Below are 461,373 nucleotides of genomic sequence, written 5' to 3' on the forward strand. Positions count from 1 at the left end.
CGCCAATCCGGACCGGCTTACTCCGGAAGAAACCCTGAAAGAATACGATTTTGGCAGGGGAAAGAAAGAACTTTACGCTACTCAATTCAAAGAAGAAGGTAGACAACAGGATGCCGCTAATTGGTTTCGTGTCAATCCGCATCGTCTTCATTTAGGAATTGTCGGTTTTGACGTGGAAGAAGGTACGGATATTGAACAGGTAACTGACGTTCATCAGAAACTTTGCTTGTGGGATGGAAAAATCGAAAGTCGGTTTAAATTAAACGGTGAAGATTATCAAGTGGAGACAGTCTGCCATCCTTCTAATGATATGATTGCTGCAAATATTACCTCTAAGGCGCATACCGGGATTTGTTTTCGCTTTCCGTATCCTACGGGCGCTCATTGTGATGATGCATGTAATTGGGAAGCCGTTGATAAACATACAACGACTATTGTTACTCAAAATGAATCTTCCGCAGTTTTGAAACATACTTTAGATAGCACAGAGTATTTCGTAACTTTGTATTGGGAAGGGAAGGCTACTTTCAATGAGAAAGCAAAACATTATTTTGTCCTGACTCCGATGGACGATCATTTAGCTTTTGCATGTGCTTTTACTAGTACAGCTCCTTCAATGCAGCCTGTTACTGTAGCACAAACTCAAGAAGAAGCAAAAAACTATTGGAATTCGTTTTGGAAGGAAGGCGCAGCTGTTGACTTTTCGGCATGTACGGACCCACGGGCCAAAGAACTGGAACGACGTGTGGTACTTAGCCAATATTTGCTTGCAATTCAGAGCGCAGGTACTACTCCTCCGCAAGAGACGGGGCTTACCTATAATTCGTGGTTTGGCAAATTCCATCTTGAAATGATCTGGTGGCACGAAGCTCAATTTGCTCTTTGGAATCGTAGCAACTTACTTGACCGTACATTAGGCTGGTATGAAAAGGTTGAACCGATAGCGCGTCAAATAGCCCAAAGACAAGGGTTTGATGGTGTTCGCTGGATGAAAATGACCGATCCTTCAGGAACGGAAGCCCCTTCCAAAGTAGGAAGTTTTCTGATTTGGCAACAACCTCATCTAATTTATTTGGCAGAATTACTTTATCGTGCTGATCCGACTAAAGAAGTATTGGAGAAATATAATCGTTTGGTACAGGAGACTGCAGAATTTATGTACTCTTTTGCTACATACGATGAACTGGAAGGACGTTACGTATTGAAAGGTGCCATTCCTGCACAAGAAACGTTGCGTGCTGCAGAAACAATTAATCCTCCTTTTGAACTTTCTTACTGGCATTTTGCCATGCAGACCGCTCAACAATGGCGTGAACGTATGGGACAGCAACGTAGTCTGGAATGGGATGAAATGATCGATAAACTTTCTCCTTTAGCATCTAATAATGAAGGACTTTATCTGGCTGCTGAAACAGCCATAGATACTTATAAAGATATTCGTTATACTTCCGACCACATGGCAGTATTAGGTGCAGTCGGTATTCTTCCGATGAATAAACTTATCCGGGAAGATTATATGAAAAATACATTGCACTGGATTTGGGATAACTGGAATTGGGGTAAAACCTGGGGATGGGATTATCCGATGACGGCTATGAATGCTGCCCGTTTGGGTGAACCGGAAAAGGCCGTCGGAGCTTTACTGATGGACAAACGTACAAACACATACTTGCCGAATGGTCATAATTATCAGGACGGTCGTTTACGTATTTATTTACCGGGTAATGGCGGCTTGCTGACTGCTATTGCGATGATGTGTGCCGGTTGGGACGGATGTACGGAGACTAATCCGGGATTTCCGAAAGATGGAACTTGGAATGTCCGTTGGGAAGGATTGAAGCCATTACCATAATCAAACACAAAAAAATATGAGTTATTTTCATCTGAATCTTATTTTACAAGGAAAGCTGACTGTTTGTTGCCTCTTGATGTTGTCGGCGATGCCATTAAATGCTCAAAGAGAGGCAAAGCAGATCGGTGACTTTAAAGAATCCATCTCCTTGAATGAACATCTGCGAGGTACAAAAAGGACGTTGCAATATCGTCCCGATGGTGATGAGTTTGTTTGTGTCAATGGTAAGAATCGGTATACCCGTGCTTTGTACGGTAGTCACAGTCCCTTTCGGGTAGAAACAAGTGACCGGCCGGTTTTTGCTTTTTATAATAACGGACGCGGAGGAAATATAAGTTTCAAAGTCATTCTTCGTGACGGAACAGAATTGGCGCTTGACTGCACCGGGCATTGTGAATCCCGTTATTCGGCTGGAAAACGTACCTATTATTTGACAGACCCGTCTTGGGGAAAAGGAGAACTGCGTATTTCTGTATTGGCATTAGCCGATATGGATGGAGCTATTTGGCGTTTTTCTCCTTCGAATATGCCTAAAGGAGCTATACTTCGTTGGCAACATGGGGGAACTACCGGAAAACGTTTGAGTCGTAATGGAGATATGGGGGTAGATCCGGCTGATTGCTTCGAACTTCCTGCCGAAGCGACTGACCTTGTCACTGGTGAACTTCCTTTGCAGAAAGAAGTATACTTGGTACGTGGGGAGGTTCCCGAAGGTTATAATGTCCGTAAGCTCTATCAACAAGCGGAGGCAGCTTCTTTGGCATTGGCTTCTCATTTGAAGATAGAAACGCCGGACCCTTATTTGAACACGTTGGGTGGTGCATTGGTCGCAGCTGCCGATGGAATTTGGGACGGGCAGGTTTGGTTGCACGGTGCTATTGGCTGGCGTATGCCGTTAAGTGGGTGGAGGGCCGGATATACTGGTGATGCTTTAGGTTGGCATGACCGGGCACGGACTCATTTTGATGCTTATGCAGCTAGTCAGGTGACTGATGTCCCGAATACAATACCTCATCCGGCACAGGATTCTACAATGAATCTGGCGCGTTCGGAAAAACGTTGGGGAACTCCTCAATATAGTAATGGGTATATTTGCCGGAATCCTGAACGTAACAACCAGATGCACCACTATGACATGAATCTTTGTTACATGGATGAATTGTTATGGCACTTCAACTGGACGGGAGATACTGCGTATGTCCGCAAAATGTGGCCTGTGATTACCCGCCATCTAGCTTGGGAAAAATTAAATTATGATCCGGACAATGATGGTTTATATGATGCATACGCTTGTATTTGGGCAAGTGATGCGCTTTACTACAACAGTGGCGCAGTCACCCATTCGTCGGCTTATAACTACCGTGCCAATAAAATGGCAGCTTTTCTTGCTTCTTTGATAGGCGAAGACCCTTCACCTTATCAGAACGAAGCCGAGCAAATATTGAAAGCGATGAATAAGCGTCTTTGGATGCAGGGCAAAGGTTGTTGGGCGGAATATCAGGATTTTATGGGACATCGCCGGCTTCACGAAAGTCCGGGATTATGGACTATATACCATGCACTCGATAGCGACGTTGCCGATCCTTTTCAAGCTTATCAGGCTACACGGTATGTTGATACGGAAATACCACATATCCCCGTGTATGCCGATGGACTGGAAGAGGGGTATGCAACGATTGCCACTACCAATTGGTTGCCTTATTCCTGGAGTATCAATAATGTGGCTTTCGCAGAGGTAATGCATACAGCTTTGGCCTATTTCCAGGCAGGACGTCCGGAGGAGGCATATCGATTGATGAAAAGTTCATTTCTGGATGGTATGTACTTAGGTAACAGTCCCGGCAATTTGGGGCAAGTCAGCTTTTATGATGCTGCCCGTGGAGAGTGTTATCGTGACTTTGGAGATCCGATAGGGGTAGCTTCCCGATTACTGGTACAAGGATTATATGGCATTTTACCCGATGTATTGAACGGGAAGATGGTGATTCGTCCGGGATTTCCCGCAGGATGGTCAAAAGCTTCTATTTCTTTGCCTGACATAACCTATCACTTTGTCAGGGAGAAAGATACAGATATTTACCGGATAGAGCAACGTTTTAAGGCACCTTTGGCTTTGACATTACAAGTGAATGTCGGAAGAGAAAGGATTCATTCTGTGAAAGTAAATGGGAAAGAAGTTGACTGGAGCTTTGCGGAAGCTGCTTCCGGTTATCCGGTGGTTGTTATTCCTGCTTCTTCTACCAAAAAATCAATTGTCGAAATTGTGTGGGAAGGAAACAGACTGAATCCGGTTCTGCCTGAAATACAGGCGGAGGCTTTAGCGGAGATCCGTATTCCATCCATTTTAGGGGCGGTATTCGGTGAAATATATGATCCGCAGGGAGTGCTGATACAACCGAATGTTAGTGATACGTCTATAAGAAGTAAGGTTAATGATCATTTGGGGCATCATACATTCTTTGTTCGCATGAAACAAGGACAGATGGAATGGTGGCAGCCTGTAAACGTACAGATTACAAAATCGGAAAAATCACCGGTCATTCTTCCTTTCTCACAGGTGAATACGTCAGAGTGCCGGGTGATGAATATGGATTCTTTGTTCAACGCGAATGTGACTGATATTTTCCGGAATGAGTATCTGACACCTCGTTCGCCTTATACCACTTTACAACTTCCTGTTCAGGGCATTGGCGAGTGGTGCCATCCTAAATTAACTGCTGATATTGATGATGCAGGTTTGCGTGCCTTGGTACGTGATGAGATGCTGACTACCAAACTGGGTGTGCCATTCCGAACATTGGCTCAAGGAAGCAATATTGCTTTTACTTCGTTGTGGGATAATTATCCCGACAGCTTAAGTATTCCGCTTTCCGGTCGGGCTTCTCATGCCTATTTAATGATGGCAGGCAGTACCAACCACATGCAGTGTCGCATTGCTAATGGTATTGTTCGTGTATACTATACAGATGGAACTTCTGATGTATTGGAATTAGTGAATCCGGATAACTGGTGTCCTATTGAGCAGGATTTCTATGTTGATGGTCAGGCATTCACCGTTGTTTCTCCCCGTCCTTATCGCATTCATTTTAAGACGGGTTGGGTTAGCAATGACTTGGGAAAGGACTTAGGCATAAAGGGTGTTTATGGACGTTCCATCGAGGGGGGAGCAGGTGTACTTTTGGACATGCCTTTGAATCCTTCCAAAGAGTTAAGTCATCTGACGTTGGAAACACTTTCAAACGATGTTGTTATCGGTCTGATGGGAGTTACATTGCAATAAAATAAAAATAACATATTAATAAAAGGATAAGAATTATGATGAGAAGAACTATTAATTTACTACTGATGTTGCTTTTTGTGGCAGAGGTAACATTTGCGAATACTGTTGATTTTGATAAAGCATTTAAAGAAAGCGCCCGTATCGAAAAACAGATTAAACGGACCTCTTTTCCGAAACGAACATTCCTTATAACTGATTTTGGAGCAAAAACAGATGATGAGGCTAATCCTTGCCATGAAGCCATTAATCAGGCTATTCTACAGTGCAGTCTGTCAGGAGGTGGCACAGTAATTGTTCCTAAAGGCACTTTTTATACCGGACCTATTACTTTAAAGAGCAATGTGAATTTCCATCTCGAAGAGGGAGCTGTTTTGAAATTCTCTACAGATCAAAGCCTTTATTTTCCTGCTGTTTTAACTCGTTGGGAAGGAATTGATTGCTATAATGCTCACCCCTTGATTTATGCTTATGGTGAAAGCAATATTGCCATAACCGGAAAAGGTATTATCGATGGACAAGGTAGCATGGAAACTTGGTGGCCGATGTGTGGAGCCGTAAAGTATGGTTGGAAAGAAGGCATGGTGGCTCAACGTAATGGAGGTCGTGAACGCCTGTTGATGTATGGTGAAACATCGACTCCTGTCTACAAGCGTCTGATGAAGCCGGAAGATGGTATGCGTCCGCAGCTATTGAACTTACATTCCTGCCACACCATCTTGATTGAAGGTGTAACTTTGTTAAATTCTCCATTTTGGGTGATTCATCCTCTTTTCTGCGAGAGCTTGATTGTTAGCGGAGTGACTGTTTTCAATCGTGGACCTAACGGAGACGGATGTGATCCTGAATCTTGTAAGAATGTGTTGATTGAGAATTGTACATTTGATACGGGTGATGATTGTATTGCCATTAAATCAGGACGTAATGAAGACGGACGTAAATGGAATATTCCCAGTGAGAACATTATCGTACGTGGTTGCATGATGAGGAATGGACATGGAGGAGTCGTGATTGGCAGTGAGATTTCGGGTGGTTACCGTAACTTGTTTGTAGAAGACTGCCGGATGGATAGTCCGAATCTGGATCGTGTCATTCGTATTAAGACGAGCACTTGCCGTGGAGGACTTATAGAAAATGTATTTGTTCGTAATGTAACGGTAGGACAATGTCGTGAAGCTGTACTTCGCATCAATCTGCAATACGAGAACCGGGAGAAATGTAAGAGAGGGTTTGACCCGATTGTCCGTAATGTGCATTTGAAGAATGTAACTTGTGAGAAGAGTAAATTGGGGGTGCTTATTATAGGACTGGAGGATGATAAACATGTATATAACATCAGTGTAGAGGATTCTCATTTTAATAATGTAGCCAAAGGAGCAAATGATATTAAAGGGGCGAAAGATGTTACTTTCAAAAACCTTTATATCAATGGTGAATTGGTGAAATAGGGCATAATTGTAATAGATAAAAATCCAGCTATGAATGAAGAAGAATGGAAGACTGTCTATGACGTACAAATTTATGTTACATCTTTATCAGCAATAAGTGATTGTAATTGGAATAAGTTAGAATTCTGGATAAATCTTCATCAGGATGGTTTTATCTATAAATTGAGGCATTATTATCCTATACTTTCAGAAGATGATATACATATCATTCTTTTGTTACGTATCGATTTTAGTAATGCGCAGATTTCAGAGTTGTTCCATATTCTAGGAAGTTCTTTTCGAATACGCCGTAGTAGATTGAAAAAGAAAATGAATGTTTCTTGTAAATCTATTACCGATTTTATTAAATCGTTGCGTTTAGAATGATTTTTCTTGTAAAAACCATATACAAATGCGTATGCATTGGCTGTGTATACGCATTTGTATACGGTTGAAATTTGTATCCCAATTTATAAATGTCGTCCTTTGTTACAACAAGAGCGATAAACTTTTATTCGTACTAATATTATGGAAAAATACAGCTCCTTATCTTATGTAATATAGACAGAACTGGAAAATGAGCCAAACGATTATCTACTAATATCTTGGTATCGCCTTGAAAAAGATATTCAATATTATTAATCTCTAAAAGTAGTTCTCATGAAAAAAATGAATTTAGGCTTTATTATGGTTGGATTAGTTTTTCTAATCAGTATTTCTGTGCTTAGTTGTCAGGCGAATGATGCTGATAATTACTCTCAACAGGCAGAAGATGTAACTGCTGCGGATCTCTTTATTGCTTCGGAAGCGCATCAGAATTTGGAAAAAGAAATCAGAAAGAACATGAGAAGAATGTTGAATGCCATTTCTAAATTTTCGAAAGAAGAAATGGAGCAATATCAGCAACTTAAAAAAGAATTACTTAGTCTGGAAACTCGTTCTGAAGCAAAAAAACAATGGAATAAATTGCTTGGATATGATTGTTACGCCAGCTTATATCGGATTTCCAATTTAGTTAGAGAAGTTTACGAAGGGATAGATTTCACCAGATTGGAATTAATGAGGGCCCGTCAAAAGCGTAAAATGCATCAAGTTGTTATAACTCGTACCACAGAAGATGATGAGGCAATTCAAAATTGTATTAAAGCCTATAGTGAAATGGCAGAGGCGAGAATAGAAGACTGTGTTAATCAATATAATCGAAATTTAGATGAAATACCTATTAATATTTCTTGGAAAGAATACTCAAGATTGGAAGGACAGTGTCAAGTACAACTTGATGAATGCACAAAGCCGATTCATGAGTATTTGGAGAATGGGATAGAAGCTTGTGAGCAAAGTAAGGGTAAGTGCACTATCTTAGCATATCATTAAAAAGTGAAATAATATCTATATTCTAATTTGTAATTATTATGAGAACAAATGAACAGATTTTTATATGGTTTTTGGTAATGTTGGTAGGGGCTTCTACTCTTTCTGCTCAAAATAAGAAAGAATATAACTCAGAAGTTGTCAACAAGATCATTACATCAAGAGACTATAAGATCAGTGTGGATACTTATATACCTCCGTATAGGGAGTACATAGAATTAGATTATCCCGAAAGCTCGATAGCAATTAAAAATGATTCGGTCTTTTCCGATCTTTTCTTTATTGAGGAATCTGATATACCTTATAGCGGCAGAGGAAATGAACTTCGTTTTCAGGTACCCCTCAAAAAATATACTATGGATATAGATAGGAAAGGGAATGTCCATATTAAATTTTCAGCACGGACAAAAGTAGACAAATTCAACTTTAAGATTATTGTGTATGTTGATGGAAGGGCGATTGTCAATGTTTTTATGCAACACCATCAAAGTGTAAGTTTTTGGGGAGAATTAAATATGAAAAGAGAAGAGCCGAATGAGTAAAATCCTTGGTCTTAAAAAACATATTTAAATGTGTATACATTGGTGTATACGTATTTGTATACGGTTGAAATTTGTATTTTAAATTGTAATTGATATGAAAACAAAAAAGGAAAATCTTTATATTACTTTGGGTAGTGTTAGTGGGAGTTCCCACTCTTTCTGCCCAAAGTAAGAGGGAGCAAAGGGCGGAAGCTGTTAGCAATATTATCAGATCAAAGAACTATAAGATATATGTGGACACTTACATACCTCCATATAGAGATCCTATACAATTGGATTACTTAGATTTGATAGAAATTAAAAATGATTCAGTATTTTCTAACCTTCTTTATCTTGAGGCATCCGATATACCTTATAGTGATAGAGGAAATCAACTTATTTTTCAGGCTCCTATTAAAAAATATGCTGTGAATATAGATAAAAAAGGGAATGCCCATATCAAGTTTTCAACACGTACAGCAGTAGATTATTTCAATTTTAAAATTGAGGTGTATTCTAATGGAAGTGCGAACATCAGTGTCACTATGCAACACAATCAAAGTGTCAGTTTCTTGGGAGAATTAAATATGTAAAGAGAAGGGATGAAGATTCGTTTTTTATAGTAATTATTTTTTTAATATTATGAGAGAAGTTATATTGATTTTTATTCTCGTATCTATAGCCCAGCTATTTTACGGACAAGAAAAATATACTATTCAGGGAGAATTACCTGATCATTCGTTGGATAATAGTTATTTGCGTTTAATCAATAGTTCTGCTCTTAGTCAAGAGAAAGAACGAATTAAACACTCATTTATTGACAGTATATTGGTGGTTGACGGGAAATTCCATTATGAAGGTAGTCTTTCACAAAAGCCATTCTTAGTATATCTTAGTAGTGCAAAGACAGGAAGAAAAATGTTGGATTTGGGCCTGCATTTTATAGTTGAGCCTGGTAATATCCATATCCGTATTGCTAATTGGGCAGATGAGGGTGTTGTGTCAGGTACTCCTATTAATGAAGATTACAATACTTATATGATTGCCACAAAGAGAAATCTGAAAAAGGAATTGCTCTTCTTAGAAAAATATGCCCAATACCCAGATGTTGTACGATTCCACTTATCTTTTTTGTTGAACGGACGAAGAGCGTCAAAGGATCCTGATTTCCCAAAATATCTACAGATTCTCGACCGAATGCCTAAAGCAGATCGAGACATTCTTTTGGCTTGGCTGGACTATACTATTAAAAGAGAAGAATATGAAAAAAAGACCAAACCGTTGTTGGACAGTATACGTAACAATGCCCCTCGTTTTATCGAGACTATTCCGAGTAATTCATAATCAACTACAATAAAAAATGAGTAGAATTCTGGTTTTATTGTTATTTGTGTGATGTTTTTGGGATTATGAGGTTAGCAATTGTATGTAAGTGTTCCCCAAGTTATTAACTTAAAAAAATAATTTTATGAGAAAATGCAAAGTTTTCTTTACTATGGCTTTGTTAGCCTTTTTAATAGGTATGTCTGTACTTAGTTGTCAATCGAATGACGATGACAATTATAATTCTCCTAAAGAACAAAATTTGACTGCTGTTGATCTCTTTATCGCTTCGGAAGCTTATCAGAATTTGGAAAAGGAAATCAGAAAGAATATGAGAAGAAAGCGAAATGCAATATCTAGATTGTCGAGAGAAGAAAAGGAGCGATATCATCAACTCAAAATAGAGTGGCTCAATCCTAAGACTCGCGCTGAAGCAAATGTTCAACTGAATCTCTTGCTTGGCTATGATGAAGAAGCGGATTATGATCGAATCTCATCTTTGGCTAGAAAGGTTTATGGAGGCACTAAATTTACACAATTAGAGCTAATGAAAGCATTACAAAAACGGCAAATGAAACGAGCTGTTGTTAATACACGAACAACTGATACCGAAGATTTAGAGACATGCAAAAAAGGGTGTACTGACCATGCTACACAGAGTTCTGGTATATGCTTTGATAATTATAATAGAGATATTAGCGAACTTGAAAGCATGGCGGAATACTATGATCCTGAATATATTCGTTCTGAAAAAGAAAAACTCGGAACAGAACGAAAAAATTGTCTGGATGATGCTGATAAAGAGAGGGAAGAATGTATAAAAGATTGTAAAGGTACAGATGAAAAAAATAGATAATTTTAATATCCAAAATTATGAAGAGGAATCTATTTCTTATTGTATTAGTGTTTTTTGTTCAGTTGTTTTATGGACAAGAGAAATATACGATTCAAGGTGAATTCCCAGATAATTCGCTGGATGGAAAATATATAATACTGACAGATAAATCTTTTCTTTCTGATGAGTACAAACGTAAATGGAAAGCATCTGACGATGAAGTAAAGATATTGGTAACTGATAAAAAATTCTATTATAAAGGGGTAACTACACGAAAACCTTTTTTGACGCAAATATATTATGATAGACCAACATTCAGTGGTCAGACAAGTGCGACTTCTTTTGTAATAGAACCTGGGAATATCCATATCCATATAACCGATTGGTATGAGGAAGGAAATGTATCGGGTACTCCTATCAATAAAGACTATAACACTTGTGTCATTGAACGGAAAAATCTGGTAAATAGAATTTTTAGAACTATCTGTTTAAAGGGGCAGACTTCGGAAGCTGAAGGGGCTTATTCTTTTGGTTCAGCATTTGAGGATTTTGAAAAAGGTGAATTGGCTTTCTTTGAGAAATATGCCAAATATCCGGATGTTATTCGAGTAATGTTATCTCGCTATTTGGAAGTTAAGGAATTAAATAAAAGATTGGTGGATGCTAAATATTTACGTATTCTTGACTTAATGCCCAAAGCGGATCGAGATATTTTGATAGAGTGGCGAGAGTATACAATGAAGAGAGAGGAGTATTGGGCAAAGAGAAGAGCGTTGACCGATAGTCTTAATCGCAATGCTCCTCGTTTTATTGAAAGACAAATAAATAATAATTAAAAATCAAATCATGAAAACAAAAAGACTCATTTTAGCTTTGACTACATGGACTGTTGTTATAGTTATGTCACTTCATAGTTGTCAGACTGATAGCGGTTATGATAATGTTATTCAAGAAAATAATTTGACTGAAGCCGACCTTTTTGTAGCCTCGGAGGCGTATAAGAATTTAGAAAAAGAGATTAAAAAGAATTTGAGAAGAAGAAAAAACGCAATTGATAAATTTTCTAAAGAAGAAAAAAAACAGTATCAACAGCTTAGAAAAAAGTTATCCAAATCGGATACTCGTGTTGAAGCGCAGATTCAATTAAATATCTTACTCGGATATGACGAAGAAGCAAGTTACGATCGAATTGATTCTTTGGTTTGGAAGGTTTACAAAGGTACAAATTTTACCCGATTGGAATTAACAAGAGCTCGGCAAAAACGTCAAATGAATCAAATTACTATTAGTACACGAGATACCGATTCTGAACAACGTTGTATTGATGATTGTAATGCGGATGCTACAAACGAAGATATGGAATGCCAACATACATATTATGCAGAAATTCAAGATGCTGAAAATAGTATGTCAGATTGGGAAAAACTTATGTATCCGGAAAGGTTGGAATATTTGAAAGAACGAGCTAGAAACAGTAGAGATGAATGTGTAAAGAAAGTTGATAAAGATAGGGAGGGTTGCGTAAAAGACTGTTGTAAAAAAACAACGTGATAAAAATCAAGATTCCACTTATTTAAGATTCCAAACAACATACAATTATGAAAGAAAAAATCTTTTCCCTTTTTGTATTCGCATTCTTTGCTCAATTACTTTTGGGACAGGAAAAATTTACGATTCGGGGTGAATTCCCTGATAATTCTCTAGATGGTAAATATGTGTTATTAATAGATAAATCGTATCTTCTTGAAGAAAGAGAACGCCAAAAACAAGCATACGACAACAGCATAAAAATAAAGGTGATTGGCAAGGAATTTTTTTACGAAGGAACTGTCACACGAAAGCCTTTTTTTGCACAAATATCCTATGATGGACCACCGTTCCATAAAGGGACTGATATTAATCTTTTTGTGGAACCGGGTAATATCTATATTCGTATGGTCGATTGGAACGATAACGCTAATGTATCGGGCACTTCCATCAATGAAGATTATAATACTTATATTCTTGAGCGAGAAGCTCAATGGAATGCTGTATATTGGAATAGAGAACGTAGAAAAATGGCGAAAGATAGTATTAATATAGAGAATTGTAAGCTATTGGATATATCAGAAACTGAACAGCGTTCAGAAGGTCGGTTTACTTTTCTTGAAAAATATGCAAAATATCCGAATGTCATCCGAGTCATGTTGGCTCGTGATTTAAGGACAAAATACCCGATTGGGGAGCCTGAACTCTCTCAATATTTACGCATTATCGATTTAATGCCCCAAGCGGATCGAGATGCTTTTTTATCATGGTGGGATTATATTATGAAAGAACGAGAATTTAAAAAGAAGAGCCGAATGATATTAGATAGTTTGATCGGTGATCCACCCCGTTTCATCGAGACTATTCCGAGTAGTTCATCATCAACAACTATAAAAAATGAGTAAAATCCTTGGTCTTATTGTTATTCTGCTGATTTGCGTTTCTTGCAATCAAAAAAGGAAGGCAGAGATGTCCCTGTCTTCCTATACACACGATTTCGGAATAATTAGTTCTGATATAATTTGTCGTGATAGCATTACAATCACCAATGTAGGCAATGCCAGGTTGGAAATAGGAGAGATCGAAACTGGATGTGGATGTACACAAGCATCGGTGGAGAAGTATGAATTAAATCCTGACGAATCGTGCTCGCTTCATTTCTCTTTCAATCCGAAAGGAAAAGGATTAGGAGCGAAAGAAGAATTAATTATTATCAATGCAAATACAGACTCCCTCTTTTATATTCTGCAAGTTAAGGCAATTATTCAGTGATAATGTTTTTACGTTTTCTTTTTTACTTATCACCACCTTATACTTATCGGCTGATTGGTTTATGGATAGGTATTTTATGCCTAAAAATATAAGTTTCGTTGTCGGCATCATATTATGGGGAGGTATTTGCATAGGGAACTGGAAGCGAAAAATTAGACTGTCTGTTGATTTTCTATTTCTGTCTTTTACTGTTTTTATGGGATATGTTTTCGTTTGCAGTCTCTTTACATCACAATATATACACAGTGTATACATTGTATCTGGATGGATTCTTTTTGTGTTGATGCGTAATAGAAAAAATCCTACAGAAACATTTAATAGCATTTTAGCTGTCGTTGGAGTTTTGTCGGCCTTGTATGGCTTGCTGCAATATGTAGGGTGTATAGAAACTCAATCTTATTTTCCAGTTACCGGTTCTTTTGATAATCCCGCCGGATTTGCTGCGAGCATCGTTCTCTGTTATCCTTTTCTTTTGTGTCATTCTTCTAACGGAAAAAGAAGAACGTTCAAGGTTATGGCGTGCCTTCTCCTCATTATAGTCGTTATCTTATCCGGTTCGAGAACAGGTGTATTTACTTTATGTGTAGTAACACTTCTTTTTTATGCTCTCCGTTATCGGAAGTTAATTCATAAAAGGCGCATCTTTCTTATCAGCGGAGGCGCTTTGTTTCTAATAAGTTTATTCATTGGTCTGATTTATCTAAAACCAGCTTCCGCTTCCGGTCGTGTTCTGATTTGGAAAGTATCTGCCGGATTGTGTAAGGAACATATAATTCAGGGAAACGGACTTGGTTCTTTTAAGGCGGATTACATGCCGGAACAAGCCAAATATTTGTCTTCCTCCCATGCTGATGAAAGCGATAGAATATTGGCAGGAAACACGAATCATCCATTTAATGAGTATCTGTTGCTGCTGATTGAACAAGGACTCATAGGAATCGCTTTATTCTTATTGTCGTTGATTGCTGTTTTTCGAAGTAATGTGGCATTTGACACTCCAGCCATACTGACGCTTGTTTCTATTGCTATATTTTCCTGTTTTTCTTATCCATTCAAATATGCTTTTGTTTGGTTCATGATTATCTACTGCCTCGCTTCACTTAATCAACGGGAGGTTGCTCTACGAACAATACGTTTCAACAAGCCATTTTTATTGATTATTCTTTTTATACTCTGTTTCTTTTTGATTAAGAATATCATTTTCGAGCGTACATGGAAACGAATTTCGTTGGTTGCAGAAAAGAACAATGGTTTGCTGGATAATGAATTATCTGTATTTACCAAGCTATATGATGAGTGGAATGGCAATCCCTATTTCTTGTACAATTATGCATCAGAATTGAAAAATGTGGAATTGTACAAACAAAGCGTCAACATATTCTTGCATTGCGAATCTTATATCAATACGTATGACCTGCAAATGCAATTGGCGGATAATTACTATCAAATGGAATGTTGGGAAGAAGCTGAAAGACGATATAAGCTGGCACAATGTATGTGTCCTAGCCGTTTTCTTCCATTACAAGGACTTTTGAGGGTCTATGTAAAATCTGATAACTGCATACTTGCCGAACGGATAGCTTTAGAAATAATAAATAAACGAATAAAGATACCATCTTACACTGTTACTATCATACAAGAAGAGGCTAGAAACTATTTGCGTAAAAAGAATATTTAATTATAAACTAACAATAAAACAAAATGAAAGCTACATTCATCTTTCTTTTTCTTGTTTTGCTTTTCAGTTGTCAAAGCTCTGAAGAAAAACAGTTGGAAAAGGTGCTGACACTGGCGGGCAATAATCGTCTGGAACTCGAAAAAGTGTTGGAGCATTATAAAGAAAACGAAGCTGACAGTTTGAAACTTAGAGCTGCCAAATTTTTGATAATGAATATGCCCGGACACCAGTCGTATATAGGGAAAGATATTGAAGAATATTATGTCGAAGCTGAAAAGATTATCTTCTCCGACAGAAAGATTGATGAACAGGTGAATGAATTAAATAACTTGTTGTTAGAGTTTCCATCAGATGATTTTGAGTTTAAGGAAGATTACTCTGTCATAAAAGCCGACTATCTGATACAGAGTATAGACGCGGCTTTTGACGATTGGCAACAAGGTCGTTGGGCAAGAGGCATTACATTCGATGAATTTTGTGAATATATGCTTCCTTATAAGTGCGTAGAGTTTCAGGCTTTTGATGATTGGCGCAATGTGTTGAAACCGATAGCTAATGACACATTAGGCGATTTTTCTTATAATGACATTTGGAATAAAACACCCTATCATGCGGCAGAAGCTATTAATATTAAACTACGTGATACCGTTATTGTCGATTTGAAAAAGCCTCTGAAGTGGCATGCGTTATATAAGGTTCCGTTTTGGTGCAATATTCCTTCCAATTCTTGTGAGACAAGGACAAACACAGCTTTAGCTATCATGCGCAGTAAGGGGTTTGCGGTTTCGTATGATTTCGTTTTGCAGTGGCCTACAAAAGCACATGCACATTCGTGGCTTAGTATTTTGATAGATCACGATCGCCGAATGGTATGTGAAGGAGGACATGAACCTTTTTTAGCTGCCTTACGACCGGGGGAGTGTAAGGGAAAAGTATATCGAAGAACATATTCTCCCAATTCGGCCTTAGTCCGGCTGAATAAAGAAGCTGGTAGTGTCCCGTCAACGTTGCGCAATGTGTTTATAAAAGACGTTACGGATGAATATGCAACGACCATTGATCCTGTTTTTCCTGTACTTTCCGGGAAAAGAGAACGCAAAGAAAAATATGCATATCTGGCAGTATTTGACAATGCGAAATGGGTTCCTATTTGTTTTTCGGAAATAAAAGATAGTAAGCAGATCGTCTTTGATAAAATAGAGAAGGGAGCTGTCTATCTGCCGGTATATTATATAAATGGAAGGGTTCGTCCATTCAATTATCCTGCTTTGTTGAATGAAAAAGGTGAACTGGAGTTCTTGAATCCCGATAACACATCGAAAAGAAGTATTAGTCTAAAACGGAAATATCCTTTAACGCGCAAAGCGTTCACCACAGCACTCCGTTTAAAATACAGCATGTTTCAAGCAGCACACAAGGAGGATTTCAGTGATGCTGTCACAGTACATACATTCAAAGAGTATAGCGTATCGGGTAGTATAAATGTGAGCGATACTACAAAGTATCGTTATTGGCGTTATATCTGTCCAAAGCCCTACCGCTGTAATATTGCAGAATTGATGTTCTTGGATAAAGACAATAAAAAACTGACAGGAACCATTATAGGTTCTGAAGAACGAAGCAAAAATCCTCATTATAGCCGTTTTGCTGCTTTTGATTTAGATCCGTTGACATTTTTCGCATCTAAAACTTTAAGAGATGGTTGGGTAGGATTGGATTTGGGCAAACCGGAATCTGTTGGAAGAATAGGCTATATGACACGTAATGATGACAATAATGTTCGTATTGGAGATACTTACGAGCTTTTTTATTGGGATATGGATTGGGTGTCGTTGGGCAAACAAATAGCTGACGATTTTAGTCTAACCTTTCACCATGTACCACAAAATGCTTTACTATTATTGAGAAATCTTACTAGGGGGACGGATGAACGAATTTTCTTATATAAAGATGCTAAGCAGCTATGGTATTAATTCATCGGCAAAATGAATATGTAAAATTGAAATATAAATAATTTTATGAAATACGCTATATTACTATTTGCTTTGTTATTTTGGGGAACTTCACTCTTTGGACAAGAACTGAAAATACAAGGACATTTAATAGATGAAAATAAACGAGACTTAGTAGCGGCAACTATACGCTGCTATAGTAATGATACGCTTTTAGTGATAGGAGGAGTTACAAATAGTAAAGGAGAATTTGAACTCAAACTTCCACGTACGGAGCAAAAATACAAGTTGTTAATTAGTTATTTAGGTTATAAGGAAACCACTTTAGTCTTGAATCCGACCAAAGAGACCCAGATTCGTTTAGGAGAAATAACGATGGATAAGAAAGTGGTACAGATACAGGAAGTAACTGTGCTAGCTCAAAACCGGATAAATACCGAAGACAAAATAATGGTATTCCCTACTCGTGAGCAGTTACGACATTCTTATGATGGATACAGTGCTTTGCGTGCGTTAATGATTCCGGGGCTGGAAGCTGATCCTCGAAGTGCAACTATCACTTATCATAGAGAAAGCGTATTATTGTGTATTGACGGACGTGAGGCAACACGGGAAGAAGTGCAGAATCTAAACCCCAAAGATATTAAACGTGTAGATTTTTATTCTCAAGGTCGTCCCGATTACCCGGAAGCTTCTACTATATTAGATTATATACTTAAAGAACGGGATTACTTAGGAACAATCGCTTTAAACGCAAGGCATCAATTGAACAAACCAACAGGTACTGGACGAGGAACTGCCCAGTATTTTGAAGGAAAATCTGAATGGGCTGTGTCAGTATCGGACAGTTATACTCATTTTAGAAATCATGATGAGGGATATACCGAAACCATTTATCATTTTCCTGACGAAACCATTGTACGGACAGATGATGAGCTACCCTCATTGGATAACAATAACAATTTGAAAACCTATCTGAACTATATCTATAAAGATAAGCTGCAAACATTTTATTCTTCTTTACGAATGAATAGGAGTATGTCCGAAAATGACGACTGGAATCGGCAACGGTATAATAATACATCCGCTGTTCTCGTGAAACAAGAATACAAACATACTGTTAGGTTGAATCCGGCTTTACAATTACGCTATAATCGTACTCTTCCCAAAAGGCAGATACTTCGATTGGAGTTGTATGGAAGTTATGGAAACAACGATTACAATCGATGGTATGAGCAGCGTACGGATGAAGTCATAACGTCTTCTTATGCCAATGCTACTGCCGAAGATAGTTGGTATGGAAGGCTTAATTGTAACTATAGTAAAAGTTTCAAAAATAAATCATCTGTCAGTTTGACTCTAAATCAGAATTTTACGCATACTAACAACTTAAATACAAAAGAGGGGCAAAATTCAGAGATCTTTTTAAATAAAGGTAATACCAGTTTTTATGCTACATATAATTATCGCATTAAGAAGAAATTTAATCTACAAGCTAGCATTGCCGAACATTTATCATATACTACGACGAATGGAAATCATGTGTTCAGTTCTTTTTTCATACCTTCATTGAAACTCTCCTATCTTCATAAGGGACATTCGTTGAAGTTGACCGGAACTGTCCGTAGTACAGAAATAGGTCTTTCAAATCGTACCGGTTACGAATATAAAAAAAATGAATACGAGATGTTTGTAGGAAATCCTGAATTAAAAGACTATTTGCAATATAATGCAGGATTAAATTATGATTGGACTATGAATTCTAAGTTGACATTGCTTTATTCAGCTAGTTTGCACATAAGTAATCCGCAGATCTATGAACTATATCGTTATGATGACGAACGGAAAATGTTTATATATCAAAATTTGAATGGAGGCAAAAGTTTGAGTCAGCACTATGAATTGGCTTTGCAATATGATATTATTCCACAGATATTTAGTTTAAGACCAGTGCTGATTTATGACCGCATGGATGTGACATTGTGGAAAAATTTTTCTTTTGATCGTTTTTTCTTTTGCTGTTCTCTTTTTTATATGCATAATGGTTGGAGCTTTGATGTAAACTATATGGCACCATCAAAGTATATGAAAATCACTTCCGGTCTTATGACTCATTTTCCCGGAATGCTGGGATTTGGAGCTGGTTACAGTATCAACAACTGGAATATTGATTTATATATGCGAACACCGTACAAGGCAGTCTCTAAAGGACACCTTCAGCAAATTGGCTATGAAAGAAGATATGAAAGTCGAATACCTCGCGTTAGCGATCATGTGATTAGCTTATCGGTCAATTATCGTTTCATTTTTGGAAAGAAAAAGCATAAATTTGATAATTCGGTTATACAAGATACGAATCAGTCAACTATATCAAGAGATTAAAACAAATATATTATTGAACGGGAAAACTAATTGGTAAGGAGCATTCTTAAAAAACTAAATCAAAATAGCTCTCCTTAATATGAAGTTTGGGTGTAGTTGCTCTTTTGAAATTTAGTTGGAAAGTTCATAATGGTGCACAAAGGAATTAAATAGTGATTAACGGATTAGTAATTAATCGGTGCGGTTTTTAATTGTTACAGAATAGAATGGATTTTCTCATCGGATATTTATTTTCAATCTTTCTATGTCTTCTTTCACCTTTTCTCTGTCTCTTCGATGAATAAGGAGTTTGCGGGTGAAGGGTAACAACTTCACCACCTCTTCACCTGTGGCGATTAGTTTCAAAAATAGTTTCACAGCTTGAAACGATTCGTTTCTCGGTGTGAAACACTTCGTTTCAATGCTTGAAACACTTTGTTTCTCGGCGTGAAACTTTTAGTTTCAAATAGGGTTGAAACTAATTACGAAATAGCTTTACTAATCTTGCTCAATGGTTGAATCAGGAAGCAGCCATTTGATTTGATTGTAAGCGTCTCCGCGATTCTATATAGTGTATTAAAATAAAAAGGCTAATGATCCCTTTTTAGTCATTAGCCTTTTCCCATCTGTCAGGAAGCAGTTCCCTGTATTTTTCAATTGGTGTGTTCGGTTGCCATTCGGCTGTTCTGTTTATCACATCCGTGAGATACTCAAATAAATTCACTTTATGCATCCTACAAGTGAGTGCTATCGTATAGAGTATGGCGCCTCGTTCGGCCCCCTTATGGCTGCCGAAGAACAATGAGTTTTTTCTTGATAAGGATATGTACCGGTTCATCCGTTCAACCATATTATTGTCCAGATAAGTGTCACCATAATTAAAGATGTCCACCACTGCATTCCACTCATTGCGAAGATAGGTAATGGCTTCCTGCAGTTCGCTCTTAGGTAATAAATCCCCCCGTTCTTCTATTTCATCAAGCATATCTTTTATTTCTCCGAGTATGTCCGGCGCATACTTTTTTCGATGCATAAGATTCTGTTCTACCGTCCATCCCTCAACCCCAACTTTATGCTTATGCTCGTTTTGATAAAGTGCGTTTATCAGCTCCACGATTCTTTTTGCATCCGGGTCCTTCTCACCGCAATCTATAAATTTCCGTTTTATATGTTGCAAGCACGGGATGCGTGTGATATTGGGATAAGCATCGCTTTCAAGCTTCCGGTAAGGTGAGTAGCCATCGCTTTGTATAATACCTTTGCAACCGCCTAATTCGTTAAGAATAACTCTTTCAGACCGGGAGCCGTCATCATAGAGCAGGTATATCATCCTGGTGTTTATGCCGACAACCACCCAAAGGTATCCCTTCCTGACTCTTTTTCCCTTGCTGTTCTTTTCCGGGACGAGTATTTTGTAATAGGTTTCATCGGCTGCCTTATAAGGATCACTCAAAGCTGTCTGCCGGATGCACTTATAAAGATTTTCGAAGAGGCTTGAGGCTTTTTCTATCAACTTATGAGCCGTAGGTTTCTTCAGCGTAAAGCCATGCCCCTCGAAGTAGTTGATGATTCTTTCAACAGGTAGCGATTGTATATAACGTAATTCCATCAATCCGGCAATAAATGAACCGTCATAGCTGGAATTCAAGAAGGCCGAAGCCGGTGTTTTTCCCTCAAACAGGCGACCTTCTTGCGTATAGGTGTGTATCTTGTAGACATGCTTGATGAAGCGCATGGGTACACATTCATAGCGGACGCATATTCTGGGAACAGTGGTAAACAACCGGGCCTTATTGATGTCAAAATCGGGATCATCGGGATAAACGACATGTTCTTCTTCCTCCATCTCATAATGCATGTCACGTTTGGCCCCATTGTTCTTTCTTGCTTTACGCTTATCTGCTTTTTCCGCTTCTATCTTCTGCCGCTCTTCTTCGGATATGGCAGATTGGGGAGCCTGTTGCTGTTCGGATGTGTTGGATACAAGTTTGGCGAGTCCCTTAGTAAGGCGCTGTTGCTTGCTAAGAGATTCGCCTTTTTGAAGGAGTGCCTCTTTAAGGGAAGAAACCTCCTTTATCAAAGCATCTATTTGGTCCAAGAGTCTGTTGTTGTCATCTCGTAATCCCTTGATTTGTTCCTTCAATAACTCTATGATCTCATCCTTTTTCATGGCATAAAGATATAAAAAATCAACAAATTAACCAAATAAACCGGATGATATCTTTAGTACAAATAACTAATAATCAAAATGTTGTATTAGATCCTAAAACGTTTTCTCAACCGTACAGACTTTAATGACACTCCATTCAAGATAAAAGACAAAACCTGATAAGAAATCTCGTAATTACCTGTATTGGGGTTAAATGTCGGTAACTCAAAACTTCCACCTTCGAGGCGCTTGTAGTACAGAAGAAAGCCATCGCCATCCCAACGCAGTATTTTTACACTTTGTCGGTTTTTACCAAAGAATAAAAAGATATCTCCGGAAACGGGAGACAAGTCCTTCATTTCCGATCGTATAATTTTGAATAAACCGTCAATGCCAAGGTTCATACGAACAAAGCCCTGGTACAGATAGTAGCGATTGGCTGATGTTAGAGAATACATGGATCTCCCTCCTTTCTTTCGTAATCGCGCAACATTTTAATAACACCACTGGGTGTGGCCCGTTTGACCGAAATGGTGGTTCCACTGTTAAAGGTGATTGTGATCCCGGCAAGACTAAACTCTTCTTCCGGCAACATGGCGGGTGCTATTTGAGTGAATGAAGGAGAGGAAGTTGTCGGTTGGGAGGGTTCAACGCCGCCATAATAATCACGGACCACATCTGCCTTGGCTTGTTTAACGCTATAGCCCCGTCTGGACATCCAGGAACTCATACCACCAAAAGTGGTATGCTGATCGCGGCAAACATCGGCTAAAGAACAATTGTAGTCTACTTTCAATACTTCAAGGAAATGTTTCCAAGTTTTTCCAAATCGATTTTCTGCTAAATCCATAATGCTTCATTTTTATACATAGCAAAAATATAAGAAAAAGGGCGACAAGATAGAATCGCGGAGACGCTTACATTTGATTCACGATGAAGAGAAGGTGAAAGACCGACTATTCACCTGCAAACTCCTTATTTATCGAAGAAACAGAGAAAAGTGAAGGAGATGGAAGAATTATGTTATAGAGAAAAGCATTGAATTGTTCAAAACCGTACCGATTATGAACCAATGCAAATCATTGGTCTGTATATGGAAAAAATGACATAAATATGGATAATAATCCTTGTTTCGAAATAGCCTGCTAAGTTTTTTGTATTCATTATTCCTTTTGGCTAGTTTTGCTTGTGTAAATCTTAAAAAGTCATGAAACACATAACTAAAATAAAAGCAATTTTCGCTATTTTACTATTATATATTATAATAGTTCCACCATTATACGCCCAATCTATAAGTGTCCGTTCATTACCTGGCTATGTAAAAGCGATAAATCAATTCAACCAACTGAACCCTCAAGAAAAGGTGTATCTTCATTTTGACAATACCGGATATTATTTGGGTGATACTATCTGGTTTAAGGCTTATGCGGTATTTGCAGAGCAACTTCGTCCCACAACTTTAAGCAAAGTGTTACATGTAGAGCTGTTGACTCCACAAGGAATGGTAGTAGATGACCGCCAATTAAAGCTTGAAAATGGCGAATGTCATGGTGAATTTGCCTTGAGTTCCCGTTATCATAGTGGGTTCTATGAAGTTCGTGCTTACACTCGAAGTATGTTGAATTTTGGTGACGATTGTATTTTTTCTCGTGTATTTCCTGTTTATGATTCTCCGGAAATAGAAGGGTATTATACTGATCGGAAGATGGATAGTGGTTTTGGCTTGAAAGACGAACGTAAAAAGACCACAAAAGCTAAGAAAGTCAACCTTTCCTTTTATCCTGAAGGAGGAAATGCTGTGGTTGGGTTACGTTCGAGAATCGGTTTCAAAGCTACAGGAGAGAATGGAGAAGATTTGAATATAACAGGTGCGGTATATGATTCTTCCGGTGAACTGGTTTCATATTTCTCCACTTATCACCAAGGTATGGGATTTTTTGAAATGATTCCTGATAAGACTACATATAAAATTGTAGCCGATTATGATGGAAAGAAATATGACTTTTCTTTTTCAAACATTATTTCTTCAGGATATGTGATGCGTGTGACAGATTTGGATGCAGAGACTTATCAGGTACATCTGCAAAAATCTCCGGACTTGCCGGCTGATACTTTAGCCGTTTCTGTATCATGTCGTGGTACAGTTTATTCAGCAGAAGCTTTAATTTTGGGTGATAAACCTTATATTTATCAATTGGATAAAGGAAAACTTCCTGCCGGTTGCCTTCAATTTACTCTTTATAATCAGGATGGCAAAATTTTGGCAGACCGTTTGGCTTTTAATCGTGCTCCGTTAGAATATTGCTGTGTTACGGTGGAGGCGGATAAACCTTTCTATAAACCTTTAGAAAAGGTGAGACTATCACTTGCTGTGAAAGATTTGTCCGGTAATCCTGTGTCAGGCAGTTTTTCATTGTCTGTGCGTGATGCCGGCACAGAAATTCATACTGGTTATCATGAGAATATCCTGACAGACTTGTTGCTCTCTTCTGAAATACGAGGTTACATCGCTCATCCGATGCAATATTTCGGGACGGACGACCGTAGTAATCGTATGAAGTTGGACTTGTTGATGATGGTACAGGGGTGGCGCCGTTACAATTGGCAGGTGATGGCGGGGGTATCTCCTTTTCATGTGGCACATTATGCTGAAGAGGGTTTGCCAGTGAGTGGTGTAGTGAAATCTTTACTCAAGAATAAGGTGGAAGCGAATGTGGATGTTGTATTTTGGATTGTTAAGGATAGTGCTTCTTTCCATGGTCATTGCAAAACTGACAAAAAAGGGCGTTTCCATTTCCTGTTGCCGGATCATGCGGCAGTAGACGGTGAATGGCAGCTGGCTCTTTCTGTGACTTCGAAAGGCAAACCGAAACATTGCAGGATTATGCTCGACCGCCTTTTTAGTCCGGAAGCCCGCAGTTATTCTATTTCGGACTTTCAGGTGAAGGATACGGTTATTGTTTTTGCAGACACTTCAGATAGTCTGGCCAATAGTAATGTTTTAGGTATGATACAGAATCTTCCCCAAGTGGTGATAAAGAAAAAACAGATAAAGAATGAGATATTTCCGGATCTGGTTTGTGATGTGGAAAAGGATATTAGTAGGCTGATGGATCAAGGGAAGGATTATCCAGGAACATTGGGGGAATATATGGAAAGAAATATTTCTGCGGTAAACATGGTAGATACTGCGTATACGTATGCTAATAGTGCTATTTGTTATATTTTAGATGGTGGAGGTTCTGTTAATCCGCGAAAGGGCATCGGTGCTTCCGATCATCCGATAGAGAATATAAAAACAATAGAAGTGTATGATGGAAATCTTCGGGCTTGGATAGTGAGAAACATAGATAGTAATTATGGCTATTATCCTCCGAGTGATCCGACATCAGATTTTTATAGTATGAGACATTTACATGATGCTGTTTTTCAGGCTAACCAAAGGCTGGTATTATTCATCGTCCGTTTATATAACGATGTGTTGCATGACAAGTATAAGAAGGGAATGCGTTATACTTTTTTCAAAGCCTTTTCTCCTGTAAGAGAATTCTATCAGGTAAATCATAGTAATAGTGTTCCGGGAGATATAGATTTTCGTCGAACTTTGTATTGGAATCCTGATGTGAGGACTGATAATAATGGAAAAGTGAACGTTAGTTTTTATAATAATGCTACTTGTCGACAAATGACGATCAATGCAGAGGGGATAAATCGTGGGAAGTGTATTATTAAAGAATAAATTTATATGGAGATTTTACTTTTTCATAGTGTTACATTCTATGTTGCAGTGCAAAAGATGTATCTTTGTAACCAGCAATCAAAATAACCCAAAGCACTATATGAAATATAAATTATTATGCCTTTTCGTTTTGTTTAGTTTTTCTTTATCGGATTTGTATGCTGATATTGAACTTAGTTCCAAACAAATGAGAACCAGTGATGGGCTACCTAGTAATTCTGTACGATGCATGTTTCAGGACAGTAAAGGGTTCTTATGGTTGGGTACTTTAGACGGATTGACCCGTTATGATGGAAATACTTTTCTTACTTATCAGTTGGAAAGCGGGAAACACGATCGGATTTCTTTAGCAGATAACAGAATAAAACATGTGGCAGAGGATAAGAATGGTTTTTTGTGGATAAAGACTGTGCCGGAATTATTCAGCTGTTATGATCTACAGAAAGCTTGTTTTGTAGATTTTACCGGTACCGGAAGTGATGGAGAGAACTATTCAGAAATATTTATGTCCTCTAATGGAGATGTGTGGCTTTGGCATAGAAGGAATGGTGTGCGTCAAATTGTTTGTGAGGACGATCGGACTATGACCTCTGTGAAGTTTAGAACGAAATTTGGAAACCTGCCCGATGACCGGATTAAATTTATAAATGAAGATTCTAGTGGCAGGATCTGGATTGGTACCATGCAGGGACTTGCGTCTGTTTATAAAGGGAAAGTTGAATTTATCGATAGGAAATTGAATTTTTCTTCTTCTTTCCCTCATGGAGAGGATATGTATTTTCTGACAAAGAGTGGAGATGTGTATCGCTGTATAAATGGATCGAAAAAAATAGACTGTTTAGCGTCGCTGTCTGCTATTGCCGGTAATACATCTGTCAGTACACATTCATTGATAAAAGATAAATGGGTTATATTTACTTCCAGCGAAGGAGTATATGAATTTGATTTTCAGAATTTTCAAATAACTCCTTGCCGGGAATTGAAAATAAATAATGGAAAAGTTATTCATGACAATTATGGAGATTGTTGGGCTTACAATAACACTGGACGAATTTATTATATAAACTCGAAGAGCGGAGAAATAAAGAATTTTCAACTGATTCCTGAAGAGAAGATGAAATATATAGATTATGAACGCTATCATGTGGTGCGTGATGACCGGGGGATTGTGTGGATTTCAACTTATGGAAACGGACTTTTCACCTACGATATTCAGGAAGATCGGTTGGAACACTTTGTTTCCGAAGGGAAGAATGCAGGACCTATAGGGTCAGATTTTTTGTTATGTTTGATGAAAGACAGAACAGGAGGAATATGGGTAAGCTCCGAATATTCCGGTTTGTCTCATATTTCCATTTCAAATAAAGGTATTACACATGTCTATCCAGAATCACCGGATGTTTTTGACCGTTCGAATACAATCCGGTTACTGACTAAAATGTCGAATGGAGATATATGGGTAGGAACGCGAAGAGGTGGATTGTATAATTATGATTCTCATCTGAAAACTAAGATAGATAATCATTATTTGCCCTATAATATTTATGCGATTTCAGAAGATAGTCAGGAGAATATATGGATAGGAACCCGGGGAGACGGACTAAAAATAGGAGATACGTGGTATAAAACGGATCCGTCTAATCCTTTTGCCTTATCTCATTCTAATATTTATTCCATTCTTCGCGATAAGAAAGATCGTATGTGGGTGGGGACATTTGGAGGAGGACTGGATCTGGCAGAATCAACGGAAAAAGGACAATACAAGTTCCGTCGTTTCTTTCAAGGAAAGAAGTATGGCTTACGGATAGTCAGAGTAATGGCAGAAGATGAGAAAGGGATGATATGGATGGGCACAAGTGAAGGTATCTGCATTTTCCACCCTGACTCATTGATCGCTAATGAAGATAACTATCATTTGTTCAGCTACACCGATGGCAATTTTTGCAGCAATGAGATTCGTTGCCTGTTTCGTGATAGCAAAGGGCGCATGTGGGTAGGAACTTCGGGTGCCGGGCTGAATCTATGCGAACTGTCAGACGACTGTCAGTCTTTGAAATATACACATTATGGAATAGCGGAAGGACTGGTTAATAATATGGTGCAATCTATTTTAGAAGATCATTCGGGACAATTATGGATTGCTACGGAATATGGAATTTCAAGGTTCAATCCCAACAGCCATTCTTTCGAGAATTATTTTTTCTCATCTTATACATTAGGAAATGTGTATAGCGAGAACAGTGCGTGTATGGGTGCAGACGGTAAACTGATTTTTGGAACAAACTACGGATTGACGATTATTGACCCGAAGAAGATTCCAACAGAGAGATTGCTTTCTCCTATTGTTATCACAGGATTGTCCGTTAATGGAATTCAGGTGAAGCCTAATATGCCGGGTTCTCCTTTGCAAGAATCTTTAGCCTATTCGGATAAGATTACATTGAAATATTTCCAGAATTCTTTTATGCTTGATTTTTCTACTCTCGATTATTCGGATAATGGTCAAATCAAGTATATGTATTGGCTGGAAAACTATGACAAGGGATGGAATGTTCCGTCTTCTTTAAGTTTTGCCACTTATAAATATCTGGAGCCGGGCAGTTACATTTTCCATGTGAAATATTGTGATGGTGCCGGTATTTGGAATGATACCGAAACAACCTTGAAGATTGTTATCGTGCCTCCGTTTTGGAAAACAAATTGGGCTATGCTCGGATATTTCATCCTGATATTAATAGCTTTGTACTTTACATATCGTATCATTTTTAATTTCAATAGGTTGCGCAACCGCATCAATGTTGAAAAACAACTGACAGAGTATAAACTGGTATTTTTCACAAATATCTCTCATGAATTCCGTACTCCGCTTACATTGATCCAAGGAGCATTGGAGAAAATGTACCGGACGGATGATATTCCACAAGCCTTATTGCATCCGTTGAAAGTTATGGATAAAAGTACACAACGTATGTTGAGGCTGATTAATCAGTTGCTGGAGTTCAGAAAAATGCAGAACAACAAGTTGGCTCTTTCTCTGCAGGAAACTGATGTAGTTGCTTTCCTGTACGAAATATATTTAAGTTTCAGTGACGTAGCAGAACAGAAGAATATGGATTTCCGCTTTTTGCCGTCTGTACCATCCTATAAAATGTTTATTGATAAAGGTAATTTGGATAAGGTGGTGTATAACTTACTTTCAAATGCTTTTAAGTATACTCCTTCGGGTGGGACAATTCTGTTTTCTGTGAATGTGGATGAGGTGAAGAAGTGTTTATACATTCAGGTAGCGGATACCGGAGTAGGTATTCCTAAAGAAAAGCAGGGAGAATTGTTTAAACGTTTTATGCAAAGTAGTTTCTCCGGAGATAGCATTGGAGTAGGGTTGCATTTGAGCCATGAATTGGTGCAGGTGCATAAGGGAACGATTGAATATAAAGATAATGAAGGGGGAGGTTCCGTATTTACGGTATGTATTCCGACTGATAAAACTGTTTATTCGGAAAAAGACTTCTTGGTTCCCGGCAATCTCCTGCTGGAAGAAGCGAATATGCAGACTCACCATTTGCAGGAACTTTCAGAAGAATGTCAGGAACATGAAAAGACAATCACAACGTCAAGAAAACATAAAATATTAGTCATCGAAGATGATAATGATATTCGTGGGTTCCTGCAGGAGGAGCTTAGTGCTTATTTTGAAGTAGAAGTGGCTGCGGATGGAATATCCGGATTTGAAAAGGCATGCAACTATGACGCAGACTTGATTATCTGCGATGTATTGATGCCCGGGATGACCGGTTTCGAAGTGACAAAGAAACTGAAAACTGAATTTGCGACAAGTCATATTCCTATTATTCTGCTGACTGCCTTGACTTCACCGGATAAGCACCTGGAAGGACTTGAAGCGGGAGCGGATGTTTATGTTGCAAAGCCATTTAGTTTTAAGCTTTTGCTTGCGCAGGTGTTCCGACTGATAGAGCAATGCGAAAAGTTGCGGAAGAAATTTTCCAGTGAACCGGGGGTGGTACGCCCTGCTTTATGTAACACGGACCGGGATAAGGAGTTTGCAGATCAGTTGGTGGCTGTGGTGGAAAAGATTTATTCTCAATACAACATTTCTATTGATGAATTTGCGCAGATGATGGGGATGGGACGAACTGTATTTTATAAGAAATTACGGGGCGTGACCGGATACTCACCGAATGAGTATTTGCGTGTCGTACGAATGAAGAAGGCTGCTGAATTGTTTTTGACCGAAAGGGATCTGACTGTTGCGGAAGTTTCTTATAAAGTGGGTATTAATGATCCTCTTTATTTCAGTAAATGTTTTAAGGCACAGTTTGGAGTATCTCCTTCTGCTTACCAGAAAGGGGAGAGAAGCGATTCTAAAAAGTAATTTATTATACAATATGAAGATGTTCTACAGGACCCTGTTGTTAGGGGGACTTTTAGTTTTGTGCGGGCATTCTTCAATTAAGCAAGAGAAGGGAAATATAGATTTGCTACGGCAGGAATTTAGATTCCCAAATGATTCAGTCCGCACTAAATTATGGTGGTTTCATGGTGAAACGGAGACCACAAAGGAAGGAATAACTGCTGATTTGGAAGCGTTTAAGCAGGCCGGAATCGGAGGAGTGGTGTATTACGATCAGGTGCACGGGAAAGGAGCTGATGCTTCTCCCGTGTTTTCGAAAGACTGGTGGGAGAAACTGATTTTTTCGGCATCCGAGGCTAAAAGGTTGGGATTGACATTTGAGGTGAATGTCTCTAACGGTTATGTAGCCGGAGGCCCTTGGATAACGAAGAAACTTAGTATGCAAAAGGTAGTTGCCAGCGATACAGTTGTCAGTGGAAATTGCCGGTTTTCCGGTCGTCTTCCTTTACCTACATCACAATCTGAATTTTGGGATTTTGCAGTCATCGCTTTTCCTGTTACTGGAACTGTGGAAACGAGTATAAGCAGGAAACCGGAATTGTCTTCTAATATGGAAGGATTATCCCTTGAATCTCTATTTGTTGAGAATGGGAAGTTGGTTGAGATGCCCAGACTACTTCCGGGAGAATCTGTATATATAAAAATGGATTTTAGGAGTCCTTTTTCAGCCCGGAGTTTTACTTATAGTGCTAACCCCAGAGGAAAAGCGCGTACATGTGCCATGAATATTCCCGGTCATTCATCCGATCAGTTTTATGGAGCTATGTATGAAGCATTGCCCGATATGGGGGAATTGGAGGCTTCGGATGACGGTTTGCATTATAAAAAAGTTTGTAAGTTGAAACCTGTTTACCAAGGGGTGTCGACAAAGTGCAGGCAACATACGGTAACTTTTCCGGAGGTCAAAAGCCGCTTTTTCAGGATTCATCTGCATGATTGGGCAGATAGTAAGAATCGATATTCGAAATTATTGATGGGAGGATTACTGCTCTCTTCACAAGAAAAAGTGAATAATTGGGAGGATAAAGCCGGTTTTAATTCAGACTTTATAGAAAATGAAGAAAGATCATCTTTGCCTTCAACAGATGCGATAAATCCGGCTGATGTTATTGATTTGACAGAACAGGTCGATGGAAATGGAGTTTTGAACTGGAATGTTCCGCAAGGGAAATGGATGATAATGAGATTTGCCCACGAATCACAGGGAGGATATACCAAGCATGGACGTACCGGGTTAAAAGGTTTGGAATGTGATAAGATGTCTGCGGAAGCGGCTATTGTTCAGTGGAAAAATTATTTTAAAGTCATTTACGATTCATTGTCGGTCAGAGGTTGTCCGCCATCCGGAATGATAATGGATAGCCATGAAGCGGGGGCGCAGAACTGGACTCCGGGATTCGAACAGGAATTCATGAAACGCAAGGGGTATGGTATTCATCCTTATCTTCCTGCTTTGATGGGATATGTTGTCGGTTCTGCTGAAGTTTCAGACCGTTTTCTATATGATATGCGACGTACTATTGCCGATTTAATATCTGATCGTTATTATGGTACGCTAGATAGCCTATGCCTCGATGCTGGCCTTGATTTTACAGCACAGGCTATAGGGAATGCTTTGAATATTGTTGGCGATAATATTCAGGCAAAAGGTAGGGTGCAGAAACCACAAGGAGAGTTTTGGGCTTATCAGACCGAAGGAAGTTATGATATAAAAGAGGCGTCTTCCGCTGCTCATCTTTACGGTAAAAGAGTGGCTTCTGCCGAGGCGTTTACGGACGCTAAATTTTCTCATTCGTTAGCTGATTTAAAGAATCTGGCTGATTATGCATTAGCTTTCGGAAGTAATGAATTTGTGGTATGTGCATCTGCTTATCAGCCTTGGACTGATAAAATCCCTGGTAACACGGGGGGAGGCAGGCACTATTGCCTGAATAGAAATAACGCTTACTGGAATTATAGTCGTCCGTTTTGGGATTATCAGGCAAGATGTGCCGGACTTTTACGAAAGGGAATTCCTGTTATCGATTTATGTGTTTATTTGGGCGATAATCCGCCTGTGAAGTTACTTTCTCATCGTTTGCCGGAGATACCCGAGGGATATAACTTTGATGTGTGTACTACAGATGCTCTGATCAACAGAACTAAAGCTTTAAATGGGGATATTGTACTGCCGGATGGTATGAAATATCGTATGTTGGTCCTGCAGAAAGATTGTAAAATGACATTGGCTGCCCTCCGGCATATTGTTACTTTGGTGGAGCAGGGAGTTGCGTTATATGGCGAACGTCCTGCATATCCTGTATCTTTGGCCGAACGGGTGCATGATGATGAATATGATAAGATGGTAGCTTCCTTGTGGGGAAGCGGAAAAAAGGATCGTGGAATCCGCTCTTTGGGGAAGGGGCATGTATATTGGGGAATAACTTTGGAGGAGGCTTTGCAAAAAGAGGGAATTCATCCGGATATTGCTTTGAAAAGTGGGAATGAACCGGAAAATAAAGTATATTTTACCCATCGTCATTTGCCGAATATTGATATTTACTTTATAAATAATCATAGTGAGAATGTATTCAGTGATTTTGTCCATTTGCGTACAGGTAGGAAATATGCTGAATATTGGGATCCGGTTTCCGGAGAGTGTTATTCACTTCCTGTTATACTTGGAGGAAATAGCTTGTCATTAAGATTATCACTTGCTGCTCGCGAATCCGGGTTTATTATAGTTTCGGATAGAAAGAATGATTCTTTGCCTGCGAGAGGGTTTACAACAGATAAAGCAAAGAAGTGTATTGTTAATGGAGATTGGAAAGTTTACTTTGATCCGAGATGGGGTGGACCGGGCGAAGTCATTTTTACACAATTGACTGATTGGAGTAAGGCAAAAGAGCCGGGCATCGTTTACTATTCGGGGACGGCTGTTTATAAAAAGAACATCCATATAGACAAAAAAGAAAAGGGTAAACAGATATTGTTGCGTTTTGACCGGTTAGGTTCGCTGGCCAGGATTTATCTGAATGGACATGAAGTTTCAACTTTGTGGTGTTCACCTTGGGAAGCGGATTTGACTCGTTGGGCAGTTGAAGGGGAGAATTCTTTAGAGATACATGTGGTAAATTCATTAATGAACAGAATGATTGGTGATGCATCATTACCACAAAATGAACGGTTTACCTATGCTTATCCTGCGATTGCGACTTCAAAAGATACTTTGGTTCCATCAGGGATTATCGGGAATGTCTATCTGGTAGTCCGTTAGTCGGGAAGATATTATTGCTTACCTTGAATCCGGTCTACTTTTCACAGACCGGATTCAACGCAAGATTGTTTATCAACTACATGTTGAGGTCTAATTTGTAGATTTCACTTCCGGCAAGCAGGAAGCAGCCTGTACCGAAATCTTCAAAATCAGGAACTTTATCATAAGTGACAGGCTGACTGTCTTTCGGTTCTTTGCCGGTTCCCTGTACATAGCCAAGAAAACCATTTGGGTGAACTGCATCTTTCACCATGGCATTCCATGCTTTTATGATTACAGGCAGATATGTCTTTTTATCCAATAGCCCGTTACGTACCCCCCAGGACATGCCGTATACGAAAAGGGCTGTACCGGAAGTTTCTTTGCCTCCAAAGTTTGTCGGGTCGTGGAGGCTGACATTCCAAAAGCCGTCTTCACGCTGACATTGTTTCAGTGCTTTGCTCATAGTCAGAAAATCATGGATGTAATCCTGACGATGTTTTTCATCGGATGGAATTTCATTCATAACTCGTACTAAAGCTGCATATACCCATCCGTTTCCACGGCTCCAGTAACAGTCTTTACCATTCGGTTCTTTGTATGGAGGATCGAAATTATGATCTCGCCACCATAAACCGTCTTTGGGGTTGAACATTCCGTTTTCTCCATGCTGGTTGCGGGTATATTCATACATGTCCCACATCTTATCAAAGTATTTCTGTTCACCTGTAAGTTTTCCCATTTTGGCAAATATCGGCATCCCCATCTGGATGGCATCTATCCACCACCAGTCATTTACTTGTGGAGTGTTGACCAGCATATCCATATTGGCTTTCGTTTTCCGTATTTTTTCAGGATCAGGGCAAATGTTGTATAAATCGAGATAGATTTGGCTGGCGCAGTAGTTATCAGCATTACGGGTGGTTGTTCCTCGGTGGAATCCCCATTGGTGATAATCTGCCCATTCTTTGGCATAGAGGTAATATTCGTCTGCAGGATAGATGGAATAGAGTGCCATTAGACCCTCGTAATACACACTCCGTGTCCAGATATTACTAGGACGAACCACTTTTTTGACAAAAGAAGGAGTGCGATAATCAGCATATTTCTTCATAAAATAGTCGTTCACCTGGAGGGTTACTTTGAGAATTTCTTTTTTATCGGGAACTGTCTGTGCTTTTATGTTCCCATAACTCAATATTACTCCGATTAAAAATAGTATAAGATGCTTTTTCATTGTATAATAAATTAAATTACTACTGTTCTTAGATTTAGGTACACAAAAGTGAACCTTTCTTTACCTGTTGCAAAGAAAATGCATTGTAAGGAAAGTAATATTGAAATTTGTACGGAAAATATGTAATATTAGACTTTACCGGCCGAGAGGAACTGTTTTATCTCTTCAGCAGCATCTGTGATGTGTTGAGGAGCAAACTCTTCCAGCTCCGTGCGTGGACGAAATCCCCATGTCACTCCGCAAGCGGTAACTCCTGCATTGGCAGCCGTTTGCATATCTACACCGGAATCGCCTACATAAAGAACATCTTCCTTTTGTACATTGGCTAGTTTTAATATATCAAAAACAACTGCCGGATCGGGTTTGACATTTATTCCTTCCCGTTGGCCGAAAACTGCTGTAAAGTGAATACCGGGAAAGTAGTGGGCAACCAGCTTTTCTGTGGCAGCCTGATATTTGTTGGATGCTACGGCAATTTGGATGCCTGCAGACTGCAGATAGGATAACAGTTCCGGAATATCCGGATAAGGTCGGCTATCATCTGCATTGTGAATATCGTAATAAGGAACGAACTCATTGCGTACACGAAGTACATTTTCTTCCGTCTTTTCACCTTCGGGCAATGCGCGTTCAAAGAGTTTATTGATACCATTGCCTACCATGAAGTTGTACTTTTCTATTTCATGAGTGGGGTATCCTAATTTATTTAAAGCATAATTGGTGCTGTGGGCAAGGTCGGCGATGGTATTCAGCAATGTTCCATCCAGGTCAAATATAACTAGTTTCTTCATTGAGTTTTTGGTTTATTGTTAATCTTATACTTAAATCTCCCGATTTGCAAAGGTATACTAAAAAAGTGAGATAGGGAAGAGTGGAGCAATTGTTTAGAGAATATCCAATGACAAACAAAGCTGGAAATATATTTGTTATTTTACCGGATTGGCTTAACTTTGCGAGAAACTAAAGAATAATGAATGCAGAATGGTTTGAGACACTGCCCGAACAATGCCCTCCTACGGATGCGGAGCAGTGCGAAGGCTATTATTATAGAATTGCAAATGGTAATCCTGCTACAACAGAAGATTTCTTTTCACAAAGAAAAATGCAGCCGGATAAAGTCTTTAAGGGATTAGGAATAGATGAATGCGTAACAAGGGCAGTCTCTCTATTTTCAGAAAGGGAAGAAGCGGAGAAGAGATTGAAACTTCCTAAGTTTAGGAAGGCAAGTATTGCTTTAGTCGCCTTAGAACCAAAAGATGGAGTGTTAAAGAAAACCTTCGGTATAGCACATTATTCTTGGTGGAGAACAAAGGAATTTAATGTTTTACAAGCTAAAATAGTCTGATTATGGAAGATGTATTAAGGATAGACAGGATATTGGATTTCTGTGATGTGCCGCAACTTTTTGTGGCAAGAGATGCCTTTGATACACTGTATCTTTGCCTTTTGTACGATGATGAGACGGTTTATCGCTATACGGGAATTCGTATCTCTACACGTAGGCTTGAATCTTTTTTAGTGGGTGAAGCGGATTTGCGTTTGCTCTATCTGCAGCCTGAAAGTGAACATGAGTATTACGATGTTGTGTTTCAATCGGGTGAATACCAGAAAACGCTATTAAAGGAAAGTACCTTGTCGGAAGATAAATTGCCGGCTGAGGGATATGTTTTGTCTGGAGAGAAGCGAGAGAATGTGGTTATTAATTTGCCAATGAGAGACCGTAGCCTGCTAGCGGAGCTTGTTCGCAAATTTGGTTGGGCTTGTATGTGAGTTTATATAATGATAAAGAAGATTGTCCTACTTCTGTTGGAAAGTAGTGGGACAATCTTCTTTATCATTATATAAACATTGATTACTTCTTAGTAATCCGGAACCAGTCTACATCTGCCCATCCTCCGTCGTTAGTGACGATAGCCGGTCGTGTGCAGAACATTCCGACCTTTGTGCCAATCCATTGTCCTTCTCTTGCCTGGAAAGGATTGCCTAGTGGCTGATATTTCTTTCCGTCAAGGCTGTAGCTGAAGTTACACATCACAATGAGATCGTGTCCGCCTTCGCTGCCTTTGATCTTCTTGCCGTCATAGCTGAAACGAACTTTCAGATAAACAGTATTTTGAGAAAGATCCACAGAAGCATTTGCCTGTTCCGGTTTTCCTTTATCTGCTTTTTTACATTCAACTTGAGACAGGACCAGACCTTTATCTGTATTTTCCAGAATGATTCCGGCATAATCTCTACCCATTACAACCAGTCCGGTGCGTTCACCTTTATTTTTAGGATTAGGGGTAAACGTAAGTTTCATTGTTGCAGTGAAATTGTCAGAAGGCGTTTTCTGTAGAAGCAGGTTGGCTACATCCCACAGATTTTTATAGTCATTCAAAACCGGATAGGAGTATAATCTTACATAGCTCTTATCACCTGCATAGTATGCCCATTTTTCATTGATGTTGGCATGCCATTGCCATTGTGGAGAGAGGGTATATCCGTCGAACTCGTCACTTTCCTGCGGAGTGCAGATAGGATATGTTTTACCTACATTCGGCTTTTTATAAGTCAGAACAGGTTCGCCACAGCCGTCACCGTCTTTGTCTATGCCGATCACAGGCCAGTCGTTTATCCATTTCATAGGCTGAAGATGCATGATACGTCCGTAAGCACCCACATCCTGAAAGTGAAGGAACCAATCTTCTCCGGTAGGAGTATCTATCCATGCACCCTGATGAGGACCGTTGACAGGAGAGTTACCTTGCGCAAGTACGGTTTTCCATTCGTAGGGACCATAGATGTTTTTAGAACGTAGTACAACCTGCCAGCCTGTTGGTACGCCACCGGCCGGATGGAAGATATAATAATAGTCATTTCTCTTATACATTTTAGGACCTTCGCAAGTCTGATGTGCTTCATGACCATCGAAGATTATGCGTGAAGGAGTGATGGCTTTTGTTGCTTCTGCATTTAGTTCGCAGATGGTGATTACACTTTTCAGCCCGGCACGACTTCCTGCGTATGCATGTACCATATACACTTTCCCGTCTTCATCCCAAAACGGGCAGGTGTCAATAATTCCTTTTCCCGGTTTCACCAAGACTGGTTCGCTCCACGGACCTTTCGGGTCTTTGGCTTTCACCATAAAAGCTCCCTGGTCAGGATCCCCCCAAAAGATATAGAACTCTCCGTTGTGATGGCGAATGGCTGGAGCCCAGACACGGTTGCCATGTTCCGGCCGTTCCGGAGTTTCAATGGGAGAGAGGGCATTGGGGACGGCGGCACCGATAATCGTCCAGTTCACCAAGTCCTTGGAATGTAGGATTTGTAATCCGGGTAAACAGTTGAAACTGGATGAAGTCATATAGAAATCATCTCCTACGCGGCAAGCGTCAGGATCGGAGTAATCGGCATAAAGTACCGGATTTTTGTATTTACCGTTTCCGAGGTCGGAAACCCATACCTCAGATACATAGTTTTTTTGTGCTACTGCGGTGAAGACCGTTAATAGGCAAAAAGCTAAAGTCTGTGTCAATCGTTTCATGTTATAGATTATATTTATATAAGTGATTTGCTGGTTTTATCTGGTGACAAAGGTAGAAAAAAAGACTCTGCACAAGGAGGAATATTTGTGCAGAGTCATAGAAAAATTGGTAGAAACCTCGTAATTTTTGTTTAGTTGTATATGTATCTACCTTATCACCTTTACAGTTACCGGGTGAGCCAACTCTTCTTTCCATTCACGGAGATAGGCAAACCATGCTTCCGGTGTTTTATATCCGAAAGTTTCTTTCATCGAAGTAAAAGTCGTATGATACTGGAAATATTTATTTCCCGGGGCGGTAATTGTATAAAGGAAGTTGGCTTTATCCTTTTCTTCCGATTTTACATAACGTTGGGGAATACAAGTGCCCAGCCCTACAGTTTCTTTAGCATATTTCACTGTATCGTTTACAGGCCAGTCCGTTCCCCAGCTTCCTACAAGCCCTTTATGATCGGAGAAAGATTGGGAAGTACTTACAATGTCTTGTACACCTGTGCAGAAAACTTCTTTATTGAGCGGTTCGTCAAAGAATGCTTCAATATGAAGATCGCGATGTCCTGCATAGAGCGTGTAGCGTGTCATCATATTCAGTTCTGTATCCTGATATTTCCATCCGGTCACTTCAATTTCAGCAATTACACGTACCGGTCCGTAAGAAATGATACGTTCCGTGCGGGTATCCACCGGAGTGATGTGGGTAGCTTGCTGTCCGTCCCAACCTTTCAACGCGCCCGGTCCGCAACTGTCGAACACACGGAGTACGTCATCTCCGAATCCTTTAGCTAACTGCTCATCCGTCGGATAGAACTGCGATTCTTTGATTTCCAGCCCTTTGTTGAACTTGCCATAAATATCCGGCGTCTGTTTCTCATTGAAATAAAGGCGGTATCCTACCAGTTCCGATTCCAATACCGGACCGTGAGGACGTACCATGCTGTATATATTGCTAGTGCCGGGAACGGTGATAGCCTGTACCCGTTGATGTTTACCTTTCTTGTTGTCTACAATAAACATATCGGCATAAACTCGTTCAGGATAAGTCTTTGTACTCTTTTCCGAAGAAAGTGTAACCTGAAATGTTTTTCTACCATGGGCAGGAAGATCGGCAACAAAGACCAGTTCGTCCATCTTGCGGTCCCGGTTCAAATCGTCCAACTGCGAAGGAATTTCCTTCCTTCCTTCCATGACAACGGCTGATTTTACTTTGAAACCAGCGTGCAACTCATGTAGATTGATAACAACCGGAGCATCCGCTTTGGGCTGATTCCAGTTGTTTTGTACTTCAACTGTGATGGTTTTCTCTTGTTTCTGCGTTTGGGCAGACAGGCTGAAAGCTCCTAAAAAGAAAGTAATAATAAAAAGATTCTTCTTCATGTTTCTAAGGCTGAAATTATACGTCGTATTTCTCCTTGCAAAAATAGCAGAAAAAATAGCAGACTGTGTCTCTTTTGAGGAGATTATAGTCTGCTATTTGAGCTTTTTACTCTATATAATGATATTGTGGTTTCTATTTTGCATCACAGAATGGCAATGAGTTTTTATTTGAGACTTAAAATCTCCTCTTTTGCACCTAATTCCTCATATACCTTTCCGTCTATAGTCAGATTCTTGGCATTCTTAACGTTTAATATATTGTTGCCTTTAGAAGATTCTACATAAATATTTTCCAAAGTAACTCCGTCTACCTGACTGATAACAACTCCATCCGCAGCTTCCGTCATCACAACGTTTTTAACGGTAATATTGCTGATGGGCATTTCCGGCAGTCCGTTGAAGAACATAGCACGTCCCGAACCTCTGCAAACAATATTGGAAATATGAATATTGCGGAAAGCAGGTGTTTCTTCTGTCACCGGAGGAATGGCAGTTTTCATACGGCTCAACAGATCTTCTTCCGATTCTTCACCGGCACCTTTTCCACCGTAGAACAAGTCGAACAATAAGGGTTCATTCGGAATATTAATCATATTGATATTGTTAATGTAGATGTTTTCTACCACACCGCCACGTCCGCGGGTACTCTTGAAACGTAAACCTACATCTGTACCCATAAATGTGCAGTCCTCTACATAGATATTCTTCACACCGCCGGACATTTCACTACCTACCACGAATCCACCATGTCCGTGCAATACTGTATTGTTTTTCACGATAACGTTCTGGCAAGGTTCTCCACGACGGCGTCCATCTTCGTCTTTACCGGATTTGATACAGATGGCATCATCTCCCGCATCAAACACACTATTGATAATCAGAGCGTTTTTACAAGATTCCAAGTCGATAGCATCACCGTTTTGAGAATACCAGGGGTTGATGACCATGATATTATTTACTGTGAAATCTTCGCAAGACAAGGGGTGCAGACACCAGCTTGGTGAGTTTTTGAAAGTAACTCCTTCCAACAGCACCTTCTTGCTTTTGACGATGCTTAACAACACCGGACGCAACCACGGACGGATTTCTGCCCATTCTTCATCTGTGTTGATACCTTCGGGGACATTGAAGTCTTTGCAAGCCATTGCACCTTTCAGTGAGCCGGCAGTGGGATACCATATCTCTTGTTTCTCGTCGAGAACACCTCCCGAGTTTACCAGCTTTTTCCATTGTGAAGCAGTCAGCTTTCCTTTTTTTACCGGACGCCAGCAGTCACCGTTTCCGTCAAATGTACCATGTCCGGTGATAGCTATATTTTCTGCATTGCGTGCTGAAATCGGCGATTGGCAACGACGAGTCTCGAGTCCTTCGAAAGAAGTGGCAATGATAGGATATGCTTCAAAATCACCAGTAAAAAGTACGAGCGCATTTTGTTCCGTATATAGATTTACATTGCTCAACAGCTCGATCGGACCAGTCAACCAGACACCTTCCGGGATAATCACTTTACCCCCTCCGCGTTGATTCACGTCTTTAATAGCATCGTTGATAGCTTTGGTATTCAGGAACAGACCGTCTCCTTTGGCTCCGAATTTCTCAATGTTTACTTCGTAAGCAGGGAAAACCGGTTGCTGTACTTTCGGCATTTCAAAAGGTAAATTCTGGTAAAGAGCGTCACTGATTGAGCTTTCTTTTACAGCAGTTTCGCTTTGTTTACATCCCGATGAGATAAACGGTAAACAGCATACGGCCATCCAGAAGAGTCTTTTTGTCAATGTGTTCATTTAGTAACTTAATTTCTATAGGGTTATACATCTATTGTTTTTCTTGGTAGTTGGTTGATGATTAATAAGGATGATTTCATAATTCTTATGTCCTTCCGCAGGCGATCTGTCGCAGGCAGCCTGCAGGAGAGGAATAAGACGAATTCATGTTAACCTAATTCTAACCTTAAATAAATATTATGAAAAAACCTCTTAATTATCGATTGCAAAGATAGGTGGGAAAGCCTAAGGCGATGTGGACTAATTGATAGAATACGTGTATTTTTTGTCATTTCTGTCTATTATTTGCACACTTCTCGTGTTTTTATGCAGAAAGTTCCTATCTTTGCACAAAATTTAACTATTAAAAGATATGAGTTATAACTTGTTGAAAGGAAAAAGAGGTATTATCTTCGGTGCTTTGAACGATCAGTCTATTGCCTGGAAAGTAGCAGAGCGTGCCGTAGAAGAAGGTGCAACTATTACATTATCAAATACTCCGATGGCTATCCGTATGGGAGAAGTCGACGCTTTGGCCCAGAAATTAAATTGCCAGGTTATTCCGGCAGATGCCACCAGCGTAGAAGATTTGCAAAATGTATTCAAGACCTCCATGGATATACTGGGTGGACAAATTGATTTTGTACTCCACTCTATCGGTATGTCTCCCAACGTGCGCAAAAAACGTACTTACGATGACCTTGACTATGGAATGTTGGATAAGACATTGGATATTTCAGCTGTTTCATTCCATAAAATGATTCAGTCGGCCAAGAAATTGAACGCTATTGCTGATTACGGTTCTATCGTTGCTTTGAGCTACGTGGCCGCGCAGCGTACTTTCTACGGCTACAATGATATGGCAGATGCCAAGGCATTGCTGGAATCTATTGCACGTAGCTTTGGTTACATCTACGGACGCGAACATAGCGTACGTGTGAACACAATCTCGCAGTCTCCTACATTTACTACTGCCGGTTCGGGCGTGAAGGGTATGGATAAACTGTTTGATTTCTCCAACCGTATGTCTCCGCTTGGAAATGCTACGGCTGACGAATGTGCCGATTATTGCATCGTGATGTTCTCCGATCTTACCCGTAAGGTAACTATGCAGAACTTATTCCATGACGGTGGATTCTCCAGTGTAGGTATGAGTCTTCGTGCCATGGCTACTTATGAGAAAGGACTCGATGAATATATGGACGAAAATGGTAACATCATTTACGGATAAAAGATTATGAAACTACGGATCTCTCTTCTTATTATTTTAATTAGTATGCTTTTCGCCTCCTGCGGGATAAGCACGGGAAAGGGTACGGAGCAGAAGGAAGAGGAGATTTCTGTTCTAAGATATGATAAGCTGTTGAGCGAATACGTTCGCTCCAACAGCTTTTCTGCTATGCAGAAGTTGACGATGGACTACCGTATGCCGACGAAAATCCTGATTGAGGATGTATTGTCTATCGGTACGGTGAAAGATGATACCATTTCGCAACGTCTGCAGAAATTCTATTCGGATACAACTTTAGTCCGTTTGCTTAGCGATGTAGAAGCAAAGTACCCTAATCTGGATGAGGTGGAAAAAGGACTTAACAAAGGATTCCGGAAACTGAAGAAGGAAGTGCCTGATACAAAAGTGCCGTTTATCTATTCGCAAGTGTCTGCCTTCAACGAATCTATTATTTTGGTGGATTCTTTATTAGGAATCAGTCTTGATAAATATATGGGGGAAGATTATCCTCTTTATAAGCGTTTCTATTACGATTATCAATGTCGCTCGATGCGTCCGGAACGGATTGTGCCGGATTGTTTTGCTTTTTATCTTTTGAGCCGTTACGGAATGAACTATCATGAGGGTACTTGTTTGATTGACTTGATGATGCACTCCGGAAAAATCAACTACGTCGTGCAGAACTTATTAGGATATAGTGATATCGGCGAAGCGATGGGATATTCCAAGGAGGAAAACGACTGGTGTAAGGAGAATGAAAAGGAGATATGGAATTATATCTGTACCAACGATCATCTGCATGCACGAGACCCGATGGTGATCCGCTATTATATGAAGCCTGCTCCTGCTGTCGATATGTTGGGTGCTCAAGCTCCGGCATTGATCGGAACATGGATGGGAGCAAGAATCATCGCTTCTTATATGAAAAAGCATAAGGACATGAAACTGAAAGATCTCCTGGAATTTACTGATTATCATGTGATGTTAAGTGAATCCAACTATCTGGCTTCCTAAACTGTTGCATTTTTCAATTTTTAATTAGCTTCGCTCAAAACCTTATTTGATTTTTAATATTAAAGTATAGTCTTAATTCTCAATTTTAAAAGTGGAAACTGCCCTCTATTTGTTGCCCGTGACGTTAGGTGATACGTCTATTGAAAAGGTATTGCCTTCTTATAATAAGGAGATCATTTCTGGTATCCGGTATTTTATAGTCGAAGATGTTCGTTCTGCCCGGCGTTTCCTGAAAAAGGTGGACCGGGAGATTGATATTGATGCATTGACATTTTACCCGTTGAACAAGCATACTTCTCCTGATGATATTTCCGGTTATCTGCAACCTTTGGTGGGTGGAGCTTCAATGGGGGTTATCTCCGAAGCAGGTTGTCCGGCAGTAGCTGACCCGGGAGCGGATGTGGTTGCTATCGCACAACGTAAAAAGCTGAAAGTGGTTCCTTTGGTCGGACCTTCTTCCATTATCCTTTCCGTGATGGCTTCCGGCTTTAACGGGCAGAGTTTTGCGTTTCACGGTTATCTGCCGATTGAACCGGGAGAACGTGCCAAGAAACTAAAAGCACTGGAGCAGCGTGTGTATGCTGAAAATCAAACGCAACTTTTTATAGAGACGCCTTACCGGAATCATAAAATGGTAGAGGATATTTTGTTGAATTGCCGTCCTCAAACAAAGCTCTGTATCGCTGCCAATATTACTTGTGAAGGAGAATATATACAGACGCGTACAGTGAAGGACTGGAAAGGACACGTGCCCGATTTATCTAAGATTCCCTGTATTTTTCTCTTATATAAATAACGCCTTTCAGGTGTTCATATTCATCTTCGAAGCAGCTGCTGAAGAAGCCTTTTCCTAAGTTTTCCTCTATCTGTTTGAAATTCCACAGCTTACTGTTTTTAAAGCGGGGGGTACAAAGGATGGAATCGTCTTTGATATCGACAATGAATAGATAGATAAGACGGTTGGTTACTTCATTCTCGAAGTGATAAACGATGTTGAATTCAGGTTTGATACCTTTTTCATGAGGAAAAGCATTGTTGATTAAACGAGTGGCGCCTGCTTCCAGAGATTCTCCGTAGCGAAGATAACATTCCATGGGAATATCTACTTTCCCTCTATCCAGAATGGCTGTTGATGGCCTGTCGCAAAGGAATAACATTCCGTGAGTGGATATGGCAATTCTTATCACCGGATTGATGTATGCATTTTTGTAATTAACAGCTTCTATTGCAGGTGTTTTCCCGATCACGTCTCCTTTGGTATTTACAATAGGAACATATTCCGTGTGTGACATTAAATGATTGAAGAAACGGATGGCGATCTGATTGAACAGGATACTCATCAGAAAGACAGCAGGGGGTAACACTTTATAGAGTACAAATATGCTCGTCTTGCTCAACGGGTCTTGGAAAACGATGGTAATGCTGATTATAATAAAATGCAGTATTCCGAAAATCAAGGCAATGCGGGCAGATACAACGGCTGCTTCTGCTCCCTGCGCATATAAACGTTTGTTGCAAGAACCTATCTGTTTTAAGAAGTGGTTGATAAACCTTTTCTTATGCATATAAAGACTTAGCATCGGAATGAGAATACTGACTTCCAGCGTAAGTGGAAGCGCACCGGGGGGAACATAATCACCAGGAATGAGAGCTGCTACGGATAATAGTGCTAACACTCCGGTCGCTATATAGAGGATAAAATTAGGAATTAACAATCCTTTACGTCGATAAGAAAGGTATATACCTATAATACCTATGCCTGTACCGATGTAAATAGCCGTGTCTTGCGTTATAAGTTCACACAATAAAATGGAAATAATAACGGGGATAAAACCCAGCGACATGTTAAATGCGGAAGAAAGTATTCCTTTATGAGCCATCTCTATATTTATGTTTATTTGTCGGTTCTATCTATAAAACAAATAGGGTATGTGTTTTGTTTACTAACGAATATGTTTCTCTGCATGGTAGGAGGAACGAACAAGAGGAGCGCTTTCTACGATGTTGAATCCTTTCTCTAAACCTACAGTTTTATATTCTGCAAATTGCTGCGGAGTGATATATGCCGCAACGGGATAATGCCGGTGAGTCGGTTGAAGGTATTGGCCTATGGTAAGAATCTGGCAACCGGTTGCTAACAGATCATCCATCAATGTTTCGACTTCCTCCGGGGTCTCACCCAGTCCGACCATAATACCGCTTTTAGACTTAACTCCCTTCTCGGAAATGTGTCTGATAACTTGCAGACTTGTATCATAATTTGCCGCGCTGCGCACTAGCGGACTAATGCGGCGTACGGTTTCCATATTGTGTGAAATAATGTCGGGGCGGGCTTCGATTACCAAATCTAACAACTCCATCCTGCCTTGAAAATCAGGAATGAGCACTTCGATTGTTGTTTGTGGATTCAGTCTTTTGATTTCCCGGATGGTACGTGCCCAATGTGCTGCTCCCAAATCCGGCAGATCATCCCGGTCTACGGATGTGATGACAGCATGATCCAGTTTCATCAGTGCGATGGATTCTGCTACATGGGTAGGTTCGTTTATGTCTAGCGGGTGCGGGCGGCCGGTTTGTGTGTTGCAGAATTTGCAACTGCGCGTACAGATGTCACCACCGATCATAAAGGTGGCAGTTCCTTTTCCCCAGCATTCCCCCATATTAGGGCAACGCCCACTGCTGCATATAGTATGCAAGCAGTGGGAGTCGACAATCCGTTTGGTTTCGGTGTATCGTTCGTTGGCACCGATATTAATTTTCAGCCATTCGGGCTTACGTACTCTGTCCGTCATTATAAATTGTTCAAGAAAAAGTTGGTCAACCGTGTGTATAGATGTTGGCGGGTATTGCCACCATATATTCCATGATTGCGGTTTGTATACACTTGCATATCAAATTGTTTTCCAAGTTGAACCAACTGTTCGGCATACTCTGCACAGTTTTGGAAGTGCACATTGTCATCTGCCATGCCATGCACCAACAACAAGTTTCCATGCAGTTTGTCAGCGCGGGTGAAGGCTGATGATTCCTTATATCCTTCCGCGTTCTCTTTCGGAGTACGCATGAAGCGTTCGGTGTAAATCGTATCATAGAAACGCCAGTCAGTGGGTGCAGCCACTGCTACTCCTGCTTTGAATACGGGAGTTCCTTCGCTCATACTCATAAGAGTCATGTATCCGCCGTAGCTCCAGCCCCAGATACCGATGCGATCTTTATCCACGTATGGTTGTTTGCCGAGATATAAGGCAGTCTCTACCTGATCTTTGGCTTCTTTGACTCCGATTTTCAGATAAGTGCATTTCTCAAAAGCTTCTCCACGACCTCCTGTGCCGCGACCGTCCACGCATACCACGATATAACCGAGGCTTGCCATGTATGTCTCCCAACTGATTCCCCAGGTATCCAATACCTGTTGAGAGCCCGGACCGCTATATTGATACATCAGTACCGGATATTTTTTAGATGCGGAAAAATTAACCGGTTTCATCATCCAGCCGTTCAACTTCACGCCATCTGTGGTTTGGAAAGTGAAGAACTCTTTTTGTGGCACAGCATATCCGGACAATGTTTGTTTCAATCCGTCATTGGTAATAAGCGTTTTGAGTGTTTTGCCCGAATTATCATTCAGTGTAACCAGCATCGGAGTATTCAAGTTGGAGAACTTGTTCATGTAATACTTCATTGATTTGCTGAAGAGCGGTGTATTGGTTCCTACCTGTTGGGATAGTTTGAGCTTCTTGCCTTTCTTATCTATTTTATAGACAGCTTTGCGCAGAGGGCTTTCTTCATTGCTGGTGTAATAGAAAGAACCGTCTTCTTCATCATATCCCAGAAAATCTTTCACCTCAAACTTACCGTTAGTAACTTTTTTAATCAGATTACCTCCCATGCTATACCAATAGAGGTGACTGTAACCGTCACGTTCGCTAAGCAGGCTGAAATATTCCGGATAGAACTGGATATTATCGAAAATATTCTCCTTTATGTAATAAGGAGACTCATCACGAAGTATAAGTTTGCAAAGTGTGGAACGAGGATCGGCAAAGTAAAGATCAAAACGGTCTTGATGACGGTTCAATGTCATGATAGCCAGTTTATTGGCATCCTTTGTGAAGCGTATACGCGGAATGTATCCGTCTGCATCCAATGGGAGTTTCATTGTACGGGTGACATGTGATTTGATGTCATACGTGCGTACCTCTACTTTCGAATTCGGATATCCGGCTTTCGGATACTTGTATGTATATTCGCCCGGATAATCTTTTAAAGCATCAATGCGGGGTGCTTGTCCGGCAAATACCGGGAAAGAGTAGGAGGGAACTTCCGACTCGTCGAAACGGATAAAAGCAATCAGCGTATTGTCGGCGCTGAATTCCAAAGCACGGTCGAAGCCGAACTCTTCTTCATACACCCAGTCAGGAATACCGTTGATTACCGAATTCTGTTTGCCATCTTCTGTGACCTGGCTTTCGCTGTTGCCGTAAAGCAACTTAACAAGAAATATGTTATTGTTGCGTACAAATGCAATCATGGTACCGTCCGGAGAAAAGACGGGGACCTGTTGAGGTCCACCGTCAGACAGCCGTTCAATAATGTTGTTTGTCGTAACGCCCTTATCATTTCGTTTCAAAGGGTAAATGTAATGTACAGCTGTGTATGAATGCCTGTAAATAGGTGTTGTTTTAGTAGCAATCAGCAATTTCTGACCGTCGGGCGAGAATTGGTAACTGTCGAAGTTCTTGAAGTCACATTCGCGTGTAGTATTTACATCGAAAATCACTTCTACTTTCTCACCTGTTTTGAAAGAGTATTTAATGATTTGCGTGCCGTCGGCGTTCATCTGCGTGTAGTGTTCGCCATCAGGCATGGGGATTACTCCCTGGATATTTTCCGGGCGGAAACGTCCGGAGGTGATATCTTTTAAATCGAGTGCCTTTTGTCCTTGTGCCATTCCGGTCAGACAGAGAAGGCAGAGTAATAAAGTGATGCTGATCTTTTTCATCTGCTTTTATAATCGGTTTTGGTTTTAATTCGTACTTGCAAAAGTAACAATAAACTTAGATTCAACAAAGCCTGACCGATTTTTATATAGATTTGATAAGGATTATTGGGTGAGATTCAATATCTTTGTGAAAAGGACTTTAAACATTACCACTATGAATTCAAAAAGAAAAGACTTGCAATATGCTTCTGTCTTCTTATTGGCCGTAGCATTGACATTCCTGTTGGGGAAGGGGGATAATCTGTGGTTGGTATCGTGGGGTGACTTGATACCGAGTTTGTTTGTGCTGTTCATAGCAGGTGATTGTTTGCATAGTTCCCTGCTCCGTATCAAACGCGGCGAAGAGGATGGAGGAGCCCGGTGGAGTACTTGTTTCACTTTTCTGGTATTCAGTATTGTTTTTATGGGCGACTTATTTTATATCGGCAACTTTATTGTGAATAAACTGTGGGGCTAAAGGATTAGTAGAAATTCTGCTTCACAGGTATTTAATAGTAAGATTTTCTTCTTAACTATAGCTTTTAGTTTACTTTAACTAGATAAATTAGTTTATGAACTAAAACTTTTCGTTATTTGCAGCAAACAAAGTTGCAGATATGAAAGGATTAACAGCAAAAGAAGAAGAAATCATGGGCTTTTTCTGGGAAAAAGGCCCCTTGTTCGTGAAAGAAATGTTGGCTTTCTATGAAGAGCCCAAGCCGCATTTTAATACATTATCTACGATTGTGCGTGGGCTGGAAGAAAAAGGCTTTTTAGCTCACTATACTTTTGGGAATACTTATCAATACTATCCCGTAGTCAGCGAAGAGGATTTTCGTAAAGGAACGTTGCGGAATGTGATTAGCAAGTATTTTAATAATTCTTATCTGAATGCTGTTTCTTCTTTGGTTAAGGAGGAAGATATTTCGCTGGATGAATTGAAACAACTCATTCACGAAGTGGAACAGGCTGATAAGAAACACTAATCTTTTTAACGAAAATCTATGCTATGGGAGTTTTCTTCATCTATATATTAAAATCGTCAGTTTGTCTTGTTTTGTTTTACCTGTTTTTCAGGTTATTACTTAGCAAGGAAACTTTTCATCGTTTCAATCGAATGGCTTTATTGGGAGTATTGTTCTTTTCATTACTCATTCCTTGTATCGAAGTAACTACCCGGCATCAGGTTGAGGTGCAACAGGCTATGCTTTCCATCGAGCAGTTGCTACTGATGGCAGAGTTGGAAGCTACTCCTGTTGAAGCCGGTGCAGTGCAGGAAACGGTGGCGTCCTGGATACAGATTGTTTTGCTGGTCTATTTGGCAGGTATTCTATTTCTTGCCTGTCGGAGTATTTATTCGTTGATTAGTCTTTTCCGGTTGATACATTCCGGTAAACAGGAGAAGTTGGAGAAAGGGGTTACGCTTGTGGTACACCATCATGAGATAGCTCCGTTCAGTTGGATGAAGTATATTGTGATTAGTCAAAAAGATCTGGAAGAGAATGGGCGGGAAATTCTCATACATGAAATGGCTCATATTCATCACCGCCATTCTATTGACTTGTTATTGGCGGATATTTGTATCTTTTTCCAATGGTTCAATCCCGGTGCATGGTTGTTGAAACAGGAGTTGCAGAATATTCATGAGTACGAAGCGGATGAGACTGTAATCAATGAGGGTGTAAACGCGAAGGAATATCAACTATTATTAATAAAAAAAGCTGTTGGCACAAGGCTCTACTCTATGGCCAACAGCTTTAATCACAGTAAACTTAAAAAACGTATCACTATGATGTTAAAAGAAAAATCGAATCCGTGGGCACGGTTGAAGTATTTGTATGTACTTCCGTTGGCAGCTATTGCAGTAACTGCTTTTGCCCGTCCTGAAATCTCTGAAAAAATGGAAGAGATTTCTGCTGTCAAAGTTAATGATTTGGCGGAAATTGTGCAAGAAAAGGTACTGCAAGATACAGTGAAAGTATCAAAAGATGATGCCGTAGTGGTATCTGGAGTGAAGTCTAAAGCGGAAGAAGAAATTGTCGTCTTTGAAGTTGTGGAGCAGATGCCGGAATATCCTGGTGGTATGAATGCATTGCAAAAGTATCTGATGGATAAAATAACCAGTTCTCCTATGAAAGGTAAAGCAGGTGGCAGAGTGATGGTTGGTTTTACGGTAGCTGAAACAGGGAAGATAAAGGATGTACATGTACTTCAGTCGGATGAGGAGGCATTGAATCGGGAAGCAGAAAGAATTGTCAGTGAAATGCCGGATTGGATTCCCGGAAAGCAACGTGGCAGACCTGTGCCGGTGAAATATACTATCCCTGTAAGATTCGGAAGTTTCAGATTTGCAGAGAATAAACCGCCTCTGATTTTGGCTGATGGCAAGGAGATTAGCATGGAAGCTATGGAAAAGTTAGACCCGTCAACAATCGAAAGTCTATCTGTGTTGAAAGACTCTGCTTCAATAAAAGTGTACGGTAAACGTGGGGCAAACGGGGTGATACTTGTGAATACTCAAAGAGGCAGTAAGGACAAAAAACACAATATAGAAATCAGTTTTTCTAAGAAAGCAACTAATGCGGATGCTATACCTGATTTCCCTGTCAGTGGAACTGTTGTTGACGAAGAGGGACGTCCAAAAGCTGGGGTAAGTATTATTGTACCTAATACAAATCATGGCACGATAACGGATATAAATGGACATTTTAGTCTAAAAGCAATAAAAGACGGCAATCTGTGGTTCTCGTTTATCGGATATAAGCCTGTAAAAGCTCCTGTAACTTCTACGATGAATATACGGATGGAGCAGGAGGTTGTTAAACTGTTCCCTGAACTTTCAGGTAGTGCGCTAAATGTAAGTTCCGGAACTAAGGGTGTTAATGGTGTATCTATATATGGGATAAAAGGTGAACAGCCTTTGGTCATAATTGACGGGAAAGAAGCTATGGATAAAGATGCCTTATCCAAGCTCGCACCGGACCATATAAAGAGTATTTCTGTGCTGAAAGATAAATCAGCACAGGCCGTTTATGGCGATAAAGGAAAGAATGGGGTAATTATTGTAGAAATGTTGACGGATGAGGAATATCAGACCCGTCAGAATAAGAAATAGAAGAAATCATGCATTAATTTGTTGACGGAGGTACGCTAGTATCTCCGTTTCTTGTTCCGGATGGAACCATTGTATTTCTTCATCTCTTTTGAACCAAGTCATCTGTTTACGCGAATAAATGCGGGAGTTTTGCTTGATTTTATCTATGGCAAAGGGGAGTTCCCATTCTCCATCCAGATACTTGAACAGTTCTTTATAACCTACTGTGTTGAGCGAATTGAGGTGGCGATAGGGAAGTACCGAGCGTACTTCTTCCAGTAATCCTTCCTCCATCATCTGATCTACCCGACGGTTGATACGGTCATACAACTCTTCCCGGTCGCGAGTCAGACCGATTTTTAGAATGCGGAAAGGACGTTGCTTTTTTTGTTGGGTGCGAAAAGAGGTATAAGTGCGTCCGGTCATATAGCAAATTTCCAATGCATGAATTACCCGTTTGGGATTCTTTAGATCCACTATCCGATAATATTCCGGATCTAGCAGGCGAAGTTCTGCACAGAGTTGTTCAAGTCCTTCCTCCTCATATTTCTGTAGCATGAGTTGACGGGTTTCCGCATCAACGGTAGGAATATCGTCGATACCTTTACAGATAGCATCTACATACATCATTGAGCCACCTGTGAGAATCACGACCTCGTGTTGCGTAAATAATTTCTCGAGAATTTCCAACGCTTCTATTTCATATTGGGCGGCGCTGTAATAGTCTGTAAGGTGGAGTGTGCCAACCAATTGATGAGGGACACGTTTAAGTTGATCGGGAGTAGGAGCTGCCGTGCCTATTTTTAATTCGGCATAAAGCTGCCTCGAATCGGCAGATACAATACTTGTCTGAAAAGTTTCTGCTAAGCGCAGGCTCAATTCCGTTTTCCCTACACCTGTAGGACCTATAAGAACGATGAGAGTAGGCATTGGGCTTTTAAGTATTAAGTATTGAGTATTAAGATGTGTGCGGAACTAAAAAATATTAGGTATTAACTGCCTGGCGCTGCATAGCAATTAATACCTAATACCTAGTACTTAATATTTAGAATTTTTCTTCTTCGTATGGAGTACTTGCGTCGCCACCTATGTCGAATCCTTCCTGATCGAAGTCTTCCATGTCGAAATCTTGGTCTCCATAAAAGTTTTCATCCAGATCAAGAGAACCGCTGGCAGCGGCCATTTCTTCAAAATCTACCGTTTGTTTAGGAGCGTCTCCTGATTTCTTGGTACATTTGGCGCCATCCATATCTTTTCCGGTGATAATTTCGGATAGTTCGATGAAGAAACAACGTTCTGTTATGTAATCGAATACATATAGTAGTTTCTGTTTTTCATCTTCCACCAGTTCACTGATAGTAGTGTCTTTCATTACCCAGCTATCCATTTCCGGATTGTCGTCCATTTCTTCCAAGGTTACTTCTTTTCCTTTTTCCCAATCGTCATCGCAGATAAAGAAAGAAGTCATCTGGTCGTTTTTGTACCCTACTGATTTCAGTATTGCTTCATGGAAGTCATAAAAAGTAGCTTCCGGATCAATTTGTATTTCTCTGACAAAATCGTCAACTTCATCAGATATGATAGTAAATCTGTATATCATAATATGACTATTTTGAACTGTTTATTTAATGATACCACGTTCTGAATTACGGATGAAATCGATAATATAGTCAATTTCCGGACTTTTTTCAAATTCATCTTCTATTTTTTTCAATGCTTCTGTCGTGTTCAAACCACTTTGATAAATGATACGATATGCATTGTGAATACTTTCGATCACTTCATTGGCAAAACCACGACGGCGCAGGCCGATGATGTTGATTCCACTAAAAGCAATCGGTTCGCGTCCTGCGATGATGTAAGGAGGAATATCTTTACTGAAGCGGCATCCGCCCTGAATCATTACATGACTCCCTACATGACAGAATTGGTGCATCAATACATTAGCGCTGACAATCGCATTATCATCAATAATGATTTCACCTGCCATCTTGGTAGAGTTACCGATGATACATCCGTTACCAACCAATGCGTCGTGTGCTACGTGTACACCCTCCATCAGTAAATTGTTATTTCCTACAATCGTGCGCCCTTTAGCTGCTGTACCACGGTTGATTGTTACATTTTCACGAATCAGATTATTATCCCCGATTTCGGCTGTTGATTCCTCACCGCGAAACTTAAGGTCCTGCGGAATGGCTCCGATTACGGCACCCGGAAAAATAGTGTTTCCGTTACCAATACGTGAACCATATAAAATATTGGCGTTAGCCATAATTTTATTGTTGTCGCCGATAACTACGTTCTTATCTATAAATACAAAAGGCGCAATTTCTACATTTTCCCCAATTTTAGCTTCGGGATGAATATACGCTAAAGGACTTATCATGCTTTTAATATATCAATTATTACTTATTTTTCACTATTTGTGCCATGAACTCTGCTTCGCAAACAACTTTCTCGCCAACAAATGCATATCCTTTCATAGTAGAGATGCCACGGCGGATAGGTGCCAGCATTTCTACACGGAAGATAATAGTATCTCCCGGCACTACTTTCTGGCGAAATTTTACTCCATCTATTTTCATGAAATAGGTAGAATAACGTTCGGGTTCGTCTACTGAATTTAAGACAAGTAAACCACCGACTTGTGCCATTGCTTCTACTTGAAGTACTCCCGGCATAACAGGTTCTTGTGGGAAGTGTCCCTGAAAGAAAGGTTCGTTAGCTGTGATATTTTTGATACCTACAATGTAATTAGCACCAATCTCAATTACTTTGTCAACCAGTTGGAAAGGATAGCGGTGTGGCAATAATTCGCGGATACGGTTTACATCCATTACTGGCTCACGGTTACAGTCGTAACTTGGCGCCTGTATTTCGTGCAGACGGATTTCTTTCCGCATTTGGCGTGCAAACTTATTATTGATCGTATGTCCGGGACGGGTAGCAATGATCCGGCCTTTTATCGGTTTACCGATTAAAGCAAGGTCACCGATTACATCCAATAATTTGTGGCGGGCACATTCGTTTGCCCAAACCAACGGTTTGTGATTGATATAGCCTAATTGTTCAGCGTCCATGTGAGGTACTCTCATCACATCTGCCAACTTGTCAAAGCTTTCCTGTGACATCTTGCGTTCGTAAATCACGATTGCATTGTCCAGATCACCACCTTTAATCAATCCGGCAGAAAGAAGCGGTTCTATTTCGCGAACAAAGACGAAAGTACGGCTGGCAGCCACTTCGTCTTTGAAATTATGCATATCCTCAAGTGTAGCAAACTGATTCGGGATAATGGTTGAATCGTAAGAAACCAGTACATTCAGACTGAAATTCTCGTCAGGAAGTACGATGATAGAAGAGCCAGTCGTTTCATCCCGGAACTCAATTTTAGACTTGATAATATAAAAGTCTTTGACGGCATTTTGTTCTACTGTTCCTACACGTTCTATTTCTTGTACATAATATTGTGCACTACCATCTAAAATAGGAAATTCCGGTCCGTTAACCTGAATAAGGCAGTTATCAATGCCCAATGCGTAGAGGGCTGCCATACCATGTTCAACGGTGCTTACTTTGACTCCATTCTTCGACAATACAGTACCACGAGTGGTTTCTGTCACATTGTCGGCTACTGCATCGATAGTTGGTTGTCCTTCTACGTCAATGCGCTGGATTTTATATCCATGATTGTCCGGAGCAGGATTAAATGTTACAGTGAGATCAAGTCCAGTGTGAAGACCTTTCCCGCTCAGTGAAAAGCTATCTTTCAGCGTTTTTTGTTTCAGCATTGGTTACTTATTTACTTATTTAATAGTTGTTTTAATTCTTCTATTTCTTTGCGCAAATTACGCAATTCTTTCTGCATATCCGGTAAGCTTCTTTGTGCGACGGATGCTTTGAAGTATTGCTTCAGTTCCATAGGAGGAGTTCCGATAAGCTGGCTACCGGACTTTATATCTCCGGGTACGCCTGACTGTGCGCCTAAACCAACTTTGTCTCCTATTTTGGAATGTCCTGCAATACCTACCTGACCTCCGATCATACACCATTCACCAATTTTGGTAGAACCGGCAATTCCGGCTTGTGCAGCCATTACGGTATGCGAACCTATTTCATCATTATGTGCTATTTGTATCAGATTGTCTAATTTGACACCACTATGCACTACCGTAGCTCCCATTGTAGCACGGTCTACACAAGTATTAGCACCTATATCTACTTTATCTTCCAGAATAACAATTCCGATTTGCGGAATCTTATCGTATCCGTTCGGGGTGGGAGCAAAACCAAATCCGTCAGCTCCGATCACTGCACCCGAGTGCAGGATACATTCGTTACCTATGCGGCAATCATGATAAACATTTACATTGGAGTAAAGCAAGCAACTGTTGCCTATCTTCACGCCATCTCCAACAAAAGTGTGTGGATAAATTTGGGTATTATCTCCGATCACGGTATTTTCGCCGATATAGGCAAATGCACCGATGTATACGTTCTCACCAATTTTGGCGCTGGGTGCAACGAAAGCTAATGAATCTATACCTTGTTTCTTAGGCTTGCTCATCTCATAAAGATTGAGCAATTTAGCCAGACTTTCATATGCATTGTCTACTTTTATCAGAGTAGCTTTAATTTCGTGCTCGGGAGTGAAGTCCTTATTAACCAGGACAATGCTTGATTGTGTCTCGTAGATGTAAGGTGTATATTTGGGATTTGACAGGAAAGAAATTGCTCCGGGCATTCCCTCTTCAATTTTAGCGAATGTGTGTACCGTAGCGTTTTCGTCTCCAATGATTTCCCCTTGGATAAATGCTGCAATTTGCTTAGCCGAGAACTCCATGTCTTTAATTTAAAATTTAATTAGTTCACAAATAACGGATTTTTTTTTCAGATTTCCGTGTTATTGCATGAATATTTTATACTTATCTGTGTAATCTCTGATAGCAGAGATAGTATTTCTTTACCTTTTTGGACAATAATGAGATGTTCAGCATGTCCGATGCTTCGGCAATATTTTTGATAGTGCCGTCTTTGTAGATAATGTCAATACTGTCATCTGCCGGGTCATACATATTCTTTTCGATGCTGGGGGTAGAGACAAAATAGTTCGCTTCGGAAAGGGTTATACCTAATTGCTGGCTGATGTGCAAAGTTAATTCTTTTTTTCTGTCCTCACTAATCGGTTCCGATGAAATTTCTACTTTAAAGATATTTCGGTTTATCATTCCCGTGCTTAAAGCAGAAAGTACCTTGTCTGCATGGGTACTCCACACTTTCAAGGCTGTCCATATATCATTGTCGTCCAGTTGGATAAAATTCTCCAGACAGTCGGGATTGTTATAGAACTCCGCAGGATTGATATCATTGTAAAGGAAAAAACGCAATGCGGGTGATGCAAACAGTTCCACTCCTTGTGATGCCAGTTCTTTAGCACGTAATAGGGTACTGATAAGCATTTTTTCGTATGCGACGGATGTCTTATGCAGATATACTTGCCAGTACATCAGGCGACGTGCCGTAAGGAAATTCTCGATAGAGTAGATCCCTTTGGATTCGATAACCAGGCGGTCGTCCGCTACATCAAGCATTTTTATAATTCGTGCGGAACCGATATTTCCTTCTGTCACGCCTGTGTAAAAGCTGTCGCGGCGAAGATAATCCAATCTGTCCATATCCAGCTGACCACTTACAAGTTGATGGAGAAAACGTTTGGGATATTCGTCTTTGAAGATTTGAATGGCAAGACTAAGCTGACCGTTCATCTCTTTGTTCATCCGTTCCATCAGCATGAGGGAAATCTCTTCGTGGGAGACTCCTTTTACTATAGTATCTTCCAGTACATGTGAGAAAGGACCATGTCCTATATCATGTAACAGGATGGCCGCCTGTACAGCTTCCGCTTCGCTGTCAAAGATAAAATTACCTTTAGAAGCCAGTTGGGTGATAGCTTCACTCATCAAGTGAAAAGCACCTAAAGAGTGTTGGAAGCGGGTGTGTTGCGCACCGGGGTATACAACAGATGACAATCCTACCTGCTTGATGCGGGTAAGACGCTGCAAAAGGGGATGCCGTACTATATCGTACAGTAACCCCTTTGGAATATTGATGAACCCGAATACGGGGTCGTTAATTATCTTTCTTTCGTAAGGCATTCGTTTTCTTTAGAGATCCTTTTTCTCTTTTCAGAGAATTGCTTTGAGTTGTTCAGCCATTTGCGCCTGTACTTCTTGTGCGGCGGTGCGGGCAGCTTCTGCAAATTTCTCTGTTTTATCTACGTAGATGATACCACGTGAGGAATTAACAATGATTCCGCATGTACTGTTCATTCCGTATTTACAAACTTCTTCGAGCGAGCCGCCTTGTGCTCCTACACCTGGTACGAGAAGGAAATGGTTCGGAACAATTTTACGAATATCTTCGAAAGCGCGTCCTTGAGTGGCACCTACCACATACATCATACGGTCGTCACTAGCCCATTCTTGTGATTTACGTAATACTTTCTCGAACAGACGTTCGCCGTTTACATCTTCTGTTAGTTGGAAGTCATGTGAACCTTTGTTGGAAGTCAATGCCAACAAAATCACCCATTTACCTTCATAGCTAAGGAACGGAGTAACGCTGTCTTCGCCCATATAAGGAGCTACCGTTACAGAGTCGATATTAAGCTCTTCAAAGAAGGTGCGGGCGTACATTGCAGAAGTATTTCCGATGTCACCACGCTTTGCGTCAGCGATGATGAATTGATCCGGATAGTTATCTTTGATGTATTTTACTGTCTTTTCAAATGCGATCCATCCTTTTACGCCCATGCTTTCATAGAAAGCCAGATTGGGCTTATAGGCGATGCATAAATCAGCTGTCGCGTCAATGATTGCTTTGTTGAATGTAAAGATCGGATCTTCTTCTTTCAACAGATGCTCCGGGATTTTCTTGATGTCAGTATCAAGTCCTACACAAAGGAATGATTTTTTGCGCTTTATGTTTTCAAATAATTGTTGCTTATCCATCTTATTATTTACTATTATACAATTTACTATTTTAAGAACCCGTTTTTAACTCTCAATTCTCAACTCTCCACTTCTCTAAAGTTCGCTTTCTTTCAAGCGTTCCGCGTTTTCTGCTACGATCAGGTGGTCGATACAGTCTTGAATATCCCCGTCCATGAATGCAGCAAGATTATAAATCGTGTAATTGATGCGATGATCGGTGATTCGTCCCTGTGGATAGTTGTAGGTGCGGATTTTAGCAGAACGGTCTCCGGTCGATACCATTGTTTTACGTTTGGAGGCAATGTCATCGATGTATTTCTGATGTTCCTTGTCATAGATAAATGTACGGAGACGGGCCAAGGCACGTTCCTTATTTTTCGGTTGGTCACGTGTTTCGGTACATTCAATAAGTATTTCTTCGGCAATGCCTGTATTCGGGTTCTTCCAGATATAACGCAGACGTACTCCGGATTCTACCTTATTTACATTCTGTCCACCGGCACCACCACTTCGGAAAGTATCCCATTTGATTTCTCCTTCGTTGATGACTACATCGAATTCTTCAGCTTCGGGAAGTACCGCCACTGATGCGGCAGAAGTATGAACACGTCCTTGTGTTTCGGTAGCAGGAACACGCTGTACGCGGTGTACTCCCGATTCATATTTTAAAATTCCGTATACATTATCACCTGTGACACTGCAAACAACTTCTTTGAATCCTCCTGCTGTTCCTTCGTTTGCATTGGAGACTTCCATCTTCCAACCTTTGGTTTCACAGAATTTGGCATACATGCGAAAGAGGTCACCGGCAAAGATAGCTGCTTCATCACCTCCTGCACCACCACGGATTTCAAGAATTGCGTTCTTGCTGTCTTGTGGATCGGCAGGGACAAGCATCAGTTTGATTTCTTCTTCCAATACCGGAAGGCGTTCTTGACTGTTGTCCATTTCTTCTTTCGCCATCTCGCGCATTTCGGCGTCCGATTCATTAGCAAGGATATTTTTAGCTTCTTCAATATTACCCAGTAATTGGATATATTCTTTCCTTGCTTTCATCAAGTCGTCTAATTCCTTATATTCTTTAGTCAACTTGACGTAACGTTTCTGATCGGCAATCACTGCCGGGTCTGTGATAAGGGTAGATATTTCTTCAAAACGGGCAACGAGTCCGTCTAATTTTTCTAATATGGTACTGTTATCTGCCATTCTTTAGTATCTAAATTCTCCGAATTCGCTCTTAATGATTAATTCTGTTTGCTCACATGCTTCAACACGTCCTACAATCTGTGCCGGGATACCGAATGACTCGGAAATAGCAATTACTTCTTCTGCATGTTCCGGTGACAAGTAGACTTCGAGGCGATGTCCCATATTGAATACCTTGTACATTTCTGCCCAGTCCGTACCGCTTTGTTCTTGAATAGTTTTGAATAAAGGAGGAACAGGGAAAAGATTATCTTTTACTACACGAACGTTTTCAACAAAGTGTAAAACTTTGGTTTGTGCACCACCGGAGCAGTGCACCATTCCGTGGATTTCCGGGCGCAGTGCATCGAGTAATTTCTTCACTACTGGTGCGTATGTACGAGTAGGGGAGAGCACTAACTTACCTGCATCAATTGGAGAATCTTCTACACTGTCTGTCAGTTTTAACTTGCCGGAGTAAACTAATTCTTCAGGAACGGCAGCATCGTAGCTTTCCGGATATTTTTCAGCAAGATATTTTCCGAATACATCATGACGGGCACTTGTCAAACCATTACTGCCCATACCGCCATTATATTCTTTTTCGTAAGTAGCTTGTCCGTAAGAAGCCAGACCAACGATCACGTCGCCCGGACGAATATTGGCATTGTCGATAACGTCTGAACGTTTCATGCGACAAGTTACGGTAGAGTCAACGATGATCGTACGAACCAAGTCGCCGACATCAGCAGTTTCACCGCCGGTTGCGTATACCCCTACACCCATTTCACGGAGTTCGGCCAGCAATTCATCTGTTCCATTGATGATGGCGGAGATTACTTCTCCGGGAATCAACAGTTTATTACGTCCAATGGTAGAAGAGACAAGAATATTGTCTACGGCACCTACACAAAGCAGGTCGTCGATATTCATAATCAATGCATCCTGTGCAATACCTTTCCAAACGGACAAATCACCCGTTTCTTTCCAGTACATATAAGCAAGAGATGATTTGGTTCCGGCACCGTCGGCGTGCATAATGTTGCAATAGTCCGGGTCACCTCCCAATATATCGGGGATAATTTTGCAAAATGCTTTCGGGAAAATTCCTTTGTCGATGTTCTTGATGGCGTTGTGCACATCTTCTTTTGATGCGCTTACTCCACGCATCATGTATCGTTGATTACTCATGAGTTATAGAATTATATTGTATACGGCTGCAAAAGTACAGCTTTTTTTTGGTACAGCCAACTAGGTACTGGCAAATGTTAATCATTAACTATTTAACTTTAGAATATTCTCTTGAAAAGGAGAATAATAATAGAAAATTAAGAGTTAAAATCATAGTAATGAGAACTGTGATTTTAACTCTTAATATGTAAGGGTTTTATCAAATCTTTTTAGAATTCTACTTTCGGAGCCTTTTCACTTCCTTCTTCTGCTTCAAAATATGCTTTCTTATCAAAGCCGAACATTCCCGCAAAGATATTCTTTGGGAAACGGCGGATATTGGTGTTATAAGCCTGTGCAGCATCATTGAAGTTTTTGCGTGCTACATTGATACGGTTTTCAGTTCCTTCCAGTTGAGCCTGTAATTCCAGGAAGTTTTGATTAGCTTTTAAGTCCGGATAATTCTCGGTAATAGCTAATAACTTGCCCAGTGCTGATGTTACAGCACCTTGTGCCTTTTGATATTGCGCCAGCTTTTCCGGTGTCAGATCGGCAGCGTCCACTTTTATTTGAGTTGCCTGGCTACGTGCGGCAACAACTCCCTCTAATGTTTCCTTTTCATGTGTCGCATATCCTTTTACGGTATTTACCAAATTAGGTATCAAGTCGGCACGGCGTTGGTATTGAGTCTCTACATTTGCCCATTGACCACTTACATTCTCGTCCATAGTAACCAGACCGTTATATACACTTACTGCCCATATGACAAGGATAGCCACAACGGCTAAGATGATAATAATTGACTTCTTCATGTTTCTTGTTTTTATTGAATTTGATAATCTGTTTTTTCTTATTTTCTTTAGAAACGTGAGCCGGCACCGCCACCGCCTCCCATTCCTCCGCCAAAGCTGCCTCCACCGAAACCGCCTCCGCCTCCTAAACTACCTCCGCCAAAGCCGCCGATAAATGGACCGCCTCCGCCACCTCCCCGGTGATGGTAATCGCTATCATAACTTTGTTGACGACGTATGATGGTATGTCCGCAGTTTCTACATGTATAGGTGACATCTTCAGTTTTCACTCCGTTAATCCGGGATACGACTGCACTTCCGGTTCTTTGTAATTGGTGTTTACCGCATTTCGGACAACGGCTTTGCCTGCGTGCAGAAAAGAAAGCAAGACCTCCACCGATGACAATAAAGCAAAGGATGGCAAGAACAAAATCAAAGGAACCACCGTCATTCGAATCGGAGAGGGCATCGTTTTCCATGGAACCGTCAAGACGCTGGCAAGTTGCTTTAATACCAGCCACCATTCCTGCATTCCAATTTCCATCTTTCAGGTAAGGAATCATATATTTGGTTTGAATCCTTTTGCAGATCGCATCGGGGAGCACTCCTTCCAGGCCATAACCGGTATAAAACTGGATACAACGTTGATCTGTGACCAACAAAATGACCAATCCATTATTTTTGCCTTTTTTCCCAACACCCCATTGGTTGAGTAGCTGGTGGCAGAAGTTGAAACAATCTTCTTCTCCGATTGAAGGAACTACGGCAACCACCGTTTCAATTCCTGTTTGTTGTTCCAAGGCATAAAGCATGGAGTCTATACTGTCACAAGCAGCCTGTGAAAGTATGCCGGCCGGGTTGCAAACATATTGCATTTTGTTTTGCAGGTGAACTTTCGGGAGGTTGTCCACCGTGTATACTTTCTCTTGAGCTTGTAGTGGGAACAGAAGAAAAGTTGCTAGTATAAAAGTCAATATTGATTTCATAACGATTATTTTACGTTTGCAAATATAGAAACTTTTTCTGTTATGAATCTAAAACTCCTTGTTATAATAGGTTTAATGAATGTATCGCCCGACGAATGCACGGACTCGGTCGGTATACTCCTGTTTATTCTCTTTGTATGAAACAGCATGAGCCGCTCCCGGCACAATCCATAGTTCTTTGGGTTCCGGTTTGGCTTCGTAGAGCGAATATGCCATCCAGGTGGGTACATACGTATCTTTATCTCCATGAATAAACAGCATCGGAAGTTGTGATTTGGCTACTTGTTTTAGTGAGGAAGCCTCTTTGAAATTCCATCCATATTTCTTTTCGCAGAGCCAGCTTGTGGAATACATTAGTGGAAAAGAAGGAAGGTGGAAACTGGCTTTAAGCTCATGTGAGAATTCGTCCCATACGCTGGTGTAGCCGCAATCCTCAACAAAGCATTTAACAAATGGCTTCTGTTCCTCACCGGACACCATCATGGTTGTCGCACCTCCCATTGAAATGCCGTGTACAACCATTTGCGTACTATCTCCGAAAATTTCATTGGCAATGTTCATCCATTGCAATACGTCCCAACGGTCTTTCCATCCCATCTGGATGGCCGGGCCTTCACTTTCTCCCTGATGTTGCAGGTCGGGAAGTAATATGTTATATCCTAAATCTCGATTATACAGATAACCAATCATAAACATACGGATAGCATTATCTGTATGTCCATGCACAATGACTGCTGTCTTACTGGTGGGTTGGGGAGCAGCAACATAATACGCATGAAGTTGTATTCCGTGCGGATTGATGATGAAAGTATCTTTCAATGCATCCACTTGTTTCAGGCTGTCCACCCAAGGACGCAGGAAAGGGTAGTTTCTATACATGAAGGGATAAGAGTCAGCATCTTTAGACAAAATCTTGGCATTCGGAGTCAATGAAAAGTTTAACATATAAAAACTTCCTCCGATGGTGCAGCCGGTCAATGCCAGCATGATAATAATGATGCTATATACAACTTTTCTCCTCATAAAAACTCTCTCTAATCCTTATTTATGCCATATCTCCCATGCGGCAAAAGCCTGGAGCAGCAGCATTTCCAGACCGTTTTTAACAACAGCCCCTTGTGCTTCTCCTTTTTTCATGAACAGCGTAACATTTGGATTATATAACAAATCGTAGAGCAAATGGTTTGGAGTCAGTAGCTCATAAGGAATATTAGGGCAGAAATCTACCTTAGGAAACATACCTACGGGGGTACAGTTGACGATAATTGTATATTCTGCCATAATTTCGGGAGTCAGCTCCTCATAAGTCAGCATATCATCGGCTTTGTGGGTACGTGATACGAATATACTTTCAATACCCAGGTTTTTCAGCCCGTGGTAGACGGCTTTGGAAGCTCCACCGGTACCCAGAATCAATGCTTTTTGGTGATGAGGCTGCAATAAAGGTTGAATGGATTGAGTGAATCCGATGATGTCGGAGTTGTAGCCAACCAGTTTGACTTTTCCTTTCTGCTGGCGGATGATTTTAATGACATTCACTGCACCTATCTTTGCGGTATCGCGGTCGAGTTCATCCAAAAAAGGAATCACTTGTTCTTTGTAGGGGATAGTCACATTAAGCCCGCATAAATTGGGATTCTCTTCGATAACTTCCATGAAGTTATTAATGCTGGGAATCTCAAAATTCACATACTCTGCATTAATACCTTCGGATTTGAATTTCTCATTAAAGTATCCGATAGAAAATGAATGTCGCAGGGGGTAACCGATTAAACCATATTTTTCCATAATATAATAAGGATTAAATTAATCATTCATAATGACTTGGTACTATTTTGTTGCGGTGTAAAGAGTGCAGATGCCAAAGGTCAGCCGTTTGAAGTTGACTTCGCTAAATCCGGCTCGTGCGATGACTCCTTTCATGACTTCCCCTTGAGGAAATACTTTGATCGTGTCCGGCAGATAGTGGTAGGCACTGTTGTCTTTGGAGAGAAGCTTGCCCAATAATGGAATGACGACTTTAGAGTAGATGGAAAACAGTTGTTTCATCGGGAAGCGGTCCGGAGTGGTAAGTTCCAGAATTACAAGATGACCGCCCGGTTTCAGTACGCGGCACATTTCGGAGAGCCCTTTGTCGAGGTCTTCGAAGTTGCGGATACCGAAAGCTACAGTAATAGCGTCAAAATCATTGTCGGCAAAAGAGAGTGAAGTGCAGTCCTCCCGGGCAAAAGATATTTTATCCGACAGTCCTTCCTTTTTTACTTTTTCACGTCCCACATTCATCATACCTTCCGAGATGTCCGTGCCGATCAGTTCGGCAGGTTGCAGTTTGCGGCAGGCGAGGATGGCAAAATCCCCTGTACCGGTCGCTACATCCATCATTCGCTGCGGTTGGAAAGGGCGTAACCAGGCAATAGCTTTTTTGCGCCAGCTGCGGTCGATACCTAAAGATAAGGTATGGTTCAGCTTGTCGTAGGCATGTGCGATGTTGTCGAACATACGTTCCACTTGCTCGGTCTTTTTTCCTTCTTCGTCGTAAGGCTTGATATGTTGTTGCGGGTAATCCATTCTTTTATTAGGTGATAGTTGATAAATGATAGGTGATAGTTGGGGGAAGATAGTTGATAAATGATAGTTGGAAGATGACAGAGTTAATAGTTATATGCGATAAGCTGCATATTAACTATCATTCATCATCTATCAACTATCATTTATCAACTATCACCTATCAACTATTTAAGAAGGTTTCGACGTTTTTGAATATACGTTCAGCAATATTGCTAGTATCTTCTTTCACAAATTTCTCACCGGTGATGTTTTCGAACAATTCGATGTAACGCTCACTGATGCTTTGTACGATAGCCGGAGTCATTTCCGGTACTTTCTGACCGTCTTTGCCTTGGAAACCGTTTTCCATCAACCATTCGCGAACGAATTCTTTAGAAAGTTGTTTCTGCGGTTCGCCTTTTTCGAAACGTTCCTGATAACCTTCAGAGTAGAAATAGCGGCTTGAATCCGGAGTGTGGATTTCGTCCATCAGGTAGATAGTGCCATTGTGCTTACCGAATTCGTATTTTGTATCTACGAGGATCAGTCCGCGCTCTGCTGCGATTTCAGTACCGCGTTTGAAGAGAGCTAATGTATATTTTTCGAGAATTTCATACTCTTCCGGAGTAGCCAGTCCTTGTTTCAGGATTTCTTCCTTAGAGATGTCTTCGTCGTGCAATCCCATTTCAGCTTTCGTAGTCGGAGTAACGATGGGTTCCGGGAATTTCTGGTTTTCGCGCATTCCGTCCGGCAACTTCACGCCGCAAATTTCGCGTACACCGCTTTTGTAAGTACGCCATGCGCTACCACACAGGTAACCACGTACAATCATTTCTACCGGAAAACCTTCACACAATACACCTACCGTTACCATTGGGTCCGGAGTAGCCATTTTCCAGTTCGGACAGATGTCAGTAGTGGCATCGAGGAATTTAGCTGCAATCTGGTTCAGCATTTGTCCTTTGTAAGGAATACCTTCAGGAAGTACTACGTCAAAGGCCGAAATGCGGTCGGTTGCTACCATGACGAGTTTTTCGCCGTTGATGTTGTACACATCGCGCACTTTTCCGTGGTACACGCTTTTCTGTCCCGGAAAGTTGAAATCTGTTTTTGTTAATGCTTTCATTGTCTTTATTATAATTACAAATTACAAGTTACAAATAACAAGTCGCAATAGGATTCCGAATCTAAAGACGATTAGTCTTTGGCCAGTTTCACCGGACGTTCGCCGTTGATAACCAGTTGTTCGTTTTTCCGTTTTTCCCGTTCGGCTTTCGCTTCTTTGTCGAATTTTTCGTAAGCATCCACGATACGTTCCACCAGTTTATGGCGTACGATATCTTTTTTATTCAGTTCAACAAAACTGATGCCTTTCACTCCCTTCAAGATGCGGAGAGCTTGCACCAATCCCGATGTTTGTGAAGCGGGGAGGTCAATCTGTGTCATGTCTCCCGTCACGATCATCTTGGTGTTCATACCCATACGGGTGAGGAACATTTTGATTTGCTGTGTGGTGGTATTCTGGGCTTCGTCCAAAATGACGACCGCATCATTCAGCGTGCGTCCGCGCATAAAGGCTAACGGAGCAATCTGGATAATGTTCAATTCCATGTATTCCTTTAACTTGGCGGCAGGTATCATATCCTGCAAGGCGTCATATAAAGGTTGCAGGTATGGGTCGATCTTATCTTTCATGTCGCCGGGCAGGAAACCGAGCTTTTCTCCGGCTTCTACGGCGGGGCGGCTAAGGATGATTTTTTTGATTTCTTTATTCTTCAATGCACGTACGGCGAGAGCGATAGCGGTGTATGTCTTTCCCGAACCTGCCGGACCGATGGCGAATACCATATCATTCTTGGCGAATCCTTCTACCAGTTTCAACTGGTTTTCGCTTCGGGGGATGATAGGTTTTCCTGTGACGCTGAACACAATCACGTTTCCTGCCTGTTCCGCTTGCGGCGCATTTCCTTTTATAATGTCAATGATAACTTCTTCTTTCAGTGAATTATATTCGGCGCAGTACTTTTCAAGTTTGGTGATATTTTCTTCGAAGGCACACATTTCCTCCTCGTCGCCCAGCACTTTGATGACATTGCCTCGGGCAACTATGCGTAGCTTTGGATATAAAGCTTTAATTAACTGTATGTTGGCGTTGTTTACGCCGTAAAAAATAACCGGATCAATGTCCTCAAGAACAATCAGTTTCTCTATCATTAAGTCGTATTAAAGAAAAATTTCTGCAAATTTAATGAAACGTTTTGGATTCTCTGATTGTTTAGAGGTGAATTTTACTGCAATTTACATTCATCTTCCGTTCATCGGGCAGTAATATGGAAACAACCTTGCTTCAGTTCGTATTTGATATAGCATTTTTCAGCTTGTCGTAGATCTCTTAAAACTTCGGATAGAACAAGTTTCAGTGTGTCGGCACTCACGTCCTGCATAGGGCGACCGTCTTTATCTTCCACTTTCTTAAAACGTTTCCAACTAACATCAAAAGTAGCTCCGAAACAATGTGCCGAGTTGGCGGAGGCATTTCCATTGCGACGGCGGAGACGTTTCACATCGTTTTCAGTACGTAGTACGGAGGTGATGATTACCTGATTGGGATTCAGACCTTTGGCAGCCAATGAATCGAGAAAGTTGGAGCCGATTGTATCGAGCAATGCGCTGGCACGTGGAACGAGGTAGGGAATGGAATGTGTCAATGAATCCACTGCATAAAATTCATTATCAGTGATATGAGTCAACTTTTCTTTCATTGCTTCCGCTTCCTCTCGGTCTGCCAGCGGGCTGATACCTATCTTTTTAGCGACTTCCAGATGTGCATCGTTCAAATCAGGGAAAGAACGTTTGTAACTGACAACGCCACGAATGTTGTGCGGCTTGTTCAATTTCAGTGACATGTCTTTCTTTTTGCAGCTTGAAGTAAGCGTTGTAAGCCCAATAACAAGTAAAAATAGCGGTAATATGCGAAGCTTGTAAGTAGTCATTTTGTATTTTTTGCCCGCAAATATACGCTATTTTTTCATACGTTCTATGCTTTGCATTATTTTCCGCCTCATATCTTTTATGGGTCACTCTAAAATATTTTCCGGTATTTCCGGACGGGTATCAAGAGTGCCTATAATGGTATAATCCGTGTTATCTATTGTTGTCTTCAATGATGGTATTATCAAATAGTTGCTTTTAGTTGCAGGCTCTATGGGAAGTTCTCCCCATTTTACATTTAAAAATCTGTGCATAAGATTAATGACAGCATTTGCGTTGGTGTGCTCATCAGATAATTCAAATCTTAGTTTGTGAGGAGTCGGGTTTATTGCTTCATCCGTGAAATTTTCTTGTTCATCGGACTTGTATTTTAAAGTTAAATAAATTGAGGCATCCGGATTCGATGAGTCATTTTGGGTAAACTCGTATGTCCCTTTGGTTAACAGAGTAGGGGCTAGTTCGTGTTGAGGGTAAATATAACGGACAAAGTAGCAGTCTTTAGCTTCATTGTTTATCAGATAGACCGCAGTACCATTGGAAAGTGCCGGATGATTGCTCTCTTTTATTGCGTATGCCAGATAGCTGTCTGTAATTTTAATTTTCAAGTCAACAGTTTCGTTGGTGATGTTGTCCTTTACGCTTACCTTTGTTTCTCCTTTCTTTTTGGGATAAACTAATAAACTTCCCATTCCTGTGGAACTGGATAAATCTACACTTATACTCAAAATCTCTGTTCTTTCTACGGTTACAGTGTAGTCTCTGTTTCCGCCCCTAATCATAATATCGGCTGCTCCTAGCAAGGGTCGTTCATAATATTCTTTTTCGAAAGATAAGGGATATATTTCTTTTTCATCGTCATTACCGCAACTAAAAAGAAAAATGGTACAAAGAAATGACAGTAGTGCTCCAAGTAAATGTTTTGTCTTCATGATTATTCTGTTTTATAGTTTAGCAGGAGAGATATAGCTGTATAAGTTCCTGTGTTGATGTTGGAGACAAATATATGGATTTAATCAATATAATTAATTAAATGTTATATTTATTTCCTGCCATCAAGCAATTTTCATACATTTGTGACTGCTTATCAAAAGAATAGGTTGTTTTCCCACTAAACATAACACACATGAAAACAGATTTCGATTACAATTCTATGCCCGTCAGCTTCGCTCATTGCTTGAATGGACATTGTTTGCGTGCGGACAAATGTCTGCGTCGACAAGTAACTCTCCGGATGCCGAAAGAACGGGCTGCTGTAACGGTTATCAATCCCGAACATATCAATTCCGATGGTGGAGACTGCACTTACTTTATTGATGAAAAGCCTTTGCTTTTTGCACGGGGAATGAAACATATATTGGACCGTGTGCCGCTTGCTGATGCCAACATTATTAAACGACAGATGATTTCCTATTTCGGCAAGACTGTTTATTACCGTTGCTGCAACAAAGAACGATTGATAAAACCGAAGGAACAGGAATACATACAAGGACTTTTTCGCAAAAGAGGAGTTGTTGAATCACCTCAATTTGACGAATACATAGAATACTATGATCTAGGTTAAGGATATCTATTAGTTCCGGTAGTCCCATATATTGTGGGAAAGTATTCTCATGAAATGTGGGAATACTTTCCCGCAAAATGAGGGAATCTTTTCCCTCCAGCTAGGGAATCTCTTCCCACAATATATGGGACAAAGGAAGTCTGTGATGAAAGTAAAAAGAAGGTATATGCTTCCGTTTATTGAATATCAGTTCCGGTATGAGAAATGAATGATGATAAGTATGAGAAATACCGTCTATTTACGACTTTTCAGGCAAAATAATATGAGAAATACCTTATTGAAAAGTATTTCTCATATTATATGTTGTTGATTAGTAGAATATTAATTAAATCTTATGAGAATATGAGAAATGAAATTGCTAAATCATTTCTAGTGGGCTAGATCACTGTGTCTTTCAGCCATTTTCCGAAAAAACGGTCATAGACAATATAACCATCTGGTGTATTATATATTAGTTCTTTATTTAGTAAGGACTTCAGTGCCACGTTAACGCTGCTGGGCGTTTTTAGATGATGCCTTTTGATGAAGTCATTGGCATTTATACTTTTTATACAGCCTTCTGTGGCAATAGCTTTCAATAGATCCACTTGATTGTTGGTTAGTAGTGTCAGGTTACTTTGGTATATGGTTTCCTGTTCATCTAAAATGTCATTTATACAGCTATCTACCAGTCGGTTATTAATAGGGCTGATTTTCTTCTCATACAATCGGTTGAGTATGCTTTGAATGTACCAGGTGTGTCCGTTTTCAAGTTGGTATAAGTAGGAGAATGTTTCTAACGGTAGCTCTCTTTTTTCTTTGGCAAAGAATGAGTGTGCGAACGAATAATAATGCTCCAACGGAATCTCCTTTAACACAATAATTTGGGTACTTTGATAAAAAGGTCGTTTTGCAGAACTAAACATTTCTTCCATTATATGTTTTTTACTTCCGGAAAATATAAAGTGTACATTTGGCATGAATTGGATATGGGAACGGAGCAATGCTTCTACACCTTTTTCCGGATATTCTGTAATCTGTTGGAACTCATCAATGGCAAGGTAACAATGTTTTTTTGAAGCTGCCATATAGTCGAGCACTTCTTTTAGTGTCTGTTCGGCATGAGCAGGGACAAAGTCCAGAGTTACAGTAGGCATACCGCTTCTTTCGTCAGTACTGATTATGGGACGGCAAGATTTGAAGAAAGCGGTCATTTGCCGGAGTATATTTTGGGACAGGGTATCCAATTCTCCGAGAACATTTTGAGCAAGCAATTGTATGAATGCTTTTAAGTCGCGTGTGGGATAGATATCCATGTAGAAATAGGCGGTATTCGGATTCTTTTCCTGTTTCATCCGGTAGAATACATTTTTGATGAGTCCCGTCTTTCCCATACGCCGAGGGGATATTAATGTCAGATTCCGCCCGTTTTGTAAAGCTGAAATCATTTTATCAGTTTCTTTTTCCCGGTCACAAAAGTATTCCGGACTGTTATAACCGTACACAAGGAATGGATTATATGGTTTCATATCTTATTATATCTTTTATGTTACATATTTTATGTAATACAAAGAACGTAATAATTGGGGAATATTCAAAGACTTTTTTTATTTATGTGTATATAAATAGTGCGCTGATGAAAGAAAATGATTGTTCTTTCATCAGCGCACTATTATTTGTCGGAGCAGGATTATTTCTTATCCTTCTTCTCTTCAGCTTTCGTTACAGGCTTTTCCTCCGTTTTACTGTCCGGATTAATAATACCTTTCACCGTTTCACCGATGGGCAACTTATCCAGTACACCAAGACTTGGAGCTACCGTTTTCACCAGTGTATTCAGGAAATTGCTTGTGCCGCCGTTTCCTCCGTCGAATACAGTGATATTTCCTAAGTTCATGTGTTCGAATGCTTTTACCTGTTCGCCGGCGATTTCCTTCCATTGGTCTACCATCTTGTATTGGATAGCGATAGCCGGGTTCGATTCGGCTGCTCTTACCATTGCTTCGAAACCTTCCGCTTCGGCAAGTAATGAACGTTTCTTACCTTCCGCTTCTGCTTCCAGTTTCATCTGGATAGCTTTTGCTTCTGCTTCCGCTTGTGCCAAAGTAGCTTTTGCGCGTGCTTCTGCCTCACGAGTAATCTTTTCGGCAATGGCATTAGCCTGTAGAATAGCTTCCTGTCTGGCAATTTCCGCAGGAACAATCTTTTCGGCTTTCAATGAAGATTCCACTTTACGTGCTTTGGCTTCTTCTACCTCCTTCTGGGCTATTTCACGTGCAGTCTGTACGGCTGCTTCCGATCTGGCAGCAGCTTCACCGGCTTGCTTGTCGGCATTAGCTTGCGTCACGGCCAGTTCTGAATTTGACAGAGCCACCTCTTTCTGTGCGTCATTTCGTCCGATAGCAGCTTTCTTGGCTGCTTCCGCCTGTTTGATTTCCATATCCGAGTTAAGTTCGGCAACACGGCTTTCCTTTTCGGTATTTGCCTGTTCGATACGGATATTCTTTTCAGCTTCCGCTTTTGCTACTTGTGATTCTTTTTCCGCATTGGCGATGGCTACTTGAGAAATTCTGTCCTTATCTGCATTGGCAACCGAGATTTCCTGTTGTTTCTTCGTTTCTGCGATGGCGATATCTTGATCTTTACGCGTTTCTGCAACTTTGGTTTCGCGTTCCTTAATCTGATTGGCAATTTTGATAGCACCCAGCTTCTCCTGTTCTTCGATGTTAGCTTGTGCTTCGTTCAGAGCTTTACTTTCAGCTTCCTTACCTAAGTTGACAATGTAGTTGGCAGCATCACGAATGTCACTGATATTGATGTTCATCAGGTACAAACCAAACTTGCGAAGTTCGGTATCGATGTTGTCTTTTACTTTAGCCAGAAACTTATCGCGGTCTGAATTTAATTCTTCGATAGTCATATCGGCGATTACCATACGCATCTGACCATATACGACATCGGTAATTAAATTCTGTTTGTCGTCCATCGTCAAACCCAGCATACGTTCAGCAGCATTTTGCATTACTTCGGGATCAGTGCTGATAGCTACAGTAATGGTAGTCGGCACATCCACACGGATATTCTGAGCAGACAGTGCACCCGTCAGTTTGCATTCAATCTGCATTGGTTTCATGGAAAGGAATTCGTATCCCTGGATAATCGGCCATACGAAAGCTGCACCACCGTGATATAGCTTCGCCGACTTCTTATCTCCTCCTGTTTTACCATATACAACGAGGACTTCATCACTCTTACATTTGCGGTAACGAGAAAGGATACCAATAAAAGTGAGTAGGATGACTGCCACTAATATAGCAGCCATAATCAACATTTCTTGTGTCATAAAATTGTGTATTTGAATAGTTATTGAATGAATAGCGTTCCGTCTTTGTAACTGGTGATGATTGTTCTGTCACCTGTCTGATATGCTTTCCCGGATTCGGAGATGACGTCTACTTCGCGCATGGCTCCGTCCCGGCTTGTCTGTACTGTATATTTGCTGTCACTTTGCTTGAAGTATATAGTACATTCCCGTCCTACAAGTTGATCTGTCTGTTCAGAATGATTCACTTGTTGCAGTTGATAAGCTTTCTTATAGAGAAACCACACAGCGAGAACAAAGAAAAGACCCACCAGAATACCGATGACATAACTTTGAATTTCAGTGTTTCCCGCTAAATACATGTACCAGCCGAATCCGATTCCAAAATGAGTTAGTCCTTTAAAAGAAACTACGCTACTGATGTCAGCATCTACGTCTACATCTGCATCTATGTCTCCGAAAAAGATGGATAGAATGAATTGGATTACAAATATTCCTGTTGTCACAAGGGCAATAATAAGGAAAATGGTACTACTCATAATTGTGAGGTATTAGTGAATCATGATTATTTTGTTCTCCAAATATACAGGTTTATGCGAATTATACAAAGATAAATGAGATAAAATGACTACTTTTGCGCGCGAAAACCCTAAAAAAGAGGAATTAGCGTGCAAAGGTATTTTATTTATTTGGCTTACGACGGAACCAACTATCACGGTTGGCAGATTCAACCGAATGGGATTAGTGTGCAGGAATGTCTGATGAAAGCATTGTCTACCTTTCTGCGTCGCGAAATTGAAGTAATAGGAGCAGGCCGGACGGATGCGGGAGTGCATGCCTCTCTGATGGTTGCTCATTTTGATTCCGATGAACTGTTGGATACTACTTCTGTTACTGATAAATTAAATCGTCTGCTGCCTCCCGATATTTCTATTTATCGTGTTTGCCGGGTTCGGCCGGATGCCCATGCCCGTTTTGATGCGACTGCGCGAACTTATAAATATTATGTGACGACATCGAAATATCCTTTTAACAGGCAATATCGCTGGCGACTTTATAACCAGTTGAATTATGAACGCATGAACGAAGCAGCACGTATCCTTTTCGAGTACAACGATTTTACGAGTTTCAGTAAACTTCATACGGATGTAAAGACCAATATTTGTCATATCACTCATGCAGAATGGACGCAGGAAGAAGATGCTACCTGGGTATTTACCATTCGTGCCGACCGTTTCTTGCGGAATATGGTGCGAGCCATCGTAGGCACGCTCATTGAAGTGGGACGCGGGAAACTGACTGTTGAAGGTTTCCGGCGGATTATAGAACAGCAGGACCGTTGCAAAGCCGGGACATCTGCTCCGGGGCAAGCCTTGTTTCTGGTCAACGTGGAATATCCGGAAAGTATATTTGAATGTGATGACCAGCAATCATCCATAACCGGCGAACCGTCTGTCGCTGATAACTTATAATTGGTAATTAGTAAATAATAAATATTCTCATGTGGTTATTATTAGCATTCCTCTCGGCTACTTTGCTGGGCTTTTATGATGTATTCAAGAAGAAATCGTTGAAAGATAATGCAGTACTTCCTGTTTTGTTTCTAAATACATTCTTTTCCAGTCTCATCTTTCTACCGTTTATCCTGATATCCGTTTATCAACCGGACTTGTTGGGAGGAACAATCTTCAATGTTCCCGTTGCTGGTTGGGAACAGCATAAATATATTATCATCAAGTCGTTCATCGTATTGTCTTCGTGGATATTCGGATATTTCGGAATGAAGCATTTACCCATAACCATTGTGGGACCTATCAATGCCACCCGTCCGGTGATGGTGCTCGTGGGAGCTATGCTGGTATTTGGTGAACGATTGAATCTCTATCAATGGATTGGTGTGATGCTGGCCATTGCCTCTTTCTTTATGTTGAGCCGTTCGGGAAAGAAAGAAGGTATTGATTTTAAGCATAACAAATGGATCTTTTTTATTGTACTGGCTGCCATTACAGGTGCTATCAGTGGTTTGTATGATAAATATCTGATGAAGTCTCTGAATCCGATGCTGGTGCAATCCTGGTATAATGTTTATCAGGTGTTTATCATGTGTCCTATCCTGTTGTTGCTTTGGTGGCCTAAAAGAAAGTCCACTACTCCGTTCCGCTGGGATTGGACGATTATCCTGATTTCCATTTTCCTTTCTGCTGCCGATTTTGTTTACTTTTACGCATTAAGTTACGACGATTCGATGATTTCTATCGTTTCGATGGTCCGTCGGGGAAGTGTGGTTGTTTCTTTTACTTTCGGTGCGCTTTTCTTCCGTGAAAAGAATTTAAAAAGCAAAGCGATTGACCTTATACTGGTGTTAATCGGAATGATATTCTTATATTTGGGGTCTAAAAGTTAAAACAGTTACACAAGACTGTTTGTCATAGGTTAAATAAGATAGATATGAAAATAAATAAACTTGTTATCACTATATTCTTCTCTGCTGTCGGACTTTTTGTTTCGACTGCTCTTCAGGCACAAGAGGCCAAAACGTTGTTTGTGAATATGCCGGATTCTCTAAGCCCCTTGCTTACAAAAGTGAATCGTGAAGATTGCATAGACTTTCTGGAAAGTAAGATGAAAGCGCAAGTAGAAAACCGTTTTGGCAAGAAGTCGGAGATGACTGATCTTAGCAAAGACTATATCCGTATGCAAATGTCAGCTCAATCGACCTGGCAGATGAAAGTGTTGGCATTAAATGATTCAACGAACGTAATCTGTACAGTCTCTACTGTTTGTGCTCCTGCCTGTGATAGCAGCATCCATTTCTATACGGACGACTGGAAACCGCTTACAACATCTCTCTTTATTACCCTGCCCCTGATGGATGATTTTCTGAATGCTCCCGATTCAGCAGGAGTTTATGAGTTTGATGAAGCACGCCGTTCGGCAGATATGCTATTGATGAAAGCCGATTTTAATAAAGAAAATACGGAACTGACACTTACGTTAACAACCTCCGACTATATGTCAAAAGAAACAGCAGAGAAACTGAAACCGTTTCTCCGCCGCCCTGTAGTCTACCATTGGAAAAATGGAGCATTTATTAAATTGAAAATTGAGAATTAAAAATTGAGAAATAGGGATTATTCAATAATCCCTCTGATTAAAGATATCAAAAAGGCAACTAACTCGTAAAGAATTAGTTGCCTTATGTTTTTAAATTTTGAGAATATCCAGAAATAGCTATACCACAGCGTAGCTTATTTCTTAATTTTTAATTCTCAATTCTCAATTTAACAAGCATTCGTTGATGAACGCTATCATTTCCGGTGTGTTTGCTTCCACACTTTGAAGTAATTTGAATTGTGCTTTGGTGCGAACGAGGTTATGTTCCGGATATTTGATTTTATAATAAGTATCTCCGTTGATATAATCTGCCAGGAACCGTACGCACTGCATGTATGGGAATAAAGCCGCCGCATAAGGAAGATTCTCAATCTCGATCTGAGTCAGGAATGATTTGGCTCCTTTCAGATAGCCCTTGGTAAATGCTTTGAATATTTCCATATTGAAGTTTACACGATCAAGGTCTTTGTCGTCTTCATCACCTGTGTTGGCACCTGTACGTAGGAAGTCACCATAATCGGAGAATATAAAGCTAGGCATTACCGTATCCAGATCAATGACACAAAGCACTTTACCATCCTCGTCGAACATCATGTTATTCACTTTCGTATCGCAATGGCAAACGCGTTTGGGAAGTTTTCCTTCACGATATAAACGTTCAGCTTTACACATTTCATCTGCGCGTTTCTCTATTTCATCCAGATAGTATTTCACTTCTGCTACCCGTCCGGCAGCATCCTTCGCAACGGCTTCACGTAGTTGTTTGAGGCGGAACTCCATGTTGTGGAAATCGGGTATGGTTTCACCCAATGTTTCCGGAATATCGGCCAGCATAGCCTGGAAGTTACCGAAGGCTTCTCCTGCATAGTTGGAATATTCGGGATTTACCGTCTCATACGTTTTTGCACGTGGGATGAATACCATCACACGCCAATAACTGTCACCGTCGAACCAGTATGTTTTACCTTCTTCTGTTTCGAGGAAACTCAACACCTTGCGGTCTATATCCGATTCTCCGGCTTTCGTCAGTTTCTTGCGAATGTGATTGGTAACAGCGCTAATATTGGATTGAAGCATTTCTACATTCTGGAAAATGGCATGATTGATGCGTTGCAAAACATAGTCGGGAGCATCTGCTTCTTTGGTGTTTACTTTATAAGTGTCGTTGATAAGTCCTGCACCCAAAGGTTTGATTTCTTCTATCGTACCTTGGACTTTAAATTTAGCTACGATGCTAGATAAATCTTTCATGTTTTTTTTCTTTAAAAATTTATACTAAGGTTATCGATAATCATATTTAGCAGCTTCGTTGGCCTGGTTAGCCGAGCGAACGGGTACTAATGTGAAGCCCCACTGGTAATCACGGTTAGCCGGGATTTGGTAGAAAGGTTCCGGACGTGAGCCCCAACTGTCATATCCGCCTACTCCTTGTTGCTTCATATCTACACAAACCTCAACGAAATCTCTGGGAGTGATGTCGTTGACATGATGCATTCTCCGTAATACGTTGCGGGCAGCGTTCTCGTCGTGATTGGTAACCTCTTCCGGGCTGAAGTTATTCCATTGGTAAGGGTGGGGTAGAGCTTCTTCAGAGTCAAAGTCTTCGATAGAGTTGCGCAAGGCATTGAAACCGATAAGACTGTCCGCTACCAACACCAGGCCGTTTCCTTTATTAGGAGATAAAGCGATCCAACGGGTATCTGTGTGATGTCCGTTTTCTTGTGGACGCACATAGTTGAAGTACATTTGATCCGCTGTTGTCTTATATACGCCAACGAGCGTTCCGTGATTGCGGTCGATATAATTCTCTTCCGGGCCACGGCCAAAGTATTGTACATTGTTCATCTGTGCCGGCAAGCGGAAACGCACACCGATACGGGGGACTTCCAGTTTGGAGGCAGCCTTACGGGCAGCATCACTTCCGGGGGTAAATGTAGCCATGCGGGTAGCTTCGGAAACTTCTGTTTCTGTAGGCTGCATATCCGTTGATGTGAATTTGGCATTTACGTTAACTATTCCGTTCGGATAGATTTTGTAAGTGACAACATACAAGTTGCCGGCAGCCAGTAAGTAAGTTACATTTAAGGAGACTGCTTTATCTTCTGCTGTCATGGTAGCATCCGTTACGCGGAAGTTTTTGCTTGATTGTTTCCATACCTGCAAACGTTTAGGAGTGCTGTTACCATAGTCATTATCATTAGGAGCACGCCAGAAGTTAGGCTGAATACCAAATCCGTCTTTGAAATATTCTGTACCATCTACTTTATACGAGGTTACTAATCCGCTATTCTTGTTGAATACAAAGTTTACTTTGGAGGAAGAAACGATTAATTCATCTCCTTGAGTCGTTGTTTTCAATGCCGGACCGTTTGCTTTATAAATACTCTTCTCTGCCTGGATAGGAAGTTGGAACTGGTCGTATGCAATTTCATATCCGGTTGGAATCAACGGTTCAGGCTCTGTGGTTGTTACACTGAAGTTGACAAAATATTCTGTTCCCGGTTGGGTTTTCAGACCATTTACCGGTACGGTGAATTCTTTAGAGGCTTGCGGAGCAATATCCAAAGATACTTTTCCACCTTTTATTGTCTTTCCGTTAGCAAGTACATTGTAGTGAATCTGATATTTTTTCAGGTTAGTGAAATAGAAACGGTTGGTGATTTTGAATATACCGGCTGCGGCATCTACTGCTTCAAAACCTACATTCTGATGTACATATTTCACTTCAGCCATTGCCGGATGCGGACCACGATCCGGATTGACAAGACCGTTGCAGAGGAAGTTACCATCGCTCGGTGCGTCTACGCCGAAGTCACCTCCGTAAGCCCAGTATTCTCTTCCATTCTTATCTTTTTGGAGAAGACCTTGGTCTACCCAGTCCCAGATATATCCACCTTGGAGATTCGGATATTTGTAAATTGCCTGCCATTGTCCCCACAGGTTTCCCGTGGAGTTTCCCATGGCATGTGCATACTCCGAAGGAGCTACAGGACGGTCGCTACCATTCTTTCCGATATTTTCCAGCCAGTCGGCACCCGGATATTGCGGAACATACATATCGGAGTTCCATTCCCATTGAGCACGTTCGTAGTTGACCGGACGATCCATCAGGTCTTTGTCTGCCTCTTTCAACCACAAATAAGTCTGATAGAAATTATATCCGTTTCCGGCTTCATTTCCCAGCGACCAGAATGTAACGCTCGGGTAGTTCTTATTACGTTCAAACATATTGATAGTACGATCCATGTGCGGTTTCAGCCATTCGGGATTGTTACCCAGTGAACCGCCTTTCCGGAGATCATAATACATTCCGTGGCTTTCCACATTGGCTTCATCATATACATAAAGTCCGTATTCATCACAAAGTTCATAGAAACGGCGGTCTTGCGGATAGTGGCAAAGGCGTACACTGTTTAAGTTATGTTGTTTCATCAATTCGAAGTCACGGCGCATTAAATCTTCTGTTACATAATGACCTGTTGACGGGTTATGTTCGTGGATATTTACCCCTTTCAGTTTCAGAGGCTGACCGTTGATGAATAAGCAGACATACGGTTTTCCGTTAGCAGCCTTCTGTTCGATAGGCTTGATCTCAATCCGGCGGAATCCTACATTGAAAGGAATGATTTCATTGACTTTGCCATTCTCTTTTACTGTCATCAACAGTTTGTATAGATTCGGATGTTCGGAGGTCCATGTGCTGACATCTGTCAGATTCTTATCGAAAGAAAGTGTACGTACTTCGTTCGATGGAATATAGGCTGTCTTCTCTTCAGTAGCTACAACTTTTCCTTGTGCATCTAATAGTTCATAAACTAATGTAAGATTAGTTGCAGCCTTTTCGTGATTTCTCAAATCGACATTTAAACCGAAGATTCCATTTTTGTAACTGTCGTCCAGCGTAGACTTAATTCGGAAATCTTTGAGAGCTGCTTTAGGCTGTGAATACAGAAAAACATCGCGTTCAATACCACTCATACGCCAGAAGTCTTGACATTCAAGATAGGAACCGGTGCTCCAACGGAAGATTTTAACTGTAAGTACGTTCTTTCCCGGCTTCACGTAATTGTTGATAAGAAATTCTGCCGGATTCTTGGAGTCTTCGCTATATCCTACTTCTTGTCCGTTGATATATACATATACGCCAGACTTAGCTCCTGCCAGATGCAAGTAGATATCCCGCCCGTCCCAGTCTGCCGGAATATCGATGTCCCGGCGATAAACTCCTACCGGATTGGCTTCGGGAAGAGTAGGAGGTTGTGGATTGCGCGGTTTGAATTCATAACCATGATTGGTGTAGATGGCTATTCCGTGTCCTTGTACTTCCCAGTTGCCGGGTACCTGAATATCATCCCACGAATCTGTATTGGTGTTCGGATCGGTAATGTTTTCGGGAAGTTTTTTATAAGAGTCTACGAAGTAGAATTTCCAAGTTCCGTTCAGCAAGCGGTAATACTTGCTTCGTTCGAACTTGCCACTCAAGGTATCAGCGCGATTGTTGTATGTCATAAAAGAAGTACGTGGATACTCTTTGTTGACTTCAACTACCTGCACGTCCTGCCAATAAGGTTTCACGGCTTTCTCAGCCATTGTACTAAGTGTTGTCAGGGAAAATATTCCCATGAAAATGCCTGTTAATAAGTTGGGGGTTGGTCGAAATTTCATGTTTCTCAATATTGGTTTTTCATTTCTTTTTTATTTTACTTTGATATGATCGAATCCTTCTCCATACACTCCGATGACAGCACTTTGCGATACAAATGCATTCGGGTCTATGTCTTTTATCAACCGGAAGATGATAGGCGATTCCCTTTTCTTGGCTAATACAAACATCATCTTTACTTCTCGTCCTGTATAAAAGCCGGTTGCATTGATAATCGTTACTCCCCGGTGTGGATATTCGTTAATATGCCGTCCTATTTCTTCATATTTGTTAGATATGATAAAGAACTGTACGGATTGGCGGGCGCTATTCACTACCTGGTCGAGAACGAAACTACAAATATAAAGAGTTACAAACCCATACACCACTTTTTCCCAGTCTTTTAAGACAAAATAACTGGAAGAAATGATAATCATATCGCAGATGAGCACGACTCTTCCTAATGTGATGTCCCGGTATTTGTTGATGATGGCTGCAATAATATCTGTACCTCCCGTACTTCCATTAGCCGAAAAAGCAACACCTATGCCGCCTCCACAGAAGGATGCTCCGATGACACATGCCATAAAGGGTTGGTCGTGGAGAAGCCCGAAACCTGCCGTCAATTTTTGAATGACGGACAGAAAGAAGGTGAGGGTAAATACACCAAAAATAGTTTTGATGCAAAACTTTAGTCCCAGCAACTTGAGGGCCAGTAGCAGCAAGAAGAAGTTGATGCTGAAGTACGTATATTGTACCGGAAAACCTGTGGCCCAATATACGATAGAAGCAATACCCGGTACTCCCCCGGTGGTGATATCGTTAGGCAACAGAAAAACGGTCCAACCGATACCATACAAAATCATGCCGATGGCAATCATTACATAATCTCTGGCTTCACGGATAATGCTTTGCTTAGAAGGCTTTGGAATAGCTGTTTTCATAAACGTGATTATGATAATCTATAAAATGTTCAAACACGAACCCATGAATAATCCGGCTTTGGGGGAGAAGCCGGATTGGTTCATTATGCTCGTGCTAAAAGGAAATATTCTGTTTTATTTTGCAAAAGCGTGACGGTAGCCTTGTACTTTATTCCATCCGCCGCGAGTGAAGTCGGGTACTTCTACCGGAGCTGAATTGTTCTCGATAGAAAGTCTGGTAAGTTCAGCCATGCAACACCATTCTGCCAGGTCATAAACGTCCATATCCAATGGCAGTCCATTCTGCAAGCAATATGCCAGACGGTAGTCCATGATAAAGTCCATACCACCATGTCCACCTACTTTCTTGGCTGTTTCTTCCAACTCTATATGAATAGGATCTTTATATTTATCCATCAAGGCTTTTTTTACGTTTTCAGGTACAGAACCATGTGCATTCAGATTCTCATGATTAGGCACATCTTTTGAATCAACTTGTGAAGGTCTCAGGCAATATTCTTCAATCGGATATTTGCTTGCGTAACCATCGGCTCCCACTATCTGATACATACGGCTGTATGGGCGTGGAGTCATTACGTTGTGCTGAATCAACATCGTTTTACCGTTCTCTGTGCGAATTAGGGTAGAAGTCTGGTCACCATTCTGGAAGTCGGTCACCTCTTCTCCTGTTTGTTTCTTAATATAAGCCGGTCCGTTGACAGCTTTCGTATCCATCGATACCAATGTTTTCATGCGGTCACCACGGTGGATATTAAGTACCTGACAAGCAGGGCCCATGCCATGGGTAGCATATACATCACCACGGTGTAGATGATTATAATCCATTCGCCAGTTATTCCAGTATTCAGGCCAGAAATCTTCCAGATTGTGGATATATGAACCTTCTACATGAAGTACTTCTCCGAATACGCCTTGTTGTGCCATATTTAAAGAAGTCAGTTCAAAGAAGTCATATACGCAGTTTTCGAGCTGCATACAATGCTTACGTGTCTTTTCGGAAGTATTGATTAGCTGCCAGATTTCATCCAGTGTCATGGCGGCAGGAACTTCGATAGCTACATGCTTACCGTGTTCCATGGCATAAACACCCATTGCTGCATGATGTTTCCAGTCGGTGGCTATGTATACCAGATCAATATCGTCCCGTTCACAAAGTTGCTTCCATGCCTCTTCCGAACCACTGTAAGAAGCAGCTTCAGGAAGTCCGGTATTCTTCAAAATTTCTTGTGATTTTTCAACACGTTCGGGAAGCAGGTCGCATAATGCTACAATCTTAGTTCCCGGGATATGGGTCCAGCGTGCCACGGCACCGGGACCACGCATTCCTAATCCGATGAAACCGACACGAACGGTATCAATTTTAGGAGTAACGAGTTGGATTACATCTTCTTGTCCGGCAGGGCGAGCAGGAGTTTCTACTTTGATAGGAGTAAAGGCTTCGGGAGCCCTTGGTTGTTGAGTACAACTGGTGTGCCAAGTTAACAAAGCCAAGCCGATGGCAGTGACTGTAAATAGTTTCTTCATCATATTTTAAAGTTTTTAATAGGGGTTATTCGATGTTTTTCATTTACGTGTCAAAAATAGTAATTAATTAGCCAACTATTTGTATTTGTTCCCGATATTTTCATCACAAAAGTTTCTATTATGAGGTAAAAGATGAGTCTGACTTTTTCTACCTGATTTTGTGTAGGCTTATGTGATGTCAAATACATATAAAAGACATGCCAGAAAAAGGCTCTTCCTAAAAAGAAGTCACCTTTTTAGAATTTCTTAACGTTTACTGCTCCTGTTGGGGTAAACTACCTACTTCGTCTGTACTTCTGATAGAACCTAGTATTTGTATTTTTTCCAGGCTCCCCTGGTGAAATCCGGTATTTCTATTGCCATGCTCTTATTCAGTACAGATTTTTCACTTAGTTCTGTGATACACGACCATTCGGCTGCATCGTATACATCCATATCCAGTGGAAGCCCGTTGCGCAGACAATGAATAAGGCGGTAATCCATAACATAATTCATTTCATTGGGTAGGCCTCTGCGATGTGCTTCTTCGCCAATGGTTGCGCTAAAAGGATGTTTATAGCGTGCCATCATTTTTTCTAGCAGTTCTCCTTCAAGTGGAGTGTCTCCATTAGGATCCAGGGCGATACAGGGGACAGGGTATTTTTGGGCGAATCCCAGTGTGCCGCATACTGTTTGAAGGCGGCTGTAAGGACGTGGGGTGGATATGTCGTATTGAAGCATGATTGTCTTCCCTTTGAGCGTGTGGATAAGAGTCGTGTTTACGTCTCCCAATTGATATTTCTGGTGGGCTTCCGGTGAATATTCGCCGAATAGTCTACGGGCATACTCGCTCATTCCTGCCTGATGAGTAGACATGGAAACGAGATATTCCATTCTGTCACTGCGATGAATATCCAGTATCTGGCAGGCGGGGCCTAACCCATGAGTGGGATAAGGATTGCCTGTATGTTCGATGCTGTATCTTTTTCCCCAATGGTTGTGATAGCCGCCTTCGCTCTCTTCGGCAAAGTACATTGAACGAAGATCGTGAATGTAGGCTCCTTCTACATGCATGATTTCTCCGAACAATCCTCGTTGGGCCATGTTGAGAGTCATTAGTGCAAAGGGATCATAACAACAATTTTCGAGCATGATGCAGTGTCGCCTGGTTTTTTCTGCAGTGTCTACCAATTGCCAACATTCTTCCACGCTCATAGCAGCCGGAACTTCAATAGCTACATGTTTATTGCATTCCATTGCGAAAGTTGCCATTGGAGTATGCATTAACCAGTCGGTGCAGATGAATATTAAATCTACTTCATCCGATTCGCACATCTTCTTCCATCCCTCCACTCCGGTATATCCGGTGGCTTCGGAACGGTCAGCTTCTTTTAATAGTTGTTGGGCCTTACTTAGATTTCCTTCTCTTATTTCACAAAGAGCTTTGATTTCTACTCCTTCAATTTGCAGATAACGTTGTAAGGTGAGCAATCCTCGATTGCCCAGTCCTATAATCCCGATGCGGATAGTGGGGATAGGGGGATGTGCTAGTCGGAGTACGTGCGATTGTACCGGAGAATTTTTCATAAGCTTAGCGGTCTAAAGTAAAACAAAAAAAGAGAATCTAATTTCTCAGATTCTCTTTGGAGAGCGGAAGACGGGGCTCAAACCCGCGACCCTCAGCTTGGAAGGCTAATGCTCTATCAACTGAGCTACTTCCGCAATTTTTGTGGGCAAAGATGGATTCGAACCACCGAAGTCGAAAGACAGCAGATTTACAGTCTGCCCCATTTGGCCACTCTGGTATTTGCCCTTTTTTGCTTTTGAGGAGGTTTGTTTCTCAATTGCGGTGCAAAGATACAACTATTTATTTAAACTCCAAACAAAATCGATCATTTTTATTGCAGTAATTGCACATTCATCTCCTTTGTTACCCAGTTTGCCACCGGCACGATCCTCTGCTTGCTCCATTGTATTTGTAGTAATTAATCCGTAAATAACTGGTATATCGCCAGTTGCGTTTAATTCGGTAATACCTTGGGTTGCTCCCATGCAAACATAATCAAAATGTGGGGTATCTCCTTTAATTACGCAACCAATTGCAATAATTGCATCAAGATCACAATTTTCCATCATTTGGTTGGCTCCAAAAGTAAGTTCGAAACTTCCCGGTACAGTTTTCACCAGAATATTTTCGTCTTTTGCTCCATGTTTTTTTAATGTATCGACTGCGCCTTTCAGTAAAGCACCGGTAATATTGAAATTCCATTCGGATACGACGATACCAAATTTCATTGCTTCTGCATTCGGAACGGAATTGAAATCATATTCGGATAAGTTATGGTAAGCTGTTGCCATAGTTAATTAAAAGTTGAGAATTATAAAATGAAGATTTGAGAGTATGAGAGATTTAAGAAGAAAGGCACGGATTTCACGGATTCCACGGTTTTAATAGATAGTCCGCTTAATCCGGTGTAATCCGTGCCTCGATTCCCTTATATAATAGATGGTATATTATTTTTTCATCAATTTAGCTTGCTCGATATATTTGTCGATGTCCATAGCCTGATAAGATTGGAAATATTTATCCTTGATCTTAGTGTAAGCGTTTACAGCATCGTCATATTTTCCCTGTTTTACCAGGATTTCACCAGCTTGTATCAGGAAGATCGGGCTTAATGTGTTGTTGTCAGCTTTGTCTGCTGCCGACAATAAAGTAGAAGCCGCTTTGTCTAATTGGCCAAGTTGTGCGTAGCAGTTACCTGCAGCACCCAAAATTGCCGGAGCAACCATTTGGTCTTTTCCATTGAAGCTGTCCAGCATCTTCACTGCTTCTTCATATTTGCCAAGTTGTGCGTAGCAAATACCAGCATAAGCTTTTGCCAAATTGGCAGCTTTTGTTCCGCTGTAGTCATCAGCAACTTTCAGGAAACCTGTATAACCGATGCTGTCACCGTTCAAAGCCTGTTCAAAAGCATCCTGTTCAAAGTATTCCTGTCCTTTGAAAAGAGCTGCCTGTGCTTTTTCTTCACGTGGTTCAGCATAGAGGTTTTTGTACATGATAAAACCTGCTACAATAATAATCACAGCAACAACACCGCCAATAATTGCGTTTTTGTACTTGATAAGAAATGCTTCCGATTGTGTCAGTGCATCTTCTACGTTCAGATGTTCGTTCTGATTCTTTTGTTCTGCCATTTTATATGATTCTTTTTGTTATTATTCACAGTTTGATATTTCGACTCGCAAAAGTAGTTTTTTTATATCTACAAACGAAATTTAGAAGCATCTTTTTTTGTTTTACACCCGAAAACCACGAAAATCTTGCTACTTTTGTGAACAAATTAACGTGTACACAATGATACTGAAACGAATATCCATATTAAACTATAAGAATCTGGAAGAGGTAGAACTGGGATTCTCTGCTAAGCTGAATTGTTTTTTCGGACTGAATGGAATGGGAAAGACGAATTTGCTGGATGCGGTGTATTTCTTGTCTTTCTGTAAGAGCTCCGGAAACCCGATTGATTCTCAAAATATTCGTCATGAACAAGACTTTTTCGTAATTCAGGGCTTTTATGAAGCGGAGGACGGAACTCCTGAAGAGATTTATTGTGGGATGAAACGCCGTTCGAAGAAACAATTTAAGCGGAATAAGAAAGAATATAGCCGTTTTTCGGACCACATCGGTTTTCTGCCTTTGGTGATGGTTTCACCTGCCGATTCCGAATTGATAGCCGGGGGAAGTGAGGAGCGTCGCCGGTTTATGGATGTAGTGATTTCGCAGTATGATAAGGAATATCTTGAAGCGCTGATACGGTATAATAAAGCATTGGCGCAGCGTAACACATTGTTGAAGAGTGAGTTTCCGGTGGAGGAGGAGCTGTTTCTTGTGTGGGAGGAGATGATGGCGCAAGCCGGTGCAATCGTATTCCAGAAACGTGAAGCGTTTATCCGGGAGTTTATTCCTATTTTCCAATCTTTCTATTCCTTTATCTCGCAGGATAAAGAGGTGGTGGGATTATCTTATGAGTCTCATGCGCGGGATGCTTCTTTGTTGGAAGTGTTGAAGCAAAGCAGGGAGAGGGATAAGATAATGGGATTCTCTTTGCGTGGGATTCATAAAGATGAGTTGAATATGTTGTTGGGTGAATTCCCGATAAAGAAAGAAGGTTCGCAGGGACAGAACAAAACGTATCTGGTAGCATTGAAACTGGCGCAGTTTGATTTCTTGAAGCGTACCGGCCGGACTGTTCCTTTATTATTATTAGATGATATTTTCGATAAGTTGGATGCTTCCCGTGTAGAGCAAATAGTGAAGCTGGTGGCTGGAGACAATTTCGGGCAGATATTTATAACGGACACGAACCGGGGACATCTCGACCGTATTTTACATAAGGTAGGCAGCGATTATAAAATATTTCGTGTAGAAGAGGGCACAATTCAAGAAACGGAGGCTGATAATGAAGCGCAATGATGCCGAACAAATAGGAAAACTGATTCAACAGTTTCTTCGTCAGGAGAGTTTGGAATCTCCGCTGAACGAACAAAGACTGCTGGATGCCTGGCCTCAAATCTTGGGACCGGCGGCGGCTTATACCAGCAATCTTTATATTCGTAATCAGACATTATATGTACATCTGACTTCCGCAGCTCTTCGTCAGGAATTGATGATGGGGCGTGAGGTATTGGTGCGCACGCTGAATCAGAGAGTCGGAGCTACCGTAATTACAAATATTATTTTTCGTTGAAGAAAGATATTCTGTCTATAACCTTTATACCTAGCTTCCGGAGTGTTTCGGTTGCACGGTTGTAATAAAAAGGATTTTCCAAATATTGATTGTTATGGGCATCTACGCCGATGATAGCGGTGCAACCTTCATGGGCGGCTATTTTCCAGAAATCCGGATGAGGAATGGTAGTAATGCCATGAATATCATTGTACTCTTCATATCCGATATTATATTCCAACGGTAAGTTTAACCGTACTGCCGTCCGGCAGATATGTCTGCTGACTAGCTTACAATGACGATCGAACTCGGGGTAAGAACGCATAAATAAATCCGGATGGGCAAGGTAGGCAAATAGTCCGCTTTCCATTCCTTCAATAGCACTCTCTTCATAGAGTTCGAGCATGTCTACCGAATCTGTATTCCGGCCGAAGTAGGGGAACTTCTCATCTGTGTGAAAATGGTGATTTCCAAAGATGATATAGTCCAGTTTATATTCTTTGATGATTCCTTTTAACCAGTGTATGTATTCAGGAAAGTATTCGCATTCCAATCCTATTTTTATGCTGATTTGATTTTTATATTTCTCTTGCAGCGAACGGATACTTTCCACATATCCCGGTAGCTCTTCGGGAAGCATCCGGATGTCGGATATATAATCAGTGTGATATTTCCACGGAGTGTGGTCAGAAAAGCCTAATTCTTGATAGCCGCCTTTGATGGCACTTAAAACAAATTCTTCGTCACTCCCTGTCGCATGATGGCAGCGGGTGGTGTGGGTGTGATAATTCGTCTTCATTGATTGTTATGATTATATCCATGCGGATGTCGAATGATTCCGCTGGAACTTCTTCTACTAATTGAAATGGGAAACAGATTCCTGCTTTATAGGCTGATGGTATGCGTGGCAGGAGACGGTCATAATATCCTTTTCCCCGCCCCAAACGGTTACCTTTAGCATCGAAAGCTACTCCGGGAACGACGATGAACTCTATGGCTGCATAGTCTGTGAATATTTCTCCGGTTGGTTCTGCTATACCGTAGATGCCGCTGATTGACATGTCTTCCGGTCCGGTGTATATCCGTAGTTCTAAATCATCGCCTACTACTACAGGGAGTAGAATCCGTTTTTCGGTCCTCCATTTTTGAATAAAGGCATGTGTATCTACTTCGTCATTCAGCGAATGGTATAGTAATACAGTATTTGCCGCCCTGAAAGCCGGATGGGCTTCAAGGGCGGCAAGTATATTAGCTGATTGCAGCTTTCGCATAGTTGAATCCGCGTGTTGGGTCTTCAGTAATGCTATATGCTTGCGCAGTTCTTTTTTTCTTTCCATCTTTTTTATCCTTCGTCACTTCTTCTTCAACGGCTACCGGAGCTTTGGGGAAAGCTTCTCCTTTTTCAAGTATCTCAATACCTTTAATGACAGTAGCATCTGTTTTGTTGAAGTATTGGAGATAGGCTTCCAGTCCAAGCATATTGTAGATGATGTTGCCAAAGAGGTTCTTTTCCAATAGTTTGTATGATTTCTGAATGAGGATATTTCTTCTTTTCACTCCTTTACTGTCGGCAAAACGGACAAACTGTTCCACCAAACCTTGATGACGAAGATAGTTTAGTAATTCTTCCTCAGTTTCGTATTGGCTTAACTTCTTCCGGTTATTGTCGGTGTATTGGAATGTGAACTGAATAGTCAGTCCCCGGTTAATAACTGTCGATAGATAAGAAGTGACTCCCGTTGTATCCTGCGGAACGAATATATCCGGCATGATACCACCGCCGCCATACACAGTACGTCCCAAGCTGGTATTATAACGTTCGCTCTCATTCTGCTTGATACTATCACGTGAGAAAAATTCTCCATGTTCGTAACGGGTGTATAAATCCAGCTCGTAGTTACGGTCTTTACCGCTTTCGTATGGGCGTTGGATGCAACGTCCGGATGGGGTGTAGTAGCGGGCGATTGTCAGGCGGATAGCCGATCCGTCACTGAAATCGATAGGCTGTTGCACAAGTCCCTTACCGAAAGAACGGCGTCCTACAACTGTACCCCGGTCGTTATCTTGAATAGCTCCGGTGAAAATTTCACTGGCGGAAGCAGATCCTTCGTCAATCAATACAACGAGCGGCATTTTCTGACAACTACCCGTACCGTTGGCAAATTCTTCTGCACGTGGATATTTACGGCCTTGAGTATATACGATCAACTTACCTTCAGGCAAGAATTCATTTACCATGCGGATAGCAGCTTCCATATATCCTCCGGTATTACCGCGCAGGTCAATGATTAGACCTTTGCATTTTTTGTGGTTGAGTTGTGCTAATGCATTAAGCAATTCCACATGGCTGGTACGTCCGAATTTGCTGACTTTCACATAACCGATATCGTCGTTTACCATGTAAGCAGCATCTACGGTATTTTGAGGAATGTCTCCACGTGTGATGTTGAAGTGTAATAAGTCCTTTTCTCCTGTTCGTTTGATTCCCAATTTTACCTGTGAGCCTTTCGGACCTTTCAAGGTGCGCATAGCTCGTTCGTTCGTTACTTTCTTGCCGACAAACAAGCTATCGTCTACAGTAACAATGCGGTCGCCCGCCATTAATCCTATCTTTTCAGAAGGACCTCCCTGAACAACAGCATTGACATGAATGGTGTCATTCTGTATGGTAAACTGGATACCAATTCCGCTGAAGCTGCCTTCCAGTTCAGAGTTGACTTCTTCGAGATTTTGGGCTGGGATATAAGTTGAATGCGGATCCAGTTCGGCTAGAATTTGCGGCATGGCTTTTTCTACCAAATCGGCCATGTTTACGGTGTCGACATATTGATCGTCTACAATGCGTAACAATGCATTTAGCTTATTGGAGGAACCGTTGATGATACCCAAACGGTTGCCGGCAAAATGCTTGGCATAAAATGTACCGATAAGAATCCCGACTACCACACTGACTGCTATGATGACAGGTGTAAAACGTGAAGAGTTTTTTGTACTCATGTCTATTCCTTTTTTAAAACGTTCGTCTTCTTATTTATTTGGAGAGGAATTATCATCTAACTCTGTGTAGATAACTTCGATTCCCGCCCGTTTTAATAACTCTATTCCATCTTCCAGGCGGTAATGCTCGGAATAAACTACCCGTTTGATTCCTGCCTGTATGATTAACTTTGCGCATTCGATGCAAGGAGAGGCGGTGACGTACATGGTAGCACCGTCGCTACTGTTATTTGAACGCGCTATTTTGGTAATGGCATTGGCTTCCGCATGCAGAACGTATGGTTTTGTCAGGTTGTTTTCATCTTCACATACATTCTCGAATCCGGAAGGTGTTCCGTTATATCCATCGGAGATAATCATTTTATCCTTAACAATTAAAGCTCCTACTTTACGGCGTTGACAATAGGAGTTTTCAGCCCATATACTGGCCATACGTATATAACGTTTGTCAAGTTCTAATTGTTTTTTTTCAGTGTCCATGTTGTTTACTATTTATTGCTGACTACCCGGAAAACCATGCGGAAAGTTTGTTTACTGGATGCTGGTTTGTATAAAAGGTATAAGTTGTTACTGTCTCCTTCGTAAGATGTGGCGGCATTAAGTCCCTCTATGAAATTTTTGGCGAGTTTGTCGTTGCCATAACTACCAGCAGTGGTAACTGTAGCTTTAAAATTGTTGTTCTTGGCATTGGCACTCCATTTCCCTTCAAAAGTACTGGTTGCAATTACACTTCCTTTTATATTTCCGTTCATAACATCTCCATCTACTGTGCCATCAAATACGATGTTGTATGTACCGTTTTTATTAAGCTCTTCAATACTTGCTTTTTCTTGTTCTTCATTCTCCCAAAAGCCAAACATCTCATGACCTCCATCTACTGTGATATAATTTAGTTTCCAGGTTTTTCCTGTAAAGATAGCAGCTACATCGTCCGAATCATTACATCCTGAAAATAAAGGAAGCAATAAAAGCAATCCTACTATTTGAAATATACTTCTCTTCATATTTAATATCTAATAACTTAATACTTATTTCTTTATCCCATTTCTGATTAGCAAAGCATCAATGCTCGGTTCCTGTTCGCGGAAACGTTTATAAAGTATCATCGGATGTTCCGTTCCTCCTTTCGACAGAATATTATTGCGGAATGAGTCTGCCACTTTCTGATTGAATATCCCTTTTTGCTTGAATAATGAAAAAGCGTCAGCATCCAATACTTCCGCCCATTTGTAGCTATAGTACCCAGCGGCATATCCACCGGCAAAGATGTGGGAGAACTGCGTACTCATGCAAGCTTCTTGTACTACCGGCAATATTTGCGCGTCCTTCCAGGCTTCCTGTTCATAAGCTTTCACATCTCCTTCAAAAGGAGTGTTACGCGTATACCATGCCATATCAAGTAGACCGAAGCTTATTTGTCTCAGGCAAGCATAAGCAATATTGAAGTTTGATGCATCTACAAGACGTCTTATCAATTCGTCCGGCAAAACTTCTCCCGTCTGATAATGACGGGCAAAGGTATTGAGGAAATCTTTCTCTATGGCGAAATTCTCCATAATTTGTGAGGGGAGTTCCACGAAATCCCAATATACATTGGTTCCACTTAAACTCCTGTAAGTGGAATTGGCAAACATGCCGTGCAGGCTATGTCCAAACTCATGCAAGAATGTTTCTACCTCATTGAAAGTCAATAAAGCGGGCTTATTCTCGGTTGGCTTGGTGAAGTTCATCACAACGGATACATGAGGACGGCTGTTTTCACCGGTCTTTTTATCGATCCATTGGTCTTTGTAACTCGTCATCCAGGCTCCGGCACGCTTTCCCGGACGCGGATGGAAATCGGTGTATAGGACGGCTAAGAATTTGCCGTCTTTATCAAACACTTCAAAGGCTTCTACCTCTTTATGGTAAACCGGGATTTCTGTATTTTTCCGGAAAGTGATTCCGTATAACTTTTCTGCCAGGCCAAATACTCCTTTCTTCACTTGTTCCAGTTCGAAGTAAGGGCGAAGCATTTCTTCGTTGATATTGAATTTTTTGTCTTTCAGTTTATTTGAATAATAACTCCAGTCCCAAGGCATGACAACGAAATCAGCTCCCTGTTCTTCACGAGCCAGTTCTTGTATCTCTTTATATTCTTGCTGTGCAGTAGGAGTGTATGCTTCCAACAGTTGGTTGAGCAGCTTGTATACCGACTTGCTGTTTTCAGCCATTCTTTTCTTTAGCGTATATTCCGCATAATCTTTGTATCCCAGTAATTGGGCTATTTTCATGCGTGTATTGGCTATCTTTTTTACGATGTCGATATTATTGAATTCGTTATCGTGTGTACATTTGGTATTATAAGCCATATACAGCTTTTGACGTAAATCCCGATTATCGGAATACGTCATGAAAGGAACATAGCTCGGAGCGTGAAGCGTGAATGCCCATCCTTCTTTACCTTCGCTCTTGGCTGTTTCTGCAGCTGCTTCTATGATAATTTCGGGTAGTCCGGCAAGGCTTTCTTTTTTTGTTAACAGCATTTGATAAGCATTCGTCTCTTTCAGGTTGTTTTCACTGAAAGTTAGCGTCAGTTTACTCAATTCGGTAGTCAGGCGACGGTATTCTTCCCGTGCTTCTCCTTCCAAGTTGGCGCCATGGCGTACAAAACTGTTATATGCATTTTCCAGTAACTGTTTTTGTTCCTGTGTCAGCTGCAAAGCCTCTTTCTGGTTATACACTTCTTTCACACGTGCGAATAACTTTTCGTTCAGTGTGATATTGTTGCTGTGTTCACTAAGCAACGGCATAATCTTTTGAGCCAGCTCTTGCAGATCGTCATTCGTTTCTGCGCTTAGCATATTACCGAAGACAGCTACTACTCTATCCAGTAATTCTCCGGATTCTTCGAAAGCTTCTATTGTATTGGTGAAATCAGCCTTTTCCGGATTCTGTATGATAGCCTCTATTTCAGCATTTTGCAACCTGATTCCTTCCAGAATAGCAGGTTCATAATGTTCTGTTTCAATCCGGTCAAACGGCACGGTTTCGTGTGGCGTATGGTATTGCCCGTAGAAAGGATTCTGGGCATTTGTTATATTGTTCATAGTGCAAACTAGTATCAATGTTATTAATAATCTCTCCATAGGAGTACAAAGCTACTAAAATTGTCGCTTATTCAACGGATAACACGTTGCTTTTTAACAATATATAAAATGAAATGTATAAAAAAACCGCTACGGTTTCCCGCAGCGGTTTTCTATATGGTTTAAGCTTCTAATTAAGCGTTAACTGATGCCATGTGAGCGATCAAGTCAAGAACTTTGTTAGAGTAACCGATTTCGTTGTCATACCAAGATACAACTTTAACGAAAGTATCAGTCAAAGCGATACCTGCTTTAGCGTCGAAGATAGAAGTACGAGCGTCACCCAAGAAGTCAGAAGAAACTACTGCATCTTCAGTGTAACCCAGGATACCTTTCAATTCGCCTTCAGAAGCTTCTTTCATTGCAGCGCAGATTTCAGCGTAAGTAGCCGGTTTAGCCAAGTTAACTGTCAAGTCAACTACAGATACGTCCAAAGTCGGAACACGCATAGACATACCAGTCAATTTGCCGTTCAATGCAGGGATTACTTTACCTACAGCCTTCGCAGCACCAGTAGAAGAAGGGATGATGTTGCCAGAAGCAGCACGACCACCTCTCCAGTCTTTCATAGAAGGACCGTCAACTGTTTTCTGAGTAGCAGTTGTAGAGTGAACTGTAGTCATCAAACCGTCAAGGATACCGAACTTGTCGTTCAATACTTTAGCGATAGGAGCCAAACAGTTAGTAGTACAAGAAGCGTTAGATACGAATTGAGTACCTTTTACATATGTTTTTTCGTTTACACCGCAAACGAACATCGGAGTGTCATCTTTAGAAGGAGCTGACATTACAACATATTTTGCACCAGCTTCGATGTGAGCCTGAGCTTTATCTTTGCTCAAGAACAAACCTGTAGATTCAACAACGTATTCTGCGCCTACTTCATTCCATTTCAAGTCAGCCGGATTTCTTTCAGCTGTGATACGGATAGCTTGACCGTTAACGATCAATTTGCTGTTTTCAACATCTGCTTCAATAGTACCGTCAAATTGACCGTGCATTGTATCATACTTCAGCATGTAAGCCAAGTAATCAACCGGGCAAAGGTCATTGATACCTACGATTTGAATATCGTTTCTTGTCATTGCAGCGCGGAAAACGAAACGTCCGATACGTCCGAATCCATTAATACCTACTTTAATCATTTTGTTTAAACTTTTAAGGGTTTTATAATATTTGTTCAAATATCTCTCTACCTCCGCACTTGTTTTATTTTCAAATGCGGTGCAAAATTACAAAAATGTTTTTATATTCGCATATTAAATTCACATTAAATATTGAAAAAAGATGGGAAAGAGTACATTTTTACAAGACTTTAAGGCATTTGCCATGAAAGGTAATGTCATAGACATGGCTGTCGGTGTTGTTATTGGTGGTGCGTTTGGAAAAATCGTATCATCATTGGTTGCTAATGTTATTATGCCTCCGATTGGTTTACTGGTTGGCGGTGTGAACTTTACGGATTTGAAATGGGTGATGAAAGCGGCGGAGGTCGGTGCCGACGGCAAGGAGATAGCTCCGGCTGTAACACTGGATTACGGCCAATTTTTGCAGGCTACCTTTGATTTTCTGATTATCGCTTTCGCTATATTCTTATTTATACGTTTGATAACGAAGTTGACTACTAAAAAACAGGCGGAAGTTGCGGCAACTCCTCCTGCTCCTCCTGCACCAACGAAAGAGGAAGTTTTGTTGACGGAGATACGTGACTTACTGAAAGAAAAGAATAGTTGATTCTAACTTAAAATAGAGGAGATTCCAGGTGTAAACTAGAGAATCTCCTTTATTTTTCTCTTCATTATTAATATAGATTGCGTACTTTTTTCTACTTTTGCAACTCAATTTATTCAAAATCCAACCATTGATATGCAGGAAAAAATAATAATTCTTGATTTCGGTTCGCAGACAACACAGCTCATAGGCCGTCGTGTACGTGAATTGGATACGTATTGTGAAATTGTTCCTTATAACAAATTTCCTAAGGAAGACCCAACTATTAAAGGAGTTATTCTCTCCGGAAGTCCTTTCTCGGTTTACGATAAAGATGCTTTTAAAGTAGATTTGAGTGAAATTCGTGGTAAATATCCAATATTGGGTATTTGTTATGGTGCACAATTTATGTCATACACCAATGGCGGAAAAGTGGAACCGGCCGGAACACGCGAATATGGACGTGCCCACTTGGCTTCATTTTGCAAAGATAATGTGCTGTTTAAAGGAGTACGTGATGGTTCGCAGGTATGGATGAGTCATGGAGATACGATTACTGCTATTCCTGATAATTTCAAAAAAATAGCTTCAACAGATAAAGTAGAGATTGCTGCTTATCAGGTAGAAGGTGAGCAAGTGTGGGGTGTTCAATTCCATCCGGAAGTATTCCATAGTGAAGACGGAACTCAAATCCTGAAGAACTTTGTGGTAGATGTTTGCGGTTGCAAACAAGACTGGTCGCCGGCTTCTTTCATTGAAAGTACGGTTGCCGAGCTGAAAGCGCAGTTAGGGGATGATAAAGTCGTTCTCGGTTTGAGTGGCGGAGTTGATTCTTCAGTTGCAGCAGTGTTGTTAAACAAGGCTATCGGTAAGAACTTGACTTGTATCTTTGTAGATCACGGTATGCTACGTAAGAATGAGTTCAAGAATGTGATGAAGGATTACGAGTGTCTCGGTCTGAATGTGATTGGTGTTGATGCCAGCGCAAAGTTTTTCGCAGAACTGGCTGGTGTCGCTGAACCGGAAAGTAAGCGTAAGATTATAGGTAAGGGCTTCATCGATGTATTTGATGTGGAGGCTCACAAGATAAAAGACGTGAAATGGCTGGCGCAGGGTACCATTTATCCGGATTGTATTGAGTCATTGTCTATTACGGGTACAGTGATAAAGAGCCATCATAATGTAGGCGGTCTTCCTGAAAAGATGAATCTGAAGTTGTGTGAACCGCTTCGTTTGTTATTTAAGGATGAAGTGCGCCGGGTAGGTCGTGAGCTGGGTATGCCGGAGCATTTGATTACCCGTCATCCGTTCCCGGGACCGGGACTGGCAGTGCGTATTCTGGGAGATATTACTCCTGAAAAAGTACGTATTCTGCAGGATGCTGACGATATTTTTATCCAGGGATTGCGTGATTGGGGATTGTATGATAAGGTATGGCAGGCAGGAGTTATCTTGTTGCCGGTACAGTCTGTGGGCGTAATGGGAGATGAACGTACTTATGAAAGAGCGGTTGCTTTACGTGCTGTGACATCTACAGATGCCATGACAGCCGACTGGGCACATTTACCTTATGAATTTATGGGTAAGGTGTCGAATGATATTATTAATAAGGTGAAAGGAGTGAACCGTGTAACCTATGATATCAGTTCCAAGCCACCAGCAACCATTGAATGGGAATAATAACATTATCCATCATAAAAATAGCCTCAACAGGAATTTCCGTTGAGGCTATTTTTATGATGGATAGTTTCTTTTTTTTGATTGGTCAGTCCGTATCTACTCGTTTACCAGCTTCTGTGCGTCCGGAATAAGAATCTCTTTCCGGCGTAACTCTAATAGTCCTTTGTCTTGTAGCTCATTGAGCGCTTTCGATGTATTCAACCGGGTATCATCTAAGTAGCGGGCAAGATCGTCCATTTTTACTTTGAATATCTTTTCTCCCTGCGTCTTTTCACAATGTAACAGGAAAAAGCGAATGATTTTCTCTTTTAAATCCTGTGTCGGCTCTTCCCATAAACGGGAATAAAGGTTTTGTGCCCGATTACTGACAATATTCATGTAGTTGAGCCGGAATATTTCATATTTGAACAGGTCGCTAAGTACGAATGTTTTGCTGATACTAACAGTATGTGCTTCCGTATGTGCTACATAAGTGGAGGTGTAATTGGTATTCATACCAAACAACGACTGTGGTTCCAGCAGATAAGGTGCTTCCATCTGTTCGATGACGGTATATATGTTTTCTTTGGAATTTGTGACGATAGAAACCTCTCCTTTTAACAGGAAGCAGAGTTGTTTACACGAACTACCACTCTCTATGATAGTTTCTCCCACTTTATGCTTGATAAAGTGTAGCTTGACCTTATCCAGAATACTTGTGAAATCTTCATGACAAAGACCTTGAAATAAAGGCAATTGGAGCAAAGTGTCGAACATTGTTTCCATATGTTGTAATCTCTTGTTAATCGTACAAATTTACTCATAATACAATACTGCTGTCAACATCTGACCGTTCTTTTTGTTTTTTTTATTGTTTGAATGCATAAAAATAGAGTATATTTGCAGAAAAAAAGGAGGGAATTATGTTCGCAGGCTTCAATTGGCAGCAGATGATTAGTGCGTTTATCGTACTTTTTGCCGTGATAGACATTATCGGCTCTATACCTATTATAATTAACCTCAAAGAAAAAGGGAAAGATGTGAATGCGATGAAAGCTACTGTCATCTCTTTTGCTTTGCTGATCGGATTTTTCTATGCGGGAGATATGATGCTGAAACTCTTCCATGTAGATATTGAATCGTTTGCAGTAGCCGGTGCATTTGTCATTTTCCTCATGTCTTTGGAGATGATTTTGGATATTGAGATTTTCAAGAATCAGGGGCCTATCAAAGAAGCTACTTTGGTGCCGCTTGTTTTTCCTTTGTTGGCAGGTGCCGGAGCTTTCACCACTTTGCTTTCGCTCCGGGCGGAATATGCCAGTATTAATATCATTATAGCTTTAGTTTTAAATATGATCTGGGTTTACTTTGTAGTGAGTATGACCGGTCGTGTAGAACGTTTTCTGGGAAAAGGAGGTATCTATATTATTCGTAAGTTCTTCGGTATCATTCTGTTGGCTATATCTGTAAGATTGTTTACGGCCAATATAACGTTATTGATTGAAGCGTTGCATCGGTCTTGAATAATAATCTAATCTTTACTTGTTTTCTACTTGTTATTTTTGTATATTTGACGACTTTACTTATGCTTTTCACTAGAGTGGAAAGAGCTTGTCATCAAGGTGAAAAGGGCTTCTCACTTGGGTGATAAGGTCTCATCATTTTAGTGAGAAGTTACTGATGTTGGTAATAAACTACAAGGATGCCGGTGAGAAATGGTGAGGATGTCGGTGTCCTTATGAAGGAGAAACTAATATATAACCGTAAAGATGGCAGTACAATTTGAGTTTTATAAGAATCCAGGAACGGGAGAAGAAGGAGAGGAAGAGCAATATCATCCCCGAGTTGTTAACTTCAATTCAGTGAGTACTGAATATTTGGCAGCTGAAATTCATAGAGCTACAACGTTCGGTGAGGCAGAGGTTGAAGGTGTTCTGATGTCATTAGGCCATTTCATGAGCTCTCATCTTAAAAATGGCGAACGTGTACACTTGAAAGGGATAGGATATTTTCAGGTGACGTTGCAGACTACAGAACCGGTATATGATGTTAAGACACGTTCTGATAAAGTTTCTTTCAAAGCTATTCGTTTTCAGGCGGATAAAGAACTTAAAGGCGAATTATATGATATACATATACAACGTTCGAAATGGAAGTGCCATTCGGCTATCCTTTCAGAGGAGGAAATTGATCGGCGTTTGACGGAGTTTTTCACTACTCATCAAGTCTTGATTCGGTGTAATTTGCAATCCATTTGCCAGTTTACTCAAATTATGGCATCGCGTCATATACAACGTTTGAAAGAACAAGGTAAAATAGAGAACATAGGAACTCGTTTTCAACCGATTTATGTGCCCAGATCCGGGTATTATGGAAAATAAACCATCCCTGATACTGGGTGGAGAGGCATAAGTAGGGCCGGAAAATTATGATAGGGGTGTTTGCTGGATATGGGTATATTGGGGGTAGATAAATATTTAATATGTGTCTTTGCATCACTTGAACGTCTCCTGTCATAGCTGCAGATAGATGGGAATTTTCTGTTTGTCATGAAAAGACTTTTGTTATTAAATAAACCTTATTGTATATAAGTAAAAAGAAAAAAATTACGGAACAATGAAACAAAAACGATATTTGTTGATCAGCCTTCTCGTTTTCTGGTTGTTTGTAACATTGCAATGGGGCTATGCAAATACTACTATATTGTCCAATTATCGTTATGGACTTACCTTCAAAGCACATACTGTTAATCAGGATCAAAGAACAAGTCTTGATCTGACTCCGGATAGAAGTCTGTATCTAGGTAATAAGTTCTCGCTTAGTTTTGACATTAAGTTGAGAGAGGAATTGCATACTTATGGATATGTGTTTAGAATAATTTCCGACGATACTTCTTCTTGCCTGGATTTTATATCTTATCAACTACGATCCAAGTTCAATTTCATATTGAACAAAGGTAGTTCGATTGTTGAGAATGTGGATTTTATAGACAGTACTCAAATAGTAAAAGATGAGTGGATTAAGATAAGGCTTGATTTCACAGAACAGGAGATTAAGATTTCGGTGAATGAAGCTACTCAAACGATGCGTCATTCTTTTAAAGACTTTAACAATCTAAGTTTCTTATTTGGAAGTAATAGGCATCCAAAGTATTATACGACCGATGTGCCTCCCGTTAGTTTGCGTAACATTGAGTTGCATAATCAGGATGGTAGAATGATACGTTGCTGGAAGCTGGCCTTGCATAACAGAAAAGGAGAAACAATGGATGAAGTAGAGGCTCAACGTGCAATTGTTCAAAATGGCATTTGGGAAATAGATAGACATTATAACTGGCAGAAAGAGAAATCCTTGAAATTTGATAGTAAGAAGTTTCAATGTCAAAATCTTCAATTAGCTTATGATAGTATAGGTGGTAGGATATTTATGGTACTAAAAGAGAAGGTATTGGTCTACCATGTCGATAATAAACAGGTAGACACTCTATCAGTTGAAAAAGGAGAACCTTACTTTGGAGTATCCAGACAGGTTATTTATTCTGCTGCTACTGACGAGTTGATTTCCTATTCTACTGAACACCCTCTTTTAAGCAAATATAATTTTGTCACGCATGAATGGTCGATTCCTTCTACCTGGGAAGTGGACTCCAGGCAGCATCATAATCGTATGATAGACCCGGAAACCAATCATTTGATCCTTTTTGGAGGATATGGACGCCATACTTATAATGCCGATTTCGTGGAAAAAGGTTTGAACGACGGAGATCAATGGCAAATTATCTCTTTGGATTCCTGTATCACTCCTCGGTATTTAAGTGCTATGGGCATTGAAGATAAAGACCACATTCTTATAATGGGCGGGTATGGAAGCAGTTCAGGAAAGCAAGAAGAGTCTCCACAGAATTACTATGATCTTTATCGGTTGAATATTCGGAATAAATCATGTTCTAAGGTTTGGTCCTTTTTTAATGAAGGCGAGCATTTTACGTTTAGTAATTCTATGGTAATAGATACTGTCGCTGATAAGTTATATGCTTTGGTTTATAATAATGATCGTTTTTATACCAATCTCAACTTGTGCAGTTTTGATATTTGTACTTTAAAGCCACAATCTAAAATAGTAAGTGATTCTATCGAATATGATTTTTTGGATATTAAGTCTTATTGTGATTTATTTCTTTATCAAGACCAGATGTTGTATGCTTTTGTTGTCCAGGAGAAGATACCGGGTGAGGCAGTTTTAGATGTATATTCTTTAGTATATCCTCCTTTATCGTCAGATGAGATTTATATGGAAAAGAACGAAGATTGTTATTTTTCTACATGGGTTATCTATGGAAGCATTTTAATATGTCTACTATTCTTCTTCGTTATTGTATATGTCTACAAGAAAAAGAAAAGTAAAATAACTGAAGTTTCGGTGACTATTTCCAAAGTGGAGTATGTAGAACAGGAGATTGCTATGCCATCTAACAGAAAAATATCTGCAATTTTACTTCTTGGTGGTTTTCAGGTCTTTGATAAACAAGGGAATAATATAACAGGTGAATTTACGCCTACTCTTAAATTACTTTTTCTTTTCCTACTGTTAAACTCCATCAAAGGTGGAAAGGGAACAACTTCACAAAGATTGGAAGAGACTTTTTGGTTTGATATGAGTAAAACGAGTGCAGCCAACAACCGTAGGGTTAATATTCGTAAACTTCGGCTAATTCTTGAGACGGTCGGTGAGGTGCAGATTATCAATAAAAATGATTATTGGTATATTGATATGGGTAAAGATACTCTATGTGATTATCATCAGGTATGCCAGATTTTAAATGCTTTTGAATTCTATAATTCTTCTAATAAAGAAATGGTTGTCAACTTTGTAGAGTTGGCATCTTTGGGAGTGTTGCTGCCTAATGTAAGTACGGAATGGGTGGATGAATATAAATCGGAGTATTCTCATAACGTTATAGAACTACTTCTTTCTATCAGTGTCCGTGAAGAGATTGTGAAAGATAACAAACTATTGCTGAAAATAGCGGATATTATACTAATGCATGACTGTACTGATGAAGATGCTATTCGTATAAAGTGTAGGGCGTTGTTCCTGTCTGGACAAAAAGGACTTGCTAAACAATGTTTTGATAAGTATTGTGCAGATTATAAGCGTTTATTGAATACTTTTCCCGAATTTACATACGATGATGTGATTTGTGAGAGCTGATAGGTGGAATTTATTTTTTAAATGAAATAAATTTTGCATTAAAAGTGCATTAATGATCTCCCGGAAGTGGCTTTATTGCTTTCGGGTTCTTTTATTTTCTTCATGAGAGGGCAAAATATTTCTATTTTTTTCTCTTTATTTATCAGGTACTTATATGGAATGTGATAAGCAAAATCATCTTATTAATATGAAATTAATGTTGTGATAATGCCTCTCATATACTTTCGCAGTACCAATTAATCGCAAATATATCGAGTTATGAAGTATACTGATACCTTCTGAATAGGTTCATGATTCATAGTGATCTATAATAGATGATTGATTGAACAATATATCAACTTAATTTATAATTTATGAAAGCACGTATTTGCAAAGAGAAGCACTGGAATGTGCATTTAAGGTTCTTTTTTGTGATGATGGGAGCTTTACTGTTCTCAGCTTCTGTTCTTGCCCAAAGTAACTTGATAACGGGTAAGGTTATAGACAACGCTAACGAACCGATTATTGGAGCCAGTATTCAATCTTCTGTGGCCGGGAAGGGAACTATTTCTAATATGAATGGAGATTTTTCCATTGAAGTTCCTGTCGGGACAGAATTAACTATCAGTTTTCTTGGTTACCGCACTCAAAAAATAAAAGTGTCTGATATGCGGTCTTTAGTTATCAAATTGCTGGAAGATACACAGGCGTTGGATGAAGTGGTAGTGGTAGGTTATGGAGTTCAGAAAAAAGAGAGTTTGACGGGGGCTATTTCTAATATTAAAAATGATGAGATCATTAAAACGAAAGCTACCAGTCTGGCACAATCACTTGAAGGGAAAGTCTCGGGATTGAAGATACGGCAGAATGACGGTGAACCGGGACAATTTCGTTCCGATATCAATATACGCGGTTTGGGTACTCCGCTTTTCATTATTGACGGGATTGTCAGAGATGGGGCTAATGAGTTTCAGCGTCTTAATCCGGATGATATAGAAAGCATTTCTTTCCTGAAAGATGGTACTGCAGCTATTTATGGTATGAATTCGGCTAATGGAGCCATTATTGTAACAACAAAAAAAGGATATAAAGGAAAGGCGAAAATATCTTTGTCGGCTAATTGGGGATGGTCTAAACCGACTAATATTCCTAAGATGACAAACGCTGCTCAATATATGGAGCTTAGAAATGATGCTGCAATATTAGGAGAAGGTAATCCATTGGTTACAAAAGAAGAATTGGAATTATGGAAGACGGGTGCTCCTGGATATGCCAGTACTGATTTATACGATCATGTGATTAAGAATAGTTCTATTCAGCAGCAATATACTTTGTCCTTGCAAGGAGGTTCGGATATTGTCTCATACTTTGGTAGTTTTAGCTATGCATCCGATGAAGGGTTGTTGAAATCCGGTGATTTGGGATATGAAAAATTTACTTTTCGTTCGAATACTGATATAAAAATAGCTAAAGGATTGACCGCAGGAGTTAATCTGGCAGGTAGATATGATAAGACCAGCCAGCCATGGAACTCTTTCTATGAGATCTTCAAGCAGACCCGTGTGAATGTGCCGACTGTGCCTGCGTATGCCAATAACAATCCGGACTATTTGGCAACTCAAAGTATGGGAATTAATCCCATTGCTTTGGCGGATGCGGATATGACAGGTTATCATTATTATTATAATAAAAACTTTCAATCGACATTCACTCTAAAATATGAAGTACCGTTTGTACAGGGATTATTTGTACAAGGACAATTAGGCTATGATTATAATCATAATAAACATAAAGGATTGAGAAAGAAGTTTTCTACTTATACATACGCTATCGAAACGGATGAATATATAGAGAATGAATACAATAATCCTTCTATGATACAAGTGAATAATAACGAAGCGAGCAGGCTTGACATGCAAGCACAAATCAGTTACAATAGGTTGTTTAATGATACTCATAATGTAAGTGCTACATTGGTCTATGAAAGGAGACAGGAAAAAAGTGATTGGTCGAATATAGAACGTAAGTTTGATTTATTGACTTATGATGAAGTAGATTATGCCGGATTGAAAGATGCTGTTTCAGGGGGGATGTCTAACGAACAGGCTTTTATTTCGTATGTCGGCCGGTTTAACTATGATTACAAAGGAAGGTATTTATTAGAATTAGGATTCAGAAATGATGGTTCTTACCGCTATGCTCCTGGTAGCAGATGGGCTTTTTTCCCTATGGGGTCTATTGGTTGGCGTTTGTCGGAAGAGAAGTTTTTGAAGGAAAAGTTAAGCTTTCTTGATAATCTGAAGATCAGGGCTTCGTACGGAGAGTCTGGACAGGATGCAGGTGATCCGTTCCAATATGTGTCGGGTTATAACCTTAATGTTGGTATTTATGAATTTAATGACGGGACTACCACTTCGGGCATTTCTGCTCCCTCTATTACGAATACGAATTTAACTTGGTATAAAGCTAAGTTACTTGATATAGGATTCGATCTTTCTATATTCAAAGGATTATTCTCTTTGGAGTTCGACTTATACCAAAGAAAAAGAAGCGGATTGTTAGCTACAAGAGTGGTGTCATTACCTAATACATTTGGTTCGCAACTGCCACAGGAAAATTTGAATAGTGATTTGACGAGGGGTATTGACATAACGCTCGGGCATACTAATAAGATTGGAGATTTTTCTTATAGCGTCAAAGCGAATATGAATTTAGCCCGTACCCGAATGGAGCATGTAGAAAGAGGACCTTTCACCAGTAGTATGGATCGTTGGAGAAATCAGTCTTCCGGACGTTGGAATGATTTCACATGGGGGTATCAGACTAATGGGCAATTCCAGACTATGGAGGAAATAAAATATGCTCCTGTCCAGGATGGAGAGTTAGGGAATAGCAAGGAACTGCCGGGGGATTACCGTTATGTAGATGTTAATGGTGACGGTATTATCGATGATAATGATAGAATGCCTCTCTTTTGGTCAGGTACTCCACTGATTCATTATGGCTTTAATTTGGAGGCTTCTTGGAAAAATTTCGATATCTACGCTTTGTTTCAGGGAGCGGGAATGTATACTGTCCAGTTTTCAGAGGTTTATGCCGAGGTGCTGTGGTCAAAAGGTGCGAATACTCCAGCCTATTTCTATGACAGATGGCGCAAAGAAGACCCTTACAATCCGAATAGTAAATGGGTTGCCGGGAAATGGCCTGCTGCCCGTTTAATACAGGACACCGGGGCTATGTATAAAGAGAGTAATATCTGGCGTCGTGATGCTTCTTATTTAAGACTTAAAACTTTGGAACTGGGTTATACATTACCAGACAGTATTTTGAGAAAGAGCGGTATCAGTAATGTACGATTCTATATTAATGGCTATAATCTTTTAACCTTCTGTGATTCTTTTGTGAAAGCGTTTGATCCGGAAAAGGTGGAAGGCTCTTATAGTGCTGGAATGAATTATCCTCTGACTAAAAGTTTTAATATTGGTTTTACTGCTAATTTTTGATAGATTATGAAACATAAGATTATATTATTGCTGAATATGGCTCTTCTTTTTGCAGGATGTACGGATATTCTGGATATAGAGCCTAATAATAAGGTGGTTGCAGACAAAGTTCTGACTACGGAAGAGGGGATTGCGATGCACATGGCAAATCTTTACGGCCGTCTTCCTATCGAGGATTTCTCTTATGCGATTGATAAGGGCTTTAATTTGGGAATTGGGAATACTGATCCGAATAATGGTGGACGGGCTGCTGCTATGTACTGTGACGAAGCCATGCATTCTGAATTTGACGAATGGGGAAGTGAAGGATTTAATTTCTGGGAAAGATATACGGATGATAAAGGTTTATATAATGCTTCTGTTGGTATTTATACATTGATCAGGGATATTAATAATCTGTTGGAAACGATTCCTATGTTGAATACTTCCAATGATAAAAAAACATTATTGGAGGGTGAAGCAGCTTTTCTACGTGCATATACATATTTTGCTTTGGCAAAGCGGTATGGTGGAGTTTCGATTATCAAGAAAGTTCAGGTGTATAATGGAGATGTAGAAGAATTGAAAGTGCCCCGCAGTACGGAAAAGGATACATGGGATTTTATCTTGAGTGATTGTGATGACGCTATCCGGAAACTAAGTGAGTCTTCAGAAGATACTCGTCGTGCTAATAAATGGATTGCATTGGCACTGAAATCTCGGGTAGCTTTATATGCAGCTTCGATTGCCAAATATACTCATGAGCCTTATGTGGGTCTGTCGGGGCCGGCTGTAGAACAGAAACTTGTGGGTATTGATGCTTCGGAAGCAGATCGTTATTATGAAATTTGTATGCAGTCGTCTGATGAAATCATGAAGAGTGGGTTGTATGGTTTATATGGTGCAGAACCTCAAAGCAGAGACGAAGCTATCGTAAATTATAAAAAACTATTTGAGGATCCAAGCAGTGTATTGAATGGAACGAAGGAACCTATTTTTATTAAAGGATATACATCTGGTACCCAACTTGCACACAATTACGATATTTGGTATCGCCCTAATCAGGTAGCAAACGGCTGGCCGCATCCGGGACGTATGAATCCTTCGTTAGATCTGGCCGATATTTATGAAGATTATACGGATGATGGGCAAGGATTAAGTAAGCCTATCCGTACTCGTGTGGATAATAATGAAATCTTTTCTGGTTTTGACAGAAATGCTAACTATTATTCTTATCCAATGGATGCTCCTTATGAAATATTCAATGATAAGGATATTCGTATGTGGGCTACTATGATTCTTCCGGGTACGCAATGGAAAGGACAGAAAATCATTATTCAGGGAGGATTTATTCGTCCCGATGGAAGTTATGTGTTCAGAACAGATGCCAGTACTCAGGGGAAAGATGGAAAGACCTACTATTCGTTTGGTGCGCAGGATCAGAAAATGTATTCGGGGTTTAGTCCTGTTGGTGGTAACTACACCCGTTCAGGTTTTCTTCTTCGAAAATTCTTGCAGGAAAGTAAAGATGTGACTTCTGAGTGGAATAAGGGATTTACAGACTGGATCGAATTTCGTTATGCTGAGATTCTGATGAATTATGCGGAAGCATCCATAGAACATTCGTCTGCAACGGGTGAGCAGTTGAAAAAAGGGAAAAATGCGCTTAATGCTGTTAGAAAGCGAGCTGCACACAAAGACGAAATTCCATTAACAATAGAGAACGTACGTAAAGAGCGTTTTGTTGAATTTGCTTTTGAGAATAGACGCAGATGGGATCTGATTCGTTGGAGGATATTTCATAAGGAATATGAGAACCGAATAAAGAAGTCCTTAGTTCCGTTCCTCGATTTAAGAGGAGAAACTCCTAAATACATCTTTGTACGCATGGATGCTCCCGGAGTGAACAAACATTCGTTTGATTATTCCTGGTACTATCAGGATATTCCTGGTACCGGTAGTAACGGACTTGTTCAGAATCCTTGATATATCAAAACTTTAGTTTAAAGACAGAAAATATGAAAGCAACTTTTTATTTATTGGCAATAATATTCTTTTCCGTATGTTTTGTGGCATGTGAAAAGGACAATCTGGATATAGCCCCAAATGCTACATTCGGTGGGGAAATCCGGGATATGGAGACAGGTGAGTTGGTGGAGCAAGAGATAATCAGAGGTTCGCAGATTTATTTTATCGAACTCGGATGGGACAATCCTCCTGTTCAGGCAATGGCTGTTAAAAATGACGGAACATTCCAAAATAATCTCATGTTTGCGGGCGATTACAAAATAATTCTGAATAAGGGGAACTATATTCCTCAAGATACGATTGATTTTAGAATTAATAAAGGAAAGAATTATAAGGTGTTCGAGGTTCTGCCTTACATACGTATCGTGAATCCTGATATCAGATATAAAGGTAATAAAGTAGTAGCGAAATTCAGTTTACAGCAATATACGATAGATCCGGTAAAGACAATCGCTCTATTTGCACATACAGAGTCCCATGTAAGTAGTAATATTCAGATAGCTAAAGTGAGTAGTGAAATAAATACTGCTGTATCACCTTTGACGGAGTACGAATTGAGCATGGATTTGAGTCAGACTACTGGGATTGAACGGGAACATAGTTATTTTTTCAGAATCGGAGCATTGAGCAGTGCGTCAGAAGCTAAATATAATTATTCGCCTGCAGTAGAAATCGACTTATAAAGGAATAGGATATTTATGAAAAGAAAAATACAAGATTACCTTGCATACAGACTGTTTTTGTTGTTACCGCTTTTCTCATTTGGAGGATGTGTGGAGATAAAAGCTCCTGTTGATTATGTAAATCCATATATGGGAAATATTAGTCACTTGTTGGTACCGACTTATCCGACTGTCCATTTACCTAACAGTATGCTACGAATATATCCTCAAAGGGAGGATTATACAAGTAATAAATTGAAGGGATTACCTGTGATAGTGACAAGTCATAGAGGAAATTCAGCATTCTCTATCAATCCGTTCAATAGTTTTTGTGATAGTTTGGAGAAGGGTAGTAGGTCTTCTTTCATATTGTATAATTACGATAATGAAAAGATCAAGCCTTATTATTATAGTGTTTTTTTGAGTGACTATGATATAGAGGTAAAATATGTCCCTTCTCATCAGTCGGCTTTATACCAATTAGATTTCCGGACGGGGCAACCCGGGCTTTTGATCGGGGTGACAAATGGAGAATTGCATGTAGAGAAAAACAAAGTTTCTGGTTATCAGCAAATTGGTTCCTATGAGACAAGGGTGTATCTTTATCTGGAAACGGACGTGGTTCCTTTACAAACGGAAGAGGGAAATACAGTCGTAATGAAATTTCCAGAGAATGATAAAAGGATTAATCTTCGTTATGGAATCTCTTTTATAAGTGTAGACCAGGCCAAAAAAAATATGGAACGCGAAGTGGCTGGAAAGGATTTGGAAACTCTTACACGAACAGGTAGAACTATTTGGAATGATGCTCTTGAAAAGATTCAGGTAAAGGGAAACTGTGAGGATAGCAAGACTATATTCTATACTTCTTTATACAGAACATATGAACGAATGGTTTGTCTTTCTGAGGATGGACAGTATTATAGTGCTTTTGACAATCAGGTTCATCAGGATAGCGGTGTTCCTTTTTATACTGATGATTGGATCTGGGATACGTATAGAGCTACCCATCCATTGAGAATAATACTGGAACCGGAACGCGAGAAGTATATGATTCACTCTTTTATCCGGATGGCTGGTCAGATGAAACATTTTTGGATGCCTACTTTTCCGGAGATAACAGGTGATAGCCGACGGATGAATTCAAATCATGGGGTGGCTACTGTACTTGATGCTTATGTAAAAGGAATTACGGATTTCGATTTAAAGGAAGCATATCGTGCTTGTAGAAATGCTATCACTGAAAAGACATTAGCACCGTGGTCGGATATGGAAGCTGGAAAGCTAGATTCTTTTTATGTGTCAAACGGATATTTTCCGGCGTTAGCTTCTGGTGAAGAGGAAGCTGTTCCCGAAGTACATAGTTTTGAGAAAAGACAAGCTGTTGCTGTGACATTAGGTACAGTGTACGATGAATGGTGTCTGGCACAAATAGCCAAACTGCTGGATAATAAAGAGGATTACAATTACTTTTTGCAAAGAAGTTTGAACTATCATCAATTGTTTAATACAGAAACAAAATTTTTTCATCCTAAAGATAGTGAAGGAAATTTTATCACTCCGTTTGACTATCGTTATTCCGGTGGAATGGGTGGAAGGGATTATTATGGCGAAAATAATGGCTGGGTTTATCGTTGGGATGTCCCCCATAATGTAGCGGATCTTATCAAACTGATGGGAGGGAAAGAGGCGTTTGTTGAGGAGTTGGAAAAGATGTTTGATACTCCTTTAGGAAAAAGTAAGTTTGAATTTTTCTCCCGTTTTCCTGATCATACAGGTAATGTCGGGCAGTTTTCTATGGCAAATGAACCTTGTTTACATATTCCTTATTTATATAACTATGCCAATAAACCCTGGATGACTCAGAAAAAGATCAGGACATTACTGGACGAATGGTTTAGAAATGATTTAATGGGGATGCCGGGAGATGAGGATGGTGGTGGCATGAGTGCATTTATTGTCTTCTCCCAGCTAGGTTTTTATCCGGTTACGCCAGGATTACCTATATATGTCATTGGAAGTCCGGTGTTTGAACAGGCAAAAATTCAGTTGGGTAATGGCAAAACTTTTGAAGTATATTGCCATAACTATTCGCCGAAACATAAATACATTCAATCGGTTAAGCTGGATGGAGTGGAATGGGATAAATCTTGGTTTAGTCATGAGGAACTGATGAAGGGAAATAAATTAGAAATAACGATGGGAGTCTACCCCAATAAGGACTGGGCGTCTCAGGACCAGTCTGTCCCTCCTTCATTTGAAATAAGAAAATAAAGAATATGAATAATTAAAATTAAATCAATTATGATGCAGAGACTTTTTTTTATGATGATTTTTTTCTTGTCACTTTCATTGGAAAGTTGTAGCAAAGAAGAGGATAATAATCCTTCTAATTCGGAGAATAACGGAGGAAATAATAATTTAGGTACAGAGTTGGATTATGATACTTTCTGCTTTTATTATGATTGGTATGGAAGTGAGGCTATTGACGGTCAATATAGACATTGGGCCCATGCTATAGAGTCCGATCCTAATGGTGGATCTGGTCAGAATCCGGGGACTATTCCGGGTACGCAGGAGAGTATAGCTAGTAATTTTTATCCTCAATTAGGAAGATATAGTAGTAGTGATCCTAATGTTTTGTCCAAACATATGGATATGTTTGTTATGGCGCGTACCGGAGTGCTGGCACTTACTTGGTGGAATGAACAGGATGAGGCTGAAGCCAAGAGAATCGGGCTTATACTAGATGCGGCAGATAAGAAAAAAATAAAAGTATGTTTTCACTTGGAGCCATACCCTAGCAGAAATGTGCAGAATCTTCGGGAGAACATAGTTAAATTGATAACGAGGTATGGAAATCACCCGGCCTTTTACAGAAAGGATGGCAAACCTTTGTTTTTTATTTATGACTCTTATTTAATCGAACCTAGTGAATGGGAAAAGTTATTAAGTCCTAGTGGCTCCATTACAATCAGAAATACAGCCTATGATGCCTTGATGATTGGATTATGGACTTCCAGTCCGACAGTGCAACGGCCTTTTATTTTGAATGCTCATTTTGATGGTTTCTATACATATTTTGCTGCTACCGGGTTCACATATGGTTCTACACCGACTAATTGGGTAAGTATGCAAAAATGGGCAAAGGAAAATGGTAAGATATTTATTCCAAGTGTGGGTCCCGGATATATAGACACACGTATACGTCCTTGGAATGGTTCGGTAATCCGGAATAGAACGGATGGGCAGTATTATGACGCTATGTATCGAAAGGCTATTGAAGCCGGGGTTTCAGCAATTTCTATTACCTCCTTTAATGAATGGCATGAAGGGAGTCAGATAGAACCGGCTGTGCCTTACACAAGTTCCGAGTTTACTTATCTGGATTATGAGAACCGTGAACCTGATTATTATCTCACCCGCACTGCGTACTGGGTTGGGAAATTTAGAGAAAGCAAACAGTAATCATATTATTAATAAAAAATAAACCATGAAAAAAGTCACAAAAGTAAAGATGTTATTAATGATGCTATGTGCATTGTTTATATCAGTATGTTCTATTTCTTGTTCTGATGACGACGATAATGCACTAACGGTAGACACAGTAGCTTTTATCAGCCAACTGACTGATTATCAAAATCAGCTGGAAACATTGAGGGATGGATCGCAGTATGGAAATAAGGCGGGAATGTACCCGGAAGAGAGCAGGGATATACTTGAACTGGTATTAATCCAGATAAAAAAGAGCATCCGGCAAATTGAAAACGGAGAAGAGACTAATCCTTCACAGGAGAAAGTGGATGAATTGATTCAGGCTGCTAAAAAAGCGATGGAGGATTTTAAAGCAACTGTGGTTATAGAATATGTTCCTGTAGCTGCGGAATTGTATGTAGACGGACAAAATGACGGGTATATTGATTTTGGAGCAAGTGAGAACTATTCAAAGTTTGGTAATACTGGTGAACAAGTTTTCACTGTTGAGTTGTGGGTGAAGTTGAAATATACTTCCGGTTTTGGTAGTGTGGTGGATGTCTTTATCGAAGATGGTACCGGACATTACAGAAAAGGATGGGTAATTAATAACTTTGATAATAAGAGACTACGTATGTCGCTGGGAATGGATAATTGGGGATTGTTAGAACCTGGCATTGATTTCAGTACGACAGAGAAATGGGTTCATTTTGCAGCTGTTATTAACGAGAAAGGAGTTGACGGAGATGTTAATTCAGAAGGAAAACCTATTGTTGTGAAAGTGTATATGAACGGCGAATTGAAGGATCAGGCGACAGGGCTTGATGCTAATCCGTACAATCCGAATGATTTGGGAACATCTATGATTGCTTTTAGACATATGGGGGGGAATCTTGGTATGACAAATGACTGGAAACTATCTGGATATATCAAACATTTCCATATTTGGAAATCTGCCAAGTCACAGGGAGAAATTAAAAAGCTGATGAATGAGGAAGTTAAGGTTACAGGGCAGGAAGATGATTTAGTTTGTGGATGGGAGTTTGATGCAACAGTCGAGGATGATACTAATATACCCGATTTGACAGGCAAATATTCTGCTAAATTGCTTGGAGAGTATAAGTGGATTCCTTTGGAATAAAAGATTCTTTATCTGTTTTTGGTAGGGCAGATGCTTGTTGAGGTTGTCAGAAGTTTGGATTTACTATGTTTTGGATATTTTGTCTCTAATCAATCAGATAGTAAAACAGGCTTTTGACAGCTTTACTTTTATTTGATAAATTAAATTTGGTCTGTTTCCTGTTATTTTAGCCCTTTAAGTTTTTTTCCTCCTCTTCTTCATTATTTTCGTCTTCTGTTTCATCTGCAAAAGGTTCCGGTCGTTGTGGTCCATGATTGACAAAAACGAAAGCGCAGAGCGTTCCCATAATTCCGCCGCTAAGATGACCTTCCCACGACATATTGGTGGGGGAGAAATAAGGAAACATGTGCCATATAATTCCTCCATATAAAAAGGTAACGAGTAGAGAGATGGCAATGAGTGGAACATGTTTGCGGAGAATACCACTAAAAAAGAGAAAGAAGGCGAGCCCGTAAATTAATCCGCTGGCACCAATGTGCCATCCCGGCTTTCCAATCAGGAAAGTTAGTAGTCCACCTCCAAGCCAGATCAGAATAAAAATCTTACCTGCTATTCCCCGGTAAAAGTAAAAAAGACACCATGATAAGAAAAATAAAGGAATAGTATTTGCCAGTAAATGACTGAATCCGCTATGTATCAGTGGGTGAGTTAAAATACCTACCAGTCCCCGTTTCTCCATAGGGTATATCCCCAAGCGAGAGAAGTCCCAGTCCATTCCGACTTCCATAATCTTGAGTATATAGAGAATAAAAATAAGAAACAAAGGCTTTGCTGCAGCCAGCATGATACGCTGAATATCTTGCTTCATGACATTCTTTTCTTTAGATATTTTACGCAATACTACGAATATTTGCACAAAATCTGAAAATAAAAAGCCTTTTTATTTTTGTTTTTATCTATAATTTGTACATTTGGGCGTTATACCCGTTGTATATGATGCTACAGCCCATATATATGGTATGTAACAATAAATAGATATACGATATAATGACCAATAAATTAACCTTTAATAATGCACAACTATGAGTTATTTACGATTTGACAAGACCCTCATGACGAATCTGGAAGAGTCTCTTCAAAGAGAAATCCTTCGGACGAACAAAGCAGGAGCTTATCATTGTACGACGATTGTTGATTGTAACACACGCAAATATCATGGCCTGTTGGTAATTCCAGTTCCCAATCTCGACGATGAAAATCATGTGCTGCTATCTTCTCTTGATGAAACGGTAATTCAACACGGTGCAGAGTTTAACTTGGGGTTGCACAAATATCAGGGAAACAACTTTAGTCCCAACGGACACAAGTATATTCGCGAGTTTGATTGTGAGCATATCCCGGCAACAACTTACCGTGTCGGAGGTGTTATCCTCCGCAAAGAAAAAATCTTTGTACATCATGAAAATAGAATCCTGATTCGTTATACTTTGCTGGATGCGCATTCGGCTACGACTTTGCGCTTCCGCCCGTTCCTCGCTTTCAGGAGTGTACGTGAGTATACACATGAAAATGCGCAAGCAAGCCGCGAGTATCAACTTGTGGAAAATGGAATTAAGACCTGTATGTATCCCGGATATCCGGAACTATACATGCAGTTAAATAAAAAGTGTGAGTTTCATTTCATGCCTGACTGGTATCGGGGGATTGAATACCCGAAAGAACAAGAACGTGGGTATGACTTCAATGAAGATCTTTATGTTCCCGGTTATTTTGAGGTGGATATAAAGAAAGGGGAGAGCATCGTATTTTCTGCCGGAACTTCAGAAGTGACTACCCGTAGATTGAAACAAACATTTGAGGCTGAAGTAGCCGATCGTACCCCGCGTGATAGCTTTTACCACTGTCTGAAGAATTCCGCTCATCAGTTCCATAACCAGCAGGAAGACGAACATTATATTCTTGCCGGTTATCCGTGGTTTAAATGTCGGGCACGTGATATGTTCATTGCCCTGCCGGGGCTGACGCTTGCGCTCGATGAGATCGACCAGTTTGAAGATGTGATGAAAACGGCGGAAAAGGCGATTCGTAACTTTATAAATGAAGAGCCTGTAGGATACAAGATTTATGAAATGGAGCATCCCGACGTTTTGCTTTGGGCTGTCTGGGCTTTGCAGCAATATGCCAAAGATACTTCCCGTGAGCAATGTCGTCAGAAATATGGAGAACTCCTGAAAGATATTATGGAATTTATCCGTCAGCGGAAACATGAGAATCTTTTCTTGCATGACAATGGATTACTTTTTGCCAACGGTACGGATAAGGCGATTACATGGATGAATTCTACGGTGAACGGGCATCCGGTGATTCCTCGTACGGGGTATATAGTTGAATTTAATGCGTTGTGGTATAATGCGTTGCGCTTCATAGCTGATTTGGTGCGCGAAGGAGGAGACGTATACTTGGCGGATGAACTTGATGCGCAGGCAGAAGTAACCGGAAAGTCTTTTGTCGAGGTATTCCGTAACGAATATGGTTATCTGCTTGATTATGTAGACGGTAATATGATGGATTGGAGTGTACGTCCTAACATGATATTTACCGTAGCGTTTGATTATTCTCCTTTGGATCGTGCACAAAAGAAACAGGTGCTTGATATTGTGACCAAAGAGCTGCTCACTCCGAAAGGCATTCGTTCGTTGAGTCCGAAGAGTGGCGGATATAATCCGAACTATGTAGGCCCGCAGATACAACGCGATTATGCTTATCATCAGGGAACGGCTTGGCCTTGGTTGATGGGATTCTATCTGGAAGCTTATCTTCGAATTTATAAGATGAGCGGATTGTCATTCGTTGAACGCCAACTGATTAGTTATGATGACGAGATGACAAGCCACTGTGTTGGTTCCATTCCCGAGCTATTCGATGGGAACCCGCCTTTCAAAGGACGCGGCGCAGTATCATTTGCGATGAATGTAGCAGAAATATTGCGTGTCTTAAAGCTACTGTCTAAGTATTATTAAAAAAGGAGGAACGAAGATGAAAGTTTTAATGTTTGGATGGGAATTCCCTCCCAAAATATATGGTGGTCTTGCAGTTGCTTCTTATGGAATAACTAAAGGATTGAGTCTGCAAGGTGATATGGAGACGATTTTCTGTATGCCTAAACCTAGCGGTGAAGAAGAAAAGTTCTTGAAAATAATCGGTATGAATCAAGTACCCATCGTGTGGCGTGATGTCCACTATGACTACTTGAAGTCCCGCTTATTGGAAATGACACCGGAAGAGTATTACTCTTTCCGCGATCATATCTATGCTGATTTTTCTTATATGCATGTGAATGATTTGGGGTGTATGGATTTTGCAGGTGGCTATCCCGGGAACTTGCACGAAGAAATTAATAATTTCTCGATTATTGCCGGAGTAGTGGCTCGTCAGCAGGAGTTTGATATTATTCATGCTCACGACTGGCTGACTTACCCTGCCGGCGTACATGCCAAGATGGTCAGTGGAAAGCCTCTTTGTATCCATGTGCATGCTACTGATTTCGACCGTTCTCGTGGCAAGGTCAATCCTACTGTTTATTCGATTGAGAAGAATGGTATGGATCATGCCGATTGTATCATGTGCGTATCCGAGTTGACTCGTCGCACTGTTATTAACGAGTATCATCAGGACCCCAGAAAAGTATTTGCAATGCATAATGCTGTTTATCCATTGTCGCAGGAGCTGTTGGACATTCCACGTCCCGATCATTCAAAAGAAAAGGTGGTCACTTTCCTCGGACGTATTACGATGCAGAAAGGACCGGAATATTTTGTAGAAGCTGCTGCACTTGTGTTGCGTCGTACTCGTAATATTCGTTTCGTCATGGCTGGCTCGGGTGATATGTTGAATGCCATGATTAACCTGGTGGCTGAACGCGGTATTGCTGACCGATTCCATTTCCCGGGTTTTATGAAAGGTAAGCAGGTGTATGAGGTTTATAAGAACAGTGATGTGTTTGTCATGCCGTCTGTCTCTGAACCTTTCGGTATTGCTCCATTGGAGGCCATGCAGTGTGGAACACCTTCCATCATTTCTAAGCAGTCGGGGTGTGGCGAGATCCTTGATAAGGTGATAAAAACTGACTACTGGGATATTCATGCAATGGCTGACGCTATCCATTCTCTTTGTACTAATCCGTCTCTTTTCGAATACCTCAAGGAAGAGGGAAAGAAGGAAGTAGATGGAATTACTTGGGAGAAAGTCGGCTTGAGAATCCGTGCTCTCTATGAGGCTGTGTTAAGAAACTATGGTAAATAACAAAACAATAAATAAAAATGAGAACTATCTGTCTTTATTTTGAAATACATCAAATTATCCATTTGAAACGTTATCGTTTCTTCGATATTGGTAATGACCATTATTATTACGATGACTATGCGAATGAAACGGGTATGAATGAGGTTGCTGAACGTTCGTATATTCCTGCTCTCAATGCTTTAATTGAGATGGTGAAAAACTCGGGTGGTGCTTTTAAAGTAGCGTTTTCTATCTCGGGGGTAGCCTTGGAACAATTGGAAATTCATGCTCCGGCAGTCATTGATTTATTGCACCAGTTGAATGAAACAGGATGTTGTGAGTTTTTGTGTGAACCTTATTCACATGGTTTGTCTTCACTTGCCAACGAGGATTGCTTCCGCGAAGAAGTGCTTCGTCAACGTGATAAGATGAAACAGATGTTTGGTAAAGAACCGAAAGTATTCCGCAACTCTAGTCTGATTTATTCTGATGAAATTGGTGGCTTGGTAGCTTCTATGGGCTTCAAGGGGATGTTGACGGAAGGGGCTAAACATATCTTGGGATGGAAGAGTCCGCATTATGTTTATCACTGTAATCAAGCTCCCAGTCTTAAGCTTTTGTTGAGAGATTTTAAACTTTCTGACGACATCAGCTTGCGCTTCTCCAATTCGGATTGGGCTGAATATCCTTTGTTTGCTGATAAATATATTAATTGGATTGATGTATTGCCTCAAGAAGAACAAGTGATCAATATCTTCATGGAATTGAGCTCGCTTGGTATGGCTCAACCGTTGTCTTCTAATATTCTTGAATTCTTGAAGGCATTACCGGAATGTGCAAAAGCTAAAGGAATCACTTTCTCTACCCCGACAGAAATTGTAACGAAGCTGAAATCGGTGTCACAGCTTGATGTCGCATATCCGATGTCATGGGTTGATGAGGAAAGAGATACTAGTTGTTGGCTGGGTAATGTTATGCAACGCGAGGCTTTCAATAAATTGTATAGTGTAGCTGAACGTGTTCATTTATGTGACGACCGTCGTATCAAACAGGATTGGGATTATTTGCAGGCTAGCAATAACTTCCGTTTCATGACAACGAAGAATAACGGTATGTGGTTGAATCGCGGAATCTATGATTCTCCTTATGATGCTTTCACCAACTATATGAATATTCTAGGTGACTTTATTAAACGAGTAGATGCACTATATCCTGCTGATGTAGACAGTGAAGAATTAAATTCTTTGTTGACTACAATTAAGAACCAGGGGGATGAGATTACCGAGTTAGAAAAAGAAGTGGCTAAATGGCAGGCAAAAGCAGAAGCGGCAAAGAAAACGACAGTCAAAAAGGCTGCTGATGCTAAAGAACCGGTAATAAAAGAAAAAGCTGTTGCTAAATCAAAACCTGCTGCAAAGAAAGCTGAAGTTAAGAAAGCAGCTGTGGAACCGAAGAAGGCTACAGGTAAAGCTAAAAAGGCTGCTAAGTAGAAGAATAAGAAATTATTATGTTTATTATATTGGAACCGTGAGTGAGATAAAATCAAACTCACGGTTTTTTGTGTGGATTAAGTCGAGACCTTTGTCGGCGGATATTCTTCTGCAAGATAGTAACACCATCCGATAAAATAGTAACACTATTTGATAACGATACCGTTAATACCCCAAGCATATACCGTTATTATTATGAAATTATTCTATCTGACTTTTCTATAAATATCTTATAAAACAACAGCGCAGATTACTCAATGTAACCTGCGCTGTTGTTTTATAAGATTTCAACTATTTCTTATTTTGATTTTGTTCCAAAGTTTGTAGAAACAACTTCAAGTTTTAATTTGTATTTATCTTGTTCCTCTTTAGGTAAAGAAGTATTTGTGGCATTTGTACCTCCCTTTAAGCGCGCATAGCCAGGTTTCAGGTCATGTTGTATGCTAATAACATTGCTCGAAGAACCATAATAGCTATTACTTGAGGAAGCATCTGTGGTTACAAGTACTGGAATAAGTATGAATTTGTTCCAATCACTATATTTTTCCCATTCTTCAATATCATGAACCACTTGAGTGTCTGTTTCACCTTCGGAGTTAGTTATTTGGAGAGTTATCGTCCCACCATTCTTGAGTTTCTTTTCTGCTTCTTCTCGTTCTCCATCTGCTAAACAATCATTAATCATTTGAGTAATGTTGTTGAATGTATATTGAGTAAAACTAGTAGTAGGATTAAATAGAGATGAAGTTATACCATCACTAAGTTGATTATCTTTAAAGAAACTATCTTTATATTTTTTACGTATTAATAGAACATTCTTGGGAGTAGACATGCCAAACTTCTTATCACTGGTTTCATTATAGATAGGAATTCCTAATTTAACCGCATTCAAAGTATCTCCTTGGAGCTTTTCTGCTATTTGACTAACAGGAAGAGTTAACTGCGTAAAGATGCCAGCTGGACTTTTTAAGTAAGTCCATTCGGGGTTATTTATACAATTTTGAATAGCCACTTTGTCATTTTGTAACTGATTTGCTTGAATGACTTCTCGGGTAGTAGTAAAGGTACGGTACCCATAATAAGTGGAGTCTTTATATTCTGTATCTCCCTCTTCTAATACTTTCTTTTTCAATTTAACACCTGTAAGTGTGTCAACTGCATAGCATTTATATACTACATTCATTTGGGCTTGGTTTATGTAAAGTACTGTACCGTCACCATAATCACTCTTTACGTAAATGCCTTTGAATATTTCTCTGAATGTTTTATCATCAAAGTTAATGCCAGATTTGTTGGCTTTTTGTATAATCTTTGTGCCTATTTCTATTGCAGCATCCTGCTTAAAAGAAACGTGTACGCTAGGGACATATGTGCTGAGTTTACGGATAGAATCTTTGACAGATAAATCAACTGCTGTATAGGCCTTCGTTCCCAATAGATTTTTAGGATTGTAAAATTTTTCAGGCTCAATATCTGTATAATATGCATTCTCCTGATTGAGCTCTTCTTCAGCTTCTCCTAATTCATAAACACTTAAACGACATGCTGTTAATGAATCTCCAAAGTAACTGCTATACCATAGATAAAGTTCGATAGTATGAATGTTACCTATGAGTTTTCTATTTGGATCATTTTCATTATCTGTATTGTATATTGGTTTCACGTCGTCGCCCAGTCCTTCTTCATCTACCATTACGCGGGTAGCTTTTTTCTTTTCGTCCAAAGCAGTACCATCATATACTCCGGGGAATGTCATTCCAGTCGGACAGTTAAGTTGCGCCAAGAAACCTGCCTGATAAGTTCCGAAAGTTTCATCTGTGAACTTTCCTACATACCCGACATTGGTCATTGCATATATCTTACCGGCATGAACGGATTCGGTAGTTACATCAAATGTAGATAGCTTTCCATTGATATTTTGGTCGCTTCCCGGAAACATTCCCAATCCCAGTCCGGCAGTGTTGTCATCACAACCCCAAAAGGTGATTGCCAGTAAAGCTATTAAGGCGTATTTTGCTTTCATGATCGTCGTATCTTGATTTTTTATTCTTCTTCGTTTGCAGTGGCTTCCCATACTTGATCGTAGAACTCGTTGCAGGCATCTGCATAGTTTTCCGGGTTCTGGTAGTCAAGTACCAATTTGCCAGATTGGCGGGCATATTCAATAATAGACTCGTCTACCTTTTCACTGTTTTGTATTACTCCGTCCGAATAGTCCACAGCGAGTTTGCAAAGAGTGGCGTAGTCTACCGGTTCCTTCAAATCACCTAAATCTTTCTTAGTAATACCTTTCAGCATCAGTTTTGTTGCGAAATCGTCGCTAAGTGTACTCTTGAAATCATCTTCATAAACAGAGAATACCACTTTAGCGTCGCGGAAAGAAGGTTCGTCTTTATAGGCTTTCTTAATATAAAGAGGAGCTAAAGCTGTCATCCAGCCATGACAGTGAATGACATCAGGACACCAGCGAAGCTTTTTCACTGTTTCCAATACACCGCGTGCATAGAAAACGGCACGGCTATCGTTATCATCATATTCTATACCATTTTCATCCGTTGTCTGCATACGATTCTGGAAATAATCATCGTTATCGATGAAATATACCTGCATACGTGCGGATTGGATAGAAGCAACTTTTATAATCAAGGGGTGGTCAGTATCGTCGATAATCAGGTTCATACCAGAGAGGCGGATCACTTCGTGCAGTTGATTTCTGCGCTCATTGATATTTCCCCATTTGGGCATAAAGGTTCTGATTTCACGGCCTTTTTCTTGTATTGCCTGTGGAAGGTTTCTACCTATATTGGCCATTTCGGATTCTGAAACGTAAGGTGTAATCTCTTGAGTAATAAATAAAACTTTATTCGCCTTTGTCATAATAACAATAGTTCACTATAATATTCTGCAAAGATACGAAAAAAAAGACACATTAAATAAGATATTCTTTCTTTATGTGGCAAATATTAGTTTATTTTGCAGAGTTTTTGCAAACGAGTAAAACATAAACCAATTGACGAAAATGAAAGTAGTGCACACTATCAAGGACTTACAGGCAGAATTGACTGTCCTAAGAGCCCAAGGTAAAAAGGTGGGACTGGTTCCTACAATGGGTGCTTTACATGCGGGACATGCATCTCTGGTAAAGCGCAGCGTAAGTGAGAATGGTGTAACTGTTGTGAGTGTTTTTGTGAATCCCACACAGTTTAACGATAAAAACGACTTGGAGAAATATCCGCGTACATTGGATGCAGATTGCCGTTTGTTGGAAGAATGCGGGGCGGATTTCGCTTTTGCTCCTTCAGTTAGCGAAATGTATCCGGAACCGGATACCCGTCAATTTAGCTATGCACCATTGGATACGGTGATGGAAGGAGCTTTCCGTCCGGGACATTTTAACGGTGTTTGCCAAATTGTCAGCAAGCTGTTTGATGCTGTACAGCCGGATCGTGCATATTTCGGAGAGAAAGACTTCCAGCAGTTAGCGATTATTCGTGAGATGGTTCGGCAATTGAAATATAACCTTGAAATTGTAGGTTGTTCAATTGTACGTGAGGAAGACGGACTGGCATTGAGTAGCCGGAACAAACGTTTATCTGCAGAAGAACGTGAAAATGCTTTAAATATTTCTCGCACCTTATTTAAAAGTCGTAACTTTGCAGCCACTCATACAGTGAGCGAGACGCAAAAGATGGTTGAAGATGCGATTGAAGCTGCTCCGGGTTTGCGTATGGAGTATTTTGAGATCGTAGACGGAAACACATTGCAGAAAATAAGTAATTGGGAAGATACTTCCTATGCGGTGGGATGCATTACAGTGTTCTGTGGAGAAGTCCGGCTGATCGATAACATTAAATATAAAGAATAACTAAAAAGACGAAACCTTATGATGATTGAAGTGTTGAAGTCGAAAATTCATTGTGCACGTGTCACGGAGGCAAATCTGAACTACATGGGTAGTATCACGATTGATGAAGACCTGCTGGATGCTGCAAACATGATTCCGGGAGAGAAAGTGTATATCGCTGATAATAACAACGGTGAACGCTTTGAAACCTACATTATCAAAGGTGAACGCGGTTCGGGCAAAATTTGTCTGAATGGTGCTGCTGCCCGCAAGGTGCAACCGGATGATATTGTGATAATCATGTCTTATGCATTGATGGATTTTGAGGAAGCCAAGTCGTTTAAACCGGCTGTAATTTTCCCTGATCCTGCGACGAACAAAGTGGTAAAGTAGAAAGTATCTTTGATATTTGAAATAAGAAAAGCCCCGTTTACATTTCGTAAACGGGGCTTTTCTTATTCTACTTTTTATGCCGGGGGTGATCGATGTTCTACCCACGTGTGAGTTGGTTTTAGCCCACCTCTCGATAAACTTCCGCCCATGTGTCAGATGTAGTTATCCCACGTGTTAGGGAAGTTTAGCCCGGGTGTTAATAAGCGGCAGTTAGTTGCCGGCGTTTGTTTTCAGTTGCTCATTCATAGCAGCGGCAGCTTTACGGCCATCACCCATCGCCAGGATTACGGTAGCTCCACCGCGAACGATGTCACCACCTGCGTAAATCATTGGGATAGAAGATTCCATGTTGTCATTTACTGCGATAGTTCCTTTTCGTCCTAATTCCAGTCCTTTGATAGAGCTTGGAACAATCGGGTTGGGAGATACCCCAACGCTGACAATGGCCAGGTCTATATCGATTGTTTCTGTTGCTCCCGGGATGGCTACAGGACTACGACGTCCAGAAGCATCCGGTTCGCCTAATTCCATCTTTTGCAGAATAACCTGTTTTACGCAACCTTGTTCATCAGCAATATATTCGATAGGATTATGCAGAGTGAGGAATTCAACTCCTTCTTCTTTGGCGTGTTTTACTTCTTCGATACGTGCAGGCATTTCTTCTTCCGAACGACGATAGATAATAATAGCACGTTCAGCGCCAAGACGTTTTGCCGTACGGACAGAGTCCATAGCTGTGTTACCACCACCGATTACTGTCACATTCTTACCGAATGCTACCGGAGTGTCCGAATCTTCGCTGGCGGCATCCATCAAATTGACACGGGTGAGGTATTCATTGGAAGACATGATATTGATAGAGTTCTCTCCCGGGATATTCATAAAGTTTGGCAGTCCGGCACCGGAAGCCACGAATATTCCTTTGAAACCTTCCGCTTTCAAGTCTTCTACACCGATAGTCTTTCCTACAATACAGTCTTTGATGAAGTTAACGCCCATCTTACCGAGATTGTCGATTTCTACGTCTACAATCTTGTTTGGCAAACGGAATTCGGGGATACCGTATTTCAATACACCGCCAATTTCATGCAACGCTTCGAATACAGTTACATCATATCCATATTTAGCCATATCTCCGGCAAATGCCAATCCTGCAGGTCCTGAACCGATAACAGCTATTTTGATGCCGTTTTTCTCTGCAATGACAGGTACGGAGATTTGTCCGCTTTCACGTTCGTAATCAGCTGCAAAACGTTCCAAATAACCGATAGCTACCGGTTTTTCATTCATTTTCAAATGAATACATTTTGATTCGCACTGTTTTTCTTGTGGGCACACACGACCGCAAACAGCCGGGAGCGCACTTGTTTCTTTCAATGTTTTAGCAGCTTCGAGGAATTCGCCGCGTTCGATATTCTTAATGAAGCGGGGAATATCAATGCCTACCGGACAGCCTTCCATACATCCCGGATTAGCACAGTCGAGACAGCGTTTGGCTTCTGTAACAGCCTGTTCTGCTGTTAATCCTTGATTAACTTCCTCTTTACGGCTGTGTGAACGGTATTCAGCATCGAGTTCATTCATCTCTACACGAGGAATAGCCGTGCGTTCTTTCGGCTTCATGGATTTACGTAACTCCTGTCTCCAAGCCGCATTACGACTTTTTTCATCGATTTCTTTGGTTGCTTCACATTCCGATTCCAGCTTATGCATTTCTTCGCGTTCGATATTCTTGAACGCACCCATACGTTTCAGCATTTCGTCGAAATTCACTTGGTGACCGTCGAATTCCGGACCATCTACACAAACGAATTTAGTCTTTCCTCCTACAGTGATACGGCAAGCACCGCACATACCTGTTCCGTCCACCATGATCGTATTTAGCGAAACATCTGTCGGAATTTCATATTTTTTAGTCAGCAAGCAAACGAATTTCATCATGATGGCAGGGCCAATAGCGAAACATTTGTCTACTTTCTCACGTTTGATAACTTCTTCTACACCTTCTGTCACCAGACCTTTACGGCCGTAGGAACCGTCATCTGTCATGATAATTACTTCGTCAGAGCTTTCACGCATTTCTTTTTCCAGGATGATGAGATCTTTATTGCGTCCGGCCAATACAGTGATAACACGGTTACCGGCAGCCTTCAAAGCCTGTACGATAGGAAGCATCGGAGCCACACCTACACCACCACCAGCGCAGACTACTGTTCCGAATTTCTCTATATGGGTAGCTTGTCCGAGTGGACCTACTACGTCAGTGATAGATTCGCCTTCATTCAGCTCGCAGAGACGGGTAGAAGAAAGCCCGACTTCCTGCACTACCAGAGTAATGGTACCCTTTTTCAGGTCGGAACCTGCGATAGTCAATGGCATACGTTCTCCTTTTTCGCCTACACGTACGATGACGAAGTGTCCGGCCTTACGAGATTTAGCAATTAAAGGAGCTTCAATTTCAAATTTGAATACTTTTTCAGAAAAGCGTTCCTTGCTAATGATTTTGTTCATTATCTAATTAATTTGTTGTTTTTATTACGTAACTGCTATCAGAATGATATAAATTTTGGCAAAGATACAGCTAATTTACGAAATATAAAAGAAAAGCCACTCTTTTGATGAGTGGCTCTTTATATACGGTACTTTTATTAGTCTGTCATGTCAAATATTAGTCTATCATGTCAAAGCCGCAATATGGAACCAATGCTTTCGGAATTCTGATACCTTCCGGAGTTTGGTTGTTTTCAAGTAGAGCGGCAACGATACGTGGCAATGCTAGTGCTGAGCCGTTCAATGTATGGCAGAGTTCGGTTTTCTTTTCTGCATTACGGTAACGGCATTTCAGACGATTGGCCTGATAGGTGTCGAAATTGGATACGGAACTTACTTCCAACCAGCGTTTCTGTGCCTCTGAATATACTTCGAAGTCGAAACAAAGGGCAGCAGTGAAACTCATATCACCACCACAGAGGCGGAGGATACGATATGGAAGTTCCAGTTTTTGCAACAGACCTTCTACGTGGTCGAGCATTTCCTGATGAGATTGTTTGGAGTGTTCCGGTTTGTCAATGCGAACCAATTCTACTTTGGAGAATTCGTGCAGACGATTCAGGCCGCGCACATCTTTACCATAGGAACCAGCTTCACGACGGAAACATTGTGTATAGGCACAATTCATGATTGGCAACTGTTTTTCTTCCAAAATTACATCACGGTAGATGTTGGTTACAGGTACTTCTGCTGTCGGGATCAGATATAAATCATCTACTTCGCAATGATACATTTGTCCTTCTTTGTCAGGAAGCTGTCCTGTGCCATAGCCGGAAGCAGCGTTAACTACTGTTGGTGGCATGATTTCAGTATATCCGGATTTGCGTGCTTCGTCCAGGAAGAAGTTGATAAGAGCGCGTTGAAGTTGTGCGCCTTTACCTTTATATACAGGGAAACCTGCACCTGTGATTTTTACACCCAGGTCGAAGTCTATTAAATCATATTTCTTAGCCAGTTCCCAGTGGGGGAGTGCATCTTTAGGAAGTTCAGTTTCCATACCTCCCATTTTTTCCACTACGTTATCTTCAGCGCCTACACCTTCGGGTACACTGTCGTAAGGAATGTTGGGGATGGTATAAAGTACATTCTGCATATCTGTTGCAGCCTGTGTCATAGCGGCGTCTAATTCTTTGTTACCTTCTTTTAGTTCGGCAACGCGGGCACGTGCAGTTTCAGCTTCCTCTTTCTTGCCTTCTTTCATCAGTTGACCGATGGTGCGTGAAAGCGAGTTAACCTCTGCCAGATTCTTATCTAATTCATTTTGTGTGCTACGTCTCTTGTCGTTAAGAGCGATCACTTGGTCGATCGTTTCCTTTGCATTTTTGAAATGCTTTTTTTCCAGTCCGCGGAGTACCGCCTCTGTGTTTTCTGTAATTTGTTTAATGGTAAGCATATCTATACTTTTTATGAACTTTCTTATTTAAGGCTACAAAGATAAAGAAAAAACGAATAATCAAGCAAATATATGTGTTATATATAATATATATGATATGTCTATGATATATATATAATACATGTATTGAGCTGTATAATAAACATATATGCAGTGAATGATATATATATGCCTCTTTTAGAGTAATATATAAAACTCTGGTTGTATAAAAAGAAGGAGATGTAATCCATTGGATTACATCTCCTTCTCTTAAATATTTTCAGTTGTGCAATTATGCCTCAGTAGCAGGAACAACAGAAACATATCTTCTGTCTTCTTTGCCAACTTTGAAGCTAACTGTACCATCTACTAAAGCGAAAAGAGTGTGGTCTTTACCCATTCCGATGTTTTCACCCGGGTGGAATTCAGTACCTCTTTGACGAACGATGATGTTACCTGCTTTGCAAGCTTCGCCACCAAATATCTTAACGCCTAATCTTTTACTTTGTGATTCGCGGCCGTTCTTAGAACTACCGACACCTTTCTTATGTGCCATTTCTTCTTACTTTTTAATTGATTAAGCTACTACTTCTGTAATTGTTAATTCAGTGAACTGTTGACGGTGACCGTTCAGTTTTCTGTGTCCTTTTCTTCTTTTCTTGTGGAAAACAAGAACTTTGTCGCCTTTAACCAAGTTTGAAACAACCTGGCAAACAACTTTAGCGCCTTCTACGGTAGGAGCACCTACTGTTACGTTTCCGTCTTTGTCTACCAAAAGAACTTTTTCAAATTCTACTGTTGAACCGTTTTCTGCACCTTCGATGTGGTGAACGAACAACTTTTGACCAGCTTCTGCTTTAAATTGCTGACCGTTAATCTCTACAATTGCGTACATCTTATATATAAATGTATAAGTTAGCTCCGGCGGGTGGTCTTTAATCACTTAAAGAACTCTTTATCGAACCCGTTGCGGAATAATCGGGCACAAAAGTACTATTTTTATTCGTTCCCGACAAATATTTCTTTTATTTTTTATAGGAGATAAAATGATTACGGCAAATAAATGAGCATTTTAGCTCTCATTGTAGCCTATTGGACTAATTCTCCTAAATTCTGCATAATGATTTTGTGTGGATAAACACGAAGTTCCTCTGCAGTTGTCATTCCGTTCAGCACACCTGCAAAATCGACTCCTGCATTCTGTGCTGTTTCGGCATCTACGGTGCTATCTCCAATATACAATGTCTCTTCGGGGCTACTTCCCAGATGTTCCAATGCAAATTTAACTCCTTCGGGCGAAGGTTTCGGTGCTTTTACATCTTCTCCTCCCACTACTATATCAAGAAAATCCTTAGGCAGATATTCTTCCAGATAACTCAATATCCGGAAACGATACTTGGTAGAGATAATTCCGACGCGGGCACCCCGTTTCTTCAATTCTTTCAGCGTAGACAATGTGTCGGGGAAAAGACGGGTATTTACATTCATGTGTACATCAGCTTCCAGTCTGTACTCCTGCCGGAAGGCCTCCAGCTGTGCCGGGTCGGTAATTCCGGTAAGGATACTGAATGATTCTTCCAATGTTTTGCCGATTGTACGCTTGATAGCTTCATCAGTAACGGTTAAATACTGATGCCGGGTAAGCACAATTCTGAAACACTTAACGATACCACGCGACGAATCGGCTAGTGTGTAGTCGAAATCGAATAAATAGGTTTTGTAGTTCATTGGGGAAAACTTTTCCGCAAAAGTACTAAATACTTTTCTTATTTCACAGCTTCTACCGTGTATCCTTGTCTTTTTAGTAAGTTTAATAATCCTTTTTCTCCGGGGAGGTGCAGGGCGCCTACTGCAACAAAAGTCGGGGCAGCCTTCATGATTGCCGGTAGTTTTTCAGCCCATGTTTTATTACGGTTGTAAATCATAGCATCTTCTTCGCCGGGAAGTGCGTCACATTGATCGCCTTTACGCTCTTCGCTGATTTTAAGCATGGTGTTCAGATCTTGTTTCATGTAGGCGTTTGTGAGCCTTTTCAGGTTTTCTACTTCAGTCTCTATATGGTTAAGAGTGCACATTAATAGTTGTGCTTGCCGTTGTAGTGAACTGCCATTGAAAAGCAGGTTGAATTGGAATTCTGCAGTTTCCAGTCCATCCACCTTTTTTCCGTTTTGGATGGCTTGGCTCTGAAAGAATGTGTCGAGTTGCTCTTGCGGATTGAATTTCCCTATATGTTTTACGTAAGCCATCACCACTACATTATTTAATAAGAAGGCAGGCTTTAGCTTCGGAGCCATATTTAAATCTACCATCAGGTTTTCTTTGCAGAATTTATTAGCAGTCTCAAAGTCTTTCGGAGAAAGGAGAGAGTTCAGCGTGGTATCACTTTCAATCATCATTGCCTTTTGCATCTTTTCCATGGTGGCAGGCGATTGCATTTCCGACATTTTCATCTCTCCATATACTTGTTGGGTTTCATTCATAGCCTTTTTAAGTCCGGCAATGCTATCCATGATGCTGAACGGTGCCAGATGGTGAGTGCCTATGATATAGGAAGGTTGGTTCAGTCCGTTGCCGGACACTTTCCATAAAAGCTGTGCATTGGCGCTGAATGCCACGCAAATAAATAGAACTGCTCCGATGAATGATTTCATAATTTTATATCATTAGAAGTTGATAATTAACGTATCCTGCCGCCGCTTATCCAGTGTTTGGTATAATAGTTCTCGTTCAAGTTGCTGACGATCACTCCTTTACTGGTGCTGGAATGAATAAACTTACCGTTTTTGAGGTAAATGCCTACATGAGCTACTTTATTTTTTGAACGACTGCTGGTGAAGAATACCAAGTCTCCTTCCCGGAGATTCCGTTTGGCGACTTTATTACTTTCTTTTTTTAGATCTTCCGTGTTACGCGGCACTTGGGTGCGGTATACCTTACGGTACACTTGATAAACTAATCCCGAACAGTCGGCTCCTCGTTTCGAATCACCTCCACCACGATAGGGAACCCCTATCCAGTCGGCTGCTTCCAGATAGAGCTTATGGTTATCCTCCATATTAATATCTACCCCCAACAATATAGAAGCTCGCGCCAATGCTTGATAATCCAGGCGGGGCGCGGAAGTGCGGCAGGAACTAAGGCTGGCAACCAGTCCTAATAAAAGGATGAATTGCAGGAAGTATCTTTTCTTTCTATCAGGTTTCTTTATACTAGACTTATGGGTATCAGACTTTTCTGTTATATATCTCATCATAATTAGTTTATCATTCCCTATTTACCGTTTACTCTTCTTCTACATTAAAATAATCCTCCAGTTCTTTCTCTGCGGAGTTGTCCTCGTTGATAATATCCCGGATGATGACACCGTGTTCCAATAAAGCGATCCTCGGACATACATCTACGGTATGATTGAGGTTGTGACTGGATATAATAACCGTAGCTTGATGCTCCTCATTATATTTCTTGAACAGATGTTTGATGATAGACTGAGAACTTGGATCGAGGAAGTTGAACGGTTCGTCCAGTATCAGTAATTGCGGGTAATGAAGCATGGCAGAAATAATTCCGATCTTTTGCTTATTACCTGCGGAGTAGTTGCGGATTAGCTTCTTGTGCCCGATCACTTCTCCACTCATAAAACGTTCGAAAGGAATCAGACGTTCGTCCACTTCTTCTTTCTTTAGTCCGTACATCTTTCCGATGAAATAGAAATATTCTTCCGGAGTGAGATAATCAATCAGAAAACCATCGTCAATGAAAGCACCGGTAATGCTTTTCCAGTCTTCGCTTTGGCTGACATCAATATCATTAATAATCACCTTACCATCATCTGCTTTTAGCAGATCCAGCATGATTCGGAAGAGAGTTGTTTTACCGGCACCGTTGTTTCCCACCAATCCGAGCATATCGCCTTGATTGATTTCGTAGTGTTCTATGTCTACGGCAATCTTCTCACCGAAATTCTTTTTAAGTTTGTCAATGATAATCATGATCTTCAATGTTTATATGGTTAATGATTCATGAGTGTTTATTGGCGGCTGTCTCTGAAGCCTTCCATGTTTTCGTATCGCCGTTTCATGAAACGATGATATACATTTTTAATCCATAAAGGAGAAGTCAGGGTAAATCCGAGACCGACAACTAACAGAATTATGTAAGTGATTGTTTCACCTAAAAATGCATTTAATAGACTGTATAAGATGAGAGGCACACCGAAAGCAGCGAAATTAACCACCATCTGTATAGCGCTATTCGTTTGCCGGCTTGCCACTTTCTCGTTTAAAGGTACCGTCTGTTTGTTGTAGACAGCCAGTTGGAAAAAACAGAAATAAATAAAGCCGATGGTATAGAAAAACCAGGCAAAGGCGCCCAGTAAAGTGAGTTTATTCATGATGATGGCGGGAACCATGAGTATGAAAGGTATGATTTCGCCAATGCTGTATGTGTAATATTTGGCTTTCAGCAGACTCATAATTGATTCTTTACGAGACATCAGGCCATCAATGTAATTACCTTCGAATGACATAATCTGTGAAAGGATAATCATTCCGAATACGGCAAAGTTGTATACACAGATGAAAGAAGTCATGAAATTGCCGTCGTAGACACTGGAAAAGCTAAGTGCAACGGAGAAAGCTACCACTACAATCGCGATATTGCGTAGTGCACCTTTGCAGCGGCGGTTGCGTAAAAGCATTTTCAGTTCCAGCCTCATATATTCGCCAACTTCCCCGTAGCGTTCGAAGAATTTATATTCGGAGACATGTTTAATCTGGCTATCTTCTACTTTTGCCAGCTCTGCATAGATAAGTCCGGACATGATCTTGCGGTTAATCAGCCATAAAATGGCAATCACAAGTATGGTGCCGAGAAAATAGAGAATGTTGCCCTGTATATATCCGTCTCCCAGATCCATGAAGAAATAGAAGAGAGGACTATCTTCGGGAATGAAAAGAAGGCAGCCTATTCCACCGTAGAAAGCGATAGGTAATAGAATCCACCAAATACGTTCGTTGATAAGAGTGCGGCAAAGCAAGTACCAGTAATTATTGGCAATAATCAATAGCAAGATACCGATAAGATAGGTGATGACACCGGGGATACCGAAAAACTTGGTAATAGTGATGAAGGAAAAAGGGACAAACAGAAACAACCAGAACAGGTTGAACAGGCTTAGTCCCGAGCGGATTAGTAAGAAGTCGATGACACGAATTCGTTTAACCGGCAGCAGGAGGTAAGGTTTTACCTCCTGCGTCGGTGTTTTTTGAAACGGAACACGCAACAGAAAGTCCAGTGCCAGGATAAAGATCAGAACCACTGCGTTCATCACATGATATGGTTCCCGGTTGGGAACCATATCAGAAAATCCGAACGCGAACGTCGTACCGAAGAATATCAGGTAACCGGCCCAGAATGCGCCCATGACATAACCGAGTATTTTAGCAACTTTGTTCTTTTCATACATCGGATGCCGTTTGGCGGCAAGCCTTCCATGTTTGCGTAATTCGTTGAATATCATCATTCAGTAGATATACTAGAGAATTTTTATTTGTTTTCTTCCGGCACGGTCATGATGACTTGAATTTCGTTGTTCTGTTTCAGCAATTTGGCGAGGAAGTCTTGCACTTCTTTCGCTGTGATGCTGTTGACCAACTTTTCATAGTCTTTTGTATTATCCACACCCGTGTAGAGGTATTCGTCCATATTATTAAGCCAGTAGCCGTTTTCTTTCTGGGCGTCTTTATACTTCTTCAGCATATATTCTTTGATCTTCTGCATGTGTTCGGCAGACGGACCTTCTTTTGCCATTTTGTGAAGTTGTTCTACAACAACAGCAGACAATTTATCTTTCTTGGCAGGGTCAGTTTGGAATACAATCTGAAGAACAAGTTCCTCTTTCGGGTATTTACCAAGACTTCCGTTACAGCTTACACCGTATGTACCTCCTTCTTTTTCACGGATTTCAGCAGTGTAAACCAAATCCAGAGCCTGATCTAAGAAGCTAAGCAGGACATTGTTGCGCAAGTCATATTTGCAAGTGCCGCTATAAAGGAACATGATGGTAGCCATCGGAGTTTCCTGTGCTTTCGCAAATACATTTTTGATCTCTCCCTTGCGGATATCCATCTTGTTATCTTTGAAAGTCTCTTTACGGTTGATAGATGGCAGACCTCCCAGATATTTGGCGATTAACGGTTTCATTGTAGCCAAGTCTACGTTTCCTACCAGGAAGAAAGTGAAGTCACTTGCATCTTTGTAGCGGTCTTTGTACATTTCAAGAATACGGTCATAGTCGATCTGGTCTACCATGTTTTCTTTCATTCTGATAGCACGTGGATGGTGACCGTATAGTACGCTTGTAATAGTGTCACTAAAAGCAGTCATCGGGTTAGCGTCCGCATTTTGAAGTTCGGCTTTCAAACGGTTCTTGTAAGATTCGAATGCTTCATTATCCTTACGCGGAGATGTGAAAGTAAGATAAGTAAGCTGCATCATTGTCTCAAAGTCTTTCGGAGCACAGCTACCGGAAACAGTTTCCGTAGTGTTGCCGATACCCGCACCTACGTTTGCACGTTTGCCGGCTAAAGCTTTACCCAGATCCACTTTGCTGAAATTACCAATTCCACCTACCAGAGCTACTCCGTTTAATTGAGAGATATTGATAATTTCTTCGTTCGGGAATACGCTGGTACCACCGAAGCTTACACCTTTCATTACAATCTGGTCAGCCTTGAAATCAGTTGGCTTCACATATACGGTTACGCCGTTGGAAAGTACCAACTTAGTCGTACCATAAATTTCACCAGCTTTTTCAGAAATAATCTTGCCACCTTTAATATCTTCAGAGATTAGCGGTTCGTTAGAAACTTTATCTTCATAAGGTTTCAGATCGAATGACTTCATTTGTTTCAATAAAGCAGCAATTTCTTCTTTAGTAGGGTATTTTGCTCCTTCTTTTTCCGGACCGGCCAGCAAAACCACCTGATTGTTGTCAGTGATTAGTTGTTGCATCACCTGATTGACAGCTTCTACAGGGATATTCGGAGCCAGTTTGTTTACCAGTGTATATTCAACTTCGATTCCCGGAATCGGTTCTTTTTCAAGGAAATTGTTAACGTATTCGTTGACATAAGAACCACTTTTAGTCTTTTCACGTTCGTTGTAAGCAGATTCTACGGCTTGCAGATAGTTGGCGCGTGCGCGTTCATATTCTGATGCGGTAAATCCGAAGCGGCGTGCACGTTCAGCTTCTTCCAAAACTGTTTTCATTGCTAAATCGATACCGTCTATTTTGCTGCTTGCATCAAGTGCGAGTGCTTCTTTAGTCTTGGCAAGGAAATAGTTTCCATATTCTGCGCTTGCACTAGTGAAAGGAGGATTAGCAGTTTGGCGGAGTTCGTTCAAACGGTTGTTCAGCATATTCATAGCCATGCTGACCATATACTGAGTAGCATAATAAGCAATGGTATTTTTCAAAGAATCCGGTGTAGCGTCTTGTTTGAAGAAGATGTTCACATAAGGATTCTTCACTTCCTTGTCTGTACCGATATAGATCAGCGGTTCCTGATTATCTGCCACTGGATAGTAGATACGTTCGGCCGGGTTTACCGGAGCTTTTACATCTGCGAATACTTTTTTCAGTTTGGCTTCAATTTCATCTACATTGATATCACCTACAATAACGATTCCTTGCAAGTCCGGGCGATACCATTTCGCATAATAATCGCGGATATCCTGATAAGGGAAGTTGTTGATAACATCAATACTTCCGATAGGCATACAGTCTGAATATTTAGAATTCGGATACATAGTAGGCTGTGCATCAGTCATGATGCGAAGCATACCACTGTTGCGGCTTCTCCATTCTTCGCGGATAACGCCACGCTCTTTGTCAATTTCCTTGTCGGCAAGGTTGATAGCGCTCGACCAGTCGTGAAGGATCAGCAGACAAGAGTCTACCACGTTTATATTTTCAGTCGGTACGTTGCTGATATTGTACACCGTCTGGTCGACACTGGTATATGCATTCAGGTTCGTGCCGAATTTGATACCTTTCGTTTCGCACCAGGGTACGATGCCAAGTCCGGTTTCATCACCCGGGAAGTGCTTTGTTCCGTTGAAAGCCATGTGCTCCAGAAAGTGAGCCAGACCACGTTGTTGCGGTTCCTCAAGAATGGAACCTACTTTCTGGGCGATGTAGAATTCAACTCGTTTTTCGGGAAGGGCGTTGTGGCGAATGTAATAGGTAAGCCCGTTGTCTAGTTTACCGATGCGAACATTCTTGTCCACAGGTAACTCTTGCATGGGTTGTGCAAGTACGAGCTGGAAATTGCAGCATATAAAAAGGACTGCAATAAATAATCCACGTAATAAATGTTTCATGTTCTATTTAGTTTAAATAAATATTTCTGTGTTATTTGTCGTTGTGCTTGGTTGTAAATCACAAATAGACAGGGAAAAGAGTTATTTTATAGCTTCCCGTATCCTGACTAGCTTAGTTAACAGTTCTTCCAGAAGGTCTAACTTTAACATATTGGCACCATCGCTTTTTGCTACGACAGGGTTTTCATGTGTTTCGATGAATATTCCGTCGGCACCTACGGCGATACCTGCTTTGGCGACAGTTTCTATCAACTGCGGCATTCCTCCCGTTACCCCACTGGTCTGGTTGGGTTGCTGCAAGGAGTGAGTGACGTCCAGAATCACCGGATAGCCGAATGATTGCATTTCGGGGATGCCACGGTAGTCTACAACAAGATCCTGATAGCCGAAAGTTGTTCCACGTTCGGTAAGCATCACATTCTTGTTTCCGGCTTCCACCACTTTGTCGGCAGCAAACTGCATTGCCAGCGGCGAAAGGAACTGTCCTTTCTTGATGTTAATCGTTTTTCCGGTTTTGGCTGCGGCAACCAACAAGTCGGTCTGGCGGCAAAGAAAAGCCGGGATTTGAAGTATATCCACGTATTCGGCTGCCATTGCAGCTTCATCTGCGGTATGGATATCGGTTACGGTGGGGACTCCGAAAGTCTCATGTACCTTTCTCAATACTTTGAGTGCTTTCTCATCGCCAATGCCGGTAAACGAATCCAGACGTGAGCGGTTTGCCTTACGGTAAGAACCTTTGAATACATAAGGAATTTGCAGTGCTTCGGTGATCTTTACTACTCGTTCGGCAATGCGCATTGCCATTTCTTCACCTTCTATCACACACGGACCGGCCAACAGGAAAAAGTTGCCGGCGGGGTTGTTCTTAAGTTCTATCATATTTAACTACTATTATAAGTTTATTTTCAGGCACGGATTACGCGGATTACACGGTTTTCTTACTATAACCGAATTGGCAAGAACGGTGTAATTCACAGGATCTGCAAGAACCGTGTAATCCGCGTAATCCGTGCCTAATTATATTTAATTTGGAATAATAAGCGTTGTCTTTTCCGGGAGCACGCCTACTTCTAAAGGAAAATGTTTAGGCAACAAACGCCCGTCCAAATCCACCGCTGCATTCTGTGCCCGGAGTACCTTTACTTTTCTCGTCCGGTAGCTTTTCACCACTTTGTGATTCAGGATTCTTCCCTGAATCAGCATCCATAGTCCGGAAATAATTTGCAGGAATTCCGGGCGGTAGATTACAGATACATCCAGCCATCCGTTGTATGGAACGGCACTGGGAGTTTGTCCCCATCCCCAGGCACTGCCTATACATACGGTCATGATGCGTCCGCGGATATGTTCATCATTGATGCGGAGATGCATTCTGTAAAGTTTCCGTTCGAAGATGAGGGAGAACAGGGCGGCAACGTATGAAAGGAACTTCACACCCCAGAAACGTTTGGTCTGATCGGTGATTTTGACGATTCGTGCTCCCAGTCCGATATTAACGGCATTGAGGAAATAGCGACGCTGGTGTTCGTTTCCGTCGTAGAAGTTGCAGTAGCCTACGTCTATTTTCTTCAACCGATGATTGATGATACAGTCGACAGCCGGCTTGTATTCGGTGCTAAGTCCCCAATATTTGGCGAAGTCATTTCCGATACCGTTCGGAATCATGCCGAGGGCGATGTTCTCTTTGTCTTCGGCATCGGATAGCATAATGCCATTGATGGCATCGTTCAATGCCCCATCACCTCCCACAATGACAATCGTGCGATAACCATTGTTGGCCAAGATTTTAGCGAGACGCTCTACCGAACCGAAACCTTCGGATTGTACATAGTCATAGTCTACACCTTTACTGTCCATGTACTCCTTAATTTCTTTCCAGCGCTTCTTTACCTTTCGGGTACCAGCTTTTGGGTTGTAAATCACTCCCCATTTCTTCGGTTCTACACTCATATTTGTTTATCTATCCTATTGTGTATTAAAAATCGCACTATAATAACTGCCAAAGATACTAATTCCCTTGCAGTTTCTCTTTTACAAAAGCTATCTTTTCTTCCATCGGCAGCTCTGCATTCATCCAATGGATCGTAAATCCTCTTCTTTCCATGCCGCGGAACCAGGTCATTTGTCGCTTGGCAAACTGATGGATGGCTATCTCCAAACCGTTGAACATTTCTTCATAAGTCAGTTTGCCTATGACGTATAATGTCAGGTATTTGTATTCCAGTCCATAGTAGATGAGATCGTCCGGTGCAATTCCCTGTTCGATCAATCGTCTTACCTCGTCCACCATTCCTTCATCCAATCGTTGTTTCAATCGGCGGGTGATCTTTTCACGGCGCAGTTCCCGGTCAATGTCCACTCCGATGATGAGACTGTTCAGTTCCGGAAATTCCCTTTCGGGAACCGGATGGGCTGCATAATACTCTTCAATTTCTATCGCCCGTATCGTCCGTTTCACGGTATCCACATCGGTAGAGTTATGCAAAGCCTTGTATTGACTTAGCATTTCCGTCAACTCTTCCAGCGAATGATTTGCCAAACGGTTGCGCAATTCCGGATTTTCCGGTACGGGCATCAGTTTATATCCTTTCAACACGGATTCCAGATACATACCTGTCCCTCCACATAAAACGGGAAGACAGCCTTTTTGTTTGATGCTTTCGTAAGAATTCAAGAAATCACGTTGATATTCAAACACATTGTATTTATATCCGGGGTCTGCAATGTCAATCAGATGATAGGGGATTGTACGTCCGTTTACGGTATAGTCGGCCAAATCTTTTCCTGTACCGAGATCCATTCCTCTATATATCTGACGGGAATCGGCACTGATAATTTCTGTGTTGAGTTCATAGGCCAAGGCAGCGGCAAAGGGAGTTTTACCCGAGGCTGTAGGTCCGAGTATGGCGATTAAATCATAGTCCGGCATAGCTTCATTCTTTTATATCTGCAAAATTACGAAATATTTTTAACCTGTTTGGTATTCAATCGCTTTTTTATCAAGATTAATAAGGGGATAGGGAAGGTTAATTTGTATTTTAACCTCTAATTGGTGGTATTCAATCTAATAATAATGAAGTGTATGAGAATACCGCCATCTGATATTATCTGCTATAATATTTGTGTTGTTTTTATTGTCAATCTGTTATGGTAGTAGCTAATCTTTTGATTTTTAGTGGAATATGGCTGATGATAGGAGCTGACAATAGGCTGACAATAAAGGTCTTGTTTTTTTATTGTCAGCTTTGTTTTTGCTGATTAAATAGTATAGCTATATGATAAACAGTTGTTTATCTCCTTTTTTATCATGATGCTATTTTTGTGATAACTTCTGTATATCTGTATGTTTTTACGTTATATTACCACTAAGGTTGTGTTGAAAAATCAGGTGTGATAACTCTAGTATGCTGATAGAATAACACGGAGATACGGGTAAAGTAGCTTAAAGATACTGGCATTGTTCAGCTAGAGTGCCTTTATTGTTCTGCTAGAGTACGTAAGCATTCGGGCTCGTGCGTGTTTCTTTCCCTTCTTTTCTTTCCTACCTTTGTGCCTTCATAATCATCTTAATCCATTATGTGTTCAGTATTAGTATTTTCTAGTGAAAGTGAAAAGCTGCGTAGTCTCTTATCCGAGTCTAACCATTTTGATTCTGTTCTTTTCATATTTGATGGTGGTCGTCGTTATAAAGTTTCGGCTTCCAGTCTTGGCATCCATTCTCCTCAGGATCTACTTCTCCCCTTAGGTCTTGGTCTTTTCCGTAACAGTCCTTTCTGGTCTTATTACCTTTATCCCAATGGTTGTAATTTCCATAAAGGTATTGACGGTCTTTGTGGCGAGGTCATCCGGCACACGGGTTCTTGCGTGTCAGAGCAGAGTTGTCATATTTTTCTTGACCGTTCCCGTAGCAGATTGCATATCCTCTATCGGTGCGAGGACGAATACCGACTGGAATGCCGTCGTCTGAACCACAGTTCTTTCTTCTTGAAAAAGGACGAACGGAAAAGAGATTTTCTTCAAATTTCCTGGAATCGCCTGAATGAGCTGCTTACTGTTAAAAAGTATCGGAAAACAGTTGAAAAGTAATCTCCCATCCTACAAGCCGTACAGGTTTATTTTGATAACTTTGCCACATAATAAAAAAGTGGATATGCAGTGAAAGAACCAGTCATTACCTTTACTTTGGAAGAGTACGAAGAGTTGCGCAAGGAACGTGAACGTCTTGAAAAGGAACATGCGGAACTTCAGAGAAAATACGCAGCCTCTTTGCAGGAGTATTCCCGCCAAGTTGAGGAAATCTCAGCCTGTACAGCCGTCATTGCTGACCTGAGATGGAAATTGGCTGATTTGACACGCCGTTTATGGGGTAAATCCAGTGAAAAACGTCATCTTCCCGAAGATGCCAACCAATTGAGCATCTGTTTTGAATCTCCGTCCGATGTCAATGACCCGGTAGCGGAGGAGCAGAAAACGGCTGAGAAATCTGCCCGGTCGGAGAATGGTTACAATCGTTTCCGTAAGAGCTTCACCCAAAAGATTACTCCCCACGCCCGTAAGCCCATCGATCCGTCCCTTCCCCGTGAAGAAATCATCATTCCCATGCCGGAAGGTCTTTCTCTGGAGGGAGCGACGAAGCTGGGGGAGGAAGTGAGCGAACAATATGCCGTCAGCCCTGCCCGATTCTATGTGAGACGCATCATCCGTCCTAAATACCGGCTTGCCGACGGTCGTATCATAACTGCTCCCATGCCCGTAATGGCACACCCTCACAGCAATGCCTCGGAGAGTGTACTGTCCCACATTGCCACCGCCAAATATTACGATCACCTGCCTCTGCACAGACAGCTGGACATTTTTGAGCGTGAAGGCATCCATCTGAGTCCTTCCACCGTAAGTAACTGGATGATGGCTGCCGCACAGCGTTTGGAGCCGATCTACAATGAGCTTCGTGAACTGGTTAAGGACAGTTATTACGTCATGGCCGATGAGACGCCCCACCCCGTACTTGAAAGCGACCGACCCGGTGCTCTTCATCGCGGGTATATGTGGAACTTCTATCTGCCCCGGTTTCATACCCCCTTCTTTGAATATCACAAGGGGCGTGGCAGCAGCGGAATAGACACACTGCTGGCAGGACAGGTCCGCGTGGTACAGAGTGACGGCTTTGCAGTATATGACGAGTTCGACACGCTACCCGGAAAGTTGCACTTGTGCTGTTGGGCACACGTCAGGCGCAAGTTTGTGGAAGCGGAAGGAAATGACCCTCCCAGAGCAAGGTATGCACTTGAACAAATAGGCAGACTGTATGCTGTGGAGGAGGAAATCAGGATAGAACATCTGGAAGGCGAGGCTGTAGTAAAGCTTCGCCGGGAAAAATCGTACCCTATTATCAAAGGACTGGAAAAATGGTGCAAAGAGGAATATGAACATACGGTCGATAAATCGCCTGTTGCCAAGGCCATATTCTATATGTACACACGCTTTGAACAACTGTCCGGATATGTCAATGATGCACAGTTCTGCATTGATAATAATCCGGTGGAGCGTTCTATTAGACCGTTGACTGTAAACAGAAAAAATACACTCTTCTCCGGATCGCATGAGGCAGCACACGCAGCGGCAATATTCTTTTCACTGATGGGATGTTGCAGGGAAAATAAGGTGAACCCAAAACTATGGATGCAGGACGTGGTGATTAGAGTACAGGATAAAGAAAGAGAAGAGAAAAACGACTACTCCGATTTACTGCCATTTAATTGGAAAGGATAAACAAGAAAGGTTTATAAAGTCAAAAGCCAGACGTACTCCGTCTGGCTTTTGACTTTATAAGAGTTTGGAGAGAATACGCACGAGACCGAATGCTTACTAGAGTACCGTTCTTGTTAGTTCTCCACGGCCGTGGTAGCTTCTTTCCACAGTCGTGGTAGCTTCTTCTTACGGCCGTGGGAAGATCTCACCACGGCCGTGGAGAATGAATGATATCGGTAGCTTAACAGATGTATACCTGCTTGATAGAATAAAGATAAAGGTACCTTAATAGAGTTGTGCTTACTTGCGTAAGTCTATAAACCTGGCATTCAAAATCATTTCCACATTTATCTGTTGTTTATTGTCTGTATGATTCGGCATACCTTTCCGTTTTTATCCACACCTTCTATGGTTATATCTTCCGGCGCAGTGCTGTCCGGAGTATAGTATTCGATGGTTGCTTTTCCATTAGTATCCAGTTGGAGGGTAGGATTCCAATAGATCGTACTTCGTAAATCCGAGCGTTGGTCATTCTTCTTTTCGGGCGTATCATAAGTAGGATGATAGAACTCGACCGAATCGCTATACCCTAGTGGAGTGCACGTGATAATACCTTGTGCCGGTCTTGCCGGGATATCTTTGCCGTCTTTCAGCGTAATAACGATAGCACCTGCCGAACCGCGGGAACCTAAGATTGCTGCATCGGCACCGCGAAGAAGGCTCAAACTCGACATATCGCTGGTTTGTATCATGGTCAGGATGTCGTTATCGTCTTCATACACCACGTCGTCAACAACAATGACAGGTTGCTCGGGATTGTTGCGGATATGTATTTCATTTCCATTTGTCACGCTAATGCCCGGAAGTCTGGTGACTGCATCAAAAGCTGTTTGTGCACCGAATCCTTCCAGTCTGTCCCCTTCGATCGTGTAGGTGTTGATACCTCCTGTATAGATACTTTCTGAACTGGCCTTTTTACGACTTCCAGTGACTACCACTTCTTTCAGATTGTACACTCTCATTCCACCTTCCATGTAATATTGGTCGCGGGTGTTGAGCAAATAATCTTCCATAAACGTTGCTGTTCCATCATGGAAAGGAGACTTGTGCGAAGTTGCCGGGTATTGAGGAGTGTCAATCACGATGTCCACTCCGGCAAATCCTCTTTTGGTACGTGCCTGAACAAGGAAAGTCGTGCTATCTCTGAAAGATGTGTTCACGATAAACTCTCCTTTTTCGTCTGTGGTGGTAGTGGCGATGATGTTCTGTTTGGGAGCCAGAATACAAATAGGTCCTTTCTTAACGTTACCTCCAAAGAAACCTTTGATACGTCCACTGATAGTTTGCCCCTTTTCCATATAGTTGGTGAGGTTCATTGAAGGTGCAGTCAGTACATTCTGGATATGGTGTCTGCGCCATCCGTGCGTCATCATCAGGAAGTCTACCGTGCGGAGAGTCCGGAGGTCTTGCTGCAAAAAATAATATCCGGGATTTTCTACATATCCTTTTAAGTCGGAGGTTAATAGAAGATTCGATACGATATTGTCAGCAAGCGAATCCGGACGGATACTCTTTCTGTCGGTAATGCTGACGGAGAAACTACCTTCTACCGGAGTACCGTTATCGTCTTTTGCTGAAATTTGCAGGGATACTTTTTCTCTTTTTCCGTATGTCGGCTTATCTGCAAGAATTTGCCATTGATGCGGATTCCGGTCGGGTATGAAAACCAGGCGTTCGCTAAGTGCGTTGCCCTGTTGGTCGATCAGCATGAAATGGGTGATGCCTGCGTTGAATAAACTGTCGTTCATTCTTCCAAAAGTCCTGTCGACACTGACTGGCTGCAGGATGACCAGCTTTCCACGAGTGTGCGCAATCAAGAATAACTTTTGAGGCCACTCGGTAGCTTCTGTTTTCTGGATTTCGTAACGGATTTCCTTTTTATAATGTGTCATGGAAAGTGTGATCCCTTTTTCTTCTACAGCCGGGAGGTCGAATCGTTTACTAATACCGTCACCGGATTTGGCAATCACATAGTAAGAGTTTCCCACAGTCGGATTCAGTGTGAAAACTCCCATGCCGTCATGCTCCGAGCGGAAAGCTGTCAATGTGTCTCCGTTGGCATCGAACAGGAATCCTTCTATTGCTGTAGAAAAGCCATCCGATCCTTGAGCCTTGAAAGCTATATTCTGATGAGCAACGGTCAGGAGAGCGCCCCCTTCAGGGAAGAACTTAACATCAAAGTCTTTTGTAAATGAAGGCAGATAGAAAGTCTTTTTATAAATGTATTGGGGATCATCGAACTCTACTTCAATGTGGCGTGTGGCAATAGGCTTCAGATCCGGCAGGGAAATAGAAATCAACCCATTCTCATCTGTCTTTCTTTTACCTTTATCTTTAATCTTTCCGTTTTCAATGTAGCGGTAGCGGATGGTTGTATTTCCGAAAGCCTCTTGAGTATTGCTGGTAAATCTTACCTTGGCTGTATAATGTGATTCGTCTTCTTGCTGATACTCAATGTTTGAAACAATCGTATTATCAATCGAATTACCGATTTTCAGATTGCGTGAATAAAAGAATTCCGGTTCCTGATTAAGCATCCAGTTGCTATATCCCCGCAAATAATAATCACCTGCAGGGAGAGTGGGAGGGAGGGTGAAAGTATTATGAAAACCCAATGAATCTCTACGAATCTTCTTACGTTCTACGATAGAGTCGGAACGGTTGACAAGTTCTGTAATGATGAAGTTGCTTTGTGTATTATCTTGATGTGTAACAGAGTTTACCAGATATCCCTTGAACCATATTTTTTCTCCTGCCCCATAAAAAGGCTTGTCCAGATGTAAGTAGAGTTTCTCCTGTGGGACTTTTTCCAGTAGATTAAAATATGCAATAATTGTATCTTGTACGTTTTGCCCCGACAATGGGGCAAAACAGAACAGTATTCCGAAAAAGAAAGCTATTAAGCCTCTATGGATAGAAAATGTAGTTTTGTTTTTCATACGCTATGTGTTTGATTCTACATCTATGATTTGTGCATCCAAATCGAAAGCACTTTCCTTTTTACTGCCAGTGTGTTAATCACCGATACAACGATAAATAATAGAATACCCATACTGATTGCTGCCCATAATGATCCGGTTTCCAGTTGTGGGAATAGCAAGCGGATGCTGTCTATGTAATAACTGCGCAACCAGGAGACTAATCCGATGGATAATACAAGCACAATAACGTTCAATCCTACCGTGAGCAACTGATAAGGCAATGCTACCTTGTTGGGACTGTATCCGATTAGTAATAGACTTTCCAGCTTGGTCGTATTCTTTTGTAAAAGCAGGAAGATGCTCAACATCAGTATATAGAATGAAAGGATACTGATAAATAAACCCACTCCCAATACAATACCTACGATAAGACGGAGGAAATAAGTTGTTTTTCCGGCATCCAGCTTACCATCTTCCGTTTCATATCCTTTCTTCTGAAAATAACTGGCGATGGCGGAATCTGCCGGATTGCTAACCTCGATAATCAACCGTGCCGGTTGGGCTTCTGCATTCGGTGCAAAATTCTCATTAGCCCATTTCATAAAGGACTGGGGAACAAGAATCGTATTCAGACGATTGGAAAAGCCGACAATGTTTCCTTTGTACTGTTCCACCCGTCCGTTGCCACGCATCATAATATCCATTTGAATCAGACTCATTAACCCTTCCGATAGTTTGGGGAGGCTGCGGCTTTGCGCAAAACCGAAGTTGTAAAGGTTCAGATAGTTGCGCGGAATGATAATGGGGATGGTATGTGTGTTTTCATCGAAATGCCATTTATCGAGTTTGATGTCGACAAACTCATCGGGAACAGACTCAAAAAACATATCTGTGGAAAGATGAATACCGGCTTCCTTCATTCCCAATCCTGCTGAAACTTTGAATTGAGAAGGAGTGAAAGCTCCTATTGTTTTGGTAAACGGTTGCTTTTTCAGATCCGCAATTTCTTCGGCAGAGAATGTATTACTCTTTCCTGCAAAAGAACCGAGAGCACTGATTTTCTTTGTAGCTATGATGAAATCCTTTTTCATAAAGCTGTCTCCTTCGGTGAATACCGGAATGACATCTTTATAAAACTGTACGCTAAGCAATACAATCATCATGCCGAATAGGTTGGCTAAAAAGAAACCGGCTAATTGACCGATACTGATATGTTGGCGGAGAAGCTTCCAGACAAGGGTATTCATTGTTTTATACTTAATAATTTTAATACGGAATATTTAGGCACGGATTACACGGATTTCACGGTTTAAGATTTATAGGAAAACAGCGTAATCCGTGTAATCCGTGCCTAAATACTTTATGATAATACATAGCCAATTCTTTTATAAGCTGAGAATATGTTGATAAGGCAGACCGATATGTTTACCGATGGAAGTGGCGATCACTCCGGCTCCTTGTGCCTTTGCTTCGGCGATGATAAGTTCACCCATGATGCGGCTGTTATCATCGTCCAGGTGGCTGATCGGTTCATCCAGAAATAAAAAGTCGAACGGCTGGCAGAGCGCCCGGATAAAGGCGACGCGCTGTTGCTGTCCGAAAGATAGCTTGCCGGCTTTCACATTTATTTTATCTGCGATCCCCAGTTGTTCGAAGAACGATATGATTTCTTTTTTCTTTTTGCATCCGGTGAGGTTATTCTTCAATTGCACATTTTCAAGAGCGCTAAGTTCGGTGAAGATGCGTAAATCTTGAAAAAGCATACTTAGTGAATGCTTTCGCAGGTCGACCCATTGCTTCACGGAGTATGCTTTGATATTGGTTTCATCGAAATTAATAATCCCCTGATAGTCGTTGCGGTAGCCATAGATATAGCTGCACAACGAAGATTTGCCGGTGCCGGAAGCAGCTTCAATCAGATACATTTCTCCTTTCCGGAAGAAAAGATCCTGATGCCATACGTCCGAAGTCACCGAATTACGGTCAGCAAACACTTGGGGAAGTGTTTGCTGTAAGTGAATACTATTCATACCGTTGGTTTATACATTTATTACATGCCGGCAAATTGCTTGGCAAAGTCTACAATTTGTTTGAGGGCATTTACATCTTTGTCTTTCAGGCAGAGGTCGATCTCGCTGACTTCCCCTTCCGAACTCATGGACAGGTAAGAAACCTTGTTGGCCAGTTCGATATATGTCTTAGCTTCCTGTCCTCCGAAACCTGCTACCATTTTAACGATAGGCAGATCGAGGATTGCTTCGGCATTGATTGCTATAAATAGGCTCTTTCCCTTCATATCCGATGCATAAGGAGCATCTTTGACTGATTTGTCGGCAGCTTTACCTACGTTTTTGTAGAGTAACTCATCATTGGTTGCATACATTTGTTTATCCTTGATGCCGAAGAATATATTCATGCCTCTTGTCTTGTAGACATATTCGTCTTTGCCAAGTTGCATGATATCTTCCCCTCTCTTCAATCCCAATGATTCCTTGTTCTTGTAAATCATTTCAAGAGCATTGCCGTTCTTCACGTCAGCGTACATCATGAAAGTGGGAGCACTGCTCATCGTTACGTTGATTAATCCTGCAGAAATATCACCATTGAACGAGCTGAACAACTCTTTTACTTCGTCTGCCTTAGCGATAGATACTGTGTTGCGGAATTCCTTGTTTTCGCTCAACAGGTTATACAGTTCGCCTCCTTTTACGCCTACGTTGAAGAACATCAGGGTAGAAGCCGGGAAGTATTTAACGAAAGTATTGTTCGCTTTTCCAACAGATTCCATTTGTTTTTTCAGGAGAGCTTTCACTGCTTCGTTTTCAGTATAGTTTTCTGTTTTGAGGGCAATCTTTCCTTTTTCAAAGTTCAGTCCTCCTATCAGAGTGATGTCTTCCGCTTTCACTTCGGTAGGTAATCCCATGGTTATCTGATCGCGGTAGGTTGAAGGAATAGCTGTCATGGAAGCAAAGAAGTTAATATCACTTTTCTGTTTCTCCATTTTCTGGAAAGCTCCTGATTTCACGATACTATTGCTTGCTGTCTGTTTCAACAAATTAGTAATGGCTTCTTTGGCTTTATCAGTTTGAGTTGTTCCGCTGACATTGACTACCAATATAGTAGAACTATTGAAAACAAGCAAACCGCTGTTCATCGTTGTAAAACTGTAACCGTCAGCTTCGCCTACCGGTTGACAGATCTGTTCTTTTGCCATCACGTCGAGTGATGCATGTAATTTATCTTCATTGTTCACTTTACCTACAACAGTGGGATAAGGGAAAGAAGATGAAGAGAACACATAGAATGGAGATTCAACATCGATTCCCGATTCGCCCGGATTCTTCATAACCTTTTCCAGTTGTTGGAATGTGGCCGCATTCATTCCGCTTTTCAGTGCTTCCAGTACTTTTTGTTTAGCAGCTTCATTCTCTTTATCATCCAATCCCGCTTTGCTTGCGAGGGATTTAAGATTGATAGAGGCAACTACCGAAGCGTCAGCCGGTATCACATTTGTATATTCCGATGTTTTGGAACATGCTGCCAGAAAAACAATCAGTACTGCCAGTACCGAGAGTCGTGAAATCGTTTTCTTTGCCATACTTATGTTATTTAAAAGTGGTATAATCATTGATTCAGACATTTACTGCTGTTATTGATTTTGCAGATTCAGCGTGTGGCAGGCCACCAATGCCGCTGTTTCTGTACGGAGCCGTGATTTGCCGAGACTAATCGGTACGAATCCCCGTTCGATGGCCTTCTTCACTTCTTCTTCACTGAAATCTCCCTCGGGACCTATCAGAACAAGGGCGTCTTCTCCTGGTTTCAGAACATTCTTCAATAGAGGTTTCTCCCCTTCGTAACAGTGGGCGATAAACTTCTGTCCTTTAAACTCCTGCCTGATGAACTGATCGAACTCGATCATTTCGTTCAACTTTGGCAGTCGTGCCTTGAGAGATTGTTTGATGGCTGATATCAGAATCTTTTCAATCCGTTCGGTCTTGATGACTTTACGTTCCGAGAAACGGCAGTTGAGGAAAGTCAGTTCGTCAAAACCTATTTCGGTAGCTTTCTCTGCAAACCATTCGTTGCGGTCCATATTCTTCGTCGGTGCCATGGCAATGTGTAAATGGCACGGCCATAACGGTTCCTGAAAAATGGTTTCTTTGATGTTTACGAAACAACGTTTGTTGGTTGCAACAGTAATTTCAGCTTTGTAGAAGTTACCCTTACCGTCGGTAAGCGTGATTTCGTCTCCGATACTTAGCCGCAGAACACGGATGCAGTGTTGCGCTTCCTCTTCGGGAAGCTCGTTGCTTTTCTGTATATCTGGAGTATAAAATACGTGCATAATATTATTTACTGATTTTTATTTCTTGAATTGATTTGATCGCGTATCTGCGCGGCTAACTCGTAATTCTCATCTTTAATAGCCTGTTCCAGTGCTTCTTCAAGCGTTCTGGAAGTAGCACCGGGCAAATCATGTTCTTCTTCAGCCCCTTCGTCGTTGTCCGTTTCTTCAGAACGGTTTCTTTCTTCTGACGACATGTGAAGACATTCCTGTTCAAGAATAGATTCATAAATAAGAATCGGGCAGTCGGCACGCACTGCCAGGGCAACTGCGTCTGAAGTCCGTGCGTCAATGCGTATAATCTCTTCGTCTTTTTTGAGGTAAATATAGGAGTAGAAAATACCATCCTTTGCTTTGTAAATTAATACACGTATCAGGCTGGCTCCCAGTATAGTAAGACTTGTTATAAATAAATCATGTGTCAACGGACGGGGAGTTTTCACTCCTTTCAGATATAAAGCGGTAGCCTGGGCTTCCGCCGGACCGATGATGATAGGCAGTTGCCTTTCACCGTCCACTTCGCCTAATAGCATAGCAAACGCGCCTACTTGCGCCTGGCTGTTCGTGATATTTATAACTTGTAATTCTACCTTTTTGTCCATCGTTCTCTTTTACTTAATTTGTTTTACTCTCCTGCTGGTGTTTGTACTTGAATACCAAGGCAAACAGAATGCCGATTACCAGCGCATAAGCGGCAAAGATCAGCCAAATGTTCATCCATTCGCGACTCACCAGTCTGCCGTCGGCATATACAGAGAATGCATCAACTACCGCACCGCTGGCATATCCGCCCATGATGGCTCCCAATCCGTTAGTCATCATAAAGAACAAGCCCTGTGCACTGGCACGGATAGAAGATTTGGCTTCTTGTTCAACAAACAACGAACCGGAAATGTTGAAGAAATCAAAAGCCATACCATAAACAATCATGGAAAGGATCAGCATCCATAGTCCTGATCCCGGATCTCCAAAACCGAACAGGCCGAACCGGAACACCCAAGCGAACATACTGATTAGCATGACTTGTTTGATTCCGAAATGACGCAGGAAGAAAGGTATGGCAAGAATAAACAATGTTTCGGACATCTGTGAAATGGATAACAGGATGACTGAATGTTTCACTCCGAAAGAATCTGCATATTCAGGGATGCTGGCAAAACTGCTTAGGAAAAGGTCGCCGTAAGTATTCGTAATCTGCAATGCTGCACCTAGAAGCATGGAGAAAAGGAAGAAAATAGCCATTTTCTTTTTCTTGAATAACACCAGCGCATCCAGTCCGAAAGCGGAGAGCCATGATTTGTTTTCAGATTTAGCCGGTCGACAGGCCGGGAGGGTAAATGAATAAAGTCCGAGTAGCAATGCGGAAGCACCGCCTACATAAAGTTGCGCACTTGAATTCTTGAATCCGGTAAGGTCGACAGCCCACATGGCACAAATAAAACCGATTGTTCCCCATACGCGGATAGGAGGGAAGTCTTTAATCAGGTCACATTTGTATTGTTCCAGTGCGTTGTACGATACCGTGTTGGCGAGGGATAAGGTGGGCATATATACCAACAGGTTGAGTAACATGGCCCAATACATCTGGTCGTATCCCGTTGCGGTGGAAGCGTAGAAGAGACATCCTGCTCCTGCAATATGGCAAAGTCCGTATAAACGTTCTGCATTAAACCATTTATCGGCAATAATACCGATAATACCCGGCATTACCAAAGAGGCAATCCCCATGGTGGCGAAAATGGCTCCGATTTGTCCTCCTTCAAAATGGAGTTCTCTTCCCATATAGCCACCTAGTGATATTAACCATGACCCCCATACAAAGAATTGCAGGAAGTTCATAATAATCAAACGAACTTTTATACTCATGACTTTTTTAATTTGTGTTTCTCTTCACATTCATAAACCTTGCAAATATAATATTTTCGTTGAATAGGTGGATAAGTAATTTGATAAAAAGGGGATAAAAATGGCATAAATGCGAAGAAAAGATGAGATTTGGGTGTGAAAAAACAAATGGAGGGGGTACAAAAAAAAGAAGGCTATCTATCCCAGACAGCCAATCTTTGTTAACCTTAAATCTAATACCATGAAAAACACAGTGCAAAGATATAGGGTTTATGTTATACAACATAATGTTTTCTCGAAAATCTTCTGTTTGTTAACTCTAATTAACTTTGAATCTTCCGTTTTTCTGTTACTGCCCTCTCTAATCAGCCATACTTCCGGAGAAATGCCTGATATCCGAATGGAAACTTGGCTCCGGCAGCTTGCCGGTTATTCTACGTAGAGCACCAATCCTTTCAGATATTCTCCTTCGGGATGATAGATGTTTACCGGATGGTCGGCCGGTTGAGTCAGTTGGTGTAGAATGCGTACGCTACGCCCTGACATGGCTGCTGCGGTAAACACGGCAGTACGGAAATTATCTTTGCTTACCACTTGCGAACAAGAGAAAGTAAACAGGATGCCGCCCGGTTTGATTTTCTCGAATGCTTTGGCGTTCAGTTTACGGTAACCTTGCAAAGCATTCCGCAGTGCATCTTTATGTTTGGCGAATGCGGGCGGATCAAGGATGATTAAATCATACTGGTCGCCCATGCGGTCGAGATATTTGAAAGCATCCTCGGCAAACGCCTCGTGACGGGAATCACCGGGGAAGTTTAGTTCCACGTTTTTGTTAGTCAGATCAATCGCTTTGGCTGAACTGTCGACAGAGTGCACGAGTTTCGCACCTCCGCGCATGGCGTAGAATGAGAATCCGCCGGTGTAGCAGAACATATTCAGTACTGAACGGTCTTTGGCGTAACGTTCCAGCAAAGAACGGTTTTCACGCTGATCTACAAAGAATCCGGTCTTCTGACCTTTCAGCCAGTCTACATGGAACTTCAAGCCATATTCTTGTGCGATATTATCACTGCTTCCTCCTTTCAGAAAACCGTTTTCGGGGAAAAGGTCTGCCTTAAAAGGAAGAGTTGTTTCTGATTTATAATAGATATTTTCGATCTTGTCACCCATTACTTCGGATAAAGCTTCGGCAATTGCCATGCGGTCTACATGCATTCCAGCAGAGTGTGCCTGCATAACAGCGGTTTTGGCATAAACGTCAATCACCAGTCCGGGGAGATTGTCTCCTTCACCGTGAACGAGGCGGTAAGTGTTGTTGGTCGGATTAGTGGCGATGCCGATACTGCGACGCATATCGTATGCAATTTCCAGTTTGCGTTTCCAAAAATCGTGATCGATAGGTTCCTGGCGGAAAGACAGTACGCGCACAGCAATACTTCCGATCTGGAAATGTCCTTCGGCAATAAATTCTTTTTTTGAGGTGTACACTTCTACAACTTCACCTTCATCGGGCTCTCCGTCAAAACGAGCGATAGCACCGGAAAAAATCCAGGGGTGGAATCTCTTAAGAGAATCTTCTTTACCAGGTTTGAGATATACTTTATGCATAATGTAGTCTTGAGAGTGTGTCAAAACGCAGATTAACGCAAATTATCGCAGAACTAATTTTATAAGTCGTTGATTAATATATCAATATAATTGAAATAATTTGCGATAATCTGCGTTAATCTGTGTTTTATTATTCATTATGACACACCTTCTCGTTTTATTATTGGTTATTAATCACTTATTTTATTACTTATCACTTCCTCCGCGGGAGAGACAGCAGCTGTCAGCGGAGAAACTTCCCAATCTCCCGTCTGTTTCAGTTCTTGCAACAGATTGTAGATATTGAGGCATGCCCATGCATCGGTAGCAGCGTATTGTTTCTGTCCGTCACTTAATACATCAGCTTCCCAGTTGGACAAGCGTTGTGATTTGGATATTTTTTCTTTGAATAAGATGGCGTAAATCTTTTGCAGACTTTTGTCCTGTATTCCGAATTGACGCACATAGTCCTGTAATTCGATACAGCTTTGTTGGGTGAAAGGTGCACGTTTGTGCAGCATCATAAAGTCGTCTTTCAGTGAAAGTCCCACTTTGATTACAGCCGGATTTTCTAACAAGTCAACCAATGGCTGGGTCAATCCCGTCATATTGAGCCGGAATAAGAAACAGCATTCTTCGGAAGAAATCTGGAGAAGTGCTACTTTGTGCGATTGTCCTTTGGTAAAGGAAGGGCGAGTTTCGCTGTCGATACCTATCACTGGTCTGGATTGGAGGTAAGCTACTGCTTTTTCCGTTTCAGCTTCCGACTGGATAACATAAATACGTCCCGGAAAAACTGTTTTCGGGAGTTCTTTTAGTTCATCTTTATCTATGGTTCTTCTTACAATCATTTCTATTTTAATTCATCATCGTGGCAATGGCAACCGTCTTCGTGACAGTGGCAATCATCATCGTGGCAATGACAGCCATCTTCTTCACAACAATCGTTGTCGTCGCTTGGTTCGTAAAATCCTTCTTCATTACCTACTTCCTCTTCTTCTTCCTCCTGGTTGTATTTCACGTCGTGAAGGGCACGAAGTGTGTTTACCAGTTTCTGTCCCCACAGTGTACCGAAGTTTTCCTGGCAGATGGCCAATGAATCATTCATAGTTTCGTTCAGTCCCAGTTGGAAGACAAATATGAAATCTTTAATATCCTGATAAATGTCGGCCAGGTCTTCCGATATAGACTTCTTGATAGGCTGGTCGCTATACACCATATCTTGCACGAATACGTCCAGATAATCATCCTTGTCAGCCATCAATCCGGAAAGGTTGATACGCAGAATTTCGTAAATCTCTTCTGTGACATACGTTTCAAGTGCTTCGTCCCCGATAGTCTCACATTTGGGCAGCATAGATGCTTTGAGATAGAGTAGGGGAAGTATTTTTAATGATGTATCAACGAAAGTGCTACGCTTCATGCGTTCGGCACGTTCGAGAAATGCACAAAATTCGGCAGCTACCGTTACGAACTCAATTACGTTTTTATCAAATATCGTTTGGCTTTCTTTTTCCATGATCTATATTGATTTGAAACGCAAAGGTAAGAAAAAGGATTGAATGAGCGTAGTGCTCGTTATTTTTTTATTATTTTTGCAGCTTAGAATCTCATTCCTGTTTTATAAAAAAGAATTAAAGACTCATGGCAAAGAAGAAATTAGATAAGGAGGCGGAACGTACTCCCTCTTCCCCCAGTAAAATTGTGGCTGTATTTAAGAATGAAACCATTCATTTTGTAATCGGATTGATGCTGGTCATCTTTTCTGTTTACCTGTTGTTGGCTTTTTCTTCCTTCTTCTTCACGGGGGCTGCCGATCAAAGTATTATTGATAGTGGCAGTTCGGCAGATTTGGCGGCCGTTAATAATCAGGTGAAGAATTATGCAGGTTCACGCGGAGCGCAGTTGGCCAGTTATCTGATTAATGACTGTTTCGGTGTTTCCTCTTTCTTCATACTTGTTTTCCTGGCAGTGGCAGGATTGAAGTTGATGCGTGTACGTGTTGTACGTTTGTGGAAGTGGTTTATCGGCTGCACGCTCTTGTTGGTATGGTTCTCCGTATTCTTCGGATTTGCCTTTATGGACCATTATCAGGATTCCTTCATTTATTTGGGAGGTATGCACGGATATAATGTCAGTCGTTGGCTGATCTCGCAAGTTGGAGTACCCGGTGTGTGGATGATCCTGTTGATAACGGCTATCTGTTTCTTCATATATATAAGTGCGCGTACCGTCATCTGGTTGCGTAAACTCTTCGCATTGAGTTTCCTGAAACGCGAAAAGAAAGAAGAAAAAGAGAACGTTCCGGAAAGAGAAGACGATCCGGAATTTACGACTTCCCAACCGCAAGAAGTGGAGTTCAATTTGAAACGGACGTATAAACAGACACCTCCTCCGGCACCAGTGATGGATATTCAGGCTGAAGAACCTGAAGACGACTTTCCTATTAATAAACCGGAAAAGGAAGAAACTTCCGTATCTGACGAAAGTGAAGGAGTGACTATGGTATTTGAACCGACTGTTTCCAATCCTGCTCCTATTGTGCAGGAAGACTCTTTGGAAGAGGCGGAACCCGGATTTGAGGTGGAACCGGCAGCTTCGGAAGAAGAATACCAGGGACCTGAACTCGAACCGTATAATCCTACTAAGGATTTGGAAAACTACCGTTTCCCGACTATCGATTTGATGAAGCATTTTGAAAATGATGATCCGACGATTGACATGGACGAGCAGAATGCAAATAAAGACCGTATCATCAATACATTGCGCAGCTTCGGAATCGAAATCAGTACGATTAAAGCAACCGTGGGACCTACGGTAACTCTATATGAAATTACTCCGGAACAGGGAGTACGTATTTCTAAAATCCGTGGGTTGGAAGATGATATCGCATTGAGTCTTTCCGCCGATGGTATCCGTATTATTGCTCCGATACCGGGTAAAGGAACCATCGGTATTGAAGTACCGAACAAGAATCCGAAAATTGTTTCCGGACAGAGTGTGATCGGAAGTAAGAAATTCCAGGAATCCAAATATGACTTGCCTATTGTATTGGGTAAGACGATTACGAACGAAGTCTTTATGTTCGACCTTTGCAAGATGCCGCACGTATTGGTGGCAGGTGCAACCGGTCAGGGTAAATCAGTCGGTTTGAATGCCATTATCACTTCCTTATTATATAAGAAGCATCCGGCAGAATTGAAGTTTGTATTGGTCGATCCGAAGAAAGTGGAATTCAGCATCTATTCGGTGATTGAAAATCATTTCCTTGCCAAACTTCCTGATGGAGGCGAACCGATTATTACGGACGTAACGAAAGTAGTGCAAACCTTGAACTCGGTTTGTGTGGAGATGGATACCCGTTATGACCTATTGAAGATGGCGCATGTGCGTAATGTCAGAGAATATAACGAGAAATTTATCAACCGCCGTCTGAATCCGGAAAAGGGGCATAAGTTTATGCCATATATCGTAGTGGTGATTGACGAGTTCGGAGATTTGATTATGACTGCCGGTAAGGAAGTGGAACTTCCGATTGCCCGTATTGCACAGTTGGCGCGTGCTGTCGGCATCCACATGATTATCGCTACACAGCGTCCGACTACTAATATTATTACAGGTACGATCAAAGCCAACTTCCCGGCACGTATCGCATTCCGCGTATCTGCCATGATGGACTCCCGTACCATTCTCGACCGTCCGGGGGCTAACCGTTTGATTGGTAAGGGGGATATGCTTTTCTTGCAGGGGGCCGATCCGGTGCGTGTGCAGTGTGCCTTTATCGATACGCCGGAAGTGGAAGAAATAACGAAGTTCATCGCCCGTCAGCAAAGTTATCCTACTCCGTTCTTCCTGCCTGAATTCGTGAGCGAAGATGGTGGTAGTGAAGTCGGAGATATTGATATGGGACGCCTCGATCCGTTGTTCGAAGATGCAGCCCGATTGGTGGTGATTCATCAGCAAGGCTCCACTTCGTTAATTCAGCGTAAATTCGCTATCGGTTACAACCGTGCCGGACGTATTATGGACCAACTCGAAAAAGCGGGAATCGTAGGCCCTACACAGGGAAGCAAGGCGCGCGATGTCTTGTGCATGGATGATAACGATCTTGAAATGCGATTGAACAATTTACAGTAACCGTTCGTTTATTAATCAAATGAGAAAGTACATTTTTAGTGTTTTAATAGCTTTACTGTCTTTGCCTGTGATTGCTCAACAACAGTCGCAGGCTAAAGTCATTCTTGACAAGACGGCAGAGGCGTTTCGTAAAGCAGGTGGTGTAAAGGCTGATTTTACTGTAAAGGCTGTGACGAACGGTCTGGTAGAAGGTGCTGAAAATGGAACGATTCAGTTGAAAGGAGAGAAATTCGTACTGAAAACGTCGGATATCATCACTTGGTTTGATGGAAAAACGCAGTGGAGTTATGTGACAAAGAATGATGAAGTGAACGTCAGCAATCCAACACAGGAAGAGTTGCAGCAGATTAATCCGTATACGTTTCTATATATGTATCAGAAAGGATTCTCTTATAAGTTAGGAGCAACTAAGATGTATCGTGGAAAAGCCGTTTGGGAAGTCGTTTTGACTGCTAGGGATAAGAAACAGGAGTTGGAACGTATCACTCTTTTTGTGACGAAGGATACTTACGAACCTTTGTATATTTTGCTTCAACAGCGTGGTCAGCAGACGCGTAATGAGATAACCATTACAAGTTACCAGACTAAGCAGAATTATGCGGATCAGGTTTTTACGTTTGATAAAAAGCAATACCCCAATGCGGAGGTAATAGATTTGAGATAATATACGTTTATAACAAAACGAAAAAGATAAATTAAAATGGCAGAAATAGAAAAAGTGAAATGCCTGATTATAGGTTCAGGACCTGCCGGATATACGGCAGCGATTTATGCAGGACGTGCAAATTTATGTCCGGTGCTTTATGAAGGATTGCAACCGGGTGGCCAGTTGACTACTACTACGGATGTGGAGAACTTCCCCGGTTATCCGGAAGGAATCAGTGGTCCGCAATTGATGGAAGACTTGCGTGCACAGGCGAGCCGTTTCGGAACAGATGTTCGTTTCGGTATTGCTACGGCGGCCGATTTGAGCAAAGCCCCTTATAAAATAACAATCGACGGTGATAAGGTTATTGAAACAGAATCATTGATTATTGCTACCGGAGCTACTGCTAAATATCTGGGACTGGAAGATGAAAAGAAATATGCCGGAATGGGGGTAAGTGCTTGCGCCACTTGTGACGGATTTTTCTATCGCAAGAAAGTAGTTGCCGTAGTCGGTGGCGGTGATACAGCTTGTGAAGAAGCTGTTTATCTTGCCGGACTTGCATCCAAAGTATATCTGATTGTCCGCAAACCTTTCTTGCGTGCATCGAAGATTATGCAGGAACGAGTAATGAACCACGAGAAAATAGAAGTTCTTTTTGAACACAACGCGGTTGGTTTGTTTGGCGACAATGGGGTAGAAGGTGTAAACCTGGTGAAACGTTGGGGCGAACCGGATGAAGAACGTTATAGCTTGCCTATCGACGGTTTCTTCCTGGCTATCGGACATCAGCCGAATACTGAAATCTTTAAAGAATACGTTGATACGGACGAAGTGGGTTATATCATCACGGAAGGTGATAGTCCCCGTACAAAAGTTCCCGGAGTTTTTGCGGCAGGAGATGTTGCCGATCCGCATTATCGTCAGGCTATTACGGCTGCGGGAAGTGGTTGCAAAGCTGCTTTGGAAGCAGAACGTTATCTTTCTGCCAAAGGACTCATTTAACCCGGTTTATATCCGATCATAGGAGGGTATTAAAACCCTTATAAATATAAAAATCACCCACGCTAGAGTTTAATCTGTAGCATGGGTGATTTTGTAGAGAGGGGAGTCTTGCTCCCCTTTATTTTGTAAACTCAAAGCTTCTCGAACAATATTTGTCGATTGTCTTTGGTTAATACGCTTCTATTTCATCTATCCATAATTCGGCAGGAATGACTTCCGGACCGTTATTCTTTTCAAAGTTGACACCATTACGCAGTGTGCCGCCATTCTTGATTTTGACTTTCAGGAACGTAGCCTGTGCCGGTTTAAATTCAATGGAATCGGTGAATGCAATTCTTCCAGTTTCCGGATAATCGTGTTTCAAAGCTTTTTCGGCTATCGGTGTGTATTGCTTGCCGTCTGCTGATACTTCTACGGCAACTCCTCCTGCAGGAAGAATTCTCATGGCAGGATTGAATAAAGAACCGAAAATAACTTTGCTGACTTGTGTCGGTTTATCCAGATGAACGATAAATTCCAAGTCCTTACCCTCCACGATGCCGAAACTACACCACGGAGTATAAGAAGCGTTATTGCCTCGTTTGCCGTTGGTCAGTCCAAAGGTGGTTTTGTCAGCTCCTAATACATCGTTTTCATCGAATATATCGCCTGTCCATCCCATCGTATAATTAACCGTATAGGGCTTTCCTGTCAATAAATTGCCATACAGTGGCTTGTGAGCTACTTTGCCCAACATCTTTCCGTCTTTGAAAGCTGCGGCTTTCAGGTCGATATTACCTTCAAGAACGAAAGGCTTTTCATATAAGACGGACGCTTTGGTCGGTTCGCTCCCGTCCGTTGTATACCGGATTTCCGCATTCGGGTAGAAACTTTCCAGCAATACCATTAAAGGACCGTTTTCATCTGCGTGCGTATTTATATTTACGTCATAGAAGTTGAGACAAGGTTGGGTGTTCATAACTTTCAAACGTTCAAATTCAGTCACCATCCGTTCGCAGAAATTCTTCCAGTCTTTGTTTGCGTTTTGTGTCCAGGCCGTTTCGGCGATAGCCATTGCACGCGGGAAAGCCTGGTAGTCTGTACGTTCTGAAGTCTGCATATATTCTCTCCAGATATTACCTTGTATTCCGATGATATGCTTCTTGGCAAGTTCGTCAGCATCGTCCGGAACAGGGTTATAGCTATATGTTTTCTTCAAGGTATTGTATCCGCCAATAGTAGTCGGAGCAATTTCCGGCTCTTCCTGGTAGTAGTCCAGATATACATAAGGATTCGGAGTCATGATGGCATTATGCCCTGCTTTGGCTGCGTTCATACCGCCTTCTACACCGCGCCATGACATAACAGTTGCATTGGGAGCCAGACCACCTTCGAGAATTTCATCCCAGCCGATGATGTTTTTACCTTTGCTATTCAGGTATTTCTCCATACGGGTAACGAAATAGCTCTGCAACTTATCTTCTTTGCTGTGCTTTATTCCGTCTATCTTACTGGGAGTCGTATCATCTTTCAATCCTAACTGACGGATTAACTGCTGGCAGAAAGCACTATTCTTCCATGCTGTCTTGGGACATTCGTCGCCACCGATGTGAATGTATTCGCTGGGGAATAATTCTATTACTTCATCCATCACTCCTTCAAAGAATTTGAAAGTCGTTTCACTCGGACAGAATACCTGTTCGAATACCCCCCAGGTAGGAGATACCTTGTAAGTCTGTGTAGAGTCGCATGACAATTCCGGATAGGCGGCAAGTGCAGCCAATGCATGTCCCGGCATTTCTATTTCGGGAACAACATTGATATATTTACTTGCGGCATAAGCCACTACATCTTTGATTTGCTCCTGTGTATAATAACCTCCATGTTCTTTTCCGTCGAATACTTGCGGATAGTTTACATAGTAATAGTCTACTAATGTCTTTTCACGCTGGGAACCGATTTCCGTCAATTTGGGATATTTCTTGATTTCGATTCTCCATCCCTGATCGTCTGTCAAATGCCAGTGGAAGACATTCATCTTGTTCATAGCCAGTAAGTCGATAAACTTGTAAATGTAGTCAATTGGTACATAATGGCGGCAAACATCCAACATGAGTCCGCGATGAACAAAACGGGGTGAATCTTCAATTTCTACGGCAGGAACCGACCAGTCAGCTTTCTTATCCAACTGCTTTCCGTAAATTGCCGGAGGGAGTAACTGATAAAGAGTCTGCACTCCATAAAAGAATCCGTTTGGCTGGGAAGCGGTGAGTGTAATGAGACTGGGAGTAACCGACAATTTATAACCTTCTTTCGGCATACCTTCCTGTACAACAAAAGAGATTGCTGTTTTTCCGTCTGCACTTTCAGCTTCTTTCAAGGAGATTCCTGCTGTCAGTTTTAGTTGTCCGGCCAGGCTGTCGGCAATGCTTTTTACTTCCGGAGCATCCGAAGGAACTACGAGGCAGACTTTGTTGTTTAGTTCAAAGCGTCCTTCCTGTGGAAGAATCTGGTTGGGTTTGGGAACGATGTTGTACTCGTTCGCCGCTTCTTTTGTCTTCTGGCAACTGGGGGTAATCATTAGCAAGGACAAAAGAAGAAGAGAAATACTTTTCTTCATGGTCAAAATGTGTGTTAAGTTATAAATAGATTTGACGGGGCAAATGTACTTGTTTATATGATAAGTTCCAATAATATGGAAATAAAAAAGCCGGAATGATGTCCGGCTTTTAGCTAAAGTTTCAGATTAATGTAGTTATATAATTAAGAGAGAGTTTTTATTTCAGTAGTTGCTCTTCGATGATTTGTACGTACTTCTCCGGAGTAGCTCCGACTTCAATAATCGGTTTGCCGCCTGCAGGTATGAAGAATAAGGTAGGCAATGCCTGTACACCGAAGTGATTGCATAAATCCTTTTCTTTGTCTGCATTAACTTTGTAGAATACAACTTTACCTTTATATTTTTCAGCCAGCTTTTCCATTTCCGGAAGTAAGCGCATGCAAGGTCCACACCAAGTTGCCCAGAAATCAATCACAACCGGTTTGTCGCCATTATAAACGAAATCGTTCCCTTTTCTGTAGTCGAAGATGTGTTCGAGGAAGAATTGGCGGGTAATCGGATTCAGTTTACCGTCTTCAACTTTAGTTTCCGTTACTTTAGCTTCCGCTTCCGGTATAGGAACCATGTCAAACGGCTGGAAATAAATTTTCTGATGAATATAGTCGATGGATATGATTCCGTAGTCCAGTATCTTTTTGCCTAATACGGAGCGTTTCAAGTACGGGTTCTTCACTGCCATGGCATCTTCAATCTTTGTTTTTACAAACATGGTTTCAGGCAAGATGAGGCTTTCCTCTTCTTGAGTCGCTTCTTTATATCCATTGGAAACTTTTTGGTTGGTTCCTTTGGTATATTGTGTGCTCCATGTATTGAAATCTTTTTCGGTAAGATTCACCAATCCTTCGCTCCATGTATCCAGAACAAGAGAAACGGGTTTTCCCTGAATGGATATCGGACATACGATTCCTAATCCTGTAATCAGCTCAAAGTTCTCCCGGTAGTTTAATTTCATGTAAGAAGGACGATAGGGCTGCGTAATTGTGAGTTTTTTCCGCTGCATATCAATAGTCAGAACGGAAGTGCGGAAAATAGCACCGCTTAATACGCCCATCACTCCCAGCTTGCGCAGATACGGTTCGTCTTCCAGAACGAAAGCCGGAAGATCGTTGTTAAATGTGTTGTTGCCAATAGCAACAGTTGCCATTTCATATACTTTTCCGACGGGCACTTGTTTGAATACAAAATCCTGATAAGAACTAAAAGTGCCATTCTTCCCCGTGTCGATGCGTAACTTCTTGAGAGCCTCGGGAAGCAGGGCGTTATGTCCTGACAGATCGAGGACAAAGTCTGCCACTTCGCCATTGATGGCGGCTTCTACGATAATCTTTCCATCAATGGTTTTGAATGGAATGACCTCTGTCATACTGTTCTGTGTCTGTGCACTGATTTCTCCGGCAATACAAAATGCAAGTAGACAGAGATACATCTTTGTTATTATTCGCTTCATATCTTTTTCTGTTTAAAGTTCATTTCTCTTTCCTGATTTCAATCTTTTTCTCTTGATTGTCTTTCTTGACAATAATATAACCGGTATCACCGGGGATAGCGTTCATGATATCTTCCACAGCCATTTGACTCATGGGACAATCGTCCAAAGAAGTACCGTTGATGTTAATCACCTGGTCGCCGAAAGCAACTTTATCTTTCATGCTGTCCCAGATTGTTGTAATTTCGAATCTGTCATTGCGTGGCAGAATACTCACATTCCAGAGAGCGGGAGCACCGCCCATGTCGGTTTTTCCTTCTTCAAACGGGAAAAAGTAGAACCGTCTGCGCATATAATCGATAATTACTTTACCGTATTCCAGTAAATCCACCCCGATGATGCTTCCATTCATCACTGTGGTCGTACTACCTACGTTCGTGAATTCTTTCCCCATGATGTTGATAGGAGGAACCGTCACCTTCTTTATATCCACCGGCTTACCCAGACCTGTTATTCCGGCAGCTACGATACCATATCCATGGTTAGTAACTTTCGAAATGTCAGACAGCCTTTCATAATCTTCTGTAGAATAAAGCAGAAATCCATCTGCACCCGTATCGAACAGAACCTTGAAATCATTATCTCCTAAGCGGACATTGACGATGGAATGATGCTCCGTCTCATCCAACAGCGGAATTCCATCCGCTACTTTTAGTCCTTCAGGACGATACGGATAATTGATAACCATTATTTTCAAGCGGGAATCGAAGGTAACTACCGACTGTGCGAAAGCGTCTCCTCCAAGAATACCGACAACCCCTAGTCCGGTGAAGAATGGATTCTTGGGCAGTACCATCGTCTTCAACTGCTTGATTTTATAGTTTTCCCCGATAGAAACATTCTGTACGTGTGCTTCCTGATAATTGGAGCCTTGTGCATTCACATCGGAGATACGCATATATCCTGCGGCAGTAGCTTTCATTTCCGTTGCGGCATCATACATCGTTCCGGTTCTTCCTCCCGTATCGACGATATATTTCACTTTTATACCGTTAACAGTGACGGGGATAATGATTTTCTCTTGTATAAACTCATAAGGAATGGTGTCGCAAACCTTATTCCGGATTTGCGCTGCCATTCTTTGTCCGCAGTTTAGAAATAATAGCAGCCATAAGCCGGTCAGTATTCCTATACTTTTCATATTATTCTTTTTCATAGATAATATCCTTTACTCCGGAAGCTGTCTCAATCGTCAGTTTCGTTTTCTTTTTCTCTTTCAATTCTGGTATTCCGTTCAGAATACTTTCGCAGAAGTCATATTTCTTAGCAGGTTTGCCATTGATTTTAACCACCTTGTCTCCGACTGCTATCTTACCTTTCGTACTGCTCCATACGGTAGATACAAACAAATCTCCGTCTTTGACCGTTAAGTCAAAATTGTTACCTTGATTGTTTATTTCATTGTCCGGTTGAAATGCTTCGAAATAGAATCTTCCGCGTGGATAGTCGATGGTCACTTTACCGTATTGCAACAGTTTGACACCCAATAATGTGTAAGGGTGATTGTTGGTGCTGGTTGTTACGTTACGGAATTTGGTGGCTCCGACTGATAGCAATGGAATACGAACCCTGTAAGAAGAAGCCTTGTCCGCCTGCCCGGATACTCCGATACTCCCTTCTCCATACCCCTCGGAAACCACTTCCATAGAAGCTTCCGGTTTGATTTTTTCAAAATCGCTTTCGATAAGTGATAACAGGCTGGGACTACCTGTATCAAATAATACGTTGATATTGCTGGCCGGAGCTATTTGTATGCTGACGATCGGCATACCGCCTCCTTTGGTGAAATTCATCATCTTTCGTAAAGACACCGTCGATGGTTTTTCTGCAGAGGTAACTACGATATTTTTGGTTTGCGAATCAATCGTGACAATGGTGCTTGCGAATAAATCACTGCCGATGATACCGTCTACTCCAAAACATTCCCAGCCTTTTACCTCATCAATGACCAGTGACGGAGCATTTTTGAAGTTAATGACATGGTCGGGAGTCGTCAGATTCTCTATCCGGGTAGTTTTGTAATAGCTTTCCACGTTATTCACATCCGTTACTTTAGTCGAGTCGGTGGCTGCCAGTTGCAGTGCCTGGCAGGCTTGGGCCGTGAGTGCCGTACGTCCTCCCGTATCAAAAATGAAAGGACGTGCCGTGCCGTTCACTTTCATTTCGATAATCATCTTTTCACCTACCATCCGGTAAGGTATAGTTGCCTTATATTGTTGGGCGAATACAGGAATCGCCATGCAAAAGGCGACGACGATTCCTATCATACGAGTTGTGTACTTCATAAGCTAATTTTATTTGCTGACTTTTTCTGCTTCCAAAATTGCCTGATAAGCGTTTACAATACCTCCGGAAATACACAAATCATCGAAAAGGAACAAGTCTTGTGAAGGACTGTCGTTTACGCGGATTCCTTTTTCCACTTCCACTCCTTTGCGTGAAGTGACGCTCTTCAGTAGTATGTCACGGATTTGTGAGCCGGTTAATTTAGGGAAATATGATTTCAGCAGGGCAGCTACACCGGCTACAGTAGCCGAAGCCATTCCTTCACCTGTACCTTTTTGGTACGTATCACCCATATAAGATGAATAAATATCCGTTCCCGGTGCATAAAGATCAAGAGCAGTTGCGCCGTAATTGGTGTTCAGTACCGGATTTCCATTCTTATCAGAAGAAGCAACCACCATAAAATTGGTAAGTTCTCCGTCTTTTCTCATCTTCCGGTTAGGGAAAAACTCGTTTTTATCCATGTCTACCGACAGATCCCAGACCGGAACTATTACTAATGCTCCTTTCTTTTCCGCTTCTTTCAGTGCATCTGCTACCCATTGTCTCTGTTCTTCCGGGTATAATGAATTTTGTTCCGGCAATAAAATAACATCCGCTCCGTGGTTTACTGCATACCGGATGGCCAGTGCCATATCTTTTAAATAAGGTTCTCCTTCTCCCGGATGAATACGTAAAGTCATAATTTCTGCATTATCGGCAATACCGTTACTTCCGACACCGTTGTCGCGTTTGGCGGCGATCACTCCCGCTTTCATAACTCCTGTTGCTGCATCAGATGTCAACAGTACATTATTGCCATATTGTGTGTCGTTAATATCCAGAGGATTATCACCTACAATTTCTTTCCGGTTATCAGTTCCGTATTTTTTTAAAGCATCTTCATAGGACGTTTTGGCTGTTTCCACACTTTTTTTCCCCATTCTTTGGTATACGAGATCCCATTTGTCCGTTTGGTAAATGCTGAATGAATAAGCGGTAAAAACAAAAGCGATTTCAGAAAGGCTGTCTCTTTCTGCCTTAGGATCATAGCAACTCTGGAAATCATCGACAGTCAGCTCTTTTCCGGGGAAACGCTTTTTCATGTCCTTATCGAATTTCTCAATATATTCTTCAATGACATAAGAGAGTTGCAGGCCACCGTATGAACCTCCGATTCTGGATTCAGGCATTACCTTATAACGATAATAACTATATTCTTCCATATTTTCCGGTGCGGGTACTTCCTGACGTTTTCCGTTAATGATTTTATAATATTTCTTTCCGTCAAAGATATAATCCGCATATTTATCTTTCAGACGGAAAAATTCACGTTCTCCTTCGCGTGTCAGAGATTCCATGACTTGACCGTCTTTACCACCGATGAAATTCCAACCATTGATGTCGTCTATCAAACCATTCTTGTCATCGTCTTTCTGGTTCAGCTTTTCTTTGGGATTCACCCAGATAGCCTGTTTCAGATCTTCGTGTTCTACGTCCATTCCTGTTCCGATCAATGCAACAACCGGTCTTTTTTTAGCTTTCTTCTTGTTGGCTTTCAGATACTCGTAAGCCTTGTTCACTTCAGCACCATATACACTGTCTTTGTCGAAAGAACAGTTAAACCAGTCCAGTTCGGATTGTTTCTTTTGTGTTTCTGCTTCTTGTTTTACTAACTGTGCCGATGCTGTAATGCTGATAAAACAGCATATAATAGGAAATATAAGTTTCTTCATTGTTGATGAGTTATAATTTATACAATCTAGTTATTTTCTTATTTTTAAAATAGCTTCGCGCACCTGTTCCCCCCGGACATTACGTGCAGCGAGTTTACCTTCTTTGTCAATGACAACAAGGAAAGGGATGGAGTAGAAACCGTAAGCAGCCTGAATAGCGCTTGGAGTCTTGCTGTTTTTGGGAAATCCTGTTTTATCCCATAGCATCACCCACGGCAGTTTTTCTTCATCCAGCATTTTTCTCCATTTTGCTTCGCTGTCATCCAACGAAACACTGATGAATTCTAAATCATCCGCTTTCAGTTCATTGTATATTGTCAGCATGCTACGCATTTCTTTGCGACAGGGACCACACCAGGAAGCACAAAAATCCAATACGACAATTTTCCCACGGAAATCTTTCAGACTTACATTTTTTCCGTTGGCATCTATGAATGTAAAGTCGGGACATTCTGCATTGATAATTTGATGGGAGAGGACCTCTACCCGGTTTACCAACCATTTGGCAACGAAAGACGTCCGTTCATTTTCCGGTATCATATCCAGCAACATTTTGTTGGAGTAGTAATCATTAACATTGGCCAGATAAGCCAGTGCGGCTGCCATGCCGGGAGTCAGTTTCCCTTTGACAGAAGCAGAAATCGTAGCTATATCCGGATCTTTTTCTGTAGGCATATAGTTTTGTAAAGTCAGAAATGAATCGATGCCGGTGAATGAGAGCGAACTTTGTTCGGGGTTCTTTTCATCAAAAAAACCATTAATGCTTACAGGAACGTTTTCGAAGTATATGTTTTGTTCCGTATTTCCAATATATAATGTGTATACATCAGGTGAAATTTCTTTTTTTTCGGTTTCGAATACTCCATTTTGGCTAATAGGACAACTTAAAATGAGGTTCCCATTCAAATCCTTAACTTGCAAAGTGGTTGGTTTGAGTAGTCTCAACTTTCCTTTGAATTGTAGTCCGCCGTCGCTCCATAGAGGAGTGGTGCTGCATAAGAGCAATAATATCAGTGAGAGTCTTATTAATTTCATGATTTGGAGTTTATAATATATCGTAAATTCTAAATATCTTTATTCTTATTTTATCTATCCTTTAATAAAACGACTAACTTAATCGCTATGGAAGATTTTCTTTACCAATCTCCCCAATCTCCCCAAGGATCATCATCGCCATCTCCTTCATCTGTTTCCGGTAGTTCCGGATAAGGTTTAATATCCCAATCTTCCGGCCCTTTGGCGATAGCTTCCAAATCAATATTATATTTTTTTAGATAGTTTGTCACAAAATCGAACTTAGTGCTTAGAAATGGATAGGTTGCCGAAGGAAACATTGCTTTCCGTTCTTCTTTGGTATGACGCATGGCTATTTGCAGATAGCCGATAAATGTTTCTTTGGCTGTTGGAGGATTATCGGAACCGGGTGTAGAATGTTTACCTGATACTGTATTTACATTACCAGGATAGCCTCTCGTGAGATAATAATTAGGATCGGCTTTACTTTCGATGTCTTCACTTCTGACAATCGGAGTCAAATGGTCGAATCCTGCATCAAATTCATCTTCGGGTATGATAATGTTTCCGTTGGCGATAGCTGTATTTATAACTTCATCAATTATTTTGAAGCGGCGTATGGTAAAACTATCCTTATTGCCGGCAATAGGAGTTTTCCATCCTGTGATTGGGTCATCGTAAGTGCTGTGGGTTTGATCTCCCCAAAAACAAGTTATCCAGCAGTCGGTTTGGCCTTCATCATGCTCGGGCAGTGCTACATAATATTCCAGTACTCCCGGTATGATGGAGGTAAATACAGAATAATTGTATACCATATACCAGTACATAGGAAATACTCTGTCCGTAACTTCCCGATTGAGATAAGGAAAAATGTGATTCTTCATAAAAGTAATATAAAATGCCCCCATTTCGTCATTGAGACAATTTTCGAATACTCTTGATGAACTACCGACTCCACCATTAGTCCAATTTTTATTGAGGTCTTTTTCAGTGATATCTTTATATATTATCTTCACTCCGAAATCTTGGTAGATTTTCATGACATCATTGTCCCATGAATTATTTCCTTGCGGAAACTCAAATCCTCCGGCAAGTGCAAGCGGGTCTGGCGTCGGGATGATTGAGTCATCATCGTAACAGGACGAGAATGTGAGACAGAATAGTAATATCCATACATTATATATTGGCTTCATGATTCTCTGTTGTTTAAAATTAGCGATCATTATTTCTTATATTTATAGTTAGTTTGTAACGGGAACCCCAGTCCGTTCCGGTCCGAACGGATTTTGTTCCAATAATAAGTTTCTTTGCAACACTTCTGTTGGGATAGGTAATACGTATGAAGGATCGTTTTTTGTTAGTGTATAAACTTTGCCTTCCCATTTGTGCTGTATGGAAGGCATACCATATCGACGTAAGTCGAACCAGCGTTGTCCTTCGTAGCAAAGTTCTTTTCTGCGTTCTTCACGTATTTGGGTGATCAAAGCATCTCCACTCAATCCGGAAAAAGACGGTGCGTTTCCTCTATCATATCGTTTTTCCAGCAATGTATTCATAGCGGTGATGGCATCTCCTTCGTCTTGGCTCATGGCAGCGGCTTCTGCATAGTTTAGATAAGCTTCTGCTATTCGGAAGGAGAGTGCAAAATAATCACTGCTTCCGGAAGTGGGGACGGAACGTAGTGTCTTATATTTGCCATAGGGGAGATAAGTATCATAAAATGTGCTGTTCTCCGGAACTGCCTCGTTATATAGCATTTCCCTAGTAATATAACGGTCTTTGCGTAAGTCGCCTTCCGAGAAACTATTGATTAATCCGTCTGCTGCTTTGAACATTCTTCTGGTCTTTTCTTCATCGCTGTTTTCATCTTTCTTATCGATATAACCTTCGTATTCACCTGTCAAGTCTCGGATAGTTCCATAACTCCAGATGACTTCCGGCGAATCATATGTATTGAATGTGTAATAAGGTTCTTTTATACCTGCTTCCGGTGCAGGAATTGTATTCAGATCGCGTAGTGAGAAGTTCCAATCTTTGATAACTTTCTCCGCATACGTTTTAGCTTCTTCCCAATTTTCCATATATAGAGCTACACGTGATTTTAATAATTGTACCATAGGTAGACTGACAAGGTAGTTCGGTTCATATTGTTGTGTGGCGGAGAGAGTTAGGAATAAACGCTCTGCTTCGTTTAGGTCGGTAACAATCTGTCGGTATACTTCTTCTACTGTGTTCCGTCTTATCAGTATATTGTCATCATCTCTCATTTTACTGTCCAGCTTGAGAGGAACTCCCAATGATTCTTTGTTATAATTATAGGGAAGTCCGTACTGATTGACTAACATATAATAATAAAAAGCCCGTAGGGCATAGGATTGTGCCTTAATGTAATTCTTTTCTATTTCTGTACCGGATACTTCGTCAATATAGTCAAGTGTGGCATTAGCTCCTAAAATATATTCATAAAGGTTCTCCCAAGTATTGGTTGTTTGTTGTCCCAATTTTTCTCGTATTTCGAACATATTGGGTTGCCAGCTATACAGTATCTCAAATATTTCCATATCTGCTTTGTCGTTTTCTGGGAACTCGTAACCTTCCACCTGATTCTGCTCGACATCATCTGCGAGTATTTCCTGATAGTTGAGAAATTTGGTATCCTTTTGTTGGGGATAGGCTTCTCCGATAAGCATCTCTTGTAATGCATTAGCGTCTTTAGGTATATATTGGCTCTGTGACTTTGGCTCTAAGAAATCTCCGCAAGCGGTGAGGCCGGTCAGTGTTATTGTATAAATTAAATATTTAAGTTTCATATCTCTCTTTGTTTATTGTTTAAAATCCTATATTAAGTCCCAATGAGAAAGAACGTGGCATGATACTGTTTTCTAATTCCGGATCAAAACCATTGAAACGTTTGCTGGCTATTACAAATACATTGTCCATATTAAAGTTAATAGACAGATTTTTAGCATGTATCTTGTCACACCATTCTTTTTTCATCTGCCAGGATAATCCAATGTTACGGCAACGCAGGAATGAAGCGCTGACTACCATAGCATCTGATTTTTCCCACATATAAATGGGTGATTCTGCGGTCTCCGTGTTAGGCAAAGTCCAAGCGATCCCTAATGGCCATATCGGCAACCCGGGGATATTTGTGTAAGCTTCGTCTCCTGTCTTTTGCCAGCGATTCAATAAATCGCGGTTTATATTCTTGGTTGGATCGGGCATCATATTATGTTCTCCTCGGAAATCATTGTAAGGTGACGTCAAACGCTTTTTGCTACCTAACAAAAGGGAGAAGCTGGTATTTAGTGACAAAGATTTGTAGCGGAAACTCAAACCGAGACCTCCGGTGAAATACGGCTCTTTTTCTCCGGAATATACAAGGTAAGTGGTCGGGTCGATGCCTTTACTTTTTTCTTCTTCCGGGACCTCAACATAGTTGAACATCGGTTTGCCGTTACTTCCATCAAGACCGGCAAAGGAATATGACCAGAATCCGCTCAACGGATATCCTTCTTTTAATATCTGGGTGTTGCTTCCGGTCAAGTACATCCCCGTGGTTCTGTCAATCGTGGTTTCTCCGCCTTTGTTCCAGTTTTTAGAGGCATTCAGGTTAATATTCAGGCTGAAATCACGTTTCTGAACAGGTGTGAATGATAACGTGTATTCAATTCCCCGATTGTAAATAATTCCGCCGTTACGTTTCATGTCGTTAATTCCATATTCGAATGGTAAATCTACGGTGATTACCGCATTGGAACGTCGGGTGTAGTATTCCAGATTCATATAAAACATATGAAACAGTTCCAGGTCTACACCGAAATTCCAGTTTTTGGTACGTTCCCAGGAGAGATACGGATTGGGGATCTGGCTGATAGTGGAGTAATATCGATTATATCCTGCTTGTACTCCGTTCTGACTTAAGATTAGTTCAGGACTTTCACGTGTCAAAGCGTTTCCCTGAATACCAAATGTTCCTCTGAAATTGAGTGTTGTGATCCATTTCAGATACTTTTGGAAGAAAGCTTCTTCCGATGCTCTCCAGGAAAAACCGAATGAATAAGTCGGGTCGATACGGTGATTGATATCCTGTCCGAAAACGTTGGAAGCGTCATTTCGTACATTGGCATTGACTACATAGCGATTCTTGAATGAGTATGCAAAAGTAGCGAAGAACGAAAGGAAGTTGTTGGTATTGTTTGTTCTTTTCCAACCTCTGTCATAAAGTTCTTTTAATATTCCCCAGCCTGTTGGACTTCCGCCCGGTGATACTACTTGGCTTGGTATGGTAGGTGCTACAATACGTTCGCCTCTGTCCGGTACATATCCCCAAACTGTATTGGCTGTTCCTTTAGCTGTAGACGAGCGAAGTTCCATACCCAATAGCGCATTCAATCGGTTATCAGGATTGAATGCTTTGCTGAATTGTAGCTTGTTCTGGATATTGTAAGAATACTGGTTGTTGTCATTTGTGTACAATCTACCTCCGAATGGAAGCTGTGCAGCTTTAAAATCGGCACTGGTGGGAGTAACAGAATTAAAATCATAACCACGATACAGGTTGGCAATGTAGTACGTGCGTTCGGTAGCCCAGCTTTCATTTGTACTGTTATTAGTCGAATAACCGCCTGTAAATTGATAAGTTAACCAGTCAAGGACATGCCAGTTGACATCCAAGGAAGCAGACATGAAGTTGGAGCGTGCTTTTGAGCCGCTGTTATCCCGTTCATTGATGAAATTGTATGAAAGGGTTTCTTTATTTCCTGTTTTATAATAGTATCCGTTTTCTTGCATATAATAAGCATCCGGGTCAATGATACGGTTTGTATTAGTTGCATAACCCATTGGATTGATATCATCGAAAAAACCGTTAGTAGTAGAAACGCTACCGTTTAAAGTCATGCTGATAGTCAGTTTTTCTATCGGACGTAACATCAGAGCGATGCGGCCTGTCATACGTTCGTTATCGTTACCTATTTCCTGACCTTCGCTGTTGTTATATCCCATAGATGCCGAATAACTGAACTTGTTCGTTCCACCGGAAACACTAACGTTGTGACTATGGCTGAACGAACGGCGTGTCAGGCGTTTGAACCAGTCAGTATTGCGGGTTTCCATATCGTTGTAAAGTTTTCGGTATTCGATATCTGAAATGTCATGTTCCTGTAACATTCGTAATATACCTTCATAGGTGTTAGGATCCTTATAAGGCATTGTTGCGTAAGTGATCCCTGCATCGAACGCTTCTTGTGAGAAACGGATGCGTTCTTGAGAGTTCATAAAGTTGAACATTCCATAATTAGGGCGTTGTCCGATGTTGAAGTTGGCGGAATAGTTTACAGTCAATCTGTCAGTGGTATTCTTTTTGGTTGTGATTTCGATTACACCGTTAGATGCTTTTGAACCATAGATAGCAGTGGCGGAAGCATCTTTCAAGATTGTGATGTTTTCGATGTCAGCGGGGTTTAGCCATGAAATCTGGTTGCCGATGATATCCTTTAAACTTTTAGTCATCAGTTCGCCGCTATCTAGTGTTACTTGGAAATCTTCCTGAATAATACCGTCTACTACCCATAATGGATCACGATTTCCTTGTAGCGTACTGGTACCTCGAATCTGGATCTTAGGCGCAGTACCTACCCGACTGCTTGAGTTAGTAACCACCATACCTGCTACACGTCCTTGTAACATTTGGTCGATAGTAGTGTAGGAAGGCATTATAATGTCTTTCGCTTTTATCGTAGTGATGGAACCAACGAGGTCACGACGTTGAATATTCTGGTATCCGGTTACCACCACTTCGTCAATTTCCGTACTGGAACTGGTCAGAGTGACGTTGATTGTTTTCTTACCTGTATATTTCAACGTTTTCTTTTCCATTCCGATAAAAGAGAACGTAAGAATCAGCCCCTCTTGTGCCGGAATATTAAAAGTATAATGTCCGTCCAATCCGGCGATGGCTCCATGTTTAGAGCCTCGGATCGTAACAGTGGCACCGGGTAATGCTTCGCCACTGGCATCTCGAATCCAACCACTGATTGTAACTTTCTGGCTTTGCTTTTTCTTTATAACAATTGCACTACCGGATATTTCGTAAGTCAGGTTAGTACCTTCCAGACATTCATCCAGAATTTCAGTAATTGTTTTATCTTTTGCCTTGATGGTGATATCGGTCACATTAGCAATGTCTTCCGTTCCATACATAAAGACAAATTTTGTACGGTTCTGCAGATACCAGAGTGCTGCTTCCAGCGTTTCTCCTCTCAAGTCGATGGAGATTCTCTGATTGTCCTGTGCTTGAATCATGAGTGAAGAAAGGGAGAATATCCATAAAAGGCAGAACTTCACAAAGTTTCTGCTTGCATAAGATATCGCCCATGGCAGGGATTTTACTCGTTTTTTCATAATGCGTTAGTTATATTATGTATTATTACTGTTTGTAGGAAATGTGCAGGATGCCCTCCCGTTGTTTGATATTGACCAGATTTAACTCTGTAATCATGTCGATAATCGGGTTCATATTGGCGTAGCGGTTAAGGTAAGCTCCGATACGCACCTGTTTGGCTGCTTCGTCTTCAAAAGAATATTGGAATCCATACCATTTGGACAGGTATGACATCACATTCTCAAGAGGGACATTTAAAAAGATAAATGATCCGGATTCCCAAGATGTGTACAAATCAGTGTTTACGTTGGCGACGGTATTTGTACCGGTATTTTTATTATATGTATAGTGCTGGTTGGGAACTAATTCGAATGCTTCATTTCCACTGTTGATTCTTACTGTTCCACTGATTAAGGTTGTACTTTCCGTATCTTCATCAGCGTAGGCTCTTACGTTGAACGACGTTCCCGTCACCCGGATAGATGTATGCGATGTTTTTACGATGAACGGATGCTCCTTGTCCGGGGCAACATCAAAATAAGCCTCCCCTTCAATTTGCACAATACGTTCTTTACTACTGAAACAAACCGGATAAGTCAGCCGGGTTTCCGCATTGAGATGTACCCTTGTGCCGTCGGAAAGCGTGATAAGACATTCCATCCCCTGCAATGTGCGTAGTGTGTTTTGGATTTCTTTCACTTGCGGTTTGTTGGTGGGAATCTGATAGTTGATCCCTTTAGAATCGATCACAAATGCTCTGACCGCATTCTCCGGAAGATTATTATCGGAAAGATTGAAAGATTTGCCGTCACTCAAGATCAGTTCCCCGCCAAGGGTTCCCGGCGTGATGTCGCTAATCGTTTCTTCGGATATCCAATGATAGATAAAGTAAGAAGCAGGTACTAATAACAAGATGATGAGAGCTGCATATTTCAGACTCTTTTTCCACGAAAAAACAGTACCCGATTGATTGCCTCCTAATAACGGATAGACTTTCTCCCACGCTTTTTGTGAAGAGAAACTTTTTATTAACCGGCTGTTTTCTTCATACGTTTCCTTATTTAATATCCGGTCGGCTATCTTTTGATGTTCCGGGTTTTCATCCAACCATGCACGATAGTTCTTTTCCTCTTCGGGGGTAGACGAATGAGTAAATAAGGAAGCTAAGATTTTTGCAATTTTAAATTTTTCTTTGAATGAATTCATCGTTTTTTCGATTTGTTATATAAGTAAAACAATCCAATCGAAAAAACGGGGTAATCAAAAAGTTACTTTATTTACATAAAAATAGTAATAAGGCGTAATTTATGCCTTTGAGGCTTTCGCGAAGTTTGCGATAGGCGAATTTCTTTAACGTATGGACAGTACCCTCTGCAATTTGCAATTTGTCAGCAATCTCATGGTTTTTTAACCCTTTCATGGAGTATAAAATGATATTTCGCATCTGGGTAGGCAATTCTTCTACCGCTTTGCGCACTATGCGGAAAGTTTCCTGCTCGATAATTGCAGCTTCGAAGCCGCTGTCAAACTCTTCCTGCTCTGCAAAATCAGGAATATCCAACTGCTCATGTTTGAGATGATTCAGGCATTTATTTCGGGTGACGGTATAAAGGAAGCTCTTTACTTTCAGAATGTCATCAAAATCTTCTTTTCGCTCCCAATAAACTAACAATGCATCTTGTACGATGTCTTTGCAGACCTCTTTGTCCTCGATATAGTGAGATGAGAAAACACAAAGAATAGGGTAGTAGTCATCAAATAGCTTTTTGAAAGCCTGTTTGTTGCCACGTTTTATGTCTGCAATTATATTTTCTATATGTATGTTCACTATTTAGGGTGGAGCGATTGGTGCAGAAACTCTCTTACCCAATCTTACTTATTTTCTTCAGCTTTTCTTCTTCGATGATTTTGATCTTTCTTCCGTCGATAGTAATCAGTCTTTCCGTAGCGAATTGCGACAAGGTACGGATAGCGTTCGAAGTAGTCATATTGGAAAGATTTGCCAGATCTTCACGTGAAAGATAAATGCTCAACGTAGAACCGTCTTCTTCCAGTCCATAACTTTCTTTCAGGAAGATAAGTGATTCGGCCAAGCGTCCGCGAATATGTTTTTGTGTCAGATTAACGGTACGTTCGTCAGAGATACCCAAGTCGATGGAAAGCTGGCGGATAAAGAACATGGCCAAGTCATTGTTTTGGGCAACTAGCGTAGTGATGGCACTCATAGGAATCAGGCAAACAACGGAAGGTTCGAAAGCTGCTGCGGCAGTTACAAAATCTTGTTTGGCAAAATAAGCACGATATGCAAAGTATTCGCGTGGTTTAATCATGCGGATAATTTGACTTCTACCCCCCACACCATCTTTGAAGATTTTCACTTTTCCACTGATGAGACACATCAGATGATGTGGCGTTTCTCCTTCACAGTAGATGGTTTCATTCTTTTTGTAGGTTTGTATCGTATAATTATTCATCAGAAACTCCTTTTGCTCATTGTTTAGAGGAGCTAACATATCGGATAACGGTTCCGAAATATCGATGTCTGACATATTCATTTTTACCATGAGTGCTACAAAACTGTGTTATACAGCACAAAAGTAAAAAGAAAAAATGAGAAAATGAACGAATCTATAAAAAGATTGCACAAAAGTGGGAGCTTTCGTGCAATCTTGCAGACATTTTATTTGGTAAACAACAGTTCTCTATATTTAGGCAACGGCCATATTTCGTCATCCACTTCCATCTCCAGGTGGTCGATGTGGTCGCGGATTTGGTCAAGATATGGGCGTACTTTTTCTTCGTATGCAAATGCCCTTTCTTTGTAGTTTTCCATGTGGTTGGCTACTTTTCTCGCTTCGGTCATGTCGCGCACGAGTACTTTGATAGAAGTGACCCGGTGTGAAATCTCACGAATCAATTCTTTACGGTCGGCACTCAATACTTCGTATTCTTCAGCCGGGAATATTTCTTTCAGTCCGCGAAGATTTTCGAGCAAACGGTTCTGATAGGCAACCGCAGTCGGTACGATGTGGTTGATGGCGAGGTCGCCCAATACACGGCCTTCGATTTGCACCTTCATGGTGTATTTCTCCAGTTCCACTTCCAAGCGGCTGTTCAATTCAGTTTCGTTGAAGATACGTTCGCCGATAAGCACCGATTTGGATTGGTTGTCAATATAGTGCATCAGAGCTTCCGGTACGTGGCAGATGTTAGTCAGTCCGCGGCGTGCAGCTTCTTGTTTCCATTCTTCGGAATAACCGTCCCCTTCGAAACGAATCGGTTCGGAGGCGATAATTGTTTCTTTCAGCAGGCGGAAGATAGCTTCGTCTTTGCCAACTCCTTCTTCCATCAGCTTTTCTACCGATGCCCGGAATTCGTTCAGCTGGTTTGCCATGGCCGCATTGATTGCAATCATGGAGGCGGCACAGTTGGAAGAAGAACCTGCGGCACGGAATTCGAAACGGTTTCCGGTGAACGCAAAAGGAGAAGTACGGTTGCGGTCGGTGGTATCCAGTAAAATTTCGGGGATACGTCCGATGCCTAACTTCAGTGTGGTTTTTTCTTCCGGTGTCATTTTCTCATTTCCTACCTGGCGGACAATTTCGTCGAGAGTAGACGAGAGTTGTGAACCCAGGAAGCAAGAGAGGATGGCGGGAGGAGCTTCATTGGCTCCCAAGCGGTAGCTGTTGCTGGCGCTCATGATGGAGGCACGCAATAAATCCTGGTTTTTATAAACCATCATTAAGGCGTTTACCAGGAAAGTGAGGAATAGCATATTTCCTTTCGGATTCTTTCCGGGAGCGAACAGATTGATGCCAGTGTCTGTACAGAGCGACCAGTTGTTGTGCTTGCCCGAACCGTTTACTCCGCTATATGGCTTTTCGTGCAGGAGTACATTAAAATGATGCTTTCTGGCGATACGCTTCATCAAATCCATGACGAGCTGGTTGTGGTCGTTGGCAAGGTTGCAGTTTTCGAAGATAGGGGCCAACTCAAATTGGTTGGGAGCTACTTCGTTATGGCGTGTTTTGGCAGGAATACCGAGTTTGTGACACTCGATTTCGAGTTCTTTCATAAATGCAGTGACACGTGGAGGGATAGAGCCGAAATAATGGTCTTCCAACTGTTGGTCTTTGGCAGAAGAGTGTCCCATCAGTGTCCGTCCTGTCAGGCAGAGGTCGGGGCGTGCATTATATAAGGAAGAGTCTACAAGGAAATATTCCTGTTCCCATCCTAAATTGGTATATACGCGTGTGATGTTCTTGTCGAATAGCTGGCAGACTTCCGTTGCTGCTTTATCTACAGCGGCAAGTGCTTTCAACAATGGAGTTTTGTAATCCAACGCTTCACCTGTATAAGAAATGAAGATAGTGGGGATACAAAGAGTGGTATCTACAACGAATGCCGGTGAAGAAACATCCCATGCTGTATATCCTCGTGCTTCGAAAGTGTTGCGGATACCGCCGTTAGGGAAAGAAGAAGCATCCGGCTCTTGCTGGATCAGTAGTTTTCCGGAGAAGCGTTCAATCACTCCGCCATCTTCGCCGAATTCGATAAAGCCGTCATGCTTTTCGGCTGTTCCGTCTGTCAGAGGCTGGAACCAGTGTGTGTAGTGAGTGACGTTGAGTGACTTAGCCCAACTTTTCATACCGTTAGCAATTAAATCTGCTATTTCACGGCTGATAGGCGTACCTTTTTCGATAGCGTCGGTTACAGCTTTGTATGCTTCTTTGGGAAGATACTCTTGCATCTTCTTGCGGTCGAACACGTGGCTACCATAATAATCAGAGAGTTTGTTGGAAGGGGCAATAACTTCCAGAGGTTTCCGGTTGGAAAGCTCTTGTAAGGCAAAAAAACGCATTTTTGACATAAATGGTCTATTTTTTATCGGTTGATGGCGCAAAATTATATGTTTTTTCTGAAAGTACCCCTATTTTGAAGGGGGTATTTTGAAAAATAATGTGTTTTTCTAAAAGTACCCCCTCTATTGATTCTTAAATTTCTATTCTGATTGTTTCTGTTGGTCGATTTCTTTAGCCATCTGTTTAACCAAACTTTCCACTTGGATATAATGGTTGTGATAGTTCTTGAATAACAGTTTGAACACCGGGCTGTTCACAGCCATTTGGGTGAGAAATTGTAGATGTTTACCCGTAGAGGTGTTCATCTGCATACGTTCTTTTTTGCTCAAGTTGTCTTGTATGGAGTAAGCACCGCATGAAATTTGGATTTCTGCAATGCCTTCGTCCCAAGGATGCGTGTTGAGGTGAGTCAATGCTGCCAAGATTTTTTTTAGGTTTTTCAGCAGAATGTTTAAAAGTTCGAATTCGGTGCGGTTTATGGAGCAGGAATCCGGGTTCAGGAGGAAAGCGAATTTAAGGTAGAAATCCTTTAATTCCTCTTTAGGAATAACGAATGAATCTTTGGAAGCCTTTATCATGCCTCCCACCGCTGGTTGAACGGTAACTTGTTTTGTTTCCATAATATAATTATGAATAAGGTGGTAGGCGAAGATTTTCTATGAAATAAGAGCGGTTCCGCCTTTCCCGTTACTCTTCACCAACCAGGCAGTGGGTGCATTAACACTCCACACGGGGGTACGAAACCGCCATATGAAGCATCAGGACAGGCATAAAAATGCCTGCCACGAAACGAGGCAGGTTCCCTGCCTGGTTGATATGAAGAGTATCACAAAGATACGACAATTTTCTTCTTTGTCAAGAATAAAAGGAGAAATAAAAAGATAGAAGGGTTGATTTAGTCATTAATATGTTTTCAGGGGGCTCTTATATTTACAGATATTGGAACTTTGTATTTTTTCCATTATTGTTGAAATCCCCTTCATATTATAACTTCTTCCATACAAGTTTTATTAATTCCTCTTTCAACCTATCACCACCTTTCTGAAACTCTTTATTCATCGTGCTTGCAGAATGGTGATAGGTTGTTTCTAACCTGTCACCACATCTGTCACCTATCACCTTGGTGATACTGTATATTTATGCTTTTCTAGTCTCTATCCGCGTCACTTTATAAACTTCCTGCGTTTTGTAAAAAAGGAAACCTATGATGATATAAAGTGTTTCATGCCGTGAAACACTTTGTTTCAAGCCTTTGAAACTAAAGTTTCAGCTAGGAGAAACTCTAGTTTCATCGGTAAGAAACTAATGGTTTCAAGTAATTGGAACTAAAGTTTCAAGCGTGTGAAACTCCAGTTTCAAGGCTTGAAACTGGAGTAATCTCTTGTGGACTTTTGTTTCCACAAGGCTTCTGTTTTTATGCAGGCTTTATTTAATGTTGGGCGGTGATAGGTGATAGATGAGGTGACAGGTTAGAAACGACCTATCACCGCTCTGTAAGCACGATGAATAAAGAGTTTTAGAAAGGTGGTGATAGGTTGAAAGAGGATTTTCGTTTTTTATATATGAAGAGAATAGCAGAATATGCAGAGCTTCCTGCATTTATTTCGAGACAACCGCGCCAAAGATTTAGTTCATCTCCATGTTATTTTGAATAATGTGAAGGTTTTCTTCTGATAACTCTTTTTAGTGTCCAACTTCTCTTGCTTTTCGATATTCTTTTTTATATTTGCCTACGTTAATGAAGGAGATACGACGATTGAGAGATAAAATATTGATAGGATGCATATTGTGTCTGTTCTCTTTTATACCAAAGGGGACAGCCAATAATTATATAATGAATCCTTATACCCATCAGGAAATCTCTGCTGACTCCATTATAGAACGTGTGATGACTTTTGCACCTTTGTATGAAACGATAGTCAGTGATTATCGCGCGAACCTATATATAAAAGGTAAGATGGATATTCAGAAGAAGAATTTTATTCTCCGTTATGTACCTTCTATGTTTCGTTTGCAAAAGGGTGTTCGCGAATATCTGCTTGAAACATACAGTGACCTTCATTATACGGCTCCCAATATTTACGATCAGAAAGTAAAGGCTTCCCAGGGAACTGTGAGAGGAAATAGGGGATTGCCTGGATTGCTCGAGTATTTTAATGTAAATATCTACTCTTCTTCTTTATTGAATGATGAACGCTTATTGTCACCACTGGCCAAAAACGGACAGAAATATTATAAATACCGGATAGACAGCGTGATGGGAGATCCTAACAATCTGGATTATCGGGTTCGTTTTATCCCCCGCACTAAGAGCGATCAGTTGGTGGGTGGATATATGGTGGTCAGTAGTAACGTTTGGAGTGTTCGTGAAATTCGTTTTTCGGGGAGATCGGAACTGATAACATTTACCTGTTGGATTAAGATGGGAGATGTGGGCAAGAAAAATGAATTCCTGCCGGTGCGTTATGAAGTGGAAGCTCTTTTCAAATTTCTCGGAAATAAGGTGGACGGTAATTATACCGCTTCTTTAGATTATAAATCCATCGAATTGAAAGAAAAGAAGGTACGTAAGAAAGAAAAGAAGAATTATAACCTTTCAGAATCCTTCTCTTTGCAGTGTGATACGAATGCTTATAAGACGGATGCTTCTACCTTTGCCATCATGCGCCCCATCCCTTTGAGCGAAAGCGAGAAGAAACTATATTCCGACAATTTGCTTCGGCGTGACACGACAACGGTACAAAAGCAATCCAAGAGTCAGGCTTTCTGGGGAACGATGGGTGATTTGATGGTAGAAGATTATAAATTCAACTTGTCCAACATCGGAAGTGTGCGGTTCTCTCCGTTTATCAATCCGCTCTTATTCAGTTATAGTGGAAGCAACGGTTTGTCTTATCGACAGGATTTTCGTTATAACCGTCTTTTCAGAGGGGATAAATTACTTCGCATTGTGCCTAAACTCGGATACAACTTTACGCGTAAGGAATTCTACTGGTCATTGAATGCTGATTTTGAATACTGGCCGCAGAAACGGGGATTCTTCCGGTTGAATGTGGGTAACGGTAACCGTATTTATAGTAGTAAAGTGCTGGACGAACTGAAAGCTATGCCGGACAGTATCTTCAATTTCGATTTAATTCATCTCGATTATTTTAAGGACTTGTATTTCAATTTCCGTCATACCGTTGAAGTAGTCAACGGACTGGATATCGGTCTGGGTTTCTCTGCCCATAAAAGAACAGCGGTAGAGCCTTCCCGTTTTGTGATTACCGGTGACTATCCGATGCCGCCTCCGGAATTTATGGATAAATTCAAGAATACTTATATCAGTTTCGCTCCCCGCATCCGGATAGAGTGGACTCCGGGACTCTATTATTACATGAACGGAAAACGAAAGATTAACCTCCATTCTTTATACCCGACTTTCTCGGTCGATTATGAACGGGGTATTAAAGGAGTGTTCAAGAGTACGGGCGAATATGAAAGGATAGAATTCGACCTTCAACATCAAATCCGGATGGGATTGATGCGTAACATTTATTATCGTTTCGGATTCGGAGCATTCACCAATCAGGATGAGTTGTATTTTGTGGACTTTGCCAATTTCTCCCGGCATAACCTTCCGATGGGCTGGAATGATGAAATCGGTGGCGTGTTTCAGGTGCTTGACTCACGTTGGTATAACTCCTCCCGCCGTTATGTACGGGGGCATTTCACCTATGAAGCTCCGTTCCTTATTCTCCGGCATCTGATGAAGTACACCCGTTATGTGCAGAATGAACGTATTTATATCAGTGCGCTCTCTATGCCGCACCTTCAGCCTTATCTGGAAGTAGGATATGGCATCGGTACGCATATTTTCGACGTAGGAGTTTTTGTGAGCAGCGAAAACTGGAAATTTGGAGGAATAGGCTGTAAGTTCACGTTTGAGTTGTTCAACCGATAGTTTTCTTCGTTCCGGTTGTTTTATCGAAAGATTTTAGTTATCTTTGTATAAGAGAGGATGAGGTCAGAATTTAGCATCAAAGAGGTGTAGTCGCCTCATAAGCACAGGTATTTTCCTAGAAAATAAATTCTAAGGTATAAATACCTAAATTTATTTTAGTAAATAACTCATCCTCTCTTCTCTCTTTTTTATATGCATATACAAAATGGACGGAATTTTAATAACGATCATTGTTATTACCGCTTTCCTGGTTTATAAGATGATTTCCTCAAGCAGGAAACAGGAGGGGTATAAAAGATGGAAAGCAACAAGCAGTGGTAAGGAAGAAAAGACTACTAAGGTAAAATGGGAACACGGAGCCTGGCTTAGGCATGCTTTGGGGGGAACTGTTCCGAGAGCGCAGTATGTTCAAAAGTTTGATGAATCGGCTGTTGTTTGGTGCGCCAACTTGTTGGGAGTGGAAACGGCACGGTTGAAGGAAATTCTACGGGATGTTTCCGAACATTACCGGGAGTTCTGGATGAGAAAAAGAAAGGGAGGTTATCGGATGATTTCTGCTCCTGACAAAGAATTACAATCTATTCAAACCACTATTAATTCTCGAATATTATCATCTGTGACAATGATTCATCCGGCGGCAGTAGGTTTCCGGAGCGGTCATTCTGTGGTTGATAATGCCAGTCCCCATCTGGGAAAACGGTATGTCTTGAAAATGGATATTCATGATTTTTTCTTTTCGATACGGAGCCGGAGGGTGAAAAAGACATTTGAGAAGATTGGTTATCCGGAAAATGTGTCTAAAGTATTGGGAGTGTTGTGCTGCTTGTACAGGCACTTGCCGCAGGGAGCGCCTACAAGTCCGGCGTTAAGCAATATCGTGGGGTATGAGATGGACAAGAAATTGGCTGCACTGGCAGCGGAATACGGACTGACTTATACTCGCTATGCCGACGACTTGACTTTTTCGGGAGATCTGTTCCCCAAAGAACAAATCATTCCCCGGATTAAACAGATCATCCGTGATGAGAAATTCGAACCGAATCATAAGAAGACCCATTTTATCAATGAGTATGGCAGGAAGATTATTACAGGAGTATCTGTCTCTTCCGGTGCGAAACTGACAATCCCTAAAGCCAGAAAGAGAGAGATCCGGAAGAATGTCTATTTTATCCTGACGAAAGGCTTGGCGGAACATCAGCGCCGGATTGGCTCGAGTGATCCTGTTTATCTGAAACGGCTGATTGGAGAACTTTGTTATTGGCGGTCAATAGAACCGGACAATGCGTATGTATCCGATTCTATTAACCGTTTGAAATATTTGGAGAAAGGGTATTAATCTAATTGGCAATCGTTACCCGTTCATTTTCTATCTTGGCGTAATTCCTTTTCACAGCTTCGCGAATACCTCTTTGCATGGCAGCGTCTATGTTCGATCCCATACGGGCAAAGCCGAACTGTTGTGCGCATGCTTTTATCAAATCTGCCACAGGCAGGCTGATGGAGTCGGTCAATAGTTGCTGGATGGCATTGGCTATTTCTTCAGGTGGTATGTCTGTCGCTTCCCGGTCGGAAACCGGGCGATAGATGGAATAGGAAGCGCATTGCTCTTTGTCGTTCCAGCAGAAGACAAGTCCTTCGTATTCTGTGCGATAGATATTCAATGTGTCGAGTGCTGTTTCTATCTGTGCCTCTACCCGTGTTCCCAAGCGGCTGATTCCCCATTCGGACAGGATTTTCTTACAGAGCAGAGATTTACTGATTGGCGCCTCGCTTTCCATAATCTTCCGTATTTGGGAGAGGAGGATAGAGTAACTGTCCGTAAAGAAAAAGTCTTCCGGTGAATAACTGTATGGGGTAATCTTTGCAAACTTGTACTTTTGTTCTATCCGGTTTTGCGTAGAAAGAACGGAAGCTGCTTGCTTTTCAGGAGCAACAGGCGATGCCTTGAGCACGAATGAAATCTCATTGTTGGTTATCTGTGCCGTCGGTGCAGGTGCTGCCACTTCTGTCGGAGTAGAATTGATTTCGGCTGCTGTCATTGAGCCGATCTTTGAATTCTTTTTCCGGGCGATAGCCTCTTGGATAGTTGCCATTACTTCGTCCGGCTTTTCCCACCAGTCCATTGTCCATATCCGGTAGATGTCCCATCCGAGTGCTTTCAATACATTATTCTGCACAATTTCCCGGTCACGTGCGGTCTTGGTACGTTTGTAGTTTTTTCCGTCGCAGATAATACCTAACTGATAGTTAGAGGTATTTTCGGTGTCGACGATACCTATGTCTATTTTGTATCCGGAGCAACCAATGTCTGTATGCACGGTGTAACCCAATGAGCGCAGTCTGTCGGCAATGATCGTTTCGATGGAGGCTGTTGCTTCCGACAGTTGTCTTGGCACACTGCTGATGGTGCTCCGGGTTCCCTTCTCCGCATATTCGAGGAAACGTTTTAGTCCGGCTACTCCAATAGAAGAAGTCCGGTTCAGGTCGATCATATCCGACCTTAGGGTGGAATAGATAATCATCTCATACCGGGCACGGGAAACGGCTACATTCAATCTTCTTTCGCCGCCTGCCCGGTTCAGTGGTCCGAAATTCATGCTGACGCGCCCTTCTGCATCCGGGCCATAGCCCACAGAGAAGAGAATAACATCGCGTTCGTCTCCCTGTACATTCTCCAGGTTCTTGATAAATAACGGTTCGTCGCATTCCAGCGCAAGAGTTTCCAGTTCGGGGTAAAAGATGAAAAGGTCGGATAATAAGTCTTCTATCAAGGCTTGTTGGACAATGCTGAAAGTGACTACACCGATACTTTTCTTTCTTAATTCCTCGCTTCTCAATCTTCTGGCTATTTCGTCCACCACTGCTTGAGCTTCCGCCCGGTTCTGGCGCGACTTGCCTTTATCATAGTAACCGTTGATGTTGACTATCCTGACTTTCGATTCAATGTTGTCCGGTGAGGGGAAAGTCATCAGTTTGTTATCGTAATATTCGGAGTTGCTGAAAGCGATGAGGCTCTCATGTTTGCTTCGGTAGTGCCATAATAAATATTTGGAAGGGATAGACAGAGCGAGACAGTCGTCAAGGATACTCTCCAAATCTTCCATTTCAATGTTGTCTTCATCAATGGTGTTGACCGAGAAGAAACTGGTAGGAGGCATTTGTTTCGGGTCGCCTACGATAATAACGTTTTTACCCCGTGCAATGGCTCCCACCGCTTCATAAGTAGGCATCTGTGAGGCTTCATCAAAGACAATCAAATCAAATTTATCAGCGTCCGTATCGATGAATTGAGCGACGGAAAGAGGACTCATCAGCATACACGGGCACATACGCGACAACAAAGTGGGGATCTGGTCGAACAGCTTGCGGATGGATATGCCGCGGGCATTGTTGCGGATATTCTTTTGAAGGATACCCACTTCGGAACTTTGGATGGCTTCTTGAGTGAAAGACGGAATGTTGGAGGCCAACCGGGCAAATAATTCTCTTTGGGTCGTTTCTTCGAATTTGGCGGATATTTGTTTGTATTTAGCAATGATGTCATTGAATATCTTGCCGTTGAATAATTCCAGAGTCGGCTCTTTGGCAATGATATACCGGATAGCCGCCTGATAGAAACTCTTGCGGAAGCTGTCTGTAAGTTGGCCGGTAGGAATATTCTTTTCTTTATATTCCGTCGCGATAAATCCTATTCCCAGACTATGCAGGGTTTGGTAGGCTTGTAGCCACTGATACCAGTCCTTGAGCTTGTCGAGGTTCTCTTTCCAGGTTCGGGCTTTTGATAAGGCAATTGTTATCCAGTCGGCTGAATCGGTATAAAGTTCTTCGATCGAGATACCCAGCATGCCGGACAATTTCTTTTCAGTGGCTGTGAGTGTATCTGCGAGTTGATACAGTTCATTGAAAGAATGAGCATGAATATCTCTGAATGTTTGAATTCCTTCAGTGAGTTGTGCGGACAAATTCTGCTTGATTTGCGAAACTTTGGCAATGTCTTTTGCGTAGTTCAACAAATGAGAATGAAGGGAAGCCATGTCGTCGATTATCTGCTCAATGGTGTTCCAATCCTCGTTCTTGCCGGGGCGTCCGAACAGGGAGGGAAGTTGTCCGATGTATTTCCGGACGGCTTCTGCTTCTTCCTGATACCGGATAATGCGGTGGAGCAGAGGTTTGATATCTTCTGTTTCAATCGTTTTTAAAGCATATATGTTGATTGCCTTTCTGATTTTCCGCTGTCCGAAATATCTGGGAAGGAACCATTGACCGGATACCCGGTTCCATTCGGCTAACATCTGCTTTGCGTTGATGGACAGGATTTCTTGGGTGAATCCGGTTTCTATCTCTTTCCTTTGTTCATCCCGTTTCCGTCCGTGAACCACTACTTCCCGGTATTCATTCAGTGTTTCGTTGAGCAATGGCAAAGTCAGCAATCCGGGAGTCAGTTCCGGAATGTCGAGTATTCTCCGGATGATGTGGGAGATTGTCTGGAAATCCTTGCGTGTAGGGTGTATATCCGTATCTTTTAGAAGTATGGAGAATACATCCAGCTTCTGCCGGATGGTGGTCAACAGGTCGATAAATCCGGTGAGCAGTTGGGAGGATTCCTCCTTAACGGCTGATGAATATTCGGTAATCGAGATACCGGTTAATGGATGCTGGTAAGGATGTCCACACGCATTGGCCGTCCGGACTAGCAGCTCGATGGCATCTTCCCATTGGGCAAATGTGTCTTTATCTAATGTATCCAGATAAGCTTGTGGAATATCAAAACAAGATTCGACGTCCACGGATTGATAATGAATAATGGCGTCGTATAATGAAACCCCGAACGGGTATTCTTTATGCAGGGCTTCGATATATTGATTCAATTCCGCCCGTAAATTCAGCAGGCGTTCCGCTTCCTTTCTGAATTCTTCGGGAGGTGTCTGCCTGATAATTTCCGTAGTTTCTTTCAGTTGCGAGATAACGGCGGATTTCTTTGTCTTGTTGGAATGAATTTCCAGACAGAACGGAGCCAGGCCGATAGCTGCCAGCCTGTTTTGCACAACGGAGAGGGCAGCCATCTTTTCCGCTACAAATAAGACACGTTTTCCTTTGTAAAGCGCGTTGGCGATGATATTGGTAATCGTTTGCGATTTTCCTGTTCCCGGAGGGCCGTGCAGGATGAAAGTCTTGTCGTGTACGGCTTCGTAGATAGCTTCCAGTTGCGAAGAATCGGCGATGATGGGTAATACAATGTCTGCGGGCGACACTTGTTTGTCCATATCCGTTGCATCTATTTCCTCTGTGGCAGCTTCCCATTCTATCTTTCCGTTGATGAGGCTGGACACAATCTTGTTCTGAACCAGTTTGTTGGCATTGTTGTGAATGTCATTCCACATGATGAACTTGTTGAAAGAGAAGATACCCAGAATCGCTTGCTCTTCCACGTCCCATTTACGCTGGTTCTTAATGCTGTTGCGGATAATGGAATAGATCAGCTTGACGTTTACGCCGCTTTCGTCGGTAGGCAACGGGTCCAATCCTGATATGGCGATTCCGAAGTTTTGGCGAAGCATTTCCAATAAGGTGATGTTCATCATTGTTTCTTCTTCCCGGGAACGGATTACGTAACCTTTGGCTGCCGATTTACGGATAATTTCAACCGGTAATAGCAAGATGGGGGCATAGCGTGGACGTTCGCTGGAGGGTGTCTCGTACCATTTCAAAAGTCCGAGAGCCAGATAGAGCGTGTTGGCTCCATTCTCTTCGATAGAAGTACGCGAAGAGCGGTATAAGTGAGTCAGTGCCTTACCTAAATCGTTTTCGGGCAGATAGAAACGTAACCTTTTCTGTGAAAGTTCCGAGTTGATGAAACCAACCATGGGATCAGACTCTGGTATGGAGGAATAAATCCCGAAGTCCATCGCCGGACTTTCCCAATCGGCAGGGCGGTGAAGAATGCGGAATTCTTCTCCGTCGGCCAATGCATCTTCCAGACAGGATAGATTAGCCGGGATGAGTTGGAGCGTGTTTTTGGTAATCCGGATATTCAGCAGATTGTTGCGCAGGCTTAAATCCAGCAACCGTCTTTCCCATAACAGTTGTTTGGTAATCACGGCCTGGGTTTCATTGCCCGATAAATCATACGGATTGATACTTTGCGGAGTGGCATGAACGGCACTTCTTTGAATGTCAGTCTCCTTTTCTTCTACTTCCCATACCTGCCCGTGCAGAATGCGTTGGGGGATGGGGCGGATGCCCGAATGTCTCGCTCTTTTCACATCTATGGCAAGAATGAAACTGTTTCCATCCGTCAGCTTTCCGTTCGCTTTCTTCACTGCATCGTCGAAATCGGACGAATGTCCCATGTTCATGCAGGTCGTTTCAACTAAAGTAATGTCGTATATTCCTTCGGTAGTCCGTTTGGTTAACAGGGAAACATCGTCAATGGTAGGATCCGGGAAAGTCTCCGGCACTAGCCAGGCTCCAGCAAAAGCATGCCCTTGAGTGATGATAATGAGAGCATTCAGCCCGATTGCTTCCAGGCAGGAAGCATAGAGCAAAGCCATATCCAGACAGGTTCCCAGTTTTTGTGCCATCACGGAGTCGGCTAGCCGTACACGTTGCCCATATTCCTCGAAGCTGGCGGGGATGGTGCTGTATATAATCTGTTGTTCCGTGATAGCCGTGTAGATGGCGGCCATCTGTTTCCTTACCCGGTCCGGAGTGCGGCTTTGATATTCGTCGAGGGACGGATTGTCAGTCCATTGTCCCAAGATGGAAGCGGCTCTCTTGATGATCGGCACAATGGCTGTATGATTGGGGGTGATGAAAGCGGCCAGCATTTCGGGCAATACATTGAGCCCTCCCCATTGGTCGTATGCCAGAATGTCGATAGGGTAGGTTTGGCAGAATACGGATTCTGCTTCGGAAGTAATTTCAATTTTCAGATTGCCGGATAAACGTTCGGTCAGCTGTGTGAAATAGTTGGCGGACAAAGTGAGATTGAATGACGACAGGCATATCGATTCATTGGGCGGAATCTGTGCCACAGCTATCGGAGCAGCGTTTCCGAAAGTCGGTTCTGTCGTGATTTGTACCTGAATGTCCTTCAGCGGGGCAGGCGTTGTATTCTCAATAGAAAGCTGATGAATGATTGATGCACCGTTTTGTTGTATCGCAAAATTAATAAGCGGTAAATAGTCGCATTGCACCTTGACTTTGTCCAATCTCTCGTCCATGGCAAAAACTGTATAAATTAAAGATTGCAATATTACAAAAAATACGGATATAATTCTCTTTTCTTCTGCCATTCTTTTGTCAATCAAGAAAATATTCCTACCTTTGCGCCCGATTTATAGATAATATAATGTCTTATTTAATTAAAGTATTAAACAATTTATTTATTAATGGAAAACTTAAAGAACGTAGCTCCTATTGAAGATTTCAACTGGGATGCTTATGAAAATGGCGAAACAGTAACCAACGTTAGCCACGATGAACTGGAAAAAGCTTACGACGGTACGCTTAACAAAGTGAACGACCGTGAGGTTGTTGACGGAACCGTAATCGCAATGAACAAGCGTGAAGTAGTTGTGAACATCGGTTACAAATCAGACGGTATCATCCCATTGAATGAGTTCCGTTACAATCCGGATCTGAAGATCGGTGATACAGTAGAAGTATACATCGAAAATCAGGAAGACAAAAAAGGACAGCTCGTTCTGTCACACAGAAAAGCCCGCGCTACTCGTTCTTGGGATCGCGTTAACGCTGCTCTGGAAAATGAAGAAATTATCAAGGGTTACATCAAGTGCCGCACTAAGGGTGGTATGATCGTAGACGTATTCGGAATCGAAGCATTCTTGCCGGGTTCTCAGATCGACGTTAAACCGATCCGCGACTATGATGTATTCGTTGGCAAAACAATGGAATTCAAAGTGGTTAAAATCAACCAGGAATTCAAAAACGTTGTTGTATCTCACAAGGCTCTTATCGAAGCTGAACTGGAACAACAGAAGAAAGAAATTATCGGTAAACTTGAAAAAGGACAGGTTCTTGAAGGAACTGTTAAAAATATCACATCTTACGGTGTATTCATCGACCTTGGTGGCGTAGATGGTTTGATCCACATCACTGACCTTTCTTGGGGACGTGTTAGCGATCCGAAAGAAGTGGTTGAACTGGATCAGAAGCTCAACGTTGTTATCCTTGACTTCGATGACGAAAAGAAACGTATCGCTCTTGGCTTGAAACAACTGACTCCGCACCCATGGGATGCGCTTGACACTGACTTGAAGGTAGGTGACAAGGTGAAAGGTAAAGTGGTTGTTATGGCTGACTACGGTGCATTCATCGAAATCGCTCCGGGCGTAGAAGGTTTGATCCACGTTTCAGAAATGTCTTGGAGCCAACACCTGCGTTCTGCACAAGATTTCATGAAGGTAGGCGACGAAGTAGAAGCTGTTGTGCTGACACTTGACCGCGAAGAACGTAAGATGTCTTTGGGTATCAAACAACTGAAACAAGATCCATGGGAAACTATCGAAGAAAAGTATCCTGTAGGTTCTAAGCATACTGCAAAAGTTCGTAACTTCACTAACTTCGGTGTATTCGTAGAAATCGAAGAAGGTGTTGACGGCTTGATCCACATCTCTGACCTTTCTTGGACTAAGAAAGTAAAACACCCATCAGAATTTACTCAGATTGGTGCTGACATCGAAGTTCAGGTATTGGAAATCGACAAAGAAAACCGTCGTTTGAGCCTTGGCCACAAACAACTCGAAGAAAATCCTTGGGATGTATTCGAAACTGTGTTCACCGTAGGTTCTGTACACGAAGGTACAATCATCGAAATGTTGGATAAGGGTGCTGTTGTAGCTCTTCCTTACGGTGTAGAAGGTTTCGCAACTCCGAAACACCTTGTAAAAGAAGACGGTTCACAAGCACAGTTGGATGAGAAACTTGAATTCAAAGTGATCGAGTTCAACAAAGACGCTAAGAGAATCATCCTGTCTCACAGCCGTATCTTCGAAGATGTAGCTAAGGCTGAAGAAAGAGCAGAAAAGAAAGCTGCTTCTGGTGCTAAGAAGTCATCTTCTAGCAACAAGAGAGAAGATTCTCCGATGATCCAGAACCAGGCTGCTTCAACTACGCTGGGCGATATCGACGCTCTTGCTGCATTGAAAGAACAGTTGGAAGGAAAGAAATAATCTGAATAGAATATTTTCCAATGAAAGGCGCTCCCGTTTGGGGGCGCTTTTTTTTGTTTATCTATGCTTGTCTGCGTACATCTATATAATCTATGGTGAAATATTTTCGTTTCCTTTGCAAGATTGAATATGAAATACTTTATCTTTGCATACCATGGAAAAATTCGAGTTACATATATTGGGATGCGGCTCCGCTTTGCCTACCACGCGACATTTTGCGACCTCTCAAGTCGTGAATTTGCGTGAAAAGCTTTTTATGATTGATTGTGGTGAAGGGGCACAGATGCAGCTACGCCGTTCCCGGCTGAAATTTTCCCGGTTGAACCATATCTTTATCTCTCATTTACATGGTGACCACTGTTTCGGATTACCGGGATTGATCTCTACATTCGGATTATTGGGGAGAACTGCCGATTTGCATATCCATTCTCCACGGGGGTTAGAAGAATTGTTTGCACCGATGCTCGCTTTCTTTTGCAAGACTCTGACCTACAAAGTATTCTTTCACGAATTCGAAACGAAGGAGCCGATGCTCATTTACGATGACCGTTCGGTGACTGTGACGACGATTCCCTTGAAACACCGTATTCCCTGTTGTGGTTTCCTTTTTGAAGAAAAACAGCGTCCTAATCATATCATCAGAGACATGGTAGACTTTTATAAAGTCCCGGTCTATGAACTGAACCGCATCAAGAACGGAGCGGATTTTGTAACTCCCGAGGGAGAAGTAATACCCAATTTACGTTTAACCCGCCCTTCGGCTCCGGCGCGTAAATATGCTTATTGTTCCGATACAATCTATCGTCCGTCCCTTGTTGAACAAATTAAAAATGTAGATTTGCTTTTCCATGAGGCCACCTTTGCACAGACCGAGCAGGCACGCGCCAAGGAAACTTATCATACCACTGCTGCACAAGCTGCGCAGCTTGCTTTGGACGCCAATGTGAGACAACTGGTGATCGGACATTTTTCCGCCCGTTATGAAGATGAATCTGTCTTACTTCATGAAGCGTCCGCCATTTTTCCACAAACCATTTTAGCAAAAGAAAATTTGTGTATTGACGTTGATGGAGGGACTGTCTATGAAAAGTAGTCGACTGCTCTGGGGAGTAATCATCCTGCTCTTCGGTTGCCTGGCAGCCTGTAAAAAAGAGAAACCTCAATCTCCGATACCGGATTCTTTGTCTTCCCTCCGGGAACTGTTCCATCCTGCTTATCAAATAAATGCAGACAGCATTCATCAGATGATTCGTATTTGCCTGAACGAAAATCCGGTAACTCCCTGGGATTCGGTTTTGCTGGCACATTATCAGGAAAAGGATGAATTCTTTTGGCTGAACGATTCTCTCATATCCGATAAACCTGCCGTACAGGTGGCGGACTCGATGTTATTCTGGTTAGGAAACATTTCGCAACATGGAGTTAATCCGAACCTGTATCCTGTTGATAGCATCCGTGAGGAATTGCAACAGATACGAACCTTGAATCTGCGCGAAGGGAAGACGATGAACCGTCTGTTGGCAGACGTGGAATATCAGTTGACAGCCGCCTATCTCTCGTATGTGTGTCAATTGAAGTTTGGATTCCTGCCTTCGGAGCGCAGATGGAATGATTCAATCGACCACATTCCTTTGAAACAATGTGATGTGAAGTTTGCGATGGCTGCTCTCGACTCTTTGCGTGCAAATCCTAACACCGCTTTTCGTAGGGCGCAACCCTCTTCTCCGCTTTATCATAAGATGCAGGAAGAGCTGGTTCGTGTGAATGGCTGGGGAGTGACAGATACTACGGATTATTATCGCGACCGTCTATTGGTAAACATGGAGCGGGCACGTTGGCAATATGCATTGGATAAAGGACAGAAATATGTGATAGCCAATGTGGCGGCATTTATGTTGCAGGCTGTCAACGAAGAAACAGACTCTATTCTGGAGATGCGTATTTGTGTAGGGACTGTGAAGAATAAAACTCCTCTATTGTCAAGCAGGATTTATTATATGGAACTGAATCCCTATTGGAATGTGCCTCAAAGCATAATCCGGAAAGAGATTATCCCTACTTACCGCAGAGATACGACGTATTTTACCCGTAACCGCATGAAGGTATACGATAAGAATGGTACGCAGGTAGATCCACACAGTATTAAATGGGCGAAGTATGCAGGAAGTGGTGTGCCTTATACGGTGAAGCAGGATAACAAAACCGGGAACTCGTTGGGACGTATCATCTTCCGTTTTCCCAATCCTCATTCCGTATATCTGCATGATACTCCGTCACGGTGGGCTTTTACACGGAATAATCGTGCGGTGAGCCACGGTTGCGTCCGTCTTCAAAAAGCACTCGACTTCGCGTTCTTCCTGTTGAAAGAGCCGGATGAATTGTTGGAAGACCGTATTCGTATTGCAATGGATATCAAGCCGGTGAGCGAAGAGGGAAAGAAGCTGCCCATCAGTGCGGCTTATCGTGAATTGAAACATTATAGTTTGGAACAATATATACCTTTATTTATAGATTATCAGACGATTTATCTGTCTGCCGATAATAATTTGAGGTATTGTGAGGACATTTATAAATATGATCCGTCCTTACTAGAGGCGATGAATAACCTGAATTTGAAACCATAAATAAACATACAGATACGAGAGATTATGATCCCTTATAACGAACGCGAAGTTCTGAAACTCCTTCAGGAGGAGAGTACACAGCGGAAAGGATTTGAAATGATTGTGGGGCAATATAGCGAGCAATTGTATTGGCAAATCCGCCGGATGGTACTGTCGCATGAGGATGCGAACGATCTCCTGCAAAACACTTTCATCAAGGCATGGACGAATATCGATTATTTCCGTGCCGAGGCGAAGCTGTCGACCTGGCTCTATCGCATCGCGCTGAATGAGTGTCTTACCTTTCTGAATAAGCAGCGTGCCATGACTACCGTGGATATTGACGATCCCGAAGCAGTAGTTGTGCAAAAGCTGGAAAGTGACGCCTACTTCTCGGGCGACAAGATACAGATGTGCTTGCAAAAAGCCTTGCAGACTTTGCCCGAAAAGCAGCGTATGGTGTTCAACCTGAAATACTATCAGGAAATGAAGTACGAAGAGATGTCGGAAATCTTCGGCACGTCGGTCGGTGCACTGAAAGCATCTTATCATCATGCGGTGAAGAAAATTGAGAAGTTTTTAGAAGAAATAGATTAAACCTTTTAAATGAGACACTGTCTAATGAAAAGAGAGGAGAAAAACGTATGAAAGAAGAAGATATTTTATTGAAGAAGCTTGGAAAGGAAAATTCCTTCAAAGTGCCCGATGGTTACTTTGAGAACCTGACTTCGGAGGTAATGAATAAACTTCCTGAAAAAGAGAAAGTTGCTTTTAAGGAAGAGCCTGTCAGCACATGGACAAGACTGAAACCATTGCTCTATATGGCAGCTATGTTTGTAGGGGCGGCCTTGATTATCCGGGTGGCGTCAACAGACCATAAACCTGCTACAGCAGATGATGTAGCGGTGACAGAAGTGGATACTGAAGTAGTCGTATCTGACGAAATGATTGATGTAGCAGTGGATCGTGCCATGCTGGATGATTATTCGTTATATGTTTATTTGAGTGACGCAAGTGTAGAATGATTTATAAAAACTGATTGAATACAGAAAATGAGAAAACTTATCGCATTGGTCGTTTTGTTATGTGGCTTTATGCCTGTTCTTTGGGCTGCTGATGGATGTGATCAGCACTTATCCCGGGAGGAGTTCAGGGAGAAACAAAAAGCTTTCATTATCGAACAGGCTGGATTGAATAAAGAAGAAGCAGCCAAGTTCTTTCCCGTTTATTTTGAACTCCAGGATAAAAAGAAGAAACTGAATGATGAGTCATGGGATTTGATGCGCAAAGGCAAGGATGATAAAACGACGGAAGCTCAATATGCAGAAATCAACGAGAAAGTAGCCAACAACCGTATTGCTGCCGACCAGCTTGATAAAACTTATTTGGGTAAGTTTAAAAAGATTCTTTCAAGCAAGAAGATTTTTCTCGTGCAACGTGCAGAGATGCGTTTTCACCGCGAAATGATAAAAGGTATGAATCGTAGCAAAGACAAGGGAGACGATTCAAAGAAGAAATAAAGAAAAACAGAGCGTCTGATTCGTATGAACAGACGTTCTGTTTGAGTAAAATGGAGGCTCTGTCCGGTGGGAATAGAACCTCTGTTTTTTTTATGCCGGTAAGGAAGTTACAGTCCTTTTTTCTTTGCTTCATTCCAAATGGCATCCATCTCTTCGAGAGACATATCTTTCAGACTTTTTCCTTCCTTGATGGTGTGCTCTTCCAGATAATTGAAACGACGGATAAACTTCTGGTTGGTAAGTTCCAGTGCATTATCGGGGTTGATTTTATAAAGGCGTGCCGCATTGATGAGGCTGAACATCACGTCGCCGAATTCAGCTTCTGCCTTCTCTTTATCCATGTTGGCCACTTCCTCCTGAAACTCACCTATTTCTTCTTTCACTTTATCCCAAACCTGTTCCCGTTCTTCCCAGTCGAAACCTACATTGCGGGCTTTGTCCTGAATACGGTAAGCCTTGATAAGCGAGGGCAGGGCAGCGGGCACACCGCTTAATACACTCTTGTTTCCATCTTTCTCTTTGAGTTTCAACTGTTCCCAGTTCTCGGAAACTTGTCCGGCTGTCTCTGCTTTCACCTCTCCGAACACATGCGGATGGCGGAAAATCAGCTTATCGCACAACTTGTCGCAAACATCTTTGATGTCAAAATCTCCTGTTTCCGAGCCTATCTTGGCATAGAAAGCGACGTGTAATAATACGTCTCCCAATTCTTTGCAGATTTCTTTCTTGTCATCCCTCATCAGGGCATCGCAAAGTTCGTAAGTCTCTTCTATGGTGTTGGGACGCAGACTTTCATTCGTCTGTTTACGGTCCCAGGGACATTTAACACGCAGTTCGTCGAGAATGTCCAGGAAGCGTCCGAAGGCTTCCATCTGTTCTTGTCTGGTATGTGACATAAATCTATCTATTTAATTCATTTTTTTCCATTCCTGGTAAGAAATCAACAACCCTACTACTTCCGAGTAGTTCTGGCGGCCACTTTCTATCTTGTTTCCTTTTAGGTAAAGATCGTATATCCAATCCTGTACGGCTCCCACTATCGGGCTATACTTGGCAGCCCAATAGGCTTGATTATTCTTGGCTAATTCAATAATTTCCGGCCGGATGCGTTGAAAGAGTTTTGCATATTCTTCTTCTGAAAGTAATCTTTTTACATTCCCCAATACATGCCCCAGTACAGAGAAATATCCGGAGAAACGGATACCCATCGCCTGTGAACGGGTGCAAACCTGATAGGCATAGAAATTGGCTTCCGCTTCGCTGGTGATACCTAACAAGTGGGCTAGTTCATGAGCATAAGTGGCAGGATAGTTGGCGGGAAGTAAATCTCCGTTAAGGGTGAATTCGCAGAAGAAAGGCCCCATGCTACCGGTTACTCCTACCATGGAAATGAATGGAGTAAACAACATGGTCTTTACTCTCGGATGATCGTGCGGAGGTCGGTGTACGCCCAGGCTATCACTTAACTGATTATAGATTCGTACGGTTTCTTCCTGTATCAAATCCTGGTTGATACTATTTACAGGGGTGTACGAACGATTTAATTGGGTGATATAGTCGTCAACGAACTCCTGAAAATTTTCAGGAGTGTAGGCTGTATACGGGATTTCGGTTCGTTGGTAAAAGTTCTTTTGAGAATAATTCAGTCCCCAAGCCAGATAGAACCATACATAAATCCACAACAGATATTCGCCGTCGCGCAATAAAATTTTCTTCCAAGGCAACTTTTTGCGGAGACGGGCATAAATAGGATAAATAATCACGCCCGCGATACTAAGGAAGATAAATAAGTCTCCTATCGCAAAAGGAAATAAACCGGAAAAAAACGACAGGACGTAGGAGATAAGGGGATAGATTGTTTGAGAATAGATCGTTGCCAGAGCAGGAATCCATTGCGTTAGCCACACCAGGATTAATAATGCTCCTAAGGCTAAATATCTTACATTTGGCTTATTTTTCATCATTTGTATAAAATCAGTCAACAAAAATATGCATTTAATAAACGTCGCGCGAAAAAATACCTCTATATTTGCAAAAAATCTGTTAACAGTAACTTTGTGCACCTGCGTAATCAGAGAAAGTTATTCAACATAAACCGGATAAGATGGCTACATCAGAAGAAATAGAAAAGTATTGCAGGAATTGCGTGTCACGTGATTTTGTGAACGGAAAAGGACTCGTTTGTAAACGTACCGGAGAACTTCCCGCTTTTGAAGAAGAATGTGATAGTTTTGAGCAAGATAAGGAACTGGAAAGATTAGCGCCTCCCAAGCCGGAAGACTTTCCGGTATCCATGACAGAAGAGGAAATGCTTGCCGAAGAGAACCTGCCCAAAGGAGTATTGTGTGCAGTTGTCGCATGCATCGTTGGTGCGGTGGCATGGGGTTTGATCTCCGTTTCTACAGGTCGCCAGATTGGGTTTATGCCCATTGCTATCGGATTCATGGTAGGTTTTGCGATGCGGCAGGGCAAGGGAATACGTCCCATTTTTGGAATTATCGGTGCGGCATTATCTCTGGTTAGTTGCATCTTAGGTGATTTCTTGTCTATTATCGGATATATCTCCCAAGATTATGAAATGGGTTATTTTCAAGTCCTGGCAGGTGTAGACTATGGAGAGATATTCTCTATTCTGTTGAAAAATGTAATGTCGATGACTGCCCTATTCTACGGATTCGCTCTTTATGAGGGATATAAATTCTCTTTCCGTGCACAGAAACACCCCGAGGGTGGTAAGATTTGAATTTAAATTATTAATTTTGCACCCGTTATTTTTAGAATATACATTATCATATACATAAAACAATATGGAATTAGCAAGTAAGTACAATCCCGCTGACGTGGAGGGAAAGTGGTACCAGTATTGGCTGGACCACAAATTATTCAGTTCAAAACCCGATGGCCGTGAACCTTACACCATCGTCATCCCGCCCCCGAACGTCACCGGTGTGTTACACATGGGACACATGCTTAATAATACCATCCAGGATATTTTAGTTCGTCGTGCCCGTATGGAAGGCAAGAATGCTTGCTGGGTGCCGGGAACTGACCACGCTTCTATTGCTACCGAAGCTAAAGTTGTAAACAAACTCGCTTCTCAAGGTATCAAGAAAACCGATCTATCTCGTGACGAATTCTTGAAACATGCCTGGGAATGGACAGACGAGCACGGTGGTATTATCCTGAAACAACTCCGTAAACTCGGCGCATCCTGCGACTGGGATCGTACTGCTTTCACTATGGATGAGAAACGTAGCGAAAGTGTAATCAAGGTATTTGTCGATCTGTTCGATAAAGGATTGATCTACCGGGGCGTCCGCATGGTAAACTGGGACCCGAAAGCCTTGACTGCCCTTTCTGACGAAGAAGTAATCTATAAGGAAGAACACGGAAAACTGTATTACCTCCGCTATAAAGTAGAAGGTGATCCGGAAGGTCGCTACGCGGTTGTTGCAACAACCCGTCCTGAAACAATTATGGGTGATACGGCTATGTGTATCAATCCGAACGACCCGAAGAACGAATGGCTGAAAGGAAAGAAAGTGATCGTTCCGCTGGTAAACCGTGTCATTCCTGTGATTGAGGATGATTATGTAGACATCGAATTCGGTACGGGTTGCCTGAAAGTAACCCCGGCCCATGATGTAAACGACTATATGCTGGGTGAAAAGTACAACCTGCCTAGCATTGATATCTTCAACGATAACGGTACATTGAGCGAAGCTGCCGGTATGTATATCGGCATGGATCGTTTTGACGTTCGTAAACAGATAGAGAAAGACCTCGAAGCTGCCGGACTGCTGGACAAGACAGAAGCCTATACAAATAAGGTAGGTTACTCGGAACGTACCAACGTAGTGATCGAACCGAAACTATCTATGCAATGGTTCCTCAAGATGCAGCATTTTGCAGACATGGCATTGCCTCCGGTAATGAACGATGAACTGAAGTTCTATCCTGCAAAATACAAGAATACCTACCGCCACTGGATGGAGAACATCAAAGACTGGTGTATCAGCCGTCAGTTGTGGTGGGGACATCGCATTCCTGCTTATTTCCTCCCGGAGGGCGGTTATGTGGTAGCTGCTACAGCAGAAGAAGCATTGGCAAAAGCGAAAGAGAAAACCGGCAATGCTGCCTTGACAATCGAAGATCTCCGTCAGGACGAAGATTGTCTGGATACCTGGTTCTCTTCCTGGTTGTGGCCTATCTCTTTGTTCGATGGAATCAACAATCCGGGTAACGAAGAAATCAACTATTACTATCCGACCAGCGACCTTGTGACAGGACCGGATATTATCTTCTTCTGGGTAGCCCGTATGATTATGGCAGGCTACGAGTACGAAGGACAGATGCCGTTTAAGAACGTTTACTTCACAGGGATCGTTCGTGATAAACTGGGACGTAAAATGTCCAAGTCACTCGGCAATTCTCCCGACCCGTTAGAGTTGATCGAGAAATACGGAGCCGATGGAGTACGTATGGGTATGATGCTTTCTGCTCCTGCCGGAAACGATATTCTTTTCGATGACGCACTTTGCGAACAGGGACGTAACTTCTGCAACAAGATATGGAATGCTTTCCGTCTGATTAAGGGCTGGACAAATGCCAAAGGTACTATTGCGATTCCTACCGATGCACATCTGGCAGTTCAGTGGTTTGACCAAAGACTGGATGCGGCAGCTGTTGAAGTGGCCGATCTCTTCTCCAAATATCGTTTGAGCGAAGCGTTGATGCTGGTTTACAAACTGTTTTGGGATGAATTCTCTTCCTGGCTGTTGGAAATCGTGAAACCTGCTTATGGACAGCCTGTTAATGGCTTTATTTATAGTATGGTTCTTAGCTCTTTCGAGCGTCTGCTTGAATTGCTGCATCCTTTTATGCCATTTATCACAGAAGAGTTGTGGCAACAACTGCGTGAGCGTGAACCGGGTGAAAGTCTGATGGTTACTCAACTGTTTGAACCGGTCGGAGCAAATGAACAGTTCCTGGCAGATTTTGAAGTAGCTAAGGAAATCATCAGTAATGTCCGTAGCATCCGTTTGCAGAAGAACATTGCTCTGAAAGAAGAACTCGAATTGCAGGTTGTAGGCACTCATCCGGTAGAGAAATTGAATCCGGTGATTATCAAGATGTGTAACCTGTCTTCTGTAACAGTGGTAGAAAGCAAATCAGAAGGCGCTGCATCTTTCATGATAGGAACGACCGAATTTGCCGTGCCATTGGGCAATAAGATTGATGTGGAAGCCGAAATCGCCCGTATGGAAGCCGAGTTGAAGCATAAAGAAGGATTCTTGCAGGGAGTGATGAAGAAACTTAGCAACGAGAAATTCGTCAATAATGCTCCGGCTGCCGTTCTTGAACTGGAACGTAAGAAGCAAGCCGATGCAGAGAGTATCATTAATTCTTTGAAAGAAAGTATTGCGGCTTTGAAGAAATCATAATCCTTTGATACTTAATTTTATATAATAAAGAGCATCTCAATTCGTTTTGGGATGCCTTTTTTTGCACTAAAGAAATTAATACTATCTTTGCTTCCGCTATTTATAGAATACCACAAATGAAACAATCGTTACGGATCATTCCATTCTTCCTTGGATTATTCCTTTTTATTGAAGGATTCTTATCACCTGCGTCAGCCCGAACCGAAGATACAAATAAAGAAGTACTGGTTTTAAACTCGATTAATTTCAATCTGCCTTGGGCTAAAAACTTTTATTGGTGTCTTCAATCTGCTCTTCAGAAACAAGGAATTTCTGTGAAGGCGGAGTCGCTTTCCGTACCTGCTCTGGTGAATGAGATGGAGGCGAATGCCGTAGTCACCCATTTGCGTCAGAAGTATCCGGAGCCTCCCACTGCTATCGTGATGATTGGAGATCCGGGATGGATTGTTTGCCGTGAATTGTTTGATGATGTATGGAAAGATGTCCCGGTGGTTGTGACAAATGCCCGCGATCGTCTGCCTGCTTCTCTGGATATCCTGCTGTCTCATGCTCCACTCACAGAAAGTAACAGTGTTTCTGCGGAGGAATGGAGACGGGAATATAATATCACTTCTTTGAAGCAGCATTATTACGTTAAGGAGACCGTAGATTTAATTTATAAACTGATACCTGACATGGAACGTCTGGCTTTTATTTCAGATGATCGGTATATCAGTGAAGAAACCCGCCGAGATGTGAAAGAAGCCGTAGAGGAAAACTTTCCTGATTTGCGTCTGGAACTTCTTTCCACCACTCAATTATCCACGGAAATGCTACTCGATACGTTGCGCAGCTATAAATCCAATACGGGGATTATCTATTATTCATGGTTTGAGTCGCATAACGAGAATGATAACAACTATCTCTTCGATCACATTCAGGAGATTATCACTAATTTTGCTCCTTCGCCTCTGTTCCTGCTTTCTCACGAAGATTTATCGAACAATACTTTTGCGGGAGGATATTATGTCTCGGCAGAATCTTTCAGTGATTCTCTGCTGGAGATTCTTGATCGGATATTGAAAGGTGAACAGGCCCGGAATATTCCCGGTGGAGTGGGAGGGAAAGGAAGTGCCTATCTTTGTTATCCGGTATTGAAAGCTCATAATATACCGTCATACCGTTACCCGGCCGATGCTGTTTATGTCAATGAGCCCAAGACTTTTTTTCAGCAGTATTCTGTTGAAATTATTGTCTGTTCCATCTTCCTGTTAATTCTGATTGTTGCTATCATATATTATATCAGCATTCTTCGGAAAGCATATAGTCGTCTGCATGAAGCAATGGAAAAAGCGGAACAGGCCAATCAATTGAAATCCGCATTCCTGGCAAATATGAGTCATGAGATACGTACGCCCTTGAATGCTATTGTAGGATTCTCCAATATGCTTCCTCATGTCGAAAACCGTGAAGAAATGTCCGAATATGCAGACCTCATTGAAACAAATACGGATTTGTTGCTCCAGTTGATTAATGATATTCTGGATTTGTCGAAGATTGAAGCCGGTACATTTGATTTCTACCCTGCCTTGATTGATGTGAATCAGACGCTTGAAGAAATCGAGCAGAGTATGCAGCTACGTCTGCGACACAATAATGTGACTTTCACATTTGCGGAGAGACTGCCTGAATGTACATTATATACGGATAAGAACCGTTTGATTCAGTTACTTACCAATTTCATTGTTAATGCCATCAAATTTACAGAAGTGGGTACCATTCGTATGGGGTATCGTCTGCTAGGCTCCGAAACGATTTATTTTTATGTGTCGGATACTGGCTGTGGAATGTCTTCTGAACAGTGTATTCATGTCTTCGAACGGTTTGTGAAGTACAATTCCTTTGTGCAAGGTACCGGACTGGGACTTTCTATCTGCCATACGATTGTAGACCGCCTGGGAGGGAAAATAGGAGTGGAGTCGAAAGAGAACAAAGGATCTACTTTCTGGTTTACCTTACCTTATCGGCAGAATTAATGCTTTACTTCTCTCCAATCTATCAGTAGATAAGTTGCTATGCTCTTATTGCAAACTTCCTTTCCCTTATTGGATAAGTTGTCTTTGACTAAGAAGAAACTATAAACGCAAGTTCTGATTGTATAAACGAAACTTGCAATTATATAACCGGAACTTGCAGTTTTATAAATGAAGCTTGCAATTATAGTTTTCTCCCGGTCAAAAAGAAGTTTGGCAGTAGGGGAATGTAAGTTTATCCCTAATACAAAGGAAGTTGTCTATTAGTACTTTAGTAAATAGATCGTAATAGATCAGAAAATAGATAGTAGGTTTATTTTAAGGAAATAGAATCGGTAGCAATAAAGGCAGATAATCCTTTAAATCTATACGTAGTTGCTTTAATGCTTGTTGAATGCGGTAATCTACTGTTTTGGGAGATACTCCCAGAATTTCCGCTATTTCTTTATAACTCATATCCCGGAACCGATGCATCACAAAAGCTTCCCGGTAACTTTCCGGTAATATGGCAATGGCATTTTTGATACGTTGTGTCAATTCTTCGACTTGATAAAGATCCGTATCTTGTAGCATCTCCTGCATTTCTTCATAAAATCGAGTGTCGGCACGTTGAGTGGCGTCAATATGTGCAAGCTTGTTCAGAGCTTTGCGGTATATCATTTTAAAGAGGTACGAACTAAGCGAGGTTTCGATAAACAAATTTTCTCTGTTCTCCCAAATCCATAAAAGAGAATCCTGCACAATTTCTTCCGCATCTTCCAGATCTACGAAGCGATGGCCGTAGGCACACAGTGCCGGATAATACCTCCGAAACAGTGCATCGAATGCTTTTTGGTCGCCTCGCTGTATAGCAGATAATAGGAAATTGCTTTCTGACAGGTGAACTTCTTTCATGTATTAGTTTGATATTTCACTGCAAATATAGCTTTTTTATAAGAAAACAAAGATTTTCTGAAAAAAAATGAGATTTGGTTTAGGAATCCCACAAGTCTCTCTTGTCTTATAGTAAAAGGCAATAAAATACGAATATGGATAAGACTGATAAAAATACAATAGAAGAATTGCTTCCCCGTTATTGTGAGGGACTGGCAACGGAAGAAGAGCGTCTGCAAGTTGAGACGTGGATGGATGAGTCGGAAGAAAACCGGCGGATGGCCAAACAGATACATGCTCTCTATCTTGCTACAGATACTGTTCACATCATGACGAAAGTCGACACAGAGAAAGCATTGACAAAGGTGAAAAGTAGAATGACAGGTAACAGACAAAGGAAAACGACATGGTGGGAATGGGCGCAACGTGCGGCAGCAGTGCTGTTCATTCCACTTCTCGTTACTCTGATGGTACAACATTGGGGAGGAAGCGAACAGGAATTGGCACAAATGATGGAAGTGAAAACAAATCCCGGAATGATGACTTCTCTGACATTGCCCGATGGCACATTAGTTTTCCTGAATTCCGAATCTACCTTGAGTTATCCCTCACGCTTTGACGGCGACACGAGAAATGTAACATTGCAGGGAGAAGCTTATTTTGAAGTAGCCAAGAATCCGGAAAAGAAATTTATAGTCTCTACTTCCCACCAGTCACAGATCGAGGTATTGGGAACTCATTTTAATGTAGAGGCTTATGAAAAAGAAGACCGGATTGCAGCAACATTGGTTGAAGGAAAGATAGGTTTTATTTATTCATCTGACAATGGTTCGAAAAAAGTACTGATGGATCCCGGACAGAAATTGGTCTATGATACAAGAGACAGTAAAGTACAGCTTTATGCCACCTCCGGCGAGTCGGAAATAGCATGGAAAGAGGGAAAGATTATATTCAAGAATACTCCTCTCAAAGAGGGATTGCGAATGTTGGAGAAGCGGTATAATGTGGAATTCATTATTAAAAACGACCGCTTGAAAGGAGACTCATTTACAGGTACGTTTACCCACCAGCGTTTAGAAAGAATATTGGAATATTTTAAAATCTCATCCCGAATTCGTTGGCGATACATAGATTCTGCTGATATAAAAGATGAGAAGAGTCGAATAGAAATTTATTGATTTACGAACCTTAAAAAACGAATAATATGAAGAACAGAGCTCCTTAAAAGAAAAAACATACGGGAAGATATTGGCGTATCTCCCGTATGAAAATAAGTAAATCTTTCTACTGCTTGTTTGGCGACAAGCTTAGATAAACTTTTTATTAACTTTAAGTCATTACAAAATTATGCAAAATTATTGTAGCATCCAATTATTACGGATGATAAACTCGTTTTGGATTACCTTAAAACAAATCCCACTATCTATGAAACTATTTATTATTTGCCTCATTTGTTCTGTTAGCATCACATGGGCTACAGAAGTGTATGCGCAACAAGCAATGATAAGTATTGATGTGCGTAATCAAACAGTAGGGGAAGTCTTGAAGGAAATAGAATCTCAATCGGATTTTGATTTCTTTTTTAATAACAAGCATGTTAATTTGGACCGCCGTGTTTCTGTATTTGCTACTAACAGTAATATCTTTCAAGTCTTGAAAGAGGTCTTTGCAGGTACTGACGTGAGATATTCTGTATTGGATAAGAAAATTATTCTGTTAACAGACATTTTATCTCCGGAACAAGATAAAAAAAAGAAAGTTTCCGGTAAAGTCGTTGATAGAAATGATGAGCCTATTATAGGAGTTACTGTTAAAGAGAAAGATGGTTCGGGTGGCACTGTAACAGATATTGAAGGGAATTTTAGCCTGCCCATATCGTCTGATCATGCAGTGATAATGTTATCTTATGTTGGCTATCAACCTCAGTCTGTCAAGGTAAAGGAAGGTAAGAACGTAAAAATAGTCTTAGAGGAAGATACAAAATTGCTTGATGAGGTAGTAGTGGTAGGCTATGGCACACAGAAAAAAGTAAACCTGACCGGCTCTGTTGCGACTATTTCCTCAAAAGATATTGTAGAAACCCATGCGAGTAGCACTTCTACTTTGTTAGCTGGACGGCTGCCTGGGGTTATTTCAATGGCAGCAAATGGATTCCCAGGACAGGGAGCATCAGTGTTGATTCGTGGAAAGTCGTCTTGGAATGATGCACCTGTATTGTATGTTGTGGATGGAATTCAAGTGGATAAGGAAGCATTTGATGCCATCAATATTGATGAAATAGAGAATATTTCGGTTTTGAAAGATGCGTCTGCGGCGGTATATGGTTCGCGTGCTGCCAATGGAGTAATATTGGTGACAACGAAACGAGGTGAGAACGGCAGACCCAAATTTTCATTTTCTACGAACTTAGGCATTTCTACGCCTACTGCCTATCCGGAATTACTTAACGCTTATGAGTATGCAACGCTTTGGAATGAAGCGCAAACTAATATGGGATATGATATAAATAACTCCTCGGATGCGCATTTGTTTTATGATGAAGAACAAATAAAAAGAGCACGAACAGAGAGTTCCGATTGGTTTGGAGAAACATTTAAGAAACATTCATTGAACCAGAAATACAATATGAGTGTGAATGGTGGAAGCGACCGGATTAAGTATTTTATGTCTTTGGGGTATTTGAATGATGAAGGGATGTACGATGGAATTGATTATAAGCGCTATAACTTACGAGCCAATATTGATGCGAAGATTAATAATTATATCAATGTCCGTTTAGATTTAGAAGGGATGGAAAGTACTTTGGAACAGCCCCAAGTCGGTTCTGCTTCACTTTTTGAGTATGTTGTCAGACGAAATCCATTGGAGAAAATATATAATTCTGACGGTACTTACTATGACATGGGCAGTAGACATCCGCTGGCAGAACGTGACGATAGTGGATATAAAAGAAATAAAAAGAACAATTATCGGGCTAAGCTAGGCTTTGATATAAAGATTCCTTATGTTGATGGTTTAAAATTCAATGCATTGTTTAGTTATGTGCGAGGAGCGAACCATTCGAAGTCTTTTTTGACTCCTTATTCTCTCTATTTGTTGGGCGATGACGGCAGCGTTGCCAATGAGCGTATTTTTGGTAAAACAACTCTTTCGGAAGAGATGTATATCGGCCATAATATGACATCTACTTTGACATTGACATACAATAAAAAGATAAAAGGACATTCGGTTTCCGGTCTGTTCGTGTATGAACAATTTGAATCGTTAGGGTCCACTTTGGGAGCTTCAAGAACTAATTTTCCATTTACATCCATTGATCAATTGTTTGCAGGAGGAGATGACGAAGAACAGTCGAACTGGGGAAATCCTTCCCAAGATGCTCGCAAAGGCTTTATCGGACGTTTCAATTATGATTATAAAGGTAAGTATTTGGCCGAGTTTTCTTTCCGTTATGACGGATCATTAAAATTTCATCCGGATCGTAGATGGGGATTTTTTCCTTCAGTATCTTTGGGATGGAGACTTTCGGAAGAAGCTTTTATGAAAAAATTTTCTAACCTGGATAATTTGAAAATTAGAGGATCATATGGTATTCTTGGTAATGATGCCGTAGGAGGATGGCAGTGGCTGACTAACTATTCGTTTGGTGATGCTTATATTTTTAATCAGGCTCCTATCAAATCAATTGTGAGCGGTGGAATTCCAAATGTGGATTTGACTTGGGAAAAAACATCGACATTTAATCTGGGAGTAGACGCATCAATTTATAAGGGATTACTTTCCGTTGAAGCTGATGTATTCTATAAACGTACATACGATATTTTGGGTTCACGAAACGCTTCAATGCCACAAACTTTTGGTGCAACTTTGCCTTCTGAAAATTATGGTGTTGTGAAAGTGAAAGGATTTGAACTACAGGTAAAGCATGATAATAAAATAGGAGACTTTCGTTATCACGTTGGAGGCAATGTGAGTTGGGCGAGAAATAAAGTAATAGAAAGAGATTATGCAGCGGGAATAGAACCATGGAATAATCCGATAGGAAAAACGATGGGATATCGTGCATGTTTTGTTGCATTGGGATTATTTCAGAGCGATGACGAAGCTGCCGCATGGCCTCGGTTTAAAGGTACTCAACCGACGGCTGGTGATGTGAAGTATGCAGATTTGAATAATGACGGAATTATGGATGAACGAGATAAGAAAGTCGTTTCTCCTTATAGTAACACTCCTGAAATAATGTTTGGCTTGAATCTTTCTGCTTCATGGAAAGGTTTTGACTTTAGTGCTTTATTTCAAGGAGCCGCTAATAGAAATGTAATGCTAAGTGGCTTTGCCACCCAGATGTTTGTCAATGGCTCTTCTAATTTGCCTAAGTATTTGTATGACGACCGCTGGACTCCGGATAATCGTGACGCGCGTTATCCTAAAGCATGGGGGCCTGATCACCCTTCAAATAATAAAGCTTCTACATTTTGGTTGATTAATGGTAACTACGTTCGATTGAAGAATATGGAATTGGGATATTCTATTCCGAAAGTATTATTATCAAAGGTCGGAGTGGAGCGTTTACGAGTATATGTTGGAGGAACCAATTTATTCTCAATAGATCATATGCCGGGGTATGATCCAGAAAAACAGGATGGAGGACCGAATTACTATCCTCAACAAAGAGTTTTCAATATGGGAGTAAACATAACATTTTAAATGAGTATACAATGAAAAAATATATATTTTATTTAATTGCATTTTTAGCCATATCTTGCGAAGATGTTTTGGATAAAAAAAATTTAGGTGCTATTGATGATTCATATGTCTGGAGCGATCCTAATATGATAGAGTTGAACGTTAATTCATTTTATGTAAATTGGATGCCTGCCGGTTTATTTAAACAATCTGCACTTATTCAAAATGGAATTATTTCTGATGAAGCCCGTAGTGGATATAATGGTCGTGCGGTGAATATTATAAATGGAGTTCGTTTTGGAGCGGATCGCACAGATGTGCCTTTTCAAAACTGGTATTATGGCGGTATACGCAAGGCAAACGAGTTTTTGCAGAATATTGAAGAACGTTATATTTTGCCGGCTAATGCTACTCAAGCTCAAAAGGACCAACGTGACCGTTTTATAGGAGAGGTGAGATTTTATCGTGCTCATTTATATTGGGAGATGATAAAAGTGTATGGAGGAGTGCCAATCATAACTAAAGTCATTGACAAGGATGAAACGGATGAGAGTCTATTGTATCCTAAAAGAAATACGACAGAGGAGAGTTTTACTTTTGTCATTAAAGAACTGAAAGAGGCTGCGGATTTATTACCGATTACATACAGTGGAGATAATTGGGGAAGAATAACAAAGGGAGCAGCACTTGCATATTGTGCCAGAATACAATTGTATAAGGCAAGTCCGATGTTTAATCCCTCCAATGAAAGAAAATATTGGAAGGATGCATATGACACCTATAAAGATGTGATTGAACTGGATATTTATGATTTGCATCCGACATTCTCCGAAATCTGGAAAGAAAAAGGAGAAAATAACAAAGAAATCATATGGTTTAAAGATTATAAAAAAGGAACCATTACTCACGGTTGGGATGCTGGTAATATGATGCGTTCGCAGGCAGTGGGCGATGCGACAGCCAATTGTCCGGTACAAGAGTTGGTCGATGCATTTCCGATGAAAGATGGTACGCCGTATGTAAAAAGTAATCCGGAAACCAATCCGTATGATTATCGTGACCCTCGGCTTAGAGAAACTGTTGTATGGAATGGGGATACATACGGTCCAAGAAATGAAAAGGTGTATACATTCGTTTCGGAATCTACCGATCCTAATTCTCCTATGTATAATTTTGATGGCATCGACTCTCACCAATCGGCAACAAGCACAGGATATTATATGCGAAAGATGAAAGATGAATCTCTGGATGGAACCAAAGGGGATTACGGATATGGAAAAGGGAGCTATACACAATGGGTTGAACTTCGATATGCGGAAGTATTATTGGGGTTGGCTGAAGCTGCGAATGAAATTGGAGAAACGGAGGAAGGTGTCGAACAATTAAAGTTGATTCGTGATCGTGCCGGTATACTTCCGGGAGAAAATAAACGTTATGGAATACCTGAAAATATATCAATGGATGATTTCAGAACGTTGGTTCAAAATGAGAGATATATAGAATTGGCTTTTGAGGATAAACGTTATTGGGATCTGCGTCGTTGGAAATTGGCACATCTTAAATTGAATAATCAGCTGACAGCAATGGAGATACGTAAAAAAATAAATGGTAAAGAGGTTTCATATACGTATACACGTCGTGTACAACGTCACGATAAAACAAATAAACCGGTGTTTTTAGAGAAATTCTATTTTCTGCCTTTGCCTAAAGAAGAATTACTAAGAAATCCGAATTTGGAACAAAATGAAGAATGGAAATAAAAGAATATGATTATGAAAAGATTTTATTTATATATATTAGTATGTATTTTCGTTGGTTATTCATGTGATGATATGAATGAATTTGACCAAGGAACATTGAAAGGATATGTTCTGGATGCAGTAACGGGTGAAGGATTGGCTGATGTGGATGTGGTTTTGGAACCGGTTGTTGCTGCTAATGGCAGTGTGACTTCAAAGTCTGATGGCCATTTTAATTTATCGCGTTTAGTTGCGGGTACATATAGTGTGAATGTTCGTAAGAACGGGGCTTCCATTATAGATAACGCACAGGATGAAATAATAATAACGAATGGTTGTGTTCTTGATAAGGAATATAAATTGACTCCAAGAGTGTCAGTCTTTGATTTTAGTGTTGACTATGATAAGAATGACCCTACGAAATTTATTGTACATTTTAAGGCACGTGGAAATCAGGGTAATAAATTAAATTATTATTCAGTGATGTGGGATGAATATCCGGATTTTAAATTTGGAGACTTGCCTAATACTCAAAAAAAGGCAGTAAAGTATGCAGCTTCAGAAGAGGCGGAAGTTACATATGAGATGAATGGGCTGAATTTGAAAAGGGGAACTACTTATTACATACGTGTAGGGGTAACCCACATTGCTAATGGTGGAGATTATAACCATAGTAAAATGATTCCGGTGATATTTGAGTAAATAATAAAATTTTGCAATAAGATATTGATAGTAGGAGGGATGATTCCCTCCTGCTTTAGAATTGTTCACCATAAAAATTAGCTCTAATATCGGAAGATTAATCGCAGCAAACATACTTTTTGTATTAAAAATGAATCAAAGATGAAAAATAGTTTTTTTGTTTCGGGATTGTGTTTATTAACTGCTTCTCAAGACATAGAAGCAAAGGATAATAAACTGGATAATATGAATATACTTTTTATTCAAGCAGATCAACATCGTTATGACTGCACTGGATTTTCTCAGAAGGGGCTTGTGAAAACCCCTAATATCGATAAACTGGCTTCAGAAGGAGTTGTTTTTACTAATTCTTATTCGTGTATACCTACAAGTTGTCCTGCCCGGCAGAGTTTGATTTCCGGCAAATGGCCGGAACAACATAAAGGGCTTTGGAATTATGATATAACGCTGCCTGTCACTCCATTCGATGGTCCGACGTGGACGGAGAAACTATCTGAAAAAGAGATTAAGATGGGGTATGTTGGAAAATGGCATGTCAGCGACCGGAAATCACCTAAAGATTTTGGATTCGATGATTATGTGCCGGAATGGAGCTATAATAATTGGCGTAAAAAGAACAAATTGCCGGATTATGTGTGGCAGGATTCCCGTTGGGTGATGGGAGGATATGATCCGGTTGATAAAATGCAATCTCGTACACATTGGTTGGCACAACGTGTGATAGAAATGATAAAGAAATATCAATCTGAAGGTGAAAAATGGCATATTCGTTTTGATACAAGTGATCCGCATTTGCCATGCTACCCCGTCCGTGAATTTCTTACAATGTATGAGAAGGATAAAATACGTGAATGGCCGAATTATAGAGATGATTTGTCAAATAAACCCTATATCCAAAGACAGCAGATTTATAATTGGGAACTGGAAGATTCGGACTGGGAGATGTGGCAAGGATACTTGCAACGTTATTTTGCCAATATTACTCAATTGGATGATGCCGTGGGTATGGTTGTTGAGGCTTTGAAAGAAATGGGAATATATGAGAATACGCTTATTGTATATACAACAGATCATGGAGACGCTGCCGGTTCACATAATATGGTGGATAAGCATTATGTAATGTATGAGGAGGAAGTGCATGTACCTTTGGTAATGAAAATTCCCGGAGTATCACATCGGATAGTCGACCAGTTTGTCAATAACCAGTTGGATATGGCTGCTACCTTCTGTGATATGTATCAACTGGATTATAAAACACAGGGAGAATCTTTATTGCCTTTGATTGAGGGGAAAAAGGAAGCGGTAGAATGGAGGAAATATGCGTTCAGCAATTATAATGGTCAACAATTTGGTTTGTTCGTGCAACGTATGATACGAGATAAGCGTATGAAATATGTATGGAACCTTACGGATACGGATGAATTGTATGATTTGGAAAATGATCCTTGGGAATTGAATAATTTAGTTTATTCAAAAGAATATAAAGCGGAACTTGCTCGTTTGAGAAAAGCTCTTTACGAGGACTTGAAGCATAGAAAAGATCCGTTGATTTGGCAGAATGCGGCAAAAAGGCAACTGATCGATAACAAAAAGTTGTAATGTGTAGGAGTATAATCACTGGTTACGTGATTGCAGTCAGTGACAATTGGAATCTTTTTCAATAGGTATAAACATAGATAAATTGTATAGTGAGATGAGACGTTCAAGTATATCGAAGGTTTGTTTGTCTTCTTTTTGTGTGCTGCCATTTTGGGGATTTGCGCAAAAACGCCCGCATATTATTCTAATCTTTACGGATCAGCAGAATGTAAATGCCATGAGTGCGGCAGGTAATCCATTTTTGTATACTCCCAATATGGATGCTTTAGCCAGCGATGGAATTCGTTTTACGAACGCTTATTGTACTTCTCCTGTTTCCGGGCCTTCACGTGCAAGTATTGTGACAGGGTTGATGGCTCGTGAAGCGGGAGTTGAATGGAATGATAACTCAAAACTGGGGGAAGACATACAAACCGTCGGTGACTTATTGGGAGAGAATGGCTATCGGACAGTATGGGCAGGGAAATGGCATATTCCTGAAATTTATCCGCAGCGTTCAAAAGAGGGCGTTAAATATTTGCATGGTTTTGAATTACTCCCTTTTTGGGACGCGCCTGACAGGTGCTGGTTGTTGGGGGCGGAAACAGACCCGCCATTGACGGACGCGGTTGTTTCGTTTTTGGACGGTTATGATAAAAGAGAAAAGCCTTTATTTTTGGCGGTCAGTTATCATAATCCCCACGATATTTGTATGTATCCCCGTAAAGTAGGTTGGGAAACGATGTCGGATTCTTTGTTAAATCTCCGTCCTTTCGGGAAATATAAGTTACCGGAACCGATGGGGATACACCCCGATTCGTTGCTTTGTTTGCCGCCATTGCCCGGAAATTTTAGTAAGGATATAGATGAGCCGGAGTTTATCATCGATAAACGCGTCAAGCCGAACTCTTATGGAGATGAGGTGCAACTATCGTCCGGGTTTTCCGGGAGAGAATGGCAGGCTTATTTAAACTCGTATTATCGATTGACGGAATTGGTTGACAAGGAAGTCGGAAAGATTATAGAAGCCTTGAAGCGTAATGGAATATATGAAAATTCTCTTATTATATTCACTTCAGATCATGGTGACGGTATGGCTGCCCATGAATGGGCGGCGAAACTTAGTTTTTATGAAGAGTCCGTCAAAGTACCGTTGATTGTGGTTTTACCGGAAAAATGGCAGTGTGGGGCTGTCAATTCCCAATTAGTTTCTTTGGCAGATCTTGTTCCTACATTTTGTGATTACGCCAAAGTGAGCACGAAGACGAATTTTGCGGGAATGAGTTTGCGTCGGGCTGTTTATCCAGCCGAAGAACGGTGGCGTGATTTTGTTGTGGCAGAATTAGCGGATCATTTGAGAGACAGGACAAGAAAGGGGCGTATGATTCGTACTGGACGTTATAAGTATGCTGTATATTCATCAGGTGAACGTAATGAGCAATTGTTTGACTTGATGGCAGATCCCGGTGAAACAAAAAATTTGGCTTATTCGAAAGAGTATCGGGAGGTTCTTGAAAAGCATCGTGATTTATTGGGTAAATGGATGAAAGAACGTAGTGATAATTTTAAAGTAGTGATCAATGAGAAATAATATATGTTTCATATTTTTTTTATTACTGGCTGTCCTACCGGTTCATTCAGAGAATTCTTCACATTTTAGCATTTATGAAATAGCATGTGAGCAACAAGTTGAGCCGTTAGGTATAGAAAGTAAGTCTCCGCGTTTTAGTTGGAAGGTTACGTCACAGAAACGCACTTATCGTCAATCTGCCTATCGCATATTGGTGGCAGACTCTGAAGAAGCCCTGGCGGTTGGCAAAGCTACCGTTTGGGATTCGGGAAAGCTTTTTTCTGCAAATTCCGTTCTTATTCCTTTCCAAGGCAAGGAGCTTCATTCTGCCACCAGATATTATTGGAAAGTCAAGGTTTGGAATGAAGCCGGTGAAGAGTCCGCATGGAGTAAGCAAGGATCATTTGTAACCGGCATGATGAAGGAGCGGGACTGGGGAAAGGCTCAATGGATCGCTTTGGAAAAGGATGATCCGGCGAAAAATTTATATCCCGGGATACATGCACCGTTGGTTCGGAAGATGATCGGCGAGCGGAAAGTGGGCGGATATAAATTACCAATGTTCCGGAAAGAACTATCTTTAAATAAAGAAGTCAAGGAAGCGATTGTGAATATTTCAGGATTGGGACACTTTGATTTCTATATAAATGGAGGGAAAGTAGGCAATCATTTTTTAGATCCGGGATGGACAAATTATGCTAAAACGGCTCTTTATTTGACTTTTGATGTGACAACATTGCTGCAGAAGAAGAATGTACTGGGAATAATGTTGGGGAATGGTTTTTATAATGTGCCCCGTGAACGTTATTTCAAGCAATTGATTTCTTTTGGAGCTCCCAAAGTAAAATTAATTTTGTTTTTGAAGTATGCAGATGGTTCTTCCGAGGTGATTGTTACGGATCAGAGCTGGAAAGTTTGTGAAGGTCCGATAAGTTATTCGAGCATTTATGGAGGAGAGGATTATGATGCCGGAAAGTGTCAGGTTTCTTGGATGGCCTTCGGATTTAATGATGATTCGTGGGAAACTCCGGTCATTGCAAAAGCGGAAATGAAATTGAAAGCTCAAACCTCCGCTCCGCTTACTGTACGCGATATGCTTCCTGTTGTTCGGAAGTATAAGAATTCAAAAGGTAATTGGATTTTTGATTTTGGACAGAACTTTTCAGGAGTTATCCGTTTGAAAGTAGAAGGTAATAGCGGGCATAAGATAACGATGAAACCCGGTGAACTTCTGGAAAAAGATAGTACGGTCAATCAAAGGGCTTCGGGCGGACCTTATTTATGGAATTATACATTGAGCGGGAAAGGTGTGGAAGAATGGCATCCGCAGTTCACGTATTATGGGTTCAGATATGTTGAAGTATCTAGTGTTGAAAGACCGGAATTGATAGAATTGGTAGGGATGCATACTACAAATTCGGCTCCTGAAACAGGGCATTTTTCTTGTTCTTTGCCGATGTTTAACAAGATATATGAATTGATTGACTGGTCGATACGTAGTAATTTGGCGAGTATTTTAACTGACTGTCCTCATCGGGAAAAGCTTGGATGGCTTGAAGTTGCACACCTTATGCAGTATGCAATGCAATACAGGTATCAATTGGATGGTTTGTATGGTAAGGTGATGGGAGATATAAAAGATTCACAGACACCGGAAGGAATTGTTCCTTCTATTGCTCCGGAGTATGTGCGCTTTGCTGATGGATTTGAGAATTCTCCGGAATGGGGAAGCGCATTTATTATTATACCTTGGTATATTTATAAATGGTATGGAGATAAAAGGCTGTTATCCGCTTATTATCCATATATGAAGCGATATTTAGACTATTTGTCGACTCGTGCGGATAATTATATTGTTGCTTATGGATTGGGAGATTGGTTTGATTTGGGACCTAAGCATCCGGGATATTCACAGTTGACATCGAATGGAGTGACATCAACTGGTATGTATTATTACAACGCGACAATTCTGTCTCAAATAGCAAGATTGCTTGGAGAAGAAAAGGATGAGGAACGCTTTACTCAATTGGCTGCTTGCATCCGGAAGGCTTATAATGAAAAATTTTATAATCCTGTCAGCAGGCAGTATGATCGCAACAGTCAGACTGCAAATGCAATATCTTTATATTTTGGTTTGGTGGAAGAATCTAACCGGGAAATTGTATATCAGAATTTGATTAATGATATTAAAGATCGTAATTATGCTTTAACATCTGGGGATATCGGTTATCGTTATCTATTGAGGGTATTAGAGGAAAACGGAGATTCTGATATTATTTATAAAATGAATACAAAATATGACGTACCTGGGTATGGATGGCAATTGGCTTACGGAGCCACCGCATTAACGGAATCCTGGCAGGCTTATGGATTCGTGTCGAATAATCATTGTATGCTTGGGCATTTGATGGAATGGTTTTTTAGTGGTTTGGGGGGAATAAGTCAGCAAACAGAATCTGTCGGTTTTAAGAAAATAAAGATAAAGCCCCAAATGCCGATTGGTGTTAATTCTGCTTCTACTTCATATACGTCGCCATACGGAGATATTTCTTGCCGTTGGACACGCAAATCTGGGAAAATCCGGTTGTATGTACAAATACCAGCTAATTCCGAAGCGATAATTTATTTACCGACAAAAACTACTGAAGAAATTACGGAAAGCGGTAGGCCTTTAAAAGAGGTTGAGGAATGTCAGGTGCTTGAGGTTCATGGTGAAAACGGAATATCGGTTTCCATAGGATCGGGCAACTATATTTTTGAGATGTAAAATAGAATGTTTAATGTAACAATAAAAATGAATCATGAAGAACAATCTGTTTTCGTTGGGAATTTTAGCTTTGAGTCCCCAAATGGTGATGGTATATGAAAAAGGAAAGACAAACATTGTATTTCTTTTGGCAGATGATTTGCGCTATGATGCGGTAGGGTATATGAATAAGACAACCATTCAAACACCCCATATCGATTGTTTGGCAAATGACGGAACGGTTTTTACCAATATGTATGCAACGTCTGCCATATCTTGTTGCAGCAGAGCGAGTATATTTACCGGTATGTATAATCGTCGTAATGGAATCACTGATTTCTCGGGAACTTTAGAGGGGGAGGCGTTGAGAAAAACATATCCTATGTTGATGAAAGACAGTGGATATTATGTGGGCTTTATCGGAAAGTACGGTGTGGGACATTACTTGCCGGAAAAAGAATTTGATTATTGGAAAGGACTAGCAGGACAGGGGACATATTACCAAAAAGACAAGGATGGCAATCCCAGACATTTGACAGGGGTGATAGCTGAACAGATAGAGGAATTTTTGGATAATAGAGATGAAACAAAACCTTTTTGTTTGTCGGTGAGCTTTAAAAGTCCGCATACGGAATCGGAGCAAGATCCGTTTCCTTTTGACAAGAAGTACAGTTCCATGTATGAAAATGAACATTTTAGCAAGCCGGAAACTTTTGGTGAGAATTATTATCAACAATTTCCCGAATCTTTCAGAAATGATGGTAAGTGGGAGAACGAAGGGCATGTGCGTTTTAAGAATAGGTATGGAACAGATGAAAAATACCAATCTTCCATAAAGGGATATTATCGGTTGATAGCAGGTATTGATGAGACAATCGGGAGGTTGAGGACTAAACTGAAAGAAATGGGGATTGAGGAAAATACGGTGATTATTTTTACCAGTGATAATGGTTATTATTGGGGCGAACATGGTTTGGAGGGGAAATGGTATGGGCATGAGGAGTCTATCAGGTTGCCTTTGGTGATTTATGATCCGCTACAAAAAAAAACGGTGAAGAGAATCAACGAGATAACACTGAATATTGACTTGACTTCAACGATGTTGGATTATGCAGGAATAAAACAGCCGGAGAAGATGCAAGGAGAGAGTTTACGCCCTTTGGTGGCAGGTCAAAAAGTAAAATGGAGGAAAGAATTCTTATATGAGCACCTGATGCATCTGAATAAAAAAGGATGGTATGTATATATACCACAAACAGAAGGACTCGTGACGAAACGCTATAAATATATGCGATATTTTGTAAATAACCAATCGCAGACTCCGATTCATGAGGAACTTTTTGATATTCAAAGAGATCCTCACGAAAAGAATAATCTGATAAAGGATAAGCCTAGTCTGGCCGGACGTATGCGAATGAGAGTTGATAACCTGATAAAAGTAATAAAATGATAAAACTAAATAATAGAGAAAATATGAAGACATTTGTAACACTTGCTACGGGAATCTTGTTTTTGGTTTCGTGTGGAGAAAATACATCGGATAAAGTCTCGACACTGAATATTCCCGATAAATATGAACAGAGGGTTGATTCCGTACTAAAATTGATGACTTTGGATGAAAAAATAGGGCAATTGAATCAGTATACAGGTAATTGGCAGGCAACCGGACCGGTAGTGGAAGACCCTACTAAAATAGAACAGATTAAAGCGGGAAAAGTCGGTTCTATGCTGAATATAAAAAGTGTCAAACATACCCGTGAATTACAGGAATATGCTATGCAGTCGCGCTTGCGTATTCCGTTGATGTTCGGTTTGGACGTTGTTCATGGTTTACGGACGATTTATCCTATTCCATTGGGCGAGGCTGCCAGTTTTGATCTTGATTTGATGAGGCGTACGGCTGCCGGAGCGGCGAAAGAGGCTTCTGCACAAGGTGTTCACTGGACTTTTGCTCCAATGGTAGACGTCGGTCGTGATGCCCGTTGGGGACGTGTTATGGAAGGGGCAGGAGAAGATACCTGGTATGGATGTAAAGTAGCTCAAGCCAGGGTTCGTGGTTTTCAGGGAGATGATTTGTCGGAGCCGCACACTATTATGGCTTGTGCCAAACATTTTGCGGCATACGGAGCGTGTATTGCAGGAAAAGATTATAATACGGTAGATATTTCCGAACAGACATTGCATGAAGTTTACCTTCCGCCTTTTAAATCGGCGGTTGATGCTGGCGTTGCTTCTTTTATGAATAGTTTTAATGATATAAACGGTATACCGGCAACAGGAAACACTTATATTCAGCGTGACCTGTTGAAGGGAGCTTGGAACTTCAACGGATTAACTGTTTCCGATTGGGGCTCTATCCGTGAGATGATTCCCCATGGCTATGTCTCGGACTTGAAAGAGGCGGCAGAGAAAGCGATTTTGGCAGGCTGCGATATCGATATGGAGTCTAGGGCTTATCATATTCATTTGAAGAAACTAGTTGAAGGAGGAGTTGTGTCTGAAGATTATATTGATGATGCCGTTCGTCGGATTTTGTTGAAGAAGTTTGAATTGGGACTATTTGACAATCCTTTTCTTTATTGTGACGAGAAACGTGAAAAAGAAGTTGTTCTTTCTGAAGAATTGAAGAATCTCTCTCGGGAAGCTGGTACCAAATCTGTAGTTTTATTGAAGAATAAACGTGGAACTTTACCTTTGCATAGCCCCCAAAAAATTGCAATTATCGGTTCTTTGGCTAAGTCTCAAAAAGATATGTTGGGCTTTTGGGCAAATGAGGGTATCGTAGACGAGGTAGTGACTGTTTATGAAGGCTTGAAAAATAAATATCCAAAGGCGGGCATTGTATATGCGGATGGTTATGACTTGGTGACAAACGAACTTCATTTGGCGGAAGCCCGTAATGCTGCAATGCAGTCGGATGTGGTGATTGTTGCAGTAGGTGAGCGGTTTGAAAATAGTGGAGAGGCAAAATCACGTGCTGATATTAATATCCATTCTAATCATCAGTTGTTGGTGAAAGAATTGAAAAAAACAGGCAAAAATGTGGTTGTTCTATTAATGGGTGGCAGACCGATGATTTTTAATGAAATGACACCGTATGCAGATGCCATATTATTAACCTGGTGGCTGGGAACGGAAGCAGGAAATGCTATCGCGGATGTGCTATCTGGAGATTATAATCCTTCAGGAAAACTTCCTATGACATTTCCGGCACACGTAGGGCAGATTCCGATTTACTATAATTATAAAAATACCGGTCGTCCGGAGAATAAAGAGATAGATTATTCGTGTCGATATCAAGATATTGATTTTGAGCCGGCTTATCCCTTTGGCTATGGCTTGAGCTATACGGATTTCTCTATTTCAGAGCCGATAGTAAAGGATTCGGTGTTTAGTTTGAAAACTCCATTGGAAGTTTGCGTAAAGGTAAAAAATAATGGTAAATATGCCGGAAAAGAAACAGTACAGTTATATATTCGTGATTTGGTAGCTTCCCTTACAAGACCGGTTAAAGAATTGCGTGGATTCCAACAATTGGAACTACAACCGGGCGAAGAGAAAGAAATAAGTTTTATGTTGACAGAGAAGGAATTGGGATTTGAATCTGTCGATAAAGGTTGGACAGTTGAACCCGGACTGTTTGATGTGATGGTGGGAAATAGTGCGTCGAATGTGAAAAAAATTAGAGTTGAATTAAAATAATAATCCATGAATGCGTTGAAAAGAATAATATTTGTCTTATTGAGCATGATTGGGATACAGACGATTCAAGCTGAAATAATAACTTATCCGTCTGGAGTAACTCCTGGTTCCTGGCTATGTTTTAGAAAAGAAATATCGGTTGAGAAAAATGCGTCTCATAATCTATTAAAGATTGCGGCCGATTCAAAATATTGGTTGTGGATAAACGGGGAATTGGTTGTTAGAGAAGGAGGTTTGAAAAGAGGTCCTAATCCGAAAGATACTTACTGTGATATTCTTCAGAATGTAAAAGGATTTGTCGCTGGGAAAAACACCGTTACTATTTTGGTTTGGTATTTCGGGAAAGAGGGATTTAGTCATCGAAATAGTCCGACTGCAGGAGTTTCTATCGATATGACGATTGGTAAACAACAATATGAAAGCGATGACAGTTGGAAGGTTTGTGTACATCCGTCGTTTTATATTCCGGAAGGTATAAAACCTAACTACAGATTACCGGAATCGAATATCGGGTTTAATGCACAAAAAGAAGTGGCTTTCTGGGCTAAAGACTTTGACGATACATTGTGGTCTGATGCCAAAGTAGTCAGAAAGGAGTTATCGGAATGGAATCAGTTGATAGAACGTCCTATTCCTATGTGGAAGGATTATGGTTTGAAAGATTATGTGAAAATAGAGAGGAAGTCCGATACATTGCTTGTTGCTTATTTGCCTTATAATGCACAAGTGAATCCTTATATTAAATTGAAATCGAAAGCAGGGAGAGTTATTGATATTCGAACAGATAATTATCGTGGAGGTGGAGTTCCTAATGTATATGCTGAATATATAACTAAAAGCGGAATTCAGGAATACGAAGCTTGGGGGTGGATGAATGGCCATCAGGTTTTGTATACGATTCCTGAAGACGTGGAGGTTTTGGAGTTGAAATTCAGAGAGACGGGGTATGATACGGAATTTGCCGGAGCATTTTCTTGTGACGATGAATTCTATAATGAATTATGGAATAAATCATTGCGTACTTTATATATCACGATGAGAGATACCTATATGGATTGTCCGGATAGGGAACGTGCTCAATGGTGGGGGGATGTTGTTAATGAATTGGGCGAGGCTTTCTATTCATTGGATCAGAATGCGCATTTGCTCACACGTAAAGCTATTCTTGAATTAATGAATTGGCAACGTCCAGATAGTACGATTTTTGCACCGATTCCTGCCGGAAACTGGAATCAGGAGTTGCCCATGCAGATGCTTGCCAGTGTCGGATATTATGGTTTCTGGACATATTATATGGGTACAGGGGACAAAAGTACGATTAAAACCGTTTATCCCAATGTGAAGAAATATATTCATGTATGGAAACTTGATAAAGAAGGACTTGTCGTCCCTCGTAAAGGTGGATGGACCTGGGGAGATTGGGGAGATAATAAAGATCTTGTTTTATTGTATAATCTCTGGTATTCATTGGCTCTTGAAGGTTTTCATTTAATGGCCGATTTGCTTGGTGAAAAAGAAGACTCCCAGTGGGCTTGTCAGGTTAATGAAAGATTGAAACGCACTTTTCATACGAAATATTGGAATGGTAATTTTTACATTTCTCCTCATTATAAAGGCAAACCGGACGACCGTGCCCAAGCATTGGCGATTGTTGCGGGTGTTTTGCCTGAAAGTGAATATCCGGTAATCCGTCCTTTCTTCAAACAACAATATCATGCCAGTCCTTATATGGAAAAGTATGTTCTTGAAGCTTTGTGTATGATGGGGTATTATGAGGATGCTTTAGAGCGAATGAAAAAACGTTATCATGATATGGTAGAGACTGACTTGACAACTTTGTGGGAAGGTTGGGGTATCGGTAGCAAAGGTTTTGGCGGAGGTTCATACAATCATGCTTGGAGTGGAGGCCCTTTGACAATTCTTTCTCAATATTTTGCAGGTATCTCTTCTTTAAAACCTGCGTTTAAGGAGTTTGTTATAAAACCTGTATTTGATTGCTTTAAGCATGTTCATTCTATAACTCCGACTAAATGGGGAAAAATAGAACTTAATATTGCGGATGAATTAAATGTGAGAGTTGCAGATGTGGAAATACCTCGAAATACGAAAGGGTATTTTGTTCTTCCTGATGGGATTGAAAAGTACCGGATAAACGGAAAGGAGAAAATTGCAAAAAAAGGTATAATAGTATTGAAAGAAGGAATATGGAAAATCGAATTCTATTAACTATTATGCAGCAGGTTGTCAATTAATTATGTTTTGAAGATTAGATATTTATTGGTGCACGATAAATATCTGTTGCTGAACTTAAAAAGACTTCTAATAAATAGCTCTGTTTTTATGAATAAATAGAGTGCGTGACCAAGAAGTATGTTACTGAATCTGACAATTTCAAGATAGTATATGTATTTGTTTATTGTAATATTTATATTGCTTTTATGAAAAACTTATTTGTTTTCTTGTTTTTATTTTATGTATCCTCTAATTATTTGGAGGCGCAAACTACTGCACGGAAGTTTGAGGCAGGCAAGAACACATTCTTGCTGGATGGAAAACCGTTTGTGGTGAAGGCTGCCGAGTTGCATTACACCCGCATCCCGCAAGCTTATTGGGAGCATCGGATTGAGATGTGCAAGGCATTAGGCATGAATACTATTTGTATTTATATTTTCTGGAATATCCATGAACAGGAAGAAGGAAAGTTCGATTTTTCCGGTCAGAATGATATTGCAGCTTTCTGCCGTGCGGCACAGAAACACGGTATGTATGTCATTGTCCGTCCTGGTCCGTATGTATGTGCGGAGTGGGAGATGGGCGGACTTCCCTGGTGGCTGTTGAAGAAAAAAGATATAGCCTTGCGTACGCTCGATCCCTATTATATGGAACGGGTAGGCATCTTTATGAAAGAAGTAGGTAAGCAACTGGCTCCGCTGCAAGTGAATAAAGGGGGAAATATTATCATGGTACAGGTAGAGAATGAATACGGTTCTTATGGAATCGACAAACCTTATGTCTCTGCCGTGCGCGACCTGGTTCGTGAATCCGGTTTTACTGATGTACCTCTGTTTCAATGCGACTGGAGCAGTAACTTCACCAATAACGCGCTCGATGACTTGATTTGGACGGTGAACTTTGGAACAGGTGCCAATATCGACCAGCAATTTAAGAAACTCAAAGAACTTCGTCCCGAAACCCCGTTGATGTGTAGCGAGTTCTGGAGCGGATGGTTCGACCACTGGGGACGCAAACATGAGACACGTCCTGCAAAAGATATGGTACAGGGCATCAAGGATATGCTCGACCGGAACATCTCTTTCAGTCTGTATATGACTCACGGAGGAACGACTTTCGGACATTGGGGAGGTGCGAACAACCCGGCTTATTCCGCCATGTGCAGCTCATACGATTATGATGCTCCGATTAGCGAACCCGGATGGACGACCGATAAGTTTTTCTTGCTTCGTGACTTGTTGAAAAATTATCTTCCGGCAGGTGAGACGTTGCCCGCAGTGCCCGCAGCTCTGCCTGTTATTGAAATCCCCGAGTTTCACTTCCATAAAGTGGCTCCGCTTTTCTCAAATCTGCCGGAGGCAAAACAAACGGTGGATATTCAACCGATGGAACAATTCAACCAGGGATGGGGAACGATTCTGTATCGTACCACATTGCCCGAAACGACTCTTGCAGGCACCACTTTGAAAATTACGGAAGTGCACGACTGGGCGCAGATATATGCCGACGGTAAACTGCTGGCACGCTTGGACCGTCGTAAGGGAGAATTTACAACGACCCTGCCCGCGCTGAAAAAAGGCACGCAACTGGATATTCTTGTGGAAGCAATGGGACGTGTTAACTTTGACAAATCCATCCACGACCGCAAAGGAATTACCGAAAAGGTGGAACTTATTTCGGGTAACCAGACTAAGGAATTGAAAAACTGGACTGTATATAACTTCCCGGTAGATTATTCCTTTATAAAAGATAAGAAATATAGCGATAAAAAGATATTACCGACTATGCCTGCCTATTATAAGAGCACCTTTACACTGGATAAAGTAGGAGATACTTTCCTGGATATGAGTACATGGGGAAAAGGTATGGTCTGGGTGAACGGTCATGCAATGGGTCGTTTCTGGGAAATCGGTCCGCACCAGACTCTCTTTATGCCTGGTTGCTGGCTGAAAGAAGGAGAGAATGAAATCCTCGTTCTGGATTTGAAAGGTCCTACCCGGGCTTCCATCAAAGGTTTGAAGAAACCAATTCTCGATGTGCTTCGTGAAAAAGCTCCCGAAACACACCGCAAGGATGGAGAAAAACTGAAACTGGCGGGTGAGAAAGTGGCTCATGAAGGAGCTTTCACTCCGGGTAACGGCTGGCAGGAAGTGCGATTTGCCACTCCGGTGAAAGGACGTTATTTTTGTCTGGAAGCACTTTCTCCACAAGCAAATGATAACATCGCAGCGATAGCAGAGTTTGATGTCCTGGGAGCTGATGGTAAACCGGTATCCCGCGAACATTGGAAGATTCGTTATGCCGATAGTGAAGAAACGCGTAGTGGCAACCGTACAGCTGACAAAATATTCGACTTGCAGGAATCCACTTTCTGGATGACAGTGGACAATGTTCCTTATCCTCATCAATTGGTAATTGATTTGAGCAAAGTGGAAAATGTGACCGGTTTCCGCTATCTGCCCCGTGCCGAAAAAGGGTATCCGGGTATGATTAGAGAATATAGAATATTTATTAAAAAAGAGGATTTTGACTATGGGAAAGTTGCTTTATAACAACAGAGAATCGGAAGTGATGCATACCTTTGAGCAGAAACTGGCGGAGTAGGACGGGAAATCTGTTGGCAACCTAATTTCTACGGAATGGAGAAAACATAGGCCGAAAAGAGTAAGATACAGGCATTGAAAAACTAAATAAAAGCCCAATGATATAGCCGGGTATGAAATATTATCCGGCTATATTTGTCTTAGAACCCTTTCATAAAGAATTTCTAATTTCATTGCTAATAGGAAAATTCTTATATTTGCTGCAACTAATACTTAAACACAATAGTTGCAAATGGAATTTACAGAAGAGCAAATACTGTTGAGAGCTTTGTCACGAGGAGATGAGAAAGCTTTTGAGGTTTTGTTTATGCGTTATTTCCCGAGGGTGAAACGTTTTATATCCGGTTTACTTCAGGATGATATAACGGCAGAGGACTTTGCACAAGATATTCTCCTCAAACTATGGCAGAAGCGTGAGGAGATGGCAAAAATCGAAAATCTGAATGCCTACCTTTATCAGACTTCCCGGAATGCTGTGTACCAGCATTTACGACATATACTTTTGGTGAATGAATATGGAGAAAAGCAACAGGAGAATCTTTCCCGTCAGCAGAATGAGGGTACGGAAAACATCGAAGAAAATATGTTTGCCGAAGAATTACTGTTGTTGATACAGCATACGGTAGAGCAAATGCCTGCCCAACGAAAAAGAATTTATGAGATGAGCCGTAAAGAAGGTAAAAACAATGATGAGATAGCGCAACTGCTTGCAATAAACAAACGGACTGTAGAAAACCATCTCACACAAGCATTGGCTGATATCCGCAAGATGCTGAAGCACTTTTATCTTTTCTAAATAAAACCACTTTCTATTGACAAAAACTCTTCTTTTATTCTCCTTTCTCAAAAAAAGTAGAAAAAATAGCTTTTAGACTGTGTGTGTATTCTATCTCGTGCATCTTATTAATAAACGGATAGAATCATGAAGAAGAAAAGCATATCAGAACTAATACATTTTTTTGTTCGCCATCCCCTGCAAAACTCCTTGCAGATGAAGTTTTGGCGTTGGCTGGTTTCTCCTGCTGATGTAGAAGATAAAGAAGAAGCTATACAGGAAGAGTGGATGAATATCATCACTGAACCTGATGAGGCCACCCGGCGTTCATGGTATGAGGTCCGGCGTAAAGCGGGACTTGCAAATCCGATAATAAAACCGCATTGGGAAATCAAATCACTTCTTCGCATTGCTTCTATGATATTAATCCCCTTATTTTCAGTGCTATTATCGTGGTATTATATAAATGATTATACTGATTCTTGCAAATTGGTAGAATATATTGTTCCCATGGGTGAACGGGGAGAATTGACTTTGCCGGATGGGACAAAGGTACAGATCAATTCGGAGAGCAGTATCATTTACCCGAAAAGCTTTCGAGGCGATACACGTACTGTTTATCTTTCCGGAGAGGCGAATTTTGATGTCCATAAGGATAAGAAACATCCGTTTATTGTCAAGACATCTTTGTTATCAGTTCGTGCTTTAGGTACGAAGTTTAATATACAGGCATATTCGGAAGACAGGAAAACGACTACAACTCTTGAAAATGGAAAAGTGCAAATCAATAACCTGCTGGCACCAGACAGCTGTTTTATTCTTACTCCCGGTGAACAACTTGAATACAATCACCTGACTAAGAATTATGAAAAACGAAAAATAGATGTGATGATGGCTTCCGGTTGGACACGTGGTGAATTGAATTTTGTCGATTGCCATCTGGAGGATATTCTGAACACATTGGGACGACATTATAATGTAGAAATAAAGGCAGAACCGCATTTATACACAAATGATTTATATACCATTAAGCTTAGAAAGGGTGAACCTCTTCAAGCAGCAATTCATATTGTAACAATGACCGTCGGAGGTATGGAAAGCAAGGTCACAGACAATAAGGTTGTGATACTGACAGCTGCCTCACCGGCGAATAAGAGTAAGAAAGGAGGTACCCATCCATAAAAAGGTTGGACAAAACTGATCCTTTTGTCCAACCCGAAATAAATACCGTTATCATTTAAAATTTTAGGAAATAGTGAACCTTAAATGTAGTATTCATTTAATATACAAAAGTATGAATTTTAATTCTTATTTTACTATAAAACATACAAGTAATTTGCGTATTTTATTGTTAACCTTATTCTTTATAGTCCCTTTGGGTACTATCTATGGGCAGAATCAGTTGATTACCATTGCCGGAAAAAACATAACTTTGTTGAAAGCTTTTAATGCTATTGAAAGTCAGACTCAATTAAGCATTACTTATAGTCGGACTAAAATAGATGTGAATCGGACATTGAGTGTTGATTTTAAGAAACAAAAACTCTCTGTTGTTTTGGATAAGTTGCTCGCGGGAACGGGGTTTACTTACAAGATAGAAAAAGGGTATATCGTTCTGGTTCCCGTACCGGTAAAACAAGAGCAAACGGAAGCAACTTCGAAAAAGATACAAGGAGTGATTGTAGATACGAATGGAGATCCGGTGATTGGTGCCAGTATTCAGGAGAAAGGAGTAGTCGGGAAAGGTACAGTGTCTGATTTGGATGGAAAATTTAACCTGTCAGTTGCGTCAAATGCTGTATTACTGATTTCATATATCGGTTTTCAGTCTCTTGAAGTAAAGGTGGGAAATCGGACAAGCTTGTCTTTGGTATTAAAAGAAGATCATCAGTTGCTGGATGAAGTAGTCGTTATCGGTTATGGAACAATGGAGAAACGTGCTGTGACCAGCTCCATTACTTCCATATCTTCAAAAGATTTAGTGACTGGATTGGGAGGCTCTACCATTGCGACTGCTCTGAAAGGAAAAATCTCCGGTATGAATGTTTCCGAAACTTCCAGTCCGAATGCCTCTGCTAGTTTCCAGCTTCGTGGGGTAGCTTCCATCAATGCTTCTTCTTCCCCTTTGATTGTGATAGACGGAATTCCCGGTGGTGATTTGCGTTCTATCAGTCAAGAAGATATTCAATCCATTGATGTTTTGAAGGATGCCTCTGCAGGTGCTATTTACGGAACAAGAGCAGCCGGTGGTGTCATTCTCGTGACTACCAAGAAAGCGAAAGAAGGTCCTATCACATTATCATATACAGGCGAGCTGTCCACCGAACAAGTTTCCAGAAGACCACAGGTTCTGGATCGCGATGCTTTCGTGAGGTTCGGTGTAGGAACAGATTTGGGAGCGTCTACCGATTGGTACGGTGAACTTTTAAATGAGGGAGCACTTTCCCAGCGCCATGTTGTCACCCTTTCGGGAGGGGGACATACAGCCAGAATATATGCCACTATTATGGCACAGGATCAGAAAGGTATTGCGATAGGCGATAATCGTAAAGATTATTCGGGGCGTATCAATGCAAACTTTAATCTTCTCAATGACTTGCTGGAAATAGGCTTACATACAGAATATCGTGAAGCACATCGGGATCAGCGGAGCAGTAGTTCCTGTTTCGACATGGCATTGAAGATGAATCCAACGGAACATGTTTATGATAGTACTAGTGAAACAGGCTATAATGTTTTGGTTGGTGGCAGTGAATATTACAATCCATTAGCGGAAGTTATGCTCAAGCAGACGGATAATGTTGATAAATGGCTCAAGGCGGATGCTACGGTAAAGCTCAATCTGCCTGCCGGATTTTCGGCACAGGCCACTCTCGGCTGGGAAGATCGCCAGTATCAACAGACGCATTATGTATCCGCATTACACAGAACGTCTTTGAATGGAAGTTATAAAGGAAAGGGATTTCACGGATATAGTAAAACAGTCAATGTTTCTTTTGAACCTACCATTAATTTCATGCGTGTTTTTGCAGAAGACCATACGGTTAGTGCGGTGGCCGGATATAGCTATTGGGAAAACAATTCTGAAAACTTTGATATGTCTAACTTCGATTTCCCTGTGGATGGAGTAGGAGCTTGGGATATGGGAACAGGCAGTTGGCTTTCTGATGGAAAAGCAGCTATGTCTTCTCACAAATATCCTCGTGAACGTCTTATCTCCTTCTTTGGTCGGGCGAATTATAGCTATAAAGACCGCTATATGGTTACCGGAAGTGTTCGTCATGAGGGATCTTCCAAATTTGGAAAGAATCATCGCTGGGGAACATTCTGGGCTGTATCAGGTGGATGGCGTATATCCAATGAAGCCTTTCTGCGTGATGTCAGTTTTCTTGATGACCTCAAAGTACGTGTCGGTTATGGTGTGACGGGAAATAACAATTTCTCTGCAGGAGCATCCACAGCCATGTACTCCTCCAATTCAATGTGGCCTTATAACGGTACATGGATCACTTCTTATGGACCGGCTCGTAATGTCAATAATGACTTGCATTGGGAAAAGAAAGCAGAGCTTAACATCGGTTTGGATTATGCGTTTCTGAATAATCGGCTCTTTGGAAAGTTCGATATATATAAAAGAAGAGTTTCCGGAATGTTATACAATATCAATGTACCCAACCCTCCTGCCGTTTACGAGAAAACGACCATGAATTATGGTAATCTTGAGAATACCGGATGGGAGTTTGAGATTGGCGGAGTACCTGTTAAAACCAAAGACTTTAACTGGACAACTACCATGCGTCTATCCCATTCTTCTTCCAAAATCACCTCTTTGTGGGGGAATAATACTTACCAGGATCGTGTAGGATTCCCGTCACCGGGAACGAACGGATCAGCCGGAAGAATTGAAGCAGGAACAAAGATCGGAAGCTATTATATCTGGAAATATGCCGGTATCACGGATAATGGAAGATGGCTTCTGTATGATAAGAACGACAATGTGATTCTTAGCGATAAGAAGACCTATGATGACAAGCGGTACATCGGTAATGCTATTCCTGCATTGATGGTATCGTGGGATCATACCTTCACTTACAAGAACCTCTCTTTAGGTATTAACCTGCGTAGCTGGATTGATTTCGACGTGTTTAATACCATAAATATGTACTATGGACTTTCTGAAGTAGCAGGCCAGAACGTTCTTCGCAATGCGTACATTGACAACCGGCACATCAAAGAAGTAAAGCAGCTTTGCGATTACTGGCTTGAGGACGGCACTTTCTTAAAGATAGACGCCATTAGTCTGGGATATTCTCTTAACATGAAAAAGTGGCAGAAATATATAGATAAGATTGATCTTTACCTGACCGTCCGGAATGTGGCATGTTTCACGAAATATTCAGGACTTAATCCGGAAGTGAATGTCAACGGACTGGACCCTGGTTATGAATGGTTTAATAATATTTATCCTGAAACTCGTAGATATACCGTTGGTATGAAAATCCAATTCTAATAGTAAAGTACCTATAAACTAATAAAATGATATGAGACGAAATATTTTAATCATTATCTCCTTCCTCACCCTTCTGGTGTCATCCGGTTGTACAAATCTGGATGAGAAGTGGTATTCCGAAGTCACTCCGGACACTTATTTCACGTCTAAGGAAACTGTCTATTCTTTCTTGGTACGCTCTTTCACACATTGGCGTTGGTTTCACGGATTCGACCGTGCCATTCTTCAAGAATGTACAACAGATGAGATGTGTGTCACACAAAAAGGAATACATTACAATGATGTCAGATATTCCCAACTGCAGCATCACGACTGGACACCTCTTCACCCCAACAACGAAGAAACCTGGCGTGGGGTAGGCATGGGAGTGGCAATGGCTTTAGCTTGTAAGGAAGACTTATCCGGTGTGGATTATGTATCACTGGGCATGACGGAAGAATTAAAAGCAGATCATCAGATGCAGCTTCAGACATTGGTTGCCTATTTTTATTTGCGGGGACTTGATTTCTATGGGGGTATGCCTATTTACCGACGCTCTACTACCGAGGAAGTTCCTCGTTCCACTGCACGCGAAACTTTTAATTATGTGGAAGAACTGTTGCTTGCCGCTATTCCCAAATTAGAGAAGAAAAGAGCAGATATGCTGGAGGAAGGCTATTTACGTCAAGGAACTGCCGCCACCCTTCTTGCTCAATTATATTTTAATGCGGAAGTCTACATAGGAGAGAGTCGTTTTGCTGAATGTGCGCAGGTCTGCCAGGATTTATTAGATGGCAAATATGGTTATTACGAATTGGAGGAAGACTGGTTCGGTCCTTTCACTTTCGACAATAATAAATCCAAGGAAGTAATGTGGTCTGTCCAGTCGCAATATGCAAAAGGCACTTTGTTTCAATGGCAGTTCGAACGCTATAATCATTATAATGCAAAGAACTATTTTGATCTAAGCGGCTATTCTTCTACTAATGGTATGCATCTTCAGCCGTCTCTTAAACCCAATGGCGATCCCTATACGGATAAGCTTGGGCGACCTTTTGCCAAGTTCAATAATAAAGATCTTCGTAAAAAATTGTACTTGTATAAAGGGAATGGAAAATATGAAGGAATGTTCCTTTATGGAAAATTACAGCGTACATCAAGAAGTGGCACAGAGGTGAAGTGTACGGGACTGTACGAATATCCGGGTGAGGTTCTTGAATTTGTCGATCAGGTGGCACAATTCAAGAAAGTGAAAGACGGAGAATATTCTTCAGTGAATGAGCTTCCCTCCAATATAAGTACTGGGGAAGAGAATTCCGGAATACGTTTGTGCAAACTACCGGTTCCCGACAATATCGACAAAACTATTGCTTTTAATTCAGATTATCCGGTTATTCGTTTTGCTGAAATCTATTATATGCTTGCTGAATGTAAATATAGAAGCGGCTATAAAAAGGAAGCAGCCAATCTTTTCAATGAAGTGCGTAAACGCAATTTCGAGAATAAAGCCGATCCTGATCCGGTGACCGAAACGAATATCGACAAGTACCGGATTCTTGATGAGTGGATGGTCGAGTTTCTGGGTGAACAGCGTCGTCGTACCGATCTTCGTCGTTGGGGGTTGTATACAACAGGTTCTTGGTGGGATCATAAGCCTACTAACGACGATCATTATGAGCTTTTTCCTATTCCGGAAAAGTCAATTTCTGTCAGCAATGTCTTGAAGCAAAATCCGGGATACGGAGGCGGTAATGAAATGACTAAAGAAGAAGCCGGTATCTATAGTGTGAAACAAATCGATTGATCAACTATTAAAGAATAATATAATGAATAGCAAGATATTTTTTTTAGGAGCCATCATGTTGCTGCCTACATTCGCAAGTTGCCAACAAGAAAAGCCTTTTCCTGATGATGCAGTAGATAAAGTGTATGAATACCTTCCGGAGTGGCAGGCAGGCTATTTGGATATTCATCAGATTAGTACCGGAAGAGGTAATGCAGCCTATCTTATTTTTCCGGATGGGACTACCATGTTATTGGATGCAGGAGATTTAGGAGTACATTCAGGCACACAGGAAATTATGAAAGCAGTGCCTAATGATTCTAAGCGACCTGCCGAATGGATTGCTCAATATATAAAACATTTCTCATTGCCATTAAAAAATAACGGAGCACTTGATTATGCCTTGCTCACTCACTTTGATACGGACCATATCGGACAGAATGGAAAACTGGCAATCGAAAAAGTAGGACTGGATTACAAACTTACCGGAATCACTCATGTTGGTAATCTTCTCAATATTTCCACTTTGATAGATCGTGGTTATCCTACTTATGATTATCCGACAGCAGCTAAAGTCTCTGGTGCTCATATCTCAAACTATAAATTATATGTTGCCGCTCGTGACAGGGAAGGTAAAAAGAATGAGGGATTTGTAATAGGAAGCAATAGTCAGATCAAACTTTTGAAAGATCCGGGCTCTTATCCTACATTTGAAGTACGTAATATCGTGGGTAATGGTAAAATTTGGACAGGTAGCGGAACAACAGCCAAAGAGCTTGTGCCTTCTACAGCCTCTTCAAGTGAACAGTTGAACGAAAACCGTTGCAGTTGTGGAATTCGTATCACATACGGTAATTTTGATTATTTCTCCGCAGGAGATATTCTGGGCGTAGAAAAAGCACCGGAATGGTTTGATATAGAAACGCCGGTAGCCAAATTGCTTGGTGAAACGGATGTGGTTGTTGCCAATCATCATGCTTATTCTGATGCTATGTGCGATACCTACATTTCCCAAGTGAAACCACAAGTCTATGTAATTCCCGTATGGGATTACTATCACCCTCAACCGGCAACGTTGAGCCGGATGCTGTCTCAAACTCTTTATCCTGGTGAACGGTCGGTTTTTGCTGCCGGTATGGTAGACAGTAACAGGAGCAGACTGGGTGAAGACGGCTTGAAGATAAAGCCTGCCGGACATGTTGTTACGCGTGTTTATCCGGGTGGAGAGAAGTTTCAGATCTTTGTATTAAATGATCGGAATGAAGCTTATGAGATACTATATAAAACAGGTGAGATTAAATCTAATAATTGATGGACATGAAAATTAAAGATTCAATAGCCTGGACAGCTTTTCTGGCTGTGATGGCAATCATAATGTTTCCGTCATGCTCTGACGAACATGAAGCCGGTATATTGGAAATAACAAATAATGAGATTATTCTTCAGGCGGAAGGTGATCCGGTTCAGGTGGAGGTGAAGTCCAATACCGAGTGGCGAATTGATTTTGTAGAATCAACCTGGTTCTCTACGGATATACGTGGAGCCCAGTCATCAAGAACTTATTTCACTGTGACTTATGATGAGAATATCAGTGATTCCGAACGTTTCTGTGATATTCGTGTGTTTACGAAAGATGGTAAGACTGCGGATGTAATCAAGATAAAACAATTATCCCGTTATCCATTTATTGTTCCTGCCAGTGATAAGATGGAGCTGTTTACTAAAGGAGGTGAATATGAAATGGAAATCTCTACCAATGTGCCCGAAACGGATATCGTTATTACGCCAACGGTGAACTGGGTGCAGGAGTATAGGATAAGTGATGGAAAGCTTTATTTTAATACGGAAACAAATTCACAATCACCCCGTACAGGAAGTATTGTGTTGAGTTATGACGATCAGTACCAGCGTAAGGTTACGGCTACCATTAATCTCTCGCAAGCATATTCTGAATATGCGAATGCGGAACTTGTCAGTTATCCAACCGTACATGGTTATGCTGTCGGTGGAATTACTAACAATGTATATGTTGAAGGAACCATCGTAGCCAATGGCACTTCGAAGAACTTCCCGAGCAATCGCTATGTCATTCAGAATGAGGCAGGAGAGACAGTTGTGTTTGAGTCCGAATCTTTAATTACGTTTGCACAATTTGCCAAAGTGTCATTGTGTCTGAAAGATGGAACGATAAAAGAAGAATCAGAGGGTAGCTTTACCTATAGACTGATTAGCGGTATTACTGCTGCCCACGTAATCAGCTCGGAACTTTCTACCTTCACAATTCCTGAAAGAACGATTGCTGAACTTACGGATAATATGGTATTTAGTCTTGTGACCCTGAAAGATGTCGAGATTGCATCTCCGGTAGGTGCATTCACTAATTTCAAGACTACTGACCCGGGAGCTGCCGATCGTAAGATTAATAAAAACTATTGGGTAGAAAAGTTCCCTGCATATTACAGATACTATCCGACCTGTATAAGAGATAAAAACGGTTCTAATACATATATGCTTACTGCGTTTGAAGCTCCTTATGCTCACGAAACACTTCCTAAAGGTTCGGGAAGCATAACAGGAATGGTGGCGAAAGTGAAACTTACAAATTTCGACATCTCTGAAAGCCGGTTATGTATTCTTCCGCTTAACAGAGAAGATATTAACATCAGTGATATAAACGAGATCACTTCTGTGCTTGTAGAATGGGATTGTAATGTACCCGATTGGAAAGAAATAGGCTCTTCTACTTTTACGGATTACCATCCTACGGGTGGCGAGGCATCGCAGGCGAATGCTCTTCTTAGCAAAGACGGAAATAAACATTTCCAGCAAACTTATGCAGACTATATACTGGGATTCCAAGATGATTTCAGAGGAGATCTTAACCTTAACACGACCGACGGATACTATGGCCGTATGCGAGGAGGTGCTTTTAATAGTAAACCTTGGTCTACAAGTTCATATTTCTACGTAGATAAAGTATCGACAGTAGGTATTTCTACATCCCTGTCTCTTCAGGTTGAAATGAATGCAAGTTGGGGAGGAGGTCCTGTCGCAGTGGTCGAATATGCTTATTCGATGAACGGTGAATGGATTAAAGTAGATAATTCAGAGTTTACCATTCTGGGACAGTTTGATAGAACGGCTGCAGGCGGACAGACGGAGAAGAACATTCCGGGTTATAAAGTCTATGACTTTAAGTTGCCGGATGCCTTATTGAACCGTGATAATATTTGCATCAGATTGCGACCGGTCAGACTTCCGGCAGGGGTATCCAGCTTCATGCCGCTTAGACTTGCTAATATCTCAATCAAATACAACAAATAATCAATAGGGAATATATATAAAATAATCGGAAGCAATAAAGGACATACCCTGATTGCTTCCGATTATCTTTTTATATGGATCTTGAACGATCTCTATTCAAAAAGAACGGTGTCTTATTTCTCCAACAATTCTTCTTTATTTTTCCAATAAATCCTTTAAGAAGTCATCCAACTCTTTATCCAACCCTTTCAGCAATTCATCATTCACCAGTATGGTATCGTCGTCAATCAACAACAATTCTGCTACGGTTTCTTTCTCTTCATCTACCAAAACGAAAGAATAAGGTTTCAGAATAGTCACTTTGTCGAAATCTCCGGCATCCTTCATTCTACAAAGAATGTTGCGAAGAGAAGGTTCCACGTTTTCAAGGAAATCATCCCCTTCATAAGTAGTCCATTCTTCGATCATGATGTTTGCCAGTTCTTCATCATCATCGTTGTAAATATTAAGTTGTCCCGATGCCTGATCCGGTTGGAGATGGATATCGGTTACGACTGTTTGTTCACAGCTACATACATATTTAGCGACTGCCTTTTGGATAGCCGATTCGATAATAGATAATGATTGTTGGCTCAATTTCATGGGTTCCTTCTTTTTATAAGTTCAAAGGTATAAAAAAAATAAGATTTGATACACAATTTCCTTAAAAATCATCATTAAATCGGCTCATTTGCAATTTTAACTTGGGTAATTGAGCATTTCTCTCCTTCAGTTCAGCTAAATACAAAGTAGTGAGATAATAATTCGGCACATCATCAATGGTAGCTTGAGGGCTATCTGTGATGTTCTTTTTATCTATTTTCTTGGCTAGTTGTTGTGCCTTTTCTGCCCATTCTTCCGCTTTAGCCAAACTATCTTTCATTTCGTAGTAAACAGCGATATTGAGAGCTGCCCGCATTTTTTTCTTTTGGTTCTTGGTACCTTCGAAAGCCTGACGCCAAAGTTCGTATGCGTCATCCCATGAATTTTCGCGTACATAAATGGCAGCGTCACGCATAGGAACCGAACCACCAGTATAAAGATACCGTGTTCCTTTTTTCCAGATGGGTACAAGGTGTTTTACCGGAACCGTTCCTGCGAATGCTGCCGCTTCTTCCAGCATCTGCTTGTCGGGAATCATGCGAGTGGCGGCTTCTATGGCTGTACCTCCAAACTCTTCCCAAAAAATGCTATCAGTAGGGTGGAGCGTAGTCATCGGCCTGCTACGTTCGGGAAGATAAACTTTCACCGTGGGATAAACTTTCACGTCTACCGCTCCTTGAAAGCAGTTGAACTCATCCAGATAACGGACGGTCTTTGTTGCTTTGAGTTGCAGGTTTTCCAGTGCAATGATGAAGTCCACTCCCAGATTAGAAGCCAGTTGACGCACTTCCTCCTGGCTCAATGTACTTTCGCGGGCCAGTTTATCATTGGCGCGTAAGGCAGAATCACAGATAACCACTTCATCGAAGTAGTTCTGCTGTGCAATTTCTTCTGCCAGTGATTCAGTGGCTGTCTTAGGATCTCCATTGGCATAAGCCGTTGCACGACTTATCAATGATGTACCTTCTTTAATTTTTTCAGTCTCTGTTATCAGTTTATTATCCGGGGCATCGCTGGTGTTATTTACAATAGCTACTTTCCGGAGTTGCGGAGGAAAGCTCAAGTCGGCAGGTTGCAGATAATCAATGGGAATCTGTTCCAGACTCTGGCAGCTACCCAGAGTCAGCAGGAATAAAACGATGAAAACCAGTGAATAAGATTTTGCCATAGTTTTGTTCTATTTAGTAATTTGAACAAAAGTACAACTTTGGAAGAATAAAAGAAAGTCTCAAACAGTTTTTAACCGTTTGAGACTTTCTTTTATAAGTTGAATATAGAGAGACTATGCCATAAAGCACATTATCCTACAATTTCCAACCTTTAATTTTTAATTATTAATTAATCAAAGGTTCTTTCCGTGGCAGTTTTTATACTTTTTGCCGCTTCCGCATGGGCAAGGATCGTTACGACCTACTGTTTTCTCTGCACGAATCGGTTCACGTCTCTGTTGTTCACGAGTATCCTGACTTGCAGCAGCCTGCTGGTTCGGATCACTCAAATCTTCTTTGTTTTCGCGATATTTGCTCATATCCTGACGTTGTTCGGGAGCAGCCTGACGCACTTCTACACGACGTGCTGCTGATTCGTCCGGAGCTTCCTGTACAGGAATTTGTCCACGCATCAAGATAGATATAGTCTGGTTATTGATTTTGTTCACCATAGCGTCAAACAAAGTCACAGATTCCAGTTTATAGATCAATAGCGGGTCTTTCTGTTCGTAGCTTGCATTCTGTACAGAATGTTTCAGCTCGTCCAGTTCGCGCAAGTTTTCTTTCCATGCTTCGTCGATTACGTGGAGCAAGATTGATTTCTCGAACGATTTCACCACTTCTTTAGATTCCGATTCGTAAGCCGCTTTCAGGTTACAAGAGATATTATACATCCGTTTACCGTCTGTAATAGGAATCAGGATGTTTTCGTACATGTGTCCCTGGTTTTCATATACCTGTTTGATAACCGGATTAGCGATCTGTGCCAGACGTTCAGTTTTGCGTTTGAAGTTCTCCATAGCAATGTTGAAAGTCTTTTCGGCCAACTTATCTTTCTTCTCGTTACGGAATTCTTCTTCAGTGAACGGAGTTTCCATTGCCAATGTCTGGAGCAATTCCATCTGGCAACCTTCATAATCGTTGTTCTCGATAGCGTTGGCGCAACGGTCCCAAATCATGTTCACGATATCCATACCGATACGTTCACCCATCAAAGCGTGACGACGTTTCGTATAAACCACCGTACGTTGCTTGTTCATTACGTCGTCATATTCCAACAGACGTTTACGAATACCGAAGTTGTTTTCTTCCACTTTCTTCTGTGCACGTTCGATGGAGTTGGAAATCATCTTGTGTTCGATCATTTCGCCTTCCTGGAAACCGAGCTTGTCCATTACACTGGCAATACGGTCGGAAGAGAACAGACGCATCAGGTCGTCTTCCAATGACACGAAGAATACAGAAGAACCCGGGTCACCCTGACGTCCTGCGCGACCACGCAACTGACGGTCTACACGACGGGATTCGTGACGTTCCGTACCGATGATGGCCAAACCACCCGCAGCTTTCACTTCCGGACTTAACTTGATGTCGGTACCACGACCAGCCATATTGGTAGCGATGGTTACTGTTCCGCTCAAACCGGCAGTAGCAACGATGTCCGCTTCTTTCTGGTGCAGTTTGGCGTTCAATACCTTGTGCTCGATATGGCGCATGGCAAGCATCTTGCTCAACATTTCGGAGATTTCTACCGAGGTAGTACCCACCAATACCGGACGTCCTGCTTGAACCAATTTTTCGATTTCCTCGATAACAGCTTTATACTTTTCGCGTTTTGTCTTGTAAACGCGGTCGTTCATATCCTTTCTTGCAATCGGACGGTTGGTCGGGATCACGACTACGTCCAATTTGTAGATGTCCCAAAGTTCGCCTGCTTCCGTTTCAGCAGTACCGGTCATACCGGACAGTTTGTGATACATACGGAAGTAGTTCTGCAAAGTAATCGTTGCAAAGGTCTGCGTAGCAGCTTCCACTTTCACACGTTCCTTGGCTTCGATAGCCTGGTGCAATCCGTCAGAGTAGCGGCGACCTTCCATGATACGGCCTGTCTGCTCGTCTACAATCTTCACCTGTCCGTCGATCACTACATATTCATCATCTTTCTCGAACATGGTGTAAGCCTTCAACAATTGATTGATGGTGTGTACACGTTCCGATTTGATGGCATAGTTTGTCAGAAGTTCATCTTTCTTTTCAAGCAGTTGTTCGTTAGTCAGATGTTGGTTTTCCAGTTCCGAAAGTTGTCCGGCGATGTCCGGAAGAACGAACAATGTCGGGTCTTCAGAGTTACCGGTAATCAGGTCTACCCCCTTGTCTGTCAGGTCTACACTATTCAGTTTCTCGTCGATCACGAAATACAGCGGATCAGTAACTTCATGCATACGCTTGTTGTTCTGTTCCATGTAGATTTCTTCCGTCTTGAGCATACCTGCCTTGATACCTTGTTCACTAAGGAACTTAATCAAAGCCTTGTTTTTCGGCAATGCCTTGTGGCTGCGGTATAAGGCGAGGAATCCTTCTTCCACCTCTTTCTTATCGTTGGATGCAATCAGTTTCTTGGCTTCGGAGAGATATTTGGTAGCCAATACTTTCTGTGCTTCTACCAGACGTTCTACTAACGGACGGAGTTGTTCGAACAATTGGTCGTCACCTTTCGGTACAGGACCGGAGATAATCAACGGAGTACGGGCGTCGTCAATCAATACCGAGTCGACCTCATCGACGATGGCATAATTGTGCTGACGTTGTACAAGGTCTTTCGGGCTGATAGCCATGTTGTCACGCAGGTAGTCGAAACCGAATTCATTGTTTGTACCAAAAGTGATATCTGCCAGATATGCCTGACGACGTGCGTCGGAGTTCGGCTGATGACGGTCGATACAATCTACGCTCAAACCGTGGAACATATAAAGAGGACCCATCCATTCGGAGTCACGTTTGGCGAGGTAATCATTCACGGTAACTACGTGTACGCCGTTTCCGGTCAATGCGTTGAGGAATACCGGGAGTGTAGCCACTAATGTTTTACCTTCACCGGTTGCCATTTCCGCAATCTTACCTTTGTGCAGAACGACGCCACCGAAGAGCTGTACGTCATAGTGAACCATGTTCCATACAGTATCGTTACCACCGGCTATCCAGTGATTCTGGTAGATAGCTTTATCACCTTCGATACGTACGAAATCTTTCGTAGCAGCCAGTTGACGGTCGAAGTCGGTAGCAGTTACAACAATTTCTTCGTTTTCTGTAAAACGCTTGGCAGTAGCCTTTACGATAGAAAAAGCAACAGGCAGCACTTCGTCCAGTGCTTTTTCATATTTTTCCAGAATTTCTTTTTCTATCTTGTCGATTTGTGTAAAGACTTCTTCGCGGTCTTCCAGTTCGAGAGTTTCAATGCTTGCCTTCAACTCTTCCACTTTCGCACGTTCGGCAGTAGCCGATTCATGGATATATTTTTTGAGTTCTTCCGTTTTGGCACGGAGGGCGTCGTTGTCTAGTTTTTCAATCTCCGGGTAAGCAGCTTTGATCTTTTCCACCCAGGGCTTGATTTCTTTCATGTCTCGTGTGGATTTGTTTCCGAAAATCGAGCTTAAAAATTCATTAAATCCCATGTTATATTATTTAGTTTATTATTTATTTCAATTTCAACGCGGATTAACGCAGATTTACGCAGATTAAAGGAAAGATTAAACTGGATTTTTTTTATCCGCGTAAATCTGCGTTCATCCGCGTTGGGGAATCTTTATATCAAGAAACCTCCGCAAAGTTACATTAAAATGCTGATTTATTTATGTTTTGCTCCCTGTTTTTGTGAGTGAATTTTTACCGCAGGTCGGTAATAGGAGCAGAAGTACAGGCGTTGGGAGCCCGGATGCGCATGAAATGTGCCAGTGTAGGCGCAATATGGTCAATGGTTACAGGTGTCTGGATAATGGCCGGTTTCACGGAATGTCCCATGAAAATCAGCGGTGAGGGAATATAGGAATGACGTACCACTTTATTGTCTCCGCCGTTCTCGTTGACGATAGTCCATCCGGGGAGGACGTCGATTATGAGGTCACCCGAACGTTTGCGGTGGTAGCCGTTACGTATTTTGTAGATTTCCGGAGTCCATGAACCCAGTAATAGCCGGTTAGCCGAATAGGCTTCGTTCACTCCGCTGAACTGCATCAGGAATTCTGCTGACTTTTGTTGGATCTCTGCCAGATTCAGTTCTTTCTTTTCCAATAACTTATGATTCAGATAAATCTGCTGGTTATGGTGAGCTTCCACATACTTTCCTTCGCCATACGTAGCCATCAGGTACATATTCAATAGAGCCGCACACCGGTTGAGATAAAACTCTCCGCCGGGAACCTTGTACAATCCCGAATCAGGTGATTCGCTGTCTATATATCCGGTGGAAGTGACGAAAATAAGCACATTTTGCAGTCCTACTTTCTTATCAAGCACTTCGAGCAGGTCGGCAATGCTGCGGTCAAGACGCACGTAGGTGTCTTGTATTTCCATGGCACATTCCTGTACAGATTTGTGCGCATAGTTTCCGGCATAGTAAGTGAGTGCCAATAAGTCAGTAATGTCATCCATGCCGATGGAACTTTTGTTCAATGCTTCTTCGGCAAGCGCATTCACTTCATCATTCACAAAAGGGCTGGCGATGAAGCGGCGGTATTTATTACTGCGGTCATCATCGAATTTATATTTGAAGAGCATATCCCGCCAATCTGGCAGGAAAGTGTACATGCCCCGCGGAAATATGGGTTCCCATGTCATACCGGCAATACGGAAATCGATCGCTTGACGGTCGTTATATTGGCTTGCCCACCACGGAAACTCTCCATAATAGGTGGTTCCACTCCATTTTCCGGTATTGGGATTGAGCCAGAAAGCTGCATTTCCGGCATGTCCGGCTGCAAAAAGTGCGGCATCGCAATCAGGTGCAATGGCATATACGAGTCCTTTGCCTTGTGTCGCTATTTTAAGCTCGTCGGCAATGGTTGAAGTCAGTAGTTTGGTGGGGGCGACAGTCTGGTCGGTGTAATACCCCATAAATGCCGTGTCGTCTGTGCTGTTGACGGGGCGGAGGGTAGAGGCATCCATCCAGCGTTGAGAAATAATTCCGTTCATGGAAGGCGTCGTACCGCTATAAATAGCCGCTATGGCAGAAGCGCGGTCTATACCGCAGAAGGTATATTCGGCGTTATGGAACACTCTTCCCTCTTTCCAAAGACGTTTGAAGCCTTTCTCACCGTAGAGTGACGAAAAAGCTTCCAGATAGTCCGTACGTAATTGGTCAATCGTCAGCCCTACCACTAATTTAGGGGCGGCAGGCAGTGACTGGGCTTGTAGCCCGGTGAAAGTCAGTACGGTGATGAGGGAAGTTAGTAGTCCTTTCATTATTTCTTTTTAGATGTCACAATCAGATTGCTCGCTGAACGTATCAGCAAAACGAGTGCCAAAGGTACAACAGCAAAGTCAAATCTTTGCGGAATTACAGGAAAAAACACTATAAAAAGTGTTAAAACCACCAGATTCAGGGCTAAATACCAACATTTCTTCCCTTTTCGGACACAATATATAATGTATGGCAAGAAAAGAAGTTGTCCCGGATGGAATACCAATAATAGGAAATTGGAGCTGACTGCCGGGTGTTGGGAGAAGAGTGCGAGAAATGCAAGGACACATCCCACTATACCTGCTATACCAAAAAGGAAGAGGTCGATTCCCCATAATCCGGTTCTCCGGCGGATTCCATAGATGGTGGCGGCGGCTGTCAGTATAAATAAGAGTAAGGAGCATTGAAGCGGAGTGGGCATCCAGCCGCTTTCATCCGGTTCGGGAGTGGCATCGACTGCCAGCTCGTTGGCCGTTATGAGTGGACGCTGGATAGAATCGCTTTTAATTTGTGCACCGTCGAAAGCATCCATCAGGTAGAAAGGGGCAAACATCATCTGACGTTGTGTGATGGGCTGGTCGGCTTCACTTCCGATGCAGAGATCAATGCCGAAACGTGCCCACGGATGTCCTTTGCAATACTGGTGTACAATGTCGCGGAAAGTGAGGGAGCCATCCTGCGGTTCTGCGGGATAAATCACTTTTCCTGCAATGCTTTCTTCTATCTTGTCCCGGGGGCGGGTAGCACAATTATCGTAAAAGAAATTATAACGGTACACCCGGTTTTCCGGACGATAATTTTCTTGTAATAACCGGATTAGTTCTGTTTTTTCTTCATCGGTCAGATTCAGCGTTTGCTGCCATACGCTGCGTCCGAAAAATGCGTATTCAGCTGCAAAACGTTCATAATCCGTTGCCCCCAGTTGGTAGTCTGTTTCTCCGAGCGAGAAGCGGAAGATGAAGTTAGGAGTGTTGAAACTGAACAATCCGTAGTTGAATACAACGTCAATCCCTTGTGAAGGATTTTCGTAACGGATGGCAGTGTGTCCGAACAGGGAATATATTTCCTCTCCGGGGGCACAAGTCAACAGGCTCAAACGGATGGAGTCGTTGTTGTTGGCAGATGCTTGTCCGGTGGGCAGAAGCAACAGGAAGAAGGAGAGGATGATGTATGAGAAAAACCGTTTCATTAGCTGGTTCGTTTTATTTCGGTGGCAAATATAGAAAGAATAGTTGGATTCGGGAAAACGGAGCCTTTATTTTATCAGAATAGAGGCTCTATATGGCTTAAACAGAGGCTCTGTTTTCTTTAAATGGAGCCTCTGTTTGGGTGGAATAATGTTTTTGCTTGAACGGAAAATTGATTACAAAATAGTGGAACACTTTTTGGAACGCTGTTTTTCTCTTGTAATCTATTGCTTATTAGCTGTTTATGATGTAATAAAAAAAGACTGCCGAACGCAAAGTGGAATACATAATAAACAATAAAAGATAATTGATCTATTTAAAAATAGATAGTTCGATTTTTTTGTTTTTGTGGATTTCTAAAATGAAAAAAGAAGATAATTCCTCTTCTATGCTTCAACTTTTCTTTTTTTACTTTACCTTTGCGCCCGCTAAAGAACCAAAAGAGTTGAATTTAATAATCGACATAGGAAATACAAAGGCAAAGATTGCTTTCTTCGACGGCGGAGAAATTGTGGATGTAGTAGCTGAATCCAATCAGTCGCTGGATTGCTTGAAGGCTTTTTGTTCCCAATATCCGGTTGAACAGGGGATTGTGGCTACTGTCATTGATTTAAGCGAAAAGGTATTAGCTGATTTGGCAGCTTTGCCATTTCCTTTGCTCTGGCTCAATCATCAGACTCCGCTTCCGGTTGTCAACCTGTACGAAACTCCCGAAACATTGGGATATGATCGTATGGCTGCCGTAGTGGGTGCTAATGAGCAGTTTCCTCATCGGGATATATTGGTGATTGATGCGGGAACTTGCATTACTTATGAGTTTATTGACTCAAAGGGTCAGTATCATGGCGGTAATATTTCTCCCGGTATGCAGATGCGTTTCAAAGCACTTCATCAGTTTACGGGGCGTTTACCTCTGGTAGACACCAACGGGCGCAAACTCCCGATGGGACGGGACACCGAAACGGCTATACGTGCCGGAGTGATGAAAGGGATGGAATACGAAATTTCAGGTTATATTGAGTCTATGAAGCATAAATATCCTGAACTTTTGGTTTTTTTAACGGGCGGAGATGATTTTTCTTTTGATAGCAGCGTAAAAAGTATCATCTTTGCAGATAGATTTTTAGTGTTGAAAGGATTAAATAGAATTTTAAACTATAATAATGGTAGGATTTAAACACACACTTTGTGCGCTTTTGCTCACGATGGTTACCGGAATGGCAATCGCTCAAAATAATACAAACTCTCCTTATACACGATATGGCTATGGCGACTTGTCCGATCAGAGTTTCGGTAACAGCAAGGCGATGGGGGGAATTGCTTTTGGACTTCGGGATGGAGCACAGATCAATCCACTGAATCCTGCTTCGTATACAGCCATTGACTCATTGACGTTCATTTTTGAAGGGGGCGTCAGTCTGCAAAATATGAATATTAGCGGTAGTGGTGTGAAACTGAACGCTAAAAATTCCAGCTTTGACTATCTGGCTATGCAATTTCGTTTGCATCCGCGGATAGCGATGAGTATCGGATTATTGCCGTTCTCCAATGTGGGATATTCTGTGTCGGATACACAGACTGCAACAGATCCGAATACCGGTGCTACGGCTGATTATGCCAGAAGTTATACTGGTGATGGAGGTTTGCATCAATTATATGCCGGTTTGGGTGTGAAGGTTCTTAAAAATCTTTCGGTAGGTGTGAATGCTTCTTATTTCTGGGGAGATATCAATCGTACACGTGTTGTTTATTTTCCAAGTGTATCAGGTGCTTATAATTATAATCACCAATCGGTTGCATCAGTATCGAGTTATAAACTTGATTTTGGAGCACAATATACATTGGATATTGATAAAAAACATTCAGTGACAATTGGAGCAGTATATTCTCCGGAGTTGAAACTGGGTAATGATTATAGTGTAACGACACAAATGGTATCAAACTCTACGGGTACAGCGGTTTCTACTACCACCTTGAGTCCGGATGCTACATTTAAAGTGCCTAATACATTTGGAGTCGGATTTACATATAACTATGACAAACGCCTGACTGTTGGTCTGGATTATAGTTTGCAACAATGGTCAAAAACGAAATTTGACGTAAATACACCAGATGAAGCTGTACGTGAAGACTTTAAAGAGACATATACGTATTGCGACCGTCATAAAATATCAGTGGGTGCGGAATACATTCCTAATTTGATGGGACGTTCCTATTTATCCCATATTAAATACCGTCTGGGAGCTTATTATACGACTCCGTATTATAAGATCGGCGGCAAAGAGGCTACCCGTGAATATGGCGTAACTGCCGGTTTCGGTCTGCCTGTGCCCCGTTCCCGTTCCATTCTTAGCATCAGCGGACAGTTTGTTCGTATCAGCGGACAGGAAGCGGCTTTTGTAAATGAAAATATCTTCCGCGTGAGCATCGGATTGACCTTCAACGAACGTTGGTTCTTCAAACGCAGAGTGGAATAATGAGATGAATAAATGTGAGAGAGAATAGACGACTATATAATAACAACTAAAATTTAGATACAATGAAAATTAAAACGCTTGTGGCTATGTTGTTCCTTTCGGCAGGGGCAACCACTGTGGTAGCACAGGATGCGACTAACTGTAACTCGAACAGTAGCATCTCGCATGAAGCTGTGCGTGCAGGTAATTTTAAAGATGCGTATACTCCTTGGAAAGCTGTGTTGGAAAACTGCCCGACGCTTCGTTTCTATACTTTTACTGATGGATATAAAATTCTGAAAGGCTTGATGGGACAAATCAAGGATAGGAATAATCCGGAATATCAGAAATATTTTGATGAATTGATGAATACGCATGATTTGCGTATCAAATACACAGATGAGTTCTTGGCTAAAGGTACAAAAGTGTCTTCTGCTGATGAAGCTCTGGGTATCAAAGCAGTAGATTACATTGCTTTCGCTCCGAAAATTGATGTTAATCAGGCTTATCAATGGTTGAGCCAGTCGGTAAATGCTGTAAAAGCTGAATCTGCTGCCGCTACTATCTTCTATTTCCTGCAAATGTCTTTGGATAAACTGAAAACAGATCCTAACCACAAGGAACAATTCATCCAGGATTATCTGGCTGCTTCTGAATATGCTGATGCTGCTATTGCCGCTGAAACGAATGAAGCAAAGAAGAAAAATTTGCAAGGTATCAAAGATAATCTGGTTGCTTTGTTTGTAAACAGCGGAACTGCTGATTGCGAATCACTGCAAAATATCTATGGACCGAAAGTGGAAGCTAACCAAACGGACTTGGCTTACTTGAAGAAAGTAATCGACATCATGAAGATGATGAGGTGTACTGAAAGCGAAGCTTATCAACAGGCTGCTTTCTATGTGTACAAGATAGAACCTAGTGCAGATGCCGCTACCGGATGTGCTTACCAAGCATTTAAGAAAGGTGACATTGACGGTGCTGTAAAATTCTTCGACGAAGCCATTGGATTGGAAACTGACAACGTGAAGAAAGCTGAAAAAGCATACGCTGCCGGAGCTGTATTGGCTTCTGCCAAAAAACTGTCTCAAGCAAGAGCGTATTGCCAGAAAGCTATCGGGTTCAACGAGAACTATGGTGCTCCATATATCCTGATTGCCAATCTGTATGCAATGAGTCCTAACTGGAGCGACGAGTCAGCTTTGAACAAGTGTACTTACTTTGCAGTAATCGACAAACTGCAACGTGCAAAACAAGTAGATCCGAGTGTAGCTGAAGAAGCTAACAGCTTGATCGGTAGATATTCTGGTCATACTCCACAGGCTAAAGACTTGTTTATGTTAGGTTACAAGCAAGGCGACCGCATCACTATCGGTGGTTGGATAGGAGAGACTACAACGATTAGATAACCGTATGTTGCGAAAACGAAGACACCGTTTATTGCATAAAAGCATGAGCATAACAATCACCTTTGGGGTGGTTGTTATGCTTCTTTTATTATCTTCCTGTGGTGGAAAGAAGAAAGCTATGGGCGAGGCTATCACAGAACGTGATTCTCTTCCGGTGATGACAACATTGGGAGTCACTACCCTTATTTCCGATTCCGGAGTGACACGCTACAGGGTGAATACGGAAGAATGGTCGGTATACGATCGTAAGAAACCATCCTATTGGGCCTTTGAGAAAGGTGTATATCTGGAACAGTTCGACTCTATCTTTCATATAGAAGCCAGTATTAAAGCAGATACTGCCTACTATTATGACAAAGAAAGGCTTTGGAAGCTGATAGGGAATGTAGATATACAGAACCGGAAAGGAGAGCGTTTTAATACGGAACTGCTGTACTGGAACGAAGCTACCCAAAAGGTGTATTCCGACAAGTTTATACGTATTCAACAACCGGATCGAATTATTACAGGGCATGGATTCGACTCGAACCAGCAAATGACCATATATACCATCCATAATATCGAAGGTATTTTCTATGTGGATGAGGAAGCGGGTGGTCCGCCCCAACCGGAAACAAAAGCGCTGCCGGATTCAGTGCAAAAAGATTCAGCGAAATAGGCGAAGTACTCAATCGTACATCGTAAATCGTCTAATCGTAAATCAGAACTTATGAATATTTATATTTCTCTAATTATCACCATGGTCTTCTCCGCCTTCTTTTCAGGAATGGAGATCGCCTTTGTGTCGGTAGACAAACTGCGTTTTGAGATGGAACGCAAGGGGGGAATTACGTCCCGCATCCTTTCCATCTTCTTCAAGAACCCGAATGAATTTATCTCTACCATGTTGGTGGGGAATAACATTGCCCTGGTCATCTATGGTATCCTGATGGCACAGATTATCGGCGACAATCTGTTGGCAGGATTCATTGACAATCATTTTCTGATGGTATTGGCGCAGACCGTTATTTCTACCCTTATTATTCTGGTGACCGGAGAGTTTCTGCCGAAAACAATCTTCAAAATCAATCCCAATCTGGTCTTGAATGTTTTTGCCATTCCACTGATTATTTGTTATGTCATTCTATATCCTATATCCAAACTGGCTTCCGGTTTGTCTTGTTTGTTCCTCCGTGTCTTTGGAATGAAGATCAACAAGGATGCATCCGACAGAGCGTTTGGAAAAGTCGACCTGGACTACTTCGTGCAAAGCAGTATTGATAATGCCGAGAATGAGGAGGAACTGGATACGGAAGTGAAAATCTTCCAGAACGCTTTGGATTTCTCGAACATAAAAATCCGCGACTGTATCGTTCCGCGTACTGAAGTGGTGGCTGTCGATCTGACAACTTCACTGGACGAGTTGAAAAGCCGCTTCATCGAATCCGGAATCTCCAAGATCATTGTGTACGATGGAAATATCGACAACGTAGTGGGTTATATCCATTCGTCGGAAATGTTTCGCGCTCCGAAAAACTGGCATGAGAATGTGAAGCAAGTGCCGATTGTGCCCGAAACCATGTCCGCCAATAAACTGATGAAACTCTTTATGCAGCAGAAGAAAACGATTGCTGTAGTGGTGGATGAATTTGGCGGTACGTCCGGCATTGTATCTCTGGAAGATCTGGTAGAAGAAATCTTTGGAGATATAGAAGATGAGCACGATAATACTTCCTATATCAGCAAGCAGATTGATGAACGCGAGTATGTGTTGTCCGCCCGCTTGGAGATAGAAAAAGTCAATGAGACGTTCGGACTTGATTTGCCCGAGTCGGACGATTATCTGACGGTAGGAGGGTTGATTCTGAACCAATATCAGAGTTTTCCGAAGCTGCATGAAGTGGTGCGGGTAGGACGTTATCAATTCAAGATAATTAAGGTCACAGCGACAAAAATAGAACTCGTGCGATTAAAAGTCTTGGAATAATGACGATAATCAAGAAATTTTTAGCCAATAAATAGATGCATATTAGCATTTTTTGTATCTTCGTGCGCTAAAACGACAAAAGAAAGAAATAATAATAAACATAAATCGTATTAATCAAAATGGCAACGTTACAAAACATTAGGTCGAAAGGACCTCTATTGGTGATTGTTATCGGCTTGGCGCTGTTTGCTTTCATTGCGGGTGACGCATGGAAAGTGATGCAGCCGCATCAGGCACATGACGTAGGTGAGGTGAACGGAGACGCTCTTTCCGCTCAAGAGTATCAGAATTTGGTAGAAGAATATACCGAAGTGGTGAAACTCATGCGTGGAGTGAACGCCTTGAATGACGAACAAACCAATCAGGTGCGCGATGAAGTATGGCGTTCCTACGTAAACAATAAACTGATTGAAAAAGAAGCAAAAGCACTGGGACTGACTGTTTCTGCTGCTGAAATTCAGGACATCCTGAAAGCTGGTGTTCATCCTTTGTTGAGACAAACTCCTTTCCAGAATCCGCAAACAGGTGCTTTTGACAAGGATATGTTGAACAAATTTCTCGTGGAATATGCCAAAATGAGCGAATCACAAATGCCGGCACAGTATGCTGAACAATACAACAACATGTATAAATACTGGACATTCATTCAGAAAACTTTGATTGAAAGCCGTCTGGCAGAGAAATACCAGGCATTGGTGTCTAAAGCTCTTCTTTCTAATCCGGTGGAAGCACAGGATGCTTTCGACGCAAGAGTAAACCAGTACAATGTGTTGATGGCTGGTATTCCTTACTCTTCTGTGGTAGATTCTACAATTGTAGTGAAAGAATCGGAACTGAAAGATTTGTATAACAAGAAGAAAGAACAATTCAAGCAATATCAGGAAACTCGTGACGTCAAATATATTGATGTACAGGTGACTGCAAGTGCTGAAGATAGAGCAGCTATCCAGAAAGAAGTAGACGAAGCTACTGCACAGTTGGCTACTACTACGGATGATTATACTTCTTTTATCCGTTCGGTTGGCTCGGAAGCTCCTTATGTAGACTTGTTCTATAACAAGACAGCTTTCCCGTCAGACGTAGTTGCACGTTTGGACTCTGCTTCTGTTGGTACTGTTTATGGTCCTTACTATAACGGAGCCGACAATACAATCAACTCTTTCAAAGTAGTTGCTAAAGCTGCTGCTGCCGACTCTGTGGAATTCCGTCAGATCCAGGTATACGCAGAAGATGCAGTGAAGACAAAGACATTGGCTGACAGTATTTACAACGCTATCAAAGGCGGTGCTAAATTTGCAGATCTTGCAAAGAAATACGGCCAGACTGGTGATGCTAACTGGCTGACTTCTGCACAGTACGAAGGTGCACAGATAGATGGTGACAACCTGAAATTCATCTCTGCTATCAACAATACAGGTGTGAACGAACTGGTGAACTTGCCGATGGGACAAGCAAATGTAATCCTTCAGGTGACTAACAAGAAATCTGTGAAAGATAAATATAAAGTAGCTGTTATCAAGCGTGAAGTAGAGTTCAGCAAAGAAACTTACAACCGTGCTTATAATGATTTCAGTCAGTTTATCGCAGCTAACCCTAGTGTAGAAAAAATGGTAGCTAACGCTGAAGAAGCTGGTTACAGATTGCTCGACAGAATGGACTTGAGCAGCTCTGAACATAACATCGGTGGCGTGAGAGGTACAAAAGAGGCTTTGAGATGGACATTTGATAAAGCGAAACCGGGTGATGTTTCCGGCTTGTACGAATGTGGCGAAAGCGATCACCTGATGGTGGTAGGTCTGGTAAGCATTAAACCGGAAGGATACCGTCCGTTGAAAGCAGTACAGGATCAGTTGAGAGCTGAAATCGTGAAAGACAAGAAAGCTGAAAAGATCATGGCTGACATGAAAGCTGCCAATGCAACTTCATTCAACCAATACAAAGATATGGCTAATGCAGTCAGCGACTCTTTGAAGATGGTTACTTTTGCAGCTCCTGCTTATATATCGGCATTGCGTAGCAGCGAACCGTTGGTAGGTGCTTATGCTTCTGTTGCTGCAGAAAATCAGTTGAGTGCTCCTATTAAAGGTAATGCCGGAGTATTTGTATTGCAAGTATACGGTAAAGACAAGTTGAACGAAACATTCGACGCGAAAGCTGAAGAAGCTACGCTGACTAATATGCACGCACGTTTTGCCAGCCGTCTGATGAATGACTTGTATCTGAAAGCAAACGTAAAAGATACCCGCTTCCTGTTCTTCTAAAGAAGTAATAGGAAATAGATATTCAGGCACGGATTACACGGATTTACGCGGTTTAAACTTATGAGAGAACCGCGAAATCCGTGTAATCCGTGCCTTTTTTATTGTATTTTTTCGTTTATGATCTTTGTAATCAGATTGAATTTTCATATCTTGCCAGTCTTTATCAATAGGCTTTGCGAAATACTTCATTAACTAATACGAATCTATATTATGACTAAACAACTAGCCCAGTATTCAGTTCCCGCTGAAAATTCACGTGTTATTCGCGTATTCCTTTCGTCAACGTTCAGAGACATGGAGATGGAACGTTCTGCATTAGTCAAACTCTTTAAGGGTTTGCAAGTGAAAGCTGCCAGCCGTGGTGCTACCATTTCATTGGTCGACCTGCGTTGGGGAATCACAGAAGAAGATGCGAAAAGCGGCAAGGTTGTTGAAATATGCCTGAAAGAAATAGTTAACTCCCGGCCTTTCTTCATTGGTATGGTAGGCGACCGCTATGGATGGTGTCCCAATTATGAGGACTTGTCTCAAACCTTCAATGACAGTTTGGAATATCGTTGGATAGAAGATGACTTGAATCACCATTTGAGTGTGACGGAAATTGAAATGCAGTTTGGTGTACTGCGCAATCCTAATCCGTTACATGCCTATTTTTATATAAAACAGTCGGCTGATAATGATCTGTCTTGCCCTAAAGAGGAGTCTCTTAAACTGAAACGTCTTAAAGAAAGTATTTTGCAGCAGGATCGTTATCCTGTGCAAGAGTATGATTCGCCCGAGCAGCTATGTAAATTTGTAGAATTTGCTTTCACAGAATTGCTCGAACAAGAGTTTCCGGATGTATTGACCGTTGAAGATAATCAAGCATTGCAAGAACAACTGACACGCAATGAACTCTTATTCAATTATCACTCAATACCAGAAGCAGATCAGGTGTTTGCTGATTTTTTGGCGGCGGATGAGCAGCGGTGTTTGGTGGTAACGGGCGATTGTGGTCTTGGCAAGAGCGCTTTATTGGCTCATTGGAGCGATTTGGTGAACAATGATATGCCGATGATTCCCGTCTATCACCGCTTGGATAGTACTACATTGTCTTCTTATCCGGAAACGTTGGCGAGAATGTTAGCTTCAAAATGCCAGAACGCACTCAAGCATCAATCTTTAGGTGAAGAAAATTTGTTTGCGGCTGAAGTTTCAAAAGAACTGGACTCGACCCAAAGCACTGCCAAATCCATCATGGACATCGTGAAAAATTCGGTTTTGATGGGGGATGCTGGCTTAAACACTTTTTCTGGGAACACACTTCGAAACCTCAAGGAGATTGAAGAGGATTTGAATTCTATCCAAAAGTTCAGTCAGTTGTGGAGTGCGCTGCGTGCATCAAGATATCCTATCATTCTATTGATTGATGACATCAGTTATCTGAATCCGACTGAAGCATCCCTGTTTTCTTTATTTGCATCTATTCCCCCGAACGTAAAAGTCGTGTTGAGCTTTTCTGCGTCATCCACTGCCTACCTGCCCTTTGTTCAGAATGGCTACGTTCATTTCCGGTTGAATGGTTTTTCACAAGCGGATGCCAAGTTGTTCTCAAAGCAATATTTGTCTACTTACTCCAAGGCCTTGTCCGCACAGCAGGAAGATATTCTTGCTTCGTGGGTGCTGGCCAAACAACCGCGCTGCCTGAGTGTATTGCTCAACGAGTTGGTTTCGTTCGGTCAGTATGATGCTCTCAATGAATATATGAGTGGATATTGTCGGCTCAATGAGATTGAGCTATTCTACGACAGTGTGCTTCGGCGTTTGTCGGCTGATTACGGTTTCGAGGAGATTGGAAGAACGCTTCTGATGCTTTCACTTACTTTAGAGGGATTTACCGAAGATGAAGTAAAGAGCATGGCAGACATTAATCAGATACTTTGGTCACAGTTGAGAGTGGAAATGAGTAGCTGGCTTACCAACAAAGGAGGGCGATATTGCATTTGTGACACACAAATGGTAGAGGCAATTGAACGCTATTTTGCTCAAGATGATGAATGTATAGAGGATAGACGGTATGAAATTATTTCCGCTCTGCTGGATGAGGAAGATATTCTTTCCCATCCGTTGACTTTTGCCGATTATAACTATCGCATGAAACAGTTTTGCTATCATGATTCGTATCGCTATAAAGTGGAGATTACCTATCAATGCTATAAGATGCAAGAATGGGATTTATTGAAGGATTGGATTTGTGATGTGGAGATTTTCGAGATTCTGTACCGCACGAATCGTTCTCTGTTGGAAGATAGCTGGAAGGCAATCATAAATGACAATCCTGGCGTTACGCCTGAAGTCTATGCCGAATTGGACTTTGATGAGATTGATTCTTTTTTAATTCCTGTCATTGCTAATGATATGGCTACTTTCTTGAGTAGTTCTTTTCACCTGACGAAGGCAGCGGCTGCTGTGAGTGAGAAGAGTATGGAAGGTGCTGCCATCCCACCAATTGCCAGGTCGGTATTGAAGATGAATGAGGGATGTCGGTATGCCCGTAATGAAGAATACGAAACGGCATGCGACTGTTTCCTGAAAGCATTGGTGATGCAGGAAAACATTATACCGACTCCGGAACTGGAGATCGCCAATACTTGTCGGAATCTAGGGCTGGCATATTACTATAATGAGCAATACAATGAAGCGGTGATTTATTTGAATAGAGCGCTTCATTATTATGCGGCTTCTGCTGACGAGAAGAGTCAGGCAGAAGTTATTGAGCTTTCTGAATTCTTGGCTTATTGCGATTATTATAGGGATGAGGAAGAAAGTGCCGCCAAGAAATTCCAAAAAGTGGCTGAAATGCACGAGTCTTTGAATGGTAGATTGTCAAGTGGAGTGGCTAAATGTTTGCGTATGCAGGGGAAATGTCTTTATTATATTAAGCGATATGATGAAGCGTGGAACTTGATGAATGAGGCGTTAGGTATTGCTATACAGATAGATAATAGAAAACAAATCGTGGCTTGTCACAAACAGTTGTATTATCTATGCAAAGAATTCAAACGAACGATGAATGAACGTGGCGATGAGCAGGCTTCTACTTTATTCTTCCGTGAGTCTCTTCTGCATGAAATGTTTTTCAGCGAAAAGCCGCGTCTGGCGGAATTGACTGTCCGTTACGAGGCATTGAGATGTGATATTATGCGACAATATTACGAGAATAAGGAATATGGGAACGTAATTCGTATTGCAACGACTTTAGATATTCACGAGGATATTGATCCTGATGTTTCTAGTGAGGTCTGTTACTACGAAGCGCAAGCTTATGCAAAAATGGAAAACTATCCAATGGCGAAAGATGCTTTCTTCAGAGAGTTTGAACTGCGAAAGAAGTACTTGGGATGGGAGGACGATCATACGATTCTGGCTTGTCAAAATCTAGGGGTTTTACATAGCTTTTGTAATGAACGGGAAGATGCGTTGGCCTGTTTTCGTGAGGCATACGATCACGAAGTGAAAAAGAATGGTAGTGACTCGGAAATGGCGAAAAAGCTGCTTCAATATATAGATGTAGTTCGTTCATAACTTGGGTATACTTTCCTTTTTTGTTAACTTTTGCATTCTCGCTGTACGGAAATCGACTTAATTTCCTTACATTTGCAAATATAATCGATCAACAGAAAGAAGAATGTCTAAATATCCCCTTTTAGGAATGACCCTTGTGGAGCTTCAATCATTGGCAAAAAGACTGGGTATGCCCAACTTTGCTGCCAAACAGATTGCATCCTGGCTTTACGAAAAGAAAGTAGCCTCGATTGATGAAATGACTAATCTGTCATTGAAACACCGGGAGTTGCTCAAGCAGAACTATGAGGTGGGAGCAGTTGCTCCGGTAGATGAAATGCGCTCTGTAGATGGCACGGTGAAGTATCTTTATAAAGTGGGTGAGAATCATTTTGTAGAGTCGGTTTATATTCCGGATGACGACCGGGCAACGTTGTGCGTGTCTTCACAAGTAGGTTGCAAGATGAACTGTAAGTTCTGCATGACGGGTAAACAAGGCTATACCGCCAACCTGACCGCCAGTCAGATCATCAACCAGATTCATTCGCTGCCGGAACGCGACAAACTGACCAATGTCGTGATGATGGGAATGGGTGAACCGCTTGATAATTTGGATGAGGTGCTGAAAGCATTGGAACTACTGACCGCTAACTACGGCTATGCCTGGAGCCCGAAGCGTATCACGCTCTCTACAGTCGGACTACGGAAAGGATTGCAGCGTTTTATCGAAGAAAATGATTGCCATCTCGCCATCAGTCTTCACTCTCCGTTGACAGCTCAACGCTCCGAATTGATGCCGGCAGAAAGAGCATATTCGATCACCGAGATGGTGGAACTGTTAAAAAACTATGATTTTAGCAAACAACGTCGACTTTCATTTGAATATATTGTTTTTAAAGGGCTTAATGATTCGCAGGTCTATGCCAAAGAGTTACTGAAGCTTCTTCGCGGACTGGATTGCAGAGTGAATCTGATTCGTTTTCATGCCATACCGGGGGTAGACCTCGAAGGAGCGGATATGGATACGATGACCCGTTTTCGTGATTATCTGACGTCACACGGGCTTTTCACCACCATCCGTTCTTCAAGAGGAGAAGATATTTTTGCAGCTTGTGGTATGTTGTCGACAGCGAAACAGGAAGAAAAGATTGAGAGTTAATATATAAAACCGAACATCATGAAAAAGTACTTTTTTTATTTAAGCATCGCTTTGGTAGCCTTTGTCGTTGCTTCTTGTGGTCTGAAAGGAAATCACACCTCTAGTGGTCGTGCTTACGAACTTTTAGTTGTAGTAGATCACGGTGTTTGGGATCGTGCTGCCGGAAGGGCCTTGCATGATGCGCTTGATTCTGATCTGCCTGGTTTGCCGCAGTCGGAACCTTCTTTCCGGATTATGTATACTTCACCGAAGGACTATGATTCTACGTTGAAACTGATACGTAACATTATTATTGTAGATATACAGGATATATATACGAAAGCATCTTTCAAATATGCGAAAGACGTATATGCCAATCCGCAAATGATATTGACTATCCAGGCTCCGAACGAAGAAGAGTTTGAAAAGTTTGTGGAAGAGAATAGAAAGACGATTGTCGACTTCTTTACCCGTGCGGAAATGAACCGTCAGATTACGTTATTGGAAGAAAAACACAGTAACTTTATCTCCAACAAAGTGGATAGTCTGTTCGGCTGCAACATCTGGTTGCCTTCCGAACTGACCAATTCTAAAACCGGTGAGGACTTTTTCTGGGCTTCTACCAACACAGGTACTGCCGACCGTAATTTTGTGATGTACTCTTATCCTTATACTGACAAAGATACATTTACGAAAGAATATTTTGTACACAAACGTGACTCTGTGATGCAGGCCAATATCCCCGGATTCAAAGAAGGTGTTTATATGTCGACTGACAGCTTGCTGACTGACGTTCGTCCCATCAATGTACAGAACAGCTACACGATGGAAGCACGCGGCTTGTGGCGTATGAAGGGCGATTTTATGGGTGGCCCATACGTTTCCCACACTCGTCTGGACGAGAAAAACCAACGAATTATTACAGCAGAAATATTTGTTTATTCACCTGATAAAATGAAACGCAACCTGGTACGCCAGATGGAAGCATCTCTTTATACACTGAAACTTCCGAATGAGGTTCAGCAGAATCAGATTCCATTGGGAGGTGTATCCAAGGCGGCAGCGGAACAAACTAAAAAATAAAAACATGGAAGATAACAAGATAAGAATAGGTATCACCCAGGGAGATATTAACGGGGTGGGCTATGAGGTGATTCTGAAGACATTTTCTGACCCTACAATGTTGGAACTATGTACTCCGGTCATTTACGGTTCACCGAAAGTAGCGGCTTATCATCGTAAAGCGTTGGACATACAGACGAATTTCAGTATCGTCAACTCTGCTACCGAAGCTGGATACAATCGCTTGAGTGTGGTGAACTGTACGGATGATGAGGTGAAAGTGGAATTTTCCAAACCCGATCCCGAAGCGGGTAAAGCTGCGCTGGGAGCCTTGGAACGTGCCATTGAAGAATATCGCGAAGGCTTGATCGACGTCATCGTGACAGCTCCGATCAACAAACATACGATTCAGTCGGAAGAGTTCTCATTCCCCGGACATACGGAATATATCGAAGAACGTCTGGGTAACGGCAATAAATCATTAATGATTTTGATGAAGAATGACTTCCGGGTAGCTTTGGTTACGACGCATATCCCTGTCAGAGAGATTGCCACTACGATTACCAAAGAACTGATTCAGGAGAAGCTGATGATATTCCATCGTTGTCTGAAACAAGATTTCGGCATCGGTGCTCCGCGTATTGCGGTACTCTCTCTCAACCCTCACGCCGGAGACGGTGGTTTGTTGGGAATGGAAGAACAGGAAGTGATTATTCCTGCCATGAAAGAAATGGAAGAGAAAGGAATCCTTAGCTACGGTCCTTATGCGGCCGATGGCTTTATGGGTTCAGGCAATTATACTCATTTTGACGGTATCCTGGCAATGTATCACGATCAGGGGCTGGCTCCGTTCAAAGCATTGGCTATGGAAGACGGAGTGAACTATACGGCGGGTCTGCCGGTGGTACGTACTTCTCCGGCTCATGGCACTGCTTATGATATTGCAGGCAAGGGAGTGGCTTGTGAAGATTCTTTCCGTCAGGCAATTTATGTTGCCATCGACGTGTTCCGTAATCGTCAGCGGGAAAGAGTGGCCCGTGCCAATCCGTTGCGTAAACAGTATTACGAGAAACGTGATGATAGTGATAAACTGAAACTGGATACAGTAGACGAAGATTAAAAACAAGTAATGACAAAAGCAGAGATACAACAAGTGAAACAACGTTTCGGTATTATAGGTAATACCGAAGCATTGTCGCGCGCCATAGATGTTGCCATTCAGGTAGCTCCTACCGATTTGTCTGTGCTGATTACCGGAGAAAGTGGAGTCGGAAAAGAAAGTTTTCCGCAGATTATTCATCAATATAGCCGGAGGAAGCACGGACAGTATATTGCTGTCAACTGTGGTGCTATTCCGGAGGGTACGATTGATTCCGAACTGTTCGGGCATGAGAAGGGTGCGTTTACCGGTGCGATTGGCGAACGGAAAGGGTACTTTGGCGAAGCCGACGGTGGTACTATTTTCCTTGATGAAGTAGGGGAGTTGCCGATGCCTACCCAGGCACGTTTGCTCCGTGTGTTGGAGAGTGGTGAGTTTATAAAAGTAGGTTCGTCCAAAGTGCAAAAGACGGATGTTCGTATTGTGGCAGCTACCAATGTCAATCTCACACAAGCAATTGCCGAAGGACGTTTCCGTGAAGATTTATATTACCGGTTGAATACGGTACCTATCCAGATTCCTCCTTTGCGTGAACGTGGAGATGATGTGCTCCTGCTGTTCCGTAAGTTTTCCGCAGACTTTGCAGAGAAATACCGGATGCCCGCTATTCAGCTGACGGAGGATGCCAAGAAAGAATTGTTGGCTTATCCCTGGCCCGGTAACGTGCGTCAGTTGAAGAACATCACCGAGCAAATATCCATCATTGAAACAAACAGGGAGATCACTGCCGCCATCTTGCAGAATTATCTTCCCGCACAAAATATGCAACGTCTTCCCGCGCTGATGGGAACACGCGAAAGTAAAAGCTTTGAAAGTGAACGGGAGATTCTTTATTCCGTTCTGTTCGACATGCGCCAGGAGGTAGCGGAGTTGAAGAAGATGGTACACAACCTGATGGCTGAACGTGCCGGACAGGTGGGGCAGGTAGGACAAGTGGGAGCGGTGGTTACTACTCCGGTAGTGACAACACACCAGCCTTCGGTACCTGCAATCATTCATACCATGCAGCCTGCCGTTTGCAAGGATGATGACGACATACAAGACACGGAAGAATATGTAGAAGAACCTCCTTTGTCACTGGACGAAGTGGAAAAAGAAATGATACGCAAAGCACTTGAAAGGCATCATGGAAAGCGGAAAAGTGCAGCTAAGGACTTGAATATTTCCGAGCGTACACTTTATAGAAAAATAAAAGAATATGAATTGGATTAAGAAAATAATACGCCCTTTGGTACTGTTCGTTTTACCGTTGGTAGTCATTGCGTGCACTGTCTCCTATAAGTTTAACGGATCGTCTATCAATTATGATAAGGTAAAGACTATTTCGATAGCCGACTTCCCGATCAAGTCGGAGTATGTGTATGCTCCGTTGGCGACTAAGTTTAATGAAGACCTGAAAGATATCTTCATCCGGCAAACCCGTCTGCAACTGCTCAAGCCGAGTCAGAATGCTGACTTGCAGATTGACGGAGAAATCACAGGGTATAATCAGTATAACCAGGCAGTATCTGCCGACGGTTACTCTTCGGAAACAAAGTTGACTATCACCGTCAATGTACGCTTTGTCAATAATACTAATCATTCCGAAGACTTTGAACAACAGTTTTCTGCTTTCCGTACCTACGACTCTACCCAGTTGCTGACTGCCGTACAGGACGGATTGATTGCTGAAATGTCTAAAGAGATCACCGACCAAATTTTTAATGCAACTGTAGCAAACTGGTAATATAAATGACTTCTGTTAACTTTCAACAATGGATACAGCATCCCGAGATGCTGAATAGGGATACTTTGTACGAACTGCGCAATCTTCTTGCGAGGTATCCGTATTTTCAGTCGCTCCGTCTGCTGTATTTGAAAAACCTGTATGTTCTCCATGATATTAGTTTCGGTGGGGAGCTGCGAAAAGCGGTTCTTTACATTGCAGACAGACGGCAGTTGTTCCAGTTGATTGAAGGTGACCGCTATGATGTGCAGGCGCGGAAAAAAGGAGTACCCCTCACGGAGGTACTGAAAGACGAGCCGTCTGTAGATCGCACATTGGCATTGATTGACGCTTTCTTGTCCACAGTACCCGAAGAAGTAGCGGCCCAGACCGGCTTCGACTATTCGATGGATTATACTTCCTATCTTTTGGAGGAGACTCCGGCTACGGAACAGCCTTCAGAAGAAACGCCCAAACTCAAAGGCTACGAACTGATTGACGATTTTATAGAAAAGAGTGAGAGTGACTCCCCCCTCTGCATGAAGTCTTTAAGAGAAGAAGCGGTATTTTCCGCAGATGCTTCGGACGAGGTATGCGAAGAAGAAACGACGGAGGAAGAAGAGGAAGACGACAGCTGTTTCACAGAAACTTTAGCAAAAATCTATGTTAAACAGCAACGATATTCAAAAGCTCTTGAAATAATTAAAAAATTAAGCTTGAAATATCCAAAAAAAAATGCTTACTTTGCAGACCAAATCAGATTTTTGGAAAAATTGATTATTAACGCTAATTCAAAATAACTAAAAATGTACTTATTATTCGTTATCTTAATGGTTATTGCAGCCTTGTTGATGTGTTTCATCGTGCTGATTCAGAACTCAAAAGGAGGCGGACTTGCTTCTGGTTTCTCTTCATCTAACGCCATCATGGGCGTACGCAAGACTACAGACTTTCTGGAAAAAGCAACATGGGGCCTGGCCATCTTTATGGTTGTAATGAGCATTGCTACTGCTTATGTAGTTCCTCGTTCTGCAGTTGTTAAAGATGCAGTGTTGGAACAGGCACAGAAAGAACAACAGACTAACCCGTATAACTTACCCGCAGGTACGGCTGCGCCGCAAACTGAAGCTCCTGCTACCAATGCACCTGCTACAGAAACTCCGGCACCGGCTGAAACTCCTGCTCCTAAAGCAGAGTAATTTGCTCCGCCGTCAGGTAAGGCTTTGGGATAAAACCATTTAAGGGAAGGTGCAGACGGATGCTGCATTTCTTTGATATTTAAGTGCGGATTACGCAGATTACACGGATTTTCAATGTTCCGAGTGGTCAGTGTAATCCGCACTTAACTTTTTCTTGTAAAAACAATCTCTTTGTGATAGAAACAAACGAGATTTAACTACCTTTGTTGGCTGTATAAGATTATTAACTACTTTTTAAATATAACAATGACAGAACATTTGAAACAGAAACTGAATGACTCCCCCGTACTCCGATGGAGTGTTCTAGCATTGGTCGCATTTACTATGCTATGCGGCTATTTCCTCACCGACGTAATGTCTCCTCTAAAACCCATGCTTGAGAAAGAACTATTATGGGATAGTCTTGATTATGGATTCTTCACAAGCGCTTACGGTTGGTTTAACGTATTCTTGTTGATGCTGATCTTCGGTGGTATCATTTTGGACAAAATGGGAGTTCGTTTCACCGGAATGGGAGCTTGCTTATTGATGGTGTTTGGTTGTGGATTGAAATACTATGCGATTTCTACTACTTTTCCGGAAGGTGCCATGCTCTTCGGATTCAAAACACAGGTGACGTTGGCTGCATTGGGATATGCTATCTTTGGTGTAGGTGTGGAGATTGCTGGTATCACTGTTTCCAAGATTATAGTGAAATGGTTCAAGGGCAAGGAAATGGCATTGGCTATGGGACTTGAAATGGCTACGGCACGTATCGGAACAACTCTGGCGATGGTATTGACAGTTCCTTTGGCAGACTTCTTCGGATATACGGACGAGGGTGGTGCATTCCATACCAATATTCCTGCTCCTATTCTGTTTTGTCTGATTATGCTGTGTGTAGGTACCATTGCTTTCTTCCTTTATACTTTCTACGATAAGAAATTGGATGCTTCTTTGGATGCAGAAGGTTTGGAACCGGAAGAACCGTTCCGTATGAAAGACATTGTGTATATCATCACAAATAAAGGATTCTGGTTGATCGCATTACTATGCGTATTGTTCTACTCGGCTGTATTCCCCTTTATCAAATATGCTGCCGACTTGATGGTGCAGAAATATAATGTAGATCCTAAACTGGCGGGAACGATTCCCGGATTGTTGCCGATTGGTGCAATTATCCTGACTCCGTTGTTCGGTTCGTTATATGACCGTATCGGCAAGGGAGCCACGTTGATGGTGATCGGATCATTGATGCTAATTTTTGTACATACCATGTTTGCCTTGCCTATACTGAATATATGGTGGTTTGCTACTATTATAATGATTATATTGGGATTTGCTTTCTCACTGGTGCCTTCGGCTATGTGGCCTTCTGTTCCGAAGATTATTCCGGAAAAACAGCTGGGTACTGCTTACGCTTTGATTTTCTGGGTACAGAACTGGGGACTGATGGGTGTTCCTTTGTTAATCGGATGGGTATTGAATACTTATTGCAAAGGTCCGGTGGTAGACGGTGCACAGACTTATGATTACACATTGCCGATGACTATTTTTGCTCTCTTTGGTGTACTTGCTCTGATTGTTGCTTTGATGTTGAAAGCAGAGAACAAGAAGAAAGGATACGGCTTGGAAGAGGCAAATATCCAGAAGTAACAGTTACAATTCGAAGTAACGTTATAAATCCGAGAGTATAAGGTTTGAAAATAAAAGAGGGTTAGTATTAATGCTCTGAAATAAAAAAAAGAATTATGGCTGCCAAAGAGAAAATCAACCTGTTAGAGGTCATTCCTTGTCGCAGTGAACATATTACAGCAGAAAGGGAAGACGATTGTGCTCTCCTTTCCCCGTTTTAAATATCCGTGGATGCAACGCTTCCTTGTACCGGCAGGAATGTCGAAAGAACTTCATGTGCGATTGGAAGAACACGGTACGGCTGTATGGGAACTGATAGATGGAAAACGTACTGTTCGTGAGATCATAGAAGGGCTCGCAGATCATTTTCAAAATGAAGCGGGATACGAGTCTCGTGTATCGGCTTATCTTTCTCAAATGCAGAAAGATGGATTTATAAAACTTTTTATTAATTGACTTAATCAGATGATAGGTGATAAATGATAGTTACTATACGGCATAATAGCTAGTTATATGATAGTGCAGCCTCCTAAGGAGGTTTATCAAATATCCCGTTTAAAGATATGAAAAAAGGCAACTGATTCGTAATGATGTAGTTGCCTTTTTAGTATTTTGAGAATATCTTTAGTTACTTATATTTCTTATTTACTGAATATCCCTTATCATTTAGGAAGCATCTCCCATCTATCATTTATCACCTATCATCTAATAAATTATCTAATTAAGGAAAATAGCCCAGAATATGACAGCAGTTGCAATGAGGACTCCCATAATAATAAGCGTCCCCCAAACGAAATAATTGCTGTCCTTTTCTTTCTTTTTCTCCGAGTCGTGGATGATACGTCCCATTTCCTCGGGAGTGGTGTTGGGCAGTGGATAAGGCTCGTTGGTGCGGTTTAAGTGCTTCAGTTTGTCGTTGGCACGTTCACGGCGTAGACGGGAAGCCTCTCGCCCTTCGCTAAGCCGACGTATCATGTCGAGCATGTGTCCTTCACCACCCATATTCTTTGCCCTTTAGAAGTTTACTATTTGCCTTCTTCTCTATCCACTTTTAACAATCCTCCCGTATTCGGATCAAAATAAACTTTGATTGTAGAATTCTTATTGAACAAGACAGGAGCCAGATATTCTATCACACCGAATTGAGTAATAGGAAGTTCACCTTCGTAAAGTTTCTTTTTACCGTCGGTCAATGTAACCATTGCTTGTCCGGGCACGTTGTAGGCGATTCCATCCAAATCTTTCTTCTTCTTACCGTCTTCCTGTGGAATCTTGACAGATTTCAGGTCTTTCAAGCTGATATAAAACGGAGTTCCTGCCAGATCGTTGTTGGCAACTACACCCAGTTTCTTGGAGAAGCGGAAAGCAACTTCGTTGTTAAATTCCTTGTCCGGAGTAAGACGGACGGTGAATGTCTTCTCTTCCTTATCACGAGTGCCGGAGAACATTTGCGTCATTGCTTCTTCCTGTGCATTCAGATTATCAAGCATAATTTTAAGCTGTGCTCCGTCTGAAGGCATATTGTCAGCTTGTCCGCGCAATAAGGCATTCTTGCTTTCGCGGATGTTATAGATCTCTTTAGCCACCAGTTCAGCCATCTTCGCGGTAGAGCTGGCCATCAGAATTTCTTCGGTCAGGAATTCGCGGGGATTCGCTATTTTTGAGAGGACAGTGGGAGCAGGAGCTGTTTTCTTGTCTGAACTGCTTTTGCTGTAAGGCACATTGATGGCTTTCACGATGCCGTCCTCTGTCAGTTCCATGAGTGGTGCTACTGTTTTATCCTTCAATTTTACGAAGTAAGTAGTTTCGCTGTTGGGTACACCTACAGATTTCACTTTCACACTAGCCAGTTCCCAATACTCTTCGGGTTCGGTGGAGACATTGGCCAATCGCAGGTAACGATCAGCGTATTTGCTGAATTCTCCTGGAGTATAGTTGACTTTGTTGGCTTTTATTTCAAGCTCTATTTGGGTTTTGGGAAGACTGTAAACTACTCCGTAATCTTTTCCCCGGGTAACTCCCGTCAGTACTTCGGTTTGTGCATAGGCGGACGTTGCCATCAGTAGTCCCGCTGCTATAATCAACTTTTTCATATTCGGTTCTTTTTAACTGGTTTTGAAAACAAAGTTAATGAAGTTATTGAAAAAACTGTAAGTTCTTAACTTTTATTCGCTTACAAGTCGCCATGCTGTCGGTAGACAGGTGATAATATCGCTTGCGATCATTCCGATCATTCCCTGCTTCTTTTGAGCAACATCGCCCGCCAATCCGTGAATGTAAGTGCCGATTTTAGCGGCTTCTTCGGTTGGATAACCTTGGGCAAGCAGTGCCAGGATTACTCCGGTCAATACGTCACCACTACCTCCGGTTGCCATTCCGGGATTTCCGGTTGGATTGAAGAAACATTTACCTTCGGGGGTGATGATGGCGGAATAGGCTCCTTTTAAAATAATGTGTACATGAGCGGCACGAGCCAACTCGCAAGCTTTCATCAGACGTTCGTAAGAATCCTGACATTTGCCGGTCAGACGTTCCAGCTCCTTCGGATGTGGGGTGAGGATGGAACCTTTCGGCAGATGTGTAAGTGCGTGGCGGTGGTTGGCTAGGATATTAAGTGCGTCGGCGTCTACTACAACAGGGGCTTGGCAGTGTTCCAGTTGTTCCAGTAGGGCAGCTTCCGTTTCTTCATTTCGTCCCAGTCCCGGGCCGATGCCGACTGCTTGATAATCATCTGTGTCGGTGGGTACGGCAAAACAGGTCTCGTTAGCGTCGGTTTCTACGATTGCTTCGGGTATGGAAGTCTGCAAGATGTCGTTGTTACACATTGGTGCATGAACGGTCAGCAGTCCTACTCCCGAACGGAGGCAGGCACGGGCAGCGAGAGCGGAAGCTCCTACCATTCCTTTTGAACCGGCTATTAATAGTGCATGACCAAAGTTTCCCTTGTGGGCAAATTGTTTACGTGGTTTGATGAGTGAACGGATATCCTCTATTTCCAACATCTCGTAGTTTGTTTCCGTCTCTTCAATGCCGTCCTCGCTCAATTGGATATCCAATAATTCCCATTCTCCTACAAATTCAGTGTTTTCAGCGAACAGAAAGGCCAGCTTCGGCAGTTGCAGACTGAAGGTAACGTCGGCACGGATAATATTGGTTTTTACGTTGAATGTGTTTTCTTCTCCCATCAGTCCGGAAGGAATGTCAATGGCTACTACCATGGCAGGGGAAGAATTGATGTATTTCACTACGGCAGCGAATCCTCCGCTCAACGGCTTGTTCAGGCCGGAACCGAATAATCCATCAATAACCAGATGATCGGGCGTCAGGACAGGAGGAACGAATTGGGTACTAATTTCGTGGAATGTCACTTCTTCCATCATTTCTACCAGTTCTTTATTAGTCTGGCAGTCGGGCGAAAGTTCTCCCTTTGGGTTGAAGAGATATACTTCGATCTTATACCCTTTTTCAGCCATCATGCGGGCTACGGCAAGAGCGTCTCCGCCATTATTTCCCGGTCCGGCAAAGATGGTGACCGGTGTTTCCATATTCCATCTGTCTGTGATGGCTTTAGTTAATGCGGTTGCTGCACGTTCCATCAGGTCGATTGATGCAATAGGTTCGTTCTCAATAGTATAAGCGTCCAATTTCTTGATACTGCTGCTTGGAAATATTTTCATTGCGATGTTCTTTTAGTTTTCGGATTACAAATGTACATGATTCTTCTGACTTTTCCGGTTTGTTGTGGGAAGAAAACTTATTAATTATAAGGAGATGAGCTGCAGGGAATAGGGAAATAAGTTGTTCTTGACCCATAGCAAAGTTCTTTTCTATGGGTTGCAAAGTTTTTGAGTATAGGAAGAAAACTATAATTGCAACCTTTGATTATATAAATGAAGCTTTCATTTATATAAACGAAAGCTTTGTTTTTATAAATGAAACTTGCATTTATAGATTTTGGTTAGTGAAAGGGAACTTTTCAACGAGTCATTAGTAAGTTTATCATTAATAGAGAGTAACTTTGTTATGAATAGATTAGGCATAATCTGTAAATGCATCGGGCATAATCTGTCCGATTAGGGGAATATCCGCTTTTGAACTATTTAAGTGTTTGATTATTTGCGGTTTCCAATAAAAATATTATCTTTGGGGTAGGTGATGTATATTGCATCATTTTCCTATGCTCACAATGAATAAGATTATAAATAATAGATTGTTTAATCTTTTAAAGTTTGCATGATGGAAAAGACAAAGATTGGCTTGAATGCCGGGAAAGTATGGCGCATCTTAAATGAAAAAGGTGAACTCTCCATGTTTGATTTGTGCCGTGAATTAAGTTTGACGTTCGAAGACGTAGCTCTTGCTATTGGTTGGCTGGCTAGAGAAAGCAAGGTCTTTTTGAGGAAGAGGGAAGGAATGCTTTTTGCCAGTGTCGAAAATGTCGAATTTACTTTTGGCTAAAGTGGTAAGTAACCTGCATGTAAGATGGATCTCCACTTTGTTATTTACACAGCTAAAAAAATAATGAAGTGGATCAGTAGGATTTTTTATGCCCATTTTTATTATTCCCCCTATATTCCCGTTTGATAAGAACTTTCTTTTTTTGAAGCATTTAATCTATTTTTCGTACCTTTGCACCCCATAAACTACTAAACACATAAATTCATGAGTGCATTGAAAGGGCATCCGAAAGGCCTTTATCTGATTTTCGCGACAAGCACGGCAGAACGTTTCAGTTACTACGGTATGCGCGCGATCTTTATTCTTTTCCTGACGCAGGCATTATTGTTTGACAAAGAAGCGGCAGCATCCATTTACGGTAGCTATACCGGGTTAGTCTATTTAACTCCTTTGATTGGCGGATACATTGCCGATAAATATTGGGGAATCCGTCGCTCTGTGTTTTGGGGAGCAATGATGATGGCAGTCGGACAATTCCTGATGTTTATGAGTGCCTCTACTTTAGATAATACGGAACTTGCTCACTGGATGATGTATGGCGGACTCGGATTCCTGATCTTGGGAAATGGTTGTTTCAAACCTACCGTTTCTTCTCTCGTAGGTCAACTCTACGAACCGGGAGACAGACGGCTGGATGCTGCATATACCATCTTCTATATGGGAGTGAATGTAGGTTCTTTTGCCGCCCCTTTGATTTGTGGTTATCTGGGCGATACCGGTGACCCGCACGATTTTAAATGGGGATTTCTTGCAGCCGGAATCATGACACTGTTCACTGTTGTACTTTTTGAAACTCAAAAGAATAAATATCTTTTCTCTCCCTCCGGAGAACCAATCGGTATTATCCCCGATGCCAAACGTGAAAAGAAAGAGGATAAAGCCGAGCATATCTCACACCCGAAAATGGATAAGCGTACCAAGTTGCGTAATACCCTTGTAATCACTATTCTTACAGTTGCTTTAATAGCCTTCTTTAATTACGCTTTTGAGGGTGACTGGGTGAGCATCGGTATTTTTACCGCCTGCATTGTTTTCCCTGTCCTCATCCTATTGGATGGTTCATTAACCAAGATCGAACGTAGTCGTATTTTCGTTATCTATATAGTAGCTTTCTTTGTCATTTTCTTCTGGGCGGCTTACGAACAGGCAGGAGCCTCTTTAACTCTCTTTGCCTCCGAACAGACTAATCGTGATATTTTAGGTTGGGAAATGCCGGCTTCGTGGTTTCAATCCTTCAATCCTCTGTTTGTTGTTGTCCTGGCATATCTAATGCCGGGTGTGTGGAGTTTCCTCAACAAACGAAAGATGGAACCTGCTTCTCCTACCAAACAAGCGATTGGCTTGCTACTTCTTTCTTTAGGTTATCTTTTCATCTGTTTCGGAGTGAAAGATGCTATCCCCGGAGTGAAGGTAAGCATGATTTGGCTGACAGGACTTTACTTTATTCATACAATGGGTGAAATAGCCTTGTCACCTATCGGACTTTCAATGGTAAATAAGTTGAGTCCGCTACGTTTCGCCTCTTTGATGATGGGAATCTGGTATCTGTCTACTGCCACAGCCAATAAATTTGCAGGCATGTTGAGCGGACTTTATCCGGAAGCCGGAAAAGTGAAATCAATCTTTGGTTATCAGATTGCTACCATGTACGATTTCTTTATGGTATTCGTTGTCATGTCCGGTGTTGCTTCATTGATTCTGTTCCTTCTCTCGAAGAAATTACAGAAGATGATGCACGGGGTAGAATAAAAAATCGTATTTTTGCAAGGTTATTTTTAAAATTACCGGTTATGGATACCATTCAGATAAAAGACAAACAGTTCACTGTTTCTATTAAGGAACAGGATATTCAGAAAGAAGTGATTCGCGTAGCGAACGAAATCAACCGCGACTTGGCAGGTAAGAATCCGCTCTTCCTTAGTGTGTTGAACGGTTCATTTATGTTTACCGCCGACTTGTTGAAGCACATCACCATCCCTTGCGAGATTTCGTTTGTGAAACTGGCTTCTTATCAGGGAGTGACTTCCTCGGGAGTGATTAAGGAAGTGATCGGACTGAATGAAGACATTGCCGGACGTACAGTAGTTATTGTAGAAGATATTGTAGATACCGGGCTAACCATGCAACGCCTGTTGGATACACTGGGTACACGCAACCCTGAAGCAATCCATATTGCTTCTCTGCTAGTGAAACCTGAAAAACTCAAGGTCAATCTGAACATCGAATACGTAGCAATGGAAATCCCGAACGACTTTATCGTAGGTTACGGACTGGATTATGATGGTTTCGGACGCAACTATCCCGATATTTATACAGTAGTAGATTAAACAGTTAATATTAAATAGGTACCAGTTTAAATGGTAAATAGTAAATCGTTAAATTGTAAATAACAAAATGTTGAACATCGTAATTTTCGGTGCTCCGGGTTCAGGAAAAGGAACACAGAGCGAACGTATTGTAGAAAAGTATGGAATCAATCACATCTCAACAGGAGATGTATTGCGTGCTGAAATCAAGAATGGCACAGAACTGGGTAAAACTGCTAAAGGTTACATCGACCAAGGTCAATTGATTCCTGATGAATTAATGATTGATATTCTGGCAAGCGTATTCGACAGCTTCAAAGATAGCAAAGGGGTAATTTTCGACGGTTTCCCAAGAACAATTGCACAAGCTGAAGCATTAAAGAAAATGTTGGCAGAAAGAGGACAGGATGTTTCTGTAATGGTTGACCTGGATGTTCCGGAAGAAGAACTGATGGTACGTCTGATTAAACGTGGTAAGGATTCCGGTCGTGCTGATGATAACGAAGAGACAATCAAAAAACGTCTGCACGTATATCATTCACAGACTGCCCCACTGATCGACTGGTACAAGAACGAAAAGAAATACCAACACATCAACGGCTTGGGTACTATGGAAGGTATCTTTGCTGAAATCTGCGAAGCAGTAGATAAATTGTAATTTAGTAATCTTACTAATTATCAATACACTATTATAAATGAATAAGTCAGTCAGTAGCCGGAGTATTCTACTTAACTACTCTAACTACTGACTACTTTAACTACTTAAAAAGAATATGGCTGAATCGAATTTTGTTGATTACGTAAAGATATACTGTCGCTCGGGTAAGGGCGGAAGAGGCTCTACGCACATGAGGCGCGAGAAATATTGTCCTAACGGAGGTCCCGATGGGGGCGATGGTGGAAGAGGAGGTCATATCATCTTGCGCGGTAACCGTAATTACTGGACATTGTTGCACTTGAAGTATGACCGTCACGCAATGGCCGGTCATGGTGAATCGGGGAGCAAAGGACGTAGTTTCGGAAAAGACGGTGCGGATAAAGTAATAGAAGTGCCCTGCGGAACGGTCGTTTATAATGCCGAGACCGGGGAATATCTTTGCGACGTAACAGAAGACGGACAGGAAGTGATCTTGCTCAAAGGCGGTCGCGGTGGTCAGGGTAACTGGCATTTCAAGACGGCAACCCGTCAGGCTCCGCGTTTTGCGCAGCCGGGAGAACCGATGCAGGAAATGACCGTTATCATGGAGCTGAAACTGCTTGCCGATGTTGGTCTGGTAGGTTTCCCGAATGCGGGTAAGTCAACTTTGCTTTCTTCTATTTCGGCTGCCAAACCGAAAATTGCAGATTACCCGTTTACTACGCTCGAACCCAATCTGGGTATCGTTTCCTATCACGGTGGAAAGTCTTTCGTGATGGCGGACATACCGGGTATTATCGAGGGAGCCAGTCAGGGTAAAGGCTTGGGACTGCGTTTCCTGCGTCATATCGAGCGCAATTCATTACTGCTGTTTATGGTTCCGGCAGACAGTGACGACATTCGTAAGGAATACGAAGTCTTGCTGAACGAACTGCGTACTTTCAATCCTGAAATGTTGGACAAGCAACGTGTGTTGGCTGTCACCAAGAGCGATATGCTCGATCAGGAATTGATGGACGAAATAGAACCTACATTGCCGGAAGGCATTCCCCACGTATTCATATCTTCTGTTTCCGGTTTGGGTATCTCGGTGTTGAAAGACATTCTTTGGGAAGAACTGAATAAGGAAAGCAATAAGATAGAGGACATCGTTCACCGTCCGAAGGACGTAACCCGTCTGCAACAGGAGCTCAAAGACATGGGCGAAGATGAAGACATTGTTTATGAATATGATGACAATGTTGATGATGATGACGATGATATCGACTATGAATACGAGGAAGAAGATTGGGAAGAAAAATGATTTCACTTACAAAAAATAATGAGTTGAAGGGATATAAGTCACTGGATGTATATCCCGAGGTAGCTCATTTCGTAACAACGCGTCACGAAGGTATAAGCACCGGAGCTTACGGCTCTTTCAACTGTTCGCCTTATACCAACGACTCATGCATGAACGTCAATCGCAATCAGAGCTGGTTGTTTCAGTGCATGAATCATCAGATAAAGGAGTTGTTTATTCCTGAACAGAGCCATGGTTGTGCCAGTCTGATTATCAATGAATCATTTTTTAAAGAGTCATTAGAAATGAGACGGCTACTTTTGCGAGGAATGGATGCCTTGATAACTAATGTGCCGGGATATTGCGTTTGCGTCACGACGGCGGATTGTGTTCCTGTATTGCTGTACGACAAAAAACAACACGTTGTGGCTGCCGTTCATGCCGGATGGAAAGGAACTGTGAAGCATATTGTCAGTCATGTGATGGATCACTTGAATCAGAAATTCGGGACGCAAGGCGAAGATGTGGTAGCTTGCATCGGGCCGAGCATTTCGCTCGAATCATTTGAAGTAGGTGATGAGGTGTATGATGCTTTTAAAGAAAGCGGTTTCGATATGTCTCTTATTTCTATGAAGAAGAAGGAGACGGGCAAATATCATATTGATTTGTGGGAAGCCAACCGGATTGAATTACTGAATGCCGGAGTGCCTGCAGAACAGATAGAAGTAGCTGGCATCTGTACCTATATTCATCATGATGAATTCTTCTCTGCACGTAGACTGGGAATAGATTCCGGTCGTATCTTGTCGGGAATAATGATTAGAAAGTAATAATTGGTGTCTGTAATTGCAGGACGCTGATGATTAGTTTATGATAAGTTATGTTTGAAATAAAAGTATCTAAAGAAATAAAAGACGCATGCCCGGTTTTCGCCGGAGCCGCCGTGTATGCTGCAGTGAAGAATACTGCTTACAGCGAAGGTCTTTGGCGCGAAATCAATGCTTTCACCGAACAACTGACTTCCACTACACAGATGGAAGACATCAAACATCAACCTGTTATCTTTGCTACCCGTGAGGCTTATAAACGTTGTGGCAAAGACCCCGGACGTTATCGTCCGTCAGCCGAAGCTTTGCGTCGCCGCCTGATGCGCGGAATCCCTTTATATCAGATTGATACGTTGGTAGACCTGATTAACCTCGTGTCTCTTCGTACGGGACATTCTATCGGTGGTTTCGATGCGGATAAAATACAAGGTATACATCTTGAACTCGGTATCGGCAAAGCTGGAGAACCGTTTGAAGGTATCGGACGCGGTGTGTTGAATATTGAAGGATTACCCGTATATCGCGATTCATTCGGAGGAATCGGAACCCCGACAAGCGATCACGAACGTACGAAGATGGATCTCGGAACTACTCATATCCTGGCGATAGTCAACGGTTATAATGGGAAAGATGGCTTGAAAGAAGCTGCTGAAATGATTCAGACTTTATTAAGAAACTATGCAGAATCGGATGGAGGCGAAATCATGTTCTTTGAATAATGAGGCTTTCTTCTCCGGCTTGAAAAAGAAAAAATACATGAGAAACATACTTATCTTCCTGACTGTTTTATTATTGCCACTGGTTGCCAACGGACAGAATAAATCTTCATTCTCTGCCCGGGAAGTGAGCGATGTTCGAGTAGCTACTCCCGGACTATTTGCTAAAGATAATCACATCTATCTGCGTTTGGACTCTTTGAAAGATCACGAATATGCTTTTCCCTTACCCGGAGGAAAAGTAATCTCTGCTTATGGAACTCGTGGAGGGCATTCGGGAACAGACATTAAAACCTGTGCAAAAGATACGATTCGTGCTGCTTTTGATGGAGTGGTACGTATGGCAAAGCCGTATTATGCCTATGGAAATATAGTTGTCATCCGTCACGCTAACGGATTAGAAACCCTTTATAGCCACAACTTCAAGAATCTGGTTAAAAGCGGTGATATCGTAAAAGCCGGACAACCTATCGCACTAACCGGGCGTACTGGCCGTGCCACTACCGAACATGTGCATTTCGAAACCCGTATCAACGGAGAACACTTCAATCCGAATCTGATTTTCAACCTGAAAGAGGGAACATTGCGGAAAGAATGTATCAAGTGTACCAGGAATGGAAGTAAAATCGTTGTGAAGACTCACATTCCTGATAACCGGGTTGCGCAGAATAAGAAGTAAATTATGATGGAACAAACCGTATACAAACCGGCTTGTCTATTTTTATATCCAGGTGCACGTCCGTTAGCAATCCCGTATCTGCATCTCTTTCATAAACTTGTATCACATTGCTATCTCTGCAAGCGACTAACAAATATTTACCGTTAGGCGTGATGATGAAATTACGCGGATGAATCCCTGTAAGTTGATAGCCTGTTTTCGTCAACATTCCGTTATCCGGATGAATCCGGAAGATAGCGATGCCATCTGCTTTCAAGCGATTACTGGCATATAAGAATTTTCCATCCGGGCTGATATGAATGTCTGCACTTCCTTTGGCTCCCACAGTATCAGCAGCTATCGTTTGCATCTCTTTCAGGTTTCCGTCTTTATATTCAAAAGCAATGACTGTGCCCGATAACTCATTTATCAGATAAGCATAGTTACCGTTCGGGGCAAATGTCAGATGGCGAGGGCCTGAACCGGCTTTTACTTTGTAGGCTGCTGGTTGTCCTTCTTTAAGGAAACTCTCTTGGTTGGTGATATCTGCATTCGGGTTGATGACATATTTATGTATTTGATCTGTTCCTAAATTATCAGCAAACAGATATTTTCCATCCGGAGTAATCCGTATACAGTGCAAATGAGATTTTTCCTGTCGTTCCTTGTCTACTCCCGAACCTTCAAACTTCAGGATATCGGAAGCAGGAAGGAGAGAGCCATCCTTAGCAATAGGAAAAACAGAAATACTGCCTCCACTGTAATTGGCAGTCACCACATTCTTACCATTAGTGATAATATAGCAAGGGTCTTCCCCTTCGGTCTTTTGTGAGTTTAATAGTTGGAAAGTACCTTTCTCTTTATCGAAAGCCAATGCATTGGCAGCAGCCCGCTCATCATTAAATTCACTGACTGCATAAACGAATTTTCCGTCAGCGGATGGAACGAGATAAGAAGGATTTTCTATTTCTACTTCACTCAACGGGACAGCAATTCCGTCTTTTTCATTAAAGCGGAAGCTATAGATACCCTTACTGGTTCCTGAAGTGTAAGTACCTACTAACATCGTTAATTCATTTTCCGTAGTACCGGTTGTTTCCATATGAGTCTTTTTTTTAGATGTGCAGCTACTGATACTGATTCCTAATATACAAACAGCAGCGAATGAGTTGAATATAAATGTTTTAGATAGAAATGTCTTCTTCATAAATAGCATGTTATTGGTTGGTTCTTCATGATGCTTTTTCATTTTAAGTATGAAATAGCTCCGTAAAGATAATGCTTTGATATAATATTTGCTAACGTCTTCTCGTAATTTAGAAAACATTTCCTATCTTTGCACCCTTGGAAAGCGTTCTAAATAATCGCTATTCTGTACGAATAAGAATTTGGGGTTGACTGGATTTGACAGCGGGCAGAAATGGTAGGTAAGCATGCAGTGGGTCGGTAATTTCCACTTAAATATCAGTTATCAAAATTTTATCTGGCGAAACTAATTACGCTCTTGCTGCTTAATCGAATCACAGTAGATTAGCTTAATCCAGGCACTAGGTGCCAGGACGAGACATCACTCGGAAGCTGTTGCTCCGAAGCATTCCGGTTCAGTGGTGCAGTTACATCGGGGATAGTTGGAAGTGGCCTCGCACTTTTGATGAAACTTTAGAGGATAAGGCAGGAATTGATGGCTTTGGTTCTGTTCCTGCACGAAAATTTAGGCAAAGATAAGCATGTAGAAAGCTTATGATTTCCTCGTTTGGACGAGGGTTCGATTCCCTCCAGCTCCACTTTATACTAATCATTAGTATCTATAAAGAGAACACTCAACGTTGCAATAGTAACATTGAGTGTTCTTTTTTTATGGGGCTATCAATGAATTTATTCCACCTCGCGAGCCATTTATTTTTATATCCGTATCGGGCAATAGCTTTTTAATGCGCTCTATTCCCTCTTTGGTTATCTTTCCATATAGGGTCAACGATTCAATTTTTATCTTTGATATTTCATCCGGTATATCGATCTTATCGATAAACTGGATATCCAACCTTTTTATCTCCTTCAGTTCTAACAAGACAGTAGGAAACTCCTTTACCCTAATGTTAATGCCGCTCCCCCAGCCGTCATTTTGGGCATCAGCATTCAACTTGTTTTTTAATCCGTCATTGTTAACGTCTTTCTTTCTGACCATCCAACCAATTTGTGGTCGCAGAGCAAAATTCTTACTATTTTGCTCCAGTCCGATGAAACCTGCCCAAAATTCTAATGGAGTCTCTTTGACGGCATCAGTATATACTTCCTGATACTTTACATCTACCTTCACTATTTCATCGGGGAGACAATTTCTGCCTTCAAGTTGTTTCAGATTATTTCTTCTTCCTTCCTTGTCATAAGGGAAAAATTTAACGATCCATCCATCAATAATATTCGGAGCGCCGTATTGCTTCTGTGAATGATATTTGAACATATTGCGCCAAAAGCTTTTGTCCACCTGGCCTTTGGAGGCTTTGACAAATTCTTCCAGAAGAGGTTCCAGTTCGGAAATCCACCATTCGAGTTTATATTCTTTCAGGCTTCTGGCTTTCTGTAGAACTTTTTCCCAGTCCTCCGGAGTTCCTTCAAGGGTTATTTTAGGTATTCCACAGACTATGCGTATGATTATAAACTCAAAGTATGGCTTCACAGCTTCCATGATTGTTATTTCAGAAGCAACTTTCTCTAAGGAAGTGGTTGTTGAAAAATTACAGGTGAGCAATTCAGTCAGATGGTTACCGACATATTCTGATATTTGTTTTGTGAATTGAGGAAAGAGCTCTTCCCATGAAAAAGTAGGGTCTTCCAGTTTCTTGTCTGCTCTTACAATTAAGGACAGTTTGCCGGAGAAATCAACGAGATTATTTCTTATTGATTCCTGATTGGCATTTATATGTCGTGCAAATCCTTGGCTGATTAGTAGCCAAATCATGTCTGGGGACAGAACAAATGGTCTGTGATCTGCATAAGCCTGATACATACCGTTGAAAAAAGAATTAGTTCCAAAGGATACCAGACTGTCGGGAGATTGGCTCTTTGCAATGATATGATAAGGAATTTCGATATTCTTCTTTTTTATTTCATAAGGCTCTATGTCCATGTATGATAATATAAGACTTTTATAAATGTCGTCTTGGGAATATAAATGAAGTAATTTTTCAGGCTTTGAAAGTTTTTCAACTTTAAAAGTGATTCCATTTTGAGCAAATATGGGAATACTGCAAGATATTAATAAGCCAAATAGTATGTTTTTCATAATCTTAAAAGATTGTATGGTAGTAAGAATTAATCGAAAATACCTATGATTCTAATAGATAATATGCAAATATAGCAAAGTAATATAAGAAATAGACAAAATAAAGTCTTGAATATTTTTATTATCATAATTACGTATCGTCATTTATTTATTCGTATGTTTGAATAGATAGGCTTAGTAAATAGAGAAATAATAATTGTTCAATGAAAAATATATTGTTACTTATTGTTGTCTGCTTAGGTAATATGTGGACGTTGAAAGCACAGGGACATCCTGTCATTTATGCTTCTGCATCAGATAAAGAGACTATTCAGCAAAAAATAGCTGATGAAGAATGGGCAAAAGAAGCGTTTAATAAAATACGCGGAAATGTTGAGAAATATGCAGATCGCCATGCTGCAGATCCTCAATGGATTATTTCACGTCTTGCCATGTATTGGAAAGAGGGTGAACGATATACTCAATGCTATTTAAAAAATCAGAACTGGGATAGAGGGGAAGGGAATGCACCTGTTCCTACAGTTCGTATGCCGGGTATGCGCACTTGGAATAAATATTATAATGTTCCTTTAGAAGATAGGCAACCATATAATGAAACGGGAGATATGCTTGGACTTAATAGACAAAATCCTTCAGAGCCTCCTGTACTAGTGCCATATAAAGAGAGTGGGCATATGGTGCGTGGCAACAACGTAGAAATACTGACTCTTGCCGAGAATGCAGCATTTGTTTACTGGGTGACAGGGGAAAAGAAATTTGCACGCTTTGCGGCAGATATTTTTAATACATGGTTGATAGGGACTTATTATATGAATCCCATTCTCGATCCTGAAAAGTCGACAGGAGGTGCCGGAGGTTGGGAGCCGGGAGGAATTTGCGGATATTATGATTATGAACAGATACATGACGATCTTGCTTTACACGCCGCTACTGTATATGATTTTCTTTACGATTATTTGAAAGCTAATCCTCATGTTCATCTGAAAGAAATAGGAAAAGAAACAAAAGAAGTTGCAGGAATTGTTTTTAAACGTTTTATTGATATTGGCCTTATTCGTGGTGCAAAATCAGGCAACTGGAATGTGAATGGTTGGAATATGATATTACGTCCGATTCTTGTGCTGGAGGAGAATGAAGCATATCCGGATGGGAAAGGAAAAGATTATTATCTGCATTATTTGACGAATGAGTCGACAATATATCATGATGCTATTCCGGATATGGTGAAGACGTATGATCCTGTGACAGGTTTATGGCCGGAGTCGCCGGGATATTCTTTCGGAACAATTCAAATGCTATTGGATTGGGCTATATTGTTGAAGCGTTCGGGGATAGATATTATTGCTGATAATCCGATTTTGCAGAAAGCAGCAATGGCGGTTTTTCCCTGGATGGATGATGCAGCCAATATGGTTGTATTCGGGGATTCACGTGGAGGCAGTGCAAATTTTCTTACGTTTGAGAATTTGTTGACATATTATACACAGACTGCTAACAAAAAAGGCATTGAATCTACTGCCGCAGCTTTAAATAAAGGACTTTTATTAGGAAAATACGACCGTTCAAATGTCGGTTGGACAGGTATTTGTACTTATGTTCCTACTATTCCGGTAGTAAAATCAGAGATAAATGAAAGGACTTCCTATTCTCCACATCACCGTTTCATTACAATGAAGAATTGGACTGGTCCGTTTAAAATGATGGCTGCGCTTTATGGTGGAACAAATGGATATCACCTGACGGCAAATGGATTAGCTTTGCAATTATATGGCTATGGATATGCTTTGGCACCGGATGCTGCCGCTTATGAGTCTTATTGGAGCAAAGACCATGTCTATCATCAGTCTCCTGCAGGGGCTAATACTATACTTCCCGGCTATTCAGAAGGAAAAATAGTTATTGAAGCGATGGAACCGAAAGTAGAGACTGGTAAATTTGTGAATGAGAAGGCACTCACCCCATTCTTGAATTTTGCAGATATATCGGCAGGAGAGAAAAGAAGAACCGTTGCCTTAGTCCGTACGTCCGATTCAGACGGCTATTACATTGATATTTTCCGTTCAGATTTGAATGATAATGATTATCTGTTCCATAATGTTGGAACAAATCTTGAAGTAGTTGATGTGCGCGGAAATATTCTTTCATTTAATCGACAGGATAAATTGGAGAGAACGTATCATGTGGGTTATGAATGGTTTACTAATATCCGAAAAACTGAATATGACCGGAATTTTATAGCGAGTTGGACAATGCCCGAAAATATAACAGCCCGTTTATGGATGACAGGAGAAAAGGGGCGTCAGATTTATAAGGTAGACGCTCCGGCTACTACCTTAAATAAAGGATTAACTCCGGGGAATGTGTCTATGCCACCTTCTGTGACACCTACCCTGATTGTTCGTCAGGAAGATAATAACGCAAAAGCTCATCCGTTTGTTTCAGTATATGAAGCCTATAAAGGCGATACTCCTCATGTTAAACAAGTTACAGCTATGTCGGTTGGGGAAAATTGTGCAGGAGTAAAAGTGCTGACAGGAAATAAAAGAGAAGATTATGTATTCAGTGCAACAGATTCACAAGTGTATTCATTGGCTTCACGTACATTTTTTAGCGGTACATTCGGCTTGATAAGTGAGGTGGGTGGAAAAATAGACTCTATGTATTTAGGGAAAGGACGACTTCTTCAAAAAGGAAATTACTCATTAGAAGCGGAACAGAATGTTTATGCAACAATTTATCAGGTAGACGGAAATTGGTATTATTCTGCTACAGGGCCAGTGAAAGTAAAGATTGGAAAGATGGAAAGAATCTTGGACGAAGGATATAATAAACTACTAAATATTAAATAATAATTTATAAGATTGTAATGGATAAGAAGAACTTTTTTGTGACACTAGCGGCAGCGGCTCTATTTGCAGTTCCTGTCTCTTCACAAACAATTGACGTAAAAGGAGATGCTGAACCATTCACTCATTATTGGAGTGTCGGAGTTGGAGCAGGTCGTGCAAATGAAGGTTTGCGTGCCGGATGGTTGGAGCATTTGAAATTAGTGAAAGACTATTGTGGATTTCAATATGTGCGTATGCATGGTTTGTTTGGCGATGACATGTTTGTCTATTTCAAGAAACCGGATGGGCGAGTAGTCTATAACTGGCAATATATAGATGAAGTTTACGATCGTATGCTGGCTCTGGGAGTAAAACCTTTTGTAGAATTATCATTTTTCCCGAAAGACATTGCTGCAAAAGATAGTAAGCAACAAATGTGGTATCAGAATAATGTATCTGTGGACCGCAATAACTTTGATAAATGGCATAATTTGGTAAAGGAATTTACACAACATGTTGTTGACAGATATGGCATTGATGAAGTTTTAACTTGGTATTTTGAAGTATGGAACGAGCCGAATCTGAATCTGAACCCGAAAGCCGGTTTTTTCGACGGGACAAAAAGTGATTACTTCCGTATGTACAAAGAGTCCGTTAAGGCTATAAAATCTGTAGACGAAAGGCTGAAAGTAGGGGGACCTGCAACCAGTAATTTTATAGCAGATAATCGTCATGATGGTGAAATAATGGATCATAAAAAGTCTGTTTTCTATTCACAGGATATAATAAATACCAAACAATGGAAAGGTGTATGGATTGAAGATTTTCTTCGTTTTTGTGAAAAGGAAAATCTGCCGGTTGATTTTATTTCAACTCATCCGTATCCCACAGATTATGCTTTAGATCCGGATACGGGGCGTAGTAAGGATGCCATTCGCTATGTACATTCCCTGCATGATGATATAACATGGCTGCGTCAGCAGATTGCAGGCAGTAAATATCCTGATGCGGAAATTCACCTGACAGAATGGAGTACAAGTCCTAATAGTCGTGATCGTATGCATGATGTCCTGCCGCCGGCAGCCTATATTTTGAAAACCAACTTAGATTGTTTGGGAATGGCCAATTCGTTGATGTACTGGACATTCACGGATGTATTCGAAGAAAAAGGAGGTGGTGAGGAAATTTTTCATGGTGGTTTTGGAATGATTAATTTCCAAGGGTTGGTGAAACCTTCTTTTCATGCTTATCGTATGTTGCACCAATTAGGCGATGAGAAACTGTATTATAAAGATCCGTTGTTTGTGAGCCGTTCTTCTCGAACGGGCAAAATATCGGCTGTAGCCTTTAATTATCCGTCAGAATATGAAGAAGCCGTACCTTCGGCAGCGAATTTCAACAGTTACATGCAAGCATCATCTAAAAAAGTGGATATAGCATTGAAAGGATTAAAACCGGGCACTGTTTTTGAAATTGAGATATTGGATAAAGATCATGGTAATGTGTATGATGATTACTTGAAAATAGGTGCTCCACATTCGCCCGGTTACAAAGAAATCGATTATTTGAAACAGGCTGCCTGGAATACGGATAAACAGATTATTAAGGTGGATTCAGAAGGTACTTTTGTTTGGAAGTCTGAATTGGCTCCGTGGAGCTGCGTGTTAATTCGTGAACTGTAATTATGGAAAAATGCCTGAATATGAAAAAACGATTATTCTTAAAAATAGAATATTAAAATAATCAATAGAGGGCATAATTGCTACTCCTTATTAAGCGGAACGGAAAAACCCTGTTAATCCTGAATAGGAAATTCTCGTTTTTTATTATTTCACGTATTTATTGGTTAAATGGAAACGTGTTTTGCTTTTTAATTAGTTGAATGCGTGACTAAGTGTTGAATGACCTATCATTATAATACTTTTATTATGCCGATATTAAAACTATAACTAGAGGAAAAACAAGCTCTCAATGACCCTTTTGGGTGTTCCCCGGTGGCAATCGATGTGTTCCTCGGTGTCGGTCAAGTCAACCGACACCGAGGAACACATCGATTGTTTTAAACCAACGGATGCTTTATGGGTGCAAAAAGTGCATATTTGTTCTGATCTTATGCAGTAAAACTCTTTATTTATGCATATTAATGCGGTGATTTATACAGTTTATTCTTTGATTTATCATTTTTAGAACAATCGGTTTTCTACAAAATCTTAAAAAACGAACATCAGGAAAGAAACTTGACCGATGTTCCCTGCATTGTATAGATTCTTGTTGATAATAAGGGTTAATATGAAGCATCCCTTGTTGACAACCGACTTTATTTTTTCAATGTTATATACTTATTGAATGAAATAATAATGTATATTTGCAGGGAACAGAATGTGAAAAGGATGAAAAACATACTCGTTGTATTATTTATAATATTGCTAAACATACTTAATCCACAATATCTGTTGGCGAGAGACTTGAAGTTTAACCGTTTGACAGCCGAGAATGGATTACCCTACAGTACGGCTAATGTAATGCTTCAGGATGATAATGGATTTCTATGGATTGGTACTCATACAGGCTTGTGTCGTTATGATGGGATTAATACGGAGATCTATTCAGAGTTTGAAAACAAGCAGGTTCGAGCTTTGGCTGAAACGGAAGGAAATTGGTTATGGGTAGGTATGGAGAATGGGCTTGCCCGTATTAACTTGAAAACACGTAAAATGGAATCTATTCTTTGTGAGGGAAAAAAGGAACTACAAAGAGTTAGTGCTATCCATTGGGGAAAAGACGAAAAAGTGTATGTAGCTGCTATTGCTGGGCTTTTTGTCTATGACAAAGGAGTATTGTCACATGTGATTGCTGATGAAGGACAAGTGTTTTCTATATTGGAGAATACTCTCACTGACTATTGGTTGCTTACTGAAAAAGCGTTGTTAAACCTGGAAACTAAGACCGGGAAAGTTACAAAGTATGCTTGGCCGTTGAAATTCAACCCATTTTTTCAGGCTTCTCTAAATTCGTATAAAAATGTTCTTTATATTTCTGCTGAATACAATTCAATGTTACGATTCGACATGAAGAGTCGCAGGTTTATGAATGAGTTCGCAATGGAGGATAAAAAAAGAACTTATCCCTTGATTATTGATGGTGGGCAACTATTTGTAAATACAACGTGGGGGATAGAAGTGCTCTCATGTACGACGAACCGGTTGCAATATACTATCGCAGCTGATGAAGATATGAAAAACGGACTTCGGTCTAACCAGTTTTATTCTATGTATAAGAAAGGAACGACTTTGTGGTTGGGCATTTTTTCCGGGGGAATCGCTTATTCACAGATTGAAAATGATGCCTTTAATGTTTATCGACTTCCTGGCACGGATTTTACTACTTTCAATCGTCAGGTACGTTCTTTTTGCATTGTCTCGGATGATATAAAATTAATAGGAACAAGGAATGGATTACTGTTGGTTTCCGAAGCGGAAAAACGTGTTCAGACTTTCACCACTCAAGATTACCCGGCATTACTTTCTAATTCTATTTTATTTATTCAACCATTTGGTGGTGATGATTACTTGATTGGTACAACAAAAGGGCTTGTTCTTTTTTCTTTGAAAAAGAATTCTTTCAGGACCTTCTCTGAAGAAAACGTATATAGAGGAACACAGTTTTATTCTTGTTTGTCAGATGAAGAGGGGATATGGTTAGCTACATCTGAAAAGGTGCTCTATTATAATATGCATACAAATCAGACGGATATATATCTGCTGGATACTAATAAATATCCGGGATGTTCTGCTTTGTCTTTATGTTTCGACTCCCGTAATCGTTTATGGATCGGAACCTCTGATGGTATTTTTTTATTGGATAAGGTTACTCGTAAAATAACGGATACCTTTGAGGGAAAGGATAAATTGAAAAATATATCTAAAGCACAGATAAATAACATATCCAGAAGTAAGAATGGAAAGATGTTCATTTGTACCGATCGGATGGGGCTGATTGTTTTGAATGAACGGGGAACGGAGATTGATATTTATTCTGAAGATAATATTTTGCCACATAATACAGTTTATAGCGTTTATGAAGATGAACAGAATGTGTGGTGGATTGCTACGATGAAAGGGATTCTGCGTTATAATCGGGTGACTAATAAGAAACAGTTGTATGATTTATCAGCCGGGATACCTGGTGGAGTATGTCGCTCATTTAGTAAGGATAGTCAAGGCAGATATTGGTGGGCTAATGAAATGGGATTGGTTGTTTGTGATCCTTATCAGTTGTCACAAGCTGTATTGTGTGACTTGCCACGTATTAGTTCTGTTAAGGTTGCAGGGAAGCGGCAACAATTGTTGGAAGATCAGGAACAAGGTCCTGTAACTCCAGCTTATGCAAAATCAATGGTATTGCCTGCGTTTCAGAACAATTTGGAATTATGTTTCTCCATGCATACCTATCTAGGAGCTTTGGATTCTTATCAATATATATTGGAGGGATTTGATGAAAGATGGAAATATAATATTGAGAATAACTGTTTGTCCTATACTGATTTGCCGGCTGGGACATATCTGTTGAGAGTTCGTGGACAAGGGAACTCTGATTATGAAACTCAATTGGAAATTATTGTAGAATATCCATGGTATGTTACGTATGGTATCGCTGCCATAGTTGTCATAATTGTGCTATTGGGTATTGGGTGGAAATATTGGCGGAGAAAAGTGTCGATAGTAGAAATGAAACAGGATTCTGACGATGAATTGTTAAATACGGCGGCGTATAAACCTAAAACTCCAAGATCCAGTCAGGAAAAGTTGGATCGCCTGTATGAACAACTCATTCATTATTTTGAAACAGAAAAACCATATTTGAACAAACAGTTGAAGAGTGCGGATATTGCCGCGGCGTTATCTTGCTCTATTTCTTCTTTATCAGAGTGTCTTTCTTTTAAATTGAATACTAACTTTTCCGATTTTGTTGCTCATTATCGAGTGGAAGCTTTTGTTCAAAAGCAAAAACAGGAGGATATTTCTTTATACACATTAATGTCTATTGCAGAATCTTGTGGATTCAATTCAAAGTCGTCTTTCTTCCGGCTGTTTAAAAAGCAAATGGGATGTACTCCATTAGAGTATATTCAGAAGCAAGAGCATGACAGAGTATCAAAACAATGATTTGGGACTTTGCTTTTAATTGTATATGTTGTTGATATATAGTTGTTTATCTGTTTGTTGTCTTTCTTCCTTGCATTGATACCTACCACTTTCAAATTTTTGCCTTTAAATGAGACTAACAGTTTATATTTGCGTTCGTAATCATAACTCAAAGCTTATATTATGGAGAATGCAACTGATAGATCCCAGAGTATTATTGTAGATTCATACATTGAATATTATTCTCGTGTAGTGGATTTTATAACGTATCGAATTAACAATCGTTGTGATGCAGAAGATTTGGCACAAGATGTATTTGTACGTCTGATGGAATATAAGCAAATGCTTTGTGAAGATACAGTAAAACATTTCATTTATACCATTTCCCGTAATATTGTAACTGACTATCTTCGCCGTTATTATAAGGCAAGAGAAATCAGTAGCTATCTCTACGATGAAACTTCTTCTTGTACGAATGAAACGGAAGAGATTGTCTGGGCTAATGACATATCTTCATTAGAGAAGAAGAAATTGGCAACCTTTCCGAGGCAACGAAAACAAATTTATTATTTGACGCGCTTTGAAGGGCTTTCGTCAGTAGAAATTGCTACTCGTCTGAATGTCGGTAAGCGAACGGTAGAATGTCATTTGTTTATAGCAAGGAAAGAGATGCGTACATATTTACAACAGTGTATATAAAAAAGAGATAATAAACTATAGTGTTAATTTTAAATTGGAATTTATGGAAAATGATTTTCTTAGATTCTCACCCAAAAGAGTTTTATATTCTATGATGATGGCATCCGCGCTATGTGTCGGAAGTCCTCAAATGGTTTTTTCAGAGGTGAGAGACGTTCAGGCTATTCTGCAATCAGGTTATGTAAAGGGACAAGTGATAGATGAGAAAGGTGAACCTGTTATTGGAGCCAGTATTTCTGTGAAAGGGACTACCAATGGAGTTATTACTGATATAGATGGTAATTTTACATTGAATAATGTATCTAGAGGGGTGTTGATCATTTCGTATGTGGGTTTTCAAACACAAGAAGTGAATATAACAGGAAAGCCACTGAAAATTGTATTGAAAGAAGACTCCGAAATGCTGGATGAGATAGTGGTTGTTGGGTATGGAGTTCAAAAGAAAGCGACTCTTTCAGGTTCTGTTACTCAAGTAAAAGGAGATGAAGTACTTGCCGGAAAATCTACACAGAGTGTGGCTTCTGCGCTACAGGGTACCATTCCTGGTCTGACAATAACGCGTACTTCTTCCCGTCCGGGAAATGAAGGTACTTCAATAACATTACGTGGAGGTATCTCTGTGAATGATGATGCCAATAATCCGATGATCATTATTGATGGAGTAGAGGCTTATGAATGGGAACTTTCTCAGATTAATCCAAATGATGTTGAAAGCATATCTGTATTGAAAGATGCAGCAGCTGCAATTTATGGAACTAAAGCTGCCGGTGGTGTTATCCTGGTAACGACTAAACGTGGTAAAGAAGGAAAAATCAAAGTCACTTATTCGGGAAGTGTACATGCTAATATTGTAGGAAAACGTTATCCGGTTGCTAATGGGCAAGAATGGGCGCAAATGCATAATATGGCTGTGGAGAATGACTATAAATATGGTGCAGATCATACGTATGGTTGGAAGTTAGGATGGTCGGAAGAAACGTGGCGTTCGCTAGCCAATGGTGAATATATTGAAGGTATGGTAAATGGCGCCTATAAGATATTGGATCCTTATGCTGATCAATTTGACGAGGTTTATGGAACTACTTGGGGACAATCTCATAATGTAATGGTCAGTGGGGGGAATGACAAAGTGAAAGTGATGACTTCTTTGGGATATGCCAATGACCGATCTTTGATAGATGTGGCATACGATGGACAGAAAAAGTATAATTTCCGTACGAATCTTGATTATAAAGTCAGTGACATGATAAAAACGGAATTCAATGTGTCCTATGACAAACGTAACACTAGCAGTCCACAGCAAGGTGTAGGAAATGGTTTGCAAGATATGTATTTGTTTCCTATTTACAATGAATACGGCCAATTTTATGATACTTTTGGAAATAATAATCTTGTAGCCAAAATGGTAGAAGGAGGGCGTAACAATAATACGGAAGAAATCATGCGTTTAGGAGGAAAATTGACATTGGACTTCAATAAGTATGTGAAGGGATTATCTTTCCAGACTTCTGCAAATTTCCGTATTCGTCATCATAAGAAGATAGAGCGTCAGACTCATGTTACTCTTTATGACTGGGCAGGTGAAACGACTTCTATTGATGGTTATCCTGATTATTCGCAAGGATCAGGTTCAATTCATTCCCAATCGTCAAATGATGATTGTTGGGTAAAAAACACACTAGAAGATACGTTTTATCAGACTTATAATGCTTTGTTAAACTATAATCGAACTTTTGGAGACCATAATCTTTCATTAATGGCAGGTTTGACAGGTGAAAAAACACGATATGAGAAATATTACCAATACCGTAAGGGAATGGCCAATGATGAACTAGATGATATTAATTTAGGAGACGTCACTACTGCTGAAGCTACCGGAGGTAGAAATGAAGTAGGAATGATTTCTTGGATTGGGCGTTTGAATTATGATTATAAAGGGATTTATTTGTTAGAAGGATTATTCCGTCGTGATGGTTCTTCCAGATTTTCAAAAGATAACCGTTGGGCTAATTTTTATGGTCTTTCAGCCGGAATACGCTTCTCTGAATTTGATTTTGTAAAGAACTGGAATGTGTTTGACAATCTGAAGTTGCGTGCATCTTATGGAGAGACCGGTTCGCAAGGAGGTATCGGTCAATATGATTATTATTCAACAATTAGTAAAGGAAGTACAGTATTTGGCTTTGACGGCACTAAAGTGAACACAGCATGGATTTCGTCTATGACCTCAAAGGATAGAACTTGGGAACGTGTGGCTACCACTAATCTTGCAGTAGATTTTGCTGTTCTAAATAACCGTCTTAGTGGTACTTTTGAATACTATATTCGTAAGAATAACGATATGCTGATTTCTGTCACTTACCCTACAACGTTGGGAGCGACAGCCCCTAAAACAAATGCAGGAGGCTATCGTGCTAATGGTTGGGAATTACAGTTGAACTGGAATGATAGAATAGGACAAGATTTTACTTATAATGTCGGTTTTAGCTTGTCTGATTCGCGTACTGAAGTAACAAATTATGAAGGTGCTGCAGCTATTACTTACGGAAAGAATAAGATTGTAGAGGGAAAGCCCATCAATTCAATTTATGTATTCAAAACAAATGGTTATTTGCAAACAGAGGATGAAGTTGCTGCATATTATGAAACAATTAATAAAGCCGGAACTTTAGCTCCGACTCAAAACAGTAACAATCAATTGCGTCCCGGATGCGTAAAGAAAGTCGATTTGGATGGGAGTGGAGCAATCACAGCGGATGATCTTTATTATTATGGTGATTCTAATCCGCATTATCAGTTTGGAATTAATTTGGGAGCTAAATATAAAGGTTTTGATTTTTCAGCATTTGTTCAAGGAGTGGGCAAACAGAACCTCATCCGCGAGGGTAATATGCGTGGTCCTTTCGTTAGCTGGTGGATGAATCAAAACAAAACCTATCTTAGTAATACATGGACAGAAGAAAATACCGGTGCCCGCTTTCCGTTGTTATCATTCAATGGTTCGATAAACGATTGGAATTATAGTCAATATAACGATATCAATGTGATGAATGTCTGGTATGCCCGTCTGAAAAATATCGTATTGGGTTACACATTGCCTAAGACATGGATGAAGAGGATAGGAGTGGAGAATTTACGCCTTTATCTATCAGCAGACAATTTATTTGAATTGACACATGTAGCCGATGGATTTGACCCTGAAGCACAGGCTGCCACAGGGCAGGGTAAAGTTGATTGTTATGCACGTACAGTGTCTTTTGGTATTGATCTTACATTTTAAAATATATACGCATTATGAAAATGAATAAAATTATATATACCTTATTATTGGGGTCGATGGTAACTACAAGTTGCATAAGTGACTTTTTGAATTTGAAACCTTTGGATTCTGAAACAGAAGCGATTTTTTTCCAAAACTTGGAACAATTTCAAGCTGCTGCTGATAATCTTCATACTAATATTTACGCATGGCAGTCCAATGGAAAGAAAGGTAGTGCAAATAACACTTATGCCATTCGTTTTGATTATGGGACAGATTTGATTACAGTTTCTCACGATGCAGTGAATGGAACAAATGCAGCCGGCACTTCTGATGATTATTATTCTCAATCGTATGAATGGTTACGTGGTTGTAACCAATTGATTGAGAAAGGCGCCTCTTATTCTAACCCTGATGAAATAGCAGGTCCGGTTGGGCAAGCTCATTTCTTTCGTGCATGGCATCATTTCTTTTTGTTACAACGTTTTGGTGGAATACCATTGATGATGAGTACTCCCGATGTCTCTTCAGATGTGGTATGGGGCAAGAGGGCATCTCGATATGAAGTTATAAAAGCTATTTTGGATGATTTGGACACAGCTATTTTAAACTTGAGAAGCACGACGGTGTCTTCGACTTCAAATGATGGTCATGTAACAATTGAAGCTGCAAAAGCTTTTAAGGCACGTGTTTGTTTATATGAAGGTACTTGGGAAAAATATAATGGTATAGGTGCGGCTGATCCTACCAATGGGGATGGTGTAAAAAGCGGTGCTGGAACGGTCATCCCTGAAGGATACCCTTCTGTGGCCGACTTTTTAACCATGGCCAAAACTCTTTCTGATGAGATTATCACTAGTGAGACATTTGAATTGTTTTTAGGGGTAGAGAATGTGCCTAATTCGGCTAATCCGGATTTGTATGCACATAAGAGTTACTTTTATCTATTTAACTTGGAAGGTAGTGACTCTAATCCTGCCGGACTGAGTAAGGCTAATAATAAAGAAGCAATTTTTCGTGCTGTCTATGATCATACGAATAGGAAGAGTAATATGAATCTGACGCATGCGGAACCAGCTAAGATGACACGTAAATTAATTGATATGTATTTGTGTACTGATGGTTTGCCTGTTCATGTATCTCCTTTATTTAAAGGGTATATTGATATGAATACGGAATTTGAAAACCGTGATTATCGGCTGACAGCCTGTCATCCTAAGACATTGGATTATGTTTGGGGTTGGGGGAAATATGGTACTGGTGCAGATTATATGACAGATATAACTTCTTTGTCTGCCAATCAGTATCAATATTGTCCTAATTTGACGACTAATACAGCTTCAGGAACTCGTGGACGGAAATTCTGTTCGGAATTGTCTACCATAACCGATGCTGGGCAGGAAGCAATGGATTGTATGTTAATACGTTTAGCTGAAATATATTTAATTTATGCTGAAGCTACTTGCGAGTTGGGTAATGGTACTATCTCTGATGAGGATTTGAATAAGTCTTTAAATTTAGTTCGTGCCCGTGGTGGAGTGGCTCCTCTGAATGCTGCTTTGATAGCTAAGGCAAGATCATTAGGATGTGATATGTCTTATTTAGGAGAGATTCGTCGTGAACGTGCTTTGGAGTTGTATGCTGAAGGCTTACGTATTGCAGATGTATGCCGTTGGGGAATTGCGGAACAAGTTTTTGGGACAGAAAAATGTGGTGTCTACATAAGCTACGAAGATACTAATACATATTTGGTTACAATGAAAAATCCTGTAACAAACGAAGATGTTTTCAAATCCAGTGTTTGGACTGCTGATAATATAGAACAAGAAACTATTACTTATGAAGATCCTGCATATACTCCAACCGAACCAGGGTGTGTGATTGTAGAAAAGAAGGTTAATAGAAAATTTTCAAAGAAGAATTATTTGCAACCTATTCCTACAGATGAGATAAAGTTGAATCCGCAGTTATTGCAGAATCCGCAGTGGTAATGAATGTAATTAATAAAAAATGAATATGAAAAAGCTATTTAATTCTATAATGATTTGTGTTCTGTTACTTTCGAGCACTTTCATAGGAACTGCATGTTCAGACGATGATAAAAATGGATCGAATAAATATCCAGTTCCTGTAATCTCCGAGTTTTTTCCAAGCGAAGGTCTTCCAACTAGTGTGGTGACGATAAAGGGGGCTAATTTTGGAACAGAACGTACAGAGCGTGTGGGACGTGTGTATTTCGGAGGTGTCGAGGCTACTGACTATGAAAGCTGGTCGGATAATGAGATTAAAGTACGAGTACCGCAGAAAGGGCTTACCGGTAACATTACTCTGTGGGTCTGGAAGAATCATACAGAAACAACCGATGAATTTATTTGTGTTCCTGGTGCCGAGATTACTTCAATCAATCCGAGTCCCACTTTTCCTGGTTCGCAGATTACGATAAATGGAAAGAATTTCCAATATTTCATTGATAAAGGGGTTACTGCTCAGGATGTTATTGTTGAATTCTGCGCTGAAGAGGGAATTACTAAGGCCACTGCTGATGCTTTAACAGCTACTTCAGTTACCGTAACAGTACCTACAGATGCAAAAGGTGGTGTTATTACTATTGATTTTGATGGTTATCAAAAGGTTAGTGGTCCCGAATTGCCGTTAGTTGGAGATTTGAATTTACCGCTCATCAACTATTTAGAAACAAGCGGAACAATAACCATTGAAGAAGGTGGAATTGGAAGTACTAAGGATGGTGCTTATGTCATATATCAGTTTGATGCACCTGCAACCGGATTGTTCGATGTATATCTGATGACAGGAACGACGAAAGATGGAAGTTCGCTGAACGTTAATATCGGTGATAACCTGAATACCTTGAAAACTGCTGCATTGAACGAGACTTTAACCCATGCAATGAAAAATACCGGCTCATGGGCAACCAATTGGAAAGACCAATGGGGAGCATTCTATCTTGAAGAAGGCAAAACCTATTATCTGAAAATCACATTCCTGCAAGTGGGAACAACTTGGGTTGGAAACGTCGGTGAAATCGGATTGACTTTATCTGCAGATCAAAATCAAACACCAGTAAATGGGGTTAAACCAGGTGTGGATTATGTAATTTATAAACATGATTTCAATTCGGGCACATCCTATCTTCCTTTTACAGACGCATGGGCTTGGGAACCCAATTATATTAAGATTGTAGATAAATATTTGGAATTTTATTACAACTATAAAGCTCTTTTGGAGGATGACCGTCGTATGCGTCGAGGAGCCGAAGTGACTTGTAATTTCAAGACAACAACCGAAGGATGGTACGGGTTTAAGTTTTTCCTGCCCGAAAATTCATTTCCAATGAACGAGAGCGGCATCATTATAGCGCAAATTTTCAATCAAGGTTGCCGCAATAGTTGGGCGGGGCATCTTTCCATTGATCAGGGAACTTTGAAACTTTCGCATCGTCATGCATTGGTCGATCCGGTAGTAGGAACTGTTGGTAAACTCGAGGTTAACAAATGGTACTCGGTGGTGGTTTATTTCAAAGTTGGTCGGAACAATAAAGGTCGTTTGAAAGCATGGATCGGCGATGATATGACCGAGGGCTCACCTGTATACGATTCTGGTAATTGCAATTTTGGTTTCGCGCATTGGATTGATGATGATACTTTGGACGATACCGGAAATAACCCGGAATGTGCTGGTTATAACGGAACTTATGATGCTTTGGGTTGCAAATTCGGACTGTATGTATCCAACAAAGTAGACATCACCATCCGTTTTGATGACCTTAAAGCACTTGAAGGCAACCCTTCCGGAGCGTTTGATATTGTGAAGCCGGGCAATTGATGAATGAAGGATAACTGTTTAAGTATTAAATCACATATATTTTAAAGATGGGAGAGCGCATCCGGAGTCACAGACGAAATGATGCGCTCTTTGTTTTTTACGTTATCAATAATAATGGTAAAGTGTGATTTTAATCGAAAAAGAAATACCATGGTTCATATAAGGAATAAATATTTTTATCTCTTTTCCATCTTCCTGTTGTTGGATGTGTGGATGGCATTTGCACAGTCGGCCATTAGCGAAAAAGATTTTCGCACGAATACGCATCCCCGCATATTTGTTACGATGGACGACAAACAAGCTATTCAGGCGAAAATAGAATTGGTGAACTGGGCAAGAGACATTTATGAGGCGCTGAAAGCCGATGTGGATCCAATCATTGCTATGCACCAGGATAATCCCGGATACGTGGTTTCTCGTATGCAGATGCATTGGGAACCAGGAAAACGCTATACACATTTCTATACAGAAGGAAACTACGTGACACGTAGGGAGGGCAATGCCAAATACCCGACTGTCAGAGTGACTTATGGACGTGCCGCCAGCAACTCCGTGCCTTTGGCCCCACTGGACAAAATTATTCCTTACGGGGATGGTTCGCTGACCAAACCTGTCAGTACGAATCTTGGCATTGTGAAGCTGACTGAATCATCGAACAATAAATTATCGGATTTAGGCAATGAAACTCCATATGATACCGTTCCGTTCACTAAGACCGGACTTGGAACGGAAACCGTGAACCGGGCTTTCATTCAGTTGGCTTGGAAATCGTCTATCTTGTATTACTTGACGGAAGATAAGAAATACGCCAAACTGGCTGCCGACATCTTGTGGAATTTTGTTCGTGGTGCAGCACAACAAGAACAACTTAATCCGGGTTGGGAACAAAATCATAAAGAGGGAAGTTTCAATGGCTACCTTTCTTTCGAGACTTTAGGTGATACCCGCCATTTCGCTACTCTTCCATTGGCATACGACATGATTTACGATTATCTACGGCAAGAGTATTTTGATTCGGAACAATTTGTCAAAGGCATTGATGGTGAGATGTGGGCACCTCCTCATCCCGAAGGAAAAGAATGGGCTTTAGGCTGTTTCGAGAAGATGTTCAAGCGTTTGATAGAAAACAAACTGAACCGTGGGGGAGGACTGAAAGGCAACTGGAACATGAATGAACAGCAATCTGCCATGCTTTATGCCTTGGCGCTTGACGAGGATTCCACTTACCAGGACGGCAAGGGACGTGCTTATTATGTAAACAAACTGGTTTACGGCCCTACTACGGAACATCATGGGGCTTATCTCGATGTGCTGCGTGCCAACATCAGTCCTACTACCGGATTGTGGCCTGAAGCTCCGGGCGGATACGGGCAAGGTTCTATTGGTCAATTGGTACGTTTCGGCTTCATATATTATAAAAATGGTCTTGATTTTTTGTCCAAAGATCCTTTGTTGAGCAAAGCCTCGGGTTCAATGACACAAATGTTGTTTCCCAATGGTTATGTTACTAACTTTGGTGATGCTACATATGCTACCATGAATACCGAACAACTGGAACTTATGATGGCATATTGGCACGATAAGAAGGATAGTTTGCAAGAAAGAAAATGTGCAGAATGGATGAAATATGCCCCACAACGGAACTTGCACAATGAATTCTATTATGCGTTGTTTTTCTATTTGCCCGAAATCCCTCGTACTGATAGTGCTCCTCAATTGGCGCGTACATCCTATTCGGAAACATATTCTTTAATATTCGGTCGCAATAATGCACCCGATCCGAAGGATGCTTTGGCTTTTACTTTGATGGGATTTGGCAAGGATACCGGGCACAGGCAACCTAATGGCATGAATATGGAGTTGTATGGGCGTGGACATATTTTGGCACCAGATCAAGGTGTAGGTCAGGATTATTGGGGGGCGGATACACATGAATATAAAATCAACGTAGCTGGACACAATACCGTGAGTCCGAACGGAAAAGGTGCGGACAATAACATGCCGCAGAATCTGGAAATTGTACATGCCGAACCTGTCGTCGTTGATGGAAAAGCTCCTGACTACGAGGTATCACCCTATCACCAGTATGTAGATGCAGCCAATCATTTCTATACTTCGGAAATCAAGGCGGAACAACGCCGTATGCTTTCTATTATCCGTACTTCACCACACACAGGCTATTATGTAGACATATTCCGGTCGGACGTAACGGATGGAGAAGACCGTTACCATGACTATATTTATCATAATATGGGTACCGGTTCCGAATTCTTCCTTTCGTCGGGGCAACCGATGCCGATGTCTGCTTCTCCCTTGGATTCGTTGTCCGGTAAAGGATATTCTTATTTCACGACATTGGGTAGCTGCGAGAATCCTGACAACTTTTATGTAGACTATCATCTGGGTATAGATGATACTCATATGAGGATGTTTATGCCGGCAGGTAAGGGAAGAACCGTTTATCAACTGAACTCTCTGTTCAATCATCGTTATTATGAACCGTCTTTACGTACGCTTCCTGTACCGGCATTATTGGTAAGGCAAAAAAGTGAAGCTTGGGATCATCCTTTTATAGCAGTGTATGAGCCATACGGCAACGGAGAAAAGGCTCAAATTCATTCGGTCTATACAGGCAAGACTTCAAAACAAAAAGGTGTAGCCAAGCTGTCAGTCGAATATTTCAAGAAAGACAAAGTGGACCATATCATTCATTCGGTGAATGAAAAAACAGAAGTGAAGTATATGGGTATCCGGTTTATAGGTACCTACTGTGTTGCAACAATGGAGAAAGGACGGCTTGTTTCATTGTATATAGGAAACGGATACTCGTTCAGCATGGATGGTTTGGAAGTTTCTCTTGGTGAGGGAAAGCCTTTTGATGCTTGGCTGGAATGGAGAGATGGGGAGTGGATTTGTCATTCAAGGGAAAGTGTAAAAGTTAAATAATAAGGCTCTTAAAAAACATGAAAAAAAATAGACTGTTATGTGCAATGGGAGAAGGTATTCAGGCAATATATGGAAATTTGCTTCTTAGTGTTCCATTGCGTGGTAATGGTTCCATTGATGAAAAAGAAGAAGCAATTTTGAAAGATATTGCTTCTTGGATGGCAGTAAATAGGGAGGGAGTATATGGAACTCGTCCATGGGAAGTCTTTGGTGAAAGTCCGGCGGCAGAGGCTGTAATTCCGTTGAAAGGTCAGGGATTTAATGAAGGAAAACATCAGCCTTATACAGCGCAGGATATTCGTTTTGTGAAGAAAGAAGTTTTTTTATATTCACACGTGATGGCTTGGCCGCAGAATCGGAAAGTTGTAGTGAAATCGCTGTCAGCAGGAAATCGTTTGGCTGAAAATGTTGTCGACAAAGTTGAGTTGCTAAGTTATGATCATCTCCTTGAATATAGTCAGACAGATGAGGGGGTGATTGTAGAGCTTCCTGAAACGAGACCGAACTTGTTTTCATTGATTCTTAAGATTTTGACAATAAAATGATATATGTTGTAGTGTGTATGAAAAAGTATATAACTTGTTTGTTCGGATTTCTGCCCATGTTTATGTCAGCTCAAAATATAACAGACCTAGCTGTTATGAATGATCGAATGGCAGACACTTTCATTGGAAACGGTACGCAAGTATCGTCCATAGATGATTCAGTGTTTGTTCATCCGGATAGAATCCGTTATGACCGGCAATGTATACAGATTGAAGGGAAGGACGTGTTCCTGTTTAGTGCTGCGTTCCATTATTTTCGTGTGCCTCAACCTTTGTGGCCGGATCGTTTTAGAAAGTTGAAAGATGGTGGTTTTAACTGTGTGGAGACATACATTCCCTGGAACTGGCATGAACGGAAAATGCCTCGTTCACCGCAGGATGAATCCTGTTTGGACATGAAGGAACTGGATGACTTTCTGAAAATGGCGGAAGATTTCGGACTTTATGTGATTGTCCGTCCCGGGCCTTATATTTGTGCAGAATGGAGTGGAGGTGGTTTCCCGCAATGGATTATGCAAAAGAAACCTGCAAAGACCACTTTCGATACTTGGTTACAAAGTAATGATCCTGAATTTATGCGTTGGAATGAGCATTGGTACAGAGCTGTATGCCGTGTAGTGGCACCGCACCAATTAACGCGGAAGGAGAGGGGGCATACAGGTGTCATCTTTTTCCAGGTGGAGAATGAATTTAATCGAATTAAATGGTTTCCGAAAGAGGCCAAGAAAGACTATTTGATCCAACTTACGCAAATTGTTCGTAAATATGAAATAGATATTCCGGTTATAACTTGCTGGACGGATGAAGCCCGTAATGTGAAGGAGGGTGTTCTTAACGGCGTGGTAGATATGGTAAATAGTTACCCGCGTTGGGAAATAGAGAAGAATTTCGGTCGTTTGATTAATCAACAGTTACGTACCCAACCCGGCAAACCGTTAATTTCGGGAGAATTGCAAGGTGGATGGATGAGTGAAGTGGGAGGAAAACTAAGTTGGGAACAGGATGGTTTAATGCCGATACAAACGCAGAATATTACCTTGTATGCACTGCAGCGTGGTTTTTGTGGGATTAACTATTACATGACTGTAGGTGGTACTAACTTTGATGATTGGGGAGCCAGACAAATGACTACTACCTATGATTATGCAGCTGCCATTGCTGAAAACGGTTCGACTAATGAGCGTTATCGTCGTTTTCAGGGATTAGCGCATTTACTGAAAGAACATGGTACTAGAATTGCCCGTGCTGATGTGCTTCCTGTAGAGTATGTTTCTACTGATCCGGATGTGAAGTTGGCATTACGCAAGACTTCCAATGGTGACCGGTATTATTTTGTGAGAACAGAGGAGCATACCCGTCATCATTTTGGTACCATACAGACTTCCGATTTCACTTTTGATTTTTCATTGGAACCGTTTGGAGCAATGATTTATTATCTGCCTTCAGGTAGCAGTCAGGGTGATTGGTTACCGAAACTTCCTGATACGAAATCTCGTCCGGTAGTTGAAGCGGATACTATCAAACTGACGCTTGATATGCGGATGGCTGATCCGCTCCCCACTCGTTGGATGAAGTTGAAGAAAGGAGAATACATTGATCACGATGGCATTTACGGACGTCATTTAGTGTATTATCGTACTTATGCTCCGCAAGGAAAATTGCTTGAAGTAGGGCGTATTGGACATAGACTGATAAACGGTACGGATGCAGATGAAGTGCTGGTGTCTGTTCAGGGAAAGATACTGCCTGCATTGAAAGAAGATGCATACAATGTATTCTATCAACTACCGGGAGATTCTGCTGTAAATAGGAAGACTGAAGTAATCATACTTTTTGAAAGTAAAGGCTTGCATCACCATACAAAAAAAATAGTAGAAGATTACTGGGGCATAGGAATAGACTATGTAAGATGCGGTAGTAAGGATCTTACTTTGGAGTATGCATATACGGAAAATGAGCGCGGACTTAACTTGTCAAAAGGGATTCTATTGCAGGAAAAAGTGCCTGTAGGGACTTCTAAATTGAATGAATCGCTTTTGTCATGGTATTCATATTCATTTACTTTACCAGAACAGCCTCATGGAGTGTGGTTCCCTTATCATCTTCGTTTGGAACATTCAGGAAATGGTTTTATCTATATAAACGGACACTGTATCGGTCGTTGTTGGCAGAAAGGTCCCCAACGTGAATACTATATTCCCGAGTGTTGGCTGAATATGGGAGGTGAAAATCGTTTGGTTGTCAGTTTACGCCCTACAAGTGATGGCGTTGATATACAAAGGGCTGAAATTATACCTGTCACTTGGGTGGCGGAAAGTAGTGAGTAATAAATCAAAATCATATCATGATGAAACTTAATTTCTTTTTTCTGATAATTGCTGTTTTAGGGGAAACTATGAGTGCTCAAGTTACTGGACGTTGGGGAGATCAGGGAGACGGTACTTTCCGCAATCCTGTGATAGCTGCTGACTATAGTGATCCTGATCCGATTCGGGTAGGTGATGATTACTACTTGGTAGCTTCTACATTTGAAAGTTATCCTGGAGTTAGCGTCTTACATTCAAAGGATTTAGTGAACTGGACTACTATAGGGGCGGCATTGACTGATTTAGTGACGGTCGATTCGGCTTATAGCGCGAAGCGCATGGAACGTTATAATGGTGGTGCTTATGCTCCAACTATTAGTTATCATCATAATCAGTTCTATATTTATGTAAATCTATATACAGATGGTTTTTATATGGCTACGGCTGATAATCCGAAAGGTCCTTGGAAAACTCAATTTGTAAAAGATAAATACGGCCGACCTTTACGGGTGACTCGTTGGTCTGATCCCTGCCCTTTTTGGGATGATGACGGAAAAGCTTATTTGGTAAGTAGTCATCCTGGAAGAGAGTATTGGTATAGTTACATTTTCCAAATGTCTGAAGATGGAACAACTTTATTGGATGCAGATTCCGCTCACATGGATAAAAAGAATTTCTTATATCAATATCCTGATGGAGGTACAGTGATTTCACCGTATCATTCCAGTGAGGGAAACCGCATATTTAAGCGAAATGGTTATTATTATTTGCAGCATATTGAGTTTACTGATAAAGGACTTGGAGAAGGCACTTATGTATTCCGGTCACGTCATCTTTATGGTACACTTCCTGACGGTACACCGGGAAGGCCGGGACAGCCAGGTAAGTATGAGGTGTTTGCAGTAGAAAAAGTAAAGAGTCGTGAAAATTTGCGCATACCTGGTCAGGGAGGATATGTAGATACATCTGACGGTAGGTGGTTTTGGATAGGGCAATTTACTCGTGATTACGCTTGCGGCCGTCCTCCGCATTTATTACCGGTGACATGGATAGATGATTGGCCGGTGATAGGTGTTGAGGTGAAAAATATGGAAGGGAAAATGGGTTGGCAATTGCCTAAACCTATTATGGGATTTTCTATTTCCCTTCCGCAAGGAAGTGATGAATTTACGAAATCGGTGCTACATCCGCAATGGATGTGGAATCATGTTCCAGATAATAAAAAATGGTCTTTGACAGAACGTGCCGGGTATTTACGGTTATACGCTTTCCCTACAGTTGGAGGAAAGGGTTTCTTTAAGGCTGGTAATACGATAAACCAGCGCTATATGCATAGCGATTCTACATCCGTTACTGTAAAGATGGAAGTTGGGGGAATGGCTAGTGGGCAGAAGGCGGGATTGGCTCATTTTAATGGTGGTAAAACATATGCTTCTATTGGGGTGGTTAAACGGGGGAATGACCTCTGTTTGGAGTTTGGAATGAATGGACATATTGTGGAGGGTGAAGCTTTTCCGTCTGGTCAAGATAGTATTTATCTCCGTACTTCCATGGGAGTGGACGCTAAAGCCGATTTTCAGTATAGTTGGGATGGTATGACATTCTATCATTTAGGTAGCAAGTATCCGATGACATCTGCAAATTTCCGGGGGGATATGATAGGTATTTTCACTTATAATGATTTGGGAGAATCTGGTTTTATAGATGTAGATTGGTTTCATTACCAAGTTTCTAATAAATAAAGGTAAAGCTTAATAGTTGACTAATGAGGATATTTCTATGGTAAGATTAGATAAGATTTGTATAGCATTGGTGTGTGTGGTGTGTTCATTGAACATATCCGCTGATGATTTGAAATTATGGTATAGTCGTCCCGCTACGGTTTGGACTGAAGCATTACCTTTAGGAAATTCCCGGTTGGGAGTGATGGTTTATGGTGGTACAGGTGCTGAGGAACTTCAGTTGAATGAGGAAACAGTGTGGGGGGGAGGGCCTCACCGTAATGATAATCCTAAAGCTTTGGCTGCATTGCCTCAAATCAGACAGTTGGTGTTTGAGGAGCGTTATCGGGAGGCACAGGAAGTGGTAGCACAAAATTTTGAAACTCCGCGTAATGGTATGCCTTATCAAACGATCGGTAGTTTGTTGCTAAACTTTCCCGGACATGAGAAAACTACGGAGTATTATCGTGACTTGGATATCGAAAGGGCAATAGCAACTACGCGTTATAAAGTAGGAGAAGTGACTTATAACCGGGAAGTTTTCACTTCCTTTACAGATAATGTGATTATAGTTCGATTGACCGCAAACAAACCGGGGGCTTTATCATTTACAGCTTCTTATAAATCTCCTTTACAACATGAAGTCCGTAAGTCGGGAAAAAGGCTTATATTATCTGGGAAAGGAACTGATCATGAAGGTGTAGCTGGTGCTATTCGTGTCGAAACACAGACCGAAATAAAAAATGAAGGAGGTCGGGTAGTGGTTACAGATAAAAATATTCTTGTGAATGGAGCCAATGCTGTAACTCTTTATATTTCTGCGGCAACTAATTTTGTGAATTATAAGGATGTGAGCGGAGATGCACACAGAAAGTCTAAATCTTATTTAGATAGTGCCTGTAAGAAAAACTATGAGCAAGCACGTGAAGAACATATAGCTTATTATCAGAATCAATTTAACCGTGTAAAGTTGGATTTGGGGACTTCGGAAGAAGCAAAAAGGGAAACGTATTTACGGGTAAAACATTTCAATGAAGGGAAAGATGTGGCATTGGCTACTTTAATGTTTCAATATGGTCGTTATTTGTTAATATCCTCTTCTCAACCGGGAGGGCAACCTGCCAATCTGCAAGGAATATGGAATGATAATTTATTGGCACCCTGGGATGGAAAATATACAGTAAATATCAATCTGGAGATGAATTATTGGCCGGCTGAAATTACTAATTTGAGTGAGACACATTTGCCATTGATGCAGATGTTAAAAGAATTGTCGGAAACAGGGAGAGAAACAGCGCGTACAATGTATGGTTGTGATGGTTGGGTGTTACATCATAATACCGATATATGGCGTTGCACAGGACTTGTGGATAAAGCATTTTGGGGAATGTGGCCTAATGGAGGTGCATGGTTGTGCCAGCATTTATGGCAACATTATCTTTTTACTGGTGATAAGACTTTCTTAAAGGAAGCCTATCCCATCATGAAAGGAGCTTCTGATTTCTTTCTTCATTTTCTGGTTGAACACCCTAAATACGGATGGATGGTGACTTGTCCGTCCAACTCACCGGAGCATGGACCGGAAGGAGATGAAAAGAAGAATGCGCCTTCTACTGTGGCTGGCTGCACGATGGATAATCAGATTGTTTTCGATCTTTTTTCTAATACTTTGCAGGCTTGTAAAACGTTGAAGGAAGATGCTGGTTATGCCGAACGTTTGCAAAAAATGATTGAACGCTTGCCTCCCATGCAGATTGGTAGATACAATCAGTTGCAGGAATGGCTGGAGGATGTAGACGATCCTACGAGTGAGCATAGACATGTATCTCATCTCTTTGGATTATATCCGGGTAATCAGATATCTCCTTATGCAGATCCTCTGTTATTTCAAGCTGCAAAAAAATCTTTAGTTTACCGGGGAGATCAAGCGACAGGATGGTCGATTGGCTGGAAAATAAACTTGTGGGCAAGGCTTTTGGATGGTAATCGTGCTTTTAAGATTATTAATAATATGTTGGTACTGGTAGAACCGGGAAAGTCTGATGGACGTACATATCCGAATCTATTTGATGCACACCCCCCTTTCCAGATTGATGGGAATTTCGGTTATACGGCAGGAGTTGCCGAGATGCTTCTGCAAAGTCATGACAATGCAGTACAATTGCTTCCGGCGTTACCGGATGCTTGGCAGGAAGGTAGTGTAGAAGGACTGGTTGCTCGTGGAGGTTTTGTTGTAGACATGAAATGAGAGGGTGCGCAGTTATCTAAGGCGACTATACATGCTCGTTTGGGTGGGAATCTTAGATTACGCTCCTATGTGCCTTTAAAGGGAAAAGGCTTGCGTGAGGCAGAAGGCGAAAATAATAATCCGTTTTTTCAGGTGGAACGAATAAAAAGACCGCTTATCTCTAAAAAGATTTGTCCGCAGTATCCTTTGTTATATAGAGTGTATGAGTATGATGTAATGACTGAACCAGGGAAAAGTTATTGTTTTGAGAGGATATAACCCCCAAGAAAGATTCTCAATAAAATATATTTTATTTATTCGGAGATTTGTAGTAAGTTTGCTATAAATCCCCGAATAAATGACGCAGAGAAAGATTATACATATCGACATGGATGCCTTCTATGCCTCTGTAGAACAGCGTGATAATCCTGAACTTCGTGGCAAACCTTTGGCAGTAGGTCATGCTGAAGAGAGGGGAGTTGTGGCTGCTGCCAGCTATGAAGCCCGGCGTTATGGTGTTCGTTCGGCCATGTCCTCCCAAAAGGCGAAACGCCTTTGTCCCCAACTCATTTTCGTATCCGGCAGGATGGACGTTTATAAATCTATTTCCCGCCAGATACATGAGATTTTTCACGAATATACAGACCTCATCGAACCTCTCTCTCTGGATGAGGCTTTCCTGGATGTTACTGAAAACAAGAAAGATATTTCTCTGGCTGTGGATATAGCCAAGGAAATAAAGCAGAAGATTCGCGAGCAACTCAACCTTGTTGCGTCTGCCGGAGTATCTTATAATAAATTTTTAGCTAAAATAGCTTCGGACTATCGCAAACCGGACGGCCTATGTACTATTCACCCGGAACAAGCTCTTGATTTCATCGCCCGTCTTCCTATTGAATCTTTCTGGGGAGTGGGACCTGTGACTGCCAAGAAGATGCATTTACTGGGTATCCACAACGGACTTCAACTACGGAAATGTTCTCTTGAAATGCTGACAGGTCATTTTGGAAAAGCAGGTACACTGTATTATGAATGTTCGAGAGGAATTGACGAACGTCCTGTCGAAGCAATTCGTATCCGTAAATCTATCGGCTGTGAACGTACATTGGAACGGGATATTTCGGCCCGTTCATCGGTCATAATCGAATTATATCACGTTGCAGTAGAGCTGATTGAACGTCTTCAGCGAAAAGACTTCAAGGGAAACACACTTACCTTGAAAATCAAGTTTCATGATTTTAGCCAGATCACCCGAAGCCTTACTCAATCGCAGGAACTGACTACCTTAGACCGTGTACTCCCACTTGCCAAGGAACTGCTTAAAAGTGTGGAATATGAACAACATCCGATCCGGCTCATCGGGCTTTCTGTCTCCAATCCAAAAGAAGAAGTCGATGAGCAACACGGTGTTTGGGAACAGTTGAGTTTTGAATTTAGCGATTGGGATTAAGGTCTGAAATACGGGAAGAGAACTGAATGTCAAAATAGAGCCTTTATTTGGAATAAACAGAGGCTCTATTTTCCTTAAACAGAGCCTCTGTTTTGCTAAAATAGCACCTCTGTTTTCTTGGAACGAAATCTCTGTATTTTTGAGATGAAATCTCTGTTTAAATATGAGTGAAATAGATTATTCTATAACCTAAAAGCTTGAAATGAAGCAATTATGAGTATAAATTTTGAAGTATGTACTTTTTTGTCATTAGGTTCGTATGATTTACTCACCTCATTTTTTATCAGATACACTATCTTTGCAATACTTAAATGAATGAAAATACCATGACTCGAATGAAACATTTGCTTTGTGTTTTTCTGGTAGCAGCTTTGGGAAGTCTTTCTTTCAAGGCAAACGCATATACCGAACGCAATATGCTGCAGAAAGCGGCAGACGAAACTACGTTGAAAAACGTGTTGGTAATGAAACAGGCTTGGGTGCCTTACCCTGCTTATACAGATCGCGCCGCTTGGGACTCGTTGATGGGCCCTAACAAACAGCGCCTCATCGAAGCCGGTGAAAAACTCCTCGACTATAAATGGCAACTGATACCTGCCACTGCTTATTTGGAGTACGAACGTAGCGGTAACCGGAAAGTGATGGAAGTTCCTTATGACGCCAACCGCCAGGCACTTAACACCTTGATGCTCGCCGAACTGGCCGAAGGAAAAGGACGCTTCATCGACCAACTACTGAACGGAGCATATATGAGCTGTGAAATGAATTCATGGGTTTTATCCGCACACTTACCTCGCCAGAGCAGCAAACGTTCACTGCCCGATTTCCGCGAACAAATTATTGACCTCGGTTCAGGCGGATATGGAGCTTTAATGGCTTGGGTGCACTATTTCTTCCGTAAACCATTCGATAAAATTAATCCCGTGGTATCTTTACAAATGCGTAAGGCAATCAAAGAACGTATTCTCGATCCATATATGAACGACGATGAAATGTGGTGGATGGCTTTTAACTGGAAACCGGGGGAAATCATCAACAACTGGAATCCTTGGTGTAACTCGAATGCCTTGCAATGTTTCTTCCTGATGGAGAACAATAAAGACAAGTTGGCAAAAGCCGTTTACCGCTCTATGCAATCAGTCGACAAATTTATCAATTTCGTGAAGTCCGACGGTGCCTGTGAAGAAGGTACATCCTACTGGGGACATGCTGCCGGCAAACTCTATGACTATTTGCAGATACTCTCCGACGGTACAGGTGGAAAACTGTCTCTGTTTAATGAGCCGATGATTCGCCGGATGGGAGAATATATGTCCCGCTCATACGTGGGCAATGGCTGGGTGGTGAACTTTGCTGATGCATCGGCACAAGGAGGGGGTGATCCCTTATTAATTTATCGTTTCGGTAAAGCTGTAAACAGCGATGAAATGATGCATTTTGCCGCTTACCTGCTGAATGGGAGAAAGCCGTATGCTAACATGGGCAACGATGCTTTCCGTTCTCTCCAGTCTCTGCTTTGCTGTAATGAACTCGCAAAAGCAACTCCGAAACACGATATGCCGGATGTAACCTGGTATCCCGAAACAGAGTTCTGCTATATGAAGAACAAGAACGGTATGTTCGTTGCCGCTAAAGGCGGATTTAATAACGAAAGTCATAATCACAATGATGTAGGAACTTTCTCTCTATACGTGAATACGATTCCCATGATTATTGATGCCGGTGTAGGTACCTATACCAAACAGACGTTCGGTAAAGACCGCTATACTATCTGGACCATGCAAAGCAATTATCACAATTTGCCGATGATTAACGGAGTACCGCAGAAATTCGGTCAGGAGTATAAAGCGACAAACACAGTTTGCAATGAGAAGAAACGTACATTCTCTACTGATATAGCTACTGCTTATCCGGCAGAGGCGAAAGTGAAAAGTTGGATTCGCTCTTACGCACTTGATAATAATAAATTAATTATCGGTGATAGTTACACATTGAATGAGGTTATTGCTCCTAATCAATTGAATTTCTTAACCTGGGGCAATGTTACTTTCCCATCCGAAGGAAAAATCCGAATCGAAGTGAAAGGACAAAAGGTGGAAATGACCTATCCGTCACAATTTAAAGCAGAACTGGAAACAATCAAATTAGATGACCCGCGCCTGTCTAACGTATGGGGCAAGGAGATTTACCGCATCACACTAAAGACAGAAGAAAAGAAAGCGACTGGTAAATATGAATTTGTGATCCAACAAGTGAAGTAAGATGAAGTAGATTTTTTTAAGCAAGAAAAAATAAAGTATAAACAATTAAATCACAGTAAGATGAAAAAAGTATTATTTGCCGGCCTTTTGGTCATTGCAGGAGTAAGTGTAAGTGCACAGAACCTGATAAAGAATGAAAAATTTGCCACTGAAGTGAAGACTAAAGTGACTAACGCTAACAAAGCAACTGCAGGAGAGTGGTTTATCATGAATAATGAAGCTGATGGAGCTACTACTATTGCTTGGGAACAAACAGGAGATGCTAAATATCCGAATGCGATGAAATTGGACAACTCCGGTGCCGACAAGAATATCTCTTGGTATAAGGCTTTCCTGGGACAACGTATTACCGATGGTTTGGAAAAAGGTGTCTATGTTCTTACTTTCTATGCAAAAGCTAAAGAAGCAGGTACTCCGGTAGGTGTATACATCAAACAGACCAATGAAGAAAAGAACGATAATGGTAAGTACAATACTACTTTTTTCATGCGTAGAGACTACGATGCAGATGCTCAACCAAATGCTTCTGGCGCACAGTACAACTTTAAAATTAAAGATGCTGATAAATGGACTAAAGTAGTGGTTTACTATGATATGGGACAAGTAGTTAATGCAATTAGCAGTAAGAAAGCAAATGCTGACTTGGAAGTTTCTGATACTGACGATGATGCTGCTATTCTGAAGGATTGTTATCTGGCCATTCTTTCACAAAACAAAGGCGGCGTTGTAGAAATCAGCGACGTGACATTGAGAAAGAAATAAAAACTAAAGGGGGGAGTGCCTGTCACTCATAAATTGCTATCTTTTTTAGGCACGGATTACACGGATTAACGCGGTTACTTTGTAGCAATGACAATACTTAAGACCGTGAAATCCGTGTAATCCGTGCCTAAATTATTAAGAACACATACTTAATATATAGACTCCATAGAATAATCAACCTCCTATTTAGGGTGATACCAAGCGGCTTATTGAATTCCGAGTTTCTTCTTCAATTCCTTTGGCAGAGAATCTTTATGTACCATGACACAAATAGTTTTGGCACGTACATAACTTTCAGACATATTCAGATAACCTCCGGACTTGTTGCTTTCTGCTCCCCAGGAATTCTTGGTAATGTAATATTTAGTACCATTCTGGTCTTTTACAATGCCGGTGATGTGCATCAGGTGGTCATCGGTTGTTACAAACTTCTCGTAACCATCCTGGCGGATTTCTGGTGTTACATTGATTTCCGGATAAGGATGCTCGAACTTGAAAACTTCATCCATACGCTGATATTTAGGCATAGCTTCAAAACGGGCACGATCGGTAGTTGAGTAATCTTTCACATCCTCTACTTGCGGATTGATGGCGATTCCGTTTTTGAAAGAGAAACCCTGTTCGCTGACATCACCATCCCAGCATACGGTATATCCCTTGTTCAATGCATAGTCGATAGCCCCGATTAGTTCGTCCAGCGGAAGATTATACATCGGTTGATTCTCCCAGTTGTCGGGCACTTCAGGTGAGAAGGTTTCATAATAAGGTTTATGAGTGAAACTGGTCAGCTCGATATAATCATCCATGTTCAATCCCAAACTTTCAGTGAAAGATTGAGGCGTATATTCCTTTCCTTTATAAGTAAACTTTTCAGGAAGCTTGCCCAAATAAATATCGAACAGATTGTTGATGAGCGCATCATATTCCGGAGTACACTTTTTAGAAGCAATATTTGCATCCACCAATGCTTTGAGGTAGCGTGACAATGCTCCGTGGTTATGATCTTTGCTGTCGTTTAGCAATCCGGTGTATACTTCTTCCGGAACGATTCCCGCTTTCTTATAAGCGTTTTTGAAAGTGTGCGCCAAACTTCCTTCCCCAATGCTTCCTTTACCACGACGCAGATAATTATCTTCGATCTGATTCATGTACTTCTGGCGGACGATAAACATTTCCGAGAGATCATATTCTCCTTTTCCCATACGGAGCAGTTCCGACTCCATAAAAGAAGCGGTGGCAAAGCACCAGCAGGTTCCTGTGGAACCCTGATCTTTAACAGGTGTTGCTTTGTGAGATACAACGGTTGTGAATTCATAACCGGGTGTTTGTGCAAAAGAGGTTACGGCCAATAAAAGCAGCGCAACCGACATAAATAGCTTTTTCATAATGTGTTTTATTATCTTTCTTCTGCAAATGTATAAAAAAAGCGAGGATACTCGAAAGTTCCTCGCTCTATTTATTATAATTAGTGTGTTTATTTACATGGCAACCTGCTGTGACAGCAGTTTTTGAAGTTTACCGTTCAAGGTCTGACACATAGCACCATTTCCCATTGCTTGATAGCGTTTAATACGGTACTGTAACATCATAATTTTTTCATTTGCATTCTTTTTCATAATTTGTTTCCTCTTTTTTTGCCCTCCACGTTTTGAAGAGCGGTTTTACATCTTGTTTTCTCTAATAACACTGCAAAGATACGAATTGTTTTCGAATTATATGCTGTAAAACATAAAAATCTTCTTTTTCTTTTGAATTTTCTTTTTATGAGGGTTCGAACACGGTTCATGTTACAAACCTGTTACAAAATGCCCGTAATTCTCCGTCGATGACAATATTATTCTTATCTATCACATTTTTATGTACTTATCTAGGCTTTCAGAAAATATTCTTGTATTTTTGTCAGTCAGCAACCTTATTATTAGAATAAACCAAACACTCGTATGAAAACATTCACCCATCTTTTGTGCGTCCTGATTTTATCAATTGCGCTGTTTGCTTGTAACAATGCTCACTTTCTCAAAGAAGAAGCCTACCGGAATCAAGTGATTCAAGACTTTGAACTGAAAAAACAGGCACTCCCTCATGGAGATTTATTTGCGATCTTTGCCGATTCTGTTTTGTCGGTCTATGAGCGCGAAGCATTGATGTTTCTCTATGCTTATATGCCGATAGGAGATGTGACGGACTATCCGGGAGATTATTATCTGGAGAATGTACGGCTGTCGAAGCAGACGCGTGGCGAGATGCCTTGGGGAAAAGAGATTCCCGATGAAGTGTTCCGTCATTTTGTTTTGCCGATCCGGGTGAATAACGAGAATCTGGACGATTCCCGTCGTGTGTTTTATGGCGAGCTGAAAGACAGGGTGAAGGGGCTGCCGATGAAAGAGGCTATATTAGAGGTGAATCACTGGTGTCATGAGAAAGTAGTCTATCGTCCGAGTGATGCGCGTACCAGCTCACCATTGGCGTCAGTCAAGACGGCTTATGGGCGTTGTGGTGAAGAGTCTACATTTGCGGTGGCTGCTCTCCGGTCGGTTGGTATTCCGGCACGTCAGGTGTATACGCCTCGTTGGGCGCATACGGATGATAATCATGCTTGGGTGGAAGCATGGGCGGACGGACATTGGTATTTCTTCGGTGCCTGTGAGCCGGAGCCGGTTTTGAATCTGGGATGGTTCAATGCTCCTGCCAGTCGGGGAATGTTGATGCATACGAAGGTCTTCGGGCGTTATAACGGTCCGGAGGAAATGATGCTTGAGACACCGAATTATACGGAAATCAATGTAACGGAGAATTATGCTCCGACTGCAAAAGTATCGGTGACGGTGAGAGATAAGAATGGACAACCTGTTGCCGGAGCAAGAGTGGATTTTAAAGTATATAACTATGCGGAGTTTTATACAGTTGCTACTAAATACACTGATGCCAATGGTCAAGTATCATTAACAGCCGGTAAGGGAGATATGCTGGTATGGGCTTCCGATAAGGGAACATTCGGCTTTTCCAAGCTATCTTTCGACAAGCAACCGGAATTGATATTGACACTTGATAAAAAGGAAGGAGATATTTTTGAAGAAGATATTGATATCGTTCCTCCCGTTGAGAATCCTATTTTGCCGGAAGTAACGCCGGAGCAACGGGCAGAGAATGATCGGAGAATGATGCAGGAGGATTCGATTCGTAATGCTTATGTCGCTACTTTCCCAACTGCGGAACAAGCTGATTCCATTGTATCCTGTTTGAAAGGAAAATTAAGTTCGTTTGCCGGGAAGGCACTGGCTTCTTTCTTGTTGGATTCAAGAGGGAATCATGATGTATTGGTTCGTTTTCTGAATGAGGCAGACCGACAGGGAAAATTGATGAAAGGTGCGGCTTTATTGTCCATACTTACTAAAAAAGATCTTCGTGATGTGCGTTATGAAGTGTTGATCGATCATTTGTTGAATACGAAAGATGTTGATACCTATTTGTATGACTGTGTTATACCGCCCTTTCACTGCATGGATGCTTCGACTGAATATGTTTATGACATTCTTGCTCCCCGTGCTTCAACGGAGGCATTGACACCTTATAAATCTTTCTTTCAGTCTAAGTTCTCTGAAGCGGAAATGGATACTTTCCGGACTCGCCCGCAAGCTTTAGTTGAATGGGTGAACCGTAATATTACGATTGATGAAGAAAATAACTTCCAGCGTATCCCTATTTCTCCGGAAGGGGTTTGGCGTGCGAAGGTGGCGGATTCATATTCACGGGATCTGTTTTTCGTAGCATTGGCGCGTAGTATGAATATCGGTGCTGATATAAGGAGTACAGACGGGCGTGTAAGATATGTAAGTTGGCCTGAAAACAGGTGGGGAAGCGAATTCATGGAGGTTGATTTCGATAAACAAGAAGCAGTGGAGGCATCCAGGGGGATTTATCATTTTTATGAAGGTGATAAGGCAATTGCTCGTGATGATAAGAGAGTTAAGTATTATAGTAAGTTTACCATTTCCAGGTTGCAGGAGGGCAGACCGGAATTGATTAGTTATGAAGAACAAGATCCCAGATTGAGAAATATGGGGGTATTGGATGCCGGATATTACTTGTTGGTTACCGGTACGAGACTTGCCGATGGAGGTGTGTTGGCGAGAATTTCTTCTTTTGTATTGCCTGCACAGAAAGACGAATTCAAACCTGTAGCGACAAAAGTACCCTATCATTTGCGTGAATCCGGAGAAAAGGTTGCTGTTATCGGTAATTTCAATTCCGAATCGCTTTTTACGCCGGTGGAACGAATAGGAGAGAAAGTGATGCCTTTGGCACAACAAAGTATTTTGCAAACCTGCGGACGTGGCTATTTTGTGGTAGCTGTTCTCGGGGCAGGGCAGGAGCCTACCAATCATGCACTAAGAGACATAGCCGCTCTGGGCAATGACTTCGAGCAGTGGGGACGCAAAATGGTCTTTCTTTTTCCTTCGGAAGAACAATACAAGAAGTTTAATGCTGACGAATTCAAGGGACTTCCGTCTACCATCACTTACGGTATTGATACTGATGACAGTATTCGGAAAGAAATCGTGCAGGCTATGAATTTGAATAACTCCATTCTGCCAATCTTTATTATTGCTGATACATTTAATAGAGTAGTCTTTGTTTCTCAAGGATATACAATCGGTCTAGGTGAGCAATTGATGAAAGTTGTACATGGATTATAAGAAAGATTCAGTATGAATAATCGTTAATTATTGCTCGTGATGTGTCTTTTTCGAAAAAGAATGATTACGTTTGCAGCAAATTATGACTAAGTATATTTTTTGCATATTAGCATGCGCATTTCTGGTGTTGGGACTTAGCAATGTTTCCGATAAAGATTTGCAGGGATTTCAGAAAGAAACTGAAATCTCATCTAATCGTATGCAATATACGGCAGAGTCATCTTGTCGCATCTCTTCTGCCGACCTCAATAAGTCAAGTAAAGTATCGCATTCGCAGTTTGTTGACGAGACATCTAATTGTAAAGTCAGTGACTGTATTTTTGATAATATCTCTTTTCCGAGAAGCATTGTTCCTTTCAAGAACTTGAAGTTCAATACAAATACTGTGATTATACAGATATTGAGCTCTCTGAATGTTCTGCTTCCGGAAAACCGTTTGGGTCATACCGATCTTGATGTCAATTACACTAAATATTCGTGTAAGTATTACGTCTACACATTGGCGCATATTCTCATTTAGACAATATTCTTTTCTTTTGGTTGGGTGAGGTGTGTCTTATTCTGATACCTCTCTGCCACTCTTTCCTTTATTTTTATTATTATCTATTTTATTCATGTCAACATGGAAAACAAAGAATGTATTTCCTATGACTTGGAACAAAAGACGGGTATTGATGTGTCTTATTGCTACCAGTGTGGCAAATGTACGGCCGGATGTGTGTTATCAGAGGAGATGGATTATGCTCCCAGCTATATTCTCCGGTTGTTACAGACAAAAAATGCTCAAAATGACCGTCGCGTGTTAAGTTCCAACGCCATTTGGATTTGCTTGAATTGCGAAAACTGTATTGCCCGGTGTCCCAAAGAAATAAACATTCCTGAAGTGATGGACTACCTGCGTGAGAAATCCCGGAAAGAAGGATGCATAAGTAAAGAGTCACGCCCTGTTGTAGCTTTCCATTCCGCTTTTCTCGAATCAGTGAAAAGAACAGGAAGACTCTACGAAGTGGGATTGGTTGCAGGTTTTAAAGCCCGCACTTTACGTCTGACACAGGATTTGAATGTGGCTCCTGTTATGTTCGTCAAAGGGAAACTCAACCTCCTTCCGGAACGGGTAAAAGATGAGAATAAGATCAAAAAGATATTTGCACAAACCATTGAAAAGACTCAAAAGTAGCTATGAGAATCGGTTTCTATCCGGGATGTTCGCTAAACGGAACTTCTCGTGAATATAATGAATCAGTCAAAGCACTGGCACAGGCGATGGGACTCGAACTGATCGAGTTGAAAGACTGGAACTGTTGCGGTGCAACGGCTGCTCACTCCATGAGCAAACAATTGTCTCTTGCCTTACCTACCCGTGTGTTGGCTTTGGCAGAACAACAGGGATTTCAAGAAATCGTTGTCCCCTGCGCTTCCTGTTACAATCGTTTGAGTGTTGCTCAATACGAATTAATGCACAATGAAGCATTGAAGGATGAAATACTGACTACAGTTGGAATGCGCTACCTCGGTAATGTGAAAATATTGAATGTCATCCAGATGATAGAGAAATATATGCTGGATGCATTAAAAGAGAAGATAGTACGTCCTTTTGCTCATCAAGTGGCTTGTTACTATGGCTGCTTGCTGGTGCGTCCCCATAAAATATTAAACTTCGACCGTTTGGAAGATCCGCAAAGCATGGACAAAATCATGTCTCTGATTGGTGCCACTCCTATTGACTGGGCTTTCAAAACGGAGTGTTGCGGTGCGGGCTTGTCCGTTTCTCGCACAGATCTTGTAGGACGTCTCTCGGGAAATATACTGAAAGATGCTGATGACCGGGGAGCGGAAGCCGTGATTGTGGCTTGTCCGATGTGTCATTCTAATTTGGATATGCGTCGCCCTGCTATCAACCACTATCTGGCAAAACCTGTTACCATACCGGTTCTTTATATCACACAGGCTATCGGACTGGCTGTCGGACTGACTCCCAAGGAATTGGGACTGGGACGTCATTTTGTAGCTGTAAATTTGAAGGAGGCGGAAGTATGTCTAAAATAGGAGTTTTTATCTGCCATTGCGGTGAAAATATCAGTGCAACTGTCGACTGCGAAAAAGTGGCCGAGGCGGCAAAAGAAATGGAAGGCGTTGCCTATGCCATCGATTATAAATATATGTGTTCCGATCCGGGACAGACATTGATTAAGAACGCCATTAAAGAATATGGATTGGATGGCGTTGTCGTTGCTGCCTGTTCTCCGCGAATGCATGAACCTACCTTTCGGAGAGCATGTGCGGAAGCCGGATTGAATCCTTATCTGTGCGAGATAGCTAATATTCGTGAGCATTGCTCTTGGGTACATGAGAAAGGGGAGGCAACTACCCGTAAGGCTGTCGATATTGTCAAAAGTCTGGTTGAAAAGGTAAAGCGGAATCATCCTTTGGTTCCCATTCAGGTTCCTATCACCAAAAAAGCACTGGTGATTGGAGGAGGAATTGCCGGAATTCAGGCAAGTCTGGACATCGCCAATTGCGGACATCAGGTCATTCTGGTAGAGAAAGAACCGTCCATCGGCGGACACATGTCACAGCTTTCGGAAACTTTTCCTACATTAGACTGTTCGCAGTGTATTCTTACTCCCCGAATGGTGGAAGTAGCGCAGCATCCGAATATCACTCTTTATACGTATGCCGAACTGGAGCATGTGGAAGGCTTTATCGGTAATTTTAAAGCCAGTATACGCCTGAAAGCGAAGAGCATTGATGAGAAATTATGTACCGGTTGCGGACTTTGTACGACTAAATGTCCTAACAAAAAGATACCGAGCGAATTTAATGCCGGTTTGGGAATGCGTACAGCTATTTATGTTCCTTTTCCGCAAGCAGTGCCCAATAAACCGGTGATTGATAAAGAACATTGTACCCATTATCGCAATGGTAAATGCGGAGTCTGTGAAAAGCTATGTCCTACGGGGGCTATCCGTTTCGGACAAGAGGACCGTATTATCACCGAAGAAGTCGGAGCGATTGTAGTAACTACAGGATTCAATGTGTTGAATACAGACTTTTTCCCCGAATATGGATATGGAAAATACAAAGATGTCATTACCGGATTGCAGTTTGAGCGTCTGGCATCGGCTTCCGGTCCTACATTCGGAGAGATTCGCCGTCCGTCTGACGGACAGATTCCTCAAAAGATTGTATTTGTAGCCTGTGCCGGTTCCCGTGATCCGGCCAAAGGAATTCCTTATTGCTCTAAGATATGCTGTATGTACACAGCCAAACATGCGATGCTTTATCAGCACAAGGTACATGGTGGCGAATCGTACGTGTTCTACATGGATATTCGTGCCGGAGGAAAGAATTATGAAGAATTTGTGCGCCGTGCCATTGAAGAGGATGGAGTGAATTACGTCCGTGGTCGCGTCGCCCGTATATATGAGAAGAACGGTAAATTGATTGTTAAAGGAGTAGACACCCTGTTGGGAGCATCACCTGTCGAGATAGAAGCTGACATGGTAGTGCTTGCCACAGCGGGAGTTGCCAACAAGGGAGCGGAAGAACTGGCGCAGAAGATGCACATTTCTTATGACCCTTATCAGTTCTTTGCCGAATCTCATCCCAAACTGAAACCGGTGGAAACGAATACAGCCGGAATCTATCTGGCAGGAGCCTGTCAGGCACCGAAAGATATTCCCGAAACAGTGGGAATGGCTTCGGGAGCCGCTGTGAAAGTAGCAGGATTGTTTTCACAGGCAAATCTGGTTCGCGAGCCATTGATAGCCGTTGTCAATCGTACTGCTCCTCCGTTATTCAGTACTTGCGTAGGATGTTTCATGTGTCAGACAGCTTGTCCTTATCAGGCTATCGAACGTGAAGAAATAAAAGACAGGAATGGGAATGTAATAAAGACAGTTGCTAAAGTAAATCCCGGACTTTGTCAGGGTTGTGGTACCTGTGTTGCTTTCTGCCGTTCCAAATCTATTGATATACAGGGATATTCCAATGAACAGGTCTATGCCGAAGTGATGGCATTGCTGAACCATTAAAAAGAGAGTAAGCTATGAACGAAAATAAGATCGAGAATAATCAGGAATTTGAACCGCGCATTGTAGCTTTTGTCTGTAATTGGTGCACGTATGCCGGGGCAGACCTGACAGGTACGAGCAGGTTGAAGTATGCGACTAATGTAGAAATTGTCCGCTTCCCCTGTACAGGAAGAATTGACTTTATGTTACTGTTGAAAGCCTTTGCCGGAGGTGCTGATGGAATTATCGTTTCGGGTTGTCATCCGAATGACTGTCATTATACATCCGGAAACTTCCACGCACGTCGTCGTTGGATTGTATTCCGCGGACTGCTCGACTTCTTGGGTATTGATGTACGTCGTATCCGTTATTCATGGGTGTCGGCGGCAGAGGGAGCTAAGTGGGCTGATCTGGTGAATGAGACAGTTGCCGGAATCCGTGAACTGGGACCTTATCTGGAGTATCAGAAAGCTTCGGACTATTTGGAAAAGGAGGCTATCTATGAGTAAACTGACAGAAAAAGCAGTTGCTTTGTTACAAGAAGGAGAAGTGAATCTTGTGATAGGCTATGAAGAAGGAAATCATGGAACACGTCCTCTCTTTTGCCGGCAGGCAGAAAATGCCGACAGGCTGATACTGGACGACCGTTGTACGAATAATATTGCAGTTTATCTGACAAAACGGGAATTAACAGGAACAGGCAAAGTGGCTATAACAGCTACGGTTCCGGCATTACGGACGATTGTTCAATTGGCATTCGAAAACCAGTTGAAAGAAGATAATCTTCTAGTATTGACCGTTGACGGACATGGAGAAGTTATCCAGTTTAAAGGATTCGATGAAATAAAAACATATCTGGCAGACTTTCCCTTGACTATTAGTGAGGAGAATCTTCAACTGATTGATCGTCTGAAAAAGATGAGTCGTGAAGAGCGGTGGAAATATTGGATGGAGGAAATGTCGAAATGCATCAAATGCTATGCTTGCCGGGCTGCCTGTCCGTTGTGTTATTGCAGCCGGTGTATTGTGGAGGTCAATTGTCCGCAGTGGGTACAACCCTGGTCTGCTCCGCTGACAAATATGGAGTGGCAGATTAACCGCGTGATGCACATGGCAGGACGTTGTATCGGTTGTGGCGCTTGTAAACAAGCCTGTCCGGTGGGTATTCCTCTTCATTTGATGACACAAAGTATGATGGAAGACATTCAGGGCGAGTTCGGGGTTGCTCCCGGAGCTATCAATCCTGCGGGAAATGTACTTTCTACCTTCAAGGCAGAAGATAAAGAGAACTTTATACATTAAAAGAAAGTAATGGAAAATCTACATATCAGTAAAAGCAGTCTGCAAGAATGGTTTCATCAGATGGTGAAAAAGGAAATGCATATTTTTGCTCCTGTGCATTCAGGAGATAAAGTAGACTTCAAAAGAGTGACTTCTTACGATGAGGTAGCGACGGACTATGTGCAGACTACCCAGTCGGCTAAACGCTTTGCGTTCCCGAAAACAGAAGTGCTGTTCTCTTATCAGAAAGACGGGAAAGAAGCTACTTTGCAGGAAGCGGATATTAATGCAATTCCCGAAACGATTCTCTGGAAAATCCGTCCTTGTGATGCAGCAGGGTTTGCACCCCTTTCCGGTATTTTTAATTGGGATTATAAAGATAAACTATACAATGCCCGGCGGGAGAAAATGACATTAATCAGCTTCAGTTGTGCACAATGCGATGAATCATGTTTCTGTACTTCCGTTCACGGGGGGCCCGGTAATACTGCCGGCAGTGATATTCAGATTACGGAGTTGCCGGATCAGAGTGCATTGGTGGAAGTCTTGACAGCAAAAGGCAAAGCATTGGTTAAATTCTTTGTGAAAGAATATACACCTGCCGAAGAAATAGATAAGGAACAATATCTGGCATCTGTTCCCACCCGTTTCAATGTTGATAATATACGTGAGAAGTTGGCGGGAGCATTCGACAGTCCTGTTTGGAAACAACAGTCCGAACGTTGTTTGGGATGTGGCGCATGCGCTTATGTTTGTCCAACTTGTGCCTGTTTTGATATTCAGGAAGATGCCAAAGGTTCGTCCGGTCATCGTGTCCGTTGTTGGGATTCTTGCGGCTTTTCGCTGTTTACCCTCCACACATCCGGACATAATCCGCGTCCGACACAAAGCGCCCGTTGGCGTCAGCGCATTTTGCATAAGTTCTCCTATATGCCTGAACGGATACAGGAAACCGGTTGTACCGGATGCGGACGTTGTTCGCGTGCCTGCCCGGTAGATATGAATATACTTGAACACTTAATATCGATATCAAGCCATGAATGAGCAGTCGAATATATATCTTCCGCACCTGATGGTGATTGAGAAGATAACCCATGAAGCTCCGGGAGTGAAGACTTTCCGGTTAAGATTTAAAGACGAGAAGGAAGGAGAAACCTTTCACTTCAAAGCCGGACAGTTCGGTGAATACTCTGCGTTTGGTGAAGGAGAGTCAACTTTCTGTATTGCTTCGTCGCCTACTCGTAAAGGATATATCGAGTGTACATTCCGTCAGGCAGGACGGGTGACTACCGGACTTGCCAAACTGGAAGAAGGAGCTACCGTTGGTTTTCGAGGACCTTTCGGAAACACATTTCCGTTGGACGAGTGGAAAGGAAAGAATCTGTTGTTCGTTGCAGGTGGTATAGCGCTTCCGCCGATGCGTTGCGTCATCTGGAATGCATTGGACAGGCGGGAAGATTTTAAAGATATAACGATTGTTTACGGAGCCAAGTCTGTTAACGACCTGGTATATAAAGAAGAGCTGAAAGAATGGGAAAACCGTCCGGATGTCAATCTGATAACTACGGTTGATCCCGGGGGGGAGACTCCCGACTGGACAGGAAAAGTCGGTTTTGTACCTTCGGTGCTTGAGGCTGCTGCACCTGCCAGTGCAGATACTGTGGCAATAGTTTGCGGACCTCCGGTGATGATAAAGTTCACTTTTCCTGTATTGGAGAAGTTAGGCTTTGCCGATGAGAATATTTATACCACCCTGGAGAACCGGATGAAATGTGGTGTTGGAAAATGTGGACGGTGTAATGTCGGGAAGTTGTATGTCTGCAAAGACGGTCCCGTATTTACCAAAGCCCAGTTGAGTGATATACCTCCTGAATACTAATGATAAGGTATTCAAGGATTAAAATATTGTGTTTTCCGTTGTGAAACGGGAGTTACGTCGTATAAAAGCAAGGATATATACCGAAGTGATTTCAGGCAAATAATATCCGCCGATTGTTTTTATATGGTGATGAGGAATGCCCAATGGGATTAACTTTCATGTGTGTCTAAATTTTATAATGGTTTCACCATTGGGCGCCTCTTCTTTATTTTGAATATGATTGTACAACCTAATTTTTATATTACTATGATTCATTTATTACTGTCTACTTTTGCGATGATGGGGCTTACTTTCCTCATCGGTTTTTTTGTCGCTGCGGTCATTAAGTTGATTGCCTATGCGGCTGATTCATTTGACTTTTATAGTTCCCACCGTTTGGAGCTACTCCGGTTACGACGCTGGCGGCAGCATCGGCAGAAGGTGGAAAGATTAGTCCGGCAGATACCTATTGCAGATGAAGATGCTTTAGGTGATTCTCGTGAAGACTACAGTAAGGGGATTGACAGGAACTTCACCGGTTACTCTGGCTATTATCATGGCGTGAGTCCGGGAGCTTCGGAAAATAATTTAATGAATTACTATTATTCACAGGATACTCGTGAATTCTTTCTGCGGGAAGAAGAGCAGGCACATGTCAATAAGAAGAACTCAAAGAAACTTACTAACAACAAACAATAAAAGGAAACTAATTTATGGAAAATATAGATTTTGCTACCTTATTTCAAGGTATTGGTACAATGATGGCAAGCGGATGGGTACTTGCTTCTGCAAGAGTTTTTTTGGCACTACTCGGTCTGTTACTGATCTATTTAGGTTGGAAAGGTATTCTCGAACCTATGGTGATGATCCCTATGGGACTGGGAATGGTAGCTATCAACTGTGGAACACTGATGATGCCCGACGGCACACTGGGTAACCTCTTTCTTGATCCGATGCTTTCAGATACGGATCAATTAATGAATACCATGCAGATAGATTTCCTGCAACCTGTTTACACTCTGACGTTTAGTAATGGGCTCATAGCCTGCTTTGTCTTTATGGGTATCGGGGCGCTTTTGGATGTTGGATTCCTGCTTCAGAAACCATTTGCAAGTATATTTCTTGCTCTGTGTGCAGAACTGGGCACTTTCCTGACAGTTCCTATTGCTTCCGCTCTCGGCCTGACTCTCAAAGAAAGTGCATCAGTGGCTATGGTAGGTGGAGCAGACGGACCGATGGTATTGTTTACTTCACTGGCATTGGCAAAGCATTTGTTTGTGCCTATTACGGTGGTTGCCTATCTTTATTTAGGATTGACGTATGGAGGCTATCCTTACCTTGTGAAGCTGCTGGTTCCCAAACGTTTCCGTGCTATTAAGATGGTGACAAAGAAAGCTCCGAAGAATTACGATGCCAAAGTGAAACTGGCTTTCTCTGCTGTTCTTTGTGCTATTCTCTGTTTCTTATTCCCGGTAGCTTCTCCTTTGTTCTTCTCTTTGTTCCTGGGGGTTGCTGTTCGTGAGTCGGGTATGAAACATATTTATGATTTTGTGAGTGGTCCGTTGCTTTATGGATCGACTTTTATGTTGGGCGTGTTGCTGGGTGTACTTTGTGATGCACATCTGCTGCTCGATCCGAAGATATTGAAACTATTAGTATTAGGCATCGTAGCATTATTACTTTCCGGTATCGGAGGAATAATCGGAGGATATATCATGTATATTATTAAACGGGGTAATTACAATCCGGTCATCGGTATTGCGGCTGTTAGCTGTGTGCCGACTACCGCAAAGGTTGCACAAAAGATTGTAAGCAAAGATAATCCGGACTCATTCGTCTTGGGAGATGCCTTGGGAGCTAATATCTCGGGAGTAATTACTTCGGCTATTATTACAGGTATTTATATTACGGTGATTCCTTATTTATAAATAAAGGTATAGCAGTTTTTCTTGATACCGCTGGTGGTAATGCAAAATAGAAATGGTGAACAAAAGGCTTAAAGCTGTATGTTCACCATTTTTTAGTATATAGTAGACAGGCTATAATTTACATTCCTCTATATAAAGCCTCCACTGTTTCTTTGACTCTTCGCACGGAAGTCACATTTCGTTCGTATTCGTTGATATGTACTGTTCCTCCCATTGAGACAACTTCATTTCTGAATTTCATTTCACTTTGAATACTTTCGCGTGCCGAGAAATGAAACTCATTGATTCCGGTTTCTGCCGCAATTCGCGCAATATTATTTTCATTTACTCCACAGCCGGCAAGTAACGTAATTCTTCCCGCAGCCAGTCCTTGCAATTCTTTTAAAAGACCGATACCTTGTTCAGCCGTAGGTTGCTGCCCGGAAGTCAGAATACGGTTACATCCCAGCTCTATGATCTCCTCCAATGCCTTTTGAGGATTACTACATACGTCGAATGCCCGGTGGAAGGTGACTGACAGCCCTTTAGAGGCTTCCATTAGAATCTGCATTGATGTCAAGTCTACTTCGCCGTCTGCTGTCAGGCAACCGAATACGACTCCGTCTGCCCCCAATTTCCGTGCGATTTCGATGTCTTTCAGCATTGTTCTGATTTCCATATCCGAATAAAGGAAATCTCCTCCACGTGGCCGGATAATAACATGCAGGCGGGTATGAGCCAATACTTCTCTTGCGATGGCTATTTCACCATAGGAAGGGGTTGTCCCGCCTTCCGGTATTCCGGCACATAATTCCACGCGGTTGGCACCACCTTCCTGTGCAGCCAGGCAGCTTTCCACTGAATTCGTACAAATCTCAATTTGATACTTTTCCATAGTCGTATACTAAAAAAGGGCGAATTTCTTCGCCCTTATATGAATCTTCTTTTGAATGGTTTCTTTATTTAGCGAAACTAACCGCACGTGTTTCACGAATGACGGTAATCTTCACTTGTCCCGGATAAGTCATTTCATCCTGGATCTTCTTAGCGATTTCGCCTGACAGGCTTTCTGTCTGCTTGTCGTCAATCTTATCCGCACCAACGATAACGCGGAGTTCGCGCCCTGCCTGGATAGCATAAGTCTTTGTTACACCCGGATAAGCCATAGCCAGTTGTTCGAGATCGTTCAGACGCTTGATGTAAGCCTCTACGATTTCGCGGCGTGCACCCGGACGTGCACCGGAGATGGCGTCACATACCTGTACGATAGGAGCCAGCAAGCTGGTCATTTCCGTTTCGTCGTGGTGAGCACCGATAGCGTTGCAAATATCCGGTTTTTCTTTGTACTTCTCGGCAAGTTTCATACCCAGCAATGCATGCGGCAATTCCGGTTCTTCATCAGGCACTTTACCGATATCATGCAGCAAACCTGCACGTTTCGCTTTCTTCGGGTTCAATCCCAGTTCAGATGCCATCACAGCACAAAGATTGGCTGTTTCACGTGCATGCTGCAACAAGTTCTGACCATAAGAAGAACGATATTTCATCTTACCGATGATACGGATCAATTCAGGATGCAGACCGTGGATACCCAAGTCGATGGTTGTACGTTTACCGGTTTCGATAATTTCTTCTTCCACCTGTTTGCGAACTTTAGCCACCACTTCCTCGATACGAGCCGGATGGATACGTCCGTCGGTCACAAGCTGATGCAGTGCCAAACGGGCAATTTCACGGCGAACCGGGTCGAAGGCAGAAAGAACAATAGCTTCCGGAGTGTCGTCAACAACGATTTCAACGCCGGTAGCAGCTTCCAAAGCACGGATGTTACGTCCTTCACGTCCGATAATACGTCCTTTGATTTCATCTGATTCAATATGGAATACCGTAACAGAGTTCTCGATGGCAGTTTCCGTAGCTACCCGTTGGATAGACTGGATAACGATACGTTTCGCTTCTTTGCTGGCAGTTAACTTAGCATCATCCATAATGTCATTAATGAATGATTGTGCCTGTGTTTTAGCTTCTTCTTTCAGTGATTCTACCAGACGTTCTTTGGCCTCTTCGGCAGACAATCCGGAGATTGCTTCCAGTTTATCGATTTCCTGCTGTTGCAGTTTATCGAGTTCATCTTTTTTCTTATCAACAATGACAAGTTGCGCTTCCAGGTTCTCTTTTACCGCTTCGGCTTCCATCTTTTTGCGTTGGATTTCTTCCTGACGCTGGCTAAGAACCATTTCGCGTTGTTTCAGTTTGTTTTCCGCTTGCTGAATCTTCTGATTCCGCAATGCTACCTCTTTTTCAAGATCTGCTTTTTTATTCAGGAATTTCTCCTTCACTTCCAGCAGCTTGTTTTTCTTAATTACTTCCGCTTCTGTCTCTGCTTCTTTCAGGACATTATCGTATTTGGATTTCAGTACATACCGGAATAGTATATATGAAAGGATTCCTCCTACGATGAAGCAAGCAATTGCTGTTGCTATTATTGCTATCATTCTACATTTAATTTAAGTATATAAATAAAAACGCACCGCCAAATATCAAAGCATGTATCTTTGCTTGGATATTGTGCAGTGCGTGGTTGTTTTATCTCTTATCAGTGAATAGCCGGTCGGGATTTATTCCTCCTTAAAATAATCCTCCAGCAATTCTGTCAGTTCTTTTACCTTCTCCACATAGGGGCTGGTATCATTACGTTGCATCAATTGCAGTCTCTCTAATGAGAACTGATAGGCTACCATGGCAATAATTTTCTCCGGTTCCAGGTTCTTATAAACCTCCCGGTACTTATTAAGCCTGACATTTACCTGCTTGGCGGCTTCCCGTACCATTTGTTCTTCCTCACGGTTGATGGTTAACGGATAGTTTGAATCTGCTATCTGCAGGTTTATCTTTATTTTATCGTTCATACATCTTCTTCTTATTCATTCAACAAAGCGATGCATTTATCGACTTCACGCACTAATTTTGACAATCGCAGCTTCGTCTCTTTTACGTCGCTGCCGTTAAGGCTGATTGCCGTAGCTGTTTTTAGGTTTGTATAGCTGACTTCCAATTCATCGTATTGAGCTTGTACCTTCTCGTTTTTTAGCTTTTCATTATCGAGAAGCTTTTTCAATTCGGCATTTTCACGCTTTAGTTCATCGTGCAAATAAATCAAATGCCGGAGTTGCGTTTCAAAGGAATTCAATAACTTTTTTTCTTCTTCTGTCATCACTACACCAAAATTGTACACAAAAATACGATTAACTCTGATATTACAAAAACTTTTTATGAGAAAATGTTCTTTTTAGCCTAAATTAGCCATGAACGGAGGGGAAAGTAGAGTATTGCATAGGAAGTAAGTGCCGACTGCTTTTATAATATAAGGTATATATGAAAGGGGTTTCAATCCTTTCATATTCTGTTTTCAGCCTTTCCATATTTTGTTCCTTCTCTCTATTTACAGCTCAAACCGGCTCTTTTAATAGCATTTTGAACAATTTTTGTCCTTTATTGATTTGTCATTTTCCTTCTTTGCTGATAAATACCAGTATGTTTGCGTACCAAACTAACGGACTCATATTATAAACATAAATATTTGTATTATCTAACCATGAAAAAGTATTATTTACTATCTCTTGTGGCAGCTTCTTTGATGGGAGCAACTTGTATTCAATGTACTTCTCCGAAACAAAAAGGTGGTGAGAATGCTCTTCCGCAGAAGTGCGAATTGTTTGCAAATTTACCGGATTGTTGTCCGACACCGGACGGAATGGCTATCGCTCCTAATGGAGATTTGATTCTGGCCTGTCCGAATTTTGCAGATATCACACAGCCTGCTTGTCTGATGCGCATCACCAAAAATGGCGAGATTACGAAATGGATGGATGTTCCGGTATTGGAAGAAACCGGCTGGGCTTCTCCGATGGGGATTGCCTTTAATGAAGAGGGTGATCTGTTTATTTGCGACAATCAAGGTTGGAGTGGAGCAGAGAAAGCACAGAATAAAGGACGTGTTCTTCGTCTGAAGTTTGAAAACGACCAATTAAAAGAAACAATCACTGTGGCATCCGGTATGGAGCATCCTAACGGTCTGCGTATCCGCAACGGGAAACTGTACGTCACCCAGAGTTCATTATCGCAGATAAAAGATCCTTCGGGATTGTTGGTCAGCGGGGTATATTGCTTTGATATGAATGACCGTGATGTGGCAGTGACTAATACATTAGAAGATAAAAACCTTATTACTACCGTTATCACAAAGAACCCAGAAGTACAATACGGACTGGATGGAATTGTTTTCAACGAAGCGGGCGACCTCTTTGTAGGAAACTTCGGTGACGGCGCTGTTCACCGCATAAAGATGGATGTGGAAGGGAATGTACTTACTAATGACGTATGGGCAAAAGATACCACCCAGTTGCGTACCACGGACGGAATGTGTATAGACGATAAAGGTAATATCTGGGTAGCGGATTTCTCGGCGAATGCAGTTGCACGCATTGATAAAGACGGAAAAATTCAGCGTATTGCTCAAAGCCCTGACTGCGACGGAAGTGACGGAGGTCTGGATCAGCCGGGCGAACCTATCGTATGGAACGGACAAGTGATTGTGTCCTGCTTCGATTTGGTGACCGGACCGGATAAGGTAAACACGAAACATGACAAGCCTTTCACATTGGCTAAGTTGTCTTTAGAATAAATAAACAACCCCGAACTACTATTATAAACCTAAAAACACATTATCAATTATATGAAACAATATCTATCGACCTTTGCCGGCTCTGCCATCTGTGGTGGATTTGCTTTTGGCATTTGGCCGGAACTTTGGAAGACATACGGTCTGATGGGAGGCTGGTTGGCGGCCACACTGATTATCGGCATTATGTGGTATATGAACCATTATCATGGAGCTATTCTGAATCCTCCGGGAAAAATATGGCTGGATCAGGGCTGGTGTATCGGCTCTGCCGGAATTGCCTGGGGAATTGTCCGCTTTCAAGGCGATATCACTAACTTCTTTTATGCAGTACCTACCTTAATCTGTTGTCTGATAGGAGGTGCCTTGGCAGGAATATTAGTATGGAAAATCCGTTCGTGCGATTGTGCCCGGAAGATAAATTAAGGAGGAAAGAACAATGAGCGAATGGTTACAGACCTATAATGAATTCTTTGGCATGTATCATGCCGGAATCATCACATCTATTTTCGGAGCTTTTGCCGTCACCTTTACCGTGTTGATGAGTTGGCCTAAATTAGTAAAGGACTTTGGTCCGATAGGTGGATTTATGGCAGCTGCTCTTATTATCGGTACTTTTTGGGTGGTCAATCACAAACTGCCCGGCTTTGGTTTCTCCACCGGACTGTTGAATGACGCCGACGGTCTGCCAATGCAATTCTGCCTGATTCATCAGGGAAATCGGGGTAGTGCTCCTTGGGTAGATATGGGATGGGCGATTGCGATGGGCTTCATTCTGGCCGACGTACTTTGCGCACCGAAAGGGACACGCGGCGGACTGCTGAAAGAAGCCTTCCCCCGTTGGCTGGTGATTATCCTCGGAGGTATCGTAGGTGGTATTTTCGTCGGACTTACCGGATACACGAATGCGGCACTCTGATCCTATTAATTGAAAAAGAAAAAGAGATTATGTATATATTAGCACATGACTTGGGTACCAGCGGCAACAAAGCAACCTTATTCGATGAATCGGGATTACTGATTGCTTCACGTACAGCCGCATACCCTACAGATTACGCTTCCGGCAATCGGGCGGAACAGAATCCGCTCCATTGGTGGAAAGCGATTGTAGATACCACGCAGGCACTTCTCAAACTGGTATCTCCCAATGATATTGCCGGTGTGGCACTTAGCGGACAAATGATGGGTTGTCTTTGTGTGGATAAAAACGGTCACCCGCTTCGTCCTCACATGCTTTATTGCGACCAGCGTTCGCAGGAAGAAGAGACTATTCTTTCCGAAAAGATAGACCCGCTTCATTTCTATGAAATCACGGGACACCGAATCAGCGCTTCCTATTCCATTGAGAAATTGATGTGGGTAAAGAAACACGAACCGGAAATCTTTGCACAGACAGCCAAGATGTTGAATGCCAAGGATTATATCAATTTCCGTCTCTGCGGTACTCTAGCCACTGATCCCTCGGATGCTTCGGGTACCAATGCATACGACCTGAACCGTTGGCAATGGAGTGAAGAAATCATAGAAGCTGCCGGACTCGATCTTTCCCTATTCCCGGAAGTCCGTTCATCTATCGACGTGATCGGTGAAGTGACCAACGAAGCTGCCCGTGAAACAGGACTGCTTGCCGGAACACCCGTAATCTGTGGTGGAGGCGATGGTAGTTGTGCCGGAGTAGGCGTCGGCTGTGTGGCTCCGGGTAGCGCATACAACTATCTGGGTTCTTCCTCCTGGGTAGCTCTGACAGTAGAAAAGCCGATTGTAGACGAACAACGCCGCACCATGAACTGGGCGCACGTAGTGCCGGGCATGCTGCATCCGTCGGGAACGATGCAGGCGGCAGGCTCTTCCTACAACTGGATGATTAACCAACTCTGCCAGCACGAGCAGGCATTGGCTACTCAACTCGGACGTAGCGTGTTCGAACTGATTGACGAACAGATTCTTTCCTCTCCGATAGGAGCCAATAAACTCCTATTCCTACCTTATATGCTTGGTGAACGTACTCCCCGTTGGAATGTAGACGCCAAAGGAGCATTTATCGGTCTGACGCTGGGGCATACACATGGTGATATGCTACGTGCTGTGATGGAGGGAGTTACCCTCAATCTGGGATTTATCGTCAATATCTTCCGCAAACACGTTCCCATCGACCAGGTGACGGTGATTGGAGGATGCGCGCAGAATCCTGTATGGCGCCAGATGATGGCAGACATTTATCAGGCAGAAATCCGTGTACCTAATTATCTGGAAGAGGCTACTTCGATGGGAGCGGCTATTCTGGCAGGTATCGGTGCGGGAGTCTTTAAAGACTTCTCTGTGATAGACCGCTTTGTCCGTATCGAACAGACTGTGCAGCCGATTCAGGAAAACGTGAAGAAGTATGAGGCTTGGATGCCTGTTTTTGATAAAGCTTATCACGCTTTGTGCGATATGTATACTGAAATTGCAAAAACTGAACTAGATTCTATATAAAACCTAATAATCAAATGAAAACAGTAATAGTGCCGGCTCCCGGCAAAATTGAAATACGACAGGTGGAAACTCCTGTTATCAATGCTTATCAGGCATTGGTGAAAACGGAAATGGTTGCTTTGTGTAATGCGACTGACAGTAAACTGATAGCCGGAAAATTTCCCGGAGTGGATACTTATCCGTTGGCTTTGGGACATGAGAATGCCGGAATTGTAGTAGCTGTCGGTGAAAAAGTACGTAATTTTAAGGTAGGCGACCGTGCTATTGGTGGTCTTATTTCCGATTTTGGTGCGCAAGGTGTCGACAGCGGCTGGGGTGGTTTCAGCGAATATGTAGTAGTGAATGACTTTGAAGTACTGAAAGAAGAGGGACTGGCTACACCCGAACAGGGATGCTGGGACAGTTTTGAGATTCAGAACACAGTCCCTTCACATGTGCAACCGGAAGAAGCAGTTATCTCTTGTACCTGGCGCGAAGTGTTGGGAGCTTTCAAGGATTTCAATCTGACTCCGGGGAAAAAGGTGATCGTAGTAGGCTCCGGTCCTGTAGGATTGAGCTTTGTGAAGTTGGGTAAATTGTTCGGTCTGGGACAGATTGATATTGTCGATATGCTTCCCGCTAAACTGGAAGTAGCCCGTCGGATGGGAGCAGACAATGGATATACACCCGCCGAAATTAGTACTCCGGAATTTATTGCCGCGGCTAATCGCTCTTATGATGCTGTCATTGATGCGGTAGGACTGGATGTAGTCGTAAATTCCGTATTACCATTAGTGAAGATGGGTGGAGATGTTTGTGTTTATGGCGTCATGACTAAGAATCCAACTTTCGACTTATCGAAAGCTCCTTATAACTTCGACCTGCACATGCATCAATGGCCTACCCGTTCCGAAGAAAAGGCGGCAATGACCACATTGGCACAATGGATTGAAGAGGGCAGACTTTCTGCATCCGACTTTATCACGCATCGCTTTGCGATAGAAGAAATAGAAGAAGCCTTTGCTGCCGTGAAACGGGGTGAAGTATTGAAATGCGTATTGACTTTTTAAGAAACAGCATATTTATAATAACTTATTAAACGACTCAAAATAATGGAAAAGAAGAATATAAACGAAGTGATTGCAGAATTATCAGTAGAACAGTTGGCAGGTATGATCGACCATACATTCCTGAAACCTTTCGGTGATGCATCGCCTATTGAGAAACTTTGTGCGGAAGCCCGTCAGTATCAGTTTGCGATGGTAGCCATCAATCCTGCGGAAGTAGAAACTTGTGTGAAGTTGCTTGAAGGATCGGGAGTACGTGTAGGAGCCGCTATCGGTTTTCCGTTGGGACAGAACACAGTAGAGTGCAAAGCATTTGAAACCCGTGATGCCATTGCCAAAGGTGCTACTGAAATAGATACAGTCATCAATGTTCGTGCTTTACAGAAAGGACAGACTGAAATCGTAAAGAAAGAGATTGAAGACATGGTTTCTATCTGCAAACCTGCCGGTGTGATCTGTAAGGTCATTCTTGAAACTTGCTATCTGACGGATGAAGAGAAAGAAACCGTATGTCGTATAGCTAAAGAAGCCGGAGTGGATTTTGTGAAAACCTCTACCGGATTCGGTACAGCAGGAGCAACAGTGCATGATGTAGCATTGATGCGTCGTGTGGTAGGACCTACTATCGGAGTGAAAGCAGCAGGTGGTATTCGTGATCTGGATTCTGCGTTGGCATTGATTCAGGCGGGCGCTACCCGTATCGGTACATCAAGCGGTATTCAGATTGTGGAATCCTATAAGGAGCTGAAGAAAGGTTTGTAATCGTTCTTTTTTCAGGAAGGTAAATTTAAGGTAAATAAGAAGATAAAATGATAAGATCGAAATTAATGAAGCTGTTGAAGTGTGGGATGGCATGCTGTGTGTTTCTCTCCATCGTAGCATGGCAGACGAAAGACACTTCCCTTCAGCCTACCGACGCGAAAGGTTTTATCGTCGAGATTCAGAAGAAGTACGCGGAAATTCAGGCGATAAAACAGAAAGGTAATCAGGAAGAAACAGAAAACAAGATAAAAGCCGTGCACCGGAGATTGACGCGTGCCTATCCGGTCTATTACGATTGGTGGCTACAGGATGGAACAACGGGTGATGTAGACTGGTTTAATAAGAGTTTTAATCAGGAGCTTTCCGTGCGTTTACAGAAACTGAACATCAAAGCTGCCGTGACTAATGCTCCGGAAAGCATCGAATCGGCTTTCCTGTCTTATCTGAAAGCGTGTGAACAAAGACGTATCAAGCGTTTGGAAGCCTTCACTGCAGATAAACCGGAGATTGTTTTCACAAAGTACAGAACGTTGCGTCCCTCTTTCTTTGCTTATACCGAAGGGGTGTCGGATGCCCGTGCTGAATGCAACTACATTGCGGGCGGTGCGTTGGCGAAATTGAAGATGAATGGAATTTGGGCGGAAGTAGAAACCATGCTGACAGATGAAGAAGGAGTAGTGCGTGATCCGAATCTTCATTTTGATGGTCAGCATCTGCTTTTTTCCTGGAAGAAATCCCCCAAGGAAGACGACTTCCATCTGTATGAAATGGATTTAAAGACACGGGAAATCAAGCAGTTGACTTTCGGAAAAGGACATGCCGACATTGAAGGTATTTACTTGCCCGATGACAATATCCTGTTCAACTCTACCCGTTGCGGAAGTACGGTAGACTGCTGGTTTACGGAAGTCAGCAATATGTATCTCTGCGACAGGGAGGGGCGTTATATGCGTCAGGTTGGTTTCGACCAGGTGCATACGGTGACACCGACTTTGTTGGATGACGGTCGGGTGGTCTATACTCGTTGGGATTACAATGACCGTGGCCAGGTATGGGCACAGCCTTTGTTCCAGATGAATCCCGATGGAACAGGACAGGCTGAATATTACGGAATGAACAGCTGGTTCCCGACAACGGTGGCACAGATTCGCCAGATTCCCGGCACTCGTAAGTTGATGGCAGTTTTTATGGGTCACCATACTCCTCAACATGGCAAACTGGGTATTATAGATCCCGAAGCCGGGCGTGATGAGAATGAAGGTGTTATGTTCGTAGCTCCGGTTCATAAACCGGAACCGGAACGCATTGACGGTTATGGAAAGTTTACCGATCAGTTCCAGCATCCTTTTCCATTGAGCGAGACGGAATTTTTAATATCGTATACTCCGTTGGGTTATTACGTCGGACATCCGATGGAATTTGGCGTTTATTGGATGAATGCGGACGGAGAACGTGAATTACTCGTATCCGATGCACGTATATCCTGCAACCAGCCTGTGTTGGTCGCTCCCCGTAAACGTCCGTTCCGCCGTTCATCTTCGGTAGATTATACAAAGAATGAAGGCGTATATTATATGCAGAATATCTACGAGGGTAATGGATTGAAAGGTGTGAAACCTGGAACTATCAAACAGTTGCGTGTGGTGGAAATCCAGTTTCGTGCAGCAGGTGTAGGTGAAGTGAACGGTAATGATAAAGGTGGAGGAGCTATCATGAGTTCTCCGGTAGGAGTGGGCAATGCTGCCTGGGATGTGAAGAGAGTGTTGGGAGTGACGGAAGTATATCCTGACGGTTCCGCATTCTTTAAAGTTCCTGCACGCAGACCGCTTTATTTTCAGGCATTGGACGAAAACGGGCGTGTGGTGCAAACTATGCGTAGCTGGTCTACTTTACAGCCGAATGAAGTGCAGAGTTGTGTAGGATGCCACGAACATAAGAACACGGTTCCCGTAGCAGGGCATCCGGTATCCATGGCAATGAACAAAGGTGTCAAGGCATTGGCTCCGGAAGATGAGATGGGCGAACGTAATTTCAGTTACCTGAAAGAAATCCAACCTATCTGGGACAAGCATTGTATCTCTTGTCACGATGGAGTGAAGCAACCAATGAGCCTGAAAGGCGAATTGAAAGTAATGGATAAACGAAGCAAAAGAAAATATACGGATTCGTATCTGAACCTGACTCATGCCACCCAGAAAAAAGAAGAGGGATCATGGAGAGGTAACGCACATCATCCGGAAGTAAACTGGATCAGTGCTTTGTCCGAACCTACGTTGCTACCGCCTTATTTTGCAGGCTCCAACACGAGCAATCTGATTAAACGTTTGGAAAGCGGACATGGAGGTACAAAACTGACTCCGCAGGAAATACGAAAAGTAGCTCTCTGGATTGATTTGCTTGTGCCTCAAATCGGAGACTACCGTGAAGCGAACAACTGGTCGCAAAAGGATCTCGACTTCTACAACTATTATGATAAGAAGCGGGAAGCAGCCCGTGCGGAAGATCAGGAGAATATTCGTCAATACATTCAATCCCTTCAAACTAAACAAGAGAAAAAATGAAAAAGAAGATATTGATACCTGTTGGTATGGCTGCTATATTTCTTTGTGCGTCTTGGCAAGAAGCGGAAACGACGGTTTCACCGGACCGTTTGTTTCTGGCAGACAACGGGAAATCCTTGTTTGTAACAAACAGGGCAGGCTGTGAACTCATCAAGATGTCGTCCGACGGACAGAAAATGGAAAAGAAAGTCTCTTTCTCGTCCCCTGTCAATGCCATGACGCAGGATGCGAATGGTAAACTCTGGGTGGTATGTGACGGAAACTACGGTACCATGTACGAACTGGATGGAAAGAAACTTTCCGTACAATCCAAAACAAAAAGCGGAGCTACTCCTTCGGATATTCTGTATAATCCGTTGTCTAAATCTCTTTGGGTTACGCAGCGGTTCAACAACGAACTCTGGGAGATTGATCCGGCCACCCGTAAGGTGAAAACAAAAATAGCTGTCGGTCGCGAACCAGTGTCGATGGCTGCCTTTGCAGGTGATTCCTGTCTGCTGATAGCCAATAATCTGCCGGAAATGCCTTCTACGGCTTATCCGATTGCAGTACAGCTCGATATGGTAGATGTACTTTCGAAAAAGGTTTCGGGACGTGTTATGTTGCCGAACGGTTCTACGGATGTGAAGTCGGTAGCGGTGGATAAGAATCATACTTTTGCGTATGTCACTCATTTAATCTCCCGCTATCAGTTGCCTACCAATCAGCTGGATAGAGGATGGATGGCTACAAATACATTATCCATCATTGATTTGAAAGCTAGAAAGTGGCTCACTTCCGTCATCTTAGACACTCCACAGAAAGGAGCAGCCAATCCGTGGTCGGTGATTGTTACTCCGGATGATAAGCAGATCATAGTAGCTGCTGCCGGTAGTCAGGAATTGGTGCGCATCGATCGTATAGCTTTGCATGAACGTCTTGGCAAAGCGAAACAAGGAGAAATGGTTACTCCTTCCATGAAAGCGTGGGGGAATATACCTAATGATGCGGGATTCTTGTATGGCATCCGTGACTTCATTCCTACACAGGGAAAAGGTCCGCGTTCGGTCGTAGCTACGGGAGGTAAAATTTATACTGCCAACTATTATACGTCGGAATTGGTGTCTATGGATTTGAATGGTAAGAATGTGCAGAAGCAGATTCTGGGTGCTCCATTGGCTTTCACTAAAGTTGGTAAGGGAGATATGTACTTCCATGATGCAACCATTTGTTTCCAGAACTGGCAAAGTTGTGCAACCTGTCATCCGAATGATGCACGCATGGACGGGCTTAACTGGGACTTGCTGAATGATGGCATGGGTAATCCGAAAAATACGAAAACACTTTTGCTTTCCCATCAAACTCCGCCTTGTATGGCGACCGGTATTCGTAAAAATGCCGAAGTAGCCGTTCGTTCGGGAGTGAAATATATCCTGTTTATGGAGGGAAATGATGAGATCTACGAATCTATCGACGAATATCTGAAATCTCTGAAGCCTCTGCCAAGCCCTTATCTTGAGAATGGTAAACTTTCTGCGAAAGCGAAAAGAGGAAAGAAGATATTTGAAGAAAACTGCGCGAGTTGCCATTCCGGAGAATACTATACGGATCAGAAGCAGTACAAAGTGGATTGGACTACCGGACCTGATAAAGGACTGGCTATGGACGTTCCTGCTCTGAACGAATGTTGGCGTACGGCTCCTTATTTGTATGACGGTCGTAGCTATTCGATGAAAGATATGTTAAAGGTACACGGACCTCATAAGCCTGTTTCTGATAAAGAACTGGAAGAGTTGGAGGAATATGTATTGTCTTTGTAATTTTGAATGATTGGTTATGACAAGAATATATAGTGCGATTTTGATATTTCTGTTCTCTGCATCCCTGTTGGCACAAACCCGGACGTTTGCAGGAACAGATTATTCACAGGGAATCGTCTTTGTGATGGAAAACAATCAGATTGTATGGCAGCACAAAGCTCCCGATTCTAATGATTTATGGGTATTGCCTAATGGCAATATCCTTTTCACCACTGGGCATGGGGTACTCGAAATGACCCGTCAGAATGATACAATCTTCCATTACGAGTCTAAAAGTCCGGTCTTTGCCTGTCAGCGGTTGAAGAACGGCAATACGTTTGTGGGTGAATGTACCACGGGGCGTATGCTGGAAATCTCTCCTAAAGGTAAGATTGTGAAAGAAGTCTGCATCCTGCCGGAGGGAGTGAAAGAGAAAGGTTTTGCATTTATGCGTAATGCACGTCGCTTGGATAACGGGCATTTTCTGGTAGCACATTACGGACCGCAATGTGTGACGGAATATGACACGAACGGCAAAGAGGTGTGGAAACTGGATGTTCCCGGCGGACCGCATTCTCTGACTCGTCTGCCCAATGGGCATACGTTGATTGCCGTAGCAGATAAAGACCAGAATCCGAGAATTATCGAAGTAACGGCAGACGGAAAGACTGTTTGGGAATTATCGAATGCGGATATCCCTGGAAAACCGTTGAAGTTTTTGGGAGGTTTTCAGTATTTCTCCGATGGACGCATCCTGATAACGAACTGGACGGGACATGTGAATCCGAAAGAAAAAGTACACATGTTGTTGGTAGACCGTCAAAAGAAAGTGCTTTATTCTTTGGAGAATACTCCGGGACTGAAAACGATGTCATCTGTCTATAGCATGGACGTTCCGGCAGGTGTTGCTTCCTATCATTAAAAAGTATATATCATCAGAAAAAACATTGAAATTTGCAGTATGAAGTATCATCGAATCACATGTAATTTGTATAAAACGACAGGAAACAGTTGGGAACAGATGGCGGAGGAATTACTTTCATCCGCTGTCCGCGAAGAGAGGGTGCTCCGTCTTGTACTCTTTACACGCTGTACGGATAATCAGGAATACAAGTTTCAGCGTTCCTTTCTGGAACAATGGGTGGAGCGGCATTTCGTTTCTCCCCGTCCGGTTGTTTCGCTGGTGGCTCAAAAGCCTTTGGTAGCAGACTTGGTATTGGAGGTACATTCGTTGGTGGAAATTACGGATGAGGCAGTCACCATAGAGGAACAAATCACTTCTTCCTCTGTCCGCTACCTGCGGATCATGACTCCTCACTATCGGGAAATAATAGTAGGGGGACTTTACGCAGATGATTTGAATCTTCCTGTTCGCGAACAATCGGAACAGGCTTTCAGAAAGGCAGAAGAGATCTTAAAGACGGAACAGATGAATTTCGGCGACATTGTCCGTCAGTGGAATTATCTGGAAAATATCACGGATATTGCACATGGCAATCAGTGTTATCAGGATTTCAATGATGTGCGTACCCTGTTCTATGCTTCTTCGGAGTGGGAATCAGGTTATCCGGCGGCAACGGGGATTGGCACACAGCATGGCGGCGTTCTGATTGATTTCAATGCTGTCAGTGGAGAAGTGGATATTGCTCCTTTAGATAATGACTGGCAACGGGCTGCTCATGTCTATTCGGATGAGGTGTTGATTAGTCATCGGGCGGATAGGAAGAAGGGAACACCTAAATTTGAAAGAGGAAAGTCACTGTCCGACCGTCGGCAGGAGGTGATTTATATTTCCGGCACAGCTGCTATCCGTGGCGAGGAAAGTGTAACGACCGGAGATGTTCTCTCTCAAACGGAAATCACTCTTGAAAATATCCAGCATTTGATTGGCTTGGAAGAGGGTAGGGAGAAACTACCGGAACATTCCGGTAAGTTGGGGCTTCTTCGTGTATATCTCAAGAATGAAGAGGATGCGTCAGCTGTGAAAGCAGACTTGGATAAACTCTGTCCGGACATTCCTATCGTATATCTTTATGCGGATGTATGCAGAGAGGAATTGCTGGTAGAAATTGAAGGAATTGCTTATCTATAAAAGCCTCATTTATAAAAGCATTGTTTATTATAAAAGAAAAACAGATGAAATTGATTCGACTGATCGCTTCACCGGTATTGATGTACATATTAGCGGGACTTTATGCCCTGATATTGGCGGTAGCCACTTTAGTGGAAAACTCTTATGGTCCTGCCGTTGCCCGTGAATCTTTTTATTATGCTCCTTGGTTTATACTGCTACAGTTGTTACAGGCAGTCAATTTATTGGCTATGTTCCTTCAGGGAAACTATTTTAAGAGAATTAGTAAAGGCAGTCTGATTTTTCATGGAGCTTTTCTTTTTATCTGGTTGGGGGCTGCTGTCACTCACTATGTAGGAGTGACGGGTATCATGCATATCCGTGAAGGGGAAACGGCAAATAGCATGATGAAAGAGGAAGGAACAGGGATGGAAAATGCTTCCCTGCCTTTCTCTGTTGCTTTGAAAGATTTCCGGTTGCAGCGCTATCCGGGTTCTCATAGTCCGATGTCTTATGAAAGTGACCTGGTGATTAAGAGAGAAAATGAATCTCCTTTACAGGCAACCATACGAATGAATAAAGTGATTGATGTGGATGGTTACCGTCTGTTCCAGTCTTCATTCGATTCTGACGAACAAGGTACCGTGTTATCAGTGAGCTATGACCGTCCCGGTATGCAGCTTACATATACGGGATATTTCCTTTTACTGGTAGGTTTTGTCTTGACATTGTTCAGTAAGAAATCCCGTTTCGGGCGATTGCGCAGAGAATTGGGAGAAATGAAAAAGAATACCCCTTTCTGCTTATTGCTCTTTCTGGCTTTATCCGGCATCTCCAATATGCAGGCATTGCGTGCACAACAACCGGCTGTCTCTTCACAACAATCTCTGGTCGCTTCACAATTACCTTGTGTTTCTTCCTTACATGCCGAAAAGTTTGGCAGTCTGGTGGTGCTTAACCCTAACGGACGTCTCGAACCCGTCAACAGTTATACATCTGCCATTTTACGCAAATTGTATGGAGCCGATAAACTGAATGGCATCCATTCAGATCAATTCTTTTTGAATCTACTTTCTTTTCCCGATGAATGGGGAGCTTTTCCTTTTATCAAAGTTGATAATAAAGAACTTCTTCAACGCTTCGGCAGAGATGGCAAATACATTGCCTGGCAGGATGTGTTTGATGCAGACGGTAACTATATCCTGACGAATGAACTGAACACAATTTACGCTAAACCGGCTGCGGAGCGAAAACGTTTGGACTCGGATTTATTAAAACTGGATGAATCAGTAAACATCGTATATCGCATCATGCAACACCAATTGCTACCGCTTTTTCCGGATGGAAATGATTTGCAGGGAAAATGGTATTCACCGGGTGATGACTTGAGCGCTTTTCATGGGAAAGATTCTCTATTTGTAACTAAAATCATGGACTGGTATATCTATGAGCTAGGAAATGGAGTTCGTTCCAACAACTGGAAGGAAGCAGACAAGGTAGTTGAAATGATGAATGTCTACCAACAAGCAAAAGCTAAAGTCCCCGCTATTGATAACCGGAAAGTGAAAGCCGAACTTCTCTATAATCAATTGGATTTATTTTTCTGGTGTCGTCTGGCTTACTTGATTTTGGGTGGTATCCTACTTTTCATTGCCTGCGGAGAGATTATTGCGGACTTTAAATGGGGAAGAAAAATTAGCAGTATTCTGATTGCTCTTCTGGCAATCGCTTTTCTCATACATACGGGAGGTGTCTTGTTACGTTGGTATATTTGCGGACATGCCCCTTGGGCAAATGCTTACGAGTCGATGATATGTACTTCCTGGATGCTGGTAGGTAGCGGACTACTATTTGCCCGCCGATTCCGTATTCTTCCCGCATTGGCAGGACTATTGGGCGGAATCATGCTTTTTGTAGCAGGACTTAATCACCTGAATCCGGAAATAACTCCTTTAGTTCCGGTACTTCAATCTTATTGGCTGATGTCTCACGTCGCTATCATTATGATCGGTTACGTCTTTTTTGCTCTTTGTGCGCTGACAGGGTTGTTTAATCTTGTATTGATGAGTTTGCTTTCCGCCACCAACCGGGTGAAACTCTTGTTCCGTATCCGTGAACTGACACTGCTGAATGAAATGGCAATGATTCTCGGTCTGTTCTTTATGACTGCTGGAACATTTCTTGGAGCTATCTGGGCCAATGTCTCCTGGGGTAGATATTGGGGATGGGATCCCAAGGAAACCTGGGCATTGATTTCAATCGTTGTCTATGCATTAGTGCTTCATATCCGCTTTATTCCCCTCCTGGAAGGAAAGACCACCTGGTGTTTTAATCTGCTTTCCGTCGTTGCCGTCCTTTCGGTTATAATGACTTGGTTTGGGGTGAACTACTATTTGAGCGGTCTGCATTCTTATGGAAAAACCGAAGGAGGAGATTTCTTGTTGTGGATATGGGGATTGGGCGTATGCCTCGTACTTGTTTTGGCGTTGTTTGCCCGCGGACGTTTAAAGAAACTCTCTGCCACATTTTTGTCTTTCTTTTAAGTATTATACGGGGAGAAACAAAAATGTGGCAGATCTTATAATCAATGACTTATCTCTGAAAATAGCCGGAAATAAGAGAAGTTTACAGGAAACATATACGGTGTTTCTGCTTTTTTCGGAAGGAAAACTGCATTTTATTGCCAATTATTTGAACTTCAGTATTTTGATTGTTCTATTGTCGTGTTTCCATCCTTTCCCTATTTCTGCTTGTTGGTAGACACAACAAAGCAGATTGGTGGACGTGTATAGTCGTTTCACTTGTTCCTTCTTATATAAATTTGCTATTAGAAACGAATCAGTTTTTCCATTCGCATCCAGATAGGGGAGATATGAATTTTCTCCGATAACTTCCTGCAACAAAGTACGTTCACCAATATTGGAGGTTTGTGCCAGTTGAGTTTTCCATCCGTTGAAGATGTGGGAAGCGCCTTGTATCCAACTATCAATCTCATTGGTTGACATACATTCCAGATCCAGGCGGATGGAAGCAATATGTGTCACGGTATTTACTCCCCCTCGGAATCGTCCGATGATTTGAATGGCTTCGGTAGTAGGATCGATAACCGATTGGGTTGCGCCATGCAAATCACTGATGAGAATCACATGTGGCGGGTTTTACATATGATATCCACCGCGGAGTAGAAACATAATCTTCTAATATTTGATATTATATTGATATAATCCGTACCTTTGCGCAGTAAACACAGACAAAATTTACAAACTAAATAATTATATGAAATGAAAAAGATTTTATTTTTGATGATTTTGTTTTTCCCTATCGTATTGAGTAGTTGTTCGTCCGATGATGATGATTGGATTGATTTGAATTCGGAAGATATTGTAGGAACCTGGTCAACAGGTATAGAGGGTACTCATAAATACATTAAGTTTGAGAGTGATGGAACTGGATATTACGCGCTTCTTAGCGGGGCTACCTTTGTGTCTAACTATTTGTTCACCTATCAAATTTCAGGTGATAAAATTAATATCCAAATAACTTATTCTGATGATGGAAATAAGCTTAAAGGACAGAAGCGAGTGTGGGAGTGCTTATTTTCAAAAGATATATTAAAGATAAAAGATGGCTCATTGGAAAATGGCACATATAAAAGACTGGGATATGATGAGTAATTAAATCACTGCATTTTATAGATAATCGTATGTTATGCGGTTAAAATTGGGAAATAAGCCGCAAAGTCTGCGGCTTATTTTCCAATTTTAACTATAACTCCAATTAAATAGCTATTTTTGTGGAAAGAACCAATGATCTGTTTATTCATGAAATAGAAAATTGGACGTCGTTCAGATGGAATGCTGCTTGTTTGTCGGAGCCGATAGCTCGGACAAACAAAGCTATCGGATATCTTTCTGTGTCATCTTCAGAAATAGAGGGAATCATATTAATACTGCGGAAGTACGTTCTTCCGTCGCACGGAAATTAGGTGTAGCTGTACCTGATACAAAAGAACCGACACATTGTATTGACGGATTCCACTGTATATAGAGGACAAAAGACAATAGAAGAAAGAATATCTTCATTGGACAAAATACGTTTTGAACAAAATGAAATGTCGATTGAAGATATTGTATATAAGTATTTTGCATATCTCATTGAATAATTATTTTATGATATAAAGAAACCCATGTTGAAAATATTAGTAACCTACGCCGTCCAAGGCGAATTTGTGGAGATTAAATGGCCGGATATAGAACCTTACTACGTTCGTACAGGTATTGGTAAAGTTAAATCAGCCTTTCATTTGGCAGAGGCAATCCGCCAGGTACAACCGGACTTAGTACTCAATATCGGAAGTGCCGGAACAGTCAACCATCAAGTAGGAGATATCTTTGTCTGCCGCAAGTTCGTAGACCGTGATATGCAGAAAATGAAAGAGTTCGGATTGGAGTGTGAGATTGATTCATCGGCCTTGCTCGAAGAAAAAGGTTATTGCAAGCACTGGACAGAAGAAGGAATCTGTAACACGGGAGATGGCTTTCTGACAGAATTGACTCACGTTAGCGGAGATGTCGTAGACATGGAAGCCTATGCACAGGCATTCGTTTGCCGTTCGAAAGAAATTCCGTTTATTTCCGTGAAATATGTGACTGACATTATTGGTCAGAACTCCGTGAAACATTGGGAAGATAAACTTGCCGATGCCCGACAGGGACTATCACATTACTTCAATGTCTTGAAAGAAAGAATATGATAAGTGACTCCTGCGGCAATCAGTCCCAGGAGAATCTTTACCCATATCAGAGGAATCAGGAAGAAAATGCAATAAAGCATAGTTCCCCACATCAGCACGAGCGAGATTACTTTGGCTCGAAGAGGGATCGCCTTGTTTTCGCGGTAATTGCGGATATAAGGACCGAAGTGCCGATGATTGAGCAGCCAGTTATATAGTCGGGGAGACCCTTTGAAATAAAGGGCAGCGGTGAGTAACAGAAAAGGGGTAGTAGGCAGTAACGGCAGAAAGATGCCGAGAATGCCGAGTGCAAGGGAGATACTACCTAAAACAATATACAGAGTTTTCATGCGGCAAAGATAGTGCAAAAAAAGGGAAAAAATAACACTCTTTGCTGAATGAAAACTCTATTTTATATTACCTTTGTCGTTGCATCGAGGTGACATTAGATGCGTGTAACTATTAAAATACATACACCCATGTTTACAGTAATCAAACGCATGGAGATCTCGGCTTCTCATAAGCTGGTACTCCCGTATCGCAGTAAATGCGCCAGTTTACACGGTCACAACTGGATTATTACCGTCTATTGCCGTTCTATGCGGCTCAACTCCGAAGGAATGGTGGTAGATTTCACTCGTATCAAAGAAGTGGTCATGGAAAAACTCGACCATCAAAATCTGAATGAAGTACTTCCGTTCAATCCCACAGCAGAGAATATCGCCCGGTGGGTGTGCAAACAGATTCCCCAATGCTATAAGGTAGAGGTGCAGGAATCGGAAGGAAACATAGTCATCTATGAGAAAGATTCCGCCAGCGCAGAAGGACAAGAGTAGCAAATTAAACAAGTATGACGATGAGAAAGATTAATGAAATCTTTTACAGTTTGCAGGGCGAAGGTTACCACACCGGAACTCCGGCCATCTTCGTGCGTTTCTCCGGCTGCAACCTGAAATGTGACTTTTGCGACACACAACACGAAGAAGGAACCATGATGACCGATGAAGAAATTATCACCGAAGTGAAAAAATATCCAGCCGTTACCGTTGTCCTCACAGGTGGCGAACCTTCCTTATGGATAGACGACCAATTGATCGACCTTTTGCATCAGGCCGGTAAATATGTGACCATCGAAACCAACGGTACACACCCCTTACCGGCATCTATCGACTGGGTGACCTGCTCACCCAAACAAGGGGCAAAACTGGCAATCGACCGGATGGACGAAGTGAAAGTTGTCTATGAAGGACAAGATATAAGTATTTTTGAACTACTTCCTGCCGAACATTTTTTCCTCCAGCCTTGTTCTTGTAATAACACTGCTTTGACAGTGGACTGTGTAATGCGACATCCCAAATGGAGACTCAGCCTGCAAACACACAAATTAATCGACATCCGTTGAACAAAATAGACGGGTGATACGGAGGAAGCTTAAATTATTACATAATATAGTTATGAAAGTAGGTTTGTTTATTCCTTGTTATATCAATGCCATATATCCCAATGTGGGAGTGGCATCGTATAAACTGTTGAAAAGTTTGGGAGTAGACGTCGATTATCCGTTGGATCAAACCTGTTGCGGACAACCGATGGCAAATGCCGGTTTTGAAGATGAATCGGTGAAATTGGCGCTCCGTTTTGGCGATTTATTCCGGGAGTACGATTACATAGTCGGTCCTTCCGCCAGTTGTGTGGCTTTTGTGAAAGAGAATCATCCGGGCATCTTAGAGAAAGAAGGACATGTTTGTCAGACTGCGGGAAAGATTTGTGATATTTGTGAATTTATTCACGATGTATTGAAACCTTCCAAGATTCCTGCACGCTTTCCTCATAAGGTCAGCATCCATAATAGCTGTCATGGGGTGCGCGAACTGTTTATTTCCGCTCCCTCCGAGATGAATATTCCTTATTACAATAAATTGCGTGATTTGCTCAATCTGGTTGAAGGAATCGAAGTTTTCGAACCCAGCCATATTGACGAGTGTTGCGGCTTTGGCGGAATGTTTGCCGTGGAAGAGCAGGCAGTCTCCGTCTGCATGGGGCGTGATAAGGTGAAAGACCACATGGCCACCGGAGCCGAATATATTGTCGGAGCGGACAGTTCCTGCCTGATGCACATGCAAGGTGTTATCAAACGGGAGCATCTGCCTATTCAGATTATCCATATTGTAGAAATTCTAGCGTCGCAATCATGAGTACAAAACATTCAAAGGCTGCCGAGAAGTTCTTGCAGGACAGCAAGATGGCAGCATGGCATAATGAAACCCTTTGGATGGTCCGTGCCAAAAGGGATAAGATGAGCAAGGAAGTTCCCGAATGGGAAGAGTTGCGCAACAAGGCTTGCGAACTGAAACTATATTCCAACAGTCACCTCGAAGAACTTCTGCTGGAGTTCGAGAAGAACGCTACCGCCAACGGCGCCATTGTGCATTGGGCAAAAGATGCCGATGAATACTGCGCCATTGTCTATGAGATATTGAATGAACATAATGTGCATCATTTCATCAAGAGTAAATCCATGCTCGCCGAAGAGTGCGGATTGAATCCTTTCCTGATGGAGCGGGGCATTGATGTCGTAGAGTCCGATTTGGGCGAACGCATCCTGCAACTGATGCATCTCGAACCGAGTCACATCGTACTGCCTGCCATCCACATCAAACGGGAGCAGGTAGGCGAACTTTTCGAAAAGGAGATGGGAACCGAGGAAGGAAACTTCGACCCTACCTACCTGACTCATGCCGCACGTAAGAACCTGCGCCCTCTCTTCCTGAATGCCGAAGCCGCTATGACAGGGGCCAACTTTGCCGTAGCTTCAACCGGCGACATTGTAGTCTGCACGAATGAGGGAAACGCCGATATGGGTACTTCCTACCCGAAGCTGAACATCGCCGCTTTCGGTATGGAAAAGATTGTTCCGGATTTGGATGCACTGGGCGTATTCACCCGATTGCTTGCCCGTTCGGCTACCGGACAACCGGTGACCACCTACACTTCCCATTACCGCCGTCCTCGCGAAGGCGGTGAATATCATATCATCATCGTAGATAACGGCCGGAGTACATTGCTTTCCAAGCCCGATCATATCAAGACACTGAATTGCATCCGTTGTGGTGCGTGTATGAATACCTGCCCGGTATATCGCCGAAGTGGGGGATACTCTTATACCTATTTTATTCCCGGACCTATCGGTATTAATCTGGGCATGGCTCACGATCCGGAGAAATATTATGATAATCTTTCTGCCTGCTCCCTGTGTATGTCCTGCTCTGATGTTTGTCCGGTGCAAGTTGATTTGGCCGAACAGATTTACAAGTGGCGTCAGGATTTGGACGGACTGGGAAAAGCCAATACAGGAAAGAAGATTATGTCCGGCGGCATGAAGTTCCTGATGGAACGTCCGGCATTGTTCAATGCTGCTTTGTGGGCGGCTCCGGTAGTGAACGGTCTGCCTCGTTTTATGAAATACAACGATCTCGACGATTGGGGAAAAGGGCGTGAACTGCCGGAATTTGCCAAAGAGTCGTTCAATGAAATGTGGAAGAAGAACAAAGTACAGGGAAAGGAGGAATCCAAATGAGCAGCAGAGAAGAGATATTAGCCAGTATTCGCAAGAATACGCAAACTCGTTATGATAAACCGGATATTGCGGATATGGAGCGATTGTCGTATCCTGACAAGATAGAACAATTTTGTGCAATCAGTCGTGCAGTGGGTGGCACGGCAGTGGTATTGGGCGAAGGAGAAGATGTGAATGCGGTAATACGCCGGACTTATCCGGATGCTATGCGCATTGCTTCCGTCTTGCCGGATATTTCCTGCGCGACATTCAATCCCGACAATCTGGATGATCCGAAAGAGTTGGATGGCACCGATGTAGCCGTAGTGAAAGGAGAAATCGGAGTTGCCGAGAACGGAGCCATTTGGATACCGCAGACGGTGAAATATAAAGCTATTTATTTTATCTCGGAAAAGCTGGTTATCCTGCTCGACCGGAATAAAATCGTGAATACCATGTATGATGCTTATCGGGAGCTGGATGGACAGGAATATCAATTCGGAACATTCATCTCCGGTCCTTCAAAGACTGCCGACATTGAACAGGCATTGGTGATGGGAGCACATGGGGCACGGGACGTATTAGTGATATTAATCTAGTGTTTCAAAACAGAGGCTCTATTGGTAGGAAGTAGAGCCTCTGTTCGGTATAAACAGAACTTCTGTTTATTGTAAATAGAGCCTCTGTTCCGGTTCGTTCATAGAAGAGTAGTCAAATGTTTAAATTTAAATGATATGTATGCCAATAAAGTAAAGAAAATAGCCGCCGTTCATGACCTTTCGGGAATGGGACGCGTATCTCTCACTGTCGTTATTCCTATTCTTTCATCTATGGGCTTTCAGGTTTGTCCGCTTCCTACAGCTGTATTATCCAACCATACGCAATATCCCGGTTTCTCCTTCCTCGACCTGACGGATGAAATGCCAAAGATTATTGCCCAGTGGAAGAAACTGGAGGTACAGTTTGACGCTATCTACACCGGATATCTGGGCTCTCCGAAACAGATTCAGATTGTTTCTGATTTTATCAAAGACTTTCGTCAGCCGGATAGCCTGATAGTTGCCGATCCGGTGTTGGGAGATAACGGCCGGCTGTACACTAACTTTGATATGGAGATGGTGAAAGAAATGCGCCACCTGATAACCAAAGCAGATGTGATTACTCCCAATCTGACAGAATTATTTTATTTATTGGATGAACCTTATAAAGCAGACAACACGGATGAAGAGCTGAAAGAATATCTTCGCCTTTTGTCCAATAAAGGTCCGCAAGTGGTTATCATAACCAGTGTCCCTGTGCATGATGAACCCCATAAAACGTCTGTCTACGCTTATAACCGTCAGGGAAACCGCTACTGGAAAGTGACCTGTCCTTATCTGCCTGCACATTATCCCGGTACGGGAGATACTTTTACAAGTGTCATAACCGGCTCTTTGATGCAGGGAGACAGCTTGCCGATGGCATTAGACCGTGCCACTCAATTTATCCTGCAAGGAATCCGTGCCACTTTCGGGTATGAATATGACAATCGGGAGGGGATTTTGTTGGAGAAAGTACTTCACAATCTGGATATGCCGATACAGATGGCCAGTTATGAATTGATTTAATCTTTTACATCCACAAATTTTTGAGTTCCAGATATTTCCTTTACTTTTACCGTCGCTAAAGTAATCTGAAATAATTATATCTAATGACTCAAACACTGAAAACATCCGAACGTCTTGGAGTAGTGGATGCTCTGCGCGGATTTGCCCTTTTGGCAATTGTATTATTACATAATCTGGAGCATTATAATCTGTTTTTTATACCGGAGAATATGCCTGCATGGTTGCAAACGATTGATAAATATGCGTGGGATACCATGTTTTTCTTATTCGCCGGAAAGGCTTACGCTACTTTCTCATTGTTGTTTGGCTTTAGTTTTTACATTCAGTTTCACAATGCGGAGAAGCGTGGCATAGACTTCCGCGGACGATTTGCCTGGCGGTTGTGTTTGCTTTTCCTGTTTGCGCAGTTGCACGCTTTATTCTATAACGGGGATATTCTTTTACTCTATGCAGTAGTAGGCTTTGCATTGATACCTGTTTGCAAGTTAAAAGATAAAACGGTTTTCTGGATTGCCCTGATTCTGCTTCTTCAGCCTTATGAGTGGGGACGTGCCGTTTATGCAATGATAAATTCCGACTATGTAGTAGCAAGCGGTCATTATATGCCTTATGCCATACGTGCGCAGGAGGCAACTGCCAATGGTAATTTCTTCGAAGTGCTCTGTTCTAACATCTCCGACGGACAATTATATAGCAATATCTGGCAAGTAGAAAATGGTCGTTTGTTTGTAAGCGTCTCCGCGATTCTATCTTGTCGCCCTTTTTTCATTCTTATATTTTTGCTATGTATAAAAATGAAGCATTATGGATTTAGCAGAAAATCGATTTGGAAAAACTTGGAAACATTTCCTTGAAGTATTGAAAGTAGACTACAATTGTTCTTTAGCCGATGTTTGCCGCGATCAGCATACCACTTTTGGTGGTATGAGTTCCTGGATGTCCAGACGGGGCTATAGCGTTAAACAAGCCAAGGCAGATGTGGTCCGTGATTATTATGGCGGCGTTGAACCCTCCCAACCGACAACTTCCTCTCCTTCATTCACTCAAATAGCACCCGCCATGTTGTCGGAAGAAGAGTTTAGTCTTGCCGGGATCACAATCACCTTTAACAGTGGAACCACCATTTCGGTCAAACGGGCCACACCCAGTGGTGTTATTAAAATGTTGCGCGATTACGAAAGAAAGGAGGGAGATCCATGTATTCTCTAACATCAGCCAATCGCTACTATCTGTACCAGGGCTTTGTTCGTATGAACCTTGGCATTGACGGTTTATTCAAAATTATACGATCGGAAATGAAGGACTTGTCTCCCGTTTCCGGAGATATCTTTTTATTCTTTGGTAAAAACCGACAAAGTGTAAAAATACTGCGTTGGGATGGCGATGGCTTTCTTCTGTACTACAAGCGCCTCGAAGGTGGAAGTTTTGAGTTACCGACATTTAACCCCAATACAGGTAATTACGAGATTTCTTATCAGGTTTTGTCTTTTATCTTGAATGGAGTGTCATTAAAGTCTGTACGGTTGAGAAAACGTTTTAGGATCTAATACAACATTTTGATTATTAGTTATTTGTACTAAAGATATCATCCGGTTTATTTGGTTAATTTGTTGATTTTTTATATCTTTATGCCATGAAAAAGGATGAGATCATAGAGTTATTGAAGGAACAAATCAAGGGATTACGAGATGACAACAACAGACTCTTGGACCAAATAGATGCTTTGATAAAGGAGGTTTCTTCCCTTAAAGAGGCACTCCTTCAAAAAGGCGAGTCTCTTAGCAAGCAACAGCGCCTTACTAAGGGACTCGCCAAACTTGTATCCAACACATCCGAACAGCAACAGGCTCCCCAATCTGCCATATCCGAAGAAGAGCGGCAGAAGATAGAAGCGGAAAAAGCAGATAAGCGTAAAGCAAGAAAGAACAATGGGGCCAAACGTGACATGCATTATGAGATGGAGGAAGAAGAACATGTCGTTTATCCCGATGATCCCGATTTTGACATCAATAAGGCCCGGTTGTTTACCACTGTTCCCAGAATATGCGTCCGCTATGAATGTGTACCCATGCGCTTCATCAAACATGTCTACAAGATACACACCTATACGCAAGAAGGTCGCCTGTTTGAGGGAAAAACACCGGCTTCGGCCTTCTTGAATTCCAGCTATGACGGTTCATTTATTGCCGGATTGATGGAATTACGTTATATACAATCGCTACCTGTTGAAAGAATCATCAACTACTTCGAGAGTCATGGCTTTACGCTGAAGAAACCTACGGCTCATAAGTTGATAGAAAAAGCCTCAAGCCTCTTCGAAAATCTTTATAAGTGCATCCGGCAGACAGCTTTGAGTGATCCTTATAAGGCAGCCGATGAAACCTATTACAAAATACTCGTCCCGGAAAAGAACAGCAAGGGAAAAAGAGTCAGGAAGGGATACCTTTGGGTGGTTGTCGGCATAAACACCAGGATGATATACCTGCTCTATGATGACGGCTCCCGGTCTGAAAGAGTTATTCTTAACGAATTAGGCGGTTGCAAAGGTATTATACAAAGCGATGGCTACTCACCTTACCGGAAGCTTGAAAGCGATGCTTATCCCAATATCACACGCATCCCGTGCTTGCAACATATAAAACGGAAATTTATAGATTGCGGTGAGAAGGACCCGGATGCAAAAAGAATCGTGGAGCTGATAAACGCACTTTATCAAAACGAGCATAAGCATAAAGTTGGGGTTGAGGGATGGACGGTAGAACAGAATCTTATGCATCGAAAAAAGTATGCGCCGGACATACTCGGAGAAATAAAAGATATGCTTGATGAAATAGAAGAACGGGGGGATTTATTACCTAAGAGCGAACTGCAGGAAGCCATTACCTATCTTCGCAATGAGTGGAATGCAGTGGTGGACATCTTTAATTATGGTGACACTTATCTGGACAACAATATGGTTGAACGGATGAACCGGTACATATCCTTATCAAGAAAAAACTCATTGTTCTTCGGCAGCCATAAGGGGGCCGAACGAGGTACCATACTCTATACGATAGCACTCACTTGTAGGATGCATAAAGTGAATTTATTTGAGTATCTCACGGATGTGATAAACAGAACAGCCGAATGGCAACCGAACACACCAATTGAAAAATACAGGGAACTGCTTCCTGACAGATGGGAAAAGGCTAATGACTAAAAAGGGATCATTAGCCTTTTTATTTTAATACACTATATAGAATCGCGGAGACGCTTACGTTTGTTTCAGACGGCTGCTTTATTCATGTTCGGAATGTTGCTCGGACGCCGGAAATATTTAATAAAGAGCGAAGAATCCGTGCGTTTCTGGAAGAAGATGCTGAAAGGCGCCATCCTTGCGTTCGTTCCTCTCTATTGCCTGAAAACCTTCGTACCGGATTTACTCACTAATCCCTCCATACAAGTTCCTTATAGCATAGCAGTTCCGTCTTATGCCAATTTTGCCTTTATGATTATCCTGGTTTCTATCTTCATCCTGCTTTGGTTTAAGAAAGAGAAAGGATATAGCTGGCAAAGTTTGCTGATTCCTTACGGTCGTATGAGTCTGACCAACTACATATCCCAGTCAATTATGGGAGTTACCATCTATTATGGATTCGGATTAGCGATGTACAAATATGCCGGAGCAACGGCAAGTCTGCTTATTGCATTGCTCATCTTTACCGTTCAGTTGATATTCAGCCGTTGGTGGCTTGCCCGCCATAAACAGGGACCACTTGAGTTCTTGTGGCGTAAAGGAACTTGGATTTAGAGACTTTGTCCTATTCGAATTTGACGGTTATTTCTACTGATTTATTGCCATAAATCCAGTCCGGACCTTCCTGAATCAGGCGGATGGCTTCCTTGTCGGAAGATTCGCAGAGGCTCTCTTTTACTTTGATGTAGAAGGGACGCCCTTCCTTGTTAACCAGAAAAGTTAATACCACTTTCCCTTTCACTTGTGCGCACTTCTCATCCGTCGGACGAACCAGATTCTCCTTCAGGTACTTCTGATATTTGCGTTTACCGATCACAGGTTGCGGAGTCATATCTTTGTCTGCCTGCTCCTTAGCTGTCACGACAGTTGTTGATTTCTTATTTTTATTTGTTCCGTATCCCACTACCGCCACTTCGTTAAGCGTTTGTTTGTTTTCGTTCATGGCAATGAGCATTGTCTGGCTGGTATCTACCGGAATTTCTACCGGATCATATCCGATGAACTGCGCTGTCAACTGTTTTTTACCTTCCTTTTTAACCAGCGAAAACTCTCCGTTCATATTCGTAATGGTTCCGATATTTGTCCCTTTATATGCCACACTGGCCCCGATGATCGGTTCTCCTTTTTCATCGGTCACTTTTCCCTGAATAATGTTGCTGTTAGGGATAGTCACCACTTTAGCCATTCTCATTTTCTTGTCGGAAGCAGACTCGGAAGTATCCATTGTTGCTGCTACTTCTTGCAATTCAGCAGTCTGCTCCAAGGCTTCCTCCATCATCGGTTCTATTACTGCGGATGCGCTCATCTCTTTCTTGTCCGCTCGCGGGGTTACAGGAGCTGCCGGAGTCGCCGGATTTGTAGGAGTTGCCGGCGTTGTAGCTTCAGGCAACTTTGCAGGAACAGACTCTTCAGCGATAAACACTTCATCTGTCATGCTCTTTTTCAGGAACAGGAAATAACTGCTGATACCGAATCCGATCACCAGACACGCAGCGATGCTCCAGGTGATAGCATAAGTGTTCTTTTTCTTTGCCGAATGAGCAGAAACCTGCATCCGCAGTTTCTCGATCCGTTGTTCGTGATTTCCCTCCACTTGGTTGTATCCATCCATAGCATCGGCCAGAAAAGGGTCTTGCATCGACTCTTTTTCCAGCCGGTGTGCCTCTTTTCCTTTGCGGAGTCCTCGTATGTAGTCCAATAGTTTCATAGGGCTTGTTTCTTAATACAAATTTTTAAGTTTCGCTTTCCGTTTTGGATATAGCTTTTCACATTGTTCAGAGTAAATCCGGTCTGTTCTACAATGTCGGCATACGACATTTCCTCTAAAAAGAAACGCGTAATGCTGGTCCGTTGTTCTTCGGGCAACTTTTCGAGACAGTGATGTAATGCCTTTAGTTGTTCCTCTGAACTTTCCTCCTCACTTAATAGATGCAGAAATTCGTCGGATTCCATAACATTAACGGTATAATCTAACGTAATTTCTTTATTTTCCTTTCGTAAAAGTTGCAGGCAATGATTCTTTGCCACCCGGTAGAGCCATGGCTTGAACACTTTTATCTCATAATTTCCCAATTTAGGCAATAAATCTTCAAACAACTGCATGACCGCCTCCTGTGCCCGGTCTTCATCATGCAGATATTTCAGGCAAAGTCCGTATAGTAACGGGATATATCGGTTATATAATTCACCGAAATATTCCGTATCGCCGGACTTCGTATAATGTATTAGTAATTCCTCGTCCGATAGTTTTGATATTTTTCTTTTGAAAAACAACATCTATTGATTGCCAAAGATAGGGATTGGGACTAAAAATAACAACTGTAAGAAGAAAAATAAAAAAAGTTTGATGCTTTTATGGAATCTGTGTGAAATGTGCATCTCTATAGTAAAAGCGAACTAATAGTAACATTTTAAAATAAGAAGTTATGAAAACAAATCAATTCAGAGCGATGATGCTCGTGCTGCTAATGGCGGTTATTTCTTTAGGTAGGATGAATGCGCAAGTTATTACTGTGTCGGGTACGGTGACGGATGCAAAGGATGGAAATCCGCTTGTAGGTTGTTCGGTACAGATCAAGGGTACTTCGAAGGGTGCAATAACGAATATGAAGGGCCAGTATACAATTCAGGCCAAGAAGGGGGAGACGTTGTTGTTTCAGTATATCGGGTATAAGCAAGAGAGAAGGGTGGTGAAATCGGCTACGCTGGATGTGAAGATGAAAGCGGATGATGTGGTATTGGAAGAATGTGTAGTGGTAGGATACGGGCATGAGCTAAAGGCTACTAAATCGGTGTCTGCTGCTTATATGGCGGTATGTCCGACACCGGGAATCATGTATGATGCTGTAAATGCGGAAGAATACGGGCAGATTCAGGAGAATGGATTTAAGAGTGTGTCGGATGCTCCGCTTTCTACTTTCTCTATTGATGTAGATGCTGCTTCTTATAGTAATATGCGTCGTTTTATCAATAAAGGTGAATTGCCTCCTGTAGATGCTATCCGTACGGAAGAATTAGTGAACTACTTTTCCTATGATTATCCGAAACCGACAGGAAGTGATCCTGTGAAAATCACGATGGAAGCCGGAGCATGTCCCTGGAATGCGGATCACCGTCTTGTGCGTATCGGCTTGAAAGCTAGAGAAATTCCGACGGATAATTTGCCTGCATCTAACCTGGTGTTTCTGATTGACGTCTCCGGCTCTATGTGGGGAGCCAACCGGTTGGATTTGGTGAAGTCATCTCTCAAATTGTTGGTAAACAACTTACGGGATAAAGATAAAGTAGCTATCGTGACTTATGCAGGCAGTGCCGGTGTGAAACTGGAGGCCACTCCGGGTAGTGACAAACAGAAGATTCGTGAAGCGATAGATGAATTAACGGCAGGTGGTTCTACGGCAGGTGGTGCAGGTATCCTGTTGGCGTATAAAATAGCCAAGAAGAATTTTATCTCTAATGGCAACAACCGTATCATACTTTGCTCTGACGGTGATTTTAATGTGGGCGTTTCTTCCGCCGAAGGATTGGAACAATTGATTGAAAAAGAACGTAAGAGTGGAGTGTTCCTTACCGTATTAGGTTATGGCATGGGTAATTATAAAGATAAAAAGATTCAGGTGTTGGCAGAAAAGGGAAACGGTAATCATGCTTATATAGATAACTTGCAGGAAGCCAACCGTGTTTTAGTAGGCGAATTCGGTGCTACATTGCATACGGTGGCGAAAGACGTCAAACTGCAAGTGGAATTTAATCCTTCTCAAGTGCAGGCGTATCGTTTGATTGGTTACGAAAGCCGTCTGTTGAAAGACGAAGACTTTAATAATGATGCTAAAGATGCCGGAGATATGGGTGCGGGACATACGGTAACTGCTTTTTACGAAGTGATTCCTACAGGTGCAAAGAATGAATATGTGGGTAAAATAGATGATCTGAAATATCAGAAGAAAGAGAAAGTGGCAGTGAAACCGACAGGCTCTAATGATCTCCTGACTGTGAAACTGCGTTATAAAGCTCCGGATAAAGATGTCAGCAAGAAAATGGAACTTCCTTTCGTTGATAATAAAGGCAATAATGTTTCTTCCGATTTCCGCTTTGCTTCTGCAGTGGCTATGTTCGGACAGTTGCTTCGGGACTCTGACTTCAAAGGAAATGCCAGTTACGATAAAGTGATTAATCTGGCCAAACAGGGACTGAATAATGATGATAAAGGATATAGAAGAGAATTCATCCGTTTGGTTGAGGCTGCCAAAGGATTGGAAAGAACGAATAAGAACTAGGAAATCGGGCGGGAGTTATTGTGAGTGTACGCTATATGACTATGCGTAAGATTCGCAGATATGAATGAACGTAGAATTCCAGATGGATAATCGTAGAAAATGATAGTGACGGTATATGTTCGGGATAGTGACGCTATCGCTGTTGTATACCGTCACTATCTTTGTCGGATAGCGTCACTATCATTTATTTCGTCCGAATTTCGTCCGACCTGAAACGAAAAATAGCCGTAAACTTATCGTTTACAGCTACTTAACTCTGCACGGGAGGAGAGGCTCGAACTCCCGACACCCGGTTTTGGAGACCGGTGCTCTACCAACTGAGCTACTCCCGTGTTTGCGGCTGCAAAGGTAGTAGAAACTTCTGAATCTCCAAACATTCGGGTAAATAAGTTTTGAATTATTTTAATTTTTCCCACTCATCGGGCTTAAAACCGACCAGAACGAAGCTGTCTGTCACTACCAATGGGCGTTTCACCAATTTACCGTTGGTTGCCAATAGTGCTATCTGTTCTTCCTCACTCATTGCAGGTAGCTTCTCGCTTAGTTTCAGCTCTTTATATACTAATCCGCTAGTGTTGAAGAATTTCTTCACTGGCAGACCGCTACGTGGAATCCATGCCTTTAATTCTTCCACCGTAGGATTTTCTTCTACGATTAAGCGGTTGGTAAACTCAATGTTATTTTCTGTTAACCATTTCTTGGCTTTTTGGCATGTGCTGCATGCCGGGTACTGCAAAAATAATGTTGCCATATTCATTTATAATTTAATACTTGATATTTTATACTTAATACTTGAACTTCACTTCAATATCTGTAAATCCTGAAACATAATCCGGTAAGCGGCTGCTTTCTTGTCCAATGCTAATGGATACGCCCTTGATGATGAGGGCATCCGGTAAAGCCGCATGGCACGTCCTTCGAAAACAAATTCGGAGTAATCACCTACTTTGGGCTCTTCTATGTCGAATTGCTGTCGAAGAGTGTCCGTTGCTTTTTGGCCTGTGGTGACGATTGCTTTGCATTCGGGAAGTTGCCGCAGTAATGCTGCAACATCGGTAGCTTCCACTACTTCAAGAAACTTGTCCGATGCATTATCCTGCAACCGGCGAATGGATGAAGCGGTATCAAATAGGGCAATCCCCTTTTCGTTCAAAAAGTCTATGATTTGCTCGCGACAGAACGATTTTAGTGTCGAATTTAGAAAGTGATTCTTATCATTAAAGAATAAAATTCCATATATACGCCACATGTCATTGTTTAGGTTCGGGTAGTAAAACTCCATAGACCAACGTTTTTTCTGTGGCGGAAAACTTCCCAGCATCAGAAGCTTTGATTTCGCTGGGAGAAACGGTTCTAACGGATGTGTTTCGATTTCCATAATTCCTTTCATTTTAATTTCGTACAAAAATAGTGATAATGTTTATTTCCCTCAAAATCAATGAGAAAAAATGCTAGATTTAAAATAATTAGTTATTTTTGCGGCGTGATGAACAAACAATATTTTATTATATCATTGAGAAAAGAAGTTTTTGTGAGTTGCTTCTTAATGGGCCTATTTTTCCTGGAGGGAGGAAATTGTTATGCTTCGGAGCAACAAGTGTTAAGAGGGACGATAGAAGTTCCTTCTGATAATAATACCGTGAGAGGGCGTGTTATTGATATCTATGGTGAACCACTGATCGGTGCTACAATACGCGAAAAGGGGGGAACCAATGGTACTGTGACCGATATTGATGGAAAATTCTTTTTGTCTGTGCCGGATAGTGCTGTCTTACAAGTTTCTTTTGTAGGTTACAAGACTGTAGAAGTCAATGTGACAGGTCGGAATGTGCTTGAAATACGTCTTCAGGAAGATGCGGTGATGCTTGAACATGTCATCGTAACAGCCTTGGGACTTGAAAAGGATGAAGCTACATTGGCTTATTCTGTGCAAAAAATCAAGGGAGAAGAACTGAACCGTGTCAAAGAAGTAAATATGATTGCTGCCCTGGCAGGAAAAGCTGCCGGTGTGCAAATCAACAAAAACTCTTCCGGTATGGGCGGTTCCGCAAAAGTCAGTCTCCGGGGAATCCGTTCTGTATCCGGTGATAATCAACCGCTTTATGTAATAGATGGAGTGCCGATGTCGAACACCTCTTCCGAACAGGCTTATTCGGCTATTGGTGGTACGGCGAATGCAGGGAATCGTGACGGAGGAGACGGAATCTCTAACCTGAATCCGGAAGATGTGGAAAGCATCAGTATCCTGAAAGGTGCTCCTGCTGCGGCTTTATATGGTAGCATGGCTGCTAACGGAGTGATTCTTATTACGACTAAAAAAGGAAACTCTGCCGGGCAAAGGAATATAAATTTCTCTACGGGACTCACTTTCGAGAAAGCATTCAGTATGCCTAAAATGCAGAATCGTTATGGTGTCAGTGATGTGGTAGACAGTTGGGGCGAGAAAGAGAATCTGATGGCTTATGATAATCTGAATGACTTCTTCCGTACCGGATTAACATCGATGACTTCCGTATCTATCAGTTATGGAAATGAAAACCTGCAAACTTATTTCTCCTATGCCAATACTACCGGAAAGGGGATAATCGACAAGAATAAACTGAAAAAGCATAATATAAACTTGCGTGAGACAGCTACTATGTTCGACAAACGTCTGAAACTGGACGGTAGTGTGAATGTTATGAAACAGACCGTCGAGAATAAGCCGGTATCGGGAGGTTTCTATATGAATCCATTGGTAGGTCTCTACCGTTTCCCTCGTGGAGAGGACTTGTCTTATTATAAAGATCATTTTGAAACCTATGACGAAGAACGGAAACTGGGTGTGCAGAACTGGCATACGTTTACCGAAGACTTCGAACAGAATCCGTATTGGATAACGAACCGCATACAAAGTAAAGAAACACGTACGCGCGTTATCCTTTCTCTTTCAGCAAACTTTAAGGTAAATGACTGGCTGACGATTCAAGCCCGTGGAAACATGGATTACTGGGCGGACAAGTTACGCCAGAAATTCTATGCGTCTACCGCCACCGCCCTGTGTGGAGCGAACGGACGATATATTGAGATGGATTATCAGGAAACCCAGATGTATGGTGATGTCATGGCGATGGTGAAGAAAACCTGGGGCGATTTTACGTTGGATGCGGCGATTGGTGGTAGTATAAATGATAAAGTCGTTAATTCTACCCGATATGATTCGAAAAATGCATCTCTGAAGTTTGCTAATGTGTTTAATATAGCCAATATCGTTATGAACAGCTCTGCCAGTATTGACCAGCGAATAGATCAACGCCGTCAGTTGCAATCTATATTCGGTACGGCACAGATCGGTTATAAGGAAAAACTATTTCTTGATTTGACGGCCCGTAATGACTGGGCGTCAACCTTGTCATATACCAAACATGAAAAATCCGGATTCGCTTATCCTTCTGTAGGGCTTTCCATGCTGCTTGATAAATGGGTGAAGTTACCCGAGTGGGTTTCTTTCGCTAAATTGCGTGGCGCTTATAGTAAAGTAGGAAATGATATTCCTCCATTTATCACTAATTCCTTTTCGCATATCAATGCCGGTGGCGAGATACAGGCGAATGATGCCGCACCTTTTAAGGATATGGAGCCGGAAATGACTCATGCCATCGAATTTGGAACTGAATGGCGATTCTTTCAACACCGTTTAGGGGTTAATCTGACTTATTATCGTACCAATACTTATAATCAGTTCTTCAAACTTCCCGCACTTGCAGGCGATAAGTATGCTTACCGATATGTAAATGCCGGAAATATCCAGAATCGGGGATGGGAATTGACACTGAATGGAACTCCCGTATTAACTCCTGATTTCAACTGGAAAACTTCTGTAAACTTCTCTACCAATAAGAATAAGATAGTGAAGTTGCACGAAGATCTGAAAGAAATGATTTACGGGCCTACCAGTTTTTCTTCCAGCTATGCCATGAAGCTTATTAAAGGCGGTTCTATCGGTGATATTTATGGTAAGGCTTTTGTGCGTGATGATGCAGGCAATATCGTCTACGAAACAGAGGGTGATAATAAAGGACTTCCATTGGTGGAGGGCGATGGGAATACGGTGAAAGTTGGCAATGCCAACCCTGTCTTTATGATGGGATGGGACCATACATTCTCTTACAAAGGCTTCACCCTTTATTTTCTGCTTGATTGGCGTTACGGAGGCGAAGTCCTTTCGCAGACGCAGGCGGAAATGGATCTTTATGGGGTATCCGAAATAACGGCTGATGCGCGTGACAGGGGATATGTAATGCTCGACGGTCAGCGTATAGACAATGTGAAAGGATTCTATAAAATAGTAGGCGGGCGTGCCGGGGTGACGGAGTATTATATGTATGATGCTACCAATTTACGGTTGCGTGAAGTATCATTGAGCTATAATTTCTCCAAGAAGTGGATACAGAAAACGAAGGTACTGAAAGATGTTCAGCTTTCGTTTGTAGCCCGCAATCTATGTTTCTTGTATAAGAAAGCTCCTTTTGATCCAGATCTGGTACTTTCTACCGGAAATGATAATCAAGGAATTGAAGTGTTCGGAATGCCTACGACCCGTAGTCTGGGCTTTACTCTGAAATGTGAATTTTAAAGGCAAGAGAGAGAAATGAAGAGAAAATTTGTATATCTATATTTGTTGGGGTTATTGCTGTTTTCTGTAGCTTGTACCGGTAACTTCCGTGATTACAATACCGATTTGTCCGGTATCACGGATGATGACTTGATTATTGATGACAATGGCTATGGAATCCGTTTGGGAATTATTCAGCAAGGTATTTATTTTAATTACGACTACGGAAAAGGAAAGAACTGGCCTTTCCAGCTGATACAGAATCTGAACGCGGACATGTTCAGTGGGTATATGCATGACGGCAAACCGCTGAACGGGGGCTCGCATAACTCCGATTATAATATGCAGGACGGCTGGAATAGCGCCATGTGGACACACATGTATTCTTATATTTTCCCACAGATATATCAGTCGGAGAATGCTACCCGGAATACACATCCTGCTCTGTTCGGGATAACGAAAATATTAAAGGTGGAAGCGATGCATCGTGTGACGGATTATTATGGTCCTATCATTTATAAGAATTTTGCTAATGCCGAAAAACATTACCGTCCGGATAAACAAGAGGATGTCTATTATGAGTTTTTCAATGAACTCGATTCTGCTGTAGTTGCTCTCACCAACTATATAGATGAGAAACCGGAATCCAATGGATTTGCACGTTTTGATATTTTGTTGGACGGGAAATATCCTTCCTGGGTAAAGTTTGCCAATTCCCTGCGTTTGCGTCTGGCAATGCGCCTTGCTTCTGTTGCTCCTGATAAGGCGCGTTCTGAAATACAGAAAATAAAGGAAAACGGTTACGGCTTCTTTGAAGCGGAAACAGGAGGAGTGTTTGTTTCTACCAAATCCGGGTATACCAATCCATTGGGAGAACTTAACCGTGTCTGGAATGAAACTTACATGAGTGCTAACATGGAATCAATTTTGACCGGATATAACGATCCTCGTTTGGAAATTTATTTTGAACCCTGTACGGATGAGGCTCTTAAAGGACAGTATCGTGGAATTCGCCAGGGAACCTGTTTTGCTCATAGTCATTATTCCGGATTGTCAAAGCTGTTTGTCAAGCAGGATACCGATACACCTCTGATGACTGCTTCGGAAGTCTGGTTTCTGCGTGCCGAAGCCGCTTTGCGCGGGTGGACGGATGAAGATGAAGAAGCTTGTTACCGGAACGGTGTAACTACCTCTTTTCATCAATGGGGAATTTATGGGGTGGAGGATTACTTGAAAAGTGAGCTGACAGCTTCCGACTTTATAGATACTTATGATGAAGAAAATAATATAGAGGCCCGTTGTAAAGTCACTCCCAAATGGAATCCGCAGGATGATAAGGAGACCAAACTGGAGAAGATTATCACGCAGAAGTGGATTGCCATGTTCCCGGAAGGTTGCGAAGCCTGGACCGAACAAAGACGAACGGGATATCCCCGTTTATTTCCCGTTCGATTCAATCATAGTAGGAGCGGATGCATCGACACGGAGATCATGGTGCGCCGTCTTAATTTCCCAGGTACATTGCAGACAGAAGACCCGGAGCAATATTCTGCTCTTGTCGAGGCTTTAGGCGGAGATGACCATGGAGGTACAAGACTCTGGTGGGATACGGGAAATAATAACCTGGAATAAAAAAAGACAGAAGTAATGTGTTTATATGTGTAGCTTTAACTATTTTTGCATCTTCATTTAAACACATTTACTTATGAAACAAATTATCTCTGCTTTTTTCCTCTGTATGTTGCTCTCTGGCATACCGGGATTGCAGGCGCAAAACATTCAGCTACATTATGATTTCGGACGTTCTTTGTATGATAAAGATTTGCAAGGTCGCCCGCTGTTCACCTCCACTGTGGAGAAGTTTCATCCTGATACTTGGGGAAGCACTTATTTCTTTGTTGATATGGATTACACCTCCGAAGGTGTCGCTTCCGCTTATTGGGAAATAGCACGTGAACTGAAATTCTGGAAAGGTCCTTTCTCTGCACATCTTGAATATAACGGCGGATTATCAAAAGGCATGTCTTATAAAAATGCTTATCTGGCAGGAGCTACCTACACTTTTAATAATGCTTCCTTTTCCAAAGGCTTCACGCTGACTGCTATGTATAAGTATATTCAGAAACACCAATCGCCCAACAACTTCCAGCTGACAGGTACATGGTACGTAAATTTCTGCCGCAATCTGCTCACTTTCTCCGGCTTTGCCGATTGGTGGCGTGAAGAAACCAACTACGGAAAAACTATCTTCCTCTCCGAACCACAATTCTGGGTGAACCTGAACAAAATCAAAGGAGTAAATAAAAATTTCAATCTTAGTGTTGGCTCCGAAGTCGAATTGAGTAATAACTTCGGCGGTCGTGATGGCTTTTATGTTATCCCGACACTCGCCCTCAAATGGACACTGAACTAAGAAAATCCAAATTCCGGAAGAATCTCTGTCTATCCCTTGGCGGAAGTTAAAAATATATAGAACAACCTGTTAAATGAAAACTGATTTAATCTACGGCGTAGAAGACCGTCCCCCCTTTAAAGACGCCCTGTTTGCGGCTTTACAACATCTCCTGGCTATTTTCGTAGCAATTATTACACCTCCGCTAATCATCGCGAGTGCCTTAAAACTGGATGTGGAAAAGACAAGCTTTCTGGTTTCCATGTCTCTTTTTGCTTCGGGAGTATCAACTTTCATACAATGCCGTCGTTTTGGTGCGATAGGAGCAAAGTTACTCTGCATTCAGGGTACCAGTTTTTCTTTTATCGGCCCTATCATCGCCACCGGATTAGTGGGTGGTTTGCCTTTGATATTCGGTTCCTGTATGGCTGCCGCACCTATCGAGATGATTGTGAGCCGCACATTCAAGTATCTGCGCAATATTATTACTCCATTGGTATCCGGTATTGTTGTACTGCTGATCGGATTAAGCCTGATAAAGGTCGGTATTGTATCTTGCGGAGGCGGATATGCGGCTATGGATAACGGTACATTTGCCACCTGGGAAAATCTGTCCATTGCAGGATTGGTGCTTCTTAGCGTCTTGTTTTTTAATCGTTGCCGGAATAAATACCTGCGTATGAGTTCCATTGTGCTCGGACTTTGTCTTGGTTATGCTTTGGCATTTGCTTTGGGAAAAGTGGATATGAGTTCGTTGAATGTGGAAATGCTGATGAGCTTTAATATTCCCCAACCTTTCAAATACGGTGTTGATTTCAATGTATCTTCTTTCATAGCCATTGGCTTGGTTTATCTAATCACAGCAATCGAAGCAACAGGCGATGTGACTGCCAACTCTATGATTTCCGGACTTCCTATTGAAGGAGATTCCTATTTGAAACGGGTTTCCGGTGGAGTAATGGCGGATGGATTCAACTCCTTTCTCGCCGGTGTATTCAACTCTTTTCCAAACTCCATCTTTGCACAGAACAACGGTATTATTCAACTGACCGGAGTAGCCAGCCGTTATGTCGGCTATTATATTGCAGCAATGCTCGTCCTTTTAGGTTTATTCCCCATCGTCGGTGCCGTATTCTCTTTAATGCCCGATCCTGTATTAGGCGGTGCCACTTTATTGATGTTCGGTACGGTAGCCGCTGCAGGAATCCGTATTGTCTCCTCACAAGAAATTGGACGTAAAGAAACTCTGGTGTTAGCAGTCAGCCTTTCTTTAGGCTTGGGTGTGGAATTAATGCCGGATGTATTACAACAAACTCCGGAAGCAATTCGAAGTATCTTCTCTTCAGGAATCACCACCGGAGGCTTAACTGCAATTATTGCAAATATAGTAATACGGGTAAAAGAATGAAAAATAAGTATTAAATATCAAGTATTAGGTATTACCACCGAGGCAGCTGATTTACGCTCGATATTTGTCGATTAATACTTAATATCTAATATTTATTTCTTATTCCTTAATACTTAAATTACTCATTTTATCTGTTGTACGGAAGGGGAAATCTGGATACTCGTAAAGACTGAAACGAGGTTCGGTTTCTCCTTTCGTATAATTCCAGATAGAAGCATAGTCTTCCGGATCTTCTCCCATCTTGGCTAACTGGCGCAGGTAAGCAGCTAGCGATTTATTCTCTACAATATAAATCTGCCCCATCTGATCGATAATCGGGCTATGATGACGAGTGCCATCATGTTCGAAGCGTAGAATTCGTTTTCCTTCTTCTGTTAGTCCCACCAACTGGAAAGTCATGCTTTTACCGATAGCCGGTAAATTCAAAACACTGCGATCAGTGGCAAGGAAAGGTAAATGATGCTTTCTCATGAAGCGTCTTAATTGCTTGGCAACATCCTCTTTAGGCTCCTCTTCCATTCCCACTTTCGTCTCTAATATCTTATATAACTCATCCGCCTGTTCCGGTGTCATACGGCCATAAATCTTTTCCTCCTGTTGTTCCTGCATTGAACGACTGTTGGGTGCAAATACCGCATAATTCTCATTGAATCCCTTAACCGAGAAAGTGTAATAACATACTACCCCCAACGAATTGAGCACCTGACGGAGCCGGGTTGTATGCCCTCGACGTGAAGCAGCCACCGTATATACCAACTGATTCGTAATAATCCATCCCGCAGAAAGAATCTTCCGAATCGCTTCTTTAGCTTCAGGAGTAACCTCCAGCGGTGTCTGGAAATGAGTCTGAATAATAAACTGTTTCACACCGATAGCCGATGCTTTCTCCTTGAATTCCCGCAGAACATCAACCAGTCCGTCATTGATACGCATCGGCAAATAAGCCAACAGACGTGACCCTAATCGTACCCGTTGCAATTCCGCATATTTCTCTCCATCCTTGCGTTCAAGATTCGCCCTTTGTTTGCGTGCCGCCATCCGATACACCGCATCCAGAATATTCTGAAGCGTTTTATTCTGACTCATCAGCGCATCGCCTCCTGTAATAAGAATATCCCGCAACTGCGTATCCTCTTCAAAATAAGCCATTAACCGACGCAACTTACGATCCCATGATTCTTTCGGGCGTAATGACTCAAATTCGAAATTCAACCGCTCGCTCTGAAAATCATACATACGCTGACAGGAAGCACAAAGTCCTCCGCAAGCCCGTCCCATAGTGTCAGGAATGAGGATAGCCACCTCCGGATACCGACGATGAATGTTATGCCCGTCCGGCAAAAGCCATCCTGCAGCATTAGGCTTTCCGGCTTCTACAATATCCTCTTTCTCCCACGCGCGAATATTTCCATACGTCTCCACCAAACGTGGAGAATACAGAATATAACTCCGAATAGCTTCGTCATTATACCCATATCCCGTTACATTAAGCAACGATAAATAATAAGGAGTTGCAAAGAACGGCATCCCCTTCTTCCGGGCACGATAAAGTAAATACATAGTCTCTGAAGAAAGTGAATTTCCCAGGAATCGATTTAACTCGCCCGGATTTTTCACAGCCATTGCCAAATGGAAGCGGAAATCGTTCCACCACTCATTGACCAACCTGTATTTTTCTTCATAACTCATTCCCTCCTCAAAGTGAAAACGCACCGAAGGCTTCGACTTCCTGTTCTCAATCTTCTGAATCAACAAGTGCAACATCCGCTCCTTATTCTCATCCCGCACTTCACGTACCTCTTCATCCAATCCCGTTTCCCACCGGTCATTCCGACTTTTGATACGCTGTGGCGATGGTAAGGGCACAACCTCTCCCTTCAACCGTTTAAACATCTGGAAAATTTCAATAAACAAATCCGTCGGCATTTCCATATTTTCCAACGTTCCCGTCAGAAACTCATAAAGCAACCGAATCGTCTGTACTGACATATCCTGTCCAGTAGACAGTTCATGGACATTTTGCCCATCATAATCGAGTAAAAGTCGAATTTGCTCCCTCGCCTCCTCCGCAGCCTCATTTTCTATCCCGCAAATTTCCAAAAAACGCAGCATCCCAGCCTTGAACTCTTCCACAGAAGAGCTCTTATCAGCTATCTCCACCACTTCCGGAATTTCTTGATTATAGATTTGTTTCAACTGTGAAAAAGTAAGCGCAAGCATTTTCTTTTGTTTCATAAGCAATCTCTCTATTTTTTAATTATTATAATATACTACCACGTCGCATGGTCCCCCTGGCCTCGTCTGCATGGCGTCAAGTAGCCGGGCAGGCGCAGCCTTGATTTTTTCTTTTTGGTACTTTTCTTTTGTATCAAGACAAAAGAAAAAAGTACATAAAGATAACAAAAAAAGCGGAGGTACAAAACCCCCGCTTTTTCTATCCTATTAATCTTTACGATTTTCTAACATTTAAAGCGACTTATTTTTTCGTTTCCGTGTCGTCATTCTTCCGTTTCGGCTCCTTCTTGGCAAGAAAAACAATATTATACACATAATCCGTCATCCACTGTTCAGAGTATCCCAAACGCTCTTTGTACTGGCGAACAGTCGCAGCCGTTTTATGCACATCATCAGCCTTCCACACTGTCTTGGTACAAACATCGTGTACCGTTTTCTGTGTCATACCATACAAAGCCTTCTTAAAGATCGACGGCATACGAAACTTCCACTGCATCAGATTTCCCATCAGCATCATCAGATCATTAGAAAATCCCTGATACATGAACAAATAAGATTGAATATCATTTTGAGTGCGGCAGTTACGTTTCACGGAAGAGTCGATTTCCTTAAAGAAGTTCTCGTTCAACCCATAATCCTGCATCAGCATTTTGCGTGCAGCAGACTTTTCGGCCAATCCCAGTTTACCGTTTTGAGTAGGAACTTTAAACAAACGTTTGAAGTTAGCTACATCCGGCAAGAAGCGGATATTAGTGATACCGAGGTTTGTGGCGATAACTGACTGGAAATATACCCGGGTCAGTGATATGAAATCTTCTACATTGCCGACTTTCGTTTCATCGGATTTTTTCTTGAATAAACCAAATAAGCCCATTGTTATCTCTACAATTTTATTATTTACAATTTACTATTTTGAGCGTGTGGAAGGTATATAACATAACTACCATCTGTCAATTTGCGTGCAAAGGTACAAAAACAGTTGGTTTTCACCAACATTCCAAGTCCTTTTCGATGTCCGGCATTGTCTCTTTCTTAAAAACAGGGCTTTGGATGCCAGCTTTCTTTTGCGCGCGGTAATCATTTAGCAGGCGGATAGCATATTTTCCGAGGAAAAGGATAGCGATCAGATTACAGATAGCCATTAACCCCATCGTGACATCTGCCAGGCTCCATACCATATCCAATGTGGCAAGTGAACCGAAGAGTACCATACCACCCACCAATATCCTGTAACCATGAAGTACCCATTTCCGGTGAGTGATAAAACGGATATTAGCCTCACCATAATAATAATTCCCCAGAATACTGCTGAAAGCAAAAAAGAAAAGAGCTACGGCAACGAAGATACTGCCCGAAGAACCGATTTCGTTTGTCAACGCCTGTTGAGTCAGCTGCACTCCATTAGCCGAACCATCCAGAGGAACCCCACTAAAGAGGATGATAAAAGCCGTACAGGTACATATCAGTAATGTATCTGTAAATACCGCCAAAGTCTGTATCAACCCTTGTTTTACGGGATGACTGACATGAGCCGTGGCAGCCGCATTCGGGGCCGAACCCATACCGGCCTCATTGCTGAAAAGTCCTCTCTTGATGCCCTGCATTAATGCCATACCAACTCCTCCTGCCAATGCCTGCTCCCAACCGAAAGCATGGCTGACAATCAGTGCGATAACACCCGGTAAATGAGTGATATTGAGTGCAACAATAACCAGTGCCAGCCCTACATATCCCAAAGCCATAACAGGCACGATAATACTGCTGACGCGGGCAATGCGTTGAATACCTCCAAAGATGATAAGCAATGTCAGCAAAGTCAGCACACCTCCCAATATAATATGATTGAACCCAAAAGCATGCTCTGCCGCAGCACAGATCGTATTACTCTGTACAGAATTGAAAGCAAACCCGAAAGTAATGCTTATTAATACGGCAAAAAGCATTCCCATCCACGGTTGTTTCAACCCTTTCTTCATATAATAAGCAGGTCCTCCGATGAACGAATCCTTTCCGCGTATTTTGTATAATTGTCCCAAAGTAGACTCTATGAAAGCACTCGAAGCCCCTAACAGTGCGATGACCCACATCCAGAAAATAGCTCCGGGACCTCCGATGGCAATGGCAGTAGCCACTCCCGCAAGATTCCCCGTACCCACACGGCTGGCGATAGAAATAGCGAATGCCTGAAAAGAAGATACATGTTTCTCTCCCTGTTTTCCTTTGCCGGCGGATTCGCTTAACAGCACGATCATTTCCCGGATCATGCGAAATTGCACAAAGCGTGTCCGTATACTGAACCAGACAGCACATCCTAATAACATAATAATTAGAATATACGTCCAAAGTATGTCATTAATCTCGTTGATAAAAGTCATAGTTAAGTATTAAGTATAAAGCATTGTTTGTGGTTATTCGTCTTTTATTCGGAAGTAAAATTTATGATTTTCGAATACAGGTTCCACAATATCATAACGAACAAATTTGGCGAGCAGATGTTCAGCGGCACGTCGTGAAAGTCCGGTTTGTCGACAGTAACGGTTGAGTGAGAGTAAAGTTCCGTGCTCCAGTTGATCGAGCAGGAGCTGTTCACGTTCGGTGTAGCGGATGAGTTCTCCACGGGGGCTATCGCTCTGTTGCCATACACGGAGATGTATGGGAGTTGCCAGAATATTTTCGTCCTTGATGCGGAGATAGGCTAGGGGCTTTCCGGTTTCGTCCTTGGCGTAAACCGGTTTATGTGGAGTCTCTTCGATGGTTGCCACCAACACTTGTCCTCCTTCCACTATGTATGTTTGCAGAGAATATTCCACTTCCGGCACGCAATAAAGTTGTGCGGCGGCTTCAATCATATATTTTTCTTCTTCGGAGCGTACTCCTGCGATTTTACCATTGTCTTTAACGCCAATAAGTAATCGTCCTCCGTCCGTGTTGGCAAAGGCCGAAAGTGTTTTGGCTATTTTGCGTGCGTCGGAAATTTCGAATTTAAAGTCCTGTTGCTGGTGCTCTCCTTCAGCAATCAGTGCATGTATATAATCGGTATCTGTAAGCAGTTTCATGGCTACAAAGGTAGGTAAAAAAGGTAAAAAGCCCCTTTTTTAGATATTTTTCGAAGATTATTTCAAAAAAAATATTGATTTTATGCTTTTATTTCGGGAAACAGTGTATTTTTGCGGCACATTATTAACGAAAAAAATAAAAGGATTATGAAAGAATTGGTAGAAAAGGTAGCAGCTCTTTATGCTGACTTCTCAAAAGATGCTAACGCACAGATCGAAAACGGTAACAAAGCAGCAGGAACTCGTGCTCGTAAGGCTTCTTTGGAAATCGAAAAAGCAATGAAAGAATTCCGTAAAGCATCTTTGGAAGCTTCTAAGAAATAATAGTTAGAAGACTACTAAGATATCAGAAAAAAGAGAGGGCATATCGCTTCACGATATGCCCTCTTTCTGTTTTAATGCGGAATGACTTTTAATTGTTTTAGTACGGATAGTGGCAATTATTTAAGTAGAAAGGTGTATCTTTGTATGTAGCAATCCCAAATATATGAATATATGAGTAATAAGATTTATCCTATCGGCATACAGAACTTTGAGAAAATCCGTAACGACGGTTATTTCTATATTGATAAGACTGCGCTGATTTACCAAATGGTAAAAACAGGTGGATATTATTTTCTTAGCCGTCCGCGCCGTTTTGGTAAGAGCTTGCTACTTTCTACTCTCGAATCTTATTTTTCAGGAAAGAAAGAACTTTTCGAAGGGTTGGCAATGGGAAAGCTGGAGAAAGATTGGATAAAATACCCCGTCATTCATTTGGACTTGAATGCAAAGAAATTCGATACAGTAGATGATTTAATACGTCTTGTAGACCGGCAGTTGCTTGTGTATGAAGCGCAATATGGTTCATGTTCGAAAGATGAAACGATAGACGACCGCTTTGTTACCCTGATCCGTATGGCAGCAGAGAAAACGGGAGAGCGTGTTGTGATTCTTGTGGATGAGTATGATAAGCCGATGCTGCAAGCAATCGGTAGGGATGAGTTGCAAGAAGAGTACCGGAATACATTGAAGGCTTTCTATGGTGTAATGAAGTCTATGGACGGTTACATAAAGTTTGCTATGCTGACAGGGGTTACTAAATTCGGTAAAGTCAGTGTGTTTAGTGATTTGAATAATCTGGATGACATATCGATGCGTCAGATCTATGTAGATATTTGCGGTGTCAGCGAACAAGAACTTCATGATAATCTGGAGAGTGAGTTGCATGAATTGGCGGAAATTCGAGGGGTATCGTATGATGACGTTTGCAATGAACTGCGTGCGTGCTATGATGGTTATCATTTCACTCATAATTCTATTGGTATATACAATCCGTTCAGCCTTTTGAATGCATTTAAATATCAGGAATTCAGTAGTTATTGGTTCGAGACGGGTACGCCTACTTATTTGGTGGAACTGTTGAAAAAACATCATTATGATCTTCATCGCATGGCTCATGAAGAGACGACTGCCGAGGTTTTAAATAGCATTGATTCGACTTCCGACAATCCAATCCCTGTGATATATCAAAGTGGTTATCTTACTATAAAAGGATATGATCCTCGTTTTGGCAATTATCGTTTGGGATTTCCTAATCGTGAAGTAGAGGAAGGTTTTGTTAAATTTCTACTTCCTTTTTATGCTAATACTAATGCAGTGGAATCTTCATTTGCCATACAAAAGTTTGTTCGTGAAATAGAATCCGGAGATTATGAGTCATTTTTCCGTCGCTTGCAAAGTTTCTTTGCTGATACTCCCTATGAGTTGGTTCGTGACTTAGAGTTGCATTATCAAAATGTTCTTTTTATAGTGTTCAAGTTAGTCGGATTTTATGTCAAGGCTGAATATCATACGAGTGAAGGACGTGTTGACCTAATCTTGCAAACAGATAAATTCATTTATGTTATGGAATTTAAGTTGAATGGTACGGCAGAAGAAGCATTGCAGCAAATTAATGAAAAACATTATGCATTGCCATTTGAACACGATGAACGTAAACTATTTAAAATCGGAGTGAACTTTACTTCAGCAACACGAAATATAGAGAAATGGATGGTAGAAGCAGAGTAATATTAATATAGAATGAAATAATTATTTATAGCATGAAAAGCGGTTCGTTTGAATGAATCGCTTTTTTTATTTTCCAGAGTTGTCTGCTTTCCTGTTCGTAAACATCTTATCTTTTCTATTGCTTAGTTAATAAGAATATAAGCGTAGCTTTTTATTTCTTCAAAATTGACTAATTTTGTATTTATATATTTGCTAAACTTTTTTTCTTCTATACGCATCTCAAATTAAATCGTATATTTGCGAAAAGAATCAAGATCGGGAATGATGAACGAAAACGTCTTAGCTAAACTGAAGATACTTGCAGAATCTGCCAAGTACGATGTTTCCTGTTCTTCCAGTGGTACGGTGCGTTCCAATAAGCCGGGAACGCTGGGAAACACTGTGGGAGGATGGGGGATATGCCACAGTTTTGCCGAGGACGGTCGATGTATCTCGCTATTGAAAATCATGCTTACCAATTATTGCATTTACGATTGTGCCTATTGCGTCAACCGTCGTAGCAACGATCTTCCCCGCGCTACCTTTTCCGTTTCGGAATTGGTGGAGCTGACGATGGAATTCTACCGTCGTAACTATATCGAAGGGCTGTTTCTTAGCTCCGGAGTGGTCCGTAATCCGGACTATACAATGGAGAGACTTGTGCGTGTAGCCAAAGATTTGCGGCAAGTGTACCGTTTTAACGGTTATATCCATCTCAAGAGTATTCCCGGAGCCAGTCGCGAATTAGTGAATGAAGCCGGATTGTATGCCGATCGTCTTAGCGTCAATGTCGAAATTCCCAAAGAAGAAAATTTGAAACTGCTTGCACCGGAAAAAGACCATAAAAGCGTATTTGCTCCGATGAAATACATTCAACAAGGCGTGTTGGAGAGTAAAGAAGAACGGCAGAAGTTTCGCCACGCACCGCGTTTCGCACCTGCGGGACAAAGTACCCAGGTGATTGTGGGAGCTACCTCCGAATCGGATAAAGATATTCTTTTTCTTTCGTCGGCACTTTACGGGCGCCCCACCATGAAACGTGTCTATTACTCGGGCTACGTTTCCGTGAATACGTATGATAAGCGTCTTCCTGCATTGAAACAGCCGCCTCTGGTACGTGAAAACCGGCTCTATCAGGCTGACTGGTTATTGCGCTTTTATCAATTCAAGGTAGATGAAATTGTGGATGATTCTTATCCGGATCTCGATCTCGAAATAGACCCGAAACTTTCGTGGGCTTTGCGCCATCCCGAACAGTTTCCTGTCGACATCAATAAGGTAGACTACGAAATGTTGCTCCGTGTGCCGGGAGTAGGGGTGAAGTCGGCGAAACTGATTGTTGCTTCCCGTCGTTTTTCGCGGCTGGGATTTTATGAACTGAAGAAAATAGGAGTGGTGATGAAGAAAGCGCAATATTTCATCACTTGCAAAGAACTACCTCTCCAGATGCAGACAGTGAACGAACTTTCTCCGCAACGGGTGCGCAGCTTATTGTTGCCGAAACCGAAAAAGAAAGTGGATGAACGTCAGCTGTTGCTTGATTTTGGCGAATAGTAAATATGCTTGGTGTTTTTTATGAATGTTTATATTTACGATAAAACCTTTGATGGGCTGCTGACGGCTGTGTTCGACGCCTATTTCCGCAAGACTTTTCCCGATGCTTTGTTGTCGGAAGGAGATGCTTTGCCTTTATTTTGTGATGAGCTGCATACGGTAGTGACCGATGAAGAAAAGGCCGGGCGTGTGTGGCGGGGATTGCAGAAGAAAGTTTCCTCTTCTGCTTTGGGTTGCCTCACGCAAAGTTGGCTGTCGGAACTTCCGGAAATAGGAATACTTATTTTTCGATATATCCGTAAAGCAATCGATGCCCCCCGCTCTATTGAAACCAATTTTGGTGATCCGGACGTTTTGCAATTAGCGCAAATATGGAAGAAGGTGGATGGCGAACGCGTACACCTGATGCAATTTGTCCGTTTCCAGAAAGCTGCTGACGGTACATTCTTTGCCGCTTTCGAACCGCAGTATAATGCGCTCCCGCTGACCGTTCACCATTTCAAAGACCGTTTTGCCGATCAGAAGTGGATTATTTACGACATGAAACGCCGTTACGGATTTTATTATGATTTGCAGGAGGTGACAACTATCTCGTTTGATGATGACAGCCGTGAATCCCATTTGATTACGGGGATGCTGGACGAAAGCCTGATGGACAAGGATGAGAAGCTTTTCCAACAACTTTGGAAGACATATTTCAAGGCTATTTGTATTAAAGAACGCATGAATCCGAGAAAGCACAGGCAGGATATGCCTGTACGCTATTGGAAGTATCTGACGGAAAAGCAAAAGTAGATTTCCATTTTGGGAGAGGAGCGGAAGTCTGACTATTCAATTCGCTGCACCGTTACATCCGGAAATTCCTGTATCAGCGAAAGCAGATGCCCTTCATCATTATTTCGCTTCGACTTGATAACCATCGTAACCTGATAATATTCTGTTTCACCCGTGTGTTGCGTTTCCATCTCGTAAGAGATTATCAGGTAGTCTTTAGAGTTGAATCTGTCCGCTATCTGTTTCAGTATGTCTTTGTTGGGAGTTGAGAAAGAAACCATCGAGCTTTTCATTCCGATGCTTTTAAATAGATAGCTAAGTAGTTCCAGTCCGACGAGGGTTAACACCGTGGCGGCAATGCCGATGGTGTACATTCCTGCACCTACCGCCAAGCCGATACCTGCTGTTGCCCAGATTCCTGCGGCGGTAGTCAGTCCGCGTACAATCTGTTTTTGAAAGATGATGGTTCCTGCACCGATAAATCCGATACCGCTGACAACCTGTGCCGCCACCCGACTGGGATCGAGTGTGACACTACTTTCTTTTATAATTTCCTGAAATCCGTATTGGGAAACAATCATAATCAAAGCACTACCTAGCGACACGAGAAAATGAGTGCGGTATCCGGCTTCTTTGGCACGGTATTCACGATCCAGTCCGATGATGGTTCCCAGTATTCCGGCGACCAATAAACGGATTACAAAATCCATATTCAACATCATGTGTTCAATCTCCTTTCTGTTTTTTATTGTTTGTGGAAAAATGCTTAGGACTATAAATATACAATTATTTCCCCTTTTTGTATCAATCATTTAGTAATATTTGAACGTATCCAATTCATTTTATCGTATATTCGCAGATTCAAATAAATGTTTAATCCCGCGACCGAGCAAATAATGAAGAAAAGAATTTTTTATATAATCAGCTTTCTGGTGATCTTCTGTATTGAGGTGTTGATAGCTTTGTATGTGCGCGACCGTTTCATACGTCCCTATGTCGGAGATATGCTGGTTGTAGTGCTGGTATATAGCTTTGTACGTATCTTTCTACCGACGGGGATTCCGCGGATGCCGTTTTATGTCTTTCTTTTTGCCTGTTTCGTAGAAGTGTTGCAATACTTCCAGCTGGTGGAAACATTGGGCATTACGAACCGCGTAGCCCGAATTGTGCTGGGTTCTACGTTCGATTGGGGAGATATTGCCTGCTATGCTGTGGGATGCGTTTTCATTGTCTTATTCGAGCATTTCGTCCGGCGTAGATCGTAGAGGATTTATTTCTCTTCCGCTTTGGTTTCGGATGGGTCCAGGCTGTGCCCGCAATATTTGCAAAACTCTGCATTATCTTCGTGTCCGGAGCGATGGCAGTTGGGACATTCTTTGTCTCTCCTGCGTTTATACTCTTTCATCATGGAGGCAGATACGATACCTGTGGGTACGGCAATAATTGTGTAACCGATCAGCATGACACAGGCGGAAAGGAATTTTCCGAGGCCGGTGGCGGGAGTAATATCTCCATAACCTACGGTAGTCATGGTGACGATAGCCCAATAGATGCTGTTCGGGATATTGTTGAACTGGGAGTTGGGTTGCGTTCCTTCAATCATATACATTAGCGTTCCGATGGAAGTCACCAGAATGACGACAAACAAGAAGAACACTGCAATCTTCTTACTACTTTCACGCAAGGCAGTGAGCAGCCGTTCCCCCTCATTCAGAAAATTGAAAAGCTTGAAGACGCGGAACACACGTATCAGGCGGAAGGCACGAATGATGAGTAGATAGCGGGCGCCCGGGAAGAGCAGACCGATGTAAAGAGGCAACGTGGCCAGTAAGTCTACGATACCGAAAAAGCTGAATATGTATTTCCGGGGACGGGGTGAACAGTAGATCCTCGTCAGGTATTCGAAAGTAAAGAAGCCGGTGAAAAGGAATTCCATAATGACGAATGGAGTCGTCAGATAGGTGGGAAGTCCTTTCAGACTTTCGATGATGACGAGCAATACGCTGACCAAAATACAGGCGATAAGAATCACGTCGAACAATTTCCCGGCAGGGGTGTCCGATTCGAAGATGATGACGTATAACTTTCGTTTCAGTTTCTCGTCATGCAAAAAACGATGGATTCTTTCTTTCAGTTTCATATCAATAGTGCTTGGCCGGAATTAAAGAAAAAGCCTTTTTAGTCGATAACCCACTGTTTATTGTAGGCAACGGTCTTTTGCGGGTTGTAATACATTCCCTCTTGTGTGGGAATATAGAGAATGTATGTCTTTCCGGTCTTGTTTTTCAATGAAGTGTCGCGCAGCCAGGGGTTGGCATCACGGAGTTGGGCATAGGTGATTCCCTGTGACTTTGCGTAGTCGTTCAGATCGTCGATAGAAGTGTTGACGGTTACCTCTTTATAAGAAATAGGCGGATACAGATGTTCCCGTTTCAAGAGGAATCCGTAACGTTGCGGGTTATTGAATATCTCTTTGGCTGCCAGCAGGCGGAACATGTAGCGGGAAGTTTCCTCTACCAGCCATAAGTCCATGGCATGACTTGCCAACTGCTTTTCAAGTTGGGAGGAGATGCGTCCCTGTCCGGCGTTATAGGCAGCGGAGACAGCCATCCAATCGCCATATTTGGCATACGCCTGTTTGAAGTATTTGCAGGCGGCAACGGTTGCTTTTTCAATATGATAGCGTTCGTCTACGTTATCGTTCACTTCCAGCCCGAATTCCCGTCCGGTGGCAGGCATAAATTGCCACAGACCCGCTGCTCCTGCCGGAGAGCGTGCAATGTTGTTCAGATTGCTCTCGATGACCATCAGGTATTTGAAGTCATCAGGAATACCGTTTGCTTTCAGTATCGGTTCGATGATGGGGAAGTAACGGTTGGCACGCTTGATTAATAACATGGTGGTGGAGTGCATATAGGTGAAGGCCATCATCTCGCGGTCCATCCGTTCGCGGCGGTCATAGCGCCGGAGGTCAATCGTTTCCCCGTCGAAGGTGACCTGTGTGGGAACAGTAGGCGGAGTGACACAATAAGGCACTTCCGATTTGGCGGAATGTTGTTCGTTCACTTGGCTGCTGCCTGTCAATATTGGGATGGAAGCACCGATGCAAAATACTAATATAAGTGTAAGAATATAGTTGATTTTCATTTGTCTTTTCATTTTATAACCTTTTTGGATGCTTCAATGTTTACGTCTATCTTGCAAAGATAACCTCATTTTGCTTTTTTCAAAGAACTTTTCTTGCATTTTATACGTTTTTCTAATAGAGTTAAAATAAACAACGAATCAAGATGAATATAGCAATGACCGGAGCTACCGGATATATAGGTAAACATCTTTCTAATTATCTTACAGAAAAGGGCGGACATCGGATCATTCCTCTGGGAAGGTCGATGTTTCGCGAAGGTATGTCCGGTTATTTGATTCAGACACTGACCCATTGTGATGTTGTCATCAACCTGGCAGGTGCACCTATCAATAAACGTTGGACACCGGAATATAAACAGGAGCTTTTCAACAGTCGTATTGTCGTAACCAATCGTATTATCCGTGCTTTGAATGCAGTCAAGACGAAACCGAAACTGATGATTTCGGCTTCTGCCGTAGGTTATTATCCTTCGGAAGCGGAGGTGGACGAATATACCCGTACCCGTGGAGAAGGCTTTCTGTCCGATCTTTGCTATGCGTGGGAAAAAGAGGCGAAACACTGTCCCGAACCTACAAGGCTCGTTATCACACGCTTTGGCGTAGTGCTTTCTCCGGACGGGGGAGCGATGCAGCAGATGCTTCGCCCTTTGCAAGCTACCAAGATAGCTACCGCCATCGGTCCCGGTACGCAGGCTTTTCCGTGGATATCGATACGTGATCTTTGCCGTGCAATGGAGTTTTTTATCACTCACGAAGAGACACGTGGGGTATATAATCTGGTTGCTCCGCAGCAAATCTCGCAATATGCTTTCACCCGTGCGATGGGAAAGGCTTATCGGGCATGGACGACGATGGTGGCCCCGCAAAGAATTTTCCGTATCTTATATGGTGAAGCGGCATCCTTCCTGACTGCGGGCCAGAGAGTCCGCCCAACGCGTCTGACGGAAGCAGGATTTCATTTCTCCATTCCCAATGTCGAACGTCTTTTCAGAGGTACAAACCATAGTACGGTTATCTCTCTCGACCTGCACCGGTATATGGGACTTTGGTATGAAATAGCCCGCTACGAGAATCGCTTTGAATACGGACTTGTAGACGTCACGGCTACTTACACGCTCCGTCCCGACGGCATGATTCGTGTGGAGAACCGGGGATGCAAACGTAATTCTCCTTACGACATCTGCAAGACTGCCAACGGACACGCCAAAATACCCGATCCCACACAGCCGGGCAAACTGAAAGTGTCTTTCTTCCTTAGTTTCTATTCTGATTATTATGTCTTGGAACTGGATGAAGAGAATTACAATTATGCCCTGGTAGGCAGCAGTACTGATAAATATCTCTGGATACTAAGCCGTACACCCCAACTGCCGGAAGAAATCAAGAAGAAACTCGTCACCGCTGCCGAACGTCGTGGATACGATACGAGCCAGTTGAAGTGGATTGAGCAACTCTGATCGCAATCTGTGCCTGATAACCTAAGATTATTTTGCCGGAATGCTTAACGAACAATGAGACAACTTTAAAACAACAGAAATTATGGATTACGAAATTATTCATCAGCCCGAACAAAAATTGTTCAAGACAGAAGTAGACGGTCGCACCGCCTTTGTACAATATCGCCTGATAGGTGATTCTCTTGATATTATCCACACAATTGTGCCACAACCTATTGAAGGGCGGGGGATTGCCGCTGCTTTGGTAAAAGCTGCTTACGCCTATGCATTAGCTAACGGGATGAAGCCGAAAGCAACGTGCTTTTATGCAGTGAAGTGGTTGGAAAGACACCCGGAAATAAATGGTGGTGTTGATTGATTTCAAAGAAGATACTTTGTCAGCTAAAAATGCGTCAGAAACATAATTCTTAATAGTTTCCGACGCATCTCTGTATTACTGATTTACTGTTTCCACCTCTTCAACTGTGGAAAGTACTCCTTCATCGTTTTCCGTGCTTCCTCCACTGTGTATTTCACTTCCGAGTCTTTATTGAACTCATCCAGATAATTCAGATTAAGCTCGATCATCTCGTCCATGGTACACTCTTTCGTGAAATGTCCGTCCGCATAGCAATAGTGGCAATAATCTTCGTTCTTGCTACCGTCCGCTTCTTTTCCAAAAGTTGAGTCGTCTATCGGCATACCGCAACTTTGACAAAATTTTTGTTCCATCTTTTTTTGTTAGATTATAAGTTTATGTTACAAGACAAATGTAAGTAGAAATATTGGAAAAGAAGTAATCCGGTCTTGCTATTTATTCATTTATTTCTTTCCTGGTTTACTTTTGGTGTTAATTGGTTTTCACGGGCAGCCGTTTCCACATCCAACGGGGAATCATTTTCCAGAAAAAGACCAGTATCCGGTAGCGCCAGTCGATCACTACTATCCGTTGTTTCCGCTCCAGTGACCAGGCGATGTGACGTCCCACTTTCGCTGCATCCATCAATAGCGGATAATGTTTCCCGTCGTTGAGCAAGTCGGTGGCAACAAATCCGGGACGGATATCAGTAAAACGGATATTCAGTTTTTGTAAATATGAAAGTTGTTCGAGAGCATCTATGTAAGTGTTCTGGAAGCGTTTGGTGGCAGAGTAGGCAGGAGCCACTCCAAGTCCTTTCGTTCCCGCGATGGAGCTGATGACTGCCAGGTGGCCTCCTCCGCTTTTCCTGAAATAGATGAAAGCGGTATCCACCATGCGGATAAATCCCTCTACATTGGTGTATGCTGTGTTCAGTTCCACCTCCATGTTCAGATTCGTATTCTGGAAACCGATGCCCGAGCTAAGAAGAAACAAATCCATGCCGCCCACCTTGTCGATGAGCATATTCAATTTCTCGCCTGCATCTTCCTGGGTTACGTCCAACGCTTGAATTTGAATCTGATCCGGTGCTGCCCGTTGCAGGTTTTCGAGAGCAGATTGCCGTCTGCCGGCTACTCCGATTTGCCATCCATCCAGTAACAGACATTTTGCAACTTCTTGCCCGATGCCGGAGGTAGCGCCAATGATAATGGCTTTTTTCATTACTGATTTTTTTAGTAAGTTATAGGTTCAATAAATGTCGTATGGCCTGCCAGGGTGCATAAAGCAACATCCTCGGTCCGGAGAAACGCATCACCTGTCGCATTCGTTCGCGCATGACGGGCTTGTAACAATGTACGGTGCATTCCTTGCATGCACTCTTCTTCTCTCCAAACGGACAATGGTCGAGACGGGCGTGGGCATAGCGGAGCAACTCTTCACAGTCGGCACAAAGAACTGTATTTTTTTCTTTTTTCCGGCAATAGAGGCGGATCATCAACTCTACCGTTTTCTTTTCGTGCGCAATGCGTGATGCTTTCATCTCTTTCTTTTTTACACTTTGGAGTGACAAAGATAGCGAAGATTATGCAGAAATGCAGGCGTATTCTGTTAAAATACACCTTCTTCTTTTTTCTATTTTGAAAAGCACCCTTTCATTTTGGTAGGGTATTTAGAGATTACTTTTTCAAAATGAAAAAAATATTGCATTGATTATAAGCGAATTATCAGAGTCCCTTTCATTTTGGCATACTCTTGGCTATGTGGGGAACATACAAAATAATTCATGGGTTATGGAAGAGTACATTTCAGATAACAGTCTGTATATTCGGAGTAAGAATAATAGCATGATTAACCGGAAGATGATAGGGCGCGTGCTGGGTATGTTGCTATTTATCGAATTGGGGATGTTCTTACTTTGTGCCGGAGTGTCGGCTGGTTACGGGGAAAGTGATTATAAATACTTTCTTTACACCTGTATCATCAATGCTGTGGTAGGCGGATTGTTACTGCTCTACGGACGGGGAGCGGAGAATAAGATGAGCCGGAGAGACGGATATTGTGTGGTCACTCTTTCATGGGTGTTTTTTACCTTTTTCGGCATGCTACCTTTTTATTTTAGCGGAAGTATTGATACGATAACCAATGCCTTTTTCGAAACCATGTCCGGGTTTACCACTACAGGAGCTACCATTCTCGATGATATTGAATCCCTTTCCCACGGTATGCTTTTCTGGCGAAGCCTGACGCAGTGGATCGGTGGTTTGGGGATTGTGTTTTTCACGATTGCCATTCTTCCTATCTTTACCACGGGAGGAGTGCAACTCTTTTCTGCTGAATCTACGGGAGTGACGCACGACCGTACCCATCCGAAAATCAATGTCATGGCCAAGTGGTTGTGGACAATTTATCTGGTATTGACTATTTCGGAAACTGTCTTATTGATGTTTGGAGGCATGAGCTTGTTTGATGCCATTTGCCAGTCGTTTGCCACTACTGCTACGGGCGGATATTCTACGAAGCAGAACAGTATATCTTACTGGAATTCTCCGTATATAGAATATGTGGTGGCTATCTTTATGATTGTTTCCAGTATCAACTTCTCTTTGTTTCTGATGTGTTTGAAAGGAAAAGTCGGTCGTTTATTCAAAGATGAAGAGCTGCACTGGTTCCTGGCGTCGGTGGGTATCTTGACTTTCCTTATCACATTGGCGCTCGTCTTTCAAAATCATTATGACTGGGAACTGGCTTTCCGGAAAGCATTATTCCAGGTGTCTACGGTGCATACTTCCTGCGGTTTTGCTACGGATGATTATAATATGTGGCCTCCTTTCACGTGGTTACTGTTGTTTATTGCGATGCTTTCGGGAGGGTGTACGGGTTCTACCAGTGGAGGTATCAAGAATATGCGGTTGCTGATTGTGGCACGTGCCATTCGGAATGAGTTCAAACATCTGCTCCACCCGAATGCCGTGCTTCCCGTACGTATCAATAAGCAGACGGTGTCTTCTTCTATCGTAACTACCGTATTGATTTTCTTTGCTTTTTATCTGGTTCTGATCCTGATTGGGTGGACGGCTCTTTTGTTTTTGGGAGTTGGCTTTTCCGAGTCCGTCAGTACGGTTATTTCGAGTATAGGCAATGTCGGTCCGGGATTAGGTACTTGCGGGCCTGCATATTCGTGGAATTCTTTACCTGATCTGGCAAAGTGGATACTTTCTTTTCTGATGCTGGTGGGACGTCTGGAATTGTTTAGTGTACTCCTGTTGTTTTATCCGGGATTCTGGAAGAATAGATAAATTGTAAATCATGAATGGGCTTCTGAAACATCGTTGGAAGAGTTTGTGGTTGACGGAAACAATCTGTATCTTTGCGGCATGAAAAAGTTATTGTGTCCGCAATGCAAGATTGCAGCTATGTATGTGAAGAATGAACAGGGTGACAGGCTGCTGGTTTATGTGCTCGAAGATGGTGAAGTCGTTCCCAAATATCCGGAAGATTCAATGGAGGGGTTCGATTTGACAGAAGTCTTCTGCCTGGGATGCTCGTGGCATGGTTCACCTAAACGGTTGGTGAAACGATAGACCGGGGGCATTCATGCTTTCATTCTGATTTTTTTGATTTATGTCAACTAAAAGAGGAACGCAAATCGAGAACTAATTCATTGAATTTTCCGTATCTTTGCGCCCGATTTTAGAACATAGACGTATGGCAACTTCTAAAGAAATGACGGCAGGGCCGGCATTACCTCTCATTTTAAAGTTTACATTGCCGCTTTTACTCGGCAATCTCTTACAACAAACGTATTCGCTTGTTGATGCTGCAATTGTAGGAAAGTTTTTGGGAATTAACGCGTTAGCTTCTGTTGGAGCCAGCACATCGGTTGTTTTCCTGATTCTCGGATTCTGCAATGGATGTTGCGGAGGTTTCGGGATACCCGTTGCGCAGAAGTTTGGTGCACGTGATTACAGTACGATGCGCAGTTACGTTTCCGTCAGTTTGAAACTGGCAGCGGGGATGTCTGTGGTCATTGCTCTTGTTACCAGTATCTTTTGTGCGGACATACTCCGGATCATGCGCACGCCGGAGAATATTTTCGAAGGGGCGTATGCTTATTTGCTTGTTACGTTTATTGGTGTTCCTTTCACTTTCTTCTATAATCTTCTTTCAAGCATCATCCGTGCGTTGGGAGACAGCAAGACGCCTTTCTGGTTTTTGCTGTTCGCTGCTGTTCTGAATATCATTCTCGACTTGTTCTGTATTCTGGTACTCGGCTGGGGAGTGGCGGGAGCTGCCATTGCTACTGTCTTTTCGCAGGGGCTGTCGGCTGTTCTCTGCTATATTTATATGTACCGGAAGTTTGAAATATTGCAGGGTACTCCGAAGGAACGCCGGTTCCAGTCGAAACTGGCAAAGACATTGCTTTACATCGGTGTGCCTATGGGATTACAATTCTCTATCACGGCTATCGGCAGTATTATGCTTCAGAGTGCGAATAATGCATTGGGAACGGCGTGTGTGGCTGCTTTTACATCTGCCATGCGAATCAAGATGTTCTTTATCTGTACGTTCGAGAGTCTGGGAATTGCGATGGCTACGTATAGCGGACAGAATTATGGGGCAGGGAAACCGGAGCGTGTCTGGTTGGGAATCAAAGCGAGTGCTTTGATGATGATTGTTTATGCGGCATTTACGTTCGTTCTTCTGATGGTGGGAGCCAAATATTTTGCATTGATCTTTGTAGATCCGTCGGAAACGGAAATTCTGTTGGATACCGAGTTATTCCTGCATATCTCTTGTATGTTCTTCCCGATGCTTGGATTGTTATGCATCCTGCGCTACACGATTCAGGGAGTGGGATATACCAATCTTGCCATGTTTTCGGGAGTGGCGGAGATGATTGCGCGTATCCTTGTCAGCATTTACGCTGTGCCTGCATTCGGCTTTATTGCTGTCTGCTACGGTGATCCGATGGCTTGGATAGCGGCAGATTTGTTCCTCGTACCGGCATTTATCTACGTTTATCGCAGGTTGAAGAAGCAGGTGTTTACAAGTACGGTTACTGTTTAGAAGTCGGCCTCTTTCTGTATGCGTAGAATCTTTCCGCTGATGGGATGACGGAACTCTATATATTCGGCGTGGAGGTATAGTCTGTCCGCTTTCTTTCCATAAAGTTCATCCCCAAGAATGGGGCAACCCAATCCCTCCGGATGGGCGGCGTGTACCCGTAATTGGTGTGTCCGTCCGGTCAACGGATAGAAAGCAATCCGGGTGTGTTTTTCTGATTCACAGATGATTCGGTATTCTGTAATCGCTTCTTTCCCGTGTTCTCTACTGACGATTTGCCGGGGACGATCAAGGGGATTCAAACAGAGAGGGAGTTCGATTCTTCCTGTTCTTCCGGGCGGCAGTGCTGTCTTCTCTACTGTTGCTGTTACCCCATCCAACACGGCTACATAGCGTTTCTTGATACTTCTGCTTGCAAATTGTGCCTGCAAATGTTGATGTACCTCTTTCGTTTTAGCTACGAGCAATAATCCGGAAGTCGCCATATCAAGGCGATGTACAATCATAGGTCCGGTAGCATCGGGATACTTCTTTTTCAGGCGATGATAGACTGAATCTCTGTCCTCCTCCTTTCCCGGAACGGACAACATTCCTGCCGGCTTATTGACTACCACTAACCATTCATCTTCATATACGATTTCCAGTTCTTCATCCTCATGGATGGAGTTCAGCAACGGATTCTCGTCTACTTCCAATCCTTGCAACATGTGCTGCAAAATAGGTTCACATTTTCCCTTGCAGGAAGGATAATAATATCCATGATGCCGGATTTCGTTTTTGGGAGAGTCTCCCCACCAGAATTCAGCCATAGCCAATGGCTTTAATTGATGAAGATATGCATATTGCAACAACTTAGGCAAAGCGCATTCACCCGCACCGGCAGGAGGAACTTTCTGAACTGTCTGCTCGAAGATTGTGTATAGATCTTTCACTTCTCCTCTGGCGTTCAGCATCCGGAACTGCTCGAACAACTTTCTTTGCAAGGCTGCCGAACGTTCTTTCCGTTCGGTTTTCAGTTGTTCTATTTCAGTCTCGAAGTGTCTCGTTTCCGTTTCGAGTTCTTCCAATCGTTTCTTCCATTCTTTTTCCAGTCGTTTGTATTCCGCTTTCTGGTATTGGCTTTCCCGGATCAGGGAGGCTTGTTCCTCTTCGGAAAGGGTAGAGGATGATTGGCGGCGAATCTCTCTCGCCTCCTTTGCTGCTTTGAGTTCTGCTTTAGCCTGATTTAAAATAGCTTTAGCCTGTTCTGTTTCCATCTTCCACTTTTCTTTTAAATCGAGATAAGAACGATTGTTTTCTAATTCACGAATACGGATATTGATGGAAGATATTTGTTCTTCTTCAATTTTGAAGAATCCTTCCGGTTGCAATAAGTCGTAGACAGGAGGGACAAAATAAGGATGCAGATTCTTTCCTGCCAGATTGCCGGAGAAAGCAGCGAGATAGCCAATTTCATTGACTGCTTCTTTTTTTGTAGTCTCTTGTTTATTTTCTTTTTGTACGATCAGTACCCCGAACATTTTTCCGAAAGCTAACTCTTCTTGCCATTCCTTCCGGCTCGCGATATGTTTTTTCACTTCTTCCGCTGCCAACACGCACAATGGATGAGGCGTATAGTGGAAAGGATAAGTGAATTTATCCGGTAATGCAAGGTGAGAAATGGGTTGCTTGAAAAAATGTATCATCGGTTTATATATATGAATGAATGTGATTACCTTTGCAAAAGTAAAGTAAATCCGTGAATTATTGAATGAAGTAACATGAATAGAATGGGAGAGAAACCTAAATTTGCCTTTCTTGGCAACAGTCACATGGCATTTTGGGCATTGGATGTCTACTTTCCTTCATGGGAATGTCTGAACTATGGTGTTCCCGGTGAAGGGCTGGCTTATGTGGAGTCTTTTAACGTAGACACTTCCGATTGCCAAGTCGTCATTCAATTCGGAACCAATGATATTTATCAGTTGAATGATGAAAATATGGACGATTATGTGGAACGTTATGTAAAAGCGGTTCTTGCCATCCCTTCACTGAAAACATATCTTTTCTGTATTTTTCCACGTAATGATTACGATGATTACAGTACGGCTGTGAATCAATTCATTCGCGTCCTTAACCGGAAGATATACGAGAAATTGCAGGGGACGGGCGTTGTCTATCTCGATGTATTCGACCGTTTGTTGCTGGATGGCAGGCTGAATCCGGAGTTGACTCTCGACGATTTACATTTGAATGGCAGGGGTTACAGTATTTTGTCAGAAGCACTGAAACGGGCTTCCGGTTTGTAAAACATACCTAAATACTTCATTCCTTGCTTTTATTTATAAATTTGGTGGCATATCAGTTTATTTTTCCTATTTTTGCCCCCAATTTAATAGTAAATAACTCCCATAAAAACGATAAGACTTATGGAAAAAGTAATTATCAATTCGTATGAAGAATTCGAAAAACTAGTAGGCCAACAGATAGGTGTTTCCGATTATGTGGAACTCTCGCAGGAACGTATTAATCTTTTTGCTGATGCAACGCTGGATCATCAATGGATTCATGTAGATACGGAGCGTGCGAAAGTAGATAGCCCTTATCATAGCACGATTGCTCATGGCTACCTGACATTGTCTATGCTTCCTTATCTGTGGAATCAGATTATCCAGGTAAATAACCTGAAGATGATGATTAACTACGGTATGGATAAGATGAAATTCGGTCAGGCTGTATTGTCAGGACAGAGTGTGCGTCTGGTGACTACTTTGCACTCATTGACCAATCTGCGTGGTGTGGCAAAAGCAGAAATTAAGTTTGCTATCGAAATAAAAGACCAACCAAAGAAGGCGCTGGAAGGAATTGCTGTATTCCTTTATTATTTCAATTAATGGCAAGCTGTTAAAGAAACAGATTTTATCCCCGGAAATGATCGAAATACGTCTCAAAAGTTAGATACAAAAACTTTTTGGGGGTGCTTCAGATGGATCGTTTCTGGGGATAATTTTATCCTTTTACTCCCATAAATCTGAACGGCTGTGCCGGTTGAAATTCTTTCGTTGCATTTCCATGATAAGTTTCGCCGTTGGCGATAGATAATTTGAGTACCGGAGCTCCTTCCGATAAGTCTGTTTCCCGCAGGTTTACCCAGAATGTATTAGGTGTCAGACTTGATTCGAAGAAGTAGAGCAGATTCTTACTATCCGATACCGTTCTCCATTGTGTGGTGGAAATTTCTGGAAATTCGGGAGTGGATATGCCATAAGGAACAGAAGTATTACGGATAACGCTGAATACACTTGCCACGGCTATTCTCACATCATCTGTTGGGGGCAGGGCATTGATATAAAAACTGGCTCTTGCAAAACGGTCGGACGGTCGGTTGGTTCCGGGCAGGAAGCTCAATCCTCCTATTGATTTCCAGTATTCGTTTAGTGCCAGTTGCTTGTTGTAGGTAGGGGAGTTGGTCATCACTTTGTACTCCTTGCTGTGGTAGACAGTCAGCTTTCCACCCGTATATTCGAATATCGCACAATCGCCCGTTGCATCGGAAATAGATAAATGCAAGGTTGCCAGGCGGGAACCATCCGGCATCAGGTCTGATACCACTTGGAAAGTGTTTTCATCAATGGAAGCGACAGCCTCGTCTATGGTGGCGAAGTTATCCAGCATATATTGCACCCATGCAGTAATGGCAAGTCCCGGTTTACTTTGATCTCTGACCGGATACTCCGTTTCGGGCAACCATAACAGATTGGCAACCAACCCTTTTTCATTCATCCCGTCTGTACTGGCAATCTCGAAAGCTGAAGTCACCACGCTGCCATACTTGGACGTCCATTTCAGGGAGTTGGCTCCCGTTTCTCCATTTCTTTCCATACCTTTGGGAAATACCCAAAGATTGCTGTGCATTTCTGTTTTCCAGTCCATAGACCGGCCGGTTGCCACCATTCCATTTTTTCCCGAATAAACGACTCTTGTACACATAATTTTAATTTCTAGTTAAAGGTTTATTATAAGCTGCTTTCACGAGGTATTCAACCGATGCGGATTCCTCTCGCAAAAGCATATTCTCAAAACAATAACGTTCCATTTATGTTTTAGATACATATCAGATATTAATAAAGTATCAAAAAACAGGTATTATGTCATTAAGCAATCTTCTCATCATATTTTCGTCATCGTTTATGGCGCTGTTTCCGGTGATAAATCCTTTGGGGAATGGTTTTGTCGTCAATGGATTCTTTACAGATCTCGATCCTCAACAACGGAAAGCGGCCATTCAGAAGCTGACGCTCAATTTTATAATGATCGGTGTAGGGACATTGGTGATAGGGCATTTATTTCTGTTGATTTTCGGTCTGGCTATTCCTGTTATTCAGTTGGGAGGTGGCATACTGATTTGTAAGACGGCAATGGAACTGTTGGGGGATTCGGGTTCGTCTGATAAAGAAGAAGAGGCCAGCAAGAATGTAGACGGTTTCAGATGGAAAAACATCGAGCAGAAGATATTTTATCCCATCACGTTTCCTATCAGTATCGGGCCGGGCAGTATATCGGTTATCTTTACTTTGATGGCGTCTGCCAGTGTTAAAGGCAAATTGTTGCAAACTGGGATTAATTATTTGGTCATTGCGCTTGTTATTATTTGTATGGCGGCCATCTTTTATGTATTCCTTTCGCAAGGGCAGAGGTTTATTCAGAGGTTGGGACCGGTGGGAAATCAAATTATTAATAAGCTCGTTGCTTTTTTCACTTTCTGCATCGGCATTCAGATTTCGGTGACAGGTATATCCCAGATATTCCATCTGAACATACTCTAATTGAACGGTGGGATAAAAGCGATAGAAATAATCAGTTTTTCTTTGCTTTCATGGCTTTCAGGGTGTTTTTTCGTACGGAACGGATAGCGGGAACCAGTAAGTCGGGCTCCATGATTTCCAGTATTGTGCGTAGTTCCTGTTGCAGTTCCGGGATGGAGCGTGTCAGTTGATAAGCCAGTTTCATGCAGAGCGATTGCACGCCCGGTGGTTCCTCGCGGGATATCATGCGTTCCATGCAGAAATCAAGGAAATCCACTCGTGGCGGATCGGCGGCAGGTTGCTGGCATATCAGGTTCAGGATCATTCTCCGTTTTCCTGAGTGTGGGCAGGTCATGGCAGCGTCAATCAATTCTTCTTGTTTCCAGCTCAACCATTCTACATCTGCCTTTGAGAAATGAGTACATACCCACAATGCCTGATAGGAGACGATAGCGTCTTCGTCGAATATCAGTTGGTAGATTTCTTCTCTAAGCCGTTCATCATCCTGTATAAAGTGGAGTACCTCTCTGATATCTTCAATGTGTACTCGTTCGGATAATCTTGCACGTAGGTTCATGTAGCTTTCGTTTTTGGGGAATTAATCTCTATTGGCGGAATCAGCTTCCGGCAGTTGCAAATGAAGAATGGGGAAAGGTTTGCCCATGCTGTCCGTTTCATCTCTGCCGATGACTTGGAATCCCAAATGGAGATAGAACTGGAGTGCTTTTTCATTCTGCTCGTTTACGTCCACCTTATCCATCTGTTTTTTGTCTCTTGCATATTCTATTAATCGTTTGCCATATCCTTTTCCCTGCTCGTCGGGGTGTACGAATAACATTTCGATCAGTTCGTCGCTCAATCCCATGAAGGCGGCAATCTTTCCGTTGGCATTCCGGATGACAAAAAGTTCAACAGCGGGTAGATAATGCTTCCGCACCAGTGGTTTATAGAACTGGATATGTTCTTCCGTCAGGAAATCATGCGTGTGGCGAACGGACATTTCCCATACATGGAGGATTTCATCATAGTCTTCCGGAGTAGGTTGGGAGATGCCGGGCAGGTAGTAGCATTGGTGGTCGTAGATGTTTCCGTTGTAAGTTAGTTCTGCCTGATGAAGTGTACCTTCATAGATGAAACCGTTCTTTTTCAGTACTTTCTGCGAACGTTTATTGTGTGGATAACAGGTAGCTGTGATGAGGCTAAGCCGCAATTCTTCAAAGCCATAGTTGAGGACACCCTGCACTGCTTCGGTCATGTATCCTTTGCCCCAATGAGATTCGTCGAGCCAGTAACCCAACATTCTCACTTGCGGATTTTCGCGTTTAGGGTCGGGGATAATTCCTACGGAACCGATTAGCTGTTTTGTATCTTTTAGTATCACTGCCCATATTCCCTCTTGGTTGATAAATGTGGAATGAAGTATCCGGCGGGATTCATCCAACGTACGATGGGGCGGCCATCCGGCATTGTTTCCCAGATTCGGGTTCTGGCAACAAGCGAAGAACGTTTCTGCATCTCTTTCTTCGAAAGGGCGGAGAAACAAACGTTCTGTATGGAGCGTCACGGGGGGAATACTATCTATTTCAGTTTCCTGTCTTGCTTTGTTTTTCGACTCGTTTGTTGTTTTCCGATATACGCACTCAATCCGGTTTCCGTCAGGATCGAGGACTACACTTTCAAAATATCCGTCTCCCGAAGTACGCGGTTCGCCGGCGATGGTATATCCTTCCGAACGCATTTGTTCGGTGAAGCGTAATACTTCTTCCTGGCTGGGGAAGGTGAAAGCAAAGTGTGTCAGTCCAACCCTGTTTTCTTCAATGGGAGTGTTCTGTACATCTGTACGGCTCATCAGTTCCAAGTCTGTTCCCTCTCCAAAAGAGATAAAATAGGACTCGAATCCTTTCTTGGGATTGATGTATTTTTCGTTGCTTTTTCCTCCGAAGAAGCGGACATAGAACTCTTTTAATTCTTCCAGACGAAAGGTCCAGATAGCGATATGATGTAGTTTCATGTAAATGAATTTTCTAATTTCTATTACTTTGTTTCAATCTTCATTCGTACCGAACGTACTTTGTCTCTATCTTAATGCTGCATTACATATTCATAAACGATACGGGAAATATCAGCGATAATCTTACTGTTCGCCTGATTATTTTCTTCGGAATCCTTCACGAAGACAGCTATACTATAAGTACGTCCACCGGGCAAAAGAACGAAACCGATGTCATTACAACCGATTTGTTGCCCTTTCGCATTAAGATCTCCCGTTCCGGTTTTATGACCTACGGTTACTTTTTTGTCGAGCAGCGGAGCAACCAGACGGTCTTGCCCGGTTTGACATTCTACCATTGTTTGAAATATGAAGTCTTTGTACACTTTGGGAAACAATGGCTTCTTACGGAATATTTCCACTAATTCGGCTGCGGCCAACGGAGTAGTCCAGTTTTCATAACATAGGTTCAAGTCTTCGTGCATGGCAGTTTCCGTACCGACAATGGCACATTCCCGAATTCCCAGTGAATGGATATACTTGTTTACAGCATCGGGACCTCCCTGATAATCAAAAAGAATATCGCAGGCATTGTTGTCACTCTGTTGAAGTGTATATTTTAGCAGGTCGGCAATACTCATTTCAATTCCACCCTGCGGATATTTATCCCGTAGCGGACTGTAAGTATCCGGCTTTAAATCCGATTTTTTTATGGCTAACCGGGTTTCCAGCGATTGCCTCTGTTTTCCCATATAATCGGCCAATGCTAATGCCTGATGAAACTTGAATACGCTCATCAGTGGATAGTGAATATCATTATTGACAGTTATCGTATCTTTCCCATCAATGATGACGGCTATTCCTATTTCGGCCTTCTTTCCTTTGATGGCTTCTTTCAACTGTGTCTCCAGTTGAGTTTGTTGGGCAAACAGGAGGGTGGGGACTAAACAAAGAAATACTATGAATGAACGCATAATCAATTTCCTCTTTTAACGGGTTACTAATTCTCTATTGAAATCATATTCTTTATTGAAGTCACAAAGGTATAAATAGTAATTGCCTTTGCAAATTCTCATTCAAAAATAGTGATGTCGGATAAGAAATTCCTACTTTTGTGAATAAATTGATAAGTGAATAGATGTTATGTTAAAATGTCAGTCGGCATTGTTTCAGCATGTAACATAAATACAGGAAAAGGTACGAATAAGAAGGTTATATCAAAGAGTAAAATATTCATTATGATTGCATTAGATAATTTTGAGAGCTTTGTGCCATATAGAATATTAGCGCGCGGAGAAGAGTATTATGAAATAGGGGCTGTTTCTGAATTGGAAGAAGATTCGCCCGGTGAATGGACTGCGACAGTAGAGGGTACGGAGAATTATAGCGTAGAGATATCTATGGACGGAAAGGAAATAGAGTCTTGGTACTGTGATTGTCCGTATGATGGGGAGATTTGTAAACATGTCGTAGCAACCTTACTGGCAATTCGTGATAATGAGAAAAAGGTGAATCGCAGTGCCTTTTCCAAGATGAAAGTAGAAGTAGAGGAAGCCGTTGTTATAGATGAAACTGTGGACATGCAACAATTGCTGTCATTCGTTAACCCACAAGAACTTTCACAATTTATATATGAATATGCCTCTATGCATCCGGAGTTTAAAACAGCCCTTTTGAATCGTTTTATGGTTAAAGAGTTGTCTGCAACATCAAAAGAAAAGGATTACAGAGCAGAGATTCAGAAAGTGTTTAATGACTCTTATTATAACAAAAAGTCTCGTTATCATAATCGTTATGATGATTTTGACTGTGATTGGGAAACAGTTTTCAATCGGATGGACACTTTTTTGGAGAAAGCAGACTTCTTTTTGAATGTGGGAAACATAGATACTGCTATTGATATAGCTCTTCAAACTCTTCGTTCAATCGGTGAGAATTATGAGGATGAACTTTTGTATAATGATGATCTCTATCCTTCTGATTATTGTGAGCAGGCAGGAGATTTGCTGATAAAAATAATCGAGCACCCTAAGACCACCCAAAAGCAAAAGACAGCGATTCTTCAGGAATTAGGTCAGCTGGCTAAACTATCTACTTATCGTGATTATGACCTTTATGATATAGACGAATTGTTGATGCAAATAAATCTTTCCATTCAACCGGCAGAAAAAGCGTTGGAATTGATTGACAAACTCTTGGAAGAAAGAAAAGATACTTACGACTTATATCAAATCGTTCTTCGGAAAGTCAATTTGTTAACCGAACTGCATGAGGAGCAAAAAGCGGCTGATACGATTCGTCAATACCTTTATTTAACTGAAATTCGAGAAATGGAAGTGGATAAATTGATTGCCCGTTGTCAATATGATGAAGCTATCCGTTTGTTGAATGAAGGAATAGAGATTGCGGAAAAAGAAGAACATATCGGAACCGTAGAGGAATGGTTGAAAACTAAATTGAGGATTTACGAGATGACTCATCAAACTGCTGAAGTCATTAATACATGTCGTTTATTGTTTGTGTCGGGTAGAGATCAGTTAGAATATTATAGTAAACTTAAAACTCTTGTTCCGAAAGAAGAGTGGAAGAGCTTTCTGGATACGATGATGAAAGAAACTCAATTTAGTGAATATTTTTCTTTTGGTGGAAATGATGAGGCTGAAATTTATGTGAAAGAAAGAGATTATGAGCGTTTGTTCAAACTGTTGTCATCAATCAGGTATCATCAACTGGAAGCACTGATGAAATATTCTTATCATCTGAAAGACACTCATTCGGAGCAATTGATTGCTATATATACCTCTTTGTTGAATGATTACGCGGAACAGAATGTGGGACGGACTCATTATGAATTGATAGCACAGGCGTTGTTGTGTGCAAAGAAACTTAATGGGGGACAGGAAGCTGTGAAAAGGTTAGTTGCAGAGTTCCGGATAAAATATAAACGTCGTCCGGCAATGATGGAAGTATTAAGGAGATTCTAAAAATACTTTATTATAAGTTTTTCTGTATCTCTGTTGTTTGGAGATAGCAAAGTTCGTACCTTTGTAAGGTTATCAAATAAGCTTGATTATGAAAAAGTCTATAAAACGTTTACCCAAACGTACGCAGGAAGAATTGACAGTCTTGCTGGATTTAGTGTGTAAGAGCATCAGGAATTGTCAGATGGTTATCCTGTTCGGAAGTTATGCAAGGGGAAACTATGTTTTATGGGATAGTAATATAGAATTCGGTGTCCATACTTCCTATCAGAGTGATTATGATATTCTTGTGGTCATAACCGGACCGGCTAAGCAAGTGGAAGAGAAATTACACCGTATTACGAATAAATATCATGACTTGTTTGCAGACCGTCGTCATGCTTTTCCGCAATTTATAGTGGAGCATATTAATACAGTAAACCGTAATTTGGAAATCAGCCAGTATTTCTTTACGGATATAGTAAAGGAGGGTATCATGCTTTATGATAGTGGTAAGTGTGAATTGGCTAAACCACGTAAGTTGAGCTTTAGGGAGATTCGGGATATTGCACAGGGTGAATTTAATAAACTTTTTCCTTACGCCTGTGACTTTTTAGGTAGTGTGAAGGAATATTTCGTGCCTAAAGGACAATATAACTTATCCGCTTTCATGCTTCATCAGGCTTGTGAAAAACTTTATAATTGTATTCTGATGGTCTTTACGAACTATCGCCCGAAGAGTCATAAAATCAAAGAACTCGGTGGGATGGTGAAACGTTTTTCTATGGAATTAACCACAGTCTTTCCTCAAAATACGGATGCAGAGAAAGAATGTTTTGATTTATTATGCCGTTCTTATATTGAAGCTCGTTATAACAAAGATTTCAGTATCTCGCAAGAACAATTGGAATATCTTATTTCCCGCGTAGATATTCTGAAAAATATTACTGAACGCTTATGTAAGGAGAAGATTGTGGAATATGATACGATGATGAAATAACTTTTACCGTAAACACGAATATCTCAAATTACATTGCTGGCAATCTGTTTCAGATATCACCTTGACAGATTTTATACAACAACTCTAACATTTCCTCCGCAATCACGCTCTCTGAAATCCTTATCGCATTATCCTCTTCCGTATTATAACCGAGGTAATTCACACTCCCATACCATATTAATGATTTGTCAATAACTGTAATATGTAAAGACAAATTCTCTTTGGCAATCACTTTAACGCCAATCCTTTTCAATAATTCATCCTTTTCTGAATGGCATTTTACAAATACTATAATTTGAACGCCTCGTAAGGTAAGTTCTTGTAGCATATCAAGTATGGGAGTCCGTATGCTAAACCACAATTTGGAAGAAGATATCACTACCGATTTACGAGTACATGATAGGTCGGAAAGAAATGTCCTTAAAAAATTCTTTCCATTAAATATGATATCCGGAGAATTGTGGAAAAGATTTGTCGGATTAATTGTGCTCAATTTATAGCCAACCGCTGCATATCCTTTTAATCTCCGTTTATACATGGTGTCACATAAGGGCAGATGAATGTCAATGTAATCATAAATAATAACATCTTTCTTGCCTGGATACTCACGATGTAAACGACCTGAATATTGTGCTACAATGCCTTTCCATGAAACGGGCAAGGCGAGAAATAGCGTATCAAGCCGGGGATAGTCGAAGCCTTCTCCCACATACTTGCCCGTGGCAACGATTACGAAAAGTTCTGTTTTGGAAATATTGTGCAAACGCTCCATTTTCGAACGTTTTTCTTTTATTGATTCCGAGCCGACAAGCGTTATTACATTCTTACACTTTGAGGTAAGCATGGTTGCCAATATTTCTACATGAGAGGTGAGGTTGGTCAAAATAATAGGGGAACGTCCATCTTCTAATGCTTTACATACATCGTCTATTATGCGTGTGTTCCGACAGATGTCATTACTCATTCCTTGTATGGTTTGAGTATATGTTTTCTTATCATCCGTCAATTCCCGATAATTTGTAAAACGAGGTATAAGTAACCGTTCAAATGTTTGCGAAGCCATCTGTGTTTTTGCATCAGCAGAATAACGGATAGGACCGCATTGCATAAAGATAATAGGTTGATGTCCGTCTTTGCGAATGGGCGTTGCCGTCAGTCCATATACATAACGAGCGTTTGAGTACTTCAATATCCGTTCGAAATTTATCGCTGAAACATGGTGACACTCGTCCACTATCACCATGCCGTAATTTCGGATAAAAGGTTTTATATCATTTTCTTCAAAACAGGATTGCATTAAGGCAATATCTACCATACTATGTAAATTGTTTCCTTTGGAATCCAATGTTCCAAAAGGAGAAAATACTTTTTTGCGTCCACGTTTGTGTGGCGTATCCTCTTGCTTGTAATCTATCACCAAGTATTCTTCCAATCGGGTTTTCCATTGGTCGAGCAGGGCTTTGGTATGTACAAGAATAAGTGTGTTTACTTTGCGCTCCACTATCAATCCGATAGCCGCTACGGTTTTTCCAAATGCTGTAGTTCCATATAATACGCCATTGTTGTGTGGTATCAGATTTTTTATAGCTGCAATCTGTTCTTCACGTAACTCTCCTTTGAATTGAACAGAGATTGGTGTGCCAAGCTCCGTTTGATCGTTCATACGATAAGAGACATGGTTTTCATCTAACAAATTAGTAATAGCATCCTCACATCCTCGAGGTAAGGCGATATATTTGTCCGATGGCTCTGCACATGAAATAATGCGAGGTACATTATATGTAGATAACCTCATTCCCAACTTTGCATAGAATTCCGGATTCTTGAAAGAGGCAATGCGTTTTAAATGATTAATCGCCTTTGCAGAAAGATCTTCCAGAGGGATATAAAGCATATTGGATTTTATGAGAAGTAGTTCATTGGGGAAATCATCTCTTGCTATCTTTTGCGCCGATGGTGTTTCCCAAGGTTTGGTTTCGCTTGTAGTTGACAATTCTCCAAGTTCTGATGTCATTCCATGCTTCAATAAAATCTCATCAACTAATATTTCCGAAACTTTTTGCACACCCAACAAATACGTCCATTGGTCTTCATACGGCATAAAGTTTTCATCTACGAAAACACTATTCCCTTCTTTCCGAGCTTTGCCTTGTAGAGGTAATGCGACTAAATTTCCGAAACCACCCTCCGGTAACCTGTCTTGATTGGGGAAGAATCGGTCGTATGACTTGAAGGTCATCCGTCCATTTCTTTCCATGGCTTCTGTTAATATAGCATTACCTAATTTCCTCGCCTTACTTGCTTCCAAAGATATTTCAAAAAATACCCAGACATGTGCACCGTTTCCCGAGCGTGAACGCTCAATGGCATGTGGAATCTTCCATTCCTTACAAACATTTATATAGGATAATACATCATTTTGATAATCATACTCGCATGATTTATCATCAAAGTCGGCACAAAGGAAGTTACATTTGTTATCCGGGAGGATAGCATATACTCCGATTACATCGCACCCATCAATATCCTTACCCTCAAGATGTCTATAAACATCTTCATAACTTAACTCCTTAAAATGGCGATTAGGACATTCGGTACATTTATATTTCCTTTTATTACATAATTGTCTGTCCCATTCATTCAAACATACAGGCTGGTAACCAGATTTTCCACTATTCTTGCTATACCATCTTCTTGCAAAAATATCTTTCCGACCATGGAATAACTCTCTAAACAATGCGACCTTTTCTTCCAGAGACAAACGAGTGACTACAATGCTTTTTTGTGGCTTATCATCTATATGTAGTTGCATCTTTAGATGTTTGATTTCATCTTTTAAGACTTTGTTTTCCTCTTGGAGCCGTATATTGTCTTCAAAAAGTTCTTCGTATGTCGGGTTCTTCTTCATGGTAGATAAAATCTTGCAATCATATTTTCTGCTGAACTTAGAAATAAGTCGATATAGCATAAAGCGGAACATTTGTCATCCAGTCCTGCTCTCGATAATCCGACATGGAGAAACGCAATCCGTGCATACCTGGACGAGAAGCCACAAAGGTGGAAAGTGATTTGGCACGGAGATTCTCTTCTGCCTTTGCCTCTATCGGAACGATCTCACCACCATGTTGAATCAGAAAATCTATCTCTAATTTCGCATCGTTACTATAATAGAAAACAGAAGTATCGCGTGTCGCTACTAATTGGCTCATCACATAATTCTCCGTAAAGGCTCCCTTTGATTCCTCCATGCCGTTTTCAGCTACTAATAGCTTTTCCGGTGGGGTTTCGCTCATGGCTCCCAACAAGCCACAATCTAAAAGGAAAAGTTTGAAACCGGAAATATCCACATAGAATTTTAAGGGCATCTTAGCTTCGTTCACCCTTTCTGCCTTATAGACCAAACCGGCATCCATCAGCCATTGGATAGCTATTTCAAAATCTTTAGCTCTACCTCCCGGTTTTGTCACACCATAGATGAATTTCTTATTTTCTTTCACTAATTGTGAAGGCATGGATTGCCACACCATATTGATACGATTGGATTCCGAAGTAGGCACGTGCTTCGATATATCTTTTTGGTAAGTGTAAAGAATATTGTTTTGGACTTCTCTCACCTTAATGGCATCATTGGTTTCAATGAATTTCATGACTGATTCGGGCATACCCCCTACAAAATAGTATTCGCGCAACGCCTTGACGTATTCGTTTTTAAGTAGTTTTATCGTTATCCAATCCTTGGAACGAAGAATATCAACCATTTGTTTTTTGCCTTTTGCTAATAGGAATTCATCGAATGTCATGGGGTAGATATGCAGAATATCGACCTTGCCAACAGGGAACGATTCACCTCTATGCATAGTAATACCCAATAACGACCCTGCAACCGCCACATGATATTGGGGGGCATTTTCGCAGAAATATTTCAAAACTGACAATCCGCGTGGCGATTCTTGGATTTCATCAAGGATAATCAATGTTTTACCGGCTTCTATGCTTTGCTCTGTGATGGCACCTATTGCAAGGATGATACGTTGTATATTATAATCTTGCATAAACAGATTCTTTGCCAATTCATTATCATCGCAATTGATATAAGCTACATTAGCAAATTCTTGTTCTCCGAATCTTTTAAGAATATAGGTTTTGCCAACCTGACGTGCACCTGATAAGATAAGGGGCTTTCTACCTTCCTTGTTCTTCCATTCCTTGAGCTGCTCTATAATGTTTCTATACATGGTAGTCTATTATTAAATTTGATGTCTAGTACAAATATACACTTTTCCTACCGAACTTTTACTCTTGAATCACATTTTTCTTACCGAATATTTTGCTGCTAAATACGTAAATCCTACCGAATATCAAAAAGACTATTACTTTTCTACCAAATTTTCTTTGTTTTTGTAGTCTGAATTCTGGCAAAAGAACGCAAGAAAACATGGAACGAAAGAATGGATTATTTTTTTTGATAACTAGCAAGTTAAGTTTTTCGTAGTGAATAATGTGTATCGGAGGTTATGCAAGGGGAAAATCGCGGAATATGATACGGGGTGGAATAGTTGCCTTCAGTGAAATAAAGAGGTGTCGCATTTATGAATTGAATTCAGCTTACGCAACTCTATGAAATAAAAAACAAAATATATCTGTCATCTGTCACAGATTATAATCTAACTTGCAGAGTATAAGAACTTAATAGTGTGACAGCATAAGGTGACAGCAGTGTGATAGCAATAATGCTGTCACCCCAAAAAACAAAGAAAAAATCAAAGATACTGTTTGGAAATGAATAGTATCAGCTATAGAAAGATAAGTCGTTCAATTTATTATCCCCGTACTTATGAGTTGTACTGCCTTTAAACTAACAGTTTCAAGGCGTGAAACTGTTATTCTTGCGGTTTGAAACTTTAGTTTCATAGGCTTGAAACTCTAGTTCCAATTACTTGAAACTATTGGTTTCTTACCGATGAAACTAGAGTTTCTCTTAGCTGGAACTTTAGTTTCAAGCAGAGAAAAATAACTTGAACCGTAATTGAGTGATAACGATCCCGTTTCTTTCGGCTAAATAGGCACTTGATATATCAATAATTTTTTATATTAAAATCTTGTTTTTCTTGTCGGTCCCGAATAATATGAGTAATTTAGCAGTCTCAACGATCACAAAGGCGCTGACAAAACAATTTATTATCAAAATTAATGAAAATTACTCAATTTCGTAAGAACGAAGATACGATAGCGCTTAGCGTAATGGATCTTGATATACTGGTAAATAAGATAAAGACAGAAATAAAATCCCGTCCTGTTTCTACATTCAGAGAGCATTTGCGATATACCCTTCCCGATGAACGGTGTATGTTTACCAATAAACTCCCCCAAATAATTCCTGCTGCCGAATTCCGAAGAGTAAACGGTCAGAAACAGATGAAAAACTACAACGGTATTGTAGAACTGACCATCGGTCCCTTGTCCAATAAGTCGGAAATCGCTTTAGTGAAACAAAAAGCCTGTGAGCAACCACAAACCCGTTGTGTTTTTATGGGTTCAAGTGGCAAAACGGTGAAAATATGGACTACCTTTACCCGACCGGACAACTCGCTTCCCAATACACGGGAAGAAGCGGAATTATTCCACGCCCATGCTTATCGATTGGCTGTGAAATGTTATCAGCCCCAGATCCCATTCGATATACTTCCCAAAGAACCGACTTTGGAACAATATTCACGCTTATCCCACGATCCGGACATCATATATCGTCCGGATTCAGTCCAGTTTTATCTCTCTCAACCATCATCAATGCCCGAAGAAACCACTTTCCGTGAAGCGGTTCAGGCGGAGAAATCTCCATTGACTCGTGCCGTACCGGGATATGATGCGGAAAATGCATTTCTGATGCTTTTCGAAGCCGCTTTTCGGAAAGCTTATGCCGATCTTAGGGAAGCGGGGCTCGAATTGTGCGAAGACACATGGCATCCTTTAGTTGTCCAACTGGCTAAAAACTGTTTTGCCTCGGGACTTCCGCAAGAAGAAGTTGTGAAACGTACCATTTTCCATTTTTATATGTATAAACAGGAAGAGCTTATCCGGCAAATGATTGGCAATATATATACCGAGTGCAAAGGCTTCGGTAAGAATATCAGCCTGACTAAAGAGCAGCAACTCGCCTTACAGACAGAAGAATTCATGAAACGCCGCTATGAATTCCGCCATAACACTCAAATTGGCGAGGTAGAATATCGTGAAAGACTTTCTTTCCGTTTCCGCTTCAATCCTCTCGACAAACGTGCGCTGAACAGCATTGCTTTGGATGCGCAAATGGAAGGCATCCCGTTGTGGGACAGGGATATTAGTCGTTATATTTACTCCAACCGCGTACCTGTATTCAACCCGTTGGAAGATTTTCTCTACCGGCTTCCTGCGTGGGACGGCAAAGACCATATCCGTGCATTGGCAGCCACCGTCCCTTGTAAGAATCCGTATTGGATGGATTTGTTCCACCGTTGGTTCCTCAATATGGTTTCTCATTGGAAAGGAAGTAATAAAAAGTATGCAAACAGTGTTTCTCCCTTACTTGTCGGACCGCAAGGGACACGTAAATCCACCTTTTGCCGGAGCATAATGCCCCCTACCGAGCGTTCCTACTATACCGACAGTATTGATTTTTCTCGAAAGAAAGATGCCGAACTTTACCTCAATCGTTTTGCGCTTATCAATATCGATGAATTTGACCAGGTGAGTTCGACACAACAAGGCTTTCTGAAACATATTCTGCAAAAGCCTGTACTGAATGTGAAGAAACCTCATGGCAGTGCCGTGCTTGAAATGCGTCGTTACGCCTCATTCATAGCTACGAGTAACCAAAAAGACCTGTTGACCGACCCTTCCGGCAGTCGTCGTTTTATTTGTATCGAAGTGACCGGAGTGATTGACACCAACCGTCCGATCGACTATGAGCAGCTTTACGCACAGGCCATGTATGAACTGGAACATGGCGAACGTTACTGGTTCGATCAGGAGGAAGAAAAGATCATGGTGGAAAACAACCGTGAATTTGAACAAGTCCCGCCGGAAGAGCAACTTTTCTTCCGTTATTTTCGTGCCGCGCAGCCTGAAGAAGGGGAGTGGCTGTCTCCAGCAGAGATTATGGAAGATATTCAAAAAGGTAGTTCAATCCCGATGTCTGTCAAGAGGGTTAATTCTTTCGGAAGAATACTGAAAAAGCAAGAAATCCCTTCCAAACATACGCGTAGCGGTACACTCTATCATGTCGTAAGACTAATAACCAGGTGACAGCAAAAATGCCATCACCCTGCTGTCACCTCTTGCTGTCACGGACTTATCGGTTCATTACTAAACTATTAACCCCTAATTTGTGACAGATGACAGCAACTTACCAAATATATTCTTCTGTGTAGCGTTGGTAAGTTGGTTCTTCTTTTATTCCTTTATTACGGAATAGTTGTCTGATGTAGGCTTGGTCTTTAGGCATAAGCCCCCGTTCTCCACGATAGAACCGATAATATCCCGTTTTACCGTAGTGTCCCACTAATTGTATTCTGATACTGACCGCATCTTCATAAGGAATTCTGTTAAGCAATTGTTTAAGTCCCCATGCCACATGGACTTTTACAGTAGTTTTAAAACATTCGCACTGATTCCCATCCGCAGGATAACGTGCCGGATTAACGATGGAGATATAAAGATAGTCGGCTATTTTATCTTGCGTAACTACGTGGCGCAAGCATTTCGAGGCTTGTGGACATTGGTCGTTGAAACACCGGGAGAAATTGTAGGGGACAGACGGGCTGTCGGATTCTTCTTTCATCTTGTAGGGTTTATTTTATTTGTGAGATACTGTTGTTAATACGTTAATATACGGAAAATATTCTTCGCAAAAGTAGGGCTTTATTTTGGAAATGGGAAGTGTTTGGACAAATATTACTGATATGCAAAGAATCTTTTATAGAGAAATTGTGTTGTGATGTATCAAAAAATCTCTATTTCTTTCTCATATTCTATATTTTTACCTATTTTTGTAACTTCCGATAATATAGCCTTATCGGAAGTTACAAAAAAACACACACATGAAACCGGAAGAAAAGGCTCGAATAATAATTGACCGTATGCTTAATGATGCGGGTTGGGAGGTAGTTGATAGAAATCATTATTCTCCTGAAGTATCTGCTATAGCAGTCGAGGAAGGCTTGCTGAAAGGTAATCGTGAAGCTGACTATTTACTTTTTTTAAATGGTAAAGCTGTTGGCGTATTGGAAGCAAAGAAAGAATCTGTGTCAATTTATTCTGAATTTGTGGCAGACCAGGCTGAAAAATATACTAGAGGTGTACCTCATTGGTGTCAGGCTTGGATGAATCCTTTACCTTTAGTTTATTTGTCAAATGGAAGGGAACTGTTATTCAGAGATACCCGTGACGTTGATTCTGAATATATTTCTTTGAATAAAATTCATTCTCCTAAAGAAATAGCAAAACTATTAGGACTTAAAGATGATTTTGCAGGACTCCCAACCTTAAAAAGGAAAGGATTAAGGGATTGCCAGTATGAAGCGATAACAAAATTAGAAAATAGTTTTCGTAGCGGGCATGATCGTGCATTGATGGTTTTGGCTACGGGAGCGGGAAAGACTTATACCGCATGTTTGGCTGCCTATCGTTTGTTGGCTTTCACTTCAATGAAGAGGGTTTTGTTTCTTGTTGACCGTAATAATCTTGGAAAACAGGCAGAAGGAGAATTTGGAACATTCCGTTTGACTGAAAATGGTGATCCGTTTAATACCATATTTGGAGTAGAAAGATTGAAAACTGCAAAAATCCCAAATGATGTCAATGTTGTTATCTCTACTATACAGCGTTTATTTTCTTTATTGTCCGGAGACGATTTTATAGATGATGATAATGAAGCGGATTATGTTGTCGACGGCACTAGAAATATGAATTTGCCAGTTCATCCTAACTTGCCCCCGGATTACTTTGATTTGATAATTATTGATGAGTGCCATCGCTCTATTTATGGTAGTTGGCGAAGTGTGCTTGAATATTTTAGTTCTGCAAAAATGATTGGGTTAACAGCTACTCCTGCTGTTGAAACATTAGCCTTCTTTAATAACAACTTAATAGTGAACTACACTCTTGAAAAGTCAATAGTTGATGGTGTCAATGTTGATTATAGGGTGTTCCGTATTAAAACACAAGTAACCGAAGATGGCGGTGCAATTCGCGAGGGGGATAAAGTACGTAAAATAACCCGCTATACAGGTAAAACTGAAAATATCGAAACACAGGAAACGACTACTTACACAAGACGGGAACTGAATAGGAGTATTATTAATCCTGCTCAAATAAAGTTGATTTTAGAGACATATAGAGATTCGGTTTATACAGAAATGTTTAATGATCCCCAAAGAGAACCTAATTTTGACTATTTACCTAAGACATTAATATTTGCTTTGAATGATGCTCATGCAAGTAATATTGTTAAAATAGCGAAGGAGGTCTTTGGACGTGAAGATGATACGTTTGTGCAGAAAATCACTTATTCGGCTGGAGATAGTAATGAATTGATACGTCATTTTCGTAATGATAAGGACTTCCGTATTGCTGTAACTGTGACTTTGGTTGCTACTGGAACAGATGTGAAGCCTTTGGAAGTGGTGATGTTTATGCGTGATGTCGAGTCTGACTCTCTTTATACTCAGATGAAAGGTAGGGGAGTACGTACTATTGGTGATGAGCAACTTCGTAATGTTACTCCAAATGCTCATAGTAAAGATTTATTTTTCTTAGTCGATGCAGTGGGAGTAACAGAACATGAGCATTATGTAACAACTTCTGGAGTGGGAAGCAATGCTGAAACATTGTTGTCTTTAAGGCAACTTTTAGAACGTATCTCTCATGGTGAACTGCTGGATGAACATCTGCGATTGTTGGCTAGCCGTCTGTCAAGAATACATAATAAGGCAAATGAAGAACAGAGGAATGAGTTTATAAGATTGGCTGGTACAGATATGCGGGATATGGCATCTCGTATATATGAAGCTTTGGATAATAATCTGTTGCCGGAATATGTGAATATAAACGAACCGAATAACGAACGGAAAGGCTTGGTGCGTCCTCTCGCTATTCATCCCGATGCCCGTGAATATCTGTGTATTCTGAACGCCGGATTTGTCACAATTTTAATGCCCGGTGAAGATACATTGATTGAGAAAGGATTTTCCATAGAGGAAGCTCACGACACGACTCAGGCGTTTGAACAATATGTAAATGAACACAGGGATGAGATAGAGGCTTTACGTATTATTTATAATAATAACGGAGAACCTATCACTTATGCAATGCTTAAGGATTTGGAGAATCGGATGAAAATGGAGAATTACAAGTTTAATCCTTCCCAATTATGGAATACATATTCTATTATTAACCCTTCCAGTGTAGTACATTTTGGGACGAAAGAAGAAAAAGAAGCTTTGACTAATATTATTCAGTTAGTCAGATATGCTTATCATCAGGTGACAGAACTTCGTAGCCTGTCATCAATGGCTGCCCAACGTTTTGAATTGTGGTGTGGGCAGATACAGCGTACAATGACTGAGGCTCAAAAGAATACTATCCGTCAGATTGTGAACTATATTGTAGCGAATGGTTCTTGTACAATAAAAGAAATAAAGGAAGATGATAAAACAATAGCGCTTCAGATGATACGTAAGTTTGGTACTATAGCAGCGGTGAATGAGGCTATTGTTTCATTATCTCAGTTTTTAATTTATAATAGAAAAGTAGCATAAAATTAATATGGCAAAATCAAATTCGAATGAGCAAGGTCTGACTAAAAAGGTCTGGACACTTGCCACTACGTTAGCGGGTCAAGGTATTGGATTTACCGATTATATAACCCAACTGACTTATTTGTTATTTCTGAAAATGGATGATGAAAACGTTAAATTGCTTGACGAAGAATCAGCCATACCTGAAGGATATCGTTGGGAAAACTTGATAGAATTAGATGGTCTTGATTTGATAGGCCAGTATGAAAATACATTGAAAATACTGAGTGAGCAGGATAATCTAATTGGTACTATCTATACGAAAGCTCAAAATAAAATAGATAAGCCTGTATATTTGAAGAAGGTCATAACAATGATTAATGAGGAGCAATGGCTTATAATGGATGGTGATGTTAAGGGGGCTATTTATGAAAGTATTTTAGAGAAGAATGGACAAGATAAAAAGAGTGGAGCAGGTCAGTATTTTACTCCTCGTTCTCTTATATCGGCAATGGTTGATGTAACGCGTCCTCAGATTGGGGAAACGGTTTGTGATCCGGCTTGTGGAACTGGTGGCTTTCTTTTGGCAGCTTATGACTACATGAAAAAACAATCACAAGACAAAGGCAAACGGGATTTTTTGCGGAATAAAGCTCTGCATGGTTCGGATAATACTCCTTTGGTTGTTACATTAGCTTCGATGAACTTGTATCTTCATGGTGTTGGTACTGACCGAAGCCCTATTATATGTCAGGACTCTTTAGAAAAAGAACCTGATATATTAGTGAATGTTATTCTTGCTAATCCGCCTTTTGGAACCCGTCCTTCTGGTTCTGTCGACATTAATCGAAGTGATTTTTATGTTGAAACGAAAAATAACCAATTGAATTTCTTACAGCATATAATGCTTTCGCTCAAAACAGGCGGACGTGCAGCGGTTGTTTTGCCTGATAACGTACTGTTTGAAGGGGGCGCTGGAGAAGTGATTCGTAAGAAACTACTTTCAGAATTTAATTTGCATACTATCTTGCGTTTACCAACAGGTATATTTTATGCTCAAGGTGTAAAAGCTAATGTCTTATTCTTTACAAAAGGTAGTAGTACGAAGGATATTTGGTTTTATGATTATCGTACAGATGTAAAGCATACATTGGCTACTAATCCGATGCAACGGCATCATCTTGATGATTTCGTTTCGTGTTATCATGCGGAGGATATAAATGCTCGTGTAGAAACATATAATGCTGAGACTAATCTAAATGGGCGTTGGCGTAAATATACTTGTGATGAAGTAATAACTCGTGACAAAACCAGCCTTGATGTATCTTGGATAAAACAGGGGGGAGATGAAGTAGACTATTCATTATCAGAATTAATGGCTATTATCAAAGAGAAAAGTGATAACATAAGTAAAGCGGTGGTTGAACTTCAAAAATTAATGGCAAATATCGAGGACTAATGGATACAAAGAAACTACGACAGAAAATATTAGACCTCGCTATTAGAGGAAAACTTGTCCCACAAGATCCAAATGATGAACCTGCGTCTGTTTTACTTGAACGTATTAAGGAAGAGAAAGAACGTCTGATAAAGGAGGGGAAGATAAAGAGAAGTAAGAAAACGACTTCTTCTGATACGTATCATTATCGGCAATTAGAATGTGTACCGTTTGAAATACCGAATTCGTGGGTGTGGGCAACATTGGGAGACATTGGTACTTGGCAAGCAGGAGGCACACCAAGCCGTTCAAATAAGACCTATTATGGAGGAAGTATTCCTTGGCTTAAAACTGGAGATTTAAATGATGGATTGATTACAGATATCCCAGAGAGCATTACAGAAGAAGCTGTTGCAAATTCTTCTGCAAAAATCAATCCAGTAGGGAGTGTTCTTATTGCCATGTATGGAGCAACAATAGGCAAATTGGGAATACTTACTTTTCCTGCAACCACAAATCAAGCATGTTGTGCTTGTATTGAGTATTATGCAGTCATTCAATCATATCTATTCTACTTCCTTTTATCACAAAGAACAACGTTTATCTCAAAGGGAGGAGGCGGAGCACAACCAAATATTTCAAAAGAAATAATTGTAAACACTACAATTCCATTACCGCCTCTTGCTGAACAACAACGTATTGTAACAGAAATTCAACGTTGTTTCGCCTTGATTAACCAAATCGAACAAGGGAAAGTTGATTTACAGACTACTATCAAACAATTGAAAAATAGGACTTTGGATCTCGCTATTCATGGAAAGCTGGTTTCTCAAGATCCGAATGACGAACCAGCTTCGAAGTTACTTAAACGTATCAATCCGAAGGCTAAAATAACAAGTGATAACGAACATTATCCCTATGGTTGGCAATATACTATTTTGGGAGAGATATTTACTCACAATACAGGTAAGGCTCTTAATTCTTCTAATAAGGAAGGAATGATGAAAAGTTATCTGACCACATCCAATGTGCATTGGGATAAATTTGATTTTACTGTACTTAAACAAATGCCGTACAAAGAAAATGAATTGGACAAGTGTACTGTAACAAAGGGAGATTTACTTGTATGTGAAGGTGGGGATATTGGTCGTTCGGCTATTTGGAATTATGATTACGACATATGTATTCAGAATCACATCCATAAACTTCGAGCAAAAATAGATTTGTGTGTAGCGTTCTATTATTATGTTTTACTGTATTCTAAAAGAGAATAATCTTATAGGAGGGAAAGGTATTGGTTTACTAGGGCTATCTTCCAATGCTTTGCATAAAATAAATGTCCCTTTACCACCACTTGCAGAGCAATATCGTATAGTTCAAAAGATAGAAGAACTTTTCTCAATCCTTGATAACATTCAAGAATCCTTAAAAGTGTAAGCAAATACACTTTTAAGGATTCTTGTAAAATTATTACCAATTCACTACTTTATCCACGATTTTCTGCTGTTCACTTGCAGTTCTACGAAGATAAATGCGAGTGGTTTCTATGCTCTCATGTCCCATGAGGTCTGCCAAAAGAGCAATGTCATTGAAGCGGTCAAGAAAATTTTTAGCAAAACGATGCCGGAATGAATGGGGGTAAACAACCTCTTTGTTCATTCCATATTTTGTAGCAAAATGTTTGAGTTGTGAGGCAATACCACGAGTAGTAATACGTTGTCCGAATCGATTCAGAAAAATATACCCTGAAACAAACCCTTTTTCTTTAAGCCATTTGACAGCTTCAATACGTAAGTTCTTCGGAATGTACAAACGGCGTATTTTCCCACCTTTGCTGTAAAGATCAAGATACCCCACTTGTATATGTTCCACTTTGATATGCAGCAATTCACTGACACGTGCACCGGTTGCAGCCATAAACCATACAACGAAATACCATTCTTCATAGCCGTCTGTTTTTAATTGTGCTTTCAGAAACTTGTAGTCAGCATCGCTAATTACGTTCTCCAAGAAATTCTTCTGTTGTACCTTTACAAACTTAACTTTTAATTTGTCTTGTTTCGCAAATTCCAAATACTTGTTGATACCTTGCAATCGCAGATTAACCGTTTGTGGTCTAAAGTTCTCAACCAAATAGCCCTTATAGGCTAATAGATTCTTCTTGTTCACTTCCTTATAATGAGTAAGGAAATAATTCACAGTCCATACATACGATGTGACAGTGTTCTTAGCCAGATTTGTTTTGACCAGATAGTTTTTAAATGTTGTTACCATATTCTCTTGATTTTAAATGAATATGGCAACAATATAAGAAGATGTATCGAACATTATGAGAACTTGCCTAATGGATGGTGCTATGCATCCATAAAAGAAGTATTTAAAATCAATCCAAGAAACAAAGCTGATGATAGTTCTAAAGCTGGTTTTATATCAATGACGAATATTTCTGATGGCTATTTTAATACATTTAGATATGAGACAAGACAGTGGTATGAAGTTAAAACAGGTTTTACACACTTTGCAGATGGAGACATTGCAGTAGCCAAAATTTCACCATGCCTTGAAAATAGGAAATCTATAATTCTGAAAGACCTTCCAAATGGGATAGGTGCTGGCACTACCGAACTTTATATATTTAGATCTCAGTGTATTGATGCTAAGTATGGACTTTTCTTCTTCAAGTCAGATTACTTCATAAATCAGTGCATAAATTCTTTTAATGGAGTTGTAGGACAACAAAGAGTGAGTAAATCGATTATTGAAGATATTGATATAGCCATTCCCCCTTTGGAGGAACAAATGCGAATAGCAAACAAAGTTAGTCTACTGTTCTCTACTCTTGATAAAATAGCTGAAGAGTTATAATTCCTCGGCTATTTTATCAATTGCAACAAACAATGCTTCTATTTTCTGTAAGATCCTTTTTTGTTCTGGGATATGTGTATTGACTATTTTCTCCTTTGATATATTAGGCTGCGCTCCGCCACCTCCTTGCCTAAGGAATTTTTCTCTGTGAGAAAGTAAAAAATAAAACAGATACATTCTTTCTATTTCATCAAAAACATAACAAGCACAACATGCTTGATTCGTAGTAGCGGGAAATGTCAATATCCCAACTTTCCCTATCGTTGCGCCATACATTGCTATCAACACACTACCTTTAGGATTCAACTTCACAGATGTTTCATCTAAGGCTTTCTCTGTAATATATTCTGGAATATACGTGACGTATTTATCATTCAAATCTCCAGTTTTTAGCCAAGGAATATTTCCTCCATAATAATTTTTGTTCAACCTGTTTGGTGTACTTCCAGATTGCCATTTACCAATATTGCCAAGTGTAGTCCATGCCCAATTCTGAGGTACATCAAAAGGCAAGTTCTCATAATGTTCGTTATCACTTGTTATTTTAGCCTTCGGATTGATACGTTTAAGTAACTTCGAAGCTGGTTCGTCATTCGGATTTTGGGGTACAAGTTTGCCATGAATGGCGAGGTCAAGGATTTTACTTTTTGCTTGCTTGATTGCAGTCTGTAGGTCGTTTTTTACTTGTTCAATTTGTTCAATCAGGGAGAACCAACGTTCAATTTTCGCCACAATACGTTGTTGCTCTCCTAATGGTGGAAGAGGTATCATTCCTTTACACGCATCTGCTGTGCTAAGTCTTGGCATTTTTACACCATACCCACATCGAAGAGTATAATCAAGAAAATAAGGCGAGCGTAGTACATGACAAACAAATTTATTCGACATAACTCCATAAGTGTTAAATGACATTAGCTCAGTCGTACAATATCCTTCTTTAGGTGCAACCAGTACTTTATTCAGATAAGTGCGAAGTTTAGAATACAAAATTTCACCTGTATAAAATTGATGCCGTACACCACTTATACTACGTTCGCTTTTCTTTAGGAATTGATTAATATTGGCAGAATCCTTCTCTATGTCTTCTAATTCTAATATCCAGTCATTATCTTTTATACGGTCAACCTGAACATTGATGCTATCGCCATAATTACTTATTTCTCCCAAAGTCGTCCATACCCAATTATCCGGTACCTCAAACGGTACGTTCCCATAATGATACTTATGTGGCTTTTATTTTTCAATAATAAATTATTGTATTTGATGTTTGGTTCAGCAGCTATGGTGTATGAACTGCTTTCAGGAAACTCATATTTCTTCGGGGCTTTCTGATAAAGAGGTTCTGAATCATCATTATCCGTCCATTGTTCGCATTGACGAATGACTGTTTCCAAAGCATTAGCAGCTTCCTCGGGCGGATATTTATATTTCTTCAGCAACCGCTTTATCATTTTGCGCATTCCGGCTCTGGCGGATTCTTTCTTCTGCCAGTCGATTGAGAATTTAGCAGTTTAAATCGTTGGTTTCATTGTTAGTTATCTCTTAATTTAGCTTCTATCTCTTCAATGGTAGGCATGGTACCTTCCACTTTTTCGGGATAGAACTTCTCCAGATCATATTCGGAAATACCCAAAGGTTGGCTGCTCGACTCCAAAGCATACTGAGCTTGTATGCGGTCTTTCTCTTTGCAAATCAGTAAACCGATGGTTGGGTTATCCCGTCCTTCCTTACGTAGCAGATGATTGCAAGCCACTACATATCCACCTAATTGACCGATGTCGGCAAAAGCAAATTTACCGATCTTTACCTCTACCACCACATAGCAGGAAAGCGAAAGATTATAAAAGAGTAAGTCGATAAAGTTTTCCGTTTCGCCTATTTCTAAACGATATTCTTTGCCCACATAAGCGAAACCCGTACCCAGTTCAATCAGGAATCGGGTAATGTTATTCAGTAGAGCATCTTTGAGCAATCGTTCATTGTAACGCCCAGTTATACCCGTGAAAGCAAAATTGTAGGGGTCTTTGGTCAACTCCTGTGCAAGGTCGCTCATCGCATCAGGCAATGTTTTTGTAAAGTTAGTCAGTGCCTTGCCCTGCCGCTCATAAAGGTCGGTGCTAATGAAATTGAGCAGCATGCTACGACTCCAGCCATTCTCCACCGTCTGGTGAACATAGAACAGAGCTTTGTCTATATCGTCTTTCACTTTATCCATTATCAAGCAATGGTGTCTCCATGGGACTTCAAATATTCCACCAACTTGGTGGAATAATTCCGTTTCATTTTTTCCACCAAGTTGGTGGAAAGTTTTCAAAGCATCCTTGTATAACAAATAAAACTTCCTACAATAGTAAATATTGCTCTTTGATAAACCAGCCGCATTGGGTATGGCTTCACGTAAATCTTTGCTTAATTGAGTGATAACACTTTCGCCCCAGCGTTCTTCTACGTGCAATTCAACAATGTCACGACCTAAAAGCCAGTTGAATTTCAACTGTTCCACATTTACTTTCACCGCTGCCTTTATTTGGCTTTGACGATAGCGACCGCAAAGGTTTTTCACCCATTGCAGATATTCTTTATCAAGTATGTTTATTGACTTGTTCATCGTAATCTATAATACTTCAGTTGCGTTAATTTTTAGTTCTCCTGAGATCAGCTTCGGGAGAAGTGTGTCGCGTAGAATTGTTAACCTAATACTTTCCTGTTCATTTCTTAGTATTTGGTCGAAATGCGATTTATTTATCTGCCTATTTTTGTAAAACAGATGATTTTTATTGTTATATGTATTGTATCTTATCCGCATTTTAATTAATGTATTTACGATGAGATAGTTTTTTGTCATTGTGATTAATGTTTATTTATGTACTCACTTTAAGTTCTTAGAAACTTTTAATGAGGTTGGTGCAAAAGTAGAAAATAATTTCCATAGTGCTGTCGTACTTTAAATAAGAAGTAAATGTATGCATTATTATTGATGTGATTGTTATAGTTGGAGTAAAATTTATTCTTTTGGTTGTTAGAATATGCAGAAACTCCTATTCTAACAAAAATATGATTTGCAATGAGCATTCTAATGCAAGTTTAATACTTTGCTTAACTTATCTCCAATAATTTTCTTCTCATTACTACCGATGGTAGACAATCTCACCAATGGAATTCCGTACAACTCTAAAATACGATCCTTTTTAATATCACGTTCTGACTGACTTGTCCCTGATTTGTGGAATGTATAACCATCTGTTTCAATAGCCAATACCGGTTGTTTGCTCACACGATTATAAATTAGAAAATCAATATGAGTGTTTATATTTGCAGCATATTTGCTTTCCTCTTCATTCAATAGAGAATAATCCTGAATCAACATATAGAGTGGTAAATGGCAAATGATATTCAAATGACGCATATTGATATTTTCTTTCAGGATATCTTCGAGTAAGGCAAATGTAAGATTCTCGGAATCGTATTCGGATATTTTTTTGTGCTTCTTCAAATAGGCAATTCGTGCATCTGTATATTGCTCATATAGGTAATCGAATATAGAATGAATCTTACTGGTGGAAACAGTGCCATTGTTATATTCGATATAAGCGATCAAATCGCTGATATTGCAGTCTTTGGGTTGTTCGTTTCCCGATACTACTAAATAAAATTGTGACTTAGCCCTCGAAACAGCAACATTGAGCAGGTTGGGATCGTCGGAAAAGGAAGTGATGACATCGTCGACAGTAGTCATAATGATAGCATCCTTTTCTCTTCCCTGAAATTTATGGACTGTTGCGACATCAATATCCTCTTCAAGTGCGGATTTTACTGCATCTACTTGTTTGTTGTATGGAGCTATGACGCCAATTTCATCTGTTTCATAAGATAGATTCGGTAGTACTTCCTCTTTGATAACATCTATTTCCCGTTGATTCATGTGACTGCGGGAGTGGTTACCTTTGGCTGTCCGTATGGCACAAATGACATCCTCTTCTCCTTTATCACGTGTCATGATGACAAGATCTCCACCATAGAATTTCTGATTGCAGAAGTTGATGATTCGAGGATGGCATCGATAATGTTCCCGTAACAAGGTCTGCGGTACATTTGGAATAACTTTGCAGATGGATTGCAAAAAACTCATATTGGCACAATCATATTCCGGCTTAATCAAGCAGGCATTAGCGATAAAGTTTAGCTTTTCCTTATCTTCTTCTGTGACTACATTGGGGAGTTGCATGGTGTCACCGACAATGATTGCATTTTTAGCACATGATAAGGCTAAAGCTCCGGTCTCAACGGAAACCTGCGACGCTTCGTCCATAATGATATAATCATATACTGCATCTCGTTGTAGACTGCTTAATGATGAAAAGGTCGTACTTAATATAATAGGGTATTCTTTTTGTACCTCTCGCCAATTATTTCTTAGATCAGGGAGCGTAAAGATGGGCTTGTCATGATTATTGCCATAGGTCTGAAATAACTGAATCTTTAGATATTTCATTGATGTATCAGCCATTTGTCTAGCCATTTCTGCTGCATCTTTGTTGGCAAGTTCCTTTTCTAATGTGTCTATTTCAACTTCCAGTTCTGCGTACTTTGTTTGGTAGAATAAGATTTGGAAGTCAGCGATAATCAAACTCATCTCCCGTTTATAGAAACCTTTATCGGGGATTTTACAAATCGCTTTGCTCCTGAATTTAAAGAATAACCATTTCAACCGTTGAATAAAAACTGCTATTCCCCGAGGACTTGATGATTGTTCTTTTTCTGCAAATTGCTGACATTCATTCCATAAATTCAGAAGGTCTGCCGAACTGGAATTTTTCCGTTGTTGGAGAGTAAATTCTTTTGTTCCGAACTCTTGCAGATAATGTTGCCACTCTATTTTTAAAGCTTGTATCTCCTGTCTTGCTATGGCAAGGCGTTCCTGTTTGGAAAATATACTTTTTAGTTCTTCTGTCTGATGATGTATCTGATTGAGAAATAGAGGTTGGTCGGCATCCGTATCATGCCATGACTCAAAGTTCTCCGGATATTGTTTCTCCTCTTCTTGAGTCTCGATGAATTTCTCTTTGTTAGCTGTGCTGCCAAGCAATGCAACAATGAAACCCATATCGTATTTGGATAACTTCTCAAGTACATTGACGATGGCGGAGTTATTATTAGATACTACCTGAACAGTCTTACCACGCACAAGGATATTGGCAATGATGTTCAGAATCGTTTGTGTCTTTCCGGTTCCCGGAGGTCCTTGCACAACACTGATTTGATTCTCAAAAGCTGCTTGGACTGCTTTTTGCTGGCTTGCATTACAACCGAAAGGAAAAATCAAGGTTGAGGCAGTCTGGGTCTGCATTTTATATTTTTGAGGATTCAGATATACAGCAATAGCTCTGTTGTTTGCGATGAAATGAATCTTTTCATATTGTTTTGCTAATAGCTTCGTTCCGTCATCAGCTTTCAATTCATTCGCATCGGCAACTTTCTTCAAATATTCGAATATGCTTTTCGAACGACTCTCTCCCAAGCATGATTCGATAATTTCTAAGTCCTTTTCTCTGTAATCATACTCTTTACCATTCTGAAAACGAATGTGCCAATAGTTGTGTGATCTGGCCTTAAAAATAGATAAGGCTTTAATGTTTGATAAAGTTCTCCCTTTACTGATTATTTGATAATTATTGGGGTCCGGTTTGTCCGGATCAGTTAGCCAAAGAACATTTTCTTCTTTGTAAGTATACGCACTGGGAACATTCCGGAATACTACCTTATAGTTGCCATTATGATTTTGGCAGCTTTCTATTTCAGGAGTCTTGATTTGACCTTTTATAATAATCAGATTTTCGGAAGTATCTATCATAGGCTTGTGTGTAAATATAATAAGTCGTGCTGCTATTTTTATTTATTATTTTGGATATAAAAGTAAGAATATTTTCCAGAATATCAAAACCGAAGTAGAAAAAACAGTGAATGACTTTATTCAGCTTTGTATTGTTATAAATATAGAGTGAGATTCGGTTTGGGAGTATTGAACGTGATAAAAGAGATTTGTTTTGCCAATGAAATCATTATCTTTGCAAGGTATATATTAATGAACGAGGAGGATATTATGCTTGCATACACATATATTGAACACGGAAAGTTTGAATTGCAGGAGAAAGCAAGACCGGAAATAAAGGATTCACGGGATGCAGTCGTGCGTGTAACACTTGGTAGCATCTGCACCAGTGATCTTCATATTAAACATGGCAGTGTGCCGCGTGCTGTGCCCGGAATAACTGTCGGGCATGAGATGGTAGGTGTGGTAGAACAAGTAGGGGCTGATGTCACTTCGGTGAAGCCTGGTGACAGGGTGACTGTGAATGTCGAAACTTTCTGCGGTGAGTGTTTTTTCTGTAAGCATGGATATGTGAATAACTGTACTGATCCTAATGGCGGTTGGGCTTTAGGTTGTCGAATTGATGGCGGTCAGGCGGAATATGTCAGAGTTCCTTATGCGGATCAAGGTTTGAATCGTATTCCGGATACAGTGAGTGATGAACAAGCTTTGTTTGTCGGTGATGTGCTTGCAACAGGTTTTTGGGCAGCATGCATCTCGGAAATAACCGCGGAAGATACTGTTCTTATCATCGGTGCCGGACCTACCGGGATTTGTACTTTGTTGTGTGTGATGCTGAAGAAGCCAAAACGCATTATTATCTGTGAGAAGTCTCCTGAAAGAATTCGGTTTGTCCGCGAGCATTATCCTGATGTGTTGGTGACTGAACCGGACAACTGCAAGGATTTTGTTCTCAAGAACAGTGACCATGGTGGAGCAGATGTTGTTTTGGAAGTGGCAGGGGGTGACGATTCCTTCCATTTGGCTTGGGATTGTGCCCGTCCTAATGCTATTGTCACGATTGTAGCCCTCTATGATAAACCACAACTTCTTCCTTTGCCTGATATGTATGGCAAGAATTTGATTTTCAAAACAGGGGGAGTGGATGGCTGCGACTGTGCCGAAATCCTTGCGCTGATTGAGGAAGGTAAAATTGATACCACTCCTCTTATTACACATCGATTCCCATTGAATGAGATTGAGGAGGCTTACCGTATTTTCGAGAACAAGTTGGATGGGGTTATTAAAGTAGCTATATTAGGAAATAAATAAAAATAGAATTTGTGTATGAAGAATATACTGATAGTAAGTAATAATGATATGTGCCGTAGTCGTATGGCACAGGAAATTTTGAACTCCTTCGGTAGAGGGATGAAGATTAGTACTGCCGGTGTTTTGGCTGGAAATTCTGTCCCTGACGTTGTTTGCCAAGTGATGGAACAAAATGGATATGACTTTTCGCGTAGAAAACCCTGTGATGTTGCGACGTATGCCCAACAGACATGGGATTATGTTATTACCCTTTGTCCGGAAGCAGAGGAAGTTCAAAAGGAAATGCAGGGTGTAGTGAGAAAATACGTTTCTTTCAACTTTACAGATCCCTTTCAGGGAGGAATTCATGTAGAAGATGAGCAGGAAGAACGGGTTAGGGCACTATATGACATCATGCATAAAGAACTGTATGAGTTCTTTCGAAGTGAATTGATGGAAAAGTTGTTACCTCGCTGTTCCTGTGGCGCAAATACGTATTGTAGGTGTGAGTAGGAATATAAGTAAAATCATATATGTACATCATCCGGTGATGGTGGCAGATCTGTGTCATTTTGAACGCGAAGTTGCCAGAAAGCAATAGCGGATGCGGCGGCTACATTGAGAGAATCGACACCGTTTGCCATAGGAATGCGGACTACATAGTCCGCTTCATTAATTGTTTCGTTTTGAAGACCGTCTCCCTCTGTTCCCATTACGATGGCTAACTTGGGTTCGGTTGCTAAGATAGGATTATCGATAGAGATTGATTTCTCCGTGAGTGCCATAGCGACTGTACGAAAACCCTGTTTGCGCAACTCATTGGGAGAACCGTCCAACCAAGTCCATGGTATCAGGAAGACAGAACCCATCGAAACCCTGACTGCACGTCGGTTCAACGGATCACAAGAATTACGCGTTAATAATATAGCATCTATTCCCAAGGCGGCTGCGGAACGGAAGATGGCTCCGATATTAGTAGCGTCTACCACGCCCTCAATGACTACGATCCGCCGGGCTTTCCGGCACACCTCATCCACACTTGGTAATGTCCGACGACGCATGGCACAGAGGACACCGCGCGTCAGTGTATATCCGGTCAATGTGGCAAGTAACTTTCTTTCACCGGTATAGACAGGTATATCACCACAACGTTCAATGATGCCAGCGGCATCACCAGTGATATGCTTCTGTTCACACAAGAGGGCTAAAGGCTCATAACCAGCATTCAGAGCTACATGGATAACTTTGGGGCTTTCTGCAATAAGCAATCCCTTATCAGGCTCGATACGATTGCGTAATTGAGCTTCGGTGAGGGTACTGAATATTTCTACTCCGGAGTCTGTTAAGGATGATATTTCTATAATGGGCATAGTGATTTCTTTAAACGATCTATTTTATTGCAGCAATGATAGTATGCACTTCTTACTTGCCGATGCAGCATATTATGCTAATTGATTATCAATAGTTTACAGCCTAAAAGATAGACTGCTCGAAAATTTACTTGTTTTTTCGTCAAAAATCGAAGATTTAACACTTTTAACCTTAGTTTATCTTCAAACGAAGGGAAAAAGAGAAAATGGCTCTATTTTGCTCTTAAATCTCCGTTTCGCAAAGATAAGGCATATCTGTGATTATTTCGCCGATTATGGATGCAAAATCGTAAATGAGTTCACGGATTTTTTAGCTTATAATTGGGTGACCTTCGATTTTGGCAGAGCTATTTCTTTTCTTCCCTCTTTTAGTTTTACTTTAATGCGTGTATATATGAATACAGGGATAAAGTAAAGTTACTTTTCGTTTGAATGGTCAAACTAATATTAAACAGACATAGCAAGGAGGGTTTGTTTACGCCTGTATAACGAATAGTATTTTATTTGTTAGTAGATGTATACTGTGCTTATGAATAATATGATGGCATTTAATTTTGAAATTCTATTCCAAATGATTATGTCTATGACTGATTATATGGCTTTGATGCGATTTTTATGTGCAATGTATCATTAAATAAATAAAAAGTAGTATCTTTGTATATTATATGATGAGTTAACATGGCAAAGAATACAATGGGGACTAAGTTGCCCCGAAAATTAGAACAAAAGATGTCCGTTGTGGGAGAACAGATTAAACTGGCTCGCTTGCGCAGGAATCTGAGTGTAGCTCAAGTGGCGGAACGTGCCACCTGTTCTCCGTTGACCGTGTCCCGAATAGAGAAAGGTGTGCCGACAGTGGCAATCGGAATATATTTGCGCGTGTTGTATGCTTTACAGCTTGACGATGATATTCTGTGGTTGGCCAAAGAAGACAAACTAGGGAAAACATTACAGGAATTGAGTTTGAAGACAAGGAAAAGAGCTTCGAAAAAGGGATAAAACTCACTTTTTTCTGCATATAAGTCGATAATGACTCTATCAGGATAAAAAAATACAGCTTAAAATTTTGTATTATGCCATAAAAACATTATGTTTGTACTGCATAATAATGTGGGCTATGAAATTTGTTGATAGAATAGATGAAGCAGCACGACTGAAGGATGCTCTTGCAAGAGAGAAATCCTCGTTAGTTGTGATGTATGGTCGCAGACGATTGGGTAAATCAACGCTTATTAAAAGGGTATTGTCAGAAAATGATGTATACTTCCTTGCAGACCGTTCGGAAGGTCAACATCAGAGGGCATTACTTGCAAAAGTGATAGCACAGGTGTTTCCTGATTTTGAGAAGTTGTCGTATCCCGATTGGGAGTCGATGTTTCGTGCGGTTAATTATCGAACAGACAAATGTTTTACTTTGTGTTTGGACGAATTTCCGTATCTTGTGGAGCAATCTCCTGAACTGCCGTCTGTATTGCAGAAACTTGTTGATGAGAAACAGTTGAAGTATAATCTGGTGCTTTGTGGTTCATCACAAAATATGATGTATGGGTTGTTTCTTGATTCTACTGCGCCTCTTTATGGTCGTGCTGATGAGATAATGAGACTTACACCTATACGTTTACCCTATATTCAGGAGGCATTGAACCTTAATGCGATGAACGCTATTGAAGAGTATGCTGTATGGGGCGGTGTGCCGCGCTATTGGGAACTGAGGGAAAACAGAATTTCGCTTGATGATGCCATGTGGCATAATATCCTTTCTGTAAATGGGGCTCTTTATGAGGAGCCGATAAAACTGTTTCAGGATGATGTTAAGGATATAGTCAAGACTTCGACAATAATGTCTTATATCGGTACTGGTGCAAACCGTCTTTCCGAAATTGCTGCACGATGCAATGAGCCTGCAACCAATCTGTCGCGTCCATTGAAGAAACTTGTTGATCTTGGATTTTTGGAAAAAGATGTTCCGTTCGGAATTGATGAAAAAAATGCGAAAAAGAGTCTTTATAAGATAGCCGATCCATTTATGGCATTCTACTATAAGTTTGTTGTTCCTAATCGTTCGTTCATAGAACTTGGCCGTCGTTTACCCATAGAACAGGCTTTGACTACTCATTTCTCTGAGTATGTGAGTATGCAATGGGAAAAACTGTGTCGGGATGCCGTCACAGGAAATCTTGTTAATGGAGTAGTTTATGGCCAAGCAAAACGCTGGTGGGGCTCTGTTCTCAATGAGGATAAGAAGCCGGAACAGGTCGAGTTCGATGTAATGGCCGAATCGCTTGATAAAAAGTCTCTGTTGGTCGGAGAATGCAAATGGACAACCCAAGAGAACGGCAACCAACTGACAGCAGAACTTCTCCGCAAAGCTAATCTGCTGCCGTTTGCTAAGAACTACACCATCGTTCCGGTGCTGTTCCTTAAGAACGCTCCGAAAGGTGATTCCGAGAATGTGATGTTGCCGGAAGATGTTGTTGAGTTAATGAAATAAAGGAATCTCAAATTCACTATTTGACAGAGTTATTAGATGGCAAAAAAAACAATAAATAAAGAGCTTACAGGTGCACAGGACTTATATAATTTTTTGTTTGAGGCCTGTAATATAATACGCGGTCCTGTAAGCCAAGATAATTTTAAGGATTATATCACGCCTTTGCTTTATTACAAGCGGATATCTGATGTTTATGATGAAGAAACAGAAGAAGCTTTAATATCAAGTGGTGGTGATAAGGAGTATGCATCTCTGCCAGAGCAACATCGTTTTGTTATTCCTAATGGTTGTCATTGGCAAGAAGTCCGAGAGCGTACAGAAAATCTTGGAGCTGCCATAGTCGGTGCTATGAGGCAGATAGAGATAGCAAACCCAGATACATTGTATGGGGTGCTATCTATGTTTTCATCTCAGAAATGGACTAACAAAGCAATTCTCAATGACAGCAAGATTCGTGACCTGATAGAACATCTATCAAAACGAAAACTTGGTAATAAGGATTACCCTGCGGACTTAATGGGTGATGCTTATGAAATATTATTGAAGAAGTTTGCCGATGATAGTAAGGCTCAAGCTGGAGAGTTTTATACTCCTCGTTCTGTTGTGAGATTATTAGTGCATATTCTCGATCCGCAACCGGGGGAAACTGTATATGATCCTGCTTGTGGTAGTGGAGGAATGCTTATCGAAGCTATACGATATATGCACGATGATTCTCTTTGCTGTGGAAGTATATTCGGACAAGAGAAGAATGTCGTGAATGCGGCCATTGCTAAAATGAATCTATTTCTGCATGGTGCATCTGATTTTAATGTAATGCAAGGCGACACATTGAGAGACCCAAAAATTCTTCAAGGTGGTAATATCGCCAAATTCGATTGTGTTATAGCAAACCCTCCATTTTCTCTTGAAAATTGGGGAGCAACGGAATGGAGTTCAGATAAATATAAGCGCAATATCTATGGCACACCGAGTGATAGTTGTGGTGACTATGCGTGGATTCAGCATATGATATGTTCTATGTCTTCTGGCAAGGGGCGTATGGCTGTTGTAATGCCACAAGGTATTCTGTTTCGTGGAAATCAAGAAGCAGAAATACGAAAGCAATTAGTGGAAAGTAATTTGATAGAAGCCGTTGTTACATTAGGAGATAAATTGTTTTATGGAACTGGACTTTCACCGTGCTTTTTGATAATACGAAGAATGAAACAGGCTCATCATTCCGGACGGATTTTGATGATAGACGGTTCCCAAATTCTAACTCAAAAGAGAGCGCAGAATATTTTAGAAGAGAATGATATAGATAGGTTATATTCACTTTATCAAAATTACTCCGATGAAGAGGACTATTCTCGAATCGTTACATTGCAGGAGATAAGAGATAAAGAGTATAATCTTTCGCCCAATCGCTATGTGGTTTACCACAAGGAGGAAATTCGTCCTTATGCGGAAGTGTTGGCTGAGTTCAAACAAGCATACGAAGATGTGAAGCGATTGGAGAACGAATTTTCATTACTCATTAACGCATAATCAATATGGCAGAAAAAGTAAAACAATATCGTCATCCGGACGACCCTATTACGCTCGATGAACTTAAAAGTTTCCTTTGGGCGGCTGCCACTCATTTGCGTGGTCAGATTGATGCGGCAGGATATAAAGAGTATATTTTCCCTTTGCTTTTTTTCAAACGCATTTCCGATGTTTATGATGAGCAGTTTGAAGGTTTTGTGTGTGAAGGAGGAGTTGAGTATGCAGGTATGCAAGTAGAAGATCTCCCCATCCGTATTCCTGATGGTGCGCACTGGAGAGATGTTCGTGAGGTGACGGAAAATGTTGGTAATAAATTAGTCGAAGCATTTATTGCCATTGAGCAAGCCAATCCTGCTAAGGAAATGGATGGTAGAAAAATCGGAGGATTAGAAGGTATTTTCGGACCTAAGGATGGCTGGACCAATAAGGCGAAGATGCCTGATAATATCATTACTTCGTTGATTGAGGATTTTTCTAAATATACGTTGAGCCTAAAGGTTTGTCCTGCCGATGAGATGGGGCAAGCATACGAATACCTTGTTGGAAAGTTTGCCGATGATGCCGGAAATACTGCTCAGGAGTTCTATACGAATAGAACAGTCGTTCAACTTATGGCTGAGATACTGCAGCCACAACCGAATGAAAGCATTTATGACCCAACTTGTGGTTCCGGAGGTATGTTGGTTAAATGTTTAGACTATCTTCGCAACAAAGGCGCAGAGTGGCAGAGTGTACAGGTGTTCGGACAAGAGGTGAATGGCTTGACTTCTTCTATTGCACGAATGAATCTTTATTTGAATGGAATTGAAGATTTTTCGATTGCATGTGCAGATACGTTGGAGAATCCGGCATTTTTAGATGGAAGTCATCTTCGTAAGTTTGATATAGTTCTTGCAAATCCGCCTTATTCAATCAAGGAATGGAATCGTGAGAAGTTTATGAACGATAAATGGGGACGCAATTTCCTTGGTACTCCTCCACAGGGAAGGGCAGATTATGCGTTTATACAACATATCCTTGCTTCAATGGATGAAAAAACAGGAAGATGTGCAATTCTGCTTCCACATGGTGTATTAAACCGAATGGAAGAAGAGATCATGCGGCGTAAACTTATCGAGGAAGACCTGGTCGATAGTGTTATCAGCATAGGTAAAAATCTATTCTTTAACTCGCCAATGGAGGCATGTATTATGCTATGCAGTAGCAAGAAACCATCCGACCGAATAAAACAAGTACTTTTTATTCGTGCTACAGATTTGGTAGAAAGGAAGAATGGAGAAAGCTATCTCACAGAAGAGCATGTCGAGGAAATAGTTTCATTGTATCGTGGCAATACAAATGTAGATAATCGTTCATGTATAGTTGATACCAAGACAATAAGCCAAAATGAGTATTCTATTTCACCAAAATTGTATGTAAAACAAACTCAAACAGAAAATATTTTGAAATTTTCTGAACAAATAGAACAGTGGCAAGAATATTCTTGTAATATTCATAGTGAATACACTAAACTTATAAATCTACTTTAATGACAAAGGTAAAGTTTGAGGATGTTGCAACGCGAGTTAATACTCGTGAAGACAGATTAAATACTTCTTTATTATACTATGTAGGAGGTGAACATATTGAGTCCAATGAAATGCTGGTACAAGGATGTGGTCTCATAAAGGGTTCAACTATTGGTCCGATGTTTTATTGTGGCTTCAAAAAGGGCGATATATTATTAGTCTCAAGAAATCCACATTTAAGAAAGGCTTCGATGGTTGAATTTGATGGTATTTGTTCTGAGAAAACATTTGTGTTAGGGACAAAAGATTCTAAGGTCTTGCTTCAGGAGTTCCTTGCTCTTGTTATGCAAAGTGATGATTTTTGGAATTATTGTGAAGAGCATAAATCTGGAGGAGTCAACTATTTCTTGAATTGGAGTACACTCGCAAAATATGAGTTTTATCTTCCTTCTATTCAAGAACAAAAAGAAATAGCAGACAAAGTATGGTCTGCCTATCGTTTGAAGGAAAGTTACAAGAAACTTCTTGTAGCAACTGATGAAATGGTGAAATCGCAATTTATCGAGATGTTTGGTAATCCTGTTACGAATACAAAAGGTTGGAAGACTGCTAAGATTAAAGATGTCGCCCCGGAAATGCCTTCTAAAGAGCAACTATCTGGCAAAATATGGCTATTGAATCTTGATATGATAGAATCAAATACTGGTAGGATAATAGAGAAGGTCTATGAAGATGTTGAGAATGCTTTATCTGTTCAATCCTTTGATGAAGGGAATGTACTATTCTCAAAATTAAGGCCTTATTTAAACAAGGTTGTGATACCAGATGAGCCTGGAATGGCAACGACAGAACTGGTTCCATTACGTCCAGAGCCTAGTAAATTGCATAAAGTATTTTTGAGTCATCTGTTGCGGGGTAATCAGTTCGTTAATTATGCAAATGATATAGCAGGAGGTACTAAAATGCCACGAATGCCGCTCACTGAGTTAAGAAACTTTGATTGTATCTTACCGCCAATGGACAAACAACTTGAATTCGTATTCATAGCAGAACAGGTCGATAAATCAAAATTTGAATTGAAGCAGTGTATTGAAAATATCGATAAAGTCATAAAGAGTTTAATAAACGGATAGAATAAGAGAGATACGTTGATAGCTGCGGCTTAATTGGATAACAAATTTATTAATAATATGATAGAGAGTCTGATTAATGACATAGAGCAGGCTATGCTGGGAGTTTTAAACAACGAGCAAATGAGTCAATTACGAAAGGTGCTAGATTATGCCTTTCGTGATATCAACGTGTCGTCTAAGAACAATGAAGAGTGCAGTGGTAATAGTGAATTAATAGATAGTTTTTTGTCGGCTAAACGAGTCGAAGGTTGTTCGGATAAGTCGATACACTATTATCGAAGTACATTAAATAATGCTATCAGGAAAATAGAAAAAAATATTCGCCATATCACTACTGATGACTTGCGTAATTACTTAAATGATTATCAGCAGACAAGCGGTGCTACAAAGGTTACGGTAGACAATATACGTCGCATTTTGTCAAGTTTCTTTTCATGGCTTGAGGATGAGGATTATATTGTGAAGAGTCCGGTACGTCGGATTCATAAAGTAAAAGTCGGAAAAACAGTCAAAGAAACATACTCCGATGAAGCGTTAGAACAAATGCGTGACCATTGCGAAGGTATTCGCGATTTAGCCTTGATTGATTTGTTGGCCTCTACTGGTATGCGTGTCGGGGAGTTGGTCAAACTCAATCGGAACGATATAGACTTTGAAAACCGGGAATGCATCGTTACCGGTAAAGGAGATAAGCAACGTCGAGTTTATTTCGATGCTCGTACAAAGATACATTTACAACGTTATTTGGCAGAACGGATAGATGACAATCCTGCGCTGTTTGTTTCGTTATTAGCACCTTATGATCGACTACAGATAAGTGGCGTGGAAATTCGATTGCGTCGATTGGGACGTGAATTGAATATTCCTAAAGTGCATCCTCATAAGTTTCGACGCACTTTGGCAACAATGGCTATAGATAAAGGTATGCCCATAGAGCAGGTCCAGCATCTCTTAGGACATCAAAGTCTTGATACAACATTGCAATATGCTATGGTGAATCAGACAAATGTAAAAATGTCTCACCGCAAATTTATTGGTTAGTATGTCGCAATTTATCGAGATGTTTGGAGGTCTCTGTCAAGGTACACCATGGTCTGATGTCGTTACTATTACGAATGGAAAAGCTTATCCTGAAGAATATCAGGAAGAAGGTGCTTATCCAATTTGTGGTAGTGGTGGTATTATGTGTTATGGTGAAAAGAAATTATGTAATGGAAATACTACGATTCTTGGCAGAAAAGGAAATATCAACAATCCAATCTTCATGGAATCAGGTTACTGGATAGTTGATACGGCCTTTAGTATCGATGTTGACAAGGCTAAACTTCATCCAAAGTTCTTCTATTATTGGTGTTGTCAATACGATTTTACGAAGCTTAACAAACAGGGGGTTCTTCCAAGTCTTACAAGAAAGGACTTGGAGAAAGTAAAAATGGCTATCCCTCAAATGAGGGATCAACTAAAGTTTGTTTCCATAGCAGAACAAGCTGACAAATCAAAATTTGGCGACTTCAAATCGCAATTTATCGAGATGTTTGAGAACGTTGAATCTTATTGCAAATTAGAAGATTTGGTATCAGATACATTCCCTGGGGAATGGGGAAGCGAACCGATTTCTGAGAATGCGATAAAAGTGATTCGCACAACAAACTTTACTAATGAAGGATATCTTGATTTGACAGATGTTGTAACTAGAGATATTGAGCCTAAGAAAGTTGTACGGAAAAAGCTCAAACAAGGTGATACAATCTTGGAGAGGTCTGGAGGTACTAAAGATAATCCGGTTGGTAGGGTCGTATTTTTTGATGAAATAGGTGATTATCTGCCTAATAACTTTACGCAGGTACTGCGTCCTAAGGAATCTGTAAATCCAGTGTACTTGTTCTACGCTTTATATAATTCCTACAATCTCAATAAGGCTGCTATGAGAGCAATGGCAAGTCAAACTACCGGCATTCAAAATTTAAGTATGTCGGATTTCATGGCTAAGTTTATAGTACTACCTTCAAGAAACGAACAAAACAAATTTGAACAGATCTACCGTCAAGCCGACAAATCAAAATCTGTCATTCAAAAAGCTTTAGTATATTTGAATGACATACAAAGTGACGAATTAGGGAAAATCGCTTAATTATTAAATTGATAACAATAAAAATCATAGATATGTTTAACGAAGACAATACAGTGGAGCAAATGCTCATAGAAGCTGCAACCCAAAGTGGTTGGCAGTATGTAAAGTCACAGGATATACCTCGTAGTTCTGATTCTGTCCTTGTTGAATCATGGCTATTGGAAGCTCTTATTAGGTTGAATCCGATAACACATCAACAAGCGGAGCAAGTTATTTATAAACTCCGTGCTGCTATTACTTGTGGAGGTAATTATGATGAATTGGTGACTGCCAATGATCGTTTTCGTACATTGCTATTTAATGAAAACACAGAGCCTTTTGGAAAGGATGGTGAATATATACCTATCAGATTCTTTAGCGAAGATGCGGTCGAAGATTATTGTGTCGTAACCAATCAATGGGAATTTCCACGTAGCTCTGTTGATGGAGGTAAACGTTTGGATTTGGTTTATCTGATAAATGGAATTCCGATTTGTGTTGGTGAAGCAAAATCTCCTGTTCGCCCTCAGATAACATGGGCTGACGGAGCCATCGATATGCTGCATTATGAAAAAAGCATTCCAGAAATGTTTGTTCCGAATATATTGACCTTTGCTACTGAAGGCAAAGAACTTCAATATGCCGGTATCTGTGCTCCTGTTGACAAATGGGGGCCTTGGTTTAAAGATGAAGGTCGTCAGCATGGCACAATAGAGTCGGTTAAAAGTAATGTAATGGGGTTAGTTCAACCAAACCGATTACTTGACATATATCGTTACTATAGTGTTTTTACAGGAACATCATCAGGCAAAAAAATAAAAATAGTTTGCCGTTATCAACAATATCTAGGAGGTGAAGCTATTGTTCAGCGTGTCTTAAATACATATCGAGAGAAACAAGGTCCGAAGAAAGGTCTTATTTGGCATTTCCAAGGTTCGGGAAAATCATGGTTGATGGTATTTGCTGCCCAAAAATTACGTTTGCAAAACGAATTACATGCTCCCACAGTTGTTATCGTTGATGACCGTATTGATTTGGAAGATCAGATAACGGGCGATTTTACTCGTGCTGATATTCCTAATATAGAATCTGCAAAGACAAAAGATGAGTTAGTTGCATTTTTCAAGCAGGATCAGCGCAAGATTCTGATAACGACAATTTTCAAGTTCGGAGATGTTGATAGTGTACTGAATGAAAGAGATAATATCATTTTATTGGTAGATGAAGCACACCGAACTCAGGAAAAGGATTTAGGACAAAAAATGCGCAATGCACTACCTAATGCATTTTTCTTTGGTCTTACCGGAACGCCTATCAACAAACGAGATAAGAATACTTTTCAATCGTTTGGTGCTGATGAGGATTTAGAGAAAGGTGGATATATTTCAAAATACACTTTCCAAAATTCTGTTGAAGATGGAGCTACGCTTGAATTGAATTTCCAAACAGTGCCGGTAGAGATGCATCTTAACGAAACTCAATTACAAGAAGAATTTGATGAACTGACCGATCAAATATCCGAGGACGAAAAGAACGAATTAGTAAAACGAACTTCTGTTGAAGCATTTTTTACAGCAGAGAAGCGAATTAACGATGTCGCACGTTATATTGTAAATCACTTCAAAGAGTATGTAGAGCCCAGTGGCATGAAAGCCCAAGTTGTGGTATATAATCGAGACTGCTGTGTAAAATATAAGAAAGCGATTGATGCTCTTTGGGGTACGGAAGATGCAACCACTATCGTTATGCATACGGCTGGTGATAAAGCTGATGAGTATAAGACATACCGTCGTGATAGAGAACAAGAAAGAAAACTTCTTGATCAATTCCGTGATCCATTGTCACCGATTAAAATGGTGATTGTCACTTCAAAACTATTAACAGGTTTTGATGCTCCGATTTTGCAATGTATGTATCTTGATAAACCAATGAAGGATCATACGTTGTTACAAGCTATTTGCCGCACGAATAGAAAGTACAATGTTGATAAGAAATGTGGTCTGATTGTAGATTTCGTTGGTGTATTTGATAATGTAGCCAAAAGTCTTGCTTTTGATGAAGAGACGGTAAAAACGGTTGTAAAGAATATTGATGAGATAAAAGTGTTGATACCTCAATTTTTGCAAGAATGTATTGACTTTTTCCCTGGTGTAGACCGGACAATCGGTGGTTGGGAAGGTTTGCAGGCTGCTCAGCAATGTTTACTTGATGAGTCTACAAAAACGAATTTTGCAAAACATTTTTCACGATTGGCTAAAGCTTGGGAAACAGTAAGCCCGGATGCAATGCTGGCTGTTTTTCAGGCGGATTATACTTGGCTGGCTCAGGTATATCAAAGTGTACGTCCTGTTAGTACCGGCGGTTCACTCATATGGACTTTATTGGGTGCTAAAACCATTGAAATCATTCATCGTAACATTGATACAATTGATATTGGGACTCCACTTGAGGATCTTGTGGTAGATGGAGATGTAATTGATATGGTGTTGGAGCAAGCCAAAGACAATCCTAAAAAGATATTGGAAGTGGAAAAAATGCTTCGTTTGAGGTTAGGAGAGCATCATGGAGACCCTAATTACAAGGCATTTGCTGAGAAGTTGGATGAACTGCGCCGTCATATGGAGGAAAATCTTATAACTAGTATTGATTTCCTCCGAGGATTGCTCACCCTTGCTAAAGAAGTGCTTGAGGAAGAAAAAAACTCAAATCAACCTCTTGACAAGAGGGAACAAGCTAAAGCTGCTCTTACGGAGTTGTTTGAATCAATTAGAACTGAGGATACTCCTATCATTGTAGAACGTGTAGTTGCTGATATAGATGAAAATGTGGTAGCTATTGTACGTAAGTTTAAAGATGCTTTTAAAAGCATTACAGCTCAGCGAGAGATAAAAAAGAAACTACGTTCTATTCTGTGGGTTAACTACCAGATTAAAGATCAAGAAGTTTTTGATAAGGCTTATCAGTATATTGAGATGTATTATTAATTGGTTGATAAAATAAACACATAGCGAAAAAGTAAATTTGGGTAAAACGTAGCGAATTAGCTGATACAGCGTTCGTTACGCTTTGTTTTTCTATGGGACAGAGCCAACGAAATACCACCTCGAAGCCAAACAGCGCAGAAGTTCAGTTACCACCTCATTACCCCCGTAACGGGTGTGAATTTCTTGCTAAATGGTTCTGTTTCTGCGATTTGCGTAATTTTGCATAGCAGTCGGTAACTCACTAATAACTAATTTTGTAACCAAAAAAAGGAGTGAGTTATGCGTAGTACATTCAAGGTATTATTTTACGTGAAGAAAGGCAGCGAGAAGCCGAACGGCAACCTGCCTTTAATGTGCCGTATCACGGTGGACGGCGAGATTAAACAGTTCAGTTGCAAGATGGACGTTCCCCCACGGCTGTGGGACGTGAAGAACAACCGTGCTTCGGGCAAGAGCGTCGAAGCGCAGAGAATCAACCTTGCGGTAGATAAAATCCGTGTGGAAGTAAACCGCCGCTATCAAGAGTTAATGCAGACGGACGGTTATGTTACCGCCGCCAAACTCAAAGACGCCTATCTCGGTATCGGCGTCAAGCAGGAAACTTTGCTGAAGCTGTTCGAGCAGCACAACGCCGAGTTCGAGAAGAAAGTCGGGCACAGCAGGGCGCAGGGTACATTTACCCGTTATCGGACGGTCTGCAACCATATTCGGGAGTTCCTGCCCCATACCTACAAGCGTGAGGATATTCCATTAAAGGAACTCAACCTCACGTTCATCAACGACTTCGAGTATTTTCTGCGCACGGAGAAGAAATGCCGCACCAATACCGTGTGGGGCTACATGATTGTGTTGAAACACATCGTTTCCATAGCGAGGAACGACGGGCGTTTGCCCTTTAATCCCTTTGCGGGATATATCAACTCTCCCGAAAGCGTGGACAGGGGCTACCTCACCCAAACGGAGATACAGACGCTCATGAACGCACCGATGAAGAACGCCACCCACGAGCTTGTACGGGACTTGTTCGTCTTTTCTGTTTTCACGGGTTTGGCGTATTCGGACGTGAAGAACCTCACCGCCGACCGCCTGCAAACATTCTTCGACGGCAACCTGTGGATAATCACCCGAAGAAAGAAGACCAACACCGAATCGAACATCCGCCTTTTGGACGTTCCCAAGCGTATCATCGAGAAGTACAAGGGGCTGGCAAGGGACGGTCATGTTTTCCCCGTTCCGAACAACGGCAGTTGTAACAAGATACTCAAAGATATAGGCAGACAATGCGGCTTCAAGGTACGCTTGACCTACCATGTCGCACGCCACACGAACGCCACGACCGTACTTCTGTCGCACGGCGTACCCATCGAAACGGTGAGCCGCCTTTTGGGGCACACGAACATAAAGACCACCCAAATTTACGCCAAAATCACCGCCCAGAAGATAAGCCAAGACATGGAAACCTTGTCGCACAAGTTGGAAGATATGGAGAAGAATATCTGCCGAGCCATCTAATTAAGAACAGAATACCGATGAAAGAAGAAAGGAACATTATCACGATGGACGGGCAGGGCAATATCTCCCTGCCGAGCGATATAGGCGCAACCGCCATGACCGAGCGGGAAATCTGCGAACTGTTCGGGGTTATCGCCCCGACGGTTAGGGCAGGGATAAAGGCACTCTGCAAAAGCGGAGTTTTATCTATATATGACATAAAGCACATTATCCGCCTATCGGACAAATACAGCGCGGAGGTTTACAACCTCGAAACGATAGCCGCCCTCGCTTTCCGTGTCGAATCGTTCGGGGCGGCGAAAGTCCGCAGGGCATTATTAGAGAGGATTATACACGGGCGAAAAGAGAAAACGACGGTATTCGTGTCGGTTGTTTCGGACGGCAAGCCCAACAGCCGTTGGAAAGCATGATGATATACCAACATACCAACATGCAAACGTACCAGCATACCAGCATGCAAACATGCAAACCTATCACTATGGTGATATATATTGCAGGGTCTATTTCTCTTTTCAGAGGAAAGCGGAGCAATCGTTTTCGTTTACAAAGGCAAAGCAAGCACGGGGCTTTACGTCGGCTAAAAGGTCAGGCGGCTGCGCCGTTTCCCAATAAATCTTCCTCTCGCTTCGCTGCGAGCGTATTTATCGGGAAAACCTTGTATCCGACCGCCCCGTGCAAAAGAGCCTTTGAAAACGGAAACGACCGCCCCGCCACCCACCGACCGAAAGGAAAAAAATAAGGTGGGGTTACGGGCAAGCAGGCGGCAGGGACAGCCATAGCCGAAAGGCAGACGGGCAGGCAGACGGCACGCCGCAGGGTATTTACGGAGAAAATACCGTAGCTTATTAGGGAATTTTCCGAGCCGCAATACTACGTATCGCTGAAAATTCCCCAATAAGGCAAGGGGTAAGCCCCTCTGCACACCCCATCGGGGACGGCATTTGCCGCCCCGAAGATACGAAAAATCATTGTTTCACAAGTCAAGGAAGAAAGGAAAAATATATGGGTTTCGTAGTTTTACACATGGAAAAGGCGCACGGCAGCGACAGCGGAACGACCGCACATATCGAGCGTTTCATCATACCGAAGAACGCCGACCCCACACGCACGCACCTAAACCGCAGGCTTATCGAATACCCCGACGGGATAAAAGACCGTTCGGCGGCTATACAGCAGAGATTAGAAGAAGCGGGGCTGACACGCAAAATCGGAAGCAACCAAGTACGGGCAATCCGCATCAACGTATCGGGAACGCACGAGGACATGAAGCGGATAGAGGAAGAGGGGCGTTTGGACGAGTGGTGCGCCGACAATCTGAAATACTTCGCCGACACGTTCGGAAAGGAGAACATCGTGGCGGCTCACCTGCACAGGGACGAGGAAACGCCGCACATACACGTTACACTCGTCCCCATCGTCAAGGGAGAGCGCAAGCGCAGGAAAAGGGAGGAACAGACGAAGAAGCGATACCGCAAGAAGCCGACCGACACCGTGAGGCTGTGCGCAGACGATATTATGACACGGCTGAAATTGAAGTCCTACCAAGATACCTATGCCGTGGCGATGGCGAAATACGGGCTGCAAAGGGGCATAGACGGCTCGAAAGCTCGCCACAAGTCCACGCAGCAGTATTATCGGGATATACAGAAACTCTCCGACGACCTCAAAGCGGAAGTGGTGGATTTGCAGCAGCAGAAAGAAACGGCACAGGAGGAACTAAGACGGGCGAAAAAAGAAATACAGACCGAGAAGCTGAAAGGGGCGGCAACCACCGCAGCCGCCAACATCGCCGAGAGCGTCGGTTCTCTTTTCGGCAGTAACAAGGTCAAGACGCTGGAAAGGGAGAACACCGCCCTGCATAAGGAGGTAGCCGACCACGAGGAAACCATCGAAGCCCTGCAAGATAGGATACAGACCATGCAGGCAGACCACAGCAGGGAGATACGGGAAATGCAGCAAAAGCACGGCAGGGAGATAGCCGACAAGGACACAAGGCACAAGCAGGAAATATCGTTTCTGAAAACGGTAATCGCAAGGGCGGCAGCATGGTTTCCCTATTTCCGTGAAATGCTCCGTATCGAAAACCTCTGCCGCCTTGTCGGGTTCGATGAAAGGCAGACCGCAACGCTCGTCAAGGGAAAGCCGTTGGAGTATGCAGGGGAACTCTACTCGGAGGAACACGGACGGAAATTCACGACCGAAAGGGCAGGTTTCCAAGTGCTGAAAGACCCCACGGACGGGACTAAATTGGTTCTTGCCATCGACCGAAAGCCCATTGCCGAGTGGTTCAAGGAACAGTTCGAGAAGTTAAGGCAGAACATACGCCGACCTATACAACCGCAAAGGAAAGGCAAGGGATTCAAGCTATAAATGTTAAATCCTGCCCGATTTGCCGAAAAAAGTGCGGTACGCTGTTCGTGGTGTACTGCACTTTTTTTATATTTGTTCGCAAGGTGATATACTTGAAGAAAATAACAGCCGATTTCGCTGTTAGCACAATGTTATGCGGCAGCTTAAAAGACGACACCAAACCAGAAAAATCATCTTGACAACCACCCGACTTTGAACTACGAAGGATGAAATTTTTCAGGGACAACTTCCAGCATTTCCAAAAAACAGTTTACCCATTGACTTGGAGACAAACAAACAATTTGAGCATTAAGGTTTAAACCGAATTTTTCCGAAATTGACCTGACCTGACTTTTCCTGAAAATCGACTTTAAAGCTGTTTTTACAGATAAATCAGGTTTCTCTAACAGACAGGAAATAAATGCTAAGTATTTGGCTTTAAACTTAAAATCAAAAAATAACTGTTTTCTTTTAATGTTTAACAGGGCTGATTTGACAGTTGGCGGTGGAAAGAAACTTTCAGGACCTACCTCATAGACAAGTTTCAAATCAAAAAAAGTATGATAGAAAACGGTATATGGATTGTAAAGCTTCCTCGAAAATAACTTTTGTGTAGGTTCTAACTGAAGGACAATGGAACCTCCCAGAAAATTTCCAAGACTCTCAAACATCAGGATTTTGAAAATATCGGAAGTAATGCCATAAGGAATATTTGACACCACTTTGAAAGGAAATTTCGGAACTGCAAAATTCCTAAAATCACAACCGACAACTTGAACATTTCGGGCATCAGAAAATAATTTTCGTAAATGTTCAACCAAAGCTGTGTCGTTTTCAATAGCAACAACATTGTTGGCGATTTTTAATAAATGAACAGTAAGAAACCCCTTGCCTGCCCCAATATCTAAAACCGTATCCTGATTACTTATATTTGCTTGTCTTATTGCATCTTTTATTAGCACTTTATCAATAGTAAAGTGCTGACCCGTAAAACGAACGGGCAATTTCTTTTTTGTCATTAGTAACTTCTTACAGGTGAATACTTGACTGCAAATTTAGTAACTTTGCAGCAGAAATTAACGAGAAAGAAGAGAAAATGAAAACCGACCGCATAACATCACCTATACGCAAGCAGGGGTTTCGTGCTTCGTAGGACAGTTAAGTGGTAAATTTAAAGTTCAGTTCTTCGTAGGAAGTTCAGTGGTTAAAATCCCTGCCTGCGTATAGCTGAGAACCGTTATCAACCTCGAAAAGCAAAAATACAATGAATAGAATATTAACACTATACCTCTTTTTGCTATTGTGTGGCACGGCTTCCGCACAACAAATAGTAAAATGGGACGATTTACAGACTATAACGGATAACGCACGGCGCACGGTCTATTATGAAAAAGGCAGTAAACAGCCGTTGCAGGGAGAATATCGCATTATACGAGGGCTTGACGAGGAGCGTGTTAAACTTTCCGACGGCATAATAAACGGTGATTATCTCCGCTATCGTGATGGGGTACTGCGTGAATCGGGCATATATGCCAAAGGAAAGCGCAACGGCATATTCACGGAGTATTACCAAGATGGCGTTACTCCCCGAAAAGAAACACCCATGCAGCAAGGCAAGATAGACGGAACTGTAAAGACCTATTTTCGTAACGGCAAAATAGAAATCGAAAAGGAGTATAGGCAGAGTGTGGAGAGCGGACGGGAACGCCGCTTTGACAGCAAGACGGGTGAGCAGATTTTTGAATCTCATTATATAGACGGCAAAAAAGAGGGTGAGGAATGGGAAATATTCGAGGATGGGCGCACGCTTCGCAGCAGGACTACACGACACTACCGTAACGGAAAACTTGACGGCTTTTATCGTGTGGAATCGACACGGGACGGAAAACCCTATATAACCATCGAGGGGCAATACACCGACGGCGAGAAATCGGGACGTTGGAAACAGTACAACGCCACCGATGACACAACCCATGAATGGGATGAATGATTTTCTTTTTTCGCAAGTTGATTTTATAAAATTGCCACCGAAAGTTCGTACTTTCGGAAAAAGATGTTATATTTGCAAATGAAAGAGTTATTTGACAGCATAGCAACGCAAAACGCTGAAATTCGCACAGTTGCTAAATCGTTACTTCTATTTCTCAAATAATTCGCTAAAAGTTTATTTCTCAATCGGTTAAGTCAAACCGAGAAAAATCTAAAATAAATTTGTTATGGCTGTTGAATCACACGATAAGAAACTTGATGACCTTCTAAAAATGGTTGAAGAAGGTAAGGCTCAATTACCCGACTTTCAACGTAGTTGGGTTTGGGATGACACGAAGATATGTAAACTAATAGAAAGTATCACATCTGGCTTCCCAATGGGTGCAGCGATGTTTTTGGCTAATGGTGGTGAGCATATCCGTTTTAAGTATCGCACATTTGAAGGTGTGGATTCTATATCAGAAGTTACACCTGAGTGGCTTGTGCTCGATGGACAACAGCGACTCACAACCTTATATCAGGTCTTGAAAAGTAAGAAAGCAACTAATACTCGATTAGAGACCAATCGAGATACAATTATCAAACGCTATTATTATCTAGATATTCGTAAATGTCTAGACTCTACTGCGGACAGATTGGAAGCAATCATATCTGTATCAGAGAAGAAACAGCTTACAACAAATATTGGTCGTGATGTAACGCTGGACTTATCCACAAGAGAGAAAGAATTTGAGAACCTGATGTTTCCCTTGAATATTACGTTTTCTCATAATGATACGGAAGATTGGCATTATGATATGGAAGACTATTACAAAGGTGATAGAGAGTATAGAAATTTATTCCGTGATTTCTCACAGCAGATTCTTCGCCCAATTTTAGAGTATAACATACCTATAATTCAGCTTGATAAAGAAACCCCGAAAGAAGCTGTCTGCCAGATTTTTGAGAATGTAAACACTGGTGGTGTACCTCTTACGGTTTTCGAACTCGTCACAGCTACATTTGCTGCTGAAGGACATGAATTGAGAAAAGATTGGGAGACCATTCGTCATATTTTTGCTCAAAAAGTAAATGGCGAGCTATTGAAAGAAATCACTGGTGCTAATTTTTTGGCAGCAATGACTCTGTTGGTATCATATTATAAAAGAGTGGTTTCAGGTGATGATGAGCGTGTGGCTGTAACATGTAAGAAAAAAGACATTCTTAGGTTTGAATTGAAAGATTATTTGAAGTATCATGACGCTTTGATTAAAGGTTTCTGTGATGCAGCTGATTTCTTAGTACATCAGGGGATTTTCCGTTCCAGAGATCTTCCATATTCGTCACAACTTATTCCACTTGCTGCAATCTTTGCATACGACAACGAAAATAAAAAAATGTTCATCTTGGAAGCAAACAGGAATTATTGTCTCGTTGGTATTGGTGTGGCGTAATGGGTGAACTATATGGTGGTGCCAATGAAGCTAGATTTGCAACTGATATAATGGGCATATTCCGTTGGATGGAAGGTGGTGAAATGCCAGAGACTGTATATCGTTCCAATATACAACCAACTCGTTTGTTGACCATGCAGACAAGGAATAGTGCAGCGTATAAAGGTGTTATGGCACTTATCTTACAAGACTCACCACTTGATTTTATGACAGGTCATCGTATGGATATAGCATCTTACATTGATGAAGATGCTGATATTCATCATATATTCCCTCAAACTTATTGCGAGAAAAATAACCTTCCACGTATAAAATGGAATTCTGTCATTAATAAGACCCCAATTTATGCATCTTCCAATCGTTCAATAGGAGGACATGCACCAAGTACCTATATTGGGACTATGGCAAATAAGGGATTAAAACAAGTTGAGATACAGGAAGCCATAGAGTCACATAAGGTAAATTATGCTCATCTTGTATTAGATGATTTCAATGCTTATTTCATAGATCGAGCAAAACAATTGCTTGACAGAATAGAGCAAGCGACAGGCAAATCTGTCTCAGGAAGAGATAGCGAAGAAACAATCCGTGAATTTGGTGTTGCTTTAATATAGATAGCATTTGTAACAAACTAGAAAAATATGATTAATAAATAGCTGAAAATAAATGAACTGTAGATTTTGGAAGAAAATATGTGCAAATAATTCGATGGAGGATGATAAACAAGTATCATTAACTCCTGCTCTGCTTAATCGTGATAGTGAAAGTGATAAGAAGCAGTATAGGAGTGTTTTGAATCTTGCACGAAAACTAGAAGAGAAAGACATATTGAACATTGCTCTTACTGGGCCCTATGGATCCGGTAAGAGTTCCATTCTTCGCTCTTTGAAGAAAGACTATCCTAAATACAAATATCTTTCAATATCTCTTGCAACACTAAAGTCGCCATTAGATGACAAAAAGAATGAAATAGATATTGATACGATGAATAATCGTATTGAATACAGCATTCTTCAACAGCTTATTTATAAAGAGAAACAAGAGACGCTTTATAATTCCAGATTAAAAAGGATTTATCATAAATCACACTGGGCTCAATATGCTTTATCTATTGCAATAATACTTTATACTATTGCCTTAATTATTGTATTTGAACCATCGTTTTTGAAAGTGGATTGGATTTGCAATCGCTTAAATAATCCGGTATTAAATAAATGGTCTGATATTTTTGCTCTATCATATATATTTGTTGCAACAATAATATTCGTTCAAAAGACTGTCAAATCATTGAGTAATAGTAAACTGAATAAGTTAAATCTAAAGAATGGAGAGATTGAATTAAAAGAAAACAAAGAAGATACATCCGTTTTCAATAAGCACATGGATGAGATTGTCTATTTCTTTGAGGTTACTGATTATAATGTTGTGATTATAGAAGATTTAGATAGATTTGATAATACGGATATTTTTCTTAAGTTAAGAGAGGTAAATCAACTCTTGAATCAGTCAAACTCTGTGGGGCGTAAAGTTACGTTCATTTATGCGGTTAAAGATGATATGTTTTTTGATGAAGAACGTACTAAATTCTTTGATTATATCACAACTGTAATCCCAATAATCAATTCTTCAAACTCGGCAGACAAACTGAAAGAGGAACTAGAGATAAAAGGCTATTCAGATCTTAATGTCGAGGTAATAGACAGTTTGGCTTTTTTCATTGACGATATGAGATTACTGAAGAATATTGTCAATGAATATGCCCAATATAGAGAAAAACTTGATGAGAAACTTGATCAAAACAAACTTCTTGCAATGATTGTATATAAAAACTACCATCCAAAGGATTTTGCAGATCTGCATAAAGGAAAGGGTGTTTTGTATGATTGTTTGCATAAGAAAAGTGAATTATTGGTTGAGCGCAATAGACAGATTGACGAGCGTATTAATGGAATAACTAAAAAACTTCAATCTTTAGAAGCGACACATGCCATACAAGAAAAAGAATTAAGGCTGATTTATATTGAAGGGTATCGTAGAAAATTATCAAAACAAAATGAAAATAATGCCTTTTTGTTTTTTGTCGAAAACAATTTTATACCTCTTGAAGATATCGCAGAAAATGAAACGTTATTTAATTCCTTTATATCGCAATCCTCATTTCGATATCAATGTTTTAAGAGGCATCAAACTAACACATATTATGGTGTTAGATATTATTATGATATATCTGAAGATAGTTGCAATATTCAATTCAGTCAAATAGAGAAAATAGTTAATTCTACCTTTACCTACCATGAGCGATTAGAAGCCTTGCGAGAAGGGGAAAAAAGATATCGTGAACAAATCAAGATACTAGAATTATCTCGTAATAATCATTATGCTACTCCAATACAAGAACTGTTGCTGGATGTTGATATGCAGACGCATAAAATTTTTAGTGAACTCAATGTCTCTAAAATGCTTGAAGTTTTCTTGAAAGAAGGACTTATAAATGAAGATTACTTTGATTATATATCTTTCTTTTTTGGTAAGTCAATTAATAAGCACGACCATGATTTTATCCTTGAATTAAAACTTCGGCATAGTTTGCCGTATGACTATCATATAGATAAAGTAGGGCAGTGCGTAAAAAACATTCCTGATAAATGTTACAACGATGTAAGTATATTGAATATTCAGGTGGTCGATTGTATTTGTCAGCATCTTGAAGAAGCAAATAACTCAAAACTTCATTCGATAGCACAAGTTATTATGCATAATAAAAAGTGGGACTTTTTGATTGACTTCTATAAATCAGTTGAAGATTCAAGCTCGCTTTTCAACCATTTGGGCAGTATCGTTGATGGATTATGGAAGATCTTCGTGAAACAGAATTCCGATGAATTATTCGAGTCTTGGTTACGATTCCTCGAATTGAACCATTCCACCAAAGAAAGTCGTAATTGGTTGAATAAACACTTCGCATTTATATCTCATAGAGTAGATCTCATAGGTTTTGATACAATCAAACAAATAGTGTCGAATGGAAAACTGATTTTTACAGATATAGATGCAGAGTCTAGGTGTTTGCTTGAGTATGTTGTAGAAAACAAAGCATATATGTTGACACCAGAAAATGTTGTATGCGCATTTGTTCATTATCGAAATGAAAGGATGGAAGCATTGAATAATTATCCTTTAAATGTTACAATACTGAGGAGTTGTGAATCTGCTAAACCAGTGTCAGATTATATAGATGAACGTTTTGATGATGCACTAAATAATGTATTTATCACAGATGCAGCGAAACAAGAGAGTGTGGAAATTATTCTTGAAATTATTAATTCTGAAGATATAACAGAGGAGACAAAACGCAAATACCTTTCGGGGCAACATAATAGAGTTTCTCTTTCCTATGTTAACAATACACAGTGGGAGTCCGCTATTGAAGTTGATATAGTTACACCAGCATGGCCTGAGATATATGCATTCTATGAGAGTCAGAATAATGTAATGATTGCTAGTTTGCGAATATTCATTACGAAGCATATTGATGAATTAACAGATATATCTGAATTGGATGATACTCAGAAAGAACTACTGGCAAACAGTGCTTTGTTGACATCAGATTTTGAAATGTCGGTATACGATAAACTTATCAAAATCTTTGATGGAGTTACATTTAAGGATGCGAATATTAACAGTGTAGATAACGCTCATTTTAAATCGTTACTTTGTGCCGATATGCTTCCATATAGCACATATTATACGACTACAATTAGAGACAATCATAGTGATGTACTTACTTATTATGTAGATAAGTATTTGGATGAGTGCATTATAGAAATAGAGGAGTTACCTACAGATATGAGGTTATACAAGTATCTTATGAGAAATCCAAGAGTAATCGGTGAAAAAGCTCTAAGTGTAGTTCAACACTTTCTTCCTCATATTGTGTGGGATAACGAATTGGCAAATATCACTCTTCCTGTGGTGAAAAACAATATTGAAAAATTTGATTATGATACAGAGAAGAACATTTTGGTCGATGCTACTAATTTGCCAGAGCGCTTGTCTTTTTTGATAGACTTGATTGAAAAGTATAGAGATGATTTTGATATTGTGACAGAATTAATAGAGTCTTTAGGCGATTCTTATCGAAGTATTACAGATAAATCAAAAAAGGCTACTATAGAAAATAATCACATGAATGAAATGTTTTTAGGGAAGCTAAAAACTATTGGATATATCTCATCATATAGAGAAGATGATGATAAACTTCGTGTAAGCCATAAACGTAATTATTAAATCAAATGCAAAAGAATAGAGTAATTTATAACTATCAGTGATGTTTGCTAGTGATTAATAGTAATCGATGAAAGTTTCCATTAATAAAGATTTTGTGTCAGGATTTAAAGCAACTTTAAAAGAATAAGATTTTGGTATGATAGAAGATAATGTTGAATTCTTGAGTTCTGATTTCGAACAGATTAAGAAACGGAAGGATGGCGGAAAAGAATATTGGTCGTCAAGGGATTTATGTGCTGTATTAGGATATAGTACATATCAAAAATTCACTCGTATTATAAACAAAGCCATTGCGATAGCCAATAATAAAGGATTTAATGTATCGGAGCATTTTAACCAAACGGTTGAAATGGTTAAGGTTGGTTCTGGCTCTTTTCGCAAGGTGGAAAATATCCATTTATCTCGTATCGCTTGCTTGATTATTGCGGAAAATGCAGATGGAAAGAAGCCACAAGTACAAATGGCAAGAGAATATTTCAAGCAAGAGATATCTACTCCTGAATCAATTAATAATAGTCTATCTGCTAATATTTTATTATATAAAACAGGACAAGGGGAAGTGCGTATAGAGGTAGTCTTCAATAGTGAAACATTCTGGATGTCGCAGAAGCGCATGGCTGATTTGTTTGGGGTAGATGTACGAACCATCAATTATCATCTTGGTCAGATTTACGAAACAGGCGAACTCACTAAAGAGGCAACTATCCGAAAAATTGGGATAGTTCAGTCAGAGGGAGAACGAGAAGTGGAACGCACACCACTGTTTTATAATTTGGACGTTATCATAGCTGTGGGCTATCGTGTAAATAGCTACCAAGCTACTCAGTTTAGAATATGGTTATGAAGAGTTGGAGATTATGTAATGTTAGATTTATAAATAGTTGTAATATAGCATTTAGATTATAGATTTCTTTGCATAATATTGTCGGGGGTAATGTTGCTCCCACTAATATTATATATATGAGTCATATTAATCGAACATTACCTCAAACGACTCAAGTCAGTCGTTTGATTGAAGAAGCTACGTGTTACCTTCATCAAAAGGGCTTGAAAAAAAGTACTATTAAGTCTGTGACAGACACATGGAAAATGTTGATTCCATATATGGAAGAACACAATATCCAATTTTATTCATCTCAAATAGGGGAAAAGTATATTGCACATAAACTTGAGAAAGTTGGAATAGACTTTTCCTATGAATGGGGACAAACAGTAAAATCAAGGATTGGATGGCTGACGGAGTATATGCAAACGGGAGTAATAAAAAAGAGAATAAAATTATCCCCGTCCTTTGCCAGTGAAATTGGTCGGCATCTTTTGAACTTTTTGTACCATAAAACGAATAGTGGACGGTTCTCGAACTATACGATAGAGCATGATAGGTATTATCTATCCATATTTCTTGATTATATGAACAAGCATGATGTCATTCGATTATCTTCTCTAACGATTGAAGTTATCAACAACTTTTTATCCTCACTTGACATTAGTAAGAAGTCTCTCCGACATCATGTAATCAGAGAATTGCGGCTTTATTTGCGCTATTTGCATGAGAATGACTTGATAGCAATAAATCTTTCTCGTCTGTTGCCAACAGATGCATATAGGCAAATGGAGCGGTTACCATCTATATATACAAGAGAAGAAATCAACACCGTCTGTTCTTCTATTGACAGGTGCGACCCATTAGGGAAAAGAGACTTTGCCATATTAATGCTCTTATCCAGATATGGATTGAGGGCATCAGATATATGTGGCTTGACTTTCAGTAATCTGAATTGGGATGAATGTAACATACACCTTACACAATATAAGACAAAAAAGCCGATAGAGTTGCCATTGACAGGAGAAGTTGGAGAGGCTATTATAGACTATCTTCAGTCAGGCCGACCTGAATGTGACGATTGCCATGTATTTGTTCAGGGAATATCTCCGTTCAGACCAGTTACGACAGAAGGAGTGTATGAGATCGTAAAGAAAGTATTCCGTAATGCTGGTATAGATACCTCCGGTCGAAAGCAAGGACCACATGCGCTTAGACATAGTCTTGCAACTATCTTATTAAAAGAAAAGGTTGTTTTGCCTGTAATAACGGGAATCCTCGGTCATAAAGATAGTGAAAGCACAAAGCTGTACCTTCGGCTTGATATTGAAAGTCTGAAGCAATGCGCTCTTGATGTGCCACCGGTAGCAGATGGATTCTATATGCAAAATGGAGGGCATTTCTATGAGTAATCTACTTTTTGAGAGCATTATGGCTCAGCATTTTACTGAGTTCATAAAACTGAAAAGAAATCTGGGGTATAAGTATAGCACCGCAGAATATCTTATTAGAGAATTTGACACATTCCTCGTACGCAAAAAGATTACATATCCAATATTGACAAAAGAAATCTTTGACGAATGGATGACAAGGCGGAAACATGAATCAGGTTCGACATATAAAGGACGTTGCACCGTAGTCATGCAGTTCGTCCAATATATGTCAGATATTGGCAAACCATGCTATATTCCAAGAATGCCCAATATAAAAGTAAATGGTTTTACAGCCCACATCTTTACAGAAGAGGAAATAGACCGTTTCTTCACTGCATGTGACAACCTTATTTTACACAGTCTGAAAATGAATTCGGCAATTATTATGCTTCCTGCCATCTTTCGTTTGTTGTATGGAACCGGCATAAGGGTAACAGAAGCTATCCGTCTGAAAAACTGTGATGTCAACCTTGAAGAAAAATATATAGTCCTGCACGATACAAAAAGTCGTAAAGACAGATTGGTTCCCATCTCAGACTCCGTGGCTACTGTATGTCGTGAATATAAGAGTTATCGGGAGCGGCTGCCTATAATCGCGGATAAGGAGTATTTTTTTCTTGCTTTATCTGGAAAACCATGTGCGAGTGACGGCACAATTTATTTCTGGTTCAGGACAATACTCAAAAATGCTGGCATACCTCACAATGGTAGACATCAAGGACCACGTGTGCATGATCTCAGACATACCTTCAGCGTACACTCATTGATGAAAATGCATCATGAAGGAGGCGACCTATATTGCTCGCTTCCAATACTCTCAACATACTTGGGACACAGTTCGATACAGTCTACAAATAACTATGTAAGGTTATGTGAAAGTATGTATCCGGACTTGATACAACGCATAGATATAGAAAGCATGAATGTCTATCCAAATCTATACAAAGATGAAACCGACTGATTTTAGTAAGTATTTATCGGATTACTTGAGTAAGTATCTCCCGGGAGAAAGAGGTATGAGTCACAATAGCATACTGGCTTATCGAGATACTTTCATACTACTGATACGGTATTACAAAGATGCAAAACACATCTCTGTTAATAAGCTGACTATGGATAAGCTGACACGGAAAGATATCGTGGCATTCCTTGATTGGCTCCAAAATGAAAATAAATGCTCGGATAGTACAAGAAATGCAAGGTTGGCTGCTCTCAGATCGTTCTTCTCGTATGTCGGATATGAAGATCCCACCTTCTTGAATGAAGGACTGAAAATCCACACAATACCACTAAAAAAGACAGGGAGAAAGTCTATTAACTACCTCACGGTTGATGGAATCAGGCTTTTATTGAAACAGCCTAATCTTCTGACAAAAAGCGGAAGACGTGATATGGCACTGCTATCTCTCATGTATGATACAGGCGCAAGAGTGCAAGAAATAGCTGACTTGACCGTTGAATGTCTTCGGTTGACAAAACCTTATACGATAAGAATGATGGGAAAAGGGCAAAAAGTCAGAATAGTACCATTAATAGAACAGCAAGTCCTACATTTGCAAAGGTACATGGCTGATGAATGTCTTTTTGATTCTAAGAAAGCAAAGATGCCATTATTTTCAAGCGGATGTGGCAGAAAACTGACACGTAGTGGTATCTCTTACATACTAAATAAATATGTATCAAAAGCAAGAGTTGAGAGTGCAACGCTGATACCCGAAAAGGTTTCTTGCCATTCTTTACGACACTCAAGAGCGATGCATTTGCTTCAGGCAGATGTGCCTCTGATATATATCAGAGACCTACTTGGACACGAGTCAGTCGTTACAACGGAAATTTATGCAAGAGTTGATTCAAAACGTAAACGGGAAGTCATAACAAATGCTTTTGTTCCAACATCTGAAGAACCAAATGAACCTGTTTGGCTAAAAGACACGAATCTACTGGATTGGCTTAAAAGCCTATAAATTATGTAGAGTAAAATGTAGAAAGGACCGGGCTGCTAATAGTACGGTCCTTTCTCTTTACATAATCTCCGACTCTTCATAACCAAATTTATGTGCAGCAGCACATAAATCTGGGCAACATCTGTTCTTAAAGAAATGATAGTTAAAGGCTTTGTTTTGGATGATGAACGTTTGAAACAAGGAAAATATTTTGGTAAAGATTATTTTGATGACTTATTGGAGCGTATCCGGGAAATACGGGCTTCTGAACGTCGATATTATCAAAAAATCACTGATGTATATGCAGAATGTAGTTCCGATTATGATCCTAAGGCCGAGACGACTCAGCTATTCTTTAAAATGGTGCAAAATATGATGCATTGGGCGGTTACTCATCAAACTGCTGCTGAAATCGTATATACAAGAGCAGATGCAGAAATGCCTCATATGGGACTTACTACATGGAAAAATGCACCGGAAGGAAGAGTTCAAAAGTCAGATACGATTATCGCAAAGAATTATTTATCGGATAAAGAAGTAATCTCTTTAAACCGTCTGACAACCTCGTTTCTTGATTTGGCAGAAGCACGTGCGGAACGTCAGATAATTTCTACTATGGAAGACTGGAAAAAACAATTGGATGATTTCCTGACTGTATATGGCTATGACAAATTTCATGATTCTCGTATCATTTCTGCTGAACAAGCAAAGGAAAAAGCGTATGCTGAATATGACAAATTTCGCTTGATTCAAGATAAAGAATATCTTTCAGATTTCGATAAGGAAATTAAGTTATGGAAAGAAAAGGGATTGTTTGATAACGAATAAAATAAAGTCTCAACCGATAGCACTTCTATCCAGTTGAGACTTTTCGTTTATTTACCTCTATCCAAAAACTTCTGTACTATTAACGCTATACTAATCTCCAAAGCAACCATAAGAATACAACCAATAGCAGCCTTCCAAATCAATCCGGAATGCAAAATCTCTGCATTAGCCACTATCATGCACACGAAAAAGGAAGATAGAGCGACTACAATGATAATCAAAATGTAGAATGCCGTATCTGGGATGGGGATGGCATTGTTGGCTTTCTTCATTCTTCGCTCGGCTTCCTTGCATTTGCTCTCAATCTGACTGAGAAAATCACATAGAAGCCTTGCTCCAAATTCAACTGCCATCTTCTGCATTTCTTCAGAAATAATAGGTTTGCACTCACGTATAGAGCCGGACAGATTTTCAACTTCTGTTCTCAACTTGAACACGTTGTCATTCAGCTTGGCAAGTTCTTGCACATTGATATCGAGTAAGCGGTTTTCTTCCTCCAGATATTCATTCTTTGGAGTAGCTTTTATGGTTTCTGTTTCACTCATTTCTGCGGAAAAATCAAATTTCTTTTTCATGGGCTTATCGCTTTAATCCTGTTTTCGGTTTCTTCCCTAACGAACGACCGGCAACACGAGCGCATCTGTGAGCCCATTGCAAATCGTCTTCGTCCTTGTCTCTCCACGGAAGGTCGCTTTGTGAGCCTCCACCACCTCCACTGGTTGTTACGTTGGGGGTATCTATCAGTCCGACAAATATAGCTACAGCCATATCGGTAAGTTCCTGACAGTTGGCAATAAACCTGTAATCAAATTCGTCATTGAAACAGTCAAGTACTTTTTCCGGAATATAGAATCGATGTTCCTTGCCTTCATAAGTAAAGACATAAGGAATGATATTCTGATGGTCTGGGCGATATTGGGTATAGTCAATAGGATCAACCTTATGTGTCGCTACCTGTTGAACGGTTTGGGAAGTATTATTTCTAATGACGGAAGTTGGCTGATGGTGCAGTTTCTTCCATGTTGCAGGAAGTTTCGAGACCATCAGGTTCCTGCCGACTCCCAATTCTGAAGCCTTGTATTTGGTGTTTCCATTCATGAGGGCATATCCACGAAGAATACCTTTCTTGTCCTCTCTTTCATGGACGGTATAACCTTTCCGTATAAGAGCATTCTTGTATTCATCCCATGACCACGATAGCATTGCTTTCAACACCTCCATACAGTCCCGGTTCACTTGTGGAATGTTGCGATTTCGGATTTGCGCCGCAGTTGTCCACCCTCGTTTCTTTGCCACTCGCTCGGCAGCACGTTGCGCACGAAGATGAATGTTGTGGTCGTTGTTGATATTGCCGTCTTCATCCAAACGGCAAACCGCAGCATGAAGGTGGGGGACTTCGCCTTTGGACTCTGTATGAAGCCAAACTGAGTATTTGCTACCCTCCAAATTGGTCGGACAGGAACGGACTTTTCCGTTCTTGCCGATAATCACTTGTTTGTCGAACTCCTCGGCGAATTCCTGCCAAAGTTTTTGCCAATCTTCGATGTTATAGAATTGGGTATGTTCGGGCGATGGGCTCAACTCGATTCTGATTACAGAATTCTTTATAGGCCGATATTGGGATAGGGTCAACTGCATGGAGTTCCATATCCCCATAGCGTCCGGTTCTGAGGTCAACAGATTGTCCAATACCCGATAGATTTTTTCCGGATGCTTCTTATGCTGTGATTCGCCGGTAATGTAACGGAGGTCGTTTATACCGTGCGATATGGCTTTGGCTTTCGCAATCATTCTTCTTCGGATTTAGGGTTGGACGGAATTTTGTTCTTCTCTTTTACAGCATTCAGGAACTGGCAGATATTTTCAGCCACATTGCCTAATTCTTTCAGCCAACCCACCATAAACGGAATCTGATTGAACATTGCCATGCGCTGCTTTGTGGACATTCCGTGTAGGGCGGAGGTGTATTTTACGAGGTCTGACCGACAATCGTCCAGATTCTGCAACAGTGCTGCTTCTTCTTTCGTAAGCCTCGCTTTGGGTTTGAAGTTATAGGCACACGACAATAGGTAATCGCTTACAGTCATGCCACATTGTCCGGCCAGTGATTTTATATGTTCCTTCTGAGTAGGAGTGACTTTCGCTCCGATGAAGACGTTTCTGGTTTCTTTCGAAGAGTCCGATGTATTTACAATATTTTCTTTCATTTGAATCGTTTTATAATGGTTGAATAGGTGCGAGCTTGCGAGTACCGCACCGGCGAGGGAACTGAGCAAGCGAGAGTGCCAATGTACAACCGTAACGCAGTGAGGTTATACCTTGGCATATCTCGCAACAGTTACCTGTTGATGCTTCACGGCAAGCCATATCGGATGCGTATAGTGAACTGGCACTCGGATCGGAAACATAGGATGATATGAGCCTCTAAAAGAGGGGAGAATATGAATATCTCACATGATGTCTTCCTGCCGACTTTGCTTTATTATTATATATACGCCCCGACAATAAAGTAAAGTTGAACTCAATAATGGTATTCTGGATTGAAGGCATAATCTTTCCCTTCTTTTATAACCATTTGTTTGTCGCTTAGCAATGTTGCGACCTTTACCGCCTTGTTATAACCGAGTTTTATACCCTGTAATCCGTAACCCTCTTTCAAGCGTTCTATATAATCATCGTAATTGCTGATGTTTCCATTGGCAAAAACGGCATCCAATGCTGGACGATGTACATTCTTTGGAATCTCCTTGTCCGGATCGAACGGTCCTTTGGTTGGTCGTCCGGTCTTCTTCTCTTTGGGCAGATAGGACTCTACCGATTCGGGCATGGCTTCCTCGTTTATGCGGAAAGCGAAAGGTTCAAACTCATGGTCACGGATATGGACGGCTTCGACCACGCTTACAGTCTTGTCCTCTTTGTCCACTTCGATCTGCATGATGGTTTCCGCTTTGTTGTTGAGTTCCGTGCCGATGTGACCACGGGCATGTTCATCATTCTTGTTCTGATGCAAGACGGTATGGATATGGATTTGCCTGTCATCCGTCCACTGCATGAATTTGGAGATGATGTCGGTAGATTCGCTGGAGGAGTTGATGTCGTAAAGGAAATCACGAATGCCATCTATGATGACCAATCCCAAATCCGGTATTGTGCCAATGGCCTGTTCGACTATCGCCAGACGTAGTTTAGGGGAAAACTTGCGCAGAGCCAGCATAATCAGATTATCCGGATTCTTGTATTCCGGCAAGTCGGCCAAACGTAAGATGCGTTTCAATACCTGTTGGCAATGATACCGCCCCTGCTCTGTGTCTATATATAGAATCTTCCGCTTATTCTCAGGGAACATAGACCGGTAATGAAGAACGGTGCTGCCACTCAATGCCGATGCGACAATGGCTGAAACGTTGAAAGTTTTCTTGCTTTTGGCTTTCCCGATGGAAGCGCTGAAGTTTCCCAATGTTCCGATAACAGTATCGTCCACCATCAGAACCACCGGGGAGTATTCGTATGTACTTGTTACGCTTATTGTTGACTCCGCCATATAAGCGGCCAATTCTTCCGGAGAAAGAATAATAGTGTCCGTCTTTTCCATCGCTACCAGTTTTTAGAGTTCGGTTTACGGCGATGGGAGGCGAGCAAGGATTCATTCTCGTCCTCGAAACTTTGCGGAACCGGATTCTTCCGGGAAGATTCCAGCCATCTATCCAGTTCGTCACGATAGATGTAGAGATGCTTTCCTTGTTTTATAACCGGAATATCGTCCTTCTTGACCTTGTAATAAAAGGTCGACAACGGCATTTTAAGATAGTTGCAAGCCTCCTGTACGGTCATGGGGACGTGCGTGTTCTCTTTGGTTTCGTACTGCTTGGAAAGTTTCTCCGTAAGCAGGATTTCCATACTTGCGATTCTGTCGCATAGTTCGCCTACCACAGTCGGCAGGTCGTTGAATGTCAGTTGGTCTTTTTCCATATTATGACTATTTTAATCGTTTAACATGCTGCGAACCAACTCAATGAAACCTTGCAGAACAATACAGACCGGATTAATTATTTCGTCTGCATACTTTTTTTTATTGCGAGTTATCATTATCTACATCTAAATGGAAGCGATAGTCGCCTTTATCTGGTACATCAATGGGAATCTGGCTTGAGACATTATCCCGTAAATTAAGTTTAAGATATTCAAGGGTCGCGTTTACGAGTTCGTATGGAAATGATTTCTTGATAAAAACGGCTCTTTTCGCTAAGGGCACTCCCAAGCGTTCACCGACATTCCATGCCAAATGCCGAAGTCCCGGCGACCTCAGCGGATTGTCTATATTGGAACGAATCGGTTTATATGACTCTGGTTGATCGTAAGCCATATGCTCTATATTGGAAATGAGGGTGGCAATATCCTCTTTGGAGAGATAGGGGGCAGTCTTGACGGTTACATATTCCCGAATCGCATCCATAATTTCCGCTTGCCTTTCAATTTCTTTCTTTTTGAGTTCCACCAATATGGAATCATATTTATTCAAATGAGAATCTTGCGGACAATCAGAGTTTACAGTATTTTGATTTGACTGTTGGGACGGAGGACACTCCTGTTCAGCCAAACCCATCGATTGCTCGATAGACAGTGTTTCAGTAGCATCCATAGATTCTATGGCGTTCTTTGATTTTACAATAGGGGTAGATGGCTCGCCAAAAGAGAAGTTGATAGGATTTTTTGTCAGCCATTTATAGAAAAATTTGTGCAGGAGTCCGCACAATATGATAGCTATTACCAGTTCAAGGATGACAGGAGTCGTTATGCGCATGATATTGATGTCATGGCAAAGGAAAAGATAAGTGTCTATGGCCGCATAAATGATAACGGACAGTGCGAGGATAAAACTTATCTTTTTAGTCTGAATTTGTTTTTTATTCGTCATGGTCTGCAAGTATTTGGAATCGTTTTGCGCTAAAGATATAATCGATATTCCAGATAGTTGCAGTAAAAAGATTGATAGTTACCACGTATCATGCTAAATATCACGGTCAGAGTATGATTTTTCACCTAAAATCATACTCTGACCGCAGAAATCGGGGACAAAGCAGCTGTCAGTCTTGCCGTGTCAGGGTAATTTTCTTACTGGCTTCACGTTTGTTGGCATCCACGACTTTGATATACCTTTGCGTGGTGGTGATACTCTTGTGCGCCATGATGCTCTGTATGGTACGGATGTCCGTCCCGGCAGCTGCTTGTAGCGTTGCAAATGTTCTCCGGTACGAGTGAAATGTTATGTTCTTGGTAATTCCGGCAGAACGAATCCATTCTTTCATCGGTATTTGCGTCCAACTACGCATAAGTCCCTTGAATACCAAACCTTTCTTTTCAGAACTATAGCCTATCAATCCCAATGCTTCTTCGCTGATGGGAATGATGTCTTCCGCTTTGTTCTTCTGCGTAATGATGTGTACGCATTTCCCACCGGCAGAATAGTCCACGATGTCTTCCCAACATAGCGAGAGAATGTCACTGATACGCAAGCTGGTCATACAGGAAAACAGCGATGCCGTTTTCAGAATAGGCTTCTTACAAGGTGTCTCGGCCAATTTGTACAGTTCCTCAACAGACAGGGCCTCTTTCATTACATCTTCTGTCTCTATCTTTTCCAAGAAGTCATTGACATTGGTCTTTATCATCCCATTACGGTAGAGTATTTTCAGGAAACCTCTGAAAGTAGACCAATATCCTGATGCGGAGTTCCGTGTGATACGTCCGTTACGCCTTAGCTTCTTGGCACTCAGCAGATATTCCCGAAACTTGTTACAGAGGTCGATGTCAATCTCTTCAAAGGTGCATTTGCCATGTACGAAGTTATTGAAATGCAGATAGACAAACTCCCATTTCTGGTCATGCTTATGGAGCTGCTTGCGATAATACTCCAGAAAGTCTGCCTTGAGTTTGTACTTGTCAAAGAAGTCATACCGTTCATTGACTACCGACTCGAACCTGCGGCAACGGATGGCTTCGGCTTTCTCGGTCATTACCTCGTTGAAATTCTGTTCACGTTTGTTTCTCGGATTGGCATAGATATAAATACCAAGCGATTCATGACGGATAACTTTCATTGTCTCTTTGTCTCGATACCCCGGATAATAATCCAGATAGAAAGACATCATCCTGCCTTTTAGCGGACGTGTCCTTAATGTCACAGTCTTGCATTCATGCATAATGTTATATTTTATGGTTATTATTAATTCGTCGGCGAAACTCTATAATGTAATCATGCAGATTACCTACAGCAGGGATTAATTTTTGAATAATTTACGGATAGCCATAAATTAGACTATTTGCGGACACCCATTACCCGGTCAAACTCCACTTTCAGGAATCTGACGAATCGTCCGTTCTTCTCACGGTTGATCTGATGGAATTGCAGAATACCGTAAACTGAATCACGAGAGAGTTTGAATTTCTCCATCGCCTCCTTGACGGTGTAGTATTCCGCCTTGCTCTCCTGTTCGGAACTCTTCGAGAGGTCGAAGTGGAGCTTTGAGTAGAATATCTGCCCATGCTCTTTCTTGGAGGGAATGTTGTTCCGATACACTTGCGAACGGATGGCGACACGTGTCATGCCGTACTTCTCCTGAATCTCTTCCGGTGTGTACCATTCGGTAAGGTCGGAATCCACCTCGTATTTGGCAAAGGCGGCATCGATATGTTTCTTGCTGTAATAGTTGAACTGGCGTATTCTCACCTTCGGCACTTTATGTTGCCGTGTGTAAGTCCACACCCATTTGGCGTTGACTTTATATTTTTCCGCAATCTCTTCGGCGGTGTAATACTCGGAGATGTTGAAGTCGTTTTTTGCAACCAGTCGTTCGTAAGGTTTGCTTTTGAGCATTAACTCTATGTCTGCACGCCTTACCAAAGCCATTCTTCCGCTAATTCGGGATGCTCTAAGTTTATCCTCTTTGACTAATTTATAAATGTACTGACGGCTTACGCCCATCAATCGGGCAGCCTGCGAGAAAGTGAAATATTCCTGCTTCTCCAGACTGGAGCGCAGCTCCTGCATTTCTTGAATATGGCGCAGTTCCATTTTGCGCTCCTTGATACGATGTTTGTAACCTCGCTTCGAGCATTGAGGGCTACAATAACAGGTCGTTGTTTTCTGTGCGATGAATGGTTTTCCGCACCATTGACAAATTCTCTTTACTTCCATATTTCCTATATCATTTTCTCTGTTTTTTTATTTCCCTTTTTGTCTACACATGTAAACCATTGTCAACACACGTCAACTAATGCGTCACTGTGACATTCGGGCTAACCGTGAATTTCTGTCGCGGTAGAAATATGATAGAAAAATATGGATAAAAACCGTTATCTCCAAATACGGACTGGAAAGTGTTAAAATAGAAAAGTCGCTGATATACAGCGACTTTATTCTAAATGATTATAGTTGGTTACGGCTGTTTCCAAGCCATCATTTGCCGATGCAAAAATGTTGAAAAATATTTTGAAGTACCATGTCATTCGTAACCTCACCCGCTATGTCCGAAATGAAGAAGATACACTCTCGTATGTCTTGCGAAAGAAAATCCCCGGAAATCTGCGAATCAAGTCCGTCTTGTACTCTATGAATAGCTTCCAAAGCTTTATTTAAAGCTTCGTAATGCCTTACATTTGTTACAATAATATCATTCTGTGTCACTGTAGGCAAGTGTGCTGCATCAATAAGCATTTTTTGTAATTCACTTGTATTCTCCCGTTGTTTGGCCGAGATGAAAATAGATTCCGTAGATTCTTTGGGGAAGTCTTTTAATAAAGATAATAAATCCTCTTTCTCTTTACCTTCAATCAAATCAGCCTTATTGAATACAACAATCAAATGTTTTCCTTCGCAACGTGGAATTATCTTCTCCGATAACTGTTCAATTTGAGAGGCGGCATTCACAGCATCTACCATCCAAAGAACAATCTCCGCCTGATCCAACTTCTGAAAAGTTCGTTCAATACCCAAACTTTCAATCGTGTCATTGGTTTCCCGGATTCCGGCGGTATCAATGAACCGGAAAGTGATTCCTCCGATATTGACAGTATCTTCGATTACATCACGTGTTGTCCCGTGAATATCACTGACAATGGCTTTATCCTCATTCAATAATACATTCAGTAAAGTCGATTTTCCGGCATTTGTTTCACCGATGATAGCTACGGGAACACCATTCTTAATGGCGTTGCCGACACTAAATGAATGAGCCAGCCGCGAAATGACCTGTTCTATTTCATCTGCCAGCTTCCTTAATGCCGAACGATCGGCAAATTCCACATCCTCTTCGCTGAAATCCAACTCCAATTCAATCATGGAAGTGAAATTCAACAACTTGTTACGTAGATCTGTCAGCTCTTTACTGAATCCGCCCCGCATCTGGCTCATTGCCAATCGGTGAGTGGCAGCAGATGAAGAAGCAATCAAGTCCGCCACAGCTTCTGCCTGACTTAAATCCATCTTTCCATTGAGGAAAGCACGTTGCGTATATTCTCCCGGTTGGGCCATGCGGCAACCGTTTTTAATAAGCAACTGCATCACCTGTTGAAGAATATAAGTGGAACCATGACACGTGATTTCCGTACTGTCTTCTCCCGTATACGAATGAGGAGCACGGAAAAGGCTGACGAGCACTTCATCAATCATCTCATCTCCGTCATAAATACGTCCGAATGTCAAAGTATATGGTTTTTGTTCGCTTAATAATTTGCCAGCTTTGGCTGACTTGAAGATGCTGCCGGTAATAGAAATAGCTTCCGGACCGGAAACGCGGATGCTTCCGATAGCACCGCCTTGAGCGGTAGCGATGGCGCAGATAGTATCTTGAATCATTGTTTTTTCTTTTTGGATGAGCAAAGATAATTGTTTCTAAGTAAAAAACAGAAAATTGAGCACAACTTGTGCTTTATTTGTTTATATTTGCTGCCGTGCAGTGGTACACCAAACAAAATAAAACGATAATGCTTATGGAACCAGCGATTAATTTATATTCTTCCAATGAAAAGAGTGAACTCATACGGGAGAACTCACAAGAAATACTTTCTGTCCTTGCAGCTCATCAAATAGCTTTGTGGGAATATGATATCATTACGGGCGAATGCTCTTTTTCTGACGACTATTTCTCTACACTTGGTTTGAAGAATGCCGGAGTCCTTTTTGAAGATATTGATAGTTTCTATCGGTTTGTTCATCCGGACGATACCGAAGCTTATAAGCAGGCTTTTGCAGAGATGCTTTCATCAGACTCTAAGACTTCACAAATCAGAGTTCGTTGTATTGGTGAACAGGGGAAAGTGGTTTGGCTGGAAGATCATTTTTTGTCTTACAAAGAGAGTTGTAAAAGCCATCCGGGTAAAGTGCTGGCGTATACAGTGAATGTCACTTCACAGTGCGAAAAGGAGCAACATATCAAATATCTGGAAGAATATAACCGCAAAATTATTGAAGCACTGCCGGAATTCATTTTTATTTTTGATGATAATTTCTTTATTACCGATGTCCTGATGGCACCGGGAACGATATTGCTTCACCCTGTGGAAGTGCTACGCGGGGCAGACGGACGATCTATTTATTCACCGGAGGTCAGTGACTTGTTCCTTTGTAACATTCGCGAGTGTCTGCAGGACGGACAGTTGAAAGAAATAGAATATCCGGTTGAAGTGGATGGAGGAGTACATTATTTTCAGGCACGTATCGCCCCTTTTGAAGGGAACAGAGTGTTGGCATTGATACATGATATTGGAGATCGCATTCAGCGTTCTCAGGAATTGATTGAAGCAAAACGTCGTGCGGAGGATGCTGATAAGATGAAGTCGGTTTTTCTAGCGAATATGAGCCATGAGATTCGTACCCCGTTGAATGCTATTGTTGGCTTTTCGGAGATTATTGCGGTGACGGAGGGTGAAGAAGAGAAAAGGGAGTATCTGGAGATTATCCAGAGAAATAGCAACTTGTTACTGCAGTTGATTAATGATATTTTAGACCTTTCCCGTATTGAATCCGGCAAATCGGAAATGCATTTCCAGCAGGTTGAGATTGCAGGACTAGTGGAAGAAGTGGAAAAAGTGCACCAGCTGAAGATGAAGTCGAATGTAGAATTGAAAGTGATTCGTCCCGAAGGAGAATACTGGACTTCTACCGATCGTAACCGTGTGATGCAAGTATTGTTCAACTTCTTGTCGAACGCGATTAAAAATACGGAAAAGGGAAGCATTACTTTAGGCTTGAAACATGAAGGACCCTGGCTGAAACTGTATGTCAGCGATACGGGTTGCGGTATATCCAAAGAGAAACTCCCTCAAATTTTTACCCGTTTTGAGAAACTGAATGATTTTGTGCAAGGCACCGGATTAGGGCTTTCAATTTGTAAAAGCATTGTAGAACGACTGGGCGGCCGTATCGAAGTAACTTCAGAATTAGGGCAGGGGAGTGTGTTTGCACTCTATTTACCCTATCAGGAAATACCGAAGGAGGTTGTCGAAAGAAGACTTCCGCATAAGAAGAATATCGATGAGGATAAACGTAAAAAGATATTGGTGGTAGAAGACATTGAGTCGAACTTTGCCCAACTTAATATTCTTCTGAATAAGGAATATATTATTTCATGGGTACGCAACGGACAGGAAGCCATCAATAGCTTCATCCGCGAAAAGCCGGATTTGATTCTGATGGATATCCGTATGCCGATCATGGACGGTATTCAAGCCACTGAAAAGATCCGTACAATTTCTTTGACTGTACCTATTATCGCAGTGACCGCGTATGCTTTCTATACTGAACAGCAACAGGCTATTCAGGCAGGATGTAACGCTGTTATCTCAAAACCCTATTCTTTGGAAAGGTTGAAAGAGACAATAGAATCTTATATCGGATAATTAATTTTCTAAAAGAGAGCTAACATTCTGAATGTTGTGGTGTTATTTATTATATAGTAGTAACATTATAATATATTAGAATATGGAGAAAGTGAAAAAGATAGTCCTTATCGGGGCAAGTGGCTTTGTGGGCTCTGCCCTTCTGAATGAAGCATTGAATCGTGGTTTCGAGGTTACGGCAGTGGTTCGTCATCCGGAAAAGATAAAGATAGAGAATGAAAATCTGAAAGTGGTGAAAGCCGATGTCTCCACGCTTGATGAAGTGGCTGCCGTTTGTAAAGGTGCAGATGCGGTTATTAGTGCATTCAATCCGGGATGGAATAATCCTGATATATACGATGAAACAATCAAAGTTTATCTGACCATTATTGATGGAGTGAAGAAAGCGGGTGTTAATCGCTTTTTGATGGTGGGCGGTGCCGGTTCTTTGTTTATCGCTCCGGGCTTGCGTCTGATGGATTCCGGTGAAGTACCCGAAAATATATTGCCGGGAGTGAAAGCTCTGGGAGAGTTTTATCTGAACTTTTTAAAGAAAGAAAAAGAAATAGACTGGGTATTTTTCTCTCCGGCAGCGGATATGCGTCCGGGAGTACGTACAGGACGTTATCGGTTGGGAAAAGATGATATGATTGTAGATATTGTAGGAAACAGCCATATCTCTGTTGAAGATTATGCTGCCGCCATGATTGATGAGCTGGAATATCCGAAACATCATCAGGAGAGATTTACGATTGGTTATTAATAAAAAAACAATGGCTTGAATCCACACATATTATCAGTGAAAGATTCAAGTCATTATACATTCTTTTAATTGCAATTTTATTCTTTCGATTACAATTTAATCCTCCTGAATATAGATTTATATCCTGTCAAGTACTGTCTTAATCAGCGTATCGATTGTATTCTTATATCCGGTGTTGGCCTCTTTGATAAGTCGGTTGGCTATCACCATGCAGACGGTCATTGCCTTGTGTCCCATCAACCGGCTAAGTCCTGCCAAAGCCGAACTTTCCATTTCGAAGTTGGTAATTTTGTAACCTTTATATTCGAACGCTTCAATCTTATCATTCTGTTTCGGGTCTGCTAACGGGATACGCAGTTCACGTCCTTGGGGACCGAAGAAACCTCCGGCAGCGATTGTCACTCCACGTACCATGTCATCTTTGGCGATCCGGTCGATCAATTCTTCACTGGCATCAATGACGTAAGGAGCAGGAGCGCACATATTTCCCGACCAACCCATGTGATTGAGGAAAGCACGTTCGAAAGGCAAATTGCATACGGCATTACGTCCGGCATAGAAATTCAGTAACCCGTCGAAACCGATGGACTTTTGTGAACAGACAAAAGTTCCGACAGGCGTATTGGGTTGCAGACCGCCACATGTGCCGATACGCACTAATTCCAGTTGGCGGAACTGATCCTTTTCTTCGCGGGTGACAAAGTCGATATTGGCGAGTGCATCCAATTCATTCATTACGATGTCGATGTTATCGCAACCGATTCCTGTAGAGACTACCGTAATTCGTTTACCTTTATAAGTACCCGTGATAGTTTTGAATTCGCGGCTTTCCACTTCACATTCTTTGTTTTCGAAATGAGAAGCTACGAGTGCTACACGTCCGGGGTCACCTACCAGGATTACTTTATCTGCCAACCATTCGGGTTTTACGTGAAGATGGAATACTGAACCGTCTTCATTGATTATCAATTCAGAGGATGGAAAGTACTTTTTCATGTCATTGAAAGGTTTTAGTTTTATAATAGGATTGTATCTATAAATAGAAACGCCGGAACCGGATTTAAGTTCAGAAGAAGTCTCTTTCTTTTTCCATAGGAAAAGAGAGAACGTCTTGCGACTGAAATGAAATCGGATTCCGGCGTTTGTGATAGATTATTTGCTCAATGGCTGATTGCCAGCATTGCCTGTTGTAGGCTTGGCGATATTCTCACGCATGGAAGTATCAGCTTCGATATTCTTCATACGGTAATAATCCATGATGCCTAAGTTTCCACTGCGGAAAGCTTCAGCCATTGCTTTAGGAACTTCAGCTTCTGCCTCAATCACTTTTGCACGAGCTTCCTGTGCTTTTGCTTTCATTTCCTGTTCGGAAGCTACTGCCATAGCACGGCGCTCTTCAGCTTTTGCCTGTGCAATATTCTTATCTGCATTAGCCTGATCGATTTGCAGAGCCGCACCGATGTTCTTACCTATGTCGATGTCCGCAATATCAATAGACAGAATCTCGAAAGCAGTTCCTGCGTCCAGACCTTTACGAAGTACAAGTTTAGAGATAGAATCCGGATTCTCCAATACCGATTTATGGTTTTCAGAAGAACCGATAGACGAAACGATACCTTCGCCTACACGGGCAAGGATCGTATCTTCACCTGCACCACCGACCAATTGTTTGATACTGGCACGTACTGTTACTCTGGCTTTAGCTATCAACTGAATACCATCTTTGGCAACGGCTGTAACAGGAGGGGTGTCAATAACTTTAGGATTTACAGACATCTGCACTGCTTCGAATACATCACGTCCTGCAAGGTCGATAGCAGTTGCCATTTGAAATGACAATTCGATATTCGCCTTCGATGCAGATACTAAGGCATGGACTACTTTTTCCACATGTCCTCCCGCCAGATAATGGGCCTCCAGTTCATCACGGGTTATGTTTTTTAATCCAGCTTTGTGGGCCTCGATCATTCCCGGCACAATGATATATGGCGGAACATTACGTATACGCATCAGAAATAGTTGTATCAACGAGATGTTGACACCTGATACTTTGGCCGACAACCATAAAAAGAACGGCACATAATGGAAAAATAGTATTAGGAAAATAATACCTCCAACAATCAGAAGTATAGGTAAGTACAAGGATGTTTCCATTGATAATTTGTATTAAGTGAATATTATTCTTTGTGTTTCTCAACCATGATTGTACCGTCGGTGATGCGGCTTACGATTATCGAAGTCTTCTCATTGAGGAATCCGTCTATTGACTTTACCTCTACAATTTTTCCGTTAATCTCGGCATAACCGATTTGTGCCAGGCGGGTAGTACTGATTCCTGTATCACCCACTTTGACGCTATCTTCTGCGCTACGGTCTACTTTTGAATCGATATCTTTTTTCAACGCCAGTTTGTCCAGCATCTTCGATCGCATAAACCAAATCAGTGATCCGATGCAGGCAACCGCTGATATGCCAAGAGTGACAAATCCTCCTGCCATACCTAAATTGTCGAACGCATAGTAGTTGGCATACAGGATGCAAACCAATGCAGAAATTCCGGCCAGGCTAATGCCCGGGATGACGAACAGTTCTACCAGAAACAGTATGACTGCGGCAATAATGAGAACGGCGATAATGAGTATATCCATAGTTCAGAGTTATTATTTATTTTGTTTTTTCTGCATTACGTACATTCACTTCGAGAGCATCCAGTTCTTCGGACATTTGCAGTATCCGCTTTTCAAGGTCGAGAATGACAGGAGCCATTTTGGCTTTTCCCTGTTGGTTGGCACCGGCATATTGTTGACGAAGGCTGTTCAGCTTTTCTTCTTGTTGATAATAGTCTTTTTCCATCTGCTGATAGCGTTGGAAAAGTGTCTTGGCTTTTGCGGATTTAAAGTCGCTCATCAGATAGTAAGTCGTATGGTCGTCAATGACAAACTCAAAATCCATGGCACGGCGTTCTTTGGGTTTATGACTGATAGCAGCTTCCAATCGTTGCAGTGCTTCGGTAACCGCTTGTTTATCCTTCCAGGTTTCTTTTAGCGAATGAATCTGCGCCAGACGAATGATCTGTTGCTGCTCCATTGCTTCATAATTATAAGTCTGTTTGGAAGTGTTAGGAATGAATACATAAATGCATACCTTTCCTTCCGGTTGGAAACGGTCGGAAGCAAACCATCCGAGGTTGTTGTATTCATCAATGACGTACATATAATCGTTGTACGGCGAGTTGAACGGCATACCCACATTCTCCGGAACAAGATAAGTGTCGGTATTCGTGTTGTAGCGAGTGACAAAAATATCATAGCCACCCAGTCCCTCGCCATCGCTGGCGTAATAAACGGTGACTCCATCCGATAGGACAAACGGATAATTCACATTGCCGGAAGCATTAATACTACCCGGTAACGGGCGTCCGTCACTCCATTCATTCAACAACTTGTTCTTTGAAAAGATGTCAAGATTACCTTTCTCACCCTTTTCGCTATAATAAATTTTATTTCCGATTTCTGTTTCATAAACAGTTCCCGGATGATCTCCTTCTGTCTTGAAGAACTCATTGAAAGTAAACAGCTTGCCCGATTCTTCGCTAATCTTGTAAGCGTTCAGGAAAGTCGCTTTGTCCACAACGAAACTGTCGATGATACATACATCTTCAACTCCCTTCAACATACGGAGGTCGGATTTGCTTTTTTCCAGAAGCTTTTCTGCTTCTTCCGTCGGTTTTTTACGTTTACTTAAATCTGCGATATATTCCTCAAAGCAGTTCACTGCGTCTTCAAAGCGGTACGTCTCATTATATGCTTGTCCCAAATAGAGTTGTCCACCGGTGATACGTTTCTTTACCGCTATTTCAAGAGGTTTCACCGCCTCTTCCGCCTCTCCGGTTTTCAGGCAACATACGCCATACCAATAATTATAATTCCCGTTCGACGGTTGTGATTTAGCATACTTCTTAAAAATTGGTTTGGCTTGTTCGTACTCACCTTTGGTAAATAAGGTGCGTGCCTGTTCCAACGTTTGTGCAGAGACTTCGCAAAGGAAGAGGCTGCAAATTAAAAATAGAATATATTTTCCTTTCATCGTTTTGAGCGTTTATGAGTGACGGGTAGATTGAAAACATTGCTGCTTTCGGGCACCGGTCCATTTATCAATTGTTCAAAAGTACAAATTTATTAGAAATAAACCCTTTTTCAGTGATTCTATTATGTTAATTCTTCTTTAAATCATTCTTTTCGCTTACTTTTGCAGCCGATTTTCAAAGATATGACACAATTTACGGAAGAAGAGAAAACCATTCGCCGCATTGAACGGCGGTTTAGCAAAGGAGTGGTGCAATATGGATTGATAGAAGAAGGAGACAAAATCCTTATCGGACTGTCGGGAGGAAAAGATTCGTTGGCGCTTGTGGAACTGTTGGGGAGACGCGCACGTATCTATAAACCTCGCTTTTCTGTTGTTGCCGCCCATGTAGTGATGAAGAATATTCCTTATCAGAGTGATACGGAATATTTGAAAGCGCACTGTGAAGCGTATGGAGTTCCCTTTGTGCAGTATGAGACTGCCTTTGATCCTGCTACCGACACACGTAAATCTCCCTGTTTCCTCTGTTCGTGGAACCGTCGGAAAGCCTTGTTCACAGTTGCCAAGGAACACGGATGCAATAAAATCGCTCTCGGTCACCATATGGATGATATTTTGGAAACTTTATTGATGAATATCACTTATCAGGGAGCTTTCAGTACAATGCCACCCCGGTTGGTGATGAAGAAGTTTGATATGACAATTATTCGTCCGATGTGTCTGGTTCATGAAGCCGATTTGGCAGAATTGGCGACTTTGCGTCATTATCAGAAGCAAGTGAAGAATTGTCCTTATGAATCGCAGTCCAGCCGGAGTGATATGAAAGGAATTTTACGGCAGTTGGAAGCGATGAACTCGGAAGCTCGTTATAGCCTTTGGGGGAGTATGACTAATGTACAGGAAGAATTATTACCAGATAAAATAGATTAATTTGAATAGATTGTTATGAAAGGATTCTATACCATTTTGTTGCTGATCGTATCTAATGTCTTTATGA

The 461,373-nt window shown here is 41.4% G+C and carries 351 protein-coding genes, 3 tRNA genes, 1 other RNA gene and 7 pseudogenes (2 of these 362 cut by a window edge); 209 read left to right on the plus strand and 153 right to left on the minus strand.

Going from position 1 to position 461,373, the window contains the following annotated elements; translation table 11 throughout:
* The 16 genes from H8796_RS11545 to H8796_RS11620 form a co-directional block, all read left to right on the plus strand.
* A protein-coding gene (locus tag H8796_RS11545; protein ID WP_117937071.1) for a hypothetical protein crosses the window boundary here: on the plus strand, positions 1-1,852 show its 3' portion. 260 nt of this gene lie to the left of the window's left edge; only the last 1,852 of its 2,112 coding nucleotides appear in the window; its start codon lies beyond the left edge, outside the window; its stop codon occupies positions 1,850-1,852.
* Positions 1,853-1,868: 16 nt separating this feature from the next.
* Positions 1,869-5,132 (plus strand): DUF4450 domain-containing protein, encoded by a 3,264-nt coding sequence (locus H8796_RS11550; protein ID WP_117937073.1) that lies wholly within the window; start codon positions 1,869-1,871, stop codon positions 5,130-5,132.
* Positions 5,133-5,167: 35 nt separating this feature from the next.
* Entirely contained in the window at positions 5,168-6,577 is a 1,410-nt protein-coding gene (locus tag H8796_RS11555; protein ID WP_171036015.1) for a glycoside hydrolase family 28 protein, read from the plus strand.
* Positions 6,578-6,607: 30 nt separating this feature from the next.
* Positions 6,608-6,943, plus strand: coding sequence for a hypothetical protein (locus H8796_RS11560; protein WP_117512656.1), 336 nt, complete (start codon positions 6,608-6,610; stop codon positions 6,941-6,943).
* 273 nt (positions 6,944-7,216) lie between these two features.
* A complete protein-coding gene (locus tag H8796_RS11565; RefSeq protein WP_117937075.1) occupies positions 7,217-7,930 on the plus strand; it encodes a hypothetical protein in 714 nt (237 codons plus the stop codon).
* 38 nt (positions 7,931-7,968) lie between these two features.
* Entirely contained in the window at positions 7,969-8,469 is a 501-nt protein-coding gene (locus H8796_RS11570) for a DUF4251 domain-containing protein (RefSeq protein WP_117512654.1), read from the plus strand.
* 119 nt (positions 8,470-8,588) lie between these two features.
* Positions 8,589-9,041: a DUF4251 domain-containing protein gene (locus H8796_RS11575; protein WP_182281647.1), complete on the plus strand. Its 453-nt coding sequence runs from the start codon at positions 8,589-8,591 to the stop codon at positions 9,039-9,041.
* Between the two features lie 49 nt (positions 9,042-9,090).
* On the plus strand, positions 9,091-9,792 hold the full coding sequence (locus H8796_RS11580; RefSeq protein ID WP_117512652.1) for a DUF4369 domain-containing protein: 702 nt from the start codon (positions 9,091-9,093) through the stop codon (positions 9,790-9,792).
* A 124-nt stretch (positions 9,793-9,916) separates the two neighbouring features.
* Positions 9,917-10,627 carry a hypothetical protein gene (locus H8796_RS11585; protein WP_117937077.1) on the plus strand — a complete coding sequence of 237 codons (711 nt, stop codon included), beginning with the start codon at positions 9,917-9,919 and terminating at the stop codon, positions 10,625-10,627.
* 17 nt (positions 10,628-10,644) lie between these two features.
* Complete coding sequence (locus H8796_RS11590) at positions 10,645-11,442, plus strand: DUF4369 domain-containing protein (RefSeq protein ID WP_117512650.1); 798 nt, start codon at positions 10,645-10,647, stop codon at positions 11,440-11,442.
* 10 nt (positions 11,443-11,452) lie between these two features.
* Positions 11,453-12,157 (plus strand): hypothetical protein, encoded by a 705-nt coding sequence (locus H8796_RS11595; protein ID WP_117512649.1) that lies wholly within the window; start codon positions 11,453-11,455, stop codon positions 12,155-12,157.
* A 47-nt stretch (positions 12,158-12,204) separates the two neighbouring features.
* Positions 12,205-13,038 carry a DUF4369 domain-containing protein gene (locus H8796_RS11600; RefSeq protein ID WP_117512648.1) on the plus strand — a complete coding sequence of 278 codons (834 nt, stop codon included), beginning with the start codon at positions 12,205-12,207 and terminating at the stop codon, positions 13,036-13,038.
* Positions 13,031-13,405, plus strand: a complete 375-nt coding sequence (locus tag H8796_RS11605) for a DUF1573 domain-containing protein (protein WP_015532423.1) — start codon at positions 13,031-13,033, stop codon at positions 13,403-13,405. Before H8796_RS11600 ends, H8796_RS11605 begins: the two co-directional genes overlap by 8 nt.
* 283 nt (positions 13,406-13,688) lie before the next feature.
* Positions 13,689-15,083 carry an O-antigen ligase gene (locus tag H8796_RS11610; RefSeq protein ID WP_233530387.1) on the plus strand — a complete coding sequence of 465 codons (1,395 nt, stop codon included), beginning with the start codon at positions 13,689-13,691 and terminating at the stop codon, positions 15,081-15,083.
* A 23-nt stretch (positions 15,084-15,106) separates the two neighbouring features.
* Positions 15,107-17,056, plus strand: a complete 1,950-nt coding sequence (locus H8796_RS11615) for a discoidin domain-containing protein (RefSeq protein WP_117512646.1) — start codon at positions 15,107-15,109, stop codon at positions 17,054-17,056.
* A 45-nt stretch (positions 17,057-17,101) separates the two neighbouring features.
* The gene (locus tag H8796_RS11620; RefSeq protein ID WP_117512645.1) at positions 17,102-19,417 is read left to right on the plus strand and encodes a carboxypeptidase-like regulatory domain-containing protein; all 2,316 of its coding nucleotides are present in this window, start codon (positions 17,102-17,104) and stop codon (positions 19,415-19,417) included.
* 583 nt (positions 19,418-20,000) lie between these two features.
* Here H8796_RS11620 and H8796_RS11625 read toward each other — a convergent pair.
* The 3 genes from H8796_RS11625 to H8796_RS11635 form a co-directional block, all read right to left on the minus strand.
* Positions 20,001-21,566 carry an IS66 family transposase gene (locus H8796_RS11625; RefSeq protein ID WP_187343914.1) on the minus strand — a complete coding sequence of 522 codons (1,566 nt, stop codon included), beginning with the start codon at positions 21,564-21,566 and terminating at the stop codon, positions 20,001-20,003.
* 86 nt (positions 21,567-21,652) lie between these two features.
* Positions 21,653-22,003: an IS66 family insertion sequence element accessory protein TnpB gene (gene tnpB / locus H8796_RS11630; RefSeq protein WP_004296723.1), complete on the minus strand. Its 351-nt coding sequence runs from the start codon at positions 22,001-22,003 to the stop codon at positions 21,653-21,655.
* Positions 21,991-22,395 carry a hypothetical protein gene (locus H8796_RS11635; RefSeq protein ID WP_122138311.1) on the minus strand — a complete coding sequence of 135 codons (405 nt, stop codon included), beginning with the start codon at positions 22,393-22,395 and terminating at the stop codon, positions 21,991-21,993. Before H8796_RS11635 ends, tnpB (H8796_RS11630) begins: the two co-directional genes overlap by 13 nt.
* Positions 22,396-22,752: 357 nt before the next feature.
* On the opposite strand from H8796_RS11635, the gene H8796_RS11640 reads away from it, so the two are divergent.
* From H8796_RS11640 to H8796_RS11650, 3 genes are all read left to right on the plus strand, one after another.
* Complete coding sequence (locus tag H8796_RS11640; RefSeq protein ID WP_117936881.1) at positions 22,753-25,284, plus strand: hypothetical protein; 2,532 nt, start codon at positions 22,753-22,755, stop codon at positions 25,282-25,284.
* 100 nt (positions 25,285-25,384) lie between these two features.
* Complete coding sequence (locus H8796_RS11645) at positions 25,385-29,677, plus strand: two-component regulator propeller domain-containing protein (RefSeq protein ID WP_117936879.1); 4,293 nt, start codon at positions 25,385-25,387, stop codon at positions 29,675-29,677.
* A 13-nt stretch (positions 29,678-29,690) separates the two neighbouring features.
* A complete protein-coding gene (locus H8796_RS11650; RefSeq protein WP_117936877.1) occupies positions 29,691-32,972 on the plus strand; it encodes a glycosyl hydrolase in 3,282 nt (1,093 codons plus the stop codon).
* A 76-nt stretch (positions 32,973-33,048) separates the two neighbouring features.
* Here H8796_RS11650 and H8796_RS11655 read toward each other — a convergent pair whose 3' ends face one another.
* Complete coding sequence (locus H8796_RS11655; RefSeq protein WP_117936875.1) at positions 33,049-34,188, minus strand: glycoside hydrolase family 88 protein; 1,140 nt, start codon at positions 34,186-34,188, stop codon at positions 33,049-33,051.
* Between the two features lie 128 nt (positions 34,189-34,316).
* On the minus strand, positions 34,317-34,979 hold the full coding sequence (locus H8796_RS11660) for an HAD family hydrolase (RefSeq protein ID WP_117936873.1): 663 nt from the start codon (positions 34,977-34,979) through the stop codon (positions 34,317-34,319).
* A gap of 179 nt (positions 34,980-35,158) precedes the next feature.
* Here H8796_RS11660 and H8796_RS11665 point away from each other — a divergent pair, with 179 nt between their 5' ends.
* Both H8796_RS11665 and H8796_RS11670 read left to right on the plus strand, forming a co-directional pair.
* Complete coding sequence (locus tag H8796_RS11665) at positions 35,159-35,533, plus strand: hypothetical protein (protein WP_117936871.1); 375 nt, start codon at positions 35,159-35,161, stop codon at positions 35,531-35,533.
* On the plus strand, positions 35,530-35,958 hold the full coding sequence (locus tag H8796_RS11670) for a DUF6575 domain-containing protein (protein WP_117936869.1): 429 nt from the start codon (positions 35,530-35,532) through the stop codon (positions 35,956-35,958). Before H8796_RS11665 ends, H8796_RS11670 begins: the two co-directional genes overlap by 4 nt.
* 82 nt (positions 35,959-36,040) lie before the next feature.
* Here the strand turns inward: H8796_RS11670 and H8796_RS11675 are convergent, their stop codons facing one another.
* The 3 genes from H8796_RS11675 to H8796_RS11685 all read right to left on the minus strand — a co-directional run bounded on the left by H8796_RS11675 (position 36,041) and on the right by H8796_RS11685 (position 40,875).
* A complete protein-coding gene (locus tag H8796_RS11675; protein ID WP_117936867.1) occupies positions 36,041-37,717 on the minus strand; it encodes a glycoside hydrolase 43 family protein in 1,677 nt (558 codons plus the stop codon).
* Between the two features lie 147 nt (positions 37,718-37,864).
* Positions 37,865-39,091, minus strand: coding sequence for a DUF4861 domain-containing protein (locus H8796_RS11680; RefSeq protein WP_117936865.1), 1,227 nt, complete (start codon positions 39,089-39,091; stop codon positions 37,865-37,867).
* 164 nt (positions 39,092-39,255) lie between these two features.
* The gene (locus tag H8796_RS11685) at positions 39,256-40,875 is read right to left on the minus strand and encodes a glycoside hydrolase family 28 protein (protein WP_032848485.1); all 1,620 of its coding nucleotides are present in this window, start codon (positions 40,873-40,875) and stop codon (positions 39,256-39,258) included.
* A gap of 352 nt (positions 40,876-41,227) precedes the next feature.
* Here H8796_RS11685 and H8796_RS11690 point away from each other — a divergent pair, with 352 nt between their 5' ends.
* The 3 genes from H8796_RS11690 (at position 41,228) to H8796_RS11700 (ending at position 43,895) form a co-directional block, all read left to right on the plus strand.
* Positions 41,228-42,085, plus strand: a complete 858-nt coding sequence (locus H8796_RS11690) for an enoyl-ACP reductase (protein ID WP_004301687.1) — start codon at positions 41,228-41,230, stop codon at positions 42,083-42,085.
* A gap of 6 nt (positions 42,086-42,091) precedes the next feature.
* Positions 42,092-43,099, plus strand: a complete 1,008-nt coding sequence (locus H8796_RS11695; RefSeq protein ID WP_008020785.1) for a hypothetical protein — start codon at positions 42,092-42,094, stop codon at positions 43,097-43,099.
* Positions 43,100-43,190: 91 nt separating this feature from the next.
* Positions 43,191-43,895 carry an SAM-dependent methyltransferase gene (locus H8796_RS11700; RefSeq protein WP_008645497.1) on the plus strand — a complete coding sequence of 235 codons (705 nt, stop codon included), beginning with the start codon at positions 43,191-43,193 and terminating at the stop codon, positions 43,893-43,895.
* Here the strand turns inward: H8796_RS11700 and H8796_RS11705 are convergent.
* From H8796_RS11705 to H8796_RS11715, 3 genes are all read right to left on the minus strand, one after another.
* Positions 43,861-44,979: a hypothetical protein gene (locus tag H8796_RS11705; RefSeq protein ID WP_117936863.1), complete on the minus strand. Its 1,119-nt coding sequence runs from the start codon at positions 44,977-44,979 to the stop codon at positions 43,861-43,863. The two genes, H8796_RS11700 and H8796_RS11705, sit on opposite strands and share 35 nt — an antisense overlap.
* Before the next feature lie 63 nt (positions 44,980-45,042).
* The gene (lipA, locus tag H8796_RS11710; protein ID WP_117936861.1) at positions 45,043-45,891 is read right to left on the minus strand and encodes a lipoyl synthase; all 849 of its coding nucleotides are present in this window, start codon (positions 45,889-45,891) and stop codon (positions 45,043-45,045) included.
* Entirely contained in the window at positions 45,891-48,101 is a 2,211-nt protein-coding gene (locus H8796_RS11715; RefSeq protein ID WP_008645487.1) for a S9 family peptidase, read from the minus strand. Before H8796_RS11715 ends, lipA begins: the two co-directional genes overlap by 1 nt.
* A gap of 154 nt (positions 48,102-48,255) precedes the next feature.
* Here H8796_RS11715 and H8796_RS11720 point away from each other — a divergent pair, with 154 nt between their 5' ends.
* The 3 genes from H8796_RS11720 to H8796_RS11730 all read left to right on the plus strand — a co-directional run bounded on the left by H8796_RS11720 (position 48,256) and on the right by H8796_RS11730 (position 51,195).
* The gene (locus tag H8796_RS11720; protein ID WP_004304524.1) at positions 48,256-48,558 is read left to right on the plus strand and encodes a hypothetical protein; all 303 of its coding nucleotides are present in this window, start codon (positions 48,256-48,258) and stop codon (positions 48,556-48,558) included.
* A gap of 139 nt (positions 48,559-48,697) precedes the next feature.
* Positions 48,698-49,066, plus strand: coding sequence for a BlaI/MecI/CopY family transcriptional regulator (locus tag H8796_RS11725; protein WP_009000503.1), 369 nt, complete (start codon positions 48,698-48,700; stop codon positions 49,064-49,066).
* Positions 49,067-49,089: 23 nt separating this feature from the next.
* Positions 49,090-51,195 carry a M56 family metallopeptidase gene (locus H8796_RS11730; RefSeq protein WP_117936859.1) on the plus strand — a complete coding sequence of 702 codons (2,106 nt, stop codon included), beginning with the start codon at positions 49,090-49,092 and terminating at the stop codon, positions 51,193-51,195.
* Positions 51,196-51,201: 6 nt separating this feature from the next.
* Here H8796_RS11730 and miaA (H8796_RS11735) read toward each other — a convergent pair whose 3' ends face one another.
* The 18 genes from miaA (H8796_RS11735) to H8796_RS11820 all read right to left on the minus strand — a co-directional run bounded on the left by miaA (H8796_RS11735) (position 51,202) and on the right by H8796_RS11820 (position 68,768).
* The gene (miaA, locus tag H8796_RS11735; protein WP_004304526.1) at positions 51,202-52,104 is read right to left on the minus strand and encodes a tRNA (adenosine(37)-N6)-dimethylallyltransferase MiaA; all 903 of its coding nucleotides are present in this window, start codon (positions 52,102-52,104) and stop codon (positions 51,202-51,204) included.
* Between the two features lie 115 nt (positions 52,105-52,219).
* Positions 52,220-52,774 carry a hypothetical protein gene (locus H8796_RS11740; protein WP_009000505.1) on the minus strand — a complete coding sequence of 185 codons (555 nt, stop codon included), beginning with the start codon at positions 52,772-52,774 and terminating at the stop codon, positions 52,220-52,222.
* A 21-nt stretch (positions 52,775-52,795) separates the two neighbouring features.
* Entirely contained in the window at positions 52,796-53,563 is a 768-nt protein-coding gene (gene lpxA, locus H8796_RS11745) for an acyl-ACP--UDP-N-acetylglucosamine O-acyltransferase (protein WP_004324969.1), read from the minus strand.
* Between the two features lie 19 nt (positions 53,564-53,582).
* On the minus strand, positions 53,583-54,968 hold the full coding sequence (locus H8796_RS11750) for a bifunctional UDP-3-O-[3-hydroxymyristoyl] N-acetylglucosamine deacetylase/3-hydroxyacyl-ACP dehydratase (RefSeq protein ID WP_004304529.1): 1,386 nt from the start codon (positions 54,966-54,968) through the stop codon (positions 53,583-53,585).
* Between the two features lie 11 nt (positions 54,969-54,979).
* On the minus strand, positions 54,980-56,020 hold the full coding sequence (lpxD, locus tag H8796_RS11755) for a UDP-3-O-(3-hydroxymyristoyl)glucosamine N-acyltransferase (RefSeq protein WP_074706692.1): 1,041 nt from the start codon (positions 56,018-56,020) through the stop codon (positions 54,980-54,982).
* 82 nt (positions 56,021-56,102) lie between these two features.
* Positions 56,103-57,332, minus strand: a complete 1,230-nt coding sequence (locus tag H8796_RS11760; RefSeq protein WP_117936857.1) for an HD domain-containing protein — start codon at positions 57,330-57,332, stop codon at positions 56,103-56,105.
* Positions 57,333-57,362: 30 nt separating this feature from the next.
* The gene (gene pyrF / locus H8796_RS11765; protein ID WP_117936855.1) at positions 57,363-58,187 is read right to left on the minus strand and encodes an orotidine-5'-phosphate decarboxylase; all 825 of its coding nucleotides are present in this window, start codon (positions 58,185-58,187) and stop codon (positions 57,363-57,365) included.
* Between the two features lie 75 nt (positions 58,188-58,262).
* Positions 58,263-59,375: a peptide chain release factor 1 gene (gene prfA, locus H8796_RS11770; RefSeq protein WP_004304534.1), complete on the minus strand. Its 1,113-nt coding sequence runs from the start codon at positions 59,373-59,375 to the stop codon at positions 58,263-58,265.
* A 3-nt stretch (positions 59,376-59,378) separates the two neighbouring features.
* Positions 59,379-60,545: an AIR synthase-related protein gene (locus tag H8796_RS11775; protein ID WP_117936853.1), complete on the minus strand. Its 1,167-nt coding sequence runs from the start codon at positions 60,543-60,545 to the stop codon at positions 59,379-59,381.
* A gap of 209 nt (positions 60,546-60,754) precedes the next feature.
* A complete protein-coding gene (locus tag H8796_RS11780) occupies positions 60,755-61,336 on the minus strand; it encodes a LemA family protein (protein WP_004304537.1) in 582 nt (193 codons plus the stop codon).
* 47 nt (positions 61,337-61,383) lie between these two features.
* On the minus strand, positions 61,384-62,301 hold the full coding sequence (locus H8796_RS11785; RefSeq protein WP_117936851.1) for a YgcG family protein: 918 nt from the start codon (positions 62,299-62,301) through the stop codon (positions 61,384-61,386).
* Positions 62,302-62,373: 72 nt separating this feature from the next.
* Complete coding sequence (locus H8796_RS11790; RefSeq protein WP_187343980.1) at positions 62,374-63,324, minus strand: alpha/beta hydrolase; 951 nt, start codon at positions 63,322-63,324, stop codon at positions 62,374-62,376.
* Positions 63,325-63,342: 18 nt separating this feature from the next.
* A complete protein-coding gene (locus H8796_RS11795; protein WP_004304542.1) occupies positions 63,343-64,089 on the minus strand; it encodes a shikimate dehydrogenase in 747 nt (248 codons plus the stop codon).
* Between the two features lie 42 nt (positions 64,090-64,131).
* Positions 64,132-64,869, minus strand: coding sequence for a bifunctional demethylmenaquinone methyltransferase/2-methoxy-6-polyprenyl-1,4-benzoquinol methylase UbiE (ubiE, locus tag H8796_RS11800; protein WP_117936849.1), 738 nt, complete (start codon positions 64,867-64,869; stop codon positions 64,132-64,134).
* A 160-nt stretch (positions 64,870-65,029) separates the two neighbouring features.
* A complete protein-coding gene (locus H8796_RS11805; RefSeq protein WP_117936847.1) occupies positions 65,030-65,974 on the minus strand; it encodes a phosphoribosylaminoimidazolesuccinocarboxamide synthase in 945 nt (314 codons plus the stop codon).
* Between the two features lie 71 nt (positions 65,975-66,045).
* The gene (locus H8796_RS11810; RefSeq protein ID WP_117936845.1) at positions 66,046-67,062 is read right to left on the minus strand and encodes a PhoH family protein; all 1,017 of its coding nucleotides are present in this window, start codon (positions 67,060-67,062) and stop codon (positions 66,046-66,048) included.
* A gap of 101 nt (positions 67,063-67,163) precedes the next feature.
* Positions 67,164-67,841, minus strand: coding sequence for a DUF5715 family protein (locus tag H8796_RS11815; RefSeq protein WP_004301742.1), 678 nt, complete (start codon positions 67,839-67,841; stop codon positions 67,164-67,166).
* 84 nt (positions 67,842-67,925) lie between these two features.
* The gene (locus tag H8796_RS11820) at positions 67,926-68,768 is read right to left on the minus strand and encodes a hypothetical protein (protein WP_117936843.1); all 843 of its coding nucleotides are present in this window, start codon (positions 68,766-68,768) and stop codon (positions 67,926-67,928) included.
* A gap of 194 nt (positions 68,769-68,962) precedes the next feature.
* Here H8796_RS11820 and H8796_RS11825 point away from each other — a divergent pair, with 194 nt between their 5' ends.
* Entirely contained in the window at positions 68,963-69,400 is a 438-nt protein-coding gene (locus H8796_RS11825) for a DUF6078 family protein (protein ID WP_117936841.1), read from the plus strand.
* Between the two features lie 377 nt (positions 69,401-69,777).
* Here H8796_RS11825 and H8796_RS11830 read toward each other — a convergent pair whose 3' ends face one another.
* The 3 genes from H8796_RS11830 to H8796_RS11840 form a co-directional block, all read right to left on the minus strand.
* The gene (locus tag H8796_RS11830; RefSeq protein ID WP_117936839.1) at positions 69,778-70,908 is read right to left on the minus strand and encodes an ATP-binding protein; all 1,131 of its coding nucleotides are present in this window, start codon (positions 70,906-70,908) and stop codon (positions 69,778-69,780) included.
* A gap of 161 nt (positions 70,909-71,069) precedes the next feature.
* Positions 71,070-72,722, minus strand: coding sequence for a flotillin family protein (locus H8796_RS11835; protein ID WP_117936837.1), 1,653 nt, complete (start codon positions 72,720-72,722; stop codon positions 71,070-71,072).
* 20 nt (positions 72,723-72,742) lie between these two features.
* Positions 72,743-73,240 (minus strand): hypothetical protein, encoded by a 498-nt coding sequence (locus H8796_RS11840; RefSeq protein WP_117936835.1) that lies wholly within the window; start codon positions 73,238-73,240, stop codon positions 72,743-72,745.
* A 129-nt stretch (positions 73,241-73,369) separates the two neighbouring features.
* Between H8796_RS11840 and truA the strand changes: the two genes are divergently transcribed.
* Genes truA through H8796_RS11855 form a run of 3 tightly spaced genes read left to right on the plus strand, consistent with a single transcriptional unit; the run spans position 73,370 to position 75,815 of the window.
* Positions 73,370-74,173, plus strand: coding sequence for a tRNA pseudouridine(38-40) synthase TruA (gene truA, locus H8796_RS11845; protein WP_061448067.1), 804 nt, complete (start codon positions 73,370-73,372; stop codon positions 74,171-74,173).
* A 29-nt stretch (positions 74,174-74,202) separates the two neighbouring features.
* Entirely contained in the window at positions 74,203-75,105 is a 903-nt protein-coding gene (locus tag H8796_RS11850; protein ID WP_004301754.1) for a DMT family transporter, read from the plus strand.
* 44 nt (positions 75,106-75,149) lie between these two features.
* Positions 75,150-75,815, plus strand: coding sequence for a DUF3256 family protein (locus tag H8796_RS11855; RefSeq protein ID WP_117936833.1), 666 nt, complete (start codon positions 75,150-75,152; stop codon positions 75,813-75,815).
* A 162-nt stretch (positions 75,816-75,977) separates the two neighbouring features.
* Here the strand turns inward: H8796_RS11855 and H8796_RS11860 are convergent, their stop codons facing one another.
* From H8796_RS11860 to H8796_RS11900, 9 genes are all read right to left on the minus strand, one after another.
* Positions 75,978-77,066: a phosphotransferase enzyme family protein gene (locus H8796_RS11860; protein WP_117936831.1), complete on the minus strand. Its 1,089-nt coding sequence runs from the start codon at positions 77,064-77,066 to the stop codon at positions 75,978-75,980.
* A 30-nt stretch (positions 77,067-77,096) separates the two neighbouring features.
* On the minus strand, positions 77,097-80,438 hold the full coding sequence (locus H8796_RS11865) for a glycoside hydrolase family 2 TIM barrel-domain containing protein (protein WP_370449204.1): 3,342 nt from the start codon (positions 80,436-80,438) through the stop codon (positions 77,097-77,099).
* 72 nt (positions 80,439-80,510) lie between these two features.
* A complete protein-coding gene (locus H8796_RS11870) occupies positions 80,511-81,401 on the minus strand; it encodes a YitT family protein (RefSeq protein ID WP_004301761.1) in 891 nt (296 codons plus the stop codon).
* 114 nt (positions 81,402-81,515) lie between these two features.
* Complete coding sequence (locus H8796_RS11875; RefSeq protein ID WP_117936887.1) at positions 81,516-82,925, minus strand: Gfo/Idh/MocA family protein; 1,410 nt, start codon at positions 82,923-82,925, stop codon at positions 81,516-81,518.
* A gap of 306 nt (positions 82,926-83,231) precedes the next feature.
* A complete protein-coding gene (locus tag H8796_RS11880) occupies positions 83,232-84,491 on the minus strand; it encodes a Gfo/Idh/MocA family protein (protein WP_117936829.1) in 1,260 nt (419 codons plus the stop codon).
* Between the two features lie 62 nt (positions 84,492-84,553).
* A tRNA-Gly gene (locus tag H8796_RS11885) sits at positions 84,554-84,626 on the minus strand.
* Between the two features lie 8 nt (positions 84,627-84,634).
* Positions 84,635-84,717: transfer RNA gene (locus tag H8796_RS11890), tRNA-Tyr, on the minus strand.
* Positions 84,718-84,767: 50 nt separating this feature from the next.
* The gene (ribH, locus tag H8796_RS11895; protein ID WP_004301766.1) at positions 84,768-85,262 is read right to left on the minus strand and encodes a 6,7-dimethyl-8-ribityllumazine synthase; all 495 of its coding nucleotides are present in this window, start codon (positions 85,260-85,262) and stop codon (positions 84,768-84,770) included.
* Between the two features lie 156 nt (positions 85,263-85,418).
* Positions 85,419-86,102: a tetratricopeptide repeat protein gene (locus H8796_RS11900; protein WP_004301767.1), complete on the minus strand. Its 684-nt coding sequence runs from the start codon at positions 86,100-86,102 to the stop codon at positions 85,419-85,421.
* A gap of 160 nt (positions 86,103-86,262) precedes the next feature.
* On the opposite strand from H8796_RS11900, the gene H8796_RS11905 reads away from it, so the two are divergent.
* Both H8796_RS11905 and H8796_RS11910 read left to right on the plus strand, forming a co-directional pair.
* Positions 86,263-87,381, plus strand: coding sequence for a DNA replication/repair protein RecF (locus tag H8796_RS11905; protein WP_032855812.1), 1,119 nt, complete (start codon positions 86,263-86,265; stop codon positions 87,379-87,381).
* On the plus strand, positions 87,368-87,655 hold the full coding sequence (locus tag H8796_RS11910) for a DUF721 domain-containing protein (protein WP_004301769.1): 288 nt from the start codon (positions 87,368-87,370) through the stop codon (positions 87,653-87,655). Before H8796_RS11905 ends, H8796_RS11910 begins: the two co-directional genes overlap by 14 nt.
* On the opposite strand, the gene H8796_RS11915 is transcribed toward H8796_RS11910, so the two are convergent.
* From H8796_RS11915 to gap, 7 genes are all read right to left on the minus strand, one after another.
* Entirely contained in the window at positions 87,642-88,433 is a 792-nt protein-coding gene (locus H8796_RS11915) for a histidinol-phosphatase (RefSeq protein ID WP_004320889.1), read from the minus strand. The two genes, H8796_RS11910 and H8796_RS11915, sit on opposite strands and share 14 nt — an antisense overlap.
* Positions 88,378-88,905: a 5-formyltetrahydrofolate cyclo-ligase gene (locus tag H8796_RS11920; RefSeq protein ID WP_233530368.1), complete on the minus strand. Its 528-nt coding sequence runs from the start codon at positions 88,903-88,905 to the stop codon at positions 88,378-88,380. The genes H8796_RS11915 and H8796_RS11920 overlap by 56 nt, the downstream gene beginning before the upstream one ends.
* On the minus strand, positions 88,883-90,631 hold the full coding sequence (locus tag H8796_RS11925) for a S41 family peptidase (protein WP_004301772.1): 1,749 nt from the start codon (positions 90,629-90,631) through the stop codon (positions 88,883-88,885). Before H8796_RS11925 ends, H8796_RS11920 begins: the two co-directional genes overlap by 23 nt.
* A 30-nt stretch (positions 90,632-90,661) precedes the next feature.
* Entirely contained in the window at positions 90,662-91,111 is a 450-nt protein-coding gene (locus H8796_RS11930) for a dCMP deaminase family protein (protein WP_004301773.1), read from the minus strand.
* Between the two features lie 8 nt (positions 91,112-91,119).
* Positions 91,120-91,635 (minus strand): DUF4847 family protein, encoded by a 516-nt coding sequence (locus H8796_RS11935; protein ID WP_074638818.1) that lies wholly within the window; start codon positions 91,633-91,635, stop codon positions 91,120-91,122.
* 24 nt (positions 91,636-91,659) lie between these two features.
* On the minus strand, positions 91,660-93,720 hold the full coding sequence (locus tag H8796_RS11940) for a M3 family metallopeptidase (RefSeq protein WP_117936825.1): 2,061 nt from the start codon (positions 93,718-93,720) through the stop codon (positions 91,660-91,662).
* Positions 93,721-93,893: 173 nt separating this feature from the next.
* Entirely contained in the window at positions 93,894-94,904 is a 1,011-nt protein-coding gene (gap, locus tag H8796_RS11945; RefSeq protein ID WP_004316172.1) for a type I glyceraldehyde-3-phosphate dehydrogenase, read from the minus strand.
* Between the two features lie 142 nt (positions 94,905-95,046).
* On the opposite strand from gap, the gene mscL reads away from it, so the two are divergent.
* Positions 95,047-95,493 (plus strand): large-conductance mechanosensitive channel protein MscL, encoded by a 447-nt coding sequence (gene mscL, locus H8796_RS11950; RefSeq protein ID WP_117936823.1) that lies wholly within the window; start codon positions 95,047-95,049, stop codon positions 95,491-95,493.
* Between the two features lie 132 nt (positions 95,494-95,625).
* The gene (guaA, locus tag H8796_RS11955) at positions 95,626-97,149 is read left to right on the plus strand and encodes a glutamine-hydrolyzing GMP synthase (RefSeq protein WP_004301779.1); all 1,524 of its coding nucleotides are present in this window, start codon (positions 95,626-95,628) and stop codon (positions 97,147-97,149) included.
* A gap of 96 nt (positions 97,150-97,245) precedes the next feature.
* On the opposite strand, the gene H8796_RS11960 is transcribed toward guaA, so the two are convergent.
* The gene (locus tag H8796_RS11960) at positions 97,246-97,914 is read right to left on the minus strand and encodes a Crp/Fnr family transcriptional regulator (RefSeq protein WP_117936821.1); all 669 of its coding nucleotides are present in this window, start codon (positions 97,912-97,914) and stop codon (positions 97,246-97,248) included.
* 137 nt (positions 97,915-98,051) lie between these two features.
* Here H8796_RS11960 and H8796_RS11965 point away from each other — a divergent pair, with 137 nt between their 5' ends.
* The 9 genes from H8796_RS11965 to H8796_RS12005 all read left to right on the plus strand — a co-directional run bounded on the left by H8796_RS11965 (position 98,052) and on the right by H8796_RS12005 (position 113,105).
* Positions 98,052-98,651, plus strand: coding sequence for a MarC family protein (locus H8796_RS11965; protein WP_008650877.1), 600 nt, complete (start codon positions 98,052-98,054; stop codon positions 98,649-98,651).
* Between the two features lie 246 nt (positions 98,652-98,897).
* Positions 98,898-99,509: an HU family DNA-binding protein gene (locus H8796_RS11970; RefSeq protein WP_117936819.1), complete on the plus strand. Its 612-nt coding sequence runs from the start codon at positions 98,898-98,900 to the stop codon at positions 99,507-99,509.
* A 235-nt stretch (positions 99,510-99,744) separates the two neighbouring features.
* The gene (locus H8796_RS11975) at positions 99,745-102,339 is read left to right on the plus strand and encodes a hypothetical protein (protein ID WP_117936817.1); all 2,595 of its coding nucleotides are present in this window, start codon (positions 99,745-99,747) and stop codon (positions 102,337-102,339) included.
* 353 nt (positions 102,340-102,692) lie between these two features.
* Positions 102,693-105,821 carry a TonB-dependent receptor gene (locus H8796_RS11980; protein WP_117936815.1) on the plus strand — a complete coding sequence of 1,043 codons (3,129 nt, stop codon included), beginning with the start codon at positions 102,693-102,695 and terminating at the stop codon, positions 105,819-105,821.
* Between the two features lie 6 nt (positions 105,822-105,827).
* On the plus strand, positions 105,828-107,786 hold the full coding sequence (locus H8796_RS11985) for a RagB/SusD family nutrient uptake outer membrane protein (RefSeq protein WP_117936813.1): 1,959 nt from the start codon (positions 105,828-105,830) through the stop codon (positions 107,784-107,786).
* A gap of 32 nt (positions 107,787-107,818) precedes the next feature.
* Positions 107,819-108,511: a DUF3823 domain-containing protein gene (locus H8796_RS11990; RefSeq protein ID WP_007765092.1), complete on the plus strand. Its 693-nt coding sequence runs from the start codon at positions 107,819-107,821 to the stop codon at positions 108,509-108,511.
* A 15-nt stretch (positions 108,512-108,526) separates the two neighbouring features.
* Positions 108,527-110,764 (plus strand): GH92 family glycosyl hydrolase, encoded by a 2,238-nt coding sequence (locus H8796_RS11995; RefSeq protein WP_117936811.1) that lies wholly within the window; start codon positions 108,527-108,529, stop codon positions 110,762-110,764.
* 30 nt (positions 110,765-110,794) lie between these two features.
* Positions 110,795-111,958 (plus strand): glycoside hydrolase family 99 protein, encoded by a 1,164-nt coding sequence (locus tag H8796_RS12000; protein WP_117936809.1) that lies wholly within the window; start codon positions 110,795-110,797, stop codon positions 111,956-111,958.
* Between the two features lie 25 nt (positions 111,959-111,983).
* Positions 111,984-113,105: a DUF4972 domain-containing protein gene (locus tag H8796_RS12005; protein ID WP_117936807.1), complete on the plus strand. Its 1,122-nt coding sequence runs from the start codon at positions 111,984-111,986 to the stop codon at positions 113,103-113,105.
* 166 nt (positions 113,106-113,271) lie between these two features.
* Here the strand turns inward: H8796_RS12005 and H8796_RS12010 are convergent, their stop codons facing one another.
* The gene (locus H8796_RS12010; protein ID WP_117936885.1) at positions 113,272-113,913 is read right to left on the minus strand and encodes a rhomboid family intramembrane serine protease; all 642 of its coding nucleotides are present in this window, start codon (positions 113,911-113,913) and stop codon (positions 113,272-113,274) included.
* Positions 113,914-114,127: 214 nt separating this feature from the next.
* Between H8796_RS12010 and H8796_RS12015 the strand changes: the two genes are divergently transcribed.
* The 3 genes from H8796_RS12015 to H8796_RS12025 are packed head-to-tail and all read left to right on the plus strand — an operon-like array spanning position 114,128 to position 118,816.
* Positions 114,128-116,065, plus strand: coding sequence for a glycogen debranching enzyme N-terminal domain-containing protein (locus H8796_RS12015; protein ID WP_117936805.1), 1,938 nt, complete (start codon positions 114,128-114,130; stop codon positions 116,063-116,065).
* A gap of 16 nt (positions 116,066-116,081) precedes the next feature.
* Positions 116,082-117,347 (plus strand): glycosyltransferase family 4 protein, encoded by a 1,266-nt coding sequence (locus H8796_RS12020; protein WP_117936803.1) that lies wholly within the window; start codon positions 116,082-116,084, stop codon positions 117,345-117,347.
* Positions 117,348-117,364: 17 nt separating this feature from the next.
* The gene (locus H8796_RS12025; protein WP_117936801.1) at positions 117,365-118,816 is read left to right on the plus strand and encodes a glycoside hydrolase family 57 protein; all 1,452 of its coding nucleotides are present in this window, start codon (positions 117,365-117,367) and stop codon (positions 118,814-118,816) included.
* A gap of 298 nt (positions 118,817-119,114) precedes the next feature.
* Here H8796_RS12025 and H8796_RS12030 read toward each other — a convergent pair whose 3' ends face one another.
* Together H8796_RS12030 and H8796_RS12035 are read right to left on the minus strand one after the other, a co-directional pair.
* Positions 119,115-120,839 carry a DUF4270 domain-containing protein gene (locus H8796_RS12030; RefSeq protein WP_117936799.1) on the minus strand — a complete coding sequence of 575 codons (1,725 nt, stop codon included), beginning with the start codon at positions 120,837-120,839 and terminating at the stop codon, positions 119,115-119,117.
* Positions 120,840-120,859: 20 nt separating this feature from the next.
* Entirely contained in the window at positions 120,860-121,693 is an 834-nt protein-coding gene (locus H8796_RS12035; RefSeq protein WP_117936797.1) for a glycogen/starch synthase, read from the minus strand.
* Positions 121,694-121,835: 142 nt separating this feature from the next.
* Between H8796_RS12035 and panC the strand changes: the two genes are divergently transcribed.
* Both panC and panD read left to right on the plus strand, forming a co-directional pair.
* Positions 121,836-122,681 carry a pantoate--beta-alanine ligase gene (panC, locus tag H8796_RS12040; RefSeq protein WP_117936795.1) on the plus strand — a complete coding sequence of 282 codons (846 nt, stop codon included), beginning with the start codon at positions 121,836-121,838 and terminating at the stop codon, positions 122,679-122,681.
* An 18-nt stretch (positions 122,682-122,699) separates the two neighbouring features.
* Positions 122,700-123,053: an aspartate 1-decarboxylase gene (panD, locus tag H8796_RS12045; protein ID WP_004301789.1), complete on the plus strand. Its 354-nt coding sequence runs from the start codon at positions 122,700-122,702 to the stop codon at positions 123,051-123,053.
* 210 nt (positions 123,054-123,263) lie between these two features.
* Here panD and H8796_RS12050 read toward each other — a convergent pair whose 3' ends face one another.
* The 13 genes from H8796_RS12050 to miaA (H8796_RS12110) all read right to left on the minus strand — a co-directional run bounded on the left by H8796_RS12050 (position 123,264) and on the right by miaA (H8796_RS12110) (position 138,289).
* Positions 123,264-125,564, minus strand: coding sequence for a bifunctional dihydroorotate dehydrogenase B NAD binding subunit/NADPH-dependent glutamate synthase (locus tag H8796_RS12050; RefSeq protein WP_117936794.1), 2,301 nt, complete (start codon positions 125,562-125,564; stop codon positions 123,264-123,266).
* A gap of 157 nt (positions 125,565-125,721) precedes the next feature.
* On the minus strand, positions 125,722-126,996 hold the full coding sequence (gene serS, locus H8796_RS12055) for a serine--tRNA ligase (RefSeq protein ID WP_004301791.1): 1,275 nt from the start codon (positions 126,994-126,996) through the stop codon (positions 125,722-125,724).
* A 271-nt stretch (positions 126,997-127,267) separates the two neighbouring features.
* On the minus strand, positions 127,268-127,531 hold the full coding sequence (gene rpmA / locus H8796_RS12060; RefSeq protein WP_004301792.1) for a 50S ribosomal protein L27: 264 nt from the start codon (positions 127,529-127,531) through the stop codon (positions 127,268-127,270).
* Positions 127,532-127,552: 21 nt separating this feature from the next.
* Entirely contained in the window at positions 127,553-127,870 is a 318-nt protein-coding gene (gene rplU, locus H8796_RS12065; protein WP_004316691.1) for a 50S ribosomal protein L21, read from the minus strand.
* 194 nt (positions 127,871-128,064) lie between these two features.
* Complete coding sequence (locus H8796_RS12070) at positions 128,065-128,703, minus strand: HAD-IA family hydrolase (RefSeq protein ID WP_004301795.1); 639 nt, start codon at positions 128,701-128,703, stop codon at positions 128,065-128,067.
* 38 nt (positions 128,704-128,741) lie between these two features.
* Entirely contained in the window at positions 128,742-129,626 is an 885-nt protein-coding gene (locus H8796_RS12075) for a TraB/GumN family protein (protein WP_117936792.1), read from the minus strand.
* Between the two features lie 26 nt (positions 129,627-129,652).
* A complete protein-coding gene (locus tag H8796_RS12080; protein ID WP_233530370.1) occupies positions 129,653-130,225 on the minus strand; it encodes a C40 family peptidase in 573 nt (190 codons plus the stop codon).
* A 31-nt stretch (positions 130,226-130,256) separates the two neighbouring features.
* Positions 130,257-130,964, minus strand: a complete 708-nt coding sequence (locus H8796_RS12085) for an ABC transporter ATP-binding protein (protein WP_117936790.1) — start codon at positions 130,962-130,964, stop codon at positions 130,257-130,259.
* A 38-nt stretch (positions 130,965-131,002) separates the two neighbouring features.
* Complete coding sequence (locus tag H8796_RS12090) at positions 131,003-132,496, minus strand: DUF5687 family protein (protein WP_187343800.1); 1,494 nt, start codon at positions 132,494-132,496, stop codon at positions 131,003-131,005.
* Between the two features lie 23 nt (positions 132,497-132,519).
* A complete protein-coding gene (locus H8796_RS12095; protein WP_117936788.1) occupies positions 132,520-135,357 on the minus strand; it encodes a pitrilysin family protein in 2,838 nt (945 codons plus the stop codon).
* An 81-nt stretch (positions 135,358-135,438) separates the two neighbouring features.
* Positions 135,439-136,239: a 3-deoxy-8-phosphooctulonate synthase gene (gene kdsA / locus H8796_RS12100; RefSeq protein WP_117936786.1), complete on the minus strand. Its 801-nt coding sequence runs from the start codon at positions 136,237-136,239 to the stop codon at positions 135,439-135,441.
* A gap of 144 nt (positions 136,240-136,383) precedes the next feature.
* Positions 136,384-137,310, minus strand: coding sequence for a diacylglycerol kinase family protein (locus H8796_RS12105; protein ID WP_004301802.1), 927 nt, complete (start codon positions 137,308-137,310; stop codon positions 136,384-136,386).
* A gap of 58 nt (positions 137,311-137,368) precedes the next feature.
* Positions 137,369-138,289 (minus strand): tRNA (adenosine(37)-N6)-dimethylallyltransferase MiaA, encoded by a 921-nt coding sequence (gene miaA / locus H8796_RS12110; RefSeq protein ID WP_117936784.1) that lies wholly within the window; start codon positions 138,287-138,289, stop codon positions 137,369-137,371.
* 647 nt (positions 138,290-138,936) lie between these two features.
* Between miaA (H8796_RS12110) and tnpB (H8796_RS12115) the strand changes: the two genes are divergently transcribed.
* Both tnpB (H8796_RS12115) and H8796_RS12120 read left to right on the plus strand, forming a co-directional pair.
* The gene (gene tnpB / locus H8796_RS12115; protein WP_117932120.1) at positions 138,937-139,446 is read left to right on the plus strand and encodes an IS66 family insertion sequence element accessory protein TnpB; all 510 of its coding nucleotides are present in this window, start codon (positions 138,937-138,939) and stop codon (positions 139,444-139,446) included.
* A 69-nt stretch (positions 139,447-139,515) separates the two neighbouring features.
* The gene (locus tag H8796_RS12120; protein ID WP_117932118.1) at positions 139,516-141,129 is read left to right on the plus strand and encodes an IS66 family transposase; all 1,614 of its coding nucleotides are present in this window, start codon (positions 139,516-139,518) and stop codon (positions 141,127-141,129) included.
* A gap of 326 nt (positions 141,130-141,455) precedes the next feature.
* Here the strand turns inward: H8796_RS12120 and H8796_RS12125 are convergent, their stop codons facing one another.
* From H8796_RS12125 to H8796_RS12170, 10 genes are all read right to left on the minus strand, one after another.
* Positions 141,456-144,107, minus strand: coding sequence for a TonB-dependent receptor plug domain-containing protein (locus H8796_RS12125; RefSeq protein ID WP_117937233.1), 2,652 nt, complete (start codon positions 144,105-144,107; stop codon positions 141,456-141,458).
* A gap of 23 nt (positions 144,108-144,130) precedes the next feature.
* Positions 144,131-145,336: an ABC transporter permease gene (locus tag H8796_RS12130; RefSeq protein WP_117937235.1), complete on the minus strand. Its 1,206-nt coding sequence runs from the start codon at positions 145,334-145,336 to the stop codon at positions 144,131-144,133.
* Positions 145,337-145,474: 138 nt separating this feature from the next.
* Positions 145,475-146,119 carry an ATP-binding cassette domain-containing protein gene (locus H8796_RS12135; protein ID WP_117937237.1) on the minus strand — a complete coding sequence of 215 codons (645 nt, stop codon included), beginning with the start codon at positions 146,117-146,119 and terminating at the stop codon, positions 145,475-145,477.
* Positions 146,120-146,139: 20 nt separating this feature from the next.
* Positions 146,140-147,687, minus strand: coding sequence for a DUF4836 family protein (locus H8796_RS12140; RefSeq protein ID WP_004304609.1), 1,548 nt, complete (start codon positions 147,685-147,687; stop codon positions 146,140-146,142).
* A gap of 51 nt (positions 147,688-147,738) precedes the next feature.
* Entirely contained in the window at positions 147,739-148,437 is a 699-nt protein-coding gene (locus tag H8796_RS12145) for a 16S rRNA (uracil(1498)-N(3))-methyltransferase (protein WP_117937239.1), read from the minus strand.
* An 8-nt stretch (positions 148,438-148,445) separates the two neighbouring features.
* Entirely contained in the window at positions 148,446-149,039 is a 594-nt protein-coding gene (locus tag H8796_RS12150; RefSeq protein ID WP_008775488.1) for a bifunctional nuclease family protein, read from the minus strand.
* A 13-nt stretch (positions 149,040-149,052) separates the two neighbouring features.
* Positions 149,053-150,303: a nucleoside permease gene (locus H8796_RS12155; RefSeq protein ID WP_008775489.1), complete on the minus strand. Its 1,251-nt coding sequence runs from the start codon at positions 150,301-150,303 to the stop codon at positions 149,053-149,055.
* A gap of 408 nt (positions 150,304-150,711) precedes the next feature.
* Entirely contained in the window at positions 150,712-151,890 is a 1,179-nt protein-coding gene (locus H8796_RS12160) for a class I SAM-dependent rRNA methyltransferase (RefSeq protein WP_009000536.1), read from the minus strand.
* Positions 151,891-152,060: 170 nt separating this feature from the next.
* Complete coding sequence (locus H8796_RS12165; RefSeq protein WP_117610881.1) at positions 152,061-152,720, minus strand: 3'-5' exonuclease; 660 nt, start codon at positions 152,718-152,720, stop codon at positions 152,061-152,063.
* A 2-nt stretch (positions 152,721-152,722) separates the two neighbouring features.
* Positions 152,723-153,388: a DUF5063 domain-containing protein gene (locus H8796_RS12170; RefSeq protein WP_004304614.1), complete on the minus strand. Its 666-nt coding sequence runs from the start codon at positions 153,386-153,388 to the stop codon at positions 152,723-152,725.
* 125 nt (positions 153,389-153,513) lie between these two features.
* On the opposite strand from H8796_RS12170, the gene H8796_RS12175 reads away from it, so the two are divergent.
* Genes H8796_RS12175 through trxB form a run of 3 tightly spaced genes read left to right on the plus strand, consistent with a single transcriptional unit; the run spans position 153,514 to position 157,657 of the window.
* On the plus strand, positions 153,514-156,006 hold the full coding sequence (locus tag H8796_RS12175; RefSeq protein WP_117937245.1) for a DNA translocase FtsK: 2,493 nt from the start codon (positions 153,514-153,516) through the stop codon (positions 156,004-156,006).
* 19 nt (positions 156,007-156,025) lie between these two features.
* Positions 156,026-156,670 carry a LolA-like putative outer membrane lipoprotein chaperone gene (locus H8796_RS12180; protein WP_117937247.1) on the plus strand — a complete coding sequence of 215 codons (645 nt, stop codon included), beginning with the start codon at positions 156,026-156,028 and terminating at the stop codon, positions 156,668-156,670.
* Between the two features lie 36 nt (positions 156,671-156,706).
* The gene (gene trxB / locus H8796_RS12185) at positions 156,707-157,657 is read left to right on the plus strand and encodes a thioredoxin-disulfide reductase (protein WP_004301820.1); all 951 of its coding nucleotides are present in this window, start codon (positions 156,707-156,709) and stop codon (positions 157,655-157,657) included.
* A 169-nt stretch (positions 157,658-157,826) separates the two neighbouring features.
* Here trxB and H8796_RS12190 read toward each other — a convergent pair whose 3' ends face one another.
* From H8796_RS12190 to H8796_RS12255, 14 genes are all read right to left on the minus strand, one after another.
* Entirely contained in the window at positions 157,827-160,256 is a 2,430-nt protein-coding gene (locus H8796_RS12190; RefSeq protein ID WP_117937249.1) for a beta-N-acetylhexosaminidase, read from the minus strand.
* Positions 160,257-160,413: 157 nt separating this feature from the next.
* On the minus strand, positions 160,414-161,703 hold the full coding sequence (locus tag H8796_RS12195) for a thioredoxin domain-containing protein (protein ID WP_117937250.1): 1,290 nt from the start codon (positions 161,701-161,703) through the stop codon (positions 160,414-160,416).
* A 19-nt stretch (positions 161,704-161,722) separates the two neighbouring features.
* The gene (locus H8796_RS12200) at positions 161,723-162,898 is read right to left on the minus strand and encodes a pepsin/retropepsin-like aspartic protease family protein (protein WP_117610885.1); all 1,176 of its coding nucleotides are present in this window, start codon (positions 162,896-162,898) and stop codon (positions 161,723-161,725) included.
* Entirely contained in the window at positions 162,885-164,027 is a 1,143-nt protein-coding gene (locus tag H8796_RS12205; RefSeq protein ID WP_117610886.1) for an aspartyl protease family protein, read from the minus strand. The genes H8796_RS12200 and H8796_RS12205 overlap by 14 nt, the downstream gene beginning before the upstream one ends.
* A 9-nt stretch (positions 164,028-164,036) precedes the next feature.
* On the minus strand, positions 164,037-165,743 hold the full coding sequence (locus H8796_RS12210) for a S8 family serine peptidase (RefSeq protein ID WP_117610887.1): 1,707 nt from the start codon (positions 165,741-165,743) through the stop codon (positions 164,037-164,039).
* 30 nt (positions 165,744-165,773) lie between these two features.
* The gene (locus H8796_RS12215; RefSeq protein WP_117610888.1) at positions 165,774-166,778 is read right to left on the minus strand and encodes a peroxiredoxin; all 1,005 of its coding nucleotides are present in this window, start codon (positions 166,776-166,778) and stop codon (positions 165,774-165,776) included.
* A gap of 101 nt (positions 166,779-166,879) precedes the next feature.
* Positions 166,880-167,950, minus strand: coding sequence for a hypothetical protein (locus tag H8796_RS12220; RefSeq protein ID WP_233527264.1), 1,071 nt, complete (start codon positions 167,948-167,950; stop codon positions 166,880-166,882).
* Between the two features lie 48 nt (positions 167,951-167,998).
* Positions 167,999-169,567 (minus strand): RagB/SusD family nutrient uptake outer membrane protein, encoded by a 1,569-nt coding sequence (locus tag H8796_RS12225; protein WP_117610890.1) that lies wholly within the window; start codon positions 169,565-169,567, stop codon positions 167,999-168,001.
* 19 nt (positions 169,568-169,586) lie between these two features.
* Positions 169,587-173,165 carry a SusC/RagA family TonB-linked outer membrane protein gene (locus tag H8796_RS12230; RefSeq protein ID WP_117610891.1) on the minus strand — a complete coding sequence of 1,193 codons (3,579 nt, stop codon included), beginning with the start codon at positions 173,163-173,165 and terminating at the stop codon, positions 169,587-169,589.
* Between the two features lie 25 nt (positions 173,166-173,190).
* Positions 173,191-174,351: a FecR family protein gene (locus H8796_RS12235; RefSeq protein WP_117610892.1), complete on the minus strand. Its 1,161-nt coding sequence runs from the start codon at positions 174,349-174,351 to the stop codon at positions 173,191-173,193.
* A 67-nt stretch (positions 174,352-174,418) separates the two neighbouring features.
* Positions 174,419-174,973, minus strand: a complete 555-nt coding sequence (locus H8796_RS12240; protein WP_009000549.1) for an RNA polymerase sigma-70 factor — start codon at positions 174,971-174,973, stop codon at positions 174,419-174,421.
* Between the two features lie 34 nt (positions 174,974-175,007).
* A complete protein-coding gene (locus H8796_RS12245) occupies positions 175,008-175,709 on the minus strand; it encodes a Crp/Fnr family transcriptional regulator (protein ID WP_004301832.1) in 702 nt (233 codons plus the stop codon).
* 116 nt (positions 175,710-175,825) lie between these two features.
* A complete protein-coding gene (locus H8796_RS12250; RefSeq protein ID WP_004301833.1) occupies positions 175,826-178,015 on the minus strand; it encodes a glutamine synthetase III in 2,190 nt (729 codons plus the stop codon).
* A 132-nt stretch (positions 178,016-178,147) separates the two neighbouring features.
* A complete protein-coding gene (locus tag H8796_RS12255; protein ID WP_117937252.1) occupies positions 178,148-178,627 on the minus strand; it encodes a hypothetical protein in 480 nt (159 codons plus the stop codon).
* Positions 178,628-179,745: 1,118 nt separating this feature from the next.
* Here H8796_RS12255 and H8796_RS12260 point away from each other — a divergent pair.
* Both H8796_RS12260 and H8796_RS12265 read left to right on the plus strand, forming a co-directional pair.
* A complete protein-coding gene (locus H8796_RS12260) occupies positions 179,746-181,953 on the plus strand; it encodes a DUF5686 family protein (protein ID WP_175353654.1) in 2,208 nt (735 codons plus the stop codon).
* Positions 181,954-182,158: 205 nt separating this feature from the next.
* Positions 182,159-183,289 (plus strand): retron St85 family RNA-directed DNA polymerase, encoded by a 1,131-nt coding sequence (locus H8796_RS12265; RefSeq protein WP_117937254.1) that lies wholly within the window; start codon positions 182,159-182,161, stop codon positions 183,287-183,289.
* A 1-nt stretch (position 183,290) separates the two neighbouring features.
* Here H8796_RS12265 and H8796_RS12270 read toward each other — a convergent pair whose 3' ends face one another.
* Entirely contained in the window at positions 183,291-189,248 is a 5,958-nt protein-coding gene (locus H8796_RS12270) for a DUF3320 domain-containing protein (protein ID WP_117937256.1), read from the minus strand.
* A gap of 96 nt (positions 189,249-189,344) precedes the next feature.
* Here H8796_RS12270 and rpsA point away from each other — a divergent pair, with 96 nt between their 5' ends.
* From rpsA to H8796_RS12300, 6 genes are all read left to right on the plus strand, one after another.
* The gene (rpsA, locus tag H8796_RS12275; RefSeq protein WP_004301842.1) at positions 189,345-191,147 is read left to right on the plus strand and encodes a 30S ribosomal protein S1; all 1,803 of its coding nucleotides are present in this window, start codon (positions 189,345-189,347) and stop codon (positions 191,145-191,147) included.
* A 154-nt stretch (positions 191,148-191,301) separates the two neighbouring features.
* Entirely contained in the window at positions 191,302-192,240 is a 939-nt protein-coding gene (locus H8796_RS12280) for a ribonuclease Z (RefSeq protein ID WP_117610895.1), read from the plus strand.
* Positions 192,230-193,771 (plus strand): L,D-transpeptidase family protein, encoded by a 1,542-nt coding sequence (locus H8796_RS12285; protein WP_233530381.1) that lies wholly within the window; start codon positions 192,230-192,232, stop codon positions 193,769-193,771. The genes H8796_RS12280 and H8796_RS12285 overlap by 11 nt, the downstream gene beginning before the upstream one ends.
* Before the next feature lie 24 nt (positions 193,772-193,795).
* Positions 193,796-194,347 carry an RNA polymerase sigma factor gene (locus tag H8796_RS12290; RefSeq protein WP_004304634.1) on the plus strand — a complete coding sequence of 184 codons (552 nt, stop codon included), beginning with the start codon at positions 193,796-193,798 and terminating at the stop codon, positions 194,345-194,347.
* A gap of 47 nt (positions 194,348-194,394) precedes the next feature.
* Positions 194,395-194,775, plus strand: coding sequence for a hypothetical protein (locus H8796_RS12295; protein WP_032852890.1), 381 nt, complete (start codon positions 194,395-194,397; stop codon positions 194,773-194,775).
* Positions 194,776-194,802: 27 nt separating this feature from the next.
* Entirely contained in the window at positions 194,803-195,270 is a 468-nt protein-coding gene (locus tag H8796_RS12300; RefSeq protein ID WP_117937260.1) for a hypothetical protein, read from the plus strand.
* A gap of 107 nt (positions 195,271-195,377) precedes the next feature.
* Here H8796_RS12300 and mazG read toward each other — a convergent pair whose 3' ends face one another.
* Together mazG and H8796_RS12310 are read right to left on the minus strand one after the other, a co-directional pair.
* Positions 195,378-196,166 carry a nucleoside triphosphate pyrophosphohydrolase gene (gene mazG, locus H8796_RS12305; RefSeq protein ID WP_008775510.1) on the minus strand — a complete coding sequence of 263 codons (789 nt, stop codon included), beginning with the start codon at positions 196,164-196,166 and terminating at the stop codon, positions 195,378-195,380.
* A 12-nt stretch (positions 196,167-196,178) separates the two neighbouring features.
* Entirely contained in the window at positions 196,179-197,234 is a 1,056-nt protein-coding gene (locus H8796_RS12310) for a DUF3810 domain-containing protein (RefSeq protein ID WP_117937262.1), read from the minus strand.
* A 140-nt stretch (positions 197,235-197,374) separates the two neighbouring features.
* Here H8796_RS12310 and H8796_RS12315 point away from each other — a divergent pair, with 140 nt between their 5' ends.
* From H8796_RS12315 to H8796_RS12325, 3 genes are all read left to right on the plus strand, one after another.
* Entirely contained in the window at positions 197,375-198,013 is a 639-nt protein-coding gene (locus tag H8796_RS12315) for a hypothetical protein (RefSeq protein WP_074909407.1), read from the plus strand.
* 64 nt (positions 198,014-198,077) lie between these two features.
* Positions 198,078-200,714: a valine--tRNA ligase gene (locus H8796_RS12320; RefSeq protein WP_117937264.1), complete on the plus strand. Its 2,637-nt coding sequence runs from the start codon at positions 198,078-198,080 to the stop codon at positions 200,712-200,714.
* Between the two features lie 116 nt (positions 200,715-200,830).
* On the plus strand, positions 200,831-202,729 hold the full coding sequence (locus H8796_RS12325; protein ID WP_117937266.1) for a HAMP domain-containing sensor histidine kinase: 1,899 nt from the start codon (positions 200,831-200,833) through the stop codon (positions 202,727-202,729).
* Positions 202,730-203,044: 315 nt separating this feature from the next.
* On the opposite strand, the gene H8796_RS12330 is transcribed toward H8796_RS12325, so the two are convergent.
* Positions 203,045-203,620, minus strand: a complete 576-nt coding sequence (locus H8796_RS12330) for an RNA polymerase sigma-70 factor (RefSeq protein WP_117937268.1) — start codon at positions 203,618-203,620, stop codon at positions 203,045-203,047.
* Positions 203,621-203,754: 134 nt separating this feature from the next.
* Here H8796_RS12330 and H8796_RS12335 point away from each other — a divergent pair, with 134 nt between their 5' ends.
* The 17 genes from H8796_RS12335 (at position 203,755) to H8796_RS12415 (ending at position 235,528) form a co-directional block, all read left to right on the plus strand.
* Entirely contained in the window at positions 203,755-204,777 is a 1,023-nt protein-coding gene (locus H8796_RS12335) for a FecR family protein (RefSeq protein WP_117937270.1), read from the plus strand.
* Between the two features lie 247 nt (positions 204,778-205,024).
* On the plus strand, positions 205,025-208,306 hold the full coding sequence (locus H8796_RS12340) for a TonB-dependent receptor (RefSeq protein ID WP_117937272.1): 3,282 nt from the start codon (positions 205,025-205,027) through the stop codon (positions 208,304-208,306).
* An 11-nt stretch (positions 208,307-208,317) separates the two neighbouring features.
* Positions 208,318-210,045, plus strand: a complete 1,728-nt coding sequence (locus H8796_RS12345; RefSeq protein ID WP_117937274.1) for a RagB/SusD family nutrient uptake outer membrane protein — start codon at positions 208,318-208,320, stop codon at positions 210,043-210,045.
* Positions 210,046-210,057: 12 nt separating this feature from the next.
* Entirely contained in the window at positions 210,058-210,726 is a 669-nt protein-coding gene (locus H8796_RS12350) for a carboxypeptidase-like regulatory domain-containing protein (RefSeq protein ID WP_117937287.1), read from the plus strand.
* Between the two features lie 141 nt (positions 210,727-210,867).
* Entirely contained in the window at positions 210,868-212,325 is a 1,458-nt protein-coding gene (locus H8796_RS12355; protein ID WP_117937276.1) for a sulfatase-like hydrolase/transferase, read from the plus strand.
* Positions 212,326-212,419: 94 nt separating this feature from the next.
* Positions 212,420-213,895, plus strand: a complete 1,476-nt coding sequence (locus tag H8796_RS12360) for a sulfatase (protein WP_117937278.1) — start codon at positions 212,420-212,422, stop codon at positions 213,893-213,895.
* The gene (locus H8796_RS12365; protein WP_117937280.1) at positions 213,885-216,641 is read left to right on the plus strand and encodes a family 78 glycoside hydrolase catalytic domain; all 2,757 of its coding nucleotides are present in this window, start codon (positions 213,885-213,887) and stop codon (positions 216,639-216,641) included. Before H8796_RS12360 ends, H8796_RS12365 begins: the two co-directional genes overlap by 11 nt.
* Before the next feature lie 34 nt (positions 216,642-216,675).
* A complete protein-coding gene (locus tag H8796_RS12370; RefSeq protein ID WP_117937281.1) occupies positions 216,676-218,070 on the plus strand; it encodes a sulfatase in 1,395 nt (464 codons plus the stop codon).
* Positions 218,071-218,093: 23 nt separating this feature from the next.
* Complete coding sequence (gene bglX, locus H8796_RS12375) at positions 218,094-220,322, plus strand: beta-glucosidase BglX (protein ID WP_117937289.1); 2,229 nt, start codon at positions 218,094-218,096, stop codon at positions 220,320-220,322.
* Between the two features lie 6 nt (positions 220,323-220,328).
* Positions 220,329-222,548, plus strand: a complete 2,220-nt coding sequence (locus H8796_RS12380) for an alpha-L-rhamnosidase C-terminal domain-containing protein (protein ID WP_117937283.1) — start codon at positions 220,329-220,331, stop codon at positions 222,546-222,548.
* Between the two features lie 212 nt (positions 222,549-222,760).
* Entirely contained in the window at positions 222,761-225,106 is a 2,346-nt protein-coding gene (locus tag H8796_RS12385; protein WP_187343801.1) for a beta-galactosidase, read from the plus strand.
* A gap of 283 nt (positions 225,107-225,389) precedes the next feature.
* Entirely contained in the window at positions 225,390-225,953 is a 564-nt protein-coding gene (locus H8796_RS12390) for an RNA polymerase sigma-70 factor (RefSeq protein WP_117936524.1), read from the plus strand.
* A gap of 126 nt (positions 225,954-226,079) precedes the next feature.
* Entirely contained in the window at positions 226,080-227,114 is a 1,035-nt protein-coding gene (locus H8796_RS12395) for a FecR family protein (RefSeq protein ID WP_117936526.1), read from the plus strand.
* Between the two features lie 112 nt (positions 227,115-227,226).
* Positions 227,227-230,442: a SusC/RagA family TonB-linked outer membrane protein gene (locus tag H8796_RS12400; protein WP_117936528.1), complete on the plus strand. Its 3,216-nt coding sequence runs from the start codon at positions 227,227-227,229 to the stop codon at positions 230,440-230,442.
* A 31-nt stretch (positions 230,443-230,473) separates the two neighbouring features.
* The gene (locus H8796_RS12405; protein ID WP_117936530.1) at positions 230,474-232,225 is read left to right on the plus strand and encodes a RagB/SusD family nutrient uptake outer membrane protein; all 1,752 of its coding nucleotides are present in this window, start codon (positions 230,474-230,476) and stop codon (positions 232,223-232,225) included.
* 22 nt (positions 232,226-232,247) lie between these two features.
* On the plus strand, positions 232,248-233,516 hold the full coding sequence (locus tag H8796_RS12410; protein WP_061448077.1) for a ComEC/Rec2 family competence protein: 1,269 nt from the start codon (positions 232,248-232,250) through the stop codon (positions 233,514-233,516).
* Entirely contained in the window at positions 233,516-235,528 is a 2,013-nt protein-coding gene (locus tag H8796_RS12415; protein WP_117936532.1) for a DUF5689 domain-containing protein, read from the plus strand. The genes H8796_RS12410 and H8796_RS12415 overlap by 1 nt, the downstream gene beginning before the upstream one ends.
* 135 nt (positions 235,529-235,663) lie before the next feature.
* Here the strand turns inward: H8796_RS12415 and H8796_RS12420 are convergent, their stop codons facing one another.
* The 5 genes from H8796_RS12420 to H8796_RS12440 form a co-directional block, all read right to left on the minus strand.
* Positions 235,664-236,110, minus strand: a complete 447-nt coding sequence (locus tag H8796_RS12420) for a hypothetical protein (protein WP_117936535.1) — start codon at positions 236,108-236,110, stop codon at positions 235,664-235,666.
* Between the two features lie 61 nt (positions 236,111-236,171).
* Positions 236,172-237,278, minus strand: a complete 1,107-nt coding sequence (locus H8796_RS12425; RefSeq protein ID WP_117936537.1) for a DUF6340 family protein — start codon at positions 237,276-237,278, stop codon at positions 236,172-236,174.
* Positions 237,279-237,452: 174 nt separating this feature from the next.
* On the minus strand, positions 237,453-240,770 hold the full coding sequence (gene secA / locus H8796_RS12430; protein ID WP_117936539.1) for a preprotein translocase subunit SecA: 3,318 nt from the start codon (positions 240,768-240,770) through the stop codon (positions 237,453-237,455).
* A gap of 211 nt (positions 240,771-240,981) precedes the next feature.
* Positions 240,982-242,556: an alkaline phosphatase family protein gene (locus tag H8796_RS12435; protein ID WP_117936541.1), complete on the minus strand. Its 1,575-nt coding sequence runs from the start codon at positions 242,554-242,556 to the stop codon at positions 240,982-240,984.
* Entirely contained in the window at positions 242,556-243,743 is a 1,188-nt protein-coding gene (locus H8796_RS12440) for a DUF4105 domain-containing protein (RefSeq protein ID WP_117936543.1), read from the minus strand. The genes H8796_RS12435 and H8796_RS12440 overlap by 1 nt, the downstream gene beginning before the upstream one ends.
* A gap of 386 nt (positions 243,744-244,129) precedes the next feature.
* Here H8796_RS12440 and H8796_RS12445 point away from each other — a divergent pair, with 386 nt between their 5' ends.
* The 16 genes and pseudogenes from H8796_RS12445 to H8796_RS12520 all read left to right on the plus strand — a co-directional run bounded on the left by H8796_RS12445 (position 244,130) and on the right by H8796_RS12520 (position 263,709).
* Positions 244,130-244,918: a type III pantothenate kinase gene (locus H8796_RS12445; RefSeq protein ID WP_187343993.1), complete on the plus strand. Its 789-nt coding sequence runs from the start codon at positions 244,130-244,132 to the stop codon at positions 244,916-244,918.
* Positions 244,905-246,218, plus strand: a complete 1,314-nt coding sequence (locus H8796_RS12450; RefSeq protein WP_117936545.1) for an outer membrane protein transport protein — start codon at positions 244,905-244,907, stop codon at positions 246,216-246,218. The genes H8796_RS12445 and H8796_RS12450 overlap by 14 nt, the downstream gene beginning before the upstream one ends.
* Positions 246,219-246,280: 62 nt before the next feature.
* A complete protein-coding gene (locus H8796_RS12455; protein ID WP_009039714.1) occupies positions 246,281-247,606 on the plus strand; it encodes a hypothetical protein in 1,326 nt (441 codons plus the stop codon).
* Between the two features lie 43 nt (positions 247,607-247,649).
* A complete protein-coding gene (gene lptC, locus H8796_RS12460; protein ID WP_117936546.1) occupies positions 247,650-248,264 on the plus strand; it encodes an LPS export ABC transporter periplasmic protein LptC in 615 nt (204 codons plus the stop codon).
* Between the two features lie 51 nt (positions 248,265-248,315).
* Positions 248,316-249,572 (plus strand): hemolysin family protein, encoded by a 1,257-nt coding sequence (locus H8796_RS12465; protein ID WP_004304660.1) that lies wholly within the window; start codon positions 248,316-248,318, stop codon positions 249,570-249,572.
* Positions 249,573-249,691: 119 nt separating this feature from the next.
* Entirely contained in the window at positions 249,692-251,833 is a 2,142-nt protein-coding gene (locus tag H8796_RS12470; protein WP_117936548.1) for a peptidylprolyl isomerase, read from the plus strand.
* 210 nt (positions 251,834-252,043) lie between these two features.
* Positions 252,044-255,397 (plus strand): DUF4062 domain-containing protein, encoded by a 3,354-nt coding sequence (locus H8796_RS12475; protein WP_117971795.1) that lies wholly within the window; start codon positions 252,044-252,046, stop codon positions 255,395-255,397.
* A 103-nt stretch (positions 255,398-255,500) separates the two neighbouring features.
* Positions 255,501-256,535 carry a 23S rRNA (adenine(2503)-C(2))-methyltransferase RlmN gene (gene rlmN / locus H8796_RS12480; protein ID WP_117971798.1) on the plus strand — a complete coding sequence of 345 codons (1,035 nt, stop codon included), beginning with the start codon at positions 255,501-255,503 and terminating at the stop codon, positions 256,533-256,535.
* Between the two features lie 18 nt (positions 256,536-256,553).
* Positions 256,554-257,597, plus strand: a complete 1,044-nt coding sequence (locus H8796_RS12485; RefSeq protein ID WP_117936554.1) for a DUF4837 family protein — start codon at positions 256,554-256,556, stop codon at positions 257,595-257,597.
* A gap of 4 nt (positions 257,598-257,601) precedes the next feature.
* Complete coding sequence (pdxA, locus tag H8796_RS12490) at positions 257,602-258,696, plus strand: 4-hydroxythreonine-4-phosphate dehydrogenase PdxA (RefSeq protein ID WP_117936556.1); 1,095 nt, start codon at positions 257,602-257,604, stop codon at positions 258,694-258,696.
* A 9-nt stretch (positions 258,697-258,705) separates the two neighbouring features.
* Entirely contained in the window at positions 258,706-259,947 is a 1,242-nt protein-coding gene (locus H8796_RS12495; RefSeq protein WP_117936558.1) for a sigma-54-dependent Fis family transcriptional regulator, read from the plus strand.
* On the plus strand, positions 259,934-260,461 hold the full coding sequence (gene lptE, locus H8796_RS12500; protein ID WP_117936560.1) for an LptE family protein: 528 nt from the start codon (positions 259,934-259,936) through the stop codon (positions 260,459-260,461). Before H8796_RS12495 ends, lptE begins: the two co-directional genes overlap by 14 nt.
* A gap of 5 nt (positions 260,462-260,466) precedes the next feature.
* Positions 260,467-261,240 (plus strand): tetratricopeptide repeat protein, encoded by a 774-nt coding sequence (locus H8796_RS12505; RefSeq protein ID WP_117936562.1) that lies wholly within the window; start codon positions 260,467-260,469, stop codon positions 261,238-261,240.
* A 6-nt stretch (positions 261,241-261,246) separates the two neighbouring features.
* Entirely contained in the window at positions 261,247-261,639 is a 393-nt protein-coding gene (gene secG / locus H8796_RS12510; protein ID WP_009000583.1) for a preprotein translocase subunit SecG, read from the plus strand.
* A gap of 246 nt (positions 261,640-261,885) precedes the next feature.
* On the plus strand, positions 261,886-263,274 hold the full coding sequence (locus H8796_RS12515; RefSeq protein WP_009000584.1) for an MFS transporter: 1,389 nt from the start codon (positions 261,886-261,888) through the stop codon (positions 263,272-263,274).
* A gap of 95 nt (positions 263,275-263,369) precedes the next feature.
* Positions 263,370-263,709, plus strand: a pseudogene (locus H8796_RS12520) (PqqD family protein).
* A 261-nt stretch (positions 263,710-263,970) separates the two neighbouring features.
* On the opposite strand, the gene H8796_RS12525 reads toward H8796_RS12520, so the two are convergent.
* The 3 genes from H8796_RS12525 to H8796_RS12535 form a co-directional block, all read right to left on the minus strand.
* Complete coding sequence (locus H8796_RS12525; RefSeq protein WP_032843181.1) at positions 263,971-264,255, minus strand: hypothetical protein; 285 nt, start codon at positions 264,253-264,255, stop codon at positions 263,971-263,973.
* Between the two features lie 23 nt (positions 264,256-264,278).
* Positions 264,279-265,346 carry a DUF4831 family protein gene (locus H8796_RS12530; protein ID WP_117936566.1) on the minus strand — a complete coding sequence of 356 codons (1,068 nt, stop codon included), beginning with the start codon at positions 265,344-265,346 and terminating at the stop codon, positions 264,279-264,281.
* 72 nt (positions 265,347-265,418) lie between these two features.
* Complete coding sequence (locus tag H8796_RS12535; RefSeq protein ID WP_117936568.1) at positions 265,419-266,930, minus strand: NAD(P)H-hydrate dehydratase; 1,512 nt, start codon at positions 266,928-266,930, stop codon at positions 265,419-265,421.
* A 556-nt stretch (positions 266,931-267,486) separates the two neighbouring features.
* On the opposite strand from H8796_RS12535, the gene H8796_RS12540 reads away from it, so the two are divergent.
* From H8796_RS12540 to H8796_RS12575, 8 genes are all read left to right on the plus strand, one after another.
* Positions 267,487-267,711, plus strand: coding sequence for a winged helix-turn-helix domain-containing protein (locus H8796_RS12540; RefSeq protein ID WP_009000589.1), 225 nt, complete (start codon positions 267,487-267,489; stop codon positions 267,709-267,711).
* Positions 267,712-267,915: 204 nt separating this feature from the next.
* Entirely contained in the window at positions 267,916-269,460 is a 1,545-nt protein-coding gene (locus H8796_RS12545) for a peptide MFS transporter (RefSeq protein WP_117936570.1), read from the plus strand.
* A gap of 41 nt (positions 269,461-269,501) precedes the next feature.
* Entirely contained in the window at positions 269,502-270,038 is a 537-nt protein-coding gene (gene hpt / locus H8796_RS12550) for a hypoxanthine phosphoribosyltransferase (protein WP_004304676.1), read from the plus strand.
* 67 nt (positions 270,039-270,105) lie between these two features.
* Positions 270,106-270,675: an adenylate kinase gene (locus H8796_RS12555; RefSeq protein ID WP_004301902.1), complete on the plus strand. Its 570-nt coding sequence runs from the start codon at positions 270,106-270,108 to the stop codon at positions 270,673-270,675.
* Positions 270,676-270,790: 115 nt separating this feature from the next.
* On the plus strand, positions 270,791-271,957 hold the full coding sequence (gene obgE, locus H8796_RS12560) for a GTPase ObgE (RefSeq protein WP_004304678.1): 1,167 nt from the start codon (positions 270,791-270,793) through the stop codon (positions 271,955-271,957).
* Positions 271,954-272,766, plus strand: a complete 813-nt coding sequence (gene pgeF, locus H8796_RS12565) for a peptidoglycan editing factor PgeF (protein WP_004301904.1) — start codon at positions 271,954-271,956, stop codon at positions 272,764-272,766. Before obgE ends, pgeF begins: the two co-directional genes overlap by 4 nt.
* Positions 272,767-272,816: 50 nt before the next feature.
* Positions 272,817-273,482, plus strand: coding sequence for a B3/4 domain-containing protein (locus H8796_RS12570; protein ID WP_117936574.1), 666 nt, complete (start codon positions 272,817-272,819; stop codon positions 273,480-273,482).
* A gap of 37 nt (positions 273,483-273,519) precedes the next feature.
* Positions 273,520-274,158, plus strand: coding sequence for a M23 family metallopeptidase (locus tag H8796_RS12575; RefSeq protein WP_117936640.1), 639 nt, complete (start codon positions 273,520-273,522; stop codon positions 274,156-274,158).
* Between the two features lies 1 nt (position 274,159).
* On the opposite strand, the gene H8796_RS12580 is transcribed toward H8796_RS12575, so the two are convergent.
* Positions 274,160-275,344 carry a lactonase family protein gene (locus H8796_RS12580; protein WP_117936642.1) on the minus strand — a complete coding sequence of 395 codons (1,185 nt, stop codon included), beginning with the start codon at positions 275,342-275,344 and terminating at the stop codon, positions 274,160-274,162.
* Positions 275,345-275,527: 183 nt separating this feature from the next.
* On the opposite strand from H8796_RS12580, the gene ssrA reads away from it, so the two are divergent.
* Positions 275,528-275,924: a transfer-messenger RNA gene (gene ssrA / locus H8796_RS12585) on the plus strand.
* Between the two features lie 68 nt (positions 275,925-275,992).
* On the opposite strand, the gene H8796_RS12590 is transcribed toward ssrA, so the two are convergent.
* On the minus strand, positions 275,993-277,420 hold the full coding sequence (locus tag H8796_RS12590; RefSeq protein WP_117936576.1) for a DUF4419 domain-containing protein: 1,428 nt from the start codon (positions 277,418-277,420) through the stop codon (positions 275,993-275,995).
* A gap of 203 nt (positions 277,421-277,623) precedes the next feature.
* On the opposite strand from H8796_RS12590, the gene H8796_RS12595 reads away from it, so the two are divergent.
* The 15 genes and pseudogenes from H8796_RS12595 (at position 277,624) to H8796_RS12665 (ending at position 307,411) form a co-directional block, all read left to right on the plus strand.
* On the plus strand, positions 277,624-280,269 hold the full coding sequence (locus H8796_RS12595) for a hypothetical protein (protein WP_117936578.1): 2,646 nt from the start codon (positions 277,624-277,626) through the stop codon (positions 280,267-280,269).
* A gap of 17 nt (positions 280,270-280,286) precedes the next feature.
* Complete coding sequence (locus H8796_RS12600) at positions 280,287-281,930, plus strand: glycoside hydrolase (RefSeq protein WP_117936580.1); 1,644 nt, start codon at positions 280,287-280,289, stop codon at positions 281,928-281,930.
* Between the two features lie 708 nt (positions 281,931-282,638).
* A complete protein-coding gene (locus H8796_RS12605; protein ID WP_158577284.1) occupies positions 282,639-285,413 on the plus strand; it encodes a two-component regulator propeller domain-containing protein in 2,775 nt (924 codons plus the stop codon).
* Positions 285,414-285,575: 162 nt separating this feature from the next.
* Positions 285,576-286,091, plus strand: coding sequence for a sigma-70 family RNA polymerase sigma factor (locus tag H8796_RS12610; RefSeq protein ID WP_117936584.1), 516 nt, complete (start codon positions 285,576-285,578; stop codon positions 286,089-286,091).
* Positions 286,092-286,134: 43 nt separating this feature from the next.
* The gene (locus H8796_RS12615; RefSeq protein WP_117936644.1) at positions 286,135-289,371 is read left to right on the plus strand and encodes a TonB-dependent receptor; all 3,237 of its coding nucleotides are present in this window, start codon (positions 286,135-286,137) and stop codon (positions 289,369-289,371) included.
* A gap of 14 nt (positions 289,372-289,385) precedes the next feature.
* A complete protein-coding gene (locus H8796_RS12620) occupies positions 289,386-291,341 on the plus strand; it encodes a RagB/SusD family nutrient uptake outer membrane protein (protein WP_117936586.1) in 1,956 nt (651 codons plus the stop codon).
* 25 nt (positions 291,342-291,366) lie between these two features.
* Positions 291,367-293,193 (plus strand): IPT/TIG domain-containing protein, encoded by a 1,827-nt coding sequence (locus H8796_RS12625; RefSeq protein ID WP_158570831.1) that lies wholly within the window; start codon positions 291,367-291,369, stop codon positions 293,191-293,193.
* 150 nt (positions 293,194-293,343) lie between these two features.
* Entirely contained in the window at positions 293,344-296,139 is a 2,796-nt protein-coding gene (locus H8796_RS12630; RefSeq protein ID WP_233530404.1) for a hypothetical protein, read from the plus strand.
* Positions 296,140-296,156: 17 nt separating this feature from the next.
* Positions 296,157-296,684 (plus strand): alpha-L-fucosidase C-terminal domain-containing protein, encoded by a 528-nt coding sequence (locus H8796_RS12635; protein WP_117936590.1) that lies wholly within the window; start codon positions 296,157-296,159, stop codon positions 296,682-296,684.
* Positions 296,685-296,701: 17 nt separating this feature from the next.
* A complete protein-coding gene (locus H8796_RS12640) occupies positions 296,702-299,011 on the plus strand; it encodes a beta-galactosidase (protein WP_117936592.1) in 2,310 nt (769 codons plus the stop codon).
* Between the two features lie 17 nt (positions 299,012-299,028).
* The gene (locus H8796_RS12645) at positions 299,029-300,732 is read left to right on the plus strand and encodes a glycoside hydrolase 43 family protein (protein WP_117936594.1); all 1,704 of its coding nucleotides are present in this window, start codon (positions 299,029-299,031) and stop codon (positions 300,730-300,732) included.
* 37 nt (positions 300,733-300,769) lie between these two features.
* A pseudogene (locus tag H8796_RS12650) lies at positions 300,770-303,217 on the plus strand (glycoside hydrolase N-terminal domain-containing protein).
* Between the two features lie 79 nt (positions 303,218-303,296).
* Positions 303,297-304,388, plus strand: a complete 1,092-nt coding sequence (gene dinB, locus H8796_RS12655) for a DNA polymerase IV (RefSeq protein ID WP_117936596.1) — start codon at positions 303,297-303,299, stop codon at positions 304,386-304,388.
* 326 nt (positions 304,389-304,714) lie between these two features.
* Positions 304,715-306,649, plus strand: a complete 1,935-nt coding sequence (locus tag H8796_RS12660) for a heparinase II/III family protein (RefSeq protein WP_117936598.1) — start codon at positions 304,715-304,717, stop codon at positions 306,647-306,649.
* Positions 306,650-306,709: 60 nt separating this feature from the next.
* Entirely contained in the window at positions 306,710-307,411 is a 702-nt protein-coding gene (locus tag H8796_RS12665) for a DUF4627 domain-containing protein (RefSeq protein ID WP_009000604.1), read from the plus strand.
* Positions 307,412-307,617: 206 nt separating this feature from the next.
* On the opposite strand, the gene H8796_RS12670 is transcribed toward H8796_RS12665, so the two are convergent.
* Positions 307,618-308,796, minus strand: coding sequence for an aminopeptidase C (locus H8796_RS12670; RefSeq protein ID WP_117936600.1), 1,179 nt, complete (start codon positions 308,794-308,796; stop codon positions 307,618-307,620).
* Between the two features lie 555 nt (positions 308,797-309,351).
* Here H8796_RS12670 and H8796_RS12675 point away from each other — a divergent pair.
* From H8796_RS12675 to H8796_RS12725, 11 genes are all read left to right on the plus strand, one after another.
* On the plus strand, positions 309,352-312,108 hold the full coding sequence (locus H8796_RS12675) for a transglutaminase domain-containing protein (RefSeq protein WP_117936602.1): 2,757 nt from the start codon (positions 309,352-309,354) through the stop codon (positions 312,106-312,108).
* A gap of 82 nt (positions 312,109-312,190) precedes the next feature.
* The gene (locus H8796_RS12680; protein WP_117936604.1) at positions 312,191-312,628 is read left to right on the plus strand and encodes a hypothetical protein; all 438 of its coding nucleotides are present in this window, start codon (positions 312,191-312,193) and stop codon (positions 312,626-312,628) included.
* Positions 312,629-312,730: 102 nt separating this feature from the next.
* Complete coding sequence (locus tag H8796_RS12685; protein WP_004301919.1) at positions 312,731-313,285, plus strand: 4Fe-4S dicluster domain-containing protein; 555 nt, start codon at positions 312,731-312,733, stop codon at positions 313,283-313,285.
* A 2-nt stretch (positions 313,286-313,287) separates the two neighbouring features.
* Entirely contained in the window at positions 313,288-314,154 is an 867-nt protein-coding gene (locus tag H8796_RS12690; protein WP_032853828.1) for a CoB--CoM heterodisulfide reductase iron-sulfur subunit B family protein, read from the plus strand.
* The gene (locus H8796_RS12695; protein WP_004301921.1) at positions 314,142-316,142 is read left to right on the plus strand and encodes a CoB--CoM heterodisulfide reductase iron-sulfur subunit A family protein; all 2,001 of its coding nucleotides are present in this window, start codon (positions 314,142-314,144) and stop codon (positions 316,140-316,142) included. The genes H8796_RS12690 and H8796_RS12695 overlap by 13 nt, the downstream gene beginning before the upstream one ends.
* A 14-nt stretch (positions 316,143-316,156) precedes the next feature.
* Positions 316,157-316,630 (plus strand): hydrogenase iron-sulfur subunit, encoded by a 474-nt coding sequence (locus H8796_RS12700; RefSeq protein WP_004301922.1) that lies wholly within the window; start codon positions 316,157-316,159, stop codon positions 316,628-316,630.
* A complete protein-coding gene (locus H8796_RS12705) occupies positions 316,623-317,423 on the plus strand; it encodes a 4Fe-4S binding protein (RefSeq protein ID WP_117936606.1) in 801 nt (266 codons plus the stop codon). The genes H8796_RS12700 and H8796_RS12705 overlap by 8 nt, the downstream gene beginning before the upstream one ends.
* Before the next feature lie 9 nt (positions 317,424-317,432).
* Positions 317,433-318,446 carry a 4Fe-4S dicluster domain-containing protein gene (locus H8796_RS12710; protein ID WP_117936607.1) on the plus strand — a complete coding sequence of 338 codons (1,014 nt, stop codon included), beginning with the start codon at positions 317,433-317,435 and terminating at the stop codon, positions 318,444-318,446.
* Positions 318,439-319,281: an FAD/NAD(P)-binding protein gene (locus H8796_RS12715; protein WP_117936609.1), complete on the plus strand. Its 843-nt coding sequence runs from the start codon at positions 318,439-318,441 to the stop codon at positions 319,279-319,281. Before H8796_RS12710 ends, H8796_RS12715 begins: the two co-directional genes overlap by 8 nt.
* A 246-nt stretch (positions 319,282-319,527) precedes the next feature.
* A complete protein-coding gene (locus H8796_RS12720; RefSeq protein WP_117936648.1) occupies positions 319,528-319,959 on the plus strand; it encodes a LapA family protein in 432 nt (143 codons plus the stop codon).
* 14 nt (positions 319,960-319,973) lie between these two features.
* Positions 319,974-321,188 (plus strand): sodium ion-translocating decarboxylase subunit beta, encoded by a 1,215-nt coding sequence (locus H8796_RS12725; RefSeq protein WP_004301928.1) that lies wholly within the window; start codon positions 319,974-319,976, stop codon positions 321,186-321,188.
* A 118-nt stretch (positions 321,189-321,306) separates the two neighbouring features.
* Here H8796_RS12725 and H8796_RS12730 read toward each other — a convergent pair whose 3' ends face one another.
* From H8796_RS12730 to H8796_RS12745, 4 genes are all read right to left on the minus strand, one after another.
* Complete coding sequence (locus H8796_RS12730) at positions 321,307-322,062, minus strand: copper homeostasis protein CutC (RefSeq protein WP_117936611.1); 756 nt, start codon at positions 322,060-322,062, stop codon at positions 321,307-321,309.
* 64 nt (positions 322,063-322,126) lie between these two features.
* Complete coding sequence (gene rny / locus H8796_RS12735) at positions 322,127-323,662, minus strand: ribonuclease Y (RefSeq protein WP_004301930.1); 1,536 nt, start codon at positions 323,660-323,662, stop codon at positions 322,127-322,129.
* A 123-nt stretch (positions 323,663-323,785) separates the two neighbouring features.
* On the minus strand, positions 323,786-324,076 hold the full coding sequence (locus H8796_RS12740) for a cell division protein ZapA (RefSeq protein WP_004301931.1): 291 nt from the start codon (positions 324,074-324,076) through the stop codon (positions 323,786-323,788).
* Positions 324,077-324,087: 11 nt separating this feature from the next.
* Positions 324,088-324,381, minus strand: coding sequence for a hypothetical protein (locus H8796_RS12745; protein WP_004301932.1), 294 nt, complete (start codon positions 324,379-324,381; stop codon positions 324,088-324,090).
* 381 nt (positions 324,382-324,762) lie between these two features.
* Here H8796_RS12745 and H8796_RS12750 point away from each other — a divergent pair, with 381 nt between their 5' ends.
* From H8796_RS12750 to ccsA, 11 genes are read left to right on the plus strand one after another with little or no spacing between them, the layout of a single operon-like run.
* Entirely contained in the window at positions 324,763-325,851 is a 1,089-nt protein-coding gene (locus H8796_RS12750) for an SMP-30/gluconolactonase/LRE family protein (protein ID WP_117936615.1), read from the plus strand.
* Positions 325,852-325,902: 51 nt separating this feature from the next.
* Positions 325,903-326,274, plus strand: coding sequence for a hypothetical protein (locus H8796_RS12755; RefSeq protein WP_004325051.1), 372 nt, complete (start codon positions 325,903-325,905; stop codon positions 326,272-326,274).
* A 13-nt stretch (positions 326,275-326,287) separates the two neighbouring features.
* Positions 326,288-326,767: a hypothetical protein gene (locus H8796_RS12760; RefSeq protein WP_004325052.1), complete on the plus strand. Its 480-nt coding sequence runs from the start codon at positions 326,288-326,290 to the stop codon at positions 326,765-326,767.
* A gap of 29 nt (positions 326,768-326,796) precedes the next feature.
* On the plus strand, positions 326,797-328,323 hold the full coding sequence (xylB, locus tag H8796_RS12765) for a xylulokinase (RefSeq protein ID WP_117936617.1): 1,527 nt from the start codon (positions 326,797-326,799) through the stop codon (positions 328,321-328,323).
* Between the two features lie 14 nt (positions 328,324-328,337).
* Positions 328,338-329,372 (plus strand): zinc-binding dehydrogenase, encoded by a 1,035-nt coding sequence (locus tag H8796_RS12770; protein WP_009000614.1) that lies wholly within the window; start codon positions 328,338-328,340, stop codon positions 329,370-329,372.
* A 42-nt stretch (positions 329,373-329,414) separates the two neighbouring features.
* Positions 329,415-330,131 carry a deoxyribose-phosphate aldolase gene (gene deoC / locus H8796_RS12775; protein ID WP_009000615.1) on the plus strand — a complete coding sequence of 239 codons (717 nt, stop codon included), beginning with the start codon at positions 329,415-329,417 and terminating at the stop codon, positions 330,129-330,131.
* Positions 330,132-330,178: 47 nt separating this feature from the next.
* Complete coding sequence (locus H8796_RS12780) at positions 330,179-332,692, plus strand: hypothetical protein (protein ID WP_117936619.1); 2,514 nt, start codon at positions 330,179-330,181, stop codon at positions 332,690-332,692.
* Positions 332,689-334,491, plus strand: coding sequence for a c-type cytochrome (locus tag H8796_RS12785; RefSeq protein ID WP_009000617.1), 1,803 nt, complete (start codon positions 332,689-332,691; stop codon positions 334,489-334,491). The genes H8796_RS12780 and H8796_RS12785 overlap by 4 nt, the downstream gene beginning before the upstream one ends.
* A 16-nt stretch (positions 334,492-334,507) precedes the next feature.
* Positions 334,508-335,392, plus strand: coding sequence for an aryl-sulfate sulfotransferase (locus H8796_RS12790; protein ID WP_117936621.1), 885 nt, complete (start codon positions 334,508-334,510; stop codon positions 335,390-335,392).
* 39 nt (positions 335,393-335,431) lie between these two features.
* Entirely contained in the window at positions 335,432-336,562 is a 1,131-nt protein-coding gene (locus H8796_RS12795) for a PTS cellobiose transporter subunit IIC (RefSeq protein ID WP_074638560.1), read from the plus strand.
* A 44-nt stretch (positions 336,563-336,606) separates the two neighbouring features.
* Complete coding sequence (gene ccsA, locus H8796_RS12800; protein ID WP_117936623.1) at positions 336,607-339,084, plus strand: cytochrome c biogenesis protein CcsA; 2,478 nt, start codon at positions 336,607-336,609, stop codon at positions 339,082-339,084.
* 144 nt (positions 339,085-339,228) lie between these two features.
* Here ccsA and H8796_RS12805 read toward each other — a convergent pair whose 3' ends face one another.
* Entirely contained in the window at positions 339,229-339,687 is a 459-nt protein-coding gene (locus H8796_RS12805; RefSeq protein WP_233530400.1) for a hypothetical protein, read from the minus strand.
* Positions 339,688-339,822: 135 nt separating this feature from the next.
* Between H8796_RS12805 and H8796_RS12810 the strand changes: the two genes are divergently transcribed.
* The gene (locus tag H8796_RS12810) at positions 339,823-340,215 is read left to right on the plus strand and encodes a DUF5640 domain-containing protein (RefSeq protein ID WP_147340118.1); all 393 of its coding nucleotides are present in this window, start codon (positions 339,823-339,825) and stop codon (positions 340,213-340,215) included.
* Positions 340,216-340,727: 512 nt separating this feature from the next.
* Positions 340,728-341,294 (plus strand): nucleosidase, encoded by a 567-nt coding sequence (locus H8796_RS12815; protein WP_117936626.1) that lies wholly within the window; start codon positions 340,728-340,730, stop codon positions 341,292-341,294.
* Here H8796_RS12815 and H8796_RS12820 read toward each other — a convergent pair.
* On the minus strand, positions 341,264-341,623 hold the full coding sequence (locus H8796_RS12820) for a YbaN family protein (protein WP_004301938.1): 360 nt from the start codon (positions 341,621-341,623) through the stop codon (positions 341,264-341,266). The two genes, H8796_RS12815 and H8796_RS12820, sit on opposite strands and share 31 nt — an antisense overlap.
* 129 nt (positions 341,624-341,752) lie before the next feature.
* Here H8796_RS12820 and H8796_RS12825 point away from each other — a divergent pair, with 129 nt between their 5' ends.
* The 11 genes and pseudogenes from H8796_RS12825 to H8796_RS12875 form a co-directional block, all read left to right on the plus strand.
* Positions 341,753-342,109: a 6-carboxytetrahydropterin synthase gene (locus H8796_RS12825; RefSeq protein WP_117936628.1), complete on the plus strand. Its 357-nt coding sequence runs from the start codon at positions 341,753-341,755 to the stop codon at positions 342,107-342,109.
* Positions 342,110-342,129: 20 nt separating this feature from the next.
* Complete coding sequence (locus H8796_RS12830; protein WP_117936630.1) at positions 342,130-342,675, plus strand: radical SAM protein; 546 nt, start codon at positions 342,130-342,132, stop codon at positions 342,673-342,675.
* A 52-nt stretch (positions 342,676-342,727) separates the two neighbouring features.
* Positions 342,728-343,468 (plus strand): (Fe-S)-binding protein, encoded by a 741-nt coding sequence (locus H8796_RS12835; RefSeq protein ID WP_117936632.1) that lies wholly within the window; start codon positions 342,728-342,730, stop codon positions 343,466-343,468.
* A complete protein-coding gene (locus H8796_RS12840) occupies positions 343,465-344,850 on the plus strand; it encodes a lactate utilization protein B (RefSeq protein WP_117936634.1) in 1,386 nt (461 codons plus the stop codon). The genes H8796_RS12835 and H8796_RS12840 overlap by 4 nt, the downstream gene beginning before the upstream one ends.
* Positions 344,847-345,428: an LUD domain-containing protein gene (locus H8796_RS12845; RefSeq protein ID WP_004301943.1), complete on the plus strand. Its 582-nt coding sequence runs from the start codon at positions 344,847-344,849 to the stop codon at positions 345,426-345,428. The genes H8796_RS12840 and H8796_RS12845 overlap by 4 nt, the downstream gene beginning before the upstream one ends.
* A gap of 135 nt (positions 345,429-345,563) precedes the next feature.
* Positions 345,564-346,436 carry a pyridoxamine kinase gene (locus H8796_RS12850; protein ID WP_117936636.1) on the plus strand — a complete coding sequence of 291 codons (873 nt, stop codon included), beginning with the start codon at positions 345,564-345,566 and terminating at the stop codon, positions 346,434-346,436.
* Positions 346,437-346,519: 83 nt separating this feature from the next.
* Positions 346,520-347,185 (plus strand): annotated as a pseudogene (locus H8796_RS12855) (DUF418 domain-containing protein); the annotation flags it as partial.
* A gap of 55 nt (positions 347,186-347,240) precedes the next feature.
* A complete protein-coding gene (locus H8796_RS12860; RefSeq protein WP_117971908.1) occupies positions 347,241-347,645 on the plus strand; it encodes a hypothetical protein in 405 nt (134 codons plus the stop codon).
* On the plus strand, positions 347,633-347,983 hold the full coding sequence (gene tnpB, locus H8796_RS12865; RefSeq protein ID WP_004296723.1) for an IS66 family insertion sequence element accessory protein TnpB: 351 nt from the start codon (positions 347,633-347,635) through the stop codon (positions 347,981-347,983). Before H8796_RS12860 ends, tnpB (H8796_RS12865) begins: the two co-directional genes overlap by 13 nt.
* An 86-nt stretch (positions 347,984-348,069) precedes the next feature.
* Positions 348,070-349,635: an IS66 family transposase gene (locus tag H8796_RS12870; protein WP_187343802.1), complete on the plus strand. Its 1,566-nt coding sequence runs from the start codon at positions 348,070-348,072 to the stop codon at positions 349,633-349,635.
* 57 nt (positions 349,636-349,692) lie between these two features.
* Positions 349,693-350,226, plus strand: a pseudogene (locus H8796_RS12875) (DUF418 domain-containing protein); the annotation flags it as partial.
* A gap of 10 nt (positions 350,227-350,236) precedes the next feature.
* On the opposite strand, the gene H8796_RS12880 reads toward H8796_RS12875, so the two are convergent.
* Positions 350,237-351,379: a carboxypeptidase-like regulatory domain-containing protein gene (locus H8796_RS12880; protein WP_117938131.1), complete on the minus strand. Its 1,143-nt coding sequence runs from the start codon at positions 351,377-351,379 to the stop codon at positions 350,237-350,239.
* Positions 351,376-351,948, minus strand: a complete 573-nt coding sequence (locus H8796_RS12885; protein ID WP_004301947.1) for an RNA polymerase sigma factor — start codon at positions 351,946-351,948, stop codon at positions 351,376-351,378. Before H8796_RS12885 ends, H8796_RS12880 begins: the two co-directional genes overlap by 4 nt.
* Positions 351,949-352,097: 149 nt before the next feature.
* On the opposite strand from H8796_RS12885, the gene H8796_RS12890 reads away from it, so the two are divergent.
* On the plus strand, positions 352,098-353,948 hold the full coding sequence (locus H8796_RS12890; RefSeq protein ID WP_117938129.1) for a VWA domain-containing protein: 1,851 nt from the start codon (positions 352,098-352,100) through the stop codon (positions 353,946-353,948).
* 259 nt (positions 353,949-354,207) lie between these two features.
* Here H8796_RS12890 and H8796_RS12895 read toward each other — a convergent pair.
* The 3 genes from H8796_RS12895 to H8796_RS12905 all read right to left on the minus strand — a co-directional run bounded on the left by H8796_RS12895 (position 354,208) and on the right by H8796_RS12905 (position 355,326).
* Positions 354,208-354,280: transfer RNA gene (locus H8796_RS12895), tRNA-Trp, on the minus strand.
* Between the two features lie 65 nt (positions 354,281-354,345).
* Positions 354,346-354,699, minus strand: a complete 354-nt coding sequence (locus H8796_RS12900) for an arsenate reductase family protein (RefSeq protein WP_004308288.1) — start codon at positions 354,697-354,699, stop codon at positions 354,346-354,348.
* A 48-nt stretch (positions 354,700-354,747) separates the two neighbouring features.
* A complete protein-coding gene (locus H8796_RS12905; RefSeq protein WP_117932454.1) occupies positions 354,748-355,326 on the minus strand; it encodes a uracil-DNA glycosylase family protein in 579 nt (192 codons plus the stop codon).
* Positions 355,327-355,434: 108 nt separating this feature from the next.
* Between H8796_RS12905 and H8796_RS12910 the strand changes: the two genes are divergently transcribed.
* From H8796_RS12910 to H8796_RS12925, 4 genes are all read left to right on the plus strand, one after another.
* Positions 355,435-358,563, plus strand: a complete 3,129-nt coding sequence (locus H8796_RS12910) for a TonB-dependent receptor (RefSeq protein WP_117931848.1) — start codon at positions 355,435-355,437, stop codon at positions 358,561-358,563.
* A gap of 15 nt (positions 358,564-358,578) precedes the next feature.
* The gene (locus H8796_RS12915; RefSeq protein ID WP_117931849.1) at positions 358,579-360,174 is read left to right on the plus strand and encodes a SusD/RagB family nutrient-binding outer membrane lipoprotein; all 1,596 of its coding nucleotides are present in this window, start codon (positions 358,579-358,581) and stop codon (positions 360,172-360,174) included.
* Between the two features lie 73 nt (positions 360,175-360,247).
* Entirely contained in the window at positions 360,248-360,955 is a 708-nt protein-coding gene (locus tag H8796_RS12920) for a DUF5020 family protein (RefSeq protein WP_117931850.1), read from the plus strand.
* A gap of 73 nt (positions 360,956-361,028) precedes the next feature.
* A complete protein-coding gene (locus H8796_RS12925) occupies positions 361,029-362,342 on the plus strand; it encodes a nucleobase:cation symporter-2 family protein (RefSeq protein ID WP_004301959.1) in 1,314 nt (437 codons plus the stop codon).
* A 99-nt stretch (positions 362,343-362,441) separates the two neighbouring features.
* On the opposite strand, the gene H8796_RS12930 is transcribed toward H8796_RS12925, so the two are convergent.
* From H8796_RS12930 to H8796_RS12945, 4 genes are all read right to left on the minus strand, one after another.
* On the minus strand, positions 362,442-364,577 hold the full coding sequence (locus tag H8796_RS12930; RefSeq protein WP_117931851.1) for a KamA family radical SAM protein: 2,136 nt from the start codon (positions 364,575-364,577) through the stop codon (positions 362,442-362,444).
* Between the two features lie 241 nt (positions 364,578-364,818).
* Complete coding sequence (locus H8796_RS12935) at positions 364,819-365,451, minus strand: hypothetical protein (RefSeq protein ID WP_117931852.1); 633 nt, start codon at positions 365,449-365,451, stop codon at positions 364,819-364,821.
* 112 nt (positions 365,452-365,563) lie between these two features.
* The gene (locus H8796_RS12940) at positions 365,564-366,952 is read right to left on the minus strand and encodes a sodium:alanine symporter family protein (RefSeq protein WP_117931853.1); all 1,389 of its coding nucleotides are present in this window, start codon (positions 366,950-366,952) and stop codon (positions 365,564-365,566) included.
* 33 nt (positions 366,953-366,985) lie between these two features.
* Positions 366,986-367,633, minus strand: a complete 648-nt coding sequence (locus H8796_RS12945) for a helix-turn-helix domain-containing protein (RefSeq protein WP_117931854.1) — start codon at positions 367,631-367,633, stop codon at positions 366,986-366,988.
* A 147-nt stretch (positions 367,634-367,780) separates the two neighbouring features.
* Here H8796_RS12945 and H8796_RS12950 point away from each other — a divergent pair, with 147 nt between their 5' ends.
* The 4 genes from H8796_RS12950 (at position 367,781) to H8796_RS12965 (ending at position 372,013) form a co-directional block, all read left to right on the plus strand.
* Complete coding sequence (locus tag H8796_RS12950; RefSeq protein WP_004301965.1) at positions 367,781-367,957, plus strand: histone H1; 177 nt, start codon at positions 367,781-367,783, stop codon at positions 367,955-367,957.
* A 171-nt stretch (positions 367,958-368,128) separates the two neighbouring features.
* On the plus strand, positions 368,129-369,685 hold the full coding sequence (locus tag H8796_RS12955) for an ATP-binding protein (protein WP_009000640.1): 1,557 nt from the start codon (positions 368,129-368,131) through the stop codon (positions 369,683-369,685).
* A gap of 264 nt (positions 369,686-369,949) precedes the next feature.
* Entirely contained in the window at positions 369,950-371,218 is a 1,269-nt protein-coding gene (locus H8796_RS12960; protein ID WP_117931855.1) for a putative DNA modification/repair radical SAM protein, read from the plus strand.
* A 21-nt stretch (positions 371,219-371,239) separates the two neighbouring features.
* On the plus strand, positions 371,240-372,013 hold the full coding sequence (locus H8796_RS12965) for a TIGR03915 family putative DNA repair protein (protein WP_009000641.1): 774 nt from the start codon (positions 371,240-371,242) through the stop codon (positions 372,011-372,013).
* A gap of 32 nt (positions 372,014-372,045) precedes the next feature.
* On the opposite strand, the gene H8796_RS12970 is transcribed toward H8796_RS12965, so the two are convergent.
* Positions 372,046-372,714, minus strand: a complete 669-nt coding sequence (locus tag H8796_RS12970; protein WP_117931856.1) for an MgtC/SapB family protein — start codon at positions 372,712-372,714, stop codon at positions 372,046-372,048.
* A gap of 174 nt (positions 372,715-372,888) precedes the next feature.
* Between H8796_RS12970 and H8796_RS12975 the strand changes: the two genes are divergently transcribed.
* The gene (locus tag H8796_RS12975) at positions 372,889-373,257 is read left to right on the plus strand and encodes a DUF2809 domain-containing protein (RefSeq protein WP_029425794.1); all 369 of its coding nucleotides are present in this window, start codon (positions 372,889-372,891) and stop codon (positions 373,255-373,257) included.
* A 5-nt stretch (positions 373,258-373,262) separates the two neighbouring features.
* On the opposite strand, the gene H8796_RS12980 is transcribed toward H8796_RS12975, so the two are convergent.
* Together H8796_RS12980 and H8796_RS12985 are read right to left on the minus strand one after the other, a co-directional pair.
* The gene (locus tag H8796_RS12980) at positions 373,263-374,132 is read right to left on the minus strand and encodes an ion transporter (protein ID WP_004301970.1); all 870 of its coding nucleotides are present in this window, start codon (positions 374,130-374,132) and stop codon (positions 373,263-373,265) included.
* A gap of 38 nt (positions 374,133-374,170) precedes the next feature.
* Positions 374,171-375,151 carry a lytic transglycosylase domain-containing protein gene (locus H8796_RS12985; RefSeq protein ID WP_117931857.1) on the minus strand — a complete coding sequence of 327 codons (981 nt, stop codon included), beginning with the start codon at positions 375,149-375,151 and terminating at the stop codon, positions 374,171-374,173.
* A gap of 131 nt (positions 375,152-375,282) precedes the next feature.
* Here H8796_RS12985 and H8796_RS12990 point away from each other — a divergent pair, with 131 nt between their 5' ends.
* Together H8796_RS12990 and H8796_RS12995 are read left to right on the plus strand one after the other, a co-directional pair.
* The gene (locus H8796_RS12990; protein WP_117931858.1) at positions 375,283-376,596 is read left to right on the plus strand and encodes a TIGR01777 family oxidoreductase; all 1,314 of its coding nucleotides are present in this window, start codon (positions 375,283-375,285) and stop codon (positions 376,594-376,596) included.
* Between the two features lie 82 nt (positions 376,597-376,678).
* Entirely contained in the window at positions 376,679-376,954 is a 276-nt protein-coding gene (locus H8796_RS12995; RefSeq protein ID WP_117931859.1) for a GNAT family N-acetyltransferase, read from the plus strand.
* Between the two features lie 83 nt (positions 376,955-377,037).
* Here the strand turns inward: H8796_RS12995 and H8796_RS13000 are convergent, their stop codons facing one another.
* The 3 genes from H8796_RS13000 to H8796_RS13010 form a co-directional block, all read right to left on the minus strand.
* Positions 377,038-377,307: a zinc ribbon domain-containing protein gene (locus H8796_RS13000; protein WP_004301976.1), complete on the minus strand. Its 270-nt coding sequence runs from the start codon at positions 377,305-377,307 to the stop codon at positions 377,038-377,040.
* A gap of 118 nt (positions 377,308-377,425) precedes the next feature.
* Positions 377,426-378,157 (minus strand): SDR family NAD(P)-dependent oxidoreductase, encoded by a 732-nt coding sequence (locus H8796_RS13005; protein WP_004301977.1) that lies wholly within the window; start codon positions 378,155-378,157, stop codon positions 377,426-377,428.
* A gap of 19 nt (positions 378,158-378,176) precedes the next feature.
* The gene (locus tag H8796_RS13010) at positions 378,177-378,476 is read right to left on the minus strand and encodes a nitrous oxide-stimulated promoter family protein (protein WP_007765573.1); all 300 of its coding nucleotides are present in this window, start codon (positions 378,474-378,476) and stop codon (positions 378,177-378,179) included.
* Between the two features lie 250 nt (positions 378,477-378,726).
* Here H8796_RS13010 and H8796_RS13015 point away from each other — a divergent pair, with 250 nt between their 5' ends.
* The 3 genes from H8796_RS13015 (at position 378,727) to H8796_RS13025 (ending at position 382,003) form a co-directional block, all read left to right on the plus strand.
* Positions 378,727-380,232: a TrkH family potassium uptake protein gene (locus H8796_RS13015; RefSeq protein ID WP_117932456.1), complete on the plus strand. Its 1,506-nt coding sequence runs from the start codon at positions 378,727-378,729 to the stop codon at positions 380,230-380,232.
* Between the two features lie 78 nt (positions 380,233-380,310).
* Complete coding sequence (locus H8796_RS13020; RefSeq protein ID WP_007750505.1) at positions 380,311-380,517, plus strand: hypothetical protein; 207 nt, start codon at positions 380,311-380,313, stop codon at positions 380,515-380,517.
* Positions 380,518-380,641: 124 nt separating this feature from the next.
* Complete coding sequence (locus tag H8796_RS13025) at positions 380,642-382,003, plus strand: MATE family efflux transporter (RefSeq protein ID WP_007765579.1); 1,362 nt, start codon at positions 380,642-380,644, stop codon at positions 382,001-382,003.
* On the opposite strand, the gene H8796_RS13030 is transcribed toward H8796_RS13025, so the two are convergent.
* Positions 382,000-383,685, minus strand: coding sequence for an RluA family pseudouridine synthase (locus tag H8796_RS13030; protein WP_117931860.1), 1,686 nt, complete (start codon positions 383,683-383,685; stop codon positions 382,000-382,002). The two genes, H8796_RS13025 and H8796_RS13030, sit on opposite strands and share 4 nt — an antisense overlap.
* Before the next feature lie 75 nt (positions 383,686-383,760).
* Between H8796_RS13030 and H8796_RS13035 the strand changes: the two genes are divergently transcribed.
* Together H8796_RS13035 and H8796_RS13040 are read left to right on the plus strand one after the other, a co-directional pair.
* Positions 383,761-384,288: a GDSL-type esterase/lipase family protein gene (locus H8796_RS13035; RefSeq protein WP_187343803.1), complete on the plus strand. Its 528-nt coding sequence runs from the start codon at positions 383,761-383,763 to the stop codon at positions 384,286-384,288.
* Between the two features lie 120 nt (positions 384,289-384,408).
* Positions 384,409-384,873, plus strand: a complete 465-nt coding sequence (locus tag H8796_RS13040; RefSeq protein ID WP_004301986.1) for a MaoC family dehydratase — start codon at positions 384,409-384,411, stop codon at positions 384,871-384,873.
* 115 nt (positions 384,874-384,988) lie between these two features.
* On the opposite strand, the gene H8796_RS13045 is transcribed toward H8796_RS13040, so the two are convergent.
* Entirely contained in the window at positions 384,989-385,969 is a 981-nt protein-coding gene (locus tag H8796_RS13045; RefSeq protein WP_117931862.1) for a linear amide C-N hydrolase, read from the minus strand.
* A 158-nt stretch (positions 385,970-386,127) separates the two neighbouring features.
* Here H8796_RS13045 and H8796_RS13050 point away from each other — a divergent pair, with 158 nt between their 5' ends.
* On the plus strand, positions 386,128-386,805 hold the full coding sequence (locus tag H8796_RS13050) for a MarC family protein (RefSeq protein WP_117931863.1): 678 nt from the start codon (positions 386,128-386,130) through the stop codon (positions 386,803-386,805).
* A gap of 31 nt (positions 386,806-386,836) precedes the next feature.
* Here the strand turns inward: H8796_RS13050 and H8796_RS13055 are convergent, their stop codons facing one another.
* The 3 genes from H8796_RS13055 to bla all read right to left on the minus strand — a co-directional run bounded on the left by H8796_RS13055 (position 386,837) and on the right by bla (position 389,748).
* A complete protein-coding gene (locus H8796_RS13055; RefSeq protein WP_117931864.1) occupies positions 386,837-387,361 on the minus strand; it encodes a hypothetical protein in 525 nt (174 codons plus the stop codon).
* A 21-nt stretch (positions 387,362-387,382) separates the two neighbouring features.
* A complete protein-coding gene (locus H8796_RS13060) occupies positions 387,383-388,795 on the minus strand; it encodes a GNAT family N-acetyltransferase (protein ID WP_117931865.1) in 1,413 nt (470 codons plus the stop codon).
* Positions 388,796-388,866: 71 nt separating this feature from the next.
* Positions 388,867-389,748: a class A beta-lactamase, subclass A2 gene (gene bla / locus H8796_RS13065; protein ID WP_117931866.1), complete on the minus strand. Its 882-nt coding sequence runs from the start codon at positions 389,746-389,748 to the stop codon at positions 388,867-388,869.
* 264 nt (positions 389,749-390,012) lie between these two features.
* Between bla and H8796_RS13070 the strand changes: the two genes are divergently transcribed.
* Positions 390,013-391,758 (plus strand): SWIM zinc finger domain-containing protein, encoded by a 1,746-nt coding sequence (locus tag H8796_RS13070; protein ID WP_117932458.1) that lies wholly within the window; start codon positions 390,013-390,015, stop codon positions 391,756-391,758.
* Between the two features lie 88 nt (positions 391,759-391,846).
* Positions 391,847-392,734 carry a HEPN domain-containing protein gene (locus H8796_RS13075; protein WP_117931867.1) on the plus strand — a complete coding sequence of 296 codons (888 nt, stop codon included), beginning with the start codon at positions 391,847-391,849 and terminating at the stop codon, positions 392,732-392,734.
* Positions 392,735-392,783: 49 nt separating this feature from the next.
* On the opposite strand, the gene H8796_RS13080 is transcribed toward H8796_RS13075, so the two are convergent.
* Both H8796_RS13080 and H8796_RS13085 read right to left on the minus strand, forming a co-directional pair.
* Positions 392,784-395,642, minus strand: coding sequence for a DEAD/DEAH box helicase family protein (locus H8796_RS13080; RefSeq protein WP_117931868.1), 2,859 nt, complete (start codon positions 395,640-395,642; stop codon positions 392,784-392,786).
* A 37-nt stretch (positions 395,643-395,679) separates the two neighbouring features.
* Entirely contained in the window at positions 395,680-396,969 is a 1,290-nt protein-coding gene (locus tag H8796_RS13085; RefSeq protein WP_074557912.1) for an ATP-binding protein, read from the minus strand.
* A 955-nt stretch (positions 396,970-397,924) separates the two neighbouring features.
* On the opposite strand from H8796_RS13085, the gene H8796_RS13090 reads away from it, so the two are divergent.
* Positions 397,925-400,015, plus strand: coding sequence for a BT4734/BF3469 family protein (locus H8796_RS13090; protein WP_117931869.1), 2,091 nt, complete (start codon positions 397,925-397,927; stop codon positions 400,013-400,015).
* Positions 400,016-400,115: 100 nt separating this feature from the next.
* Here the strand turns inward: H8796_RS13090 and H8796_RS13095 are convergent, their stop codons facing one another.
* Positions 400,116-400,550, minus strand: coding sequence for a DUF6078 family protein (locus H8796_RS13095; protein WP_117931870.1), 435 nt, complete (start codon positions 400,548-400,550; stop codon positions 400,116-400,118).
* Positions 400,551-400,809: 259 nt separating this feature from the next.
* Here H8796_RS13095 and H8796_RS13100 point away from each other — a divergent pair, with 259 nt between their 5' ends.
* The 4 genes from H8796_RS13100 to H8796_RS25635 are packed head-to-tail and all read left to right on the plus strand — an operon-like array spanning position 400,810 to position 406,381.
* Positions 400,810-403,527 (plus strand): DEAD/DEAH box helicase family protein, encoded by a 2,718-nt coding sequence (locus tag H8796_RS13100; protein WP_117931871.1) that lies wholly within the window; start codon positions 400,810-400,812, stop codon positions 403,525-403,527.
* Positions 403,528-403,534: 7 nt separating this feature from the next.
* Positions 403,535-404,965, plus strand: a complete 1,431-nt coding sequence (locus H8796_RS13105; RefSeq protein ID WP_117931872.1) for a class I SAM-dependent DNA methyltransferase — start codon at positions 403,535-403,537, stop codon at positions 404,963-404,965.
* Positions 404,965-406,218, plus strand: coding sequence for a restriction endonuclease subunit S (locus H8796_RS13110; RefSeq protein ID WP_370539774.1), 1,254 nt, complete (start codon positions 404,965-404,967; stop codon positions 406,216-406,218). The genes H8796_RS13105 and H8796_RS13110 overlap by 1 nt, the downstream gene beginning before the upstream one ends.
* A complete protein-coding gene (locus H8796_RS25635; protein ID WP_117931876.1) occupies positions 406,190-406,381 on the plus strand; it encodes a restriction endonuclease subunit S in 192 nt (63 codons plus the stop codon). The genes H8796_RS13110 and H8796_RS25635 overlap by 29 nt, the downstream gene beginning before the upstream one ends.
* Positions 406,382-406,414: 33 nt before the next feature.
* Here H8796_RS25635 and H8796_RS13115 read toward each other — a convergent pair whose 3' ends face one another.
* Positions 406,415-407,218 (minus strand): tyrosine-type recombinase/integrase, encoded by an 804-nt coding sequence (locus H8796_RS13115; RefSeq protein ID WP_117931875.1) that lies wholly within the window; start codon positions 407,216-407,218, stop codon positions 406,415-406,417.
* A gap of 6 nt (positions 407,219-407,224) precedes the next feature.
* Between H8796_RS13115 and H8796_RS13120 the strand changes: the two genes are divergently transcribed.
* Entirely contained in the window at positions 407,225-407,809 is a 585-nt protein-coding gene (locus H8796_RS13120) for a restriction endonuclease subunit S (protein WP_229099132.1), read from the plus strand.
* On the opposite strand, the gene H8796_RS13125 is transcribed toward H8796_RS13120, so the two are convergent.
* From H8796_RS13125 to H8796_RS13140, 4 genes and pseudogenes are all read right to left on the minus strand, one after another.
* Positions 407,804-408,976 carry a restriction endonuclease subunit S gene (locus H8796_RS13125; RefSeq protein ID WP_187343804.1) on the minus strand — a complete coding sequence of 391 codons (1,173 nt, stop codon included), beginning with the start codon at positions 408,974-408,976 and terminating at the stop codon, positions 407,804-407,806. The two genes, H8796_RS13120 and H8796_RS13125, sit on opposite strands and share 6 nt — an antisense overlap.
* Before the next feature lie 101 nt (positions 408,977-409,077).
* A pseudogene (locus tag H8796_RS25405) lies at positions 409,078-409,308 on the minus strand (type I restriction enzyme endonuclease domain-containing protein); the annotation flags it as partial.
* Between the two features lie 32 nt (positions 409,309-409,340).
* A complete protein-coding gene (locus H8796_RS13135; RefSeq protein ID WP_117931878.1) occupies positions 409,341-410,417 on the minus strand; it encodes a YhcG family protein in 1,077 nt (358 codons plus the stop codon).
* A 465-nt stretch (positions 410,418-410,882) separates the two neighbouring features.
* Positions 410,883-413,660 (minus strand): AAA domain-containing protein, encoded by a 2,778-nt coding sequence (locus H8796_RS13140; RefSeq protein WP_117971721.1) that lies wholly within the window; start codon positions 413,658-413,660, stop codon positions 410,883-410,885.
* Positions 413,661-413,909: 249 nt separating this feature from the next.
* On the opposite strand from H8796_RS13140, the gene H8796_RS13145 reads away from it, so the two are divergent.
* Complete coding sequence (locus H8796_RS13145) at positions 413,910-414,950, plus strand: alcohol dehydrogenase (RefSeq protein WP_117932460.1); 1,041 nt, start codon at positions 413,910-413,912, stop codon at positions 414,948-414,950.
* A 15-nt stretch (positions 414,951-414,965) separates the two neighbouring features.
* Positions 414,966-415,442 (plus strand): low molecular weight phosphatase family protein, encoded by a 477-nt coding sequence (locus H8796_RS13150; RefSeq protein ID WP_117931881.1) that lies wholly within the window; start codon positions 414,966-414,968, stop codon positions 415,440-415,442.
* A 14-nt stretch (positions 415,443-415,456) separates the two neighbouring features.
* Here the strand turns inward: H8796_RS13150 and H8796_RS13155 are convergent, their stop codons facing one another.
* Positions 415,457-416,299, minus strand: coding sequence for an RNA methyltransferase (locus H8796_RS13155; protein ID WP_117931882.1), 843 nt, complete (start codon positions 416,297-416,299; stop codon positions 415,457-415,459).
* Between the two features lie 678 nt (positions 416,300-416,977).
* Here H8796_RS13155 and H8796_RS13160 point away from each other — a divergent pair.
* From H8796_RS13160 to mobV, 11 genes are all read left to right on the plus strand, one after another.
* A complete protein-coding gene (locus H8796_RS13160) occupies positions 416,978-417,298 on the plus strand; it encodes a helix-turn-helix domain-containing protein (protein WP_007748247.1) in 321 nt (106 codons plus the stop codon).
* Between the two features lie 118 nt (positions 417,299-417,416).
* Positions 417,417-418,790, plus strand: a complete 1,374-nt coding sequence (locus H8796_RS13165) for an ATP-binding protein (protein ID WP_032839110.1) — start codon at positions 417,417-417,419, stop codon at positions 418,788-418,790.
* 36 nt (positions 418,791-418,826) lie between these two features.
* Positions 418,827-420,320, plus strand: coding sequence for a class I SAM-dependent DNA methyltransferase (locus H8796_RS13170; RefSeq protein ID WP_117901787.1), 1,494 nt, complete (start codon positions 418,827-418,829; stop codon positions 420,318-420,320).
* Positions 420,321-420,325: 5 nt separating this feature from the next.
* A complete protein-coding gene (locus H8796_RS13175; RefSeq protein ID WP_007748239.1) occupies positions 420,326-421,849 on the plus strand; it encodes a class I SAM-dependent DNA methyltransferase in 1,524 nt (507 codons plus the stop codon).
* Positions 421,849-422,961, plus strand: coding sequence for a restriction endonuclease subunit S (locus H8796_RS13180; protein ID WP_149927541.1), 1,113 nt, complete (start codon positions 421,849-421,851; stop codon positions 422,959-422,961). Before H8796_RS13175 ends, H8796_RS13180 begins: the two co-directional genes overlap by 1 nt.
* A 57-nt stretch (positions 422,962-423,018) precedes the next feature.
* On the plus strand, positions 423,019-424,002 hold the full coding sequence (xerA, locus tag H8796_RS13185; RefSeq protein ID WP_117901830.1) for a site-specific tyrosine recombinase/integron integrase: 984 nt from the start codon (positions 423,019-423,021) through the stop codon (positions 424,000-424,002).
* Between the two features lies 1 nt (position 424,003).
* Positions 424,004-425,092, plus strand: coding sequence for a restriction endonuclease subunit S (locus H8796_RS13190; RefSeq protein ID WP_187343806.1), 1,089 nt, complete (start codon positions 424,004-424,006; stop codon positions 425,090-425,092).
* A 32-nt stretch (positions 425,093-425,124) separates the two neighbouring features.
* Positions 425,125-428,055, plus strand: coding sequence for a type I restriction endonuclease subunit R (locus tag H8796_RS13195; RefSeq protein ID WP_117901790.1), 2,931 nt, complete (start codon positions 425,125-425,127; stop codon positions 428,053-428,055).
* Positions 428,056-428,334: 279 nt separating this feature from the next.
* Positions 428,335-429,567, plus strand: coding sequence for a site-specific integrase (locus tag H8796_RS13200; RefSeq protein ID WP_004293706.1), 1,233 nt, complete (start codon positions 428,335-428,337; stop codon positions 429,565-429,567).
* A gap of 17 nt (positions 429,568-429,584) precedes the next feature.
* Entirely contained in the window at positions 429,585-429,977 is a 393-nt protein-coding gene (locus H8796_RS13205) for a hypothetical protein (protein ID WP_004293707.1), read from the plus strand.
* A gap of 592 nt (positions 429,978-430,569) precedes the next feature.
* On the plus strand, positions 430,570-431,937 hold the full coding sequence (gene mobV / locus H8796_RS13210; protein WP_008999098.1) for a MobV family relaxase: 1,368 nt from the start codon (positions 430,570-430,572) through the stop codon (positions 431,935-431,937).
* A gap of 197 nt (positions 431,938-432,134) precedes the next feature.
* Here mobV and erm(F) read toward each other — a convergent pair whose 3' ends face one another.
* Positions 432,135-432,935 carry a 23S rRNA (adenine(2058)-N(6))-methyltransferase Erm(F) gene (gene erm(F) / locus H8796_RS13215; RefSeq protein ID WP_004295323.1) on the minus strand — a complete coding sequence of 267 codons (801 nt, stop codon included), beginning with the start codon at positions 432,933-432,935 and terminating at the stop codon, positions 432,135-432,137.
* A 245-nt stretch (positions 432,936-433,180) separates the two neighbouring features.
* Here erm(F) and H8796_RS13220 point away from each other — a divergent pair, with 245 nt between their 5' ends.
* The 9 genes and pseudogenes from H8796_RS13220 to rhuM (H8796_RS13255) all read left to right on the plus strand — a co-directional run.
* Positions 433,181-433,906, plus strand: coding sequence for a toxin-antitoxin system YwqK family antitoxin (locus H8796_RS13220; RefSeq protein ID WP_004293712.1), 726 nt, complete (start codon positions 433,181-433,183; stop codon positions 433,904-433,906).
* A 226-nt stretch (positions 433,907-434,132) separates the two neighbouring features.
* Positions 434,133-435,338 carry a DUF262 domain-containing protein gene (locus H8796_RS13225; RefSeq protein ID WP_007748230.1) on the plus strand — a complete coding sequence of 402 codons (1,206 nt, stop codon included), beginning with the start codon at positions 434,133-434,135 and terminating at the stop codon, positions 435,336-435,338.
* Entirely contained in the window at positions 435,338-435,952 is a 615-nt protein-coding gene (locus tag H8796_RS25410; protein ID WP_007748222.1) for a hypothetical protein, read from the plus strand. Before H8796_RS13225 ends, H8796_RS25410 begins: the two co-directional genes overlap by 1 nt.
* A 52-nt stretch (positions 435,953-436,004) precedes the next feature.
* Positions 436,005-439,625, plus strand: coding sequence for a P-loop NTPase fold protein (locus H8796_RS13230; RefSeq protein WP_117901791.1), 3,621 nt, complete (start codon positions 436,005-436,007; stop codon positions 439,623-439,625).
* A gap of 136 nt (positions 439,626-439,761) precedes the next feature.
* Positions 439,762-440,463: pseudogene (gene rhuM, locus H8796_RS13235) on the plus strand (RhuM family protein); the annotation flags it as partial.
* Between the two features lie 122 nt (positions 440,464-440,585).
* Positions 440,586-441,860 (plus strand): site-specific integrase, encoded by a 1,275-nt coding sequence (locus H8796_RS13240; RefSeq protein ID WP_147338756.1) that lies wholly within the window; start codon positions 440,586-440,588, stop codon positions 441,858-441,860.
* On the plus strand, positions 441,853-442,842 hold the full coding sequence (locus H8796_RS13245; RefSeq protein ID WP_158571593.1) for a tyrosine-type recombinase/integrase: 990 nt from the start codon (positions 441,853-441,855) through the stop codon (positions 442,840-442,842). The genes H8796_RS13240 and H8796_RS13245 overlap by 8 nt, the downstream gene beginning before the upstream one ends.
* The gene (locus tag H8796_RS13250) at positions 442,829-443,845 is read left to right on the plus strand and encodes a tyrosine-type recombinase/integrase (protein WP_117901794.1); all 1,017 of its coding nucleotides are present in this window, start codon (positions 442,829-442,831) and stop codon (positions 443,843-443,845) included. Before H8796_RS13245 ends, H8796_RS13250 begins: the two co-directional genes overlap by 14 nt.
* Positions 443,846-443,953: 108 nt before the next feature.
* Positions 443,954-444,652 (plus strand): annotated as a pseudogene (gene rhuM / locus H8796_RS13255) (RhuM family protein); the annotation flags it as partial.
* A 47-nt stretch (positions 444,653-444,699) separates the two neighbouring features.
* Here rhuM (H8796_RS13255) and H8796_RS13260 read toward each other — a convergent pair.
* The 9 genes from H8796_RS13260 to mnmE form a co-directional block, all read right to left on the minus strand.
* Positions 444,700-445,227, minus strand: a complete 528-nt coding sequence (locus H8796_RS13260) for a hypothetical protein (RefSeq protein WP_117901795.1) — start codon at positions 445,225-445,227, stop codon at positions 444,700-444,702.
* Positions 445,228-445,231: 4 nt separating this feature from the next.
* The gene (locus H8796_RS13265; protein WP_117901796.1) at positions 445,232-446,443 is read right to left on the minus strand and encodes a relaxase; all 1,212 of its coding nucleotides are present in this window, start codon (positions 446,441-446,443) and stop codon (positions 445,232-445,234) included.
* Positions 446,440-446,859: a hypothetical protein gene (locus H8796_RS13270; RefSeq protein WP_032587037.1), complete on the minus strand. Its 420-nt coding sequence runs from the start codon at positions 446,857-446,859 to the stop codon at positions 446,440-446,442. The genes H8796_RS13265 and H8796_RS13270 overlap by 4 nt, the downstream gene beginning before the upstream one ends.
* Positions 446,860-447,173: 314 nt before the next feature.
* Entirely contained in the window at positions 447,174-448,244 is a 1,071-nt protein-coding gene (locus H8796_RS13275) for an AAA family ATPase (protein WP_117901797.1), read from the minus strand.
* A 2-nt stretch (positions 448,245-448,246) separates the two neighbouring features.
* On the minus strand, positions 448,247-448,621 hold the full coding sequence (locus H8796_RS13280) for a helix-turn-helix domain-containing protein (RefSeq protein WP_032587042.1): 375 nt from the start codon (positions 448,619-448,621) through the stop codon (positions 448,247-448,249).
* Between the two features lie 100 nt (positions 448,622-448,721).
* Positions 448,722-449,567 carry a hypothetical protein gene (locus H8796_RS13285; RefSeq protein ID WP_117901798.1) on the minus strand — a complete coding sequence of 282 codons (846 nt, stop codon included), beginning with the start codon at positions 449,565-449,567 and terminating at the stop codon, positions 448,722-448,724.
* Between the two features lie 169 nt (positions 449,568-449,736).
* Complete coding sequence (locus tag H8796_RS13290) at positions 449,737-450,852, minus strand: site-specific integrase (RefSeq protein ID WP_117901799.1); 1,116 nt, start codon at positions 450,850-450,852, stop codon at positions 449,737-449,739.
* 116 nt (positions 450,853-450,968) lie between these two features.
* The gene (locus tag H8796_RS13295) at positions 450,969-451,847 is read right to left on the minus strand and encodes a helix-turn-helix domain-containing protein (RefSeq protein WP_010992345.1); all 879 of its coding nucleotides are present in this window, start codon (positions 451,845-451,847) and stop codon (positions 450,969-450,971) included.
* 261 nt (positions 451,848-452,108) lie between these two features.
* Positions 452,109-453,506 carry a tRNA uridine-5-carboxymethylaminomethyl(34) synthesis GTPase MnmE gene (mnmE, locus tag H8796_RS13300; RefSeq protein ID WP_117931883.1) on the minus strand — a complete coding sequence of 466 codons (1,398 nt, stop codon included), beginning with the start codon at positions 453,504-453,506 and terminating at the stop codon, positions 452,109-452,111.
* 134 nt (positions 453,507-453,640) lie between these two features.
* Here mnmE and H8796_RS13305 point away from each other — a divergent pair, with 134 nt between their 5' ends.
* Together H8796_RS13305 and H8796_RS13310 are read left to right on the plus strand one after the other, a co-directional pair.
* The gene (locus H8796_RS13305; protein ID WP_117932462.1) at positions 453,641-455,548 is read left to right on the plus strand and encodes a PAS domain-containing hybrid sensor histidine kinase/response regulator; all 1,908 of its coding nucleotides are present in this window, start codon (positions 453,641-453,643) and stop codon (positions 455,546-455,548) included.
* A gap of 82 nt (positions 455,549-455,630) precedes the next feature.
* Positions 455,631-456,290 carry an NAD(P)-dependent oxidoreductase gene (locus tag H8796_RS13310; RefSeq protein WP_117931884.1) on the plus strand — a complete coding sequence of 220 codons (660 nt, stop codon included), beginning with the start codon at positions 455,631-455,633 and terminating at the stop codon, positions 456,288-456,290.
* Positions 456,291-456,407: 117 nt separating this feature from the next.
* Here the strand turns inward: H8796_RS13310 and H8796_RS13315 are convergent, their stop codons facing one another.
* The 4 genes from H8796_RS13315 to H8796_RS13330 form a co-directional block, all read right to left on the minus strand.
* The gene (locus H8796_RS13315; RefSeq protein WP_117931885.1) at positions 456,408-457,286 is read right to left on the minus strand and encodes a nucleoside phosphorylase; all 879 of its coding nucleotides are present in this window, start codon (positions 457,284-457,286) and stop codon (positions 456,408-456,410) included.
* A gap of 156 nt (positions 457,287-457,442) precedes the next feature.
* On the minus strand, positions 457,443-458,444 hold the full coding sequence (gene floA, locus H8796_RS13320; protein ID WP_004302020.1) for a flotillin-like protein FloA: 1,002 nt from the start codon (positions 458,442-458,444) through the stop codon (positions 457,443-457,445).
* 23 nt (positions 458,445-458,467) lie between these two features.
* Positions 458,468-458,938, minus strand: a complete 471-nt coding sequence (locus tag H8796_RS13325; RefSeq protein ID WP_004302021.1) for an NfeD family protein — start codon at positions 458,936-458,938, stop codon at positions 458,468-458,470.
* A gap of 16 nt (positions 458,939-458,954) precedes the next feature.
* Positions 458,955-460,376, minus strand: coding sequence for a tetratricopeptide repeat protein (locus tag H8796_RS13330; protein WP_117931886.1), 1,422 nt, complete (start codon positions 460,374-460,376; stop codon positions 458,955-458,957).
* Between the two features lie 183 nt (positions 460,377-460,559).
* Between H8796_RS13330 and H8796_RS13335 the strand changes: the two genes are divergently transcribed.
* Both H8796_RS13335 and H8796_RS13340 read left to right on the plus strand, forming a co-directional pair.
* Positions 460,560-461,306: an ATP-binding protein gene (locus H8796_RS13335; protein ID WP_117931887.1), complete on the plus strand. Its 747-nt coding sequence runs from the start codon at positions 460,560-460,562 to the stop codon at positions 461,304-461,306.
* Between the two features lie 15 nt (positions 461,307-461,321).
* A protein-coding gene (locus H8796_RS13340; RefSeq protein WP_117931888.1) for a DMT family protein crosses the window boundary here: on the plus strand, positions 461,322-461,373 show its beginning. Its footprint extends 320 nt past the window's final position; 52 of the gene's 372 nt are visible here — the first part of the coding sequence; it begins with the start codon at positions 461,322-461,324; its stop codon lies beyond the right edge, outside the window.

Origin of the sequence: Bacteroides sp. M10 (genome assembly GCF_014334015.1) — a bacterium.
Classification (GTDB): domain Bacteria; phylum Bacteroidota; class Bacteroidia; order Bacteroidales; family Bacteroidaceae; genus Bacteroides; species Bacteroides intestinigallinarum.

Excerpts from the sequence above, each read along its gene's own strand:
- H8796_RS13135 (WP_117931878.1), bottom strand. The coding sequence starts at position 410,417 with ATGAACAAGTCAATAAACATACTTGATAAAGAATATCTGCAATGGGTG.
- H8796_RS12035 (WP_117936797.1), bottom strand. The coding sequence starts at position 121,693 with ATGACAAAGGCGAATAAAGTTTTATTTATTACTCAAGAGATTACACCT.
- H8796_RS12005 (WP_117936807.1), top strand. The coding sequence starts at position 111,984 with ATGAAAAAAGTCACAAAAGTAAAGATGTTATTAATGATGCTATGTGCA.
- H8796_RS13280 (WP_032587042.1), bottom strand. The coding sequence starts at position 448,621 with ATGGAAAAAGACCAACTGACATTCAACGACCTGCCGACTGTGGTAGGC.
- H8796_RS12455 (WP_009039714.1), top strand. The coding sequence starts at position 246,281 with ATGAAAATTAAAACGCTTGTGGCTATGTTGTTCCTTTCGGCAGGGGCA.
- H8796_RS12645 (WP_117936594.1), top strand. The coding sequence starts at position 299,029 with ATGATGAAACTTAATTTCTTTTTTCTGATAATTGCTGTTTTAGGGGAA.
- H8796_RS13190 (WP_187343806.1), top strand. The coding sequence starts at position 424,004 with ATGTCGCAATTTATCGAGATGTTTGGAGGTCTCTGTCAAGGTACACCA.
- H8796_RS11960 (WP_117936821.1), bottom strand. The coding sequence starts at position 97,914 with ATGGAAACAATGTTCGACACTTTGCTCCAATTGCCTTTATTTCAAGGT.
- H8796_RS11840 (WP_117936835.1), bottom strand. The coding sequence starts at position 73,240 with ATGAGTAGTACCATTTTCCTTATTATTGCCCTTGTGACAACAGGAATA.
- H8796_RS13025 (WP_007765579.1), top strand. The coding sequence starts at position 380,642 with ATGGCAACTTCTAAAGAAATGACGGCAGGGCCGGCATTACCTCTCATT.
- H8796_RS12085 (WP_117936790.1), bottom strand. The coding sequence starts at position 130,964 with ATGATTATCATTGACAAACTTAAAAAGAATTTCGGTGAGAAGATTGCC.
- H8796_RS12295 (WP_032852890.1), top strand. The coding sequence starts at position 194,395 with ATGAAAGAAGAAGATATTTTATTGAAGAAGCTTGGAAAGGAAAATTCC.
- H8796_RS12425 (WP_117936537.1), bottom strand. The coding sequence starts at position 237,278 with ATGGCAAAATCTTATTCACTGGTTTTCATCGTTTTATTCCTGCTGACT.
- H8796_RS13055 (WP_117931864.1), bottom strand. The coding sequence starts at position 387,361 with ATGAACCTACGTGCAAGATTATCCGAACGAGTACACATTGAAGATATC.
- H8796_RS12270 (WP_117937256.1), bottom strand. The coding sequence starts at position 189,248 with ATGGCAGAAGAAAAGAGAATTATATCCGTATTTTTTGTAATATTGCAA.
- H8796_RS13045 (WP_117931862.1), bottom strand. The coding sequence starts at position 385,969 with ATGTGTACAAGAGTCGTTTATTCGGGAAAAAATGGAATGGTGGCAACC.
- H8796_RS12370 (WP_117937281.1), top strand. The coding sequence starts at position 216,676 with ATGAAGAACAATCTGTTTTCGTTGGGAATTTTAGCTTTGAGTCCCCAA.
- H8796_RS11985 (WP_117936813.1), top strand. The coding sequence starts at position 105,828 with ATGAAACATAAGATTATATTATTGCTGAATATGGCTCTTCTTTTTGCA.
- H8796_RS12830 (WP_117936630.1), top strand. The coding sequence starts at position 342,130 with ATGAGAAAGATTAATGAAATCTTTTACAGTTTGCAGGGCGAAGGTTAC.
- H8796_RS12795 (WP_074638560.1), top strand. The coding sequence starts at position 335,432 with ATGAAGTATCATCGAATCACATGTAATTTGTATAAAACGACAGGAAAC.
- H8796_RS12780 (WP_117936619.1), top strand. The coding sequence starts at position 330,179 with ATGATAAGATCGAAATTAATGAAGCTGTTGAAGTGTGGGATGGCATGC.
- H8796_RS12975 (WP_029425794.1), top strand. The coding sequence starts at position 372,889 with ATGAAGAAAAGAATTTTTTATATAATCAGCTTTCTGGTGATCTTCTGT.
- H8796_RS12050 (WP_117936794.1), bottom strand. The coding sequence starts at position 125,564 with ATGAACAAAATCATTAGCAAGGAACGCTTTTCTGAAAAAGTATTCAAA.
- H8796_RS11815 (WP_004301742.1), bottom strand. The coding sequence starts at position 67,841 with ATGACTACTTACAAGCTTCGCATATTACCGCTATTTTTACTTGTTATT.
- H8796_RS11810 (WP_117936845.1), bottom strand. The coding sequence starts at position 67,062 with ATGATAGAGAAACTGATTGTTCTTGAGGACATTGATCCGGTTATTTTT.
- H8796_RS12505 (WP_117936562.1), top strand. The coding sequence starts at position 260,467 with ATGACTTCTGTTAACTTTCAACAATGGATACAGCATCCCGAGATGCTG.
- H8796_RS13100 (WP_117931871.1), top strand. The coding sequence starts at position 400,810 with ATGAAACCGGAAGAAAAGGCTCGAATAATAATTGACCGTATGCTTAAT.
- ribH (WP_004301766.1), bottom strand. The coding sequence starts at position 85,262 with ATGGCAACAGCTTACCATAACTTATCCGAATATGATTTCAATTCCGTT.
- H8796_RS13075 (WP_117931867.1), top strand. The coding sequence starts at position 391,847 with ATGAAAAAGTCTATAAAACGTTTACCCAAACGTACGCAGGAAGAATTG.
- H8796_RS12940 (WP_117931853.1), bottom strand. The coding sequence starts at position 366,952 with ATGACTTTTATCAACGAGATTAATGACATACTTTGGACGTATATTCTA.
- H8796_RS11915 (WP_004320889.1), bottom strand. The coding sequence starts at position 88,433 with ATGAAGACGAATTATCACACCCACACCACCCGCTGCCATCATGCGACA.
- H8796_RS12170 (WP_004304614.1), bottom strand. The coding sequence starts at position 153,388 with ATGGAAAAAGAAAGCCAAACGATATTTGATAAAAACGTAATTGAGTTC.
- H8796_RS12330 (WP_117937268.1), bottom strand. The coding sequence starts at position 203,620 with ATGAAAGAAGTTCACCTGTCAGAAAGCAATTTCCTATTATCTGCTATA.
- rlmN (WP_117971798.1), top strand. The coding sequence starts at position 255,501 with ATGTCTAAATATCCCCTTTTAGGAATGACCCTTGTGGAGCTTCAATCA.
- H8796_RS12155 (WP_008775489.1), bottom strand. The coding sequence starts at position 150,303 with ATGAGTATAAAAGTTCGTTTGATTATTATGAACTTCCTGCAATTCTTT.
- H8796_RS11625 (WP_187343914.1), bottom strand. The coding sequence starts at position 21,566 with ATGAAAAAGGATGAGATCATAGAGTTATTGAAGGAACAAATCAAGGGA.
- H8796_RS11720 (WP_004304524.1), top strand. The coding sequence starts at position 48,256 with ATGAATTCAAAAAGAAAAGACTTGCAATATGCTTCTGTCTTCTTATTG.
- H8796_RS12725 (WP_004301928.1), top strand. The coding sequence starts at position 319,974 with ATGGAAAATATAGATTTTGCTACCTTATTTCAAGGTATTGGTACAATG.
- H8796_RS12175 (WP_117937245.1), top strand. The coding sequence starts at position 153,514 with ATGGCAAAGAAGAAATTAGATAAGGAGGCGGAACGTACTCCCTCTTCC.
- H8796_RS13010 (WP_007765573.1), bottom strand. The coding sequence starts at position 378,476 with ATGAAAGCATCACGCATTGCGCACGAAAAGAAAACGGTAGAGTTGATG.
- H8796_RS12415 (WP_117936532.1), top strand. The coding sequence starts at position 233,516 with ATGGACATGAAAATTAAAGATTCAATAGCCTGGACAGCTTTTCTGGCT.
- H8796_RS13020 (WP_007750505.1), top strand. The coding sequence starts at position 380,311 with ATGAAAAAGTTATTGTGTCCGCAATGCAAGATTGCAGCTATGTATGTG.
- panD (WP_004301789.1), top strand. The coding sequence starts at position 122,700 with ATGATGATTGAAGTGTTGAAGTCGAAAATTCATTGTGCACGTGTCACG.
- H8796_RS13105 (WP_117931872.1), top strand. The coding sequence starts at position 403,535 with ATGGCAAAATCAAATTCGAATGAGCAAGGTCTGACTAAAAAGGTCTGG.
- H8796_RS13220 (WP_004293712.1), top strand. The coding sequence starts at position 433,181 with ATGAATAGAATATTAACACTATACCTCTTTTTGCTATTGTGTGGCACG.
- H8796_RS11740 (WP_009000505.1), bottom strand. The coding sequence starts at position 52,774 with ATGATATACAGATTTACTATCATATCTGATGAAGTTGACGATTTTGTC.
- H8796_RS12140 (WP_004304609.1), bottom strand. The coding sequence starts at position 147,687 with ATGGCAAAGAAAACGATTTCACGACTCTCGGTACTGGCAGTACTGATT.
- H8796_RS12705 (WP_117936606.1), top strand. The coding sequence starts at position 316,623 with ATGAGTAAACTGACAGAAAAAGCAGTTGCTTTGTTACAAGAAGGAGAA.
- H8796_RS13200 (WP_004293706.1), top strand. The coding sequence starts at position 428,335 with ATGCGTAGTACATTCAAGGTATTATTTTACGTGAAGAAAGGCAGCGAG.
- H8796_RS13290 (WP_117901799.1), bottom strand. The coding sequence starts at position 450,852 with ATGCATGAATGCAAGACTGTGACATTAAGGACACGTCCGCTAAAAGGC.
- H8796_RS11875 (WP_117936887.1), bottom strand. The coding sequence starts at position 82,925 with ATGAAGAAACTATTTACAGTCACTGCCATCGGCTTGGCTTTGTTAACT.
- H8796_RS11805 (WP_117936847.1), bottom strand. The coding sequence starts at position 65,974 with ATGAAAGCATTAACAAAAACAGATTTCAACTTTCCGGGACAGAAAAGC.
- gap (WP_004316172.1), bottom strand. The coding sequence starts at position 94,904 with ATGATTAAAGTAGGTATTAATGGATTCGGACGTATCGGACGTTTCGTT.
- panC (WP_117936795.1), top strand. The coding sequence starts at position 121,836 with ATGAAAGTAGTGCACACTATCAAGGACTTACAGGCAGAATTGACTGTC.
- H8796_RS12475 (WP_117971795.1), top strand. The coding sequence starts at position 252,044 with ATGACTAAACAACTAGCCCAGTATTCAGTTCCCGCTGAAAATTCACGT.
- H8796_RS12690 (WP_032853828.1), top strand. The coding sequence starts at position 313,288 with ATGAGAATCGGTTTCTATCCGGGATGTTCGCTAAACGGAACTTCTCGT.
- H8796_RS12540 (WP_009000589.1), top strand. The coding sequence starts at position 267,487 with ATGATGGAAAAGACAAAGATTGGCTTGAATGCCGGGAAAGTATGGCGC.
- H8796_RS12910 (WP_117931848.1), top strand. The coding sequence starts at position 355,435 with ATGAACAAACAATATTTTATTATATCATTGAGAAAAGAAGTTTTTGTG.
- H8796_RS13080 (WP_117931868.1), bottom strand. The coding sequence starts at position 395,642 with ATGAAGAAGAACCCGACATACGAAGAACTTTTTGAAGACAATATACGG.
- H8796_RS12210 (WP_117610887.1), bottom strand. The coding sequence starts at position 165,743 with ATGAAGAAACTTATATTTCCTATTATATGCTGTTTTATCAGCATTACA.
- H8796_RS11730 (WP_117936859.1), top strand. The coding sequence starts at position 49,090 with ATGGGAGTTTTCTTCATCTATATATTAAAATCGTCAGTTTGTCTTGTT.
- H8796_RS11965 (WP_008650877.1), top strand. The coding sequence starts at position 98,052 with ATGTTCGCAGGCTTCAATTGGCAGCAGATGATTAGTGCGTTTATCGTA.
- H8796_RS12930 (WP_117931851.1), bottom strand. The coding sequence starts at position 364,577 with ATGAAACAAAAGAAAATGCTTGCGCTTACTTTTTCACAGTTGAAACAA.
- tnpB (WP_004296723.1), top strand. The coding sequence starts at position 347,633 with ATGTATTCTCTAACATCAGCCAATCGCTACTATCTGTACCAGGGCTTT.
- H8796_RS12610 (WP_117936584.1), top strand. The coding sequence starts at position 285,576 with ATGGAGAATGCAACTGATAGATCCCAGAGTATTATTGTAGATTCATAC.
- H8796_RS12790 (WP_117936621.1), top strand. The coding sequence starts at position 334,508 with ATGACAAGAATATATAGTGCGATTTTGATATTTCTGTTCTCTGCATCC.
- H8796_RS12695 (WP_004301921.1), top strand. The coding sequence starts at position 314,142 with ATGTCTAAAATAGGAGTTTTTATCTGCCATTGCGGTGAAAATATCAGT.
- H8796_RS12030 (WP_117936799.1), bottom strand. The coding sequence starts at position 120,839 with ATGAAAGCAAAATACGCCTTAATAGCTTTACTGGCAATCACCTTTTGG.
- H8796_RS13310 (WP_117931884.1), top strand. The coding sequence starts at position 455,631 with ATGGAGAAAGTGAAAAAGATAGTCCTTATCGGGGCAAGTGGCTTTGTG.
- H8796_RS12000 (WP_117936809.1), top strand. The coding sequence starts at position 110,795 with ATGATGCAGAGACTTTTTTTTATGATGATTTTTTTCTTGTCACTTTCA.
- H8796_RS11620 (WP_117512645.1), top strand. The coding sequence starts at position 17,102 with ATGAAATACGCTATATTACTATTTGCTTTGTTATTTTGGGGAACTTCA.
- H8796_RS13240 (WP_147338756.1), top strand. The coding sequence starts at position 440,586 with ATGAGTCATATTAATCGAACATTACCTCAAACGACTCAAGTCAGTCGT.
- H8796_RS12420 (WP_117936535.1), bottom strand. The coding sequence starts at position 236,110 with ATGAAATTGAGCCAACAATCATTATCTATTATCGAATCGGCTATCCAA.
- H8796_RS12960 (WP_117931855.1), top strand. The coding sequence starts at position 369,950 with ATGAACGAAAACGTCTTAGCTAAACTGAAGATACTTGCAGAATCTGCC.
- H8796_RS12250 (WP_004301833.1), bottom strand. The coding sequence starts at position 178,015 with ATGTCAAAAATGCGTTTTTTTGCCTTACAAGAGCTTTCCAACCGGAAA.
- lipA (WP_117936861.1), bottom strand. The coding sequence starts at position 45,891 with ATGACGGACAGAGTACGTAAGCCCGAATGGCTGAAAATTAATATCGGT.
- H8796_RS12380 (WP_117937283.1), top strand. The coding sequence starts at position 220,329 with ATGAATGCGTTGAAAAGAATAATATTTGTCTTATTGAGCATGATTGGG.
- H8796_RS12335 (WP_117937270.1), top strand. The coding sequence starts at position 203,755 with ATGGATAAGACTGATAAAAATACAATAGAAGAATTGCTTCCCCGTTAT.
- H8796_RS13230 (WP_117901791.1), top strand. The coding sequence starts at position 436,005 with ATGAACTGTAGATTTTGGAAGAAAATATGTGCAAATAATTCGATGGAG.
- pgeF (WP_004301904.1), top strand. The coding sequence starts at position 271,954 with ATGATTTCACTTACAAAAAATAATGAGTTGAAGGGATATAAGTCACTG.
- H8796_RS12135 (WP_117937237.1), bottom strand. The coding sequence starts at position 146,119 with ATGAATAGTATTCACTTACAGCAAACACTTCCCCAAGTGTTTGCTGAC.
- H8796_RS13005 (WP_004301977.1), bottom strand. The coding sequence starts at position 378,157 with ATGAAAAAAGCCATTATCATTGGCGCTACCTCCGGCATCGGGCAAGAA.
- H8796_RS12150 (WP_008775488.1), bottom strand. The coding sequence starts at position 149,039 with ATGGACAAAAAGGTAGAATTACAAGTTATAAATATCACGAACAGCCAG.
- H8796_RS12640 (WP_117936592.1), top strand. The coding sequence starts at position 296,702 with ATGAAAAAGTATATAACTTGTTTGTTCGGATTTCTGCCCATGTTTATG.
- xerA (WP_117901830.1), top strand. The coding sequence starts at position 423,019 with ATGATAGAGAGTCTGATTAATGACATAGAGCAGGCTATGCTGGGAGTT.
- H8796_RS12365 (WP_117937280.1), top strand. The coding sequence starts at position 213,885 with ATGAGAAATAATATATGTTTCATATTTTTTTTATTACTGGCTGTCCTA.
- H8796_RS12525 (WP_032843181.1), bottom strand. The coding sequence starts at position 264,255 with ATGGGTGGTGAAGGACACATGCTCGACATGATACGTCGGCTTAGCGAA.
- H8796_RS13110 (WP_370539774.1), top strand. The coding sequence starts at position 404,965 with ATGGATACAAAGAAACTACGACAGAAAATATTAGACCTCGCTATTAGA.
- H8796_RS12450 (WP_117936545.1), top strand. The coding sequence starts at position 244,905 with ATGGTAGGATTTAAACACACACTTTGTGCGCTTTTGCTCACGATGGTT.
- H8796_RS11790 (WP_187343980.1), bottom strand. The coding sequence starts at position 63,324 with ATGAGGAGAAAAGTTGTATATAGCATCATTATTATCATGCTGGCATTG.
- H8796_RS12715 (WP_117936609.1), top strand. The coding sequence starts at position 318,439 with ATGAATGAGCAGTCGAATATATATCTTCCGCACCTGATGGTGATTGAG.
- H8796_RS12385 (WP_187343801.1), top strand. The coding sequence starts at position 222,761 with ATGAAAAACTTATTTGTTTTCTTGTTTTTATTTTATGTATCCTCTAAT.
- H8796_RS13275 (WP_117901797.1), bottom strand. The coding sequence starts at position 448,244 with ATGGAAAAGACGGACACTATTATTCTTTCTCCGGAAGAATTGGCCGCT.
- H8796_RS12280 (WP_117610895.1), top strand. The coding sequence starts at position 191,302 with ATGGAAAAATTCGAGTTACATATATTGGGATGCGGCTCCGCTTTGCCT.
- H8796_RS12020 (WP_117936803.1), top strand. The coding sequence starts at position 116,082 with ATGAAAGTTTTAATGTTTGGATGGGAATTCCCTCCCAAAATATATGGT.
- H8796_RS12470 (WP_117936548.1), top strand. The coding sequence starts at position 249,692 with ATGGCAACGTTACAAAACATTAGGTCGAAAGGACCTCTATTGGTGATT.
- H8796_RS12485 (WP_117936554.1), top strand. The coding sequence starts at position 256,554 with ATGAAAAAGTACTTTTTTTATTTAAGCATCGCTTTGGTAGCCTTTGTC.
- H8796_RS11695 (WP_008020785.1), top strand. The coding sequence starts at position 42,092 with ATGAAACTACGGATCTCTCTTCTTATTATTTTAATTAGTATGCTTTTC.
- H8796_RS12445 (WP_187343993.1), top strand. The coding sequence starts at position 244,130 with ATGCTTCAACTTTTCTTTTTTTACTTTACCTTTGCGCCCGCTAAAGAA.
- H8796_RS12635 (WP_117936590.1), top strand. The coding sequence starts at position 296,157 with ATGAAAAAAAATAGACTGTTATGTGCAATGGGAGAAGGTATTCAGGCA.
- lptE (WP_117936560.1), top strand. The coding sequence starts at position 259,934 with ATGAATTGGATTAAGAAAATAATACGCCCTTTGGTACTGTTCGTTTTA.
- H8796_RS12740 (WP_004301931.1), bottom strand. The coding sequence starts at position 324,076 with ATGAACGATAAAATAAAGATAAACCTGCAGATAGCAGATTCAAACTAT.
- H8796_RS12710 (WP_117936607.1), top strand. The coding sequence starts at position 317,433 with ATGGAAAATCTACATATCAGTAAAAGCAGTCTGCAAGAATGGTTTCAT.
- H8796_RS12315 (WP_074909407.1), top strand. The coding sequence starts at position 197,375 with ATGGCTACATCAGAAGAAATAGAAAAGTATTGCAGGAATTGCGTGTCA.
- H8796_RS11995 (WP_117936811.1), top strand. The coding sequence starts at position 108,527 with ATGAAAAGAAAAATACAAGATTACCTTGCATACAGACTGTTTTTGTTG.
- H8796_RS13150 (WP_117931881.1), top strand. The coding sequence starts at position 414,966 with ATGAAGAATATACTGATAGTAAGTAATAATGATATGTGCCGTAGTCGT.
- H8796_RS12400 (WP_117936528.1), top strand. The coding sequence starts at position 227,227 with ATGAATTTTAATTCTTATTTTACTATAAAACATACAAGTAATTTGCGT.
- H8796_RS11780 (WP_004304537.1), bottom strand. The coding sequence starts at position 61,336 with ATGAAGAAGTCAATTATTATCATCTTAGCCGTTGTGGCTATCCTTGTC.
- H8796_RS11880 (WP_117936829.1), bottom strand. The coding sequence starts at position 84,491 with ATGAAAAATTCTCCGGTACAATCGCACGTACTCCGACTAGCACATCCC.
- H8796_RS12465 (WP_004304660.1), top strand. The coding sequence starts at position 248,316 with ATGAATATTTATATTTCTCTAATTATCACCATGGTCTTCTCCGCCTTC.
- H8796_RS11820 (WP_117936843.1), bottom strand. The coding sequence starts at position 68,768 with ATGAAGACAAAACATTTACTTGGAGCACTACTGTCATTTCTTTGTACC.
- H8796_RS12935 (WP_117931852.1), bottom strand. The coding sequence starts at position 365,451 with ATGGGCTTATTTGGTTTATTCAAGAAAAAATCCGATGAAACGAAAGTC.
- H8796_RS12105 (WP_004301802.1), bottom strand. The coding sequence starts at position 137,310 with ATGAGTGTAGAACCGAAGAAATGGGGAGTGATTTACAACCCAAAAGCT.
- H8796_RS12025 (WP_117936801.1), top strand. The coding sequence starts at position 117,365 with ATGAGAACTATCTGTCTTTATTTTGAAATACATCAAATTATCCATTTG.
- H8796_RS12950 (WP_004301965.1), top strand. The coding sequence starts at position 367,781 with ATGAAAGAATTGGTAGAAAAGGTAGCAGCTCTTTATGCTGACTTCTCA.
- H8796_RS11785 (WP_117936851.1), bottom strand. The coding sequence starts at position 62,301 with ATGAAATCAATATTGACTTTTATACTAGCAACTTTTCTTCTGTTCCCA.
- H8796_RS13205 (WP_004293707.1), top strand. The coding sequence starts at position 429,585 with ATGAAAGAAGAAAGGAACATTATCACGATGGACGGGCAGGGCAATATC.
- H8796_RS12075 (WP_117936792.1), bottom strand. The coding sequence starts at position 129,626 with ATGAAATCATTCATCGGAGCAGTTCTATTTATTTGCGTGGCATTCAGC.
- H8796_RS11650 (WP_117936877.1), top strand. The coding sequence starts at position 29,691 with ATGAAGATGTTCTACAGGACCCTGTTGTTAGGGGGACTTTTAGTTTTG.
- H8796_RS13035 (WP_187343803.1), top strand. The coding sequence starts at position 383,761 with ATGAATAGAATGGGAGAGAAACCTAAATTTGCCTTTCTTGGCAACAGT.
- H8796_RS11595 (WP_117512649.1), top strand. The coding sequence starts at position 11,453 with ATGAAAACAAAAAGACTCATTTTAGCTTTGACTACATGGACTGTTGTT.
- H8796_RS12680 (WP_117936604.1), top strand. The coding sequence starts at position 312,191 with ATGACTAAGTATATTTTTTGCATATTAGCATGCGCATTTCTGGTGTTG.
- H8796_RS12165 (WP_117610881.1), bottom strand. The coding sequence starts at position 152,720 with ATGATTGTAAGAAGAACCATAGATAAAGATGAACTAAAAGAACTCCCG.
- mobV (WP_008999098.1), top strand. The coding sequence starts at position 430,570 with ATGGGTTTCGTAGTTTTACACATGGAAAAGGCGCACGGCAGCGACAGC.
- H8796_RS11665 (WP_117936871.1), top strand. The coding sequence starts at position 35,159 with ATGAATGCAGAATGGTTTGAGACACTGCCCGAACAATGCCCTCCTACG.
- H8796_RS11940 (WP_117936825.1), bottom strand. The coding sequence starts at position 93,720 with ATGAACAATATAACAAATGCCCAGAATCCTTTCTACGGGCAATACCAT.
- H8796_RS13330 (WP_117931886.1), bottom strand. The coding sequence starts at position 460,376 with ATGAAAGGAAAATATATTCTATTTTTAATTTGCAGCCTCTTCCTTTGC.
- H8796_RS11585 (WP_117937077.1), top strand. The coding sequence starts at position 9,917 with ATGAGAAAATGCAAAGTTTTCTTTACTATGGCTTTGTTAGCCTTTTTA.
- dinB (WP_117936596.1), top strand. The coding sequence starts at position 303,297 with ATGACGCAGAGAAAGATTATACATATCGACATGGATGCCTTCTATGCC.
- H8796_RS13050 (WP_117931863.1), top strand. The coding sequence starts at position 386,128 with ATGTCATTAAGCAATCTTCTCATCATATTTTCGTCATCGTTTATGGCG.
- H8796_RS12945 (WP_117931854.1), bottom strand. The coding sequence starts at position 367,633 with ATGAAACTGCTTACAGATACCGATTATATACATGCACTGATTGCTGAA.
- H8796_RS11640 (WP_117936881.1), top strand. The coding sequence starts at position 22,753 with ATGAAACACATAACTAAAATAAAAGCAATTTTCGCTATTTTACTATTA.
- H8796_RS11615 (WP_117512646.1), top strand. The coding sequence starts at position 15,107 with ATGAAAGCTACATTCATCTTTCTTTTTCTTGTTTTGCTTTTCAGTTGT.
- H8796_RS11860 (WP_117936831.1), bottom strand. The coding sequence starts at position 77,066 with ATGAAAGATTTATCTAGCATCGTAGCTAAATTTAAAGTCCAAGGTACG.
- H8796_RS11690 (WP_004301687.1), top strand. The coding sequence starts at position 41,228 with ATGAGTTATAACTTGTTGAAAGGAAAAAGAGGTATTATCTTCGGTGCT.
- H8796_RS12325 (WP_117937266.1), top strand. The coding sequence starts at position 200,831 with ATGAAACAATCGTTACGGATCATTCCATTCTTCCTTGGATTATTCCTT.
- lptC (WP_117936546.1), top strand. The coding sequence starts at position 247,650 with ATGAGCATAACAATCACCTTTGGGGTGGTTGTTATGCTTCTTTTATTA.
- H8796_RS12265 (WP_117937254.1), top strand. The coding sequence starts at position 182,159 with ATGGACGGAATTTTAATAACGATCATTGTTATTACCGCTTTCCTGGTT.
- H8796_RS11660 (WP_117936873.1), bottom strand. The coding sequence starts at position 34,979 with ATGAAGAAACTAGTTATATTTGACCTGGATGGAACATTGCTGAATACC.
- H8796_RS12595 (WP_117936578.1), top strand. The coding sequence starts at position 277,624 with ATGAAAAATATATTGTTACTTATTGTTGTCTGCTTAGGTAATATGTGG.
- H8796_RS13175 (WP_007748239.1), top strand. The coding sequence starts at position 420,326 with ATGGCAGAAAAAGTAAAACAATATCGTCATCCGGACGACCCTATTACG.
- H8796_RS12890 (WP_117938129.1), top strand. The coding sequence starts at position 352,098 with ATGAAAACAAATCAATTCAGAGCGATGATGCTCGTGCTGCTAATGGCG.
- H8796_RS13270 (WP_032587037.1), bottom strand. The coding sequence starts at position 446,859 with ATGAAAGAAAATATTGTAAATACATCGGACTCTTCGAAAGAAACCAGA.
- H8796_RS13305 (WP_117932462.1), top strand. The coding sequence starts at position 453,641 with ATGGAACCAGCGATTAATTTATATTCTTCCAATGAAAAGAGTGAACTC.
- floA (WP_004302020.1), bottom strand. The coding sequence starts at position 458,444 with ATGGAAACATCCTTGTACTTACCTATACTTCTGATTGTTGGAGGTATT.
- H8796_RS11865 (WP_370449204.1), bottom strand. The coding sequence starts at position 80,438 with ATGGGAATATTTTCCCTGACAACACTTAGTACAATGGCTGAGAAAGCC.
- H8796_RS12245 (WP_004301832.1), bottom strand. The coding sequence starts at position 175,709 with ATGGTAAAAATGAATATGTCAGACATCGATATTTCGGAACCGTTATCC.
- H8796_RS11610 (WP_233530387.1), top strand. The coding sequence starts at position 13,689 with ATGCGTAATAGAAAAAATCCTACAGAAACATTTAATAGCATTTTAGCT.
- serS (WP_004301791.1), bottom strand. The coding sequence starts at position 126,996 with ATGCTTACCATTAAACAAATTACAGAAAACACAGAGGCGGTACTCCGC.
- H8796_RS12435 (WP_117936541.1), bottom strand. The coding sequence starts at position 242,556 with ATGAAAGGACTACTAACTTCCCTCATCACCGTACTGACTTTCACCGGG.
- H8796_RS12235 (WP_117610892.1), bottom strand. The coding sequence starts at position 174,351 with ATGAATTCATTCAAAGAAAAATTTAAAATTGCAAAAATCTTAGCTTCC.
- H8796_RS12885 (WP_004301947.1), bottom strand. The coding sequence starts at position 351,948 with ATGTTGTTTTTCAAAAGAAAAATATCAAAACTATCGGACGAGGAATTA.
- H8796_RS13325 (WP_004302021.1), bottom strand. The coding sequence starts at position 458,938 with ATGGATATACTCATTATCGCCGTTCTCATTATTGCCGCAGTCATACTG.
- obgE (WP_004304678.1), top strand. The coding sequence starts at position 270,791 with ATGGCTGAATCGAATTTTGTTGATTACGTAAAGATATACTGTCGCTCG.
- H8796_RS12985 (WP_117931857.1), bottom strand. The coding sequence starts at position 375,151 with ATGAAAAGACAAATGAAAATCAACTATATTCTTACACTTATATTAGTA.
- H8796_RS11760 (WP_117936857.1), bottom strand. The coding sequence starts at position 57,332 with ATGCCTTACGAAAGAAAGATAATTAACGACCCCGTATTCGGGTTCATC.
- H8796_RS12665 (WP_009000604.1), top strand. The coding sequence starts at position 306,710 with ATGAAAAAAGTATTATTTGCCGGCCTTTTGGTCATTGCAGGAGTAAGT.
- H8796_RS12015 (WP_117936805.1), top strand. The coding sequence starts at position 114,128 with ATGAGTTATTTACGATTTGACAAGACCCTCATGACGAATCTGGAAGAG.
- H8796_RS13265 (WP_117901796.1), bottom strand. The coding sequence starts at position 446,443 with ATGATTGCGAAAGCCAAAGCCATATCGCACGGTATAAACGACCTCCGT.
- H8796_RS12900 (WP_004308288.1), bottom strand. The coding sequence starts at position 354,699 with ATGGCAACATTATTTTTGCAGTACCCGGCATGCAGCACATGCCAAAAA.
- H8796_RS12850 (WP_117936636.1), top strand. The coding sequence starts at position 345,564 with ATGTATGCCAATAAAGTAAAGAAAATAGCCGCCGTTCATGACCTTTCG.
- H8796_RS13115 (WP_117931875.1), bottom strand. The coding sequence starts at position 407,218 with ATGGTAACAACATTTAAAAACTATCTGGTCAAAACAAATCTGGCTAAG.
- H8796_RS13090 (WP_117931869.1), top strand. The coding sequence starts at position 397,925 with ATGAAAATTACTCAATTTCGTAAGAACGAAGATACGATAGCGCTTAGC.
- H8796_RS12360 (WP_117937278.1), top strand. The coding sequence starts at position 212,420 with ATGAGACGTTCAAGTATATCGAAGGTTTGTTTGTCTTCTTTTTGTGTG.
- H8796_RS12965 (WP_009000641.1), top strand. The coding sequence starts at position 371,240 with ATGAATGTTTATATTTACGATAAAACCTTTGATGGGCTGCTGACGGCT.
- H8796_RS12255 (WP_117937252.1), bottom strand. The coding sequence starts at position 178,627 with ATGGAAACAAAACAAGTTACCGTTCAACCAGCGGTGGGAGGCATGATA.
- H8796_RS12195 (WP_117937250.1), bottom strand. The coding sequence starts at position 161,703 with ATGAAGCGAATAATAACAAAGATGTATCTCTGTCTACTTGCATTTTGT.
- H8796_RS12955 (WP_009000640.1), top strand. The coding sequence starts at position 368,129 with ATGAGTAATAAGATTTATCCTATCGGCATACAGAACTTTGAGAAAATC.
- H8796_RS12225 (WP_117610890.1), bottom strand. The coding sequence starts at position 169,567 with ATGAAACTTAAATATTTAATTTATACAATAACACTGACCGGCCTCACC.
- H8796_RS12815 (WP_117936626.1), top strand. The coding sequence starts at position 340,728 with ATGTTGAAAATATTAGTAACCTACGCCGTCCAAGGCGAATTTGTGGAG.
- H8796_RS12290 (WP_004304634.1), top strand. The coding sequence starts at position 193,796 with ATGATCCCTTATAACGAACGCGAAGTTCTGAAACTCCTTCAGGAGGAG.
- H8796_RS13155 (WP_117931882.1), bottom strand. The coding sequence starts at position 416,299 with ATGCCCATTATAGAAATATCATCCTTAACAGACTCCGGAGTAGAAATA.
- H8796_RS12925 (WP_004301959.1), top strand. The coding sequence starts at position 361,029 with ATGAAAACTGATTTAATCTACGGCGTAGAAGACCGTCCCCCCTTTAAA.
- H8796_RS11925 (WP_004301772.1), bottom strand. The coding sequence starts at position 90,631 with ATGAGTACAAAAAACTCTTCACGTTTTACACCTGTCATCATAGCAGTC.
- bglX (WP_117937289.1), top strand. The coding sequence starts at position 218,094 with ATGAAGACATTTGTAACACTTGCTACGGGAATCTTGTTTTTGGTTTCG.
- H8796_RS12230 (WP_117610891.1), bottom strand. The coding sequence starts at position 173,165 with ATGAAAAAACGAGTAAAATCCCTGCCATGGGCGATATCTTATGCAAGC.
- H8796_RS13095 (WP_117931870.1), bottom strand. The coding sequence starts at position 400,550 with ATGAAAGAAGAATCCGACAGCCCGTCTGTCCCCTACAATTTCTCCCGG.
- rplU (WP_004316691.1), bottom strand. The coding sequence starts at position 127,870 with ATGTACGCAATTGTAGAGATTAACGGTCAGCAATTTAAAGCAGAAGCT.
- H8796_RS13225 (WP_007748230.1), top strand. The coding sequence starts at position 434,133 with ATGGCTGTTGAATCACACGATAAGAAACTTGATGACCTTCTAAAAATG.
- H8796_RS13030 (WP_117931860.1), bottom strand. The coding sequence starts at position 383,685 with ATGATACATTTTTTCAAGCAACCCATTTCTCACCTTGCATTACCGGAT.
- H8796_RS12260 (WP_175353654.1), top strand. The coding sequence starts at position 179,746 with ATGAAGGAGATACGACGATTGAGAGATAAAATATTGATAGGATGCATA.
- H8796_RS11705 (WP_117936863.1), bottom strand. The coding sequence starts at position 44,979 with ATGGCTCATAAAGGAATACTTTCTTCCGCATTTAACATGTCGCTGGGT.
- H8796_RS12495 (WP_117936558.1), top strand. The coding sequence starts at position 258,706 with ATGACAAAAGCAGAGATACAACAAGTGAAACAACGTTTCGGTATTATA.
- H8796_RS12575 (WP_117936640.1), top strand. The coding sequence starts at position 273,520 with ATGAGAAACATACTTATCTTCCTGACTGTTTTATTATTGCCACTGGTT.
- H8796_RS11750 (WP_004304529.1), bottom strand. The coding sequence starts at position 54,968 with ATGCTGAAACAAAAAACGCTGAAAGATAGCTTTTCACTGAGCGGGAAA.
- xylB (WP_117936617.1), top strand. The coding sequence starts at position 326,797 with ATGTATATATTAGCACATGACTTGGGTACCAGCGGCAACAAAGCAACC.
- H8796_RS12760 (WP_004325052.1), top strand. The coding sequence starts at position 326,288 with ATGAGCGAATGGTTACAGACCTATAATGAATTCTTTGGCATGTATCAT.
- H8796_RS12405 (WP_117936530.1), top strand. The coding sequence starts at position 230,474 with ATGAGACGAAATATTTTAATCATTATCTCCTTCCTCACCCTTCTGGTG.
- H8796_RS13000 (WP_004301976.1), bottom strand. The coding sequence starts at position 377,307 with ATGGAACAAAAATTTTGTCAAAGTTGCGGTATGCCGATAGACGACTCA.
- H8796_RS11825 (WP_117936841.1), top strand. The coding sequence starts at position 68,963 with ATGAAAACAGATTTCGATTACAATTCTATGCCCGTCAGCTTCGCTCAT.
- H8796_RS13060 (WP_117931865.1), bottom strand. The coding sequence starts at position 388,795 with ATGAAACTACATCATATCGCTATCTGGACCTTTCGTCTGGAAGAATTA.
- H8796_RS12355 (WP_117937276.1), top strand. The coding sequence starts at position 210,868 with ATGAAAAATAGTTTTTTTGTTTCGGGATTGTGTTTATTAACTGCTTCT.
- H8796_RS12810 (WP_147340118.1), top strand. The coding sequence starts at position 339,823 with ATGAAAAAGATTTTATTTTTGATGATTTTGTTTTTCCCTATCGTATTG.
- lpxA (WP_004324969.1), bottom strand. The coding sequence starts at position 53,563 with ATGATAAGTCCTTTAGCGTATATTCATCCCGAAGCTAAAATTGGGGAA.
- H8796_RS11905 (WP_032855812.1), top strand. The coding sequence starts at position 86,263 with ATGATACTGAAACGAATATCCATATTAAACTATAAGAATCTGGAAGAG.
- ubiE (WP_117936849.1), bottom strand. The coding sequence starts at position 64,869 with ATGGATTACCCGCAACAACATATCAAGCCTTACGACGAAGAAGGAAAA.
- H8796_RS11970 (WP_117936819.1), top strand. The coding sequence starts at position 98,898 with ATGGCAGTACAATTTGAGTTTTATAAGAATCCAGGAACGGGAGAAGAA.
- hpt (WP_004304676.1), top strand. The coding sequence starts at position 269,502 with ATGGATACCATTCAGATAAAAGACAAACAGTTCACTGTTTCTATTAAG.
- H8796_RS13140 (WP_117971721.1), bottom strand. The coding sequence starts at position 413,660 with ATGATAGATACTTCCGAAAATCTGATTATTATAAAAGGTCAAATCAAG.
- H8796_RS12785 (WP_009000617.1), top strand. The coding sequence starts at position 332,689 with ATGAAAAAGAAGATATTGATACCTGTTGGTATGGCTGCTATATTTCTT.
- secG (WP_009000583.1), top strand. The coding sequence starts at position 261,247 with ATGTACTTATTATTCGTTATCTTAATGGTTATTGCAGCCTTGTTGATG.
- mscL (WP_117936823.1), top strand. The coding sequence starts at position 95,047 with ATGGGAAAGAGTACATTTTTACAAGACTTTAAGGCATTTGCCATGAAA.
- H8796_RS12840 (WP_117936634.1), top strand. The coding sequence starts at position 343,465 with ATGAGTACAAAACATTCAAAGGCTGCCGAGAAGTTCTTGCAGGACAGC.
- H8796_RS12190 (WP_117937249.1), bottom strand. The coding sequence starts at position 160,256 with ATGAAGAAAAGTATTTCTCTTCTTCTTTTGTCCTTGCTAATGATTACC.
- bla (WP_117931866.1), bottom strand. The coding sequence starts at position 389,748 with ATGCGTTCATTCATAGTATTTCTTTGTTTAGTCCCCACCCTCCTGTTT.
- H8796_RS11850 (WP_004301754.1), top strand. The coding sequence starts at position 74,203 with ATGTGGTTATTATTAGCATTCCTCTCGGCTACTTTGCTGGGCTTTTAT.
- H8796_RS11870 (WP_004301761.1), bottom strand. The coding sequence starts at position 81,401 with ATGAAAACAGCTATTCCAAAGCCTTCTAAGCAAAGCATTATCCGTGAA.
- H8796_RS12200 (WP_117610885.1), bottom strand. The coding sequence starts at position 162,898 with ATGAAAAAGAATAATATGAAAAGTATAGGAATACTGACCGGCTTATGG.
- H8796_RS12410 (WP_061448077.1), top strand. The coding sequence starts at position 232,248 with ATGAATAGCAAGATATTTTTTTTAGGAGCCATCATGTTGCTGCCTACA.
- H8796_RS12620 (WP_117936586.1), top strand. The coding sequence starts at position 289,386 with ATGAAAATGAATAAAATTATATATACCTTATTATTGGGGTCGATGGTA.
- H8796_RS13335 (WP_117931887.1), top strand. The coding sequence starts at position 460,560 with ATGACACAATTTACGGAAGAAGAGAAAACCATTCGCCGCATTGAACGG.
- mnmE (WP_117931883.1), bottom strand. The coding sequence starts at position 453,506 with ATGATTCAAGATACTATCTGCGCCATCGCTACCGCTCAAGGCGGTGCT.
- H8796_RS12625 (WP_158570831.1), top strand. The coding sequence starts at position 291,367 with ATGAAAAAGCTATTTAATTCTATAATGATTTGTGTTCTGTTACTTTCG.
- H8796_RS12350 (WP_117937287.1), top strand. The coding sequence starts at position 210,058 with ATGAAAAGATTTTATTTATATATATTAGTATGTATTTTCGTTGGTTAT.
- H8796_RS12320 (WP_117937264.1), top strand. The coding sequence starts at position 198,078 with ATGGAATTAGCAAGTAAGTACAATCCCGCTGACGTGGAGGGAAAGTGG.
- H8796_RS12730 (WP_117936611.1), bottom strand. The coding sequence starts at position 322,062 with ATGGAAAAGTATCAAATTGAGATTTGTACGAATTCAGTGGAAAGCTGC.
- H8796_RS12990 (WP_117931858.1), top strand. The coding sequence starts at position 375,283 with ATGAATATAGCAATGACCGGAGCTACCGGATATATAGGTAAACATCTT.
- secA (WP_117936539.1), bottom strand. The coding sequence starts at position 240,770 with ATGGGATTTAATGAATTTTTAAGCTCGATTTTCGGAAACAAATCCACA.
- H8796_RS13165 (WP_032839110.1), top strand. The coding sequence starts at position 417,417 with ATGAAATTTGTTGATAGAATAGATGAAGCAGCACGACTGAAGGATGCT.
- H8796_RS12340 (WP_117937272.1), top strand. The coding sequence starts at position 205,025 with ATGAAACTATTTATTATTTGCCTCATTTGTTCTGTTAGCATCACATGG.
- H8796_RS13040 (WP_004301986.1), top strand. The coding sequence starts at position 384,409 with ATGGAAAAAGTAATTATCAATTCGTATGAAGAATTCGAAAAACTAGTA.
- deoC (WP_009000615.1), top strand. The coding sequence starts at position 329,415 with ATGGAAAAGAAGAATATAAACGAAGTGATTGCAGAATTATCAGTAGAA.
- H8796_RS11975 (WP_117936817.1), top strand. The coding sequence starts at position 99,745 with ATGAAACAAAAACGATATTTGTTGATCAGCCTTCTCGTTTTCTGGTTG.
- H8796_RS11600 (WP_117512648.1), top strand. The coding sequence starts at position 12,205 with ATGAAAGAAAAAATCTTTTCCCTTTTTGTATTCGCATTCTTTGCTCAA.
- H8796_RS12870 (WP_187343802.1), top strand. The coding sequence starts at position 348,070 with ATGAAAAAGGATGAGATCATAGAGTTATTGAAGGAACAAATCAAGGGA.
- H8796_RS13285 (WP_117901798.1), bottom strand. The coding sequence starts at position 449,567 with ATGACGAATAAAAAACAAATTCAGACTAAAAAGATAAGTTTTATCCTC.
- miaA (WP_004304526.1), bottom strand. The coding sequence starts at position 52,104 with ATGCCTACTCTCATCGTTCTTATAGGTCCTACAGGTGTAGGGAAAACG.
- pyrF (WP_117936855.1), bottom strand. The coding sequence starts at position 58,187 with ATGGATAAGCAACAATTATTTGAAAACATAAAGCGCAAAAAATCATTC.
- H8796_RS13250 (WP_117901794.1), top strand. The coding sequence starts at position 442,829 with ATGAAACCGACTGATTTTAGTAAGTATTTATCGGATTACTTGAGTAAG.
- H8796_RS12570 (WP_117936574.1), top strand. The coding sequence starts at position 272,817 with ATGTTTGAAATAAAAGTATCTAAAGAAATAAAAGACGCATGCCCGGTT.
- rpsA (WP_004301842.1), top strand. The coding sequence starts at position 189,345 with ATGGAAAACTTAAAGAACGTAGCTCCTATTGAAGATTTCAACTGGGAT.
- rny (WP_004301930.1), bottom strand. The coding sequence starts at position 323,662 with ATGATAGCAATAATAGCAACAGCAATTGCTTGCTTCATCGTAGGAGGA.
- H8796_RS12515 (WP_009000584.1), top strand. The coding sequence starts at position 261,886 with ATGACAGAACATTTGAAACAGAAACTGAATGACTCCCCCGTACTCCGA.
- H8796_RS12675 (WP_117936602.1), top strand. The coding sequence starts at position 309,352 with ATGAAAACATTCACCCATCTTTTGTGCGTCCTGATTTTATCAATTGCG.
- H8796_RS12670 (WP_117936600.1), bottom strand. The coding sequence starts at position 308,796 with ATGAAAAAGCTATTTATGTCGGTTGCGCTGCTTTTATTGGCCGTAACC.
- H8796_RS11685 (WP_032848485.1), bottom strand. The coding sequence starts at position 40,875 with ATGAACACATTGACAAAAAGACTCTTCTGGATGGCCGTATGCTGTTTA.
- H8796_RS13195 (WP_117901790.1), top strand. The coding sequence starts at position 425,125 with ATGTTTAACGAAGACAATACAGTGGAGCAAATGCTCATAGAAGCTGCA.
- H8796_RS11775 (WP_117936853.1), bottom strand. The coding sequence starts at position 60,545 with ATGAGTAATCAACGATACATGATGCGTGGAGTAAGCGCATCAAAAGAA.
- H8796_RS11560 (WP_117512656.1), top strand. The coding sequence starts at position 6,608 with ATGAATGAAGAAGAATGGAAGACTGTCTATGACGTACAAATTTATGTT.
- lpxD (WP_074706692.1), bottom strand. The coding sequence starts at position 56,020 with ATGGAGTTCTCGGCTAAGCAAATTGCAGCATTTATCCAAGGGGAAATC.
- H8796_RS12545 (WP_117936570.1), top strand. The coding sequence starts at position 267,916 with ATGAGTGCATTGAAAGGGCATCCGAAAGGCCTTTATCTGATTTTCGCG.
- H8796_RS12820 (WP_004301938.1), bottom strand. The coding sequence starts at position 341,623 with ATGAAAACTCTGTATATTGTTTTAGGTAGTATCTCCCTTGCACTCGGC.
- H8796_RS11655 (WP_117936875.1), bottom strand. The coding sequence starts at position 34,188 with ATGAAAAAGCATCTTATACTATTTTTAATCGGAGTAATATTGAGTTAT.
- H8796_RS13085 (WP_074557912.1), bottom strand. The coding sequence starts at position 396,969 with ATGTATAGAAACATTATAGAGCAGCTCAAGGAATGGAAGAACAAGGAA.
- tnpB (WP_004296723.1), bottom strand. The coding sequence starts at position 22,003 with ATGTATTCTCTAACATCAGCCAATCGCTACTATCTGTACCAGGGCTTT.
- H8796_RS12630 (WP_233530404.1), top strand. The coding sequence starts at position 293,344 with ATGGTTCATATAAGGAATAAATATTTTTATCTCTTTTCCATCTTCCTG.
- H8796_RS12080 (WP_233530370.1), bottom strand. The coding sequence starts at position 130,225 with ATGAGATATATAACAGAAAAGTCTGATACCCATAAGTCTAGTATAAAG.
- miaA (WP_117936784.1), bottom strand. The coding sequence starts at position 138,289 with ATGCCGGACTATGATTTAATCGCCATACTCGGACCTACAGCCTCGGGT.
- H8796_RS11680 (WP_117936865.1), bottom strand. The coding sequence starts at position 39,091 with ATGAAGAAGAATCTTTTTATTATTACTTTCTTTTTAGGAGCTTTCAGC.
- H8796_RS12345 (WP_117937274.1), top strand. The coding sequence starts at position 208,318 with ATGAAAAAATATATATTTTATTTAATTGCATTTTTAGCCATATCTTGC.
- H8796_RS12010 (WP_117936885.1), bottom strand. The coding sequence starts at position 113,913 with ATGAAGCAAGATATTCAGCGTATCATGCTGGCTGCAGCAAAGCCTTTG.
- H8796_RS13315 (WP_117931885.1), bottom strand. The coding sequence starts at position 457,286 with ATGAAAAAGTACTTTCCATCCTCTGAATTGATAATCAATGAAGACGGT.
- H8796_RS12215 (WP_117610888.1), bottom strand. The coding sequence starts at position 166,778 with ATGAAATTAATAAGACTCTCACTGATATTATTGCTCTTATGCAGCACC.
- H8796_RS11645 (WP_117936879.1), top strand. The coding sequence starts at position 25,385 with ATGAAATATAAATTATTATGCCTTTTCGTTTTGTTTAGTTTTTCTTTA.
- H8796_RS11555 (WP_171036015.1), top strand. The coding sequence starts at position 5,168 with ATGATGAGAAGAACTATTAATTTACTACTGATGTTGCTTTTTGTGGCA.
- H8796_RS12555 (WP_004301902.1), top strand. The coding sequence starts at position 270,106 with ATGTTGAACATCGTAATTTTCGGTGCTCCGGGTTCAGGAAAAGGAACA.
- H8796_RS12285 (WP_233530381.1), top strand. The coding sequence starts at position 192,230 with ATGAAAAGTAGTCGACTGCTCTGGGGAGTAATCATCCTGCTCTTCGGT.
- H8796_RS12590 (WP_117936576.1), bottom strand. The coding sequence starts at position 277,420 with ATGAAAAACATACTATTTGGCTTATTAATATCTTGCAGTATTCCCATA.
- H8796_RS13245 (WP_158571593.1), top strand. The coding sequence starts at position 441,853 with ATGAGTAATCTACTTTTTGAGAGCATTATGGCTCAGCATTTTACTGAG.
- H8796_RS12205 (WP_117610886.1), bottom strand. The coding sequence starts at position 164,027 with ATGAAGTACACAACTCGTATGATAGGAATCGTCGTCGCCTTTTGCATG.
- H8796_RS13145 (WP_117932460.1), top strand. The coding sequence starts at position 413,910 with ATGCTTGCATACACATATATTGAACACGGAAAGTTTGAATTGCAGGAG.
- mazG (WP_008775510.1), bottom strand. The coding sequence starts at position 196,166 with ATGTCACATACCAGACAAGAACAGATGGAAGCCTTCGGACGCTTCCTG.
- H8796_RS11605 (WP_015532423.1), top strand. The coding sequence starts at position 13,031 with ATGAGTAAAATCCTTGGTCTTATTGTTATTCTGCTGATTTGCGTTTCT.
- H8796_RS11935 (WP_074638818.1), bottom strand. The coding sequence starts at position 91,635 with ATGAAGAGAAGTATATTTCAAATAGTAGGATTGCTTTTATTGCTTCCT.
- H8796_RS12615 (WP_117936644.1), top strand. The coding sequence starts at position 286,135 with ATGGAAAATGATTTTCTTAGATTCTCACCCAAAAGAGTTTTATATTCT.
- H8796_RS12180 (WP_117937247.1), top strand. The coding sequence starts at position 156,026 with ATGAGAAAGTACATTTTTAGTGTTTTAATAGCTTTACTGTCTTTGCCT.
- prfA (WP_004304534.1), bottom strand. The coding sequence starts at position 59,375 with ATGGCAGATAACAGTACCATATTAGAAAAATTAGACGGACTCGTTGCC.
- H8796_RS12915 (WP_117931849.1), top strand. The coding sequence starts at position 358,579 with ATGAAGAGAAAATTTGTATATCTATATTTGTTGGGGTTATTGCTGTTT.
- H8796_RS13070 (WP_117932458.1), top strand. The coding sequence starts at position 390,013 with ATGATTGCATTAGATAATTTTGAGAGCTTTGTGCCATATAGAATATTA.
- H8796_RS13260 (WP_117901795.1), bottom strand. The coding sequence starts at position 445,227 with ATGAAAAAGAAATTTGATTTTTCCGCAGAAATGAGTGAAACAGAAACC.
- H8796_RS12970 (WP_117931856.1), bottom strand. The coding sequence starts at position 372,714 with ATGATGTTGAATATGGATTTTGTAATCCGTTTATTGGTCGCCGGAATA.
- H8796_RS12770 (WP_009000614.1), top strand. The coding sequence starts at position 328,338 with ATGAAAACAGTAATAGTGCCGGCTCCCGGCAAAATTGAAATACGACAG.
- kdsA (WP_117936786.1), bottom strand. The coding sequence starts at position 136,239 with ATGATAGAACTTAAGAACAACCCCGCCGGCAACTTTTTCCTGTTGGCC.
- H8796_RS12685 (WP_004301919.1), top strand. The coding sequence starts at position 312,731 with ATGGAAAACAAAGAATGTATTTCCTATGACTTGGAACAAAAGACGGGT.
- H8796_RS11795 (WP_004304542.1), bottom strand. The coding sequence starts at position 64,089 with ATGGAAAAATATGGTTTAATCGGTTACCCCCTGCGACATTCATTTTCT.
- H8796_RS12755 (WP_004325051.1), top strand. The coding sequence starts at position 325,903 with ATGAAACAATATCTATCGACCTTTGCCGGCTCTGCCATCTGTGGTGGA.
- H8796_RS11570 (WP_117512654.1), top strand. The coding sequence starts at position 7,969 with ATGAGAACAAATGAACAGATTTTTATATGGTTTTTGGTAATGTTGGTA.
- H8796_RS13295 (WP_010992345.1), bottom strand. The coding sequence starts at position 451,847 with ATGGAAGTAAAGAGAATTTGTCAATGGTGCGGAAAACCATTCATCGCA.
- H8796_RS12125 (WP_117937233.1), bottom strand. The coding sequence starts at position 144,107 with ATGAAAAACAAAACTACATTTTCTATCCATAGAGGCTTAATAGCTTTC.
- guaA (WP_004301779.1), top strand. The coding sequence starts at position 95,626 with ATGCAGGAAAAAATAATAATTCTTGATTTCGGTTCGCAGACAACACAG.
- H8796_RS12920 (WP_117931850.1), top strand. The coding sequence starts at position 360,248 with ATGAAACAAATTATCTCTGCTTTTTTCCTCTGTATGTTGCTCTCTGGC.
- H8796_RS12825 (WP_117936628.1), top strand. The coding sequence starts at position 341,753 with ATGTTTACAGTAATCAAACGCATGGAGATCTCGGCTTCTCATAAGCTG.
- H8796_RS11855 (WP_117936833.1), top strand. The coding sequence starts at position 75,150 with ATGAAAATAAATAAACTTGTTATCACTATATTCTTCTCTGCTGTCGGA.
- H8796_RS11635 (WP_122138311.1), bottom strand. The coding sequence starts at position 22,395 with ATGGATTTAGCAGAAAATCGATTTGGAAAAACTTGGAAACATTTCCTT.
- H8796_RS11590 (WP_117512650.1), top strand. The coding sequence starts at position 10,645 with ATGAAGAGGAATCTATTTCTTATTGTATTAGTGTTTTTTGTTCAGTTG.
- trxB (WP_004301820.1), top strand. The coding sequence starts at position 156,707 with ATGGCAGAAATAGAAAAAGTGAAATGCCTGATTATAGGTTCAGGACCT.
- H8796_RS13170 (WP_117901787.1), top strand. The coding sequence starts at position 418,827 with ATGGCAAAAAAAACAATAAATAAAGAGCTTACAGGTGCACAGGACTTA.
- H8796_RS12535 (WP_117936568.1), bottom strand. The coding sequence starts at position 266,930 with ATGAAAATATTTCCAAGCAGCAGTATCAAGAAATTGGACGCTTATACT.
- H8796_RS25635 (WP_117931876.1), top strand. The coding sequence starts at position 406,190 with ATGTTTTACTGTATTCTAAAAGAGAATAATCTTATAGGAGGGAAAGGT.
- H8796_RS12145 (WP_117937239.1), bottom strand. The coding sequence starts at position 148,437 with ATGCACGTATTTTATACTCCAGATATACAGAAAAGCAACGAGCTTCCC.
- H8796_RS11920 (WP_233530368.1), bottom strand. The coding sequence starts at position 88,905 with ATGCGAAAGCTGCAATCAGCTAATATACTTGCCGCCCTTGAAGCCCAT.
- H8796_RS12070 (WP_004301795.1), bottom strand. The coding sequence starts at position 128,703 with ATGAACTACAAAACCTATTTATTCGATTTCGACTACACACTAGCCGAT.
- H8796_RS12835 (WP_117936632.1), top strand. The coding sequence starts at position 342,728 with ATGAAAGTAGGTTTGTTTATTCCTTGTTATATCAATGCCATATATCCC.
- H8796_RS11835 (WP_117936837.1), bottom strand. The coding sequence starts at position 72,722 with ATGACACAAGAAATGTTGATTATGGCTGCTATATTAGTGGCAGTCATC.
- H8796_RS12720 (WP_117936648.1), top strand. The coding sequence starts at position 319,528 with ATGATTCATTTATTACTGTCTACTTTTGCGATGATGGGGCTTACTTTC.
- H8796_RS11675 (WP_117936867.1), bottom strand. The coding sequence starts at position 37,717 with ATGAAACGATTGACACAGACTTTAGCTTTTTGCCTATTAACGGTCTTC.
- H8796_RS13180 (WP_149927541.1), top strand. The coding sequence starts at position 421,849 with ATGACAAAGGTAAAGTTTGAGGATGTTGCAACGCGAGTTAATACTCGT.
- H8796_RS12860 (WP_117971908.1), top strand. The coding sequence starts at position 347,241 with ATGGATTTAGCAGAAAATCGATTTGGAAAAACTTGGAAACATTTCCTT.
- H8796_RS12580 (WP_117936642.1), bottom strand. The coding sequence starts at position 275,344 with ATGAAGAAGACATTTCTATCTAAAACATTTATATTCAACTCATTCGCT.
- H8796_RS12700 (WP_004301922.1), top strand. The coding sequence starts at position 316,157 with ATGAACGAAAATAAGATCGAGAATAATCAGGAATTTGAACCGCGCATT.
- ccsA (WP_117936623.1), top strand. The coding sequence starts at position 336,607 with ATGAAATTGATTCGACTGATCGCTTCACCGGTATTGATGTACATATTA.
- pdxA (WP_117936556.1), top strand. The coding sequence starts at position 257,602 with ATGGAAGATAACAAGATAAGAATAGGTATCACCCAGGGAGATATTAAC.
- H8796_RS12095 (WP_117936788.1), bottom strand. The coding sequence starts at position 135,357 with ATGAAACATTTATTACGTGGATTATTTATTGCAGTCCTTTTTATATGC.
- H8796_RS12600 (WP_117936580.1), top strand. The coding sequence starts at position 280,287 with ATGGATAAGAAGAACTTTTTTGTGACACTAGCGGCAGCGGCTCTATTT.
- H8796_RS11980 (WP_117936815.1), top strand. The coding sequence starts at position 102,693 with ATGAAAGCACGTATTTGCAAAGAGAAGCACTGGAATGTGCATTTAAGG.
- H8796_RS12395 (WP_117936526.1), top strand. The coding sequence starts at position 226,080 with ATGAAGAAGAAAAGCATATCAGAACTAATACATTTTTTTGTTCGCCAT.
- rpmA (WP_004301792.1), bottom strand. The coding sequence starts at position 127,531 with ATGGCACATAAGAAAGGTGTCGGTAGTTCTAAGAACGGCCGCGAATCA.
- H8796_RS13015 (WP_117932456.1), top strand. The coding sequence starts at position 378,727 with ATGGAAGAGTACATTTCAGATAACAGTCTGTATATTCGGAGTAAGAAT.
- H8796_RS12845 (WP_004301943.1), top strand. The coding sequence starts at position 344,847 with ATGAGCAGCAGAGAAGAGATATTAGCCAGTATTCGCAAGAATACGCAA.
- H8796_RS12530 (WP_117936566.1), bottom strand. The coding sequence starts at position 265,346 with ATGAAAAAGTTGATTATAGCAGCGGGACTACTGATGGCAACGTCCGCC.
- H8796_RS12090 (WP_187343800.1), bottom strand. The coding sequence starts at position 132,496 with ATGATGATATTCAACGAATTACGCAAACATGGAAGGCTTGCCGCCAAA.
- H8796_RS12605 (WP_158577284.1), top strand. The coding sequence starts at position 282,639 with ATGAAAAACATACTCGTTGTATTATTTATAATATTGCTAAACATACTT.
- H8796_RS12390 (WP_117936524.1), top strand. The coding sequence starts at position 225,390 with ATGGAATTTACAGAAGAGCAAATACTGTTGAGAGCTTTGTCACGAGGA.
- H8796_RS12750 (WP_117936615.1), top strand. The coding sequence starts at position 324,763 with ATGAAAAAGTATTATTTACTATCTCTTGTGGCAGCTTCTTTGATGGGA.
- H8796_RS12310 (WP_117937262.1), bottom strand. The coding sequence starts at position 197,234 with ATGATGAAAAATAAGCCAAATGTAAGATATTTAGCCTTAGGAGCATTA.
- H8796_RS11725 (WP_009000503.1), top strand. The coding sequence starts at position 48,698 with ATGAAAGGATTAACAGCAAAAGAAGAAGAAATCATGGGCTTTTTCTGG.
- H8796_RS11830 (WP_117936839.1), bottom strand. The coding sequence starts at position 70,908 with ATGAAACCATATAATCCATTCCTTGTGTACGGTTATAACAGTCCGGAA.
- tnpB (WP_117932120.1), top strand. The coding sequence starts at position 138,937 with ATGTGTTCAGTATTAGTATTTTCTAGTGAAAGTGAAAAGCTGCGTAGT.
- H8796_RS12130 (WP_117937235.1), bottom strand. The coding sequence starts at position 145,336 with ATGAATACCCTTGTCTGGAAGCTTCTCCGCCAACATATCAGTATCGGT.
- H8796_RS12300 (WP_117937260.1), top strand. The coding sequence starts at position 194,803 with ATGAGAAAACTTATCGCATTGGTCGTTTTGTTATGTGGCTTTATGCCT.
- H8796_RS12880 (WP_117938131.1), bottom strand. The coding sequence starts at position 351,379 with ATGAAACTATTGGACTACATACGAGGACTCCGCAAAGGAAAAGAGGCA.
- H8796_RS12160 (WP_009000536.1), bottom strand. The coding sequence starts at position 151,890 with ATGCATAAAGTATATCTCAAACCTGGTAAAGAAGATTCTCTTAAGAGA.
- H8796_RS11910 (WP_004301769.1), top strand. The coding sequence starts at position 87,368 with ATGAAGCGCAATGATGCCGAACAAATAGGAAAACTGATTCAACAGTTT.
- H8796_RS12660 (WP_117936598.1), top strand. The coding sequence starts at position 304,715 with ATGACTCGAATGAAACATTTGCTTTGTGTTTTTCTGGTAGCAGCTTTG.
- H8796_RS11900 (WP_004301767.1), bottom strand. The coding sequence starts at position 86,102 with ATGGCAGAACAAAAGAATCAGAACGAACATCTGAACGTAGAAGATGCA.
- H8796_RS25410 (WP_007748222.1), top strand. The coding sequence starts at position 435,338 with ATGGGTGAACTATATGGTGGTGCCAATGAAGCTAGATTTGCAACTGAT.
- H8796_RS12980 (WP_004301970.1), bottom strand. The coding sequence starts at position 374,132 with ATGAAACTGAAAGAAAGAATCCATCGTTTTTTGCATGACGAGAAACTG.
- H8796_RS12220 (WP_233527264.1), bottom strand. The coding sequence starts at position 167,950 with ATGAAGCCAATATATAATGTATGGATATTACTATTCTGTCTCACATTC.
- H8796_RS12745 (WP_004301932.1), bottom strand. The coding sequence starts at position 324,381 with ATGACAGAAGAAGAAAAAAAGTTATTGAATTCCTTTGAAACGCAACTC.
- H8796_RS13160 (WP_007748247.1), top strand. The coding sequence starts at position 416,978 with ATGGCAAAGAATACAATGGGGACTAAGTTGCCCCGAAAATTAGAACAA.
- H8796_RS11580 (WP_117512652.1), top strand. The coding sequence starts at position 9,091 with ATGAGAGAAGTTATATTGATTTTTATTCTCGTATCTATAGCCCAGCTA.
- H8796_RS11550 (WP_117937073.1), top strand. The coding sequence starts at position 1,869 with ATGAGTTATTTTCATCTGAATCTTATTTTACAAGGAAAGCTGACTGTT.
- H8796_RS12440 (WP_117936543.1), bottom strand. The coding sequence starts at position 243,743 with ATGAAACGGTTTTTCTCATACATCATCCTCTCCTTCTTCCTGTTGCTT.
- H8796_RS11565 (WP_117937075.1), top strand. The coding sequence starts at position 7,217 with ATGAAAAAAATGAATTTAGGCTTTATTATGGTTGGATTAGTTTTTCTA.
- H8796_RS12905 (WP_117932454.1), bottom strand. The coding sequence starts at position 355,326 with ATGGAAATCGAAACACATCCGTTAGAACCGTTTCTCCCAGCGAAATCA.
- H8796_RS12995 (WP_117931859.1), top strand. The coding sequence starts at position 376,679 with ATGGATTACGAAATTATTCATCAGCCCGAACAAAAATTGTTCAAGACA.
- H8796_RS11930 (WP_004301773.1), bottom strand. The coding sequence starts at position 91,111 with ATGGACACTGAAAAAAAACAATTAGAACTTGACAAACGTTATATACGT.
- H8796_RS11990 (WP_007765092.1), top strand. The coding sequence starts at position 107,819 with ATGAAAGCAACTTTTTATTTATTGGCAATAATATTCTTTTCCGTATGT.
- H8796_RS11715 (WP_008645487.1), bottom strand. The coding sequence starts at position 48,101 with ATGAAAAAGATCAGCATCACTTTATTACTCTGCCTTCTCTGTCTGACC.